The organism is Metabacillus indicus, assembly GCF_046603695.1.
GTDB lineage: Bacteria > Bacillota > Bacilli > Bacillales > Bacillaceae > Bacillus_P > Bacillus_P indicus.
Map to the genome: position 1 here is coordinate 859,645 of NZ_CP176757.1, position 461,373 is coordinate 1,321,017.

The 461,373-nt window shown below is 43.9% G+C and carries 425 protein-coding genes, 1 tRNA gene, 3 pseudogenes, 4 riboswitches and 1 other annotated feature (2 of these 434 cut by a window edge); of the genes and pseudogenes, 302 read left to right on the forward strand and 127 right to left on the reverse strand.

All coding sequences use genetic code 11. The features are described from left to right. The 3 genes in view from ACK1LH_RS04400 to ACK1LH_RS04410 are tightly spaced (at most 23 nt apart) and all read left to right on the forward strand, a layout consistent with a single transcriptional unit that may run on beyond the window. A protein-coding gene (locus ACK1LH_RS04400) for an ABC transporter ATP-binding protein (protein WP_411334595.1) crosses the window boundary here: on the forward strand, positions 1–32 show its 3' portion. It extends 706 nt beyond the left edge of the window; the window shows 32 of its 738 coding nt (coding positions 707–738); its start codon lies beyond the left edge, outside the window; the stop codon is at positions 30–32. Continuing rightward, positions 29–1,258 carry an ABC transporter permease gene (locus ACK1LH_RS04405; protein WP_411334596.1) on the forward strand — a complete coding sequence of 410 codons (1,230 nt, stop codon included), beginning with the start codon at positions 29–31 and terminating at the stop codon, positions 1,256–1,258. Before ACK1LH_RS04400 ends, ACK1LH_RS04405 begins: the two co-directional genes overlap by 4 nt. Before the next feature lie 23 nt (positions 1,259–1,281). Further along, entirely contained in the window at positions 1,282–1,989 is a 708-nt protein-coding gene (locus tag ACK1LH_RS04410) for an EcsC family protein (protein WP_035207786.1), read from the forward strand. Positions 1,990–2,230: 241 nt separating this feature from the next. Here the strand turns inward: ACK1LH_RS04410 and ACK1LH_RS04415 are convergent, their stop codons facing one another. Then, entirely contained in the window at positions 2,231–3,385 is a 1,155-nt protein-coding gene (locus tag ACK1LH_RS04415; RefSeq protein WP_087946385.1) for a M20 family metallopeptidase, read from the reverse strand. A gap of 180 nt (positions 3,386–3,565) precedes the next feature. On the opposite strand from ACK1LH_RS04415, the gene ACK1LH_RS04420 reads away from it, so the two are divergent. Both ACK1LH_RS04420 and ACK1LH_RS04425 read left to right on the forward strand, forming a co-directional pair. Further along, the gene (locus tag ACK1LH_RS04420) at positions 3,566–4,216 is read left to right on the forward strand and encodes a phosphatase PAP2 family protein (protein WP_139015521.1); all 651 of its coding nucleotides are present in this window, start codon (positions 3,566–3,568) and stop codon (positions 4,214–4,216) included. Between the two features lie 158 nt (positions 4,217–4,374). Beyond that, positions 4,375–4,908, forward strand: a complete 534-nt coding sequence (locus tag ACK1LH_RS04425) for a VanZ family protein (protein WP_411334597.1) — start codon at positions 4,375–4,377, stop codon at positions 4,906–4,908. A gap of 177 nt (positions 4,909–5,085) precedes the next feature. Here the strand turns inward: ACK1LH_RS04425 and ACK1LH_RS04430 are convergent, their stop codons facing one another. Further along, on the reverse strand, positions 5,086–5,592 hold the full coding sequence (locus ACK1LH_RS04430) for an antibiotic biosynthesis monooxygenase family protein (protein WP_029283710.1): 507 nt from the start codon (positions 5,590–5,592) through the stop codon (positions 5,086–5,088). Positions 5,593–5,726: 134 nt separating this feature from the next. Here ACK1LH_RS04430 and ACK1LH_RS04435 point away from each other — a divergent pair, with 134 nt between their 5' ends. The 9 genes from ACK1LH_RS04435 to ACK1LH_RS04475 all read left to right on the forward strand — a co-directional run bounded on the left by ACK1LH_RS04435 (position 5,727) and on the right by ACK1LH_RS04475 (position 19,059). Beyond that, entirely contained in the window at positions 5,727–7,868 is a 2,142-nt protein-coding gene (locus ACK1LH_RS04435; protein ID WP_029283712.1) for a transglycosylase domain-containing protein, read from the forward strand. A 187-nt stretch (positions 7,869–8,055) separates the two neighbouring features. After that, the gene (gene hemE / locus ACK1LH_RS04440) at positions 8,056–9,114 is read left to right on the forward strand and encodes a uroporphyrinogen decarboxylase (protein ID WP_203289687.1); all 1,059 of its coding nucleotides are present in this window, start codon (positions 8,056–8,058) and stop codon (positions 9,112–9,114) included. Positions 9,115–9,180: 66 nt separating this feature from the next. Then, positions 9,181–10,119, forward strand: coding sequence for a ferrochelatase (hemH, locus tag ACK1LH_RS04445; protein WP_411334598.1), 939 nt, complete (start codon positions 9,181–9,183; stop codon positions 10,117–10,119). Positions 10,120–10,200: 81 nt separating this feature from the next. Then, positions 10,201–11,622, forward strand: a complete 1,422-nt coding sequence (hemY, locus tag ACK1LH_RS04450) for a protoporphyrinogen oxidase (protein ID WP_411334599.1) — start codon at positions 10,201–10,203, stop codon at positions 11,620–11,622. A gap of 57 nt (positions 11,623–11,679) precedes the next feature. Further along, positions 11,680–12,195, forward strand: a complete 516-nt coding sequence (locus ACK1LH_RS04455) for a GrpB family protein (RefSeq protein ID WP_411334600.1) — start codon at positions 11,680–11,682, stop codon at positions 12,193–12,195. Positions 12,196–12,710: 515 nt separating this feature from the next. After that, positions 12,711–13,283, forward strand: a complete 573-nt coding sequence (locus ACK1LH_RS04460; RefSeq protein WP_029283721.1) for a TetR/AcrR family transcriptional regulator — start codon at positions 12,711–12,713, stop codon at positions 13,281–13,283. Between the two features lie 75 nt (positions 13,284–13,358). After that, positions 13,359–15,710, forward strand: coding sequence for a YhgE/Pip family protein (locus ACK1LH_RS04465; protein WP_411334601.1), 2,352 nt, complete (start codon positions 13,359–13,361; stop codon positions 15,708–15,710). 158 nt (positions 15,711–15,868) lie between these two features. After that, the gene (locus ACK1LH_RS04470; protein WP_411334602.1) at positions 15,869–16,882 is read left to right on the forward strand and encodes a LacI family DNA-binding transcriptional regulator; all 1,014 of its coding nucleotides are present in this window, start codon (positions 15,869–15,871) and stop codon (positions 16,880–16,882) included. A gap of 113 nt (positions 16,883–16,995) precedes the next feature. Continuing rightward, positions 16,996–19,059, forward strand: a complete 2,064-nt coding sequence (locus ACK1LH_RS04475) for a catalase (protein WP_411335065.1) — start codon at positions 16,996–16,998, stop codon at positions 19,057–19,059. A gap of 488 nt (positions 19,060–19,547) precedes the next feature. On the opposite strand, the gene yhfH is transcribed toward ACK1LH_RS04475, so the two are convergent. Next, positions 19,548–19,682: a protein YhfH gene (gene yhfH / locus ACK1LH_RS04480; RefSeq protein ID WP_081414265.1), complete on the reverse strand. Its 135-nt coding sequence runs from the start codon at positions 19,680–19,682 to the stop codon at positions 19,548–19,550. A gap of 192 nt (positions 19,683–19,874) precedes the next feature. On the opposite strand from yhfH, the gene ACK1LH_RS04485 reads away from it, so the two are divergent. The 10 genes from ACK1LH_RS04485 (at position 19,875) to ACK1LH_RS04530 (ending at position 32,675) form a co-directional block, all read left to right on the forward strand. After that, positions 19,875–20,615: an MBL fold metallo-hydrolase gene (locus ACK1LH_RS04485; RefSeq protein ID WP_029283729.1), complete on the forward strand. Its 741-nt coding sequence runs from the start codon at positions 19,875–19,877 to the stop codon at positions 20,613–20,615. A gap of 12 nt (positions 20,616–20,627) precedes the next feature. Beyond that, entirely contained in the window at positions 20,628–21,617 is a 990-nt protein-coding gene (locus tag ACK1LH_RS04490; RefSeq protein WP_029283731.1) for a lipoate--protein ligase, read from the forward strand. A gap of 613 nt (positions 21,618–22,230) precedes the next feature. Beyond that, a complete protein-coding gene (locus ACK1LH_RS04495; protein ID WP_029567321.1) occupies positions 22,231–23,787 on the forward strand; it encodes a fatty acid--CoA ligase family protein in 1,557 nt (518 codons plus the stop codon). 17 nt (positions 23,788–23,804) lie between these two features. Continuing rightward, positions 23,805–24,575, forward strand: coding sequence for an enoyl-CoA hydratase-related protein (locus ACK1LH_RS04500; protein WP_029283735.1), 771 nt, complete (start codon positions 23,805–23,807; stop codon positions 24,573–24,575). A gap of 285 nt (positions 24,576–24,860) precedes the next feature. Continuing rightward, a complete protein-coding gene (locus ACK1LH_RS04505; protein WP_029283736.1) occupies positions 24,861–25,412 on the forward strand; it encodes a helix-turn-helix domain-containing protein in 552 nt (183 codons plus the stop codon). A gap of 17 nt (positions 25,413–25,429) precedes the next feature. Further along, complete coding sequence (locus ACK1LH_RS04510; RefSeq protein ID WP_029567323.1) at positions 25,430–26,149, forward strand: AzlC family ABC transporter permease; 720 nt, start codon at positions 25,430–25,432, stop codon at positions 26,147–26,149. Continuing rightward, entirely contained in the window at positions 26,139–26,444 is a 306-nt protein-coding gene (locus ACK1LH_RS04515) for an AzlD domain-containing protein (protein ID WP_029283740.1), read from the forward strand. The genes ACK1LH_RS04510 and ACK1LH_RS04515 overlap by 11 nt, the downstream gene beginning before the upstream one ends. Before the next feature lie 77 nt (positions 26,445–26,521). Continuing rightward, on the forward strand, positions 26,522–27,787 hold the full coding sequence (locus ACK1LH_RS04520) for a M48 family metallopeptidase (protein WP_411334603.1): 1,266 nt from the start codon (positions 26,522–26,524) through the stop codon (positions 27,785–27,787). 293 nt (positions 27,788–28,080) lie between these two features. Further along, positions 28,081–29,364, forward strand: coding sequence for an isocitrate lyase (gene aceA, locus ACK1LH_RS04525; RefSeq protein WP_411334604.1), 1,284 nt, complete (start codon positions 28,081–28,083; stop codon positions 29,362–29,364). Between the two features lie 122 nt (positions 29,365–29,486). Continuing rightward, positions 29,487–32,675, forward strand: a complete 3,189-nt coding sequence (locus ACK1LH_RS04530; RefSeq protein WP_411334605.1) for an SNF2 helicase associated domain-containing protein — start codon at positions 29,487–29,489, stop codon at positions 32,673–32,675. 132 nt (positions 32,676–32,807) lie between these two features. Here ACK1LH_RS04530 and ACK1LH_RS04535 read toward each other — a convergent pair whose 3' ends face one another. Beyond that, positions 32,808–33,644 (reverse strand): alpha/beta fold hydrolase, encoded by an 837-nt coding sequence (locus ACK1LH_RS04535; protein ID WP_282035043.1) that lies wholly within the window; start codon positions 33,642–33,644, stop codon positions 32,808–32,810. Between the two features lie 284 nt (positions 33,645–33,928). Next, positions 33,929–34,162, reverse strand: a complete 234-nt coding sequence (locus ACK1LH_RS04540; protein ID WP_029283752.1) for an IDEAL domain-containing protein — start codon at positions 34,160–34,162, stop codon at positions 33,929–33,931. 261 nt (positions 34,163–34,423) lie between these two features. Between ACK1LH_RS04540 and ACK1LH_RS04545 the strand changes: the two genes are divergently transcribed. Beyond that, positions 34,424–34,987 carry a competence protein ComK gene (locus tag ACK1LH_RS04545; protein WP_029283754.1) on the forward strand — a complete coding sequence of 188 codons (564 nt, stop codon included), beginning with the start codon at positions 34,424–34,426 and terminating at the stop codon, positions 34,985–34,987. Here the strand turns inward: ACK1LH_RS04545 and ACK1LH_RS04550 are convergent, their stop codons facing one another. After that, a complete protein-coding gene (locus ACK1LH_RS04550) occupies positions 34,988–35,350 on the reverse strand; it encodes a hypothetical protein (protein ID WP_029283756.1) in 363 nt (120 codons plus the stop codon). A gap of 180 nt (positions 35,351–35,530) precedes the next feature. Here ACK1LH_RS04550 and ACK1LH_RS04555 point away from each other — a divergent pair, with 180 nt between their 5' ends. Next, positions 35,531–36,148 (forward strand): TVP38/TMEM64 family protein, encoded by a 618-nt coding sequence (locus tag ACK1LH_RS04555; RefSeq protein ID WP_029283758.1) that lies wholly within the window; start codon positions 35,531–35,533, stop codon positions 36,146–36,148. A gap of 21 nt (positions 36,149–36,169) precedes the next feature. Then, entirely contained in the window at positions 36,170–36,676 is a 507-nt protein-coding gene (gene lepB / locus ACK1LH_RS04560; RefSeq protein WP_029283760.1) for a signal peptidase I, read from the forward strand. Positions 36,677–36,753: 77 nt separating this feature from the next. Here the strand turns inward: lepB and ACK1LH_RS04565 are convergent, their stop codons facing one another. Beyond that, the gene (locus tag ACK1LH_RS04565; RefSeq protein WP_051827422.1) at positions 36,754–37,989 is read right to left on the reverse strand and encodes an MFS transporter; all 1,236 of its coding nucleotides are present in this window, start codon (positions 37,987–37,989) and stop codon (positions 36,754–36,756) included. 99 nt (positions 37,990–38,088) lie between these two features. Between ACK1LH_RS04565 and ACK1LH_RS04570 the strand changes: the two genes are divergently transcribed. Further along, entirely contained in the window at positions 38,089–38,982 is an 894-nt protein-coding gene (locus ACK1LH_RS04570; protein ID WP_029567326.1) for a LysR family transcriptional regulator, read from the forward strand. Between the two features lie 26 nt (positions 38,983–39,008). Here ACK1LH_RS04570 and ACK1LH_RS04575 read toward each other — a convergent pair whose 3' ends face one another. Then, on the reverse strand, positions 39,009–40,133 hold the full coding sequence (locus ACK1LH_RS04575; protein ID WP_411334606.1) for an MFS transporter: 1,125 nt from the start codon (positions 40,131–40,133) through the stop codon (positions 39,009–39,011). 199 nt (positions 40,134–40,332) lie between these two features. Here ACK1LH_RS04575 and addB point away from each other — a divergent pair, with 199 nt between their 5' ends. The 5 genes from addB (at position 40,333) to ACK1LH_RS04600 (ending at position 52,448) form a co-directional block, all read left to right on the forward strand. After that, positions 40,333–43,830, forward strand: coding sequence for a helicase-exonuclease AddAB subunit AddB (gene addB, locus ACK1LH_RS04580; RefSeq protein ID WP_411334607.1), 3,498 nt, complete (start codon positions 40,333–40,335; stop codon positions 43,828–43,830). Then, positions 43,827–47,534, forward strand: a complete 3,708-nt coding sequence (addA, locus tag ACK1LH_RS04585) for a helicase-exonuclease AddAB subunit AddA (protein WP_411334608.1) — start codon at positions 43,827–43,829, stop codon at positions 47,532–47,534. Before addB ends, addA begins: the two co-directional genes overlap by 4 nt. Before the next feature lie 72 nt (positions 47,535–47,606). Beyond that, positions 47,607–48,788: an exonuclease SbcCD subunit D gene (locus ACK1LH_RS04590; RefSeq protein ID WP_029283773.1), complete on the forward strand. Its 1,182-nt coding sequence runs from the start codon at positions 47,607–47,609 to the stop codon at positions 48,786–48,788. After that, the gene (locus ACK1LH_RS04595) at positions 48,785–52,129 is read left to right on the forward strand and encodes an SbcC/MukB-like Walker B domain-containing protein (RefSeq protein ID WP_411334609.1); all 3,345 of its coding nucleotides are present in this window, start codon (positions 48,785–48,787) and stop codon (positions 52,127–52,129) included. The genes ACK1LH_RS04590 and ACK1LH_RS04595 overlap by 4 nt, the downstream gene beginning before the upstream one ends. Positions 52,130–52,145: 16 nt before the next feature. Continuing rightward, the gene (locus ACK1LH_RS04600) at positions 52,146–52,448 is read left to right on the forward strand and encodes a hypothetical protein (RefSeq protein WP_029283776.1); all 303 of its coding nucleotides are present in this window, start codon (positions 52,146–52,148) and stop codon (positions 52,446–52,448) included. 34 nt (positions 52,449–52,482) lie between these two features. On the opposite strand, the gene ACK1LH_RS04605 is transcribed toward ACK1LH_RS04600, so the two are convergent. The 6 genes from ACK1LH_RS04605 to ACK1LH_RS04630 form a co-directional block, all read right to left on the reverse strand. Next, on the reverse strand, positions 52,483–52,701 hold the full coding sequence (locus tag ACK1LH_RS04605) for a spore germination protein (RefSeq protein ID WP_029283778.1): 219 nt from the start codon (positions 52,699–52,701) through the stop codon (positions 52,483–52,485). Between the two features lie 44 nt (positions 52,702–52,745). Further along, complete coding sequence (locus tag ACK1LH_RS04610) at positions 52,746–53,135, reverse strand: spore germination protein GerPE (protein WP_029283780.1); 390 nt, start codon at positions 53,133–53,135, stop codon at positions 52,746–52,748. After that, a complete protein-coding gene (locus ACK1LH_RS04615; RefSeq protein ID WP_029283783.1) occupies positions 53,132–53,308 on the reverse strand; it encodes a hypothetical protein in 177 nt (58 codons plus the stop codon). Before ACK1LH_RS04615 ends, ACK1LH_RS04610 begins: the two co-directional genes overlap by 4 nt. After that, complete coding sequence (gene gerPC / locus ACK1LH_RS04620; protein ID WP_051827424.1) at positions 53,305–53,928, reverse strand: spore germination protein GerPC; 624 nt, start codon at positions 53,926–53,928, stop codon at positions 53,305–53,307. Before gerPC ends, ACK1LH_RS04615 begins: the two co-directional genes overlap by 4 nt. 88 nt (positions 53,929–54,016) lie before the next feature. Next, entirely contained in the window at positions 54,017–54,229 is a 213-nt protein-coding gene (locus ACK1LH_RS04625; RefSeq protein WP_411334610.1) for a spore germination protein GerPB, read from the reverse strand. 13 nt (positions 54,230–54,242) lie between these two features. Then, on the reverse strand, positions 54,243–54,464 hold the full coding sequence (locus ACK1LH_RS04630; protein ID WP_029283789.1) for a spore germination protein: 222 nt from the start codon (positions 54,462–54,464) through the stop codon (positions 54,243–54,245). Between the two features lie 261 nt (positions 54,465–54,725). Here ACK1LH_RS04630 and ACK1LH_RS04635 point away from each other — a divergent pair, with 261 nt between their 5' ends. After that, the gene (locus tag ACK1LH_RS04635) at positions 54,726–56,849 is read left to right on the forward strand and encodes a DNA topoisomerase 3 (protein WP_411334611.1); all 2,124 of its coding nucleotides are present in this window, start codon (positions 54,726–54,728) and stop codon (positions 56,847–56,849) included. A gap of 643 nt (positions 56,850–57,492) precedes the next feature. Further along, positions 57,493–58,647 carry a DUF418 domain-containing protein gene (locus ACK1LH_RS04640; protein WP_029283793.1) on the forward strand — a complete coding sequence of 385 codons (1,155 nt, stop codon included), beginning with the start codon at positions 57,493–57,495 and terminating at the stop codon, positions 58,645–58,647. On the opposite strand, the gene ACK1LH_RS04645 is transcribed toward ACK1LH_RS04640, so the two are convergent. Beyond that, on the reverse strand, positions 58,644–58,811 hold the full coding sequence (locus tag ACK1LH_RS04645) for an aspartyl-phosphate phosphatase Spo0E family protein (protein ID WP_081414267.1): 168 nt from the start codon (positions 58,809–58,811) through the stop codon (positions 58,644–58,646). The genes ACK1LH_RS04640 and ACK1LH_RS04645 overlap by 4 nt on opposite strands. A 310-nt stretch (positions 58,812–59,121) precedes the next feature. Between ACK1LH_RS04645 and ACK1LH_RS04650 the strand changes: the two genes are divergently transcribed. Further along, entirely contained in the window at positions 59,122–60,027 is a 906-nt protein-coding gene (locus ACK1LH_RS04650; protein ID WP_029567332.1) for a fumarylacetoacetate hydrolase family protein, read from the forward strand. Positions 60,028–60,074: 47 nt separating this feature from the next. Here the strand turns inward: ACK1LH_RS04650 and ACK1LH_RS04655 are convergent, their stop codons facing one another. After that, positions 60,075–61,265 carry an ornithine--oxo-acid transaminase gene (locus ACK1LH_RS04655; RefSeq protein WP_029283797.1) on the reverse strand — a complete coding sequence of 397 codons (1,191 nt, stop codon included), beginning with the start codon at positions 61,263–61,265 and terminating at the stop codon, positions 60,075–60,077. A 182-nt stretch (positions 61,266–61,447) separates the two neighbouring features. Between ACK1LH_RS04655 and ACK1LH_RS04660 the strand changes: the two genes are divergently transcribed. Continuing rightward, a complete protein-coding gene (locus ACK1LH_RS04660; protein ID WP_029283799.1) occupies positions 61,448–61,804 on the forward strand; it encodes a YisL family protein in 357 nt (118 codons plus the stop codon). Between the two features lie 35 nt (positions 61,805–61,839). Here ACK1LH_RS04660 and ACK1LH_RS04665 read toward each other — a convergent pair whose 3' ends face one another. Next, the gene (locus ACK1LH_RS04665; protein WP_029567333.1) at positions 61,840–62,406 is read right to left on the reverse strand and encodes a DUF2777 family protein; all 567 of its coding nucleotides are present in this window, start codon (positions 62,404–62,406) and stop codon (positions 61,840–61,842) included. Between the two features lie 194 nt (positions 62,407–62,600). On the opposite strand from ACK1LH_RS04665, the gene asnB reads away from it, so the two are divergent. The 7 genes from asnB (at position 62,601) to ACK1LH_RS04700 (ending at position 72,275) form a co-directional block, all read left to right on the forward strand. Further along, positions 62,601–64,451: an asparagine synthase (glutamine-hydrolyzing) gene (gene asnB / locus ACK1LH_RS04670; RefSeq protein ID WP_029283803.1), complete on the forward strand. Its 1,851-nt coding sequence runs from the start codon at positions 62,601–62,603 to the stop codon at positions 64,449–64,451. A gap of 80 nt (positions 64,452–64,531) precedes the next feature. Continuing rightward, on the forward strand, positions 64,532–65,413 hold the full coding sequence (locus ACK1LH_RS04675) for a hypothetical protein (protein ID WP_411334612.1): 882 nt from the start codon (positions 64,532–64,534) through the stop codon (positions 65,411–65,413). Between the two features lie 158 nt (positions 65,414–65,571). Continuing rightward, on the forward strand, positions 65,572–67,095 hold the full coding sequence (locus tag ACK1LH_RS04680; protein ID WP_029283807.1) for a phytoene desaturase family protein: 1,524 nt from the start codon (positions 65,572–65,574) through the stop codon (positions 67,093–67,095). Further along, on the forward strand, positions 67,092–68,567 hold the full coding sequence (locus ACK1LH_RS04685; protein ID WP_029283808.1) for a phytoene desaturase family protein: 1,476 nt from the start codon (positions 67,092–67,094) through the stop codon (positions 68,565–68,567). Before ACK1LH_RS04680 ends, ACK1LH_RS04685 begins: the two co-directional genes overlap by 4 nt. Beyond that, the gene (locus ACK1LH_RS04690) at positions 68,560–69,393 is read left to right on the forward strand and encodes a phytoene/squalene synthase family protein (RefSeq protein WP_029283810.1); all 834 of its coding nucleotides are present in this window, start codon (positions 68,560–68,562) and stop codon (positions 69,391–69,393) included. Before ACK1LH_RS04685 ends, ACK1LH_RS04690 begins: the two co-directional genes overlap by 8 nt. A 145-nt stretch (positions 69,394–69,538) precedes the next feature. Continuing rightward, a riboswitch (SAM riboswitch) is annotated at positions 69,539–69,645 on the forward strand. A gap of 67 nt (positions 69,646–69,712) precedes the next feature. Next, entirely contained in the window at positions 69,713–70,528 is an 816-nt protein-coding gene (locus ACK1LH_RS04695) for a MetQ/NlpA family ABC transporter substrate-binding protein (RefSeq protein WP_411334613.1), read from the forward strand. Positions 70,529–70,820: 292 nt separating this feature from the next. Beyond that, entirely contained in the window at positions 70,821–72,275 is a 1,455-nt protein-coding gene (locus ACK1LH_RS04700; protein ID WP_411334614.1) for a protein adenylyltransferase SelO, read from the forward strand. A gap of 60 nt (positions 72,276–72,335) precedes the next feature. On the opposite strand, the gene ACK1LH_RS04705 is transcribed toward ACK1LH_RS04700, so the two are convergent. The 5 genes from ACK1LH_RS04705 to ACK1LH_RS04725 all read right to left on the reverse strand — a co-directional run bounded on the left by ACK1LH_RS04705 (position 72,336) and on the right by ACK1LH_RS04725 (position 78,256). Then, positions 72,336–73,814, reverse strand: a complete 1,479-nt coding sequence (locus ACK1LH_RS04705) for a phytoene desaturase family protein (protein ID WP_411334615.1) — start codon at positions 73,812–73,814, stop codon at positions 72,336–72,338. 18 nt (positions 73,815–73,832) lie between these two features. Beyond that, positions 73,833–74,492 carry a lysophospholipid acyltransferase family protein gene (locus ACK1LH_RS04710; RefSeq protein ID WP_029283820.1) on the reverse strand — a complete coding sequence of 220 codons (660 nt, stop codon included), beginning with the start codon at positions 74,490–74,492 and terminating at the stop codon, positions 73,833–73,835. Further along, a complete protein-coding gene (locus ACK1LH_RS04715) occupies positions 74,485–75,246 on the reverse strand; it encodes a carotenoid biosynthesis protein (protein WP_029283822.1) in 762 nt (253 codons plus the stop codon). The genes ACK1LH_RS04710 and ACK1LH_RS04715 overlap by 8 nt, the downstream gene beginning before the upstream one ends. Before the next feature lie 142 nt (positions 75,247–75,388). Beyond that, positions 75,389–76,672 carry an ammonium transporter gene (locus ACK1LH_RS04720; RefSeq protein ID WP_029283824.1) on the reverse strand — a complete coding sequence of 428 codons (1,284 nt, stop codon included), beginning with the start codon at positions 76,670–76,672 and terminating at the stop codon, positions 75,389–75,391. A 231-nt stretch (positions 76,673–76,903) separates the two neighbouring features. Continuing rightward, entirely contained in the window at positions 76,904–78,256 is a 1,353-nt protein-coding gene (locus tag ACK1LH_RS04725; protein ID WP_029283826.1) for an MATE family efflux transporter, read from the reverse strand. 131 nt (positions 78,257–78,387) lie between these two features. Between ACK1LH_RS04725 and ACK1LH_RS04730 the strand changes: the two genes are divergently transcribed. The 3 genes from ACK1LH_RS04730 (at position 78,388) to ACK1LH_RS04740 (ending at position 80,223) form a co-directional block, all read left to right on the forward strand. Further along, positions 78,388–79,251 (forward strand): helix-turn-helix domain-containing protein, encoded by an 864-nt coding sequence (locus ACK1LH_RS04730; RefSeq protein WP_029283828.1) that lies wholly within the window; start codon positions 78,388–78,390, stop codon positions 79,249–79,251. A gap of 350 nt (positions 79,252–79,601) precedes the next feature. Beyond that, positions 79,602–79,814 (forward strand): hypothetical protein, encoded by a 213-nt coding sequence (locus ACK1LH_RS04735; protein WP_411334616.1) that lies wholly within the window; start codon positions 79,602–79,604, stop codon positions 79,812–79,814. 88 nt (positions 79,815–79,902) lie between these two features. Beyond that, positions 79,903–80,223: a 2Fe-2S iron-sulfur cluster-binding protein gene (locus ACK1LH_RS04740; protein WP_029283830.1), complete on the forward strand. Its 321-nt coding sequence runs from the start codon at positions 79,903–79,905 to the stop codon at positions 80,221–80,223. A 301-nt stretch (positions 80,224–80,524) separates the two neighbouring features. Here ACK1LH_RS04740 and ACK1LH_RS04745 read toward each other — a convergent pair whose 3' ends face one another. Further along, positions 80,525–82,294, reverse strand: a complete 1,770-nt coding sequence (locus ACK1LH_RS04745; protein ID WP_411334617.1) for an alpha-glycosidase — start codon at positions 82,292–82,294, stop codon at positions 80,525–80,527. 391 nt (positions 82,295–82,685) lie between these two features. Here ACK1LH_RS04745 and ACK1LH_RS04750 point away from each other — a divergent pair, with 391 nt between their 5' ends. The 5 genes from ACK1LH_RS04750 (at position 82,686) to ACK1LH_RS04770 (ending at position 89,141) form a co-directional block, all read left to right on the forward strand. Beyond that, positions 82,686–83,990: an extracellular solute-binding protein gene (locus ACK1LH_RS04750; RefSeq protein ID WP_411334618.1), complete on the forward strand. Its 1,305-nt coding sequence runs from the start codon at positions 82,686–82,688 to the stop codon at positions 83,988–83,990. A gap of 211 nt (positions 83,991–84,201) precedes the next feature. Continuing rightward, the gene (locus ACK1LH_RS04755; RefSeq protein ID WP_029283836.1) at positions 84,202–85,503 is read left to right on the forward strand and encodes a carbohydrate ABC transporter permease; all 1,302 of its coding nucleotides are present in this window, start codon (positions 84,202–84,204) and stop codon (positions 85,501–85,503) included. Further along, on the forward strand, positions 85,503–86,339 hold the full coding sequence (locus ACK1LH_RS04760; protein ID WP_029283838.1) for a sugar ABC transporter permease: 837 nt from the start codon (positions 85,503–85,505) through the stop codon (positions 86,337–86,339). Before ACK1LH_RS04755 ends, ACK1LH_RS04760 begins: the two co-directional genes overlap by 1 nt. A 104-nt stretch (positions 86,340–86,443) precedes the next feature. Further along, complete coding sequence (locus ACK1LH_RS04765) at positions 86,444–87,979, forward strand: alpha-amylase family glycosyl hydrolase (protein WP_029283839.1); 1,536 nt, start codon at positions 86,444–86,446, stop codon at positions 87,977–87,979. Between the two features lie 115 nt (positions 87,980–88,094). Next, positions 88,095–89,141 (forward strand): LacI family DNA-binding transcriptional regulator, encoded by a 1,047-nt coding sequence (locus tag ACK1LH_RS04770; protein ID WP_411335066.1) that lies wholly within the window; start codon positions 88,095–88,097, stop codon positions 89,139–89,141. A 43-nt stretch (positions 89,142–89,184) separates the two neighbouring features. On the opposite strand, the gene ACK1LH_RS04775 is transcribed toward ACK1LH_RS04770, so the two are convergent. Beyond that, positions 89,185–91,569, reverse strand: coding sequence for a penicillin acylase family protein (locus ACK1LH_RS04775; RefSeq protein WP_411334619.1), 2,385 nt, complete (start codon positions 91,567–91,569; stop codon positions 89,185–89,187). Positions 91,570–91,700: 131 nt separating this feature from the next. Here ACK1LH_RS04775 and ACK1LH_RS04780 point away from each other — a divergent pair, with 131 nt between their 5' ends. The 3 genes from ACK1LH_RS04780 (at position 91,701) to ACK1LH_RS04790 (ending at position 98,421) form a co-directional block, all read left to right on the forward strand. Beyond that, positions 91,701–92,636, forward strand: coding sequence for a nucleoside hydrolase (locus tag ACK1LH_RS04780; protein ID WP_029567343.1), 936 nt, complete (start codon positions 91,701–91,703; stop codon positions 92,634–92,636). 125 nt (positions 92,637–92,761) lie between these two features. Continuing rightward, a complete protein-coding gene (locus tag ACK1LH_RS04785; protein ID WP_411334621.1) occupies positions 92,762–96,991 on the forward strand; it encodes a tetratricopeptide repeat protein in 4,230 nt (1,409 codons plus the stop codon). A gap of 494 nt (positions 96,992–97,485) precedes the next feature. Next, on the forward strand, positions 97,486–98,421 hold the full coding sequence (locus ACK1LH_RS04790; RefSeq protein WP_203289723.1) for a manganese-dependent inorganic pyrophosphatase: 936 nt from the start codon (positions 97,486–97,488) through the stop codon (positions 98,419–98,421). Between the two features lie 98 nt (positions 98,422–98,519). On the opposite strand, the gene ACK1LH_RS04795 is transcribed toward ACK1LH_RS04790, so the two are convergent. From ACK1LH_RS04795 to ACK1LH_RS04820, 6 genes are all read right to left on the reverse strand, one after another. Beyond that, positions 98,520–98,657, reverse strand: a complete 138-nt coding sequence (locus ACK1LH_RS04795) for a YjcZ family sporulation protein (protein ID WP_081414020.1) — start codon at positions 98,655–98,657, stop codon at positions 98,520–98,522. A gap of 189 nt (positions 98,658–98,846) precedes the next feature. Further along, positions 98,847–99,032: a hypothetical protein gene (locus ACK1LH_RS04800; protein WP_029282716.1), complete on the reverse strand. Its 186-nt coding sequence runs from the start codon at positions 99,030–99,032 to the stop codon at positions 98,847–98,849. A 317-nt stretch (positions 99,033–99,349) separates the two neighbouring features. After that, positions 99,350–100,219, reverse strand: a complete 870-nt coding sequence (locus tag ACK1LH_RS04805; protein WP_029282714.1) for an SDR family oxidoreductase — start codon at positions 100,217–100,219, stop codon at positions 99,350–99,352. A 136-nt stretch (positions 100,220–100,355) separates the two neighbouring features. Beyond that, positions 100,356–103,769 (reverse strand): methionine synthase, encoded by a 3,414-nt coding sequence (gene metH, locus ACK1LH_RS04810; RefSeq protein ID WP_411334622.1) that lies wholly within the window; start codon positions 103,767–103,769, stop codon positions 100,356–100,358. Then, a complete protein-coding gene (locus ACK1LH_RS04815) occupies positions 103,762–105,615 on the reverse strand; it encodes a bifunctional homocysteine S-methyltransferase/methylenetetrahydrofolate reductase (RefSeq protein ID WP_411334623.1) in 1,854 nt (617 codons plus the stop codon). Before ACK1LH_RS04815 ends, metH begins: the two co-directional genes overlap by 8 nt. Before the next feature lie 85 nt (positions 105,616–105,700). Then, positions 105,701–105,801: riboswitch (SAM riboswitch) on the reverse strand. A gap of 161 nt (positions 105,802–105,962) precedes the next feature. After that, on the reverse strand, positions 105,963–106,454 hold the full coding sequence (locus tag ACK1LH_RS04820) for a YajQ family cyclic di-GMP-binding protein (RefSeq protein ID WP_029282708.1): 492 nt from the start codon (positions 106,452–106,454) through the stop codon (positions 105,963–105,965). A gap of 99 nt (positions 106,455–106,553) precedes the next feature. Between ACK1LH_RS04820 and ACK1LH_RS04825 the strand changes: the two genes are divergently transcribed. The 4 genes from ACK1LH_RS04825 (at position 106,554) to ACK1LH_RS04840 (ending at position 111,665) form a co-directional block, all read left to right on the forward strand. Next, positions 106,554–107,411, forward strand: coding sequence for a S1 RNA-binding domain-containing protein (locus ACK1LH_RS04825; RefSeq protein WP_282034787.1), 858 nt, complete (start codon positions 106,554–106,556; stop codon positions 107,409–107,411). A 113-nt stretch (positions 107,412–107,524) separates the two neighbouring features. Further along, a complete protein-coding gene (locus tag ACK1LH_RS04830) occupies positions 107,525–108,442 on the forward strand; it encodes a nuclease-related domain-containing protein (protein ID WP_411334624.1) in 918 nt (305 codons plus the stop codon). 600 nt (positions 108,443–109,042) lie between these two features. Next, positions 109,043–110,002, forward strand: coding sequence for a BMP family lipoprotein (locus ACK1LH_RS04835; RefSeq protein ID WP_411334625.1), 960 nt, complete (start codon positions 109,043–109,045; stop codon positions 110,000–110,002). A 10-nt stretch (positions 110,003–110,012) separates the two neighbouring features. Next, on the forward strand, positions 110,013–111,665 hold the full coding sequence (locus ACK1LH_RS04840) for a methyl-accepting chemotaxis protein (RefSeq protein ID WP_411334626.1): 1,653 nt from the start codon (positions 110,013–110,015) through the stop codon (positions 111,663–111,665). A gap of 44 nt (positions 111,666–111,709) precedes the next feature. Here ACK1LH_RS04840 and ACK1LH_RS04845 read toward each other — a convergent pair whose 3' ends face one another. Together ACK1LH_RS04845 and ACK1LH_RS04850 are read right to left on the reverse strand one after the other, a co-directional pair. Beyond that, on the reverse strand, positions 111,710–111,841 hold the full coding sequence (locus ACK1LH_RS04845) for a DUF3941 domain-containing protein (protein ID WP_081414021.1): 132 nt from the start codon (positions 111,839–111,841) through the stop codon (positions 111,710–111,712). Between the two features lie 55 nt (positions 111,842–111,896). Beyond that, the gene (locus ACK1LH_RS04850) at positions 111,897–112,757 is read right to left on the reverse strand and encodes a DegV family protein (protein WP_411334627.1); all 861 of its coding nucleotides are present in this window, start codon (positions 112,755–112,757) and stop codon (positions 111,897–111,899) included. 204 nt (positions 112,758–112,961) lie between these two features. On the opposite strand from ACK1LH_RS04850, the gene ACK1LH_RS04855 reads away from it, so the two are divergent. Then, a complete protein-coding gene (locus ACK1LH_RS04855) occupies positions 112,962–113,804 on the forward strand; it encodes a YitT family protein (RefSeq protein ID WP_029282694.1) in 843 nt (280 codons plus the stop codon). Between the two features lie 12 nt (positions 113,805–113,816). Beyond that, the gene (locus ACK1LH_RS04860; RefSeq protein WP_029282692.1) at positions 113,817–114,296 is read left to right on the forward strand and encodes a BsuPI-related putative proteinase inhibitor; all 480 of its coding nucleotides are present in this window, start codon (positions 113,817–113,819) and stop codon (positions 114,294–114,296) included. An 85-nt stretch (positions 114,297–114,381) separates the two neighbouring features. On the opposite strand, the gene ACK1LH_RS04865 is transcribed toward ACK1LH_RS04860, so the two are convergent. The 3 genes from ACK1LH_RS04865 to ACK1LH_RS04875 form a co-directional block, all read right to left on the reverse strand. Beyond that, positions 114,382–114,657, reverse strand: a complete 276-nt coding sequence (locus ACK1LH_RS04865) for a DUF3813 domain-containing protein (RefSeq protein ID WP_411334628.1) — start codon at positions 114,655–114,657, stop codon at positions 114,382–114,384. A 3-nt stretch (positions 114,658–114,660) separates the two neighbouring features. After that, positions 114,661–114,810 carry a hypothetical protein gene (locus tag ACK1LH_RS04870; RefSeq protein WP_168713755.1) on the reverse strand — a complete coding sequence of 50 codons (150 nt, stop codon included), beginning with the start codon at positions 114,808–114,810 and terminating at the stop codon, positions 114,661–114,663. A gap of 107 nt (positions 114,811–114,917) precedes the next feature. Further along, positions 114,918–115,730, reverse strand: a complete 813-nt coding sequence (locus tag ACK1LH_RS04875; RefSeq protein ID WP_029282688.1) for a Cof-type HAD-IIB family hydrolase — start codon at positions 115,728–115,730, stop codon at positions 114,918–114,920. Positions 115,731–115,870: 140 nt separating this feature from the next. On the opposite strand from ACK1LH_RS04875, the gene ACK1LH_RS04880 reads away from it, so the two are divergent. The 9 genes from ACK1LH_RS04880 to argF all read left to right on the forward strand — a co-directional run bounded on the left by ACK1LH_RS04880 (position 115,871) and on the right by argF (position 127,231). Next, on the forward strand, positions 115,871–116,650 hold the full coding sequence (locus ACK1LH_RS04880; protein ID WP_029282686.1) for an alpha/beta fold hydrolase: 780 nt from the start codon (positions 115,871–115,873) through the stop codon (positions 116,648–116,650). Between the two features lie 50 nt (positions 116,651–116,700). Beyond that, on the forward strand, positions 116,701–117,009 hold the full coding sequence (locus ACK1LH_RS04885) for a metal-sulfur cluster assembly factor (RefSeq protein ID WP_029282683.1): 309 nt from the start codon (positions 116,701–116,703) through the stop codon (positions 117,007–117,009). 140 nt (positions 117,010–117,149) lie between these two features. Then, positions 117,150–118,184, forward strand: coding sequence for an N-acetyl-gamma-glutamyl-phosphate reductase (gene argC / locus ACK1LH_RS04890; protein ID WP_029282681.1), 1,035 nt, complete (start codon positions 117,150–117,152; stop codon positions 118,182–118,184). Positions 118,185–118,196: 12 nt separating this feature from the next. Beyond that, complete coding sequence (gene argJ, locus ACK1LH_RS04895; RefSeq protein WP_029282679.1) at positions 118,197–119,423, forward strand: bifunctional ornithine acetyltransferase/N-acetylglutamate synthase; 1,227 nt, start codon at positions 118,197–118,199, stop codon at positions 119,421–119,423. A 10-nt stretch (positions 119,424–119,433) separates the two neighbouring features. Further along, entirely contained in the window at positions 119,434–120,213 is a 780-nt protein-coding gene (gene argB, locus ACK1LH_RS04900) for an acetylglutamate kinase (RefSeq protein WP_029282677.1), read from the forward strand. Then, on the forward strand, positions 120,210–121,367 hold the full coding sequence (locus ACK1LH_RS04905) for an acetylornithine transaminase (RefSeq protein ID WP_411334629.1): 1,158 nt from the start codon (positions 120,210–120,212) through the stop codon (positions 121,365–121,367). The genes argB and ACK1LH_RS04905 overlap by 4 nt, the downstream gene beginning before the upstream one ends. Positions 121,368–122,170: 803 nt before the next feature. After that, positions 122,171–123,211 (forward strand): carbamoyl phosphate synthase small subunit, encoded by a 1,041-nt coding sequence (locus tag ACK1LH_RS04910; RefSeq protein WP_029282673.1) that lies wholly within the window; start codon positions 122,171–122,173, stop codon positions 123,209–123,211. Then, a complete protein-coding gene (locus ACK1LH_RS04915; RefSeq protein WP_411334630.1) occupies positions 123,204–126,281 on the forward strand; it encodes a carbamoyl phosphate synthase large subunit in 3,078 nt (1,025 codons plus the stop codon). Before ACK1LH_RS04910 ends, ACK1LH_RS04915 begins: the two co-directional genes overlap by 8 nt. Then, positions 126,281–127,231, forward strand: coding sequence for an ornithine carbamoyltransferase (gene argF, locus ACK1LH_RS04920; RefSeq protein WP_411334631.1), 951 nt, complete (start codon positions 126,281–126,283; stop codon positions 127,229–127,231). The genes ACK1LH_RS04915 and argF overlap by 1 nt, the downstream gene beginning before the upstream one ends. A 273-nt stretch (positions 127,232–127,504) precedes the next feature. Here argF and ACK1LH_RS04925 read toward each other — a convergent pair whose 3' ends face one another. Further along, on the reverse strand, positions 127,505–128,320 hold the full coding sequence (locus tag ACK1LH_RS04925; protein ID WP_029282667.1) for an undecaprenyl-diphosphate phosphatase: 816 nt from the start codon (positions 128,318–128,320) through the stop codon (positions 127,505–127,507). A 142-nt stretch (positions 128,321–128,462) separates the two neighbouring features. Between ACK1LH_RS04925 and ACK1LH_RS04930 the strand changes: the two genes are divergently transcribed. After that, positions 128,463–128,642, forward strand: a complete 180-nt coding sequence (locus tag ACK1LH_RS04930; protein WP_029282665.1) for a YjzC family protein — start codon at positions 128,463–128,465, stop codon at positions 128,640–128,642. 69 nt (positions 128,643–128,711) lie between these two features. Here the strand turns inward: ACK1LH_RS04930 and ACK1LH_RS04935 are convergent, their stop codons facing one another. After that, on the reverse strand, positions 128,712–128,897 hold the full coding sequence (locus ACK1LH_RS04935) for a YjzD family protein (protein ID WP_029282663.1): 186 nt from the start codon (positions 128,895–128,897) through the stop codon (positions 128,712–128,714). Between the two features lie 201 nt (positions 128,898–129,098). Between ACK1LH_RS04935 and ACK1LH_RS04940 the strand changes: the two genes are divergently transcribed. The 4 genes from ACK1LH_RS04940 (at position 129,099) to ACK1LH_RS04955 (ending at position 132,039) form a co-directional block, all read left to right on the forward strand. Then, positions 129,099–129,827 carry a hypothetical protein gene (locus ACK1LH_RS04940; protein WP_411334632.1) on the forward strand — a complete coding sequence of 243 codons (729 nt, stop codon included), beginning with the start codon at positions 129,099–129,101 and terminating at the stop codon, positions 129,825–129,827. Between the two features lie 89 nt (positions 129,828–129,916). Beyond that, positions 129,917–130,774, forward strand: a complete 858-nt coding sequence (locus ACK1LH_RS04945) for an NAD-dependent epimerase/dehydratase family protein (protein ID WP_411334633.1) — start codon at positions 129,917–129,919, stop codon at positions 130,772–130,774. 114 nt (positions 130,775–130,888) lie between these two features. Next, positions 130,889–131,839, forward strand: coding sequence for a BMP family ABC transporter substrate-binding protein (locus ACK1LH_RS04950; RefSeq protein ID WP_203289742.1), 951 nt, complete (start codon positions 130,889–130,891; stop codon positions 131,837–131,839). Positions 131,840–131,853: 14 nt separating this feature from the next. Continuing rightward, the gene (locus ACK1LH_RS04955; protein ID WP_029282655.1) at positions 131,854–132,039 is read left to right on the forward strand and encodes a ComZ family protein; all 186 of its coding nucleotides are present in this window, start codon (positions 131,854–131,856) and stop codon (positions 132,037–132,039) included. Between the two features lie 31 nt (positions 132,040–132,070). Here ACK1LH_RS04955 and ACK1LH_RS04960 read toward each other — a convergent pair whose 3' ends face one another. Continuing rightward, entirely contained in the window at positions 132,071–132,331 is a 261-nt protein-coding gene (locus tag ACK1LH_RS04960; protein WP_029282653.1) for a hypothetical protein, read from the reverse strand. Positions 132,332–132,494: 163 nt separating this feature from the next. Here ACK1LH_RS04960 and ACK1LH_RS04965 point away from each other — a divergent pair, with 163 nt between their 5' ends. The 10 genes from ACK1LH_RS04965 (at position 132,495) to ACK1LH_RS05010 (ending at position 143,661) form a co-directional block, all read left to right on the forward strand. Further along, a complete protein-coding gene (locus ACK1LH_RS04965; RefSeq protein ID WP_411334634.1) occupies positions 132,495–133,427 on the forward strand; it encodes a beta-ketoacyl-ACP synthase III in 933 nt (310 codons plus the stop codon). A gap of 36 nt (positions 133,428–133,463) precedes the next feature. Next, positions 133,464–134,702, forward strand: a complete 1,239-nt coding sequence (fabF, locus tag ACK1LH_RS04970) for a beta-ketoacyl-ACP synthase II (protein WP_029282649.1) — start codon at positions 133,464–133,466, stop codon at positions 134,700–134,702. A 548-nt stretch (positions 134,703–135,250) separates the two neighbouring features. Next, complete coding sequence (locus tag ACK1LH_RS04975; protein ID WP_029282647.1) at positions 135,251–136,036, forward strand: DUF2268 domain-containing protein; 786 nt, start codon at positions 135,251–135,253, stop codon at positions 136,034–136,036. Positions 136,037–136,239: 203 nt separating this feature from the next. After that, entirely contained in the window at positions 136,240–137,226 is a 987-nt protein-coding gene (locus tag ACK1LH_RS04980; RefSeq protein WP_029282645.1) for an ABC transporter ATP-binding protein, read from the forward strand. Further along, positions 137,223–138,239 carry an ABC transporter ATP-binding protein gene (locus ACK1LH_RS04985; protein WP_035206457.1) on the forward strand — a complete coding sequence of 339 codons (1,017 nt, stop codon included), beginning with the start codon at positions 137,223–137,225 and terminating at the stop codon, positions 138,237–138,239. Before ACK1LH_RS04980 ends, ACK1LH_RS04985 begins: the two co-directional genes overlap by 4 nt. 107 nt (positions 138,240–138,346) lie before the next feature. Next, entirely contained in the window at positions 138,347–139,996 is a 1,650-nt protein-coding gene (locus tag ACK1LH_RS04990) for a peptide-binding protein (protein WP_029565134.1), read from the forward strand. A gap of 174 nt (positions 139,997–140,170) precedes the next feature. Further along, positions 140,171–141,121 carry an ABC transporter permease gene (locus ACK1LH_RS04995; RefSeq protein WP_029282639.1) on the forward strand — a complete coding sequence of 317 codons (951 nt, stop codon included), beginning with the start codon at positions 140,171–140,173 and terminating at the stop codon, positions 141,119–141,121. Between the two features lie 13 nt (positions 141,122–141,134). Next, a complete protein-coding gene (gene opp4C, locus ACK1LH_RS05000) occupies positions 141,135–142,052 on the forward strand; it encodes an oligopeptide ABC transporter permease (protein WP_029565135.1) in 918 nt (305 codons plus the stop codon). 222 nt (positions 142,053–142,274) lie between these two features. Then, the gene (locus ACK1LH_RS05005) at positions 142,275–143,021 is read left to right on the forward strand and encodes a YjbA family protein (RefSeq protein ID WP_029282635.1); all 747 of its coding nucleotides are present in this window, start codon (positions 142,275–142,277) and stop codon (positions 143,019–143,021) included. 154 nt (positions 143,022–143,175) lie between these two features. Next, entirely contained in the window at positions 143,176–143,661 is a 486-nt protein-coding gene (locus tag ACK1LH_RS05010; RefSeq protein WP_029282633.1) for an STAS domain-containing protein, read from the forward strand. Between the two features lie 45 nt (positions 143,662–143,706). On the opposite strand, the gene trpS is transcribed toward ACK1LH_RS05010, so the two are convergent. Both trpS and ACK1LH_RS05020 read right to left on the reverse strand, forming a co-directional pair. Continuing rightward, on the reverse strand, positions 143,707–144,696 hold the full coding sequence (gene trpS / locus ACK1LH_RS05015; RefSeq protein WP_029282631.1) for a tryptophan--tRNA ligase: 990 nt from the start codon (positions 144,694–144,696) through the stop codon (positions 143,707–143,709). 52 nt (positions 144,697–144,748) lie between these two features. Next, positions 144,749–144,963: a binding site (T-box leader), on the reverse strand. A gap of 47 nt (positions 144,964–145,010) precedes the next feature. Further along, positions 145,011–145,370 carry a DUF3899 domain-containing protein gene (locus tag ACK1LH_RS05020; RefSeq protein ID WP_411334635.1) on the reverse strand — a complete coding sequence of 120 codons (360 nt, stop codon included), beginning with the start codon at positions 145,368–145,370 and terminating at the stop codon, positions 145,011–145,013. A gap of 416 nt (positions 145,371–145,786) precedes the next feature. Between ACK1LH_RS05020 and ACK1LH_RS05025 the strand changes: the two genes are divergently transcribed. The 6 genes from ACK1LH_RS05025 to ACK1LH_RS05050 all read left to right on the forward strand — a co-directional run bounded on the left by ACK1LH_RS05025 (position 145,787) and on the right by ACK1LH_RS05050 (position 152,960). After that, the gene (locus ACK1LH_RS05025; protein WP_029282627.1) at positions 145,787–147,484 is read left to right on the forward strand and encodes a peptide ABC transporter substrate-binding protein; all 1,698 of its coding nucleotides are present in this window, start codon (positions 145,787–145,789) and stop codon (positions 147,482–147,484) included. 147 nt (positions 147,485–147,631) lie between these two features. Continuing rightward, entirely contained in the window at positions 147,632–148,558 is a 927-nt protein-coding gene (opp3b, locus tag ACK1LH_RS05030; RefSeq protein ID WP_029282625.1) for an oligopeptide ABC transporter permease, read from the forward strand. Next, positions 148,558–149,580 carry an oligopeptide ABC transporter permease gene (gene opp3C / locus ACK1LH_RS05035; protein WP_029282623.1) on the forward strand — a complete coding sequence of 341 codons (1,023 nt, stop codon included), beginning with the start codon at positions 148,558–148,560 and terminating at the stop codon, positions 149,578–149,580. The genes opp3b and opp3C overlap by 1 nt, the downstream gene beginning before the upstream one ends. A gap of 18 nt (positions 149,581–149,598) precedes the next feature. Next, positions 149,599–150,642: an ABC transporter ATP-binding protein gene (locus ACK1LH_RS05040; protein ID WP_029282621.1), complete on the forward strand. Its 1,044-nt coding sequence runs from the start codon at positions 149,599–149,601 to the stop codon at positions 150,640–150,642. Positions 150,643–150,645: 3 nt separating this feature from the next. Further along, positions 150,646–151,584 carry an ABC transporter ATP-binding protein gene (locus ACK1LH_RS05045; RefSeq protein WP_029282619.1) on the forward strand — a complete coding sequence of 313 codons (939 nt, stop codon included), beginning with the start codon at positions 150,646–150,648 and terminating at the stop codon, positions 151,582–151,584. Positions 151,585–151,757: 173 nt separating this feature from the next. Then, positions 151,758–152,960: a putative glycoside hydrolase gene (locus ACK1LH_RS05050; protein WP_411334636.1), complete on the forward strand. Its 1,203-nt coding sequence runs from the start codon at positions 151,758–151,760 to the stop codon at positions 152,958–152,960. Positions 152,961–153,346: 386 nt separating this feature from the next. Here ACK1LH_RS05050 and ACK1LH_RS05055 read toward each other — a convergent pair whose 3' ends face one another. Next, the gene (locus ACK1LH_RS05055; RefSeq protein ID WP_174435436.1) at positions 153,347–153,532 is read right to left on the reverse strand and encodes a hypothetical protein; all 186 of its coding nucleotides are present in this window, start codon (positions 153,530–153,532) and stop codon (positions 153,347–153,349) included. Between the two features lie 119 nt (positions 153,533–153,651). Here ACK1LH_RS05055 and ACK1LH_RS05060 point away from each other — a divergent pair, with 119 nt between their 5' ends. Continuing rightward, on the forward strand, positions 153,652–154,230 hold the full coding sequence (locus ACK1LH_RS05060; RefSeq protein WP_029282611.1) for a GNAT family N-acetyltransferase: 579 nt from the start codon (positions 153,652–153,654) through the stop codon (positions 154,228–154,230). A 260-nt stretch (positions 154,231–154,490) separates the two neighbouring features. Beyond that, a complete protein-coding gene (gene spxA / locus ACK1LH_RS05065) occupies positions 154,491–154,886 on the forward strand; it encodes a transcriptional regulator SpxA (RefSeq protein WP_029282609.1) in 396 nt (131 codons plus the stop codon). Between the two features lie 24 nt (positions 154,887–154,910). Here the strand turns inward: spxA and ACK1LH_RS05070 are convergent, their stop codons facing one another. After that, a complete protein-coding gene (locus tag ACK1LH_RS05070) occupies positions 154,911–155,585 on the reverse strand; it encodes a TerC family protein (protein WP_029282607.1) in 675 nt (224 codons plus the stop codon). A 322-nt stretch (positions 155,586–155,907) separates the two neighbouring features. Here ACK1LH_RS05070 and mecA point away from each other — a divergent pair, with 322 nt between their 5' ends. The 5 genes from mecA (at position 155,908) to pepF (ending at position 161,575) form a co-directional block, all read left to right on the forward strand. Further along, positions 155,908–156,576 (forward strand): adaptor protein MecA, encoded by a 669-nt coding sequence (gene mecA, locus ACK1LH_RS05075; protein ID WP_029565138.1) that lies wholly within the window; start codon positions 155,908–155,910, stop codon positions 156,574–156,576. An 87-nt stretch (positions 156,577–156,663) separates the two neighbouring features. Continuing rightward, the gene (cls, locus tag ACK1LH_RS05080; RefSeq protein ID WP_029565139.1) at positions 156,664–158,187 is read left to right on the forward strand and encodes a cardiolipin synthase; all 1,524 of its coding nucleotides are present in this window, start codon (positions 156,664–156,666) and stop codon (positions 158,185–158,187) included. 93 nt (positions 158,188–158,280) lie between these two features. Next, positions 158,281–159,456 carry a competence protein CoiA gene (locus ACK1LH_RS05085; protein ID WP_411334637.1) on the forward strand — a complete coding sequence of 392 codons (1,176 nt, stop codon included), beginning with the start codon at positions 158,281–158,283 and terminating at the stop codon, positions 159,454–159,456. 67 nt (positions 159,457–159,523) lie between these two features. Beyond that, complete coding sequence (locus ACK1LH_RS05090) at positions 159,524–159,676, forward strand: hypothetical protein (protein WP_161781186.1); 153 nt, start codon at positions 159,524–159,526, stop codon at positions 159,674–159,676. Between the two features lie 81 nt (positions 159,677–159,757). Beyond that, positions 159,758–161,575 (forward strand): oligoendopeptidase F, encoded by a 1,818-nt coding sequence (gene pepF, locus ACK1LH_RS05095; RefSeq protein WP_411334638.1) that lies wholly within the window; start codon positions 159,758–159,760, stop codon positions 161,573–161,575. A gap of 45 nt (positions 161,576–161,620) precedes the next feature. Here the strand turns inward: pepF and ACK1LH_RS05100 are convergent, their stop codons facing one another. The 5 genes from ACK1LH_RS05100 to ACK1LH_RS05120 form a co-directional block, all read right to left on the reverse strand. Further along, positions 161,621–161,797 carry a hypothetical protein gene (locus ACK1LH_RS05100; RefSeq protein WP_029565143.1) on the reverse strand — a complete coding sequence of 59 codons (177 nt, stop codon included), beginning with the start codon at positions 161,795–161,797 and terminating at the stop codon, positions 161,621–161,623. Between the two features lie 384 nt (positions 161,798–162,181). After that, entirely contained in the window at positions 162,182–163,057 is an 876-nt protein-coding gene (locus ACK1LH_RS05105; protein WP_029282585.1) for a ClpXP adapter SpxH family protein, read from the reverse strand. Then, a complete protein-coding gene (locus ACK1LH_RS05110) occupies positions 163,054–163,464 on the reverse strand; it encodes a hypothetical protein (RefSeq protein ID WP_029282583.1) in 411 nt (136 codons plus the stop codon). The genes ACK1LH_RS05105 and ACK1LH_RS05110 overlap by 4 nt, the downstream gene beginning before the upstream one ends. Before the next feature lie 195 nt (positions 163,465–163,659). After that, positions 163,660–164,298 carry a lytic transglycosylase domain-containing protein gene (locus tag ACK1LH_RS05115; protein WP_411334639.1) on the reverse strand — a complete coding sequence of 213 codons (639 nt, stop codon included), beginning with the start codon at positions 164,296–164,298 and terminating at the stop codon, positions 163,660–163,662. Between the two features lie 14 nt (positions 164,299–164,312). After that, positions 164,313–164,903, reverse strand: coding sequence for a CYTH domain-containing protein (locus tag ACK1LH_RS05120; RefSeq protein ID WP_342824971.1), 591 nt, complete (start codon positions 164,901–164,903; stop codon positions 164,313–164,315). 131 nt (positions 164,904–165,034) lie between these two features. Between ACK1LH_RS05120 and ACK1LH_RS05125 the strand changes: the two genes are divergently transcribed. From ACK1LH_RS05125 to ACK1LH_RS05140, 4 genes are all read left to right on the forward strand, one after another. Then, the gene (locus ACK1LH_RS05125; RefSeq protein WP_411334640.1) at positions 165,035–165,418 is read left to right on the forward strand and encodes a hypothetical protein; all 384 of its coding nucleotides are present in this window, start codon (positions 165,035–165,037) and stop codon (positions 165,416–165,418) included. Positions 165,419–165,498: 80 nt separating this feature from the next. Continuing rightward, a complete protein-coding gene (locus ACK1LH_RS05130) occupies positions 165,499–166,134 on the forward strand; it encodes a GTP pyrophosphokinase family protein (protein WP_152554693.1) in 636 nt (211 codons plus the stop codon). A gap of 21 nt (positions 166,135–166,155) precedes the next feature. Then, positions 166,156–166,950 carry an NAD kinase gene (locus ACK1LH_RS05135; protein ID WP_029282577.1) on the forward strand — a complete coding sequence of 265 codons (795 nt, stop codon included), beginning with the start codon at positions 166,156–166,158 and terminating at the stop codon, positions 166,948–166,950. 7 nt (positions 166,951–166,957) lie between these two features. After that, positions 166,958–167,851 carry an RluA family pseudouridine synthase gene (locus ACK1LH_RS05140; RefSeq protein WP_411334641.1) on the forward strand — a complete coding sequence of 298 codons (894 nt, stop codon included), beginning with the start codon at positions 166,958–166,960 and terminating at the stop codon, positions 167,849–167,851. A gap of 171 nt (positions 167,852–168,022) precedes the next feature. On the opposite strand, the gene prpE is transcribed toward ACK1LH_RS05140, so the two are convergent. Continuing rightward, the gene (gene prpE, locus ACK1LH_RS05145; protein ID WP_320155253.1) at positions 168,023–168,766 is read right to left on the reverse strand and encodes a bis(5'-nucleosyl)-tetraphosphatase PrpE; all 744 of its coding nucleotides are present in this window, start codon (positions 168,764–168,766) and stop codon (positions 168,023–168,025) included. 120 nt (positions 168,767–168,886) lie between these two features. Further along, complete coding sequence (locus ACK1LH_RS05150; RefSeq protein ID WP_029282573.1) at positions 168,887–170,062, reverse strand: FtsW/RodA/SpoVE family cell cycle protein; 1,176 nt, start codon at positions 170,060–170,062, stop codon at positions 168,887–168,889. Between the two features lie 279 nt (positions 170,063–170,341). Between ACK1LH_RS05150 and mgtE the strand changes: the two genes are divergently transcribed. The 13 genes from mgtE (at position 170,342) to ACK1LH_RS05215 (ending at position 181,297) form a co-directional block, all read left to right on the forward strand. After that, positions 170,342–171,706 (forward strand): magnesium transporter, encoded by a 1,365-nt coding sequence (gene mgtE / locus ACK1LH_RS05155; RefSeq protein WP_029282572.1) that lies wholly within the window; start codon positions 170,342–170,344, stop codon positions 171,704–171,706. A 22-nt stretch (positions 171,707–171,728) separates the two neighbouring features. After that, the gene (locus ACK1LH_RS05160) at positions 171,729–173,582 is read left to right on the forward strand and encodes a monovalent cation:proton antiporter family protein (protein ID WP_029282571.1); all 1,854 of its coding nucleotides are present in this window, start codon (positions 171,729–171,731) and stop codon (positions 173,580–173,582) included. Positions 173,583–173,664: 82 nt separating this feature from the next. Then, positions 173,665–173,773, forward strand: a riboswitch (TPP riboswitch). Between the two features lie 67 nt (positions 173,774–173,840). Then, positions 173,841–174,527, forward strand: a complete 687-nt coding sequence (tenA, locus tag ACK1LH_RS05165; protein WP_411334642.1) for a thiaminase II — start codon at positions 173,841–173,843, stop codon at positions 174,525–174,527. Continuing rightward, complete coding sequence (locus ACK1LH_RS05170) at positions 174,524–175,144, forward strand: thiamine phosphate synthase (protein WP_320155256.1); 621 nt, start codon at positions 174,524–174,526, stop codon at positions 175,142–175,144. Before tenA ends, ACK1LH_RS05170 begins: the two co-directional genes overlap by 4 nt. Beyond that, positions 175,128–176,240: a glycine oxidase ThiO gene (gene thiO / locus ACK1LH_RS05175; RefSeq protein WP_411334643.1), complete on the forward strand. Its 1,113-nt coding sequence runs from the start codon at positions 175,128–175,130 to the stop codon at positions 176,238–176,240. The genes ACK1LH_RS05170 and thiO overlap by 17 nt, the downstream gene beginning before the upstream one ends. Continuing rightward, entirely contained in the window at positions 176,237–176,440 is a 204-nt protein-coding gene (gene thiS / locus ACK1LH_RS05180) for a sulfur carrier protein ThiS (RefSeq protein ID WP_411334644.1), read from the forward strand. Before thiO ends, thiS begins: the two co-directional genes overlap by 4 nt. Positions 176,441–176,443: 3 nt before the next feature. Continuing rightward, positions 176,444–177,211, forward strand: coding sequence for a thiazole synthase (locus ACK1LH_RS05185; RefSeq protein WP_411334645.1), 768 nt, complete (start codon positions 176,444–176,446; stop codon positions 177,209–177,211). Then, a complete protein-coding gene (locus tag ACK1LH_RS05190; RefSeq protein WP_411334646.1) occupies positions 177,212–178,228 on the forward strand; it encodes a thiazole biosynthesis adenylyltransferase ThiF in 1,017 nt (338 codons plus the stop codon). It begins immediately after the preceding gene. Positions 178,229–178,315: 87 nt separating this feature from the next. Further along, positions 178,316–179,089 carry an enoyl-ACP reductase FabI gene (gene fabI, locus ACK1LH_RS05195; protein WP_029282559.1) on the forward strand — a complete coding sequence of 258 codons (774 nt, stop codon included), beginning with the start codon at positions 178,316–178,318 and terminating at the stop codon, positions 179,087–179,089. A 170-nt stretch (positions 179,090–179,259) separates the two neighbouring features. Continuing rightward, positions 179,260–179,709, forward strand: a complete 450-nt coding sequence (locus ACK1LH_RS05200; RefSeq protein ID WP_411334647.1) for a GNAT family N-acetyltransferase — start codon at positions 179,260–179,262, stop codon at positions 179,707–179,709. Between the two features lie 27 nt (positions 179,710–179,736). Then, positions 179,737–180,324 carry a putative glycolipid-binding domain-containing protein gene (locus ACK1LH_RS05205; RefSeq protein ID WP_411334648.1) on the forward strand — a complete coding sequence of 196 codons (588 nt, stop codon included), beginning with the start codon at positions 179,737–179,739 and terminating at the stop codon, positions 180,322–180,324. A 24-nt stretch (positions 180,325–180,348) separates the two neighbouring features. Then, entirely contained in the window at positions 180,349–180,798 is a 450-nt protein-coding gene (locus tag ACK1LH_RS05210) for an SRPBCC family protein (RefSeq protein ID WP_411334649.1), read from the forward strand. A 79-nt stretch (positions 180,799–180,877) separates the two neighbouring features. Continuing rightward, positions 180,878–181,297 (forward strand): CotO family spore coat protein, encoded by a 420-nt coding sequence (locus ACK1LH_RS05215; RefSeq protein WP_203289759.1) that lies wholly within the window; start codon positions 180,878–180,880, stop codon positions 181,295–181,297. A 70-nt stretch (positions 181,298–181,367) separates the two neighbouring features. On the opposite strand, the gene ACK1LH_RS05220 is transcribed toward ACK1LH_RS05215, so the two are convergent. Then, positions 181,368–182,456 (reverse strand): CotS family spore coat protein, encoded by a 1,089-nt coding sequence (locus tag ACK1LH_RS05220; RefSeq protein ID WP_411335067.1) that lies wholly within the window; start codon positions 182,454–182,456, stop codon positions 181,368–181,370. A gap of 695 nt (positions 182,457–183,151) precedes the next feature. On the opposite strand from ACK1LH_RS05220, the gene ACK1LH_RS05225 reads away from it, so the two are divergent. The 3 genes from ACK1LH_RS05225 to ACK1LH_RS05235 are packed head-to-tail and all read left to right on the forward strand — an operon-like array spanning position 183,152 to position 186,035. Continuing rightward, complete coding sequence (locus tag ACK1LH_RS05225; RefSeq protein ID WP_411334650.1) at positions 183,152–184,285, forward strand: glycosyltransferase family 4 protein; 1,134 nt, start codon at positions 183,152–183,154, stop codon at positions 184,283–184,285. 48 nt (positions 184,286–184,333) lie between these two features. After that, positions 184,334–185,401 carry a CotS family spore coat protein gene (locus ACK1LH_RS05230; protein ID WP_411335068.1) on the forward strand — a complete coding sequence of 356 codons (1,068 nt, stop codon included), beginning with the start codon at positions 184,334–184,336 and terminating at the stop codon, positions 185,399–185,401. 13 nt (positions 185,402–185,414) lie between these two features. Beyond that, positions 185,415–186,035, forward strand: coding sequence for a hypothetical protein (locus ACK1LH_RS05235; protein ID WP_411334651.1), 621 nt, complete (start codon positions 185,415–185,417; stop codon positions 186,033–186,035). Positions 186,036–186,162: 127 nt separating this feature from the next. Here ACK1LH_RS05235 and ACK1LH_RS05240 read toward each other — a convergent pair whose 3' ends face one another. From ACK1LH_RS05240 to ACK1LH_RS05250, 3 genes and pseudogenes are all read right to left on the reverse strand, one after another. Next, the gene (locus ACK1LH_RS05240) at positions 186,163–187,305 is read right to left on the reverse strand and encodes a glycosyltransferase family 4 protein (protein ID WP_411334652.1); all 1,143 of its coding nucleotides are present in this window, start codon (positions 187,303–187,305) and stop codon (positions 186,163–186,165) included. Beyond that, on the reverse strand, positions 187,302–188,258 hold the full coding sequence (locus ACK1LH_RS05245; protein ID WP_411334653.1) for an NAD-dependent epimerase/dehydratase family protein: 957 nt from the start codon (positions 188,256–188,258) through the stop codon (positions 187,302–187,304). The genes ACK1LH_RS05240 and ACK1LH_RS05245 overlap by 4 nt, the downstream gene beginning before the upstream one ends. Continuing rightward, positions 188,255–189,544 (reverse strand): annotated as a pseudogene (locus ACK1LH_RS05250) (UDP-glucose dehydrogenase family protein); the annotation flags it as partial. The pseudogene ACK1LH_RS05250 and the gene ACK1LH_RS05245, both read right to left, overlap by 4 nt. A 202-nt stretch (positions 189,545–189,746) precedes the next feature. On the opposite strand from ACK1LH_RS05250, the gene ACK1LH_RS05255 reads away from it, so the two are divergent. Continuing rightward, a complete protein-coding gene (locus ACK1LH_RS05255) occupies positions 189,747–190,832 on the forward strand; it encodes a glycosyltransferase (RefSeq protein WP_411334654.1) in 1,086 nt (361 codons plus the stop codon). Positions 190,833–190,852: 20 nt separating this feature from the next. Here ACK1LH_RS05255 and ACK1LH_RS05260 read toward each other — a convergent pair whose 3' ends face one another. Next, complete coding sequence (locus tag ACK1LH_RS05260) at positions 190,853–191,644, reverse strand: HipA family kinase (RefSeq protein WP_282034835.1); 792 nt, start codon at positions 191,642–191,644, stop codon at positions 190,853–190,855. A 20-nt stretch (positions 191,645–191,664) separates the two neighbouring features. Next, the gene (locus ACK1LH_RS05265) at positions 191,665–191,940 is read right to left on the reverse strand and encodes a hypothetical protein (RefSeq protein WP_051865048.1); all 276 of its coding nucleotides are present in this window, start codon (positions 191,938–191,940) and stop codon (positions 191,665–191,667) included. A gap of 152 nt (positions 191,941–192,092) precedes the next feature. Between ACK1LH_RS05265 and ACK1LH_RS05270 the strand changes: the two genes are divergently transcribed. After that, a complete protein-coding gene (locus tag ACK1LH_RS05270) occupies positions 192,093–192,443 on the forward strand; it encodes a DUF1360 domain-containing protein (RefSeq protein WP_029282531.1) in 351 nt (116 codons plus the stop codon). Positions 192,444–192,535: 92 nt separating this feature from the next. Here the strand turns inward: ACK1LH_RS05270 and ACK1LH_RS05275 are convergent, their stop codons facing one another. Further along, positions 192,536–193,333 carry a hypothetical protein gene (locus tag ACK1LH_RS05275; protein ID WP_411334655.1) on the reverse strand — a complete coding sequence of 266 codons (798 nt, stop codon included), beginning with the start codon at positions 193,331–193,333 and terminating at the stop codon, positions 192,536–192,538. A 104-nt stretch (positions 193,334–193,437) separates the two neighbouring features. Then, positions 193,438–194,151, reverse strand: a complete 714-nt coding sequence (locus ACK1LH_RS05280) for a hypothetical protein (protein WP_029282527.1) — start codon at positions 194,149–194,151, stop codon at positions 193,438–193,440. 212 nt (positions 194,152–194,363) lie between these two features. Between ACK1LH_RS05280 and ACK1LH_RS05285 the strand changes: the two genes are divergently transcribed. From ACK1LH_RS05285 to ACK1LH_RS05305, 5 genes are all read left to right on the forward strand, one after another. Next, positions 194,364–194,687 carry a hypothetical protein gene (locus tag ACK1LH_RS05285; protein ID WP_029282525.1) on the forward strand — a complete coding sequence of 108 codons (324 nt, stop codon included), beginning with the start codon at positions 194,364–194,366 and terminating at the stop codon, positions 194,685–194,687. Between the two features lie 91 nt (positions 194,688–194,778). Then, positions 194,779–194,922 (forward strand): hypothetical protein, encoded by a 144-nt coding sequence (locus tag ACK1LH_RS05290; RefSeq protein ID WP_158001587.1) that lies wholly within the window; start codon positions 194,779–194,781, stop codon positions 194,920–194,922. 42 nt (positions 194,923–194,964) lie between these two features. Next, the gene (locus ACK1LH_RS05295) at positions 194,965–195,246 is read left to right on the forward strand and encodes a hypothetical protein (protein WP_139015472.1); all 282 of its coding nucleotides are present in this window, start codon (positions 194,965–194,967) and stop codon (positions 195,244–195,246) included. Between the two features lie 92 nt (positions 195,247–195,338). Further along, positions 195,339–195,473 (forward strand): YjcZ family sporulation protein, encoded by a 135-nt coding sequence (locus tag ACK1LH_RS05300; RefSeq protein ID WP_081414023.1) that lies wholly within the window; start codon positions 195,339–195,341, stop codon positions 195,471–195,473. Positions 195,474–195,614: 141 nt separating this feature from the next. After that, complete coding sequence (locus ACK1LH_RS05305) at positions 195,615–195,869, forward strand: stage VI sporulation protein F (protein ID WP_029282521.1); 255 nt, start codon at positions 195,615–195,617, stop codon at positions 195,867–195,869. Between the two features lie 37 nt (positions 195,870–195,906). Here ACK1LH_RS05305 and ACK1LH_RS05310 read toward each other — a convergent pair whose 3' ends face one another. Further along, positions 195,907–198,165 carry an ATP-dependent helicase gene (locus ACK1LH_RS05310; protein WP_411334656.1) on the reverse strand — a complete coding sequence of 753 codons (2,259 nt, stop codon included), beginning with the start codon at positions 198,163–198,165 and terminating at the stop codon, positions 195,907–195,909. 154 nt (positions 198,166–198,319) lie between these two features. Between ACK1LH_RS05310 and ACK1LH_RS05315 the strand changes: the two genes are divergently transcribed. Both ACK1LH_RS05315 and ACK1LH_RS05320 read left to right on the forward strand, forming a co-directional pair. Beyond that, the gene (locus ACK1LH_RS05315; RefSeq protein WP_411334657.1) at positions 198,320–198,547 is read left to right on the forward strand and encodes a hypothetical protein; all 228 of its coding nucleotides are present in this window, start codon (positions 198,320–198,322) and stop codon (positions 198,545–198,547) included. Positions 198,548–198,571: 24 nt separating this feature from the next. Beyond that, complete coding sequence (locus ACK1LH_RS05320) at positions 198,572–199,465, forward strand: MBL fold metallo-hydrolase (RefSeq protein ID WP_029282515.1); 894 nt, start codon at positions 198,572–198,574, stop codon at positions 199,463–199,465. Here ACK1LH_RS05320 and ACK1LH_RS05325 read toward each other — a convergent pair. From ACK1LH_RS05325 to ACK1LH_RS05345, 5 genes are all read right to left on the reverse strand, one after another. Continuing rightward, entirely contained in the window at positions 199,462–200,148 is a 687-nt protein-coding gene (locus ACK1LH_RS05325) for a DUF421 domain-containing protein (RefSeq protein WP_320155286.1), read from the reverse strand. The genes ACK1LH_RS05320 and ACK1LH_RS05325 overlap by 4 nt on opposite strands. 570 nt (positions 200,149–200,718) lie before the next feature. After that, on the reverse strand, positions 200,719–201,147 hold the full coding sequence (locus ACK1LH_RS05330) for a GNAT family N-acetyltransferase (protein ID WP_029282511.1): 429 nt from the start codon (positions 201,145–201,147) through the stop codon (positions 200,719–200,721). Further along, a complete protein-coding gene (locus ACK1LH_RS05335) occupies positions 201,148–201,669 on the reverse strand; it encodes a YjcG family protein (protein ID WP_029282509.1) in 522 nt (173 codons plus the stop codon). Between the two features lie 73 nt (positions 201,670–201,742). Then, complete coding sequence (locus tag ACK1LH_RS05340; protein WP_411334658.1) at positions 201,743–202,465, reverse strand: alpha/beta hydrolase; 723 nt, start codon at positions 202,463–202,465, stop codon at positions 201,743–201,745. Between the two features lie 104 nt (positions 202,466–202,569). Continuing rightward, positions 202,570–203,625: a hypothetical protein gene (locus ACK1LH_RS05345; RefSeq protein WP_029282506.1), complete on the reverse strand. Its 1,056-nt coding sequence runs from the start codon at positions 203,623–203,625 to the stop codon at positions 202,570–202,572. A 156-nt stretch (positions 203,626–203,781) separates the two neighbouring features. Here ACK1LH_RS05345 and ACK1LH_RS05350 point away from each other — a divergent pair, with 156 nt between their 5' ends. From ACK1LH_RS05350 to ACK1LH_RS05395, 10 genes are all read left to right on the forward strand, one after another. Then, positions 203,782–204,672 (forward strand): DMT family transporter, encoded by an 891-nt coding sequence (locus tag ACK1LH_RS05350; RefSeq protein ID WP_029565168.1) that lies wholly within the window; start codon positions 203,782–203,784, stop codon positions 204,670–204,672. 280 nt (positions 204,673–204,952) lie between these two features. After that, on the forward strand, positions 204,953–206,029 hold the full coding sequence (gene ssuD / locus ACK1LH_RS05355; protein ID WP_051826961.1) for an FMNH2-dependent alkanesulfonate monooxygenase: 1,077 nt from the start codon (positions 204,953–204,955) through the stop codon (positions 206,027–206,029). Position 206,030: 1 nt separating this feature from the next. Further along, positions 206,031–207,284 carry an ABC transporter substrate-binding protein gene (locus ACK1LH_RS05360; RefSeq protein WP_029282503.1) on the forward strand — a complete coding sequence of 418 codons (1,254 nt, stop codon included), beginning with the start codon at positions 206,031–206,033 and terminating at the stop codon, positions 207,282–207,284. A 60-nt stretch (positions 207,285–207,344) separates the two neighbouring features. Beyond that, entirely contained in the window at positions 207,345–208,220 is an 876-nt protein-coding gene (locus ACK1LH_RS05365) for a carbohydrate ABC transporter permease (protein WP_411335069.1), read from the forward strand. Between the two features lie 17 nt (positions 208,221–208,237). Next, positions 208,238–209,047, forward strand: a complete 810-nt coding sequence (locus ACK1LH_RS05370; RefSeq protein ID WP_029565172.1) for a carbohydrate ABC transporter permease — start codon at positions 208,238–208,240, stop codon at positions 209,045–209,047. Positions 209,048–209,126: 79 nt separating this feature from the next. Then, positions 209,127–209,250: riboswitch (SAM riboswitch) on the forward strand. A gap of 130 nt (positions 209,251–209,380) precedes the next feature. Next, on the forward strand, positions 209,381–210,505 hold the full coding sequence (locus ACK1LH_RS05375) for a methionine biosynthesis PLP-dependent protein (protein WP_282034845.1): 1,125 nt from the start codon (positions 209,381–209,383) through the stop codon (positions 210,503–210,505). Next, positions 210,492–211,679: a cystathionine beta-lyase gene (metC, locus tag ACK1LH_RS05380; RefSeq protein WP_029282499.1), complete on the forward strand. Its 1,188-nt coding sequence runs from the start codon at positions 210,492–210,494 to the stop codon at positions 211,677–211,679. The genes ACK1LH_RS05375 and metC overlap by 14 nt, the downstream gene beginning before the upstream one ends. A gap of 69 nt (positions 211,680–211,748) precedes the next feature. Further along, complete coding sequence (locus tag ACK1LH_RS05385; protein ID WP_411335070.1) at positions 211,749–212,966, forward strand: threonine synthase; 1,218 nt, start codon at positions 211,749–211,751, stop codon at positions 212,964–212,966. 80 nt (positions 212,967–213,046) lie between these two features. Beyond that, positions 213,047–213,421, forward strand: coding sequence for a DUF948 domain-containing protein (locus ACK1LH_RS05390; RefSeq protein WP_051826963.1), 375 nt, complete (start codon positions 213,047–213,049; stop codon positions 213,419–213,421). 162 nt (positions 213,422–213,583) lie between these two features. Beyond that, positions 213,584–214,246: a Type 1 glutamine amidotransferase-like domain-containing protein gene (locus ACK1LH_RS05395; protein WP_029282496.1), complete on the forward strand. Its 663-nt coding sequence runs from the start codon at positions 213,584–213,586 to the stop codon at positions 214,244–214,246. 297 nt (positions 214,247–214,543) lie between these two features. Here the strand turns inward: ACK1LH_RS05395 and ACK1LH_RS05400 are convergent, their stop codons facing one another. Both ACK1LH_RS05400 and ACK1LH_RS05405 read right to left on the reverse strand, forming a co-directional pair. Next, positions 214,544–214,915, reverse strand: coding sequence for a VOC family protein (locus ACK1LH_RS05400; RefSeq protein WP_282034846.1), 372 nt, complete (start codon positions 214,913–214,915; stop codon positions 214,544–214,546). 311 nt (positions 214,916–215,226) lie between these two features. After that, a complete protein-coding gene (locus tag ACK1LH_RS05405) occupies positions 215,227–215,427 on the reverse strand; it encodes a DUF1272 domain-containing protein (RefSeq protein ID WP_029282494.1) in 201 nt (66 codons plus the stop codon). Between the two features lie 146 nt (positions 215,428–215,573). Between ACK1LH_RS05405 and ACK1LH_RS05410 the strand changes: the two genes are divergently transcribed. Beyond that, positions 215,574–215,993, forward strand: a complete 420-nt coding sequence (locus tag ACK1LH_RS05410; protein WP_411334659.1) for an Lrp/AsnC family transcriptional regulator — start codon at positions 215,574–215,576, stop codon at positions 215,991–215,993. Between the two features lie 111 nt (positions 215,994–216,104). On the opposite strand, the gene ACK1LH_RS05415 is transcribed toward ACK1LH_RS05410, so the two are convergent. Then, the gene (locus tag ACK1LH_RS05415; RefSeq protein WP_029282492.1) at positions 216,105–217,046 is read right to left on the reverse strand and encodes a helix-turn-helix transcriptional regulator; all 942 of its coding nucleotides are present in this window, start codon (positions 217,044–217,046) and stop codon (positions 216,105–216,107) included. An 87-nt stretch (positions 217,047–217,133) separates the two neighbouring features. Between ACK1LH_RS05415 and ACK1LH_RS05420 the strand changes: the two genes are divergently transcribed. From ACK1LH_RS05420 to ACK1LH_RS05440, 5 genes are all read left to right on the forward strand, one after another. Next, positions 217,134–217,655, forward strand: a complete 522-nt coding sequence (locus ACK1LH_RS05420) for a dihydrofolate reductase family protein (RefSeq protein WP_029282491.1) — start codon at positions 217,134–217,136, stop codon at positions 217,653–217,655. A gap of 161 nt (positions 217,656–217,816) precedes the next feature. Beyond that, positions 217,817–219,094, forward strand: coding sequence for a glycosyltransferase (locus ACK1LH_RS05425; protein ID WP_411334660.1), 1,278 nt, complete (start codon positions 217,817–217,819; stop codon positions 219,092–219,094). Positions 219,095–219,102: 8 nt separating this feature from the next. Further along, positions 219,103–219,744 carry a TetR/AcrR family transcriptional regulator gene (locus ACK1LH_RS05430; protein ID WP_411334661.1) on the forward strand — a complete coding sequence of 214 codons (642 nt, stop codon included), beginning with the start codon at positions 219,103–219,105 and terminating at the stop codon, positions 219,742–219,744. Further along, complete coding sequence (locus ACK1LH_RS05435) at positions 219,744–220,979, forward strand: MFS transporter (protein WP_411334662.1); 1,236 nt, start codon at positions 219,744–219,746, stop codon at positions 220,977–220,979. Before ACK1LH_RS05430 ends, ACK1LH_RS05435 begins: the two co-directional genes overlap by 1 nt. Before the next feature lie 22 nt (positions 220,980–221,001). After that, the gene (locus ACK1LH_RS05440; RefSeq protein WP_029282487.1) at positions 221,002–221,256 is read left to right on the forward strand and encodes a hypothetical protein; all 255 of its coding nucleotides are present in this window, start codon (positions 221,002–221,004) and stop codon (positions 221,254–221,256) included. A gap of 163 nt (positions 221,257–221,419) precedes the next feature. On the opposite strand, the gene ACK1LH_RS05445 is transcribed toward ACK1LH_RS05440, so the two are convergent. Continuing rightward, the gene (locus tag ACK1LH_RS05445; RefSeq protein ID WP_051826965.1) at positions 221,420–222,649 is read right to left on the reverse strand and encodes a helix-turn-helix transcriptional regulator; all 1,230 of its coding nucleotides are present in this window, start codon (positions 222,647–222,649) and stop codon (positions 221,420–221,422) included. 168 nt (positions 222,650–222,817) lie between these two features. On the opposite strand from ACK1LH_RS05445, the gene ACK1LH_RS05450 reads away from it, so the two are divergent. From ACK1LH_RS05450 to tnpA, 4 genes are all read left to right on the forward strand, one after another. Beyond that, a complete protein-coding gene (locus tag ACK1LH_RS05450) occupies positions 222,818–223,183 on the forward strand; it encodes a hypothetical protein (RefSeq protein ID WP_411334663.1) in 366 nt (121 codons plus the stop codon). Further along, positions 223,180–224,748 (forward strand): cation acetate symporter, encoded by a 1,569-nt coding sequence (locus tag ACK1LH_RS05455; RefSeq protein ID WP_029565178.1) that lies wholly within the window; start codon positions 223,180–223,182, stop codon positions 224,746–224,748. Before ACK1LH_RS05450 ends, ACK1LH_RS05455 begins: the two co-directional genes overlap by 4 nt. A gap of 215 nt (positions 224,749–224,963) precedes the next feature. Beyond that, positions 224,964–226,355, forward strand: coding sequence for a M28 family peptidase (locus tag ACK1LH_RS05460; RefSeq protein WP_411334664.1), 1,392 nt, complete (start codon positions 224,964–224,966; stop codon positions 226,353–226,355). 170 nt (positions 226,356–226,525) lie between these two features. Continuing rightward, positions 226,526–227,005 carry an IS200/IS605 family transposase gene (gene tnpA, locus ACK1LH_RS05465; RefSeq protein WP_411334665.1) on the forward strand — a complete coding sequence of 160 codons (480 nt, stop codon included), beginning with the start codon at positions 226,526–226,528 and terminating at the stop codon, positions 227,003–227,005. A 153-nt stretch (positions 227,006–227,158) separates the two neighbouring features. On the opposite strand, the gene ACK1LH_RS05470 is transcribed toward tnpA, so the two are convergent. Genes ACK1LH_RS05470 through ACK1LH_RS05480 form a run of 3 tightly spaced genes read right to left on the reverse strand, consistent with a single transcriptional unit; the run spans position 227,159 to position 230,229 of the window. Continuing rightward, positions 227,159–228,727: a YndJ family protein gene (locus tag ACK1LH_RS05470; protein WP_411334666.1), complete on the reverse strand. Its 1,569-nt coding sequence runs from the start codon at positions 228,725–228,727 to the stop codon at positions 227,159–227,161. Further along, the gene (locus ACK1LH_RS05475) at positions 228,714–229,316 is read right to left on the reverse strand and encodes a DUF4166 domain-containing protein (RefSeq protein ID WP_411334667.1); all 603 of its coding nucleotides are present in this window, start codon (positions 229,314–229,316) and stop codon (positions 228,714–228,716) included. The genes ACK1LH_RS05470 and ACK1LH_RS05475 overlap by 14 nt, the downstream gene beginning before the upstream one ends. Before the next feature lie 10 nt (positions 229,317–229,326). Next, the gene (locus ACK1LH_RS05480) at positions 229,327–230,229 is read right to left on the reverse strand and encodes a DoxX-like family protein (protein WP_282034851.1); all 903 of its coding nucleotides are present in this window, start codon (positions 230,227–230,229) and stop codon (positions 229,327–229,329) included. Positions 230,230–230,324: 95 nt separating this feature from the next. Here ACK1LH_RS05480 and ACK1LH_RS05485 point away from each other — a divergent pair, with 95 nt between their 5' ends. Together ACK1LH_RS05485 and ACK1LH_RS05490 are read left to right on the forward strand one after the other, a co-directional pair. Continuing rightward, positions 230,325–230,897, forward strand: coding sequence for a histidine phosphatase family protein (locus ACK1LH_RS05485; RefSeq protein WP_203289777.1), 573 nt, complete (start codon positions 230,325–230,327; stop codon positions 230,895–230,897). A 75-nt stretch (positions 230,898–230,972) separates the two neighbouring features. Continuing rightward, a complete protein-coding gene (locus tag ACK1LH_RS05490) occupies positions 230,973–231,830 on the forward strand; it encodes an AraC family transcriptional regulator (RefSeq protein WP_242524665.1) in 858 nt (285 codons plus the stop codon). A gap of 78 nt (positions 231,831–231,908) precedes the next feature. Here the strand turns inward: ACK1LH_RS05490 and ACK1LH_RS05495 are convergent, their stop codons facing one another. Next, the gene (locus ACK1LH_RS05495) at positions 231,909–232,247 is read right to left on the reverse strand and encodes a hypothetical protein (protein WP_035318952.1); all 339 of its coding nucleotides are present in this window, start codon (positions 232,245–232,247) and stop codon (positions 231,909–231,911) included. Between the two features lie 260 nt (positions 232,248–232,507). Here ACK1LH_RS05495 and ACK1LH_RS05500 point away from each other — a divergent pair, with 260 nt between their 5' ends. After that, the gene (locus ACK1LH_RS05500) at positions 232,508–233,356 is read left to right on the forward strand and encodes an STAS domain-containing protein (protein ID WP_035318955.1); all 849 of its coding nucleotides are present in this window, start codon (positions 232,508–232,510) and stop codon (positions 233,354–233,356) included. Positions 233,357–233,462: 106 nt separating this feature from the next. Next, positions 233,463–234,080: a DedA family protein gene (locus tag ACK1LH_RS05505; RefSeq protein WP_203289778.1), complete on the forward strand. Its 618-nt coding sequence runs from the start codon at positions 233,463–233,465 to the stop codon at positions 234,078–234,080. A 50-nt stretch (positions 234,081–234,130) separates the two neighbouring features. Here the strand turns inward: ACK1LH_RS05505 and ftsW are convergent, their stop codons facing one another. Next, positions 234,131–235,306, reverse strand: coding sequence for a putative lipid II flippase FtsW (gene ftsW / locus ACK1LH_RS05510; RefSeq protein ID WP_411334668.1), 1,176 nt, complete (start codon positions 235,304–235,306; stop codon positions 234,131–234,133). Between the two features lie 296 nt (positions 235,307–235,602). Here ftsW and ACK1LH_RS05515 point away from each other — a divergent pair, with 296 nt between their 5' ends. The 10 genes from ACK1LH_RS05515 (at position 235,603) to ACK1LH_RS05560 (ending at position 244,085) form a co-directional block, all read left to right on the forward strand. Continuing rightward, a complete protein-coding gene (locus ACK1LH_RS05515; RefSeq protein WP_411334669.1) occupies positions 235,603–237,192 on the forward strand; it encodes a long-chain-fatty-acid--CoA ligase in 1,590 nt (529 codons plus the stop codon). A 47-nt stretch (positions 237,193–237,239) separates the two neighbouring features. Continuing rightward, positions 237,240–237,989, forward strand: a complete 750-nt coding sequence (locus ACK1LH_RS05520; protein ID WP_411334670.1) for a hypothetical protein — start codon at positions 237,240–237,242, stop codon at positions 237,987–237,989. Next, positions 237,989–238,621: an NUDIX hydrolase gene (locus ACK1LH_RS05525; protein WP_411334671.1), complete on the forward strand. Its 633-nt coding sequence runs from the start codon at positions 237,989–237,991 to the stop codon at positions 238,619–238,621. Before ACK1LH_RS05520 ends, ACK1LH_RS05525 begins: the two co-directional genes overlap by 1 nt. A 48-nt stretch (positions 238,622–238,669) precedes the next feature. Further along, positions 238,670–238,870 (forward strand): hypothetical protein, encoded by a 201-nt coding sequence (locus ACK1LH_RS05530; protein WP_029282463.1) that lies wholly within the window; start codon positions 238,670–238,672, stop codon positions 238,868–238,870. A gap of 41 nt (positions 238,871–238,911) precedes the next feature. Then, the gene (locus tag ACK1LH_RS05535; protein WP_411334672.1) at positions 238,912–240,066 is read left to right on the forward strand and encodes an FtsW/RodA/SpoVE family cell cycle protein; all 1,155 of its coding nucleotides are present in this window, start codon (positions 238,912–238,914) and stop codon (positions 240,064–240,066) included. Between the two features lie 15 nt (positions 240,067–240,081). Continuing rightward, positions 240,082–240,468: a hypothetical protein gene (locus tag ACK1LH_RS05540; RefSeq protein WP_411334673.1), complete on the forward strand. Its 387-nt coding sequence runs from the start codon at positions 240,082–240,084 to the stop codon at positions 240,466–240,468. A gap of 263 nt (positions 240,469–240,731) precedes the next feature. Beyond that, complete coding sequence (sigH, locus tag ACK1LH_RS05545) at positions 240,732–241,382, forward strand: RNA polymerase sporulation sigma factor SigH (protein ID WP_029282458.1); 651 nt, start codon at positions 240,732–240,734, stop codon at positions 241,380–241,382. A gap of 106 nt (positions 241,383–241,488) precedes the next feature. Next, entirely contained in the window at positions 241,489–242,277 is a 789-nt protein-coding gene (locus ACK1LH_RS05550; protein ID WP_029282455.1) for a DUF4240 domain-containing protein, read from the forward strand. Positions 242,278–242,386: 109 nt separating this feature from the next. Beyond that, a complete protein-coding gene (locus tag ACK1LH_RS05555) occupies positions 242,387–243,235 on the forward strand; it encodes a VOC family protein (RefSeq protein WP_029282453.1) in 849 nt (282 codons plus the stop codon). 274 nt (positions 243,236–243,509) lie between these two features. Beyond that, the gene (locus tag ACK1LH_RS05560; RefSeq protein ID WP_411334674.1) at positions 243,510–244,085 is read left to right on the forward strand and encodes a DoxX family protein; all 576 of its coding nucleotides are present in this window, start codon (positions 243,510–243,512) and stop codon (positions 244,083–244,085) included. Between the two features lie 434 nt (positions 244,086–244,519). On the opposite strand, the gene ACK1LH_RS05565 is transcribed toward ACK1LH_RS05560, so the two are convergent. Further along, positions 244,520–245,008, reverse strand: coding sequence for a DinB family protein (locus ACK1LH_RS05565; protein WP_411334675.1), 489 nt, complete (start codon positions 245,006–245,008; stop codon positions 244,520–244,522). Positions 245,009–245,232: 224 nt separating this feature from the next. On the opposite strand from ACK1LH_RS05565, the gene ACK1LH_RS05570 reads away from it, so the two are divergent. The 3 genes from ACK1LH_RS05570 (at position 245,233) to ACK1LH_RS05580 (ending at position 248,092) form a co-directional block, all read left to right on the forward strand. Continuing rightward, positions 245,233–246,252 carry a fatty acid desaturase gene (locus tag ACK1LH_RS05570; protein ID WP_029282445.1) on the forward strand — a complete coding sequence of 340 codons (1,020 nt, stop codon included), beginning with the start codon at positions 245,233–245,235 and terminating at the stop codon, positions 246,250–246,252. 119 nt (positions 246,253–246,371) lie between these two features. Further along, positions 246,372–247,496 (forward strand): sensor histidine kinase, encoded by a 1,125-nt coding sequence (locus tag ACK1LH_RS05575; protein ID WP_203289787.1) that lies wholly within the window; start codon positions 246,372–246,374, stop codon positions 247,494–247,496. Then, positions 247,493–248,092: a response regulator transcription factor gene (locus ACK1LH_RS05580; RefSeq protein ID WP_203289788.1), complete on the forward strand. Its 600-nt coding sequence runs from the start codon at positions 247,493–247,495 to the stop codon at positions 248,090–248,092. The genes ACK1LH_RS05575 and ACK1LH_RS05580 overlap by 4 nt, the downstream gene beginning before the upstream one ends. A 378-nt stretch (positions 248,093–248,470) precedes the next feature. On the opposite strand, the gene ACK1LH_RS05585 is transcribed toward ACK1LH_RS05580, so the two are convergent. Continuing rightward, positions 248,471–248,956, reverse strand: a complete 486-nt coding sequence (locus tag ACK1LH_RS05585) for a DinB family protein (protein ID WP_029282439.1) — start codon at positions 248,954–248,956, stop codon at positions 248,471–248,473. 127 nt (positions 248,957–249,083) lie between these two features. Between ACK1LH_RS05585 and ACK1LH_RS05590 the strand changes: the two genes are divergently transcribed. From ACK1LH_RS05590 to ACK1LH_RS05635, 10 genes are all read left to right on the forward strand, one after another. Continuing rightward, on the forward strand, positions 249,084–249,896 hold the full coding sequence (locus ACK1LH_RS05590; protein ID WP_029282437.1) for a GNAT family N-acetyltransferase: 813 nt from the start codon (positions 249,084–249,086) through the stop codon (positions 249,894–249,896). A 21-nt stretch (positions 249,897–249,917) separates the two neighbouring features. Next, positions 249,918–250,457: a DinB family protein gene (locus ACK1LH_RS05595; protein ID WP_411334676.1), complete on the forward strand. Its 540-nt coding sequence runs from the start codon at positions 249,918–249,920 to the stop codon at positions 250,455–250,457. Between the two features lie 98 nt (positions 250,458–250,555). Continuing rightward, complete coding sequence (locus tag ACK1LH_RS05600) at positions 250,556–252,415, forward strand: sensor histidine kinase (RefSeq protein ID WP_029565199.1); 1,860 nt, start codon at positions 250,556–250,558, stop codon at positions 252,413–252,415. A 16-nt stretch (positions 252,416–252,431) separates the two neighbouring features. Continuing rightward, complete coding sequence (locus ACK1LH_RS05605) at positions 252,432–253,973, forward strand: response regulator (RefSeq protein ID WP_029282431.1); 1,542 nt, start codon at positions 252,432–252,434, stop codon at positions 253,971–253,973. A 120-nt stretch (positions 253,974–254,093) separates the two neighbouring features. Then, a complete protein-coding gene (locus ACK1LH_RS05610) occupies positions 254,094–255,446 on the forward strand; it encodes an extracellular solute-binding protein (protein WP_411334677.1) in 1,353 nt (450 codons plus the stop codon). Between the two features lie 176 nt (positions 255,447–255,622). Then, on the forward strand, positions 255,623–256,621 hold the full coding sequence (locus ACK1LH_RS05615; RefSeq protein WP_203289792.1) for a carbohydrate ABC transporter permease: 999 nt from the start codon (positions 255,623–255,625) through the stop codon (positions 256,619–256,621). Between the two features lie 14 nt (positions 256,622–256,635). After that, positions 256,636–257,955 (forward strand): carbohydrate ABC transporter permease, encoded by a 1,320-nt coding sequence (locus ACK1LH_RS05620; protein ID WP_051826969.1) that lies wholly within the window; start codon positions 256,636–256,638, stop codon positions 257,953–257,955. Positions 257,956–257,995: 40 nt separating this feature from the next. After that, positions 257,996–259,096, forward strand: a complete 1,101-nt coding sequence (locus tag ACK1LH_RS05625) for a Gfo/Idh/MocA family protein (RefSeq protein WP_411334678.1) — start codon at positions 257,996–257,998, stop codon at positions 259,094–259,096. Between the two features lie 113 nt (positions 259,097–259,209). Continuing rightward, entirely contained in the window at positions 259,210–262,212 is a 3,003-nt protein-coding gene (locus ACK1LH_RS05630) for a glycoside hydrolase family 2 TIM barrel-domain containing protein (RefSeq protein ID WP_411334679.1), read from the forward strand. A 141-nt stretch (positions 262,213–262,353) separates the two neighbouring features. Then, complete coding sequence (locus ACK1LH_RS05635) at positions 262,354–262,860, forward strand: GNAT family N-acetyltransferase (RefSeq protein ID WP_411334680.1); 507 nt, start codon at positions 262,354–262,356, stop codon at positions 262,858–262,860. A gap of 16 nt (positions 262,861–262,876) precedes the next feature. Here the strand turns inward: ACK1LH_RS05635 and ACK1LH_RS05640 are convergent, their stop codons facing one another. Together ACK1LH_RS05640 and ACK1LH_RS05645 are read right to left on the reverse strand one after the other, a co-directional pair. Continuing rightward, entirely contained in the window at positions 262,877–263,137 is a 261-nt protein-coding gene (locus ACK1LH_RS05640; RefSeq protein ID WP_411334681.1) for a hypothetical protein, read from the reverse strand. Between the two features lie 725 nt (positions 263,138–263,862). Beyond that, the gene (locus ACK1LH_RS05645) at positions 263,863–264,618 is read right to left on the reverse strand and encodes an alpha/beta hydrolase (RefSeq protein WP_029282418.1); all 756 of its coding nucleotides are present in this window, start codon (positions 264,616–264,618) and stop codon (positions 263,863–263,865) included. Between the two features lie 159 nt (positions 264,619–264,777). Here ACK1LH_RS05645 and ACK1LH_RS05650 point away from each other — a divergent pair, with 159 nt between their 5' ends. Both ACK1LH_RS05650 and ACK1LH_RS05655 read left to right on the forward strand, forming a co-directional pair. Then, positions 264,778–266,010, forward strand: coding sequence for an MDR family MFS transporter (locus ACK1LH_RS05650; protein ID WP_411334682.1), 1,233 nt, complete (start codon positions 264,778–264,780; stop codon positions 266,008–266,010). Between the two features lie 67 nt (positions 266,011–266,077). Further along, complete coding sequence (locus ACK1LH_RS05655) at positions 266,078–266,626, forward strand: hypothetical protein (RefSeq protein ID WP_029565204.1); 549 nt, start codon at positions 266,078–266,080, stop codon at positions 266,624–266,626. Positions 266,627–266,649: 23 nt separating this feature from the next. Here ACK1LH_RS05655 and ACK1LH_RS05660 read toward each other — a convergent pair whose 3' ends face one another. Continuing rightward, the gene (locus ACK1LH_RS05660; protein ID WP_411334683.1) at positions 266,650–267,387 is read right to left on the reverse strand and encodes a TIGR02206 family membrane protein; all 738 of its coding nucleotides are present in this window, start codon (positions 267,385–267,387) and stop codon (positions 266,650–266,652) included. Between the two features lie 141 nt (positions 267,388–267,528). Between ACK1LH_RS05660 and ACK1LH_RS05665 the strand changes: the two genes are divergently transcribed. From ACK1LH_RS05665 to ACK1LH_RS05685, 5 genes are all read left to right on the forward strand, one after another. Then, the gene (locus ACK1LH_RS05665) at positions 267,529–268,050 is read left to right on the forward strand and encodes a helix-turn-helix domain-containing protein (RefSeq protein WP_411334684.1); all 522 of its coding nucleotides are present in this window, start codon (positions 267,529–267,531) and stop codon (positions 268,048–268,050) included. A 23-nt stretch (positions 268,051–268,073) separates the two neighbouring features. Next, positions 268,074–268,853 (forward strand): CPBP family intramembrane glutamic endopeptidase, encoded by a 780-nt coding sequence (locus ACK1LH_RS05670; RefSeq protein WP_411334685.1) that lies wholly within the window; start codon positions 268,074–268,076, stop codon positions 268,851–268,853. Positions 268,854–268,877: 24 nt separating this feature from the next. After that, entirely contained in the window at positions 268,878–269,801 is a 924-nt protein-coding gene (locus ACK1LH_RS05675; protein WP_411334686.1) for an ABC transporter ATP-binding protein, read from the forward strand. Further along, positions 269,770–270,597, forward strand: coding sequence for an ABC transporter permease subunit (locus ACK1LH_RS05680; protein WP_411334687.1), 828 nt, complete (start codon positions 269,770–269,772; stop codon positions 270,595–270,597). Before ACK1LH_RS05675 ends, ACK1LH_RS05680 begins: the two co-directional genes overlap by 32 nt. Before the next feature lie 503 nt (positions 270,598–271,100). Further along, on the forward strand, positions 271,101–271,664 hold the full coding sequence (locus tag ACK1LH_RS05685) for a cysteine hydrolase family protein (RefSeq protein ID WP_411334688.1): 564 nt from the start codon (positions 271,101–271,103) through the stop codon (positions 271,662–271,664). Positions 271,665–271,767: 103 nt separating this feature from the next. On the opposite strand, the gene ACK1LH_RS05690 is transcribed toward ACK1LH_RS05685, so the two are convergent. Beyond that, positions 271,768–272,535, reverse strand: a complete 768-nt coding sequence (locus ACK1LH_RS05690; protein WP_411334689.1) for a SurA N-terminal domain-containing protein — start codon at positions 272,533–272,535, stop codon at positions 271,768–271,770. Between the two features lie 202 nt (positions 272,536–272,737). Between ACK1LH_RS05690 and ACK1LH_RS05695 the strand changes: the two genes are divergently transcribed. From ACK1LH_RS05695 to ACK1LH_RS05715, 5 genes are all read left to right on the forward strand, one after another. Further along, complete coding sequence (locus ACK1LH_RS05695) at positions 272,738–273,106, forward strand: VOC family protein (protein WP_282034879.1); 369 nt, start codon at positions 272,738–272,740, stop codon at positions 273,104–273,106. Between the two features lie 3 nt (positions 273,107–273,109). Further along, positions 273,110–273,619 carry an acyl-CoA thioesterase gene (locus ACK1LH_RS05700; RefSeq protein WP_029282397.1) on the forward strand — a complete coding sequence of 170 codons (510 nt, stop codon included), beginning with the start codon at positions 273,110–273,112 and terminating at the stop codon, positions 273,617–273,619. Between the two features lie 9 nt (positions 273,620–273,628). Continuing rightward, a complete protein-coding gene (locus ACK1LH_RS05705; RefSeq protein WP_411334690.1) occupies positions 273,629–274,171 on the forward strand; it encodes a GNAT family N-acetyltransferase in 543 nt (180 codons plus the stop codon). Between the two features lie 144 nt (positions 274,172–274,315). Beyond that, the gene (locus tag ACK1LH_RS05710; protein WP_411334691.1) at positions 274,316–274,783 is read left to right on the forward strand and encodes a MarR family winged helix-turn-helix transcriptional regulator; all 468 of its coding nucleotides are present in this window, start codon (positions 274,316–274,318) and stop codon (positions 274,781–274,783) included. Next, positions 274,780–277,935 (forward strand): MMPL family transporter, encoded by a 3,156-nt coding sequence (locus ACK1LH_RS05715; protein WP_411334692.1) that lies wholly within the window; start codon positions 274,780–274,782, stop codon positions 277,933–277,935. Before ACK1LH_RS05710 ends, ACK1LH_RS05715 begins: the two co-directional genes overlap by 4 nt. A 56-nt stretch (positions 277,936–277,991) precedes the next feature. On the opposite strand, the gene ACK1LH_RS05720 is transcribed toward ACK1LH_RS05715, so the two are convergent. Next, entirely contained in the window at positions 277,992–278,333 is a 342-nt protein-coding gene (locus ACK1LH_RS05720) for a general stress protein (RefSeq protein ID WP_282034881.1), read from the reverse strand. A 168-nt stretch (positions 278,334–278,501) separates the two neighbouring features. On the opposite strand from ACK1LH_RS05720, the gene ACK1LH_RS05725 reads away from it, so the two are divergent. The 4 genes from ACK1LH_RS05725 to ACK1LH_RS05740 all read left to right on the forward strand — a co-directional run bounded on the left by ACK1LH_RS05725 (position 278,502) and on the right by ACK1LH_RS05740 (position 283,414). After that, positions 278,502–279,218 (forward strand): YebC/PmpR family DNA-binding transcriptional regulator, encoded by a 717-nt coding sequence (locus ACK1LH_RS05725; protein ID WP_411334693.1) that lies wholly within the window; start codon positions 278,502–278,504, stop codon positions 279,216–279,218. 136 nt (positions 279,219–279,354) lie between these two features. Continuing rightward, a complete protein-coding gene (locus ACK1LH_RS05730) occupies positions 279,355–280,701 on the forward strand; it encodes a copper amine oxidase (RefSeq protein ID WP_411334694.1) in 1,347 nt (448 codons plus the stop codon). 123 nt (positions 280,702–280,824) lie between these two features. Further along, on the forward strand, positions 280,825–281,793 hold the full coding sequence (locus tag ACK1LH_RS05735; RefSeq protein WP_411334695.1) for a sortase domain-bontaining protein: 969 nt from the start codon (positions 280,825–280,827) through the stop codon (positions 281,791–281,793). Positions 281,794–281,947: 154 nt separating this feature from the next. Beyond that, entirely contained in the window at positions 281,948–283,414 is a 1,467-nt protein-coding gene (locus ACK1LH_RS05740; protein WP_411334696.1) for a phospholipase D family protein, read from the forward strand. Between the two features lie 649 nt (positions 283,415–284,063). On the opposite strand, the gene ACK1LH_RS05745 is transcribed toward ACK1LH_RS05740, so the two are convergent. Then, positions 284,064–284,330, reverse strand: a complete 267-nt coding sequence (locus ACK1LH_RS05745) for a YiaA/YiaB family inner membrane protein (RefSeq protein ID WP_411334697.1) — start codon at positions 284,328–284,330, stop codon at positions 284,064–284,066. Positions 284,331–284,451: 121 nt separating this feature from the next. Then, positions 284,452–284,844 carry a DUF948 domain-containing protein gene (locus ACK1LH_RS05750; protein ID WP_051826979.1) on the reverse strand — a complete coding sequence of 131 codons (393 nt, stop codon included), beginning with the start codon at positions 284,842–284,844 and terminating at the stop codon, positions 284,452–284,454. Between the two features lie 355 nt (positions 284,845–285,199). On the opposite strand from ACK1LH_RS05750, the gene ACK1LH_RS05755 reads away from it, so the two are divergent. The 4 genes from ACK1LH_RS05755 to ACK1LH_RS05770 all read left to right on the forward strand — a co-directional run bounded on the left by ACK1LH_RS05755 (position 285,200) and on the right by ACK1LH_RS05770 (position 287,228). Beyond that, entirely contained in the window at positions 285,200–285,334 is a 135-nt protein-coding gene (locus ACK1LH_RS05755; RefSeq protein WP_203289811.1) for an FbpB family small basic protein, read from the forward strand. An 11-nt stretch (positions 285,335–285,345) separates the two neighbouring features. Continuing rightward, positions 285,346–285,741, forward strand: a complete 396-nt coding sequence (locus tag ACK1LH_RS05760) for a sporulation protein (RefSeq protein WP_411334698.1) — start codon at positions 285,346–285,348, stop codon at positions 285,739–285,741. Positions 285,742–285,744: 3 nt separating this feature from the next. Next, complete coding sequence (locus ACK1LH_RS05765; RefSeq protein WP_411334699.1) at positions 285,745–286,518, forward strand: TerC family protein; 774 nt, start codon at positions 285,745–285,747, stop codon at positions 286,516–286,518. A 122-nt stretch (positions 286,519–286,640) separates the two neighbouring features. After that, positions 286,641–287,228 carry a YdcF family protein gene (locus ACK1LH_RS05770; protein WP_411334700.1) on the forward strand — a complete coding sequence of 196 codons (588 nt, stop codon included), beginning with the start codon at positions 286,641–286,643 and terminating at the stop codon, positions 287,226–287,228. On the opposite strand, the gene ACK1LH_RS05775 is transcribed toward ACK1LH_RS05770, so the two are convergent. Beyond that, on the reverse strand, positions 287,213–287,416 hold the full coding sequence (locus tag ACK1LH_RS05775) for a hypothetical protein (protein WP_411334701.1): 204 nt from the start codon (positions 287,414–287,416) through the stop codon (positions 287,213–287,215). The two genes, ACK1LH_RS05770 and ACK1LH_RS05775, sit on opposite strands and share 16 nt — an antisense overlap. A 166-nt stretch (positions 287,417–287,582) precedes the next feature. On the opposite strand from ACK1LH_RS05775, the gene ACK1LH_RS05780 reads away from it, so the two are divergent. From ACK1LH_RS05780 to ACK1LH_RS05810, 7 genes are all read left to right on the forward strand, one after another. Continuing rightward, positions 287,583–288,431: a DUF1206 domain-containing protein gene (locus ACK1LH_RS05780; RefSeq protein ID WP_203289816.1), complete on the forward strand. Its 849-nt coding sequence runs from the start codon at positions 287,583–287,585 to the stop codon at positions 288,429–288,431. A gap of 121 nt (positions 288,432–288,552) precedes the next feature. Further along, positions 288,553–288,891, forward strand: coding sequence for a hypothetical protein (locus ACK1LH_RS05785; RefSeq protein ID WP_411334702.1), 339 nt, complete (start codon positions 288,553–288,555; stop codon positions 288,889–288,891). A 16-nt stretch (positions 288,892–288,907) separates the two neighbouring features. Then, positions 288,908–289,285 (forward strand): hypothetical protein, encoded by a 378-nt coding sequence (locus ACK1LH_RS05790; protein WP_411334703.1) that lies wholly within the window; start codon positions 288,908–288,910, stop codon positions 289,283–289,285. A 99-nt stretch (positions 289,286–289,384) separates the two neighbouring features. After that, a complete protein-coding gene (locus ACK1LH_RS05795; RefSeq protein ID WP_411334704.1) occupies positions 289,385–290,896 on the forward strand; it encodes a spore germination protein in 1,512 nt (503 codons plus the stop codon). Positions 290,897–290,908: 12 nt separating this feature from the next. Beyond that, complete coding sequence (locus ACK1LH_RS05800; RefSeq protein WP_203289819.1) at positions 290,909–292,003, forward strand: GerAB/ArcD/ProY family transporter; 1,095 nt, start codon at positions 290,909–290,911, stop codon at positions 292,001–292,003. Next, positions 292,000–293,070, forward strand: a complete 1,071-nt coding sequence (locus tag ACK1LH_RS05805) for a Ger(x)C family spore germination protein (protein WP_411334705.1) — start codon at positions 292,000–292,002, stop codon at positions 293,068–293,070. The genes ACK1LH_RS05800 and ACK1LH_RS05805 overlap by 4 nt, the downstream gene beginning before the upstream one ends. A gap of 58 nt (positions 293,071–293,128) precedes the next feature. After that, positions 293,129–293,746, forward strand: a complete 618-nt coding sequence (locus tag ACK1LH_RS05810) for a spore coat protein (RefSeq protein WP_411334706.1) — start codon at positions 293,129–293,131, stop codon at positions 293,744–293,746. Between the two features lie 192 nt (positions 293,747–293,938). On the opposite strand, the gene ACK1LH_RS05815 is transcribed toward ACK1LH_RS05810, so the two are convergent. Both ACK1LH_RS05815 and katG read right to left on the reverse strand, forming a co-directional pair. Then, on the reverse strand, positions 293,939–295,078 hold the full coding sequence (locus ACK1LH_RS05815; RefSeq protein ID WP_411334707.1) for a zinc-dependent alcohol dehydrogenase: 1,140 nt from the start codon (positions 295,076–295,078) through the stop codon (positions 293,939–293,941). Between the two features lie 157 nt (positions 295,079–295,235). Further along, positions 295,236–297,464, reverse strand: coding sequence for a catalase/peroxidase HPI (gene katG, locus ACK1LH_RS05820; protein ID WP_411334708.1), 2,229 nt, complete (start codon positions 297,462–297,464; stop codon positions 295,236–295,238). A gap of 277 nt (positions 297,465–297,741) precedes the next feature. Here katG and ACK1LH_RS05825 point away from each other — a divergent pair, with 277 nt between their 5' ends. The 5 genes from ACK1LH_RS05825 to ACK1LH_RS05845 all read left to right on the forward strand — a co-directional run bounded on the left by ACK1LH_RS05825 (position 297,742) and on the right by ACK1LH_RS05845 (position 301,879). After that, positions 297,742–298,725: a TAXI family TRAP transporter solute-binding subunit gene (locus ACK1LH_RS05825; RefSeq protein ID WP_411334709.1), complete on the forward strand. Its 984-nt coding sequence runs from the start codon at positions 297,742–297,744 to the stop codon at positions 298,723–298,725. Between the two features lie 61 nt (positions 298,726–298,786). Beyond that, positions 298,787–299,293: a DUF1850 domain-containing protein gene (locus ACK1LH_RS05830; protein ID WP_411334710.1), complete on the forward strand. Its 507-nt coding sequence runs from the start codon at positions 298,787–298,789 to the stop codon at positions 299,291–299,293. Further along, positions 299,286–301,250 carry a TRAP transporter permease gene (locus ACK1LH_RS05835; protein WP_203289825.1) on the forward strand — a complete coding sequence of 655 codons (1,965 nt, stop codon included), beginning with the start codon at positions 299,286–299,288 and terminating at the stop codon, positions 301,248–301,250. Before ACK1LH_RS05830 ends, ACK1LH_RS05835 begins: the two co-directional genes overlap by 8 nt. 62 nt (positions 301,251–301,312) lie before the next feature. Next, positions 301,313–301,474 (forward strand): hypothetical protein, encoded by a 162-nt coding sequence (locus tag ACK1LH_RS05840; RefSeq protein WP_411334711.1) that lies wholly within the window; start codon positions 301,313–301,315, stop codon positions 301,472–301,474. Between the two features lie 333 nt (positions 301,475–301,807). Further along, positions 301,808–301,879: transfer RNA gene (locus tag ACK1LH_RS05845), tRNA-Val, on the forward strand. Between the two features lie 64 nt (positions 301,880–301,943). Here the strand turns inward: ACK1LH_RS05845 and ACK1LH_RS05850 are convergent. Further along, positions 301,944–303,404 (reverse strand): glycoside hydrolase family 5 protein, encoded by a 1,461-nt coding sequence (locus ACK1LH_RS05850; RefSeq protein WP_411334712.1) that lies wholly within the window; start codon positions 303,402–303,404, stop codon positions 301,944–301,946. A gap of 483 nt (positions 303,405–303,887) precedes the next feature. On the opposite strand from ACK1LH_RS05850, the gene ACK1LH_RS05855 reads away from it, so the two are divergent. The 23 genes from ACK1LH_RS05855 (at position 303,888) to ACK1LH_RS05965 (ending at position 335,930) form a co-directional block, all read left to right on the forward strand. Continuing rightward, positions 303,888–307,880, forward strand: coding sequence for a glycosyl hydrolase (locus tag ACK1LH_RS05855; protein ID WP_411334713.1), 3,993 nt, complete (start codon positions 303,888–303,890; stop codon positions 307,878–307,880). Between the two features lie 274 nt (positions 307,881–308,154). Then, positions 308,155–309,102, forward strand: a complete 948-nt coding sequence (manA, locus tag ACK1LH_RS05860; RefSeq protein WP_411334714.1) for a mannose-6-phosphate isomerase, class I — start codon at positions 308,155–308,157, stop codon at positions 309,100–309,102. Between the two features lie 302 nt (positions 309,103–309,404). Then, the gene (locus tag ACK1LH_RS05865) at positions 309,405–310,580 is read left to right on the forward strand and encodes an AGE family epimerase/isomerase (protein WP_411334715.1); all 1,176 of its coding nucleotides are present in this window, start codon (positions 309,405–309,407) and stop codon (positions 310,578–310,580) included. After that, positions 310,577–311,776: a glycosidase gene (locus ACK1LH_RS05870; RefSeq protein ID WP_411334716.1), complete on the forward strand. Its 1,200-nt coding sequence runs from the start codon at positions 310,577–310,579 to the stop codon at positions 311,774–311,776. The genes ACK1LH_RS05865 and ACK1LH_RS05870 overlap by 4 nt, the downstream gene beginning before the upstream one ends. Positions 311,777–311,885: 109 nt before the next feature. Beyond that, positions 311,886–312,893, forward strand: coding sequence for a LacI family DNA-binding transcriptional regulator (locus ACK1LH_RS05875; RefSeq protein WP_411334717.1), 1,008 nt, complete (start codon positions 311,886–311,888; stop codon positions 312,891–312,893). A 931-nt stretch (positions 312,894–313,824) separates the two neighbouring features. Further along, positions 313,825–315,174, forward strand: a complete 1,350-nt coding sequence (locus tag ACK1LH_RS05880; RefSeq protein WP_411334718.1) for an ABC transporter substrate-binding protein — start codon at positions 313,825–313,827, stop codon at positions 315,172–315,174. 230 nt (positions 315,175–315,404) lie between these two features. After that, positions 315,405–316,283: a carbohydrate ABC transporter permease gene (locus ACK1LH_RS05885; RefSeq protein ID WP_411334719.1), complete on the forward strand. Its 879-nt coding sequence runs from the start codon at positions 315,405–315,407 to the stop codon at positions 316,281–316,283. A 2-nt stretch (positions 316,284–316,285) separates the two neighbouring features. Further along, positions 316,286–317,116: a carbohydrate ABC transporter permease gene (locus tag ACK1LH_RS05890; RefSeq protein WP_411334720.1), complete on the forward strand. Its 831-nt coding sequence runs from the start codon at positions 316,286–316,288 to the stop codon at positions 317,114–317,116. Positions 317,117–317,213: 97 nt separating this feature from the next. Then, positions 317,214–318,143, forward strand: a complete 930-nt coding sequence (locus ACK1LH_RS05895) for a glycoside hydrolase family 113 (protein ID WP_411334721.1) — start codon at positions 317,214–317,216, stop codon at positions 318,141–318,143. Positions 318,144–318,298: 155 nt separating this feature from the next. Beyond that, a complete protein-coding gene (locus ACK1LH_RS05900) occupies positions 318,299–320,761 on the forward strand; it encodes a beta-mannosidase (protein WP_411334722.1) in 2,463 nt (820 codons plus the stop codon). 37 nt (positions 320,762–320,798) lie between these two features. After that, the gene (locus ACK1LH_RS05905; RefSeq protein WP_411334723.1) at positions 320,799–321,689 is read left to right on the forward strand and encodes an ROK family protein; all 891 of its coding nucleotides are present in this window, start codon (positions 320,799–320,801) and stop codon (positions 321,687–321,689) included. 57 nt (positions 321,690–321,746) lie between these two features. After that, positions 321,747–322,355 carry an SGNH/GDSL hydrolase family protein gene (locus ACK1LH_RS05910; RefSeq protein WP_411334724.1) on the forward strand — a complete coding sequence of 203 codons (609 nt, stop codon included), beginning with the start codon at positions 321,747–321,749 and terminating at the stop codon, positions 322,353–322,355. 362 nt (positions 322,356–322,717) lie between these two features. Next, entirely contained in the window at positions 322,718–324,091 is a 1,374-nt protein-coding gene (locus ACK1LH_RS05915) for a VWA domain-containing protein (protein WP_411334725.1), read from the forward strand. A 340-nt stretch (positions 324,092–324,431) separates the two neighbouring features. Beyond that, positions 324,432–324,728, forward strand: coding sequence for a hypothetical protein (locus tag ACK1LH_RS05920; protein WP_051865061.1), 297 nt, complete (start codon positions 324,432–324,434; stop codon positions 324,726–324,728). Positions 324,729–324,920: 192 nt separating this feature from the next. Then, positions 324,921–325,742, forward strand: a complete 822-nt coding sequence (locus ACK1LH_RS05925) for a hypothetical protein (RefSeq protein WP_203289870.1) — start codon at positions 324,921–324,923, stop codon at positions 325,740–325,742. A 19-nt stretch (positions 325,743–325,761) separates the two neighbouring features. Further along, positions 325,762–326,850 carry a glycosyltransferase family 4 protein gene (locus ACK1LH_RS05930; protein WP_203289871.1) on the forward strand — a complete coding sequence of 363 codons (1,089 nt, stop codon included), beginning with the start codon at positions 325,762–325,764 and terminating at the stop codon, positions 326,848–326,850. After that, the gene (locus tag ACK1LH_RS05935; protein ID WP_203289872.1) at positions 326,847–327,602 is read left to right on the forward strand and encodes a HipA family kinase; all 756 of its coding nucleotides are present in this window, start codon (positions 326,847–326,849) and stop codon (positions 327,600–327,602) included. Before ACK1LH_RS05930 ends, ACK1LH_RS05935 begins: the two co-directional genes overlap by 4 nt. A 264-nt stretch (positions 327,603–327,866) precedes the next feature. After that, on the forward strand, positions 327,867–328,838 hold the full coding sequence (locus ACK1LH_RS05940; protein WP_320155774.1) for an ABC transporter permease: 972 nt from the start codon (positions 327,867–327,869) through the stop codon (positions 328,836–328,838). 23 nt (positions 328,839–328,861) lie between these two features. Continuing rightward, a complete protein-coding gene (locus tag ACK1LH_RS05945; protein WP_203290269.1) occupies positions 328,862–329,752 on the forward strand; it encodes a carbohydrate ABC transporter permease in 891 nt (296 codons plus the stop codon). A gap of 51 nt (positions 329,753–329,803) precedes the next feature. After that, positions 329,804–331,444, forward strand: a complete 1,641-nt coding sequence (locus tag ACK1LH_RS05950; RefSeq protein WP_203289874.1) for an extracellular solute-binding protein — start codon at positions 329,804–329,806, stop codon at positions 331,442–331,444. A 96-nt stretch (positions 331,445–331,540) separates the two neighbouring features. Then, positions 331,541–333,409, forward strand: coding sequence for a histidine kinase (locus ACK1LH_RS05955; protein ID WP_411334726.1), 1,869 nt, complete (start codon positions 331,541–331,543; stop codon positions 333,407–333,409). Next, on the forward strand, positions 333,384–334,880 hold the full coding sequence (locus tag ACK1LH_RS05960; protein ID WP_203289876.1) for a response regulator: 1,497 nt from the start codon (positions 333,384–333,386) through the stop codon (positions 334,878–334,880). The genes ACK1LH_RS05955 and ACK1LH_RS05960 overlap by 26 nt, the downstream gene beginning before the upstream one ends. Positions 334,881–334,916: 36 nt before the next feature. Beyond that, positions 334,917–335,930, forward strand: coding sequence for a S66 peptidase family protein (locus ACK1LH_RS05965; protein ID WP_411334727.1), 1,014 nt, complete (start codon positions 334,917–334,919; stop codon positions 335,928–335,930). A 68-nt stretch (positions 335,931–335,998) separates the two neighbouring features. Here the strand turns inward: ACK1LH_RS05965 and ACK1LH_RS05970 are convergent, their stop codons facing one another. Next, entirely contained in the window at positions 335,999–336,181 is a 183-nt protein-coding gene (locus ACK1LH_RS05970; RefSeq protein WP_029282294.1) for a YolD-like family protein, read from the reverse strand. Between the two features lie 204 nt (positions 336,182–336,385). On the opposite strand from ACK1LH_RS05970, the gene ACK1LH_RS05975 reads away from it, so the two are divergent. From ACK1LH_RS05975 to ACK1LH_RS05985, 3 genes are all read left to right on the forward strand, one after another. Continuing rightward, on the forward strand, positions 336,386–337,204 hold the full coding sequence (locus ACK1LH_RS05975) for a uroporphyrinogen-III synthase (RefSeq protein WP_411334728.1): 819 nt from the start codon (positions 336,386–336,388) through the stop codon (positions 337,202–337,204). Between the two features lie 463 nt (positions 337,205–337,667). Continuing rightward, positions 337,668–338,753: a glutamate 5-kinase gene (proB, locus tag ACK1LH_RS05980; protein ID WP_411334729.1), complete on the forward strand. Its 1,086-nt coding sequence runs from the start codon at positions 337,668–337,670 to the stop codon at positions 338,751–338,753. A 15-nt stretch (positions 338,754–338,768) separates the two neighbouring features. Continuing rightward, positions 338,769–340,016 carry a glutamate-5-semialdehyde dehydrogenase gene (locus tag ACK1LH_RS05985; protein WP_411334730.1) on the forward strand — a complete coding sequence of 416 codons (1,248 nt, stop codon included), beginning with the start codon at positions 338,769–338,771 and terminating at the stop codon, positions 340,014–340,016. 68 nt (positions 340,017–340,084) lie between these two features. Here ACK1LH_RS05985 and ACK1LH_RS05990 read toward each other — a convergent pair whose 3' ends face one another. Together ACK1LH_RS05990 and ACK1LH_RS05995 are read right to left on the reverse strand one after the other, a co-directional pair. Next, on the reverse strand, positions 340,085–340,402 hold the full coding sequence (locus ACK1LH_RS05990; RefSeq protein WP_411334731.1) for a hypothetical protein: 318 nt from the start codon (positions 340,400–340,402) through the stop codon (positions 340,085–340,087). Positions 340,403–340,580: 178 nt separating this feature from the next. Beyond that, positions 340,581–340,859, reverse strand: coding sequence for a hypothetical protein (locus ACK1LH_RS05995; RefSeq protein WP_411334732.1), 279 nt, complete (start codon positions 340,857–340,859; stop codon positions 340,581–340,583). Positions 340,860–341,148: 289 nt separating this feature from the next. On the opposite strand from ACK1LH_RS05995, the gene ACK1LH_RS06000 reads away from it, so the two are divergent. The 4 genes from ACK1LH_RS06000 to ACK1LH_RS06015 are packed head-to-tail and all read left to right on the forward strand — an operon-like array spanning position 341,149 to position 344,147. Then, a complete protein-coding gene (locus ACK1LH_RS06000; RefSeq protein ID WP_411334733.1) occupies positions 341,149–341,889 on the forward strand; it encodes a sugar phosphate nucleotidyltransferase in 741 nt (246 codons plus the stop codon). Continuing rightward, complete coding sequence (gene rfbB / locus ACK1LH_RS06005) at positions 341,886–342,836, forward strand: dTDP-glucose 4,6-dehydratase (protein ID WP_411334734.1); 951 nt, start codon at positions 341,886–341,888, stop codon at positions 342,834–342,836. Before ACK1LH_RS06000 ends, rfbB begins: the two co-directional genes overlap by 4 nt. A gap of 20 nt (positions 342,837–342,856) precedes the next feature. Then, positions 342,857–343,696, forward strand: a complete 840-nt coding sequence (rfbD, locus tag ACK1LH_RS06010; RefSeq protein WP_411335071.1) for a dTDP-4-dehydrorhamnose reductase — start codon at positions 342,857–342,859, stop codon at positions 343,694–343,696. After that, positions 343,689–344,147, forward strand: a complete 459-nt coding sequence (locus ACK1LH_RS06015) for a dTDP-4-dehydrorhamnose 3,5-epimerase family protein (protein ID WP_411334735.1) — start codon at positions 343,689–343,691, stop codon at positions 344,145–344,147. Before rfbD ends, ACK1LH_RS06015 begins: the two co-directional genes overlap by 8 nt. Positions 344,148–344,155: 8 nt before the next feature. Here the strand turns inward: ACK1LH_RS06015 and ACK1LH_RS06020 are convergent, their stop codons facing one another. The 3 genes from ACK1LH_RS06020 to ACK1LH_RS06030 are packed head-to-tail and all read right to left on the reverse strand — an operon-like array spanning position 344,156 to position 346,567. After that, positions 344,156–344,962, reverse strand: coding sequence for a glycosyltransferase family 2 protein (locus ACK1LH_RS06020; protein WP_411334736.1), 807 nt, complete (start codon positions 344,960–344,962; stop codon positions 344,156–344,158). Beyond that, a complete protein-coding gene (locus tag ACK1LH_RS06025; protein ID WP_411334737.1) occupies positions 344,955–345,614 on the reverse strand; it encodes a NeuD/PglB/VioB family sugar acetyltransferase in 660 nt (219 codons plus the stop codon). Before ACK1LH_RS06025 ends, ACK1LH_RS06020 begins: the two co-directional genes overlap by 8 nt. Then, entirely contained in the window at positions 345,611–346,567 is a 957-nt protein-coding gene (locus tag ACK1LH_RS06030) for an SDR family NAD(P)-dependent oxidoreductase (RefSeq protein WP_411334738.1), read from the reverse strand. The genes ACK1LH_RS06025 and ACK1LH_RS06030 overlap by 4 nt, the downstream gene beginning before the upstream one ends. A 545-nt stretch (positions 346,568–347,112) precedes the next feature. Between ACK1LH_RS06030 and ACK1LH_RS06035 the strand changes: the two genes are divergently transcribed. From ACK1LH_RS06035 to ACK1LH_RS06075, 9 genes are read left to right on the forward strand one after another with little or no spacing between them, the layout of a single operon-like run. Continuing rightward, on the forward strand, positions 347,113–348,228 hold the full coding sequence (locus tag ACK1LH_RS06035) for a DegT/DnrJ/EryC1/StrS family aminotransferase (RefSeq protein ID WP_411334739.1): 1,116 nt from the start codon (positions 347,113–347,115) through the stop codon (positions 348,226–348,228). Continuing rightward, complete coding sequence (neuB, locus tag ACK1LH_RS06040) at positions 348,228–349,247, forward strand: N-acetylneuraminate synthase (protein WP_411334740.1); 1,020 nt, start codon at positions 348,228–348,230, stop codon at positions 349,245–349,247. The genes ACK1LH_RS06035 and neuB overlap by 1 nt, the downstream gene beginning before the upstream one ends. Then, positions 349,244–350,401, forward strand: a complete 1,158-nt coding sequence (gene neuC, locus ACK1LH_RS06045; RefSeq protein ID WP_411334741.1) for a UDP-N-acetylglucosamine 2-epimerase — start codon at positions 349,244–349,246, stop codon at positions 350,399–350,401. The genes neuB and neuC overlap by 4 nt, the downstream gene beginning before the upstream one ends. Positions 350,402–350,404: 3 nt before the next feature. Further along, entirely contained in the window at positions 350,405–351,124 is a 720-nt protein-coding gene (locus ACK1LH_RS06050; protein ID WP_411334742.1) for a cytidylyltransferase domain-containing protein, read from the forward strand. A 36-nt stretch (positions 351,125–351,160) separates the two neighbouring features. Further along, a complete protein-coding gene (locus ACK1LH_RS06055) occupies positions 351,161–352,630 on the forward strand; it encodes a hypothetical protein (RefSeq protein WP_411334743.1) in 1,470 nt (489 codons plus the stop codon). A gap of 20 nt (positions 352,631–352,650) precedes the next feature. Further along, a complete protein-coding gene (locus ACK1LH_RS06060) occupies positions 352,651–354,126 on the forward strand; it encodes a hypothetical protein (protein ID WP_411334744.1) in 1,476 nt (491 codons plus the stop codon). Continuing rightward, on the forward strand, positions 354,119–355,081 hold the full coding sequence (locus tag ACK1LH_RS06065) for a Gfo/Idh/MocA family oxidoreductase (protein ID WP_411334745.1): 963 nt from the start codon (positions 354,119–354,121) through the stop codon (positions 355,079–355,081). Before ACK1LH_RS06060 ends, ACK1LH_RS06065 begins: the two co-directional genes overlap by 8 nt. Further along, complete coding sequence (locus ACK1LH_RS06070; protein WP_411334746.1) at positions 355,066–356,022, forward strand: Gfo/Idh/MocA family protein; 957 nt, start codon at positions 355,066–355,068, stop codon at positions 356,020–356,022. Before ACK1LH_RS06065 ends, ACK1LH_RS06070 begins: the two co-directional genes overlap by 16 nt. 45 nt (positions 356,023–356,067) lie before the next feature. After that, positions 356,068–357,423, forward strand: coding sequence for a CDP-glycerol glycerophosphotransferase family protein (locus tag ACK1LH_RS06075; RefSeq protein ID WP_411334747.1), 1,356 nt, complete (start codon positions 356,068–356,070; stop codon positions 357,421–357,423). A gap of 5 nt (positions 357,424–357,428) precedes the next feature. On the opposite strand, the gene ACK1LH_RS06080 is transcribed toward ACK1LH_RS06075, so the two are convergent. Next, the gene (locus tag ACK1LH_RS06080; RefSeq protein ID WP_411334748.1) at positions 357,429–358,310 is read right to left on the reverse strand and encodes a glycosyltransferase; all 882 of its coding nucleotides are present in this window, start codon (positions 358,308–358,310) and stop codon (positions 357,429–357,431) included. Between the two features lie 178 nt (positions 358,311–358,488). Between ACK1LH_RS06080 and ACK1LH_RS06085 the strand changes: the two genes are divergently transcribed. After that, entirely contained in the window at positions 358,489–358,914 is a 426-nt protein-coding gene (locus tag ACK1LH_RS06085; RefSeq protein WP_411334749.1) for an OsmC family protein, read from the forward strand. A 76-nt stretch (positions 358,915–358,990) separates the two neighbouring features. Here ACK1LH_RS06085 and ACK1LH_RS06090 read toward each other — a convergent pair whose 3' ends face one another. Together ACK1LH_RS06090 and ACK1LH_RS06095 are read right to left on the reverse strand one after the other, a co-directional pair. Continuing rightward, entirely contained in the window at positions 358,991–359,332 is a 342-nt protein-coding gene (locus ACK1LH_RS06090) for a DUF805 domain-containing protein (protein WP_411334750.1), read from the reverse strand. Positions 359,333–359,433: 101 nt separating this feature from the next. Beyond that, positions 359,434–359,793, reverse strand: coding sequence for a winged helix-turn-helix transcriptional regulator (locus tag ACK1LH_RS06095; RefSeq protein ID WP_411334751.1), 360 nt, complete (start codon positions 359,791–359,793; stop codon positions 359,434–359,436). A 174-nt stretch (positions 359,794–359,967) separates the two neighbouring features. Between ACK1LH_RS06095 and ACK1LH_RS06100 the strand changes: the two genes are divergently transcribed. The 3 genes from ACK1LH_RS06100 to ACK1LH_RS06110 all read left to right on the forward strand — a co-directional run bounded on the left by ACK1LH_RS06100 (position 359,968) and on the right by ACK1LH_RS06110 (position 361,831). Beyond that, positions 359,968–361,176: an MFS transporter gene (locus ACK1LH_RS06100; protein ID WP_411334752.1), complete on the forward strand. Its 1,209-nt coding sequence runs from the start codon at positions 359,968–359,970 to the stop codon at positions 361,174–361,176. 96 nt (positions 361,177–361,272) lie between these two features. Beyond that, a complete protein-coding gene (locus tag ACK1LH_RS06105) occupies positions 361,273–361,623 on the forward strand; it encodes a DUF4181 domain-containing protein (RefSeq protein ID WP_411334753.1) in 351 nt (116 codons plus the stop codon). A gap of 16 nt (positions 361,624–361,639) precedes the next feature. Further along, positions 361,640–361,831 (forward strand): DUF1272 domain-containing protein, encoded by a 192-nt coding sequence (locus tag ACK1LH_RS06110; RefSeq protein ID WP_411334754.1) that lies wholly within the window; start codon positions 361,640–361,642, stop codon positions 361,829–361,831. A 13-nt stretch (positions 361,832–361,844) separates the two neighbouring features. Here the strand turns inward: ACK1LH_RS06110 and ACK1LH_RS06115 are convergent, their stop codons facing one another. Beyond that, positions 361,845–362,393, reverse strand: coding sequence for a hypothetical protein (locus ACK1LH_RS06115; RefSeq protein WP_411334755.1), 549 nt, complete (start codon positions 362,391–362,393; stop codon positions 361,845–361,847). On the opposite strand from ACK1LH_RS06115, the gene ACK1LH_RS06120 reads away from it, so the two are divergent. The 5 genes from ACK1LH_RS06120 (at position 362,364) to ACK1LH_RS06140 (ending at position 366,561) form a co-directional block, all read left to right on the forward strand. Beyond that, complete coding sequence (locus ACK1LH_RS06120; protein ID WP_411334756.1) at positions 362,364–362,459, forward strand: hypothetical protein; 96 nt, start codon at positions 362,364–362,366, stop codon at positions 362,457–362,459. The two genes, ACK1LH_RS06115 and ACK1LH_RS06120, sit on opposite strands and share 30 nt — an antisense overlap. 176 nt (positions 362,460–362,635) lie before the next feature. Next, positions 362,636–363,007 carry a MerR family transcriptional regulator gene (locus tag ACK1LH_RS06125; RefSeq protein ID WP_411334757.1) on the forward strand — a complete coding sequence of 124 codons (372 nt, stop codon included), beginning with the start codon at positions 362,636–362,638 and terminating at the stop codon, positions 363,005–363,007. A gap of 112 nt (positions 363,008–363,119) precedes the next feature. Then, positions 363,120–364,421, forward strand: a complete 1,302-nt coding sequence (locus ACK1LH_RS06130) for a hemolysin family protein (RefSeq protein WP_029282266.1) — start codon at positions 363,120–363,122, stop codon at positions 364,419–364,421. Between the two features lie 231 nt (positions 364,422–364,652). Next, entirely contained in the window at positions 364,653–365,399 is a 747-nt protein-coding gene (locus ACK1LH_RS06135; RefSeq protein WP_411334758.1) for a class I SAM-dependent methyltransferase, read from the forward strand. Between the two features lie 103 nt (positions 365,400–365,502). Next, a complete protein-coding gene (locus ACK1LH_RS06140) occupies positions 365,503–366,561 on the forward strand; it encodes a bifunctional transcriptional activator/DNA repair enzyme AdaA (RefSeq protein WP_411334759.1) in 1,059 nt (352 codons plus the stop codon). Positions 366,562–366,831: 270 nt separating this feature from the next. Here ACK1LH_RS06140 and ACK1LH_RS06145 read toward each other — a convergent pair whose 3' ends face one another. Beyond that, positions 366,832–367,347, reverse strand: a complete 516-nt coding sequence (locus tag ACK1LH_RS06145) for an SMI1/KNR4 family protein (protein ID WP_411334760.1) — start codon at positions 367,345–367,347, stop codon at positions 366,832–366,834. A gap of 372 nt (positions 367,348–367,719) precedes the next feature. On the opposite strand from ACK1LH_RS06145, the gene ACK1LH_RS06150 reads away from it, so the two are divergent. Together ACK1LH_RS06150 and ACK1LH_RS06155 are read left to right on the forward strand one after the other, a co-directional pair. Continuing rightward, positions 367,720–368,097: a VOC family protein gene (locus ACK1LH_RS06150; RefSeq protein ID WP_282035204.1), complete on the forward strand. Its 378-nt coding sequence runs from the start codon at positions 367,720–367,722 to the stop codon at positions 368,095–368,097. A gap of 110 nt (positions 368,098–368,207) precedes the next feature. Beyond that, positions 368,208–368,672, forward strand: coding sequence for a hypothetical protein (locus ACK1LH_RS06155; protein ID WP_411334761.1), 465 nt, complete (start codon positions 368,208–368,210; stop codon positions 368,670–368,672). A gap of 9 nt (positions 368,673–368,681) precedes the next feature. Here the strand turns inward: ACK1LH_RS06155 and ACK1LH_RS06160 are convergent, their stop codons facing one another. Further along, positions 368,682–369,275 carry a TetR/AcrR family transcriptional regulator gene (locus ACK1LH_RS06160; protein ID WP_411334762.1) on the reverse strand — a complete coding sequence of 198 codons (594 nt, stop codon included), beginning with the start codon at positions 369,273–369,275 and terminating at the stop codon, positions 368,682–368,684. 84 nt (positions 369,276–369,359) lie between these two features. On the opposite strand from ACK1LH_RS06160, the gene ACK1LH_RS06165 reads away from it, so the two are divergent. The 7 genes from ACK1LH_RS06165 to ACK1LH_RS06195 all read left to right on the forward strand — a co-directional run bounded on the left by ACK1LH_RS06165 (position 369,360) and on the right by ACK1LH_RS06195 (position 373,902). Then, the gene (locus ACK1LH_RS06165; RefSeq protein ID WP_411334763.1) at positions 369,360–369,911 is read left to right on the forward strand and encodes a hypothetical protein; all 552 of its coding nucleotides are present in this window, start codon (positions 369,360–369,362) and stop codon (positions 369,909–369,911) included. A 102-nt stretch (positions 369,912–370,013) separates the two neighbouring features. Further along, positions 370,014–370,205 carry a hypothetical protein gene (locus ACK1LH_RS06170; RefSeq protein WP_411334764.1) on the forward strand — a complete coding sequence of 64 codons (192 nt, stop codon included), beginning with the start codon at positions 370,014–370,016 and terminating at the stop codon, positions 370,203–370,205. Positions 370,206–370,278: 73 nt separating this feature from the next. Further along, positions 370,279–370,437, forward strand: coding sequence for a hypothetical protein (locus tag ACK1LH_RS06175; RefSeq protein WP_411334765.1), 159 nt, complete (start codon positions 370,279–370,281; stop codon positions 370,435–370,437). Positions 370,438–370,719: 282 nt separating this feature from the next. Continuing rightward, positions 370,720–371,088, forward strand: a complete 369-nt coding sequence (locus ACK1LH_RS06180) for a DUF5082 family protein (protein ID WP_411334766.1) — start codon at positions 370,720–370,722, stop codon at positions 371,086–371,088. 15 nt (positions 371,089–371,103) lie between these two features. Continuing rightward, on the forward strand, positions 371,104–371,385 hold the full coding sequence (locus tag ACK1LH_RS06185) for a YwqI/YxiC family protein (protein WP_411334767.1): 282 nt from the start codon (positions 371,104–371,106) through the stop codon (positions 371,383–371,385). A 7-nt stretch (positions 371,386–371,392) separates the two neighbouring features. Then, positions 371,393–373,408 (forward strand): T7SS effector LXG polymorphic toxin, encoded by a 2,016-nt coding sequence (locus tag ACK1LH_RS06190; RefSeq protein WP_411334768.1) that lies wholly within the window; start codon positions 371,393–371,395, stop codon positions 373,406–373,408. Between the two features lie 23 nt (positions 373,409–373,431). Continuing rightward, positions 373,432–373,902, forward strand: coding sequence for an SMI1/KNR4 family protein (locus ACK1LH_RS06195; RefSeq protein WP_411334769.1), 471 nt, complete (start codon positions 373,432–373,434; stop codon positions 373,900–373,902). Between the two features lie 639 nt (positions 373,903–374,541). Here the strand turns inward: ACK1LH_RS06195 and ACK1LH_RS06200 are convergent. From ACK1LH_RS06200 to ACK1LH_RS06215, 4 genes and pseudogenes are all read right to left on the reverse strand, one after another. Beyond that, entirely contained in the window at positions 374,542–377,442 is a 2,901-nt protein-coding gene (locus ACK1LH_RS06200; RefSeq protein WP_411334770.1) for a DUF3427 domain-containing protein, read from the reverse strand. Between the two features lie 108 nt (positions 377,443–377,550). After that, positions 377,551–377,952, reverse strand: coding sequence for a (deoxy)nucleoside triphosphate pyrophosphohydrolase (locus tag ACK1LH_RS06205; protein WP_411334771.1), 402 nt, complete (start codon positions 377,950–377,952; stop codon positions 377,551–377,553). Between the two features lie 69 nt (positions 377,953–378,021). Beyond that, positions 378,022–378,193 (reverse strand): annotated as a pseudogene (locus ACK1LH_RS06210) (MFS transporter); the annotation flags it as partial. Positions 378,194–378,398: 205 nt separating this feature from the next. Continuing rightward, entirely contained in the window at positions 378,399–378,569 is a 171-nt protein-coding gene (locus ACK1LH_RS06215; protein ID WP_203289911.1) for a DUF3934 family protein, read from the reverse strand. Positions 378,570–379,152: 583 nt separating this feature from the next. Between ACK1LH_RS06215 and ACK1LH_RS06220 the strand changes: the two genes are divergently transcribed. Both ACK1LH_RS06220 and ACK1LH_RS06225 read left to right on the forward strand, forming a co-directional pair. After that, the gene (locus ACK1LH_RS06220; RefSeq protein ID WP_411334772.1) at positions 379,153–379,476 is read left to right on the forward strand and encodes a phosphoribosyl-ATP pyrophosphohydrolase; all 324 of its coding nucleotides are present in this window, start codon (positions 379,153–379,155) and stop codon (positions 379,474–379,476) included. After that, positions 379,473–381,899, forward strand: a complete 2,427-nt coding sequence (locus ACK1LH_RS06225) for a DEAD/DEAH box helicase family protein (RefSeq protein WP_411334773.1) — start codon at positions 379,473–379,475, stop codon at positions 381,897–381,899. The genes ACK1LH_RS06220 and ACK1LH_RS06225 overlap by 4 nt, the downstream gene beginning before the upstream one ends. Positions 381,900–381,936: 37 nt before the next feature. Here the strand turns inward: ACK1LH_RS06225 and ACK1LH_RS06230 are convergent, their stop codons facing one another. Next, the gene (locus tag ACK1LH_RS06230) at positions 381,937–382,665 is read right to left on the reverse strand and encodes a protein TolA (protein ID WP_411334774.1); all 729 of its coding nucleotides are present in this window, start codon (positions 382,663–382,665) and stop codon (positions 381,937–381,939) included. Between the two features lie 603 nt (positions 382,666–383,268). Between ACK1LH_RS06230 and ACK1LH_RS06235 the strand changes: the two genes are divergently transcribed. The 10 genes from ACK1LH_RS06235 to ACK1LH_RS06280 all read left to right on the forward strand — a co-directional run bounded on the left by ACK1LH_RS06235 (position 383,269) and on the right by ACK1LH_RS06280 (position 395,478). Beyond that, the gene (locus ACK1LH_RS06235; protein ID WP_411334775.1) at positions 383,269–384,000 is read left to right on the forward strand and encodes a GntR family transcriptional regulator; all 732 of its coding nucleotides are present in this window, start codon (positions 383,269–383,271) and stop codon (positions 383,998–384,000) included. Between the two features lie 58 nt (positions 384,001–384,058). After that, the gene (locus ACK1LH_RS06240; protein ID WP_411334776.1) at positions 384,059–385,405 is read left to right on the forward strand and encodes a GntP family permease; all 1,347 of its coding nucleotides are present in this window, start codon (positions 384,059–384,061) and stop codon (positions 385,403–385,405) included. Between the two features lie 332 nt (positions 385,406–385,737). Beyond that, entirely contained in the window at positions 385,738–386,085 is a 348-nt protein-coding gene (locus tag ACK1LH_RS06245; RefSeq protein WP_411334777.1) for a hypothetical protein, read from the forward strand. A 283-nt stretch (positions 386,086–386,368) separates the two neighbouring features. After that, positions 386,369–388,030, forward strand: coding sequence for a sensor histidine kinase (locus ACK1LH_RS06250; RefSeq protein ID WP_411334778.1), 1,662 nt, complete (start codon positions 386,369–386,371; stop codon positions 388,028–388,030). Beyond that, on the forward strand, positions 388,027–389,421 hold the full coding sequence (locus tag ACK1LH_RS06255) for a response regulator (RefSeq protein WP_411334779.1): 1,395 nt from the start codon (positions 388,027–388,029) through the stop codon (positions 389,419–389,421). Before ACK1LH_RS06250 ends, ACK1LH_RS06255 begins: the two co-directional genes overlap by 4 nt. 157 nt (positions 389,422–389,578) lie before the next feature. Beyond that, the gene (locus tag ACK1LH_RS06260; RefSeq protein ID WP_411334780.1) at positions 389,579–391,234 is read left to right on the forward strand and encodes an extracellular solute-binding protein; all 1,656 of its coding nucleotides are present in this window, start codon (positions 389,579–389,581) and stop codon (positions 391,232–391,234) included. Positions 391,235–391,371: 137 nt separating this feature from the next. Further along, positions 391,372–392,256 (forward strand): ABC transporter permease, encoded by an 885-nt coding sequence (locus ACK1LH_RS06265; protein WP_411335072.1) that lies wholly within the window; start codon positions 391,372–391,374, stop codon positions 392,254–392,256. Positions 392,257–392,274: 18 nt separating this feature from the next. Further along, positions 392,275–393,159 (forward strand): carbohydrate ABC transporter permease, encoded by an 885-nt coding sequence (locus ACK1LH_RS06270; protein ID WP_411334781.1) that lies wholly within the window; start codon positions 392,275–392,277, stop codon positions 393,157–393,159. Positions 393,160–393,181: 22 nt separating this feature from the next. Continuing rightward, positions 393,182–394,888, forward strand: a complete 1,707-nt coding sequence (locus ACK1LH_RS06275; protein WP_411334782.1) for an alpha-amylase family glycosyl hydrolase — start codon at positions 393,182–393,184, stop codon at positions 394,886–394,888. Positions 394,889–395,043: 155 nt separating this feature from the next. Next, on the forward strand, positions 395,044–395,478 hold the full coding sequence (locus ACK1LH_RS06280) for a hypothetical protein (RefSeq protein WP_411334783.1): 435 nt from the start codon (positions 395,044–395,046) through the stop codon (positions 395,476–395,478). Between the two features lie 60 nt (positions 395,479–395,538). On the opposite strand, the gene ACK1LH_RS06285 is transcribed toward ACK1LH_RS06280, so the two are convergent. After that, on the reverse strand, positions 395,539–396,462 hold the full coding sequence (locus tag ACK1LH_RS06285) for a DHH family phosphoesterase (protein WP_411334784.1): 924 nt from the start codon (positions 396,460–396,462) through the stop codon (positions 395,539–395,541). A gap of 117 nt (positions 396,463–396,579) precedes the next feature. On the opposite strand from ACK1LH_RS06285, the gene ACK1LH_RS06290 reads away from it, so the two are divergent. Continuing rightward, complete coding sequence (locus tag ACK1LH_RS06290) at positions 396,580–396,903, forward strand: phosphoribosyl-ATP pyrophosphohydrolase (RefSeq protein ID WP_411334785.1); 324 nt, start codon at positions 396,580–396,582, stop codon at positions 396,901–396,903. Positions 396,904–397,021: 118 nt separating this feature from the next. On the opposite strand, the gene ACK1LH_RS06295 is transcribed toward ACK1LH_RS06290, so the two are convergent. The 3 genes from ACK1LH_RS06295 to ACK1LH_RS06305 form a co-directional block, all read right to left on the reverse strand. Next, on the reverse strand, positions 397,022–397,798 hold the full coding sequence (locus tag ACK1LH_RS06295) for a YibE/F family protein (protein ID WP_411334786.1): 777 nt from the start codon (positions 397,796–397,798) through the stop codon (positions 397,022–397,024). Further along, positions 397,795–398,925, reverse strand: a complete 1,131-nt coding sequence (locus ACK1LH_RS06300) for a YibE/F family protein (protein WP_411334787.1) — start codon at positions 398,923–398,925, stop codon at positions 397,795–397,797. The genes ACK1LH_RS06295 and ACK1LH_RS06300 overlap by 4 nt, the downstream gene beginning before the upstream one ends. 198 nt (positions 398,926–399,123) lie before the next feature. After that, positions 399,124–399,681, reverse strand: a complete 558-nt coding sequence (locus ACK1LH_RS06305; RefSeq protein ID WP_411334788.1) for a GNAT family N-acetyltransferase — start codon at positions 399,679–399,681, stop codon at positions 399,124–399,126. A 108-nt stretch (positions 399,682–399,789) separates the two neighbouring features. Between ACK1LH_RS06305 and ACK1LH_RS06310 the strand changes: the two genes are divergently transcribed. Further along, positions 399,790–400,773 (forward strand): DUF3231 family protein, encoded by a 984-nt coding sequence (locus ACK1LH_RS06310; RefSeq protein WP_411334789.1) that lies wholly within the window; start codon positions 399,790–399,792, stop codon positions 400,771–400,773. A 64-nt stretch (positions 400,774–400,837) separates the two neighbouring features. Here the strand turns inward: ACK1LH_RS06310 and ACK1LH_RS06315 are convergent, their stop codons facing one another. Continuing rightward, positions 400,838–401,191 (reverse strand): YciI family protein, encoded by a 354-nt coding sequence (locus ACK1LH_RS06315; protein WP_411334790.1) that lies wholly within the window; start codon positions 401,189–401,191, stop codon positions 400,838–400,840. A 103-nt stretch (positions 401,192–401,294) separates the two neighbouring features. Then, a complete protein-coding gene (locus ACK1LH_RS06320; protein WP_411334791.1) occupies positions 401,295–401,885 on the reverse strand; it encodes an MEDS domain-containing protein in 591 nt (196 codons plus the stop codon). Positions 401,886–402,041: 156 nt separating this feature from the next. Here ACK1LH_RS06320 and ACK1LH_RS06325 point away from each other — a divergent pair, with 156 nt between their 5' ends. The 6 genes from ACK1LH_RS06325 (at position 402,042) to ACK1LH_RS06350 (ending at position 406,543) form a co-directional block, all read left to right on the forward strand. Further along, entirely contained in the window at positions 402,042–403,364 is a 1,323-nt protein-coding gene (locus ACK1LH_RS06325; protein ID WP_411334792.1) for a hypothetical protein, read from the forward strand. A gap of 54 nt (positions 403,365–403,418) precedes the next feature. Beyond that, positions 403,419–404,195 carry an aminoglycoside phosphotransferase family protein gene (locus tag ACK1LH_RS06330; protein WP_411334793.1) on the forward strand — a complete coding sequence of 259 codons (777 nt, stop codon included), beginning with the start codon at positions 403,419–403,421 and terminating at the stop codon, positions 404,193–404,195. Positions 404,196–404,297: 102 nt separating this feature from the next. Beyond that, a complete protein-coding gene (locus ACK1LH_RS06335) occupies positions 404,298–404,687 on the forward strand; it encodes a hypothetical protein (RefSeq protein ID WP_411335073.1) in 390 nt (129 codons plus the stop codon). A 391-nt stretch (positions 404,688–405,078) separates the two neighbouring features. Beyond that, complete coding sequence (locus tag ACK1LH_RS06340) at positions 405,079–405,567, forward strand: NUDIX domain-containing protein (protein WP_411334794.1); 489 nt, start codon at positions 405,079–405,081, stop codon at positions 405,565–405,567. 19 nt (positions 405,568–405,586) lie between these two features. Next, a complete protein-coding gene (locus ACK1LH_RS06345; protein ID WP_411334795.1) occupies positions 405,587–406,096 on the forward strand; it encodes a GNAT family N-acetyltransferase in 510 nt (169 codons plus the stop codon). A 30-nt stretch (positions 406,097–406,126) separates the two neighbouring features. Then, positions 406,127–406,543 (forward strand): hypothetical protein, encoded by a 417-nt coding sequence (locus ACK1LH_RS06350; RefSeq protein ID WP_029282191.1) that lies wholly within the window; start codon positions 406,127–406,129, stop codon positions 406,541–406,543. A 39-nt stretch (positions 406,544–406,582) separates the two neighbouring features. Here the strand turns inward: ACK1LH_RS06350 and ACK1LH_RS06355 are convergent, their stop codons facing one another. Then, positions 406,583–407,602, reverse strand: coding sequence for an NAD-dependent epimerase/dehydratase family protein (locus ACK1LH_RS06355; RefSeq protein WP_411334796.1), 1,020 nt, complete (start codon positions 407,600–407,602; stop codon positions 406,583–406,585). Between the two features lie 148 nt (positions 407,603–407,750). Here ACK1LH_RS06355 and ACK1LH_RS06360 point away from each other — a divergent pair, with 148 nt between their 5' ends. Next, positions 407,751–408,263: a DinB family protein gene (locus ACK1LH_RS06360; RefSeq protein ID WP_411334797.1), complete on the forward strand. Its 513-nt coding sequence runs from the start codon at positions 407,751–407,753 to the stop codon at positions 408,261–408,263. Positions 408,264–408,314: 51 nt separating this feature from the next. On the opposite strand, the gene ACK1LH_RS06365 is transcribed toward ACK1LH_RS06360, so the two are convergent. After that, on the reverse strand, positions 408,315–408,443 hold the full coding sequence (locus ACK1LH_RS06365) for a hypothetical protein (RefSeq protein ID WP_087946292.1): 129 nt from the start codon (positions 408,441–408,443) through the stop codon (positions 408,315–408,317). 112 nt (positions 408,444–408,555) lie between these two features. Here ACK1LH_RS06365 and ACK1LH_RS06370 point away from each other — a divergent pair, with 112 nt between their 5' ends. The 3 genes from ACK1LH_RS06370 (at position 408,556) to ACK1LH_RS06380 (ending at position 410,567) form a co-directional block, all read left to right on the forward strand. Beyond that, the gene (locus ACK1LH_RS06370; protein ID WP_411334798.1) at positions 408,556–409,362 is read left to right on the forward strand and encodes a GNAT family N-acetyltransferase; all 807 of its coding nucleotides are present in this window, start codon (positions 408,556–408,558) and stop codon (positions 409,360–409,362) included. A gap of 84 nt (positions 409,363–409,446) precedes the next feature. Further along, a complete protein-coding gene (locus ACK1LH_RS06375) occupies positions 409,447–409,809 on the forward strand; it encodes a hypothetical protein (protein WP_203289936.1) in 363 nt (120 codons plus the stop codon). A gap of 92 nt (positions 409,810–409,901) precedes the next feature. Further along, the gene (locus tag ACK1LH_RS06380) at positions 409,902–410,567 is read left to right on the forward strand and encodes an HAD family hydrolase (RefSeq protein WP_411334799.1); all 666 of its coding nucleotides are present in this window, start codon (positions 409,902–409,904) and stop codon (positions 410,565–410,567) included. A gap of 79 nt (positions 410,568–410,646) precedes the next feature. Here ACK1LH_RS06380 and ACK1LH_RS06385 read toward each other — a convergent pair whose 3' ends face one another. Both ACK1LH_RS06385 and ACK1LH_RS06390 read right to left on the reverse strand, forming a co-directional pair. Further along, on the reverse strand, positions 410,647–413,814 hold the full coding sequence (locus ACK1LH_RS06385) for a bifunctional cytochrome P450/NADPH--P450 reductase (RefSeq protein WP_411334800.1): 3,168 nt from the start codon (positions 413,812–413,814) through the stop codon (positions 410,647–410,649). A 78-nt stretch (positions 413,815–413,892) separates the two neighbouring features. Next, positions 413,893–414,468, reverse strand: coding sequence for a TetR/AcrR family transcriptional regulator (locus ACK1LH_RS06390; RefSeq protein ID WP_282033207.1), 576 nt, complete (start codon positions 414,466–414,468; stop codon positions 413,893–413,895). Between the two features lie 459 nt (positions 414,469–414,927). Here ACK1LH_RS06390 and ACK1LH_RS06395 point away from each other — a divergent pair, with 459 nt between their 5' ends. From ACK1LH_RS06395 to ACK1LH_RS06425, 7 genes and pseudogenes are all read left to right on the forward strand, one after another. Next, positions 414,928–415,782 (forward strand): hypothetical protein, encoded by an 855-nt coding sequence (locus ACK1LH_RS06395; RefSeq protein WP_411334801.1) that lies wholly within the window; start codon positions 414,928–414,930, stop codon positions 415,780–415,782. 29 nt (positions 415,783–415,811) lie between these two features. Next, the gene (locus ACK1LH_RS06400) at positions 415,812–416,348 is read left to right on the forward strand and encodes a GNAT family N-acetyltransferase (RefSeq protein WP_411334802.1); all 537 of its coding nucleotides are present in this window, start codon (positions 415,812–415,814) and stop codon (positions 416,346–416,348) included. 40 nt (positions 416,349–416,388) lie between these two features. Continuing rightward, positions 416,389–416,871 (forward strand): annotated as a pseudogene (locus ACK1LH_RS06405) (GyrI-like domain-containing protein); the annotation flags it as partial. Then, entirely contained in the window at positions 416,868–417,272 is a 405-nt protein-coding gene (locus ACK1LH_RS06410) for a VOC family protein (protein WP_411334803.1), read from the forward strand. The pseudogene ACK1LH_RS06405 and the gene ACK1LH_RS06410, both read left to right, overlap by 4 nt. 1 nt (position 417,273) lies before the next feature. Then, positions 417,274–417,990, forward strand: a complete 717-nt coding sequence (locus ACK1LH_RS06415) for a hypothetical protein (RefSeq protein ID WP_411334804.1) — start codon at positions 417,274–417,276, stop codon at positions 417,988–417,990. Positions 417,991–418,031: 41 nt separating this feature from the next. Continuing rightward, positions 418,032–418,406, forward strand: a complete 375-nt coding sequence (locus tag ACK1LH_RS06420) for a VOC family protein (RefSeq protein WP_411334805.1) — start codon at positions 418,032–418,034, stop codon at positions 418,404–418,406. 23 nt (positions 418,407–418,429) lie between these two features. Next, positions 418,430–418,708, forward strand: coding sequence for a hypothetical protein (locus ACK1LH_RS06425; protein ID WP_411334806.1), 279 nt, complete (start codon positions 418,430–418,432; stop codon positions 418,706–418,708). Between the two features lie 83 nt (positions 418,709–418,791). On the opposite strand, the gene ACK1LH_RS06430 is transcribed toward ACK1LH_RS06425, so the two are convergent. Next, positions 418,792–419,499 carry a CPBP family intramembrane glutamic endopeptidase gene (locus ACK1LH_RS06430; RefSeq protein ID WP_411334807.1) on the reverse strand — a complete coding sequence of 236 codons (708 nt, stop codon included), beginning with the start codon at positions 419,497–419,499 and terminating at the stop codon, positions 418,792–418,794. Between the two features lie 85 nt (positions 419,500–419,584). On the opposite strand from ACK1LH_RS06430, the gene ACK1LH_RS06435 reads away from it, so the two are divergent. After that, positions 419,585–420,331: a MerR family transcriptional regulator gene (locus ACK1LH_RS06435; protein WP_411334808.1), complete on the forward strand. Its 747-nt coding sequence runs from the start codon at positions 419,585–419,587 to the stop codon at positions 420,329–420,331. Positions 420,332–420,361: 30 nt separating this feature from the next. Here ACK1LH_RS06435 and ACK1LH_RS06440 read toward each other — a convergent pair whose 3' ends face one another. After that, positions 420,362–420,568, reverse strand: coding sequence for a helix-turn-helix domain-containing protein (locus ACK1LH_RS06440; RefSeq protein WP_411334809.1), 207 nt, complete (start codon positions 420,566–420,568; stop codon positions 420,362–420,364). Between the two features lie 126 nt (positions 420,569–420,694). Here ACK1LH_RS06440 and ACK1LH_RS06445 point away from each other — a divergent pair, with 126 nt between their 5' ends. Then, complete coding sequence (locus ACK1LH_RS06445) at positions 420,695–421,075, forward strand: DUF2283 domain-containing protein (protein WP_411334810.1); 381 nt, start codon at positions 420,695–420,697, stop codon at positions 421,073–421,075. A gap of 97 nt (positions 421,076–421,172) precedes the next feature. On the opposite strand, the gene ACK1LH_RS06450 is transcribed toward ACK1LH_RS06445, so the two are convergent. Both ACK1LH_RS06450 and ACK1LH_RS06455 read right to left on the reverse strand, forming a co-directional pair. After that, complete coding sequence (locus ACK1LH_RS06450; protein ID WP_411334811.1) at positions 421,173–421,415, reverse strand: hypothetical protein; 243 nt, start codon at positions 421,413–421,415, stop codon at positions 421,173–421,175. A gap of 76 nt (positions 421,416–421,491) precedes the next feature. Then, positions 421,492–422,115: an HNH endonuclease family protein gene (locus ACK1LH_RS06455; protein ID WP_411334812.1), complete on the reverse strand. Its 624-nt coding sequence runs from the start codon at positions 422,113–422,115 to the stop codon at positions 421,492–421,494. A gap of 851 nt (positions 422,116–422,966) precedes the next feature. Here ACK1LH_RS06455 and ACK1LH_RS06460 point away from each other — a divergent pair. Genes ACK1LH_RS06460 through ACK1LH_RS06470 form a run of 3 tightly spaced genes read left to right on the forward strand, consistent with a single transcriptional unit; the run spans position 422,967 to position 425,822 of the window. After that, a complete protein-coding gene (locus ACK1LH_RS06460) occupies positions 422,967–423,359 on the forward strand; it encodes a MerR family transcriptional regulator (protein ID WP_411334813.1) in 393 nt (130 codons plus the stop codon). A gap of 43 nt (positions 423,360–423,402) precedes the next feature. Then, the gene (locus ACK1LH_RS06465; RefSeq protein WP_411334814.1) at positions 423,403–424,776 is read left to right on the forward strand and encodes a hemolysin family protein; all 1,374 of its coding nucleotides are present in this window, start codon (positions 423,403–423,405) and stop codon (positions 424,774–424,776) included. Continuing rightward, positions 424,764–425,822, forward strand: coding sequence for a hemolysin family protein (locus ACK1LH_RS06470; RefSeq protein ID WP_411334815.1), 1,059 nt, complete (start codon positions 424,764–424,766; stop codon positions 425,820–425,822). Before ACK1LH_RS06465 ends, ACK1LH_RS06470 begins: the two co-directional genes overlap by 13 nt. A gap of 49 nt (positions 425,823–425,871) precedes the next feature. Here the strand turns inward: ACK1LH_RS06470 and ACK1LH_RS06475 are convergent, their stop codons facing one another. The 4 genes from ACK1LH_RS06475 to ACK1LH_RS06490 all read right to left on the reverse strand — a co-directional run bounded on the left by ACK1LH_RS06475 (position 425,872) and on the right by ACK1LH_RS06490 (position 450,836). Further along, the gene (locus ACK1LH_RS06475) at positions 425,872–427,206 is read right to left on the reverse strand and encodes a (Fe-S)-binding protein (RefSeq protein WP_411334817.1); all 1,335 of its coding nucleotides are present in this window, start codon (positions 427,204–427,206) and stop codon (positions 425,872–425,874) included. After that, a complete protein-coding gene (gene glcD / locus ACK1LH_RS06480; protein ID WP_411334818.1) occupies positions 427,203–428,615 on the reverse strand; it encodes a glycolate oxidase subunit GlcD in 1,413 nt (470 codons plus the stop codon). The genes ACK1LH_RS06475 and glcD overlap by 4 nt, the downstream gene beginning before the upstream one ends. A 99-nt stretch (positions 428,616–428,714) precedes the next feature. After that, positions 428,715–429,830 carry a CdaR family transcriptional regulator gene (locus tag ACK1LH_RS06485; protein ID WP_411334819.1) on the reverse strand — a complete coding sequence of 372 codons (1,116 nt, stop codon included), beginning with the start codon at positions 429,828–429,830 and terminating at the stop codon, positions 428,715–428,717. Positions 429,831–430,022: 192 nt separating this feature from the next. Next, positions 430,023–450,836 (reverse strand): carboxypeptidase regulatory-like domain-containing protein, encoded by a 20,814-nt coding sequence (locus tag ACK1LH_RS06490; protein WP_411334820.1) that lies wholly within the window; start codon positions 450,834–450,836, stop codon positions 430,023–430,025. Positions 450,837–451,162: 326 nt separating this feature from the next. Here ACK1LH_RS06490 and ACK1LH_RS06495 point away from each other — a divergent pair, with 326 nt between their 5' ends. Next, positions 451,163–454,225, forward strand: coding sequence for a pullulanase (locus ACK1LH_RS06495; RefSeq protein ID WP_411334821.1), 3,063 nt, complete (start codon positions 451,163–451,165; stop codon positions 454,223–454,225). A gap of 29 nt (positions 454,226–454,254) precedes the next feature. On the opposite strand, the gene ACK1LH_RS06500 is transcribed toward ACK1LH_RS06495, so the two are convergent. Continuing rightward, on the reverse strand, positions 454,255–454,413 hold the full coding sequence (locus tag ACK1LH_RS06500) for a YozQ family protein (protein WP_081414040.1): 159 nt from the start codon (positions 454,411–454,413) through the stop codon (positions 454,255–454,257). A 150-nt stretch (positions 454,414–454,563) separates the two neighbouring features. Here ACK1LH_RS06500 and ACK1LH_RS06505 point away from each other — a divergent pair, with 150 nt between their 5' ends. Further along, entirely contained in the window at positions 454,564–455,796 is a 1,233-nt protein-coding gene (locus ACK1LH_RS06505; RefSeq protein ID WP_035206469.1) for an MFS transporter, read from the forward strand. Between the two features lie 58 nt (positions 455,797–455,854). On the opposite strand, the gene ACK1LH_RS06510 is transcribed toward ACK1LH_RS06505, so the two are convergent. Together ACK1LH_RS06510 and ACK1LH_RS06515 are read right to left on the reverse strand one after the other, a co-directional pair. Continuing rightward, complete coding sequence (locus ACK1LH_RS06510) at positions 455,855–456,268, reverse strand: hypothetical protein (RefSeq protein WP_411334822.1); 414 nt, start codon at positions 456,266–456,268, stop codon at positions 455,855–455,857. A 14-nt stretch (positions 456,269–456,282) separates the two neighbouring features. Beyond that, a complete protein-coding gene (locus tag ACK1LH_RS06515; RefSeq protein WP_411334823.1) occupies positions 456,283–457,644 on the reverse strand; it encodes an amino acid permease in 1,362 nt (453 codons plus the stop codon). Positions 457,645–457,782: 138 nt separating this feature from the next. On the opposite strand from ACK1LH_RS06515, the gene ACK1LH_RS06520 reads away from it, so the two are divergent. Continuing rightward, a complete protein-coding gene (locus tag ACK1LH_RS06520; RefSeq protein ID WP_152554707.1) occupies positions 457,783–458,520 on the forward strand; it encodes a ZIP family metal transporter in 738 nt (245 codons plus the stop codon). A gap of 29 nt (positions 458,521–458,549) precedes the next feature. On the opposite strand, the gene ACK1LH_RS06525 is transcribed toward ACK1LH_RS06520, so the two are convergent. The 4 genes from ACK1LH_RS06525 to ACK1LH_RS06540 form a co-directional block, all read right to left on the reverse strand. Further along, a complete protein-coding gene (locus ACK1LH_RS06525) occupies positions 458,550–459,398 on the reverse strand; it encodes a dimethylarginine dimethylaminohydrolase family protein (protein WP_029282128.1) in 849 nt (282 codons plus the stop codon). 14 nt (positions 459,399–459,412) lie between these two features. After that, complete coding sequence (locus ACK1LH_RS06530; RefSeq protein ID WP_029282126.1) at positions 459,413–459,661, reverse strand: hypothetical protein; 249 nt, start codon at positions 459,659–459,661, stop codon at positions 459,413–459,415. A gap of 65 nt (positions 459,662–459,726) precedes the next feature. After that, on the reverse strand, positions 459,727–460,356 hold the full coding sequence (locus ACK1LH_RS06535; protein ID WP_411334824.1) for a LysE family transporter: 630 nt from the start codon (positions 460,354–460,356) through the stop codon (positions 459,727–459,729). Positions 460,357–460,876: 520 nt separating this feature from the next. Continuing rightward, on the reverse strand, positions 460,877–461,373 hold the 3' portion of the coding sequence (locus tag ACK1LH_RS06540) for a DUF2179 domain-containing protein (RefSeq protein ID WP_282033518.1). 67 nt of this gene lie beyond the right edge of the window; only the last 497 of its 564 coding nucleotides appear in the window; its start codon lies beyond the right edge, outside the window; it ends in the stop codon at positions 460,877–460,879.

The following is a 461,373-nucleotide window of genomic DNA, read 5'->3' on the forward strand; positions in this document are numbered from 1 at the left end:
ATATTCAGCTGACAAAGGAAGATCAGCAATGAAAAATCTCGACCAGATATGGAAAACCCGGCTTGAGGCTCATGTAAAAGAAGTGCAGTCTTATACTAAATATATGTTTAATGACCATCTCATTTTTGTACTGGTTTTTTTAGGGGCAGGAGGGGCGCTGTCCTATCAGGAATGGCTTAAAACAATGCCGGAAAATTTTCCGGCCCTGCTGATTTTGACCGTTGTGTTTGCACTGATTATCACAGCTTCCAGCGTCCGAACGCTGTTGAAGGAAGCAGATCTCGTTTTTTTACTGCCGCTTGAAGTGAAAATGGCGGACTACTTCAGAAAAGCGACGGTTTACAGCTTTTTCAGCCAGCTGTACATCTTTTTTATTGCAGCGATTGTATTCGCTCCGATGATTTTCCGGGCAGAAAATTTTACAGGAACAGACTACCTGTTCATGTGCCTGCTGATTCTTCTTGCAAAAGCATGGAATTTGCTGATGAGTTTCAGAATATCTTTTTATACTGAACAGTCTGCAAAAGCAGCGGATCTTGCCGTTCGTTTTGCTTTGAATGCAGCAGCCGTCTATTTCATCCTATCTAAAGCTTATTTATATGCGATCGTTGTCTTTGCGGTCATGGCCGTTCTCTATCTGTATTTTAAAAAAGCAACAGCTGCAAAGGGGATCAAATGGGAAGCGCTTATTGACCGCGAGCTTGAGAAGAAGCAATCCTTTTACCGGATTGCCAACCTCTTTACAGATGTGCCGAAGCTTAAGAAAAAGGCCAAGCGGAGAAAGATGCTTGATGGCCTGCTTACGCTGATTAAATACAAACAGGAAAACATGTACGCCTACCTTTATACACGCGCCTTTTTAAGGTCGGGTGACTTTCTGGGCATCTTTTTGAGGCTGACTGTCATCGGAAGCATCATTCTGTTTATCATTCCGACGAATCAGTTCAGTGTCCTTGCGATTGCTATTTTAGTCCTGTACTTAACAGGCATCCAGATTCTCGGTTTGTATAAGCATTTTGATATGCTGTCGCTGCCGGACCTGTATCCCGTCAGCAGGCAGCATAAAAAAGGGAAGTTCCTGAAACTTCTCTTCAGCATCGTTTTATTCCAGCATCTCATTCTGACGGTGGTGTCACTGACTTCCGGTAAATGGTTGCCTTCCATTATCCTTTTAGGAGCGGGCATCGCGTTTGCTTACCTTTTTGTATATCTGTATGTAAAACCGAGGCTGGCTAAAATGGATGCCAGCATATATTAAAGCAAAGGCAGCTGATAAACATGCTGTATGAAAAGCAGCTTGAAGAAGATCTTTTCCAATGGAAAAAGAAACTGCTGAGAAAGTCTTCCAGGTTAGAACGTTTTTCGAAAAAAACACAAACGAAAATAAACGCGCATATTCCTGAAAAAATACACACCATTATTACAGAAAGCATTAAGAAAATGGTTGGAGCAACACTTGCCGGATCTAATCTGACAACGTCCGAAAAAAAGCTTGAAGGCATCTCGTTTGAAGAGCGGGAAAATAAGGTGCGCCAAACCATCTCAGCCTATCAGAAGGCGGCGGCTGTTGAGGGAGCTGGGACAGGTGCAGGCGGTCTGCTTGCTTCTGCAGCTGATTTCCCTTTGCTTCTTGGCATTAAAATGAAATGCCTGTTTGAAATTGCAACACTTTATGGATATGACCCAAAACAAGTGGAAGAAAGAATCTTTCTGCTTTATGTTTTCCAGCTTGCCTATTCAAGCGATGATCACCGCCGAAAAACATTCGAACTGATCGAGAACTGGGAAGAGCGGAAGGAAACGGTTAAGGAGATCGACTGGCAAACCTTCCAGCAAGAATACAGAGATCACATCGACCTTGTCAAACTGCTGCAGGTCATGCCGGGAATCGGCGCCGTTGTCGGAGGCGTTGCCAATTATCATCTTGTGAGGCACCTCGGGGAGACGGCCATGAATTGCTACAGACTGAGAAGGCTCGGCACAATCTAAATGGATTGTGCTTTTTTTGCGGTGAGCATTCGATTACTTGCCTGCATTCCTGATTTACTTGACGGAATGCTTCTTTTTCTAGCAAAAATGACCTGTTTACTTGCCGTGCGAGCGTGTTTACTTGAATATTTCCAGATGCCTCCTAATTTGCGGTGATTGCATTCAATATAGTTGGCTTTACCTTGTAGACCGATCGACCGATCAAAGAAAAAAACGGCGCCGAAGCACCGTTTCAATTATTTTATTTCCCAGCCGTCACAGCAGCATGTTCTGCCTGATATTGAAGGATGGTAAGGCTGAAGGTTTTGGCAGCAATCAGCATCGCTTTTTCGTCGATATCAAATTTAGGATGGTGATGCGGATAGGCTGTATCTGAATAGGTCGGCTTTGCGCCTGTGAAGAAGAAGGTTCCTTTTACGTGCTGAAGGAAGTAGGCAAAGTCTTCGCCGCCCATTTGCATCGGGCTTTCTTCTACAACCCCCACGCCAGGGACGTTTCCTGCGAGGTTTGCCAGGAATTCTGTTTCCTCGCGGTGGTTCACAACGGCAGGATAGCCTCTGTCAAATGTATACTCATAGGCAGCATCATATAGGTCACAGGAAGCTTTCACCGTCCGTTCAATTTCCTGCTCGATCTGAGTTCGGATTTCTTCATTAAAGGTTCTGACCGTTCCGATTAATTCGGCCGAATCGGCAATAACGTTAAATGGATTTTCTGCAATAAATGAACCGACAGAAACGACGGCTGATTCTACAGGATCGACTTTCCGGCTGACGATCTGCTGGAGGTTCAGCACGAGCTGAGACCCTATGACAACAGCATCCTTCGTTTTTTGCGGCTGTGCTCCGTGTCCGCCTTTTCCCTGCACCTTAATCTGGAAGCGGTCGGCAGCTGCCATAATCGGTCCGGTCCGGTACTGAATTTTGCCTGCAGGCTCGCTTGCCCATAGATGGGTGCCGAAAATGACATCGACGCCATCAAGGCATCCGTCCTCAATCATCGCTTTTGCACCGCCGGGAGCGTACTCCTCAGCATGCTGGTGAATAAACACAACATTTCCTTCAAGATTTTCTCTGTGCTTGTGCAGCACTTTTGCCAAGACGAGCAGTGTCGCGGTATGGCCGTCATGTCCGCAGGCGTGGGTGACACCGGGAACCGTCGATTTGTAGGGTACATCCTTTTCATCCTGAATCGGCAGGGCATCAAAGTCTGCGCGAAGGGCAATTGTTTTCCCCGGCAGTCCGCCTTTAACCATCGCTACAACGCCGTTTCCACCCACTCCGGTTCTGGGCTCAATGCCGAGCTTCTGATAATATTCTGCTATGTAGGCTGCTGTCTTGAATTCCATAAACGAAACCTCTGGATGCATATGAAGGTAGCGTCTGATTTCTACCATTTCCTCATAGGCTGCATCGAGTTCTGAACAAATCTCCTGAAACAAATCACTTCATCCTTTCTTTTTTGAAAAATATATATTCGCCAAATGATTCATAAGATAAAATAAATTCTGATATTAGGTCAATTTTAGGGAAGTTGTTTGAAAATTACAAGATTAAAATCTGAAAGGTGTGAAAAGGTGAAAAAGATTTCGATTATGGGAGGATGTCTTCTGGCAGCTCTCATTCTGTACGGACTTATCCGCAAGGCTTTTATAAAACCTGCAGATGATGGAGCCTCGCAATTTGCACAATACATCCAGCAGTCAGAAGGCATTCTTGCTTTTTTTGAGGGAATAGGCTATCTTGCTTCAAAGCCTGGAATCATCAGTCTGCTTGCAATAGCTATTGTTGTTCTTTCTCTTTTATTCAGACATTATCTTCAACCGCTCATGATTGGTTTGGCGGTGTACCTTGGAGATGTTTTAAACAAATTTCTAAAAAGCGTGACGGCAAGAGAACGTCCGCCAGAGCCCCTTCATCTTGAAGAAGGTTTCAGCTTTCCGAGCGGCCATGCCATGGTAGGCGTCATCTTTTATGGTCTATTTGCCTATATGATCATTGAAAAAATCAAGTCTCCTGCTCTTAAAAAAGGGATCTGGGCCGCGGTTGTTCTGTTAATGGCTTTAATAGGGATCAGCCGCGTCATCACCAATTCGCATTATGTCACAGATGTGATTGGCGGGTACTTCATCGGCTTCGTTTTTCTTCTTGGGACCATTCTCATTTATGAATGGGCAAAGAATCTGCTTGCTGCTGCAAAAAAGAAAAAAGGCGGCATTTCTGCTTAAAAAAACAGGGATTCTCTTAATGAGAGTGCCTGTTTTTTTTCCTTTTATAATTCTTTTACTCTTTTAAATTACGAAACTTTTTATGGATAAATTTGGTTGGTGTAATTATACTGAGTTTATTGGAATGAAAAGGAGTACAGCAAGTAATGGGGGACAAGATGAAAAAAATATTTAATGCCGTGTTTAGTATAAGTTTTATGTTCTATTTATTAGCATTAATTTCTCTCTTATTTTTAGGTTCAAGGGGCTATTGGACAGATGTGTCTTTAATAGAATACATTAAGAGCTCTTCAAATTTTGTTCCATTTAAAACAATCAATTTATATGTTCATGCGATTTTTGACGGTAGTATGAATAGGGATACACCAATTAAAAACTTGTTTGGGAATTTTGTAATGTTTTTACCGATGGGTATCTATCTGCCGTACTTTATAAAAAGAATGAACAAGGTAAGTGTTTTTTCAATTTCAATGATGATCTCGCTATTAGTTATTGAAATAGTACAAGTAGCTGCAAAAAGGGGAAGTTTCGATATTGATGACTTCATTCTGAATATGTCAGGTGCTTTAATTGGATATTTCATCTGGAAAAGCAAAGTTGTTCAAACATTATTTACCCAAAACTCTAAGAATTCACTATCCGCATTGCCGGATTCGGCAGCGATATATAATGGCAAAGAATTTCAGGGTTGATCTTAATCACTTAGATTAACCCTGTTTTTGCTGTTTTCTTTTCATGTAAACAAGTGTGTTAACGGAAAATGAAAGATGGGTAAAGGTACAGGGAGGAATTGTGTCATTTCCAAGGAAATAGTGTCGCAATTTAGGCATGAAAAACTCCTCCATACATAGGTCGGAGGAGCGGTTCTTTTAGTGTTCTTTTACAACCTGATAGGTCGTCACGTAAGAAGGTCTCGGGAAAATCGGCTTTTGATCCACGCCCTCGCTTGTTCCGCGCTTTTTATGGGCTTTTGCGTAGGACTGGGACTGCTGCCAGTTTTTAAACGATTCTTCTTTATCCCATAGAGTTAAGATGACGTATGTGTCATCTTGAACAGGTCTCAGGACGCGGATGGCCGCAAATCCCGGTTCGTTTTCGATCATGCGGGCACGTTCTTTGAAGCGCTGTTCAAAAAGCGGTCTGCCTTCGTCTGTGACAGGAATATTGTTCAAAACGGCATAGCTGCCGGTCTTGAAATCTCCCACTCCATCAAGCACTTCGTATTTTTTAGGCTCTTTAAAAAGGGAATCTGATTCGCTTTCATGAAGAAGGATGCCCTTATCCTCATTCTGCATCAGCAGCATGTTTTCATCTGTGTGTTCTGCTGCGGTTTTTGCCAAGTATTCCGGAGTTCCAAATGTGACATAAAAGTTCATTTTACATACACCTCTTTTTGTTTCATTATAACAATGACTGGACAAAGAAGGCTATTATGAGCCTCTGCTTACATATTCAACCCTTTTTTTAACAATACTAAACATGTATAAATCTACGGAACGCAGGTGACAGCATGCGAAAAAAAGTCATTCTTTCTGCTCTGGCAGCTCTGCTGACAGCTATTATTGCTCTGGCAGTTTATCTCCTCATCCTTGTCATTGGAGATTATTCCATTGATGAAAAAAAGCTTGTGATGGATTCTACGACTACACTTGTTGATCCTGAAGGCAGCAAGGTGGCGGAACTGTATTTGCAGAACCGGGAGCCTGTCTCGGTCAAAGACATTCCCGTTCATGTCCGCGAAGCGTTTATAGCTGTTGAGGATAAACGGTTTTACGAACATAACGGAATAGATTTAAAAGCCATTTCAAGGGCTTTGTACAGGGATTTTCTTGCCGGCGGGAAAGTGGAGGGCGGAAGCACCATTACCCAGCAGCTTGCAAAAAACACATTTTTGACTTCTGAAAAATCTGTGCTCAGGAAAGTCAAAGAAGCCGCCATTGCCATGAGCCTTGAGAATAAATACAGCAAAAGCAAGCTACTTGAGCTGTATTTAAATCAGGTTTATTTTGGCCACGGTGCATACGGTATCCAGAGTGCTTCGCTTTACTATTTTAATAAAGAAGTGAAGGATCTGACGGTTGAAGAAGGAGCGATGCTGGCAGGAATTCCAAAAGCACCTTCCAATTATTCTCCTGTCCTTCATCCGGATAGAAGCAAAGAACGGAGGGACACAATCCTTTCTTTAATGGGTGATCAGGGTTATCTGACGGCTGAGGAAGTTGTCAGATCACAGGGGAGAACGCTCGGCCTTTCGATTTCTGAGGAATCTGAGACTCCATGGCTTATCTCATATATCGACATGGTAATGGATGAAGCAGAAGAAAGATACAACCTCTCAAATGAAGAACTGATGCGGGGTGGATATACAGTCACAGTGCCGCTTGATGCAGGCATGCAAAAGACCGCCTACGAACTGTTCCAGAAAGATGCGTATTTTCCAGGAACGACAAAAGGCGCAGAGGGAGCATTTGTCCTGATTGACAACAAGACCGGCGGTGTGAAGGCTGCCATTGGCGGCCGAAACTACGTGCAAAAAGGGTATAACCGCGTAACGACAAAGCGTCAGCCCGGGTCTACGTTCAAGCCGATTGCCGTTTATGCTCCTGCCATGGAGGAAGAAGAATTCGGTCCATACTCCCTGCTTGAAGACAAGCCCGTCTCATATGATGGCTATCAGCCAAAAAATAACGACCGCAAGTATGATGAAGAGGTTACGATGTACGATGCGATTACAGCCTCCAAAAATGCTCCGGCTGTGTGGACATTAAATGAAATGGGTGTCTCAACCAGCAAGAAGTATTTGGAAAAATCCGGCCTGCCCATCGAGGACAACGGCCTCTCCATTGCGCTTGGCGGACTTAAAAACGGTGTAACCCCTCTTCAGATGGCAAACGCGTACAGAGCTTTTGCGCAATACGGTGTATACAGTGAGCCGTATTTTATCCAAAAGATTACAGACCGAGATGCTAAAGAAGTTTCGGCACCAGAGCACCTAAAGAAGCGGATTTTTTCCGCACAGACCGCCTGGAACATGACGAGAATGCTTGAGGAGGTAGTAAACGAAGGGACAGCAAGCATCGGAACTTATGACGGTGTACTTGCAGGAAAAACAGGCACAACTTCATTTACCGATGTAGATGGTGCTGTAAAGGATGCATGGTTTGTCGGATATACTCCGTCTGTATCCGGAGCTCTCTGGATGGGATATGACCGCACGGACAGCAAACAGTACCTAAAGCAGGGCAGCTCCTATCCTACACGTCTTTTCAAAGAAATCCTGAGTGAGTCCGGCAAAGACCTGAAAACGGCATTCCAGATGCCTGACGGCGTTGAAGATCTTGAAGAGCCGATCAGACTGAAGAATCTGGGTGAAGTAAAGGCAGGGTATACGTTTAAAGCGCTTGGCCTTTTCACCGTGACATTGAAATGGGATGCGCAGAAGGATGACCGCGTCATCTACAGAATCTATGAGACAAGCGGGAGCAAAGACAAGCTCGTAGGGTTCGTTAAGGGTGAGGATTCGTATGAGATTCCTTATTCCAATCTCTTTTCAAACGCAGAGTATAAAGTCGTTCCGTACAACGAGCAGACAGACCAGGAAGGCGAAGGGTCAGATCCTGTCAAACCCGAGCTTTTTACATCAGGTCTATGAGCAGCATGCAGATTCCGCATGCTGCTTGATTACGTCAATTTTTTGACATTTAATTGTGAAATCTATACAACAAGGTGTGAAACAGTTATAGTGTAAGAAGCAAAAACATAGGGAAGGCGCGGTTTGCCTGCGCAGCGCTGTTTCTATTTGGGGAACAGCTTACATAGAAAGGTGGATTTGAGGATTTATGACGGATTTGCAGTTTAATGATACATTCCTTAAGGCGTGCAGAGGGGAAAAAACAGATCACGTTCCGGTATGGTATATGAGACAGGCAGGTCGTTCGCAGCCTGAATACCGTGCGATTAAAGAGAAATACAGTCTGTTTGAAATCACGCATCAGCCTGAGCTGTGTGCCTATGTGACCAGATTGCCGGTGGAGCAGTACGGCGTAGATGCAGCGATTTTATATAAGGATATCATGACACCGCTTCCATCAATAGGGGTAGATGTTGAAATCAAGTCCGGCATCGGACCGGTCATTGACAATCCGATCCGCTCTTTCGCAGATGTTGAAAAGCTTGGAGAAATTGATCCTGAAAGCGATATTCCATACGTGCTTGATACGATCAAGCTTCTGACGCAGGAGCAGCTGAACGTGCCGCTGATCGGATTTGCGGGAGCTCCCTTCACGATGGCAAGCTACATGATCGAGGGCGGACCGTCAAAAAGCTACAATAAAACAAAAGCATTTATGTATGCAGAGCCAAAGGCATGGTTTGCTTTAATGGACAAGCTTGCAGAAATGACGATTGTCTACTTAAAGGCTCAAATTAAGGCCGGGGCAAAAGCGTTTCAAATTTTCGATTCGTGGGTAGGAGCGTTAAATGAAGCAGACTACCGCTATTATATAAAACCTGTGATGGAGCGCATTTTTTCCGCAATGAAGGAAGAAAATGTGCCAATGATCATGTTCGGAGTAGGGGCAAGCCATCTTGCACGCGACTGGCATGACCTTCCGCTTGACGTTGTCGGACTGGACTGGAGACTTCAGGTCGATCAGGCAAGAGAAATGGGTCTGACGAAAACGCTGATGGGGAACCTTGATCCGGCTATTCTTCTTGCACCATGGAACGTCATTGAAGAGCGCGCCAAGCATATTCTTGACCAGGGAATGAAGCAGGACGGTTATATTTTCAACCTCGGACACGGTGTTTTCCCGTCTGTTAATCCGGACGTTTTAAAAAGACTGACAGCTTTCATTCATGACTATACAAAAAATGCCAAGAGTGCGCGGAGCATCTAATTTGGAAACCTGACCTCAGGAATGGCAAAATAAGAATCAGAACGAATCCAAAAGAGGTGTATGAAAATGACAAAGAAAACAATGGGTCTTCTTGTAATGGCATACGGAACGCCATATAAAGAAGAAGACATTGAACGCTATTACACACATATCAGACACGGCCGCACGCCTGCTCCTGAGATGCTGCAGGATTTAAAAGACCGCTACGAGGCAATCGGCGGCATTTCGCCGCTTGCTAAAATCACGCTTGATCAGGCCAAATCACTGGAAGAGCTTTTAAATGCCGTTCAGGACGAAGTTGAATTCAAAATGTACCTTGGACTGAAGCACATCGAACCATTCGTTGAAGACGCGGTGAAACAAATGAAAGAAGACGGCATTGAAGAAGCTGTCAGCATTGTTCTTGCGCCACACTTCTCAACATTCAGCGTCAAGTCCTACAATGGACGGGCAAAGCAGGAAGCCGAAAATCTCGGAGGACCGGCTATTACGTCTGTTGAAAGCTGGTACCAAGAGCCTAAGTTTATTGATTACTGGGCGAAAAAAGTAAAAGAAACCTATGCGCAGATGACAGAAGACGAACGCGAAAAGGCTGTTCTGATTGTATCTGCCCACAGCCTTCCTGAAAAGATTATCGCTGCAGGCGATCCATACACTGAACAGCTGCAGGAGACGGCAGACCTAATTGCAAAAGCAGCCGGCATCACGAATTATGAGACTGGATGGCAGAGTGCAGGCAATACGCCTGAGCCATGGCTTGGACCTGATGTTCAGGATCTGACAAGAGACCTTTTTGAACAGAAAGGGTACCGGACATTCGTATACATTCCTGTTGGATTTGTAGCAGATCACCTTGAGGTTCTGTATGACAACGACTATGAATGCAAAATTATTACAGATGAACTGGGTGCAAATTATTACCGACCTGAAATGCCGAATGCGAAGAAAGAGTTTATTGACTGTCTTTCAACCGTCGTTCTTAAAGAACTCGGCATGAAAAAGTAGAAATGAAGCGGAGTTTCAGCAAGTGAAGCTCCGCTCAAATATGTGATGCACAAAAGTAAACAAAAAAGAAGGCGATAAACAATGACTGGCAAAAAGAAAAAAGTTGTCATCATTGGCGGGGGAATCACAGGATTATCCGCGGCATTTTACATGCAAAAAGAGATACGCGAACAAAACCTGCAGGCTGAGACGGTTCTTATTGAATCAAGTCCCCGGCTTGGCGGGAAAATTCAGACGGTTCATAAGGACGGCTTTATTATTGAGCGCGGACCGGATTCTTTTCTTGAGCGAAAAACAAGCGGACCTCAGTTTGTAAAAGACGTAGGACTGGGTTCAGAGCTTGTCAATAACGCAACGGGGAGATCATACGTACTTGTAGGAGACCGGCTTCATCCGATTCCGGCCGGTGCTGTTATGGGCATTCCCACACAAATTATGCCGTTTGTCACAACAGGCCTTTTTTCCGTTCTTGGAAAAGCACGGGCTGCAGGCGACTTTATCATGCCTGCCGGCAGAGAGCAGGGCGACCAGTCATTGGGTCACTTTTTCAGAAGGCGCCTTGGAAATGAAGTGGTTGAGAATCTGATTGAACCGCTGCTTTCAGGGATTTATGCCGGAGATATAGACAAGCTGAGCCTCCTGTCGACCTTCCCGCAATTCCATAAAGTAGAGCAGGATCACAGAAGCCTCATACTGGGAATGAAAAAAGGGCTTCCTGCATCAAACCAAAAGCATGAGCCTTCCAGAAAGAAAGGCATTTTCCAGACCGTCAAAGGCGGACTTCAAAGCTTGGTCGACGCTGCCGAAAGTAAGCTGACAGATACGCGGATACTAAAAGGAATCAAAGTTGAGGCCATTGAAAAATCAGGTGCTCAGTATTCCTTAAAGCTAAGCAGCGGCGAGAGGATGGAAGCTGACGCTTTAATTGTGACCACGCCTCATCAGCACACTGCAGGCATGCTTCCGGACAAGGAAAACTTTCAGTACATGCAGGAAATGCCTTCTACTTCTGTTGCAACGGTAGCCATGGCTTTCCCCGAGGATGCTGTTTCGATTGAAGGAAACGGTACGGGATTTGTCATTTCCAGAAACGGCGATTATACGATCACAGCCTGCACCTGGACCCACCGCAAGTGGCCGCATACCGTTCCGAAGGGAAAAGCCCTTATCCGTGCATACGTAGGAAAAGCAGGGGACCAGGCGATCGTTGAACAGCCGGACCACGAAATCATCTCAGCTGTCCTGGAAGATTTGAATAAAATCATGAAATTGGATCAAAAACCTGAATTCACCGTCGTTTCAAGATGGAAACAGGCCATGCCCCAGTACAACGTGGGCCATCAGGAAGAAGTCCATAAAGTAAAAGAAAAAATCATGAACAACTATCCTGGCATGTTCCTGGCCGGTGCCTCCTATGCAGGAGTCGGCATCCCCGACTGCATCGACCAGGGAAAATCAGCCGTCTCGCACGCATTGGATTTTTTGAAAAAGGCAACTCTTTAAAAAGGGTTGTTTTTTTATGTGCACTATTACTGGATCAGCTCAATCAAGGAGAAAAACGTGGATAAAGAAATTATTATAGAAGAATACAGCATGAATTGGTCGAGACAATTCGAACAAGAAAAGAAAAAGCTTAACGATATGCTAAGGAACAGGGTTCAATCTATTGAACATATAGGAAGTACAGCCGTTGAGGGCCTTGGAGCCAAACCTGTCATAGATATTGCTGCTGGAGTAAATAATCTGGAGACAGTTAGTGAATTTATCAAACCTTTAAAACAATTAGAGTATGAATTTGTTTACCATAAAGAGTTTCCAGAACGACGTTTTTTTAGAAAAGGCCGGCGGAGAGCAGGTACACACCACTTGCACTTTTATGAATTTGAAGGAGAGCACTGGAATAATCAGCTTTTGTTTAGAAATTACTTAAGGGGAAATCCTGATGATGCAAGAAAATATCATGAACTGAAAGTGTACCTGGCAGAAAAATACCGGTTTGACAGAATTGCTTATACGGAGAACAAAGCTTCTTTCATCCAAATTATATTGCAAAAAGCGAGGCGCTCAGAGATATAGCAAAGCACAAAACTCCAGTGGACTGCAGCGGAGGGCACTTGACTCCATGTCCAGCTGCAGCGCCCAACTCCTCTGTCAGAACAAAATCCCCCAAAAAGTCAAACCCGGACTTTTCGGGGGATTTCTTATCTGACTGCCGGAGCAAAACGGGCGCTTCCGCTTTTCTGGGGCATGAAGAGGGCGCTGGAGACCCCGCAAGCGCAGCGAGGAAGCTTCCGGCACTCCCTGCGGAAAGCAAGTGACTGGAGCGCAAGGGAACGGGTACGATTTGAGATTTAGATTCAGCATAAAAACAGCCTGCCATTAAAAAAAGAGGAGAAAGCTTCGGCCCTCCCCGCGGAAAGCAAGAGACTGAAGCGGAAGGAAACGGGTATGATTGTAAACGAAATGAGCACAAATATATTGCCGCAAATTTCTCTGTAACAGCAGTTGCTTCTTTAAAAAATGTATGATATATTTCTTTTTGTACTAAATGACCAAAAATGTCATTCGGTCATTTTTAGGAGGTGAGAGGGTTGAGCGTGGACCGCAAACAGCTTATTTTAGAAGCAGCAACAAGATCATTTACCCACTATGGCTACAAGGCAACGACAATGGATTCTGTTGCAAAGCTCGCAAATGTGGGAAAAGGAACGATCTATACCTTCTTTAAAAACAAGGAAGAGCTGTTTGATGAGATTGTCTCATCTTTGCTGACGGAAATGCGGGTTGCTGCAGAAGAGGCAATGGATGAAGATCTTCCATTCTTTGAAAATGTTCATCGTGCCCTGTACAATCTGCTTGAATTTCGAAAAAAGCATCAATTCACGATTAAAATTTTTCAGGAAAGCACTGATGTCGGCACACCTGCCGTTCAGGAAGTCGTTCAGAGGCTTGAAAAAATGATCCTGCAGTTTATCGCTGCCAAAATAGAAGCAGCTGTAAATAAAGGAGAACTCCGGGAGTGCAATCCTGAAGTAACAGCATTCGTGATGCTGAAACTATATATTTCTCTCATTTTTGACTGGGAAAAGCACCATGAACCGCTTGAGAAAGAAGAAATTGCACATTTATTTGAATTATACTTACTCAAAGGATTATCAACATAGATGGTCCTATCTTTTTGGGAAAAAGTGACCAATTGAACAAATTAGTCAATATGTATTAAATTAGGAGGAAATGCAATGAGTTTAATGGCTAAAGAGTGGAAAGCGTTAGTTTCCAACAAAAAAGTGCTGATTCCGGTCCTTGCTGTTTTATTTATCCCGCTCATGTATGCAGGGATGTTCCTTTGGGCGTTCTGGGATCCGTATGAGCAGCTTGATCAGCTTCCTGTTGCCGTAGTCAACGAAGATACTGGAGCTGATTATGAGGGAACAGACCTTCAGATTGGATCTGAGCTTGTTGATAATTTGAAAGCAAATCCAAAGTTCAAGTGGGAATTTGTTTCAAAGGATGAGGCTGTAAGAGGCCTTGAAAACGAGCAGTACTATATGATGATTGAAATACCCGAGAATTTTTCGGAAAATGCGACAACACTGATGGACGAGGATCCTCAGTCACTTGAGCTGAAATATGTTCCGAATGAAGGGTTTAACTTTTTGTCGGGGCAAATTGGCGGAACAGCCGTTGCTCAAATTAAAGAAGAAGTCTCAAATACGATTACGAAAACCTATGCGGAAAGCATCTTTGAAAACATTGACAAACTTGCAGACGGACTTGGCGATGCAAGTGAGGGAGCAGGCAAGATTGATGAGGGTGTCATCGACCTGAAAGGCGGTTCAGCTGAACTGAAAGAAAAGCTTGAGCTGCTTGCAGGAAAATCGATTACGTTTAAGGACGGATTGAATGACGCTTCTGCCGGAGCAAAGAAACTGGCAGACGGAGCCCAAAAGCTAGACAGCGGTCTGGGACAGCTTCAGGACGGGAGCGGGAAGCTTTACAGCGGATCAATGAGCGCTGAAAAAGGAGCTGCCCAGTTGAACGAAGGTCTTGGAACGTCTCTGTCCGGAATGAAAGAGCTTCAGAGCAATGTTCCGAAACTTACTGCCGGGGCAGAAGGAATCAGTGCCGGAGCGGGTGAATTATCCGGAGGCCTTAACCGCCTTTCTGACGGAAGCACGGCATTAGCTGCCGGAGCAGGTGAATTATCTACAGGGCTGGATAAGCTTTCTGCCGGTAATCAGGCTGCCTATAAAGGAGCCGGAGAACTCTCTGCAGGTCTGACACAGCTGAATGACCAGCTGGCAGTCATGCTGCCGCAAATTGAGAAGCTTCCTCTTCCGGAAGCCGAGAAACAAAAACTGATTGAAGCAGCAAAAGGCGTCAGCCAGCTTTCTGAAGGAAGCAAACAGCTGGAGTCAAGTCTTGGCCAGCTTTCTGCGGGCGCTGCCGATGCACAAAAGGGAGCAGCTACTATTGCAGATAAAAGTGCAGAGCTTTCAGCAGGAGCCGGAAAGCTTCAGGAAGGTGCTTCCAAGCTTTCAAGCGGTTCTTCTGAACTTGCAGCAGGCCAAAAGAAAGCAGAAGAAGGCATCAATCAGCTTGTGGCCGGACAGGAAAAACTGTATGCGGGCTCAGGCGATCTATTGAATGGTCAAAAACAATTAACAGAAGGACAAAAGACTTTTAATCAGGAATTCGCGAAAGCTAAAGCCGGCTCCGCTGAACTTGCTGCCGGCAATAGTGAACTCGGCTCCGGAATTTCAAAGCTTGCTGAAGGATCAGGTGCGCTTCAGGACGGCACAAACAAGCTTGCTGACGGTGCCGGAAAAGTGGACGAAGGCGTTGGTAAATTGTCTGAAGGGACAGGCGAGCTGTCATCAAAACTTGGTGACGCAGCAGAGGAAACAAAAGATGCCGGCGGCTCAGATGAAACCTATGACATGATTTCAGAGCCGGTAAAAGTAAAAGATGAAAAAATCAACGCCGTTCCAAACTACGGAACAGGTTTTGCGCCATACTTCCTGTCACTCGGACTATTCGTTGGGGCCCTGCTGCTTTCCATCGTATTCCCGTTAAGACAGGCAGCAGGAACGCCTAAGAGCGCAATTGGCTGGTTCATGAGCAAGTTTGGTGTTCTGGCAGCAGTCGGAGTTATCCAGGCCTTGCTTGCCGATGCGGTTTTACTCTATGGACTTGATATTGAAGTACAAAGTGTTCCATTGTTTATTTTATTCAGCATCATCACAAGCATAGCATTCCTTACACTGGTTCAATTCTTTGTAACATCACTCGGAGATCCGGGAAGATTTGTGGCTATTATTATCCTGATTCTTCAGCTTACTACAAGCGCCGGAACATTCCCTCTTGAATTGATTCCAGAGCCATTGCAGATCTTTAATGCATGGCTGCCAATGACCTATACGGTTTCAGGTTTTAAAGCGGTCATCTCATCAGGTGATTACAGCTTTATGTGGCAGCAGGCAGGTATCCTCGGCATCTTCATTGCAGCGATGATTGCCGGAACGATTGCCTACTTCTTCATGGCCATCAGAAAAAACAAGAACAGCCTTACAGAGAAAGCTGCAGCATAATCTTAAACACCCGAAGCGAAAAGCTTCGGGTGTTTTTTTGCAATGGAAAAATCTATAAAACTATTATTGAAAGCCCTTACATTTTAACATATAATAGAAAAATGAGAACGATTTCACCGTGTGTACGCTGATCGTTCGCAAGATGAGGAGGAGTGAACGTGTCTACAATCGAGGATGTGGCCAGACTTGCAGGACTTTCAAGGACCACTGTTTCCCGGGTCATCAACAATCATCCGTACGTTTCCGATTCGAAGAAAAAGGTTGTCTTAGAAGCAATGGATGAGCTTGGTTATGTTCCGAATTCATCTGCAAGAAGTCTTCGAAATCAAAAAACTGAAATTATTGCCGTTTTTATACCGCGAGTGCTGAATCCCTTTTTCAGCCAATTTATCGAATCACTTGAAATGGCGTCGTCAGCCAGGAACTATCAGCTGATCGTGTGCCAGACTCAATATTCCAAATCAAAAGAGCTCACCTATTTAAACCTTCTTAAAACAAAGCAGGTGGATGGTGTGATACTGGCATCCCTGGAGAACGACTGGAGCAAAATCGAGCCATTCACCGATTACGGTCCGATTGTTCTTTGCAATGAGTTCGAAGAGGATGCATCTGTGCCGATGATCAGGCTCGATCAGACATTTGGCGGATACATAGCAACCAAGCACCTGATTGAACAGGGACACACCCATATCGGTTATTGCTGCGGCGGGCACAGAAGCAACGTTGCCAAAGAACGTGAAAGAGGCTTCAGGCAGGCACTGATGGAAGCGGGATTAACGTTCGATGAAAACGCCGCATTCCGGAATGCCTTCAATATCGAAGACGGAAAACGTGTTTTTCATGAGCTGGCTGCTTTGAAGAATCGCCCGTCCGCTCTGTTTACCGGAGCGGATGAAGTGGCTGCAGGAGTCATCTCTGAAGCGAAGAAAAACGGCTGGAGCATTCCATCTGACCTTGCAGTTGTGGGATTTGATAACCAGGCCATCACAGAACTGCTCGATCCTATGATTACAACCGTTCAGCAGCCTGTCTGCGAAATGGCCCAAAAAGCCATGGACATCATGATTGAAAAAATAAACAGAAAATCATACGCTGCCAGGGAAGTCTATCAGTTTCCGCTTAAACTGATTATAAGAGATTCAACGGGCGGCAAAAAGCTCGCAAACGTTTAATAGAGTAAGGCACCAGCCATTGGCTGGTGCCTTTTTATGTACATACGCCATGAATGTTTACTGGAAAGAAAATAGTGGTAATTCAAAAGGGTGACTATTACTGTACGGAAGGGATGAGAAATTTGGACAAGCAGAGTAAAAACAGCAAGGATGAGCAGCTGGAAGCATACCGGGTTGATGATAAAGACGGGAACATGACCACCAATCAGGGGCTTAAGGTTTCAGATGATGAGCATTCTCTAAAAGCTGGCGATCGCGGGCCCACACTGATGGAGGACTTTCATTTCCGGGAAAAGATGACCCATTTCGACCACGAGCGGATTCCGGAGCGCGCTGTCCATGCAATGGGCTACGGAGCACATGGGTATTTTCAAGTTTACGAGCCGATGAAGGAATTTACGATGGCAGGGTTTCTGCAGGACCCTTCTGTTAAAACACCTGTATTCGTGCGGTTTTCAACGGTGGCGGGCTCTAAGGGGTCTGCAGATACAGTAAGGGATGTCAGGGGATTTGCCGTGAAGTTTTATACGGAAGAAGGAAACTATGATCTGGTCGGGAACAATATCCCCGTTTTCTTCATTCAGGATGCGATTAAATTTCCGGATCTTGTCCATGCAGTTAAGCCGGAGCCTCATAATGAAATGCCCCAGGCCTCATCTGCGCATGACACGTTCTGGGACTTTATTGCCAACAATCAGGAATCTGCACACATGATGATGTGGGCGATGTCTGACCGGGCGATTCCCCGCAGCTACCGGATGATGGAGGGGTTTGGCGTACATACTTTTAGGTTTGTCAATGAAGAAGGAAAAGCGCGCTTCGTAAAATTCCACTGGAAACCGAAGCTTGGCGTCCATTCGCTTGTATGGGACGAAGCCCAGAAGCTTGCCGGAAAAGATCCTGATTTTCACAGGAGAGATCTTTACGAATCCATCGAGAACGGTGACTATCCGGAATACGAGCTTGGAGTTCAGATGATTGAGGAAGAGGACGAGTTCAAATTCGACTTTGATCTCCTTGATGCAACGAAACTATGGCCGGAGGAAATCGTACCCGTTAAAATCATCGGTAAAATGACGCTCGACCGCAATCAGGATAATGTGTTTGCCGAATCGGAGCAGGTTGCGTTCCATCCAGGACATGTCGTGCCGGGCATTGATTTTACAAATGATCCTCTGCTGCAGGGGCGCCTCTTTTCCTATACAGATACACAGATAACAAGACTTGGAGGTCCGAACTTCCATGAGATTCCGGTCAACCGTCCTGTCTGTCCATTTCATAACAACCAGCGGGACGGCATGCACCGCATGACCATAAACCGCGGTCAGACGGCCTACCATCAGAACTCGCTTGCCCAAAACGCTCCGCGTCCTGCAACGCGGGAGCAAGGCGGATATGTCCACTATCAGGAAAAAGTGGATGGACGGAAGATCCGCCAGCGCAGCGAGAGCTTTAAAGATCATTTCTCGCAGGCTAAGCTGTTCTGGAACAGCATGACAGAAGTTGAAAAGCAGCATATGATTTCTGCCTTCCGCTTTGAGCTCGGCAAAGTAAAAAGCAAGAGCGTTCAGCAGCAGGTCGTTCATATGATCAGCTGCATTGACAGCACACTTGCCGGTGAAGTGGCTGAGGGGATTGGCGCTTCGGTGCCGAATGAGCAAACGGAATCAGACGTCACTCTTGAGTCTCCGGCACTTAGCCAGGAAAAAACGGTCAAAGTTCCCGATACGCGCAAAGTGGCAGTGCTTGCTGAAGACGGCTACGATTCGGCTTCCCTGAACGCTTTTATTAGTAAGATGAAAGAAACAGGAATGATGCCTGAAGTCATCAGCCATACGCTGAGTCCGCTGAAAAGTGAGGGCGGCGAAGAGCTTGAGGTTGATCATACCTTCCTCACAAGTGATTCCATTCTGTTCGACTCATTTTATGTAGCGGGCGGGCAGAAGAGTAAAGAGCTCCTGCTCGGCAAAAAAGACGCCGCAGCATTTCTAAAAGAAGGATTCAGTCATTTTAAGCCAATTGGAGCTGCCTATGAAGCTGCAGAAGTACTTGAAGCAGCGGGAATAGCTAATGGTCCCGGCGTTATTGTAGCAGAACAATCACAAGATCCGGCGGTATTCTCTGATGCATTTATCAGTGCAGCAGCCGAGCACCGTCATTGGGATCGGGAAGTTTGACGATGGAGACACTGAGAAATCAGTGTCTTTTTTTTCTATTTATAGGGGTTTGTATGTTCACGTTTGTTTTGCAGCATTTTATGGTCGTGGATTATAGAGAAAGTGCTGTAAGCGGCGGTTAAGCGCACAAACGCGGTTATGGAAAAGGAGAAAGTGTTGTTAAAGGCGGTTAAGAACACTAACGTGGTTAGGAAGAAGAGGGAAAGTGCTGCAAGCGGTGGTTAAGCGCATAAACGCGGATATAGAAAAAGGAGAATTTTGCTGTTAAAGGTGGTTAAGAACACTAACGTGGTTAGGAAGAAGAGGGAAAGTGCTGTAAACGAAGGTTAAGCGCACAATCGTAGCCCCCAAAAATAGCAAAAGTGTTGTAAACGGAGTTTAAGAACACAAACGTAATTAATGAAAATCGAGAAAGTGCTGTAAAAGTCCGCAAAAAAAGAAAGGACAATGTATCCTTTCTCAAAAATATAGGTATAGGATCGGTATGGTTACAGGCTGCCGACGTTCATGCACTTATCGCAAGTATTGCCGTAGCACTCGTGCTGCTCTTCAATCTGTTCCCCGCACTCAAGACATTTTTTCGCCGGCAGGTTTTTGAAAAATTCAGTCATTTTAACTAACATTGGTATCCCCTCCAAGTTGTTATTACAGACATTGTATTATAACAGATAGAGGTATGTCAACATCTGTTTTGTAACAATGTGCTTCTTTTCAAAAAATGGGCTGCTGTCTGCATGTTTATAGTGGCCTCAGCTTGCGCTTATCAGCGGAAAATGGGTATATTGTAAGATAGGAATGAGCGAGGGAGGATTCACATGAAAATAACGGTTGTTGGTTTTTGGGGAGGATTTCCTGCTGTTAATGAAGCTTCTTCCGGATACCTGTTTGAATCAGATGGTTTCCGGCTCTTAGTTGATTGCGGAAGCGCGGTTTTATCCCAGCTGCAGAATTATGCAAAACCGGAAGAAATCGATGCGGTAATTCTGTCTCATTATCACCATGATCATATTGCTGATGTAGGGCCGCTGCAATTTGCCAGACTTGTTGGATCCTTTATGAATAAAAGCAGCAGGACGCTGCCTATATACGGCCATTCAGCTGATGCAGAAGCATTTGCAGGGCTTACATACAAAGAAGTAACGGCAGGGAAAGCATATAATCCGGAAGAATCCATCCAGATTGGGCCTTTTCACATCCGTTTTATGAAAACAAAGCATCCGGTAGACTGCTATGCGATGCGGATTTCGGATGGTTCATCAGAAGTAGTTTACACGGCTGACTCAAGCTACAGAGAAGAGTTTGTGCCATTTTCAAAAGATGCGGATCTTCTGCTGTGCGAATGCAATTTTTACGGAGATATGGACGGCTCGTCGGCCGGGCATATGAACAGTCTTGATGCCGGCAAACTTGCTGAGCATGCTTCTGTAAAGGAACTGATCCTGACTCACCTTCCTCATTTCGGAGAAGTGTCAAATCTCGTAAGTGAGGCCGAAACGATTTACAAAGGTCCTGTCCGTCTTGCAGCATCCGGCCTGCAATGGACAAAGGGCAATTAGGAGGAAAAGTACATGCTGTTTATTGATAATAAAGGAATAACGGATCCGAGAATCAATCTGGCCATAGAAGAGTATTGCCTGAAAAATCTTGATCCTGAGCAATCTTATTTGCTTTTTTACATTAACGAACCTTCCATTATCATCGGAAAAAATCAAAATACTATTGAAGAAATCAACACAAAGTATGTGGAAGAGCAGGGTCTTCATGTTGTGCGGAGGCTTTCAGGCGGGGGTGCGGTTTATCATGATCTTGGAAACCTGAACTTCAGCTTTATTACAAAAGATGACGGAGACAGCTTCCACAACTTCAAAAAATTCACTGAGCCTGTGACACGGGCATTGAAGCGTCTTGGTGTAGATGCAGAGCTGAGCGGCCGCAATGATATCCTTGCTGAAGGCAGAAAGATTTCAGGAAATGCCCAGTTTTCTACAAAGGGCAGAATGTTCAGCCATGGAACGCTGCTGTTTGATTCGGAAATGGAAAACGTCGTGTCCGCGCTGAAAGTGAAAAAGGACAAGATCGAATCAAAAGGAATTAAATCCATTCGCAGCCGTGTGGCAAACATCAGTGAATTTCTTGAAGAGAAGATCACGATTGAGGAATTCAGAGAACTGATTCTGCGCTATATTTTTGATACAGACGGCGAAATTCCGCAATACGTTTTAACGGAAGCGGATTGGGAAAACATCCATGCTCTTTCTGAGGAACGCTATCAGAACTGGAACTGGAATTACGGCAAATCGCCATCCTTTAACCTCCAGCATTCCCACCGCTTTCCGATCGGACAGATTGACATCCGTCTGGAAGTGAAGAAAGGCAAAATCGAAAACTGCAAAATCTTCGGAGACTTTTTCGGAGTGGGTGATGTTGAAGAAATCGAAAACCTTCTCACCGGCCTGCAATATGACCGTTCTTCCATAGAAACGGCTTTGAGGGACACAGATATCAAACATTATTTCGGCAATATTGAAAAAGAACAATTTATTGAGCTTATTTATTGAGCGTGAAGGGCGTCCTTTTTTAGGGCGCTTTTTTATTGATTGATGGGAAATATGCTGCTCAGATTATCTCCTCGGCACGGCCTTGGTTGTCCTGGAATGGAAATAACCCTTCATCGAGATCCACTCTGTGCGAATGTCACAAAGCCGCGTGGAAATGACCCTTCATCGAGATCCACTCTGTGCGAATGTCACAAAGCCGTGTGGAAATGACCCTTCAGCATAATCAAATCTGTGCGAAGGTCACAAAGGCGCTTGGAAATGACCCTTCATCGAGATCCACTCCGTGCGAAGGTCACAAAGCCGCGTGGAAATGACCCTTCATCGAGATCCACTCTGTGCGAATGTCACAAAGCCGTGTGGAAATGACCCTTCAGCATGATCAAATCTGTACGAAGGTCACAAAGGCGCGTGGAAATGACCCTTCAGCATGATCAACTCTGTGCGAAGGTCACAATCCGTCATAGAATCTCCCGCGTTCACAATTCAGCAAATTTCTCCCATATCCGCCAAGCCGTTTGTTGAGAATTTTTCCGTCATAAAATATAATAGATTTATAGTTTTAAATTTTTAGAAAATGAATGGCTGTTCATTCATTTTCGCAAGGGGTGGGAGAATGAATTTACTATCACAGCTGTCTCTGTCTGCACAGAAGTACGGAGGCAAGCCGGCGTTTATTTTTGAAGGGAAAGAAACGTCGTACGGGGAACTTGATGTGCTGATCAGCAAATTCGCTGACAGTCTGCAGCAGCTTGGGGTCAAAAAGGGGGATCATCTTGCGCTTGTGCTTGGCAATTCTCCGTATTTCGTGATTTCTCTTTATGGGGCAATGCGTGCGGGGGCTACGGTTATACCAATCAATCCAATTTACACACCGGATGAAATCGGGTACATATTGAACAATGGTGATGTAAAGACAATTGTCACACTTGATGTGCTGCTTCCGCTTTTTGAAAAAATGAATGGGGTTCTGCCTCAGGTCGAGCATATTATCTCATGTGAAACACCGCCGTCAGAAGCAAAGAGCGGGTTAGATGCGTCTTCGCTGTCAATCAGCCCAAAATTGAAATCGTTTACAAGTATTGTAGCCCAAGCTGGCGCAAACCCGGCTGAAGTTACGCTTGAAGACGATGACACGGCTGTCATTCTCTATACATCAGGCACGACAGGAAAGCCGAAAGGTGCTATGCTGACGCATAAAAACCTGTACAGCAATGCACGTGATGTAGGTTCTTACTTGAAAATGAACGACGGGGACAAAGTCGTGGCGACACTTCCAATGTTCCACGTATTCTGTCTGACGGTTTCGCTTAACGCGCCGCTGATCAGCGGTGCGACACTGCTGATCGTTCCGCGCTTTAGCCCTGCTGAAATCTTTAAGCTTGTTAAAACGTATGAAGCAACTGTTTTTGCAGGAGTGCCGACGATGTATAATTTCCTTCTTCAGCATGAAGGCGGAGACAAAGAGGATCTTCGGACCCTCAGATTGTGCATTTCCGGCGGAGCTTCGATGCCGGTTGCTCTATTAAAAGGATTTGAACAGAAATTTAATGTCGTTGTGTCGGAAGGGTATGGCTTATCGGAAGCTTCTCCTGTTACCTGCTTTAATCCGCTGGACCGTCCGAGAAAGGCCGGATCTATTGGGACAAACATTTTAAACGTTGAAAACAAAGTGGTGAATGAGCTTGGTGAGGAAGTGCCTCCAGGACAGGTAGGGGAACTGATCGTCAAGGGCCCGAATGTCATGAAAGGCTACTATAACATGCCTGAGGAAACAGCCCATACGATTCGCAATGGCTGGCTTTACACAGGGGATCTTGCGACGATGGATGAGGAAGGCTATTTCACAATTGTCGACCGCAAGAAAGATATGGTGATTGTCGGCGGGTACAATGTTTATCCGCGCGAAGTGGAGGAAGTTCTCTACAGCCACCCGGGTGTAGTGGAAGCTGCGGTTGTCGGCGTGCCTGACCCGAATCAGGGAGAAGCTGTGAAATGCTTTGTAGTTGTAAAAGACAAATTACTGACAGAAGAAGGGCTGAAAGCGCACTGCCGCGAGCATCTGGCGAAGTATAAAGTCCCTGGCTCCATCGAATTTCTGGAGGAGCTTCCAAAGAATACGACTGGAAAAATCCTGCGCAGAGCACTTAAGGATCAGGTACTTCAAAAATAGCCGGGGGGAAGTCTGTTTTGACAAATATTCTATACTCTGTGGAAAAAAATCTTGCGGTCGTTACGCTGAACAGACCGGAAGTGTTCAACTGTTTCAACTACGAAACGCTTCTTCAGCTTGAGGAGGCAGTAGAAGATATCCGGACAAACGAGGAAGTAAGGGCCGTTATTTTTACAGGGTCAGGAGATAAAGCCTTTTGTGCCGGAGCTGATTTGAAGGAACGAAAAACGCTGACTGATCAGCAGGTGAAACGTAACCTTTTTAAAATAGGAGAAGTTTTCACAAAAATCGATGCCTTGCCTCAGCCGACTATTGCAGCCATCAATGGCTATGCATTCGGGGGCGGCATGGAGCTTGCTCTGTCATGTGATTTCCGAATCATAGCTGATGGAACGTCAGTCGGCCTTACAGAGACTGGACTCGGAATTATTCCGGGCGCAGGCGGAACGCAGCGTCTCCCGAGAATCATTGGGGAGGCAAAGGCGCTGGAGCTGATTTTAACTGCGAGGAAAATGACTTCCGAGCAGGCAGCAGCCTATGGACTTGCCTTGAAAACGGCTCCGAATGCGCTCGAAGCGGCTAAGGAGCTTGCTGAGGAAATTCTTAAAAATGCACCAATTGCCCTGCAGCAGGCAAAGTTTGCCGTTAAACAGGGAATGAATGCAGATCTTCAGACCGGCCTTCATATTGAACGCAAAGCATATGAAGTCACGATTCCGACGGAAGACCGCCTCGAGGCATTAGCCGCGTTCAGCGAAAAAAGAAAACCCGTTTTTAAAGGAAAGTGAGAAAAAAGCAGCCTGAGGCTGCTTTTTTCTTGTTTATCAAATAATAAAGAATAATAGGGCTGTGGATAACATAACAAAGTTATCATCGGCAAGCGGAAGCGCCTAGATCCTCTGTCAGAACAAATCCGTCAAAAAAGTCAAAACCGGACTTTTCCGCCGGATTCTTATCTGCCTATCGGATCTGACCAAGGCGCTTCCGCTTTTGTTATTATGTCTGAATATTTCCTATTGTTCAAAATATTATACAAATGTATACTATAAAAAACATATTGAAAGGAATTAGATATGAAATCCTTGCAGGAGCAGATTGGCTACAACTTAAAAAGCATCAGGAAAATGCGGCAGTACAGTCTTGATCAGCTTTCGGGCGTCACAGGAGTGAGCAAGGGGATGCTTGCCCAAATTGAAAAAGGGCAGTCAAGTCCGACCGTCAACACGCTGTGGAAAATCGCTAACGGCCTCGGGGTATCTTTTTCATCTCTTGTTGAGGAAGAGACCTCCGGAATCTCGATTGTCCGCAGAGAAGAAAAGGCCGCTTTGCAGGACGTAAACGACAAGTATCATGTATTTCCTTATTTTCCTTACGACCAGCAGAAGAAATTTGAAGTGTTTCTGCTTGAGCTTTTGCCGGGCTGCCGGCATGTATCGCAGCAGCATTTGAGCGGAGCGGAAGAATACATGTTTGTCAGTGAAGGGGAAATGGCTGTTTCAATTGGAGACGATTACTATGAACTTGTAAAAGGCGATTCAATGAAATTCACAGCTAACCGGGAGCATGTATATGAAAATAAGACAGAAGCGGTTTCATCATGCTTTCTGCTTATCTATTATCCATAAGGAGAGGAGTAATCAGGATGGCGGAAACAGCGTTTATAAGAAAACAGACGCACTTTTCAGAGGGAATGGCAGCGGGACTCAGCATTGCGATCGGGTATATGCCGGTGGCGCTGACATTCGGCCTGCTTGCGGGGGATACAGGACTGACCCTTTCTGAAACGGTGATGATGAGCATTTTTGTGTTTGCAGGTGCCGCACAATACATATCGCTCAGCCTGCTTGCGGCAGGCACGGGCATTTTTGAAATTGTGTTTACGACGTTCATTGTGAACATCCGGCATTTCTTAATGTCAGCCTCTCTGAATGAAAAGGTGGAGGAGGACAGTCTTTGGAAAAAGGCTCTTTACTCATTCGGCATCACAGATGAAACCTTTTCCGTAGCTTCGGTTAAAGAGGGAACGGTATCTGCGGGATATATGTTCGGGCTTATTTTTATTTCATACTCAAGCTGGGTTGTTTTTTCCGGTGTCGGCCATATGATTGGCGCAAATCTTCCGGAGACCCTGCAGGAAAGTATGTCGGTTGCGCTTTATGCGATGTTTATCGGGCTGCTCGTCCCGTCAATGAAAAAGCAGCGGAAGGTCGTGTTTTTAGCGGGAGCGGCAGCCATTTTTAATTCCGTTTTCTATCTGACAGGCTCTCTTTCAACAGGCTGGTCAATTGTCCTGTCCACTCTGTTATCGGCTGTCTTAGTTGAACTTGCTTATTCAAAGGGGGGCAAGCGGCATGCTGAGTAATATAATGATGATGATTCTCGGAATGGCCATTGTCACTTATCTTCCAAGAATGATCCCTCTTGTTGCGCTGAGCGGTATAGATCTGCCGCCTTTTGTTCAGAATGTATTGCGGAATGTTCCGTTTGCAACGCTCGGAGCCCTGATTTTGCCCGGTGTCTTTTTTATACAGGAGGATATTTGGTTCGGGGCAGTTGGCGCAGCGGCTGCATTTGCAGTCGCCTATTTTGGTGTGAATGTCATTATTGTCGTCATGAGTTCCATTTTAACCCTTATCGTGTACGGGCTCCTGTTTTAATCCGGACGAATAAGTTCTAACTCTGCCGCTTTCACACTACACTAGTACAAAGAGCTTGTTCGGGGGAGGACAACATCATGCGCAAATGGCTTACTGTATCAGTCCTGATTTATTTCTTATACGGCCTGTTTGTCTACTGGTATATCTATATGGGAGCGGACTCGACACTTCCGGCACAGTTCCAGGGCGGTTCAGCCGACCCGAATACGTTTATGAACAGCAGGGAGCTTACCCTTTCACAGGATTACTCTAAGCTGAGGGATTTTATGTTTTTTACAGCCGCGCCCTTTGAATGGTTTATCTTTTTTGTTGTCCTCGTTACCGGATTTGCAAAAAAGATGCAGCGCTGGGCCGAAAGTATTTCCAGGTTTTTTATTCTCCAGGCGGCCGTGTTTGTTTTCGCGCTGTCTCTGCTTGTAACGCTCTGTGCTTTTCCACTTGAATGGCTGCGCTATAAAATTTCGCTGTCCTATCACATTACGACCCAGACCTTTTCAGGGTGGATGAAGGATCAGCTGATTGATTTCTGGGTGAACTGCGCATTTATGGTGCTGATTGTCGCCGTATTGTACGGCCTGATCAGAAAATTTTCAAGAAAATGGTGGCTGTTTGCGTGGATTCTCTCTGTACCGTTCAGCCTGTTCCTGATGTTCATCCAGCCGGTCCTGATCGACCCGCTGTACAATGAGTTTACGCCGCTTAAAAACAAAGAGCTTGAAACGAAGATCCTCGCGATTGCAGAGGAGGCCAATATTCCTGCAGACCATGTGTTTGAAGTGAACATGTCTGAGAAGACAAATGCTCTGAACGCATATGTCACAGGAATTGGAGACAACTCAAGGATCGTTCTCTGGGATACAACGTTAAATAAATTGAGCGAGGATGAAATATTGTTCATCATGGCCCACGAGATGGGGCACTATGTGATGAAGCATATTTATATCGGGATAGGCGGCTATCTCGTGCTCACCTTGCTTGGTCTTTATATGATCAACAGGCTCATGAACTTCTCCATCAGGCGTTACGGGCACATTCTGAAGCTTGACGGAAAAAAACAGCTTGCCTCACTTCCGCTATTACTTATGCTGCTCGGAATGCTGAGTTTTGCCTCGGATCCTTTTTCAAATATCATATCGCGCCACCAGGAAAAGGACGCAGATCTGTATGCTATTGAAATGACAGAGAATACCGAAGCTGCCGTGAGCACATTCCAGGAACTGACCCGGGCAGGTTTAAGCCAGGTCAATCCGCCGGCTCTTGTGAAAGTGTTCAGATACAGCCACCCGACCATTTTAGAAAGAATCAACTATCTTGAAGAATGGGGCAGCGGGAGGGAAGAATAATAAGAAACTGATTATTACTTTTAAAAAATCCGAACTGGTTATTGGTTCGGATTTTTTCGTTTAGAGTGATACTTCCTCCTGCTTTCCTTCTGTTATCATACAGCGGAAGACTGCCTCCGCTCCTTTATGAATCGTACAAAACCCAGTTATATCAACCTTTCAGTCAATTAATTTAAAAAAATCAAAAAAATTAAAAGAAAAAGATTCCATTTTCAATCAATCTGTTATATATTAATACTATAAAATACAAACTGTATTATAACAAAACGTACAGACTATTGGAGGGACTGGAAATGACAAACGAAAGAGCGCGAAAACTGGAAGAAATCTGGGCAATGGATGCGAGATGGAACGGAGTAGAAAGACCGTATTCGGCGGAAGAAGTGATTCGTCTGCGCGGATCGATCGATATTGAACATACTCTTGCACGCAGAGGTGCAGAAAAATTCTGGAATCTGCTTCAGACGGAAGACTATATTCATGCACTGGGAGCATTAACCGGCAATCAGGCCGTTCAACAAGTAAAGGCAGGATTGAAAGCGATTTATTTAAGCGGCTGGCAGGTTGCCGCTGATGCAAACCTTTCAGGCCATATGTATCCTGACCAAAGCCTTTATCCGGCAAACAGCGTTCCGGCCGTTGTAAAACGAATCAACCAGGCCCTTCAGCGTGCAGATCAGATTCAGCATATGGAAGGAGAAGGAGACGTGGATTGGTTCGCTCCAATCATTGCAGATGCTGAAGCAGGTTTTGGCGGACAGCTGAATGTATTTGAACTGATGAAAGGCATGATTGAAGCGGGAGCAGCCGCTGTTCATTTTGAAGATCAGCTTTCTTCTGAGAAAAAATGCGGTCACCTTGGAGGAAAAGTGCTTCTTCCTACACAAACAGCTGTGAAGAATTTGATTTCTGCCCGCCTTGCAGCAGATGTATCGGGTGTACCGACAATCATTATTGCCCGGACGGATGCTGACGCAGCAGATTTGATTACGAGCGACGTTGATCCTGAAGATCAGGCATTTATTACAGGCGAGCGCACGGCGGAAGGGTTTTTCCGGACAACAGCCGGCATCGATCAGGCTATTGCACGCGGACTTGCTTATGCGCCATATGCCGACCTTATTTGGTGCGAAACGTCAGAGCCGAACCTTGAGCAGGCTCAGAAGTTTGCGGATGCCATTCATGCGAAGTTCCCTGGAAAGCTTCTTGCTTACAACTGCTCACCATCCTTTAACTGGAAAAAGAAGTTGGATGAAGAAACAATTGCCAAGTTCCAAAGAGAAATCGCGAAAATGGGCTATAAATTCCAGTTCGTTACTCTTGCCGGATTCCATGCCCTCAACTACGGCATGTTCGAGCTCGCCAGAAAATACCGCGACAACGGAATGGCAGCCTATTCAGAGCTTCAGCAGGCTGAGTTTGCTAGCGAACAATACGGCTACACAGCGACAAGACATCAGCGTGAAGTCGGAACAGGCTACTTTGATGAAGTGTCACAGGTTATCACAGGAGGCACATCCTCCACAACTGCGCTTAAAGGTTCAACAGAAGAAGAGCAGTTTACAGCACAGTCCTAAAAAAAAAGCTGCTGCATCCATCGGGATGCAGCGGTTTTTTTATGCCTTTGTTCCCTCTCTGTTAAAATGGTAGATATAGAACAGTATGCAAGATCGAAATTTAACTTTGAGGAGCCTTTGCCTTGAATAGGAAGCTGAACAAAAAAATGATTGAAAACCTCTGCGGCCGCGTCTCCTTGAAAAGCGGGGATTCGCTGCGCCGCTCCAATAAAGTAAAGTTCCGTGAGTATCATGAAGATCGCTGTCATGCGGTCGTTAAAAGTACGGAAGATTTCTGTGTTTCGATAAAGGTGGACACAGGCGGCGGCCTTCAGGCAGTCTGCAGTTGTCCGAAGCTACTCTCCTTTAATCAGGAATGCCAGCATATTGCGGCGGTATTGCTTGAGATTATGGAACATCAGAAACAAGGGACGGTTCCTCCGGTTCTGAGCGAAGGAGAGGCCCCCTTTAACCCAGACTATGCGCTGACGGAGGAATTGCTGACGGCCTTTAAGGAGCGAAAAGACCGTAAAACGGAGGCGCAAAATTATTTTGAAACGCGAACCGTACAGCCTGCCGTGTTTACGTTTAAGCCGGTATCAAGGGAAGACGGAGGGATTTTGTTTGCACTGGAGATTACGGTTGGACCGGTAAAAATCGTGAAACCGAGGGCTTTTCTTGAACAGCTTAAAAGCGGACAGTCCTTTCAGCTTGCGCCCGGCTTCCTGTTTGATCCCGAGTCTCATTGCTTCACAAAAGAGACGGATGCTGTCTTTCAGCAGCTTGTCAGGATCGTACGGAATGAGAGGACTGAGGAAGGCCCTCAGATTCTCCTCTCTCCTATTTCATGGAATCTGCTCCTGCCGGCCCTTATAAAAGCGCCCAATATAGAGCTTGAGGTCAACGGAGAAATTTATTCGGGACTTCATTTGTCAGAAGGCATCCTGCCGCTTCAATTTGATTTGTATGAAGAAGGATCAGGATATGTGCTGAGAGTAAACGGTCTAAAGGAGCTGCTCCTGTTAAAGCCTTATGAATCGGTGTTCGCCGCAGGAACGTGGTATCACTTAGAACCTGAAAATTTCGAGCGCTTGGCCGAACTGAATCGGGTCATCCTTGCATCCGGAAAAAATACGGTCCCAATCCCGCCGCAGCAGGTCAGCCTGTATCTGGAGAAAGTGGTGCCGGGGCTTCGGAAACTAGGGGATGTGGCCATATCGGAAACGATTTCCAGGCGGTTAGCGGAAACTTCGCTTACAGCGAAGCTCTATTTAGACCGGGTGAAAAACCGGCTGCTTGCGGGACTTGAATTTCATTACGGAAACATCGTTTTTAATCCCTTGGACGAACAGGAGGTACGATCTCTGCAGGTGATAATCCGGGATAGTGAAAAGGAGGATCTGATTCTTAAACTAATGGAGGAAAGCTCATTTGCCCGGACGGACAGCGGCTATTATCTTCAAAATGAACTACTGGAATATGAGTTCCTGTATCATATCCTGCCGAAGGTTGAGAAGGTTGCCAAAGTGCTTGCAACAACTGCTGTCCGGAGCCGGATATTTAAAGAAGCAGCCCCGCCGAGAATCAAGGTGGAGGCGCATAAAGAGAGGACGAACTGGCTGGAATTCAAGTTTGAAATGGATGGAATTTCCGAAAAGGAAATCCGCAATGTGCTCTCGGCCCTCGAGGAAAAGCGGAAGTATTACCGGTTGAGGAGCGGGGCGCTGCTTTCCCTTGAAAAACGAGAATATGAGGAGATTTACCGGTTTTTAAATGCGGCACCGGTACAGGCGGAGGACTGGGAACAAGAGCTTGAAATGCCTCTGATCAAAGGACTTCAGCTTCTCGATTCGGTTCCTGTTTCCGGCACAATGACGCTCGGTGATTCGGTTCAGCAGCTGCTGAATGGACTTCTCCACCCGGACGAGAAGGAATTTTCGGTTCCAGAAGAGCTGGAACCGGTGCTGAGGGATTATCAAAAGACAGGATACCGGTGGATGAAATCTCTTGAGAAGCATGGGTTTGGAGGGATTCTGGCAGATGATATGGGTCTTGGGAAAACCTTGCAGAGCATCACGTATATTGTGTCGGTTCTTCCTGAGATTCGCCGGCTAAAAAGGCCGGTCCTGATTGTTTGTCCATCCTCCCTTCTGTATAACTGGAAAAACGAAATTGAATCCTTTGCACCGGAAATCAAAAGCATAATTATCGATGGCAGCCGGACAGAGAGAGCGGGGCACGTTCAGGATCATGCAGCGGCAGATGTTCTCATTACATCTTATCCGCTCATTAGAAGGGACATCCATGAGTATGAAAAACGGCTTTTTTATACGGTTTTTTATGATGAGGCCCAGGCCTTTAAAAATCCGCTCACCCAAACGGCAAGAGCGGTGAAAAGAATTCAGGCCTCGCATCGGTTCGCGCTGACAGGCACACCTGTTGAGAATTCGAGGGAAGAACTGTGGTCGATCTTTCATGTTGTCTTTCCGGAGCTGTTCATGGGATTAAAGGAATACAGCACGCTCACAAGAAAAAAGATCGCAAGGAGAATCCGCCCTTTTCTGCTCCGCAGAATGAAGGAGGATGTACTGCCTGAGCTTCCGGAAAAAGTTGAATCAATGGAAATCGTCGAACTGCTTCCGGAGCAGAAGAAGCTGTACGCAGCCTGCCTGGCAAAGCTTCGCGAGGATACCCTAAAGCATTTGGATAAAGACACACTTCAGAAAAACCGGATGAAAATCCTGGCCGGAATCACAAGACTTCGGCAAATCTGCTGCCATCCTTCTCTGTTCGTTGATGGATACAGCGGAGGGTCGGCAAAATTTGACCAGCTCCTCAAGATTCTGGAGGAGGCCGGGCATTCAGGAAGAAGAGTGCTGATTTTTTCCCAGTTTACCTCTATGCTCGATTTGATTGGGAGAAAACTCGCCGTACAGGGTGTGCCCTACTTTTATCTCGATGGTCAAACTGCAATGCCGGAAAGGGTTGACCTGTGCAGACGCTTTAATGCAGGGGAACGGGATCTTTTTCTCATTTCGCTGAAGGCGGGAGGCACGGGTTTAAACTTAACGGGTGCAGATACCGTCGTTCATTTCGATACTTGGTGGAATCCGGCGGTAGAGGAGCAGGCAGCAGACCGTGCGCACCGGATAGGCCAGACTAGTAAAGTGAACGTTATCAAGCTCATCACCCGCGGAACGATTGAGGAAAAAATGAACGAGCTGCAGGATAAGAAACGGCAGCTTATTCATGAAATTGTGGATATCGATGAAAAAAGGCCGTTTACCCTGACCGAAGAGGATATCCACGATTTGCTGAGGATTCATACATGACACATCCTCAGCCTGCAATATGTGTTATTGGGTGTTACTGGTCCTTGCATTTCAATCGATTCTGCAAACGGCAAAGAAAAAACCAGTCTGGAAATCAAACTGGTTTTTTTGCTCATGATGACTCTTCCGCCTTTAAGAATTGAGGAAGCGGATTAAACCGCGGTTAAATTCCTCGGCGTGTGTAGCGTTAAATCCATGAGGGGCGCCTTCAATCACAACAAGCTCACTCCCTGGAACCATTTCATGGGTACGCTTGCCGCTCACTTCAAACGGGACCGTTCCGTCTGAGTCTCCATGAAGGATCAGAGTGGGGATGTTTATTTTTTTCAGGTCGTCCCGGAAGTCGGTTTTGGCGAAAGCTTTGATGCAGTCAAGGGTTCCCTTCGGGGACGCCATGGCGGCGATATCCCGGTTGTAGAGACGGAATGGCTCGCTGACAAGGTCTGTTCTGTCGCCTGCTGCAAAGAAATTTTGGGTGAACGTATCGAGAAATGCGATTCGGTCGCCCTTTATTCCGTCTTGGAATTCTTCGATCGCCCCGTCATCCAGGCCGCCGTCCGGGTTATCCTCTGCCTTGTACAGATAAGGAGGAACGGCTGCGGCGAACACTGCTTTGCTCACACGTTCTGTTCCATATGTGCTGATATAGCGCGCTACTTCTCCGCCGCCCATTGAGAATCCGACAAGTGTGGCTTCACGGAGATCTAAATGCTCAAGCAAACCGTTCAGGTCGGCTGCGAATGTATCATATTCATAGCCGCTGTAGGGCTGAGAGGATTTTCCAAATCCCCTGCGGTCGTATGTAATCACCCTGTAGCCGGCATCAATGAGAGCGGGCACCTGGCTTTCCCATGAGCGTCCGCTCAGCGGCCATCCGTGAATAAGTACAACCGGTTTTCCAGTTCCATGATCTTCATAGTAAATTTCAATTGGAGCATCGTTTTCATTGCCAACTTTAAGCATCGCCATACTAATCCCTCCAAACAAAATGTGAATGACACACAGGCACTGAGAAAAGACGGCTCGTGTCATCCTTTAGTATGTGATACCCGGATCTTTTTTGGTTCAATCTTTTCAATGTTTGTTAAAAGAACACAGGGCCCTGTCCGAACCTTGAGATGAAGGAAAGAAAGTTCATATCCGTCCGCTAAGGAAGCAGATAACTTTCTTCATAAAACAGAAAAAGGTGAATTTGAGCACAAGCTCAAATTCACCTTTTTCATTTTCGGAGCCAGTTATGATCTTAGCCTCTTTTAAATAATCAGTCTCAATTCTGCATATTCTTTTGCCAGTTTAAAAAACAGCGGTTTGTCATTTCGGTCTAAGGACTCATCGATCTTTTCCTGAAGGAGGGACAGTTTCCGGGTCAACACAGCTTCATCCAACACCATTTGAATGTAAATATCAAGTACGGTTTCCTGTTTCTTTTCCATCTTGAGCGTGTTACGGGACTTCATGATCTCGGTATAAGTTTTCCTGTTTTTCAAGAAAGATCACCCCTGATGCCTTTTTTTAATTATATGGATAAAGAGCCTAGAAATCAACTAAATATTTAAAATTTTTAGAAAACTTATTTCACCAAATTTTGCACGTTTTTCCTTTTTCATAAAAAGCGTCAAAGAGCAGTTCTTTTAATTGGTGATCAAATCGCAATAATGTAAAAATAATGTAAAAATGTAGAAATGCAGAGAGGGATTGTGCTAGATTAAAAGTAGTTCTTTACTCCTATTAAAATTGAGGTGATAGCGATGGAAAATAAGTTTATGAAGGACTACATAGCAAACCGGTTTACGATGGCCATTCTTCCTGATCCGCATATGGGAAAGCTCTATTCCAAGGTGATCGAGACAGAGAAAGAGATTGCCGTTAAACTCAGCCCGCAGGAGATTGTAAGCAAGAGCTGCATGTACTTCGGCAGCAGCTATGAAGGAAGAAAGGCGGGGACACGGGACCTTATGGGAATTACACATAAGCCGCCGATTGTCATTGACCCCGGAAACTATATGTTCTTTTTTCCTACACTGGCCTCAACGAGGAGTCAGTGCGCCTGGATATCGCACGCCCACATCCAGCATTATACGGCTGCGGATTTTGACAATACAGAAGTGCTGTTTACGAACGGACTGGTTGAAACCATACCGGTTTCCTCTTCGTCATTTGAAAATCAGCTTTATAGAACAGCTCAGCTGCGGACCATTATTACGGCAAGAATTGAAGAGGAGCACCGCAAAATGAATATGCTGATGTTTCCAAAGGAAAAGCAGACAAATTTCATTTACGAACAGATTATCCGTGAACTCAACAAACACTAATCAGGCTTTTACCGCTTTGAACAAATATTCTTCCATCAACTCGCATACCTTATTGCGTATTCTCGGATTAAAATAGTTGTGCTGCTCTTCGTAGCCTCTGAAGATAAAGGAATACATCGTAAAAGCTTCATCCCTTTTCACTTCACTTACTTTGATGCTGTTTTTTTTCAGCTCGCGGCGCACTGCAGCAAGGTCTTTCTGGGCAAGCTTCAGTGATTCCTCCACGAGGTTCAAATAGGGCTGCTGCAGCTTGAATGGACTTTTTTCAATGATTAACAGATCCCTGCTGAAGATGGAGATGGTCATGGGGAGGTAGATGGACATCTCAATCGCATCACGCAGGTCTGAGGGAATTCGTGTCATCGCAAAAACCTCGCTTTAACATGATAAAGAGAACGTATGTTCGTTTTTATTTTACTTTATCAGTATACGAAATGCAAGCCGCTTTTATTCAGGCAGTTCCTGAAAAAATGCTCAATGTTTAAAGTCTCTGCACAAACGTGTAGAATATGAGCATAGAGAAAGATAGAAGGAGCTTGCAGGATGGAACTTCAGGCAATACTGGATTATTTTACAATTGAAAGAATGATGGAATTCTTTAAGGATTACAAATCGTTTGGACCGCTGCTTGGCATTGGGCTTCCCTTGCTTGAGGCATTTCTTCCCTTTTTGCCTCTGGTTGTGTTTATTGTAGCGAATGCCAATTCGTACGGGTTATGGTTCGGCTTTTTGTATTCCTGGATTGGAAGCTGTCTCGGAGCGCTCATCCTGTTTTTTCTTGTAAGAAAGTACGGACAGGAGCGGTTTTTCAGATTTATAAGCCGTCATCAATCGGTTCAGAAAATGATGGGATGGATTGAAAGGCATGGATTCGGACCTTTGTTTATCCTGCTGTGCTTTCCATTTACGCCGTCTGCTGCCGTCAATGTGGTGGCCGGCCTGTCGAAGGTCAGCATCTGGCAGTTCTGTCTTGCTGTGATGTCCGGGAAGCTCGTGATGATTTTCCTGGTCAGCTTTATTGGATATGACCTGCGTGCCATCATCACGCAGCCCGAAAGAACGCTTATCGCTGCGGTTGTTATTTTTCTGCTCTGGCTGATCGGCAAGCAGGTGGAAAAGCGCCTGAATGTCAGAATGCTTGAGAGGAAAAGAAGCCATTAATTTTTTTACGGGGGAGTAAAGATGAGAAAAAGATACTGGTTTTTGTCTGCCGTCATCACCTTTTTGCTCATACTTACTATAAAAAATCTTCTATTTGTCGACTACAGGGTGGAAGGGGTTTCGATGCAGCCTACTCTGACTGCGGGCCACCTTCTGTCTATTAATAAAGTAAACCATCGGTTATTTGACCTGAAAAGATTTGATATTGTTGTCTTTCAGCCTCCAGGGGAAAAAGAGGCCTACATCAAGAGAATTATCGGTTTGCCGGGAGATGAGCTGGAGTATAAGAACGACAAGCTGTATATCAACGGGAAGGCTGTGAAAGAACCATATTTAAATCCGGTCAAAAAAGAGTTAAGCATGGGAAAGCTGACCGGCAATTTTACGCTTGAGGAGATTACGGGCAAAAAAACGATTCCCGAAGGCTGTCTTTTCGTTATGGGTGACAACCGCCTTGTCAGCAGGGACAGCAGACAGTTTGGATTGATCAGCACAGATTATGTGATTGGCAAGGCTACAAAAGAATAGGGAAGATCCCAATAAAAGTGCACGATGGTGATCATGCACTTTTTTTCTGTACGGACATCCATCTCAAATTAACCTTTTCAGGCTGTTTGTTCTTCTTTCCGCATATATTCTCGGTCTCCTTCAGACTTCCTGTACTCTTTATTCGAAACCCATGCCAGAAACAAACTCAAGCCTGAACAGAAGTAAAGGAATGTTGTTCCTTTTTCTATTACTAGAAAAGCAGATAGCGGACCTAATGCAGCTCCGAGGTCAGCAGCCATAGAGTATTTTGTTATGATGGCTGTCTTTTGCTTCATTGCGGAAGCAGCATCAGATACTAATACATCGGTTAACGTTGTTATAATGGTTGAGCAAATCAGGAGAAGCACGATGATCGATGCCCAAATGAAGAACGGAAGCTGACAATTGATAAGCGGAAATAAACAGCCTGTCATGAGTAATGCAATGAACAAAAGAGGATGCCTGCCAAGTACTCCGTCGGAAACATGTCCTATAAATGGAGCAAGAAACGGCTCCCATGTCCATCTTAAACCAAGGAGAAGCCCTGATGCGGCTCCAGAAGCAAGTATAAAGCCATCTGCTATAGATACGTGCATTCCGTAGTGCCTGGTCAGGTAATAGCTTACAGTAGAAGCAAATACGCCCTGAAGCAGAAACGCCGCGATCAATCCCCTGAGGAGAGAGAGCCTAATTGTCCTTTTGCTAAAATCAACCTTTTCGATTTTTTCTGATTTTTCTTCCCTTGGCCGTAATAAGGCAGGAGTTAACAAAAAGACCAATGGGACTGAGAGCAAACAAGCTGCTGCAAATACAAGGCACGTTAGTTTCATCCCAATTTGATAGCACAGTAAACCTCCAAAAATCATTCCGGCAAGGCTTCCCAGCCGGTAAGTGCCATTATAGATCCCCATGAATTTCCCTTTATTTGACTCGGAGGATAATTGCACCACAAGCAATTGTCCGGAAAGACGGAGCAGTGCCCAGGCAAACCCCCATATACACCGGAGAATAAACCAGCATAGAAAACCGTTCAGAGAGAAAAAACCGATATTTGTCAGAAAGGTTAATAGAATCGCGAGCAGTAAAGCGTGCTGAAGTTTTAGCGTTTTTACCAATAAAGCTGCAAACGGATTGAGAGGAATTCGAATGAAACGGTTTACCGACAGCAGAACTCCAGCTTCAATTAGCGAAGATAATCCTGCTTCCTTAAAATAAAGAGGCAAAGCGATATAAAACATGGAGTCCGTGAGTAAGCAGATGCCTGTAATTAAAGCTGTAAAAATGATGTTTGAGCGGTTTGGTTTTTTTGTCATGATGTACCTCTCTTTCATCATTACTCTAAAGGATGTAAAATAATAAGAAAAATATATATATTTTATCAATTGATAAGTTTTAATTATGGGAGAGTTTTAATGAATCTAAATGCTTTAAGACATTTTGTCAGTGTTGTAAAAACTGGCAGTGTCACAGGGGCAGCGAGGGAGCTGCATATTAGTCAGCCGGCCATTTCCATGCAGATTAAAAATCTGGAAAAAGAACTTGGCCACACACTTTTTAAAGCCAGGGGCAGGGGAATTGAGCTGACAGAGGCGGGGGAAGTTGTCTATCAGCAGGCTGTCAAACTGTTTTTGGCCGAAGAAGAAGCAGAAAGAATAATTGAACAGTATACGAGCGGAGTCACAGGGAATATCAGGGTCTTTGCTACGAATTTTCCGGCAAGCTACTTAATGCCCGGATGGATTGCCGGTTTTAAACAGCTTTATCCGGAAACTGGTATTCAGATATTTTCCGGAAACACAAAAAGTGCCTTGGATAAGCTGATGAAAAATGAAATTGATTTTGCGGTCATCGCAAGCCATTCTTCACTGCCTGATGAAGCCGATATTGTTCATCTGCTTGATGATGAGCTATTCTTTATCGTTCCCTGGAATCACCCTTTAGCATCAAAAAGGGCTGAATTTGAAGATCTTATGGAAGAAGATTTTATATTAAGGGGAGAAGGAAGTTCTACAAGGGCTTTAGTAGAATCATTATGTCAGATAAAACAGGTGCAATTGCAGAGGACACCCGTTCAAGTTGAGAGGCTAGAAGAAGCAATCGGGATTGTTGCATCTGGATATGGGATTACGCTCGCACCGCGATTGGCCATTTCCCCATATATGGACAGAGGTCTCCTAAGTGTTGTGAAGGTAAATGATCTGTATCTTACAAGGAGAATAAAACTATGTAAAAAAAAGGGGAATCATTTTTCCCCCGCGGTAAAAAACTTCATGAACTATATTGTAAATAACAGCCATAAAAGCTGATAGACCGTTTCCAATGCTAAAACGATTCAATCATTCCCTGACCCAATAAACGTAACCGCAGCAGCAATCCCGTAAAAAACAGAAAACCCAAGCAGCATGCTCTGAAAAGACAGAACTCCCGCAAGCAAAGGCCCTATGCTTGCACCTGCTAGCAAAATAAAGGAATACAGGGAGACGGCTGTTGCCCGGTCACTTCCTGCGGTCTCTCCAATCATGGAAATAACGGCCGGTATACAAACAGAAAGGGAGGCTGTGAACAGAACAGATAAAGCGGCGGACATGTAGAGGCTCCCGCTTGCATAGTTCAGCAGAAAAGCCAGAATGATCAACAGCATAGCGTACCTGACAGCAGCTGTTTTCCCGAACCTTCCGATCCACTTTACGCTGAATAAGGAAAACAGCGCTCCGGCAAGTCCTGCTGCTTTACACCAGAACAGGACTTCTTCAGAAACAATCCCCGAATAGGCACGGTGAAACCCCTCATAATAGGAGACAAATGACATCAGCATGGCAAACGTCAGGATATAGCACAGAACAAGCTTAGGATTGCGGAAAATGGACCGGAACGACGAGATCAGGTTCTTTGCACCGCTCTGATGTTTCCTGCCGTCCAAAAGCCATGCCAGACATCCTGTAAGCAGGGCATAGGCGACGGCGAAAAAGAGAAAAACTGTTCTCCAGTCATGCGAAATGGCGATGGCAGAGCTGATCAGCTGCCCGATCATGCCGGACATTAAAAATCCCATATTAATCAGGGAGATGAGCATGGTTGCCTCTTTTTCCCTGAACGATTCAAAACAATAGGCATAGGCAACAGGGGCAAAGCATCCGAGACAAAACCCCTGCAGGGATCTGAGCGGAATAAATGTGGCGGATGAGGAGAACGCAAGCATGGCGGTTGCTGCAATTGCGAGGGCAAAGCCTGCGATCAGGACGTTTTTCTTTCCGGCTTTTTCTGTGAGCGGCCCGAACGTAAAAAGGCCGGCCGCATAAAAGAATGTAAAAAAGGTGCTGCCGAGAACGGCTTCATTGAAGGAAAGGCCTGTATCCTCCGATATAGATGCATACAGGGGAATCAGCACATAGATGCTGCTTGCTATCATAATGGCCGTCACGAGAAAAAAGGCCGAGAGCAGATGGATTCTTTTCATCAGACTGCCTCCTTTAAAAACAGCCTATGCATATGCCGCCATAGCGGTCACGGGGCTTCTGCAAAACTTGGAAGTCCCGGGAGAATGGCATTCCATATTGTTTTCAAGTAAAATAGACAGATAGATAAAAGAGAGTGAAACGGAACAGAAAGGCGTATGAGTGAATATGCCTTTTTTTACATAGAAAGGGGTTCTGACGGTGGGTGTCAGGTTTATTTTGGGAAGATCGGGAAGCGGAAAAACACACCGCATGCTGAATGAAATCCGTTCAGAGCTTTTCAGGAAGCCTGAAGGGGATCCGGTTGTCTATCTTGTGCCCGATCAGATGACATTCGGTATAGAATATGAGCTTGCTAAAACGCCGGAGCTTGGTGGCATGATGAGGGCGCAGACGTTCAGTTTCAGCCGGCTTGCGTGGAGAATTCTTCAGGAAACAGGAGGAATCAGCCGCTATCATATAACCGGGACAGGCATACAGATGATGCTGAGAAAGCTGATTGAGCAGCACAAGCAGGACTTTAGGCTGTTTGCAAAAGCAAGCGGAAAAAGCGGTTTTATTGATCATATGGAAGCGATGATTACAGAGCTTAAACGCTATTGCCTCACGCCACAGGAGATGGAAGAGAAGATAAACGGAATCTCAGTCAACGCCACGAGACAGGAGCAGGCGCTCGCTGACAAACTGCATGACGTTGTTCTGCTGTATAAGCGGATGGAAAAGGAACTGAGCGGCACATACGTCGATTCAGAGGATTATCTGCGTCTTCTTGCGGAAAAAATAGAGCATTCATCCTATATTCAGGCGGCTGATATTTACCTCGATGGTTTTCACAGCTTTACGCCTCAGGAATACATGGTGATAGGTGCTTTAATGAAACATGCGAAGAGTGTAACGGTTGCGCTGACAGCAGACAAGCCGTTTCATGAACACCTGCCGCATGAACTGCATCTTTTCAGGATGACAGGCATGACCTATCACAGGCTGTCTGTTCTCGCCGCTGATAACGGTGCCGAAATAGAGGATGTGACGGTGCTGAATGAAATGCCGCGTTTTGCAGAGCGGCCGTCCCTTGCCCATCTCGAGCGCTTCCTTGAGTCAAGGCCGGTGAAGCCTTATGAGGGAGAGACAAATGCTGTACTTGCACAAGCTTCCTCAAGAAGGGCGGAAATTGAGGGCATTGCCAGAAAAATAAGAGGGTTTGTCATGGATGATGGTTACCGGTATAAGGATCTTGCTGTTTTGATCCGGAATATCGGAGACTATCAGGATGTTATTGAACAGGTATTCAAAGATTACGAGATTCCTTTTTTCATCGATCAAAAGAGATCGATGCTGAATCATCCGGTCATAGAATTGATCCGCTCTGCTCTTGAAGTGCTGAATGGGGGCTGGCGTTATGAGGCTGTGTTCAGGGCTGTTAAAACAGAGCTCCTGTTCCCCGCTGACACGGATAAGCGCATCATGAGAGAAAAAATGGATCAGTTTGAAAACTATGTCCTTTCCTATGGCATTCAGGGCAGCAAATGGACGAGCGGTGAGCGGTTTGTCTACCGCCGCTATTATTCCCTTGATGACGAATATGTCAGAACAGATGAAGAAAATGAAACAGAAGAGATGATTAATGAGCTGAAGGACATCGTTGTACCTCCGATTCAGACGCTCGGTGAACGGATGAAGCGCACGAAAGATGCATCAGGCAAGGCCGAGGCACTTTATTTATTCCTCGAAGAACTCCATATTCCGTATAAACTCGAACAGATGAGAGCGGAAGCAGAGGAAGCGGGGAGACTCGTTGAGGCAAGAGAGCATGCTCAGGTGTGGAGCGCGGTCATCGGAATGCTCGATGAATTTGCTGAAATGATGAATGAACACCGCGTCTCGCGCAGTCTGTTCGCAGATATGATTGACACAGGTCTTGAAGCGATGAAATTTGCACTTGTGCCGCCTGCGATGGATCAGGTAGTGATTGCAAGCCTGGAACGTTCAAGGCTGCTGAATGTGAGCGTTGCGTTTGTTGCAGGAGCAAATGACGGTATTCTGCCAGCAAGGCCGATGGAAGAAGGCGTGCTGACGGAGGAGGACCGCATTTCCCTTCATCATCAGGGCATTGAACTTGCCCCGACTGCACGGGAGCAGCTGCTTGATGAAACCTTTGTTTTGTACATGGCCCTCTCAAGTGCATCCCGTGAGCTGTACATCTCTTATCCGCTTGCAGATGAGGAAGGAAAAGCGATGCTGCCTTCCATCATCGTGAAACGATTGAAGGATTTATTTCCGGACATTAAAACAGAAATCTTTATCAATGAGCCGGAGGAGCTTCCAGAAGAGGACCAGCTTTCCTTTATCGTAAATGAGGAGGTCACGCTCTCTTATTTAACGTCTCAGCTTCAAAACTGGAAAAGAAGCTATCCAATTAGCCCGATCTGGTGGGATGCCTATACACATTTTACGGAAAAAGAGGAGCGGTCTGCCCTGTCAAAAGTGACAGGAAGTCTGTTTTACCGGAACGAAGCGGAGACACTTGAAAAAGGGATCAGCAGAGAGCTTTACGGTGAGCACATTCAGGGAAGTGTGTCCCGGATGGAAATGTTCAAAGCCTGTGCATTCTCACATTATGCTTCGCACGGCCTGAAATTAAAGGACAGGCAGCAGTTCCGTCTTGAGGCTCCTGATATCGGACAATTGTTCCACTCGGCGCTTAAACTGATTTCAGACCGGATGCAGCAGCTGAAAATCGACTGGAAGGACCTGTCAACAGATCAGTGCTCCCGTCTTTCCCATGATGCGGTTGAAACATTGGCGCCTAGGCTTCAGCGCGAAATTCTGCTGAGCTCAAACAGGCATCATTATTTAAAGCGAAAGCTCGTCACCATCATTACGAGGGCATCCTCCATCTTGAGCGAGCATGCTAGGGCCAGCGGTTTTGCCCCGGCAGGCCTGGAGCTTGGATTCGGAAAAGGCGGCCCGCTGCCGCCGATCCGCTTCAAGCTTGAAAATGGATGCACAATGGAGCTTGTCGGCCGGATTGACAGGGTTGATAAAGCAGAAAGTTCAAAAGGAGTTCTTCTCCGGATCGTTGATTTTAAATCGAGCGACAAAACGCTGAATTTATCGGAAGTGTACTACGGACTTGCTCTGCAGATGCTGACGTATCTTGATGTCATCATTACCCATTCAAAATCGTGGCTTGGTGTCGAGTCGACGCCTGCGGGTGTTCTTTATTTCCATGTGCATGACCCGATGATCCAGTCTTCAGCCATGCTGCCGCAGGATAAAATCGATGAAGAGATTTTCAAAAAGTTTAAAATGAAAGGCCTGCTTCTTGGAGATGAGGAGGCTGTGAGGCTGATGGATCAGACACTGGATTCCGGCCTCTCAAAAATCGTCTCGGCCGGCCTTAAGAAAGACGGCGGATTCAGGTCAGATTCCGCGATTGCAAGCGAAGCGGAATTTGATCTTCTCAGAGGCCACGTCAGATCCGTTTTTCAATCGATTGGAACGGACATTACGAACGGGAAAACGGACATTTCTCCTTACAAGCTGAAGGATAAAGTACCGTGTACCTTCTGTTCATTTAAATCGGTCTGCCAGTTTGACCAGTCGCTTTCAGAAAATCAGTACCGTGTTCTGAAAGATGACAAGAATGATGTGATTTTAAAACGGCTTCAGAACGAAGCGGGAAGGGAGGAATCATGATGCTGCAAAAACCAGCAGACAGCCAGTGGACAGACGACCAGTGGAAAGCCATTGTCTCAAGCGGACAGGACATCCTGGTTGCTGCAGCTGCCGGCTCAGGAAAAACAGCGGTGCTTGTCGAACGAATCATCCGTAAAATCATTTCAAAAGAAAATCCCGTGGACGTTGACCGTTTGCTTGTTGCCACGTTTACGAATGCATCTGCAGCTGAAATGAGAAACCGGATCGGCGAAGCGCTTGACAAGGCGCTGAAGGAAAATCCATCATCCCTCCATATAAGACGCCAGCTGTCACTGCTGAACAGGGCTGCCATTTCCACCTTGCATTCGTTCTGTTTGAATGTTGTAAGAAAGTATTACTATTTAATTGACCTTGACCCGGGATTCCGGATTGCCGATCAGACGGAAGGCCAGCTTCTGATCGATGAAGTGCTTGATGATCTGTTTGAAGAGCAGTACAGCATACCGGATAACGAACGCTTTTTTGACCTTGTTGACAGGTATACAACAGACAGAAGCGATACAGACCTGCAGACACTGATCAGAACGCTGTATGATTTTTCCCGCTCCCATCCGAGTCCTGCAAGCTGGCTTGAAGGGCTGTCTGATATGTACGGCGGAGAAGAACCGCTTGAAAATCTGCCGTTCTTCCCGTATCTGGCTGAAGACATCTCGATGCAGCTGACGAGCAGTCTTGAAAAGCTGAAGCGGGCGCTTGCCCTGACTGAAAAGCCCGGCGGTCCGGCACCGAGAGCAGAAAATCTGACGGATGATATCAGACAGGTTCAGGGGCTGCTTGAGGTAAGAGGGTCATGGCACGATCTTGCTGAGAAAATCAAGCTGATTTCTTTCTCACGCGCCAAGGCATGCAGAGGGGCTGAATACAGCAAAGAGCTGCTTGAACAAGCGACATCGCTCCGCAATTCCGCAAAAAAGCAGGTCGAACAGCTGCAGGAAGAATTGTTTGCGCGCTCTTATGAAAGCCACATGAATGACCTTAAGGAACTGAAGCCTGTAATCGAAACACTGATTGGGCTTGTTCATCAGTTCGGAATCCGTTTTGATGAGATGAAAAAACAAAAAGGCATCGTTGATTTCTCGGACCTTGAGCATTATTGCCTGCAGATTCTCGGTGTGCCGGATGAGCACGGCCGTCTGCAGCCGAGCGAAGCTGCGCTTGATTACAGGCAGCAGTTTGCAGAGGTGCTTGTTGATGAATACCAGGACACAAATCTTGTTCAGGAAACGATTCTGAAGCTTGTTTCAAAAAGCGGGCCGGGAAACCTCTTTATGGTAGGTGATGTCAAGCAGTCCATTTACCGTTTCCGCCTTGCAGAGCCGTTTCTGTTTTTAAGCAAATACAAGACGTTCAGTAAAGACGGGCACGCACAAGACGGCCTGAGAATTGACCTGTCGAAAAATTTCAGAAGCCGTGCGGAAGTGATAGACGGCACCAATTTTCTCTTTAAACAGGTGATGGGAGAAAAAGTGGGAGAGGTCGCCTATGACGAAGCCGCTGAGCTGAAGCTTGGCGCGTCCTATCCTGAGTCTGAAACGATGAGTGCGGAACTTTTGCTTGTGGACCGCGGAAAAGAAGAATCAGATGATGCTTCTGAAGAAGATGTTTTTGCTGCAGAGGATTTGGAAACCGTTCAGCTCGAAGCAAGAGTGATGGCCAAAAAAATCCGGGAAATGGTTCAGACAAAATATCAGATTTATGACCGAAAGCTTGGAGGCACGCGAAATATCGCATACAAAGATATTGTCGTTCTTCTCCGTTCCATGCCGTGGGCGCCGCAGATCATGGAAGAGTTTAAGCAGGAGGGGATTCCTGTTTATGCCAATCTCTCAGGCGGTTATTTTGAAGCGGCGGAGGTCGCTGTCATGATGTCGCTGCTTAAGGTCATCGATAACCCGTATCAGGATGTTCCTCTGGCGTCTGTTTTAAGGTCTCCTGTTGCGGGCCTTGGCACGAACGAACTTGCTGTTATCCGCACCTATTCAAAAAAGGGCACTTATTTTGAAGCGCTGAAGGTGTTTCTTTCTGAAGCTCATGGCTCTGATGCGGCTTTAAGAGATCAGCTTCAAGGATTTTATGATCAGCTCCAGGAGTGGAGAGAACGGGCGCGGATGGGCTCTGTTTCAGAGCTGATCTGGCAGCTGTACAGAGATACCAAGTTCTTTAACTACGTCGGCGGCATGCCGGGCGGCAAACAGCGCCAGGCGAATCTGCGTGCCCTTTATGACAGGGCAAGACAGTATGAAGCGACTTCGTTCAGGGGACTGTTCCGGTTCCTGCGCTTTATTGAACGGATGCAGGAGCGCGGAGATGACCTCGGTGCAGCAAGGGCACTGGGCGAGCAGGAGGATGTTGTCAGGCTGATGACCATCCACAGCAGCAAAGGGCTTGAGTTCCCGGTAGTTTTCACAGCCGGTCTCGCCAGACAGTTCAATATGATGGATATGAACAAAAAGTATTTGCTGGATAAGGAGCTTGGCTTTGCCACGAAGCTGATTAAACCGTCACTCAGAATCAGCTATCCGACACTGGCGCTTTCAGCCATGAAGAAAAAAATGAAGATTGAGCTGCTTTCAGAAGAGCTAAGAGTGCTGTATGTTGCGCTTACCCGTGCAAAGGAAAAGCTCTTTTTAATCGGAACAGTTAAAGATGCAGCAAAATCTCTTTCAGACTGGCAGACAGCGCTGGGTCAGGAAGAATGGCTGCTGCCTGATTTTGAACGGGCGCAGGCAAAGTCCTACCTGGACTGGATCGGACCGTCGCTTGTCCGCCACAAAGACGCAGAAATGCTGAGAGAGCAGGCAGAGGGGGTACCGCACCTTCTTTCGCATCCTTCCCGGTTTGAAATCACGATGGTGAAAGAAACAGACCTCTATGATATCCGGGCAGAAGAAAAGAAATACGATGAGGACATCCTCACAGCCCTGAAAAAACTGGAGCCGATCGCAGAGCAGTCAGCATACCGCGATCAGATTGAAAAACAGCTCTCATGGATCTACCCTCATCAGTTTGCCTCTGTGTTCAGATCCAAGCAGTCTGTTTCAGAAGTGAAGAGGCAGCAGGAAACGCGGGATGAATTCAGCGACTTCCGGATTCTCGAAAATCAGCAGGATTCATATATGTTTGACCGCCCTAAGTTCATGCAGAAGAAAACCCTCACAGCTGCCGAAAAAGGGACAGCCATGCATGCCGTCATGCAGCAGCTGAATGTCAGAGAGCCTGTGACGGAAGAAAACACAGTATGGAAAGTAAATGAGCTTGTTGAAAAAGAAATCCTCACAAGAGCGCAGGCGGACAGCATCAATATTGCTGCCATTGTTCATTTTTTTGAAACAGATATCGGCATGCGTCTTCAAAAAGCAGACCGCATCGAACGGGAAGTTCCCTTCAGCTATGCCCTGCCGGCTGAAGAGCTGTACGAGGCAGCAAGCGGTGAACAGGTGCTCATTCAGGGGGTTATTGACTGTCTGTTTGAAGACGAAGAAGGAGTCGTGCTGCTTGATTACAAGACAGATGCGATTCACGGCAAATTTCCGGGAGGGTTCGAGCAGGCAAAGCCTGTTCTTGCAAGCCGCTACAGCGTGCAGCTTGACCTCTACGGCAAAGCCATTGAAAAAATAACGAAAAAACCTCTATCTTCAAAGGTGCTGTATTTCTTTGACGGAGGGCATGTGCTGGAAATGTAAAGAAAAAGAACAATAACAAGCTCAGGGTGCGCCTCTTGGCGCAGCTTGAGCTTTTTTAAAGGAGAGAAGCTTATGAGAATTCTGCACACAGCAGACTGGCATCTTGGAAGGACGCTTGAAGGAAGGAGCCGCCTTGAAGAGCAGGCCCAGTTTTTAGATGAGCTCTCCCTGATCGCGGCGGAAGAAAAAGCGGATGCCATAATTATGGCTGGAGACGTATTTGACACAGTCAATCCGCCCGCAGCGGCTGAACAGCTCTTTTATGAGAGCATCTCGAGACTTTCGGACAAGGGAAACAGGCCTGTCGTTGTGATTGCAGGAAATCATGACAATCCGGAACGTGTTCAGGCTGCTTCGCCTCTTGCAGATACCCAGGGGATCTACTTGGTTGGCTACCCGACAGCGGATGTACTGACAATTGATGTGCCGTCTGCCGGCCAGACGATGGCGATGGCTGCTCTTGCCTATCCTTCTGAGGCAAGGCTTAAAGAGGTTCTGTCAGACACCCATGATGAAATTCTGCTTCGCAATTCATACGACGAGCGCATCAGAGATTTGTTCGCCGTGATGGCGGGAAAGTTTAGAAAAGAAACAGTAAATCTTGCGATGAGTCATATTTATGTCGCAGGCGGTAGCTCGACTGATTCGGAAAGACCGATCGAAGTGGGCGGGGCCTATACGGTCGCTGCCTCAAGTCTTCCGGAACTTGCTCAGTACACGGCGCTTGGCCATCTTCACCGTCCTCAAACGCTGAAGCGGGCAAGTTCTGCCGCCAGATATTCCGGCTCACCGCTTGCTTACAGTTTTTCTGAAACGGGCTATGCGAAATCCGTCACGATGGTGGAGGCCGATCCGGGAGGACAGGCACAGGTATCCGAGATTCTGCTCTCAAGCGGAAAGCCTCTTGTGAAATGGAAAGCCCAGGAAGGCCTGCATCAGGTTCATCAGTGGCTGGATGAAGGGAAGGACAAGCTTGCCTGGATTGATCTTGAGGTTCACCTGAAGGATACACTTTCTCTTGAGGAAATTCACAGGCTGAGAAAATCACATCCTGGCTTTGTTCATATTCGTCCGGTTTTTGAAAAGAACATGAACGAAGAAATCCGTGAAAGCAGGGCGAACCTGCCCATTGACGAGCTTTTTACGAGATTTTATGAAAAACAGACCGGTGGGGCAAAGCCTGACGGGGAAACGATGAAACTTTTTCTCGATATGGTTCATGATGAGACGAAAGAGGAGGAGGACAGAGGATGAAGCCAATCGCACTTACTATCTCGGGGCTTCACAGCTTCAGGGAAAAACAGACCGTTGATTTCAGTTCTCTCTGCGAAGGCGGCGTATTCGGCATTTTCGGCCCGACCGGAAGCGGGAAATCCTCGATTCTTGACGCCATGACACTTGCTCTGTACGGAAAAGTGGAGCGGGCGGCAAACAATACCCACGGAATCATCAATCATGCCGAGGATACTGTTCATGTGTCGTTTACATTTGAACTGGAAAATGCAGAAAGCCTGAAACGATATTCAGTTGAAAGGATGTTTAAGCGGACGGATGAGCACCGGGTGAAAACCGCGCTGTGCAGAATTCTTGAGCATGGCGAGGAAACAGCGGTCCTTGCGGATAAAGCGGCGGAAGTGAATGAAAAAGTACATGCTCTTTTAGGCTTGACCATTGATGATTTCACCAGGGCAGTCGTGCTTCCGCAGGGCAAGTTTGCAGAATTTTTATCTCTCAAGGGAGCTGAAAGAAGGCAGATGCTCCAGCGGCTTTTCCACTTGGAACAATACGGGGAAGAGCTTGTCAAAAAGGTCAGAAAACGGCTGACGGATGCCAGGGGAGAGCAGAACGAGATTTCAGCCGAACAGGCTGGTCTTGGAGATGCATCAAAGGAAGCCGTTAAATTTGCGGAAGAAGAGCTTAAAGGTGTAAATCTCCTTTTAGAAAAAAGGCAGAAGGAATATGAAGAAACAGTCAGGCACCATCAAGAGCTTGAGGAAGTCCGGGCACTTCAGCTTGAACAGGAAAGCTATGAAAAAGAGCTTGCAGAGCTTGAAAAAAAGAAAGCGGACATCCAACAGCTTGCAGCAAAACTCGACCGCGCAGAAAAAGCTGATCTGGCAAAACCCTACGCGGAAGCACTGCAGACGGCTGAGCGGGAAAAAGAAGGCAGCAGAAGGATAAAGGAAGAATCTGTAGCAGAATGGCAAAGACAAAAGCAGTCCTATGCTTCTGCGGCAGCCGCCTATGAAGAGATCCGGAAACAAAAGGCAGCCGAAGAGCCGGCGCTTGCTTCAAGAAAAGAACAGCTCCTGCAGCTGCTTGCTCTGGAAGAAGAACTGCAGCATGAAATCCGGTTGCTGGAAGAAAAGGCCGCACAGAACAAACGCCTGACAACTGAACTTACAGAAAAAGAGGAAAGTGCGGCGCGGGCAAATGAGCTTCTGAAAAAAGCTGTTCAAAAGCAAAACCTTCTAAAAGAGCAGATGGAGCAAAATACAGTAACAAGCAAAGAAAGAGAAAGAATACGGGCTGCGTCAGAACAAAGGATGTTCCTTACAAATGCCGAGTCGGTCGTTACTGAATGGAAGAATAAAACTGAGCAAAAGAAGCAAAAAATCCTGCAGTCAGATGAAACCATAATGCAGGCAAAGAAGAAAATGCATGAATATGAAGACAGTATGAAAGCTCTTTATGAAAATGTGCAAAAGGGCTATCATGCAAGCTGCGAAGTGCTGAACCAGCACAAAAAGCATGCAGAGACGAGAAGACAGCTGCTTCAGGAGGAAAAGAAAAACGTTCAAAGAAACATGGCAGAAATGCTCGCAAAAAGCCTCACCACTGATGAGCCGTGCCCTGTATGCGGATCTGTTCATCACCCTGCGCCGGCTGACTTCAAAGCCTTGGAATCTTCAGATGGATCAAATCTTGAAATGCTTGAAAAGCAGGCAGATAAAGATGCGCTTCTTACGCTGCAATTGGAGAATGCAAAAGAAAAGTGGGAAGATCTCTCAAAAGAAATGATTTTATCCTATTCGTTTTTATCATCTGTCTTAACTGAACTTGAAGACGGTAATGATGAAATGGATGTGTTGACAGAATCAAAATCATTAACCCAGGATTTTCTTCAAATGAAAGAACAGTATACAAAGCTCCATTCAACCGTAAGGAAGCAGAATGAAGCTCTCCGTCAGCTTGAGTTTACGCATGGCAGTCATGTTGCTGAGCACAAGGAAGCAGCAGAAAAATGGCAGCAAACAGAAAAAGAATACAATGCTGCACTAGAAAAGTGGACAAAAGCATTTGGTGACCTTACAGCTGACCAGGCAGCAGAAGAGCAAAGGCTGATAAGGGAGAAAGATGAACAATTTGAAGAGCTGAAAACCAGGGTTGCAAAAAGCATTGATTTCATTGAAGAAAAAGAAAAGGAAATAAAACAGCTTGAGACAGAATGCCAGCAGCTGAGCATCAGCCGCGCAGAGCTGACGGCCTATTTAACAAGCATGAGGCAAACTGCGGGTGAAAAACAAAAACGGATTGAAAAAGAAACAGGAGATAAACATCTCTCCCTTCAGCTTCGGGAAAACGAGGCCATGCAAAAGGAGCTTTATGCCAAGGAACAAAGCCTCTATAAATCCTTTCAGGAAGCGATGGAGGCTGTGCAAAAAGCAGAAAGCAGCAGTGCGGCTGCAGAAAAAACGTTTGAACAGGCTGAAGCAAGACTGCGCGATGCGGCTGAAAAATGGGAGCAGATCAAACAGCAGACACCTTTCAAAGATGCTGCGGAGGCTGCCTCTGCTTTTATGCCGCAAGCAATTAAGCAAAGTCTGAAGGAAGAGTTTGACGTCTATCAGGATAAAAAGAAACAAGTCATGGCAGACTTTAAACGTGTGGAAGCGAAACGGAAAAACCGTTCTGTCAGCTTGGATGAATGGGAGTCCATAAAAGAGCTGAAAGCAGAAACGAAACAGCTGGCAGATGCTGCCTCAGAAGCCCGCGGAGCTGCCGCAAAAGCTCTTCATATCCTGAAGGATAAGCACGAAAGATACATGGAACTGGAGCAAAAACGCCTTGAGCTTGAGGAGCTTGCAGCAAGACTTGAAAAGCTGCAGACGGTATTCAAAGGAAATGCGTTCGTTGAGTTCCTGGCAGAAGAACAGCTCCACCTTGTGAGCGAGGATGCTTCTGAGCGGCTCGGACAGCTTACAAGACAGCGCTATGCCATTGAAGTGGATTCTTCCGGCGGATTTGTCATGCGTGATGATGCAAACGGAGGAGTAAGGCGTCCCGTTTCAAGCCTTTCAGGCGGAGAAACATTCCTGACCTCCCTGGCACTGGCGCTTTCTCTGTCATCTCAGATCCAGCTGCTGGGAGAATACCCGCTTCAGTTCTTTTTCCTTGATGAAGGTTTCGGGACGCTTGATGCAGATTTGCTTGATACAGTCATAACGGCTCTTGAAAAACTGCAGTCCAATAACCTTTCCGTCGGCGTCATCAGCCATGTGCAGGAGCTTCGTGCAAGACTTCCGAGGAAGCTTGTCGTAACACCTGCAGAGCCGACAGGAAGCGGCACATCGGTCCAGCTTGAACTGATGTAGAGAGGATAGGTTGATAATGGCAAAGAAACAACTTGGAACATGCGAGCTGTGCAAAAGGCAGGAGGTTGAAACAACAGAACATCATTTAACCCCGAAGGAAATGGGCGGCACCTTCATGCCGACCGCGATGCTCTGCATTCCGTGCCATAAACAGATCCATGCCCTCTATACAAATGACGAACTGGCTGTAAGGCTGAATACCATCCAGGATTTAAGAAGCGATCCGAAAATTTCAAGCTTCATCAAATGGATCCGCAAGCAGCCGTCCTCAAAGCTTGTCAGGACAAAAAAATCAAATGAGCGGAAGAAACGGAAATGAAAAAAGACGTGCCGGAGAGTTGGCACGTCTTTTTCTAATTATTGGCTACAATATTCTGATCATTTACATCTGGGTCTAACGAGTTGGTTGCACTTACGATGTTGTTGACTATGATAAAGTCGCCTGTATTTCCGCCGCCGGAACCGGAAGCTGTCTTTGATGAGCTTTTAGGAGACAGATAAAAGGAATCACCAAAGTTTACGACACCGCCGCCGACAGAGTTAATGCAGATCGGACCGATGATTGCTGGCATGAACGAACACCCTTTGTCTTTCTGTCATACTTTCAGTCTATGCATTATGAATCGGAACGTTCATTCCTGCTCCGCAATTGTCTGATGTGCTTCACCCTTGATTCGCCGTCAATTGTATTGGTTGACCCGAAATGGACAACCCCGGCAGAGGATATAGAGGTAACTTTTACAGCACCGACACGGATGACCGGACATTCATGAAAAAATGCAGTCTGGACATTTTCGTATATAAGCGGCCGGGGAAGGTTTTCAGAATAAATATTATACTGTTTCAGGTCCCCTTCATTTCCGAAATCAATTTCTTCTTCCCTCTGTACGGCATAAACCTTTATACGCGGGATAATATCAACGCTGTCGCCGACTTGAAATACCGAACTGATCCCCACCGAATCAATGTACGCCCCATTGACGATGGATAAACGATTCTGGATCATGCCGGGGCAAGCGGTACAAAAGGACCGATGATCAGTGATTCAGGCGGCGTATCAAAAACCGATGACATGGTGATGCAGTTTGCATCTCCGATGAGAAAGACGCTTGAACTCGCAACAGCTGTTACCCTGATGGCACCAACTGAAATGTCCTTGTTTACAACCGTGAATTTCATGTTTCGCTTTCAGCTCCTTCTTGGGGCAGGGCCTGGATAAAGTAGGTGATTGAACGTTCAACCTCCTGTTTTACTTTAGCCGTTATTTCTTCAATCTGTTTTTCAGCAGGGACAGACTCGCTGTATCCTCCCTGCTTCAAATAGAATCTGATCCGGCTGTCGATCTGTTTGCGGATATCTTCAATGATGAATTCTTTATGAGCATCATCAAGCTGGTAGTTGTTCTGTTCGGCAAGTGTTTCAATGTATTTTGCGACATCTTCAGTCAGGAAGACGAGCAAATTGGACTGAACCGCCTCAAATATCTCTTCGTCGCGTTTTGGATTTGACGTTTGGTTATTTACTTGAAGACCGTTCTGCTCTACTTCAAACTGTTCAATCTGGTCAGGAACAGTTGGATTCAGCCCGATATTAAGCGTGCCTTCAAGTGTCTCCACTTTTAATTGATCAAATTTATATTCAATCTTTTCAATCGTTGTACTGGGGCGTTTTTTTAGTTCTTCTATTTCTTCCATCATAGCGGAAACAGAGGCCTCAAGCTTTTGAATCTTCTGGTCTTGAGCTTGAACCATTCCATACAAATGCTGAATGCACTGCATCATCGACTGGTCATAGTACAATTCATTCACCCCGTTTCTTTAGATCACGTGCAAAGCGATTATGGGCTATTATATGCACGCTGCAGATATGGGTGAATGCCTATTTGAATTAACTCGGTGCAAGCGGAACAAGCGGGCCTTCAGACTGAGAACCTCCGGGGCTGATTGCAGGAGGAGCGGGCGTCGTGAAAGCCCCGGTGTTATAGAGATTTGCAAGCGGCTTGATGATGCCTGCGCTTCCAATCTGCGGAACGGAAGAGTTGCTGACGGCATCCACTTTCAAAAAATTAATTTGAATGGTCTGGTTAATGTAAAAATTCATTTTTTCACCCCGTTTATGCATTGCCGACAATCGGCTGGTCAACCACGTCATTATCGTAAGCGTTCGTCACACTGTTTTGATTGTAGATGTTCAGTCCGTCACCTGTATTAAAAGATCCTGCCCCGGCAAAGGTTTTGACCTCGCTGTAAGGTGAGATGGTAATGCAATCCCCGACGTGAACAATGCTGCTTGTTCCGACGGCATTCACTTTAAATGCTCCCACAATGGCTGGCATATTCAACATCCTTTGCTTCATTCAGGCAGTAAGGCACCTGTAAAATATCGTATGAAAAATAGGCAGACTTGTGATAAAAGCGGAGTTTTTCCTGCAGCGCGATAATTGATTTTTCATCCTTTATTAATCAGGGAAAAGACGTTTTGACAGCTTTCACTGAAGCTGCAGCTATTTCTTTTTAGAGCAAAATGATCCATACTGGATAAGAATACAAGAGAAGCAGATTCATTGTTTCTTAAATGAAATGAGGTCCATGCAAACATGTCCCAAGTGGTCATTCTAGCTGAAAAACCAGATCAGGGCCGCAAGCTTGCAGCCCCTTTTCCTTCTGTGAAAAAAGAGGGATATTTAGAGATTAAACCGTGCCAGGTATTTCCGGACGGCGCAAAAATCACGTGGGCAATCGGCCACCTGGTCGAACTTAAAAACCCCGATGAATACAAAGACGAATGGAAAAAATGGCGGTTTGAAACACTGCCGATTATTCCAGATCATTTTTCATATAAAGTCAGCAAAGGGAAAGCGAAGCAGTTTAAGATTGTCAAAGAGTTATTAAAGGAAGCAGATGAAATTATCATCGGCACTGACCCTGCCCGTGAAGGGGAAAATATTGCAAGACTTCTGATCATGATGGCCGGTGCAGAAAAAAAGAGCGTGAAGCGTCTTTGGACAAGTTCATTAACAGAAAACGCCATCATGAAAGGATTCACAGAGCTTTACGACGGGAGCAAGACCATCCATCTTTACCATGAAGCCCAGGCGAGGCAAATCTCTGACTGGCTTGTTGGCTTAAATGCGAGCAGGCTGTATACCCTTCATCTTCAGAAGAAAGGGATAAGGGATGTCTTCAGTGTGGGAAGAGTGCAGACTCCGGTTCTGAAACTGATCTATGACAGGCAAAAGGAGATTGAAAACTTTAAGCCTGAACCTTTCTTTGAGCTTCAGGCTGCATTTGAAGTGTCCGCAGGAAACTATACCGGAAAGCTGAAGGGGCGCTTTAAAAGCCCGGAAGAATTGTTTTCTGCTGTTGGTCCTGAAATTGTAAAGGGAAAAACGCTTTATGAAGCGACAGTGAAAAGTGCAGAAACAGCGGAGAAAAGAGTACCGCCGCCAAAGCTTCACAGCTTATCAACCCTCCAGGCAAAATTGAATAAACAGAGAAAAATGAGTCCAAGCGGGGTTCTGAAAACAGCACAGTCTCTTTACGAAAAAGGGTATATTTCGTATCCGAGAACAGACTCCCAGTACATAACAGAAGAAGAATTCGGATACATCAAAGCGCGAATCGGCCAGTATCAGGAGACCCTGTCCCTGTCATGTACCCCTGCTAGACTGTCGCCTTCAAAACGGTTCGTGGATGCCAAACGCGTGAGCGATCACTATGCCATCGTGCCTACTGAAAAAAGGGTCACGCAAGCTGCATACAATTCCTTCAGCGGTGAACAAAAGGCTGTATACGAAGAAGTGATCAAAACAGCTCTCGGCATGTTTATGGAGGATTACGTCTATGATGAAACAACCATTCTGACGTCCATCGGCAAAAATGATTTTATCAGCAAGGGAAGAACGATGAAAAAGCCCGGCTGGAAGACGCTGTACCAAAAAGAGACTGACAGCCCGGAAGAAAAAGCAGATCTTCAAATGCTTCCAAAAGTGGCGGCGGGCGAGCCCGCAAAAGCGGAAATCGGAGTGAAGGACGGCATGACACAGCCTCCTAAACCGTACACCCAGGGACAGCTGATCACGCTCATGAAAACAGCCGGCAAGCATGTGGAAGACAAAGAGATGAGAGAAGCGCTGAACAGCACAGAAGGCCTCGGGACAGAAGCAACGCGCTCCGGAATTATTGATACGCTTCTTATGAGGAAGTTTATTGAAGTGAAGAAAAATGAAGTGTTTGTCACGCCAAAAGGGGAAGTTCTTTGTGAAGCCGTTGACGGCACTCTGCTCTCCAAGCCTGAAATGACGGCCAAATGGGAAGTCTATCTCAAAGGAATCGGAAGCGGCGAAAAATCCAAAGAAGTCTTTATTGAAACGGCCAAAAAATTCTGCTACACCCTGATCAGCCAGGCAGGAGAAAGTATGGAAAAACTTGAGGTCGCCATTCCGCCCCAGCAGGAAACGCGCGCTGCAATCTGTGCCTGCCCCGCCTGCCAAAAGGGCAGCATCATGGACAGAAAAACCTTCTACGGCTGCACAGAATACAAAAGCGGATGCAAGCAGACCTTTCCGAAAAAACTGCTCGGAAAATCCATATCCGCCGCGCAGATCAAAACACTGTGCCAAAAAGGGAAAACCAATAAGCTCAAAGGCTTCAAAGGCAAAAAAACGTTTGATGCAAGTCTTGTTTTGAAGGATGGGAAGGTTGAGTTTTCGTTTGACTAAATCTGCATGCCCGGTATGCTGCGCGTCCTTTTCGGTAATCAAGGACGGTGAATATCTGAACCATACCCTCAAACTATTAGAGACTGAGCTTGGGGGTACTGGAGAACGGGAATGGTGCCCTTAAAACCTGGAAATCGGGAATTGAGGGCACTGGAGAACGGGAATGGTGCCCTCAAAATTTGGAAATCTGAAATTGAAGGCACTAAAAACGCAGAATAGTACCCTCAAAAACTGAAAGTTGGAAATTGAGGGCACTAAAACCGCAGAATAGAACCCACAAAAATCGAAAGTCGGAAAATGAGGGCACTAAAAACGCAGAATAGTACCCTCAAAAATCGGAAGTAGGAAATTGAGGGCACTAAAACCGCAGAATAGTACCCTCAAAAATCGAAAGTCAGAAATTGAGGGTACTAAAACCGTAGAATAGTACCCTCAAAAACCGAAAGTCAGAAATTGAGGGCACTAAAACCGCAGAATAGTACCCTTAAAAATTGAAAGTAGGAAATTGAGGGCACTAAAACCGCAGAATAGAACCCTCAAAAACCGAAAGTCGGAAATTGAGGGCACTAAAAAAGCGGACGCGCACCCCAAAACCATAAAGACCACAAAATTGATCGTATGAAATAAAAGGAGGGAAGTCATAATGGATCCACTTACAGCAGTCCCTGAGAAGGACAGGCTGCATACGCTTGATATTCTAAGAGGCTTTTCTCTGCTTGGCATCCTGCTTGTGAATATGAAGTCTTTTTATGCGCCTGCTCTTTATGAGACGAGCCTTGTGAGCGGCAGCGGGTCTGACCGGATTGTTGAGCAGCTGATTTCGTTTTTTGCTCAGGCAAGCTTTTATCCGCTGTTCTCATTTTTATTTGGAGCGGGAACGGTGATTTTTTATGAGAGGGCATTGAAAAAGGGGCATTCGTTCAATGTGTATTATACAAGAAGGCTCATTGGTCTGCTGATTATTGGCCTCCTGCATGCTTTTTTGATCTGGCATGGAGACATTCTGGCAAACTACGCCTTGATTGGGTTTTTATTTCTGTTATTTATCAAGTGGAATTCCAGGGGGCTCATTAAGTGGGGGCTATTCATCCTGCTGCTTCCGAATGTGCTGATTTCATTTGCTCTTATTGCGGCATATGCAGTTGATCCGGAGATGCTCAGTCACTACAAATCGCAGGAAGCTGTTCAGCAGTCAGCTGACGCGTACCAGACAGGGAGCTTTTTTGACATTACTCAGCAGAGAGTGACAGACTGGCTGTATGTAAATAACTTTGAGAATGCATTTTTTCTTGTGATATCCATTTTACCGCTTTTCATGCTTGGTGCTGCCGCCTATAAGCGTGGCTGGTTTCATAAGGATCTGTCGTCTGAATGGAAACGGACGGCACTTATAACAGGAACTGCCGCAGTTCTATTAAAAGGTGCACCCTTATATTGGGAGGAGAATTTGCTTACTCAGCATCTGCAGCTGTCATTAGGGGGTCCGGCACTGACCCTGTTTTATGTTTCGGTGATTCTGCTGCTGCTGAATAACTATTCTTTCAAGCTTGGCGCTCTTAAGGCAGCGGGACGGGCATCTTTAAGCAATTACCTGATGCAGTCAGTGGTCTGTACATTTCTTTTTTATTCCTATGGTTTTGGCTTGTACGGAAACATTTCAGCAGCCGAAGGTGTCATGATTGCAGCGATTCTCTACTCGGTGCAGCTGATTGTCAGCTATTATTGGTTTAGAACATTTCGGTTTGGTCCGGCAGAATGGCTCTTGAGGAAGTGGATTTACTTGTTCAGCAGAGCTTAGTTTACTGCCGTCTGCAGTTCACCTTCCATCTGCCGCTTGATTTGTTCTAAGATGAGCTGGTCGAGCTCCTGGCTGCGGCGCACCGTTTCAGAAGAATTCATTCCATGTTCTTTTGCTGCTTCAAAAAGCTTTTGTCTGTGCACTTCGATTTCATTTACTGCCATGATTTTCCTCCAACTTTCATGGTTTAATAGGAAGGTTTTTTTGAGAAATGGAATTCAAAAAGGCTTGTTCCAAACGGGTTACACTTATTATACACAGGGTTGTACAAAATGGTTTGATTTCGCTAAAATAACAAAAAACATTACAGGTTTCTACAAAGCGGGATAGGTTTCGATCTGTTTTTCATAGGTCTTATGCCAAAGAAAAATGCTGCCGGACAGACAGGCGTTTTTTTAGAGGAAATGTGTCATTCTTTATCGAATAAGATACATTATCAGGCAGTTTAGATTAAAGAGATAACGGGGGGTAACAATGAAACTTGCAACAGCTCAGATTGGCGGAAGGACCTTCATCGGACTGATTATGGAAGAAAACAAGATTCTTGATATTCAAAGGGCAGAGAAAAAATGGTTTGACATGGAATCAGCCCCGCAGTCAATGATTGAATGCATTGAAATGGGAGAAAAGTTTTTCAATCACCTGAAACAGCTGCAGATGTATGTGAAAAAGGCGGATGAGACAGAATCCTTTTTATATTCTCTGACGGATGTAACATGGCTTCCTCCTATTGCTTCTCCGCGGAAGAACATTTTCTGCGTCGGTAAAAATTACAGGGAACATGCGATTGAGCTTGGAAGCGAAGCGGATATTCCGGAGCATGTGATGCTTTTTTCAAAAGTCCCTACAGCCGTAACGGGCCATGGACAAAAGATAGACCCTCACCTTCATTTGACAAGTGAGCTGGACTACGAGGGTGAGCTTGCGGTCATTATCGGGAAAAAGGGGAAACGGATTCCGGAAGCTGAAGCAATGGATTACGTATACGGATATACCGTATTGAATGACATCACAGCCAGGGATCTTCAGTCAAGGCACAAACAGTTTCTTCTCGGTAAAAGCCTTGATACATCCTGTCCAATGGGACCGTATATTGTCCATAAATCGGCCGTTCCTGATCCTTACGCACTCTCTCTCGTCACAAAAGTAAATGGTGAAGTCAGACAGGAAGGCCATACGAAAGACATGATTTTCTCCATTGAAAATGTAATTTCAACCATTTCACAGGGCACGACACTTGAACCGGGTGATATCATTGCAACCGGAACACCGGCAGGAGTCGGGAAAGGGTTTAAGCCGCCAAAATATTTAAGCCCTGGAGATACTGTCGAAATATCAATTGAAGGCATCGGAACGTTAAGCAACACGATTGCTGAATAACATGCTAGAAGCACACCGAAACCGGTGTGCTTCTTTAATCTTCTCTATTAGGAAAGAACCTTCTTCACTTTTTCAATCGCCCAGTCAAGATCTTCTTTTGAAATGACAAGCGGCGGTGCAAACCGGATGACCGTATCATGTGTCTCCTTGCACAGAAGGCCTTCTTCTTTCAGCTTCTCGCAGTAAGGGCGGGCAGCTTCAGTCAGCTCAAGGCCGATGAATAAACCTCTTCCGCGTACTTCTTTAATGACAGGATTGCTGATTTCGCGAAGCTTCTCCTGCATATAAGCGCCGAGTTCAAGTGAGCGCTCAGGAAGCTTTTCCTCTGTCAGGACGTCAAGTGCAGCGATGGAAACAGCGCACGCAAGAGGGTTTCCTCCGAACGTTGAACCATGTGAACCCGGCTCAAATACACCAAGGACATCTTTGTCTGCAGCTACGCAGGAAATAGGGAAAACCCCGCCTCCAAGTGCTTTTCCAAGAATGTACATGTCAGGCTTAACGTCTTCCCAGTCGCAGGCAAAAAGCTTGCCGGACCGGCCAAGGCCTGCCTGGATTTCATCTGCAACATAGAGAACGTTTTGTTCTTTGCAAATGTCAAAAGCAGCTTTCAGGAAGCCTTCTTCAGGAATGTGGATGCCTGCTTCGCCTTGAATCGGCTCGAAAATGAAAGCAGCCGTATTCGGTGTGATTGCTGCTTTCAGTGCATCAAGATCACCGAACGGAATGACTTTTATTCCCGGAAGCATCGGTCCGAAACCGCGCTTGTATTCATCGCTTGAACTCATTGATACCGCTGTCATTGTACGGCCGTGGAAATTTTCCTCGCACACGATGATCTCAGCCTGATCAGCAGGTACCCCTTTCACATCATATGCCCACCGGCGCACTGTTTTTACAGCGGTTTCAACGGCCTCAGCACCTGTATTCATCGGAAGAACCATTTCTTTCCCAGTTAAAGCCGATACTTTCTCATACCACGGTCCGAGCTGGTCGTTGTGAAAAGCTCTGGAAGTCAGGGTGATTTTGTCGGCCTGTTCCTTAAGTGCTTCAATGATCTTAGGGTGGCGGTGGCCCTGATTGACTGCTGAGTAAGCACTGAGCATATCCATATATTTGTTTCCTTCAGGATCCTCTACCCAAACCCCTTCTGCCTTGGAAATAACGATCGGCAGCGGATGATAATTATTTGCCCCGTATTTTTCAGTCAAGCTGATGATTTGTACTGATTTAGACACAATATCCCCTCCTGGTGCGTTTAAGTCTTGTAAAACAGGAATCTAGCATTCCTCAAGTACTACAATAGCCTACCTTTTTCAAGAAAACAATAGGCGGGGAGATGCGCTTACATTTCATTTTTTGGTGAGATTCATGATATTATATGGATGGATTACCATGTTTAAAAGAGGAGGAATGCCACATGACACACTTGCATATCACGACCTGGGTTGTCGCACTCATTCTATTTTTCGTTGCGAACTCCCTCTTCAAGTCGGGAAAAGAAAAACCGTTTAAAATTGTTCACATGACACTAAGACTGTTCTATCTGCTGATTATTGCTTCAGGAATTCAGCTGCTGCTCGGCCTTGGCGCAATCACTGGAGAGTACATCGGAAAAGTCATTCTTGGAATCTATGTCATCGGCATGATGGAAATGATCCTTGTCCGCGGAAAAAAGGGCAAGCCGACACGCATTTTCTGGATTCAGTTTGTCATTGCATTGATTGTTGTTATTCTGCTTGGCCTGCGTCTTCCGCTTGGCTTAAAGCTGTTTTAATGAAAAAACCTCCGCAACTTTTTGCGGAGGTTTTTTTATGGTTTCAGCTGGGTTAATAGAGCTCTTGTTCCAGTACATACTGTAAATTCGAATCTGTCTTCATGCTTGTTTCCTCTCAGGAAGTGATGCTGCACGGCGCAGACGGCTTCTTCGTTATCAAACTGGTAGAAGGAAACCCCTTTTTTCTCTTCTGTTTCTTCAAGAAAGACCATCTGATTGTAGCTGTAGATGCAGTCATGAATCGAAAAGGAAAGTTCATTCAGTTTTGACGTAAAGGAAACAAATGAGTCATCAGTAGCTTCCTTCAGCATATAATCAAGCGCATACTGCACCTTTTTGGGAATGCGGAGGGTATCATTTTCACGGAGCTTATGCATCCCCGTCGGAACCGATAGCTGGCCGTTTCCGCTATAAATCCCATGATACCAGCTGTCTTCTAAAAGAATCTCCACTTTTTCATCTTTTTTGAAATGAAGAATCGTCACTTCCTCATGCTCATCATCATAAAATAAGATTTCCTGATCCTCGCCAATCTCAATAAATCCGGTTATGTGCGCTCTTTTTTGACGCTCAAACAGCCGGTGCTTCTGTTTTGACAGCATAACGCAGCCTCCTTTGCCCATGTTCTTATCATTCGTTTTTTCCAAAAGGAGGAAGAATTATGCAGAATGCCTTTATACTTGCCTGAAGAAAACGTGATAAGGACAAATCAACACTTCATAAAGTAAGCATAGGATAGGTACATCTTTGACCGTCTGAGACCTATCAGACAGTAAAAACGGGGAGTGAAAGGCAGATGTGTGGAATAACAGGCTGGGTTGACTACCAGAAAGACCTCAAACAGCAAAAAACTGTCATGAAAGCCATGGCGGAGTGCTTATCCAAGCGCGGACCGGATGATACGAACTTGTGGGGAGAGCAGCATGTTCTGTTTGGACATAAACGTCTCGTTGTTGTGGACCCTGAAGGCGGCAGGCAGCCGATGACAAGAAGCAGGGAAGAAAATGAGTACACGATTTGCTACAATGGGGAGCTTTATAATACAGAAGACATCCGCACGGAACTTCTTAAAAGGGGCTACACATTCAGAGGCCATTCAGATACAGAGGTGCTGCTGACTGCCTATATGGAATGGAAAGAAGAGTGTGTCAATCATCTAAACGGCATTTTTGCCTTTGCGGTGTGGGATGCTGCCCGTGAATCCGTATTTATCGCAAGAGACAGACTGGGAGTAAAGCCGTTATTTTATGCAGAGAAGGACGCATCTCTCATTTTCGGCTCCGAGCTGAAAGCTATTCTTGCACACCCGGATCAAAAGGCTGTGCTAGACCGGGAAGGGATGAGCGAAATATTTGGCCTCGGACCATCCAGAACGCCTGGCATCGGGGTTTTTAAAGGGATAAAAGAACTGCGTCCTGCCCATGCCATGACATTTTCCAAGAATGGAATAAAGGTATGGAGATACTGGAATGTGAAAAGTGCCAGGCATATAGATACATTTGATGAAACGGTAAGCCGCGTCGGGTTCCTTGTGAATGATGCTGTGACAAGGCAGCTTGTATCCGATGTGCCGGTTTGCACCTTTTTATCCGGAGGCCTTGATTCAAGCGCCATTACCGCTATTGCGGCAAAGGCTTTTGAAAAAGAGGGAAAAGGTCCGCTCCACACATTTTCAATCGATTATGAAGATAACGAGAAGTTTTTCAAAGCAAATGAATTTCAGCCGAACTCGGATGCCCCTTGGATTGATAAAATGACAGAAGCTTTCCAGACTGTTCATCACCGGTCTGTTATCACGCAGCAGCAGCTCGTTGACAACTTGACGGAAGCGGTTGAAGTCAGAGACCTTCCGGGAATGGCGGATATTGATTCATCTCTGCTCTGGTTCTGCCGTGAGATAAAGAAAGACTTTGTTGTGGGTCTGTCCGGAGAGTGTGCGGATGAAATTTTTGGAGGCTATCCGTGGTTCCACAGGCCGCAGGATTTATCGGAAGAAGCCTTTCCGTGGATGAGGTCTACGGATGCACGCATGAATCTGCTTCACAAGGACTGGCAAAGCAAGCTGAACTTAAAAGAATACGTGAAAATGAGATATCAGGAGACGCTGAAAGAGACGCCGCTGCTCGACGGGGAATCTGAGACAGAGTCAAAACGCAGACAGCTGTTTTATTTGAACATCCTTTGGTTTATGACGACGCTGCTTGACCGCAAAGACCGCATGAGCATGGGCGCAAGCCTTGAAGTCCGGGTGCCGTTTGCAGATCACCGTCTTGTTGAATATGTCTGGAACATTCCGTGGGAGATGAAGATGCACGGAGACCGGGAAAAAGGCATACTCCGCAAAGCGCTCGAAGGTTCTCTGCCAAACGAGGTGCTCTACCGGAAAAAGAGTCCGTATCCTAAAACGCACAATCCTCATTACACAAAAGCGGTCAAAACGTGGCTGCAGTCTCTTACGCAGAAAAAGGATTCAGCGCTGCATACATTTTTTGATAAAAAGGCGCTGCATGACATCATCGAATCAGAAGGCAGTGCTTTCAAGGCGCCGTGGTACGGACAGCTGATGACCGGGCCGCAGCTTCTTGCCCATCTTGCACAGATCCACGTCTGGTTTGAAACCTACAGAATTGATATTGATGAATCGTAAAAGCCGGCTGAGCCGGCTTTTTGTAATGAAACAAACTCTATTAATTTCCTCTTTATGTTAAAATTAGGAGCGGGGTGAAGATGATGTTTTATAAAAAAATCTTGAGTGCAGTCTTGGCAGCTTTTGGCCTTAGCTTGACATTCCTTCTGTTGAGCCTTATTTCTGGTGCTGTTAATGGTTATTTGGATTTTTGGGATGCATGGATGATGATGCCGGTTTTTCTCTTGGCTGCCGGGGGCTTTATTGTGGCTGTTGGGCTGCCTGTGAGCATCGTCTCCTATTACATAGTGCGCAACAAGGGCAAGAGCAGAAGGCTTCTGAACTTTTCTATTCACGTCTTATCTGCTGCGATAGTCGGCTTTTTTATTTTTCGGGAGGTTTATGGAATTCTCCTGACTGTTTTCGCAGGGTTTTTATATTTTCTGTTTGATGAATGGCTTTTGTATCACCGTAAGCATGAGCCGGTGAAAGGAACGAAATGGGACACTGCATTTGTTGCACTTGTTCTTGTTTTTATTGGAGTCCCCTTATTTATAGCCATATGGAACAGCGGCAGAGAGGAAGATGACGATTTACCGGACTTGTCCAAACCGCCGGTTATATCGGTCGTATGGAATGAGAAAACGCTTGAGTCTATCAAGCCTGAATACTGCAAGTTTAAAGTTAAAGGCTGTACCAAGAAAATAGACCCATATTATACAAACAGCCTGAAAGGTGATGTGCTTGATACCTATTACTCAAACACTTTCACGCTGAGTGCTGCCAACAGAGAAGGAGAACCGGAATTTGAGATCTATTATCTCGAAGGAGAAGAAGTGAAAGAGCTCAGACCAGTGAACGGCGTTTATGTTGTGCCTTTGGGACTGAAAGATCAGGTCATGAAGGGAAATGCCGTTTGGGAGAACGAAATTCTTACATTTGAAGCAGCGGTGAATATGATAGAAGCGAGTCCGGCGAAATAGCCGGGCTTTTTTATGTGCGTCAAATGATCTGAAAAGCTGCTGAAATCGTACCTATTAGGGAATAGTAAAAAAAGGGAGAACCTAATTGATTGTGTTTTAATAAATTGAATTGTATAATGTTTGTATAACTGTTGTACAGGAATTAGGAGGAGTAAAACATGGCTAAAAAAATCATCGTCATCGGTGCAGGGCCTGGCGGCTTGGCAGCTGCCATGAATTTAGCAAGTCAGGGGTACCAGGTAGACGTATATGAAAAACAGCCATATGTCGGTGGGCGCAACGCTTCCATTGAACTGGACGGATTCACATTTGATATGGGGCCGACCTTTTTGAGCATGATCCATATTGCTGAAGAGATTTTCGCTTCAGCCGGGAGAAACCTTCATGATTATATGGACATGATTGAACTTGAAGAAATGTACGAACTGATTTTTGACGATCAGTCCTTAAAAATGACAAAAAATCCGGAAAAAATGGTCGAGAGATTAGAAGAGTTTTCGCCGGGGGACGGCAAAGGCTATAACAGGTTCATGAACGATACGCGCAGAAAAATGGCGGCATTGACTCCGATTCTGCAAAGCAAAATGGACCGCTTCAGTCATTACTTGAGCTGGAAGGTCATCAAGGCTCTTCCGCAATTGACGGTTACCAAATCACTTTACGATGTTCTATCTCAGTATTTTAAAGACGAACGAGTCAAATATGCCTTTACGTTTCAGTCCAAGTATCTTGGCATGTCACCATGGGAATGTCCAGGCGCATTTTCGATCCTTTCTTTTATGGAGCATGAATATGGAATTTTTCATCCAAGAGGCGGAGTAAACCAGCTGTCAAAAGCAATGGCAGCTGTGCTTAAAGAGCATGGGGGCACGATCCACCTCGGAAAAGGAGTGAAAAAACTGCTGCTCCAAGGCAAGGATGTGAAAGGCGTCATTCTTGAAGACGGAACGACAGCAGCTGCTGATGAAGTCGTCATCAACGGCGATTTCGCCCACGTTATGTCAAATCTCGTTGAACCGGGTACATTAAAGAAATTCTCAAAAGAAAAACTGGAGAAGAAAAAATACTCCTGTTCAACCTTCATGATCTACCTCGGTCTCGATAAAAAATATGATCTGCCTCACCATACAATCGTTTTTTCTGAAGATTATAAGAGAAACGTAGAGGAAATCACGAAAACCCTCAAGCTGTCAGGGGATCCGTCCATCTATATTCAGAATGCGGCTGCAACAGATGATACTCTGGCGCCTGAAGGCAAGTCTGCGCTTTACATACTTGCCCCGGTACCAAACAACTTCAGCAATATTGACTGGGAACAGCATCAGGAAGAGTTCCGGGAACTGGTGTTTGAGACAATTGAACGGAAAACGCAGTTTAAAAACTTGAAAAATCATATTGAAACGGAAAAAATCATTACGCCGAAGAACTGGGAAGAAGACATTCTTGTCTATAAAGGAGCAACCTTTAATTTAGGCCATCAGCTGACACAGATGATGGTGCTCAGACCCCACAACAAATTTGAAGAGCTGAACAACTGCTGGCTTGTCGGAGGAGGAACTCATCCGGGCAGCGGGCTTCCAACCATCCTAGAATCAGCAAGGATCACGACCAATGCCATATTGAACGAAACCAGTCATGCTGTACCGATCAAATCTGAAAAGAAATTGGGGAATGCACTATGAAAATTGCAATAGCGGGCGGCGGCATTGGCGGGCTTATTTCAGCTCTGATGCTCAGGAAAAAAGGATATGAGGTCAGTTTGTTTGAAAAGAGAGACAGACTTGGAGGAAGGCTTGCCTTTACAGAAGAGCAGGGGTATAGGATTGATGAGGGCCCGACAATTGTTCTTTTGCCGGAAATGCTCACATCCATTTTGAATGAAGCAGGAATTAGCCGTGATCAGTACGAATTAATCAATATCAATCCGCTTTATAAACTGCACTTTAAAGACGGATCTTCGTACACGAAATATAATTCCATTGAACGGCAGATCCAGGAGATAAAGGAGAACTTTCCGGGAAATGAAGAGGGCTTCGTTCAGTTCATGAAAGACATGGAAATCCGCTTCAACCTTGGTAAGGACCAGTTTCTCGAGAAATCCTTTCACGATAAGCGAACGTTCTGGACGCGCAACAACCTGAAAACGCTCGTGCACCTGAAAGCTTATAAATCTGTAAACAACTCGTTAAAAGCCTATTTTCAGGATGAGAGAATCCGGCAGGCCTATTCCCTGCAGACACTTTATATTGGAGGCAATCCGCTTGATTCACCGGCCCTTTATTCGCTCATTTCATTCAGCGAGCACAAGCATGGCATTTATTATCTGAAAGGCGGTTATGCTTCTCTTGTAACGGTTCTTGAAAATGCCCTTCTAAATTCTGGCGTAAAGGTGATGAAAAATGCTAATGTTGAAAGAGTAGTGACAGAGGGCGATCAAGCAGCGGCTTTGATTGTAAACGGAGAAGAAGTCAAGGCGGATGCCTTTGTTTTAAACGGCGATTTTCCAGGCGCATCAAAGATGATTCCAAAGGAGTCAATGCCTGCAAGAAACTATACGGCGTCATCCAGCTGTGTTCTGCTTTACTTCGGACTGGACAAAGTCTACACGGATTCACCTGTGCATCAGTTTTTTATGGGCTCGAATTTTCAGCAGCATATGAAAGAAATCTTTGAAACGAAAGAAGTTCCGTCAGATCCTTCCATCTACGCATTTCATCCTTCTGTAATCGATTCCTCACTTGCACCCGAGGGCCACGGCGTTTTATATGCACTTGTGCCGGTGCCATCAGGCAGTTCGATCAACTGGGGGGAACAGGAAGGTTTTGTTGAAAAGGTTATTGATCAGCTTGAAGAAAGAGGATTTCCCGGTCTCAGAAAGTCAATCCAGTGGAAAAAAGTCAGAACACCGGATGACAAAGAAATGGAAGGACTCTTTCAGGGAGGAAGCTTCGGCATCGCTCCGACTTTGTTCCAATCCGGCGTGTTCAGACCGCAGGTTAAACCATCCAAGCTCACAAACGTTTATGCAGCAGGAGCTTCGATCCACCCCGGAGGCGGGATCCCAATCGTTATGCAGGGGGCGAAGCTGATGGTTTCTGCCATCTTATCCGATCATCAAAACAAAGAGAGGGAAGGAGTGAGTCTGAGTGGTTGATTTAAAACAGGCCTATCAGCAATGTGAAGAAGTCATCCGGCATCATTCTAAAACTTTCTATAAAGCTTTTTCGCTTCTGCCTCCTAAAAAAAGAAAAGCAGTGTGGGCTGTATACGCCTTCTGCAGAATCGTCGATGACATCGTAGACGAGGGAGAGAGGCCAAGTGAAGAGTTAATGGAATTCACGGCTGAATTCGACTCTTTTCTAAGAGGGGATTACTCTAAAGATAATTTCATGTGGGTGGCCCTGCACGATACATTCACCAATTACGATATGGATGTGGAAGCCTTCCGGGACATGATTAAAGGCCAGGGAATGGATCTTGTCAAAATCCGCTATCAGTCTATGGAAGAAGTGCTTGATTATTCGTATCACGTTGCAAGCACAGTCGGCCTCATGCTTTTGCCGGTGCTTGCTCCGAAGAAGACAAACGTTCTTCGCGAAGGGGCTATCGCTCTTGGACTCGGCATGCAGCTGACGAACATCCTCAGGGATATCGGAGAAGATCTCGAACGCGGCCGCATTTACGTCCCTGAAGAGGTAATGGCAAAACATAAAATGACCGAATTTGATCTGCAGCAGCAGAAGGTAACCCCTGAATTTATCAGAGTGTGGGAGCATCTTGCCGCAGAAGCGGAAAAGCATTACGATACAGCGATGCTGACTATGCATGAATATCCTCTGCATTCCCGCGCACCTGTGAAAGCTGCCGGACACTTCTACCGTGCAATCCTTAATAAAATCCGCTTGAATGACTACAATGTGTTCGGTGAGCGGAATTTTGTGTCAAGTGAAGAAAAACATGCGATTCTTTCGCAAATCTGATTTTGAACACAGCTCAGCGCTGCACCGTCTTCATCGGGACGGTGCTTTTTGGCAGTCTGTTAATCTCACTATTTTGATTATTCTAAAATAATGATTGACAGAACCCATTACGCAGTATAAGATTACGTTATTCAATTTAATAGCTTGCTTATCAAGAGTGACTGAGGGAACAGGCCCTGCGACGTCCGGCAACCTCCTTAAATGGAACGGTGCTAAATCCTGCAGAATGTCCTTCATTCTGAAAGATAAGTCGTCATATATACGATTCCTCTTTCTGAATGAAGGAGGAATTTTTTTATTTATTTAGGGGGAAAAAGACATGAAGAAAATGGTGTTGGCATTATTAGTAGCAGGAGCGGGAATCCTGTCTGCGTGCGGCGCAGAGGAAACTAACGGAGAGAAGAAAGAAATTAAAATCGGCGCATCAGCCGGTCCCTACACAGATATGGTGGAACTGGCTATTAAACCCGGTCTTGAAAAAAAGGGATATGAAGTTGAGGTGGTTCAGTTCAACGATTATATTCAGCCCAATAATGCCCTGGGCAATGATGAACTCGATGCCAACCTCTTTCAGCACAAAATTTACATGGAAACATTTGCTGAGCAAAGCAAACTGGAACTTTCGGAAATTATCACAGTGCCGACGGCTCCAATGGGATTGTACTCAGACAAGGTAAAGAAGATTGATGAAGTCAAAGATGGCGCGTCAGTCGCTATTCCGAACGATCCGACGAATGCTGCCAGGGCGCTTCATATTCTGAAGGACGCAGGACTGATTCAGTTAAATGAAGAGGTCAGCCCGCTTCAAGTATCTGAAAAAGATGTGACAGAGAATCCTAAAAAACTGAAGTTCCTTCCGATTGAAGCTGCGCAGCTTCCAAGAGCTGTAGAAGATGCCGACCTATCTGCCGTGCCGGGGAACTTTGCCCTTGCGGCTAAAATGGACCTTGCGGATGCGGTGACTCTGGAGAATATGAATGACGTGCACCGCAATCGTGTTGTGATGAATACAAAAGACGCAGAATCTGAAATCGCTGAGGATATTAAAGACGTTGTTGAATCAGACGAGTTTGAGAAAGCGATAGACAAAGATTTTAAAGGATTCGGAAAGCCAGAGTGGATGGAAGGGAAATGAATAGAGCAGAATGAAAACAGTCCGTTTCGGGCTGTTTTTCTGATGGAAATTATAAAAAATGGGCTGTAAAAAACATTAAAACGTGTTCTGCGTCCAGCTCCACCGCCTAGATCCTCTGTCAGAACAAATCCAGCAAAAAAGTCAAACCCGGACTTTTCTGCCGGATTCTTATCTGCCTATCGGATCTGTTCAAGGCGCTTGCGCTTTTGTTCTTTCTTGAGTAATTCCGCTTCCTCTGAAATAATTGAGTCATAACAGAAAATAACCAAATAAGGATAGAAAAGGAGACAGGATGAAAAAATTAACCAGCGGATGGAACTTTGACAACAGCTACATGCGTCTTCCGTCACTCTTTTTTGCCAGTCAGAAACCGGCTCCGGCAAGTTCTCCTGAGATTGTGCTATTCAATGAAAAACTGGCTGCTTCTCTCGGGCTCGGTGCTGACACATTAAAAAAGGATGCGGACGTTTTTGCAGGAAACCGGATTCCGGACGGTGCAGAGCCGCTTGCACAAGCATACGCAGGTCATCAATTTGGCCATTTTACTATGCTTGGCGACGGCCGGGCAATCCTGATTGGTGAACACCTGACGCCGGATGAAAGACGAATCGATATTCAGCTGAAGGGCGGAGGAAGGACAAAATTCTCCCGGGGAGGCGATGGCCGGGCTGCTCTTGGTCCGATGCTTCGGGAGTACATCATAAGTGAAGCCATGCATGGCCTTGGCATCCCGACGACACGGAGTCTTGCAGTGATCACAACGGGAGACCCTGTCATCCGGGAATCATTTTTGCCTGGTGCGGTTCTGACCCGGATCGCTTCAAGCCACATCAGGGTTGGCACCTTCCAGTATGCGGCTAACTGGGGAAGCATAGAGGATTTAAAGGCGCTTGCTGACTATGCAATTAAGCGGCATGATCCGGAGATTGATGAAAGTGAAAACGCCTATCTGTCTTTTTTAAAGAAAGTGATTGACAGGCAGGCTGACCTCATTGCGAAATGGCAGCTTGCAGGATTTATTCACGGTGTCATGAACACCGACAACATGACAATCAGCGGAGAAACGATCGATTACGGACCATGTGCCTTCATGGACACATATGATCCGGAAACCGTATTCAGCTCCATTGATGTAAACGGTCGCTATGCATACGGCAATCAGCCTTACATCGGCGGCTGGAACCTTGCGAGACTGGCAGAATCACTTTTGCCGCTGCTTCATGAGGATGAGGAAAAGGCGGTTGAGATCGCGCAGGATGCCCTCTCAGCGTACAGTGATTTATATAAGCAGAACTGGCTTAATGGAATGAGGGCAAAATTAGGATTGTTCCATCAGGAAGAAGAGGACGGATCTCTCGTTCAGGAATGGCTGAAGATGATGCAGAAGCATCGTGCGGATTACACAAATTCATTCAGGTCGCTCACGACTGGTTCATACGGGGACTCTGCCCTGTTTCAATCAGAGGAGTTCGGAAAGTGGAACCGTCTTTGGGAAGAGCGGCTGGGCAGGCAGACGCAATCAAAAGAGGATTCGCTGCAGCTGATGAAAAACAGCAACCCCGCAGTCATTGCCCGCAATCACCGGGTAGAAGAGGCGATTGCAGCCGCGGCAGATGGAGATTACAGTGTGACTGAGAAGCTGCTGCGTGTATTGGAAAATCCTTATGCGTACTCCCCGGAACAGGAAGAATACTGCAAGCTTCCTCCGAGTGGCGACCAGCCTTACAAGACTTATTGCGGTACGTGAAATCATAAAGCAGCAATGAGCTAATAAAAAACTGTTTCCCGCATTCAGGGAAACAGTTTTTTAGTTTCTGTACCTCGAAGCAACAGCCTCTCCGACGTTCATTCCGCTCAAGGTTACCATTGGTGAACCTCCTCCGGGATGGGTGCTGCCGCCAACGAAGGAAAGATTGCGGATGTCTTTTGAAAAATTGGAAGGGCGGAGGAAGGCATCCATTTTTCTGTTGGCTGAGATGCCGTAAAGAGCTCCGCGGTATGCTCCGAAGGTGTCAGCGATTTCAAGTGGAGTTATCACTCTTTCACAGGCAAGCGCGTTTCGGATCTCAAGTCCTTTTGCCTCCAGAATATCATAGATCCGTTCCTTGTAGGCTTCTGCATCGACAGCAAGCTCTCCCTCTCTTGTAAGAGCAGGGGCATTGACAAGGATGAACAGATTATCTCCTGCCGGGGATACGCTTTTGTCCGTATAGGAGGAATTGCTGATGTAGATGGTCGGATCGCTGCTGTACCGATGCTCCGAAAACAGATCAATAAATTCCTCTTTATAATCCTTTGAGAAAAAGACATTATGATGCAGCAGCTCCCTATGTCTTTTTTTCAAGCCGGCCAAAATAACAAATGCAGAGATGGACGGCTGGTAGCTGTCGCGCTTGGAAACTTTAAATCCCGGACGGTGCTGTTCGTCAACAAGTTCAGGATAAGCCTGAAGCAGATCGGCATTCATGATGACCTCATCAGCCTGAAAAGATCGTCCGTCTTCAAGGAGAACAGATGACACCTTCTTATTTTGCACTTGAATCCTTTTCACCTTCGACCCGAAATGAAACCGCACGCCAAGTTTTTCTGCAGCCGCTTTAAATCCTTCTGCAATTTTCACATTCCCGCCTTCTGCGTAAAAAACACCCTGCACAAGCTCAAGGTAAGCAATCATTGAAAACGTGGCAGGAGAGATGTACGGAGAGGAACCGATATATGTTGCATACCGGTCAAATGCCTTGATCAGCTCAGGGTTTTTAAAATATCTGCCGAAAAAGTGATGCATGGACTCGAGCGGCCGGACTTTCAGCAGCGCTGTTCCAAGGGAAGGTGAAAGGTAGTCTGCAAATGACTCAAACATTTTTGGGAAAAAGTGCGTTTCCGACAGTTTGTATAATCTTGTGATTTCTTTTAGAAATTCATCATAATGCTGTGCGGCGAACGGATCGATTTTCTTCAGCTGCTCTTTCATGGCGGCGGAATCGCTTGTAAAATCAAAGACCGTTCCATCACTAAAAACGTTGCGCGTATGAACATCAAGCTTTTTCATGTTCAGAACGTCACTCATCCTCATGCCTGCTTTTGAAAACACTCGGTCAAAAACCTGTGGCATGGTAATCGTATTTGGACCAAAGTCAAAATGATAGTCTAAAAGGGAAACAGGCATCAGCTTTCCGCCTGCATGCCTGTTTTTCTCCACCACATCCACATGAAAGCCTTCGGCTGCAAGAGTAATGGCCGCTGACAGCCCTCCAAGACCGGCTCCGATAACGACTGCTTTTTTCATAGGGCAACGACCTTTCTTCTACAGCACATTTTCAAAATGGCTTACGTTCTTTTCGATGACCTGATTCCTCAGGAAATCGAGTTCTTTCGTAAACAGCTCCTCAAAACAACTGTTCTTTTCTTTACGGGATATCCCTGTAAGTTCTTTGTATGTAATGGGAGGACAGATGCGGACGAAAAGATCCTGCTTTTTCCGGTCTCCAAAAGAATAGTAAAAAATGACGGGAAGGACCGGAACGTGAGGGTGTTTCTCAAGCAATGAAATGGCCCCGGGCAAAAAGCCGAGAGGGCGCTTCTCGAGATGCATTTCATCCCCCTGCGGGAAAAGACAGACGGACTTGCCCTCATCCAGTTTTCTGCCGGCATACTTAAGAGAAAGCACAATGTCTTTCGGTTTCCCTCGGTTAACAGAAAACGCGCCGAGCTTTCTGAAAAAGGGGAATTCCTTCAGTCCTTTTTCGTGCATCATGATATAGATATCGTGTTTTATTTTTACCTGGTTGCAGTGGAAAAGAAGAAGACCGTCCCACCATGAACTGTGATTCATGCAGATAATAGCCTGATCCGGCAGCTCAGCAGGACCATCGAGGTAAATCCCGTTAAAATGGCGCTTAAACAGCTGCCTGTTATAAAGGAAAAACAACTTTTCAAAGTAAGGCTTTTTGGCAGCTTCAATCATGAGTGAACCTCTTTAAAGAATAATAGTAAACAGCAAGCGCTGCAGCAGTCAGCACAAGGGTGGCCGTAACGGCAAGCCACAGTTTGCTGATCAGCGCCAATAGGATGAACATGGCCTGCATCAGAATGAAAACAAGGACCATCCGGCTGTGCCAAATGCCGCTTTTGTTCATTTCGCTATGTACAAGAAAGTAGATGAAAGCATGCAGAATGAATGCGACAATAAACCATCCAGCAAAATTGGAAAAGGGAATGTTGTAGTAAAAACTTTCTGCCTGCCATACCCAGTATTCTTTAACCTCGTAGGCTACAGGGTCAATGATCAGATCCATCAGAACCGCAAGCAAAGAGCCAGTGAGAACATAGATCAGCACATTTTTCTTATAGGCGATCACTTTGGCAAGTGCATGCGACGAGGCGATCACCATCAGCCATGCAAATCCGATGGCGATGGGAACGCCGATCAGTTTAGGGCCGAAATCCTGCGTGTAGTAGTAGTCGCCAAACAAAATACCGTACTCAACGCCGAGGTGCTCTGCAAAAATGGAGAAAAAGACGATGATTGCAGAAATGGAAAGTCCTTTTGAAGTTCCGTATGAACGGACGAAATAAATGCCTCCGATCAAGCCTGCAGCTATCAGGAACACCACATTTGCCCATTCCAGGGCGGGAGGAAGAATATCAAAGCTTAAAAGAACAACACCGCACGCATACCAGAAAAGGAAAAAATAATAGATGGACTGATCAATTTTCATTTGTGCACCTCTCTCTCTACTCTGATTATAAGAAACCGCAGGAGGATGTACAAGGAAACGCGCTCTGGCCGTGCGCAGAGGGGCTGAACAGATTTTTCTGCACAAAAAAAAGAGCGGCATCACACCGCTCTAAACCACTCTGTTAAGCTGTTGTTTTTTTCTCAGGTTTGCCTTCTTCTAAAGAAGCGAATGATTCAGGGTAGCCGTAGCTGCCGTGCTCACTCATATCAAGACCGATCATTTCTTCTTCTTCTGTCACGCGGATTGTGCCCATGGCCTTTTTCATCACAATCAGGATGACGTAAGACACGATGAACGCATAAGCGGCACATGAGAGAATGCCGATGGCTTGAACGCCCAGCTGTGTGAGGCCTCCGCCGTAGAACAGTCCTGCAAGTCCTCCGTTTCGCTCTGCAAGCTCCGGAGTAGCGAAGAAACCGGTGGATAGTGTACCCCAGACGCCTGCCGCACCGTGAACGGAAAGGGCAAAAATCGGATCATCAATTTTCGCTTTATCAAACAGCTTCATGCTGAAGTAGACAAGAACACCGGCGACAAGTCCGATGACAACGGCTGCCCACGGGGCAACAAATGCACAGGAGGCAGTGATTGCGACAAGTCCGGCAAGAGCGCCATTTAAAGTTGTAGGAATATCAGCTTTTCCGGTCATTACACGGACCGCAATCATCGCTGCGATGGCACCTGCACCAGCTGCAAGCTGCGTGTTTAATGCTACATATCCGAAAAATCCGTCTGATACGCCGAATGTGCTTCCTGCGTTAAATCCGAACCAGCCGACCCAAAGGATTAAAACGCCAAGAGCCGTGTACACCTGGTTATGGCCGAAAAGTTGATTCATTGTGCCGTCTTTAGCGTATTTTCCAAGTCTTGGCTTTAACACAATCGTTGCAGCGAGTGCTGCCATTGCACCAGTTAAATGGACAACTGTAGATCCTGCGAAGTCCTGCTTGCCTAAATCCTTAAGCCAGCCGGCTCCCCAAATCCAGTGGGCAACAACCGGATAGATCAATGCAGAGAACAAGACTGCGAAGATAACATATGCAGACAGTTTAGCGCGTTCTGCAAATCCGCCAAAGGCAATTGTCAGGGCAATCGCTGCAAAGGCGAGCTGGAAAAAGAAATCAACGGAAGTGGTCAGCCCGTCAGTTGCTGGAGAAGCATCTCCGTAAAAGAAGTTTGAAAGACCGATAAACTTGTTGCCATCACCGTAAATGAACCCGTACCCTACTGCCCAGAACACAAGAGAGGCAATTCCAACTGTGAAAATCGTCTTCCCTGCGATATGGCCGGCGTTTTTCATCCGGGTAGATCCCGCTTCAAGAAGAATAAATCCTCCTTGCATGAGCAAAACAAGTATACCCGCAATGACGACCCATAAATTATCCATTAGCACGACAGCATCCATTCCTCAACACACTCCTTTTAATAAAAGATAATAAAGACTGATTTTCATGTCAGGAAATATAACACCTGTTGTTATGTTTATTATCATATGGCAAGAGCATGCAGAAAGCAAGCATTTTTCTGAAAATTATAATAAAAAATAAGGACTAATTTCCTGTGTGTTTTTTGATGGCGGTTACAATTCACGTCACATAAGCTGACGCGAAAAAACATCCGGCGAAACCGCCGGATGTCAGGTTGCTGCTTTTGAATGTAAAACAAATCCTTTATTGATCCAGACTCTGGACTTCCATCTTATAAGCATAAGAATGCCTCTCAGCCATTCATCAGCAATAAAAGCAATCCAGATACCTGCAAGACCCAGCTCAAACTGAATCCCAAGCACATAGGCAAGAGGAACGCTGATTCCCCACATGGACAAAATACCCATATATACAGGGAACTTTACATCTCCTGCGGCTCTAAGCGCACTGATGATGATCAGATTAAAAGCTCTGCCGGGTTCAAGAATAATGGTCAGCAGAAGCAGGACAGCTCCTGTCTGCAGAATCTCGGTGTTATCTGTGAAAATTCCGAACAGGCTGTCAGTAAAGATGCTGAATATGACAGCAATGACGGCCGATGTGCCGATTCCCCAGTACAGCGACTTCATGCATCTGGAGTAAGCCTGATCATATTCTTTAGCTCCTGTCATCTGTCCAATGAGAATCTGATTTCCCTGGCTGATCGCGAGACTGAAGAGGAAGATGAACATCATCAGGTTTTGCGCATACACCTTTGTCGTCAGCGCTTCGGCTCCAAGCATGGTAATGAAAATGGTAATGACAATCTGCGATCCGTTGTAGGCAAGATGCTCGCCTGCGGACGGGACCCCGATCTTCAGCAGATTTTTCAGGTGGGCAGCAGGCAGTTTGAAAACATCCAGCGCCTTCGTTTGGAATGAAATCCGCTTTACAAGGAGATAAGAAATAGCAATCAGTCCAGCAAGCCTTGATACAACAGTCGAAAGGGCAACACCCTCCACTCCAAGAACCGGAATGCCGAATGGACCGAAAATAAACAGATAATTCCCAATGACATTAAGAATATTCATGCCGATTGTGATATACATCGTATCCTTTGTGAATCCGTAGCTCTTAAGCACAGCTCCAATGGTCATGATAAGCGCCTGGAGGAAACAGAGCCCTCCGACCATCTTAAGGTAATAGTCAGCTTCTGCCATCAAGGCAGGCGGGATATTCATCATCATGAGCATGTTTTCGCTGAAAGCAATGACCGCTGCACCGATAATCAGGCCGAGAACCAGATTGGCTGCAATGGATACTTGCGAAATCTCAAGGGCGCTTCTGCTGTTGCCGGCACCGACGTTCTGTGTAATCAGGACGATCGTTCCCGTTGCAACAAAACCGAACATTACGATTAATATGTTCAGAATCTGATTAGCGACTCCGACGGCTGCAACCGAGTTGTCTGAATACTGGCTGAGCATCAGGGTGTCCGCATTTCCCATCAGCATGTGAAGAAACAGCTCAATAAAAATAGGCCAGGTAAGAGCAAATAATGTCAATTTTCGATCTTTCTTCAATTGAGGCAAAAAACATCCTCCTTCCCAAAAACTTACGTAAAATCATTACTAGTTTACAGATGATCTTCTATAATAAAAAGAGATGATTTCGATCATTTTTGGAAAAATACGACCTGAAGAGAGAGAGCGCCATGTCCTACATCGGTTTTGACATTCCTCCATTTCCAACTTTTATAAAAGGCGGAGATGCGATTTTTAAAAAGGGATCCAAGCATTTTAAGCGCATTTTCACCGTCTTTGATCTGATTTATGTCCAGTCGGGAGAACTTTACATAACGGAAAACAGCGAACCATTTACAATAAAAGACGGCCAGTTCATCATCTTAACTCCAGGCTTCGAACACTATGGACATAAAAGCTGCAAAGAAGATACAAGAGTCTTTTGGTGCCATTTCAAAATGGAAGGTGCTTTTTCACTGTACAGGGATGGGTATGAAAATTGGGCAGAAATCCAGACGCGTGACGGAGATTTTGTCGTTCCGCCCCAATTTCAATTTAAAATTCCGGCTTTCGGGGAATGCCTGCATCGCGATTTTGTTGAAAAAATCTTTGAAAACATTACTCGCCTTGATCATCAGACGCCTGATTTTCCGCTGAGGCAGCAGATTTATTTTCAGGAAATCGTTCTTCATCTCCAAAAAGAATCACTTAAGATCTCAAGTGCGGCTGAAAAAGTAGTGGAAGACACGCTGCGTTATATCAGGAAACATTACAAAGAAGAAAAGAAGATGGAGGACGTTGCAAAGGAACTTCACTTTCATCCCGACTACATCACAAGATGCATGCAGAAAACAATGGGCGTCACCCCTGTACAGTACTTAACCCAGTACCGGATGGAACAGGCGAAGCGTCTTCTGTCTACTACTGACGATAAAATTTCATTCATTGCAAAAGAGTCCGGCATACAGGATCCCGCCTACTTCACAAAAATATTTAAGCGGCTGGAAGGAGTTTCACCACTTGAATATCGAAAGATAGTATCAAGGAAAAAATAAAACATGTATGAATAAGACCGATAATAGGTCAGGATGATACTGAAGTTCCGGTCTCGGGGATAAGGGCCGTCAAGCGGGAAACTCTGCGGCTTGGTGGTTGTGATTTCGGAGATAAGTGCCATCAAACGGGAAAGTCTCTGGCTTGATGGTTCTGAATTCTGGGATAAGTGCCATCAAATCGGAAAACTGCTGGCTTGATGGTACCGAACTCGGAAATAAGTGCCATCAAACGGAAGAAACGCTTGCTTGATGGTTCCGAACTCGGAGATAAGTGCCATCAAACGGGAGAAACGCTGGTTTGATGGTACCGAACTCGGAGATAAGTGCCATCAAACGGGAGAAACGCTGGTTTGATGGTTCTGAACTCGGAGATAAGTGCCATCAAACGGGAGAAACGCTGGTTTGATGGTTCTGAACTCGGAGATAAGTGCCATCAAACGGGAGAAACTGCTGGCTTGATGGTTCCGAACTCGGAGATAAGTGCCATCAAACGGAAGAAACGCTTGCTTGATGGTACCGAACTTGGAAATAAGTGCCATCAAATGGGAGAAACGCTGGCTTGATGGTACCGAACTCGGAGATAAGTGCCATCAAATTGTAAGACCCACGGCTTGATGGTTCATCAAAACAGAAACCAATGGAGGAATAAAAATGCCGACAATTAACGTGCCGGGCCACGGCTCATTTGAAACAGAAATGGGAAAGAAACTTGTTTTAGCGCTTGAGGATAATGGAGTGCACATTCTTCACCGCTGCGGCGGGAAAGCGAAATGCACAAGCTGCCGCGTAGAGATTCTCGAAGGGGATTTTGAAGACTTAACAAATACAGAACGAAACGCGTTTGCGGAAAAAGGAGTGGAGGATCATCTGCGCCTTTCCTGCCAAATTCGAGTGAACGGCGATGTCACATGCAGGCCGATTATGACGGTTGAAAGCAGAGGCATTGATGCGGGGCCAAGGCCGGAAGAATGAAAATTGTAAAACACGTCGGATAACATTTCCCGACGTGTTTTTTTTTGAGCATTATGCTGAAAAAATATTAATGACCCTTCAGTGCTGCTGCCTTGGTGTGAAGGTCACAAAAGCAGTGAGATATAACCCTTCATCAGAGCTTGTCCGCCGTGAAAGGTCAATAAGCGGAAGGATATGACCCTTTACCAAAGCTGATCCGCCGTAAAAGGTCCAAAACCGAAAAGATATAACCCTTCATCAAAGCCATTCCCAAATAAACAACCAAAAAAAGGCACCCCATAAAACGAGGCACCTTCATTCCCTACTCCTGAACCAAATAAAACGCCATCTCATAAGGAGGCACTGTCACGGTCAGTTTCTCTGCATGTGCTGCAAATTCTTTTCCGGTGAGCAAGTCTGTCAGCTTCGTGTCTTCGAGGCTGAATGGAAGAGTGGCTGAGAGTTCTTTGTCTGAATTGTTCAGGACGGCTATCATTTTTTGGCTGCTGTTCTGTTTTGTGAAAATGACATGGTTTGTCTCATCGTTTGCTTCAATAAAAGTGATGTCGCCGCCGTTTCCGAATACAGGGTATTTTTTGCGCAGGCTGATCAGTTTTTTGACATAGGTGAACAGTTCGCGGTCCTGCTTGTCCTCTTCCCAGATCATGCACTTGCGGCAGCCCGGGTCCTGTTCTCCGTCCATGCCGATTTCATCTCCGTAGTAAATGCACGGTGTGCCGATGAAGCTTAGTTGATAGGCAAATAGCAGTTTCAGTTTTTCTTTGGACCCGCCTGATGTTGTTAATATTCTTGGCGTATCATGGCTGCCAAGAAGGTTGAAGGCGACCTCGTTCACGTTTTTAGGATAAGAGTGCAGGACGCTTTCCATGATGTGAACAAATTCTTCCGCTTTTACTTTGTTATTAGCGATAAAGTTCATCGTTCCGGTTGTAAACGGGTAATTCATGACGGCATCAAACTGATCTCCCTGAAGCCAAGGCATAGAGTCGTGCCAGATTTCACCCAGTATGTAGACATCTTCTTTTTCAGCTCTCACAGCCTGCCTGAACTCTCTCCAGAATGCATGGTCCACTTCGTTCGCAACATCGAGGCGCCAGCCGTCAATATCGAACTCCCTCACCCAGTAGCGGCCCACTTCCAGCAGATAGCTGCGTACGTCTGGATGCTCGGTGTTCAGCTTAGGCATGCTTTCTACAAAGGCGAAAGCGTCATAGTTTAAAGTGTCGTCCTCATTTTTAAGAGGGAACTTTCGGATGTGAAACCAGTCTTTATATGAAGAATTTTCACCATGTTCAAGAACGTCCTGAAACTGCGGGAAATAGTAGCCGCTATGATTGAAAACAGCATCAAGCATCACTTTGATGCCGTTATCATGACACGTTTTGACAAGGCGCTTAAAGGTTTCTTTATCACCGAATTGCGGGTCGAGCTCCATGTAGTCGATCGTGTCGTATTTATGGTTTGAATACGCTTTAAAAACAGGGGTGAAATAAATGCCGCTGATGCCAAGCTCCTTCAGGTATCCGATGTTCTGGATGACTCCTTCAAAATCACCGCCGAAGAAATTGCCGCTTGTCGGTTCTGTGCTTCCCCATTCCAGGGTGCCTTCTGGATTAATAGAAGAATCTCCGTTGGCAAAGCGTTCCGGGAAAATCTGATACCAGACTGTATCCTTCACCCACTCAGGTGCATGGAAGACGTCCGCTTTATTTAAGAAAGGGAAGGCGAAGTACGGAGCTGTATCGTCTGAGACAACATCTTTAATAAATCCCTTCTCCGTATAAATCCATTTTTCATCTCCTGAAGTCAGCTCAAATCCGTAGCGCATTCTTCTGTATTCCGGTTCAACAGCTGTAAACCAGTAGTCAAACAGCTCATCTGATCCGCTTTTCTTCATTTCAATTTGCTTAAACGTCCAGCCGTCTTTGCTCCATTCATATGGATCGCCATGCACGAGGCTGACGGTTTCGACATCATTCTTCTTTGTGCGCAGTCTGATGTGCAGTGTTTTTTCATCATATGCATAGGCATATTGATTTTTAGGGCGGTGATATACAGCTTCTTTTAACAAGACATTCACTCTCTTTCTGCGGGCCGTTTTGCAGCGGGGCACAGTAATGGAGGATGCGTGACTATCATCCCATCCTTTTGTGCACCGTCTATAGCCAAATAATAGATTTCTTTTCTATTATAAGGCAATGGGAAAACGTTTGCATTTATTTTAAAAAGGTGTTGACTTTTAATTCTGGCAAACTTAAAATAAAAATTAGTTAGTAGGGAAAACGTTTGCACAAACCTTGGCAGAAACGGCTGAATGATAGAAATGAAAGCCTTTTTTTAAGAGGGTAATAGGAAGCGTTTTCACTGTAAAGCTATGAGACTTTGGTTTCAGTTGTGCTGAACGTCCCCTGGGCACTAAGTACAATGAAATAGATTACAACAAAATAAAAGGTGGGGAAATTATGAGAAAGTTTTTATCACTTACTCTCATTGCTTTGCTTGTATTCGTCATGGCAGCATGCAGCAAGCCTGGCAGCACAGAGCCGGCAAAGACAGAAGGCGGCGACAAAGAGGGCGACAAAAAGACAGAAGAAGCAGTAGATCTGACTCCTGAAGAAGGCGCTAAGCTTGTACTTTGGGATAATGCAGACGCAGAAGCCAAGTGGGCGACTATGGTTGCAGAAGAATTTACGAAAAAATACGATATTCCGGTTGAAGTGCAGGAAGTTAACCACACTGATGCTGCCGGCAAACTTGAAGTAGACGGTCCTGCTGGACTTGGCGCAGACGTATTCCACGCACCTCACGATCATGTTGGAAACATGGTTAAAGCGGGTCTTATTTATGAAAACGTTTTAGCTGATGAATATAAAGAAAGCTTCCTTCCGGCTGCAATCGACGGAACATCTTATACAGATGAAAACGGTGATTCTAAGCTTTACGGATTCCCGATGGCTATTGAAACATATGCACTTTACTACAACAAAGATTTAGTAGACAAGCCTGCAGAAACATTTGACGAAATTTTCGAACAGTCTAAAGGCTTTGCTGGAGACGGCAAATACGGCTTCATGATGGAGCCTGCAAACTTCTACTTTGCACATGCATTCTTCGCTGGCTACGGCGGCTACATTTTCGGCAGCGACAACACAGATGCAGCTGATCTTGGAGTAAACAACGAAGGCGCTGTTAAGTCTGGTGAATTCATGCAAAAAATGAACAAAGAACTTCTTCCGCTTAAAAAAGAAGACATTACTGGCGACTTAATCAGTTCTTTCTTTAACGAAAACAACTTAATGTACCGCATCTCTGGTCCATGGGATATTAAAAACCATGAAGAAGCAGGCATCAACTTCGGTATTGCTCCGCTTCCTAAATTAGACAACGGCGAAACACCAAAAAGTTTCTCTGGAATCAAAGCTTACTATGTAAACTCTTATTCTAAATATCCAAAAGCAGCAACTCTTCTTGCACAATTTGCAACTAGCAAAGAAATGCTTGAAAAACGCTTTGAAATGACAGGACAGCTTCCTCCTCAAACAGAATTGATTGAAAGCGACGCTATCCAAAACGACGAAATCGCTTCAGCTTTCCTAGAGCAGGCTGAATCAGCACTTCCAATGCCGAACATCCCTGAAATGCAATCAGTTTGGGGCCCGATGGAAACGGCTTATACAACAATGTGGAACGATGGAACTGAACCTAAAAAGGCACTTGACGCTGCACGTCAGCAAATTGAGGATGCTATCTCTTCACAAACGAAGTAATAGTCAGTCTGAGCCGATACCTATGGTATTGGCTCAACTTTTATCCTTTATTGGCAGGCAGCAGCCTCTACCTCTATGCCCTGAACATGCATGAGAAAGAGGTGGGGGTCAACTGCCCGTAAATGGGGACAGCAAAGGGACAATGGGGATTTTTTCGAAGAAGTTTTCTCAATAAACATGATTTTCATACAACGTGAGGAGGCCTGGCATAATGCGCGGACCAGCAAGAATAGGTGCATTACTATCGTTTTTATTAATGGGGCTTGGACAGATTTACCACCGTCAATATTTAAAGGGTATTCTTTTTATCCTTTTGGAAGTTTATCTTCTCGTTTTTTGGTCACTGCCTTTCAGATATGCAATGTGGGGTCTGACAACTCTAGGAGACACACCTCAGTCAAGAAATGGATTCCAAGTAGTTCAGGGCGATCACTCAATCTTCCTGATGATCGAAGGAATTATCTTCTTAATTTCATTCATTTTGTTCTTGTGGGTTTACTACCTGAACGTGCGCGATGCCTATAAAGTCGGTCAAGCACGCGAACGCGGCATCAAGCCGAACACAACTAAGCAAACGCTTGCCAACGTATGGGAGAACGGATTCCCTTACATCCTGTTAACACCTTCTATTCTATTTACAATGTTCCTTACCATTCTTCCGCTTCTGTTCGGAGTAATGATTGCTTTTACAAACTACTCAGGTCCAAACCACTTGCCGCCGAAGGCGCTTGTAGACTGGGTAGGATTTGATACATTCCTGAATCTTTTCCAGCTGAAAACATGGAGCACGACGTTCTACGGAGTATTCGGATGGACGGTTCTGTGGGCGATTCTTTCAACAGCGACAACGTTCTTCCTAGGCTTAATCTTTGCTGTATTCATCAACCATAAAGGAATCAAACTTAAGCGCTTATGGCGCTCCATCTACATTCTGCCATGGGCTATCCCGCAGTTTGTCAGCATTTTGATTATGAGAAACATCTTCAACGGAGAATTCGGTCCGCTGAACCAGTACTTAAGAGCGCTTGGTCTTGAAGCAATTCCATGGCTTTCTGATCCGATGTGGGCAAAAGTGACGCTTGTCACAGTTAACATGTGGTTTGGATTCCCGTTCTGGATGGTTCTGATGAGCGGTGTTATGACCACGATTGATAAAGAAATGTTTGAGGCAGCAGATGTTGACGGAGCAACTCCTTGGAGCAAGTTCTGGAAAATCACAATGCCGATTGTTATGTTCTCAACGGCTCCTCTTCTCATCATGAGCTTTGCAGGGAACTTCAATAACTTCAACATTATCTATCTATTAACGCAAGGTAACCCTGTAAACGTTGAATACAGCTATGCCGGCTCTACAGATATCCTGATCAGCTGGATTTACAAAATGACGCTTGAGCAGAGCCAGTTTGCTACAGCTTCGGTTGTATCCATCCTCATCTTTATCGTAGTAGCAACTCTTTCTATCTGGAACTTCAGAAAAACAAAAGCCTTCAAGGAAGAGGATATGATGTCATGATGAACAAAAAACTAACTGATAAACTCGTCGTAGGCGTTATATATGCCATTTTAATTCTAACAGCTATTGCAGTGCTGTATCCTGTGTATTTCATTATTATCGGGTCACTGAATCCAGGGGATTCTCTTTTCAAAACAAAGCTTATTCCAGAGGCGCTTACACTGGATCATTACCGCTATCTGTTTGAAGAGACAAAGTATCTGACATGGTACAAAAACACATTTAAAATTGCCTTTTTCAACATGCTCATCTCAACATTCCTTGTTGTAACGGCAGCATACGCATTTTCCCGTTTCCGTTTTCCGGGACGCAAGCAGGGTCTTATGGCCATGCTCGTTCTGCAGATGTTCCCAAGCTTCATGGGGATGATCGCCATTTACATTCTTCTGCTTCAAATTGGCCTATTGGACAATCACTGGGGTCTGATTCTTGTATACGCAGGCGGATCCATTCCGTTCGGCGCTTGGCTTGTTAAAGGATATTTTGACGGTCTGCCAAGAAGTCTTGAAGAAGCAGCAAAGATTGACGGAGCGAGCCATACAACGATTTTCTTTAAAATCATGATGCCGCTTTCTAAACCGATCCTTGTTTTTATCGCTGTAAATAACTTTATCGGTCCATGGATGGACTTCATCTTTGCCCGATTGATTCTTCGTTCAAATGAAAACAAAACACTTGCTGTCGGATTGTTTGAATTTGTTACAGGAAGAACGAGCACGCAGTTCACAACATTTGCAGCAGGAGCTGTTCTTGTAGCCGTTCCAATTACGATTTTGTTCCTGATCTTCCAGAAGTACATTGTTGAAGGACTGACAGCGGGAGCGAATAAAGGATAAGCAAGAGAACGATTTCATATTGAAATCGCCTTAACAGTTTAATAGTCTTATGTGTAAAGCTGTCCGGTTCCGGGCAGCTATTACACAGTAAGGGGGGCAGAGGGATGTTTAAACGGTTTATAAAAGGACTAGTCATCCCTTTTTTCCTTCTTTCAGGTTTTCCGGCTGTGCATGCCGGAGCAGAGAAGAAGGAGGAAAATCGTTCTTGGCAGGACGAAAGCATGTATTTTATCATGGTGGACCGCTTCCATAACGGCGACTCGTCCAATGATTTTGAAGCAGATCCGAAAAATCCGAAAGCCTATCACGGAGGGGACCTGAAAGGAATCACCGACAAGCTTGATTACATTCAGGACATGGGCTTTACGTCCATCTGGCTGACTCCTGTTTTTGATAACGAAGAAGGCGGATATCATGGCTACTGGATACGCGATTTCAAGAACGTTGATGAAAACTTTGGGACACTTGAAGATTTTAAGACTCTAGTCAAAGAAGCGCATAAGCGCGACATGAAAGTGATGCTTGACTTTGTTGTCAATCATACCGGCTACAAACACCCGTGGGTGAATGATCCGGACAAAAAAGACTGGTTTCACGAAAAAAAGGACATTGCCAACTGGCAAAACCAAGAGGAAGTAGAAAATGGCTGGCTTTTCGGTCTGCCTGATCTGAATACGGAAAATCCCGAAACGAAAGCGTTTCTGATTGATGCTGCAAAATGGTGGATTACAGAAACTGATATTGACGGGTACCGCCTTGATACAGTGCGCCACGTCCCGAAAGCATTCTGGGAAGAGTTTTCCAAAGAAGTGAAATCAGTAAAGAGCGACTTCTTTTTAATGGGAGAGGTTTGGGATAAAGATCCGCAGTATGTTGCGGGATATACAGAAGCAGGACTTGATTCGGTTGTAGACTATCCTTTCTTTGAGGATGCTTCCAAAGTGTTCTCCAATACAGGGGGCACTGCCGGAATGCTTGCCAATGTGTTTAAAAGAAATCAGATTCTGTACAAGGATCCATTTGTTTTAGGCAATTTTATTGATAATCATGATAACGAACGATTTACTAGAAAAGCACTCGTCAATAAACAGAATCCGGTTACCCGCATTAAAATGGCGCTGACCTATATGTATGCAGCACCGGGTATGCCAATTGTGTATTACGGAACTGAAATTGCGATGGACGGGGGCAATGATCCGGATAATCGCAGAATGATGAATTTCCGTGCAAATGATGAATTGATTAAATATGTTTCAAAGCTTGGAAAGATCCGAAATGAATTTCCTTCTCTCAGAAGAGGAGAGATGGAAGTGCTGTTTGATGAAAAGGGCATGACCATTTTCAAGCGGACATACGAAGGTGAAACAACGGTGGTTGCCGTAAACAATACCGAAGAATCAAGAACGGCTGTTGTTCCGGCTGATGCTCTCGCTGAAAATAAAGAACTGAACGGGCTTTTAACCGGGGACAGGACTGAAGAGAAAAATGAAGAGTACGAATTTATTCTCGACAGAGAGACTGCGGAAATCTATGAGACTGTTGAAAAAACAGGTCCTAATATTCCTCTGATCAGTGTCTTTATTGCCGTTCCTGTATTATTTGCAGGATTTTTGTACCGGAACAGAAGGAAGCGAACATAAGGGAAATGCTTTTCCCTTTTTGCAGATTATGAGTGAATGCGGTTACAATAGCATTCGCAGGTGATTATTTTCCGGAGCCTGAAAGCTCCGATCATGCCAGTAAGAGAGGGATGGGATTGTGGCAACAATAAAAGATGTCGCAAAGTTAGCAAATGTAGCTCCATCAACAGTTTCGAGAGTGATTGCTAATAACCCGCGTATAAGTGAAAAAACAAAAGAGAGAGTTAGAGAAGCAATGAGTGAGCTTGGGTATCATCCCAATTTCATTGCCAGAAGTCTTGCCAATCAGTCAACCCAGGCAATCGGCATCGTGATTCCGGGATCTGCTGACAAAGCGTTCTTAAATCCATTCTTTCCTGAAGTTATCCGCGGTATAAGCAAAGGAGCCCATCAAAAACATTATGCTCTGCATATGTCGACGGGTGAAACGGACGCTGAAATTATGGAGGGCGTCGTGCAAATGGTTGAAGGGAAACGGGTAGACGGCATCATTCTCCTGTATTCTCAAGTAGATGATAAGCTGACTAAATATCTTCTCAGAAAAAAATTCCCGTTTGTCATTGTCGGAAAGCCGTTTAAAGATGTCGAGCACATTACACATGTAGACAATGATAACTACCGTGCAGCGAAAGAAGTAACGGAGCATCTCATTCAGCTTGGCCATGAGCGTGTGGCGTTCATCGGGGGAAATCTCAAGCTTGTCGTAACAGTCGAGCGCCTATTGGGATATGAAAAAGCGATACGCAACGCGGGCCTTGTTTACCGTGATGATTACATCATTCACGCACAGTTTTTAAAAGAGGGCGGACAGGCAGCCGTTCAGGAACTGTTTAACCTGGATGAGCCTCCAACAGCTCTTGTCGTTGCTGACGATCTGATGGCGCTCGGCGTGCTGAATACTCTTGATGATATGGGCATTAACGTTCCGAATGATGTATCTGTCGTCTCATTCAACAATGTTATGCTTTCTGAAGTGTCAAGACCGCCGCTTACAACCGTTGATATCAATATTTTTCAATTAGGCTATGAAGCTTCTAAACATGTTATTCAGCTGGTGGAAGATCCGATGGACCCGATCAAGCGGATTATCATCCCGCATAAGCTGATGAAGCGTCAATCGTGCAGAGAATACGTTTCTGCCAAAAAAACAACGACAATCTAAACAAAAACGGCCTTCAGGGCCGTTTTTGTTTCATCTTCTGTATTCAGTCTCCCGGCACAAGCACGAGCGTATTTGTCCCTTCAGCCTTTTTAATATCTGTCACGTGATAGGTTCCATTTACCCAATCATCAAGCTGATCCTTATACCATTCACTCTTCACATGCCCTGACTGGCCTGGTCCGACAATATGGTGGCCTTTGCCAAGATCAGCTGCATCGATGACAAACCGCCATGAGGCTCCGTGATTCACTGTGCCTTCCTCGTTATAGTTTGCAGCCTGGACTGTAATCTGGCTGCCTCCCACAGGCTCAGGATTTTCCCTGTTAAACAGCCATTTCAGGACCGGCGAAGCGGAAGAAAGCGGATGAGCGAAATAAAGCTGATGATACTCTCCCCACTTCCAGCTGCCGGGATCATTGCCGTATTCTTCTTGAATAAAACTGACTGTATTTTGAAATGAAGTGAGAAGAACCTGCTGGAATCCTCCCTGATCCGTAAACCACTGAGATTCATCTCCATTCAGCGCCCGTCTTAAAAGTTCATCCGTTATCCCCTGCTTCCCTTCAAATAAATCATCCATTTTCTCCGAAATGGACTCTTCAAACAGCACGGCTGGAATTTGCTTCATCCATAAATGAAACAAAAGGGGGGCAGCAAGCTCTTTGTCATCAGTCATATTCCAGTCGCCCAGAATGTCAGCTGCTGCTTGTTCTGTTTCATTTAAACCGGCCGTTCCAAGCTGTTCAAGAAGGGGCTTCAAAAATTCTTCGGCATACAAATTTTTCTTATCCATCTGAAGGTCCTTCATGTCCTGGAGGGAAAGCTTTTCTTTGGACTCCAGAACTTCTTTTATTCTCATATACCTGTAAGGCTGGGCCCAGTGATGGCTGATGTGATAAGGGTAGTCATCGCCGATCACTTTATTGTTTGCGGTGGCAGCAAATCCTTCCTTGGGGTTAACAGTCCGCGGGAGCTCATCATATGGAATAAATCCTTCCCACTCGTATTCATCTGTCCATCCCGGAACAGGAAGCATCCCGTCGCCTTTTTTGCGGATCGGAATTTTCCCGTTTGCTTTGTAGGCAATCGTTCCGTCTTTGCCGGCAAACACAAAGTTTTGGGTCGGCACGTGAAAGTCTGCAAGCGCCCGCTCAAATTCATCCCAGTTTTTCGCTTTATTCATCGAAAGAACTGCCTGGAATTCGGTTGACGGCATAAGAGCCGTCCATTTCATTGCAAGGGCTGTGTCTTTCTTTGAATCATGGGCAAAATCCGAAATAATCGGACCGTGTCTCGTTTCTATTACTTCAAAATCAACCGTTTTTCCGTCTTTAACAGCAATCGGCTCCTTTATGACAGCAGCATCCTCATAGTTTCCGTTGTATAAAAATTGGTTGGGGTTTTCAGGATTGCGTTTTTCGATATATAAGTCCTGCACATCAGGGCCTGTATTTGTCACACCCCATGCGATGTCTTCATTATGACCGAGAATGATTCCCGGAACTCCTGCAAAAATAACGCCGCTTACATTCATGCTGTCATTTTGCAGGTGCATCTGATACCAGATGGACGGAGTGCCGAGCGAAAGGTGCGGGTCGTCTGCAAGCATCGGTTTTCCGCTTTCACTTTTATCACCGCTTATGACCCAGTTATTGCTTCCGTTAAATTCAGGAGGGATAACGGCAGAAGCAAGTCCAGATTCAATATCCAAATCCGAATCTTTGTAGGAAGAGATGATTTCCGGTGCATTCTTCGGATACGTTGGGAAAAGATCCAATGCCTTTTCTTCCGGCAGATTTTCCATAGCCCAGTAGCGAAAGGCCTGTCCCGACCAGTGGCCGCCGAGGTCAAAGGCCATATATTTCCCGATTGTCAGGGAATCAGCGGGTGTCCATTCAGCTGGTTTGTAGCCGAGAATCCTGAATTCAAACGGCAGTTTTCCCTCAGCCTCAGCCTCTTTGATGAAGGCATTCACACCGTCTGCAAACCACTGCATCGCCTTTTTTGATGTCTCATCGTAAATTGGATAGGACGCCTCAGCTGCTCTTCTGAGTCCGAGTGTCCTGAAAAACTTGTCTCTTTCGATGGCTGCTTCACCAACGACTTCGCTGAGTGTTCCGGATGCCTGCCTTCTGCTTAAATCCATCTGAAAAAGTCTGTCCTGTGCCTGAACATAGCCCTGAGCTGTGTAGAGATCTTTATCTGATCCGGCGAGGATATGGGGAACACCATGCTTATCCCTTGTGACGTTCACCTCTGCCGAAAGGCCTGAAATGGCTGCCTCACCGGATAAAACAGGAAGACTTCTGCTTATGTAAAGGTTTACAAAAATCAGGACTCCAGTAATCAAAAACAGCAGTCCTATCGTTCCAATCCAAATTCCTTTCTTTTTACCTGCTATCCCTCTGCGCGGCACCTGTGCTTCCATTTTCTCACTCCCAATATGATTTAAGAACTATATACCACCCGGTTCATCAAAAACCCTTTGGATAAAATAGGAATTCTCTAAACGGCTTTTCCTTCATATAGTGAACTATCAACTGGAAAAAGGTGACTGACATGAGAAAACTTCTGCTGTTTGCAGACCCCGGCATTGATGACTCGCTTGCCATTATTTATGCTTTGCTGCACCCTGACATAGACGTGCTTGGAGTTGTCACCAGTTTCGGCAATGTCTCAAAGCAGCAGGCAACAGAGAATACCGCCTATCTGCTGAAACTTGCAGGGAGAGAAGATATCCCGGTCATTGAAGGGGCAACATTCCCGTTAAGCGGTGAATATTCTGTCTACTATCCGGAAATTCACGGTGCGGAAGGACTCGGGCCGATCAGGCCTCCAAATGGAATTCAGGTGAATCTAAAAAGGTTTTCCCATGTTTTTGAACTGATTGAAAAGCACCCAGATCTAACGATTGCAGATATCGGCAGGCCCACATCACTTGCGCATGCCTTCAATTTAAACCTTGAAAGACTGCAGAAGGTAAATGATATTTTCAGCATGGGCGGTGCCTTTTTTGTGCCCGGAAATGTCACTGCGCTTGCCGAAGCTAACTACCACGGTGATCCAGTCGCGGCAAACGTTGTCTTGAAATATGCAAAAAATGTGTATATTGCACCGCTTAATGTGACAGACCGGGCCATCGTAACGAGAGAGGCTGCTGCTCATATCGAATCCATTTCGAAAAACCCTTTTAAAGACCTGATTCCGGCTGTAACGAATTATTACGCTGCTGCTTATGCCAAGCTCAGGCCGCACCAGAATGGCCCGTCAATCCATGATGCCTTTGCCCTCTACTATATGATGAATATGGAAAAAATCTATTCTGTTAAAAAGACAGTATCTGTATGTGTGCAGAGTGACGCAAGAGGAATGAGTTTTGCCGATTTCCGCAATCACCTCACCCCGCCGGGCGCAAAACACACCATTGCACTGAATTTTAACTATCAGGATTTTCTGACTGATTTCATCAAAGTTATGTCATCCGAAATCAGCTGAATACCGTCTGCCTGAACCCGCTTTCATGCGGGTTTTTTTGCATGAAAAAATGGATTGCAAAAGCCCCTGAACAGAGTATAGTTACCTTATAAAGCGTTTTACAAACTAACGGGCGAGGGGTAAACATGAATCTATCTTACATAGAAGAAATGCTTGAAAAGCAAGAATACAAGGCGGCTGTTTCCCATTTTTCAGAGGCGTATCAGGAAATGGCAGCGGAAAATAGTCTGACAGCTTTCAAATCTTTTATCCGCTGCGGCAGAAATGAAAAGGAAAGGAAGGAATTGCTGATTGCTGCAGAGGAAAGCCTGATGGATCAGCTGAGCTCCATTATGATTCGGGATATGTACCGGACGGCTCCTTCACAGCAGACGGCCATCTGGTACAGTGAACAGCTTGCGGATGAACACAAGCTGATTGAGGCAGAGGAGCTTCTTGTCCAGGTTGAGAAACAGGAGCTGACAGAGGAACTGGCAGAAAAACACTCTTTCTCCATGGCGACAGTTCTCATGCAGATGAGAAGGCTTGGGGCAGCCTATGAGTATATGAAAAAATGTGAAGCGCTGGTGAAGGACAGCATGCATACAAGATGGGGCTATTACTATCTTCAAAGCGGCGATTGGGACAAGGCTGTTACCCATCTCGAGGCGGGGAAAAAGGATAAAAAAGACGGTGTGATTGCCCGTTTGCTTCTCGTTCAGCATTGGGCTCTTCAAGGGGAGGCTGAACGTGCACAGCGTGAGCTCGATGAAGCGATGGCCATGTACCCCGATTATCCAAAACTTCTTATCGAAAAAATCAGACTGTGTTCAAAGCAAAAGAAGTGGGAAGAGATGCGGGAGACGATTCAGCGGCTGAATGAGCTTTCCCCATACCACGATTACAAAAAAATGACCGAATACTACACGGCCGAATCTTATTACGGGGAAGAAGAGTTTGGCGTTCTTGAATCTTACTTGAACAAACACGGCCATTTTAAAGAGAAGTCCTATTTTAAGCATTTTAAAACAGAAGGCAGCTTTAAAAAGAAAATCATCGCTTATAAACCGGTCGTGCAGAAGTACAACTATTGCGTTCCTGCCTGTGCAGAGATGGTCTTCAGCATGTACGGGAAAACCGTCAAACAGGATGAGATTGGCGAATCCATTTTTGCCGTAAACGGCTCAAAGCTGTCTAAGATGATTGCTTATTTTATAGAAAAAGAATTCCGGTGCACGTACTTTTTTGGGAACGAAGAGGTTTTTAAAGAGCTGCTGGACCGTGATACAGCCATTATGGTTAATATTGATTATCCTACGGCATCCCATGTGCAGTTGATTGTCGGGTATGATGACAGACTTCAGGTTTTTCACGTGCAGGATCCAAACCACAGGTATACGCACGAGCTGATGTATGAAGATCTCCAGCGCGAATACGGAAACAACGGGGCGTTATCGCTTGCCATTGCTCCAGTGGAACACTCAAACCTGTCCGGCCTTCTCCCTGACCACGTCCATGAGATGTCTGAAAAACTTTTCACTTTGACCGAAACCTTTCATAAAGAACTCAGCAGAGAAGATCAGGATTTCCTGAATGCGAATCTCGGGCACATGGCCGTTTCCGCCTACATCATGAAATACTTGCCGGGTGTTGTGGATGAAGAGATCTTAAGCGCTGCTGCAGAAGTCATTTCAAAGCATAAAGAACAGGCGGAATACCATAGTCTTACAGCTGCTATGGCCTATTACAGCGCGAAAAACAATGAACAGGCAGAAAGCTATTTGAACAGCACGAAGTCCCGCCATTATCCGGGGGTCTATTGGTTTACAAAAGGCAGAATCAGCTACGGTTCGGGGAAGTACGATGATGCCTATTCCGCTTTTAAAGAAGCCCTGAAAAAAGAGCCTGAAGACCACGTTTTATGGACCTACCTGTCTATGGCAGCATACAGCAGAAACCAGTTGGCAGAAGCTCTAAGGCTTTCTGAAATTGCGATGGATATTAACAGCCTGGATCTTTTCACAATCGTCAATCATGGCCTTCTTCTGCTTGAGGCAGACCGGCCTGAGGAAGCAAGAAGCCTGCTGCATGAATGCCTGAGGGATAACAAAGATGACGCGTATGTCTGGCTCCAAAGGGCACGATGCGACGCTGCCCTCGGCAAATACCGGGCCGCACTTCGCGGATTCCAGACCGCAGCTGCCCTTGATCCGGCTGATGCAGAAGCATTTACAGAACTTGCGGGACTGTATGATTCCGTTTTTGAGGATGAGGAGAAGGCTCTCGGCGTTCTTGAACAGGGAATAGAATCAGCAGAAGACAAGACAGAGCTTCTTCATGCAGCAGGCGGAATCCGGGATCGCAGAGAGGAGTATCAGCAGGCAAGGGTTCTATATGAGACCGCGGCCGCACTTGATGAAAAGGACGCATTTGCAAGGATCTCTCTGGCTGCCATTTCCAAAGAAGAAGGCGACACGGCCCGTTTCTTTAAAGAAATTCAGTCACATTATGATGCCTTTCAGCAAGACAGCGAGTTTCTATTTAACGCCGGAAAACTGATGTTTGCTGCAAGCGGCGAAATGGATGAAAACGAGGCTTACGAAGAACTTGCTTTGTCCTATATGGAAAAAGGAATCTCCTGTGCAGATGAGAATGTCGAAGAGGCAATCGAGATCTATACAGGTATGATTGCTGAAACACCGCATTACAGGAGAGGCCTTGCCTTTTTTGAGCGCTTAAAAGGAGAGATAAGGGAACCGGTTATTTTAAGCCACTCAGGTTATCTCCACGAAATGCAGGGCTCGCTTGATAAAGCAAGAAAATTGTACAGGCAGGCAGCCGAACTTCGCGATGAAGACGTTCTTCCGTTTTACCGTCTTGGCGAGGTTGCCTTCAAGCTTGAGGAGTACGCGGAGGCGGAGCGGTATTATAAAAAAGTTCTTGAGCTTGACCCAGAGCATTCACAGGCGATGCTCGATCTTGCATCTGTTGCAAATCGCAGAGGAGATAAGACTTCAGAAAAAGAATATCTTCTGTCTGCTTTTCATGCAGACCCTTATTGCCTATCGGCAGATGTTCTGCTTAATTTAATGGAAACAAAAGCAGAAGCAGAGTCCTTTAAACAGGACCTATTGAAGCTTGAAGGAACAGTGGAGGAGGCATTCCTTCACCATTCTCTTTCACATGTCTATGCAAAACTCGGTGATGCTGAGAAAGAGGAACAGCACCTCATGCAGGCTCTTGAACTTGATCCGGACCAATTGCAGGTTCAGCATCATTATGCAGCATTTCTGATCAGGCGCGGAAAAACAAAAGAGGCAAAGGCTCTCCTTTTCAAGCTGATCCTTGACCATCCTGATACCAGGACGCTGTATGACACACTGATTGATCTGATGATGGAAACAAGAACGATACAAAAGCTTGAAGGAGAATTGAAAAAACTGAAGGCTTCAAAAGAAGAAAAAAGCATCATTTACATGCAGGCAGCCGTTTCTTATGAAAGACACTTAAAAGACATGCAGGATGCGTTCGAACAAGCGGAGGAGCAAAAAGGCTGGCTGAAGCGGATTACAGGCATCTCAAAAGCAAGTTTAAAACTTGGAGTCCTTCTTCACCTGTACGAAGAGGCAGTAAAGCTTGACAGGGAAAATACAACTGCCGTCATATGGTTTGCTGATCTAAACCTTCAGCTTGGTCTTAATGAAGATGCCATTAAAGTGCTGCAGCAGTCACTGCGCCATTCATTTGAACCTGCCGCTGCCTATAAGCTTGCAGGCCTTCTTGTTCAAGAAGCGGCTGCTGCAGGCGAAAAGAAAGCAGTCCGCTTCCTGTCAGAAGCATGCGGTCTCCTTGAAGCACTGATTGAGGACGATGAAGATGCAGACTATTACAGCCTCCTTGGCATGGCCCTGCTTGAATTCGGAGACTTTGAAGAATCAGAAGATGCCTTTAAACGGGCTTTGGAGATTGATCCGGAAGTGGAAAAGGGACATTTCCATCTGGCAAGACTCTATACGGAAGCAGAAAAGTACAGGCAGGCAGAAGCTCACATCAGGCAGGCAATGATGATCAGTCCTGACGACCACGACAACTACAATCAGCTCGGCCTCATCTACAGACATCAATTCAAGCTGAAGGAAGCTCTTGAAGCCGTTGAATCGGCAATAGCACTCGAGCCTGAGGATCTTCTCTGCCTTTATAACAGAGCATGCTACCTTGCCTCGATGAAACAATTTAAAGAAGCAGCAGAGCAGCTCGAAGCTCTTTACGAACTCGATGAAGACCTCATCTTCACTGAAATGGCCGAAGAGGATGAAGACCTCGAGCCGCTCAAAGAAGCGGGATACTTCCCGGTGAACAAAGCAGCCGGCAGATAAACCCCTCCACTTGAAAAAGAGGGCGGGAAGCGGTCATAATAAACTGGAGAATGTTTAAAACTTCAGTGGACTGAAGCGGAAGGCACTTGACTCCTTGTCCAGCTGCAGCGCCCAACTCCTCTGTCAGAACAAAATCACCCAAAAAGTCAAACCCGGACTTTTCGGGTGATTTCTTATCTGACTGCCGGAGCAAACCGGGCACTTCCGCTTTTCTGGGGCATGAAGAGGGCACGGGAGACCCCGCAAACGAAGTGAGGAGGCTCCCGGGGATCCCCGCGGAAAGCAAGTGACTGGAGCGTAAGGGAACGGGTACAACTTAGAATCTACAATAAACATGAAAACAGCCCGGCTCCCGTTCCTTCCCGCGGTAATTCTGAAGCGGAAAGTAACGAATAAGAAATCAAAAACAACAATCCATTAAAGACATTTTTCTGTTAAAATAAGAGAATGTATGCTGATTCAGCAAAAACAGATAGAATAAAGGAGTTTTTCAGATGGAAAAAGTATTGATCTTTGGTCATAAAAACCCGGATACAGATACGATTTGTTCTGCAATTGCGTATGCTGATCTTAAAACAAAGCTTGGCATGAACGCAGAGCCTGTCCGCCTTGGTGAAATCAACGGCGAAACAGAATTTGCTCTGAATACATTTGGGGTTGAAGTCCCAAGACTGATCGAAACAGCTGCAAATGAGACAAGCCAGGTCATTTTAGTCGACCATAACGAGCGCCAGCAAAGCATCAGTGACATTGACCAGCTGCACGTTCTTGAGGTCATTGACCATCACCGCATCGCTAACTTTGAAACAAGCGATCCGCTTTATTACCGCGCGGAGCCTGTAGGATGCACAGCTACCATCCTGAACAAGATTTACAAAGAGAACGGCGTTAGCATTCCTAAAGAAATTGCGGGCCTTATGCTTTCTGCCATCATCTCTGATTCATTATTGTTTAAATCACCGACCTGCACAGAGCAGGATGTAGCAGCTGCGAAAGAACTTGCTGCTATTGCCGGCGTTGATCCGGAAGTATACGGTCTTGATATGCTGAAAGCAGGAGCTGACCTCAGCGGCAAAACAGTATCAGAACTCATTTCTCTTGATGCAAAAGAATTCTCAATGGGCGATTACAAAGTTGAGATTGCACAGGTAAATGCGGTAGACCCTAACGACATTCTTGTTCATAAAGAAGAAATCGAAGCGATGGTTTCAGCGGTTATCGCTGAAAAAGAATTGGACTTGTTCGTATTTGTCGTAACAGATATCTTAATCAATGATTCCGTTGCGATTGCCCTTGGCCGTGAAACACGTGCGGTTGAACAGGCATACGATGTAAAGCTTATTGATAACATGGCGGTGCTTAAAGGCGTTGTTTCCCGCAAAAAGCAAATTGTACCTGTTTTAACAGAAGTTTTGACGAACGCACTATAAGAAGAAAGAAGGATGCTCCTTACTAAAAGGACATCCTTTTTTTGTTCCAGTATCTCTGACCAAAAGAAAAAACGGCTTGCTGAGCAAGCCATTCAGTCTTAGCAGTGGTAGCCAGGTCCAGGACCATAACCAGCGCCGCCGACAAAAGAAGCACCAATGATAATCAGCAAAATAAACAATACGATAATTAGCGCGAATCCATTATTGTATCCGCCGCCGCATCCATCTTTACTCATGGTTGTGTCTCCTCCAATCATGAAATCGTGAGCTTTTCTCTTGCTCAAATTTAGGGTATGCGGAAGGGAGAATTATGTTAGCCTATTTATCTGCTGCACGCTGATCTCTCTGACGGAGAGAAAGCGGAGAGAGATTGGAGAAACAGCACAAAAAAGACCGGAGAAAAAGATCTCCGGCCTTGAATTCAGCTACTTATTAAATAAGCTTTTGACGCCGTGGAAAATTAAAACGAAAGAAAAAACTAAGATTGCTAAAACGCCAACGACTGTCGTAAAAGGTGCTAGGCTTGCAAGGAATGTTCCGGCTAGCGGAAGTTCAACTAGAGCAAAGCCTGCAAGAATGGCTGCAAGGAATAAGAAAATTAATCGATCCATCATTATCCCCTCCTTCCTAATACAGTATATGTAAGCGTTTTCTTAATAGTATAGGTCACATGCACATTTTCTTTAGAATCCATAAAATATAAGCACAAAAAAAGCCCGTTTTTCATACGGGCTTTCTCTGCTGGCGGTAAACTTATGAGATTTTTGTAATTGTCAGGTCTAAACCAGCGATTCCGCTTTTCGTGGTGTCCAGCTCCATCAGCCAACTCCTCCGTCAGAACAAAATCCCCCAAAAAGGCGGGAACCGGACTTTTCGGGGGATTTCTTTTCTACCTGTCAGGTCTAAACGGTCGGCTCCGCTTTTCTTATTAACCGTTTATAATCTTCCCGCCATTCACATGAATCATCTGTCCGGTGATGTAGCTTGAGTCGCTGCTTGCAAGGAATACATAGCTTGGTGCAAGTTCATCAGGCTGTCCGGGGCGTCCCATTGGCGTATCCGCGCCGAACTCTGAAACTTTTTCTGCATCAAACGTTGAAGGGATAAGCGGTGTCCAGATTGGACCAGGAGCTACTCCGTTTACCCGGATGCCTTTTTTCACAAGAGACATGGAAAGGGATCGTGTAAACGTTGTAATAGCGCCCTTAGTGGCCGAATAATCAATCAGCTGTTCGTTTCCTGCATAAGCTGTGATGGATGACGTGTTGATGATGCTGCTTCCCTGCTTCAGGTGGGGAAGGGCTGCTTTTGTCATATAGAAAAAAGAGAAAATATTGGTTTTGAATGTGCGTTCAAGCTGCTCTTTTGAAATTTCCTCAATACCGGCCTGCGGATGCTGCTCGGCCGCATTGTTGACAAGAATGTCTATTTTACCGAACTTGCTGACGGTTTCGTTTACGACCTGTCCGCAGAAAGCCTCGTCTCCGATATCTCCGGGAATAAGCAGGCACTGTCTGCCTTCCTGCTCCACAAGGCGCTTTGTTTCATTTGCATCATCATGTTCATCCAAATAGGAGATGACAACATCTGCGCCTTCTCTTGCAAAGTGGACGGCAACTGACCGCCCGATGCCTGAATCACCGCCTGTGATGATCGCTGTTTTATCCGAAAGCTTTCCGCTGCCTTTGTATTGATGGCTGTCAAACTCGGGTTTAGGATTCATCTGATCTTCATGCCCGGGCTGCACATCCTGATGCTGCGCAGGCATCGTTTTTTTTGTTTGGCTGTTTTGACTCATTTACAATCCCTCCAGGTTTTTATCAAGTTTAGTATGGTGAAAAATCCGATAAGTATGTTGGATATGCTGTTTATATTCCCTGTCAGTCCTTGATAAAACACTTGTTTTTGCGCAAAAAAAAACTGAGACAGAAGTCTCAGTTTAAAACGTTGAAATAACGTGCTTCAGGATGGGCAACGACTATGGCTGTAACAGATGCTTCAGGTTCCATCATGAAGCCTTCTGTCAGATTCACTCCAATGTCTTCAGGACGTATCAGATCAAATAATTTGGCCTGGTCATCAAGGTTTGGGCAGGCCGGATAGCCGAATGAAAAACGCTGGCCCTGATACTTTGCTGAAAAGCGCTGATCCATTGTGAAATCCGGAGGATCAGGGAAGCCCCACTGATCACGGATCAGCTGGTGCGTCCGCTCGGCAAGACCTTCAGCAAGCTCAAGGGCGAGTGCCTGAACAACATGGCTTTTCAAATAGTCGCCCTGTTCCTTAAATCGGTTTGCAATCTCTCTGACTTTCTTTCCTGCCGTAACAGCAAAGAAGGATACATAGTCTCTTGTGCTGCTTTCAGGTCGAACGTAGTCAGAAATGCAGCGGTGCGGCAGTTTTGACTGTCTTGGAAAATCAAAGGTCTGCAGCTTTTCTTCTGTTTCCGGATCCAGAATGTGCAGAGAATTTCCCTCTGATACAGCAGGGAAGAACTGATAAACCGCAGCAGGTTCAAACCATTTTTCCGCTTCTCCCTGCTTCAGGAGCTCATCAATGGTTTCTTTTAGAGCAACCGCCTTTGGATCATTGTTTTTCAGCATTTCCTTTACTTTTCCCTTGAGGCCGAGGTGATGGCCGATCAGCATCTGCATGTTGATATAAGGGATGAGGTGCTGCAGATTGAAATCTTTAATGATATGGCGTCTGCAGTCCTCAGGCACAAAAACAGGGGACGGTGCAAGCTCTGCTCTTTTTTCAAGCAGTTCTGTCACTGCGGCAGTCGGTTTCTTTTCAGAAAACTGTTCAGACCGCACTTCTTTCTTTTTAAACTGGGCCGGGTCGACTCGGATTCGGTTTGCAAGTGAAAGGCCGTCCATCGCATCCTTGGCATACACCACCGGTCCGCTGTATTGCGGAGCAATCTTTCCGTCTGCAAACTTTCTGGAAAGGGCAGCGCCGCCGACCAGGATCGGAACAGAAATGTCAGCTTCACGCAGATCCTGTGCGGTCAGAACCATTTGCTGGGCTGACTTCACAAGCAGGCCTGAAAGTCCGACAATATCCGGTTTCTCTTTTCTGACAGCTGTAATTAAATCCTGCGGGGTCACTTTAATTCCGAGATCCACTACTTTGTAGCCGTTGTTGCTCAGGATAATATCCACAAGGTTTTTCCCGATATCATGCACATCGCCTTTAACCGTTGCAAGCAGGATTTTTCCTTTTCCGCTGTCATCCTTTTTCTCCATATACTGCTCTAAAAAGGAGACGGAAGCTTTCATCACTTCTGCACTTTGAAGAACTTCGGCGACGATCAGCTGGTTTGTATTGAACAGCTCTCCGACTTCAGCCATTCCAGCCATGAGCGGACCGTTAATGATATCAAGAGGTGCATCATATTCCTTAAGGGCGATTTCAAGGTCTGAAATCAGTCCTTCTTTTGTGCCCTCTACAACATATTGGGCGAGACGCTGCTCAAGCGGGAGGGACTGTACAGGTTTTTTGGCTGTCTTTTTCTTTCCCCGGTAATGATTTGTAAAAGCGGCCAGTGTTTCGTCATTTGTGTTAAAAAGAAGAGTCTCCGCCATTTCAACTTCTTTTTTCGGAATGGAAGCAAAACGCTCAAGCTTTTCCGTGTTGACAATCGCATAGTCGAGACCCGCCTGTGTACAGTGATACAAATAGACGGCATTCAGCACTTCGCGTCCGACAGGCGGAAGGCCGAAGGATACGTTGCTGACGCCAAGCATAGTCAGACATTGCGGAAGTCGATCTTTGATCAGGCGGATGCCCTTAATCGTTTCTTCAGCAGAACCAATATACTGCTCGTCTCCTGTGCCGACAGGGAAAACGAGGGGATCGAATATTATGTCTGAAGGACTCAGGCCGTGCTTTTCAGTAAGCAGTTCAAACGAACGGACCGCAATATCAAGCTTCTCCTCAGCTGTAAGAGCCATGCCTTTTTCGTCTATGGTTCCGACAACAACAGCGGCACCATATTTATGAATCAGCGGAACAACAGCGTCAAAGCGCTCTTCGCCGTCTTCCAGGTTAATCGAGTTGATGATGACTTTTCCCTGGGAATAAGATAGTGCTTTTTCAATGACGGCTTCATCGGTTGAATCGATGACAAGCGGCGCCTTTACTTTTTTGGTCACTTCTTTTATGAATGCTTCCATATCTTCAAGTTCGTCGCGGTCAGGGTCTGCAAGACAAATATCAATGACATGTGCTCCGTTTTTGACCTGTGCTCTCGCAATTTCAGATGCTTCTTCAAATTTCCCCTCGGCAATCAGGCGCTTGAACTTCCTTGATCCAATGACATTTGTCCGTTCCCCGACAAACAGGGGTCTCATGGAGTCATCATAAATAAGCGGATCAATACCGGAAACGGTATGTGCCGGATCACGTTCCGGGACGGTGCGCGGATTCAGTGCGCCGACAGCATCTGCGATAGCCGTGATATGTGCAGGTGTGGTTCCGCAGCAGCCGCCGACAATATTGAGCCAGCCCTGTTCTGCAAAACCTTTCACTTTCTGCGCAAGCGAACGCGGTGATTCATGGTATTTTCCTTCCTCATCAGGAAGGCCGGCATTAGGGTAACAGCTGACGGCTGTATGAGCCATTCCAGACAGCGTCCTGATATGGTCTGTCATAAACTCAGGTCCTGTCGCACAGTTCAGGCCGACAGAAAGAGGCTGCATATGTTCAAGAGAAATAAAGAAAGCTTCAATGTCCTGGCCGGCAAGAGTCGTGCCCATTGGCTCAATCGTGCCTGATACCATAAGGGGAATTTCTTTTCCGGTCTTTTCAAACGCACGCCTGATGCCTAAAAAGCCGGCTTTTACATTCAGCAGGTCCTGGCTCGTTTCAAGGAGAAGCAGATCGGCGCCGCCTGCAAGCAGTCCCAGTGTCTGTTCTTCATAGTTATCAATCAGTTCCTCAAATGTGGCTCCTCCCGTAACAGAGAGCGTTTTTGTTGTTGGTCCCATTGAGCCTGCTACAAAGCGGGGCCATTCGGGTGTTGAGTATTTTTCAGCTGCTCTTTTCGCAATTTCAGCCGCTTTTTTATTCAGTTCAAAGGCAAGGTGCCCAAGGTCGTATTCATCCAGGACGATTTTCGTAGACCCGAACGTATTTGTCTCGATAATATCTGCTTTTGCTTCAAGATAAGCTTCATGGATCGATTGAATGACCTCAGGTGCAGTTATAGTCAAATATTCGTTGCATCCTTCGTAGGCTTCTCCGCCGAAGTCATCTGCAGAAAGATTGGCGTCCTGAATCATGGTGCCCATCGCCCCGTCAAGAACGAGGATTTTTTTCTCAAGCTGTTTTCTTATATCAGACATGCGTAATCTTCCTTTCGGTGGCCTCAGACTCTTTTTTATGGATATAATTCGTTAGTTCCACTGTCAGTTCATAATTCAAAAACGGTGTGATCAAGTAAATGCCGTAGAACAGATCAAACGCAGCATCAATCAGGTTTTTGGCAATGGCCAGACCCTCCTGATACGATTTTTCCTTATCATCTCCGGCATTGGCCATTTTTTCGCGGATGCTGTCAGAGAGGGTGATGCCAGGTATCTCATTATGAATAAATTCAGCATTCCGGCTGCTAGTGAGCGGCATAATGCCGATATAGACGGGTACAGTTAAGTGTTTTGTTTCTTCATAGACATCAATCAGCTGTTTTTCGGAATAGATCGGCTGGGAGATAAAATAATCAGCCCCGCACGCGATTTTTTTCTCGAGCCTTTTAACGGCTTTATCAAGATACTTCACATTTGGGTTAAAGGCGGCGGCTACAGAGAAGTTCGTCTTTTCGCCAAGCGGTTTTCCTGAGTAAGAAAGCCCGTCATTAAATTGCTTAATCAGACTGATCAAATCAAAGGAAGAAAGGTCATAAACAGAAGTTGCCCCCGGGAAATCCCCGATTTTGGACGGATCTCCTGTTATGGCTAAAACATCTGTTAATCCAAGGGTGTGCAGCCCCATTAAATGTGACTGCAGTCCGATTAAGTTGCGGTCTCTGCAGGTGATATGAATCAGTGAGCGAATCCCGTGAGTCTGCTGGACAATGGATCCCATGGCGGCATTGCTGATTCTTGGTGAAGCAAGGGAATTATCCGCAAGTGTTAAGGCATCGATTCCAGCCTCCTGCAGGGCCTTTGCTCCTTTCAAAAATTTATCAATCCCGAGCTTCTTAGGCGGGTCAAGCTCTACAATGATGGAGCGTTTTTCTTTGACAATATCCTGCAGCGGAGGATACTTTCTCTCTGCAGCAGAGGCAATAGAGATTTCTTCTTTTCTTGCTTTCACCTTCTTTTCAGTCACCGGAGGCAGTCCTTTAAGAGCAGAAGCCATTGCCCTGATATGATCAGGAGTCGTTCCGCAGCAGCCTCCTATTAATCTCGCACCCTGGTTTCTAAAAGCAAGTGCGCTTTCAGCGAAGTATTTTTCACCGGATCCGTAAACAAGTCTGCCTTCCTCGATAGTCGGTAGGCTGCTGTTTGGATAAACGGACAGGAAGGCCTTTTCTGGAAGAGGAACTTCCTCCAGAGATGAGAGCATATGATACGGTCCAAGCCTGCAGTTCAGCCCGACAACATTCGCCCCGAGTTCCTCAAGCTGGGACAGACCGTCAGAAAGAGGAGTGCCGTCCTGGAGAACGCCGATTTCATGGAGGGAAATGTTCGTTATGATCGGCAAGTCTGTTTCTTTTCTTGCAATCTCGAGAACGGTCTTCATTTCTTCAAGATCATAATACGTTTCAAGCAGGAGGCCGTCGGGTTCTTCGTTCAGCAGAAGATAGAGCTGCTCCCTGAAATTGCGGCGGAGATCCTCGAGCGAATAGGCTCCTTTTTTAAAAGCGCGTACACCGCCGATTGTGCCGAGGACATAGGCTGAGGTGCCTTCCGCAGCTTGCTTTGCAATTTGCACAGCCGTGCGGTTAATGGCGCGCACCTCATCTTCAAGCCCGTATCTGGACAGCTTGATATAATTGGCCCCGTACGTATTTGTCTGAATGACATCAGCGCCGGCATCAAGATACGCCTTATGAACATTCAGGATGTCATCCGGTTTTGACAGGTTCAGTTCTTCAAAACACCGGTCCACACCGTGGGAATAAAGCAAGGTGCCCATTGCTCCGTCCCCGATCAGAATTTTTGTCTGCAAGTCTGTTAAAAGTGCCAAAGCTATAAACCTCCTAAAATACAGCTGATAATGGAAAAAAGAAAAAAGCCTTCCAAGAAGAAGACTTTTGAGTATGCGCGGCTTCTTCTTATCGTCCGATGGATGCATCGCTGGAATTAGCACCTTGGATTGCGCCAGGTTGCTGAAGCTTCGACGGGCCAGTCCCTCAGCTTCTCTAGATAAGAATCGAAAAATATGAAATTGGCTAAATGATATTATATCTAATTTACATGTTTTTTTCGGGAGATTCAAGTGCGAAAAGTAAAAGTTTTCTGAATTGATGAGGAATTCTTGCCCCAGTCCGGATAAAAAAAGACCCAGCAGGAAAAACTGCTGAGTCCTCTCGTTTATCTGAAATTAATGAATTGAACATCGATCGGCAGATCCGCACCGCGGACAGCTGCAATCACCTGCTGCAGGTCGTCTTTGCTTTTGCCGGTAACGCGGACCTGATCATCCTGAACCTGCGTTTTCACCTTAAGTCCTGCATTTTTTATGATCGCGTTAATCTTTTTCGCATTGTCCTTATCAATACCCTGGACAAGCTTTGCACGCTGGCGGATGGTCCCGCCTGATGCGCCTTCAATTTTTCCGTAATCAATATTGCGCGTCGCCACGTTGCGCTTGATCAGTTTTGAAATGAACACATCCTTCAGCTGATCCATTTTAAACTCATCATCAGAAACTAAAACAAGCTCCTCTTTTTCAAGCGTAATGCTGCTTTTGCTTCCTTTAAAATCATAGCGTGTGCCGATCTCTTTCATCGTCATCGTGATGGCATTTGTTACCTCAGGCATATCCACCTTCGACACAATATCAAACGAACTGTCCTTGGCCATAAGAATCCTCCCAAAAGTTTGTATTATCCTTAGATTATAGTAGAATGTACATGATATAACAACTAACGGCAGTTCAGCTGCAAAGGAAGGAACGAACAAATGAATCCCGGAACGTTTATGACGCTTAAAATAGATGAAAAAGTAGATTACGGATATTATTTAACAGATGGAGAAGACCGAGTGCTGCTTCACAAAACGGAAATCACTGAACCGATTGAAGAATTGGACGAGGTTGAAGTGTATCTGATTGTTGACCATGAAGACCGCCTAGCGGCAACGATGAAAAAGCCGACGATATCAGAAGACCGGTTCGGATGGGTGGAAGTAGTCAGTGTCAGGGAAGACATGGGGGCATTCGTCGACATTGGCCTTTCAAAAGATGCACTTGTCGACAACGATATTCTCCCGGCTTACGTCAGTGTATGGCCAAAAGAAGGCGACAAACTCTACTGTTCCCTGAAAGTGACGAAAAACGGAAGATTTTTCACAAAGCTTGCAACGGAAGATGTCATGCAGGAAAACATCGTCCCGGCTGAAGGAGTCCGGAACAATCAGGCCGTTACAGGAAGAGTCTACCGAATCATCATTGCAGGAACTTTCATCATAACTGAAGAAGGCTACAAAGGATTCATCCACTCCTCCCAGCGCAAAAGAGAGCCGCGTCTTGGCGAACTTGTAACAGGACGAGTTGTTGATGTGAAAGAAGACGGCACCCTTAACGTTTCTCTCCTTCCGTTCAAACATGAGGCATTGGATGAAGATGCACAAGTGATCTGTGATTACATGGAAGAAAGAGGAGGAGCCATGCCCTTCTTTGACAAGAGCGACCCGGATGACATCAAAGAACGCTTCAACATGAGCAAAGGTGCATTCAAGCGTGCGCTCGGCTCACTCATGAAAGCAGGCAAGGTTTATCAGGAAGACGGCTGGACCTACTTTAAAAAAGAACAACAGTAAGCGCATATGCGTTTGCTGTTTTTTTGTGCGCAAAATTTGATTTTGGGCTTTTGCCGGGAGGAGGGGAATTGTTTTATGATGGATTTGAAAAAATGAAAGGGGATGACAATTAGTTGAAGGACGTAAAAGAAAACCGGGAATTGCTCGTTTATCGGAGTTTGAACGCCAGATCCGTTTTGGATGAAGAAGCTCTCATCTGCTTGCGGCAGCTTGAAAAAGGGTTCCAGGGAGAAAAGTATTTTGAGCAGTGGCTTAAGGAGAATGGAGGGGATGGCATAGTGTTAAGCGATCTGCTCTTTGAAATTGGCGGATCTTTCGTACAAATTGATTCCCTGTTTATCAAGCATGATAAAACGTACGTGTTCAATGTAAAGAACTCGGAAGGTGATTACTTCGCAGAAGGAGAAAGATGGTCCACCCCGGCCAAAAAAGAAATGAAAAACCCCCTGCTTCAGCTCAAAAGAAGCGAAGCCTTGCTCACTCGGCTTCTCCAGGATAAGAGCATTAAGTTCCCCCTCGAACCATTCGTTGTCTTTGTAAATCCCCGATTCCACCTTTACAACGCACCTCTTGACCAACCCATCATTTATTATCCCCAGCTGAACCGCTTTGCGGAAAAACTCAATCAAAAGCGGGGCAAGTTAACCGGCTTTCATGACATGCTCGCGAAAAAACTTCTGGATTCGCACGTGGAAGAATATCCGTTTTTGAAGCTGCCGGGATATGGGTTTGAGGGGCTGAGGAAGGGGATTGTGTGCCATCAATGCGGAGGATTTTATCAATTGCTTAATAGAGCTTTTTTTATCTGCCCGGTCTGTAAAAATAAAGAACGTGCAGAATCATCTATTTTGAGGAGTATTGACGAATATAAGCTCCTTTTTCCTGAGAAAAAAATAACAACAGACAGCATCCATACATGGTGCGGGAGCATTAAATCAAAAAAAGCAATTAGAAAACTTCTGTATGAGAACTATGAAAATCTAGGGAACAACCGCAGTTCATATTTTGTCCCTCTCAGCAATTCAGATTAATATGAAATGCTTTTAGTAGCGTATACCATCTGGCAAGAGTCTATAAAAACTTTTGTATTTAACCATCAGTGTAGTCGGACCAGCTTGAAGGTCAAATAAGCGTGAGGAAATGTCCCTTCAGCCATGCTTGAACAGCGTGAAGGTCACAAAAGCGGAAGGAAATGTCCCTTCAGCCATGCTTGAACAGCGTGAAGGTCACAAAAGCGGAAGGAAATGTCCCTTCAGCCATGCTTGAACAGCGTGAAGGTCACATAAGCGGAAGGAAATGTCCCTTCAGCCATGCTTGAACAGCGTGAAGGTCACAAAAGCGGAAGTATATGTCCCTTCAGCCACGCTTGGACAGCATGAAGGTAACAAAAACAGAAGGAACTGTCCCTTCAGCAACCCCCGAACAGCGTGAAGGTCACAAAAGCAGAAGAAAATGATCCTCAAGCAAGCCGGTCAAAAGAAATAGTTTTATTACTGAACAAATTTCTTTTTTATAATCCAATCCAGTCCACTCAATCCTCCCTATAAAAACCCCCACCTCCCCAAAAAATAAACTTTCCCCCAATCCAGTCGATAACCTCCTAGTAGAACTTTTTAAGGAGAGAGACATCAATGAAAAAAATACTGATCATGATAGCGTCCTGTGTGCTGCTTGCCGCCGGTTGCGGGAAGAATGAGGCAGTCAGCAGCGCGGATCAAAAAATAAAAGTGGGGATTATGCTCTCGGATGTGGGGCTTGGGGATCAGTCCTTCAGTGATTCGGCGTTTGCGGGTCTGGTCAAGTCCCGTGATGAACTTGGGATTCTGTTTGATTACCGGGAGCTCGGAAAAACGGGCACTTATGAAAAAGGACTTACCGAGCTTGTTGAAGAGGGGAATGATCTTGTCGTTGGACTTGGGTTTATGGTTCAGGAAGATTTGGAAAAAGCGGCAAAGAAGTTTCCGGAACAGCAGTTTATGCTGATTGATGCTGTTTCCGAGCTCGAAAATATTACGTCCGTTACTTTTAAAGAGGATGAAGGGAGCTTTCTCGCCGGAGTTGTTGCAGCGATGGCTACAAAAACAAATACAATCGGTTTTATCGGCGGCGCTGATGTTCCGCTTATAAACAAGTTCGCTGACGGATTTGCAGAAGGGGCAAGAACGATCAAGCCTGAGATTGTCATCTACACGGAGTATGCAAATGATTTCGGGAATGACATCAAGGGCGGGGTAATGGCAGACAGCATGATCAAGAGAAAGGCGGATGTGCTTTATGCAGCAGCCGGTTTTACGGGCGCAGGTGTTTTAAAGGCCGCCCAGGACAGCGGGGTATATGCAATTGGTGTTGACAGTGATCAGTATTTTTATGCGGAAAAGGCTGTTGTGACGTCGATGATGAAAAATGTGGATATCGGCATTTTTCAGCTTCTGAAAGATTATGTGAAAAAACAGGAGCTTCCTGATGGGCATATTGAACTTGGTGTGAAGGATAATGGGGTTCAGCTGGCTCCGATCCGTGTACTGAGCCTGACCGAACAGCAGCAGAAAACGCTTGATCAATGGAAGCAAAAATTAGCAGAGAGCAACTAGGAGGATCACCGTGTCATTAAAGAAAAAATTATTGTTCAATTCTGTCGGCATTATCATACTTGCTACCTTTATGATTGGCTTTATCGTCTTTAACATGCTGATGATTCAAAAAACAAACCAGAATGAAGTTCCTGTGCTTTTGAACGTTGAAAAACTGCAGGGGGAGTTAAACGCATCTAAACAAAGCTTAAACAATTTCGCCTTCTCTCTATCCGATGCGCACAAGGAGGAGGCGCTGCAGTCGCTGAACAGGACGGAAAAGCTTTTAGGAAGCCTGAATCAGACCTTGCAGGATGAAAATGGGAAGGCTGCTTTAAAAAAGGCATCAGCCAAATTCGATGAACTCAACCAGAAAACGCTGCCTGCACTTGAAGAGAAAAATCAGGCAGAAGTGAAACGACAGGCTGTTAGAGTGGACGGGATCTCAAATGATATTTATTTTGTGAATCTCCATGTTCATGACAGATACACCTTTATTCAAGAAGAAGTAAAGGGACAGATTGAGTTTGTCATTTTCTCGGCGGCCATTGGAACGGCCCTTTTAATTCTTGTTTCAAGTGTTCTTGTGATCAGAATGACTTCGTCGATTACGAAGCCTTTAAAAAGCATGTCAGAACAGGCGGCGGCTATTGCACAGGGGAACCTTGCCGTGCAGGCTTTGACCTATAAGGGGAAAGATGAAATCGGGGCATTAAATGATTCGTTTTCAAGTATGGTGAATCAGCTGAAAGGGCTGATCCTTTCCATTGACACTGTAAGCAAACAGGTCGATGGGTTTGCTGAAACCCTTGACAGTGAAACACGTGTTTTAAGCGAAATAAGCGGACAGGTCGTTTTATCAACGGACGAACTGTCCGCCGGATCCCAGTCGATTTCCTCTGATCTTCAAGATGCTGTTTCTCTGATTGAGCGGATGGACGCAGGCTTCAGCGAAAACGTCAACCGCTCCCAAAAGTCTGTGAAATTTGGAGAAGAAGCGGCAGGCGCTATTCAGGAGGGGCAGGGGGCAATCAGCATCCAGAGTGATTTACTTAAAGAAAATGGCGTCATTATGAATCTGATCAACCAATCCACAACAACCTTTTTAGGCTATATGACGAAAATCGAAGATATGACGAAGGTGGTCTCAAGCATTGCAGATCAGACCAATCTTCTTGCGTTAAATGCAGCAATAGAGGCTGCGCGCGCAGGGGAAGCTGGAAAGGGCTTTGCCGTAGTGGCAGCAGAAGTCAGAAAGCTTGCAGAAGAATCGACGAATGCCACCTCCCAAATCTTTGAAATGGCAAGTCTGATGCAATCCGGTATAGCAAACATTTCTGAATCTGTAGCAAAAGGGGTTTCCCTTGCAGAAAAGCAAAAGACGGGCATGGACATCACGACACAGGCTTTTGATGCGATTGATGAAAAAATGAAGAATATTACCCTGGAACTGATTGGCCTTGAAGCAGGTGTGAATCACTCGAAAACATTAGGAGGGAATGTTCTGCAAAATGTTGAAAGCATCAGCGCTGTAGTGGAGGAAACGGCAGCGGGAAGCGAGGAAATATCAGCTTCAACTGCTGAGCAGCTTGCTGCTTTTGAAAAAATGGCTGAAGGGGTTTCAGAGCTGAGAAAGCTGACCTTTGATCTCAAGCAAACAGTAACTCAATTTAAATTAAATTAAAAAAACAGCAGCGGATCCTCCCCCGCTGCTGTTTCCATTTCTGATTATAAGTGATCTGTTTTCTTAGAATATTGACGTTCGCCTTGTTGGCGGCTTTTTTCGCGCATCATGTTTTTTTCATGCTGCTTGGCATTGTTGTCTTTTGCTTTTTTGTCGTTATCGCTTGTATGGGACATCATCAAAACTCCTTTAAAAATGATACGTTTAGGATGCCCTCCTGAGAAAAAAATATTATGAGATCTGTTTGTTTAAGAAAAAGATGGCGATTGTGCCGGGGCCTGAGTGTGCTCCAACGGAACAGCCGACCGTGTTGATGTAGATTTCCTTCGGCTGAAATTCAGCTTGGATCATGGACTTGATTTCATTAGCGGAATCTAAGTCATCTCCATGGCTGATGGCAATAGTCTGATTGCTTAGGTCTGTGCCGCGATCTTTCATGATTTCGATGACACGTCGGAATACTTTTTTTCTTCCTCTGATTTTCTCAAGAGGAATCAGTTTTCCGTCCTCAACGTGCAGGAGAGGCTTTATGTTCAGCAGACCGCCGACAAATGCGGACGTTTTGCTGATACGGCCGCCCCTTGCGAGATACTCGAGATTATCGACTGTGAAAATGTGTTCTGTATGCACGCAGAAGTCCTTTACAGACTCTGCGATTTCGTGTAGAGTTTTTCCTTTAACGGCGAGTTCTGCTGCGTATTTTACAGCAAGGCCAAGTCCCAGTGATGCACATTTAGAATCGATAATGACAAGCTCAAAATCTGGATATTCTTCTCGGACCTCATTGCCGATCATGACCGCAGTCTGATATGTGCCTGAAAGCTCTGAAGAAAAGGCTACATACAGAGCAGGCACTTTCTTTTGGGCAAGAGAGGTAAAGATCTCTTTGACATCCAGAGGGGAAATTTGCGTTGTTTTCGCGACTTTTCCTTCTCTCATTGCATCGTATACTTCCTTCGGTGTAATGGTCAGCAGGTCGCGGTAATCATGCTCATCAATATGTACGCCCAGCGGAAGCAGCGTGACTCCGTTCTTTTCGTAAAACTCAAGCGGCAGGTCGCTTGCGCTGTCTGCGAGGATGTGAACCGTCATTTTTGCACCTCATTTCACGTGATTTTTCCAATTTGCGTGAGAATAGTCTCATTTTGATTGATCTTATAGTAAAAGTAGCACTTAGCCAAATAGAAGTAAAGAACAACGAAAGCCCTGAAAGACAATATTTGTATTGGTCTGCAAGAAAAAAGGGTAAATCAGAAATACTATTAATATCTTATAGCCCGGGAGGATTTTCTGCAAATGGTTTATGAAGAAGTCAAAAAAGGAATAATTGTGATTTTTGGCGCGTTGCTGAACGCTGTCGGCCTTAACCTGTTTATGATTCCTGCGGATGTATACGCCAGCGGTTTTACAGGGATTGCCCAGCTTTTATCAAGCGTTTTGATTGAATATACGCCGCTTAACATATCGACCGGGGTACTGCTGCTCCTGTTGAATATTCCTGTAGCGATTTTAGGCTGGCAGAAGGTAGGAAAATCATTTACGCTCTACAGTGTGCTGAGCGTCGCAGCGACAACCTTCTTTCTGTCGATTGTCCCGCTCTATCCGCTGTCTGAAGACATCCTGCTGAATGCCGTATTCGGAGGCGTGATCGTAGCAATCGGAGTCGGAATCACGCTTAAATACGGGGCATCAACAGGAGGACTTGATATTGTTGCCATGATTCTTTCACGCATGAAAGACAAGCCCGTGGGAACGTATTTCTTCATTTTGAACGGAATCATCATCTTTACAGCCGGTTTGCTTTACGGGTGGGAAAAAGCACTCTATACCCTTGTCACTCTTTACGCTTCAACAAGGGTCATCGATGCGATCCATACCCGTCATGAAAAACTGACGGCCATGATTATCACGAAAAAAGCTGATGACCTGAAAAAGGCAATTCATGCTAAAATGGTAAGAGGCATCACGATGGTTCCTGCTAAAGGGGCCTTTACTAACGAACAAAAGGACATGCTGATGATCGTAATCACGCGCTACGAACTTTATGATTTAGAAAAAATCATTAAGGAAGTGGATCCAAAGGCATTCACAAACATTCTTCAGACAACAGGCATCTTTGGATTCTTCCGCAAAGAATAGGAGAAACGCGCAATGAAAAAACTTTTGTTCATTCTTGGCTTTTTGATTCTTGCAGGCTGCGGCCAAAGTGCTGAACAGCCGGAAGAAAAAGAACAAGCGGAAGAGGTGTCGGGTGATATGGAAGAAAAAGATGTCGAGCTTTCAGTTGAAACAAAAGAAGAATCAGGTGTTGTCCAAATCACCATGACGGTTAAAAACAACTCAGATGAAGAAAAAAACTTTGAATTCTCGTCCGGACAAAAGTACGAAATCATTATTACCGATCCGAACGGGGCAGAGGTCTACAAATATTCTAAAGGCAAAATGTTTACACAGGCGCTGCAGTATCTAACCATTCCTCCGGGTGAAAGCAAAACCTACCAGGAGACATGGGACATGAAATCAGCAGGAAGCCTGCAGGCGGGAGACTATACAGTAACCGCTCAGTTTGCCGGAAAAGCTGAAGGAGAAAAGCCTCTTCAGGAAGTCAAAACCTTTACAGTTTCAGAATAAAACGGCTGCGGTTTATCCGCAGCTTTTTTTGTTCTTTCAGCACTTAAAATCCCCGGAATACAGATTCCGGGGACCGCCATCATACCTACATGTTCTTCAGTTCATCCTGAAGTTCGCTGAGCTGTTTTTGCTCTGCCGGTGAAGCGTTGGCAAATGCGGACATAAGTGCATTTTCGGCTTTTGCTTTAGAATCTGCGTCTACGCTTTCGCCGCCATGCTGCTGAGCCCCGCCTTGCTGCGAGCTGTACTGATTTTCTTCAGAACGGTGTTCATGACCATGGTCATGACCCATTTTGCCGGTTAGAACTTCTCCGGCTTTTTCGACTGCTTTGCGTGCTGCCTGAAATAGTTGGTTACCCATAATTTAAAAGCCTCCTAAAGAGGATTTTTCTGCCATTTGAGCTTTGCGCTCTTCTGACTCAGCCATTGTTGTATGATAAGGGAAACGTTCATCATGTTTCGAAACGGAATCTTTACCTTGCTGAACAAAGCGTTTAGATTTATTACTGCTCATGCGAAATTCCCCCTAAGATGAATGGTTGACGCTGCTGCTGCGTCCTCATTATTTTGTCTCATGCGGAGGCGTTTTATGGATGGAAAACTTCACTAAAAAAAGACGCCTTACAGAGATAGGGCGTCTTTTAAGTATACGGCAATGCCGTCTTCTTCGTTTGTTTTCGTTTCGCGGTTTGCGACTTCTTTCAGTTTCGGGATGGCATTACCCATTGCCACTCCCTGTCCTGCGTATTCCAGCATTTCAAGGTCGTTGTCTTCGTCTCCGAAGGCAATAATTCTTTCTGCGGGAATCGAGTAGGAATCGGCAATGATTTTCAGGCCGACGGCTTTGTTCATGCCGCGCTTGATTAATTCGATGACGTGCCAAGGAGCTGCCCAGCGTCTGTGGTCAACAAGCTCTGCATGCACATCCGACAGATAGGTGCGGATGTTTTCCACTTCCTCTTCTGATGCATGAATCAGAATACTTGTCACATCATCACCGAGATTTTTGCGGAGATCTCCCACTGTAATGTCGGATGTATTCATTGTAAATACATCGAGTAATTTTTCGTCATGATAGTGAAAATAAACATGATCGATTATTTCGGCCAGGATGTTTTTCACGTTGTGCTTTTCACATACTTCAACAATCTGTTTGACAGTTTCCACATCCAGCGTAGTGTGAAAAGCTCCCCATTGATCGTCTTTCGGGTGATGGACAAATGCCCCGTTGAAATTGACAACAGGTGTATCAAGCTCGAGCTCTTCATAATACATGGAGCTTGCTCTGTATGGGCGGCCTGTTGAGATGCAGACGATATGTCCCGCTTCTCTCGCTTTTTTTAAGATTTCTTTTGAATAGGCAGAAATCGTTTTATCATCCTTTAATAAAGTACCATCTAAATCGAGTGCAATTAAATGAGGTAGTGTCGTCATAGAAGCTCCTTTATTTTATGATTGGAGGGACGGCTGAAAAACAAAGTCCCCTTACAGTGTATCTTTTTTCCAAGATTATTGTCTACATGTTACACTTATGTTTAGAAAAGAAAAGAAGTCTCAAAAAGGAGGTATACCTCATGATCGCTGTTGAAAAAATGACCATTGATGGAATTCCCGTCCTGCACATCGCAAGGGATGCGGATAAAAATAAAAAGACGCCGTTTGTACTGTTTGTCCACGGCTTTACGAGCGCAAAGGAACACAACCTTCACTATGCCTACCTTCTTGCGGAAAGAGGAATTCGCGTCGTTCTCCCTGATGCTCTTCACCACGGTGAACGAAGCGGAAAACTTCAGGGCACGGAGTTAAATATGCAATTTTGGAGCATTGTAATAAATGAGATCAAGGAACTCGATGTCATAAAGAGTCATTTTGAAAAAAACGGCCTGATTGATCCTGAAAACATAGGCGTTGCCGGAACATCGATGGGAGGCATCGTCACTCTTGGGGCTCTGACTCAGTACGAGTGGATCAAAGCTGCAGCAAGCCTGATGGGCAGCCCTTATTATGAGCAGTTTTCCCGTCAGCAGATACAATATGTACAAAAAATGGGCATGAAGGTCCCTCTTACAGATGAAGAGCTGGAGAAGCATTTTCTCAGCCTCCAGGAATATGACCTCAGCCTGCATACAGAAAAGCTTGCATCACGGCCTCTGCTTTTCTGGCATGGCAAAAAGGATAATGTGGTGCCGTTTGACCCGACATACACATTTTTCAAGGAAATTCAATCTGCTTATGAGACAAAACCGGAATATCTGAAATTTATTGCCGATACGAACGCCGATCATAAAGTATCGCGCGAGGGACTGATAGCAACGGTAGACTGGTTTGCTGATTTTCTTTGCGAAAGCAAATAAGTTTAGGCCGGTCACTTTGTCAGGTATACTAGATAAGAGGAGTGATAAAAATGGATGAAGCATTGAAAGAGAATATATATGGCGCGCTTGAGCTTGTGGTTGACCCTGAGCTTGGAGTCGACATTGTCAATCTTGGTCTTGTGTATGATGTTGACCTTGATGAAAATGGCACAGCGCTCGTCACAATGACATTAACTTCAATGGGATGCCCTCTTGCAGGCACGATTATCGATCAGGTAAAAGCTGCCCTTCGCGATATCCCTGAAATTAAAGAAACAGAAGTGAACATTGTCTGGAATCCGCCATGGACAAAAGACAGAATGAGCCGAATTGCTAAAATTGCTCTCGGTGTTCAATAAGATGTAAATCCCGGTCCTTTAAGGATCGGGATTTTTTTGATTAAAAATATATAAAAATACAATTGATTTTATTTTTATGCAGTATTATAATGGGTACTAAATCTCACATATGTACGATATAAATTAAAGGGTGATTTCAATTGAAGGTAGGTATAATAGGTGCTACAGGCTACGGAGGGAATGAGCTATACAGGATTCTCTCAAAGCATCCGCATGTAAAAGAATGTATTTTATATACATCATCAGAAGCGGAGAAGGCATACAGGGATTCTTATCCCCACCTGACTGACATCAGCGGGGAAAGCTTGACTGCCATTCACGCTTCAGGAATTGAGTCCGAGGTGGATGTCCTGTTTATGGCATCCCCTCCTGGTGCAGCGGCAGAGCTGCTGCCTGAGATCTGCACGGAAAAGGTAAAGGTTATTGATTTGTCGGGCGATTTAAGATTAAGAGATTCAAAGACTTATGAAAGCTGGTATAAACGAAAGGCAGCAGATCCGGCCATCACCCGGAAGGCGGTTTACGGGCTTTCTGAACTGAATAAAGACGCAATCAGAAAAGCGTCCGTTATCTCAAATCCCGGCTGCTTTCCAACGGCAGCAATCCTTGGCCTTGCGCCTGCGGTCAGCGGGGAATTAATTGATGAATCTTCTATTATTATTGATGCGAAAACCGGGGTTTCCGGTGCTGGACGCAAGCCTGGCGCCGGCGTCCATTATGCCGAGACAAATGAGAATTTCAAGATTTATAAAGTAAATGAACACCAGCATATTCCGGAGATTGAACAGGCTCTGTTAGAAATGAACAGCGCAGTAAAGCCTCTTACGTTTCAGACTCACCTTGTTCCGATGACTAGGGGAATTATGACGACCATTTACGCAGGTGCGAAAAGCGGAAGCTTAAAAGAGTGGCATGATCTCTATAAGGAGTTTTACAAAGATTGCTATTTTGTAAGAGTAAGGCCGGTCGGGGAATTTCCTTCAACTAAGGAAGTATACGGTTCAAACTACTGTGATATCGGAATTGCATTTGATGAAAGAACAGGCAGGATTACCGTTGTGTCTGTAATTGACAACTTAATGAAAGGTGCAGCAGGGCAGGCAGTGCAGAATTTCAACCTGATGAACGGGTTTGATGAAACAGCAGGTCTTGAAATGGCGCCGCTGTATCCATAAGGAGGCTTATCGATGCTAAAAGTAAAAGAGTCCGCTGGGATTCAGAAAATAGAAGAAGGTTCAGTCACATCACCGAAGGGGTTTAAGGCGGACGGAGTACATACCGGCTTGAGATATGCAAAGAGAGATTTGGGTGTCCTGATCAGCGAGGTTCCGGCAAGCTGTGCAGCAGTTTACACACAGAGTCATTTTCAGGCCGCTCCATTAAAAGTGACGCAGGAAAGCACAAAGGCAGAACAAAAGCTGCAGGCTCTGATTGTAAACAGCGCGATTGCAAATGCCTGCACAGGGGAGCAGGGGCTGAAAGATGCGTATGAAATGAGATCGCTGTGCGCGGAAGCATTCTCATTGAAAGAAGAATATGTGGCGGTAGCATCAACAGGTGTCATTGGAGAATTCCTGAAAATGGACTGCATCCGCAGCGGAGTAGGGGCCGTTTCTCCTGCAAAGCTTGGAGCATCTGCTTTTGAAGAAGCGATTTTGACAACAGACACTGTGACAAAGAAAACGGCCTATGAGATTATCGTCGGCGGAAACAAAGTAACCATCGGAGGGTGTGCGAAGGGTTCGGGGATGATCCATCCGAATATGGCCACGATGCTTGCCTTTATAACGACAGATGCAGCAATTGAAAGCGATGTGCTCCAAGGGGTTTTGGGCGAGCTGACGGATGTTTCGTTCAACCAGATTACGGTGGACGGGGAAACATCGACAAATGATATGGTGCTTGTCATGGCAAACGGCCTTGCAGGCAATGCTATGCTCACTCCGGAACATGAAGATTGGGATGACTTTAAGCTTGGACTGAAAAAGGTATGCGAAGATCTAGCAAAAAGCATCGCAAAAGACGGCGAAGGTGCAACAAAGCTGATTGAAGTGACAGTTGAGGGTGCTGCTTCAGATGAGGAAGCGAGAATAACGGCCAAGAAAGTCGTCGGATCAAGCCTCGTGAAAACAGCTGTTTATGGCTCTGATGCCAACTGGGGCAGAATCATCGGGGCAATCGGGCACAGTGATGCAAAAGTAAATCCAGAGGGGATCGGCATCTTTTTAGAAAGCCAGTGTCTTTTTCATAATGGCCAGCCGCAGGCATTTTCAGAGGAACTGGCGAAAAAAGCGCTGGAAAAAGAAACGGTTGCCATTCATATTGATCTCCGGGTTGGAAACGGTGAAGGAAAAGCATGGGGCTGCGACCTGACATACGATTATGTCAAAATCAACGCAAGCTACAGAACGTAAGGAGCGGATTATGGACAGAACAGTGGTGCTGAAATGCGGAGGAAGTACAGTGGATGAGCTGTCAGGTGATTTTTTTGAAAGCCTGCACGAGCTGATCAGTCATGGACACCGGGTTGTCATTGTTCATGGAGGCGGGCCAGCCATCAATGCGGCCTTAAAGTCAATGAATGTGCAGACGGAGTTTATCGGCGGCCAGCGGAAGACGACAAAGCAGGTTCTTGATGTAGCGGAAATGGTGCTTGCAGGACAAATCAACAAACAGCTGGTAAGAGCCCTGCAGCAGCACGGATTTAAAGCAGCGGGCATTGCCGGCTGCGATGGAGGGACTCTGACAGGAGAGCATCTGAATGAACAGGAGCTTGGGCACGTAGGCCAGATTACAGCCGTCGATGACCATCTTATTGAAACACTGCTGAAAGGCGGATATATCCCGGTCATCGCACCGCTAGCTAAAACAAAAGATCACGGCACGCTGAATGTGAATGCGGACACGGCAGCTGCGGCTGTAGCAAGTGCACTTGGGGCAAACCAGCTTCTGTTTGTCACAGATGTAGAGGGCATTATGAAGGAACAAGTCGTCATCCAGCATACAACTCCAGATGAAATAGCAGAAATGATCGGCACAGGCATTATCAGCGGCGGAATGATTCCAAAGGTCCAGGCTGCCATAAAATCACTTTCCCAAACGCTGAAAGAAGTGATGATCGTCAGCGGAAAGAGGAAGTTTGCATCTGAATCATCCATCTTTGGAACAAAAATAACTGCCGGCAAGGAGGCTGCATTAAAATGACTCATTTATTCCCTACATACGCCCGTTATGATGTTGAAATAAAAGATGCAAAAGGCGCGGTCGCAGTTGATCAGAATGGAAAAGAATACTTGGACTTTATATCCGGCATTGCCGTGTGCAATTTAGGCCATTGCGATGAGGATGTAAAAAAAGCTGTAAAACAGCAGCTTGATAAGGTATGGCACGTTTCCAATCTTTTTCAAAGTTCAATCCAGGAGGAAACAGCCCGGCTGCTTACTGAAAACAGTTCAGGAGATGCGGTCTTCTTCTGCAACAGCGGGGCAGAAGCGAATGAAGCGGCGATCAAGCTTGCAAGAAAGCATACGGGAAAGTCGAAAATCCTGACATTTAGACAGTCTTTCCACGGAAGAACGTTCGCGACGATGTCTGCGACCGGCCAGTCAAAGATTCATGACGGTTTCGGCCCGCTGCTGCCGTCGTTTGAATACCTTCCGTATAACGATTCGGAAGCATTGGAACAGATTGCCGGAGATGACTATGCAGCCATTATGCTTGAAGTGATTCAGGGAGAGGGCGGGGTCGTTCCGGCAGAGCAGACATTCATGAATGCAGTAAAAAAAGCCTGCACAAGACTTGGAGCCCTGCTGATTATTGATGAAGTGCAAACAGGCATTGGCCGGACAGGCAAGCCGTTCGCCTATCAGCATTACGGTGCAGACCCCGATATCATTACATCAGCCAAGGGGCTTGCCAATGGATTTCCGGCAGGGGCCATGATCGGGAAAAAAGAGCTGGTTTCCTCCTTTCAGCCAGGCTCACACGGAACCACATTCGGAGGCAATCCGCTTGCAATGGCAGCAGCCAAAGCAACACTTGAAAAAATCTTTGACCCTGTCTTCCTCGAAGACGTGAACAGAAAAGCTGAAAAAATGACAGATCTTCTGAAAAATGTCCTATCAGGTGCAGAAGAAGTGGAAGAAATCAGAGGAAAAGGCTTCATGATCGGCATTCAGCTGAAACAGGAGGCAGCTCCCCTCATTACAGAACTCCGCTTGAGCGGGCTGCTTGCACTCCCGGCCGGACCGACAGTGATCAGGCTGCTGCCGCCGCTTACCGTAACAGATGAAGAAATGACTGCAGCTGCAGACATTATCGGAAAAACGTTGAGGAAAACGGCTGGAAGCTTGAGCTAGAACATTGGACTGGGATGGTGCCAGGAGGCGGTCCAGGGCACCAAACAGGGGAAGAGTACCATCAAAGAACAGAAAATCAGATTTGATGGCACTGAACAGTGAGAATAGGACCACCAACGAACAGAAAATCAGATTTGATGGCACTGAACAGCAAGAATAGAACCATCAACGAACAGAAATCTAGTTTTGATGGCACTGAACATCGAGAATAGGACCACCAACGAGCAGAAAATCAGATTTGATGGCACTCAACATCAAGAATAGAACCACCAACGAGCAGAAAATCAGATTTGATGGTACTGAACATTGATTATAGTACCACCAACAAACAGAAAATCAGATTTGATGGCACTGAACATCGAGAATAGGACCATCAACGAACAGAAATCTAGTTTTGATGGCACTGAACATTGAGAATAGAACCACCAACAAACAGGAAAACAGTTTTGATGGCACTAAACAGCGAGAATAGAACCATCAACAAACAGGAAAACAGTTTTGATGGAACTGATCAGAGAGAAAGGGACCACCAACGAGCAGAACCCCTGTTTTGATGGAACTGAAGAGCGAGAATAGTGCCATCAACGAACAGAAATCCAGTTTTGATGGCACTAAAAAGCGAGAATAGGACCATCAACGAGCAGAACCCCAGTGTTGATGGCACTGAACAACGAGAATAGAACCATCAACAACTAGAAAATCCTGCTTAATGGCACCACTCATCACCACCCTAAATTTTTTTACACACCAACGCATAAATATACTTAAAATTATATAAAAATTCATTTCGAGGTGAACGGAACATGAGCGGCTACCTGCTTCTTGAGAACGGCACAAGCTATAAAGGAAATTTAACCGGCGGGCACGTAGGGGGCGAGATCGTTTTTTATACCGGCATGACCGGCTATCAGGAGGTGCTGACAGACCCGTCCTACCAAAATCAGATTATCGTCTTTACGTATCCGCTGATCGGAAATTACGGGATTAATGCTTCAGACTTTGAAAGTGAAAGACCTCAGATTAAAGGGGCCGTCTTTTATGAATGCTGCGAGCATTTTTCCCATTACGAGGCAGCTTACAGCGTGAAGGAGTACTTGAAGAAATGGAATGTTCCGTTTATCAGCCATGTGGACACAAGGTCTGTCGTCAAACAGATCAGAAAGCACGGAACGATGAAAGCAGAGCTTTCAGCCGTAAAAAAAGATCTTTCTGTCATTCCGGAAAAACATTTGCCGAGCATCAATGAAACTCTGACAACGGCAGGCGATGGGGATGTCCATGTTGCCCTCATTGATTTCGGGTTTAAAAAATCCATTGGGGCTTCCTTTTTAAAGAGGGGCTGCAAAGTGACCACTATTCCTTATACAAAATTACATGAGCTTAGCTCGGTAAAGCCGGATGCCATTGTTTTTTCAAATGGACCAGGAGATCCGAAGAGCCTTGAGATGTATTTGCCGGCGATCAAGAAAGCGACGGAAGACTACCCGTCACTCGGTATTTGCCTTGGCCATCAGCTGATAGCTCTTGCATACGGCGGAGATACGAAGAAGCTGCGGTTTGGCCACCGGGGAGCGAATCATCCAGTTGCTGATCAGGTTAAGGGGAAAGTGTTCATGACCTCCCAAAATCACAGCTATGTCGTGACGTCGCATCAAGAAGCGTTTAAGGTCCGTTTTCTGAATGTGAATGATCAATCAGTGGAAGGCATGCTTCATAAGTCGCTTCCGATTCTGTCCGTTCAGTTTCATCCGGAAGCACATCCGGGACCGGCAGAGAGTGAATACTTGTTTGACGAGTTTTTGGAAATGGTGAAAAAGACAAGGAGAGAAACGGTATATGCCTAAACGACATGATCTTAAAAGCATCTTGGTAATTGGTTCAGGACCTATCATCATCGGTCAGGCAGCGGAATTTGACTATTCAGGAACGCAGGGGTGCATCGCGTTAAAAGAAGAAGGCTATAAAGTCATCCTTGTAAACAACAATCCTGCCACGATCATGACGGATCATGAGTACGCTGATGAGATTTACTTTGAACCTCTGACGGTGAAAAGTCTCACAAAAATTATTGAAAAAGAACGCCCGGACGGCCTGCTTGCCTCGCTCGGAGGCCAAACAGGTTTAAATCTTGCCGTCAAGCTGCATGAAGCAGGCATTCTTCAAAAATATGGGGTGGAAGTGCTTGGAACAAGCGTCGATTCAATTCAAAAAGGGGAAGACCGGGAGAAATTCAGAAAGCTCATGTATGACTTAAATCAGCCGGTTCCTGCAAGTGAAATCGTGACAGACGCAGAGGGAGCACTAGCTTTTGCAGAAAGTATAGGCTACCCAATTATCGTCCGGCCAGCCTATACACTTGGAGGCAAGGGAGGCGGCATTGCAGAGGATGAGAAAAAGCTGAAGCAGCTGATGAAAAGCGGGCTGAATGCGAGTCCCATTCATCAGTGCCTCGTTGAAAAGAGCATTGCAGGGTTTAAGGAAATTGAATATGAGGTGATGAGAGACCGCGCCAATACGTGCATAACGGTGTGCAACATGGAAAATATTGATCCGGTGGGTATTCATACCGGTGATTCGATGGTTGTTGCCCCTTCCCAGACATTGACCGATCATGAGTACCAAATGCTCCGGTCTGCATCTCTGACGATTATTTCAGCGCTTGAAGTAATCGGCGGATGCAACATTCAATTTGCGCTTGATCCTGTAAGCAAACAATACTATGTCATCGAAGTAAATCCGCGTGTCAGCCGTTCCTCAGCTCTTGCATCAAAAGCAACCGGCTATCCGATTGCCAAACTTGCTGCGAAGCTTGCTTGCGGCTATACGCTGGATGAACTGAAGAATCCGCTGACACAGTCAACGTTTGCAAGCTTTGAACCTGCACTTGACTATGCAGTGGTTAAATTTCCGAGATGGCCGTTTGATAAGTTTAAAGATGCGGACCGTGTTCTGGGCACAAAAATGAAGGCAACGGGCGAAGTGATGTCAATCGAACGGAACCTGGAGGCAGCGATTCAAAAAGCAGCAGCTTCTCTTGAGCTCGGAAACATTGGAATCTGGCATGAAGATACGGCCGGTCTATCTGATGTGGAGCTTCTGAGCTTGCTGAAATACGCTACCGATCAGCGCTTCTTTGCCATCATGGAGCTTTTGAGAAGAGGCGAAACCATCCATGTTATTCATGAAGAAACCGGCATTGATTATTATTTTCTGAACATCTTTGCCTCTCTTATCGAGCTTGAACAGCAGCTGAAGACTTCTTCCCTTGATACAATGACACGCGAGTTTTTCACCCGCATCAAGGAAAAGGGCTGCTCAGATGCATATATTGCCCACGTGCTGAATGAAGAAGAACCGAAAGTGTCAAAGGTGAGAAAATCACTTGGCATTACCGCTAAATATAAGCTGGTAGATACATGCGCCGGGGAATTCGAAGCGAGAACGAACTATTATTACTCTGCGTACTTTGGAGAGTGCGAGCTTGAAAAAGAAGCTTCTCCTCAAAAGAAGAAGGCACTTGTACTGGGTTCAGGCCCCATCCGGATCGGGCAGGGGGTTGAGTTCGACTACAGTGCTGTTCAGGGAATTAAAGCCCTGCAAAAGCTTGGATATGAAGCCATTATGATCAACAACAACCCGGAAACCGTCAGCACGGATTTTGAAACCGCAGACCGTCTTTATTTTGAACCCCTGACAGTAGAGCACGTTATGAATGTGATTGAGGCTGAGGGCATTGATGTGACGATTGTTCAGTTTGGCGGACAAACGGCAATCAATCTGGCTGCGGCCCTTGAGGCCGAAGGAGCGGTTCTCCTTGGGACAGACTCAGAAACCCTTGATATTCTTGAAGAACGTGAACGGTTTTATCACCTGCTTGACGAACTTGAAATCCCCCATCTGCCTGGAGCAACGGCCCATCACGAGGAAGAGGCGCTCGCGGAAGCTGAGAAAATCGGCTATCCGGTTCTGATCAGACCGTCCTATGTGATTGGAGGAAAAGGAATGCTCGTTCTTGAAACAAAAGAGCAGCTTCAAAAGCAGCTGGAAACAGCAGGGAAGCACGCGTTTCCTGTGCTGATCGACCGTTTTGTCATCGGAAAAGAAGCAGAGCTTGATTTAGTGGCTGATGGAACAGGCATTTTCGTTCCGGCGGTGATGGAGCACATTGAGCCTGCAGGAGTCCATTCAGGTGACAGCATGGCGATTATTCCTTCCCGGTCAATCAATGCTGAACTTAAAGCAGACATGCATGAAGCTGCCCTGAAAATCGTGCAGAAACTCCAATATAAAGGCATGATGAACATTCAATTTTTAATAAAAGATGATGAGCTCTTTGTGCTTGAAGTCAATCCTCGTGCAAGCCGGACTGCACCTGTTGTCAGCAAAGTGATGGATGTGCCGATGATTCGCCTTGCCGCAGAAGCGCTTGACGGAAAAATGCTCTCTCATCATTCCATAGAAGAAAAAGAGTATGTAGCTGTAAAATATCCTGTTTTCTCAAGTCACGCTCTTCAGAATGTTGATTTGCTGCTTGGACCTGAAATGAGGTCAACGGGAGAAGGCATGTGTCTGGCACCGACAATTGAAGAAGCACTCGGCAAAGTATTTGATGAAGAAGGCAGGAAGGAAACAAATGTGTTTTTGGATACGCCTGATCAGCAGCTTCTCAACCAGATGAAAGACGCAGGAATAACCGCTGTCACAGAGGCTTTTGATGAATGGGCCGAAAATGCCCGCAATGGTTTGCTTGTGAGTCTTATGAAGGAACAATCAGCAGATATAAGGCTGAAAGCATTGGATAAAGGAATTAAAGTGTTTTCAAATCGGGAAACATTTGCAGCGTATCTGCAGGCAGCATCTGATTATAAAGTGTACTCAATAAAAGAATTAACACGAACAGGAGTGAAGGCGTGATGAGTTCAGTGAAACTTGCCCGGGTGGAGTCCTCTTTCGTTGGAAGAGATTGTCTGACCCTGCTTGATTATACAACCGAAGAAATTCTTCACATCATACACGAGGGCATAGAGATGAAAAAAAATCCAATTCAGTCGGTGCTCTCAGGCAAAATCCTTGCGATGATTTTCGAAAAATCATCAACCCGCACCCGTGTATCATTTGAAGCCGGCATGCAGCAGCTTGGAGGAAATGCTCTGTTTTTAAGCAGCCAGGATCTTCAGCTTGGACGCGGTGAGAGCATTGCGGATACGGCTAAGGTTTTATCGGGTTACGTGGACGCTATCATGATCCGGACATTCCAGCATGAAAAAGTCGAGGAGCTTGCCCGCCACGCATCAATTCCGGTCATCAACGGACTGACAGATACGTATCATCCTTGCCAGGCGCTAGCCGACTTAATGACCATCCTTCAGCTGAAAAAGACATTTAAAGGAACGAAGGTCGCCTACATAGGTGATGGCAACAATGTTGCGCATTCCCTGCTTATCGCATGTGCAAAAGTGGGAATGGATGCAGTCATCGCGCATCCGGAAGGGTATGGGCCAGATCCTGAAGTCATGAAAAACATCCAGCAGGTCTGCAAACAAACCGGAGCAGCTGTCACGGCTGTCACGAATCCTGCAGAAGCGGTGCAGGGTGCTGATATCGTCTATTCGGATGTCTGGACGAGCATGGGGCAGGAAGAAGAAAATGAAATCCGGCTAGCTGCCTTTGATGGATATCAAATCAACAGCAAACTCATGGCAGGCGCCAAGGCGGACAGCAGCTTCCTTCACTGCCTGCCGGCCCACCGCGGCGAAGAAGTTACAGCCGAAGTCATTGACGGCAGCCAGTCAGCGGTCTTCCAGCAGGCCGAAAACCGGCTGCATGTGCAAAAAGCATTGCTGAAGGAGATTCTTGCTGGATAAAAAGGTTTAAATGTGAGCTCAGTCCGCCCGGTTAAGGGCTGACTGGGCCATTTTTTTCTGCAAACACCTTCCGCACACGTATCTTCTCTAGCTGATTTTCTTTTTACAGCCAACAATTCGCTATTTACAGCCAACCTTTCAACATTTACAGCCAACAATCGCAAATTAACAGCCAATCATTGATTTACTACCAACTTCACCGCAACAGCAATGACTATTACTGCAGACAAAACACCCCTGAATGAAAAGCTCATTCAGGGGTGTTTTCCTCTATCAAGAAAAAAGAGTCAAAATCAAAATAACCGGGCCAACAATAAAGCAATAATAAGCAAAGTACTTCAGATTTCCTTTTTCCATAATGCCCATAAACCACTTCAGTGAAAAATAGGACATGATGAGCGATCCAGCAAAGCCTGCTGCATATGGCATAATGAGCTCATTAAAATGTTCATCTGCCAAAAGATCGCTGATGCCGAGGATCATACCGCCTGCACTGACCGGGATAAACAAAAGGAACGAAAATCTTAGCGCTGTTTCTTGCTTTGTCCCGAGAGCCATGGCTGCTACTATGGTAGCTCCGGATCGGCTGATTCCAGGTATCAGGGCTACAGCTTGAGCAAAACCGATCAAGACAGCGTCCTTAACGGTTAAATCTCCGTCTTTTTTATTGCCGCGCAGATTTCGAATTAAATAAAGGGCAATTCCCGTTACAATCAGGGATCCTGCAGCAAGCCTGACATCCTTGCTTGAAAGGACATCTTTGAATAAAATTCCGAGAACAGCTGCAGGGATTGTAGCGATGATCAGATAAAGAATAAATTGAAAATCCTTTTTATTCTCCGGGTTTCTGTTTACTGCGTAACTGGCGCCATTTACAGACAGCCTGATAAGGTCTTCCCTGTAGATAAGCAAAACAGCAAGTAGCGAGGCAGCGTTAACAAGGAGTTCAAAGCTCAGTCCTTCAATTTTCACGCCAAGAAAGTGCTGGGCAAACACCAGATGTCCGCTGGAGGAGACAGGGATTGGCTCTGTAAAACCCTGAAACAGCCCAAGCAGTAAATATTTCAGTATCAAATAAAAGTCTTCCATAAAGATAAAATCCTCCATTTCCCTTCTTATTTAACTACAGGTAAAAGAAGAGTGTAAAGACAAACTTAACCCGTGTTTTACATGGATTACCCTCGTTTAAACCATACTACAGGTGTATGAAACCTTTAAGGAGGGAATTAATTTGGGGCAGCAGCACCGCTTTAAATCAGGCCAAAAAGCACCTAATAACGGTGTGTATGTAGAAATTGGGGAGACAGGATCAATGGTCAAAAATCCCCGTAAAATAAAGCTTCAGGCAGGAGACCATTTTCCGGAAACGTCAAATGACGACCGTGAATGGACATACCAGCGCAAACCTTGACATCCGGTCATACAAAAAAACCCTACTGTTTTCAGTAGGGTTTTTTGCATGCAGAGTCGAAGTCAGGTATTAATGATGTCCTTCTGCCGATTTGTCAGGAACAATTTCACCCAAGATCAGGATGACAACGGTTACAGCTACAGCGAGGATAGAAGCTGTAACAAAGTTATAGGCGACACCTGTCATAGAAGCAACAACGTATGCCATCATTTGCATTAATAAAAACGTCCAGAAAAAAGTCCAAAAATAGCGCAATCTGTTCACCTCATTCTTCAAACAATTCTATGTCCATATTATCATACATAGATTGAGGAATAAAAGCTTTATTTCTGCTGAACGTGACCATTTGATGAACGTTAATGGATGGCGGGACTGGGTATAAATCCATTCGTTTTATGCTAAGTGAACATACGTTGTATAGAGATTCAAAGTACGACTGAAAGGAGGTGGGCAAAGATGGGCATTACAAAACGGTTTTTTCAGCTTGATTCCGAATGGAGCATTATTCATTATCCGTATCAGCCGAATGGGTTTGGGGTCTACATCTTCGGGGACAAAACTCATTTCGTCGATTCGCAAACAAGCTTCTGGCTTCAGCATTATGGAAGAAATCAGCTGCTTGGCGTACTGCTGGAAGCAGGCTATACAGTCTTTACGTCCAATTTGTACGGGGCAAATTGGGGAAGTCCGAAAGCACAGCAGCTCGCAATGAGGATTTATCATATTGTCATGAAAAAAGAGATCTTAAATGAGCGTGTACACATTCTTTGCGAGGGAATGGGCGCGCTTGTTGCAAAGGAACTTATGAAATCAAGCGATAAAATCAGATCTGCTGCCATGTTTAATCCCTGCCTGAATCTAAGCGCCCACCTTGAAAAAGAGAGAGAAAACAAATTTTTCTACAAACGGCTTTCCCGCGAAATAGCCCTTGCGTATGACAAGGATCCAAAAGAGGCAGGGAGCATGGCTTTTGATGAAAGTTTTGATACAGCAGACATCCCGGTTCATATTTGGCAGCGGATGAACAGCATCACTTACCCTTATCAGGATCACAGCAAAATGTATGAGGAGCACAGAAGCAAGCATGGAAATCCGATTGATCTCACGTTCCATCTTGCCGATAATCAATACAGGTTGCATCACTCGGTCGTGAAATTTTTTAAAGAAAATGAAAAAAATTTGTAGCTGGAATCGTTCCTGCATCAGGAACGATTCTTTTGCGCTGTTTTTAAGCATACGATTACTATAACGCTCTTATAAGGAGGATTCGTAACATGAAAAAAGCGTTCATTGCGGGCACCCTGCAGTTTGTCGGTTTTTCCCTCTGCAGCAGGCTGCTTGAAGAGGGCGTATGTGTTGATGGCATAAGCAATGATTATGAGGATGAACTGGAACAGAGAGTGGCTGAAGAAAAGCTGATGATGATCGGGAGAAATGCTCTGTTTCAAAGCGTGGAGTCGGTTCCAAAAGAAAAAGAGCATGATCTTATTTTCTGCTGCATCCAGGATCCTGCCGACAAAGAAAGCAGGATTCATGAAAATCTTCTAAAAGAGTGTGCTGCTCTTTCACTTACTCACAAAATCCCTTTAGTATTAATTTCATCAATGGAAGTGTACGGGGAGAATCAGCTTGTCATTGATAAAAACACGGTACCAGTTCCGACAACTGTTAATGGAGCTGCTCATTTAAAGCAGGAACAGACATTGAAAAAGTTATTTCATCATTCAGGGCTGCTGAAAATCATCCGGTTTCCAGGTCTTTACGGTCCGTGGCAGCCAAAATCGGGCAGCATTCATAAACGCATTGTTGCTTCTTTAACTGGGGGGAGCCCTGTTCAGGATGAAAGAGAGGAAAGAAGAGACCTGCTTTACATTGAAGATGCTGTTAATGCCCTGATTGAGCTGTCTAAACTTGAAACATTTACAGGAGATACCGTTCATTTGTCGTCCGGAAAAGAAAATCAGTGGAGGGAGGCTGCAATGCTTTTAAATGAAAAAAAGGAGAGCGGGATCGCCTGCAAAGTTTCAGAGGACATAAAATATACTGTGCGCAGCAGCGTATCACTAAAAGAGGGATTAAGCGCCCAAACCGAGTGGATCAGGCAAAACCTCTATATTTTTCAGTCCCTTTAGATAAAATCTCTCATTTGCTTGTTTTTTGGGAAATATATCCTTGTGCCGAATGAACCATACAGTCTAAAATATAGAGGAATCTAGACTAGCACAAGCTTAAAGGAGCTGCTTGCCATGCTGAAGAAAAGTATTCTCTTCGCGATGTGCCTTTTTTTTCTGGCTGGATGCGGACAACCCCGTCAGAATGAGCTGGAAAAAGTAGGCTTGCTTGTACCTGATACGATCAGCGATCAGGTCTGGGGAACGAAAGGATACAAAGGACTTTTGAAAATACAATCGCAATACGGGGCCGAAGTTTTTTATAAAGAAGGCATGAATAATGAAGATGCGGTTAGAGAAGCCGTCAATGAGATGAGCGGCAAAGGAGTCAATCTCATTTTTGGCCATGGAAGCGAATATGAAGCCTATTTTGAAGGGCTGAATGAAGAATATGAAGATATCCGGTTTGTTTTTTTCAATGGTGATGCAGATGGAGAGAATGTGACGAGCCTTAACTTCAATGCGAATGCCATGGGGTTTTTTGGGGGCATGATCGCCGGGGAAATGACGAGCACCAATAAAGTGGGAATTCTTGCTGCGTATGAATGGCAGCCGGAAATTGACGGTTTTTATGAAGGGGCTTTCTATCAAAACCCTGATATTGAAGTGAAGATTCAATATGTCGAGAGCTGGGATGATGTGCGGACAGCTCTGAATTATACAGATGAAATGCTTGCCGAAGGCGTGGATGTTGTATATCCGGCAGGCGACGGCTATAATGTACCTGTAATCGAAAGAATGAAAGAAAAAGGCCTGTATGCCATCGGCTATGTGTCCGATCAGTCAGACCTTGGAGAAAATACCGTTCTGACAAGCACAATTCAGCATGTGGACAGGCTTTATGAGCTTGTTGCAAAGAAATACGAGGCCGGAGAACTGGCCAGCGGAAATCTCTATTTTGATTTTCATGATAATGTGATAGAAATGGGTACATACAGTCCGAAAGTCGACAAAGCCTTTCAGGAGAAATTAGAGCAGCAAATTGAAACCTACCGGCAAACAGACAAATTGCCAAATCAGCTGTAAAGGAGAAATTTAGAATGAGCCAGGATACTAAAACACTTGAATTTATGCAGATTGCCATGAAATATCTTCCAGAGGCAAAAGCGAAGCTTGATGAAGCTGGAATTGAAATCAGAGCTGAACACCTTCAGCCAATGATGGAGCTTTTAACGAAAGTCATGAACGATGCATACGAACTTGGAAAAAATGAAGCAGGAAAATAAGAAAAAGCGCGGCGAGATAAGCTGCGCTTTTTTATTTTAGCTTCTGTTTAAAATAATCCAGTATCGGTGAAAACTCTTTTACGACCGGCTTTAATTCTTTTATCGAGTCCATAATGTCATCAATCTGCATGAAAATGCTGAAGTAATCGGTTCCGGACTGAGGTTCCTGCTCATCAAGAGCGGGCCTTTTTTCTGTTTCCTCCTGATCTGTGCGCAGCTCACGTCTATCGCCGAACATGAAGGAGTTGAAAAAATCTCCGGACTCATCCGCCTGTCTTTTTTCGCTCAACATAAACACCTCTCTTAGTTTTCCTTACTGACAGTGTATGTTCTGATTCAAAAGCGGAGCGAGGCAAACGCACAGATTTGGATTGAAATTTTGAAAAGAATACGATAAAATTAGTACCAGGTAATAATAATTGATTCTAAAAACAAGCGAAAAAGGAGCTGCATATATGAGTGCTGGAATTATTGGGATTGCACGGTATACTCCGGATTGTACTGTAACAAATGCCGATCTTGAGAAGGTGATGGATACATCAGATGAATGGATCCGCACACGGACAGGTATTGAAGAACGCCGTCTTGCAGATGATGATATGGATACTTCCGATATGGCTTACTATGCAGCTGAAAAAGCGATTGAAAACGCTGGACTGACTGCAGAGGATTTGGATATGATTTTAGTGGCCACTGTAACGCCCGATCAGCCATTTCCTACGGTTGCATGCATGCTGCAGGAAAAACTCGGGGCAAGGAAAGTAGCTGCCATGGACTTGAGCGCGGCATGTGCGGGCTTTATGTACGGACTGATTACAGCTCAGCAGTTCATTGAAACGGGCGCTTATAAAAATGTGCTCGTTGTAGGTGTTGAAAAACTGTCAAAAATTACAGACTGGGATGACCGCAACACAGCCGTCCTTTTCGGAGATGGTGCCGGAGCGGCCGTTGTCAGCAGTGTATCAGAAGGCAAAGGATTTCTATCTTTTGAGCTCGGTTCAGACGGTTCTGGCGGAAAACACTTATATCAGGATGAAAAAATTGTGATGAACGGCAGGGAAGTTTTTAAATTTGCCGTCAGACAGATGGGTGAATCGAGTGTTAATGTCATTGAAAAAGCGGGCCTTAAAAAAGAGGATGTTGACTTTTTAATTCCGCATCAGGCAAACATTCGGATCATGGAAGCAGCGAGAGAGCGTCTTGAGCTTCCAGTTGAAAAAATGTCAAAAACGGTTCATAAATATGGAAACACCTCAGCGGCATCCATTCCGATTTCACTTGTAGAGGAAATTGAGGCAGGGACGGTCAAGGACGGAGACGTTGTAGTCATGGTAGGTTTTGGCGGCGGATTAACTTGGGGCGCCATTGCTATGCGCTGGGGAAGATAAATTTTCAAAAAAACAAAAAAGGCAGGGTGTATACAGATGACAAACAGGCGAGTTGTTGTAACTGGACTTGGAGCCATTACTCCAATTGGAAGCGATGCAGCGTCCACTTGGGACAATGCAATTAAAGGGGTATCAGGTGTCGGCCCGCTGACGCGGATTGATTCTGCTGATTACCCTGCAAAAGTGGCGGCAGAAATTAAGGACTTTGATGTTGAGAAGTATATGGATAAAAAAGATGCAAGAAAGATGGACCGTTTTACTCAATATGCAGTAGCAGCCTCTTTTATGGCAGTTAAAGATGCAAAGCTTGAAATTACAGATGAGATTGCACCTCGTGTTGGAGTATGGATCGGATCAGGCATCGGCGGGATGGAAACCTTTGAAAATCAGTTTGAAACATTGCTGACAAAAGGTGCAAGACGCGTAAGCCCATTCTTTGTTCCAATGATGATTCCGGATATGGCAGCAGGCCAGGTGTCGATTGCTTTAGGGGCAAAAGGATTTAACTCATGTACGGTAACAGCATGTGCTACCGGCACAAACTCAATTGGTGATGCATTTAAAGTTATTCAGCGCGGTGATTCCGATGTAATGATCACAGGCGGAACAGAAGCACCGATTACAAGAATGGCGTTTGCCGGCTTCAGCGCAAGCAAAGCCCTATCCACAAATCAGGATCCGGCAACGGCAAGCAGACCGTTTGATGCAAACCGCGACGGATTTGTCATGGGAGAAGGAGCGGGAATTCTTGTTCTTGAAGAGCTGCAGCATGCACTCGACCGCGGAGCGCCGATTTATGCAGAAATCGTCGGCTACGGAGCTACCGGTGATGCTCACCATATCACGGCTCCAGCACCTGGAGGAGAAGGCGGCGTGCGCGCAATGAGAATGGCGCTTGAAAACGGCGGCCTGTTACCAGAAGACGTTGATTACGTAAATGCCCATGGCACAAGCACTCCTTATAATGATAAATTTGAGACGCTTGCCATTAAAGAAGTATTTGGAGAGCACGCATACAAGCTTGCCGTTTCATCAACAAAATCCATGACAGGGCACTTGCTTGGAGCAGCGGGCGGTGTTGAAGCCATTCTTTCGATTCTTGCCATCAAAGAAGGCATCATTCCTCCAACCATTAATCTTCATGAAAAGGATCCGGAATGTGACCTTGACTACGTTCCAAACGAGGCAAGAAAAACGGAAGTGAATGTTGCTCTGAGCAATTCACTTGGATTCGGCGGACATAACGCAACGATTATTTTTAAGAAATATCAATGATAATCTGAACGAGGCAAAAGTCAGATAGCAAAGAAATTTCCGGACTATGATTAATAGTTCGGATTTTTTTGTATAAATGATTTTTATCAGAGCCAATGAAACACTCGGTGTAGTGGCGCCAAAAACAAGGTTCAATTTTGAGAAAAAGTGGCATCACTCGTTGTAGTGGCACCACAAACAAGGATCCAAGTGCAGGAAAAGTGGTATCACTCGGTGTAATGACGCTATAAACAAGGGACCAAGTCCGAGAAAAGTGGCATCATTCGGTGTAGTGGCGCCACAAACAAGGATTCAAGCGCAGGAAAAGTGGCATCACTCGGTGTAGTGACGCCACAAACAAGGGCCCAAGTCCGAGAAAAGTGGTATCACTCGGTGTAGTGACGCCACGAACAATGGCCCAAGTCCGAGAAAAGTGGCAGAACTTTCAGCGATTACACAAACTGGAATACATTACCGCAAAACGACAGCACACTTCCCATTTTCATTTCCCCTTTCACCCTCCCGCGCGCCTCTTCATAAGATACCGCAGAGGGGAGTGCGGATGTTTTATGACTGTAATCAAGACAAATGAATGGCTCGGAGAATCAACCGATCATCTTAAAATTTGCGGACGGCTGAAGCCGTACTTTCATAATAGCAGCACAAGGGAAATCAGCGGCTATTTGCATTCTTTTGGTATGTACAAAGGGGAAGAAGCAGGTCGACTGCTGTTTGCAGATTTGAAGAAAAACAAGGTGTGGGATATTGTGAGGGCGGATGAAGCACTGCTCAAAAAGGAATGGTCAGGTCCGGATGTGCCTGTATTCATTCTGCCTGCTGATGCGGCCAACAGGAAAATGCGTGATGAATTTGGCGGGAAATCAGGTCTTGCCTTTCATGATAAACTCTTTTTGTTTCTGTCGGATAACAGCAAAAGAGACATTCAGACAATCCTGACTCATGAATATCATCATGTCTGCAGGCTTGCAAAAGACCCGAAAAAGGAAAGGGACTATACGCTGATGGATGCGGTCATTCTTGAGGGCTTGGCAGAGAATGCAGTCAGGGTGAGGATGGGGGAAGAATATGCAGGATCCTGGACGAAGCGTTATACCAAGGATCAGGTTCAGTCTTTCTATGAGAAAATCTTAAAACCCAATCTTGAGCTGAAAAGCGATTCAAGAAAGTTCACTCAAATCATGTTCGGAACAGGCTTTTATCCAAAGATGCTGGGATACGCAGCAGGCTATCATATCGTGAAGGACTATATGGAAAAGACAAAAATAAACATGACAGATCTCTTTTTTGTTTCGTCAGACGAAATAGTTAATAAGTCATTCATAAAACCCAAGTAAGGGTTTTTTTGTTGGTATTTTTTCCTAGTAAAGACAGGAATTTATTAAAAAAATTACAATATTTTAAAAATTCGCTTGCTTTTGTAAAACTTTTGTAATACTATACAAATATATATTTTCTGACTATTCTATGTTTACAAAAAGTTAAGATGATTTATATAATTAATAAGGGAATTCTTTACATCATAGGGCGGTGAAGGGTATTGTCAGTACTGTTGGAAGTTAAGAATCTGAAAACATATTTTTACAAAAAGAAGCAAGCTGTTCCTGCTGTGGACGGCGTTGACTTGAAAATACATAAAGGTGAGACGGTTGCACTTGTAGGGGAATCGGGATCGGGCAAAAGTATTACCTCTCTTTCGATTATGGGACTTGTGCCAAGTCCAGGAGGAAAGATAGTTGATGGAGAAATTCTGCTTAACGGCAAGGATTTGGCCAAGCTTTCCGAAAAGGAATTGTGCAAGGTGCGTGGAAATGACATCTCAATGATTTTCCAGGAGCCGATGACCTCTCTGAATCCTGTTCTGACCATCGGCGACCAGATCACAGAAGTGCTGATGTACCATCAGAAGCTTCCAAAAAATCAGGCTGTCAAAAAAGCAATTGAGCTTTTGAGATTAGTAGGGTTCAGCCGGGCTGATGAAATTATTTATGATTATCCTCACAGATTATCAGGCGGAATGCGCCAGCGTGTTATGATCGCGATCGCGATGAGCTGCAACCCGAAGCTCCTGATTGCGGATGAGCCGACAACGGCACTGGATGTTACCATTCAGGCACAGATTCTGGACCTGATGAAAGATGTCAGCCAGAAATTTGATACTAGTATTCTCTTAATCACTCACGATCTCGGCGTTGTATCTGAAATAGCCGAGAGAGTAGTAGTCATGTATTGCGGACAGGTAGTTGAAGAAGCGTCCGTAGATGATTTGTTTGATGCACCGCTTCACCCTTACACTCAGGGACTCATGGCTTCCATTCCTTCAATAGACGGTGAAATTGAGAAGCTGAATTCAATTCCGGGCAACGTTCCAACACCGGATAATCTTCCTGCAGGCTGTAGGTTTGCACCAAGATGCCCAAAAGCATTTGATAAATGTTTCAGCGCTCTTCCTGAGTTGACGCAGCATTCAGCTCATCGCTCTGTCCGGTGCTTTTTATATGATGACGAGGAGGCTGCCGTTCAATGAAAGTTGCAGATGCAGAAAGAAAGACAGCGCAGCTGAAAAACGATGAAACGATTCTTCAGCTGATAGATGTACAGAAGCATTTTCCGATCAAATCGGGAATTCTTCAAAAAACGGCAGGGTATGTAAAGGCCGTAGATGGAATCAACCTGACTGTTAAAAAGGGAGAAACCATCGGAATAGTAGGTGAATCAGGCTGCGGAAAATCTACTGCAGGGCGGACGATTATCCGTCTGTATGAGCCAACCGGCGGGAAAATTCTGTTCGACGGACAGGATATCTCCCATTTACCCGAAAGCGAGCTCCGCAAAACCGTCCGGAAAAATATTCAGATGGTGTTTCAGGATCCGTTCGCTTCATTAAATCCGAGAAAAACATTAGGTTCCATCATTAAAGAACCGATGAACACCCATAATCTTTACAGAGGAAAAGAAAGAACTGAAAAAGTAGAAGAGCTGCTTGAAAAGGTAGGATTGAATGCATCCTTCATCAACCGCTATCCTCATGAATTTTCAGGAGGACAGCGCCAGAGAATCGGGATCGCGCGGGCCATTGCCCTGAATCCTCAGATGGTCATTGCGGATGAAGCCGTGTCGGCGCTTGATGTGTCGATTCAGGCACAGATTATTAATCTATTAGAAGATCTGCAGGATGAGTTTAACCTGACCTATATGTTCATCTCGCATGACTTGAGTGTTGTGAGACACATAAGCGACCGTGTCGGAGTGATGTATCTTGGCAAAATGATGGAACTGGCTGATAAAAACAGCCTCTACTCTGAGCCGCTGCATCCTTATACCCAAGCACTGCTTTCAGCCGTTCCGGTTCCAAGAAAAGCAGGTATGGCAAGACGGGAGCGAATCGTCCTGAAGGGAGAATTGCCGAGCCCGGCAAATCCTCCGCAAGGCTGCGTATTCCATACAAGATGTCCGGCTGCAACAAGCGCCTGCCGCGAAGCCGTTCCGCAATTTAAAGAAGTAAAGAAAAATCACTTTGTTGCTTGCCATCTTTATTGATGGCAAGATCAGCATACATCACGCTCTTGAAGGGGGGAGATGGCAGAAGCCATAACTTGTCAGTCAAGAAATCTAAAAATTAAAAATTTTTAAGGGGGAAATACGAAGTGAAACAACGTAAAGGTTTATTTACACTGCTTAGCTTACTGCTGGTATTCTCTTTGTTCCTTGCTGCATGCAACAGCGGCGCAGGCGACAAACCAGCTTCAGGTTCTGGCGACAAAGACAAACCGGCTGAAGATGCCGGCGAACCGCAAATGGGCGGAGATTTAGTAGTTGGAACGATTGGCGGACCAACATTGTTTAACCCGATGTATTCTACAGATGCTTCAAGCTCTGATATCGAAGGCTTCATCTTTGACGGACTTGTGTCTTCTGACACTGAGTTCAACCCGACTTTGCACCTCGCTGAAAAAATCGACGTGTCTGAAGACGGTTTAACGTACACTGTAAAAATCAAAGAAGGCGTAAAATTCCATGACGGCGAAGAGCTTACTGCAGATGACGTAGTATTTACATACGGCATCCCTAAAAGCCCTGACTATGTCGGCGAGCGCGGATCTGGTTTTGAGTCTTTAGAAACAGTTACTAAAAAAGGCGACTATGAAGTAGAATTCAAGCTTAACAAGAAAGATGCTTCATTCTACCCTGTTTCTCTAAGCTACGGAATCCTTCCTGAGCATATCCTTGGAAAAGTTCCAGTGGGTGAGCTTGGCGAGAACGAATTCAACACAAAATCTCCAATCGGTACAGGCCCATTCAAATTTGTTGAGTGGAAAGACGGAGAATATGTAAAAGTTGAAAAGAACAAAGATTACTTCCTTGGCGAGCCATACCTTGATTCAATCACGTACAAAATCGTTCCTGACCAGGATGCTCTTCTTGCACAGCTTCAAGCTGGCGATGTTCAATTCACAGAAGTTCCAGGTACTGACATTGAAACAGTAAAAAGCACATTCAGCGGCGTAAAAGTTGAGTCTGGCTTAGGTCTTTCTTACACTTACATCGGCTGGAACCAAAAGAACGACCTTTTCAAAGATGTTAAAGTACGCCAGGCTCTAACAATGGCGCTTGACAGAGAATCTATGGTTTCATCTGTTATGAACGGCGACGGTGAAGTAGCTCACGTTCCTGAGAGCCCGCTTTCTTTCGCATACAGTGACGATGTAACAAAGTTCTCTTATGATGTAGAAAAAGCAAAATCAATGCTTAAAGAAGCTGGATGGGAAGATACTGACGGCGACGGCATTCTTGACAAAGACGGCAAGAAATTCTCATTCTCACTAAAAACGAACCAAGGTAACAAAATCCGTGAAGATATCGCGGTTGTTGTACAGCAGCAATTAAAAGAAATCGGTATCGAAGTTAAGCCTGAGATCATCGAGTTCTCTGCTTTCATCGAGCAGGTTTCAGCACCAAACTGGGATTTCGATGCAATGATCTTAGGATGGAGCTTGTCTACATTCCCTGATCAATATGACATCTTCCACTCAAGCCAAATTGCTGAAGGCTTAAACATGACTGATTACACAAACAAAGAAGCAGACAAGTTAATGGAAGAAGCGAAACAAATTCTTGATCAAGATGAGTATGCTAAAAAGTATGCTGACATCTACAAGCTTATTGCTGAAGACCAGCCTTACACATTCCTGTACTATCCAAACGTTCACCGCGTAATGCCTGAAAATCTTCAAGGCTACGAGTTTAACGCGAAGTCTGAGTACTACAACATCCACAAATGGTGGTTAAAACAGTAATTAGTTACTGAAACACTTCAAGGAACGTGCAGAGGGAAGGGAGCATCCCTTCCCTTGTTTTTATGAAGAGAAATGTGCACATTTCTTACTAATTTCGAAAATTGAACGAGTCTGTTTGTTTCTGGACCCTGTTTTTACCTATAGAAAATTGAGAAGGAAAGGGGAGATCTAGCTGTGCTTACTTATATCGTCCGCCGAACATTGATGGCTATTCCCTTATTGTTAGGTATTACAATTATCTCTTTTGCGATTATCAGACTTGCACCTGGAGACCCGACAACACTTTTAATGGACCCGACTATCAGTCCTGCTGATAAGGCGAAATTTATGGAGAAATACGGATTAAATGATCCTGTACACGTTCAATACTTGAAATGGCTTGGAAGCATGGTGCAGGGTGACTTCGGGACATCTCTTATCCGTAAGGGTGTGCCTGTAAGCGAAATGATCATGAACCGTTTGCCGAATACGCTGTTGCTTATGGTTGTCTCTACTGTTCTGGCTCTGATCATTGCCATTCCTTTTGGCATTATTTCTGCAGCAAGACCTTACACAAAAGTTGATTACACTGTATCTGTCACTTCATTCCTTGGACTGGCTACCCCTAACTTCTGGCTCGGGCTGATTTTAATCATGGTCTTTGCCGTTCAGCTCAACTGGTTCCCGACCGGAGGGACCTCAACCTTGAATGCCGAATTCAGCATATGGGACAGGATTCACCATCTCATGCTGCCTGCATTTGTTCTTGCCTCTGCCGATATGGCGGGCTTGACGAGGTATTCAAGGTCAAGCATGTTCGACGTCCTGAAGCAGGATTATATGAGAACTGCCCGTGCAAAAGGGTTTAAAGAATCGAAAGTCATTATTAAACACGGCGTGCGCAATGGTTTGATTCCAATCATCACTATTTTCGGTCTGATGATTCCTTCCTTTATTGGAGGAGCTGTCGTTGTTGAGAAAATTTTCTCATGGCCTGGAATTGGACTTCTTTTCATTGATTCTGCATTCCAGCGTGATTATCCGGTTATTATGGCGTTAACTGTTATTTCAGCTGTTTTTGTCGTCATCGGAAACTTAATTGCTGACATTCTTTACGCAATCTTCGATCCGAGAATCGAGTACTAGGAGGGGGAGCACAATGGCACAAACAAACCTTACACCGGAAACTTCTGGTCAGCTGGCGGTTCACGGGATCAAAGCGAACCCTGACACGTTAACGAAAATATTCTTCAGAAAGTTTGCCAAAAACAAACTGGCTGTTGCAGGTGCTGCATTCCTGATCTTTATCATCTCTGCAGCCATTCTGGCACCTGTCATTGCACCATATGCTTATGAGACACAGGATTTGACGAAAAGACTGGTTCCGCCAGGCGGAGCCGAGAACTTGCTTGGAACAGACCGGTTTGGACGGGATTTGCTGACGCGTCTGCTGTACGGGGCGCAAGTATCCCTGCTTGTTGGATTTGCTTCCGTGCTTGGATCCATTACAATCGGTACAGTAGTCGGAGCTGTAGCCGGTTATTTTGGAGGCATTATTGATGCCATTCTGATGAGATTTGTTGATATTGTTCTTTCAATCCCGCAAATCTTTCTTCTGATTACGCTTGTAACCATCTTTAAACCGGGTGTAGACAAGCTGATCATCATTTTTGCGGTACTTGGCTGGACGACAACTGCGCGTCTTGTCCGCGGTGAATTTCTGTCGCTGCGAACACGTGAGTTTGTTCTTGCTTCCAAGACAATTGGAACAAAAAGCTTTAAGATTATTTTCTCTCACATCCTGCCGAATGCGATTGGGCCGATCATCGTTTCTGCCACCCTTTCAGTAGGCGGAGTTATTCTTGCCGAGTCAACGCTCAGCTACCTTGGTCTAGGCATTCAGCCTCCGACAGCAAGCTGGGGCAATATGCTGCAGGATGCACAGAACTTTACCATTCTGCTGAAATCACCTTGGTACCCGCTATTGCCGGGTTCATTGATTCTCCTGACAGTTCTTGCCTTCAACTTTGTAGGGGACGGTTTAAGAGACGCGCTGGATCCAAAAGTAAACGAATAACAAGAAGAACAGCCAAGATATTGTTTCTTGGCTATTTTTTATTGTAAAAGTAAAATAGTTTTTCCACGTCCAGCTCCAGCGCCTAGATCCTCTGTCAGAACAAGGCGCTGGAGCTTTTGGATTTTGTCGAAAGAATTCAACCATAAAATGAACGAATTGGAATATATTTTCTTTTCCCTGCCTATACTGAAAGACAAAAGCATCGGAAGTGAGGGGTAAGAAATGTTGTTTCTTCATGATGTATGGGTGAATTGGTTCGAGGGTGAAGAAAACGGGTACAACGTGTGTCATTTTCACGAATGGAGAAAAGACGACAGTGTTGAGCTTTTGGATCAGGTTCCTCTGTTTAGAGTAAATTCGGTTTTATTCCATTATATTGAAAACGATTTGTCGGAGCTGCCGCAGGGACTGCTTAAGGACGCCTTTCAAAAGGCATATATCAGAAAAAATCATGAACGGATTCAGCTTGATTATTGTTTTGTCGTCACAGACGGCGAAGGAATTCTTGCCGTTGATACAATCGGCTACAGTATTCCTGTCCGCAAAAGCCGGCTCATTCCAAGACAGGAACAGCTGGTATATGAAATGATAAAAGAAGTAGAAGCTGAAGAATATACGTATGAGGCAGAAATTCTTGAAAAAGAATTTCACATCCTCTCTCCAAGTCCATCTCAAATGAACGGGCTGACCCGCAAGGAGAGACAGCTTAAGCAGCTGCTGTTTATGGCCCTGGATCAGCTTCAGTCAACTAAGAATGCAGCAGAGGTGAAATACTGGTATACAGAATGGAATCCGTCTATGTACGAAACCATTCAGGATTTAAGCTTTGAGGATGTGTGGCAAAAGCTTTACAATGAGACTGTTTCAGGCTGGAGCCCGAAACACATGATTCTTACAGAAAACTTGATTAAAGGCCAGCCCTTTTTTGAAAAACTGTGGGATATGGAGCATGAATCAAAAGTAAATTGAGACAAGCTTAAAAGAAGCCAAAATTGGCTTCTTTTTTGTTCAGGTTAAAAAAAGACCGGAATAACCTTGCCAAAGACTTCAATTAACAGGTAAAGAAGCTGAAACAATGGTAAAATAAAATAAAATAAAGTCATTCATTTGAGCGAGGGCATATATGATAAGTGAAAAAGTAAATGTGGAAGAGCTGCAGGATGAAATTATCGAGTTGAAAAGGCAGCTTCGGGAACAAGAAGAACTGATCAGAGAAATTTCTGTTCCGATTATTCCTTCGATCATACCGGAAACCATTCTTGTGCCGATTACCGGGAAGCTTTCATCAGATCGGTTTGATATGATTACATCTAAAATTCTGGAAACATCTCACGCAAATGAAGTTGCCACTGTCATCATCGATTTTACCGCTATATCAGAACGGGAAATCGGGGAGGTTGAACTGTTTGGATCCTATATCCAGCAATTGACGGCTGCAGTAAGGCTCATGGGCATTCAGATTCTGTTCGTCGGTTTTGGCCCTGCTGTCATCCAGCTGTTAATTTCATCTGGCTTATCAAACAGCCAGGACATCAAGACGTTTTTAACCTTCCGGACGGCACTGCAGTACTTAATGATGGAAAAAGGCATGGAATTTGAAAAAATGTAGCAGGTAAAAAAAGGGAGAGAGCTCTTAATGAGCCCTCTCCCTTTTTTATTTTCGTTTTCTTCCAAGACCCATTGCGCTTTCCATCTTTTTAATCATTTTTCCTGCCTGTGCGTTTGCACGCTCAGCCCCGCGGTCAAGGATTTCGTCAAGTTCATCTGATTCAACAAGAGAATAATATTTTTCCTGAATTGGCTGCAGGGCGTTAATCACGGCAGCAGCGGTGTCGGCTTTAAAATCTCCGTAGCCTTTTCCTTCATATTTTTTCTCCAGGTCTTCGATGGAAATGCCTGAAAGAATAGAAAAGATGGAGAGGAGGTTAGATACGCCAGGCTTATTCTCTTTATCAAATTTCACGATGCCCTCTGAATCGGTAACCGCACTTTTGATCTTCTTTTCAATCACTTTCGGATCGTCCAGCAGTGTGATAAATGCTTTCTGGTTTGGATCTGATTTGCTCATTTTTTTCGTCGGATCTGCAAGGGACATAATTCTTGCACCGATCTTTGGAATGCGCACTTCAGGGACGGTAAAGATGTCATTGTATTTTTTATTAAAACGTTCGGCTAAGTCTCTTGTGAGCTCCAGATGCTGTTTCTGGTCTTCGCCGACTGGAACGAGATCCGTTTTATATAGTAGAATGTCGGCAGCCATCAGAGGCGGATAGGTTAACAGTCCGGCAGAAACGGCTTCTTTGCCAGCTGATTTGTCCTTGAACTGAGTCATTCGCTCAAGTTCGCCGATATAGGCCACACATTGCATCATCCATCCAGCCTGTGCGTGTGCCGGAACCTCTGACTGAATGAACAATGTTGCTTTTTCAGGATCAAGTCCTACAGCTAAATATAGTGCTGCAAGGCTTTTTATGCTCTTGCGGAGCTGCAGGCGGTCCTGCGGCTGTGTGATGGCATGCTGGTCAACAATGCAAAAATAGCAGTCATAATCATTCTGCAGGTCAACAAACTGTTTCATAGCTCCGATATAGTTTCCTAATGTGACATTACCTGTGGGCTGGATGCCCGAAAAAATAGTTTTCATATCCTCACTCCTTCTTAAAATAACGCAAAAAAGCCCATTCGTCCCCTTGACTAAAAGGGACGAATGGACCGCGGTGCCACCCTGATTATTTCTGCAGCAGAAATCACTTAGCGTCTTTTATCGCAAGACGAAACGGCTGATCCTACTTTGAAGTTCAGTCAGCTGCTCAAAAGTCCATTCCGCAGTGTTTATTGTCCGCCTTTCACCAGGCAGCAGACTCTCTGAAAAATAAGGTCACTGTGTACTACTCTTTTTCATCGCATTTACATGTTATTTCCTATATTATAGTGGCTTTCGGACTCGTTTTCAACTGTTCAAAAATAATAAACAGCAAGAGCTGCAAGCATTGTAGCTGCAAGAACCAGTCCGGCAAACAAAAACGGGGTATATTCAACCCGCAGGAGTTCAGAGAAGAGTCTCATTTCCTCTACTTCCTTCTTATCAAGGTCCCGGCCTTTGGATTGAAAGGTCCTTCTGAACCCCTGAGTGATGCCGTCAAAAAATCCGCCTTCAGCAACCAGAAGAAATAGGGAAGTAAAGAGCAGAAGCCCGGAAATGTAAAATGAAATATTGATATAATGCAGCAGGCTGATCTCCTGATAGAAAAGCAGCGAAAGCAGCAAGACTAGAACAAATGACACGGTGAAGGATGATAAAAATAATTTTCGGTTCATAAATACCCTCTTTTTTCTTTTTATATTACTAAATTACGGGGATGATCAATAGTTTTTTTATATTGAAATATATAAAAAAAATTATTGTGAGAAAAGTAATACTACTCAGAATATTGTCAGTTTCCCTGCAAAATAGTTTATTAGCTATTGTTGTATATTGTATACATTTTTAATTTTACTTACAATTTAAAATCTTTACAAAGGCAGTGCTTCTGGCCATTTTTATGTTAAATGAATGAAATATCATGAAGAAATACTGTGGATAATATAGGTATAAAGGACTATTTTTGCTTTAAAAAAGTCTTAATTTTATTGCATTTGTGTAAATTTTATTAAAAAAATGAATGTACAAAAATTCGAAAGCTTGTATAATAGTGTTTGTAAGAATTTTTTAAAAATAAAAGGGAGGGTAATAAATGAAAAAGTCAAAATTTTCATTGCTTTTAGTCCTTTCGCTTGTACTGAGCGTTTTCTTAACTGCTTGCTACGGCGGAGGCGGATCCAGTTCTTCTGATGGAGGAGACAAAGACAAAGACTCTAAAGAAGCAGCTAATGTGCCTCAGGAGCTGAAAGTACTTGAATCTTCTGAGATTCCATCTATGGACTCAGTTCTTGCAGAAGATACAATCAGTTTATCTCAATTAAACAATACGAATGAAGGTTTATACCGTATTGATGAAAACCAGGAGCCAATCCCGGGTATGGCTGACGGCGAGCCGGAAGCTAACGAAGACGGCACTGAGTACACAATCAAAATCAAAGAAGACGCTAAATGGTCTAATGGAGAGCCTGTAACAGCTAACGACTTCGTTTTTGCATGGCAGCGCGCTCTTAACCCTGACACAGGATCTGCTTACGGTCCATACATGATGATGGGTAAAATCAAAAATGCTGAAGCATTATATAATGGTAAAGCTAAACCTGAAGATCTTGGAGTTAAAGCTCAAGACGAAAAGACACTTGTTGTGACTCTTGAAAAACCGATTCCTTTCTTCAAGTCATTAATGGCATTCCCTACGTTCTATCCTCAGAACCAAAAGTATGTTGAAGAGCAAGGCGAAAATTTCGGTAAGAAGTCTGAAAATTTAGTGTTCAACGGACCATTCGCAATCAATGGATGGGAAGGACCTGCTGATACTGAGTGGACTTTAGAGAAAAACGCTGAGTACTGGGATGCAAAAAATGTAAGTCTTGAGAAAATTACGTTCAACGTATCTAAAGATCCTCAAGCTGCAGCTAATGCGTTCGAAGCTGGAGAAGCTGATGTAACTCCTAAGCTTTCAACTCCTGCTGTTATCGCTCAATATGAAGGTGACGACCGTCTTGAAAGATGGCTAGAGCCGACAATCTTCTGGCTTAAATTGAACCAAAAGAACGAAGCTCTTGCTAACGTGAACATCCGTAAAGCAATTGCAATGGCATTTAATAAAGAAGATTTAACGAACGAAATTTTAAACAACGGTTCTAAACCGGCTAACTATGCTGTACCTGCTGAATTTGTTACACACCCTGAAACGGGCGAAGATTTCCGTGAAGTTAACAAGGACCTTCTGACTTACAACCCTGAAGAAGCTAAAAAACTTTGGGAAAAAGGCTTAGCAGAAATCGGCAAGAAAGAAGTTAAACTTGTGTACCTTGGCGGAGACACTGAAACATCTAAAACAGTTGACTCTTATATGAAAGACCAGCTTCAAAACACGCTTCCTGGTTTAACTATCGACGTTCAAAGCGTACCATTCAGCGTGCGTCTTGACCGTGACAAAACGATGGATTATGACATCCAGGCTGCTGGATGGGGTCCTGACTACCTTGACCCGATCTCATTCTCTGATCTATGGATCACAGATGGCGGAAACAACAGAATGGCTTATTCAAACGAAAAATATGACAAGCTCTTAAAAGACGCTCAAACAACACTAGCTAACGATCCTGCTAAACGTTTTGCTGCTCTTCAAGAAGCTGAAAAAGTACTATTAGAAGAAGATGCGGGTATTGCTCCAATGTATCAGCGTGCCTCAAACCTTCTGATCAACAAAAAGGTTGAAGGCTTTACGTACCACCTTGTAGGACCTGAGTACAGCTACAAGTGGATTAAAATCACAGACGCTGAGTAATTTTTAGTTGCAGTTACCAGAAAAATGATTATAATCAAAAAGAATAAGAAGAGAGTATATACGATATACTCTCTTTTTACCTGCTAAAGAATTGTCGAATTATGTAGATGATTCTGAATTTTTTATATAGTTCCAGGAGGTGCACACATGGTCAAATATTTAGGGCAACGCATCATTTATATGTTAATTACATTAATATTAATTGCCTCTTTCACATTTTTCCTAATGAAACTGATCCCCGGTACTCCATTTAACAGTGCCAAGCTTTCTGACTCGCAAATTGAGATTATGAAAGAAAAATACGGGCTGGACGAACCTGTACCAGTGCAGTATATCACCTATATGACCAATATTGTAAAAGGTGATTTTGGAGTATCTTTCCAATTCGACAACACTCCGGTATCTGAGCTTTTAGCTGCTCGTATCGCCCCTTCTGCAACCCTCGGATTTCAGGCAATGTTTGTGGGAACAATTTTTGGTATTTTTCTTGGTGTCATTGGAGCTCTCCGCCAGAATACCTGGATTGATTATGGTGCAACATTTTTCGCTGTTATCGGTAAGTCGATCCCGTCGTTCGTTTTCGCGGGACTGCTTCAATACTATATTGGTGTTAAAGCCGGCTGGCTCCCTGTTGCCTTCTGGCGCGGACCTGAGTACAGCATTCTGCCGACAATCGCTCTTGCGATGTTCCCGATTGCGATTGCTGCACGTTTTATGAGAACGGAAATGATCGATGTTTTAAATTCTGACTACATCACGCTTGCTAAAGCAAAAGGTGCAAGCTACTTTGAAATTGCGTTTAAGCATGCGCTCAGAAACGCGCTGATTCCTGTTGTAACGGTTCTTGGACCGCTTGCAGTAGGTTTGATGACAGGATCTCTTGTCATTGAAAAGATTTTCTCTGTACCGGGTCTTGGAGAGCAGTTCGTTAAATCGATCACTGTAAATGATTATCCGGTCATCATGGGTACAACCTTGCTGTTTGCATTCCTTTTTGTCGTCATCATTCTTGTTGTCGATATCCTTTACGGCATCATTGACCCACGAATTCGTTTAGCGGGAGGTAAAAAATAATGGCAGAAAAAGAAATCAGCAAAGAATTGTTCCAGCCCGCTAAAATTGATTCCTCTAAGAGTGAAGAGATTAACAAACCAAGTTTAAACTACTGGCAGGACGCGTGGCTTCGCGTCAAAAAGAATAAAGCTGCAGTAGTAAGCATGATTGTCATTGTATTATTGGCGCTGCTTGCTTTTATCGGGCCTGCTGTCAGCGGATATGATTCAGCCCGCCAAAAAGCAACGCACTCCAATCTGCCGCCGCGCATACAGGGACTTGAAAATGTGAGCTGGCTTCCATTCGACGGGACAAGAACCCTTAACAATGGGGAAGAAGTAAATGTTTATGAACAAAAACAAATTAAAGAGTACTACTGGCTCGGAACAGATAACCTTGGACGCGATCAGTTCACGCGTATCTGGAAAGGAACGCAGATTTCTCTTTACATCGCCTTCCTTGCAGCCTTTATTGATATGGTGATAGGAGTTGCCTATGGAGCTATATCAGGCTACTTTGGCGGCCGCATTGACAATGTCATGCAGCGTATTATTGAAGTGCTGATGGGAATACCGAACCTTGTTGTTGTTATTCTCATGATCCTGATTTTGAAACCTGGTATCATCTCAATTACTGTAGCCCTGACCATAACTGGTTGGGTCGGAATGGCGCGGGTTGTGCGTGCGCAGGTTCTGAAACTTAAAAATCAGGAATTCGTTCTTGCTTCCAGAACGCTTGGTGCAAGTCATTCAAAAATTATCTTTAAGCATTTGATCCCGAACTTAGTCGGTGTCATTATCATCAATACGATGTTCACGATTCCGAATGCGATCTTCTTTGAAGCATTCCTGAGCTTTATCGGTCTTGGACTTCAGGATCCGCTTGCTTCACTTGGAACACTGATTGATGAAGGATTCAAATCGATGAGAGCATTCCCGTATCAAATGATTTATCCTGCGATCGTAATCAGTGTCATTATGGTTGCATTCAATATGATTGCTGACGGACTGCGCGATGCGCTTGATCCGAAAATGAGAGACTAGAGGGCAGGTGAATAGACGATGGAAAAAATACTTGAAGTAAAAGACTTGCACATCTCCTTCCATACATTCGGAGGAGAAGTACAGGCAATCCGCGGAGTTGACTTTGACCTGAAAAAAGGAGAGACACTTGCTATTGTTGGTGAATCCGGGTCAGGGAAATCGGTTACGACTAAGTCAATCATGCGTCTGCTGCCTGAAAGCAACTCTGAAATTAAAAAAGGCCAGATCCTTTTTAACGGAAAAGATCTTGCTAAACTGAATGACAAACAGATGCAGAAGATTCGCGGAAAAGACATCTCTATGATTTTCCAGGATCCGATGACCTCTTTGAACCCGACTATGATTGTCGGTAAACAGATTATGGAACCCATTGTAAAACATCAGAATATGAGCAAATCACAGGCAAAAGAAAGAGCGATTGAGCTTCTTCGTCTTGTTGGAATTCCAAAGCCAGAGCTTCGCTTTAAACAATATCCGCACCAATTTTCTGGCGGTATGAGACAAAGGGTTGTTATCGCAATTGCTCTTGCCTGCAATCCTAAAGTCTTAATTGCGGACGAGCCTACAACAGCTCTTGATGTTACGATTCAGGCCCAGATCCTTGAACTGATGAAGGATCTTCAAAAGAAAATCGATACATCCATTATTTTCATTACGCATGACCTTGGGGTAGTGGCAAACGTTGCTGACCGGGTTGCTGTCATGTATGGCGGCAAGATTATTGAAATCGGCACGGTCGATGAAATTTTCTATAATCCGCAGCATCCATATACTTGGGGATTAATCAGTTCGATGCCAAGTCTTGATTCTCAGGATCAGGAACTTTATGCGATTCCTGGAACGCCTCCGAACTTGCTTAACCCTCCAAAAGGAGATGCATTTGCTGCGCGTAATGAATATGCAATGCAGATTGACTTGGAAGAGCAGCCGCCAATGTTTAAAGTGTCTGATACGCATTATGCGGCAACATGGCTGCTTCATCCGGACGCTCCAAAAGTAGAACCGCCGGCAGCTGTAAAACTGCGCCAGCGCAAATTCCCTGAAATCAAGGAGGGAAATTAACACATGCAAAAAGAAAAACTTCTTGAAGTGAAAAATCTGAAACAGCACTTTAATGTAGGGAAATCGAATGAAGTGAAAGCTGTTGACGGTATTTCGTTTGACATTTATAAAGGTGAAACACTTGGACTTGTCGGAGAATCCGGATGCGGAAAATCGACAACAGGCCGTTCAATCATCCGTCTGTATGAAGCAACCGGCGGTGAAGTGAAGTTTGGCGGTGTCAATGTCCATGGAAAAAAATCAAAAGCGGATCTGAAAATCTTTAACCGTAAAATGCAGATGATATTCCAGGATCCTTATGCCTCACTTAACCCAAGAATGAAAGTTTCTGACGTTATTGCCGAGGGAATTGATATTCACGGTCTTGCAAAATCAGATAAAGAGCGCATGGAGCGGGTATATGAACTGCTTGAAACAGTAGGTTTGAACCGTGAGCATGCGAACCGCTATCCCCATGAGTTCAGCGGAGGGCAGCGCCAGCGTATCGGAATCGCCCGCGCGCTGGCTGTTGATCCTGACTTCATTATTGCCGACGAGCCGATTTCAGCACTTGATGTTTCGATTCAGGCTCAGGTTGTCAACCTGATGAAAAAGCTTCAGCAGGAAAAAGGTCTTACGTACCTGTTCATTGCCCATGACCTTTCCATGGTTAAATACATCAGTGACCGCATTGGTGTTATGTACTTCGGAAAGCTTGTAGAGCTTGCAGATGCTGAAGAGCTTTACAACAATCCGATTCATCCTTATACACAGGCCCTATTGTCTGCGATTCCGCTTCCGGATCCGGATTATGAGCGCACGCGCATCAGAAAAAAATATGATCCTGCCCAGCACCAGTACACGGCAGGAGATGAACCGCAGTTCCGCGAAGTAAAACCAGGACATTTCGTTATGTGTTCAGAAGCGGAATTCAAACAATATCAGGCAAAATATACGAACTAATCGTGTTGAAGTGACCTCTTTTAAAGGGGGTCGCTTTTTTTGGGTCCATGGGAAATCGTGTATAAAAATTAGCAAATCCTGTTGGAATTTGTAAAAATAAGTCTCATTACATGTATGAACCTCCATACATGTCATTTATAATAAGAAGAAACTAGCCAAAGAGGGGTGGTAACATGGCTTTTTATAAGAAGGTTTTGCCTGCCGCTTTGCTTGCGTTCATACCTGTATTAGCAGGGGGACATCAAGCGCAAGCGGAACCCGTTTTAACCGCATCCGTTCATGAATCTAAAGAAATTGTTCATCAGCTGAAAGAGCTTCCTGAAGACATGCCCCGTTTTCTGTTTGATTCAGGTCTCGTGTTTCAATACCCTGATGCAATCAGAGGGATCTATGTGACAGGCCATTCAGCAGGCGGCAGCAAGTTCAGCCAGCTCATAAACCTGATTGATCAAACCGATTTAAACGCTATGGTTATCGATGTAAAAGATGATTTTGGGAATCTGACCTACATGCCTGAAAAAACGTCGCCCTACTACGGGATCAGTAAACAGTACATAAAAGATCCGGTTGCTATGCTTGGACAGCTTCAAAAAAAGAACATCTATCCGATTGCAAGAGTCGTTGTATTTAAGGACTCAGTTCTAGCTCAGCAGAAACCTGAATGGTCATTTCAGGACGGCAGCAGCGTATGGAAAAATGGCAGGGGTGAATCATTTGTTAATCCTTTTATGAAGGAAGTATGGGACTATAATGTAAACATCGCCATTGAGGCAGCTAAACTAGGATTCCAGGAAATACAGTTTGACTATGTACGTTTTCCGGAAGGATTTGAAAACAAAGATGCAGCCCTTACCTACAGCCAGGGCGAATATGGCCAGTTAAAGCAGGATAATGTTCAAAAAAGGGTAACAGCGGTTACGGACTTTGTAGCGTATGCAAAGGAAAAATTGAAGCCGTACGGCGTAAAGGTTTCTGTTGATATCTTCGGATACACAGCAACCCTTCCGGAAGCACCGGGCATCGGTCAGAACTTCTCAAAAATTTCAAGCCATGTAGATGTCATCTCCTCTATGATTTATCCGAGCCACTGGACGTCCTATTTCGGCATAGAAAAGCCCGATCTTAAACCATATGAGCTGATTACAGAATATGCAAAGCTTGAAAAGATAAAACTGGCAGAGCTGAAAAACAGTCCGGTCTCAAGACCATGGCTTCAGGACTTCACCGCCTCTTGGCTTGGCTCCGGCAATTATAAAAAGTACGGAAAAGAAGATGTAGAAGCCCAGATCAGGGCGCTTCAGGATCAGGGAATCAATGAATATCTCTTATGGAACGCCGGGAACAATTATACAAAGGGCGTTGATTATACCCCGTAAAAAAGAGGCAGGATCGTAACTGTTTTAGTCATGAAAAAACCGAACTAGGGAAATAGCCAGTTCGGTTTTTTGGCGTTAAAAGACTAGCTCCGGCACTGCAGCGAATGACGCCACAAAAGAAGAGCCAAATGCACCCAGTTATTGACTGGTCGTCTATTCTGCCTATAGCAGCACTATCCCTCGTCCATCGAACCGAGTTAGTGTTCTAATCCGCCTGAAGCAGCACTATCCCTCGTCCATCGAACCGAGAAAGTGTTCTATTCCGCTTGAAGCAACACTTTCACTCATCCACTGACCCGAGAAAGTGTTCTAATCCGCCTGAAGCAACACTTTCACTCGTCCATTGAACCGAGAAAGTGTTCCAATCCGACTTTCAATCCCTTTATCTATTTCTTCCGTCCCCCGACTTTTCTCCAGCCGGCCTGTGTTTTCAGGGTGTGATCCACGTTTTCATTCTTCTTTTTACCGGCAAAGATGGTTTCCCCAATTCCGTTCGCCATGACTCCCATAAAGGCGGTAATTCCGATAACGAGTGCTGCAACAATCAGAAAATCCATTGCATATTCAGCCAAATCCATCACCATCCCATTATTTACTATATTTTTATAGTAGCTCATGTTTAACACTAAGGAAAGAGGGTATATCTAATTTAGAGAGAAACGAACGTTAATGAACAGCAAGGAGCGGGTCAATGAACTGGTATGAGAAGCTTAATCAGTACTTTCCTGTTGAGGAAATGAAATCAAAAGAACATATGGAAACTCTTCTGAAAGAGCGGGGTGATATTTACCATAAAGATGAAGGAGAGCATCACGTTCTCATGTATGCCGAGCTTGATGATTTTATCTTCATTGATTACTTATTTGTTGCCAAGACAGCTAGAGGCCAGGGACTTGGCCATAAGCTGATTGCCAAACTGAAAGAACTTGGAAAACCAATACTTTTAGAGGTGGAACCTGTGGATGAAGATGTACTTGATACAGGCAAGCGGCTGAAATTTTACCAGAGAGAAGGCTTTCAGCATGCAAAAGCGATTGGATACAGAAGAAAATCCCTCGCCACGAATGAAGTCAATCCAATGGAAATTCTGTACTGGTCACCTGATGATGCAACCGAAGAGAAAATCTATGAAGCGATGAAAAAGACGTATTTGCTTATTCATACTTACAAAGATAAAGAATTCTACGGGAAAAAATATCAGGATGTTCAGGATGTCCTGTCGATTAACGACCGTGATGATTCAAAAGACATTTTTGAGGATCTGAATTAATTGAGAATCCGGCTGTCCACTTGCGAATGACAAAACCTGCAGAACGCAGGAATTGGCGAGTGTAAAGAGAGTTTTCCCGTCACTTTACGGAATTGTAACTGTTTTGTCAAACATTTGTATTTAAAAAGTGTATACTTACTTACTTTTCTATAGTATAATCCTTTATAGATATTACTTATTTAAAGTAATTTCAATCTAAATACAATTCATCTTACTTATATAGCAGTATGCTCATTTACACATAAAGGAGTGAAAGGTTTATGGTAACGTTATATACATCACCAAGCTGTACTTCTTGTCGTAAAGCTAAAGCATGGTTGGAAGAACATGAAATTCCTTATACAGAGCGCAACATTTTCTCAGAGCCTTTGTCAGTAGACGAAATCAAAGAAATTCTGCGCATGACAGAGGATGGAACGGACGAAATCATTTCAACGCGCTCTAAGATTTTCCAGAAATTGAACGTGAACGTTGAAACGATGCCTCTTCAAGATCTGTATGATTTGATCCAGGAGCATCCGGGACTTTTGAGACGCCCGATCATTATTGATGAAAAGCGTCTGCAGGTCGGATACAATGAAGATGAAATCAGACGATTCCTTCCAAGAAAAGTACGCACATACCAGCTGCGTGAAGCACAGCGTTTAGTTAATTAACTGACAGAAAACCTTCCTTATCATTTAAGGAAGGTTTTCTTTTTTTTCCATGCGCTGATAGATAAAGCCCGCTGCTGTCAGGAAGAGAATCAGCAAGTACGGAAGCAGCGTACCCATGCTTGGGTGGGTATGGAAGATTGGAGCAAGCTTATGCTCATGAATAATCATTTTGCCGGCCGTATAGGCAAGCATGCCTCCCCCGATGTAGACGAGAGCGGGATATTTGTCCAAAAGCTTTAAAATCAAATTGCTTCCCCAGATCATAATAGGAATGGAGATTAAGAGCCCGATGACGACCAGTACCGTTTTTCCCCCTGCAGCACCTGCAACGGCAATGACATTGTCCATGCCCATCAGCATATCCGCCGCCACAATCGTCTGTACAGCTTTTCTCAGAGACTGGTGGCTTTTAATTTCTCCTTCCTTTTCTTCTGACCCGACAATAAGATGATAGGCGATGTAGAGAAGAAGAATCCCGCCGATCAGCTGTACGAATGGAATCTGAAACAAATAGACCGCGACTGTTGTAAGCAGAATCCGGACGACAATGGCAAAAACCGTCCCGAGCACCACAGCTTTTTTCCTCTGCTTTGGCGGAAGGTTGCGGCTGGCCATTGCAATGACAATCGCATTGTCCCCGCCGAGCAGAAGATCAATGCCGATAATCATAACTAAAGACATGAGAAATTCCTGTTCCATTCAAGTACCTCTTTCTGTGTATTAGACTGCTCGTACCAAGTATATGAACGAAAAGATGAATTATGAGCTTATCCTTCTGGGCAAATAACTGTTTTTGTAAATCCTGAGGTTTTTTTATTTCATTCAGAGCAGTTTTATCATAAAATAGGATTACAAGAAGCTTGAAAGGCAAGTCTCATTTTCAAGACAAGTTTTAAACGCCTGCGAAGCGCTGCGCTGACGATTAAATAGGTGCTGATTTGGGTAAAGTGTAAAAAAGTGCAACTTATTTAGGGGTTTAGTTGTCCCTTCAACATCATATAAAGAAGGGAAGGTTGTAAAGATGGAGATAGAACGTATTAATGAATATACCGTAAAGTTTTATATTTCATATCTTGATATAGAAGAGCGCGGTTTTGACAGAGATGAAATCTGGTACAACCGCGAAAGAAGCGAAGAGCTTTTTTGGGAAATGATGGACGAAGTGCATGACGAAGAAGATTTTATGGTCGAAGGACCGCTCTGGATTCAGGTCCAGGCGCTCGACAAAGGGCTTGAGGTGATCGTGACAAGAGCCCAGCTTTCAAAAGACGGCCAGAAAATTGAGCTTCCCCTGTCTGAAGATAAAGTAAAAGAACTTCCTGTTGATGAAAATATTGAATCCATCCTCGATCATCATTTCAGCGATGACCTTGATGAAAAATCAGAGTCGCAGGAGGAGGAGGAACAGCAGCTTGAGTTCCTTGTGAAGTTCAATGATTTTGAACACCTTATTTCCTTGTCGAAAGTACAGCTCAGCGGGTTTACAAACGCGCTTTATTCCATGGAGAACCGGTATTACCTCTTTGTGGAATTCAATGATGAGCATTCAGACGAAGACATTGAAAATATGCTCAGTGTTATACTCGAGTATGGACAAGAATCACGCATGACGATTCACCGCGTTGCCGAATACGGGAAACAAATTATTGCCGAGGACGCATTGAGTGTTATTAAGCAGCACTTCAGCTGAAGATTTAAAAGCCGATTTCATTCTGATTGAAGTCGGTTTTTTTTTAGCAGGCAGCTGCCATCATCTTTATAGAGTCAGGGGAATGACATGAAGAATACAGTCCGTGTCTTTTTATTTACAGCATTAATAGGAGTCAGCATTTACCTTCTTCAAAACGTGACAGGCAGTATTTCAAGCGAATGGCTTCTGACGGCTGTGACCGTTTTGTTTACATTTTCCATTATCTTCATCGGATTTGTCATCTTCCTGGAAAACCGCAAGCCATCACAGACGATCACATGGCTCGTTGTCCTCGGAAGCTTTCCGCTGATTGGTTTTCTGTTCTACCTTGTGTTCGGAAGGAATGTAAGGAAGCGGAAACTGTTTGACAGAAAGGCGCTTGTTGATGAAAAAATCATGTTTGAAATTGAAGGAAATCAGCGTTCTTATGAAGATAAGATCGACTTAATGGGAGACCACCAGCAAATGCTTTTCAATCTGGCCCACAGGCTCGGCCATACACCGATTTCATTTGCAACAAGGTCAAAAACATTAACGAACGGGAAAGAAACGTTCGACCATATCTTCAGCGAAATTGAAAAAGCCGAGCATCATGTTCACTTGGAATACTATATTGTCAGACACGATGAAGTAGGCTGCAAGCTTAAAGATCTCCTGATCAAAAAAGCGAAGCAGGGTGTTGAAGTTCGCTTCTTATATGATTCAGTCGGCAGCTGGAAGCTGTCTAAATCCTACATAAAAGAAATGCAGGCAGCGGGCATTGATGTCGTCTCTTTTTTGCCTGTTAGAATGCCGTTTTTAAATAATAAAGTAAACTTCCGCAACCACAGAAAAATCATCGTTATAGACGGAACCGCAGGGTTTGTCGGCGGGCTGAATGTCGGAGATGAATACTTGGGGAAAGATGCGTACTTTGGCTTCTGGAGGGATACGCACTTAATGGTGCGGGGTGAAGCCGTCCGTACTCTTCAAATGATTTTTCTGCAGGACTGGTACTATATGACCGGGGAAAACCTTGTGAAGAAGGAGTATATGACACCTTCTGTGCAGCTGGAAGAACATGAAGGCGGAGTTCAGATTATTGCAGGAGGGCCCGATAATAAATGGGAAGTCATCAAAAATCTGTTCTTCTCCATGATTACATCGGCCAAGGATTCCATTTGGATTGCATCTCCTTATTTTGTTCCGGATGAGGATATTCTTTCTGCGCTTAAGGTAGCAGCCTTGAGCGGTGTGGATGTCAGACTCCTGGTACCTCGCCGTCCCGACAAAAAAATTGTCTTTTATGCGTCAAGATCGTATTTCCTTGAACTGCTTGAAGCAGGGGTGAAGATCTACGAATATAAGGAAGGCTTCATGCACAGTAAAATAGTCATCGTCGATTATGAGCTTGCCTCAATCGGAACAGCAAATATGGATATGAGAAGCTTCCACCTTAATTTCGAAGTCAACGCTTTTCTGTACAGAACAAGAAGCACACAGAAGCTTGTGAATGATTATGAAAAAGATATTTTAGACTCTCATGAGATTATTTTGGATGAGTTTGAAAACCGGCCGTTCAAACAGAAATTGTTTGAATCTATGTCAAGGCTGCTTTCGCCATTGCTGTAGGGCATACCTGAAGAGGTGTGTCTTTTTTGTGCTTTCTTTTTCCTGTTTATTGTATAATGGAAAAGAATTCTAAATAGGAGCTGATAGATAATCATGCTTATAGCTAAAGATGCTGATGGCAGGCTGATCAATCTGACCTCGATAAGGCACGATCATTCAGATCTCCACCGCATGCGCGAAAAAAAGCATTACTGTCCCGTGTGTGACCATCCCCTTGACCTGAAAGCGGGAAGCATTGTAATTCCTCATTTTGCCCATCAGAAACTGAAATCCTGCCTCATTGACCACGAACCTGAATCAGACTATCACCTGAACGGAAAGATCCAGCTGTACCGATGGCTGAAAAGCCAAAACCTGGTCCAAACAGAAATGGAACGCTATTTTCCTGAGATTATGCAGAGGCCGGATGTTTACGCAGACACAGGCCAAAGGAAGATTGCCGTTGAATTTCAGTGTTCATCCATACCTGCTGTCCAGTTTTACAAACGAACTTCGCAGTATAAGCAGGTAAACATTGAACCGCTCTGGATCCTTGGAGCAAAAAACACGGTAAGATTAAGCAGCACCACCTTTCGCATTTCCCCTTTTCAATGGCTGTTTGCAAAACAGGGTCCTGATATTCTGGCTCCCCCGCATCTCCTGACCTATTGTTCATCCCTTCAGGCTTTTCTTCTCATCGAGCATCTCATCCCATTTTCCAAGCAAGTGTTCACATCCATTACCGCAGTCAAACCCATCCGTCACATCACCCTCCGTGATGTAACTCCGCAGGCAGTGCCTTCATCAAAAAATTGGATCCAGTGGCTTAACCTCATCAAAATGCACCGGCTTAAACCGCACATCCACTTATCAGGAGATTTAAAATCCCTTCAGCAAACTCTCTATGAAAAAAAGCAAATTCCGCTTTCATGTCTTCCTTCCGAAGCCTTCATTCCTGTAGCGACTGGATATCTTTTTCATACTGCTGTTTATGTTTGGCAAACAAAAATCCTGCTTTTTATAGACTCTTTATCTGGACATTCGGTTTTTCGCCTGGAAGATGCGGTAAATGAAATGAAGCGTGACCGCCATATTGTAAGACGTGATATCACACATATGAAGCACGTATCAATCGGAGCTCCTGTCCGGGCTTACCTGGAAGCACTGACTCATACAGGACTGATCGCGAAGGAAAACAAGTATTCTTATAGAAAAACGGCAGATCTTAAATGGAGTCATAATCAGGAGGAGCTTTTGAAAAGAGACAATGAGCTTTTAAGCAAAAGATAGCTGGAAAAGTATGAACAGGGGTCAGATGCAGCAACCTAAGGACAAACAGAAAAATGGAGGAATGAGTATGTTTTATAAGAAGAAAAAGAAAGCGACTTTATTTGATTTTACCGTAACAGCAGCAAGCACGGGAGCCATTGCGTACATCCTGGCAAAATCGATGCAGAAACACGGGGAAGAAAATGACGGACCCCGTCGGGAAATGTCTGATATAGAGTGAAAATAGCAAGACTCTTCAATTGATTTGATAGAAAATATAGAATATTATTGGAGTAATCATGTTTAAAAGGGGGATATTTCCATGACAGAACAAACAGCTGCAAAAACGCTGCCGAAACGGTCTGAAATTGCTGCAGAAGATACGTGGAGACTGGAAGATATTTTTAAAAACGACGAGGCATGGGAAGCGGAATTTAAAGAGGTAAAAGCAGCCCTGCCGAAAATGGAAGAATATAAAGGAAAGCTTGGAGATTCTTCAGATGCGTTTCTTGAGGCCTTGACGTATCAGGATTCAGTAATGGAGAGACTTGGCAAGCTTTATACATACGCGCATATGAGATACGACCAGGATACAGGGAACTCCCACTATCAGGGGCTGAACGACCGCGCCGCAAACCTTTATACGCAGGCAAGCAGCGTGTCATCCTACATGATTCCGGAAATCCTTGAAATGGATGAAGCGAAGATCAAAGATTTCCTTCAGGAAAAAGAAGAGCTGAAGGTGTACGGACATACTCTGGATGAAATTAACCGCCAGCGCCCGCACGTTCTTTCAGCCGAGCAGGAAGCCATGCTTGCACAGGCATCGGATGTTCTCAGTTCTTCAAGCAATACATTCGGCATGCTGAACAACGCAGATCTTGAATTTCCATCCATCAAGGATGAAGACGGCGAAGAAGTGGAAGTTACCCACGGCCGCTATATCCGCTTTCTTGAAAGCGAAGACCGCAGGGTAAGAGAAGACGCATTCAAAGCTGTATACGGCACGTATGACAAATACAAGAATACATTCGCAAGCACGTTAAGCGGAGCCGTTAAAAAAGATAATTTCTACGCAACAGTAAGAAACTATTCTTCTGCACGGGAAGCGGCACTCAGCAACAACAACATTCCGGAAGAAGTATACGAAAACCTTGTGAAAACAGTGAATGACAACCTGCACCTGCTGCACAAGTACATTGAACTCCGCAAAAAAGTGCTGGGACTCCAAGAGCTTCACATGTATGATCTGTTCACACCGCTTGTAAAAGACGTGAAGATGAAGGTGCCGTATGCAGAAGCAAAGGATTACTTGCTAAAAGGTCTTGCTCCTCTTGGAGATGAGTACATCGCCATTTTAAACGAAGGGTTTGAAAACCGCTGGGTCGATGTTCATGAAAACAAAGGAAAACGAAGCGGCGCCTATTCATCAGGCACATATGGAACAAATCCTTACATCCTCATGAACTGGCAGGATAACGTAAATAATCTCTTTACACTAGCACATGAATTCGGGCACTCTGTGCACAGCTATTACACTCGCAATTCACAGCCTTATCAGTACGGGCACTATTCAATCTTTGTCGCAGAGGTCGCATCTACCTGCAACGAAGCACTATTGAATGATTACCTGCTGAAAACAATCGATGATAAAAAGAAACAGCTGTATCTTTTAAATCATTACCTTGAAGGATTCAGAGGCACGGTCTTCCGCCAGACGATGTTTGCGGAATATGAGCATGCCATTCATAAAAAAGCACAGGACGGAGAGCCACTGACTCCGGATCTTCTGACTGAACTGTACTATGATCTGAATAAAAAATACTTCGGCGAACATTTGACTGTCGATGAAGAAATCGGTCTTGAGTGGGCAAGAATACCTCATTTCTACTACAACTACTATGTCTATCAATATGCAACAGGCTTCAGTGCAGCTACGGCGCTCAGCAAACAGATCCTTGAAGAAGGAGAGCCAGCTGTTAAACGATACATTGAGTTCCTTAAATCAGGAAGCTCTGACTACCCGATTGAAGTTCTCAAAAAAGCCGGCGTAGACATGACTTCCAAAGAGCCGATTGAAGAGGCGCTGAAGGTGTTTGAAGAGAAACTGAACGAAATGGAACAGCTTCTGTCTGAATAAAAGAAAAACCTGCAGCGTTCATGGCTGCAGGTTTTCTGCTTTCGTCTAAAACCCTTTAAACGTATTCCGGTGATTAACAAAGTACAAAGTCACGAAGATTGAAATAAACAAAAGAGGCGAAGAAATCAGCAGAGGAAACATTTCCATCAGTCCAAGAACGTTCAGGAAAAAGCTGATAAGCAGGATGACAATGCTGATAAGCAGGGGAATGCGGTTATTCATAATCTCCTCCCGGATTGTCCTTTTTAAAAAACTATGAAGTGCCGGGCATTTTTATGTTTGTGACAAATTTGTGAAATGAAGATCAATGGGTTGTCATAAGTCGACAGAATCTGATATATTATAGATGTGAAATTAATCACAAACAAACATTTACCCCTTTGTTTGACCGTGAAAAATTTCTCCCATCCCCTTTGTTGTCGTTAAGACATACAGAAGACTCCGTATTACCCGTGCGGAGTCTTTTTAATTTATAGTTTGTAAGCGTTTTCTATTTGAGAGTTCAGCATAATGCAGAACTCTTTTTTTGATATGCACATCATCTGGTTTTTTATAGGTGTACAAAGGGAATAAGAAAAAAGACCCGTACATGAGTACAGGGTCCGTTCATCCGATATATCTCCAGAAAGTGCCGTGTTTGAGCGGGACACGTTCTGCTTTTTGAGCAAGCATGTACTTTTTCATTTCCCTCTCTGCATCTTCGTGAGTCATATTGTAGACAGCGGCAATTTCGGCTGTGGCTACAAAACGGTAATAGCTCAGGAAAATTTCAAGCGGGGGAGCGACAGATTTCTTCGGCAGGTCTCCAATCATTTCGGACAGGATGCCTACATACATTTCGTAAGGATAGATCCCGCTAATCTTCAGCCCTTCTTCATCCACATTCTGATTGAAGAACGTAAGAGTTGGATTCTCCTGAACCTCCATCTCGGCAGAAATCTTCAAATCGCATTGAAGTGCTTTCGCGGCGCTTGGCGAGTGAAGGTCTCTTACAAATTCATCCTCATCAAGTCCTACTTCTTTTGCAATCTCAAGAAGAACCTTTTCATCTGAGATGTTTCTCGTTTCCAGAAAGAGAACTTCCTGAAGCTTCCGCAAATATTTGATTCCGGCTTTTCTTCCCTGAAGCTCAGCAGCCTTAACCGCAAGGGATGCTGCAAAAGGCGCTGAGATGCTGCTTTCTGACTTAAGGATGCCGTCGCAGGACATGCCGGTAAGACTGGCCGTTTTTTCCCATGCTTTTGACTGATTGGCGGGTGTTTTCTTTTTAAATTGATTGAGCGTGTTGATACGGCCGCTGATAATATGTTTTAAAGTGAAAAAACGTCCGTATTCAATCTGGAGTTTTTTAATGATCGGCTCAAGAGCCCAGCATTCAGGACATAAAGGATCGATAAACATGTATATTTCAAGCGGTTTTTTTGAGTTTCCCTGGCAGTGAGAGAAAAAAGGTGCCGTATTCTCTCTGTGGCTTATCATCATTGGTGTATCCCTTTCTCGTGCCGTTCTGTGTCAGGTGTGTTCACCATATGCCTGGCTGTAAGCTCCAGCCGTTCAAAAAACCATGCTTGAAATCGTTCATCCAGATCCAGTTCATCCATTGCTTCTTCCATGCAGGACAGCCACGCGCGTGCTCTCTCAGGCGTTATTTCAAATGGCAAATGCCTGGCGCGAAGCATGGGATGTCCGTGTTCTTCTGTATATAAAGACGGTCCGCCCAAGTATTGCGTTAAAAATTGTTTTTGTTTTCTGGCTGTTTCCGATAAATCATCCGGAAAAATCGGAGAGAGCAGAGGATGCTTATGCACTCTTAGGTAAAAGGCATCAACCAGCTGCGAAAGTGCATCTGCTCCGATCGCCTCGTACGGTGTTGCAAATTGATCAGCCATTCCAGTGATCTCCTTTATTTCGTAATAAGCTTATTGTAACAACTGGCTTGCCATTGCTCAAACAAACTGCTCTGAATGTCTTTAGTTCTTTCTCATTATATAAGGAATTATGCTTTTAGGCGACAGGGATTTTTCTAGGCTTTCCTGTCATGTAATGGCATTAAAAAAAGCCGATTCATTAGAATCAGCTCTCTATCAGGCGTAATAGGCATCTGTAATTTTCTGCACGTAGCTGCGTGTTTCTTTAAAAGGGGGAATTCCGCCGTATTTATCCACATTTCCCGGTCCTGCATTGTAGGCGGCAAGAGCAAGCGATACGTTTCCGCTGTATTTTGTGAGCATTTGCTTCAGGTATTTCGTGCCGCCTTCCACATTCTGAACCGGGTCAAAAGCGTTGTGCACGCCAAGTGACCGGGCGGTGGCCGGCATGAGCTGCATGAGTCCTGCCGCCCCCGCATGACTGACCGCGTCCGGATTGAAATTTGATTCCTGCCTGATGACTGAACGGATCAATTTCTCGTCAACTTCATATTTGGCTGCCATTTCAGAGATAATGCCGTCAATGTGTGAGGGGGCATTATCCTTTACCGGTTTTGGAGCAGTCTGTACTTCGACCGGATCATATTCTGCAAGCAGCGGCTGAGTCAGCTGGACCGGCAGTCCAATCGGTGTACGGACAGAAACGGAATCGTTTTTCTGGTCTTCGTTGATAAAAGACTGAAAAACATCCTTGAAATAACTATGGGAGGACAGGGGGGATGCCATTGTTTCTTCTCCTGAAAGACTCCGCAATGCCTGCAGCTGCAGGGCTGATTTGAGATGGGTGATATCCATTTGCTTTATACTCCTTACTTGTTTTCCGTCAGAAGTTTTTGGTCGTAAAAACGTTTGATTTTATTAGGGGTTTTGCGAACCGGAATCTGGTGAGAGGCAAGCAGGTTCTGAAAAGAACGAAATCCCTCTTCCGCATGTGTCACTTCAACTTCAATTTCGTAATCCTCTTTATTTAAATATCGGCTGTGATCAAGCACAATTAAGCCTTCATCCGTATTTTTTTCAGCCCGTGAGGTGGACAGCGTGCCGAAAAACCTCAAGTCATCTGAATTGACTCCGAGGTTTTGGAGCTGTCTAGTAATCGTTCCCTCTTTCAGCCGTTCATTCGAATTCAGCAGCCCTTCTGCTTCTTCTTTTTTCAGCTGCTGGTGTGTTTCAAGCAGTCCGATTTCTGCAGGCTCTTTCAGTGTAAGCACATAGCTTCCGTTTTTAAAACGGATGCGAAGGGCCGCCCCGCTTGCTTTCAGCTGAAAGTCGGGGGTGTCAAAGTAATGGTTTTCCTGTAATTTGAATGCATCTTTTGTAAAGCCGAAAAAATCGGTCAATTTGTCGAATTCTTGTTTTGTAAGCAGGTTTTTAAATTCAATTTCAATTTCCTGGGTCATATACGATGTTCCTTTCCGGTCTGACAATATCTTCTTCCATTATCGCAATTAAAAAACGGGTTTTCAATGTTTATCATGTAAAGGGGGAATATGTTAGAATAGACGTGGAATTGATTTGGAAGGAGATTGCTATGAAACAGAGAATTGAAGTAACAGGGGCAGTACGCGATAATGACCGGATGATTTTTCAGGCACAGCCATTTGAAGAGTCAGATCTTGCAGGACTTGCAGCAATGGGCCAGGTTCTTGCAGATTCGGATCAGCTTTCATTTATATACATATTGGATCATCAAGAAGAATTCATCTACGCTAATCTTCCTTCAAAGATTTGGCCGGAGCTTAAAGAAACACTCGACAGCAGCATGCCGGCATATTTGGCGGTAAATGGTCTGACGATTGAGCTTAAGGATCTTCATGATGAATTATCCGCCCTGCTTGAAAACATAAAAGGGAATGCAAACTACGGGGAAGAAATGGAAAGAAAAGCAGTAGAAACATTCGGTTTGGAAGATTGATACATAAGGAATTTTCATAAAAAGAGAGAACACAAGCAGTGTATGCTGCAGCTTCGTTTTTTTACAAAAGGGGGAAGGTTATGATCGGCAGAAACTGGGAAGTGTTTTTAGCTCCGTACCGCCAGGCGGTGGATGAGCTGAAAGTAAAGCTGAGAGGAACCAGATCTCAGTATGAATTAGAAGGGACGCATTCCCCAATTGAATTTGTTACAGGCAGGGTGAAGCCAATCGCGAGCATTCTGGATAAAGCGAAGAGAAAAGAAATTCCGCTTGACGCTCTGGAACGCGAGATGCAGGACATTGCAGGCATCCGCATGATGTGCCAGTTTGTTGATGATATTAAAATTGTAGTGGAGATGCTCAGGAAGCGGAACGACTTTAAGATCATTGAAGAACGGGATTACATTACACAGAAAAAAGCAAGCGGATACCGCTCCTATCACGTTGTGGCTGAGTATCCTGTCCAGACGGTTTCAGGGGAGAAGAGCATCCTTGTGGAGATTCAGATCCGGACGCTTGCGATGAACTTCTGGGCTACTGTTGAGCATTCCCTGAATTACAAATACAGCGGGAATTTTCCGGAGGATATTAAAATTAGGCTGAAAAGCTCTGCGGAGGCTGCCTTTCTGCTGGATGAAGAGATGTCTAAGATCCGCGGGGAGATACGGGATGCACAAGTCATTTTTTCAAGAAAAACGGACAAGAATGATAAATGATGAAAAAAGGGGCATGCTGCTATGAAATTTGCAGTGACATCTAAAGGTGACACGGTATCTAATACATTGATGCATAAAATGAAGGCCTATTTGATGGACTTTCAGCTTGAGTATGACGAGGACAAGCCTGATATCGTGATTTCTGTAGGAGGAGACGGAACGCTCCTGTATGCGTTTCACAGATACCGAAGCAGACTTGATAAAACGGCTTTTGTAGGGGTGCATACGGGACATCTCGGGTTCTATGCAGACTGGGTCCCTGATGAAATTGAAAAGCTTGTGATCGCCATTGCCAAAACGCCTTATCAGGTTGTGGAATACCCGCTTCTTGAGGTGATCATCAGACATAATGACGGCGGACGCGAAGCAAGATACCTTGCTCTCAATGAATGCACAGTGAAGGCCATAGAAGGCTCTCTTGTTATGGATGTAGAAATCAAAGGACAGCTTTTTGAAACGTTCAGAGGAGACGGTCTCTGCATGTCAACGCCATCCGGCTCGACAGCCTATAATAAAGCGCTTGGTGGAGCCATCCTCCATCCCTCTATCCCTGCCATTCAGGTGGCTGAAATGGCTTCCATCAACAACAGAGTGTTCAGAACGGTCGGCTCTCCGCTTGTGCTGCCGGACCATCACACATGTCTGCTGAAGCCGGTTAACGATGTGGATTTTCAAATTACAATCGATCACTTAACTCTTCTCCACAAAGATGTAAAATCGATTCAGTGCAGGGTGGCAAACGAAAAAATCAGATTTGCGCGGTTCAGGCCGTTTCCATTCTGGAAGCGTGTCCGCGATTCATTTATAACGGAGTGACATGCCTGTGGACGCGTTTTTATTATCATGGACAGTTCCTTCTGAAGACGAAGGCAAAACCATCAAAGAATATCTGAAAGAGAAAAAAATTTCAAAGCGTGCCTTAACGGATATCAAGTTTGCAGGCGGAAGCATTCTGCTGAACGGGGACCATGCGACCGTCCGCGCCTCGCTTTCTGCCGGAGATGACCTGAAGGTGATGTTTCCGCCTGAAGAGCCAAGCCCGGGCATCGTTCCGGAAAAAATGAATCTTGATATTGTGTATGAAGACGAATGGTGTCTTGTTATCAACAAACCTCCGTTTGTACCCACCATTCCGTCCAGAGAGCACCCGGGCGGAACCCTTGCAAACGGCCTGCTGGACTATTACCGTGAAAACGGAATCGCTGCAACCATTCATGCTGTGAACCGCCTGGATAAAGATACTTCGGGACTCATGCTTGTCGCCAAGCACCGCTTTGCCCATTCCCTCTTTTCTTCCATGCAAAAGCAGGGAAGCATTAAGCGGACATATGCCGCTTTAGTAGAAGGGGCTCTGACAGAGGAGAATGGAACCATTAATGCTCCAATCGGCCGCAAAGAGGAAAGCATCATCGAACGGACTGTGCGGGAAGACGGGCAGCAAGCCGTTACGCATTATCAGGTGCTGTCTTCAACGGAAAAGTACACCCTTGTAACTCTCCGGCTTGAAACCGGCCGCACTCATCAGATCAGGGTGCATATGGCGTACGTCGGGCACCCGCTTTGCGGAGACAGCCTCTACGGAGGGAGCAGGGACCTGATCCGGAGACAGGCGCTGCACAGCAGAGCACTCTCCTTTTTTCATCCGCTACTTGAGAAGGAAATGACGTTTGAAGCGGAGATTCCAGCAGATATGCAGGCAGTGCTGAAAAGCATATAATTTAAAGAAGACCGCCATCGATTGTGATGGCGGTTTTTTGATAGTGGGAGATGGCATCCTTGAATTTTGGGGCGCAAACCAACTGGAAAATGGTCAAGATCTTGCTAGAAAAAGAGGCATTTAGTGAGTTGATAAGATTCTGGATTGCTGAAATGGATCTTCAACTCCCCCTCACTCCGCCCCGTCCAGCTCCCTGAAACGTGTTTCGACGTAAGGCATGGAAGAGGGGACAGTCACCGTCTCTTTTTCCGGGTACCTGATGGCTGTCAGCATTCCGCCGAACACTGCCCCGGTGTCGATGTTGACGGTGTTCCCGACGAATCTGGCTTTGCGCACAGGCGTGTGTCCGTACACGATAAAGGGTTTTCCGCGGTACAGCTTTGCCCAGTCTCTTCTGACTGGAGTGCCGTCAGGGTTTGTTTGGCCTGTTATATCTCCGTAAAGAACAAATTCCTTGACCTTTTTGTTCGTTTTTCCTATGTAATCTGCCCGGATCCCGGCGTGGGCAATGACAAGTGCACCGCCGTCCAGCACCTGATAGAGAGGAGCCTGTTCGTAAAGGTTCATGAAGCTTGAATAGATTTGTTTTCGTTCTTCTTCTTCCAGGGACTCAAGCTCGGCCGCGGTAGTTTCGAGTCCGTGGGCGACCTGGACTTTGTTCCCGAGCATGTAGCGGTACAGTTTATTGCAGTGATTGCCGGGCACATAATACGCTGCCTGATTCTCTATTAAAGCCACAACGGTTTCAATAACCTTAAGCGACTTAGGTCCCCTGTCAGCAAGATCCCCGACAAATGCAAGCTTCCTGTCAGGGTGCAGCGGAATTCCGCCGGTCCAGTCATACCCGAGCTTTTCCGTTAAGCTTTTAAACTCATCAAAACATCCGTGTATATCTCCGATAATATCGAGCTTCACACCTGCCACTTCCTTACTTTTCTCTTTTCTTCATCTTATCAAAAAAGCATCTGGCTTTATTCTTCCATTAAATGCACAATTGCATCCCATTATAAAGAAAAACCCGCTCATGCAAGCGGGTTAATCAAACATATACTTTCTCGTTCTTGACCGGACATTCAGCACAATTCCAATGGCAATCATATAAGTGGCAAGCGAGCTTCCCCCGTAACTGATGAACGGGAGCGGAAGTCCTGTAATCGGCAGGAGGCCGACGGTCATGCCGACATTCTGGAAAACCTGGAATGTGATCATGCCGATAACGCCTGTGCAAAGAAAGCTTCCGAACGGATCGTTGCTTTCAAGTGCAATGTGAACCATCCGGTAGATCAGAAGGAAAAACAGGGAAATGACAACACTTCCGCCGATGAAGCCGAACTGCTCACTGATGATGGCAAAGATGAAGTCCGTATGTCCTTCAGGGAGATATACTTCCAGCTGCTGATAGCCTTTGCCGTATAATTCTCCGGAGCCGATGGCAAGGAGCGATTTAATCAGCTGAAATCCAATATCGTTTGAATATTCATAAGGGTTCAGCCAGCCGTAAATCCGGTCCAGCTTGTACGAGTTTGTATCAAGAATATACGTGTTGAAAAAACTCGGGAAGGCAAAATAGATGCCGACTCCCATAGCGAAAACGGCAGCACCTGAAAAAACGAAGCCGAGGATGATTTTCCATTTCACGCCAGAAACGAGGATCAGTGATCCGATGATGGCGCAAAAAACCATTGTCATCCCTGTATCCGGCTGTCTCATCAGCAGGAGTATGGGAGGTGCGGCTGCTGCAAATACTTTACCTAATAGGAGCAAGTCGTCTCTCACCGTATTGGTTGCGTATTTCTCCCTGTGATCTGCTATAATTCTGCTGAGCACGATAATCATGAAGATCTTCATTAATTCAGAAGGCTGGAAGTTTCCGATTCCGGGAAGTGTGTACCAGCTTGTGGCACCTTTGATCGGCTCTACAATCGGCGGCGGAAGAATTTCAAGGCCGATGAGCAAAAGCATCCCAAATCCATATAAATACCATGAGAGCTGCTTGAAGCGGTCAAAGTCGATAATCATCGTTCCAATGACGGCGATAATACCGATGATGTACCATCTGAGCTGCAGAAACGCAAAGTTTATATTCTGCAATTTTTCGGGTAAAGTAGGCTGGGCACTGCTTATGGCTACGGCACTGGTCAGTGCCATTAAAAACATAATAAAAATCAGCGTGTAATCCAATTGCTGCTGTGGGGATTTATCTGTGTTCATACGGGATCCCTTTCTTGTACTTTCAGTCATTATATGGTTTGTGCTTAGCTTGCAAGCGAAAATCATCTTTTACAATCTTAGCGAAAATTGACGGTTTTGCAAAGGATTCATTTGTAAATCAGTCAAAAACATGATACCTTATCACAATGAAAAAACGGTTGTGAAGACTGCAGAATGCCTTGCCGGCGCATGTTCACAGCGAATAGACGATTTGTATCACAATTTGATGACATTTTGATTTCCCGGTGATTTAGAGACAGGGAGAGGAGGAGATTCTTTATGTCAGAAGAAAAAGAAAAAGTTGTCATCGAGACAGAAACGGTTCTGACTGCACTTGAGAATGAAGACTTTGACGGTTTTCGCTCGCTGTTTTTAGAGCAGCATCCATACGACCAGGCAAAAATGTTCGTAAAGCTAGAACAGGAAGAGCGTTCAAGAGTCTATCAGTATTTGTCTCCTGAAGAGATGGCTGCCCTGTTTGAAAATATTGAAGATGAAGAATACAACTACGAAATGTATCTGTCAGAAATGGATCCAAGGTTTGCTTCGCAAATGCTTGAACACATGTATGCAGATGATGCAGTAGATGTTCTGAATGAGCTTAACAAAGATCAGGTGGCAAGCTACCTGACCATTATGGACGATGAAGCAGCGAAGGAAATCCGCGAGCTCCTTCATTATGAAGAGTTTACTGCAGGAAGTATCATGACGACGGAGTTTATTGCGATTCAGGCGAATCAGACCGTCAAATCGGCGATGCATATTCTTAAGCATGAGGCTCCAGATGCTGAAACCATCTATTATCTGTATGTAATTGACGAAGATAAGCACCTGGCGGGAGTTATCTCTCTGAGAGATTTGATAGTCAGTGACGATGATGTGATGATCGGCGAGATCATGAGCGAGCGTGTCTTTTCCGTCAGTGTGGGGGAAGACCAGGAAGAAGTTGCCCGGAAAATGCGGGATTACAACTTTCTGGCGCTGCCTGTTGTTGACTTTCAAAATCACCTTCTCGGGATCATTACAGTTGATGATATTGTGGACGTTATTGATGAAGAAGCGTCTGATGACTACTCAAAGCTCGCAGGGGTTTCGGATGTAGACTCCATCGACAGAGGGCCTCTTTCGGCTGCTAAGAAAAGACTGCCATGGCTAGTGATTCTTTTGTTTCTCGGGATGCTGACAGCCAATCTGATCGGGCAGTTTGAAGAAACCCTTGATAAAGTAGCGATCCTTGCTGTGTTTATTCCATTGATTGCCGGAATGGCCGGTAATACAGGCACGCAGGCACTGGCAGTTGCCGTCCGCCGAATTGCCATGGGGGATGAAGAAGAAGGTAACTTCAAAATCATCGCCCGTGAAGCGGGAACCGGTTTAATCAACGGTGCTGTCTGCGGCGTTCTTGTAACAGGCGTCGTGTATTTCTGGAAACACGATCTGTATCTTGGCCTGCTTGTCGGATTATCCATCCTTGCCACGCTGACTGTCGCGACAATTGCGGGAGCGTTTGTGCCTCTTATTATGCACAGGCTGAAGGTCGACCCGGCCGTTGCATCAGGCCCTTTTATTACGACGATTAATGATATTATTTCCATCCTTATTTATTTTGGAATGGCCACTATGTTTATGCAGTACTTAATTTAACTACAGAAATGAGGGAAAAACCTTGCACGGAGCTTCTTTTTCATCACTTGTCATTGTCCTTCTTGCAGCTTTTATCACTCCGCTCATCCTGCACCGCTTTAAAATAAAGGTGATGCCGGTCGTTGTAGCAGAAATTATTATCGGGATTGTGATCGGCAAAAGCGGGTTTGACCTTGTTCAGCAGGATATGTGGCTTGAAACTCTGTCTATGCTCGGATTTATTTTTCTCATGTTTCTGAGCGGTCTTGAAATTGATTTCACAGCGTTTATCGGCGGCAGGAAGAAGGAGGTGCTGCCATCCGGAAAAGAGGCGCCGAATACGTTCGTGGTCTCTTTACTCGTATTTGCCGGCATCTTTATTCTTTCCCTGCTGCTCTCTTATCTGTTTGTTCTGATCGGGTTTATAGAAAATGCATTCCTGATGACGCTTATCATCTCGACGATCTCACTCGGGGTGGTTGTGCCGACGCTTAAGGATGCAGGCATCATGAAGTCGAACATCGGACAGATTATCCTTCTTGTCGCCGTCATTGCGGACTTGGTGACAATGATTCTGCTTGCAGTTTTTGCTTCCATTTACGGCGGGGAAAATACGAATATGTGGCTGATGCTCATTTTGTTCGGAGCTGGTGTCGCCCTTTACTTTATAGGCAAAACCTTTCAGAGCAGATCCTTTATTGAAACGCTCTCTAAAGGCACGATTCAAATTGGGACAAGAGCTGTTTTCACACTCATTATTGTTCTTGTTGCGCTTTCAGAAACGATTGGTGCAGAAAACATTCTCGGTGCCTTTTTAGCAGGCGTGCTCGTATCTCTTCTTTCCCCGAATAAAGAAATGGTCCAGAAAATGGATTCGTTCGGGTACGGATTTTTGATCCCGATTTTCTTTGTCATGGTTGGAGTGGACCTTGATATTTGGTCGCTTTTTAAGGACCCTAAAATCCTGATGCTGATTCCGCTCTTATTTATAGCGCTTCTCATTTCAAAAATTGTGCCGATTTATCTTCTAAAAAGATGGTACGATACGAAAACGACTCTTGCTGCCGGCTTTTTGCTCACATCCACTCTGTCGCTTGTTATCGCCGCAGCGACGATTGGAGAACGAGTCAATGTCATTGACTCGCAGATGTCCGGAGCTCTCATTCTGACGGCCGTTCTGACAAGCATCTTTACGCCGATTGGATTTAAAAAGCTTTTCCCTGAAAAACTCGGTTCAAAGAAAAAGCTGAAGGTTGCTTTCATAGGAGCCAATCAAATGACGCTTCCGGTAACGAGAGAACTGAATCCGAATCTGTATGAAACAATCATCTATCATACGCATGTTGATAAAAACGAACAGCAGATTGCCGAATCTCTTTTTCAAATTGAAGAGCTGGACGATTATTCAATTGAGACACTTCAGGATAAAGGTGTATTTGATTCGGACATCCTTATTGCAGCAACTGGCGATGAGGATGCGAATGCGGAAATTGCCCTGATGGCAAAAGAGCTTGAGGTCGAAAGAGTCATTGCAAGTATTGCTTCGCCTCTGCTTGATGAGCAGCTGAAAGCAAAGAACATTGACGTGTTCTCTGTTCTGCTCTCGACCAAAACCCTGCTCAGAGCCCTGATCGAAGCGCCGGGCATCATGAAAATCCTGACGCACAGCGAATCTGCCCTTTATCAAATCAAAATGAACAACAGACGCTATGATGGAATGGTTCTCAGAAGCTTCCCGTTTACCGGAGACGTCATTTTTGTCCGGATCTTCCGGGAGAATGAATCGATTGTTCCTCACGGCGATACGGAGCTGAAACGGGGAGATCTGCTGATTTTAACGGGATCATCCGAATATATCGATGAACTGAGGCAGGAGCTTGAGTTTCACAAAAATTAAGCAGAAATTTCCTGCAAAAGCCTTGAAAGATATTTTTATCGTGGTATGATGGGCATGTAAAACATTCAGAAAATTTTATACGATGAACCGCTAGGGGAGCCCTTCATAAGGGCTGAGATCGGAGTGTGACTCCGAGACCCTCAGAACCTGATCTGGTTAACACCAGCGTAGGGAAGTGGTGTAAGGGTCTATTTCATACACCACTTTTCTATGCGAAAAGTGGTTTTTTGCTGTTTAAAAAGAAAAGGAGGATACGACATGCAATTTTCAAAAGAATGCAGGGAGTACGCAAATGAATGGTGGGAAGGGAGCTTTCACCATCCTTTTGTTAAAGGAATCGGTGACGGGACCCTGTCAAAAGAAAAGTTCAAATTTTATGTGATGCAGGATTCTTATTACTTGACTCATTTTGCCAAAGTGCAGGCGTTTGCCGGTGCCGTGGCTCCTGATCTGCATACAACGTTCAGAATGTCCGTTCATTCTCAGGGGACCTATGAGGCAGAGCTTTCCCTTCATCAGCAGTTTTCAAAAATGCTCGGGATAACAGAGAAAGAACGCGCGGAATTTAAGCCGGCGCCTACAGCTTATGCTTATACATCTCATATGTACCGCGCGGTCGCGACTGGAAATCTTGGTGAAATCATAGCTGCTCTGCTGCCTTGCTACTGGCTTTATTACGAAGTAGGAGAGCGTCTGAAGGATTGCAAGCCAGGAGATGCCGTTTATGAAAAATGGATTGAGACCTACCATGGCGACTGGTTTAAAGAGCTTGTTCTTGAACAGGTGAACCGTTTTGATGAGCTGGCTGAAAAAGCAAGCGTTCATGAGCGGATGATGATGAAAGAACATTTTCTGATCAGCTCTATGTATGAATACCGCTTTTGGGATATGGCTGAAAACCTTGAAGCGTGGGGCCGTGCAGATTCTCTGCAGCTGCAAAAATGAAGCTGCACCTTGTAACGGATGGAAAGCATTCTTCAGATTCGCTGATTTCAATCCTCGCAGACGTACATAGATATGCGGATGCCATCCATATAAGAGAAAAAGACAGGTCAGCCGGCGAACTGGCGGAGCTTGTGGAGATTCTTGCGCGCAAGGGTGTTCCAAAATCAAAGCTGATCATGAACGGCAGGGTGGATGCGGCCGTGCGTTCGGGACTGGCAAAAGTGCAGCTTCCGGCACATGGGCTGCCTGTAAAGTTTGTTAAAGAGCACTACCCTTACCTCGGCGCAGGATGTTCGGTTCATTCAGTAAAAGAGGCAATTGATCGGGAGAAAGATGGGGCAGACTGGCTGATTGCCGGACATGTATTTCAGACAGATTCAAAAAACGGCCTTGAGCCGAAAGGAATTTCATTTCTTCAAACAATTTGCGAATCTGTATCCATCCCTGTCTATGCAATTGGAGGAGTCACTCCTGATGTGCTGCCGGAACTGAAAAAGCTGAAAGTCGCAGGAGCAGCAGTCATGTCCTACGTGTTTTCAGCAGACAAACCTGTGGATGCAGCAAAAGAGCTTGCACGAAAGCTGAAAGGAGGAACGGCTGATGAAGACATTCTATGATGCCGGCATCGTCGGGGGAGGAGTCATCGGCCTGATGTCTGCCTATTTTCTGTCAAAGGCAGGCCGTAAAGTAGCCATATTTGAAAAAGGAAAGATTGGCTGCGGGGCATCATCCGCTGCAGCAGGCATGCTTGGTGCTCATACAGAAACGGAAAAAGCAGATGCGTTTTTCCGTTTTGCAGAAGAGAGCGGGGCTCTTTATCCCGCGCTTGCAGCCGAATTGCTTGAAGAAACAGGCATAGACATTCAGCTCGTTTATAATGGGATGCTCAAACTTGCCATGACGGCTGAGGAAGCTGTTTCCCTAAAAGACAGAGCCTTGAATGAACAGGATGTTGAGTGGCTCTCAAGGGAGTCTGTCCTGAAGAAAGAAAAGAACCTGACAGAGTATCTGCAAGGAGGACTGTTCATTGCAAAAGACGGCCAGGTTTCCCCTCCCGCTCTTTGCCGGGCGCTGGCAAGGGCGGTACAGATAAACGGAGGAACCATATTTGAAGGAGCTGCAGCCGGACGCATGCGGGCAGAGCCTTCTCATTATGAAATTTCCGCTGCAGGAGAGACTCATTTTTGTGAAGCTCTCGTCATTACAGGAGGGACATGGAGCGGCCCACTGTTTGAGGAATTAGGCATCTCAGCTCCTGTTCATCCTGTTAAAGGCGAATGTCTTTCCGTCATGCCGGATGGGTTCCGTTTAGCATCAACTGTCTTTCATGACAGCTGTTACCTTGTGCCGAAGTCTGACGGGAGCATCGTCATCGGCGCGACGATGGAGGAGGGGAACTGGAGGGCAGAGCCTACAATACAAGGGATGGCTTCCTTGATGGAGAAGGCTGTCTCCATTATGCCGTGCATGAAAAAAAGTGTTTTTCAAAAAGCCTGGGCCGGACTGAGGCCGGCAGCGCGCGATGCGAAACCATACATTTTTAAGCATGAAGGCATGAAGAATCTTTATGCCGCAACAGGACATTACCGGAACGGCATTCTGCTTGCGCCTAAAACAGGCGAAATGGTCAGGGATTTGATTTTGTGCCGTCAGGTCAAGCCTGAATATGCAAGAGAGTTTGGATTAAATCGGGGTACAGAGGTGAAATCATGAAAATCAAATTGAACGGCAGCACAGCTGAACTGGATTCCCGCATAAAGACAATGGAAGATCTTCTGGCATTTTATCAGCTGAGCCATAAAACGGTCATGATTGAACATAACGAAACAATCCTAGATAAGGAAAGCTATGACAGCGTGATATTAAAAGATGGTGATGTTCTTGAAATGGTTCATTTTGTAGGAGGAGGATGACACATGTTGAAAATTGCAGGGAAAACGTTTAAATCACGTCTGCTGCTTGGAACAGGCAAATATCCGTCTTTTGACATTCAAAAGAAAGCGGCTGAAGTTTCAGAAGCGGAGATCCTGACGTTTGCTGTCCGCAGGATGAATATATTCGAGCCGTCTCAGCCGGACTTGCTAGAGAAGCTTGATTTGACGGCATACACACTTCTCCCGAATACGGCAGGCGCCAAAACGGCCGAGGAAGCGGTCCGGATTGCAAAGCTCGCTAAAGCTTCAGGTCTGTGTGATATGATAAAAGTAGAAGTGATTGGATGCTGGAAAACACTCCTGCCGGATCCTGTGGAAACGCTTAAAGCAAGCGCGGAACTCGTAAAAGAAGGATTCACTGTTCTTCCTTACACGTCGGACGATGTTGTGCTTGCCAGAAAACTTGAAGAGACAGGTGTCCACGCCATAATGCCCGGAGCATCGCCAATTGGATCAGGTCAGGGAATCATCAACCCTCTCAATCTCTCATTTATTATCGAACAGACTGACTTGCCGGTTATTGTCGACGCAGGAATCGGTTCTGCAGCTGATGCAGCGAAAGCGATGGAGCTTGGCGCTGCCGGTGTACTGCTGAACACGGCTGTATCCGGAGCATCGGATCCCGTGAAGATGGCCAAAGCCATGAAGCTTGCGGTCGAAGCGGGAAGACTGAGTTATGAAGCAGGCCGTATTCCTGTTAAATCCTATGCTGTTGCAAGCAGTCCTGAAGAAGGAATGATCACAACTTAAATGGAACGGTACTCAAGACAGCAATTATTCGCCCCAATCGGGGAAGAAGGCCAGAAAAAAATCATAAACAGCCATGTGCTCGTCATTGGAGCCGGTGCACTCGGCACAGCTAACGCTGAAATGCTGGTACGGGGCGGAGCCGGTAAAGTGACGATTGTAGACCGTGACTATGTCGAGTGGAGCAATCTTCAGCGCCAGCAGCTCTATACAGAGCAGGATGCAAAAGAACGGATTCCAAAAGCCGCAGCTGCTGAACGGAGACTTGCCTCCATTAACAGTGAGGTAATAGTCAGGGGCATTATTGAAGATGTAACGGCGGCTTCCATCTTTGAATACTGCCATGATGCGGATGTAATCGTGGATGCGACGGATAATTTTGAAACCCGCATGCTGATCAACGATGCTGCTTTGAAGCAGGGAATTCCCTGGGTTTACGGGGCATGTGTCGGAAGCTACGGGCTGACCTATACGGTTCTGCCGGGGGAAGGTCCCTGTCTGAACTGCCTGCTCAAGCAGATTCCGATGGAAGGCCAGACATGCGATACAGCGGGAATCATCAGCCCTGCCGTTCAAATGACGGCCGCTTACCAGACGGCAGAAGTGTTTAAGTGGCTGACAGGAGAAAAATCAGCGATGAGGAGAGAGATTCTTTCCTTTGATGTCTGGCGGAATCAGTTCAGCAAAATCAGTGTTGCCAAAGTGAAAAATCCATTGTGTCCTTCGTGCGGAGAAAATCCAGTCTATCCATACCTGACCGGGGACAAAAGTGCGAAGACATCCGTTTTATGCGGAAGAGATACCGTTCAGATCAGGCCCGCAGAAGCCCGGAGCCTGGATTTTCAAAGTCTCGCCAAACAGCTGGAACGGGCGGCCCAAAAGATAACGGCCAATCCGTATCTGCTCTCTTTTCAGGCAGGTGAAAACCGGGTGGTTGTTTTCCGCGACGGCCGTGCGCTTATTCACGGCACAAAAGACCAGGCTGAAGCAAGGAAGATTTATCAGAAGTATTTGGGTTAGAAATCAGTGCGAGATTGTTCCCGCATCAATTACATGCTATAATTATAACCAGGTACTAATAACATGTATTAATCGGGAGGATTCCAAATGAACTTATCATTAGCTGGACGCAATGTTGTCGTAATGGGCGTCGCAAATAAACGAAGCATTGCCTGGGGAATTGCACGTTCTCTGCACGAAGCCGGAGCGCGTCTTATTTTTACATATGCAGGGGAACGCCTTGAAAAATCGGTGCGTGATCTGGTTGAGACGCTTGACCGCAGCGATTCAATTGTTCTGCCGTGCGATGTGACAAACGACGCGGAGATTGAAACATGTTTTGAAGCGATTAAAAATGAGGTTGGCGTTATTCACGGCATTGCGCACTGTATCGCGTTTGCCCATAAAGAGGAATTAAGCGGAGAATACATGAACACTACACGTGACGGATTCCTGCTTGCCCACAACATCAGCTCTTATTCCCTCACGGCTGTTGCAAAAGCGGCAAGAGGCCTGATGACAGAAGGCGGCAGCATCGTTACACTTACGTATCTTGGAGGAGAAAGAGTTCTTCCGAATTACAATGTAATGGGTGTAGCAAAAGCGTCGCTTGATGCAAGCGTGCGTTACCTTGCGAGCGACCTCGGAAAAGACGGCATCCGCGTGAATTCCATTTCTGCAGGCCCGATCCGCACCCTTTCAGCAAAAGGCATCAGCGACTTCAACTCGATCCTTAAGGACATTGAAGAGCGTGCCCCGCTTCGCCGCACAACGACTCCTGAAGAAGTCGGCGACACTGCGCTGTTTCTGTTCAGTGACCTTGCACGCGGCATGACTGGAGAAAATCTTCATGTTGATTCAGGCTATCATATTCTTGGATAACAATTCAGAGCTTCCTGCAAAAGTGCGGGAGGCTTTTTTATGTGCTTTTTTAATATGCACACGCTCTCAGTGATGAATCTGGACAATTAAGTTCATCTGACTCTGGCGGATGCGGAGATGTGATAAAATGGAAAAAGACAAGGGAGCAATCGTTTGAATGGGGGATTAACATGATTATAAAAATGGATATTACAAACAGAAAAACAGCTGAGGAAGTATTAAGTATTCAAATCCCTTCTTATAAAGTCGAGGCAAACTTAATTGGCTCTTATGACATACCTCCATTAAAAGATACAATTGATACCCTGCAGCGATGCGGAGAATGCTTTTATGGCTATTATTCAGAAAATAAGCTATGCGGGGCACTGGCTATGAAAATAGAAAATGAAGAAATGGATATCCATCGTTTGATCGTAGACCCTGACCATTTTCGAAAAGGAATTGCCCAGAGCCTTCTGAGTTATGCTGAAAGACAGGAAGGGATAAAAAGAATCATCGTTTCAACGGGTTCAAGAAATACTCCGGCAGTAAGATTTTACGAAAAGAATGGATTTCAGAAAGTGAAAGAAGTCATCGTAAACGAACAGATCTCCTTAACGTTTTTTGAAAAGAATGTATGAAATGACTAACTGCAGAGGGGGATTAGCATGAAGCTGCAAACTTTTCATTGGAACAAGATAGATACGTTTGGTACAGAGCATTTCCGTTTGGTACGGGAAGGGGAGCTTTTGCGCGGATCAGGCAAAGTTGCTTATGAAGAGGAAAATGTCCTTTTTCATGCCAATTACGTCTTAGAACTTGATGCCGAGTGGAGAACCAGGAAATTGAAAGTAGAGGCTTCCGGTGCAGGAAAACTTGATATCCTTTCAAATGGAGAAGGAAATTGGTTTCAGCCTGATGGAAAGGAAATAGAGGAGTTAAACGGCGCGATTGATGTTGATCTTTCTGTCACACCTTTTACTAATTCCCTCCCGATTAACCGGCATGAGTGGGAACCCGGCCAGAAAAGGAACTTTGAAATGGTCTATGTGGATGTTCCGCATCTGCGCCTGTATAAAGTATTACAAACGTACACATTTCTTGAACAGAAAGGCGGCATGAGAATATTCGCTTATCATTGCCGTGATTTTGAGTCTTTAGTCTATGTAGACACAGCGGGTTTTGTAATCGAATATCCGGATTTATTTATCCGCAAGTCAGACATCCCGGCAGTAGAGTTTGATAGAATAAGATAAAAACCCGTTTAGAAAGGACAAACTATGAGCGCATTTCATGATGAAGCAACCATTGATGCCCCAATTGAAAAAGCATTTGCATTCGCGGCAAATCCGGAGAATGCTGTGCAGTTTATGGAGAACGTGATAAAAGTTGAAAAGCTGACAGACGGACCAGCTGCAGCAGGGTCCAAATACCGGGAAACCCGGGAAATAAGAGGAAGACAGGCATCCGCTGAGATTGAATTTACAGAATACGTACCCAGTGCGAAATTTTCCGTCAAGAGTGAAATGAACGGAATGGAAACCGTGTATCACTATTCATTCACCAAGGCGGGAACTCAGACCGTCATCCGCTTTGAGTGCGAAATCACCGCAAAAACGCTCAAGATGAAACTGATCAAGCCTGTTTTTGTGAGAATCATGAAAAAAGAAGACGGCGATCATTTGAAACATCTGAAAAAAGCGATAGAAGCACAAAAGCAAAGCGAATAGCCAGCTCCTTTATAATCATAAACCCTGGTACCCGGCATATACTTTCTTGTAAAGCAATTAAACCGGGAGGGAAGCTCGCTTGAAAAAACATCAATCTGTGAAAAATCCTCCGCTGCTGTATATTGTCCAGCCGGAATTTGAACCAGTGCTAACGTCCATGCAGAAAACCTATGTGATGAGAAAAAATCCGCCGGCAGAGGCGGCCGCTCCTGCACCTGCAGAGCCTGCTGCGAATGAGGCGGCAAAAAAAGCTGCGCCTGTTCAAAAAGAGCAAAAACTCTCAAAGCCTCTGCACTCCTTCAATGACTTATCGAATGAAGAAAAATTGCAGCTGCTTCTTCATTTGCCTGACCGCCTGTCGAGTCTCAACTGCAGCATCTCAACAAATGTGCAGACCTATATCGGCAAGGTGACGGAATTTAAAGAGAACTGCGTGACGATAAACGGAGAAAAAGTAAAGCTTGAAGACATTCAGTCTATTACGCTGAAAGGCTTGTAAAAGTGTCCTGCCGGGACGCTTTTTTTTTGTAAAATAAAAAAGAGCGCCATATTTGGCGCCCTGTGGCATGTTATTGCCCTGACTTAATCATGGAATTCAAGTGTGCTTCTTTAATCCGCTCATATTCAAATGCCTGAGCAAGTTCTTCCGGCAGCATATCTGTTTTTCTGACAAACTTTTCCCGGGCAATGTCGTACATCTCATACGGGAACAGCATGTCGATATACATGACCTCTTTCTGTTCGTCAGTCAGAGGATTGACGCTTTCATATGCATTCATCATCAGCTGGAATCTCGCTTCATCCCACTCGCCGGTTGTATCGAGGAGAGGGATAATCATTTTGCGCAGGTCGCGGATCGGCAGGTCATATGAGACTGTATCAAGGTCAATGACCCAGATTTTCCCGTCCTGCCCAAGGACCGTATTGCCCGCGCCGTAATCCTGGTGGCAGAGAGTGGGGTTAGCGGACTGCTGTTCAATCCACGGAACATACTTGGAGTTCATCAGACGCTCAAGTGTTTCTCTTCCCTGGTTAATGAAGTAATCAATTTCCTGAATATACAGCTGGGAAAAAGGATTGTCTGGCGTGCTTTGCGCGATGAGCTTCCATGATTCCATCTGCTGGCACCTTTTAATGTAATGGTTCGGCCAGCGCCCTAGCTTCTTAAAGACAGGAATTCCTTCCGGCGGATGATAGCCTTCTGACCAGAGGTGAAATTCAGCAAGACCTTTCATGACCACTTCAAGGTCCGGATCAACCGCTAAATCAAATACTCCGCCTTCGATCCAGTCATAAAGAACAAACAAAAACGGGCCCTGTTTCGTAAAAAGCATATCGTTTTTGTTTCGGATAATGCCGGGAACCCTGCCGCCTTTTTCTGCTAAGTAGTTTTGAGCATTGATGGAAAAAAGAGCTTTTTTCTCCGGGCGGTGAATTCTCTTGAGACAGACGGGTCCATCTGGAGTATGAATTTTCCATACGAGCGCCATTTGGCCGCCCTGAATAACTTCTATCCGGTCAACAGCCACGTCCCAGCTTGTGATAATATATTCAGCGAGCTTCACAAGCTTTGCTTCCTCTTCAGGAGACATCACATACACGTCTTCTTCTTCTTGTTTTTCTTCCTTGTTCTCAGCTTTCTTTATCTTGGGTTTCATTGCGGATTTACTTTTAGCCGCCTCTAGAGGAAGAGAGTCTTTTTTCTTTTTTTCTTTTTTGGGCTTTGGTTTTTCCTCAGCGGCAGGAGTGAGGCTATCCTCGGTGCCGCTCTTAGGAAGCCGGTCCTTTTTCTTTTTTTCTTTTTTAGGCTTTACAATTTCCTCTGCTGCAGGGATGACGTTTTCGTCAGCACCGCTGCTCTCAGGAAGAGGTGTATTTTGAATTTCTTGATCGATTGAATCTGTTTTGTATTCAGAATCTGATTCAGAAGAGAACTGTAGCATAGCGTTATTTCTTGATCTGCTTTTTCCTCTGCTTTTTTGTCCTTTTCTTCTTCTTACAATCATCGGCTGTTCTTCCTCAGCTGAAGGTTCCGCCCTCTGAGAAGTGTTCATTAGGCCGCTAAGTGAAAAAGTATTTAATGTTTCCTCTGAAGACTCCGAGGATCTACTGTTATTGTTTTCCTCCAATATGGTCACCATCCCATCCTTTTATTTCATAGACTATGAAACAAAGCCGGATTTTGTCATGGGGTAAATGCCGGCGTTTTATTGATGAGTTGTCCTTTTTTGTCATTGCACCAGCTTCATTAGTAATTTCGCCTTTTTTTAAATAGTTCCTTAGAGAAAGGCACATAGCTTCCTGTGTTTCCGTATTTTAGGATAAGGGCTTACTAGATGAATGGAGGTACCGTATGAAGATTGCATTAATCGCAACTGAAAAACTTCCTGTTCCCGCGATAAAAGGGGGAGCGATACAGATTTATCTGGATGCCATTGCTCCTCTCATTGCTCAAAGGCATGACGTGACTATACTTTCCATTACTCATCAGGATCTTCCTGATCAGGAGACACGGAACGGGGTTCAATACATCCGATTTGCTGAAAGCGAGTATTTATCTTCGCTTGGCGCGCACTTGAAAAATGTGAAATATGATGTGATTCACTTATGCAACAGGCCGGCGTGGGTTCCAGTTTTGCAGGCAGCAGCACCGAACGCGCGCTGGATTTTAAGCGTTCACAACGAAATGTTTGCTGTTGAGAAAATGTCTGATGAAGAAGGTAAAGCCTGTATTGCTGCTGTGTCGCAAATTGTAACCGTAAGCGACTATATCGGACGAACGATTACAGACCGTTTTCCCCAGGCAAAAGGAAAGGTGAAAACCGTATACTCCGGAGTGGATTTAAAGACTTATTTTCCGGACTGGACAACTGAAGGACGCAGGCTGAAAGAAAAAGTCCGCTCTGAGCTTAATTTGAAAAACCAGAAAGTGATTTTGTTTGTAGGAAGACTGAGCAAGGTAAAAGGACCTCATATTCTATTGCAGGCCATGCCTGAAATTTTAAAGAAGCATCCGGACACTGTGATGGTCTTTATCGGATCTAAATGGTTCGGAGATAACGAAGTAAATAACTACGTAAGGCATTTATATACGCTTGGCGCCATGTATCCTGAAAATGTTCAGTTTATCCAGTTTGTGCAGCCGAAGAACATTCCGACTCTATATGCGATGTCCGATATTTTTGTCTGCTCATCGCAGTGGCAGGAGCCGCTTGCGCGTGTTCACTATGAAGCGATGGCCTGCGGTTTGCCGATTATTACGAGCAACCGCGGAGGAAATCCTGAAGTGATCGATGAGGGCAGAAACGGCAAGGTCATTAAGGATTTTGAAAATCCTGATGCTTATGCAGAGGCCATTATTTCTCTTCTGGACAGTGCGGGCAAGCGGAATGACATGGGAAAATACGGCCGTGCAAAAGTGGAGCGGGATTTCAGCTGGAGCAATGTATCAGGCAATTTGCTCAGTGTGTACGAGAATAGAAGATAGAGAGGGGGAAGCATCTTGGATACAGAAGTCAATCAGCATGAACTGCAAATGGACATTATGAATTTGTACCCTTTTGAGGTGGAGTCGATCACCCTGCTGACGAACAAAAGCGGCAGAACAACATGGAAGATTGAGACCGCCCAGGGTGTGAAAATTTTAAAACGCGTTGTGATGAAGCCTGCAAGAATGCTGCTTATTGCAGAAGCACATGAACATCTGCAGGAAAAAGGACTGCCGATCGCCCGTATTCACCGGACAAGAGCAGGTGCTATTTGCGTTGGCGCCGGAAAATCCGCCTATGTCCTTTATGACCTGCAGCAGGGGAAAGAAGTACTCTACTATGATAAAGCGCAGATGCTGAACATCATGGAGTTTATTGGAACGTTCCATCATACTTCACAAGGATATATGCCGGATGAGATGAGCAAAAAGAGAAGCAGACTCGGCAAATGGCATAAGCTTTTCAGATGGAAGCTTCAGGAGCTTGAAGGCAATAAAATGCTTGCCCTTAAATCCGACCAGGAAAATAATCTGCCTGCGCCTGCTGTCATTGACCCCGATGCAGAACAGACTTGGCTGCAGGATCCGTTTTCAAAAATGGTTATTGAGACGATTGATGATATGATTCTGCGGGGAAAACAGGCACTTCAGGAACTTGATGCAGGCCAGTACGACCAATGGACACTCGAATGCATCGAATCAAGAATGTTCTGCCAGCAGGATTTTACGCTTGCCAGATTCATTGAAACAGAAGAAGGCCTTTCGATGAAAGAATTGCACTCCATCACATCTGATCTGCCGTCAAGAGATCTGAGAGTCATCTTAAATAAAATGATGAAAAAGATGTCAGTCTGGGATTCAGACCTTGTCGTCGAACTTTTGAGAACCTATGACAAAATCCATCCTTTGACGAAAGATCAGTACAAAGTGCTGTGGACTGATTTGAAATTCCCTCATCTCTATTGTTCCATTGTCCATAAATATTTTCTTGGACAAAAAACTTCATGGTCGGATGAAAAATATATCTGGGCGCTGCAGAACATCGTTTCTGTTGAACAGTCCAAACAGGAATTTCTATCTAACTTTGAAGAATTCTATTCTAAGATAAAGGCGTAGGGAGGGTGATACAATGAGTACAAATGAATTTCAGGAGATTCCTAAAGTTGAGCTTGTAAACTTTTCTTTTTCTCCTCCCGGGCCGATGGGGTGGAGTGCTGCAGAGTATGAAACAATGCTTGAAGATCCGGAAACGTTTCTTTCACAGAATAAGTACAAAAAAGCAGAGCCGCCAACGGGAGACGTTGAATTAATTGAACTGCCTATAAAGACGAGAAAACCGCAGGGGGATTACGTACCTGCTCGTTCAGAAGAAGCGGTATTGCCCGTACTTTCAGTTGAAAATTCAGCAGAGATGGAACCAAGTATGCAGGAAGAAGTGGAAATTGTACCTGTTACTGCAGAAACAGTCCCTGTAGAAATACCGGCCACACAGGATGTTGTAATGGAGCATCAGGAAGAAGATGCAGCCATCATTTCAATGCCAGATACTGTCTCATATGACCAAATGGATGAAGTTCAGAACACAATCAAGACGTCCATGAGCCTTATTGAGATGTTCTCTGCACTAAAGAGACAGGAAAATACTGATCAAGAAATGGAATCAGACGGCCAGCTTGAATCCCGGTACGGATCAAAGAGAAAATCAAAATACCGCAACTCTCCTCGGAAAAATAGAGTTTTGTTTATGTAATAAATTTTTAATTCTTTAAAAACTCAAAAGAAAAGCACATCTATACTGGTGTGCTTTTTTCGCATATAAGAAGATCTGCAGTTGAAGGTGAAACAAATGCAAATAAATGCAAAAAAAAAAAGGCTCTTCAGCCGGAATTGTGCGCATGTAAATAAATGTTTTCAAGTTTTTCTGCAGTATGCTGGAAAGAAAAGTTCTTCTCGGCATACTGCCTCCCTTTTTTTCCTAGGGAAACGGCGCTGGTGCTGTCAGCAAGCAGCTGCGAGATGGCTTCAGCAAACGCATTTGTCTGGTCGTATTCTTTGATGATGAGGCCGTTCATATGATGATTGATCACCTCCGCATTGCCTCCACGGTCCGTTGTGATGATCGGAAGGCCTGCCGCCATGGCTTCGTAATGAATCCGGGCGAGCGGTTCGTGCCACTGGGAGCTGCAGACGAGAAGGTCACCCATGAGCAGGATGTTTGGAATGTCTTCGGATGGAATGTATTTTGTAAAAAGAACATGCTCGCCTAATTTGGCCGCTTCATCGTACAGGAACTGAACATAGTCGTTGATGCCGTCTTCGCTGAACCATTTGCCGCCAACGATGACAAGGATTGCATCGGGGTGCTCCCGGATCACTTGCTTCATCGCTCTGATCAGCAGATGGGGGCCTTTCGTTCTGCTCAGCCTGCCAATGAAGAGAATGGCTTTTTTTCCGTTCAGTCCGTATTTCTCACGCCAGAGTGCTCGTTTTTGTTTTCCTTCCGCTGAATCTCTTGGCAGAAAAGATGAGAAGTCAACGCCTGAATAAACCACGTGTGATTTGGTCTCCGCATCAGGATAGCGGAACGTGACCGTCCTCTTGATATATTCGCTGACTGTTGTAATGGCGTCGCACATGCTCAGTGCTTCAAGCGCCTGCTCCCGCTTCAATTTTCTAGTGGAAAACATGTCGTTGTGAAGGCTGACAAACAGCTTGCTTTCCGGAGAAGCCTGTTTGTATCGCCACAGTTCTCCTGGCCGATTGAAGACGTGAATATGAGAATAGAATTTGCCTTCGATATCTATGGCTGTTTGTTCGTGAAATGACGGTCTTTTAAACCGGATATACTGTATTCCGTTATGTTCATTTGTATCAGGCAGCAGAGGATCTGTAATGGAGTAGACCGTAACTTCGTGATTCCTGCTGAAATAAGGGAGAATGCCATCGAGCATAAGCTGGATGGCACCCCCTTTTACAGCAGGGGACGGCAGTTTTTCTGTGCAGATAAAGGCAATCTTCATAGCGGATCCTCAAGCAGAATACGTTTCATATAGTCATATTCTTTTCGCAGTCCCTCTTTCAGCGGCACATCCGGGGAATAGCCGAGCACATTATTTGCAAGAGAAATATCTGCATGGGTATGTTTCGGTTCGCCGATTGCCGCAGCCAGGAATTGAATATCTGCTTTCCGTCCTGTAATCAGCTCAATCTCTCTGATCAGGTCAATGACGGATGCCCTTTCTTTTCCCCCGATATTAAAGATCCTGCCAATTGTATGATCAGCATGCATCACAGCAGCCGTGCCTTTTACACAATCATCTATATAGGTAAAATCCCTCGTTTGAGAACCGTCTCCAAACAGGGTAAGCGGCTGATCTGTCATGATTTGTTTGAAAAAGCGGTGAAAGGCCATATCAGGTCTTTGCCGCGGGCCGTAAACGGTAAAATATCTTAGTATAACTGCAGGCACCCCAAAACTGTGGTTGTAGACAGAGCACAGATGTTCACCTGCAAGCTTTGTGACGCCATAGGGGGAAAGCGGATTAGGCATCGCGTCTTCAGAAACTTTTCCGTGTTTGTAGCCGTAGATGGAGGACGTAGAGGCATAGATGAATTTCTTAAGTGATGTGCCTTTAGCCGCTTCCAGCAGTTTTTGTGTCGCCAGAATATTATTTTCTGCATAAGGATGAAAGTCTTTTCCCCAGCTTGAACGAACGCCGGGAATGCCGGCCAGATGATAGACGACATCTGCTTTTTCTATTAGCTCTTTGCAGTCAATCTCCATAATGGATTTTCTGATGAGCTGAAACCGGGAATGGGTTAAAAGCTTATGCAGATTTATGTTTTTTAAAGGTTCCGGCACAGGTCCGATCATGCAATCAATGCCTGTAACCGTATTAGCCTCATTTTCCAGCAGTTTTTCGCATAAATGAGATCCGATAAATCCTGCACAGCCGGTTACAAGAATGTTCATAGGCGCCCAACTCCTTCATAGATAAGTCCTGCTGCGCGTATCACTTCCGGCACAAGACAATTTCTCGCATCCAAAAGCGTCTCGCCTTTCATGAGCTGTTTAACCCGCTGCCAGTCAAGATTCTTGATTTCCTGCCAGTCCGTTGCGAGAATCACAACGTCTGCTCCTGTAACTGCATCATACGGATCACTCGTCTGCTTCACACCGCTTAAGTGTTCAGGAAGAGAGGCTTTAGGGTCAAAAGCGGATACTTCACAGCCCGCTTCATTCAGGGCATGTATCAAGGCTGCAGCGGGAGATTCACGGATATCATCTGTTTCAGGCTTAAAGGCAATCCCTAAAACCGCGGTCTTCACAGCCGGAAATGCAGGAACCAGTGATTTCAGTTTCTCAATGTAAACGATCAGCTGACTTGCATTCACTGATTGAACCGCATCAAGAATAAGTGCTTCAATGCCGCTGCTTTTGGCTGTGTAGCTTAATGACTGAAGATCTTTCGGAAAACACGAACCTCCGTAGCCGATTCCAGCCTGCAAAAAAGCAGGTCCAATCCGGTTGTCAAGGCCAATTCCCCTCGCCACATGCGTAATATCAGCCCCGTATTTTTCGCACACTCTTGAAATTTCATTGATAAAGCTGATCTTTGCGGCAAGAAAAGCATTTGATGCGTATTTAATCAGCTCAGCGCCTTCATAGTTCGTTATCACTTCAGGAGCATCAATTCCTGCGTACAGCTGTTTAAGCAGCTGCAGAACCCGCTCATTTTCCTCAAACAGTCCATATACCATTCTGTCTGGGGACAGCATATCCTTAAGGGCAGAACCTTCCCTTAAAAACTCGGGATTAGAGACAATGTCAAGAAGATCAGGGCCGTAGCCTTTTTCTCTGAGTGAGTTCAGAACAGCGCGGTTCGTTCCAGGTGGAACCGTACTTTTAATGAGGATTACTTTATAGGCTGCAATGTTTGCAGCAGCATCTGCCAGCGCTTTATAAAGAAAGCTTAAATTTGAACTGCCATCTGGAAGGGAAGGTGTCCCCACTGCCAGAACGATTACTTCCGCCTGGTTAATACCTGAAGCGAGATCATCTGAAAAACGGAGCCTGTTTTTATTTTCTTCAATCAGCTCCTGAAGTCCAGGTTCATAAATGGGTATCCTTCCGGCCTGCAGCATGGTGACTTTCTTTTTATCCTGGTCGATGCATGATACCCGGTGGCCAAGACTTGAAAGAACGGCTGCCGTTGTCAGGCCCACATAGCCTGCACCAATCACGCACACATTCATAGTAGAAACCCCTTTCTAGAAACCTTCTCCCATAACCTATTATGAAACAAGCATAAAACGTTACAGAATCAGGATAAAAACTTGTGAAGGGGGGCTTTTTCTATGGACAATATGCACCAAAGTCCATAGATGAATAGGCTGACAGCATAAAAGATGAGTGAAGAGGCACAGCTGTGCTCTTAAGAGGAGGAGTGAATTTTTCCAGATGGAAACGATCGCGCACTATCTTATGGAAGATGTGAAGGTCAATCAGCGGTTTATCTACAATCAGATGGTCTATCAGGGAAAATACCGGTCAATTGTGATCGGGCCTTTTCAGAGAAAGGAAGATACCGAGTTTCCAATGGACCATTTCTATAATTTGAATGAAATTTCAGATTTGGCGTCTTTTTTCAAGGAACAGGAAGTAGCCGCCATCCACGCACACCACGGCAAGCATGCAGTGGATGTGTTTCCGCTTGCCATGCAGCAGCAGCTTCCTTTTATCATCAGCATTCGGGGATCAGACGGATCTTCTCAAAGCGAAGTTCTATATAATAAGAACTTTTCACGTTACCGGACGATGGTCGCATACAGCAGCCTGTTTGTTCCTGTATGCGAATACCTTGGAAATGAGCTTCTGAAGCTTGGTGTTCCAAAAAACAAGATGAACGTGCTCTACGGAGGAATCGATTTGGATGTGTTCCCTTTTCAAAAACGGATTCCGCCTGAGGACGGTGAATTTGTCATGATATCGGTTGGCAGGCTTGTCCAAAAAAAGGGCCATGAAACACTGCTTCGCGCCTTTAAAAAAGCCCATGAACTATTTCCGAAAATAAAGCTTAAAATTATTGGCGGCGGGAAAGAACGGCTGAACCTTGAAGCGCTGGTAAAAGAATTGAATCTGGAAGGGGCGGTAACGCTTCCCGGGAAAATGAGTCTGTATGACATTGCGGAAGAGTTGAAAAAAGCCCATCTCTTTTGTCTGCCGAGCGAAGTGGCTCCAAACGGTGACGTTGAAGGAATACCTAATGCACTTAAAGAGGCAATGGCAATCGGACTCCCGGTTATTTCCACCAGACACGCAGGAATACCCGAACTGATTGCGCATCTGAAGACGGGGTATCTAATTGAAGAAAGAAATGTGCAGCAGCTTGCAGACGGAATGCTTTCCTTTCTCAGGTCAAGCGATGCATGGGGAGAGTATACACATGCAGCAAGAGCGGTCATTGAGGAAAAATTCGATTTAAGGAAGCAGCTGATCAAACAGCATGAAATGTATGAGTGTTTTTTGAAGATGAACAGAAGATAAACGCAGGCCGGGGGCTGCGTTTATTTGCGTTCCAGCATATTCCGGTTTGCCCCAAATACTAAGTCTGGAAGGGCGGCAATTTCAGGTCGGGTTAAAAAATCCGTCAGCCGTTCTTTTTCCCGTTCTGTCACTTCCCAATCCACAGGAATGGCGTCCACGATTTCCGCTATTTTCTGTTTGTTTATCGACATGATTTTTTCTGCAAATTCATACAGCGGGTCAGCATCAGGGAGCAAAGAACTGGCCCATTTGTAAACAGGCATATCCAACCGGTAGACTGGCGTGTCCCGAAGAGTATGCATATCCCAGCTGTACATGCCGGGAAAACACCGTCCATGATCAATCATCCAAAAGAAAACGCTCCCATCCTTCTTTTCTTCAAAAAGAATATTCGTACGGCTTCTGTCATTGTTATTGAGCCACTGATCAAAAATAAGCATGCCGGCAAGGGCATCTTCGTTTTGCACATACATAGCTGCTGAAGACTCTTGAAGTTCCTGATAGGATTTCACTTGATTTAGATAAGGAATGGCAAGATGTATTCCAGCCCGGTAAGTTCCGCGGCTGTCAGCCGGAATTTCCCCAAGTGATCGTTCAGACAGTTCTAATGCAGCAGCGGGCAAAACAGGGAGCTCGAGAAGCATCCCGAGCTTTGCCGCCAGCCATTCATTCACTAGTTCCCGCTTTCGATAATCCCGCACTTTGTAAAATTTCACAACATACAGACAATCATCAGTGAACTGAAACAGATGAGCATAATTTCCTTCAAGTGTCTTTACGTATTTGACAGGCTGAAACCCCTGCTGAGACATATCCCATCCCCCTTAAGCCGTTACTCGTCTTCGCTTCCGACCGTTTCATCTCCGAGAGGCATTTCAATGCCGGTGATTTCATCAAGCTCAAAAGAAACGGACTCTCCTCCGTTTTTATAAAAGCGGTCAATTAAGAAGGAGGCCGTGCCGGATTGCTCATCAAAAGATTCAAAGGCTGCCTCATAATAGACTTTTTCTCCAGCGTGGACATTCACTTCGTCGCCTGGTGCAAGTTTTGCAAGCTTCATAGAAATATCATCCTGACTTTCATTGTTGAAAAACAATACTTTGCTCATAATATCCTCCTCAAACGTCCATTTACTAAACAGTATATGTAGGTGAGCCCCGGAAAGTATGGATATTTGACCAGTAAACCGATAACTTCGGCATAAACACTAAAGCAGCTCATAAAATGTAACATCATTCGTTTGAAGAAAAGGAGACATCTATGATAGCATGGATCGATTTTCTATTATTGTTTCTTGCGAGCTTCAGGCTTACAAGATTGCTTGTATACGATAAAATAACCGCCTTTGTCAGACGTCCCTTTCACAGGGAAGCAGAAGAAACGCTTCCCGATGGCAGCACGATTGCCTATATTGAAATAAAGGGAGGGGGCCTTCAGAAGTGGATCGGCGAATTGCTCAGCTGCTACTGGTGCACCGGCATATGGACATCGGCCTTCCTGTACGGAATCTATGTTTACATGCCTGATCTTGCCTCACCGCTTATTTTGATTCTTGCAATTGCAGGGTGTGCAGCGATTGTTGAATCCATTATTGAAAAACTGATTTTTTAATAGAAACCGGGAAGGAGTCTTAATGGGAGACTCTTTTTTGTTTTTTTTTCAGTTTATGGCCGGATAAAAAATACCGGCGGATTCCCGGCCGGCTATTGTAGGCTTATTTTATTCAAAGAAGGAATTCCATTTGGGAGCTCTTTTGCATAAACAAATCCGTTTACCGCCGCCGCGCGTTCAGGAGGAAAAGGAAAGGAAATTTCAAAACTTGAAAAGACGAGCGTCTGGCCGGGCTCAACCAGATTTTCTTTTAGGGGTTTCAACCAGTATTGGCCGTCTGTCCGCACGCGTTCCCGCCAATTTTCATGAACATGCCTCCAGAGAGGTCCGGGTGCGTCATCAAATAGGTTCGTGTCATCCATCTTACGCTGAAGAATGATTTTTCCGCTTAGTGAACCGTAGGAGACAGGCGTAATCTGCAAGCAGATGACCGGCTGCTGAAGAGGCTTATTTCCGGTGTTTTTTATCACAAAATCCCCGAAAACGGTCAATGGCTCATCGTCCTCTTTTGGCAGGAGAATGGATGCCTGAAAGTGGGCTGTTGCCCCAATGACCGGCGCAATGACAGCAGGTTTCGCCTGTTCTTCCTGCATGAGCAGTTTTTTCCGGAGATCAGATGACCGTTTTTTTTCTTCCTCAAGCGCAACTTCGAGGGTCAGAACTTTTTTTTCGAGTTTGAACACTTCTTTTTCAAACTGATCAGTATGAGTGTGAAGAGCCTCATTCAGCTTTTCCTGAAGATACTGGTTGCGGATCAGCTCTTTTTTTACTTGATTGTCTGCATCGTTCACCAGCTGCTGCATACGGCTCAGTTCAGAACGGTAGTGGAGGATTTGCTGCTGCAGCTGCAGCGTGCGTTCACCTGCATTTTGGCTATCCTGCTTTTTCATGGCGTGAAACTCCTTTCTGAACTTCCTACTGCATATGTATGAAGAAAAGGTGAAAATCAAACCAAAAAAATAAGAGGCTGTATAAGAACAGCCATCTTATGTTTTTAGTGCACTGGGAAAATATCAGGGCATTGCGGCGGGAATTTGTCTTTCATGTCACATACATTGATTGCTTCTGTCAGCTCTTCGCGAGGCTTGCAGATTTTAGCTTCTACTTCAAGTTTCACATCAGCTTCCATTTGTACGTCTAAGCAGAATGTAATGGATACATCAAGCTGAGAGAATACGTCTGTGCAGACTAATGTTGCGTCACATTCGAAGTAGTTTACGTGACATTCAAGCTCAGTTCCTTCTGGAGCGCAAAGGATGAATGTTTGAGCAGTTGCAAACGGAATCGCTTTTGATTCACAGATGACATCGTCATTTGCGTCAAGAAGCTCAACTGTTACAAACCCTTTTACAAGAACTTTCACTTTTTGCAGTGTTACTTCGTCACCATTTGGAAGGTTTACTGTTACATCTGTGCGTTTGTCATATGGTGAAATTTCCATGCAAAGGAATGATTTGCTGTCGTCGCCTGTGTCGATGCGATTTCCATCTTTATCGCTTAGGAAGCAGTTCACTGTAACGTCTTTAGAACGTCCCTTTTTCTTAAGAAATTTACAGATGTCGTCTGTCTTGCCATCGCAGTCAAACAAATTATCTAGATCGCAGTCATTTACACTGATTAGCGGCAGGTCCACTGGACGTGTAACCCAGTCATACACTTTGCGTGTTTTGATGCATACTTTTTCTTTTTCTTTTCTGGAATGACTCACTGTTGTTTTCCTCCTATCTTAATTTCTCCCGTCCATTTTAATGAACAGATACATTAGGTGTCGGGACTAATGTATAGTATGTTTTTTCCCAATTTGTGTGCCGTGATAAGAGCGGAAATTTAGGTGAATGTCAGTTTCCTGCATAATTCGCCTGCTGGCTGAATTTCATATTAGTAAGGGAATAATTCAATATATGGATGGGGGAGAGGAATGTGACAAATCAGCAGACGGAAAACATCAAAGCCCTTAAAGCAAGAATTACTTATTTGCAGAGAGAGCTTTCCCATACAAGGGCACAGCTGCTTGACTATGAAGATGACGGTTCTTATCAGGAGCTTCTTAAAGAAAATAAAGAATTGAAGGAAAAGGTATCTCTGCTTGAAGGAGAAAACCTTGTTCTATTTGAACTTCTAAAGAAAAACAAGAACTCTGAAGAAGAAAATGATGCAGTCCATGCGGATAAATATTATGATTCCTGGTTTATCAGCAATCTGAAAAACCAGGCGGCAAAAGACAATAAAAAGACAGAAGAGTAGGCTTCAAGCAAGATTATTGGTACTTTCGCTGAAGTCAAAGCCCTTTCTTCTGACATAATGTAGAAATAGGAACAGCAAAGGGAGGATCAGCATGATTTATAAAAAAAGCTCAAAAGCACCAAAAGTAAACAGTGCCGTGTACCATGGCTCTTCCCAATACAGTCAGCAGCAATTAAGCGGCGGCAAAAAAGCAGGCTGCGGCTGCGGCAAGAAAAAAATCGTTGTAAAAGATTAATGGAAACAAATAAACGTCCCCTGATGTCAGGGGGCTTTTATTTTGTCTATGATCTCTTGCGAACAGAGTATAGTCGGCGGGAATAGGCTGGGAGTAGAGGTGAAGTTCATGAGCAAGCTGAGCGGTGAATTTGAAAAGTTTATGGATAATCATTTCGGCCGTCATGATGACATACAAACAAAACATTCAAAATGGATGGGGCAAAAGGAAAAGGATCTTGGTGCCCTTGAGCGTACGGCCGATGCATTTGAAAAACGAATGGAACAGTTGGCAAATGATGCGGAAAGATGGATGTCAGATCAGGAAAAACGCCTTAAAAAGTAAATTTCCGCAAATAGCCTGATGAATCTGTCCAGCCATTCAAAGCTGTCTGACATATGATGTAGAGACGAAAGGCAGAGGGAGGTGGCTAAGATATGGGTTACGGATATTATGGCGGCTGTGGTTACGGCGGCGGTTACGGCGGTGGCGGCTACTACGGTTCTACATTTGTACTAATCGTAGTATTGTTCATCCTGTTGATCATCGTAGGTGCTTCTTTCTACAACTAATTGAACAGCTTTAACTGAGCAGAAGGTACGGGCGAGAGTCCGTACTTTCCTCTTTTTATTGAGGTCGGATTATGAAAAAAGATAGGCACACACAAGACTCAGTTTCATAGGATATATCATCGTAAAGGAGGCAGCAAAAAAATGGATAATCACTTCTTTAAAAACCTTGAAAAGAAAACAGGTGTAAACATGAAGGAAGTTCTTGATCTTGCCAATTCCCTTCAAAACGCCAACTTCAAAGATGAAAATACGGTCCGCGGCGTCATCCGCCGTGTATCCCAAATTGCCAACAAGCCGGTTAATAAAGAGATGGAAGACAAAATTGTAAACAGCATCGTAAACGGCAAAGAAAAACTTGATTTCGGCACAATCTCAAAAATGATCAATAAGAAATAACGAAAAGACCTCTCAGCCGAGAGGTCTTTTTGCGTATTTAGGGTGTAATCAGCCCTCTGATAAACCTTGAAGGTATCGCCCGGCGCCCTCTTCTGTACTGGGGAACCGATACGGAGAGTGACGTCCTCGCTCTTGTCATTGCTACATACATAAGCCTGCGTTCTTCTTCAATCGGCTTTTCATCCCCTTTGCGGAAGGAATCAAGGGCGAAGTCATGAGGCAGTCCTCCGTCAACGGCACCCAAAATATAAACATGCTCATACTCAAGCCCCTTTGCACGGTGCACCGTCATAAGCTGCACCGCATGAGGATCCCGTTTTTGCCGCCACTCTTTTGACTTTGCGGTCATATGATCGGCATGTTCAAGAAGCTCAGCAATCGTTTCGAATTTGCCGGCAAGAACTCGGACATCCTTCAGGTCATCAGAGCCTTTTTCAATGGCGTTGCCTTCATTTCCGCGTTTTTTCAGGAAATCTGAAAAACCCATTTCCTTTTCAATGACATCAATGGCAGCTGCCGGCCGCATCAGACGTAGCTTTTTAAACAGCGGAACGATTTTCTTGATTTTTGCTTTTTGAAACGGCTGCAGGGACTCGAGCTTGGCAAGGGCTTCTACAAATGTACAGTCATGTGTAATGGAAAATGCTTTAAGGTCATTTAACGCGCTTTGTTTAATAAACAGCGCACTCATGACGTGAACAATCGCAGCCGAATCATCGGGATTCAGTCCAAGCCGTAAATAGGCAAGAAGTGATTTGACCATTCTTCTTTCATAAAAAGACAGTCCTTCCTGTTCAATCGTAAACGGGATGCTTGACTGCGCAAGGCGTTCAAAAATGGCCCGTCCCGACGTGTGAGTCCGGTAAAGAACGGCAAAATCGCCTGGCTTTGACCCGCTTTCAAGCTTTTCCTTCATATCATTTACAACAAGCGTCGCCTCTTCTTCTTCATCAAATGGAAAGAAAAACAGGGGAGGTGTGTCATTTTGATATTGCGCGTTCATCGCTTTTTGATGCCGCTGCTTATTTTTGGAGATAACGGAATTCGCGCTTGCGACGATCTCATGGCTTGAACGGTAATTCTCAGCCAGTGTCACGATTTTCGCCCCCGGAAAATCATGCTTGAAATTAAGGATGAAGGAGGGATCGCTTCCTCTGAACGCATAAATCGACTGATCATCATCCCCGACGACACAAAGCTGATTTGTACGGGAAGAAAGCATTTTTAAAAGCTCATATTGCACAGGATTAATATCTTGAAACTCATCGACGAGAAAATACTCAAACCTTGCCTGGTAAGCTTTAAGAAGCTCCGGATTTTCTGAAAGTAGCTCATAGCATTTGATAAGCATGTCATCAAAATCGAATTGTCCCTGGGCACTTTTCATTTCTTCGTAGTTTTTATAAAGAGTCAGCACCTGTTCTTCAAATTCGTCAGCAGGCTTGATTTCGCCTGCTGTCAGGTAGGTGTTTTTCCAGTAGCTGATCTGCTGGAGGGCCTGGTCATAAGGGAATTCCTTCTCATTGAGTCCCAGGTCTCTGCCGGCCGTTTTAATGTACTGCTCTTTCTGCCAGTCCCATTTAATCAGATGCTGTCCGTTCCATCTTTCTGGATCGCTGTGCATCAGGATTTTGTAAAAAATGCTGTGAAAGGTTCCGCAGACAAGTCTTCCGGCACCATGTACAGCATGTTCGCTCAGCCGGTGCTTCATTTCCTGCGCCGCTTTGGACGTGAATGTGACGAGCATGATTGAGCCAGGGTCAATGCCCTGCTTTTCCATCATGTATAAAGCCCGTGTTGTCAGAACTCTTGTTTTGCCGCTGCCTGCCCCCGCAAGGACGAGAAGCGGTCCATCTATTGTTGTTACAGCTTCAAGCTGAGTATCGTCCAGGCGTATTTCAAGGACGCTGTTTGCCGCTGATTTTTCTTTGATTTGAAGCGGTCTGTCCATCTTTGCAAGCTGATAAGACTTCCAGCCGGCTTCTTTTTTATCACTGCTCTCTGAAATGGATCTTCCTGCAGGCAGCCTGAAGCCGTTCAATTCCTTATAAACCGCCTCTTTGGATGCTGCCGACTCCTGAACGGCCTGACTATACTGCTCACACTGTTCGTGAACGGAATGATCCGCGTGAATAAAAGCGGGTTCCTGTTTAATGCTCATCTGCATTTTCAGCGGCTGGCCGCAGCATGCACAATGAAGTTTTCCGTGCAGGCTTGCTTCATATATCTGCTGATAGCGTTCTCTTGCAAGGTACGGGAGCTGAATGTATTCATCTTTATATTTTCCGCAAATCAATGAAAGTCCCCCCGATTCATTTATGTAAACATCTATTCTCATTTTAAAGTCACAAACCTTATCTTATCAAAAGGAGAGAAAACAAAAAAGGGGCAGGATAATTCGTTTTAAAGGACGAATGTATGGGAATAGTCTCTTAAAAGGGGTGATGAAGATGAGTTTTGCCGTACCGCCAGTGCCTGAACAGTATGTACAGTATGCAAACCGCATGGTGAAACATCAGCAGGATTATGCAAAAGTACCTGGTGCAGCAAGCATCAGTCTTTCCCTGTACCCAAGAGAAGAGGTAAAAGAAAAAGCCCGGCCGGAGGAAAAACGGACGGACCAAAAAGCTGTAAGCAAGGTGACCGGAAAGGGACTGCTTTTCAGCGAATCCATTTAAAGAGAAGGAAAGAAGTTGAACGCAATGAAATTCATACAGCTCAGCGAAACATGCTATTATTTTGAATCACCGGTAAATATCGGGTATATAAAAAGCGGGGAGAGCGGTATGCTGATCGATGCCGGCCTTGACCGGCAAGCTGCGAAAAAGGTAATCAGCCAGCTTGAAAAACATGAGCTGCCCCTGACTCATCTCTTTATTACACACGCCCACGCTGATCATTACGGGGGAGCTTCATACATACAGGAACAATTGGCTGTTTATACGTTTGCATCAAAAGAGGAAGCTGCGATTCTGCGGAATCCCGTTTTGGAACCGCTTTATTTATTCCATGGTGCGCTGCCGCTCCCTGAACTGCGGAATAAATTTCTTGAAGGACCGCCTATTGCTGTTGATGAAGAGGTGACAGAAGGGACTTATTGGTTTGGGGAGCAGTCATTTGAATGTATCGCTCTTCCTGGACACAGTCTCATGCAGATGGGAGTGCTTTCGGATGGCATTCTATACGCAGCAGATTCCTATTTCGGTGCAGAACAGCTCTTCAAACATAAAATTCCGTATATCATTGACGCGGAGGAAACGCTTCATTCTCTGAACAGGCTCCTGGAACTGAATGCTGCAGGTGCTGTTCCGGGGCATGGAGCCTTTGAGGCATCATTTAAAGACACGGTAAAAGTGAATGCTTCCTATCATTTGAAGGTACTTGATTCACTTGAAAAAAAATTGACCCCATCAGGAATACCATTTGATGAGGTCATTCAAAGCATGTGCGAAGAATATGATGTGGCTGCTGAAAGACTGTCATCGTGGCTTTTATACCGCACGGCCATCACAGCGTATTTGACGAAACTTATAAAAGAAGAGAAAGTAGAGTTTATAATCAGAGATGCGATGCTTTTTGTTCGAAGCAAAAATTAAGAGGTCGGCTTGAATTTCTGGAGAAACAGGCCGTCTCCTTCCAGCCATTCCGCATACAAAACTTCCCTGTAACCGGTAATACTGCGGGAGGCAAGTTCGTTTTTCAGCCATTCCTCTGAGAAGCCGGCCTCATGAACATTATCAAGCAGCACCTCACCGTCAATGATCATCGTAAAAGGCAGGACTGCGCGTTCTATAGGCAAATTGAAATCACTCTTTGTAGGAGATTCAAACTGCTGCTTTTTCAGAAGATTGATGGTTCCGTCCGTTTCAAGCACCGCATAAGCCACTTCTCTTATTGAAAACGCACCTTTTGCTCGAAGCAGGTGCTGCAGCTGATTGATATCAAGCTTGCTTTTCTTCAGGGCTTCACGGTTAATTTCACCCCTGTGAATAACAATGGTAGGCCTTCCTTCAAGAAACGCCCTCGTTTTTTTCCACTTTTGCGTGATGATCTCAAGCAGATAAATGAGCACCCCCCACACAGCAATGGCAAACAGAATTTTCAAGATGCCCGTGTCATCATCAAATACCGCATTTCCCACTAGCTCTCCAAGCACTAAAGCGGAGATAAAATCAAACGTTGTAATTTGCGTGATCTGCGTCTTCCCAAGCATTCGGGTTAAAAAAAACAGGCCAATAAAACCAATAATCAAATCCATCCCAGTATGTACAAATTCCATTGGATTAAAATGCAAGAGATCCACGACTTCACCCGATTTCAATAGGAGATGCCATTAGCATGCGCATTTTTGGGGATATTCATGTTTTTGTTTTGGGCAGGTGTGAATGGTGGTTAAGGGTAGATGACCGTTCTGAGCAACGAGGGAAAATAATAAAGTGGATTATGCCGAGTGGAAAATGCGAACCGGAGCTAGCAGCACAAGGCTCAAAAGTGTTCCAAACCGGAGTTTCCAGCAGAAACTGAGTAGATCACAGTCCCAAAAGTGTTCTAAACCAGAGTTAGCAACACAAACAGAGTAGAGCACAGGCACAAAAGTGTTCTAAGCCAGAGTAAGCAGCACAAACTGAGTAGAGCCCAGTCCCAAAAATGTTTTAAACCAAAGTTAGCAGCAGAAACTGAGTAAAGCACAGGCCCAAAAGTGTTCTAATCCGGAGTAAGCAGCACAAAGTGAGTAGACCACAGGCTCGAAAGTGTTCTAATCCGGAGTTAGCAGATCACAATGGACACCCGGTACCAGTAAATCCGCACAAAAACAAAAAAAGCAGCACACAGCTGCTTTTTTATCTGATCATTTTATTTCCTTCATCATCGTCACGTGAGGAATTCCTGCATCCAGGAAGGTTTCCTTGGAGACTGTGCGGTAGCCGAGTCTTTCGTAAAACGCTTCTGCATGTGTCTGGGCGTTGAGTTTTAATGTCTGCATGTCCTTTGCAGCGGCAATTTCTTCGAGTTTTTCCATAATCAGTTTGCCGGCGCCTTTTGAACGGTATTCAGGGAGCACGCAAATACGCTCCATTTTGCCGACGCCGTTTAATATTCTGAAGCGGCCTGCTCCGACGGGCTGATCACCGTCGTAAAGGACCACGTGGGAAGCTTCGCGTTCAAACTGGTCAATTTCTTCTTCTTCAGGCACTTGCTGTTCTTCTACAAATACTTTCGTCCGGACATCATAAGCATCCTGAAGCTCTTCATCCGATTTTACAATGCGTACGTTCACTTAGAGGCCTTCCTTTCCAAGGAGAAATGTTTCAAAAACCGTCCATGATCCATTTTCCAGCTGATAGAGAAGGTGGAAACGGTCCACGGTTTCTTCGTGCTGAAAATCAGTCATCTTCAGACTGCCAAGCACGTCCGAATGTTCATCATCCGAAAGCTTCTGTCCGATTGTGATGTGAGGGACAAATGCATATTCCGGCTCAACATCAGAAAAATACTCATCATGAAGCGCATCATACAGGCTTAAAATCTGCTCTGTCGGTTCTACTTTTAAATAAATGACATTGTTTACTGGAGAAAAGGAACTGAACTTTCGGATTGACAGAGTTACGGGCTGATGGTTCTGCGCAATCTGGCGCAGTTCTCTTGAAATATCGCGGATTCGCTCGTCTGTTGCTTCAAACGGCTGCTTCAGCGTCAAATGCGGCGGAATCAGTGCGTAGTTCGGATCGTAGCGCTTTCTGTACGAGTTGGCTGCATCCTGCAGTTTTTTTGATGGAAAAATGGCTATGCCGTATTTCATTTTAGTTCCCTCCCATGTTACGAATATGTAAGTAAAGTATATCAAAATCAGCGGCCAAAGCCTATTAAAGCAGTTAAAACATGGACTGCAGTATCTTTTTAATGGCCGGCTGCCAGTAAGTCCATTTATGATCGCCTTCAAATTCTTCATACTGAACCGGAATGCCTCTGTCTGTCATCGCCTGATGCAGAGCCCTGTTCGGCTCAAGGAAATCCTGTACAGCGCCGTCTGTAGTCTTCACCTCTGTCTCGTTCACACCAATCTGGTGATACACCGACAGCAGTTCAGGCGAGGAGCATTCCTTCACCATTTTGAGTACCGAATCATCCGAGTATGGTGACTGCATGATGACTTTTCCGAATGTGTGCGGATAGGTCAAAGCCGTCATAAAAGATACTGTGCCTGCCAGAGAATCACCGATCAGCGCACGTCCCGCACCCATTTGATAAGTCGGGAATTCCCGGTCTAAAAATGGCACGAGTTCATGCGCCAGAAAGCGGATGTAGGCCGAATGGCGACTGCCGTCAGGATGATATTTTTCCCTGCGGTCATGTACATCACGGTAGGGAATGCCGACTATGATGACATTTTCCATTTTACTGTCTGAAAGCAATTCCTCAGCCTGCCTTGAAATGCGCCCCAGCCTGAAATAATCCTGACCGTCCTGAGCGATCAGGAGGCTGTATTTATATAGAGGGGAATAATTTTTAGGCAAGTAAATGAGCAAGGTCATTTCTTCTTTTAACTCCTGCGAATAAAGCAGCGTCTCCTGTACAATACCTGATTTGACTGTCATGTGTGATACCCCCAAAAGATGACGGACTAACATCCGAAAATAATGATTAAAACGCTTCCATCATTTTAACATGAACAGCGGGAAAATACCTGCATCTTGAGTCATTAGCTTTCGGTTCGTCTCCTGATTTCACGGATGAATGACTCCGCTTCATCAGCATTAAGCAAAACGATTGTGACTTCTTTCTTAAATCCATACAGCAAATCCGCTGAAACAGGTTCTTTTAAACTGATTTTAACAGCGGGTTTCTCTTTCACCAGATCTTGAAGGCTTAAATCAAGAATCTGCCGCTCCTGTTCCTTCGGCCGTTTTTCAGGAAGATCGTTCAGTCCTGCATCACGTATATGCGCAAGCGGGATGCTGATTTTTTTTGAGATGCCAGCCTGCAGATGCAATGTGTCATCTGACAGGTGATAAGGGCAAAGCCTTATTGCCTGCATGTCTGCGAGGAGAAAAAGCACTCCATATAGATTTAGAATAAGCAATACCCACGAAAGGACGGGGCTAAACGAGTGGAGAAAAAAATGTATCGCAGCCGTTTCCAGCACGATGGCATGAATCAGCATAATCGAAGTAGCAACCGCACTTGTTTTATGGTGGGCGGAAAAGAACGTTCCGCTTCGAACGGGTGCTTTTTTCTTCCATGAAAGAAGCGCGTAATAGAACAGGGAAGCTTCTGTTAAAAGGACGTCCGTCAATTTGTTCCTGGAAATATGATTGCAGACAGCAGATTCCGCTTTCAGGTGAAAATAGGGAAGACCGGATGCTGACAGATAATCTCTTCTGATGAGAGGAATCTTTCTCAATACAAGGACAAGAAGAAACAGCTCTGCTGCGATAAAGATTGATTCAAAAGCCAGAACGGCTGCCGGGAGAAGGGGATGCGCGGCAAGCTGTTCTTCAGGCAGCATAAAATGGGCAAATAAAAAACCGGCTAAAACAACAGGTCCTATATAGGTGAGGGAATACCGTTTTCTTAAAATGAAAAAGTAAGTTAAAAGGGGAATGACAACTAGAAAATCAAGAAGGGATCCAATCAGCGCACCATCAGGAACAGGCTGCATGATTGGAAGACGGTATAGAGCAGCATTTGAAGCCAGAATCAGGACCACAAAAAACAGATACAATCCCCATTTAGGCTTAGTAAGAGTTTGGTTCATATCCTTCGCCGCCTTTCTGTATAGGATAAATATACCATATAATAGTGTAATAAATTGGAAGGATATGTGAATGAATAATGACAGATTTCAACGTGTCATAATTCCGGAGAGCAGCTCATATTTCTTAAAAGAAGACAAGCTCCGGGAGTGCTGAAGGTGAAAAAACCGTTCCAGTTTATTGCAAGTATTTATGCAGCCGTTTCGATTTCTTTTTGGGGCATTTCTTTTGTGTCTACAAAAGCTGTTCTCAGCCAGCTTGACCCGTTCACGCTCCTTGTTGTCCGCTTTGGAATTGCTGCGGTCTTTTTGCTTTTTCTGCTTCTGCTTCTAAGACATCCGCTCAAAATGAGCCTCTCGCAAATGCCCGCCGTTTTCATTCTTGCCGTACTCGGGATTTTCGTCCATCAGATCATACAGGCCTCAGCCCTGCAATCGATCGGGGCTTCCGAAGCAGGCTGGATCATTTCTTTTTCGCCGATTTTTACAGCTGTTCTTGCTGCCTTCTTTTTAAAAGAACGGTTTACGCTGTTTAAAGCGGCCGGCATGACGATTGCCATTCTCGGGGTGCTTCTGATTACGTCTTACAGGCAGGGCGGATCCATTGTGTTTCACGTGAACTTCGGTTATATCCTGATGATTTTAAGCACGTTAAACTGGGCGGTTTATTCGATTTTGATTAAAAAACTGGCGATACCGTATTCGGCTTTGACGGTCACCTTTTACACAAGCTTTTTCGGCTTTCTAATGACGCTCCCATTTTTCATCAGGGGAGAAGGCTGGAGGCAGCTGTCCGTTCTGACAGGCGAAAACTGGACACATCTTATGTTTCTCGGGATTTTTGTATCAGCCGTAGCCTATTGGTTCTGGGGGAAGGCGCTGGAAGTCATGGAGGCAACGAAAGTATCCTCCTTCCTTTACTTTGAGCCGCTTGCAACCGTCATTGCCGCCGTGCTCCTGCTGAATGAGCCTGTCCTGCTGGCGAGCGGCGCCGGGGGCATGCTGATCATTGCAGGTGTGATGCTTGTGAATTTTAAGAGAAAAGGTTAAAGGAGTTTGTCATTTTTTGAAGAATGTATGTTAACAGGGAAAGCCTTTTTTCACCAAATTATGCAAAATAAATTGACAATCTTGTAAACTCTTACTATTATAAAAATTAATTCTGACTAATCTTATATGGATTGAGCTGATTGGAAAACCAAAGGCTCCCGCCCCATGTCTATTTGGGCTGGGAGCCTTTTTGAAAAGAAAGCGGATCCATTTTTTTATTCAGGCAGCTGAAAATACAGCAGTGCATTCGAGCACAGGCAAATGACTTAGGAGGATATATATGGAGATATTCTGGTTTTTACCGACAGCAGGCGACAGCAGATATTTAGGTACAGATAAAGGCAAGAGGGAGGTCACCATCGAATATTTGCAGCAGGTGGCAAAAGCGGTGGATACGCTTGGGTTCACCGGAGCACTCCTCCCGACAGGAAAAGCATGCGAGGATTCATGGGTCATCGCATCAAGCCTTATTCCTGTGACAGAACGGATGAAATTTCTGATAGCACTGAGACCGGGCTTTACGCCCCCGACGATTGCAGCCCGCATGGCTTCTACTCTTGACCGTATTTCAGGGGGAAGACTTCTTTTGAATATCGTACAGGGAGGGGACCCTGTTGAGCTGGCAGGAGACGGCCTTCATTTGAGCCATGACAAGCGCTATGAGCAGACAAATGAATTTTTGACGGTATGGAGAAGGCTTTTTGAAGAAGAATCGGTTGATTTTAAGGGAGAGTATTTTGACATTGCAGGCGGCGGCATCCATCATCCGCCTGTGCAAAAGCCTTATCCTCCGCTGTATCTTGGGGGCACATCACCTGCAGCACATGAAGTGGCGGCAGAACACGTTGATTATTATTTGACATGGGGAGAGCCGGTTGAAATCGTGAAAGAGCGAATTGACAAAGTCAGGGAGCTCGCCGCCAAAAAAGGACGCGAAGTGAAGTTTGGCATCAGGCTTCATGTCATTGTCAGAGAAACGGCGGAAGAGGCATGGAAGGCTGCAGACGAACTCATTCAATATGTTGATGAGAGCGTAGTGGAAGCGCAGAGACAAAAATTTGCGCGCTTTGATTCAGTCGCGCAGCGCCGGATGACGGATTTGTCGCTGGACAACAAAAACGCGCTTGAAATCGCACCGGGACTGTGGGCAGGAATTGGTCTTGCAAGGGAAGGTGCGGGGACTGCGCTTGTCGGGGATCCGGACAGCGTGGCCGAAAATATGAAAAAGTACGCCGAAGCAGGCGTAGACACATTCATTATGTCGGGGTATCCGCATCTGGAAGAAGCATACCGCACAGCGGAACTGCTGTTTCCAAAGCTGCCCCTGAAACATAAAACCATCAAACAGGAGGTATAAGATGAACAAAAAGCTCAGCAGCTTCTTAGCGGCAATATTCGTAATGGTCCTTGCTTTAGCCGGGTGCTCCTCGAATGAAACCGGAGGGAGCGGAAAAGACGGAGTGACAGAAATCAGCTTTATCCACTGGCGCGGGGAGGATGCTGAAGTTTTTAAAGAACTGATCAGCAAATTCGAAAAAGAGAATCCGAAAATCAAAGTAAACATGACAGTCTATCCATCTGAAGAATATCAGTCTACTGCACAGACGCTGCTCAGAGACGGTTCAACGGGAGATGTGTTTACATCATTCCCGGGATCTCAATTTGAAATTATTAAAAAAGCAGGCTTTTTCGCTGACCTTTCCAATGAGGAATTTGTTCAGAATTACAACGAAAACCTGATAGAAGCAGGAAAGGCAGACGGCAAACAGCTTGCCGTTCCGCTGCAGCTTGTCTATAACCAGCCTGTCTATAATGCAGGTATTTTTGAAGAACTCGGACTGGAGCCCCCTAAAGACTGGGAAGGATTTTTGGCTCTTTGCGAAACTCTTAAAGAAAACGGCTATACACCTATCGCCTTCCCTGGAGCTGATATTGGCCCGGGACAGCTGATGAACAGCATGATGATGAACAATGCGCCGGACGAAGAGATTTTTGCGAAGCTTATGGCCGGCGATGCAAAATTGACGGATGAGTGGTGGGTCAAGACGCTTTCTCAATTTAAAGAGCTTACTGACAAAGGCTACATTGCTAAAGAAGCCCTCGGCACAAAGCATGACGGAGCCATTGCGCTGATGGCCCAGGAAAAAGCAGGAATGCTTGCAAGCGGATCTTACGCTATGGCCGGCATTAAGCAGCAAAATCCGGACATTAAGCTGCAGCTTCTTGCGCCAATCACAGTTGCTGAAAATGAAGCAAAATACGAGGGGGTCCACACAACCACGTTCATGCTTGCAGTCAACAGCAAATCAGAGAAGCAGGATGCAGCAAAAAAATTCGTGAGCTTCCTTTCTGAATCAGAAAATGCAGGCGAATACGCAAATAAAACCGGCCAGCATGTAACGCTTAAAGATGTCACGTATGAGTCTGAAGAACTGAAAGATACAGCTGTCTGGATGGAAAAAAACACACGGTTCCAGCCCCGCTTTCTGATTCCGAATGCAGATGTTGAAAAAGCGGTGATCGCGTCCATTCAGGCTGTCATCGGCGGAACGGATCCTGAAAAAGCGGCTGCAGAAGCACAAAAAATTGTTGAGCAGAACTTAAGCAAGTAATCCGGAGAAGAGGGGGAAAGCCCCCTCTTCTTCTCATCATGAAAGGAGGCCATTTCATTGCTGAAACATAACAAATCACTGCTGTTCTTTCTTGCACCCGGCATTCTTGTGTACAGCATCTTTTTTATCTACCCGACACTGAGCGCCTTCTTTTACTCATTTACAAACTGGGACGGAATCTCCCCTGATTTTGATTTCGTCGGAGTGACCAATTATATCAATCTGGCGACAAATGACTCTATTTTTGCAAAAGCACTTGGAAACAACGTGAAATTCATGCTGTTTGTCGTTGTTTTTCAAACGCTGTTTTCCCTTGTCTTTGCCCTTTTCCTGATTAAAAACACAAGAACCAATGTTTTTTTCAGGGCACTGTTTTTTTTTCCTACGATTCTATCCTCTGTTTCAGTCGCCTTTATCTGGTCGTTTATTTACGATCCAAACCTTGGGCTCCTTAAAACCATTCTTACAGGGCTGCAGCTTGATTTCCTGGCACAGAACTGGCTGGGTGATGAGAAAATCGCCATTTTTTCAATTGCTGTCGTGCAAGTATGGTTTCATACAGGACAGATGATTATTATCTTTGTTGCCGGTCTTCAGAGCATTCCTGCCGATCTTTACGAGGTGGCCAAAATTGAAGGGGCAAGCAGATGGCAGACGTTCAAAAAAGTCACATGGCCGCTTGTTGCTCCCGCAGCAACCATCGTTGTCGCGTACACAACGATACAATCATTTAAAGCGTTCGATCTGATCTTTGCCATGACGCGCGGAGGTCCGAACTATTCAACGGAGATTATCGCAACCCTGATTTACACAACGGCATTCAGGAGCTTTAAATTTGGCTATGCATCAGCAGAATCCGTTATTTTTATGGCCGTCATTGCCTTGATTACGTTTGTGCAGTTTAAGGCATTGCACGCAAACAGGGTCGACTACTGAGGAAAGGGTGACGAACGTTGAAAGGAACAAAGTACGGACTCATATTAATCTACGCAGCCATTATCATCATTCCGATCTTCGCCATCTTTTTAACAACGTTTAAAACGATTGCTGAAATGTATGAAAATGTACTCGGACTGCCTGAACGGTTTTCAGTGTCAAATTACATATCTATTTTTAAAGATCAGTCGATGGGCCTGTATTTTCAGAACAGCTCAATTGTCACACTTGTATCCGTCTTTCTGACGCTGTTTTTTGCAAGCCTGATCGCCTTTGCCATCACGCGGATCGGCGGTGTACTCAGCGCTGCTGTGTTCGGATTTTTCACACTCGGCATGATGATTCCTGCGCAGGTGAACATGATTCCGCTCTATCAGTTGATTTTTCAGCTGAAGCTGACGAACAGTCTCGTGGGACTGATGATCGTCAACATTGCGGCTACCTTGCCTGTTGCTGTTTTCATTCTCACTGGATTCATGAAAACTCTGCCGAAATCGTTGTTTGAAGCAGGATCCATTGACGGCGCCGGGAACTGGCTGATGTACCGCAAAATTGCCCTGCCGCTCTCGCTTCCATCGCTGTCTGCAACAGCCATTTTTCTGTTTGTGATGCACTGGAACGACCTGCTGTACCCTTTGCTTTTCATCACGAAAGATGAATATAAGACCTTGCCGCTTGCTCTGCTTGAATTTCAGGGGGAGTACATGACGAACTATCCGATGCTGTTCACCGGCGTGATGATTGCCTCTGCGCCGCTTATTATTGCCTACATCTTCCTTCAGAAATATTTTATTGCGGGAATGACTGCAGGCTCGGTGAAGGGCTGAGTTTTTTGCCCCAAACCCTTGCATTTATGAAAAAAGTGAGGTAAGGTAATAAAAACATTTAAAAAATTCATACTATTTATTCTTATCCAGAGAGGTGGAGGGTTCTGGCCCTGCGAAACCTCAGCAACCGGAAAAGATCAGGCAGATGCCTGTTCGAACCAAGGTGCTAATTCCAGCAAGCTTGAATGCTTGGGAGATAAGAGGAAGCCAGTTTTGCCGAACCAGCGTCTTCTTCTTATATGAGGAAGGCGCTTTTTATTTTTCCAAAGCATATAAAAAAGCCCGGTCCAGGGCGTGTAAAAGAAGAAATGACAAACAGGATGGTGTTTAATCATGTCGGAACGCATTGAAACAACTTTGGCGCAAATCGGGAATCGCAGTGAAAACATAACGGGAACGGTAAACCCGCCCGTCTACTTTTCAACAGCCTACAGACATAATGGAATCGGGGAATCAACAGGGTTTGATTACATCAGGACAGGAAATCCAACGAGAACAATTTTAGAAAAAGCAATCGCAGATCTTGAGCACGGCGATCAGGGATATGCATTCAGTTCGGGAATGGCAGCCATTCAGACGCTGATGGCCCTGTTTAAAAGCGGGGATGAACTGATTGTCTCTTCCGATTTGTACGGCGGAACATACCGTTTGTTTGAACGGGAATGGCGCAAATACGGCCTTGTTTTCCATTATGCGGATTTTAAAGACGGGGACTGTACAAAGCAGCTGATCAATGACCGCACAAAGGCGATTTTTCTGGAGACTCCGACAAATCCTTTGATGCAGGAAACAGAGGTCAGCGATATAGCCGAAATGGCACGGGAACACAAGCTGCTGCTGATTGTTGATAATACGTTCTACACGCCTATTCTGCAGACGCCGATTTTAGACGGAGCCGATATTGTCATTCACAGTGCTACCAAATATTTGGGCGGACATAACGATGTACTTGCAGGTCTTGTCGTCGCAAAAGGCAAAGAGCTTTGCGAAGAGCTTGCCCAGCACCATAATGCAATCGGCGGCGTGCTCTCCCCATTTGATTCATGGCTTTTGATCCGCGGGATGAAGACACTTGCTTTAAGGATGAATCAGCATGAAAAAAATGCAGGACAGGTTGCAGAATTTTTGGAGAGCCAATCCGAAGTAACGGATGTTTTATACCCGGGAAAAGGCGGAATGCTTTCGTTCAGACTGCAAAAAGAAGAGTGGGTCAATCCATTTTTAAAAGCACTGAAGACGATAACCTTTGCTGAGAGTCTCGGAGGCGTTGAGAGCTTTATCACATATCCGGCCACGCAGACACATATGGATATTCCAGAAGAGATCAGAGCTGCAAACGGCGTATGCAACCGCCTGCTGCGTTTTTCAGTCGGCATTGAACACGCAGGTGACTTGGAGCAGGATCTGCTGCAGGCATTTGAACTTATGAAGGAGGCAGATAAAGTTGAGCAGCGGTAAGTGGACATTCGAGACGAAACTGCTTCACAACAGTCATAAGGCGCAGAAAGATACAGGGGCGGTCAGCGTTCCCATTCATCATTCATCAACGTTTCACCAGTTTGATTTTGACGATTACGGGAAATTCGACTACGGCCGTTCGGGAAATCCGACGCGGGAAACACTTGAGCAGGCCATTACTGAACTTGAAGGCGGAACAAGAGGCTTTGCTTTTGCATCCGGGATGGCAGCGATCTCCACCTGTTTTCTGCTTCTTTCAAAAGGAGACCATGTCCTGATTACAGAGGATGTTTACGGGGGAACATACCGGATCATTACAGACGTTCTCAGCAGATTCGGCATCGAGTACAGCTTTGTTGACATGACCGATCTGCATGAAGTGGCTTCTCATATCAGGCCGAATACGAAAGTCATTTACGTTGAAACGCCGTCCAATCCTCTTTTGAAAATTACCGACATCCGGGGGATTACAAAGCTTGCAAAAGCAAACGGATGCCTGACGTTTTTAGATAATACGTTCCTTACACCAGCTTTGCAGCGGCCGATTGAACTCGGCGTGGACATCGTCCTTCACAGCGCCACCAAATTCCTTGCCGGACACAGCGACGTCCTTGCAGGCCTTGCCGTTGTAAAGGGAGAGGAGCTTGCAGCGAGAGTACAGAAACTGCAGAACGCATTCGGAGCCGTCCTCGGCGTCCAGGACTGCTGGCTCGTTCTCCGTGGCATGAAAACATTGAACGTAAGGCTGCAGCAGTCCAGTGAGTCTGCTCGAAAACTCGCAGACTATTTATCCCGCCATAAAGCCGTCCGGAACGTGTACTACCCTGGACTCACGTTTCATCCCGGGCACTCGATCCAGCGGTATCAGGCAGATGGTCCTGGAGCTGTCCTGTCTTTCACACTGGCAGACGAGGATGCCGTCCGCACGCTCGTTAAAAATGTGGAGCTGCCGGTATTTGCGGTAAGCCTTGGAGCGGTCGAATCCATTCTGTCCTATCCGGCCAGAATGTCCCACGCCGCCATGCCAAAAGAAGAACGGGAGCGCCGCGGAATTACAGACGGACTATTGCGCATAAGCGTCGGGCTGGAAAATGCGGATGACCTGATCAAAGATTTTGAGCAGGCGCTTGCAAAACTGCCGGCGAGTGCAGTGGAGAATAAATTAAGAGCTTAAATCTAGCGGAATTAAAAAATACAAGACTCTTAACTTGATGTTAGGAGTCTTTATCAAGTAATGGAGGAAATGCAGATGTACAGCTATGTTTCACACTTGGAGTGCCCAAAGTGCGGTGCCGAGTATTCAGTTAAGGACGTGCAGCAGCTTTGCACATGCGGATCTCCGCTTTTGGTGCGCTACCATTTAGATCAAGTGAAGAGTGCGTTATCAAAAGAAGAAATCGCCAGCCGGGAAAACAGTTTGTGGAGATACCACGAGCTGCTGCCTGTTGAGGATCCAAAGCATGTGGTTTCAATGGGAGAGGGCATGACCCCTCTTTTGAAAATGGACAGGCTTGGGGCAGAATATGGCCTAACACAGCTGCTTATGAAGGATGAAGGGCTGATACCGACCGGCTCTTTTAAGGCCAGGGGAGCGGCTGTCGGAATTTCTAAAGCAAAGGAGCTTGGCATAAAGACCTTTGCGATGCCGACAAACGGTAATGCAGGTGCAGCCTGGTCGCTTTATGCTGCCAGAGCGGGGATGGAGCCATATGTCATCATGCCGCTTGATGCGCCCCTCATCACCCGGAAAGAAACCGCCATTTCAGGTGCGAATCTCCATTTAATTGACGGACTGATCAGCGATGCGGGAAAAGTTGTGGCGGAGCTTGTGAAAGATCAAGGATTCTATGATGCTTCTACTCTGAAGGAACCTTACCGCATTGAAGGGAAAAAGACGATGGGATATGAAATCGCCGAACAGCTCGGCTGGGAGGTGCCTGATGTCATTCTTTATCCGACAGGAGGAGGAGTGGGCATTATCGGAATCTACAAAGCGCTTCGGGAGCTGCAGGAGCTCGGCTGGATCAGCAAGGAGAGGATGCCTCGCCTTGTTGCCGTTCAGGCTGAGGGATGTGCGCCGATTGTAAAAGCTTTTGAAGAAGGAAAAGCTGAATCGGAGTTCTGGGAAAATTCGCAGACGGACGCGTTCGGCATTAACGTTCCGAAGGCAATCGGTGATTTCCTTGTACTGGAGGGAATTTATGAAACAAACGGGAATGCCATAGCTGTATCAGAAGAGGAAATTAAGGCAGAGCAAGCCCTGACGGCAGAGCTTGAAGGATGTTTTATTTGTCCTGAAGGTGCGGCAACATTCGCTGCAGCCCGCAGATTGAAGGAGAGCGGATGGATCAGGGAAGACGAGAAAGTGGTCTGCTTGAACACTGGTCAGGGCATCAAATATCCGGAGACGGTACGTGCAGAGGCGCCGGTTTTGAAAAAAGGAGAAAAGCTCTCACTCTAAACTTCTACTCCATCAGGCAGATTCATATACTGTAGCAATGTACAGGCAGTCTTGTGCATAATCGGCTGTGGAGGTGCAAGATGATTGTTGAAGTAAGTGCTGCAGGAGCTGCGCTCGCCTTTATGTTACTCGTCGCCTATTTAATTCAGACTCTCCGCAAGGGCATGACGACTCTTGATGAGACGAATGAAACGCTTGCGGAAGTAAGAAAAGCGGTCCATGATCTGTCGGGAGAAGCAGAAGAACTTATCCAGTCCGCCAATCAGATCACGGTTGATGTGAAAGGCAAGATGAAGACAGTGGAACCGCTGTTTGAATCCGCACAGGACATGGGAGAAGTTCTGAACAGTGTGACCCATACCGTAAAACAGGCGGCATCGGGCTATGGATACGGACTCCCTCCAGTGAAAAACGATGATCCGCCAAACCGTGAGATGAAAATCAGGCTTAAATGAACGTTTCCTCAACAGAATTGAAATGACACATGAAACAGCAGGCACATTCTTTGGAGAATAGTGCCTGCTGTTTTTGTTTTACATGGTATTATTGTAAAAAACAGATAATTTGATAAAAGATGGAAGCCTTTATTATTACGAAATTAGATAAGGAGTGAAGGCATGAAATTGCTGCTTACATCTGGAGGCGTAACGAACCGGAGCATACACAATGCCCTTGTTGACATGCTGGACAAGCCCATTGCAGATTCCACTGCCCTCTGCATTCCTACAGCTATGTACGGACACCCCTGGGTCGGGCCCGGCGTCAAAGTCTGGGAGTTTATCACCGGGAAACCCGGAAATCCCATGGTCGATTTGGGCTGGAAATCTGTAGGCGTGCTGGAGCTCACCGCGCTGCCGAGCATTGATAAAGACCGCTGGGTGCCGCTCGTTCAGGAGACAGACGTCCTGCTGGTGTCTGGAGGCGACGCCCTCTACCTGTGCCACTGGATGCGGCAATCCGGTTTCGCAGACCTCTTGCCGTCGCTTAACGCCGTTTATGTGGGAATGAGTGCCGGGAGCATGGTGATGGCCCCTGAGATCGGAGACTATTTCGTCGGCTGGACTCCGCCCTCTGGAAGAGATGAAACGCTGAGCATGGTTGATTTTTCACTATTTCCTCATCTGGACCACGAGATGCTTCCGGGCAACACCATGGCTGCTGCAGAAAAATGGGCCGGCGGAATCAAGGGACCAGCGTATGCAATAGACGATCAGACCGCCATTAAGGTGATTGACGGAGAAGCAGAAGTTATTTCTGAAGGGAATTGGAAGCAGTTATAGTAGACCATTTGAAAGAATAGGCGAATCAAAAGATACTGCATTAGCCGTTAAACTTTTGATGAGCGATGATGCAGCCTGGGTAAGGTATCTGTATGAAATGGCCCTTTTATGTAATGGGTTGGATTGAAAGACTCGGAACAGTACAAAAAAGAACTCCATTTTAAAATGGAGTTTCCTTTGATAAAATAATATACACCAGCAGTCCCGCATAGTTTTACTTCCAATCCCGTTTCCTTTTTAACTTCCCTCAGAGCTGAATGTCCTCGCCATACTCAACTCGTCCACTCGGAAAGTTCCCTACCAGTGTACTTGAAGTTTATTGCCATCTGGGTCGTAAAAGTGGAAAAAGGCATGACCATTATCTTCTTTTATATCCTCAACCTTAACTTGATTAAAAATTAAATGCTGATGAAATTTCGACAATTCTCGACTTGTAAAGCCAATGCTAAATTCTTGTTGATTATCAATTGTAAAATGTGCAAATGTTTCATCTTCGGTAGGAACCAAGATAAGTAAGAAAGGTCCTTCATTTACTTTTAAAACTGCAAGTTCTTCAGTAATGTTTAGTAGGTGGAGCCCTAATACATCTCTATACCATTTTGCAGACAGTTCTAAATCTTTAACGGGAATCCTAATATAATGGACTTGTTCAATAAATGATTGACTCAAAGTTTTCTCTCCTTTATTTAATCAGGTGTATGAATTAGTTTCTTTACTAAATACCTATTTAACTGTTGAACTAAAATCTTTTAATTAAATAACTATTATTTCCATTTTAACATAATCATGCTAAATTATGCTTTAATCGGTTGAATGAAAAAACACACCATTTTGGTAGTAAATGGTGTGAGAATTACTTTGCAATTTTCAGTTTTGCACCTTAATACCGGCCCGTTACTCATCATGAAGCCTTTTGTATTGAAAATCCTAATCTAAGCTTCTCTTATAATATACAGCGCAGCAGGAAGCGTTTTGGCATTTCACATACTTACAGCGCTATTAATAGGACAAAAACCAGCTCTCTCAGGTCTTCTGACAAGTTCTCCTGAACAATTAGGACAAACGTTTGACATTTCAATTGTGCAGTCTTCGCAAAAAGTGCATTCATGCACACAGATGTATGCCTTTCCTTTTAAATCTCCATCACATTTTTCGCATATTGTCTTCATTTCTAATCCCATTATTAAAACCTCCAATATTTGAATACTCCTTATTTTAGTTTATCAATGCCGGTTGGAACATACTGTTCTTATGGAATTTAGCCGGTTATACTTAAGAAAATAATGTATTTTATTAGATTGAGATAAAATAATAAAGGTGGCATCACATGGACCCGATTAATCGTCAAATACTTACTATTTTGCAGGAAGATGGAAGAGTTTCAATGACTGAACTTGGAAAGAAAGTTTCTTTATCCGTTCCTGCGGTCACTGAAAGGGTCAGGAAGATGGAGGATCAGGGGATTATTAAAGGGTATAAGGCTGAAATTGACAATGTGAAGATTGATAAACCGGTTCAAGCATTCATTTTAATGAAAACGCACCGATGCAGCGCATTTAGAGAATACTGCAAAGTAAACCCTTTGGTTATCGAATGTCACCGGTTAACTGGAGAGTACAGTTATCTTGTTAAAATCGTGACTGAGTCAAATGAGTTATTAGAAGGGTTTATTGATTCATCGATGGAGTACGCCGAACCGCTCACGATGATGAACCTGTCTTCCCCTGTTCCTGATAAAGTTATATAGCAGGAAGAAGCGGTTCAAGCCTGGTCAAGCTATGAACCGCTGAAGTTATGGTGAGTAATGATTTTGAGTGAAAAACGGCACAGGTCATTCACTCCACAAACAGATTCCCGACTAACCATCTGTTCGATACATCCTCAGCACATCCTCAGCCCGCTTAATCATTTCATTTACCAGCTCTTTGGGTTCTTGTACATAAACATCTTCTCCAAGCAGGATGAACTGCTTCGCCATGAACGGAACTTCCTCAAGCGGTGCTAAAGTGTCAATAAATCCGGTGCCGTCCTCATTAATCGTAAGATGATCTGACAGAAAAGGCAGCGTTTTGCACTCTCTTACCCCGTTTTTTGAGAGCAGGACTTTAAGCGGCGCCTGTGTACGCGTTTCTTCTTTCTCCATCCATTGTTTTAACGTTACAGAACTGTTCTGCGCAGGAGCCAATTTTTCAAGAGAAAGAATTCTGTCTGCCCGGAACAGCCGGTCCCCGCCGGATTTCCTGTCATATGCAGGACAGTACCAAAGCCCTCCGGATGTATATAATCCGTATGGCACGATAGCCCGATTGGATGGTCCGTTTCTGCTTTCATAGGCAATACGGATTTCAATCTGCTCCACGGCAGCGTCCAGGAGCTCGTTTAAAAAAGGCACGTCCGCTTTGGACGGCGGAGCCCAAAAAGCGACCCTTTCTTTTAACTGATCAATTTTCCCCTTAACAGCATCAGGAAAAGAAGCATATAGTTTGTCAGATGCAGCCTTGATTTCGGATTGAAACGGCAGGGCGTGCAGAAGCAGGAGGTGCTGATAGGAAAAATAGAGGGCAATCCCCTCGTCCTCTGTGAAAAAAGACGGCGGAAGGATGTTGTTTCTGAGAACCGTGTATCCTCCGCCAGGACCCGGTTCACTATATAAAGGAACCCCCCATGCCTCCAGTTCAGCGAGGTCGCGCTGAACCGTCCTGACACTGATATCGAATTCCGCAGAGAGTTCACCGGCCGTCACTTTTCTCTGCCTGTTGATGTAAAAAAGAATGTTTAATAATCGCTGTGTTTTTGACATGAAATTTCCCCGCTATTCACGACAGATTCTGTCGCCATTATCTGCTAGGATGATACAGAAGTCAATTTTAGAAAGTGAGATGGACATATGAGAAAAGTGGTTTTATATATAGGAGTCAGTCTTGACGGATACATTGCACGCAGGGATGGAAGCATTGACTGGCTGGAAGAAGCACAGGGAGAGGGAGACAACGGGTATAGTGAGTTTCTAAAAACAATCGATACGGTCATCATGGGTAAAAAAACATATGATCACGTTCTTGAACTCACAAATCACAAGTATCCGTATGAAGGGATGAAAAGCTTCATCTATACAAGAAGCGAATCCAGGACTGAAGGTGACCTGATTTTTACGAAGGAAGAACCGGAAGCACTCATTGACCATTTGAAAAAAGAGGAAGGCGCTGACATCTGGATGGTCGGCGGCGCAGAAATTCTCGATGATTTTATGAAAAAAGATCTGATTGATGAATATATCATCACGACCGTTCCAGTCATTCTAGGAGACGGCATTACCTTGTTCAGACCGGGTAATCCCGAAACCAAACTTGCATATAAAAGAACTGTCCGCTTTGGGGACTATGTTCAGTCTCATTACACGCGTTCATAAAAAAACAGGCATCTTCCTTTAGGAAGGTGCCTGTTTTATATCCTTCTGGATTAAAAACGACATAAGTGTCATTTTGTTATTGTGTTTCTCGGAGTGATGTTATACAATTAAAAACGACAACGATGTCGTTTATTTGAATTTAACCCCAGGAGGTTTTATATATGTTAATCACAATGCTCTCAACTGGAACAAGAGGAGATACCCAGCCATTTATTGCTTTAGGTACAGAACTGAAAAAGAAAGGGTACCGGGTACGCATTGCAGCATCAGAATCATACCGGCAGCTTGTCGAAGAGTATGGATTTGAATATGCCCCTATGCGCGGCGATATAGCCAAAATCTTAGAAAGCGGAGTTGTAAAAGATGCAGATAACCCTCTGAAATTTTTTACAAGCTTAAACTTTAAAAATGACGATTTGGAAGAGCTGATGGTTGGCGGACAAGAAGACATGCATAGAGCATGCGAAGGTGCAGATGCCATCGTGTACCATCCAGGAGCTACACTTGGATATTTTGTTGCAAAGGAAATGGGCATTCCAAGCATCTTGGCCGCACCTTTTCCAATGACACCTACAAAAGAATATCCTGCTATCATCTTTTATGACCGACTGCGGCTTGGCAGGACCGTAAACAAACTGACTCATCACATCTTTGAAAAAGGTTTTTGGAAGATGGCCAATACGGGCGTGAAGAAATACTGGGTTAAGAAGTATGGACAGCTCCCGAAAGATTTTTCGAATCCCTATCCAAAACAGCGTACATCTAGTCATCCTACAATCACTTCATTGAGTCCAAGCGTTTTCCCTGTACCGGGTGACTGGCCAGAGAATGTCCACTCTTTAGGATACTGGTTCATTGAAGATCAAGCCGGTTATAAACCGTCTAAAGAGGTAGATGAGTTCCTCAGAAACGGAGAGCCGCCGGTATACGTTGGATTTGGCAGTGTTGGAGATAAGGCAAATGCCGCGGAATCAACAGAAATGGTTTTAAAAGCACTTGAGAAGAACGGTAAGCGAGGCATCATCAATGCTGGAGGAGGCATGGAGGAAAGAGAAAGTACAAAAGATATTCTGTATGTGAAAAGTGTCCCTCATGAGTGGCTTTTTCCACAGCTGTCTGCCGTTGTCCATCACGGAGGGGCGGGCACGACGGCTGCAGCACTTCGTTCGGGCGTGCCTCAAGTGGTGATTCCGTTTGGAAACGACCAATATGCCTGGGGTAAGAGAATGGTTGAGCTGGGTGTGAGCGGAGGATCAATACCGCGAAAGGAATTGACTGCCGATAAGCTGGCTGACGCTATTGCTTTAACCCAATCGATTGAAGTTAAAAATAAGGCAAGGGAATTAGGAGTAAAGGTAAGTGCAGAAAAAGGTGCGCAAAAGAGTGCAGACCTTATTCATAAAACAATTGAAAATTATTATAGAAAAGAAAGGAACTGATTTCAATTATGCCTAAAGTCAGTGAAAATCATGCTCAATTGAAAAGAAAGGAAATATTGGAAGCAGCCAGAAAAGTATGCATGCAAAAGCCCATTTTTGACGTATCGATGAGAGATGTTGTGATAGAAACCGGTATGAGCCAGGGAGGCGTATACAAATATTTCTCCAATATCGATGAAGTGTTTGGAGCTTTGCTGAACGAAGAAAATTTAAACAGCGAAGTGAAAGAGGAAGTTGATGATATATTTGCAGGGTCGGACGAGCCTCTGCAAAAACTTGAAAAAATCCTGATGTACATTGGCGATTATATGGAGAAGTCCTTGCTGGACCGAGGACCTGTTTATTATAGCTTGATGGCTCTTTATTCGAGGGATCCAGAAAGATATAAGAGGGTGCAGAGCATCGTCAAGGACGTTTCGAATCTCCAATATCTTCATAAAAAGTTCTGCTCTTTTTTAGAAGTGCAAATTAGTCAGGAGACATTCACTCCTGCAATGCCAAAGGAATATATCATTATGCTGATTGAAACCTATATGTCAGGCATTTTGAACCAGGTAAGCATCGGGAATAGACCAAAACAAGAGCTTTCAAATGAAATACAGAAAAAATTGAGGATTTTATTCGTGACTCTAAAGCGTGTGCTGGTGTAATGAGAGGTTTTAACCGTGATTTCAAAATACTGATATTCGGACAGATCATATCGATATTCGGTTCGTCTGTTTTACGGTTTGCTTTGTCTTTATATGTACTTGATCTAACTAATTCCGCAACAGTTTTTGGGACAATTATGGGTCTTTCCATCGTGCCTGCTATCGTTATTTCGCCAATCGGTGGAGCTATTGCAGATCGATTTGATAAGAAAAAAATCATGGTGATCTTAGACCTGTGCAGCAGTATTCTTATCATCCTGTTTGCCATTCTTCTCTTTAGCGGAAACGGAACGGTCATTTCTATAGGTATTCTTCTGATGGCTCTGACTTTAGTTAGCTCGATGTATCAGCCAGCTGTTCAGGCCAGTATACCTGTACTTGTCCCTAAGGAGCTGCTCTTGAAAAGCAATGGCATCGTTTCAGGAGTCGTGTCCATTGCCAACTTTGTTGGTCCTATCGCCGGCAGTGTGCTCTACAGCTTTACGAGTATCAATGTGATTGTTGTTGTCAGCGCCATCTTCTTTTTTACAGCAGCCGTTATCGAAATTTTCATGAAGATTCCGTTTGAAAAACGAGCGCCGGAGCCTTTTGCTCAAATGGTCACAAGCGACATCAAACAGGGGATTTCCTATATCATTCACGAAAATCGATTCATTCTAAAAAGCATTGGTATAGCATTCACTGTCAGCCTTTTTATTGCCCCTATGTTTTTTGTAGGACTGCCATACATGATCAAAGTACTTTTTAATATGCCGGATACTTATTTCGGATTTGCCCAATCAGGCATCTCACTTAGTATCGTTTTCTCTGCCATGACCATCGGGCTTCTAAAGAGCAAAATTCGGGGTGATAATCTCTATCTGTGGATTGCAGCGTGTGGAGCTGTCTATTTCGGTATGGCGTTCGGCACCAGTCAATTCATTGAAAGTGCTTTTGCGAAATACTTGATTGTCAGTGTCAGTTCCATGCTCGTCATGTTTGCCTTGACGGTCGTAAACATTTATCTGAATACGATTATTCAGGAGAAGACGCCTGGAAATATGCTGGGGAAAGTGATGTCGATACAAGCAGCCGCGGCTACAACGGCCGTACCAATAGGACAAATTCTATTCGGCTTTTTGGTTGACGTGTTCTCAAGCCAGATTTATATCCTGATTGCAATCATTGGTGTGATTTCACTTCTTATCAGCTTAATGGTAAAGCAAGTATACAAAGTAAAATCAGTTCAAAATTAAAATGAATGGATGTAAATTTACCATGTTTTTAAAAATCATAAAAAAAATCATTTTAGTACTAGGAACAATTTTGATTATTCCAATCGGAATCGGGCTATTAATTGGAGGAGGGTATATTCTGTTTTCTTTAGTAGATGGGTCCTCCCTTGATGAATCGCTAAAAAATCTGGCTCAATTCAGCCAGACAATCCAGCCGTACTTCAACTATTTGATTCTGCTTTTTATCATCCCTTTGCTGCTGAAAGGAATAAAAAAAGTAAAAGCGTCAAAAGGATGAATACCATTTGGATCGTGTATGCTTTGCAAAGGGAGGGAGAGGCTGGAATTAAGCCAGCTTCTAATAGGTGAAAAAGGTGAATTTGAGCCTGCTCAAATTCACCTTTTTCTATTTCAATAAGGACAGCGATATATGTGCAGACAATTCATTTCTTCATACTTGATCAAACAAACAAAATCTCATCCGTCATCCGGTACTCGCTCGGGGTAATGCCTACGTATTTTTTAAAAGTCGAGCTGAAATAGTTCGGTGTGTTGAAGCCAAGTTCATCTGCGATCTGCTCGATTGTTTTGTCTGAATGGCGAAGCATCCAGACGGCACGCTGCAGGCGGACGAAGGTGACATATTCGACAAAACTCCTGCCCGTTTCTTTTTTGAAAAGTCTGCAGAAGTAGGGAACACTGATGTTTATTTGATTGGCGACTTGTCTGGTTGTTAAATCATGCTGGCAGTTTTCTGCGATATATTTGGTGCATGAGGTGATCAGCGGGTTCTTCGTTATCTCTTCATAGTAGCGGAGCGACAGCCTGTTATAGTGAGGCGTGCGCCTTGCTTTTCGTGCTTCCCTGTAAGAGTGGGAGAGCATAAGGGGTTCTCTGCAGATTGATCCGACGCCTGTGAAAAGATGAATGCCGTGTTTTTCCTTCAATGCTTCTGCTGCCCGGAGGAAAGTCTCTTCGCCTTCCTGAAAGTGCTGAAAGGATGTATAGCCGTGCGGAACCTGGATCAGCATGAGCAGATGTTTTTTATAGGCCAGAAAAGAAGGAAGCACACCTATGGCTGAAAAAGCATCTTTAAACGCAGCCTGAATCAGCATGGGCGCATTTACTGCTGTTTCCCGGGGCTGGTTGTGAATGAATCCCTGAATAAAACAGACCGTGTTTGGGACGCTGTGATCAGGAAAATAGGGGCGTGCGGCAAACAGTTCCTCCTCAGATTTGACTTCGGCTCTGAGAAGTCTTCTGAGAAAAGCTTCCTGAAAGGGAAGAAGCTCGCTGTTTCCTTGCTTGTATGTTTTAGTCATATCACCGTAGTTCGTTATGATTGCGCTTTCATTTGCAGCTGAAGTCAGTACTTTTTTTATGCTTTTAATGAAGGTGTGTTTTTTGACAGGCTTAACGAGCATGGTCTGAAGCTTCATCTCAAGTGCAAGCGGCGATGTTTTCAGCATGGAAGGCTCAATAAGCGGGAAGATAATGCAGTTCTGATGGTGTTTTTTGAGCCGGTGAATTTTAACCCAGTCGAACAGTTTAGTAACTTCGACTACCGTTATCGTAAGCGGATCTCGTCTATGACCGGAAACAGATAGTTCTTCTTTAAGTTCTTCATGGATCCATGCGGCCATTTTCTCTTTTTCGGCAGGTTCCTTAACTTCGAATGTTACGGTATACACGCTTTTATTCCCCGTTTCTATCAGTATGACTCTAGCACTAGTATACATGAAAGAAGGAATATATTAAATATTTATACATTTCTGATAATTTATTGTAAGGTAACGCGTGTTTTGGTCATGTACAATACAATCAAGCAGCAGATTACCAGATAAAAGGGGGAAAGGATCGTGGCAGCAGATTATAAAGATTATGAGTATGTAGAGGCAGGGACAGTGGATGTCCGGGAGCTCACGCCGCTTGATGAGGAGACGCGCCATTTGATGAAAAGCGAGTTCAGCATCGGGTCAAAGCTCACACTGTTTTATTTTGCATTCATTTTGATTATCCCGGTCTTAAACTGGTTCGCACCGGATTTTATGTTCTCTTCTTTTTACGGAGGCATGACGTACGCCTGGTTTTTCACCGGAATCTTTGCGATGGGCATGGCCTTTTTAATTGCATTTATTCATACTTTCCTTTACGAGAAGAGACTGAAGAAGACTCAGACGCCGTCAAGCTCTGTTCAATCTTCTGACGGAAGGAGTGTCAACTGATGGCAGCGTTACTTGAACCGAAAATGCTTTTGACGATTTTCCTGATGGGTACAATCGTGTATATTACGTATCTTACAAAAAGAAACGCAACGGCATCTGAATTTTTCGTAGGAGGCAGAAGCTTCGGGTGGTTTACCAACGGTTCGGCCATTGGAGGGGACTACCTTAGTGCTGCAACGTTTCTCGGAATTGCGGGGCTGACGTTTCAGCTTGGCTATGACGGAGCGTACTATGCGTTCTGTTTCTCGATTGGGCTTACTCTTCTTGCTATTTTCGTAGCGGGTCCGCTCCGCAGATTCGGAGCTTATACAGTAGCCGATTTCCTCGGCTACCGCTTTCACAGCAAGCGTGCAAGACTTGCGGCAGTAGCAGTCGTTCTTGCCATTTCAGGTTTCTACGCAGCACCCCAGCTGCTCGGCGCCGCACAGATCTTGAGCATGTTCTTTGGAACTAGCTATGAGTTTGGCATTATCTTTACGTGCAGTGTCATGATCTTCTACGTTGGTGTCGGAGGGATGAAGGGAACTACCCTGAACCAGGCGCTGGAGCTCTGGATCCGTCTTGGCGCTTTCATCCTTATGGTCGTCGCGGCCATATACGGCGGTCTATATTATGAGCGCATTCTTGCGTCCGTTACTGAATTCACAGGAAGCATCGCCGGAACAGCCGAATTTGCTCCTGATGGCAAAGACATCGTTCATGACGGCCAGACTTGGATTGGAACAGGAAACTATTTTCCTTCTTTCTGGCAGACCATTTCCATGACGATTGGTCTTGCGCTTGGTACCATCGGCCTTCCGCATATTCTCCTGCGCTTTTACACAAACCCAAGTGCAAAGGCTGCCCGGAAATCCGCTCTTATGGCGATTTTAATTGCAAGCGTTTTCTTTCTCTTTGCTGTTTATCTTGGTGCTGTCGGAAGATCGATCTTCCTGAGCGGTTCTGCTGATCCTCAAGTTATGAAGGATCTTGTTGCAGGCGGCAACAACATGGTTATTCCGTCCACAGCACAGGCTCTTGGAGGAGAGTGGCTACTTGGTCTTGTCATTGCCGGTGCGTTTGCGGCCGTTTTCTCAAACCTGTCAGGACTTTTCATCGCAAGCTCGGGTGCATTGGCGCATGATTTGTATGCTACATTCCTGCGGAAAAACATCTCGCAGAAAGAGCGCGTTATTGCAGGAAAAGTTTCGATTATCGTTCTCGGTATTCTATATGGGGCCCTTGGTCTTCTTGTAAAAGAAGCCTCAATCGGCCACTTGGTTGCACTGGCCTTCACAGTAGCAGCAAGTACGTTTACTCCAATCTTCATCCTTGGCATCTGGTGGAGAGGCATGACTGAAAAAGGGGCGATCGCAGGTCTTGTGCTCGGACTTCTTTCTTCTATGTACATGATCTTCCTGCCGGCAACACTTCCTGAATTCCTACAATTCAGGGTGCCTGGCCTGATTACCGTGCCAATCGGCTTCTTATCCGTCTATATCGTTTCAAAACTTGACCGGAAAGTGCCGGCAGACGTAAATGACTTTATGAGAAAAGTGCATTCAAAAGAATCAGAGATTGCCTGATGTAAAACGGGGGACCTTCTAAGTGGAGGTCCTCTTTTTGTGCGTTTTTAAACCATTCAAATAAACTATATATATTATAAGATTAGTAGGAATAATAACCTATTTTATAGTAAAAATGGGTATATTTAGATGGTTATCTTGGCACTTATTTCGTCTGGCGAAATAAAGTAAGATACACATTAAGAATCTATCTCTAACCATCAGGAGGCAATGCTATGAAAAAACCAATCCTATCTCTTACTCTGGCAGCAACGCTTGCAATTGGAGCTGTCAGTGTACAGGCTGCTGTAAAGCAGGAGCCTGCGGCAAAAGCGGCTCAGCACTTCCAGGACCCTTTTGAAAAGAAAATCCTAAAGGCAATCAGCGCAGAAAACATCTATGAAAATATTGATTACCTATCAAAAGTTCCGCGTGTGGCTGGAACGGAGTCTGAGGCTAAAGCTGTTCAGTTTATAAAAGAAGAATTTGAATCATACGGGTATAAAGCTGATGTTCAGCCGTTCACATTTTACGGCTATACTCCGCCAAGCAGCATCTCCCTTTCAGTAGACGGCTACGGCGGTGAATGGAAGCCTCAGGCATTTACTTATTCTGTGAGCGGAAATGTGTCGGGAGAGCTCGTTTTAGCTGGTCTTGGAAAAAAGGACGAGCTGTCTTCACTTGATTTGAGCGGGAAAATTGCCCTTATCAAGCGCGGTGAAATCAGTTTTGCAGAAAAAGTGCTCAATGCAGCGGAAAAAGGAGCTGCCGGGGTCATTATATATAACAATGCAGAGGGAGCACTTAGCGGAACCCTTGGAGAACACAACGACAAATTCGTTCCTTCAGCTGCTTTATCAAAAGCAGAAGGTGAAGCGCTGCTGTCACAGATCGGGAAAACAGTTTCCCTCTCCATTGTGGGAGCGGAAACGGGTGAAAAAACGTCTCACAATGTAATAGCCGTGAAAAAACCGACTGGAAAAAAATCTGCAGCGAACGATATTACCGTTCTCGGTGCACATCATGATTCTGTTGCGGGTGCCCCGGGAGCAAATGATGATGCCTCAGGAACTGCAATGACTCTTGAGCTTGCTCGCGTTTTGAAGAATGTACCGGCAGATACAGAAATACGCTTTGTGACATTTGGTGCGGAAGAAGTCGGACTGCTTGGATCAGAACACTATGTAAGCACGTTATCTGACGATGAAATCAGCCGCACAGTTGCTAACTTTAACCTTGACATGGTTGGGAGCAGAGATGCTGGGGATCTGGTTATGCTGACGCTGGACGGCAAGTCGAACCTTGTCACAGACCTTGCTCAAAAATCGAGCGAAAAACTAAACGGCGAACCGACGCCATATGGACAGGGAGGACGCAGTGATCATGTTCCTTTTGCGGAAGCGGGAATTCCTGCTGCGCTGTTTATTCACAGTCCCTCCGAGCCATGGTATCACACACCTGAAGATTCAATAGACAAAATCAGCAAAGAAAAGCTTCAGGATACAGCGGAAATTGTCGGGACAGCCATTTATGACCGTGCTAGGATGGATCAGATCGGACCAAAACCGAAAAAAGCTCCAAAGGTTAAAGCACCGGATGAGCTCAAAACAGAAGAGAATATCAAGTAAACAGCAAATACAGCCTTCATACCTGAAGGCTGTATTTTTTTTTGTGAAATGAAAACCCCGGGCTAGGCCCGGGGTTCTAAAAAGCTTTCAGTGTGGTATTAAAAAAACTTCCTCATGGTGCTAAACTATTTTTGGTTCGCCAACCAAAATAACAGCACGGAGGAAGTCTTATGTCAAAAGACAATAACAGTTTAGCACACACTACTTGGAATTGTAAGTATCACATTGTTTTTGCACCAAAGTACAGAAGGCAAATTATATATGGGAAAATCAAGAAAGATATTGGTGAAATCCTGCGCAAATTATGTGAAAGAAAAGGTGTAGAAATTATTGAAGCGACGGCGTGTAAAGATCACGTACATATGTTAGTTAGTATCCCGCCGAAAATAAGTGTGTCTGCTTTTGTGGGTTATTTGAAAGGTAAAAGCAGCTTAATAATATTTGATCGTCATGCAAACCTGAAATATAAATATGGAAACCGCAAATTTTGGTGCACCGGATATTATGTTGATACAGTAGGAAGAAACAAAAAGGTAATTGAAGAATATATACGCAATCAAATACAAGATGATATAGTGGCTGAACAATTAACGATGATGGAATACATTGATCCTTTCACAGGAGAAGAAGTAAAGAAAAAGAGAAGATGATAGAGGGAGGCCTTTAGGTACGGCCAGTAGAAGTAGTACAAATGGCGAACCCTTCAGTAGCCCTTTAGGGTCTGGTCAGTAACAAAGGCTTTCAGCCGCAGAGAAAACCACCCGTTCTCACGGGTGGTTTTTATTTTTGGAAAACCGCTTTTGCTAAAAGGAGCTCTCTTTTTTAGAAATCATGTAATCGATTGTCAAAAAAGGAATACCTGCTGCTTTCATATGATGGGTGGCCGCAAGCTTTCCCTTTTCAGTCTCTTCTACTCTGAAAACCTCATCTAAAGGAAGCTTGAACAAGTAATTTTTCCAGGCGAGATAGATGCCTGCATCAGATGAAGGGTTATGTTTTCTGCTTGTCAGAAGCAGTGAATCTCCGGATTTACTGAGCTCGAGTATGCCGATCATAGAGCATCCGGGCAGAGGGAGCGCAATATTCATATAGGTCTCCCCGTCTTTCTGATGATAAGAATAAAGGGCGAGAAAAACCGTTTTTTCATCAATTTGTCTGTGCCACGCTCTGACAGACGGCCTTCCGTCCAAGCCTTCTCGTACCGTATAAATACCGCCGGTCATTTCTTTTTGAGCAGAGGAAAGCGGCAAATGGATTTGTTCTGTACGGCTGCTGATCCAACGATAGAAAAAAGCAAAAGGTTTAAACCAGGTATGCCAGTGCACGGCTGCAAACAAACGGTAGCCGCTTGTATGTTCATAAAAATCTGTAATTGTATCAGTCGTCTTTAAACCGTAAATTTTCATATCATCAACAAGTCCCACATGAATCTGAGCCTCAGCTGCGAGATCCGCCGCATGCTGTTTTCCGCGTATTTTACTTACAGGGAAGGAAGGCAGCGCTGCAGATGCCGGTGTAGACACACTCCATCCTATCACTCCAGCCAACGCAAAAACCCCGCCGTTTAACACGCCGTGAAACTTCAGCATGGTGTCTATGGAAACGGCATATTCGCCGAAAGCATTTCCTGACGCATACGCAAGAGAAAACAGGATGGTGATTCCAAGAGATAAGAAGGAGAGACGAATAAGCCATTTCCCCCGGGGAATGTCCGCTTTAAAAGAATGCCAGATAAGCGCATAAATCCCGGTGATGTATAGAATCACTGAAAAAAGTTCAAGCCATACGGAAAAAGCAATGCCTGCAGCAACAATGACAGGTGAAACGATCAGAATACTGACTGCAGCCCGGTAGACGGTTCCTTTTAACAATCTTCCAAGAAACCCTGCAAAAACCGGAAGCAAAAAGGAAGAGTAGTGAAAATGAATGCCCGTCAGCCACGTGATGATCGGAGAGAATCCAGTATCAACTTCAGCAATATGGGCAAAAAACCAGCCGCCCCCGATCATTAAGGAAATCAGGCCCATGTCAATGGAAAACTCCTCAAATCTTACAAATCCCCTTTTCAGAAAACGCGTGACGCCATAACTTGCGACAAAGACTGTAAATAGCAGATAAATACCTGCAAGGATCGGACCAGCCGGAGACGGCCCCAGCATGTGCAGGAGCAGAACGGAGCCGTATCCGAAAGGAGCGATCCATTTATACGTTTTGTAAAACCAGTCCTCTTTTTGTATGACTTGTCTTAGCACAAGCGGGACGTAGACAAGCTGGGCTGCAGTTAGAAGCAGATAATACCAGGGCCCTTCATGAAAAGCGGCCGAAAGGAAAAACATCAAACCGCATAATACGGCCGTTTTATAAACGTTCATCAGAAACAAACTCTCCTTCATAGGAAAATACATGACCGATCAGCGGATTTGTCACGTCTACCCGGATAGTAAAGAACCCTTTCGTTTCATCGAACGATTCTTCAACAGATGCCAGACCCTGGAGGATCTTCGGCAGGGGAATCTCAAGCTTTCCAATGACAAGCCTTTGATTTCCGGACTCAATTCTGAGGCTGCCTCGGTCCGTAACATGTAACGTTAAATCAGAGTAAAACAGGCCTGGTTCGCCCAAGTAATCTTTGATGACGTTCCGTTCACCGTCCAGGCTCATCAAAGCGTTAAACCATCTCTTTTTGCCTGGGAAATAAAACACTCTCTCCCAATGAACCTGCTGTTCACCGCCCGCGCCCGTTCTCACGGAATTTACAATCGTAAACGGAATGTTCTCCCCTCTCTCCGGAAAAAGAAGCTTGCATGCGACTCCCCCTAAAAAGAGCGGATACAGCCATTTCGGGCCGCCTGTTATCTTATGCATCATCCCGCTCCCCCTGAATGGAAACTGATATCTCTTTTGAAGAGCAGGATGCAGACGGTGATAGTCTTCTCGTAATACTTCCTGATAAATAGCCATCTGTTTCTCCTTATCTTTTTCGCCTGCAGCTCTTTGCCGAAGGCACGTCTCTGCTTTGAAAAAAGCCGATTCCTGACAGGACAAAAAGCGCTGCATTAAATGTAATCGGTGTAAAAGGGTGAGTGAGAACACCCGGGTCTGCTAAAGCGGCAGACAAAGCAAGCATTGGGAAAGCAAGAAGCTGGATCCCAAACAGCCATTTCTTTTTTACAGACATCAGCCACAGGATTCCGAATGCTATTTCAGCGATTCCAATACCTGCTGTCAGAAGGGCTGCTTCCTTATATGGCATCTGCAGGAGCTTTTCAGCCATTCCGATTTCTTCAGGGTGCTGAAAGAAAAGCTTTGGGACAGCCCCGTGGTAAGTCCAGACAAAAAAGAAAAGAAACGAAATCACCCAGACGCTGAAAAAACGGAGGTACTGGCTCCCCGGAGTCTCCCCTTTTTCCAGCCACCTTTTTAACACATCAAAGCTTAGCGCGGTTGCCCAGCCGATCATCGGCCTGAACAGAAACCTGTCCAAAATGGCTCCCGCTCTGCCAAATCTGACATCATAATCATATTGTGTTAAAAAAGTGATATTGTCCTGATTTGGTTTGTACTTCCAATAGCCTCTTCCTTCCCTGATCAAAGACCGTTTCTGATCGGTTCCAAAATGCAGGGAAGAGGTTCTTGACCCGTCACGGGCATGAAATTCACCGGCACTTTTTCCAAAGCCTTCTATGCTGAGGCCAAATCCAATATTGGTCTTGTAGGTAAAATGCTGAGGACCGTTTTCTTCTTTTGGCAGATATGTAATAGAGGAAAACCGGAGATCCCATTGTTCATGCAAGTCTGGAGTCTGAGTGGCGTCCCATAGTTTATCCAGTTCCGCTTCTATAGGAATTTCCACATAGACCGGTTTGTTTTTCATCGTATTCACCTCTTTTTTAGAGTATCATATTCATAGACGGATAAATGAGAGATTAAGAGAATTTGTCCACATTTTTACAAAGGGGATGGACGCATATGACACAAATAGGAATCATACGCCACGGGAGAACAGCATGGAACGTTGAGAGAAGAGCTCAGGGCAGCTCGGATATTCCGCTTGATGAAAATGGCATGGAAGAAGCGCAGAAGCTTGCAGACAGGCTGGGTGAGGAAGAATGGGATTTGATCTTTGCAAGCCCGCTGAAAAGAGCAAGACAGACAGCAGAATGTGTGTCCGTAAAGCTTGGGAATCTGCCGATTATCTTTGATGATCGTTTAGTAGAAGTGAATGGCGGACTTATTGAAGGAACAACCGAAGCTGAACGTCTGGAAAAGTGGGGAGAGGGCTGGCGCGGTCTCGACCTCGGCATTGAAAAGACCGATGATGTCATACAAAGAGGAAAAGAGTTTTTGGAAGACCTGCTGAATGAACACCCGGATAAAAAGATTCTGATCGTCAGTCACGGCCTCTTCATAGCCCACTTTCTCAAACAGCTCGTCCCTCAGTTTGAGATGAAGGAAGCTCTGAGAAATACCTCTGTTTCCACCTTGATTAAAGGGGAAAAGGGTTGGTCCTGCGAGATGTACAACTGTACGAAGCACCTTTAACCTGTCACCTGAAAGCAGAAAAAGACAGGAAGCTTGAGCTGGACGCTTGTAAAATAAAGTCAGGAGGTGAGTCATATGCCATCATGGATAAGGTCGATTCAAAACGCGATTGATTACATGGAAGACCATATGCTTGAAGAGCTTGCCATTGAAGATATTGCGGCTGCCGCGAATGCATCAGTCTTTCACTTTCAGCGGACGTTTGCCCTTTTGACAGACTCTTCAGTCGGCGAATATATCCGGCGCAGAAGGCTGACTCTGGCAGCACACGAACTTGCACACAGCAGCACAAAAGTCATTGAGCTTGCTTTGAAATATGGCTATGACACTCCTGAATCGTTTGCTAAGGCTTTCAGAAGGCAGCACGGAATTTCCCCGAGCGAAGCTAAAAAAGCCTCATGCTGTTTTACAAGCTACAGCCGCCTGGTAATTCAGGTGAGTTTGAAAGGAGCAGATCCGATGAAGTACAGAGTGGAAGAAAGAGAGAGTTTTCCTGTTATAGGGGTAAAGAGAAGCTTTTCCTGTGCAAATGGGGAGAATCTGATTGGTATTCCGCAATTGTGGAAAGACATTCATGAGAACGGAACCAATGACAGGCTGCTTGCGCTGAATAACGGCGGTATTAAAGGGATCATGGGAATATGTGAACCGGGTCCTGACAGTATGATGACGTATTGGGCTGCATGCAGCTACAGCGGCGAAACTCCGGAAGGACTTGCTTCAACGACGGTCCCTGCTTCAAAGTGGGTGATCTTTGAAGTAAGAGGCGCGATGCCCGATGCGATGCAGGAGGCGTGGAAAAAAATCTATTCAGAGTGGTTTCCGGCAAGCGGCTATGAACATGCAGGAACCCCGGATCTTGAAGTTTATACAGAAGCTGATGCATACAGCAGCGACTATTATTCAGAAATTTGGATTCCGGTAAAAAAGTAAGGCATGACAAAAAACACTCTTAATGAGTGTTTTTTGCGTTTTGACGAAAAGGCGGGATAACCTTATTTTGATGAATTGTTAGTTTTCAAACCATCTTTGCCATAATTTTGGCTTTGGAGAATCTTCAAGGCCTGCCGCAGCCGCAGCCACAGTTTCTGCAGCCTGCTCAGCGAGCGGTTCCAGTACACCAGGATCACCTTGACTGCCAATGTCTACAATAGCGCTCAGCTGGTTGGCATTTTTGCCGTTTGCCCCTGCAATCTGACCTCCCTGATTTGCATTCTGCCCCTGATTTCCTGAGATTTGACCGCCGCCTTCTGCTTTTACCTTGTTTGCAGCAAAGCTTCCCCCAGTCGCAGTGACAATATTAATGTCTTTAACAGAGACTTTTACATTGACTTTTACTTTAATGCTCAATGTTTTCCCTCCTTTATGTTTTGTTAGTACATGTTATGTACATGCTTGAGATTCCGATTATGTTCTTGTCCACGTATAGATAACCATTTTTACAGAATTCGACATTTTTCTTGGTGGAGACAGCCGGACATATGAAAAATGAATGTTTATACATGATTAAGATGGTAATATTTTTTGAAGTGAATTGGCATAAATGGTTTGAGATTCTAACTAAAACGTACTATCCTTAATAAAAGAATATTGTTTTGGAAGGGAGAACCATGCAAACAAAAAACAATTTAGTAGAAACCCTGAAAAAAATAAATGAAAAAGTAATAGATGAAAAACAAGTTCTAATTAACGCAATAAAAAAAGAAAGAACGATTAAATATCCGAACAGCATTCAATCAAACAGCACAGAAGTTGCGGAGTGGAGAAACAAGCTGATTGATGTTTATGCAGAATCGTTAACACTTCCAAAAGAGAATGCAGTGGGTCTGATTAATAATTGGGGAAGAGAGACGGCTAATCTTCTGGTTACGATTCAGTTTCCCCTTGATCTTGCTGTTGAGGAGATCAGGTTCTACAGGGATCTTATCGGAGAAATGATCAAGGATCAGGCTTCAGCAGACAATCTTTCTTTAGATGAGTTTTATTTGCTGCTTTCGGCGTTTGATTATGTAGTGGACCACGCTATCCATTTAATCAGCGTTTTTTACATGAAGAGCTATTCAGCCAACATTGATTCTGCTAAAAGTGCGGTAGATGAATTATCTGTACCGATTGTGAATGTTTCTGAAAAGACAGGCGTTCTTCCGCTGATAGGAGATCTTGATACACAGCGTGCCCAGGTGTTAATGGACGTTGCTTTAACAAAGAGCGCTGAGTGCGGCTATGAATATTTGATCATTGATTTATCAGGTGTTCCGGTTATCGATACAATGGTTGCCAATCAAATCTTCAAAGTGCTCGATGCCCTCTCACTTCTTGGCGTTGATACAAAACTCAGCGGAATCCGCCCTGAGATTGCTCAGACAATGACAAGTCTTGGACTTGATTTCAAAGGAACAGAATCATATTCAAGCCTCCATCTGGCACTGAAATCGATTGGTTTTGAACAGGTGAACTGAAAAAATGGCATCTCTTTACAGAGGTGCCATTTTTATAATGACGTTTTAAAAGGTGATTCAAAGGGAAGGATTTTATCAAAAAAGCTTCACGAGAGGAGCAGCCGTTTTGGAAAACTGGATTACAGATTTTATGGAGCAATACGGTTATTTTGGCATTTTTCTGATGATTGCTCTTGAAAATATTTTCCCTCCCATTCCTTCTGAGGTCGTTTTGCCTTTTGGAGGATTTATGACAACCAATTCGGATTTGACGATTCCGGGTGTCATTCTTGCTGCCACGGCAGGCTCTGTTGTCGGCGCTGTCATTCTGTTCTGGATCGGCCTCCAGCTTGACGTTGAGCGTCTTGAAAAAATTATCGACAAGTGGGGGCATATCCTCCGGGTAAAGAAAAAAGATGTGCACCGGGCAGATGCCTGGTTTGACAAGTACGGCATTTGGACCGTTTTTTTCTGCCGGATGGTCCCTCTGCTGCGAAGCCTGATTTCCATTCCGGCCGGGATGTCCAATATGAACTTTGTAAAGTTTCTGCTCTTTACGACTGCCGGAACCCTGATCTGGAACATAGCCCTTGTGCTGCTTGGAGCATCCTTAGGCGAAGCATGGCCCAAGATCAATGATTACGTAGGTGTTTATTCATCCGTGATCTACGCTGTGCTCGGAGTCGCAGCCGTTGCGGTGATCATTTGGTTTGTGCGCAAAAGAATGACAAATCGGACGAGTTAACAGGAAAAGCCAGATCCATTGCGGATCTGGCTTTTTTCGGCGGGTTCGAGTCAGGCAGCCGCTTTATTCTCTACCTGGTACGTCTCTTTAAATTTATTCATCATGGAAATATTCACAAGCATGCCGGCTGCTATGCAAAGCAGGATGAGGGATGAGCCGCCGTAGCTGACAAAAGGAAGAGTCACGCCGGTAATCGGAAGAAGCCCTGCAACGGCACCGAGGTTAATGACAGACTGAATGCCAATCATCGAAGAAATTCCGATGGCAAGCAGCGAACCGAATGGATCTTTGCACGATCTGCTTATCAAGAATCCCTTTAACACAATAAAAGCAAGTAGTCCAATAACAATCATCACTCCAATTATCCCTAACTCTTCGCTGATGACCGCCATGATGAAGTCAGTATGGCTCTCAGGGAGATATCCGTATTTTTGGATGCTGTTACCAAGACCAAGTCCTGCAACGCCTCCGCTGCTGATGGCAAAATAGGAGCTGACAAGCTGATAGCCGGAATCGGCCATATTTTCAAAAGGATCCATAAACCCAGTAAACCTTGAAATTCTTTCGGGTGAAAACACGTCTGCCAGTTTATCCGACACATATAAAAGCAAAAGTCCGAGACCTGCAGCCGCAATGGAAAATACGAAAAGTCTCATAAAACTTCTAAGCGTCATTCCCGAGCACAGAAGAACAATGAATGCGTTCAGAAGAAGGATCAGGGCTGTTCCAAAATCAGGCTGAATCAGGATAAGAACAAAGACAATCACGACAAAAATGACGGGGGGCAGAATCGCATGCCCGAAATCATCCATGTACCGCTGTTTTTTAGCAAGCAGGGCAGAAAGGTAAATGATGACCCACATCTTGGCAAATTCAGCAGGCTGAACGGCCATTCCTCCAAGCTTGATCCAGCTCTGGGCGTTGCCGGCCGTATGTCCGAAAACAAAAACAACGAGCAAAGACCCGATGGTTCCATAGAATAAAAACTTGATGATGCTTTTCTGGAGAAACAGCTTATAAGGAATGAATGCTGTAACGATAAAAGCGGCCGTTCCGATAAAAAGAGACAGACTCTGCTTTTGAAAGAAATAGCTGCTCGTAACTTCGTACCGCAGGATGGATGTAATCATACTTGAACTGTATACCATGACAAGGCCGAAGGCACTCAGCGCGAATACAGCGGCAATCAGGGAATAATCGTAGGATTTTACTATTCTGATGAACATGGTGCAGCTCCTTAAGGTTTCATAATGACCAAGATTGTATACCCAAAAACGTTCTGTCACTAACAAGTTTTAAGAAAAAAAGTGATCCTTCTTTTGTATCGGCACGGTGGAACAGCATTTAAGGTAATTGTAAGGAATGCAAACAATTAAATAGGAATTTTTGTAATCATAGACAGGTTTATGGATTTTCTTTCGATTTTCATTAAGGCTGAAACCTTGTTATATAACACATTTGAGCACTTATGGTATACTAGCAGTGTAAAATATTGAATATTTCGACAAAGGGGATGCGGACGATGAAGGTGCCTTTGCTGCTGACAGATTTTCTGGATCGGGCTGTAAAGCTTTACGGGGGGAAGACAGCCATCATTGATGATGGGAAAGAGTTTACATATGCACAGGTTGGAGAGAGGGTAAACCGGCTTTCACGGGGACTTGCAGATTTAGGGGTGCAAAAAGGGGACCGGGTTGCGTATCTTGCTCCGAATTCATCTGAGATGTATGAAGGTTTTTATGGTGTCCTGCAGCTTGGGGCTGTGATGGTGCCTCTGAATACACGGCTGATTCCGGATGATTATGTGTACATTTTAAATCACAGTGAAACAAAAGTATTGTTTGTTGATCAAGAATTATATGCTCAGATTGAACCAGTCCGGGACCAATTGAAAACGGTTAAATCCATTCTTGTCCACGGGCTTGAAACCAGGAATGACAATACGTTTGCTTATGAGGAATGGCTCAGTTTATATGAGAGCAGCGATATCGGCCGCCCGGAAATGGATGAAGAGGACCTCGCCACTCTTTTATACACAAGCGGAACGACCGGCAAACCTAAAGGTGTCATGCTGACTCACCGCAGTAATTACCTGCATGCGCTGACCTCTATGCATCATCTCAGAGTGTCGGACAGAGATGTGCTGCTGCACGTGCTCCCGATGTTTCATGTAAACGGGTGGGGATCTCCTTTTTACTACACGGCAAATGGGGCAGTACAGGTTTGCCTGCGGAAAGTACAGCCGGCAGACATTTTTAAAAAGATTAATGCCTATGGTGTAACGGTCATGCATATGGCACCGACGGTCTTAAACAGCCTGCTGCAGTATGCAGATGCTCATGGCTATGAAAAACCGGCGCAGGAAATGAGAATTGTTGTCGCAGGCTCTGCTCCTCCTCCTGCTTTTGTCAAAAGAGTGGAAGAAGAGCTGCAGTGGGAATTTATCCAGGTGTATGGCATGACGGAGGCTTCACCGCTCATTACGACGTCCATCATCCGGGATACTCAAAAGCACTTGGAGCCTGAAGCAAAATACCGTTTGAAAGCAAAAGCGGGCTATGCGTTTATAGGCAGTGACGTGCGTGTTTTTACCGAGACCGGTGAAGAGGTGCAGCACAATGGCCGTGTGATCGGGGAAGTGGCAGTCCGCGGGAACGGCGTCATGGAAGGGTACTGGAACAACCCGGAAGGAACGGCTGAAGTCATCCGTGACGGCTGGTATTTTACAGGGGATATGGCAGTGGTTGATGAAGATGGCAATATTGAAATTGCTGACAGGAAAAAAGATATTATCATAAGCGGAGGCGAAAACATTTCGTCGATTGAAGTGGAAGGCGTCTTATATGATCATCCTGCCGTGCAGGAAGCTGCCGTTATCTCCGTGCCTCATGAAAAGTGGGGAGAAACGCCGCTTGCCATCGTTGTTATTAAAGAGGGACTGCTCACAAGCGAAGAAGAGCTGATTGCCTTCTCACGCAGCAAACTGGCTCACTTCAAGGCGCCTACGAGAGTCATATTTGCAGACGAGCTCCCTAAAACCGCCTCAGGAAAAATTCAAAAAGTGCATCTGAGGAAGGAATTTTGGAGAGAAAAAGAGAAATTTGTCAATTGAGACATCCAAGAACCAGGGAAGCCTGGTTCTTTTTCAGGAGGAAAAAAATGAAAGCACCGAACGAAATTATACAAGTATGGAGAAAATTTGACGGTTTTCCGATGGAAACACTCACCAAGGTCTGGCATAACAGGAAGTCAGGCCGGAAAAAACAGCGATCCCTTTCAGAGATGAAAGAACACAGGGAGCAGTACGGCATCTCAGGCAATTACTTTGATTTGTCCATATGGCTGCTTGATGAATTCGACAGGGCGGGAATAGAAGCGTATCCGATTGGCCTTGACCACGGTGCGGTGATAGCACGCGATCAAAATCGCAGGCCCTTCCTGTGTGACCTAGGGGATCAGTGGCTCATGCCGATTTTAATAGACACGGATGACGAACAGTTCACAAATGCACGATTGAAAGAGTTTTTTCCGGGTGCAGAAATATCAGCGGAGCCAGCAGGTGACGGGGTGAAGGTCACCTATCACCGTCCGAACGGAAAATACTCATCCCAGATCTATCAGACGGCGCCGCTTGACCGGAAGGAGTTTCTTGCTGCAGCCGAGCATTCCCAAAATACCATTCACCCTAAGCCGCTTGTTGAGACACGCGTGCAGCTGCCCGGGGAAACCGCACACTGGGAGTTTTATGACTGGAGGAGCTTCTTAAGCACAAACTCCGGTCTGGTGCATGACAGGGATGCAGATTCCCTTGAAGAATGGGCAGACAGAATTTGCGCAAAAACCGGGTATGATGAGGCATTCGTGACAGAGGCCCTCTCAATCTATGAAAAAATGACAGGAGAACTATAATGGAACAGGAACTGCTTCGCATATTTAATGAAAATAGAGAGCCAGTGGGTACAGCCCCGCGGGAAGAAATACATAGAAAAGGCTATTGGCATGAAACCTTTCACTGCTGGTTTGCTAAAGAAGAGAACGGGAAAATCTTTCTTTATTTTCAGCTTCGAAGCGCAAATAAAAAAGATTATCCAGGCATGCTCGATATTACAGCCGCCGGACATTTGCTGGCAGATGAATCTGTGAGGGACGGCATTAGAGAGGTCGAGGAAGAAATCGGTGTTAAACTGATGTTTTCAGAGCTGAAATTGCTGGATATCATTGATTATTCTGTTACAACGGGTGAACTCCGCGACAATGAAATTGCCCATGTTTTTTTATATCCGTTTCATGAAACTAGCTCTGACTTTGTTCTGCAGAAAGAAGAAGTATCAGGGATTTACAGAACAGAACTGGCCGCGTTTAAAGAGCTGATTGAAGGAGTCAGAAAAGACATTGTCATAGATGGGTTTGAAGAGGACTCAGATGATAACCGGTGCGTCAAACAAATGACTGCAGGGATGGAACGGTTTGTTCCGCATGAAGATTCATATTATAAGAAGGTTTTAGCTTTGATTGAGCAAAAAATGGCTGGTGTTCTTTGAAACTTTTTATCCTGAATATTCGTATGTAATGATAGGAGGTGCATGAAGATGATTCCAATGTGGGCTGTCATACTAAGTGTAGTGATTCCGGCCATTCCGGTGTTTTATTTTGGCAGAAAAGTAATGGACCAGCTCTATGATGTGAAGCCGGTTATTTGCCAGGGCTGCGGAACGGCTATTGTTCAGACTCAGAATTATATAAATGCCCCCGGTAAAAGAGACTGCGGCAAGTGCGGTACGTCGTACTGACAGAATTGAAACAGCTCTGCATGCGAAAGGATTTGCAAAGTATGGAGAAAAATGAACATCCTTTTGATTTTAGTCTTGTCTTTATCATTTTCCTGTTTTCCATCATCAGCTTTCTCTCAATCAGCACGGCTCAGGAATTTGGGCAGTATAACGAAAATTTCCTTGTGAAACAGATTGCGTGGTATATAGTCGGGTGCATCATCATTTTAACCGTGATGTATTTTGATATGGAGCAAATACAGCGGATTCAATGGTTTGCGTATGGCTTTGCCATGCTTCTTTTACTCTTTCTTATTGTGGCGCCCGAATCTATTGCGAGGCCAGTCAACGGGGCAAAAAGCTGGTTTCAGATAGCAGGCAGCGTTTCGCTCCAGCCCTCGGAATTGTCGAAGATTGCTTTGATCCTGACCCTCAGCCATCTCATTTCAGCTCATCATGAAAAAATAGTATTCAGCGACTGGAAGAGTGATCTGCAGCTGTTCGCAAAAATGCTGCTGGCAACGTTTGCTCTTATTGCCGTCATCATGCAGCAGCCTGACTTGGGAACATCGCTTGTCCTGCTGGCCATTTTCAGCGGAATGATGCTCGTTTCGGGCATTACATGGAAATTGATTGTGCCCATCTTTCTATTTATGCTATCAGCCGGGAGTCTGATCATCTACCTCATCGTCTTTCAGCCGGACATGCTCAGCATCATCGGTGTCAGGCAGTATCAGCTCGGAAGAATCTATGCATGGCTTGACCCTGAGACATTCAGGGACGGTGAAGGCTATCATCTTTATCAGTCTATGCTTGCCATCGGGTCCGGATTGATTACGGGAAAAGAAGCGGGGCTTGGCAATGTGCATTTGCCTGAGGGGCACACTGATTTTATTTTCAGTGTCATTGGAGAAAAATATGGCTTTGCCGGCGCAAGCTTTGTGATCAGCCTCTATTTCCTGCTGATCTACCGGATTGTCAGTTTGTCGCTGGATGTGAAAGATCCGTTTTCTTCTTACGTATGTACAGGAGTCATTTCCATGATTGCGTTTCACGTCTTTCAGAATGCGGGAATGACAATCGGTCTTTTGCCGATTACGGGGATACCGCTGCCGTTCATCAGTTACGGCGGAAGCTCGATGATCAGCAACATGCTCGCAATCGGACTTGTGTTCAGCATAAGCTTCCGCAACAAAAAATATTTTTTTGATTCGTAGGAAAAGAGGTTCATTATGAAAGTAGTCCTGGGTATCATGAAATTCTTTGTCTTCCTGGTTCTTTTCGGGATGCTGCTGTTTTCAGGGTTGATGGCTTATGAATCCGTTTTGCTGGGAGATCATTTTGAAGCTGTGTTTTTCTCCCTGACCGTCATATGCTGCATGTATTTTCTCGGCATGCTGATGGAGAGGTCAAACTTTGATAATGGTCTCGGCATTTGGGATATTGGGGCTGCCATTGCTTTTATTCTTTTTGTTCTTCTAGGCGGACTCGTGTATCACGGAATAAATGCAGCGGGGAAAAACCTGTACTGGATATTTTTTCCTGACCGGAAGCCTCAGCCATCCAAACATCGAATGAGCCATCAAAAACCTTACAGACAAAAGGGAAAAAACCGGTGATGCAGGCAAAACTCAAAAAATCCAAACTCTAAACCTCTTTCGTATACAAAATAGCGACATTTCATCCATTTGTTCTGCACCATTCGACAGCTTTTTTATCATTTCTTGCCTTGTTTTCTATTTTTATGGCTCCCGCTGTAAACAACAGTCGATAACTTTGAATATCTTTAAGGTTCTATCTGGGTTATTATAATCATACTCATTGTTGCTAGTTTTTGGATAGGGACCGTCATCATCATCACGAAGTCTGCGGAGGGATCTGTATGAGTGTTACATTAGAAGCGAGGAAAATTGAGAATTATGCTGACTTGCCAGATGAAGTATTGCTTGAGCTCGTTCAAAAAGGAGATTCAGAATCGACCGACTTTTTAATCAGCAAATACCGCAATTTCGTCCGTGCAAAAGCGAGCCGCTACTTTTTAATCGGCGGTGAAAGAGAGGATATTGTGCAGGAAGGCATGATCGGCCTCTATAAAGCAATCCGTGATTTTAAAGTGGACAAGCAGGCATCATTCAAGGCTTTTGCAGAATTGTGCATTACAAGACAAATCATTACAGCGATCAAGACAGCGACGCGTCAGAAGCACACCCCTCTAAATTCCTATGTCTCTTTGTACAAGCCCCTGTTTGAAGATGATAACCATACGCTGCTCGATGTGATTCCCGGAACAAAAACAATGGATCCGGCTGCCTTGATCATCAACCAGGAAAAAGCGCTGGATATCGAAATGAAAATGGCTGAAATGCTAAGTGATCTCGAACGAAAAGTGCTCGCCCTCTATATGGACGGCCAATCATACGTTGAAATTTCAGAAGAGTTGAACAAGCATGTCAAATCCATTGACAATGCTCTGCAGCGGGTGAAAAGAAAGCTTGAAAGGTACATGGAAATGCGTGATTACAGCCTTGTATAGAACAGCTAAAATAGCAGGTGATTCTGAGGGCATGACTTTAACCGGTGATGCTTTTATTTTTTGCATATAAAATCCGACATCCATACAGGAAAAAGGAGAATAATGAATGGAAGTACTCCTCATTTATAAAGACAATTCATCAAATAAATTCTGGGAAATCCGTACAAACGGAGAGAGTTTTACGGTAACCTACGGCAAGACAGGGACAAGCGGCGCAGTGAAAACAAAAGCTTTTCATTCAGAGAAAGAGTGCCTGAAGGAAGCAGAAAAACTGATAAAAGCAAAAATGAAAAAAGGCTACGTCCCTGTCCAAAAAGCAGACGGGATCGTAAAAGAATCTTCCATGACTGAGGAGGCTTTCTGGAATCTTCTCTCTCAAGCAAAACGAAGAGGCGAAGACATAGAGGAGCAGATGGAGTGGCTCATCAGCCTCTTATCTAAAATGCCAAATAAAGAAATGGTCCGTTTCGATGCCATCCTGCAGAAACAGATGAACAGCTCATTCTCGTCGAATTTGTGGGCAGCTGCTTACATTATTATGGGCGGATGCTCAGATGACTGCTTTGATTATTTCAGAGCCTGGCTTATTTTTCAGGGAAAAGAAACATTCGAAGGAGCCAAAGTTGATCCTGAACAGCTGATTCCGCTGCTTGAGCGGATGGAAGAAGATGGTGACTTTCCGCAGGCTGAGGACCTGTTATATGCCGCATGTCTTGCATTTGAAGAAAAGACAGGCCGTGATGATGAAGAATATCATGAGCTTTTTGAACAGCTTGAAGGCTATGCACCATACCCGGAAATCGAGTTTGACTGGGAAGAAGATGATGAAGAGGGACTTCAGCGCAAATTTCCAAAACTCTGGAGAAGGTTCGGGGAGGTTCCCATGGAAGGATAGAGATCTGCGTAAAGCGCAGGTCTTTTTTATATGGAATAAGTCATTGACTTTTAATACTTACTAAAATATAATTACTTACATAAAGTAAGTTAATTTAAGGAGGTTTACCATGGGTTTTCATAAGGCGCCAAATACGTATACAGGAGAAGTAAGAATTAAAGTAAAGGATGTAAAGCGTTCTTTAGCATTTTACAAAGAAGTCATCGGGTTTAACGTGCTGAATGAAACAGAACACACAGCAGAACTTACGGCTGATGGGAAAAACGTGCTTCTTTCAATCGAGCAGCCGCCAAATATTGCTCCCAAACAGCAAGGAACCACTGGTCTTTATCATTTTGCCCTGCTGCTTCCTGAACGTTCAGACCTTGGAAGAGTGCTGCAGCACCTGGTCCATTTGAATATTCCGCTTGGTGCCTCGGATCATCATGTGAGCGAGGCTCTGTACTTAAATGATCCCGACGGAAACGGCATTGAAATCTATTCAGACCGTGATGCATCCAAATGGATTTGGCAAGACAGTCAGGTGGCAATGACTACAGAAACACTTGATGCGCAAGGTGTGCTCGCAGAAGCAAAGGGTGAACCATGGCATTCTTTGCCTGAAAATACAGTTATGGGGCACGTTCATCTGCATGTTTCCTCCTTAAAAGAAACGGAAGCGTTTTATGATCAGGGACTTGGATTTAAAACCGTTGCCAGGTACGGAAGACAGGCCATGTTTATGTCCACAGGCGGCTACCATCATCACCTCGGCCTTAATACTTGGGCAGGCGAAGGAGCACCTGCACCAGATCCTGAAAGTGCCGGACTGGACTGGTTTACACTCATCTATCCTGATGCAGATGCAGTTGAACAGGCTGTTGCACGGTTAAAGAACATGGGTGCGAAAACGTTTATTGAAGATGGCTTTGTGATGACTGCTGATCCGTCAGGAAACCGGATTAGATTAATATACTGATGTGAGAACCTTGGCGGCAGTGGCTGTTGGGGTTTTTTTGTTCTGGGGGATGGAGTATCTGAATGGGAGACTTGAGTGGTCTGAGCTGTATAAATATAAAATATTTTGAACACTATGTGAAAGCGGTTGAATAGTTGATTCTGGAGGAGTATAGTAAGAGTAAGGAAAGTTAGTGAAAAACTTCACAAACTTTCCGGAGTATAACCAGCTGGCAGGGCTCATATATTTTTTTAATTACTTTTGTGAAAGATTTCACAAAAAGGAGATGGAAATGATGGCTTGGTTAAGAGGACCGAAAATGGCGATTGTTTGGACCGTTCTTCGCATTTGGCTCGGCGTTCAATGGTTTGAAGCAGGAATTGCGAAAATAGCAGGAGGCTTTGATGCCACAGGTTATCTGCAAGGTGCTATTGCAAAAGCAGGCGGCGAGCACCCGGCTGTACAAGGCTGGTACGCTGCATTTTTGAAGCATGCGGCGCTCCCGAATGCTGACCTTATCAACGTTCTTATTCCTTGGGGAGAATTACTGGTCGGAATAGGCTTGATCATCGGACTTGCAACACTTCCGGCATTGCTTGCCGGAGCGTTTATGAACCTCAACTTCATGCTGGCAGGTACAACAAGCACGAATCCGGTCCTCTACACCGCAGCTTTTCTCCTGATAGCGGCTGGTGCAGCAGCCTGGTTTTACGGATTAGACAGACTGGTCTTGCCTTACTTTAAAATGAGTTTAAACATAAAAAATGGAATAGAAAACATGCAGTTGTTCATTGAAGGTGAAGGCTGGGAAGGAAATTTGGAAGTTGCGCCAGAAATGGTGTTTGTGGCTAGAGAAAAGTTGCAGCACTAAGGCGAGTAGTGCCACAAATGGTGGCTGGGGTCAGAGAAAAGTGGCAGTACTAAGGCGAGTGGCGCCACAAATGGTTGCCGGGGCTAGAGAAAAGTGGCGTCACTAAGGCGAGTGGCGCCACAAATGGTGGCCGGAAACAGAGAAAAGTGGCAGCACTAAGGGGAATAACGCTAGAAATGTTGATCGGGGCCAGAGAAAAGTGGCAGCACCAAGGTGAGTGGCGCCAGAGATGTTGCTCGGGCCAGAGAAAAGTGGCATCACCAAGGCGAGTACTGCCAATAAGTGTGGAGCCAGAACAAATGAGCACCACTAATATAAGTCCAGCCGCAAATCTCTGCATCAATACAGAATGAATAGAAAAAATCCGAACAAATTCCTCATTAAAAAAGGAATGCAGTTCGGATTTATTTGGTTAAACTATCCAATGTACTTGTTTAAAGGGACGGGATATTCATTTCAGCCCATTCTTCCTTTGATGGTCCGTACGCGCCGTAAACAGGAAGTCCGGCCTGACGCATCAGCACGGTCAGCTGTCCGCGGTGATGAATTTCATGCTTGAGGAAAAGGGACAGTGTCAGTCCGTTTTGCCACTCGTAGCCAAACACTTCATTTGTTTCCTGAAGTTTTTCGTCGTCCCATTTGCTGACAGCTTCAATGACTGAATCTGCTCCGATCCGGTATTGCTCTGCTATGTCAGAAGCACTTGCAGGCACCTCGCTGCTTCCTGGATTTTTAATGCTCAGCCCCATCGGTTTGAACATGGAATCGTTCGGAACAAGGTGCCATGTGAGTTCCCCGAGTGTCCGGTAACCGGGAGCGGTTTCCTGTTTTAAAGAGGCATCTGTCAGGGCATCAAGCAATTTTTTAGTCAAGACTGCCTCATTTTTGTAATCTGCGAGAAAATTTTCTACGGTAACAAACATCATCATCTCTCCAATTCAATTAGTTTTTAAGAACGTATGTGCTGTTCCGTAAACTAATTCTCCGCAGAATCTTTATTTTCCTCCTAAAAAATATAAAATTTATAAAAGTGTGGAAAAGCCTATATGACATTTATCATGTATGGTCTATGACACATATGTCTGCACAGACGTTTGAAACCCCTTTATAATTTGAAGTACCTTATTGAGAAGGGAATCAATAACCTATGAGCAAAGAATTACAGAAAAACTTACGAAAACAAGTAGCCCCATATGAAAAAGCCAATACGAAAGCAAGCATCATACAGATGATCAACACACTCGGACCCTTTTTTCTTCTTTGGATTCTGGCTTATCAGAGCCTGCAGATTTCTTATTTCCTGACGCTTGCCTTTACGACAGCAGCCGCCTTTTTTCTGACGCGGATTTTTATCATTTTCCATGACTGCTGTCATCACTCGTTTTTCAAAAGCAGAAAAGCAAACAAGATTGTTGGAACCATAACTGGCGTTTTAACTCTTTTTCCTTACAGCCAGTGGCAGCACGATCATTCCATCCATCACGGAACAAGCGGAAATTTAGACAAGCGCGGAACCGGTGATATTTGGGTTTTAACAGTGGATGAGTATCTTGCTGAGCCGGTGTGGCGCAGAATTGCCTACCGTTTATACCGCAATCCGCTCGTTATGTTCGGACTCGGACCTACCTATGTATTTCTTTTGAAAAATCGTTTTAATAAAAAAGGTGCTAGACGCAGCGAGCGTATAAATACCTATCTTACAAATGTTCTGATTGCCGCAGCAGTTGCTGTGCTTTGTTTAACAATCGGCTGGGAAGCATTTTTGCTCGTCCAGGCGCCGCTGTTTTTGATCTCAGGTTCCCTTGGAGTTTGGCTGTTCTACGTGCAGCATACATTTGAGGATTCTTATTTTGAAGAAGATGAAAACTGGGATTATGTGAAAGCTGCAGTTGAGGGAAGTTCTTTTTATAAGCTTCCAAAGCCGCTGCAATGGCTGACTGGTAACATCGGCTACCACCATGTTCACCATTTAAGCCCGAGAGTCCCTAACTACAACCTGGAAAAAGCACATGTGAACACAGAGCCGCTTCAAAACATCCCGACCATTACCCTTAAAACAAGTCTTCAGTCTCTGAAGTTTCGTTTATGGGATGAGCAGGGGAAAAAGTTTGTCGGCTACAAAGAAATCCGCGCTTACGCAAAAGTTCGAAGAAGTCAGACTGTATAGATGAAAATGGCATGCAGCCAGTAGGCTGCATGTATTTTCTTATGATGTCAAATAACAAATGTATTGCGGGAGCTTCCGCTTTTCTTGTGATAAAATAGGTAAAAAAAGGAGTTTCCACCATGCTGAAGAAATACATTAACAACGGAATATCTCCTTATATCTGGGCCGTCCTCAGCATATTGCCATTTTATTTCATTCTGCAGTCTTCATCTACAGCTGAAATTGCAGTAGGTATATCGCTGACCATTTTGTTTTTTATTATTTTCCGTCTCGCTTTTATTTCAAAAGGGTGGCCTGTCTATCTTTGGAGCTGCCTCTTAATGGCCATCTCCTTCACATCGATGTACCTGTTTACTTATATTTATTTTTCTTTTTATATCGCCTACCAGATCGGCAATATTAGAGACAGGGTGGCTTTTATCACGCTTTATGTCGTTCATCTTGTCGTGACAACTGCAGCCATAAATTTCAGCCTGATTTTAAAAGAATCCTCCTTCCTGCAGCAGCTTCCGTTTATTATCATTACATGCATCAGCGTTATTCTTCTTCCATTTAATATTTATAATAAAAAGGAAAGAGGCCAGCTTGAGGAAAAGCTTGAAGATGCGAATAAGAAAATTTCGGAGCTTGTAAAGCTTGAAGAACGTCAGCGAATTGCACGGGATTTGCATGATACGCTTGGACAGAAGCTCTCGCTGATCGGACTGAAAAGCGACCTTGCCAGAAAACTTGTGTACAAGGATCCCGAAAAAGCGAGAGAAGAGCTGAAGGACGTACAGGCGACTGCCAGAACCGCTCTTAACGAAGTGAGAAAAATGGTTTCCCAAATGAGGGGCATCCGGCTGAAAGAGGAAATAGTCCGGGTCAAGCAGATTTTAATGGCTGCCGAGATTGACTTTAAGATTGAACAGAATGCGGCACTTTCCAATGTGAGTCTTCTCACTGAAAATATATTGAGCATGTGCCTGAAAGAAGCTGTAAACAATGTTGTCAGACACAGCGGGGCAAAAACGTGCTATTTCAAAGTGGAGCAAACCTGGGACGGGATTATCATGACCGTCAGGGACGACGGAAAAGGCGCTATCACCGAAGGCGATTTTACAAAGGGCAATGGTCTGAACGGCATGAAAGAACGGCTTGAGTTTGTAAACGGAAGTCTTGATATTCAGTCTGAACAGGGGACCGTTCTTATCATAAAAGTGCCGAACGATGTGAAACAAAAGGAGAAGGAGGATCTCATATGATCCGGATTGTAATTGCAGAAGACCAGCAAATGCTGCTCGGTGCTTTAGGATCGCTTTTGAACCTTGAAGATGATATGGAGGTCGTTGGAAAAGCAAATAACGGGGAAGATGCAGTCTCATTAGTAAGAAAGCTTAAGCCGGATGTGTGCATTACAGATATAGAAATGCCCGGCATGAACGGTCTTGAGGCTGCTGAGGCGCTAAAAGAAGATGCGTGCAAAGTCATTATTCTGACGACCTTTTCACGAACCGGGTATTTTCAGCGGGCGATTAAAGCCGGCGTCAGTGCATACCTCCTGAAGGACAGCCCGAGCGAAGAACTGGCAAACTCCATCCGCAGCGTCATGGAGGGAAGAAGAATTTATGCCCCGGAACTGATGGATGACGTCTACAGTGAAGAAAATCCGCTGACAGAGCGGGAAAAAGAGGTACTGGAACTGGTCGCTGACGGCATGAACACCAAAGAAATTGCAGAAGAGCTCAGCATCAAAGCCGGCACCGTCAGAAACTACATTTCCACCATCTTCGAAAAACTAGAAGTCAAAAACAGGATCGAAGCCATTTCTCAGTCGAAGGAAAAGGGATGGTTTAAATAAACGTGAAAAACCTCGAGAACCGGGAATTTAGGGGCTTGAGGTTTTTTGTTTTGGCAGCTAGAAAAACCTGAGTTGAGAGCACTATCTCACTGAGTCGGAAGCCTGAAAGTGTTGCTAACCAAGTTAAAGAACACTTTTTCGCTGAGCAGGAGGGTTGAAAGTGTTGCTAATCCAGTTTAAGAACATTTTTCCGCAGAGTAGAAGGGTTGAAAGTGTTGCTAACACAGTTTAAGAACACTTTTCCGCAGAGTAGAAGGGTTGAAAGTGTTGCTAACCCAGTTTAAGAACATTTTCCCCCTGATCAGGAAGCTTGAAAGTGTCCCAAACCCAAGACAATAATCCCTAAGTTACATCCCTCACTCAAAAAAAAGCAGCCCGTCAAACGGCTGCTTCTTCTCTTTTAATCGCTTTATGAATCTGCTTGATGGTTTCAAGGTGCATGGCTTCGTGGAAGAAGCTGAACAAAAAGGTTTCTCCTACTGTATTGAATGTGATGCCTGCACTGTTCGTAAACGGCTGTTTTAAATCTTCATGGTAGTGCTCCGGGATGAACGCTTTGATGCGGTTTGTCTGGTCCTGAAGTACGGCTCTGATCTCACTTAGTGATGGAACGTGCTCTCCCCAGTCGGCAGGAGATGTTCCTGCACGGAATAAATCCTTGTATTCGGCAGGAAGCTCGGGTGTTCCGCCTGAAATGCCGAAGACGATTTTCTCCTGAACGAAGGCAATGTGCCCGAGATTCCAGCGGATATTGTTGGTGAAGCCTTGCGGAATGATATCTGCCCGCTCTTCTTTTATTTTTCCAAGGGTATTCAGCGTAATATCCCTTACCGTTTCCATATGCTTGATCATAATTTGATCCACTCGAATCCCTCCTCATCTTCTTCAATTCTAGCTTTATCCGCTATTTCCTTCCTGTTCATGAAAAAGGAATTTTCGGTAGTGATACAGAATACTTTTAGTGAAAATATTTATACAGCGGAGGATTTACATGCTTACAGAGACGCAATTAAAGGAAATAAAGGAGCTTCAGTCAGAATGCGAGGAGCTTGACAGCATTCAGTTGAAGCTGAACTGGGATATGCTGAAAAGCGGGGGAGATGAACACCTTCTGCATTACGAGGACGGGGTACTTGCTGCTTTCCTTGGAATTTATGGCTTTGGGAGCAAAGCAGAGCTGTGCGGGATGGTGAAGCCTTCTTTCCGCAGAAAGGGCATTTTTACCCGCATGCTGAATCAGGCGCTCGCTCACTGCAAAGATACCTATAGAGAGATTCTCTTAAACGCTCCGGCTGAATCACAGGCTGCAAAGGAATTATTGAAAATCATGCCTTGCACATATTCTATTTCTGAATACCAGATGAAATGGGCTGAAACGCCGCTTGAAGAAGATAATCTCGTCAGTCTGAGGCCTTCTGAGCCTGAAGATTTAACGCTTGAGACACAGCTTGATGTTCTTTGTTTTGGATTCCTTGAACACGAAGCAGGTCCCTATAATCGTTCTCTTAAAAGAGAAGAAAATCAGGATTTTATCATTATTGAATATAAGGGTAAATCGGTCGGAAAGCTTCGCGTCTCCCATTCTTCAGGAGAAGCGTGGATTTATGGCTTTGCCGTTCTTCCAGACTATCAGGGAAAGGGTATTGGGAGAGACACACTGAAGAAAATTGTCTTAAAAGAAACAGGGGCAGGCTTTCCTGTTTTTCTGGAAGTGGAAGCTGAAAATGAACATGCTCTGAGACTCTATGAATCATGCGGATTTAAAGCATTTCATGTCCAGGATTATTATCAGGTGCAATTTTAGAAAAAGAAAAGGATGAAGACGATGAACACTCGCCCAGAGCAAAATGAATTCCCGGTCTATTATAAAGACTATATCGGACTTGTTCCGGAAGGTGATATTGAATATAACCTGAAACACCAAATCTCAGAGACGTTAAAGCAGCTGAATGACTTATCGGAAGAAGAAGGAACCTTCAAGTATGCTCCCGGAAAATGGAGCATCAAGGAAGTCATCGGCCACATAACGGATACTGAGCGGATCATGGCGTACCGCATGCTGTCTATCGCAAGGGGGGAAGCTGCAGAGCTTCCGGGATTTGACGAAAATGAGTATGTTGCGAAAGCTGATTTTAACAAGGTAAGCATGGACGACCTGCTGCAGAATCTTTTTGTTGTAAGAGAAGCCACTCTTCTCCTGTTTAAAACACTCGGTGATCCAGACTGGAAACGGACCGGGATTGCCTGCGGCCAGACTGTTTCTGTGAGAGCCATCGCCTATATCATCGCAGGTCATGAGCTTCATCACAGGAGGATTCTTGCTGATCGATACTTGATCGGCCAGAGTGTTCCTAAATCCTTTTAATATGATTTTTTTAAAACCGTGCCTTTCAGGCGCGGTTTTTTTCAGAAAATAGGATCAATTCATCTACCATTCTTTCGGAAAATTGGTACTATTAAATCATGAAGACTATCAAAAATCCTCAAAATCGGACAAACACTCTAACGGGAAAGGTTCGCAGCCTTTCCATTTTTCACAGGCTATTACTGGCTTTTTTCCTCGTGATTATTATTTTCAGCACGGTGATTATTACGGTTGTTTATGATGTTGTCGAAGACAGGATTTATGAAACAAATATCAATTATGTTTCACAGAATGTCGAAGCCGTTAAAAGGCTGATCAATAAAGAACTTGATTCGTACATGTCAGGAGCAGCAGAATTTGCCCAGGAGGCCTCTGCTGCTTTAAAGTCAGCTGAAGAACTGGATCCGGAATCAGAAGAATTTCGGGAAAAGGAAGCTGAAATCAATGATAAGCTGTATTCTTTTTTCTCCAATCCCTATGTGAAAAACGCGCAAATTGTTACGAAGGAGAATGAATATGTTCAGCGCTCAATAGAGGGAGAGGAAAGAGGGGCGCGTCTTGCTGATGCCGCTCAATTTGCACAATCACAAGTATACAAAAGGGGAGCGTCCATCCCCTATCAGCCGGCCTTTCATAATACGATAAGGGAAACGGGAGTTTACTATACGGGCAATAACATTTCTCTTGGAAACTATCTCACGATAACCACCCCTGTTCTTTCCGATTCAAAAGAATATCTTGGTCTGCTCATTTTAAATGTGGACATCTCGTTTTTAACAGGATCGATGGATTTTAAAAAGCAGTTTAATCAGGATTTGTACATTGCGGATCAGAAAGGCATTATCTCATCGTTAAGCAATCATTATTCGTTCCTCTATTATCCGGAAGAGATCTGGGAACGCATTTACTCAGAAGATGTCGGGGTTGCTGAATTTTCCCTTGAGAAGGGGAACAGGATTGCTGTATATGACCAGCTCGGTGTAAGGGACTGGAAAGTGATCAGCCTGTTGAACGTTGACGATTTGATGGCGGATGCCCATACAATCAGAAACCGTATTCTCCTCCTTACTTCAATTGCCCTCATCCTGTCAGCCGGCATTTGTATTTTTGTCACCTCTACCATTTACAATCCGCTGAAAAAACTTGTGCAATCCATGAAAAGCTTTGGGGAGCACAATGTGGTGACGGTGTACGATGATCCGTATCAGGATGAGATCGGAAGTGCGGGAAGGCAATTCCTCACAATGGTCAAGCAAGTGAACAGGGCTGTACAAAAAGAACTTGAAATAGAAAAGCTGCATCACAGCGAAAAACTGAAAAGAAAGGAAGCAGAGCTTAAAGCACTGCAGATGCAGATAAATCCTCATTTTATCTACAACACGCTTGATATTATCAGATGGAAAACAATGCGCCTGGAAAATGGAGCAGGTCCCGTAAGCAGTACAATCGGCGGATTTGCCAAGCTTCTCAGGTATAACATTTCAATAGATGAGGGACTGGTAAAAGTCCATGAGGAGCTTGCGCACATTGAACAGTATGTCGGCATTCTTTCTCTGCTGCATGACACTGAGATCTCGCTCCAGAAAAAAATGGAGCCGGAGGAAATAGAAAGCTGGCACATTCCGAAATTTATTTTTCAGCCAATAGTTGAGAACGCTGTCATTCATGGGAAAATCCATCAATCCGAAAATGGAGCGATCCACTTGATGATGAGAGAAGAGAAGGGTGCTCTCTATATTGAGTTCAGCAATAACGGCAAATCCATCACAAGAGAAAGAGCAGAGCATATCCAAAACAAGCTCATGAATCCGGAACATGAAAAAGGGAGCATCGGCCTTGTAAATATCCATGACCGAATACGTCTATTGTTCGGAGAGGAATACGGTATTAAGGTGAATCTATCAAACGAAGAAAAATTAAAAGTCACAATCAGGCTGCCCATTATTAAGATCAACTGACAGAGGAGGAAGGCGCATGCTGAAAGTAGTCATTGTCGATGATGACAAAATTGTGAGAGAAGGCTTAAGAGAATTCGTTGACTGGAAAGGCATGGGGTTTGAAGCGGTTCAGACGCTTGCTTCTGCTGAAGATGCGCTTCATTTTCTTGAATCAAATGAAGCAGATGTGGTCCTGACTGACATCGTCATGGATGAAAAAAACGGAATTGATCTTGTCAGGGAATCGGCGAAACAAAATGAGCAGCTGAAATTTGTGCTGCTGAGCGGACACGGAGAATTTAATTATGCGAAGGAAGCGTTTAAACTCGGAGTGTTTGACTATTTGACGAAACCGGTTCAATTCGATGAACTGCAGGAAACCTTCGAAAAACTGAGAGATGTTGTCACAAAAGAAAAGATGAACATGATTAATCATAAGCTTTACCGGAACGCACGGATCAGCCAGCTGCTGAATCAGCTGGTTTCCAATCATTATGACCTGACGCATTCAAAACTGGATGAAATGTCCCTTTTATTCGGAGGCAAGTCATTTACTGTCATCAGACTCTACATCACGAACCTGCATTCCATTTCTCTTTCCAAGGAAGAAATAGAAGCTTCCCTGCAGAAAATGATTTCAGCTCACCCTTATTGTTATCTTTTCAATAACAGACTGTCTGAACTTGCCATATTTGCCTCATCAGATTCCAAAGACCGCATTATTCAGAAGCTTTCCGGTCATTTAGAGGAGCTTGAGAGAAACTCCGGGGCGGCAGTCTCCGCGGGGATAGGCAAAAGCTATGATTCTCTCGAAAAGATCGCTCAATCATACAGAGAGGCAGGAGAAGCCATCACTTACAGGTACTACCTCGAAGATGAGAAGTTCATTGATTATGAGGCGATGGAGAAGCAAAAGATGAATATCTATATGCCTGAAGAAGCAAAGGAAAAGATCATCGCCTTTTTAAATCACGGGGAATTCACTGATCTTCAGGAGTATGTCAGGGGGATGATTGAAGAAAACGCACGGATTAACAGCGAAGACAGGAGTATTTTTTATGATATCAGCATGGAGCTGCTAAGACTTGTCAGAGAGTTTCTTGAAAGCAGGTCACACATTGATTCAATCACCGGTGAAATGGAACGGGAATTTATGTATACCGTTTTAAAGAAACAGACGGCAGGAGAGGTGATGGAGTACCTCGAGTCCTTTATTAAAAAGCTTCATCAGTCTCTGCAGCGCTCACAAAATGATTCGTCCCATGCGATCATCCATCATGTGAAAAAATACATTCATGACCATTTCGGGGATGAGCTCAGCCTGCAGAGGCTCGCAGAGGTTGTCTATGTTCATCCAGCGTATTTAAGCGCGTTGTTTAAAGATAAAACAGGCGAAAACATCCTGCACTATATTTCGAAAGTAAGAATGGAAAGGGCGAAAATCCTATTAAAAGATTTGTCACTCAGGATTTATGATGTCAGCAGTTTAGTAGGCTATGAAAGTTCAAAGCACTTTTCAAAGGTGTTTAAACTGTTCACAGGAATGACGCCCAAGGAATACAGGAACAGCCTTTCTTGAAAATGTCCGCAGAGCAACAACGTTAAAAATGAGGACCAAATCTTAATTTTGTGCCATTGTAAGCGCTTTCTCACCTTCTTATAATTGGAGTATCAACGTTTATAAGGGGTGGAATGGGGGATGAACGTATTGAAGAAAAAGGGGATCATCATGATTTTGGCAGCTGTACTATTGCTTGCAGCAGGCCTCGCAGGCTGTTCTAATGGAACGTCAGGATCAGCAGACAGCAAAAAAAGCGGCGGTAAAAACGGGGGATTTGAGCTTACATACTGGGTAGGTCCAGATGGTCTTGACGAGTACGAGCAGTCTGTTGTCGATGAGTACAATGAGCTGTATCCGGAACACCCGATTAAACTAGTTACAATGCCTGAGGGCGAAGGCGGCGAGCTGATGGCGGCCATGATGTCCGGGACGGCTCCAGACGTATTGATTCTTGCGTACGGAGAGATTGAAAAGTTTGCTTATGCAGGTGCACTTCGTCCGATGGATGAGTTTTTTGACAGCTGGGATGACTACAAGAACATCAACCAGGACATGGTGGAGAAATTCAAGCTGAATGGCAATCGCTACGCCCTTCCTGCAGGTGAATACGCGATGGGTTTCTTCTACAATAAGAAAAACTTTGAAGCAGCGGGCATCACTCCTCCTGAATCCTGGACATGGGAAGACTTGATGAAAACGTCTGAAAAATTGACAAAGCCTGAAGACGGGCAGTACGGGTTTGCTTTAAACTGGGGCCAATGGGCTGACTGGTGGTTTAATATGTTTGTATGGGGAGCTGGCGGAGATTTGACGAAAGCAGGTCCTGACGGCGAACTGATTCCAACTTTTACAGATCCTGCAGTCATTAAAGCAGCACAGTTTTACCGTGATTTGAAAGAAAGCAAATCCATTCAGACTGATATGTCAAGCAAGCTTGATCAGCTTCAGCAGGACTTTGCTTCAGGAAAAGCGTCAATCATTTATCACGGCATTGATGATGTGAAGAAATTTGTGCAGCTTGGCATGAATCCTGATGATTTCGGCGTTCTTCCTATTCCGGAAGGACCGGCTGGAGTAAACCCTACACAGGTAGGCGGCTCAGCTTATGTTATTCATTCAAAAGTTCCAGAGGAAAAAATTGACGCTTTGACAAAGTATTATGAACTTGTTTCAAGCAAAAAGTTCTATGAAGGAAAGATTGAATACTTCCAGGATCAGGGCTTCAGCTTAACAAATACCCTTCCTCGCACAGATATTGATACAGATAAGTACTTTGCAGACACAGCTCCGGATATTCTGAAGGCGATGGAAAACTCCTCAGGAAACGGAAAATTATCATGCTACGGGTCATCGGTTGTATCGCAGTTTATTGACCAGGCCGTGCAGAAAATGTTTGTAGATACAGATCTCGACATCGAAAAAGTGTTTGCAGAAGCTGAAAAAGAGGCCAATAAACAGGCAATACCAGAGTACAATAAAACCATCAAGTAAAAACACAGCCGGGCCAAACAGGTCCGGCTGTTTCGTTTTTTCAACGGTTTTCTATACCTTTAAAATGAGCACCAAATCTTAAAATGGCGTCATTGTAAGCGTTTTCTTTTACTCCTATACTAGAAATATCAAAGAATTAACTTACAGCAGCTGAACTAAAGAAACGGGGTGGGGGCTTGTCAAAAACAAGAGACGGGGGAAATTTGCACGCATTGTCCAATACAGAAATGGTGCCTGCTGCACCTGAGCAGCCGCTTCAATTGAACAAGAGCCTGATTGCGGCAAAGAAGCGAAACAAAAGAGAATACATCACAAATAAGCGGGTGGTTCCATGGCTGTTTCTGCTGCCTGGTATCTTAGCAACCCTATTGCTTAAATACGTCACGATCGGCACAAGCGTTACATGGTCTTTTTTTAATGTCACCGTCCAGGACATGCCGGGGGAATTTGTCGGCCTGCAGAACTATATCAATCTCTTTACAGCTCCGGATTTCGGCATCACGTTCGGAAATACGCTTGTCTATCTCGGTCTGACCCTTTTATTATGTTTTCCGGTTCCGATCATTCAGGCAGTCATTTTAAATGAGATCAGAAGCAAAAAGCTGAAAAACTGGTTCTCGACATTATACATCCTGCCTGCAGTTATTCCGGGCACAGTCATCATTGTCATCTGGAGATGGATCTGGAATCCGGAATATGGGGTGGCAAACTACATCTTCGGCTTGTTCGGTCTAGAAAACCAGGCGTGGCTCAGCGATCCTGAACTTGTCAAACTGTGCATCGTGATTCCCGGAATACTCGGAGGCGGATTATCCGTGCTTCTGTATTATGCAGCTATTCTTGGGGTCCCGAAAGATATTTATGAAGCAGCAGAGCTTGATGGCTGTTCAGGATGGAAAAAAGTCAGGTATATCATTCTGCCAAATATCAAATTTATCATTCTTGTTCAGCTGATCATGACAGTTATCGGCACATTTCAGATTATGGATGTCATATTCCAGTTTACAAACGGCGGCCCTGCAGGGGCATCGAATTCACTGGGTCTGAACATTTACAAGCTGTTCAATGAACAATTCCAGTACGGACAGGGCAGCGCATTATCAACTGTCTTGCTTCTCATCATTGCCATCATTACACTCATTCAGCTGAAAGTCAGCAAAACGGATGCAGACTAAAAGAGGAGGGCCAAATGAAAAAGCGAAATTGGACACAATATGCGACGGTAAGTGCAACGGTCATCATGATAGCGGCTCTTCTTTTTCCATTGTTTTATGCGCTCAGCATTTCACTGCAGGATGAATTTTCAATCTATAAACCAAAGCCGCAGTTCCTCCCCGAGAAGGGTAAAAATGTTGTGCTGGAAGTGGACCTTGCTTCTCTTAAAAATGAAGGCAATTTAGAAGATGCCATCCTTCAGGATGCGACTCTGGCGATTTTCTCAACCTTTATCGAACAGAGAAAAGAAGGAATTACAGAGATTGATTTTATTGGAAAAATGGATGGCAAAGTCATCTTCCGTTCCGAGGCCCATACGTCAAAGCTGGCACTTGAAAATGATTATGGAGTCTACAAACGAACAAACCCGACGCCAAAAGTTCTCCTTGGAAAAGACCGCTACAAACAGTTCATGGAGAATATGGGCTACGAATTTGATCCAGGCGGAATACAGGGTGAAAACATAGAGAAAAGTGAAAATGAATCCGGTCTCGTTCAGTCAGTAAGCGAAAACTTTAAAGAGAAATATCCGCTGAAAGGCGAGCTTGCAAATGTTGGAGTTACGTATTCATGGATGCAGGTCATTGAAAAATATGCCTACTACTTTACGCTGCCTAAATACATGTTCAGTGATTCAGAAGCCGTTGCAAAATACGGACTTTTCGCCTTCGCATTCAATACGTTTCTGACAACGGTTTGGGCCATTTTGTGCCAGGTATTCCTGCCGGCCCTGACAGCCTATCCGCTTGCGAGACTCCTGAAGAAAAAAACATCAGACGCCGTGACGATGTTTTTCCTGATCACGATGATGATTCCGTTCGTCAGCATTATGGTGCCACAGCTCATTCTCATGAAAAGTGCGGGAATGTATGACAACTATTGGGCGATGCTTGTTCCGTGGCTTGTGCCGTCACCGTTTTATATTCTTTTGTACAAGGCATTTTTCCAAAGAATCCCTCACAGCTTGTTTGAGGCGGCAAGAATGGACGGGGCAGGAGAATTTTATATCTTTACGAAAATCTGCATGCCCATCTCAAAGCCAATCATTTCGCTTATTGCCATTCAGGCGTTTATTGCAGGCTGGTCCGATTTCTTCTGGTATTTTATTTCAACTAAGCAGGCTTCACTCTGGACCTTGAATGTGGCGATCTTCAACATGAGCGAATCCCAGGCAATCAAACAGAATTTCCTGATGGGCATTTCGGTTGCTTCCGTTATTCCAATCATTATCTTCACCTTTATTTTTGCAAGACAGCTGAAAGAGGGAGCGCTTGGTTCTTCTGTAAAAGGCTGAAAAACTGTAACGAACCAAACTTGAACTGGAGGAAAACACGATGTCAAACAAAATTCTTAAGGTTGGAATCATTGGATGCGGGGGAATTGGAACTCAAAAACACCTCCCTGCTCTTTCAAAACAAAAAAATGTGGAACTGACCGCTTTTTGCGACCTGGTTGAAAGCCGTGCACAAGACGCTGCTGAAACGTTCGGAACAGCAGGAGCGAAAGTATTTACGGATTATAAAGAGCTCCTAAAAGAAGAGCTGGATGTTGTGCATGTCTGCACGCCAAATAAATCGCATTCTTTTATTACAATTGATGCCCTTGAATCCGGCAAACATGTCATGTGCGAAAAGCCGATGGCAAAAACGGCTGATGAGGCTAGAGCAATGGTAGAGGCAGCAAAAAGAACCGGAAAAAAACTGACGGTCGGCTATCAGAACAGATACCGGGATGACAGTCTGCATTTGAAGAAAGTATGCGAATCGGGCCAGCTTGGGGACGTTTATTACGCAAAAGCACATGCGGTCAGAAGACGGGCAGTGCCGACCTGGGGAATCTTTTTAAACAAAGAAGAACAAGGCGGGGGACCGCTCATTGATATCGGTACGCATGCTCTGGACCTGACGCTGTGGCTGTTAAATAATTACGACGTGAAATATGTGGTCGGCAATACATATAAAGCGTGGGACGGCCGTACAAGCGAAGCGAATATATTCGGTGCATGGAAACAGGAAGAATATGAAGTGGAAGACTCAGCATTCGGATTTATCACTATGGAAAACGGCGCAACCATTGTGCTTGAATCAAGCTGGGCTTTAAACACGCTGGATATTGGCGAAGGGCAGACAACGCTGTGCGGGTCAGAAGGCGGTGCCGATATGAAGGACGGCCTCAGAATCAACGGGGAAGAATTTGGAAAGTTCTTCATGAAAAAACCTGAGCTGAATGACGGATCGGTCGCTTTCTTTGAAGGGGAGACGGAAGAACCTCAGGACAGAGAAGCAAGAATGTGGATTGAGGCCATTTTGGAAGACAGGGAGCCTCTTGTAAAACCGGAAGAAGCCCTCCGCGTGAGTGAAATTCTCGAAGCCATTTACGAATCGGCTAAAACAGGAAAACCCGTTTATTTTAAAAAAGAAGAAGCATTTGCCTGAAGAATAAAGGAAACCGGCACAATCTAAAGAAATAGGAAAAGAGCTATCCGCTGCTGATAACGGGGATAGCTCTTTTCAGTCAATTAAAAATACAGCAGAAAGAGGCATCTAATATGACCCTTGAAAAAGTATGGGAAAACCCTCAAATCCTTCAGATAAACCGTGAAAAACCGAGAGCGTATTACATACCCTGCCATGACGAGAGCGCGAAAAGCAGAAATCGCCAGCTTTCAGATCACTTCCGCCTTTTAAATGGGGAATGGAAATTCAGTTATTTTTCCAATGTTAATGACATTAATGATAAGCATGTTTCAAACGAAGTAGATGTTTCGGGCTGGGACCGCCTGCTGGTTCCTTCATGCTGGCAGACAAACGGCTATGATCAGATGCAGTATGTAAACGTCAGGTACCCTTTTCCGTTTGATCCGCCGCACGTTCCGAATGAGAATCCGGCGGGAGTTTACGTAAAGGACATTCAGATATCTGACCTCAGTGAACGCAAGGAACAATTCATCGTTTTTGAAGGAGTCAGCGCCTGCTTCTATTTATATGTAAACGGGCAATTTGCCGGATACAGCCAGGGAAGCAGAATGCCTGCCGAATTCAACATCACTCCTTATCTGAAAGATGGAAAAAACAGACTGACTGCCGTTGTCCTGAAGTGGGGCGACGGAAGTTATCTTGAAGATCAGGATATGTGGAGATATACCGGGATCTTCAGAGACGTCTACTTGCTCAGCCGGGATGCAATCCGCATAGAGGATGTGTTCAACAGGGCTGTCTTGTCTGAAGACCTTACTCAGGGAGAGCTTCAAATCGATCTTACCGCGAAGGGAAGCTGCCATGCAGAGGTTCTGCTGAAAGATGAAAGAGGAGAAACGGTCGGTCATATAGCCAGGGAAATAAATGGAACTGAATCATTAAGCATGACTGTGGACAGTCCTGCTCTCTGGAATGCTGAACATCCTGTCCTGTATGATCTTTATGTGAAGAGCGGAGAAGAGGTCCTCCATTTTCATATTGGATTCCGGCGGATCACGGTTGAAGACGGAGTCTTTAAGATTAATAATGAAGCAGTCAAATTAAAGGGTGTGAACCGCCATGATTCTCATCCGAAACTAGGCCATACAATTCCTCTGAATCATATGAAAAAAGATTTGCTGCTCATGAAAAAACATAATATGAACACTGTCAGAGCTTCGCATTATCCGAATGATCCAAGATTTTTGACCCTTTGCGACCAGCTTGGTTTTTATGTTATTGATGAAGCGGATCTTGAATGCCATGGTGCAGGAGAAGCGGGCGATATTCACTGGCTCAGTAAACAGGAGGACTGGCAGGCTGCCTTTTTGGACCGTATGGAAAGGCTGGTCGAGAGAGATAAAAACAATCCTTCTGTCATCATTTGGTCACTCGGAAATGAGGCAGGATACGGAATCAATCATATCAAAATGGCGGAATGGACGAAGAAAAGAGATACTACAAGACTCACTCATTACGAAAGTGCGGCAGAAGGATACAAAGGGCATGAAAATACAGAAGCCCTTGATATGGAAAGCAGAATGTACCCGACTCTTCAGTATGTAGAGGACTATGCCAATAATGAAAACAAGACAAAGCCGATGTTCCTATGTGAATACTCGCATGCCATGGGAAACGGGCCGGGAGATGCGGCTGACTACTGGGAGCTGATTTACAGGTATCCAAAGCTTATGGGCGGCTGCATCTGGGAATGGAATGACCATGGAATCAGCAGGACAGATGACAGCGGAAACGTGTCGTATGCCTATGGCGGGGATTTCGGCGAACCCATTCATGACGGAAATTTCTGCATCGATGGACTCGTTAAGCCGGACAGAACCCCTTCAACCGGCCTGAAGGAAATAAAGGCCGTGTATAAACCGGTCCGTTTTACAATGAAGAGCGCCGAAGAAAGATTGGTTGAAGTAACGAACCTGTTCGACTTTACCAATCTCTCAGACTATGAAATTCAATGGATGGTGGAACGGGACGGTGAAGTGGTTCAGCAGGATGTCATTTATGATCTGGACCTTCATCCGAAAGCGTCAAAAGTCATTCAGATTCCTTATGACATTCCGGAAACATCAGTCAGCAGCTATTACCTGACAGTTTCCCTCCTTCAGAAAAAGACAGCACCATGGGCTGAGAAAGGCCATGAACTCGGTTTTGAACAGTTTCTCCTGCCGGTCATCAGGCAGGTACCGGAAAAACGACCAGGAAAGCATCCTCTCAAAACAGAAAAAAACGGCAATAGCCTTGTGATTTCAGGTCTCGATTTCACCTATGTCTTCAATCTGGAATCCGGCCAATTTGAAAAAGTGTCGCTCAATGACTATGAATGCCTTGCTGGAATTCCGTCCTTTACTGCTTGGAGAGCTCCGATTGATAATGATGCACCAATTTTACAAGAGTGGAAGAAACATGGTTTTGACAAGCTGAATATGCACACATACAAGGCGGAAGTTGTGCAGGAAGATGAAAGCTTGATTGAACTGCAGGTCCATTTTTCATTAAGTGCATTCAGCCGTTTTCCGGTGGTAAAAGGAACAGCAAACTGGAAGGTGCACAGCAGCGGAGCCATTGCCGTTACCTGCCAGGCTGATGTAAACGGTGCAGTTCCTTATCTTCCGAGATTCGGTCTTGAAATCCCGATGCCAAAAGGAAATGATGAAGTGGAGTATTTCGGATACGGACCGCACGAAAGCTATGTCGATATGAAGTCATCCGTACGGAAAGGCAGGTATCTCACAACCGTTCAAGACTTGCAAGAACATTACATTTTTCCGCAGGAGAACGGCTCACGGTACGGAACAGACTGGGCGATTGTGTCCAATGAACTTGGGATGGGGATGAAGTTTTCTTCAGACGAAGGCTTTTCATTTAATGTTTCCAGGTATGCTCTTGCAGAGTTGACGGCCACTTCACATGATCATCAATTACAAGAAGACAACAGCAGAACATGGGTGTATATTGATTACAAAATGAGCGGTGTCGGCTCGGGAGCATGCGGGCCTGCGCTTGCTGAAAACTATCAGGTGAATGAGAAAAGTATCAGCTTTTCATTTGAAATGGAGCCGGTATTTAAAGAGCATTAAGAGTCAGGCGAAAAGACCAACCGGAAAACGGCTGGTCTTTTCGCTTTTCATACAGTGTCCGGCATTCTCTGTTAATGAGTAAAATAGACTGATGGTATAAGAACTTCATAAAACCAAGAGTTCGGACGGGGGAAGCGGAATATGGATGTTTTTATTGAAAAAGTGGACCGCCAGACGGCTGCTGAAATTCTGGGGTGGCGCTATGAGGCACCGTATGACTTTTATAATATGGATGTAAGCGAAGAGAACATTCATGGAATGCTTACACATCCCTACTATGCAATGAAGAACAAAGCGGGGGAGACAGCGGGCTTTTTCTGTTTCGGCATCACGGCTCAGGTTCCAAGCAGATATATGGCTCAAATCTATGCTGGAAACATGATCGATATCGGACTTGGCATGAATCCTCACTTAACCGGAAAAGGGCAGGGATCTGCTTTTTTTGCCTATATTCTCAATCAGGCAAGAGCAGGCTTTCCGAATACCCCGCTGCGGCTGACAGTAGCCTCCTTTAATGAGAGGGCTTCACGCGTATATGAGAAAGCGGGCTTTAAAGAAGCGGTAAGGTTTGAGAAAGAGAGGGTTATTTATAAAGTTATGGCGCTGGAGGAGCGTGGATTTAAAAGCAACCAGCAAGCTCAGGTATGATTGAGCTTGCTGGTTTTTATCCTTTAAGCGATCCGAAAAAATACAGGATCCCGAAGATAAGAAATGCTCCAACAATAGTCAGCAGCACAATGATGCTTATGAGAATCCAACCAAGTTTTTTTCTGCCGGTCCGTATATAGAAAGCGCATAGAGCGAAAATGGTAAAGAAATAACCAAGTACGGCCCACAGCCACCTGTTTTTATTGTATTTCGGAGCTTTAATGAATAAGTAAACCGCAAAAACAGCACTAAAAAGAAAATTGTATATCCATTCCATGCATCAAAACCTCTATTTCTGTTTTGTTATGAATCTTAATTTCTACTGAAAATAATGACTTCTGTTAAGAGAGGCAGATCCTCCTAAATGTAATCATACCCGAATCGCCCTTGCTATTCATTCATTGTACCGTTTGCTTCCTGAAAACGGCAATAAAAAAAGAGTACAAACCATGGTAAGGGCCATAAGGAAATGAGAAATTGACCTTTCAGTGCTGCTGGAATGATGTGAAGGGTTGTAAAGAAGTGAGAAATGACCCTTTAGTGCAGCTGTAGTGATGTGAAGGGTTATAAGTAAGTGGAAATTGACCCTTTAGTGCAGACGGAGTGATGTGAAGGGTTATAAGTAAGTGAGAATTGACCCTTAAGTGCAGCTGTAGTGATGTGAAGGGTTATAAGTAAGTGCGAATGGACCCTTCAGTGCAACCGTAATGATGTGAAGGGTCATAAGGAAGTAAGAAATGACCTTTCAGCCTAGCCGTAGTGATGTGAAGGGTCATAAGGAAGAAGGTGTTGACCCTTCAGCCCGGCCAGAGCGATGCGAAGGGTCATAAGCCAGTGTGAAATACCCCTTTAGCCCAGCCAGAGTAGTGTGAAGTGTCATAAAACAACAAGAAAAAACCCTCCAATCCGGCTCAAGCCTACTGAAGGGTCCTAAAGCATGATCTAATCCTTAAGCCGGAAAAAGTCACGAAAGCCGCCTGCTCCCCGCAACATCCAGCCTTCCTAAACAGCCGTCTGATTCAATACATGCTCGATAAACTTAAGCGTCTGATCAATGATGATTGGCTGATCATGGTCAAGTGTTGCCACATGGTAGCTGTTTTCAAGCACAATCATTTTTTTATGCTCAGAAGAGATTTCATCCATGATGAGTCTGGAGTTATCCGGCGGAACAACGTGGTCTTCTGTTGATACAAAAACGAGTGCCGGGCATTTGATTTCATGTAAGTTTTGTCTCACAAGCGCCATAAGCTTATTAATTTCTTTTATGGATTGAACAGGCGTTTTATCGTAAGCAAGCTCGGTAACGGCAGGATTCTTAATGTCAGATCCGATGGCATCGAGAAAGCGGGCCTGAATCTGCTGGGCGCCTGCCATTGTCGGGATGTCGACCGCTGCGTTGATCGGTATAATCGCTTTGATTTCCGGGTGCTTTTGGGCAAGGTAGAGTGTCAGGGTGCCGCCCATGGACAAGCCGGTGACGAAAATGGTGCTGCAGCGGTCTTTAAGCCACTGGTAGCCTTCTTCTACAGAAGCGGTCCAATCCTCATATGTGGTTCCTTCCATTTCCTCGTAGTGCGTGCCATGTCCTTTGAGCCTCGGACCGCATACGGTGTATCCGGCTTTCGCATATGCCTCGCCAAGAGGACGCATGCTCTGGGTGGAGCCGGTAAATCCATGCGATACGAGAATTCCGATCGAATTGCCTTCAAAGTAAAATGGTTCTGCTCCTTCTAATACGGGATAACGTTCTGACATCCTCATTCCTCCTTTAAAAATGAAAACCCTTTCTCAGAACGATTCGATACTGGGCATAGAATCTCCTACTTAAGAATGAGATTCTTCGTTCCATTTAAGGATTCGAAAACTGTGAAATTGTGGTAAACTTTCTCTTATTACAGGACGGAGGATACAGAAATGAAGCAGCTTAAACACGTTCATCCGCTCGGCTGGAACATCCTGATCGGAACCATTTTCGGGCGCATGGCCACATCAATGAGTCTTCCATTTTTAGCTATCTATTTAACTCAGGTGAAGGGCGTATCGGCCGCTATGACCGGGACGATTATCGCCGTAAGCTCGCTAGCCGGCATTTTATCAAGTTTTTACGGCGGATATCTGTCAGACAAACTGGGCAGGAAAAAAGTGCTGATCACATCTATTTTCGGATGGGTCTTCGTCTTTATTGGCTTTGGCGCTGCAGATACAGTTCTCGCATTTTTCATTATGAATGCGCTGAACGGAGTATGCCGCTCCGTCTTTGAGCCAACTTCAAGAGCCCTTTTATCCGATCTGACAGAACAGAAAAACAGGCTTCTTATCTTCAATTTAAGGTACGCTGCAATCAATGTGGGAGTCGTTTTCGGGCCGCTGCTCGGCATTTATTTAGGTTCGGCAAAAACAACGTCGCCGTTTTTTATAGCCGCGATTATCTATGCTCTGTACGGATTCTCCCTTCTGATTACGTTCATGAAAACATCACATAAAACGGAAACGAAGGAGGCTGCGCGGATATCTTTTAGAGAAGCCGTGCACGTGACAAGAAAAGATAAATTGCTGCTCCTGTCCCTGGTCGGCATCATCCTGTGCATCACCGGATTTTCCCAGCTGACCTCGACGCTGCCACAATTTTTTGCGATGTCGCCTGACATTAAAGACGGGGCTAAAACATTTTCGATCCTGCTGTCTCTAAACGCCGTCACAGTGCTGCTGATTCAATATCCGATTGTAAGAGTGGCCAAGAATCATCCGCCTATTTTCTCTATTATTCTAGGGAACTTGCTTGTCGGACTCAGCCTGTTCAGTTTTGCATTCGCGCACAGCATCTGGCTTATTGCACTGGTCGTGATTTTGTTTACAGTAGGAGAGGTTCTGCTCTTTTCCATGATGGACGTCCTAATTGATGAACTGTCAAACCCTGAAATGAAGGGAACGTACTTTGGCGCCATGGGCTTTACCCAGCTTGGAAATGTCATCGGCCCCTGGATTGGCGGTGTCCTGCTTGATGCATATGGAATAAGCAGTCCGGCGGCCGTCTTCAGCTGCCTCATGCTTGTGACCCTTTCTGGTATTCCGGTTCTTTTTCTGGTGAAAAAAGAGATGGAGAGAAAAACCGAAGCGAGCGTTCTTAACCAACAGGCACACATTTGAAAAATGTTAAAAAATTGAAACTTATGGAACCCTCTGAGCGTATTACATAAAAAAAGGGGGACGTAACATGAAAAAACTTGGCGCATTTTTTGTTATTGCTGCTGCACTGCTTTCGGGAGGATGTTCGCTTGAGGCGAATGCCGTGCCGAAAGACGTTAAGAGTGATATCCAAAAAGAATTCGGAATAGACATCTATGTCCCGGAGTTCAGTGAGTATCCGGTGGTATATGCTGAAGTTTTTTACCCGCCGGCGGAAATAAAGAACGGAAAGAAGGATCTGGAACTAACCTATGCATCTGAGATTGGGGAGCTGGAAAAAGAGGAGAAAAAGTCACCTGACTCGTCAGATTCCAAGCTTTTTTACGGTCCTTACAGCGGTGAACCAAAATTCAGACTTACCTACAGCTCTTATATGCTGGATTTAGATGAAGATGAGAGCAGGGTTGTGGATGGTGTAAACGTTCAATACAACAAACTTGAAGATAAATTTCTTCTAGTATCCTTCAATTCAGAGGGAGGATCTTACAATTTTGAATTTTTATTGAGCAGTGATTTTTCAGAAGAAGATGCGCTTGATGTAATAGAGGATGTGCTTAAGCATACAGAAGAGAAGTGATTTCGGTCACTTCTCTTTTTTGATTACATAGATCTTTCTGCCTTGCTGTCTTTCATTTTTTCAGTGTAAAACGGAAGGACAAGAAGCACAAACAGGCAAAACGCAACAGCCTCAAGAGACAGAAGATACCACGGATACGGTCCGAGGAAATCAATCGGTGTCGGGTTCACAGGCTTTTGCGAGAGGAACATATAATTTCCTCCAAGAGCGCGATTGACGAAAAAGATACAGACAGCGGCTATATTCAGAAAGCCCATCGTTTTAAAAACCGACTTGAACGTGACCCCATATCCCTCCGTCCATACAAAAAAGAAGCAGGTCATCATGATGACGGAATGGGTCAGGAAGAAATGGAAATAGCGGAGATGTGGGAAGCTGTAGTTAAGTTCAGGGGTCAGGAGCGCAAGTCCTGCGCCTGCAATTCCGATGAAATACACGATTTCAAAAATACGTCTGTTTTTTGTGATCAGCAGGATGATGCACAAAAATAGACTCATGCTGCACAGTTCAAGCGGCAGGGTATAGGCGGCGTTCCACGTTCCATTCCAAAGGAGCCAGATATGGTAGGCGGCTTCAAACAGCACTCCGGTCCCTGCAAGCAGAAGTCTGAACCCCAAATTCCATTCCTTTTGGAGGAGTGTATGCCGCATCGCATACATACCGGCAAGCAACAGGAGCAGAAAACCAAGTCCTGCAAGATGAGCTGGAGAAAATAACGAGAAGGATTTCTGATCATAGGCTGTGCTGAAAAAAGAATTCACCGGATTCATCTCTCTTCATTTTTTCTTCATTATAAGGGTTTCAGAGTTTAATAAAAAGATAAAAATTGGAAAAAAACAGTTGAATGTTATCACTTTGTATATTATTATTAAAAGTGATAATAAAAGTTGGAGGGTTTTTAAGTGAAGAGAAAAATGGACTTGATTCTTCATCCTGTCCGGTTAAAAATTGTCCAGTCCCTTTTAAATGGCAAGACGATGACGGTGCATCAGCTGGCTGAACGGACTCAAGATGTTCCACAGGCTACGTTATACAGACATCTGAATAAGCTTCTTGAAGCAAACATTCTTTCTGTGGTTCAGGAAAATCAAATTAGAGGAACAGTTGAGAAAGTATATGCGCTGAATGAACCAGCCATTCAGTCCCATGAGGATTTGCTCAATCTCACAAAAGAGGAGCATCTCCAGATGTTTATGCATTTCACCACTCACCTAATGGGGATGTATGAACATTATTTAGAGAAAGAAAAGCCTGACCTGGTAAAGGACGGCGTAACCTACAGGGTGGCAAATGTCCACCTCTCAGACGAGGAGTATATGGAAACGGCACAAGAAATCGGGAAGATCATTTTGAAGGCAATGAAAAATGAGCCTTCACCTGAACGCAAAAGCAGAAACATCGCAACGATTGTCATACCTGAGTAGAAGTCATTTGGGGGGAATCTCTTATGAAAAAATTGGATGTAAAGCTTGCATTGTTTATTGGAGTCATCTGTTTTGGAGCAGGTTTTTTGCTCCTGCCTTACCAATTAGAGACTTTAAAGTCAGCGCTTCCGCAAAACGAGTTTGAGAAGATGACAGCGGATATGCCGATGGTGATTACGTCTCTGGCTTTTTCCGCGCAGCTGTTTGTTATGAGTTTCCTGTTAGCCTGGGCAGGGTTTAACCTTGCTCGGAAAACGGGTTTTTCGTTTGACATTCTGCAGTCCTTTTTTGAAAAAGGGCAAAAGAAATCGTTCGGGGGTAAACCTTTCTTGCTTGCAGTCTTTTTTGGAGTGATAACAGGATTCCTTATTGTTGCTTCGGATCGTTTTTATTTTGAAAGCCGCATTCCTCAATTAAATGAGTTCAGCCCCGAATTCTCATGGCTTGGTTTGGCTGCGGGTGTAATAGGGGGAGGCGTTTTTGAAGAAACGCTTCTTCGCCTGTTTTTTGTCTCCTTTCTTGTTTGGGGATTCCGCAAGATTCTAAAGACAGATAACAAGGCAGTTTATTTGGCGGCCATCCTCATAGCTGCTTTGGGATTTGCTGCGCTGCATTTGCCCTTTACATCCGTCGTGTTCGGGGAGCTGACAGGGTTAATCGTGTTCAGAAGCTTTTTGCTTAATGGCATCGGTGGAATTTTCTTCGGTTATCTCTATTGGAAAAAAGGATTCGAATACGCAATCATTTCTCATATGTTTGCCCATATTTCCATGCAGCTGCTGTTTATTCCGCTATTCTATTAATGGGAGAAAAGGAGATATACAAATATGATTAACGTCAAGGGTGCATCAAAATCGTTCGGCAGTCACTCAGTGCTGAATGATGTGAATTTTAAAGCGGAAGAAGGCAGGATTATCGGGCTGCTCGGTCCGAACGGAGCGGGAAAGACAACGTTTATCCGGATCATGAATGGCGTCATCAAACCTGACAGAGGTGAAATCTCCATTTTTGGCCATGATCCTGCCTCAAGCGGAGATGAAATCAGGAAGCTGTCCGGTGTTGTGACAGAAAGTGCCGGCCTATATCACCAGTTAAGCGGACAGGAGAATCTCTCTTTTTTTGCTGATTTATACGGCGTAAAAGAAAAAGCGAGAACGGCAGAGCTGCTTGAGCTTTTTGATCTTGCCGAACATAAAGACAAACCGGCCGGAACCTACAGCACAGGCATGAAAAAACGCCTTGCTCTCGCGAAAGCACTGCTGCATAAACCAAAGCTTCTTTACTTAGATGAGCCGACAAACGGACTGGACCCGGACGGCATCAAGATGGTCCTTTCCTATTTAAAAAAATATAACAAAGAAACAGGCACAACCATCATTATCTGTTCCCATGTTCTTCATCAGCTGGAACCTGTCTGTGACTCTTTTGCGTTCCTTGAAAACCGGACGATTGTTGAACAGGGCACGGTATTTGAGCTTTCAGATAAATACTTGAAGGATGTCAAAGTAAGGGTGTTAACGGAGCCGGCTATGATACAAAGGGATGCAGCCAGTTTTCCTTTTGACCAGCTGAAACCGGGAGAAGCGGTGTTCACTCTGCCTTCTAAAGAACACATTTCAGGGCTGCTGAGGGAACTTTTACAAAAGCATTCTATTTATTCAGCTGAGATGGTAAACAGCGGACTCGAGGCCATCTATTTTAAAGTAAGGGAGATGCACAATGAACAGAACAATCATGAAGGCCATCATTAAAAAAGACCTGAGAGACATTATCCGGAGCAAGAATCTGTTTGCCGTACTGATCATTATCCCTGTTCTTTTTTCAAGCGTCATCCCTGCAGCCATTCTTTCTGCCGCTCTCTTTTTGGATCTTGAGGAACTTGCCGGGAGTGACGCGGAGAGGATGATCTCAAGCTTCATGACCCAGCTGAACCGGGAAAGCATTGCCTTTGAAACTGTTGAACAGCAGTTTGTCTTTTTATTTCTAAATTACATGCTTCCATCTCTTTTTCTGCTCGTTCCGATTATTACAGCAAGCGTAGTCGCAGCGAACAGCTTTGTTGGCGAAAAAGAGCGGAGAACACTTGAGAGTCTGCTGTTTTCACCGGTGTCTGTTAAAACGCTGTTTGTGAGCAAGATCATTGGATCATTTTTGCCATCGCTGCTTGTATCGTTAGCAAGTTTTGTTCTAAGCGGGATTATTATCAACAGTCTCGGCTATCAGCTGTACGGACAAATGATCTTCCCGTCCGCCAACTGGCTAGTTCTTATTTTCTGGCTGTCTCCGATGGTTTCCCTGCTGACAGTCCTGCTGAACGTGCTGATCTCTTCACGGGTGAAGACGTATCAGGAAGCACAGAACATCGGCGGGGTCATTGTCCTGCCTGTGGTGGCAATGATGGCCGGCCAGGCAAGCGGACTCTTTCTCGTCGGAGCTGGTGTTACCTTTTTAATCGGGCTTGGCCTGCTCCTTGTTAATCTGTTGCTGGTAAGCAGAATGGCAAAGTTCAGCGACCGGTATATGCTGTTTGAAAAGCAGATTCATTGATGTTGAAAATTGGGGAGTTGAATAGTGCCATCAAGCAGGGAGATTTGGAGGTTGATGGCACTTATCCGGAAGAATAGAACCCTCAAACAGAGTAATCTCAGAGTTGATGGCACTTATCCGGGAGAATAGAACCCTCAAGCAGAGGGATCTCAGAGTTGATGGCACTTATCCGGGAAAATGGTACCCTCAAGCAGAGCAAACACAGACTTGATGGCACTTATCCGGGAGAATAGAACCCTCAAGCGGAGCAAACACAGAGTTGATGGCACTTATCCGGGAGAATGGAACCCTCAAACAGAGAGATCTCAGAGTTGATGGCACTTATCCGGGAGAAAGGAACCCTCAAGCAGAGCAAACACAGAGTTGATGGCACTTATCCGGGAGAATGGTACCCTCAAGCGGAGAAATCACAGGGTTGATAGCACTTATCCGGCAGAATAGAACCATCAAGCCGGAGGAACTCCTGACTTGATGACACTAATCAAACAAGGGAGAGCGAAGAAATGGATACAGCTATACTTGTACTTGATATTCAAAAGGGCTTTATCAGCCAAAAAGCTCGAATGCCCGCAGCAGCACATCAAATAGAACCGATGCTGGAGAATGTAAATGACATTGTGAAGAAAGCTGATCATAAAAAAATACCTGTAGTGTATATTGGCAATGAATATGTACCAAAACAATTCATAGCCAATTTTTTAACGAAAAAATCAGCATTAAAAGGGAGCGAGGGTGCTGAGCTGGATGAGAGGCTTCTGAGGGTGAATAATTGTTATTTTTCGAAAAACAAATCGAGTGCGCTAAGCAATCCGGAGCTTGTTGCCTATTTAACGGCTAACAGAATAAAACATTTAGTTATTGTTGGTTTGTTTGCAGAAGCCTGTGTAGCAGCAACTGCACTCGATTCCATCCGGAAGGGGTTCACTGCAGCAGTTGTAGAAGATGCAATTGCAAGCATAAGTGATGCAAGGAAAGAGAAGTCTTTAAAGTACATGCATTCAAAAGGGGCTGCAATCATTGATTCCTCTCAGTTATTCAAGAATACCTTCATGGAAAACTTGGGTTAGTTCTTTAAAGTTTCCGTCAATCAAATCGTACCGGGCTAACTGGTCCTTGAAACTGTCTAACCACCAAACAACCCCCGCTGACAGATCAGCGGGGGTCTCTACATTAAATCTTTAGATCAATCTTTGCATTTTTCTTAAGTTCTTCCACTTTTTGAGCCAGAAGCTCCTGTTGTTTTTGCTGTTTGAGCGATTGCTCGATTTGCGGTTTTACTTCCTCAAGCTTAGGTACTTCCTGTTTTGCTGCTTTTCCTTGCTCTGCGTACTGGTCATACGTTTTTTGGATCTCTTCATCAGAGATTTCACCTGCAGGCACTTCTTTTTCGATATATTGTCTGAATTTAATGTCATCGGCAATCTGCGACTCAAGAGTTTTCATGTCCATGCCTGATTTTTTGAGTGCTGCTTCAAATTCTTTTTCTGTTTTGAATTGTTTTTTCGTTTCATCAAGCTGTTTTTTTACGTCTTCATCAGATGCTTTGTAGCCTTTTTTGTCGGCTTCCTGCATAAGAAGGGTTTGTCCTACCAAGCTGTCAAGCGTCTGCTTTTTCACTTGTTCGGCAGCTTCCTTGGACGTTGGATCCTGGCCCATTTGCTGCATTTGTCCTTGAGTTGCCTGAAGGACGCTGTTGTAGTCTTTTCCAAGAATCTTTTCATCATTAACGAGAGCGACCGTCTTCTTTTCATCCACTTGCTGTTTTTCTAATTTTTTCTGCATTTCTTCCATTTGCTTTTGCTGTTCCTTCTGCTGATCGGTTTCGGCTGTTTTTACTTTATCTTCCGTTTTAGCCTCTTTGCTTTCTTCGTTGCCTCCGCATGCGGCTAAAACAACGGCCATCAGACCTGTTATGAGTGAAAACATTATTTTTTTCATCATCGATCTCCTTCCTTTAAGCTAGAAGTATAATTTTTTCTAAAAAAAATCATCTAGTGCGCATTATAAAGGAAATGAATTGAAAAAGAAACCTTATGGGGCAGTTGTAACGAGATGTAATAAGATTGAAACCTTTTTTACGGGCAATATGATGCCGGAAGATATGTTAGAATATGGGTATTGAAAAGGGGGAATCAATCATATGGGAAAAGTGGTCGGTTTTGAATTAAGCAGCCAACATCCGGAAAAAGCGGCAGCATTTTATGAAGCGGTATTCGGATGGGAATCAGGGGAACCGGTTTGGGACTATAGAGAAGTAAAGACTGGACAGGGTGCAGCTGAAATTACCGGGGGAATCAGCAAAGGACCGGAGGATTTTCCTCATGGAACTAGAATCCAGATAGAAGTAGATTCTATTGATCAGACACTTGCCGCTGCAAAAAGGAATGGAGCTGTTATCGTCAGAGAGAAAATGGAATTTGACGATTTTTATCTTGCTTATGCAACAGACCCTGCAGGTATTGGGTTTGGTCTGATTGAAAGAAAGAATTCTTTACATAAAGGAGATTGACCAATGGCTAAACTGCCTCCAAAACCATGCTCAGAATCACGCGTTTTTCAAACAAACCGCGTGCTGCCTCCGGATACTAACAATCATCAGACCCTGTTTGGAGGAAAGCTGATGGCCTATATTGATGTTGTAGCGTCCATTTCTGCATCCAAGCACTGCAGAACAGAATGCGTCACAGCCTCAATGGATTCGGTTGATTTCCTGCACCCGATTCGTCCGGCAGATGCGGTGCATCTTGAATCATTTGTGACGTTTACTGGAAGGTCGTCGATGGAAGTGTTTGTAAAAGTAACGGCAGAAGACTTAAAAAGCGGGAAATCAAAGGTCGCAGCAACAAGCTTCATCACGTTCGTCTCACTTGACGAAAATGGCCGGCCAAAAGAAGTTCCAGCTGTCTTTCCGGAATCCGATGAGGAAAAATACTTATTCGCAACAGGTGATGAGCGCTCGCAGATCAGAAAATCAAGAAGAAAAGCAAGCATTGCCTTTTCTGAACAAATTAAACAATATTGAGGAATGATCATGTCCATCCTATACAGAAGCCTTCTTGAAGAAGATGTAAAACCGGCCCTGCTTGACCATTTTGTCCGTTATCAGAAAACGGAGCGTGTATGGTATGCAGAAAACGGCCAATTGAGGGAAAAGGAAGATTCCTTTACAGATGATTGGGACCGTGAAAAGAAGAAAGAAGTCATTCAATCCCTCAAACTATGCAAACAGGGTGGAGGCACTGTCATAGGCGCCTTCCTGGGAGAGCGCCTGATAGGTTTTGCCGCGGTTGAAGGAAAGAAGTTCGGGAGAAGCCTGCACTATCTTGAACTGTCATATATCCATGTCTCAAAAGAGACGCGGAGCAGAGGGACAGGTCTTGAGCTCTTTAAACTTGCCTGCACATATGCCAAACAAATGGGTGCTGAAAAACTGTACATTGGCGCGCATCCATCCGCGGAAACGCAGCATTTTTACCGGAAAGCAGGCTGCGTGCCTGCTAAAGAATTGAATCGGGAGATATACAGGCGCGAGCCGCTGGATCTCCAGCTTGAAGTGTCACTTGATCCTTTTTAAGGATCTTTTTTTTGTTCAAATTCTTAACACAATCTTCATTGACTTTTTTAACTCGGAACCATATAGTTAAATACGTTAAAAGTTAAATTGTTGAACTATTATTTTTGATAGAAGACGAACCTGATAAATAAGGAGGGACCTAGCATGTCATGCAGCAAGATAACGGAGCTTGTAGACCGGTACATAGCGGTTTCCTATTCTGTGACGAATATCGCGGAAACGCTTGTGAAAGAACAGATCGGAAGTGATCTGACGAATGATCAGCACTATATGCTGAGATACATGAGTCAGGCAAAGACCTGTACATCCACCGAACTGGCAGCTGCTTTTAATGTGAAAAAAAGTGCCATAACGGCCATCATTACACGTCTTCATGAAAAGGGACTGATTGAACGCGACCGCGATGAAAACGACCGCCGCGTCGTTTATTTAACGCTGTCTGATAAGGGACATGAGCTGTTTGAAAAAGCGGAAAACCGCATACATACGCTTGTGGAATCATTTATTAATAAATTTGATCCAGAAGAAATCACGCAGTTTATTGAAACCTATGAAAAGCTGAACAGACTTCTGCTTGAAAACAAAGAAAAGCATACGGGGGAATCTGAGTGAATACGATTATTAAACAAAAATGGCTTGTCCTGATTCTTTGGATTGCTGTGGTTGCCGGACTGCTGTTTACAGCTCCGAACATGGCGGACCTGGTCCGGGAGAAGGGCCAGATTGATGTACCTGAGGGCTATTCCTCTTCCTACGCATCTGAAATTCTTGATGAGGTGCAAAAAGAAGAAGGCGGGGAAGATTCAAGTTCGGTGGCTCTAGTCTTTTACAGCGATAAAAAGCTGACGAAATCAGAGATTTCCGAAGCGGAAAAGGCCATCCGCAGGCTTGAAAGAGAAGAAGATAAACTCGGTATAACCGAAATTCTCACCCATTTTAACGAAGAAAGCCTCAAAGAGCAGCTTGTCTCAAAAGACGGGAAAGCAATTCTTGCATCTGTCAATGTCGCATGGAACGACCGCGAATCGGAAGAAGTGAGAGATGCTCTCTATGAAGCAATCAGCGATGTGAACGTTGATTATGACTATACTGGCAACTGGATGATCAATGAAGATTTGATCAAGAGCTCTGAAGAAGGGCTGAAAAAGACAGAGGGCATCACGGTGATCTTTATACTCGCAGTGCTACTTCTCGTCTTCAGATCCATCGTCGCGCCTATTATCCCGCTTCTTGCGGTGGGCTTTACTTATCTTGCTTCACAGTCTATCGTTTCGTTTTTAGTAGATTCATTGGATTTTCCTATTTCCAATTACACTCAAATATTCCTTGTAGCCGTTCTCTTTGGAATCGGAACAGACTACTGTATTTTGATTCTGAGCAGGTTTAAAGAAGAACTTGCCACAAGTGAGACGGTGACTGATGCCATTGTGGCAACGTATAAAAATGCGGGCCGGACGGTCTTTTTCAGCGGTGTTGCCGTTATGATTGGCTTTGCTGCCATCGGGTTTTCACAGTTTAAACTCTATCAGTCTGCATCGGCGGTTGCAGTCGGTGTGGCTGTCCTGCTTATCGCGTTATTTACGATCGTGCCGTTTTTCATGGCCGTGCTTGGCGGGAAGATCTTCTGGCCGTCCAAAAGCAAAGCAGAACATGGTGAAAGCAGGCTTTGGAGCATCCTTGGAAGATTCTCGCTTGCCCGTCCGCTGCTCTCCCTGCTGATTGTTGCAGCCATCTGTGTTCCGTTTCTGGCCGTTTATGACGGCGAACTGTCATTTGATTCTCTGGAAGAAATCAGCGGGGATGTATCCTCGATCAAGGCATTTAATGCCATCGCTGACAGCTTCGGCCCGGGTGAATCAATGCCCACACAGATCGTGATGCAAAATGACGAGGAAATGGATTCAGCAGAATATGCAGCATTGGCCGAAAAAATCAGCCAGGAGGTCGAAAAAGTCGACCTTGTTGATAATGTCCGGTCCGTTACCCGCCCAGCGGGAGAGCCGATTGAAGACTTCTTTGTTGCCAAACAGGCGGAAAACCTGAGTGATGGACTCGGCGACGGCAAAGAAGGAATTGATGAAATCAGTAAAGGATTGAACGAAGCCGGAAGCGAATTGTCCAAATCGCAGCCGCAGCTGAATGAAGCAACAGAAGGAATTAACGGATTGATCTCGGGAACGTCTGAACTCCAGTCGGGGATAAATGAGGTTCAGTCAAATCTCGTAAAAATTGAAGATGGTATACGTCAGGGCAGTGCCGGCTCGGCGCAAATCAAAGATGGGCTTTTGAAAACGAAGTCAGAGCTGGAAAAGCTTTCGGCAGGGTATGAAGAGCTTGAGGCAAATTATAAGTTATTTGGATCTGGACTCGGCGATCTTACTGCAGGTTATAAAAAATTGGAAGCTGGTCTTTCATCATTGAATCAAGCTTTCAACAATTTAAATAGTGATGAATTTTCTGCATTGGGTCAGGAGTATACAAAGCAAGAAGGTAATTCAAAGAAAAGTTTAGAAAGCGACACTAGATACCAAACGCTTGTAGGAACAGTTGCGACAGCAAAAGAATCCCTCAACTTACTGTCTCCCGGTCTTAGTGAGCTGAACGGAAAGCTATCCGCGGTCTCAGCCGGCATGACCCAGGCAAACACAGGCTTCACCCAGGCAAACAACGGCCTTGCACAATTCCCTGGCGGCATCGACGCTCTTATTAAAGGTATTGATCAGCAGCTTGCGGGACTGAATCAGCTTGCTGACGGGCAGGGGCAGATTGCCGGAAATGTGCCGAAGCTTGCAAACGGGCTTGGAGAAGTCAATTCCGGTCAAAAGCAGCTGCTTGACGGGTTTGGTGATCTTGGCGGCCAGCTGGGTCAGCTGACGGACGGCTTAAATCAGAGCGCCGACGGGCTTAACCAAGTATCAGACGGAATCGGCTCTGCCCAGGATTACTTGACCGGCCTTTCCAAGTCCTCGGACCAAAATGGATTCTATCTCCCTGAGGAGGTTCTTGACAGCAAGGAATTTGCACAGGCGCTTGATGCCTACATGTCTGAGGACCGGAAAACGATGACGCTTGATGTTGTGTTTGAAGCAAGCCCGTATTCCAATGAAGCGATTGAACAAGTGCCCGAGATTAAAGAGGCTGTAAGCCGTGCTGTAAAGGATACAAAGCTTGAAAATGCAGATGTGGCGGTAGGCGGCATTACAAGCACGAACGCAGATTTGAGTGCTGTTTCTGCCCAGGATTACTCGCGTACAGTTATTTTAATGCTTGTAGGAATCTCTATTATTCTCATCTTTATGTTCCGCTCTCTGATTATGCCAATCTACATTATTGGTTCACTCGTTTTGGCCTACTTTACATCGATGGCGATCAATGAAGTGATATTTGTAGACATTCTTCAGTACACGGGCATAAGCTGGGCTGTTCCGTTCTTTGGATTTGTTATTCTTGTTGCGCTTGGCGTCGACTACAGTATTTTCCTGATGGACCGCTTTAATGAATACCGCGATCTGTCAGTAGGCGAAGCCATGCTGATGTCCATGAAAAAGATGGGGACAGTCATCATTTCAGCAGCTGTTATTCTCGGAGGAACGTTCGCTGCAATGATGCCTTCCGGAATGCTTTCTCTGCTTCAGATTGCGTCCATCATTTTAATCGGTTTGTTCTTATACGCACTTGTGATGCTGCCGCTGTTTATACCGGTTATGGTAAAAACATTCGGATCAGCGAACTGGTGGCCGTTTAAGAGAGTGTCGAACGAATAATAACAGACGCAAAAAAGCTCCGGCTGTTATGCCGGAGCTTTTATTGTATTTGAATATCAGAATGTCACTTCATCCTGATTTCTAACAACAAGAAGCGTCTTACCTTTATCAAGTTCTTCTTCAAGCTTTTCGGCCATTTCAGTATCGAATCCGATCTCTTCCATTTTTACGACGAGTTTCTCATCTTTGCTTCTGAACACATTTTTGATGGCTGTTCCGACTCCGGTTACACCTACGCCGATTTTATTGGCGTCTGTTTCTTTGCGGTCGCGTCTGACGTGATCATTATCGTGTGAGAGTATGTAAATATCCTCGTCCCTGATGCCGTCATGGCGCAATCTGTCAATCGATTCCTTCAGCTGTTCATCATCGTGAAAAACTTTGAATTTCGGTTTCATCTTTATCGCCTCCATGGTAAAAAGGTACCCGCTCTATGAAAGATTGAAACAAGGAAACAAGTACTCGAAAAAAACAGGAGGAATTTGCTATAATAGATTGAATGTCAATCATACACGTGCTTGTTTAAACAGGCATTTTTATAAGAATGGAAAGAGAGTGAAAAAATTATGGGCCGTAAATGGAACAATATTAAAGAGAAAAAGGCGTCTAAAGATGCAAATACAAGCCGGATTTACGCAAAATTCGGCCGGGAGATTTATGTAGCTGCCAAGCAGGGCGAGCCAAATCCGGAATCAAACCAGGCACTCCGCATGGTTCTTGAACGTGCAAAAACATACAGCGTTCCAAAAAACATCGTTGACCGTGCGATTGAAAAAGCAAAAGGCGGCTCGGAGGAAAGCTATGACGAGCTTCGTTATGAAGGATTTGGACCAAACGGTTCGATGGTGATTGTTGACGCATTGACAAACAACGTCAACCGCACAGCGTCCGATGTCCGTGCTGCATTCGGCAAAAACGGAGGCAACATGGGGGTTAACGGATCTGTCGCATACATGTTTGATGCAACTGCCGTTATCGGTGTTGAAGGCAAGAACGAAGAGGAAGTTCTTGAACTTTTGATGGAAGCAGACCTTGATGTGCGGGACATTCTTGAAGAAGAAGATTCTGTCATTGTCTATGCTGAACCGGAGCAATTTCATGCCGTTCAGGAAGCATTTAAAAATGCCGGTGTTACAGATTTTACAGTAGCTGAACTTACGATGCTTGCTCAAAATGACGTTGAGCTCCCTGAAGATGCACAGGCACAATTTGAAAAAATGATTGATGCCCTGGAAGATTTAGAGGATGTTCAGCAGGTCTATCATAACGTTGACCTGGGATAATAGATGAAAACAGGCGGATGATCCGTCTGTTTTTTTATACCCAGATAAAAAATTAATAAAAAAGTGATCCATTTAAAAAATCCTGTCGTTTCCTGTATAAGAAATTCAATAAATAAACGACAGGGAGCGTGTAATCATGAAAATCAGAAAATTGTTAGCACCTGCACTTGGCTTATCCTTACTTGTACCAGCTTTTGGAACGGCCGTCCAGGCAGAAGAAATGAAGCCGACAGTCAACACACCGGCAGCGCAGCTCAGAGCAGATCTTGACTATCTATTGTCGGAGCATTTTGTTTTAGCAGTAACAGCCATGACAAAATCCTATGATGGAGCAAAAGATGCAGAGGCAGCGAATAAAGCTCTAGATCAGAACGCAGCTGACATGACTCCTGCCATTGCATCCGTTTACGGGGAAGAAGGCGCAGCAGAGTTTGAACGTATTTTCCGTGAACACAATAATTACACAGCAGATCTTGTAAATGCCGCAAAAGAAAAAGATGAAAAAGCCCGTGCAGAGGCAGAAAAAGAAGTGGCTGCATTCGTTGAAGAATTTTCAACCTTCCTTGGAACCGCAACAGAAGGCAAGCTTCCTAAAGAAGCGGCAGAAGAAGCAGTAAAAGTTCACGAAGCACAGGTACTTGAAGTTTTTGATAACTACGTAGAAGGCGACTACAAGGAAGCGAATGAAACATTCCGAGAAGGATATAAACATATGTATGTGATCAGTGACGCATTAGCGGGGGCCATCACGACTCAAATGCCTGAAAAATTCGAAAATACAAAATCTGATACACCTGCAGCAGACCTTCGTTCAACGCTAAACAGCCTTGCAGCCGAACACTTTGCACTGGCAGCAACAGGCATGCAAAAAGGCTACGACCAAAAAGAGGATTATGATTTTGTCAGCTGGGCAGAGGATGCCAACACAGCAGACTTTAAAGCAGCCATCGGCTCTGTATATGGAGAAGAGGGTGCCGCACAGTTTGAAAAAGTGTGGCAGGGCAACCACATCAATGCACAGGCTGAAATTGCAGCAGCCACTCTTGAAGGAAACGATGCGAAAATAAATGAAGCAAAAGCAAAGCTTGACCAGTTTGCAATGGACTTTGGCGCATTCCTTGGTGCTGCAACGGGTGAAAACCTTCCTGCCAAAGACGCCGAAGCTGCCATTAAGCAGCACGAAGCCCTTGTAACACAAACGTTTGACCAGTATGTTGCCGGCGACTACGATGCAGCTTACCAGTCATTCCGCGAAGGGTACAAGTTCATGTTTGGTGTAGGCCAGTCTCTTGGAAATGCCATCGTTACGCAAATGCCTGATAAGTTCGAAGCCTCAGCTATGCCTGAAGATATGCCGAAAACAGGACTAGGCGGGACAAGTGAAACATTGCCTGCTTCTGCGATCGTATTCAGCGGATTAGGCTCGCTCTTAGCTATAGCAGCTCTGGTACTTTTCAGAAGAAAAACGGCTGAACAGCGGTAATTGCTGATAAAAGAAGTTCGGTTTTGAACACATGAAAGAGATAGGATCAGCTGCACGTGCACTGATCCTTCCCCTCTTTTTTATTAGGACAAATCGATGTTTAAAAACGGGGTGCATGGAACTATGAAAAAAATCATCTTACTTGGCATAAGCAGCGTCATTTGTTTTATCCTCGCTGGCTACAGCTACGGGCTTTTCCCGTCTCAATCATCCTCTACCGAAATACCCCCTCAAAAAAAAGAGCAGACGGCTGTGCAGACTGAAAATGCTTCCGACGGGTCTGATCAATCGCTGAATGAGTTTACTTTATTAAAATCCGAAGTGAAAAAACTGGTCGAAGCCCAGAAGCGAGAATCTGCCCAAATGAAAGGCATTGTTCCTGCATCAGTTGAAATCCCTTCGATTAATGTGAATGCCACGATAGAACAGGTCGGGATCCTTGATAACGGTCAGATGGGAGTTCCTGAAGATATAAATAATGTCGGATGGTTTGAACCCGGAGTTAAGCCCGGCAGCAGAGGAAGTGCGGTTCTTGCAGGCCATGTTGACAGCAAAACAGGCCCTGCCATCTTTTTTGATCTGAAAAAAGTAAAACAGGGTGACGAAATCATCGTAAAGGATCAAAACGGAACAGCGCTTACGTTTATCGTAACAAAGCAGGAAAGCTACGGCCGTTCATCAGCTCCAATCGATGAAATTTTCCAGACGTCAGAAGGACAGAATTTAAATCTGATTACTTGTTCAGGAACGTTTGACCGCTCTGCAGGAACGCATGAGGAACGACTTGTCGTGTTTGCAGAATTAAAAAAGGAAAAGAAAACGGCAAAGGATTCGCCTCCCCCTGCCCCTGAAACTGTAGAAGTGAATGGTACATTTGTAACGTGGCATGCTGTCCGTAAAGACACGGTTGCAGGCTACAGAGTATACAGAGGAGACAAAAATGGGGAAAATTTCGAGCAGGTTGCGAGCATTTCTGCTCTTGAAAGAAAGAGCTATACGGATGAAGCTGCAGCAGAGCATACTTATTATGTGACAACTGTTGATGCCTTTGGTCAGGAATCAGAGCCTTCTGATACCGTTTCAGTAAAATAGAGAAAATAACCCAGCCTGTTATTCAGGCTGGGTTATTTTGTGAATGTTGGAAAAAATGAAACTTTTCACCTAATGAAACGTTACATATAATAGGTCTGTTTATTTACTGTCATCATCATGCAGTTCCAATCGACTTATGTAAGGAGCGTTTTTTATGGCCAACACAGTCATACAAGAAAAAACAAGCGTGAAAAAGAAACGGAAGAGGAAGGTTTTTCTCGGCGTTCTGCTGCTTTTCGCCCTTTTGGGTTCCGGCACAGCCGTCTATCATTATACAAAACCTCTCCCGGAAGGCATCTCCCACGAAGGTGAAATTCACGCGGGACAGGTGGAATTCCTGTACGATCTGACGTATGAAAACGGAGAAGATGTGACTCATAATCAGGTCATTTTTGACAGGATTGAAGATACCATTGAGGAGGCTGACCAGTTTATCATGATGGATATGTTCTTGTTTAACGATGAATACGACCGTTCTGCAAGCTATCCAGCCCTGTCCCGCAGCCTTAAAGACGCTTTAATTGAAAAGAAACAGAAGGATAAAGAAGTCAAGATAACGGTGATTACCGACCGCATTAATACCTTTTATGGATCATACCCGTCACAGATTGCAGAAGAGCTGAAAGATAACGGCATTGAAGTTGTCTTTACGGATTTAAAGCCACTCAGGGATTCGAATCCGTTTTTCTCCGGGGGCCACAGGACGTTTCTGCAGTGGTTTGGTACCGGAGGGAGCGGCTGGATTCCGAATGCGTTCAGTCCTGATTCTCCTGATGTCACACTCAGGTCCTATCTGGACTTATTAAATTTTAAAGCAAATCACAGAAAAGTCATTGTGTCTGAAAAAGAAGGAATCGTGACGTCCGCCAATCCCCACGACGGCAGCTCGCTCCATTCGAATATTGCGTTTGCTGTAAAGGGAGAGATCCTGAGGGAACTCGTTGAAACGGAAAAAGCGGTTGCTTCCTTGTCGGGAACAGATGTAAAAATGGATGAGAGCACTGTTGTATTTGCACAGGCGGAGTCGGGCGATTATGATGTTCAGCTTTTAACCGAAGGGAAAATCAAGAAACACTTAGTAAACGAAATGAAGCAGACCGGAAAAGACGAAAAGATTAAGGTAGGGGCCTTTTATTTATCTGACCGCGATATCATTAAGGAGCTCCTGGCCGCTTCAGAAAGAGGAGCAGAGGTCAGACTGATCCTTGATGCAAACAAAGACGCCTTTGGCCGGGAGAAGAACGGTGTTCCAAACAGGCCTGCTGCACATGAGCTGGTTTCAAAATCTGATGGAAACATCCAGGTGCGGTGGTATAAAACAAACGGCGAACAGTATCATACGAAGCTGATGTTCTTTGAGGGTGAGGAAGAGGATACGGTTATTGGCGGATCAGCCAATTTCACGAAACGCAATCTCGGGGACTTTAACCTTGAGACAGACCTGAAAATTACCGGCCCTTCCAATACTGGAATGATGGCAGAAATGGAAGAGTATTTTGATGAGCTCTGGTCAAACCAGTCAGGAACATACACAGAGGATTACGAGGTATTTGCAGATGATTCACTCATTCTGACATTCATGTACCGCTTTCAGGAATGGAGCGGGATTTCAAGTTTTTGATGGGAAACGGCAGCTTAGTGCTGCTGTTTTTTTTGTGCCTATAAAAGTAGCTTGGACAAAACATATCAATAAATTGAGGTTCAATAAAAAAACGGAAAAATGACGCCACAAATGAGCATCCAATTATGGTGAAAGTGGCGGCACTACGCTGAATGACGCCACAAATGCCCATCCTAATAAGGTGAAAGTGGCAGCACTACTCCGAAAGACGCCACAAACGAACATCCAATTAAGGTGAAAGTGGCAGCACTACGCTGAATGACGCCAAAACGAGCATCCAATTAAGGTGAAAGTGGCAGCACTACGCCGAATGACGCCACAATCGACCATTCGAATAAGGTGAAAGTGGCAGCACTACGCCGAATGACGCCACAACCGACCATCCAAATAAGGTGAAAGTGGCAGAACTACACCTTAAGGTAAAAGTGGCAGCAGTACGCCGAATGACGCCAGACAGCGAGTTGGGATCTTAACACAAAAAAACCGGACGAGCTATAGCCCTAGTCCGGTTCTTGCAAAGTTGCCACCGTCCAGCTGCAGCGCCTAGATCCTCCGTCAGAACAAATCCGAGGGAAAAGTCAAGTTCGGGCTTTTCCCTCGGATTCTTTTCTGCCTGTCGGATCTGAGCAAGGCGCTTCCGCTTTTGTTATTATGAATCCATCGATTTTCCCAGACTCTGCTTGCGCTCCTGCTCTGCAATCAATTCATCGTCTTCGGCATTGTCGCGTGTAACTTTCTGCGTTAGGATCGCTCCAACGGCAACGAGCATCATGACAGCGATGTAGTAGCCTTTTTCATTCAGCTGAAGGTTATCGGCATTGTAAAGTCCGAGACAAAACAGCGCGACTCCGGCAAAGAATGTAAAGTAAGCAAGGAATGTAAAGGCCGGTGTATTTCTTCTTCGGTATTTTTGCATGGCAGATCGCCTCCTTTTAATAGGTAATATGGCAGTAATGACTCTGATATCATACCATAATTTCCCTAAAGTGAAACGTGTTATTTGTCATATTTACAGTTTCATTGTGGAGGAGGTGAACCTATTTAACATTTATATTGAGAGGTCCTTTGATCCGCACGGGAGGTTCATTGACCGAGATCTCTGTCCGCTGCTGGCGTTTGGCTCCGAAGACAGCTCCGACCTGCTTGATGGATGATGTGACGTTGTGGAGCATTTCACCGACATCATGTGCAGATTCAAGGAGCGGATCGACATTACGGATTTTGCCTTTGACATCTGATGTTAATTGATTTGCTGTATGGATCAGCTGCTCGGCTTCCTCTGACAGCCCGTTTACTGCGTTTCTGACTTCTGCAAGCGTCTTGTTCGTCTCATCCAGCGTAACCATCCCTTTTTTTAACGTTCCGATCAGATGGACAGCAAGACAGATGAACGCACCCGAAGCGCCTGCAACACTTAATTTGATTAACATGTTTTCCCTCCTTTTTATATCAATCTATGTTTTCTTTTTAACGGAAATGCCTTTGGCGGACAACCGCCTAATTATTATAAAATTTAGATTAGTTGTTGACATCTTTGCCGGTTTCTTATAGAATAGCAGTATACAAATCGAATAAATGAACCTCCTAAAGGGGAGTAGCTTTTACAATAGAGTCGTCACTTCGAAGCAGCGATGCTTCCGGCCCTATTGGCAACCATGACGTTGTTAGCAAGACCTTTACCTATTACCGGTAAAGGTCTTTATTGTTTTCAGAACAAAAAACCTTTGCCGAACGCAGGCAAAGGTTTTTTTTATTCGAAATTTCTTAAATGAGGTGTGAGAACGAATGAAAAAGATCCGATGGTCCATTGAAAAATTAACCCGTGAAAACAAAGAAGAGCTTCTGAGAGACAAAAGCCGGCTAGAAAAAATTGAACAGCGCATTGATGACAAGTACACCAAAAAAATAGGAATGAAATAGGAGGAATGAAGATGATTCTAAGAAAATATATGTCTATTCTAGGTATTGGTTCTGCTCAAATTGATTTGATCTTAACTAAGGAAGAGTTTAATCCCGGTGAGTGTATAAAAGGTTATTTTTTAATAAAAGGCGGTGTGATTGAGCAGCAGCTGAAGCGGATTGACTGTGACTTGGTTGCGGCCGATCTGTCTGCAGGCAGTGAGAATGTACTTGAAACGGCCAACATTCTAACTTCAAAGCAAATTCAGTCAGATGAACAGAACCGGATTGATTTCGTGTTCAGGCTTCCTCAAAATCTTACGGAATCAAATGAGGAGAGGTCGTATTTCTTTAATACGAGGCTTGTGTTTGATGAAGGTGTCATCAGCAAAGATCAAGACTTTATCACAGTTGTAAAGGGGGACTAACAGATGGAATTAACAATGCTGATGGAATATGGATGGGTACTGCTGCTTTTGATTGCGATTGAAGGGCTGCTTGCTGCAGATAATGCGCTTGTACTTGCGATTATGGTCAAACACCTGCCGGAAGAGCAGCGGAAAAAGGCTCTTTTCTATGGACTCGCAGGTGCCTTTGTTTTCAGGTTCGGATCCTTGTTTGCAATCTCCTTCCTGGTTGATGTCTGGCAGGTTCAGGCAATCGGGGCTCTTTACTTGCTGTTTATCGCAGCAAACCATATCTTAAGAAAGCTTGTTTTTAAAAAGCAGGAGAAAGATGAAGATCCAAATAAGAAAAAATCAGGATTCTGGGCTACTGTACTGAAGATCGAGCTTGCAGATATCGCATTTGCTGTAGATTCCATTTTGGCTGCTGTCGCACTCGCAGTCACGCTTCCAAATACGAACCTTCCTCCAATCGGCGGTCTTGATGGAGGGAAATTCCTCGTCATCTTTGCAGGGGGTATTATCGGCCTTGTTATTATGAGATTTGCGGCAAACTTCTTTGTCGACCTGCTTCATAAACGTCCTGGCCTTGAAATTGCAGCCTTCGGAATTGTCGGGTGGGTTGGAGTAAAACTATCCATTTACACCCTGTCGCATCCTGAACTTGCTGTGCTGCCTGAAGGATTTGCAAAATCCCCCGAGTGGAAAATTACATTCTACGCTGTACTCGTCGGAATCGCAGCAGCTGGCTGGTTCTTGTCTAAAGAGAAAAAGGAAGAATCGGCTGAAGTCAGTCAATAGGTTTGAAAAGCATCCATTTCATCATGGATGCTTTTTTTTGCGTATTCTTTAGAATTTCTTTATCTTTTTCCAAAAATTATCATGTATAGTGGAGGTAGATTACATATGAGAAACGGATGGTCATGATGAAAAAATTAATCAAGTACAGTATGATCGGTTTGCTTCTTACAGGATTAATCTACACAGCATTTCTCCATTACAGCATTCATACAGCAGCCTCCGGGCAGCCGGAAGGTGGAGCGGATTACATCATTATCCTCGGTGCGAAAGTAAATGGGACGGTGCCTTCTCTCGCTTTGCAGTACCGGGCGGATGCAGCAGCTGCGTATATGAAGAAGAATCCGGAGACCATTGCCGTCGCATCGGGAGGTCAGGGGCCGGGGGAAGAGATAACAGAAGCCGAGGCAATCAGCAGGATCTTGCGCGGGCATGGTATTGATGAAAAGAGAATTATAAAAGAATCTGCTTCAACGAGCACGATAGAGAACCTGTCTTTTTCAAAGAAAGTACTGCCTGAAAATGCCAAACAGGGACTGATTGCCACAAATGACTTTCATATTTACCGCTCATTGCTTGCAGCAGAACAGCTTGGCCTTGATGTGGAGGGGCTGCCGGCCAAAACTCCGGGTGTCGCCGTTTTGAAATCTTTCTCAAGAGAGTACTTAGCGATAACAAATTACTATGTAAGGGGACGCTATGAGGCAAAATAAAAAGAACCATCTTTTCCGCAGTCCCGGGAATGGTTCTTATGTTTTTCTCTATAAAGCTGTTCTTTTTTCGTTTTCGTCCGTTTTGTGCTCAAATCCTGCAGAGCAAATGGACTTCTGCTGCTTTCGGGATTCCGTTTTCCTTCGCGCTCCATTTTCAGACGCTGTTTTTTTGCTTTAGATAAACTCATGGCATTAACACTCCTGCTATTATTTTTATAAGTATACGGTGAAACAAGTCAATTTGTACAGATGGATTAAACGCTTCTATGTATTTTTTTCCAGCAGGTTTCTTTTCGCCAGCCAATGGGAAATGTATAGTCAGATAACAACGACTGACGTGAGGGAGAGATATATATGGAGTATTCTGCAAAGGCAGAAGCTAAGGCAAAGGCGAATGATGCAGGCGAAGAAACAAAGCCCTGGATCAGGCGGTTCGGACGATTTGGCTATATGGCAAAAGGACTTGTCTATTTTCTGATCGGCGTTCTTGCGCTGCTTGCAGCTCTTGGACTGGGAGGGAAAATGACCGGAACGAGCGGCATGTTTGAAACCGTGGCAGGAAAGCCTTTCGGAGAGATTTTACTGTGGGTGATCGGCATCGGACTGATTGGTTATGTCTTATGGGAACTTATAAAAGCTTTTCTTGATCCGGAGAGAAAAGGAAAAAAGACAAAAGGCATCCTGGTGAGAACCGGCTATGCAGTAAGTGCAGTCGTCTATGGAGCCATCGCTTATAAAGCAATAACAATTGCAATGCACGCAAGCTCAGGCGGAGGCGGGTCTGAAAAAACAATCTCAGCCAAGCTGCTCCAGCAGCCCTTTGGCCAATGGATCATTGGACTGGTTGGAGCCATAATTATCGGATATGGTCTGTATGAACTCTATAACGGCTATACTGAACGATTCATGAACAAGTTCAGAGTAAGCGAAATGAATGAACACGAACGCAAGGTTGCAAGAAAGTCTGGAAAATCAGGCTTAATTGCAAGGGGAATCGTGCTTGCGATGATCGGGTATTTCTTTATTCAAACAGCCATTACAGCAAACCCGGAGCAATCTAAAGGAATTGACGGTGCCTTAGCTGAGCTTGCCTCTAAACCATACGGCGGGTGGATGCTGGGCCTTGCTGCTGCAGGTCTGATGCTTTACGGCATTTATGAGATGATCCGCGGCCGGTATGAGCATATGAGTTTTGGGCGATAAAAAAAGGAGAGAGCTCTCCTTTTTTTGTGCGGAAAAACCGTGAATGTCCCCTGATAAACTGGATAAATACACAATCAAATCACCTTTATGCGGAATAGGTTGCCATAAGGGAGTGATTTGGGTGTCTAAAAAAAATAATCATGACACAAAGGTAAAAGTGAAAGTGATTTTTCTGGATGAAAGTGAAACCGATTCACTTAGCGGAGAACTGGCAGAAGGAAATCTTTCGGATAGTCTTGAAGGCGAGTCAGCAGTAATGGAATTTACGCAAAGTTTGGCTGGTGTAATAGGAGAGGCTGTGGAAGAATCTGTCGAAGCGGCAACAAAACATGTTTCCTGTGAAAATAATAATAAGAAGTACTTTAAGGAAAAATACAAGCACAAATATAAGAGAAAGTACAAAAAGTGCTGTAAAAAAATAGAACATTTCTATTGCCTATGGATCTCTTTACAATTTTGAACTTGGCAGTTTTGCGTTGGATGGAGATCCTGTCAATTTCACAATTGCAGGACCGCTTCGCCATTTAGGTGGAATTCTTGCTGATAATAGCCTGAAAATAAAAAAATCAGGTGTTTACGAAATCAATTTCCTGGCAGATGTCATGGAAAATCCAGTAATTGCCAACTTTGCGTTCTTTAGAAATAACACAATGATTGACTTGTCCAGGTTTTCACTAATGGCGACAGACACAATCCAAACAACAATCGGAAAAACAGTGCACTTGGAACTGGAAAGCGATGATGAAATTACTGTCAGAACGCTGGATTTAACTTCTCCAAACGTAGAATACGTAACACCTGCCGTCCAGATTCTAAATGCAGCGCTGACGGTCAAACTGCTCGATCAACGGTAAATCTGGTCTCCGTCATCTCATATTTTCCAAAAAACAAGGCACCTTAAGAATGTCTTGTTTTTTTATGTTCCTGAAAAAAATTAGAGAGGAGGTCTGGTCATGTTCACTTTTTTTAAGAAAAAGCCGCCGCAGAGAACGTCATCTGACCAAAAACAGGACAGCAGCATGGAAGGCCTGCTGAAAAAGTGCAAGCTTTCTTCAGATTTCACCTCGTACCGCTATTCAGAGGAATGCCCTTACTATATTCATTACTTTAAGACGCTTGTTGATGGAAAAGTGCTGCATGATCACGTTCTTCCTCATATTATCGAAGGGGAAAAAGGCGCAACGCTGTTTGATCTGCAAAAAACGGTTCCAATAGATGATTCGGAAATTATTAACGATGCTGAAAAAGCTCAAGGAAAACTTTTGGCAGGGAATATCGGCATTCAGTGTACGTCAAACATGAATGAACTGCTTTTGATTCCTGCTATAACACTTGAGAAAAGGGCAGTCAGTCTGCCTGAAGTGGAATACAGTGTAGTAGGTCCAAAAGAGGCATTTGTAGAATCACTTGATGCCAACTTGAATTTAATCCGTAAACGGCTTCCGATTCCTGAGTTAATTGCAGAAGAAATCAAGGTAGGCAGACTCTCAAAAACGAGAGTGGCTGTTCTTTACATAAAAGATATTGCGGATGATACAAATGTTCAGACCATTATTCAAAGAATAAGCGATATCGACTATGACAATATTCTGGACAGTTCAGTTGTTGCACAGATTATTTCGGATAACCACCATTCCGTTTTTCCGCAAATGATCGATACGGAAAGGCCGGACCGGGTGGCCGGTGTTCTTTCCGAAGGTAAAATTACGATACTGGTCGACGGTTCACCGCATGCGCTGACCGGTCCGACTACTTTAATTGAATTTTTCTCGGCGTTTGAGGATTACTTTTTGTCGTATCCGATTGCTTCTGCCTTCAGACTTGTCAGGCTGTTTGCCGTCTTTTTCTCTGTTATTTCGACTGCCATGTATGTCGGGGTGCTGACGTATCATTATGAAATGATTCCCCAGAACCTGCTGAATCCGCTTGTTGCTTCAAGAAGCGGAGTGCCGTTTCCGCCGATTTGGGAAGCGATTATTCTGGAACTGACGATTGAGCTTTTGAGGGAAGCGGGAGCAAGACTGCCGACGAAAATCGGACAGACTATCGGTATCGTAGGCGGGATTGTCATTGGGACAGCAGCTGTTCAGGCAGGTCTGACAAGTAATGTTCTGCTAATTATTGTAGCGCTTGCTGCTCTTGCCTCCTTTACTACTCCCGTTTATCAAATGGGCAACGTCATCCGTTTAATCCGTTTTCCTTTCATCTTTTCTGCACAGCTGTTTGGCCTGATGGGGATTGCCTTTTGCTTTGCATACTTTCTTGGCCACCTGTTGAAGCTATCTTCCCTTGGGCGTCCTTATCTTGCACCAGTTTACCCGCTCAGAATGAAGGATCTCAAAGATTCTCTTTTCAGACTGCCGATTTATATGCAAAATACGCGTCCGCTGCAGATGAGAACGGCTTCACCTGTAAGGTTTGAAACGAAAAAACACAAAGAAAAAAAGCCCGACATTGAAGATTAAGGAGGTGCTGTGATGTTTCCGCTGCCGAAAGAGGAAAAAAAAGTCTCGAACTACTTTGTCTTTTATTTAATTCATGCCATGCAGGTGGGGGTTGGGATATTAGGCTTTGAACGCTACATTGCAAAGTCAGCGGGTCACAGCTCCTGGCTTGCCATTATCTTGTCGGGTGTCACAATTCTCGCACTGATCTGGATTTCCTATCAGATCCTGAACAGGGGGAAAAATGATATAACCGCCATCCATCATGACCTCTTCGGTAAATGGATCGGAGGGCTGTTCAGCCTTTATTTTGTTGCCTATTATACGATGTTTGTCATTGTGCTGATCCGTACATACGTGGAGGTCATTCAAGTCTGGGTGTTTCCGGATGTTTATCACTGGGTCTTTGCCGGAATTATCATATTAATTGCCTATTCATACGTGACAGGAGGATTCCGGATTGTAACAGGCATTGCCTTTCTCGGCGTTATTTATGGATTTCCTTTACTTTTTGTGAAGTATTTCCCGATTCGGGAAGCTTACTGGGGGAGCCTGCTGCCGGTCATTGATTTATCGTTTAAGGAACTTCTTAGCGCCACGAAAACGATGACACTGAATTTCCTTGGCTTCGAGGTCCTGTTTATGTTTTATCCCTTTTTAAAAGATCCTCCCAAGTCGCAGAAATGGGCCCATTTTGGCGTCCTGTTCAGCATTTTCATTTATTTGGTCACTGCTCTGGTATCTTTCGCTTATTTCGATCAGGATCAGCTTAAAACAACGATTTGGGCTACATTGACTCTTTGGAAAATAGTCGATTTGACTGTCATTGAACGGTTTGAATACGTAGGAATTTCCATTTGGTTCTTTATTGTCCTTCCGAATATATGCATCGGACTCTGGAGTGCAAGCAGAGGGATGAACCGTGTATTGCCTTTCGTCAAACAAAGATCTGCCCTGATTTTCATTTGCGCTTTAGTGTTTGCTGCCTCCTATTTCCTGAAAGACAGAGGCCAGATCGACTGGCTGAATAACAAGATGTCCCAGTTTGGATTTTACACGATATATGGTTACATACCGATTCTCTTTATTCTGCAGTTAATCATCATGAAAGTGAGGAAACAAATTTGAATGCATTAAAAGCGGCAGGACTTGTTTTTCTCATCCTGATTACCGGGGGCTGCGTGCCTGCTTCAAAAGTTCTCGAAGACGTGCAGCTTATTCAGGCGGTAGGATACGATTATATCGGAGAAGATGAATTCCAGGTAACAGACGGCGCAACCTATACACCTCCGGGCGTTCAGTCAGTCCCGGAAAATGTTGTCCTTACCGCAGTCGGGAAAACAAGCAAAAGCATCAGGCAGAAAATACAGGCTCAGTCCACTAGACCGGTAGAAGTCGGGCGGGTGGGCATCATTATTTTTGATCAGGAAATAGCGAAATACGGAATCGGGCCAATCGTCGATAACCTCCAGCGGGATCCGAATATCGGCAGAGACATCAGCCTTTGTGTTTCTGAAGGGAAAGCCTTTGAGATTCTTTCTGCCGACATTAAGCAGGAAGAATCTGTATCTCAATACGTGACAGATATTGTCTCGCAGAATATGGACCGCACCATCCCGAGCATGAACCTGCATCATTTCCTTTTTCAATACAGGGGAGATGGCTTCGATCCTTTCCTGCCGTTAATAAAAAATAAAAACCAGGCCGTAGAGGTAATTGGAGTCGCGCTTTTAAAGGATGACAAGTTCGCAGGCACACTGGATCTGCAGGAAAGCTATATGATGAAAATCCTATATGAGAAAGCAAACAAGGGAATTATCGAAGTCGATTCACAGAAAAAGAACCCGGTCAGCATTCAGAATCTCTCTTCAAAAGCTAAATTTCATCCACGAAAAGAGCTGACTGGATACACGATGTCCGTGTCAGTCAAAATGGACGGCCGGGTGATGGAAGCCGGAGGGCTTGATTTAACAAGACAGCCAAACATAAAAAAACTTGAAAAGAAAACGGAAAAAATGCTGGAGGAAGAAATGCTTTCTCTGCTAAAAAAACTGCAGGAGCTTGATGTCGACCCTCTTGGAATAAAAGAACAGTTTCGCCAGGAGGGGTACAGGGACTGGAAGAAGCTTGGGCAAAAGGTTCAATTTGACGTGCATGCAGACGTGCGGCTGATCCAGGCAGGAATCATGGAATGAGCGAATAGAATCTATTTCCTGATAGAGAATAGAAAGGTAAAAAAAAGGAGGACGAAACATGACTCAGCAAATAAATGGAGATCCAAACGAAAATATGCAGACAGGCATGGTTCCGCCGCAGCAAAATCACGGCGGACATGAAATGTTTGATGTATCAGAAATATTGTCGGGAGCGGTGAATGCTTTAAATCTTTATGCCCTTTTAAAACCGCATGTTAAAGACCCGGAATTGCTTGATTTGATGAACAGGCAGGAGCAATTTATGATGACGGAATATAACACGATTGTAGAATGCTTTCAGACGGGAGTTAAGCCTTCTGTTTCGACACAAGTCTATAACATGAAACAGGGCAATGACTTTGTTTACGGCCTGAAACAAACTCCCCCAGTGAAGCCAATCGGGATGCCGGGTGAAATTACGGATCAGGTAATTACAAGTTTATTGCTGAACATGGTGAAATCAAATGCTTCTCTTAAAGGAATGGCGACTACAGAAGTAACCAATCCGACAGTAAGACGTGTACTTGCAGATACCATTCCAAACTGTATTGAGATGGCCTATGAAATTTCGATCTATCAGAACAAGCATCACTATTACCAGGTGCCGCAGCTTCCTGAGAGTGACATGCAGCAAATGGTAAATGCGTATGCTCCTGTTCAGATGAAGCAGCATTAAAAAAGGATGTAGGCAAAGATTGTTTAGAACCATTAAGGGGCAAGAAGAGAATGCTTGAGGGAACTTATCCGCTGGATTAAAACCTTCAAGGGCTAGAAGAGGCTTGGTAGAGGGTAACTATCCGTAAGAACTCAATCGCACAATAAAAGGGTGAATGTGACCGTGCTCACATTCACCCTTTTTGCTGTATGCTTAAGGCTTCAATACAACCTTCACACACTCATCTTCATGATCATTAAAGATTTTATAAGCTTCACTTGCTTTGCTCAAAGGAACTTTGTGCGAAACAATTTCGGTCGGGTCAAGCTTTCCTGAGGCAATCATATCAAAAAGCATTGGCATGTAATGGATAACCGGTGCCTGACCCATTTTTAGATTGATATTGCGTTCAAAGATATTTCCTAGCGGAAACATGTTATATTTTGAACCATAAACACCGGTAAGCTGGATGGTGCCGAACTTTCTGACGGCGTTCATGGCAATTTCAAACGGACTAAGCGTTCCTCCCTGAAGTTTCAGCTTTTGGCCGATTTCTTCGAGGGCTGACTTTTTGCCGTCCATGCCGACACAGTCAATCACCGCATCAGCGCCTCCGCTTGTCAGTTCTTTTATGTGGGAGCCCGTATCTTTAAAATCATCAAAATTAAGAATCTCCACATTGTTCATTCGTTTTGCTTTCTCAAGCCTGTATGGGAGATTATCTACAGCAATAACCCGTTTGGCGCCTTTCATCCAGGCGAACTTCTGTGCCATGAGCCCAACAGGACCGCATCCGAGGACAACAACCGTATCGTCAGCTTTCACACCGGCATTTTCAATGCTCCAGTAGGCTGTAGGAAGGACATCAGACATAAAGAGGAGAGCCTCATCCTCAAGTTCAACCGATTCAGGAATAACAAACGGCATAAAATTTCCGAAAGGAACCCGCAAATACTCAGCCTGACCTCCGGGATGATTGCCATAACGTTCAGTAAAGCCAAAATACCCGCCTGTATCGATTTCCGGATTTCCATTGGAATTGTCACACTGGCTCTCAAGTTCGTGTTTACAGTAGTAGCATTCTCCGCAGGAAATGTTAAAAGGAATAACCACACGGTCACCCTTTTTAACTTTTGTTACTTGGGGTCCGACCTCTTCGACAATTCCCATCGGCTCATGCCCGACGACATAGTCTTTTTCCGCCGGCAGTGCTCCCTGATAGATGTGCAGATCGGATCCGCAAATAGCAGTAGATGTAATGCGGACAATGATATCATCGTTTTTCTGAAGCACCGCATCCGGGACCTCTTTCACTTCCATCTCTTTTGCACCCTGAAACGTTACAGCTTTCATCATTACAGCCTCCTAAATTGTGATAGTGTTGTTATACCCGTCTTTCCTCTAAATAATGGACTTATTGGAAAAATGAGACTATTGTAGGGGGGCACTATTTTTCCCGAAAATAGAAATAGCCCGGCGGATACGGGATCCACCGGGCTTAAACACGCAATTATTGTTTTACATCAAATCGGTCAGCATCCATTACCTTCACCCACGCAGCAACAAAGTCATTGACAAATTTCTCTTTGTTGTCGTCCTGTGCATACACTTCCGCAAGTGCACGGAGGATGGAGTTGGAGCCGAAGACAAGGTCAAAGCGGGAGGCGGTGCGCACCACTTCGCCTGTTTTGCGGTCACGGCCTTCATACTGGTTAAAGCCGGCCGGTTTCCATTCAATGCCCATGTCTAAAAGATTGACGAAGAAGTCATTTGTTAATTGACCGACGCGATCTGTGAACACGCCATGCTTTGTGCCGCCATGGTTTGTCCCAAGAACACGCATGCCTCCAAGAAGAACGGTCATCTCCGGTGCTGTCAGACCAAGAAGCTGTGCTTTATCAACAAGCATTTCTTCAGGGCTGATGGAGTATTCCGCTTTCTGATAGTTGCGGAATCCGTCCGATACCGGCTCGAGCACTTCAAAACCTTCAACGTCTGTTTGTTCTGCAGTGGCATCTCCGCGGCCAGGTGTAAACGGAACGACAACATCAAAGCCTGCATCCTTCGCTGCCTTTTCAATGGCGGCACTTCCACCGAGAACAATCAGGTCGGCAAGGCTGACTTTTTTGTCAAGCTGGCTCTGGAGGCTTTCATAGGCATCAAGAGCTCTTGCCAGTTCGGCAGGCTCATTTGCTTCCCAGTCTTTTTGAGGAGCGAGGCGCACGCGGGCACCATTTGCTCCGCCGCGCATATCGGAACCGCGGTATGTGCTGGCAGAAGCCCAAGCCGTTTTAATAAGCTCACTCACGGAAAGACCTGAGTCTAAGATTTTTTCTTTTAAGTCTAGAATTTCAGCGTCAGACAATGTGTAATCAGCTGCCGGAACCGGATCCTGCCAAATAAGATCTTCCTGCGGCACTTCAGGACCCCAGTAGCGAACTTTTGGTCCCATGTCACGGTGAAGCAGCTTGAACCATGCGCGTGAAAATGCATCTTCAAACTCTGCCGGATTTTCATAAAAACGGCGTGAAATTTTCTCGTAGTCCGGATCAGTACGGAGTGCCATATCTGCTGTTGTCATCATCGTTTTCACTTTGATGGATGCATCTTCCGCATCAGGTGCCATGTGATCTTCTGGAAGATCCACTGCCTCCCACTGATAGGCACCGGCCGGGCTCTTAGTCAGCTTCCACTCATAGCCTAACAGCTGCTCGAAATAACCGTTGTCCCATTTCGTCGGATTAGCTGTCCAAGCGCCTTCAACTCCGCTTGAAATTGTATCGCGGCCTTTTCCTTTGCCGTGTTCACTCAGCCAGCCGAAGCCTTGCGTTTCAAGTGTTGCTGCTTCAGGATCATCTCCGACAAGAGACGGATCACCTGCGCCGTGAGCTTTACCGAATGTATGACCGCCGGCAATCAGGGCGACGGTTTCTTCGTCATTCATACCCATGCGGTAGAATGTATCGCGGATGTCACGGGCACTTCCCTGTGGATCCGGCTTGCCGTTCGGGCCTTCAGGGTTTACATAGATAAGTCCCATCTGAACGGCTGCAAGAGGATTTTCCAGCTCCCGGTCTCCTGAATAGCGGTTATCTGCGAGCCATTCCTTTTCATTTCCCCAGTATACGTCTTCTTCAGGATGCCAGATGTCCTCACGGCCGGCACCAAATCCGAAGGTTTTCAGTCCCATAGACTCAAGTGCCACGTTTCCAGTCAGAACAAGCAAATCTGCCCAGGAAATTTTGTTCCCGTACTTCTGTTTGATCGGCCACAGAAGGCGGCGGGCTTTGTCCAGGTTTACGTTATCAGGCCAGCTGTTCAGCGGAGCGAAACGCTGGGAACCGAAAGCACTGCCTCCGCGGCCGTCAGCTGTCCGGTATGTACCGGCTGCGTGCCAGGACATGCGGATGAAGAACGGACCGTAATGACCGTAATCAGCCGGCCACCAGTCCTGGCTGTCTGTCATCAGATTATGAAGATCTTGCTTTAAAGCATCATAGTCGAGTTTTGAGAACTCTTCTTTATAATTAAAGTCCTCTCCGAACGGATTAGATTTTTTATCATGCTGGCGAAGGATGCCAAGGTTCAGCATATTCGGCCACCAGTCTTTGTTCGTTGTACCGTGCGGACTTCTTGAAGTCGTGATCGCACTGTCTGCGTGACCTCCCTGAGCTCCAGTGAAAGGGCACTGGCCTGCAGCTGTGTGGCTTTTTTGATCTTGGCTGTTGTTTGATTCCATTTTCATTTCCCTCCCGATAAAGTCATTTAAGAGTACTTGCTGTTAATGATTGTGACTATTCAGATGAATATAATCATTATCAGTTTATAATTATACTAAATAAAAAAATAATAAGAAAGCAATATGACTCTCAGAAGTGAACTATTTTTAATTCATGCAAAATGTATAATCATGTTGTTTTAATTTTAAGAATTAATTGACAATTATCTTTCCTGCTATGTTAATATAAAAATGGTAATATTACAAATTTATGACAAATAGAGGGGGAGAGAAAGACATGAAAAAATATTTGCTCGTTGTAATGATGCTTGCCGTTGCCATGATTGCAGCTGCCTGTGGAGGCAGTGAGGGTACAAGCGGCTCGGGTGGAGGTTCAGGAGAATCAAAACCTAAGACGCTCCGTATTCTGACAGGAGGAACAGGCGGTACATATTATCCTCTCGGCGGATCTTTCGGTGATATTATCTCTGACAGCACAGACTATAAAGCTACGGTTCAATCTTCCGGGGCTTCTGTTGAAAACATGCAGACATTAAAAAGCGGCGACGCTGAAATGGCATTCTCTCAAACGGACATTGCCACTTATGCCCTTACAGGCGAAAGCATGTTCAAAGACAACAAAATTGACAACGTTCTTGGCATTGGAACACTTTACAATGAGACAGTTCAGCTGATCACAACAGATAAAAGCGGTATCAAATCTGTTGAAGATTTAAAAGGCAAAAAAGTTTCAGTAGGAGCAATCGGATCTGGAGCTTATCTTAACGCCGTTCAAATTCTTGAAGTACACGGCTTGACGGTAGAGGATATTCAGGCGCAGAACCTCTCATTTGATGAGTCTACTGAAGGCATTCAGGGCGGAAGCATCGATGCGGCGTTCGTTACGGCAGGAACACCGACTGCTGCAGTTGAAACCCTTTCAGCTCAAAACAAAGTAGTGGTTGTACCGCTTGAAGAAGATAAAGTGAAAGCGCTGATCGAAAAATATCCTTTCTACTCTGAGGATGTTGTTCCAAGCGGCACATATAAAATTGGTGAAGACGTGAACACAGTAGCTGTCAAGGCGATGCTTGTTGTACAGGATGAGCTTGATGAGGAGCTCGTTTACGAAATCACGAAATCCATTTTTGAAAACACAGACAAAATTGCCCATGCAAAAGGAAAGCTGATTAAAGCAGAAACAGCGCTTGACGGTATTGGCGATTTAAAACTGCATCCTGGTGCAGAGAAATACTTTAAAGAAAAAGGCGTATCGAAATAATAGGATGTGAGATAGGCCGCAGATTTCTGCGGTCTATCACTTCATTATGGAGGAATAAGGGATGAAAAGAGTGCTTATATCCATCCTTGTCTCAATCATTGTGCTCATTTTCATCAGCTTGTTTCCTTTTTTTAAGGCCGTTGTCTTTCAATATGAAGATACTGGCCGTCTGCTCGCATATCTTATGATGGAAGATGATGATCACTTTCAGATGAAATACACCCATTCTATTCATCTGACCGATGTTATTGAGACTTACAAAGTATCTGAAGGGGAAATCAGACAAACTGAACTTTCCTATGAAACGTTTGCTGTCGGCATGCCTTCAGGACCAGAAGGCAATGAAACATTCGAGAGAAAAGACGGAAAATACATTCTGTCAAATATGGACAGAAGGTTTCCGTTCATCGATCTTGCCACAGGACAAGTTGTCGCAAACCACAGAGTCATCCTGAATGGGAAGGAATATGAACTGAACGATTACATAAGACCGGGAACATGGGTCAGAATCAGCTGCAGCAAAATGAGTCTTTTTCAGCTTTTGAAAGGAGTGAAAATCAATGAGTGAGGAAAACAAAACGTTATCAGCAGAAGAACAGCAGGCGATTCTGGAAAAGTATGACCCGGAATCTGCGACCAGAAAGCTCACAGGCATCGTAGCCTGGATTGTCTTTTTTGGGCTGCTTGCTTTTTCACTCTTCCAGCTATACACAGCCATTGTTTCTGTCTTTACCGCGCAAATTCAGCGCTCTGTTCATTTAGGCTTTGCTTTATCACTAATTTTTCTCTTATTCCCGATGACGAAATCTAAAAAAAGAACGGGAAGGTGGCAGGTCAGTCCCCTTGATATTGTTCTTTCGCTCCTGAGCATTGCGGTCGGTGCGTATTGGCCATTATTTATGGGGGATATCGCCATGAGGGTCGGCATCCTGACATCTACCGATTTTGCCATCGGCCTGATCGCCATTCTGCTCGTCCTTGAAGCGACAAGACGTGCTGTTGGACTGCCGATTACGATCATTGCCGTCATTTTTATGCTTTACGGATTGTTCGGACAGTATATGCCGGGTTTCTTGCAGCATGGGGGACTGAGCCTTGAGCGCCTTGTGCAGACCATGTTTTTTACAACCGAAGGGATTCTTGGAACGCCACTTGGTGTGTCTGCCACCTTTATCTTCTTATTTCTTCTGTTTGGTTCATTTTTAATCCAGACAGGTGTCGGCCAGTATTTTAACGATTTATCTGCAGCAATTGCAGGCAAGCGCGTCGGCGGACCGGCAAAAGTGGCGATTTTCTCAAGCGCCCTGCAGGGGACGATCAGCGGAAGCTCTGTTGCAAACGTTGTGACATCGGGTTCCTTTACAATCCCAATGATGAAAAAGCTTGGCTATAAAAAAGAGTTTGCCGGAGCAGTTGAAGCAGCCGCATCTACTGGCGGACAGCTGATGCCGCCAATTATGGGAGCAGCTGCGTTCCTGATGGTCGAATTTATCGGCAACGGTATTACTTACTGGGACATTGCAAAAGCGGCAGCCATACCAGCAGTTCTTTACTTCACCGGCGTCTGGATCATGACGCACTTTGAAGCGAAAAGACTCGGTCTTAGAGGATTAAAAGACGAGGAAATGCCAAACCGGAAGGAAGTCGCAAAGAAAATCTACCTGCTGCTTCCGATTGTGGCCATCATTGTTTTCTTAATGATTGGAGTACCCGTTATGCATGCGGCGCTTTATTCCATTCTCATAGCTATCGCAGCAGGGATGTTTAACAAAGATACCCGAATGGGACCAAAAGCGATTGTGCTGGCACTTGTAGATGGAGCAAGATCTGCGCTTTCTGTTGCCGCTGCAACTGCTGCAGCAGGAATTATCGTCGGGATCGTCACGAAAACGGGACTTGGACTAACACTTGCCAACGGCCTCATTGATTTGGCAGGCGGCGCTATTATTCCAACCCTTTTCCTGACGATGATTGCAGCCCTTATACTTGGGATGGGTTCACCAACAACAGCAAACTATGTCATCACATCAACGATTGCGGCCCCGGCTATTATCTTCCTGGGCTATCCGGACCTGTCAGCTCATCTATTTGTATTCTACTTCGGAATCATTGCTGATATTACGCCGCCGGTTGCACTTGCTGCAATCGCTGCAGCAGGAGTATCAGGGGGAGAACCGATTCGTACCGGAGTACAATCTGCAAAACTGGCCATCGCAGCATTCATCATTCCGTACATTTTCGTTCTCCAGCCGCAGATGCTGCTAATTGATACAACGCTACCTGAAATTGCGTGGGTAGTCTTCACGGCTGTATCAGGAATGATCGCGATCGGAGCCGGGATGATCGGTTTCTGGATGAGAAAACTGCACTGGATTGAAAGACTGCTTGCAATTGCAGCAGGTCTGCTTCTGATTTATCCGGAAGGTGTGTCTGATACAATCGGATTAATTATTTTTGGCGGATTGTTTGCTGTGCAGATGTTTTATAAGAAAGACAAGGATCAGAGTATAGCAGGGCAAGCGTAAATGAATTAGATATTAGATTGGTTCTAAAAAAAGGACATAGAGCAATAATAGGTGGTGCTATCTTGAACTGGTTTCTTCCAATCGGCTTATCTATCGGAACTTTCATAGGGCTGTATTTATCAACTCAATCGTTTCTACCCTCCCTAACCGGAGCACTGGCAGCATGGGCAGCCGGCTTCATCCTTTCTCTGATTTTAAGAAAACAGAAGGGTGCAGGGAAGTAATAGGGAAAATTTCTCACACCGACTGTAGCGCCACCGACCATTAAAACATACAGATGTGAAGTTGGTCATGTAAATTATTGTCTGGGAAATAAGTCGAAAGATGGAAGTGGGAAACGCACATTCATTATACTCAAGTAGACTTTACGGAAGCACTATTACAGACAATATCTTCAATTGAAAAAGAACTACTGGACTTTTCAGAAGACTTTCTGGATGGTTATGATTCTGAGTTTCTGCCATCAATCAAATAAACGAGGAGCGTGCGCAAAAAAACATTGACTTTGCGCACGTATCCTCATATAATAAAAATTGTCAGCAGCACTTACATATTGCGACTTGTTAGCTCAGTGGGAGAGCACTTCCTTGACAGGGAAGGGGTCGGGGGTTCAAGTCCCTCACAGGTCATACAAAAAAACGTAATTCTTTAAGAGAATTACGTTTTTTTGTGTCTACTAAAAATTTAAACGTTTCATTGCACTGTTACTTTATCAAGGAATAATGCAGTTTGACCACTACTGTTTGAGGCACCTGTGAACTGAACACCGATTTCTTGAACATTGCTTAAATTAGGGATAGTAGATAGATTTAGAGATAAAGTTGTACTGTTTGAATTAATTTGTATAGAATCACCATCATACCATGTCCAATTTGAACCAGTTTTGATATACAGTTTTGCCATGATTCCATTACCAATTGATCCCCAGTCTGCATGCTTAACAGTTGCTATCAGAGTTGATTTCCCGTTTAAGTTGTGGCTGTTCGATACAAACAAAGAGTGTTGTGAGCTATTTCCTAATTGTACATCTGCTTTAAGAGACTTACTTCCACTAATGGCCCAGTCTGTTACTGACCATGGACCACCTGATACATTTGTACCTGACCAATTTTCAATGTTGTCTTCAAAATCATATAGTGTTGTAGCAGTACCACCTGAACTTCCGCCAAATACAGGGCTAGGTACAGAAGTTGCTTTTATACCATTGGAGCCGTTTACAATTGTATCACCCCAAGATGTCAAACTGTTTCCAGTCCAGTCACTACTCAAATCAAGATAGTTCCACTCAGAACTATTTCCTTTCCAAGACCACGCTAACCAACCAACACCTTTTTGTTGTGAGTAGCTCATAATAGTTGCTTCATCAACATCACCATTAGTATGTTTATGACCAAATTCACCGATGATTAAGGCAAGGCCTTGGTTTATAACACCATCAATATTAGATTTAACTGTTGCAGCATCACCGCCAGCATACTCGTACATGTGTATAGAAAACATTGTATTTTTTAGTGGATCTGAATTAAAAACAGATTTACCGTAATCATGAATCGAAGCAGGATACTGTCCCCATCCAGCTGAATCGACAATTAGTGTATGTGTTAAACCTGCATTTCGTAATTTAGGAATTCCCTGCTTGTATCCATCGGCCCACATTAATCCATTCCATGTCCCGAACCACTCATTAGCAATGTTAATGATGACCTTATCTTCTTTGCCTATTAGGGCATCTTTTATACTAATCCAATAATCTATTGCACTATTTAATGAGGCAGCATCATCTTTACCTGTAGCATCATGAACTTCTAAAATAGCGATAAGATTATTTTGTTCTGCCAAAGAAATGAGGTTTCTTACCGTGGTTATATCGTCTTTTGCGTACTGGCTGCCATCTGAAAGAACGATTCTAACTGTATTAGCTCCTGTTTCTGCTATTGCTGGAATAGCAGTTGGAGAATCACTTTTAAACCATGAATGTGCATGATTTATCCCGCGTATTACAAATGGTGTGCCAGTCGCATCATACAATGTGTTTCCGTTTACATAAAATCCGTTGGCAGCTTTTACAGGAGCCGGCGTGAAAAATAATGATGATGTAAAAATGATTAAAATAGTAGTTGAAAATATTGTTATGCATTTTAGGATATTTGACATTAAATCACCTCATAATAGTAGTTTAGTGTTACCGTATTAAATGAATTTATAAACCTCCTTTCAAATGCTTAAGAGAATACTCCAAATCTTAAATACCTCACTAGAATAATAAAAAACCTTAACGTTAACTTCATTTATTTAGTATTGTAAGTGAAAAGGATGGGCTTGACAACAGTAATGATAGAAAATTCAGAAAATAGTTAAATAGAAGGATAAAGACTTATTTCCCTTTATTATCAATGTTATCAGTACAAATTGTATAAAGTTTTTTGGGTATTTAGCCTGAATATGTCATTTTTTTATGGAAAAATACGAGTTTTTAAGTTCTTGATTAAGTTAAAAAATATTAAATGTACTTTAACTGTTAAGTTAACCCTAGTATAATACTCTATAATGATAGCGCTATCATTAGTGTGAGGGTTTTTAAGTTCGATGATTGCTGGCTTTGTGTATGTCAATAGTAAATCTATGAGGGAGGAAAAAATGGGAAAATCAAAAAAGATAACATCAGTTTTGTTGGCAATGGCATTAGTTTTTTCAAGTTTTTCATCTGTCTTTGCTGCATCTAGTTCGGGCAAAAGAGTACTTGATTTAGTCGATTCAAATGCATCTGCCAAAACGAGGTCTTTGTTCGCATATTTGCAAGATATTGGCGGAGAAAAGGTATTATTTGGGCATCAGCATGCAACAGATGAGGGGGTAACCATTACCGGTAGCGGCACTCGTGTTGGGTCTACTCAATCAGAGGTGAAAAATTCAGTTGGAGATTATCCTGCGATCTTTGGTTGGGATACGTTAAGTTTAGATGGTGATGAAAAGCCGGGTTCATCTGAAAATACTGATGAACAAAATAGACAGAATCTAATTGCTTCAATGAAGGCTGCACATGATTTAGGCGGGATTGTTGCATTGAGCATGCACCCGCCAAATTTCTCTACAGGTGGTCGTTATAATGATACAAGTAGTAAAGATGCGGTTGCAGACATCCTTCCTGGAGGCCCTGCGAATGTCAAGTTCAATGCGTGGCTGGATAATTTAGCATTGTTTGCTCAAGGTTTAAAGGATGATAAGGGAGGATTAATTCCAGTTATCTTCCGACCTTTTCATGAGCAGAATGGAGGCTGGTTCTGGTGGGGAGCGCAAACTACTACTGCTGGCGAATACAAAGAGCTTTATCGATATACAGTAGAATACTTAAGAGATAAAAAAGGTGTTAGGAACTTCTTATATGCCTTCTCGCCGAACGGACCGTTTGATGGAAATGCAGAGAAGTACTTAACTACATATCCTGGAGATGATTATGTAGATATTATTGGATTAGACCAATATGACAATCAAAGTAATCCTGGATCTGAGAGTTTTATAAGGAAGCTTGTTGATGATTTAGCGATGGTTTCACTGTTAGCTGAGGAAAAAGGAAAAATTTCAGCATTTACTGAATTCGGTTACAGTCCTCAGGGGATGAAAACAACTGGAAATGGTGACCTTGAATGGTTTACAAAAATTTTAAATGCCATTAAGTCGGATCCAGCTGCAAAGAAAGTTTCATATATGCAGACTTGGGCTAACTTTGCTCTAGGCGGCAACCTGTTCGTGCCATATAAAGGATATAAAAATGCTCCAGAAGGTGGAGAAGATCACGAGTTATTACCAGACTTTACGAAATTTTATGAAGATCCATATTCTGCTTTTTTGAATGAAGTTGGTAATCCTTATGGGAAAAGGAAATTCAAAACGGCTAAAGAGAATCCATTTATGCATATTGTAACACCTACATTAAATAGTGAAGTGCAAACTTCACCCGCTAAAATTCGGGTGAGAGTTTTAAACGATACACCAGAACAGGTAGTTTATACAGTTGAAGGTTCAAAAGACGAAATTCCAATGACATTAGATGAGGATGGAATGTATTATACGGCAGATTGGGCACCGCCAGCTTCGCTAAATGGAGGAGCAGCCACTATTACAGTAAAGGCATTATTGTCTGATCGATGTACTGTAATTGAAGAAAAAAGTACTGTTATTGTAAAGGTTTCAGAAATAGAAATAAAGAAATATACATTTGATGAAAATATAGATGGAGTAAAAAGCAATGGTGCATATCCAGAAACTATAATTGCTAATATTGAGCATGCACAATTAGCTGGAGATGGAAAACTGAAGATACAGACAAGTGGATTACAGCAAAGTCAAACGTGGCAAGAGTTAAAATTAGAATTAACAGAATTATCTAATATTGATTTATCGTCAGTTAAACGTGTGAAATTTGATGCACTTGTTCCTGTTGCGGCTTCAACATCAAGTGCTAGTTTGCTTGGAATTGCTATGCTGCCGCCAGATTGGACTACAAAATATGGTGAGGCAACAACTGTTAAACAATTCTCTGATCTTGAAAAAGTGACTATTAATGGAGTTGAATATGCACAATTTTTTGCATCAATTGATCTTGATGATTCAGTAAAATCAGAAGAAGCAACCAGTCTCGCTTTATCTCTTATTGGAAGAGAACTTAATTTGGAAGACGGAGAAATTTACGTAGACAATATTCAACTGCTTAATGTCTTTGCGGAAGCTCCAAATGATCCATCATTAATCGATGATTTTGAGTCTTATCTTGGAAGTGATGCGGCATTAGCAACAGAGTTTTCTGCAGCGAACGGGAACGTAACGATCGGTCTTAATGAAGAAAATAAAAATGAAGGCACATATGGATTGAAGTATGATTACACGTTAACTCCTGGTAGTTACACTGGTATTACAAAGACATTAGGTAATCTTGACTGGTCAGAATATAACCATCTGCAATTTTGGCTGACTCCTGATGGACGAGCACAAAAGCTTGTTATTCAGATTCAGATTGATGGTATTTCCTTTGAAGCGTATCCTTCATTAGCGTCTACAGAAGCAGGAATGGTTAAAGTGCCATTCAGTGAATTCACACCTGCTCCCTGGGATACAGCTAATGCCGGTAAAATTATTACAATAGAGAACTTATTAAGTGTTTCCAAGTTTTCAATTTATATTAATGCACAGGAAGACCTATCAAGTGAGTTGAATAGTTCACTATTTTTCGATGATATTAGAGTTGCAAATGACGGGAATGGTGGTGTTCCAAATGGAGGATCAGGTCCCGGGAGCATGCCAGAACAACCAGGGACTTTATATAACTTCGAGGAAGACAACCAAGGTTGGGTAATTGAACAAAATAATGCGAATGCAACAAAAGCAACAGTAACAGAAGATGCGGCTGTAAAAGGCGTTAAATCGTTGTCTTCTGAATTTGATTTAGAAGGTACAGGGGGATTTGAGTTTTCAAAGGTGCAAGAAATTGACTTGTCCTCAGTAGACAAAATTAGTGCACAAGTGAAATTATCAGCTGGGACTGCAAATGCACGTCTTTATATCAAAACAGGGTCAGAATGGACTTGGACTGATAGCGGAGCTGTGGAAATTGACAATACAGAATTTAAAACGCTTCAAATAGATTTGGCAACTCTGGAAAACCGTAACAGTGTAAAGGCGATGGGTATAAAAATTGAGCCGACTTCTGGTTCAGGTAAAGCAAAGGCTTACGTAGATAATATTGAGTTAATCAGTAATGGAGCTATTGAGCCAGAGCCTGAAACAAATATGACTCTTTACAACTTTGAAGATGGTGTACAAGGGTGGAAATATGGTTATAACGAGAACATGACTCCACAACCTGCTGTGGAAACAACAGATTTAGAGGCTGCTGAAGGTACAAAATCTTTAACTACTACAGTTGATTTAACTGGTGGAAAGCTCGGCTTAAGAGATGAAGTAACAAGAGATTTATCAGGCGAGGAATACGTGAGTGTAAAAGTAAAACTATCAACTGGAACAGCAGATGCTAAATTATTTGTTCAACCTTCATGGGGATGGTCTGATAGTGGTGTAGTATCTATTGACAGTACGGGATTCAGTACAATTACACTTCCATTAGAAGGAATTGAGAATTTACAAGATGTTAAAGCAGTTGGAGTTGAAATTATCCCTACAAGTGGTGAAGGAATTGCTTCGGTATATATTGATGATGTAACGTTGACAAACGGGGAGATTGTAGCAGAAAACGCATCTATTGCTGGGATTACAGTAGAGGCTGCCCAAGTTTTAACTTTGTCAGAAGTAATAGTTACTAATAAGAAGAAGTTGGATCAAAGTTGTGGCAATAATCCTGGACCAGAAAATCCAGGAACCCAGCCCCCTGGTGAGGATACTGGTGGAGAGAAACCGGGAGTTCAAAATCCTAATAATGGGGGAGAAAGCGGCCAGGATTCCGGGGAACAGAAGCCTTCTGTTATCGTTTCAAAAGAAGTTACATTGGAAAAAAACGGAATTAAGTTACCGGAAACCGCAACAAATCAATTTAACTGGCTGCTTCTAGGTATTCTTACTATTGCTGGAGGTTTAATAGTATCTATTAATAGAAGACAGAGCAAGGTTAATCAAATCTAATATTTTTAAAATGAAGGACTCATTGAATTTGATCTTTTATCAGCAGGAGGTAGTCTGCTGATAAAAGGTCAATTTTTATTGAGTCCTTTTATTGTGGAACCAGTAATTGTGGTTGTTCTAAAAAAATGATTATGAGTGTCCAATAAGAAAGTATAAGAAAAGGTTAGACAGTTATTATTAGTAAGATGTATAGTTAATTTGTTACTTAATTAAATTTATAAATTAGGTAACTATTAGCTTATTTTATTATTTTACTCATAAGGTTGTGGATAATGTGAAGACTCCAATATTTTTAAAACCAGTTTTCAAAGAGAGAATCTGGGGGGGGACTAAACTTCGTTCGGAATTTGGGTATGATATCGAATCAGAATTAACAGGTGAGTGCTGGGCGGTGTCAGGACATCCAAATGGGCAAAGCGTGGTTAATGGTGGTGTATATAAGAATAGAACTTTAGGAGATCTTTGGGAAAGTGAACGAGAGTTATTTGGGAATTTAGAAGGAGATGTTTTTCCTCTTTTAACAAAGCTTTTAGATGCAAATAATGACCTTTCAATACAGGTTCATCCTAATGATGAATATGCGAAGAAACATGAAGATGGAGAATTAGGGAAAACAGAGTGCTGGTATGTAATAGATTGTGAGGAAAATGCTGAAATTATCTTTGGTCATACTGCGCAATCGAAAGAAGAATTAAGAAAAATAATTGATGCAGGAGGATGGGAGCATTTACTGAAAAGGATAAAAGTAAAACCGGGAGATTTTTTTTATGTACCAAGTGGTACGATCCATGCTTTATGTACAGGAGTTTTGATTCTTGAAACCCAACAAAGTTCTGATACTACTTATCGAGTATATGACTATGACCGTGCTGATCAGAATGGAATGAAACGAGATCTTCATATCAGTAAATCATTAGATGTTATAACCGTACCGCATGAAAACCAAAATGTAAGCCCAGTATTCCAAAACATTAAAGGTGGCAGAATTATATCATTTGTAAAAGAAAGGTACTTTTCAGTATATAAATGGGAGATTAGTACGTCTGCTGCATTCACACATGATCAATCTTTTTACATTTGCAGCGTTATAGATGGCTCGGGTGAGATTGCCACTGATGAAGGTATTTATAGTCTTAAAAAAGGGGATCATTTTATTCTGCCGTATGGTACAGGTGATTTTGTTCTTAGAGGACATTTACAGCTAATCTTATCGCATCCATAGGTGTCTGATATTCTTAAAACTCTTTTTACCAAAATGGTTATATGCATAAAGCATTCAGTGAAAATGTTCATTGAATGTTTTTTTTTTTTTTTTCAAAAAATCATGAAATACAATGACTGTAAATAACTTGCCTATCGTTCCAAGCGCCGGGGATTGAATCTAATGGCGTGCGGTTTGCGTTTTTCTTATGTTAAAGAATAAATCTTCTAACTAATCTACTTTTAAACAATTGACAATAATAAAGTAAAAGAGTACCATTTAAATTAAGTTATCGGTAAACTTAAGATGAGGAGGTTTAATAATTGTCTATATTAAAACAAGAAATTGAACAGCATCTACATACACATATTTTACCTTTTTGGATGAAACTAAGAGATGAGAAATATGGTGGTTTCTTCGGAAAGGTGAACTTTGATTTAACGATAGATAAAGAAGCTGATAAGGGCGGGATTGCTGCTTCGAGGTTTTTGTGGTCATTTTCTGCGGCATATCGAATTACTAAGCAGCCAGAGTATTTAGAGTGTGCTCATCATGCCTATAAGTTTTTGGTTGAAAAAGTCTATGATCATGAATATCAAGGTCTATATTGGCAAGTTGATTATAAAGGTCAACCCGTAGAACCTCAAAAACATGTATATACACAATCATTCGGGATCTACGCATTAAGTGAATACTTCCGTGCAACACAAAATCCTGAGGCATTAGAATATGCAAATAAAATATTCGCTCAAATAGAAAATTACGGGTACGATGAAGCAAACAATGCCTATAAAGAAGAGTTTGATCGTCAATGGATAGAGGTTCCCAATGTTAAGCTAAGTGAAAATGGAGTTATTGCGGATATTACTACTAATACACACCTTCATGTACTTGAGGCATATACAAATTTATATAAAGCATCTAAATCAGAAGAAGTTTGTAGAAGGTTAACAAATTTAGTCGGGATATTTTACGAAAAAATTTATAACAGTGAAACACACTATTTAGATTGTTTTTTCGATAAAAAATGGAAATCGTTATTGTACTTAAAATCATTTGGCCATGATATTGAGGCAAGTTGGTTAATAGATGATGCATTGAAAACATTAAACATATCTGATCGACGTTACGATAAAATGGTCATTGATATTGCCTATAACATTGCTGATGCTGCAATCCTTGAAGATGGATCTCTAGCAAATGAACAACACAATTCAGACATAGATTATACGCGTGTATGGTGGGTTCAGGCAGAAGCTATGGTCGGTTTTCAAAATGCTTACGAACGTACAAAAGATGAGAGATTTTTAAAGTTGGTAGATGGTCTATGGACGTATATTAAAGACCACATCGTTGATCAACGTGAAGGCGGAGAGTGGTTTTGGTCAGTTGAGGCAGATGGACGTCCAACTGAAAGAGCGGTTGGTGAACCATGGAAAACACCGTATCATAACTCTAGATTTTGTTTAGAGATGATGGAAAGGTTGGCGGAAAAATGATACATGAAAAGTACTTTGATTTATTACATATACAAAATGAATTGTTAGAAAAGAAAAATGCAAAAAATACAGATTTTTATAATGGAATTTATGACCGATATCAAAATCCTGTGGTGACTCGTCACCATGTTCCGTTACATTGGCGATTTGATCTAAATAAAGAAACAAATCCATACTTTATGGAAAGGCTGGGCGTAAATGCAGCATTTAATCCAGGGGCTATCTATCTAAATAATAAATATTATTTAATTGTGCGCATGGAGGGGGCAGATCGAAAGTCAATTTTTGCTATTGCAGAAAGTGAAAGCGGAATTGATAATTTTCGGTTTATCGAAACTCCACTTACTTGGGAAGATATCGACGAAAAAGAAACAAATATCTACGAAAAAGAAACAAATATCTACGACATGCGACTTGTCCAACATGAAGATGGTTGGATATATGGAATTTATTGTTCAGAAAGCAAGGACCCTGAAGCTTCTGAATTTGATACATCCAGTGCTATTGCTCAAGCAGGCTTAGTACGTACAAAGGATTTAAAGAAATGGCATAGACTACCAAATGTACAAACTCCTTCTCCGCAACAGCGAAATGTAGTGTTGCATCCAGAATTTGTTGATGGTAAATATGCGTTCTATACCCGTCCTCAAGATGGATTTATTTCAACAGGATCTGGTGGAGGAATTGCATTTGCACTTTGCGATGATGTATTAAATCCTATTGTAAATCACGAAACTGTAATGCATGAAAAGAGATATCATACTGTATATGAAGTCAAAAACGGTCAGGGTCCTGCGCCAATAAAGACAGACAAAGGCTGGATTCACATTGCACATGGAGTTAGAAATACTGCCGCTGGTCTGCGTTATGTTCTGTATACTATTGCAACAAGTTTACAGGACCCTTCAAAGGTCATTGCAACACCAGGAGGACATTTTCTTGCACCTTATGATGAAGAACGTATAGGCGATGTATCAAATGTGATTTTCTGTAATGGTGCGGTGGTAAATGAAAAGAATGAAGTCTTTATTTATTATGCATCAAGCGATACTAGAATTCATGTTGCAACGACGACAATAGACAAATTAGTCGATTATACATTTAATACTCCTGAAGATCCTTTCCGATCTTTAGATTGTTCTGCGCAACGTACAGATTTAATTAAAAAAAATATGAAATTAATTGAAGCTAACTAATAACGGACTAAAAAATGCAATTAACTAAGGCATTAAGTACAAAGTTTTTCTGTAATCGTGTAGTATGTAAATAGTTATCAAAAGTTAATTGGATGGAAGGGAGACAAAAGTGAAAAACAACGTAACGATGAGAGATATAGCTGACAAATTAGGAGTTAGCAGTGTGACTGTGTCCAAAGCACTTAATGATAAAGAAGGTGTCGGTGAAGAACTTAAGTTAAGAATAAAAGCTCTTGCTGAAGAAATGGGATACCGATATAATGCTATGGCAAAATCTATGAAGGAAGGATTATCTTATAATATAGGAGTAATCATTCCTGAGCGATTTGCAGGTACTGAACAGTCTTCGTTTTATTTAAATGTGTATAAAAGTATAACGCGGATATTAGAGAACCAAGGTTATTATGGAATTCTTCATATATTGAGCCTTAGTGATGAAAAACAATTAAACCTCCCTAGGATCTATAATGAGAACAAGGTCGATGGATTTATCATTTTAGGTCAGGTGAGGAAAAGTTATATTGAGAAAATACAGCAAATGGAGCTGCCGAAAGTTTTTCTGGATTTTTATGATGAGCATGCAGAGATTGATTCCGTTATAACAGATAACTTTTATGCAGCTTATGAGCTTACAAATTACTTATTCCGCAATGGTCATAAGGAAATTGCGTATGTTGGTAATCTATATTCGACCAGCAGTATTCAAGACCGGTTTTTAGGATATTATAAGTCTTTACTAGAGCATAATTGTATTTTGAAACAAGAATATGTTATTAATGACCGGGATGAAAATGGTTCTTATATTGATATTGAGTTACCGGAAACTCTCCCTACTGCTTTCGTATGTAATTGTGACCAAGTAGCTCACAATCTAGTCCAGAAACTGAAAGAAGTCGGATACAAAGTACCGCAAGATTGTTCGGTAGTCGGGTTTGATAATGATATTTACGCAACAATCACAGATCCGTCTTTAACAACTGTCGAAGTGGACATCGAACAAATGGCTATTAATGCGGTTAATTTTGTGCTTGAGAAAATAAAAGATCAATCTAAAACATTCGGCCGTGTATTAGTCAAAGGGAAAATTATATATAGAAATTCGGTCAGTGAAATTTAAAACAAGGTGGAATGATGCCTTGTTTTTCTTTTAGAAAATATTGAAATCCAACTATGATCTTAGAATATTTTTTTAAAAGGATAGAGATAAGTATATGAACAGCAAATTCATGACGTTTTTTCAGACCCTCTATAAGTATTTTCAAACAAGTTTCTATTTTTGGGTAAGTTTATTCAAAGGCCTTGTTATTTATAGCCTTATTCCTTCACTATGTGCTTTATTTCTTGTGTTAAAGGACATTAATACGGGTAACGATGATATACAAAATATGACCGTGAGAGAGCTCTACCAAAAGTACCGCATGCTGTATAAAAAATTTAAACTTCCTTCATTTATTTATATGATTATTTTCATCCTTTTATATTCGGGATTGTTTTTTATAAATACAGTTGAAAATGAAGCTTTTCTTGTACCAATTATGCTAATTGTATATTTGTTTTTATTGACATTATTAGTCTTGGTATACAGTACTGTGCTTATTGCGTTTAAAGGGATGAATGCTAAAAATGGAAATATTTTAGGGTTTCTCTCTATTTTTAAACATCCATTGAACACGGTATCAATTATCGTCATTTTTGTTTTAATGTACATGAGTATTAATTATAATTTTGCGTTTTTTATCGCGTTTGGACCGTTTTTATTCGGATTGGGTGTACTATTTACATTCCATAAAATAATTGAAAACTGATACTTAATCACTAGCTTTTTTTTGCTGGTGGTTTTTTTGAGGATTTTAATTGAAAATTATAAAAGTTATTAGGATGAATATTTACTTTAGAAAAAACTTAATATTAACCACTTTAAGTTAGCTAATAAAACAGACTAAGAAAGTAATTTTTACTTAAAAGTGTTTGACAAGAAAGCGTTATCAATATAAAATAAATTTGAAAGTTATACGGTAACTTAATAAATAACAAGGGGGAAGAGAAAGATGAAAAAAAGTAAGTTATTTAGTTTACTAATGGTGATGGTCCTTGCTGTTTTCACAGCACTTACAGGGTGTTCATCGTCAGGTGCAGGATCAGAAAATGCCGAAGGCGGTAAAGAAAAGAGTGAAAACTGGAGAGAAAAAGATCCAAAAGAGATTAAAGGAGAAATTACTTTCATTTCCCAAAGAACTGATATTGTTAATACTGTATTTCCTGAGTACGCAAAAGAGTTTCAAAAGAAATATCCAAATGTAGAAGTGAACTTTGAAGCTTTAACAGATTATGGCGGTCAAATTACGCCACGTATGAACACAGAAGAATATGGTGATGTTCTTTTACTCCCTACTCAAGTGCCGATTGAGGATATACCAAACTTCTTTGAGCCGCTTGGTTCTCTTAAAGAAATGGGAGAAAAATATATGGGTGTAGAAGAAAGAGCAGTTGATGGTACAGTTTATGGTATTCCGGTTGCTATCACTTATAATGGTGTTGTTTATAATAAGAAAGTATTTGAAGAAGCTGGTATAAATGAACTTCCACGAACAATGGATGAGTTCATTTCAGCTTTAGAAAAAATTAAAGAGAACACCGATGCTGTTCCTCTATACACGAACTATGCAGCTGGATGGCCTTTGACACAATGGCAGGGTAACGTAACGACTGTAGCAGGTGATCCTGCCTACTCTAGCCAAACAATGGTGAATGGAAAAGATCAATTAACAGAAGGTAAGCCACAGTTTGAACTATGGAATCTTATGTATGATGTTGCAAAAAAAGGCTTAATTGAAGCTGATCCGTTAACGACTGACTGGGAATCTTCAAAAGCAATGATCGGTAAAGGTGAAATTGCAACAATGGTGTTAGGATCTTGGGCAATTGACCAAATTAAGGGTGTAGCAGAAAACCCAGACGACATTGGTTACATGCCATTCCCAACAAATGCAGATAAAGTAATTTTCCCATTAGGTGCAGACTATCAAATTGGTGTAAATAAACATAGTGAAAGTAAAGAAGCGGCTTTAGCATGGGTGGACTGGTTCATCCATGAATCAGGATATTCAGTAGAGCAGGCTGGTGGAATTAGTGCAGCCAAAGATGTTCCGCTACCAGAGGATTTAAAGAAATATGAGGAACAAGGTGTTACTTTCGAACTATTAACTCCTGCTAAAGAAGGCCAAGAGGGGCTGCTTGATAAAATTGATAAAGAAGCAGAAGTTGGTTTATGGCTAGAAGACAAGCCTAAACGCATTGTAGAAGCTGCAATTGGTAACCGTGATGAGTCATTTAAAGATATCATGGCTGAGCTTAATGCTGATTGGAACGAAGCTTACGATAAAATTGTTGGTAAGTAATTAAAGGCTTTAATACAAGAAAAGTGCGGATCAATGCACTTTTCTTGTCTTTCATACTAATACATAAGGTAATTAAAGGATCTGTCCTTTTAAAAGACAATCTCCCACAGATACTAAAATATAAGACAAAGAGTCTATTTCAAAAAATAGTAAAAGAAGAATTAGCAGGCTACGCCATCAAGTTCTGGTGATAAGTCGAGTTTCCAAATTCCTACCGGGAGGTGCAGCACATGTTTAAATTTTCAAATCTATCATACAATGCCCAAAGAAGGGTGATCATTATCCTTTTCTCACTGGTACCGGTAGCATTGCTTATCACTTTTGCCTATTTACCGGTAGCAAATATGTTCTACTACAGTTTTACTGATTGGAATGGGTTTAGTGACAAGGAGTTAGTTGGTTTTGAAAACTATGTGGCGATTTTTACAGATCCGGAGTATTTTGTTGTCTTTAAAGTAAGTTTATATTATTTTGCTGCTACGTTTGTTCAAATGGGAATAGCGCTATATTTTGCTACTATTCTTAGTTTTAACGTTAGAATGAAGAATTTCTTTAAAGGAGTACTATTTTTTCCATATCTACTAAATGGGGTTGCAATTGGATTTATGTTTTTGTTCTTCTTCCGACCAGAAGGAACATTAGATACAGTGTTAAATGTGATTGGACTAACTGGTCTTATTACTCAATGGTTAGGTAATCCGGATGTGATTAATATCTCTCTCGCAGGTACATCAGTCTGGAGATACATGGGCTTCAATTTTATTATTTTCTTAGGGGCCATCTCTTCTATTTCAAAAGAAGTTTATGAAGCTGCTGAAATTGATGGTGCTAATAAATGGCATCAGTTTAGATATATTATTTTGCCAAGTATTCGCAGAATCATTGAATTGAATTTGATTCTAGCGATAAGCGGTGCTTTATCAGCCTTTGAGATTCCATATATCATGACAGGGGGTTCAAATGGCAGTAAAACATTCGTTATTCAAACAGTCGATATAGCATTTAAGTACGGTAAGGTAGGATTAGGTTCTGCAATGGCTGTTGTATTGCTAATGATTGTAATCTTGGTAACTGTTCTCCAGAGAGTAATATTTAAGGAGCGTGGCTAGATATGTATCAACTTAAAAACGCATTAAGTAATGTATTCAAATACGCTTCCCTAATCATTGGAGCATTTGTTGCGTTAATTCCGATTGTTGTAGTATTTTTTGCATCATTCAAAACTGGGGAGGAATATACAGCAACCGGACCTCTTACTCCACCTGAAAATTGGTTGAACTTTGAAAATTATACAAGAGCATTTGTTGAGGGAAACATGATGACCGGATTTATGAATACTGCGTTTATCTTGATTTTATCTATCATTGGGGCAACGTTAACTGGTTCAATGATCGCATTTGTTTTACATCGGTTTAATTTTAGAGGAAGCAAACTATTGATGGGTGCTTTTCTTTTAGCGACATTAATCCCAGCAGTTACAACTCAAGTTTCAACTTTTCAGATAATAAATGAATTAGGCCTTTTTAACACAAGATGGGCGGCAATTATACTCTATATGAGTACTGATATTATTGCTGTATATATATTCCTGCAATTTATGGATTCGATTTCAGTTTCGTTAGATGAATCAGCAATGTTAGATGGTGCATCATATATAACTATTTTTCGCAAGATCATTTTACCTTTATTAAAACCGGCAATTGTAACAGTTATTATTGTTAAAGGAGTCAACGTTTATAACGATTTCTATACAGCTTTCCTTTATATGCCGAAAACGGAGCTGCATGTTATATCAACAGCATTATTTAAATTTAAAGGGCCTTACGGATCACAATGGGAAGTCATTTGTGCTGGGATCATAATAGCAATTATCCCAACCCTTATTGCTTTTATTACACTACAAAGGCATATCTATAATGGTATGGCTGGATCGGTAAAATAAGTAGATTGTTAGAGATTAAACTCGATTTGTTTAAAAGCAATTCCTCCTAATCTACTGTGATACGGCGGGAACTACTAATTTTAAGGAGGAGAATAATTTGGAATTTATTAAAGGATTTACCTATGGCTGGATGAGTAGAATAGGTGACTTTGCTAAAGAAGAAGCGAAGGAATCAATGAGGCTGTTAAAAGAAAGAACGAATTCAGAGTATGCGATTATTTCGCTTGCCGCCCTTCAAGATGGAGCCCATTCAACTGAGATTGATTATTCAGGGGATCACATGGTCACAGATGAAGAACTAATTGAAATGATTGGTTTTGCCCAATCACTTGGATTGAAGGTCATGTTAAAACCTACTGTTAATTGTAAAGATGGCACATGGAGAGCCCATATTAACTTCTTTGATCTAGATGTTCCTTGTGAACCTAAATGGAGTGAATGGTTTAAGAGCTACACAGAATATCAAATGCATTACGCTAAGATTGCTCAAAAAACAAATTGTGACATGATGATTGTTGGGTGTGAAATGGTGCAAACTGAAAGAAGAGAAAACGAATGGCGAAACTTAATAAAAGAAGTTCGTACTGCTTATGAAGGTCCAATTACATATAATACGGATAAGTATCAAGAGGCTAATGTGAAGTGGTGGGATGCAGTGGATGTTATCTCATCTAGCGGTTATTACCCAATTAACGATTGGGATAATCAATTAGATAGGATTGAGGGGATTATTAAGCCTTATAATAAACCATTCTTTTTTGCGGAAGCCGGGTGCCCAAGCCGATCAAATTCTCCATATGTGCCGAATGACTGGAACTTAGAGGGAGAAATTGATTTGGAAGCCCAAAAAAAATACTTTCAAGTTATGTTTGAAAAAACAAACAAACGAGACTGGGTATTAGGTTTTGGTCTTTGGGATTGGAAAGCACTTCTACATGATGAAAAAGAGGCTTTCAAAGATGATGATTATGCTGTTTTTGGAAAGCCAGCTGAAAAGGTGATTAAAAACTATTATTCTCAAAAATAATAGGCATAGGAGTTAAAAGGTAGTAGTCTTCACTATAAAAAGAGAACTACCTTTTTTGTTTGAAAACTTTTGTAAAACTTAGTTAAAGGTCTGACTATTAAGAGAAAGAATTTCATAAATATTTAATCTTTTAGAGTGCAAAATGGAGGGAAATCATGAGAAAGATTGACTTAAATGGTGCATGGCTTTTGAAGAGTTTAGATAATTCGAAAACTTACGAGGCAGTGGTTCCTGGCTCTGTCATGAATGATCTTTTAAGCCATGGCGCAATTGACGATCCATTTTATCGAGACAATGAACGCTTTTCGAGTGAGATTGCCTCGAAGGATTATGAGTATACACGCGAATTTATAGTAGAAAAGGAAATTTTACAATACAATTACCTTGTTTTGCGTTTCGATGGTTTGGATACCCTTACAGAAATTAAAATCAATGGAAAGAGTATAGCGAAGACAGCTAATATGCATCGTGTATATGAGATGGATGTTAAACCATATTTGGCGGCTGGGCTGAACAAATTGGAAGTTACGTTATTCTCACCAATACAATATATTACAAAAAAGCAAAAGGAAGAAAAACTATGGGGAGTTGAAGATGCAATTGAAGGCTATCCTCATATTCGAAAAGGTCATAGTATGTTTGGCTGGGACTGGGGGCCGCAAATCCCAGACTTAGGAATTTGGAGAGATGTTACTCTTCTTGCCTGGAATTATGGTCGTATTGAAGATGTTTATGTAACACAAGACCATCAAGAAAAAGAGGTAGAAGTGAATATTCGAGTTAAAGTCGAAACAGATTCAGATAAACCGCTTTCTTTGAAGGTGAAATTAACAAGTCCTTCAGGTGATGAAGAATTAATTAAACTTGAAGACGCACAAGGTGAAGAGAATATTACTATTAATGTGGTAAATCCACAGCTATGGTGGCCGAATAATTATGGTGAACAGCCTCTATATAAACTAGAGATCAATACCTCCAATGAAGCAGGGATTTTGGACGAGAAGAACATAAATATTGGACTTCGTACAATAACAGTTAAGCATGAACCAGATCAATGGGGAAAATCATTTGAGTTTGAAGTGAATGGGTTATCAATTTTTGCTATGGGTGCAAATTATATCCCAGAAGATAATATCCTTGCCCGTAATTCAAAGAATCGCACCGAACAGCTAATAGATGACTGTGTTGAAGCAAACTTTAATATGATTCGTGTCTGGGGTGGAGGTATCTATCCTGAAGACTATTTCTTTGACTTATGTGACCAAAAAGGAATTATTGTTTGGCAGGATTTTATGTTTGCTTGTAGTGTGTATGATTTAAATGATGACTTTAGAAAGAATGTTGAACAAGAAGTAATTGATAATGTAAAGCGAATAAGACACCATGCCAGTTTAGGTATTTGGTGTGGGAATAACGAGGTGGAAGAAGCTTGGGTGTATTGGGGAGATATGCCTGTTGATGATTATAAACATAAAGCAGATTACATAAAGTTGTTTGAACACATCATTCCGGAGCTTGCCAAAGAGTTGGATCCGCAAACGTATTACTGGTCATCGTCCCCTTCTTCAGGTGGAGGTTTTAACGAACCTAGAAATCCTAATGAAGGAGATATGCATTACTGGGAAGTATGGCATGGTTTAAAGCCTTTTTCTGAGTATGAAAAATATCATTTCCGTTTCTGCTCTGAATTTGGATTTCAATCCTTCCCATCTATGAAGACGATTAACACCTTTACAGAACCGGAAGATCGAAATATATTCTCTTACGTCATGGAAAAACATCAAAAAAATGGTGCAGCAAACGGAAAGATTTTATTTTACTTATCTGAGAATTTTTTATACCCAAAGGATTTCGATTCCTTACTCTATGCTTCACAGCTGCTTCAAGCAGAAGCAATAAAGTATGGTGTTGAGCATTGGAGACGAAATCGTGGACGCTGTATGGGGTCTTTATATTGGCAGTTGAATGACTGCTGGCCAGTTGCATCGTGGTCAAGTATCGATTATTTTGGACGCTGGAAGGCTCTTCATTATTTTGCGAAGAAATTTTATGCTCCAGTTTTAATGTCATTAAGAGAAGATGGTTCGGATGTTGAGATTCATGTAACAAACGATTCCTTATCTAAGATAAATGCTCGTATTGAATGGAAGCTGCGGATAAACAATTCTAAAATCCTAGCTCAGGGATCTGTTCAAACGGAAGTTGACCATTTATTTGCAAAACAATGCGAGAAGCTATCACTAGGTGAATTTTTATCAGAAGAAAATAAGAGAAAAACATATCTTGAGTGTACATTATTTGTAAACGGAGAACAAACGACCGTAACAACTTTAATGTTCACAAAACCAAAGCATTTTATCTTTTTAAACCCTGAATTAACATATGACGTTTCAGAAAGAACAGATGCTTATGAGATAAATGTTTCTTCACAAGCCTTTGCTAAATTTGTAGAGGTTGATTTAAAGACTGCGGATTGTAAGTTTAGTGATAATTATTTTGATTTATCTTCAGGTGATAGTAAAACGATAACAGTTAAAAAAGAAAGTCTAAGTGAACGTCTAAGTCTTAATGCATTTAAAGATAAGCTGCAACTCCGCAGTGTTTATCATATTTCTTGATTAAGTATAAACTTTACTTTGAAAGGAGGCATGTTGGATGAGTTTGCGAATTGGAATAGACTTAGGCGGGACAAATGTAAGAGTTGGTTTGATTGATGATAATGGAAAAATAGTGGAGATTATTCAGGAACCTACAGAAGCTGAACAAGGTCCTTTATATATTATCGAAAAAATGAAACGAATGATTGAAAGTGTAATACAAGGAAAAAGGATAAAAGGAATAGGTATCGGTGCGCCAGGTCCTCTAGATAGTAAAAATGGCATTATCCTAAGTCCTCCTAATCTTCCAGGGTGGGATCAAATACCCCTGGCTAAGATTCTTGAAGAACATTTTAGAGTGTCGGTTTATTTAAACAATGATGCAAATGTTGCCGGCCTGGCAGAGGCTAATGCAGGAAGTGGCGCGAATTGTGAGAGTGTGTATTATGTGACTGTAAGCACAGGAATTGGAGGAGCTCTGATTATAAATAAGCAGCTCTTTAATGGTGCGAATGGTTATGCAGGTGAAATTGGAAATATGATCGTGGAACCAAATGGATATAAACATAACAATTTAAATTCGGGCTCTTTTGAAGGGATTGCAAGTGGAACGTCTATCGGAAGAAGAGCTTTTGAGAAATTTGGTATAGAAGGAGGAGCTAAACAAGTATTTCGTTTAGCTGAACATCGAAATGCAGAGGCACAATTAATTATTGACGAAACTGTACATTTTTTGGCAATGGGGATTGCAAACATTGCACATATAGTGAATCCAGAATTATTTATTGTTGGTGGAGGTGTTATGGAATCAAAACAGCTGATATTGACACCGCTCAAAGATAAAGTAAAGGAATATGTTTTTCCTCAGTTAGCATCTTCTATAAGGATTGTACCGGCAGCGCTTGGAGGACACGCTGGTGTTATTGGAGCTGCTATGCTAGTTGATTGAAAAATGGAATAGATTTGTAGTTTAGTTTTCATTTAGACTTTCAAGGAGGAATATTGGATGCGAATACTATTTATAGGTGACAGTATTACTGAATGGGGCAGACATGAAGATACACAAGGGATTGGGTCAGGCTACGTTCGACTTATTCATGATTATTATAAAGTATCTAAACCTGAAAAGAACTATGAATTTATTAATAGAGGAGTTGGGGGTGACCGTATAATAGATTTACAAGCAAGGTGGGACCAAGATGTGATTCAAATCGATCCTGATATTATTTCTATTTCTATTGGAATTAATGATGTATGGAGACAATTAGACAGTACAGACAAAGAACAAGTTTATCCAGAACAATTTGAACAGGTTTTTATAGAACTATTAAATACAGTAAAAGAAAAAACAAAAGCTAAAATTGTTCTTATGGAACCAACTCTAATTGAAGAAGAAGCTGAAGCAGAGGGGAATCAAAAGCTTAGTGCATACGTAGAGATAATACATAAGCTTGCTGAACAATATGGTGCGATTCTCGTTCCGACACATCAAGCTTTCATAACTTATTTACATGCTAATACTGATTATGAGTTGACAACAGACGGTGTACATATGAATTCAACTGGAAATATGTTAATGGCAACAACGTGGATTAATCATGTTACCTTACCATAATAAAGTAAACAATAAAAAGAAGTTCAAGTCTAACTTCAGTGAGCACCTAATGCATGAAAAATGCAGCGGGTGCTTTTTCTATTGGTACACATATATGCGGACAAGTAAAGGTCGAAAGAAACATAGAACCAGACTTTCGAACCACCAAGCCGTGTATTGGAAATTTTTTCTGATAAGGGGTGTAAAAGTCATGAAGAAGGGTAATAGATGGATGGTTCATTTTTACTGATTTTGTTCCATTTTCTATTTATTTTCCATTTCATCTTTTTTCCCATTTTCATCAAAGGTATAATTTAAAAGTCTTTCTAAAGACCTGGAATTATTCCTTAATGATAGAAAAAATTGATAGGAGAGTGATAAATATGAAGAGTACTAAGAGGACTTGTCTTATGCTGCTTTCAGCTCTTTTCGTCTTTTTTGCGCTTGCAGCATGCGGAGGCGGGGAACAGGCTTCCGGCGGAGAAGATAAGAAAGAGAATGCTAAAAAAGAAGAAGCGGCTACTGAGAAAGAAAAAGAGGATGAAGTTGAAATAGCCGGCAGCGTTGAGGATATTGTAAAAGAAGAACCTGGAAAATATTCAGGGAATGCTTACAATAAAGCGGTTATACATAAAGCTTTAGATGAAAAGTCGTTTGCAGATAAAGACAGCTTTCAAATCTATGGGGAGCTGCTCAATCTAGTGAACGAAGGGGAAAACTACAAACCTTATTATGATTTTTATGAAGAATTCAATCCGAGCATAGAGACCTCTTTAAGCAATATGCCTGGAGGAATGACGCTTGAAAACGGTGAGATTGGACTTAATACGAATATCTCAATCCTGCTTGATGCAAGCGGCAGTATGGCCCAGAAAATTGGCGGCCAAACGAAAATGGATCTGGCAAAAAAAGCTGTAAATGACTTTGTTGCTTCCATGCCTGAAGGAGCAAACGTGTCACTCAGAGTTTATGGTCAGGAAGGCAGCAACAGCGACAGTGATAAGAAGCTTTCGTGCGACAGCACAGAAGTGGTCTATGATTTGAAGCCTTATAATGAAGCAGAATTTAAAGATTCACTTGGAAAGTTCAAGCCAACGGGCTGGACGCCAATCGCTAAAGCCATTTCAGAATCAAAAGCAGACTTTGAGAAATCAGATAAGCAGGGACAAAATATTATTTATGTAGTAAGCGACGGGATTGAAACATGTGACGGAGATCCTGCCAAAGCAGCAAAAGAGCTGCATGATTCAAACATTGAAGCCGTTGTAAATATCATTGGTTTCGATGTAGACAGCAACGGTCAAAAACAGCTCATGTCTGTAGCTCAGGCAGGCGGCGGACAGTATGAAACGGTTGATACGGCTGAAGATTTCCAGGAGTTATGGGAAGATGAACGCCAGCGTCTGTGGAACGAATGGTGGGACTGGGGCAACAAAAACTGGAATAAAGTATGGGAAGAGCAAAGCGAAAAGCGAAATGAGCTTTATGAGAAAAAAAGAGATTTGACGAACATGATTTACGAGGAGAAAACAAGGCTGAATGAAGCTGCATTTTACCTTCAGGAAAAAGAGCAAATCGAATATGACGTTCGCCAGGAAGTCACAAGCCTAGTCGACCAGCGCCATGAAATCCTCAAAGACTACGCTGAAGATACGCACGAAAAAATGGTGGATACAGTTGAGACCGAAGGCGAAGAACTGAAGGATTCCATTCAGGAGAAAAAAGAGGAAATGACGGATAAATACAAGAAAAATTAGGATTTTCTTTTCAAAAATTTGTGCAAGATCAGACAGGGCGGTATATAGCCTTGTCTTTTTTTCTTCTTATATAGAAAAGCGCTGAAAAGCAGTACCTCAAAAGGCCACTATTAAAGCACGAGGCATGCTTACAGTCCGAACGGTGAGTCTAACAATCTAAATTCACTGTCTAACAATCCAAATCCAGCATCTAACGGTCCAACCAAGCCTTTTAACAATCCAAACCCCAAATCGTTTTCAAATGCTTTACAAAGACTTATCACGTTTACCCTAGTAACACCCGCTTACTGGAAATATAATAGATGTATGCTTCCTACTAATCAATTGCGAGGGGATATTCGTGGAAAACAGGGAACTTCTGCTGGCCATTACAGAATTAAAATCCAGTATGGACAAACGGTTTGATGCACTTGAAAAACAAGTAGATTCTAGACTTGATAAGGCAGAGGAACAGCTGTACAAGCTTTCTAGGGCCATACATTCAGGCGGAGATGACCACGAAGAGGACATTCATAAACTTGGTGAAGAAGTAAGAGATTTGAGATTGTCAGCAAAGTATTTGCTGTCTAAGATCAGTGAACATGACGTTGAACTATATAAAGCGATGAATATGCTGAAAAACACCTCTGATGAGTAGTCGGAGGTGTTTTTTTTTGCGGCGGACCATGCAGGCAACTCAGGATTATTGAATGATTCTTTTCAAACAGCACTAATTGGCCTGACATTTTCTTAAAAATGGTGTTTCCAACTATGTCAAAAAATGGCGAAAATGCATTAAATATAGGATGAATTTAAAGGATTTACTGGTGAAAGGGGCTGTGTTTATTAAATGGCTACAATCAACTGTAAGGGAATCAAGAAAGAAGCAAAGAAAATCAGGGTAACGAAATTTGAAGAAAAAGATGTGGAGGTTAAAAACAAATCAGATTTAAGCATGATTGGTAAAGGAAGGCAAGGCGCGGTTTTTCGTATAAATGACCAGATGTGCATGAAGGTGTACGGAGAAATGGAGGACTGTGAGAGAGAGTTTTATGCTTTGTCCCTTGGAAAAAACACCAGTCTTCTTCCGAAGGTTTACTGTAAAGGTGATAACTTTGTCGTCATGGAAATGGTTTATGGTGTGGATTTAAGAGAATACCTTCAAGTGAATCCGCTTACAAGAGAGCTTTCTCATAAGCTGATTGATATGCTTTCCGTTTTTAAGGAAATTGGATACGAACGCATAGACCATCATAAAAGGCAGATTTATCTTCAAGAGGATGGGAGCCTGAAAGTGATTGATGTGGGAAGAACGGTCTGGAGGAATCGAACATATCCGTATCCGAGAAAGCTATTGCTGAGTCTCGGTGAAGAGTATAAAAACACCTTCCTCTCGCATGTACAGGAAGATGCTCCGGAGCTTTATCACGAATGGAACCATTACATGGAAATGGAGCAGCTTTCAAGAAAACTGTATGAAGTCATTTCTTCTGAAAAATCGCCGGACTCAAAATCACTGAAAAAGAAAGTGAAAAAGCTGTTGACCACACGGGATGCAGAGCTGCATGCTGCTAAACTTGAGAGTCTTGTCAGAAAAGTGGTCAAAGAAGAAAGAGACAGGGAGCTTTTAAAGGAACAGGAGAGAACGCAGGATAGAAAATACTCCTTATAGCAATGGAAAGGAGCAGGCTATGAAAATATTGGTGATATGGAGACTGCTCACTGTAGGCGGCGTAAACGCCGGCTGGAGAAACCGGGCGATCTATTTTAAAAAGTACGGAATTGAGACGGATTTTCTTTACAGCAAAGACCTTGGCGGCATGCATATGGTTCAAGATGTTGCAAAAGTATATTTGACCAATGATAAAAAGGAAATTAACCATATTCTTACACAAAATCAGTACGATGTTGTGATTGTTGTGGATACAAGCAAAGCATATACGTGGCTTAAGGATGCAAAGTACAAGGGTCCTGTCATTATTGAAGCAAGAACACCGGAATTAACAAAGCTCTCAAGAAATCTCAGCGGAAGCAATCAAATAACTCCATCTTTCTATATCGTGCCTTCACATTATCAAAAACGGGTCCTTTCGACACTTATTGATCCTGAAGCTCGAATTGAAGTCATATACAACGGGCTCGACCCGAATGTATTCGTTCCTGCACAGCCTGAAATTCCAACTGGAGTCCCCGGCATATGCAGGGGGAAAAAAATTATTGCCTATATAGGCCGGCTTGATGTGAGGAAAAATTGGAGACTCATGCTCAAAATTGCGAAAGTAATCAGTAAAGAGCGGGATGACCTTGAATTTTGGGTGATAGGAGGCGACAAAAGTGTGGACCGGGAGTTATTTGCCGAAGAATTAAAGAAGCAGAAATTAGAAGATGCGGTAAAGTGGCACCCTGTTATTCCCTATCATCAAATGCCTGTAATGTATGCAAAAATTAAGGAATCCGGGGGATGTACCCTGGCGACTACCCTATCAGAATCATTCGGGAATACCTTTATTGAATCAATGGCCTGCGGGGTACCTGCAGTTGCTCCAAGAACAGCCTCCATTCCTGAAATCGTGTTGCACGGAAAATCAGGCTATCTCTACAGGGAAAATCATGTAAGAGGTGCAATAAACATGATTTATCGGGTAGTTGATGAAAAAGATAACTACCAGCACTTGTCCGATTTTGCGGTTAAAAGGGTAATGGAGCATTTTCAACTTAGCCATTGCGCAGAGCGGTATATTGAATTGTTTCAAGAAATAAAGAGGGATGAAGGACCATGAGCGTCTATAAAAAATTATTCGAAAGCAAGACAGAGAACGCTCACCTTATCCAGCTAGAAAACGGTCATGATTATGTGGTCAAGTTCTATAAGCCAACTGAAAATAAAGCACTCATCAACGAGTGGATCGGTTATTGTCTTGCACGATTTATGGGTCTTCCTGTACCTAAAGCAGAACAAATTCAGTTACCGGAAACATTTTTTAATCAGCTTCCAAACCGGAAAGGGATTATTTATACCCCGCATCAATTTGCTGTCCACTATGTTCCGGACTGTGTAAATGGACATGAAACTACTGTGGGAAAAATAGTCAATGGGGAAGACCTTGCAAAAATCATTTTGTTTGATTATTGGCTTTGCAATCTTGACAGGACACGGAAAAACATTCTTCTGAAAGAAAAAAGTGACAGAGTCTTTTTCTTATATAGTATTGACCAGGCAGAGATCTTCGGTTCAAATGCCTGGACGTGTGACAGCCTGCAAACCCTCCCTGATACTCTTCTCAAAAGTGCTACTCATAAAATAATGGCATCCTTTATTCCGAATGAACAAACGTTTAAAGAGCAGCTGGAAATCATCCAGACCATTCCGACACAGTTTCTTGAAGAATTGTTCTCATTCATACCGGCAGATTGGCCGCTGACTGAGCTTGAAAAGGAAGCAGCTCTGCAGGTTCTGAATATCAGGCGGTTTCAAGTTTTGCCTAAATTGATTCCATTATTCATAAAAAACATTTACAGAAATGCCAAGTAATGCACTTCTGCTTTGTATCTCCTGTATGAACTTGAACAATATTTATAGAGAAGGGAACAGTATGAAAATGTGACCTTCAAATCTTTGAGCCCCGCTGAGCGGGGCTTTTATTATTCTGTCTGAAGAAGAGAAATTTTAAGAGGGTTATTTCCCCAATCCAAAATTCTGATACCTTATATGAAATTTTCTAACTTATGCAGGAGGGCACTTTTTCTTACAATGAGGACAGATAGAAAACATCATAGAAATCGGGGTGGTGAGCAGATGGAAGCGAAGATTGTACGGGCAGAGGAGCAAGTGATTGCGCCCAGTACAAAAAAAGGAAGATTAAAACGGGATCTAAAGAGGATGAATTCCCAAAAATATTTGCAGATTATGGCACTGCTCGGTATGGTTTGGATGTTCATTTTCAACTACGTGCCGATGTATGGACTGATTATAGCTTTTAAGGAGTTCAGCATTATCAGCACAATCAGAGAGGCACCGTGGGTTGGACTTATGCAGTTTAAAGAATTTCTGCAGGATGAGAATTTCTGGACTGTACTTAAGAACACTCTTGGCATTAGCTTGATTAAGCTGCTTATCGGATTTCCGCTGCCGATCATTTTTGCCTTGATGCTGAATGAATTGACTTCACTGAAGTTTAAGAAAATGGTTCAGACGATAACGTATTTGCCTCATTTTCTTTCATGGGTTGTTCTCGGCGGTATTTTAACAACATGGTTATCTGATATCGGCATTATTAATGACATTTTACTTAATCTCGGAATTATCAATGAACGCATCAGCTTTCTTGCTGAACCGCAGTACTTCTGGGGCATTGTGATTATCTCGGATATCTGGAAAGAAATCGGCTGGTCTGCAATCATCTATCTTGCAGCAATAGCGGGCGTATCTACTGAACTCTATGAGTCTTCAACAATTGATGGAGCAAATCGTTTTCAGAAAATGTGGCATGTCACACTGCCTTCGATCCGTCCAACGATTACAATTCTTTTCATCCTGGCAGTCAGCGGTGTGCTGAATTCAAACTTTGACCAGATCTTGGTTCTCCGTAATGCATTAAATGAAAGCGCTAGCAACGTTATTGATATCTATGTGTATCAAATGGGTGTTCAAAATGCGCGATATTCTTATGCAACGGCAGTCGGTCTTTTAAAAGCAATTATTGCCTTTATTCTGCTTTACACGGCTAACAGAATTACGAAAAAGCTTGACGGCACTTCATTATTCTAAGGAGGGGAGATCACGTGCTGAAACTGTTTAAATTAAACCGCAGAACAAAAAGTGAATACATCTTCGATAACATCAACATCATTATTATGTTCTTGATCTGCGGAATAACGCTTTACCCAATCTGGTATGTTATCGTCAACTCCCTGAATGAAGGTGCAGATGCAGCTAATGGCGGCATTTACTGGTGGCCTAGGGAGTTTACGCTTCAAAACTATGAAGCTGTTTTTGCCAACTCAGGTATTCTGACATCATTCGGAGTCACGATTGCGAAAACGGTTATTGGAACCATCACACACGTTTTCTTCACAGCGATGGTAGCTTATGCGATTTCAAGAAGAGATTTATATGGAAGAAAACTGTACATGATGATTGGTATTGTCACAATGTTTTTCAGCGGGGGACTGATTCCTTACTTCCTTCTGATTCGTGACCTGGGCTTATTTGATAACTTCCTGGTTTATATCATTCCGACCATGTTTAACTTTTTCCATCTTATTATCTTTGTATCGTTCTTCAGAGAGCTGCCGCCATCATTGGAAGAGGCAGCAAAAATTGACGGAGCCAATGACTTTATGATTTTTATCAAGATTATTGTGCCGCTGTCGATGCCGGTTATTGCTACAATCGCTTTATTCCAGGGTGTTTATCAATGGAATGATTATTTCGCAGGGGTCATCTTCGTCAATAACCCTGATCTTCAGCCGATACAAACCTATTTGTATAAGGTTGTTGCAGAATCCAGTTCCAACCAGATGATGATGAATGCTCCAGGCAGCATCACGACAAAAACGGTAACGTCACAATCGATCAAGCTTGCAACCATGGTCATCACGACACTGCCGATTGTTCTTGTGTACCCGTTCCTTCAGAAGTACTTTGTAAAAGGGATGCTTATCGGCTCTGTAAAGGGCTGATGCATATAGAAAGAAAGTCTATTATAATTAGGTACTAGAGAGGGGTTTACTATGAAAAAGTTTAAGAGTCTGTCCATTTTCCTTATAGCGGTTCTTCTTCTTTCCATGCTAGCTGCATGTAATAATGAAACCGCTTCATCAGGGGAGAAAGAAAACAAAAAGCCTGTTTCAGCAGATGAGCCTGCATGGAAAGCAGATACATCGCCGATTACATTTGACTGGTATGTCAACTTTTCCTGGTTCGCATCAAAATGGGGAGAGGACGCCGTTTCAAAGTATGTAACAGATAAAACAGGCGTTTCAATCAACTACATTTCTCCTGCCGGAAACGAAGCAGAGAAAATGAATACAATGATTGCTTCAGGCAAGCTTCCTGATTTTATCACCCTTGGCTGGTGGGAAGATGCTGTTAAGAAAATGCAGGAAGGCGAACTTGTTCTTCCACTAAATGAACTTGCTGAAGAATATGATCCATACTTCTTTAAAGTAGCAGATAACGCAAAGCTTGAGTGGTACAAACAGGAGAACGGAAATGTATACGCTTACCCGAATGCATCATCTTCTCCAAAGGATTTTGAGAAATACAAAGACTTAAAGCCTTCTAACCAAACATTCTTAGTAAGAAAAGATATGTACGAAGCACTTGGAAGTCCTGATATGAGCACACCTGAAGGGTTTGTTTCAGCTCTTCAAGCTGCAAAAGAAAAATTCCCTGAAGTAAACGGCGCACCGCTTATTCCGCTTGGCCTTCATGAATTTACAGATGTAGGTAATACATCACTTGAAGCTTATCTTCAAAACTTCCTTGCCATTCCAATGGAAAAAGACGGCAAGCTGTATGACCGCACAGAAGATAAAGAATATGTAAAATGGCTGAAAACATTCAGAGAAGCTAATGAAGAAGGATTGCTTGCAAAAGATATTTTTGTAGACAAACGTCCGCAAATGGAAGAGAAAATTGCTCAAGGCCGCTACTTCGCTATGCTCTATCAGCGCAGTGACATGGCTGCTCAGCAGCAGGCTCTTTATGCGAAAGATCCAAATTCTGTCTATATTGCTGTTGATGGTCCTGCCAACGCTGCAGGTGATCAACCGACACTTGCAGGGGACAGCATTTCCGGCTGGACAGTTACTCTTATCTCCAAAGATGTAAAAGACAAAGACCGTGCAATTGCTTTCATGAGCTACCTGATCAGTGAAGAAGGACAAAAAGATTTCTTCTTCGGTGAGAAAGGCGTGACGTACGATGAGACAGACGGAAAACCTCAGTTCAAACCGGAAGTTCTTGACCTTCTAACAAAGGACAGAACAGCTTTCGACCAGCAATACGGCGCTTCTTATAAACACTGGATGCTGATGGATACGAATATGAGTCTTCCTTGGAACCCGCCTACTGCGGAGCCGTTCAAGCAATTGGAAGACTGGACAAAAGGCAAAACAGTCAGCTTTGCAGCTTATGACGGCCTGAATCCGACAGGTACTTCTGCAGAAGCCATTGCAAGTACGAAAATCAGCCAGGAATGGGGAAAAACACTTCCGAAGCTGCTTCTTGCAAAATCAGACAAAGAGTTTGATAAGGTGATGAAAGCTTACTTGAAAAAACGTGAAGATTACGGCTATGACAAAGTAGAAGAGTACCAGAAGAAAATGTTTGAAAAGAATAATGAAAAACTGAATGCTGGAGAAAAGTAAGAAAAAGGGCTGCTTCGGCAGCCTTTTTTTTCCCTATTATCCGGGGAAGAAATCCCTTATACTAAAAAGAACGTCAAAAGAACAGCAGGTGTCACCATGGCAGGAAATATAAAAACAAAGATCTTCGAAATGTTCCTCAAACTCTCATTGCAGCAAAAATTCATCGCCTTATATATTTTCATCATTATGATTCCAGTCGTTGCATTTACCCTGATTTATACGAGGCAAGTGGATGAAAGTGCGATAAAGGACATTACAACAAAAAATGAATATCTCCTTGAAGTAGAAAAAGTTCATATCGAAAACAATATCGAATCGATGAGGAGAACGGCACAGATGGTCGTCTCTGATAATGAATTTATTGATTTTGTGAAATCAAGAGATGAAACAAATGTGGACGAACTGCTGAACTTTAAAATGAATGCGTTCTCAAATGTATCAAGGCTTCAGGTGAATAATCCAACCATTGAAAACATTCACCTTTACACAAACAATCCCTTCGTAAACGAAATGTGGCCGATCCTTTTCAGTGAGGAGCGGATTGCCGATAAGCCATGGAAGCAGGAAGCCATCGACCGAAACGGCATGGAAATGTGGTGGTATGAACAGCAGGATTACGATATCCTCGGACGCTATCCATACCGGGCGAATGCCAAGATTTCAGTCTTGCGGGAGCTGGATTACCCGAAGGATGAACATTTGGGCATCATTGAAATCAGCATGCTTCAAAAGAACTTTTTCCCGAAAATGTTCAGTACGGTTGACGCAGGTGATTCTGCGATGATGGTCATTGACCAGAACAGCAATTATATTGTCAATCCTGAAAACCGCTTTTTAAAAGAAAATGAGATTCGTATAGATACACTTACAAGCCACTTTGAAAAGGAAAAGAAGAAAGAATCCTTCTCTTTTTACTATGAAGACCAAGGGCTTCCGATTCTTGCTGGAGCTGTCTATATTGAAGCGATCGATTCCTATATGCTGAGCCTGGTCTCTCTTGAAACCATTTTTGCAGATACAGAAAACACCAGGAATCTCGTCCTTGGGGGCATTGTGTTCCTCGTGCTGATTCTCTCGTTTTTAACATACAAAATGATCTCGTATTTGCTGAAAGAGATGTACAGGCTGATGAGCACGATGAAAAAAGCTGAAGCGGGTGACTTCGGTGTGAAAGTTGAAGTGGATGAATACAGCGAAATCGGACAGCTTGCCTACCATTTCAGAAGCATGCTGGCAAAAATTAACCGCCTGATTGCTGAAGCTGTGCATAAAAATGCCGTAACAAAAGAAGCAGAGCTTAAAGCTCTTAAGACACAAATCGATTCTCATTTTCTATTTAATACACTTGAAAACATCAAGATGATGGCGGAAATAAAAGGAGATTACGAGACGTCCGATGCCGTAACCTCCCTCGGTTCCATGATGCGCTACAATCTTAAATGGAAAAATGATTTTGTGCTGCTTCAGGAAGAACTGACGCATATCAAACATTATATTGACATTATGAATCTGCGGCTTGAGAACAGACTGACGCTCAAAGTCGATGTGCCGGACAAGCTTCTGGCATCAGAAGTGCTGAAGATGTCTCTTCAGCCAATCGTAGAAAATTCAGTCAAGCATGGTCTGATTCCATTGCTTGCTGAAAAGCAGGGCGTTATCAAATTAAGTGCAGAAAGAACGGACAGCGGAATATTGATCGAGATAGAAGATAACGGGACCGGGATGAATGATAGAGAGAAAGACGGCCTGTCTGAAAAAATTACAGCAGGACAGCATACCGAAACGCTTCACGGGTCTGGAATCGGGCTTGTAAACGTAAATGAGCGGCTGCTCCTGCATTATGGAACGGATTATGGACTTCAAATAGAAAGCGAAGAGGGAGCTTTTACAAAAGTTTCATTCCTAGTACCAGACTTGCAGACAAAGGGGGACTTACAGCATGTACAATCTGTTAATAGCGGATGATGAATCAAATATCAGGCTTGGCATTAAAGCCATGATTGAACGGGAATTCCCGGGCGAAATGAATATTTTCCTAGCGGGAGACGGGCTTATGGCACTGGATATCATGAACAGGGAACAAATCGATCTTCTCATCACAGATATAAAAATGCCCCGCATGAACGGAATTGAACTGATCCGCACCCTGCAGGACGCGGACGAAAAACCGATCCTGATCATTTTAAGCGGTTATGATGATTTTGAATATACAAAGGCAGCTATTAAATGCAAAGTAAAGGATTACCTTTTAAAACCAGTGAACAGAAACGAGCTGTTCCAGACCGTCCGCAGTTCAATGGAAGATCTGGAAAAGACAAAAACACTCGTTCAGCAGGAACTTGAAGAGGAACAGCTAAGACAAATTCAGTACATCCTGCTGAATCCGCTTCTGTCAAAAGAACGAATTAAAGAAATTTGCGGGGAATCAAAGCTTGAAGCTAAAAGTGGTCACTATTTCATTGCCGTTATGAATCAGGGGAGAAACCTCTTCGAAAAAGCAGAGCAGGTATTGAAAAAAGAAATCCTGTTCCTGGACCAGAAAGACCGGACCGTCATTCTGACAGAAGATCAAACTGTTCTCGATTTGCTTAAACAGCACATCCCTGAAGCAGAAATAGGCTGCAGCGTGCAGAAAACCGATTTTTCTGAAATCAGAGAGGCCTATCTGGAAGCTGCTGAGGCAAGTAAATATTCGTTTGTCCACCCGAGACACTCATTTATCGATTACAAGACGGTTACATCTAAACCTGCAGCAGACATGCTTCCCATTGAGGAAATCAAGAAAATCAAAAACATGCTCGGAACAATCAGAGAACAGGAAATTAAGTCTCTGCTGCTTAAAGTACTTGATCATGAAAGAATCACAGCCTATTCGATCGACTATCTCGAAAGCATCCATCATGAAATAAACAGAATCATCTATGAACCTTTTTTTGAGCGGTTTGGAGAAGAATCAAAAGCCGCATTTAAGAAGCTTTCCCATATGGAGGATCTCTACAGCTTCCGCGATTTCTATCATTACTTTCATGAAACACAGGAACTGATCCTGAGGCTACATGAATATATGAAGCAGCTGAAGTCGATCTCAACTGAACAGACCTATATGGAACAGGCACTTGCATTTATCGGCGAAAACTATCAAAAAGACCTGAATCTTGCCGTTGTTTCCAATCACATATCCCTGAACTACTCCTATTTCAGCCATGTGTTCAAGGAAAATACCGGTCAAAATTTTGTCGATTACCTGAAAAAGGTCCGCATTGAAAACAGCAAGAGACTGCTTCAAGATCCTGACTTGAAAATCTTTGAAGTCAGTGACAGGGTCGGCTACAAAAACCCGAAGCAATTTGCCCGCGTATTCCGTGAGCTTGAAGGCATATCACCGAAGGAATTCAGGGAGGCGGCCGGCATTTCAGCCGCGAAGGAACAGACATAATCTTATTTTCCAGGAAATCATCGGGAGGCAGATAAAATGATTACATATCCATTGTTAAAATCAAATGCCGTAATAGGAGTAACCGCCCCGTCGTCTGGTGTTCCGCAGGAATTGCACGGACTGCTGAAGCAGGCCTCTGAAAAAATGGAATCCAGGGGATATACCATTATTACAGGTGAAACAGCCTGGACGCAGGAAAAAGCAAAATCCGCACACGCAGCAAAACGATCAGAGGAATTCAATCAAATGATGCAGGATGATCGAATTGACTTCATTCTCCCTCCTTGGGGCGGCGAGCTTGCGATGGAAATGCTGGAAGGTGTCGATTACGATGCCATAAAGGAAAAATGGATTTTGGGATACTCCGATGTCAGCGTACTTACACTTGCTATTACTCTTAAAACGGGGATGGCAACAGCTCACGGAACGAACCTGATTGATTTAAGAGGTGAATCGTCCGACCCAACCTCTGCCATGTGGGAAACCGTCCTGAAAACAGAAAGAGGAGGGAAAGTGACTCAAATCTCCTCAGAAAAGTACCAAGAAAAGTGGCAGCACGAGAACCCGACACCCCATGTGTATCATCTGACAGAACCAACTGTCTGGAAAACAGTGTCCGGTCAAGATGAACAGGTCAAGGGACGCCTGCTCGGAGGCTGCATTGATGTGATTAAACATCTGGCAGGCACACCGCTTGGGGATGTTGAGGCTTTTTCCAAAAAGCATATCGCCGGCGATCCGATCATCTGGTATTTTGAAAACTGCGCGCTTTCTGCAACGGATTTGCGCATATCGCTTGTCCAGCTGAAAATGGCCGGCTGGTTTGAAAATTGCTCAGGAATCCTTTTTGGAAGAAGCCCGGCCAACCATCCGGTAGAGGGGTATACGGCAGAGGATGTCTATGAGGATCTCGCATCTGAACTTGGAGTACCTGTCATCTACGATATTGACTGCGGACACCAGCCTCCGCAGCTGACCCTGATAAACGGTGCTTTTGCGGACGTGACAGTGGAGAATGGAAAAGGGATTGTTGTTCAGGAGTTTAGATGATGGGAGATAGCTTTTCACATAAGACACAAAAAAAAGAGCATCAGCTTTCTTGATGCTCTTTTTTTGTGTCAATAAATTTCTTTAATTCCCGCCAACCTGATTGAAAAGACATTCTTATCTTCGTCTTCAAGTGACAGGGTCTGATCGCTCAGGTCGAGATTGCGGACGCGGCCTTTCAATGTCTGAACGGCACCGTCAATATAGTAGTTTACAGTTACAAGCTTATTGCGCCTCAATGCTTTTAAAATCATGTGAATGTCTCCTTCCGTTTTCGTGTTTATTTAAAGGGATTAATTTAAAATGTAATCGTTTTCTATGAATATATTCCTATTATACTACAGGTTTTTGAAAGCGATTACATAAAGTTTGAACACTTTGTGAAAAAAAACACATTGAACAGGTTCCCTTCACGTGATACCTTTAATAAAAAGGCCGCAGAAAAGGGGACGCGCAGCATGGGAAGAGGTTTAGAAGGCAAAAAAGTTGTGATTGCAGGATCTAGAAAAACAGACGAAATCAGTACGCTGATTGAAAAACAGGGGGGCACTCCGCTTGTCCGCTCTCTGCAGGGAACCGTTTTTCTGGCTGAAGAGCAGGTCGAACCGGATTTGCGCAAGTACATAAATGAGGGGGCGGACTGGACCATCCTGACGACGGGAATAGGAACAGAAACGCTGGTGAAGCTGTCCCGTCAGCTGGGAGAGGAAGAAGCATTTTTAAGACAGCTCCGCGAGTCGAACATTGCTTCAAGAGGATACAAGACCTTCGCTTCGCTCAAAAAGCTTGGATTGGCTCCATTAAAAAAGGATGATGACGGAACGACCAGAGGCCTTGTCCGCGCTTTGGAAAATGAAGACTTTTCCGGAAAAAGAGTCATGGTGCAGCTCCACGGTGAAACAGCGCCTGCACTGATCAGGTTTCTTGAAGAAAAAGGGGCATCTGTCCACCAGGTGCTTCCGTACCGCCACATATCCCCTGATGAAAAAGCCGTCAGCCTGCTTTGTGAAGAAATGAAAGCAGGAGAAATTGATGCGGTATGCTTTACCGCTGCCATCCAGGTTCGCGAATTTTTTCAGTATGTTAAAAAGCATGATTTAACGACGGATGTATTTGAAGCCTTCAAAACACGCACACTCCCTGTAGCTGTCGGGAAAATTACAGCCGAAGCCCTTACAGAGGAAGGGGTAGAGAATACGCTTGCTCCTGATCTTGAACGAATGGGTGCGATGATTATCGAACTTGCCAATTATTATGAAAAAAAACAATTGACATAAGCCGTCCGACTGCGCATAATATATAAAAATCAATGAACGCTGAAGCGGGACTAGTATGCGGGACTTTGTGCAAAAGAGAGCGGGGTTTATAAGCTGAGAGACCCCGCAGCAGCAAAGCCGCAGAACCTGCCTGCCGAGTCCTGTGCCAAACACACAGGCGCCATCAGCCTGGCGTTATCAGGCAAAGCGGGATGCCACGTGCATCCAACCAAGGTGGTACCACGGAGAGCAAAGCCCTTTTCGTCCTTATTTTACAGGACGGGGAGGGCTTTTTTTATTCCATGAAGATGAGGGGGTCAAAAAGCGTCGTGAATGAACCCTTCGTACGAAGAATCAGGAGCTGAAGGGTCAAAAAGCGTCGTGAATGAACCCTTCGTAAGAAGAATCAGGTGCTGAAAGGTAAATATCCTGCGGCACCTCTGTCCAATACATCCACTTACCAAACTAAAGGAGGCAAACCCTCATGAAAAAACGGATTGTTGTTAAAATCGGGAGCAGTTCTCTTACGAACAGGAAAGGTGAAATCGATCTGGAAACGTTCACCGATCATATTACAGCGCTTGCTCGGCTGAGACAAGCAGGGCATGAAGTGCTGCTCGTTTCATCGGGTGCTGTTGCCGCAGGTTTCAGAAAGCTTGGTTATCCTGCCAGACCCCTTACGCTGAAAGGCAAGCAGGCCGCGGCTGCTGTCGGTCAGAGCCTGCTGATTCAGGAATATATGGCTCAGCTTGGGGCGTACGGTTTTATTCCTGCTCAGATTTTGCTGACCCGGACAGATTTTTCATCAAAAGAGCGTTACAGAAACGCTTTTGCCACGATTCGCGAACTGCTTGACAGAGGCATTATCCCGATCATTAATGAAAATGATACAGTTTCTGTTGAGGAGCTGACGTTTGGTGATAATGACATGCTGTCTGCACTTGTCAGCGGCCTTGCACAGGCTGATGAGCTCGTTATTTTAACGGATATCAACGGACTGTATGACAAAAATCCGCGCGATCACACAGATGCGAAAAGATATGACCGTTTGACCGGAATTACCGATGAGATGATGCTTGGAGCGGAAGGAGCGGGATCTTCAGTCGGAACCGGGGGAATGAAATCCAAGCTTGCTGCGGCGAAAACAGCCATTGAGCTTGGGGTATCTGTTTTTATCGGAACAGGAAGAGGCGATGATAAGTTCATCCGCATCCTGAATGGTGAGGGAGACGGGACCTATATAGAAGCCCGCTCTTTCCTAAAAAGCAGCAAACAGTGGATTGCCCTTCATTCTTTAGTCAAAGGGAAAATTTTTATTGATGAAGGAGCAGAGTCTGCTCTCATTATGAGAGGGAAAAGCTTATTGCCTGCAGGTGTTTGCGACATTTCCGGAGCATTTGAAACTGGTGATGTGGTGGAAGTTCACGGACCGAACGGGATGCTTGGAAAAGGAGAGGTTTTATGTTCCTCTGAAACATTAAAGCAGGTAATGGGAAAACGGACAAAAGAAGCAGGAGCTGTGCTTGCATCCATTGAAGTGATACACCGCGACCGATGGGTCAAAGCGTGAAACGGAGGGGTAACCATGAGTGAGGTTATGAGGAAAGGGAAAATTGCCAAGGCTGTCAGCTATGACATGATGCAGGTGCCGACAGAAGAAAAAAACCGTGCACTGGAACAAATAGCGGGGCAGCTTGAGACAGAGCGTGATTTTTTAATAAAAGAGAATCAAAAAGATATTGAGGCCGGAAAAAAGGCGGGCATGACAGATTCCATCCTGGACCGCATGCTGCTGACTGAAAAAAGAATTAATGATATGGCTTTAGCCATTCGCCAGTTAATTAGTCTAGAGGATCCTGTTGGAGAAGTGCTTGAGACGATCCAAAAAGAAAATGGGCTGCTTATCCAGAAAAAACGAGTGCCGCTCGGCGTAATCGGAATGATTTATGAAGCGCGGCCAAATGTGACGATTGACGCTGCAACTCTGTCGCTGAAAACAGGAAATGCCGTCATTTTGAGGGGAAGCTCTTCTTCCATCCATTCAAATAAAGCGCTCGTCAGCGTGATCCACCGGGCTCTTGAGCAGACTTCGGTCCCTCATGAAGCGGTTCAGCTGATTGAAGACACGAACAGAGAAACAGCCAAACAGCTTTTTACGTTAAATGAATACTTGGATGTGCTGATTCCGCGGGGTGGAAAAAATCTGATAGATACTGTAGTCAGAGAGTCAACTGTTCCAGTACTGGAAACTGGTGCAGGAAACTGCCATATTTATATTGATGAATCTGCTGACCCTGAGATGGCTGCGAAAATTTTGATCAATGCTAAAACACAGCGTCCATCTGTCTGTAACGCGGCGGAATCACTGTTGATTCATGAAAAGTGGCTTTATCAATACGGTGCAGATTTACTCAGCAAATTGCATGAGCTTTCTGTGAAAATTGTTGGAGATGAAAAAATCTGTTCTCTTTTAAGTAATGCCGAACTTGCGTTAGAAGAAGACTGGGCTGCAGAATACCTTTCAATGAAAGTAAGTATAAAATCAGTAGAGAGTACTGAAGAAGCAATTCAGCACATAAACCGGTATGGAACAAAGCATTCAGAAGCAATTGTTACCGAAAATAAAAAAAGTGCATCGAAATTTCAGAACCTGGTCGATGCTGCTGCTGTCTATCACAATGCTTCCACTCGCTTTACTGACGGTTTTGAATTCGGATACGGCGCCGAAATCGGCATCAGCACGCAAAAATTGCATGCAAGGGGGCCGATGGGGCTAAAAGCTCTTACATCCCATAAGTATTTGGTCTGCGGCAACGGCCAAATTCGATCATGAGATAAGAAAAAAAGAGTCGGCAGAATACCGCTGACTCCTTTTTAGTTCAAAATTTATGTGTATTGAGTTTAGAAAAAAAGTGTAGTAGTCGGCGGGAAGAAATTAAGGAAACCGCCATCTCCTGATAAGCCTAGAAGAAAGCTTTCAAATTCTTCGCTGCTTAGTGAAGATAGATCTGTAATGCCTTCAATCTCCGGGACCGAAACAGTAGCAGGCAGAAGTCCAGCTGCGCTCGGAGCAAGCCTTACAATACAGTCTTCCTCATCATATGCAAGCTGGCCGACAAATGTGCCTCCAGAAGTAATAATCTGAACATTTTCCCCATCTAATCTTTCAAGCTCATCTTCCCAGAATTTACATGGTTTACTGCTTTTATCTTTGGACAATCGTAACTCTCCTTTACAAGTTAAATTGAATGTGAAAAGGGAGTTTATTTGGATACTAAAGAAAGGCGCTCCCTCTTCTTTTTTACACTATATACACATTTTCATTTTTAGGAACGGCATTTGACCAATTCAGTATATGAGAAGTTTCTCAAGCTGTGTACGGTAAGCTCTTACTTTACTACCTTGAATTGCCCAATTCAGTTCCTGAAGCAAATGCATAATACTCACTCATTGACAATTGTGATAGATCAGTCAATCCAGTAATTTCCTGTACCGAGACTGAAACTGGCAGTAAATTAGGTGCATTAGGTGCAAGACGCACAGTACATTTGTCGCTTGTCAATGTAAGTGACCCCGCAAAAGCACTGCCTGAAGTTGTAATTTGGACATTTCTGCTGCGCAATCTTTCAAGCTCATCCTTCCAAACCTTGCATGAACTGCTGCTTCCTTTTGACAATAATACCTCTCCTTTTCAAAAATATTAAAAGAAAAGAAGGCAGGAATTTTGCTTCATCATTCGCACCTTTTTTTCTTGTTGCTATACTATATACAAGTCCTATTAATTGAGGAACGGCCATTAGCCTGTTATTGAAAAATCAGTGAAATTGCTGATAGACTGCCCTTTATAAAGATTTTTAAGGAAGTATGGGAAGGAACTGCTTCAAGGGAAAGATAATGACATATTCACTTCCAAAAACATACATATATGATGTAGGTAAAAATGCGTTTAAAGGCGGTATCCATTTATGAAAGGGGTCATACTTGCAGGCGGAACAGGCACTCGATTGAACCCATTTACAAAAATAATAAATAAACATCTCTTGCCGGTCGGAAGGTACCCAATGATTTATTGGTCTATAAAAAAATTAAGCGATGCCGGCATTAAAGATATTCTGATTGTCACAAATAATAAGCACACTGCTCTCTTTAAGAAGATATTCGGAAACGGGGAGGAATTAAATGTTTCTCTTCAGTATGAAGTTCAGAAAAAGGATGGAGGGGGTGCAGCAGATGCTCTTCTATGCTCCTGCAGCTTTATTCAAAGTGAAAAGTGTGTCGTGCTTTTGGGAGATAATATATTTGAAGATTCGTTAGTGCCTTTTGTAACGAAATTTAAGAAGCAGTCATCGGGCGCAAGAGTTCTCCTCAAAAAAGTTAAGGACCCGGAACGCTATGGTGTAGCGGTATTGAATCAGGATGGCAATCAAATTGAATCTATCCATGAAAAACCGAAGCGCCCGCTATCACCCTATTGTGTAACCGGAATTTATATGTATGATCCTCATGTTTTCACCTATATAAATAAACTTCGTCCCTCTGATCGCAATGAACTGGAAATTACCGACGTCAACAAAATGTATCTAGCAAACGGCAGGCTTCATTTCGATATATTAGAAGGATGGTGGGTTGACGCGGGCACGCATGAATCCCTTTTTCACGCAAACCAGCTTGTAAATGGCATGACAGATTTGGAGGCCGATTTATGACAAAACATGTATTGATTTCAGGAGGAGCGGGCTTTATCGGGGCGAACTTCATCGCCTATCTATTAAAAAATACCGAGTACTCAATTACAAATGCAGATTGTCTGACGTATGCCGCCAGTTTAGAGAATATTCAATCCTTTACCTCCTCAGAACGCTATCGATTTATTCAATATGATATTGGCAGCAGCGAAAAGGAATCTGAGATCTTTGATCAAAAATATGATGCCATCATTAACTTTGCTGCAGAAACACATGTAGATCGCAGTATATCGAATGCTTCCCCTTTTATTTATACAAATATTAACGGAACATTTCATCTCCTTCAGGCTGTGCTGGACGGAAAAGCTGACAGAATGATTCAAATTTCTACGGATGAAGTATATGGCTCTCTTTCCCCCTATGAATCTCCTTTCACAGAGCATTCCGCTCTTTTACCCAATAATCCATATTCAGCAAGTAAAGCGAGTGCCGATCTGCTTGTCCGCTCCTACTATCAAACCCACAGCCTTCCAGTTATCATCACGAGATGCAGCAACAATTACGGCCCTATGCAGCACCTAGAAAAATTTATTCCCAAGGTCATTACGCATGCCCTCACAGATAAAAAAATTCCTCTATACGGCGATGGCCTGAATATCCGCGACTGGATTTTTGTAGAGGACCACTGCCGGGCCATTCATATGGTGCTTGAACAGGGGAAAGCAGGCGAAGTCTATAATATTGGGGGAAATACTGAAAAAACAAATAGAGATGTCATAGAAGAAATAGTAAAACAAACAGGCAAAAAAAATGACATGATTGAGTATGTGGAGGACCGGAAAGGCCATGACCGCAGATATGCCATAAATTCCACTAAAATCGAAAAAGAACTTGGCTGGTCACCTTCAATTTCTTTTCATGAAGGAATCAAAAGAACAATAGAATGGTATAGAAAAAGGCTCGGGTGAAAGCAGGTGATGTCTTGAATGTGCTGATAACAGGTGCAGGCGGTCAATTGGGAAAAGAGCTCTCAAGACAGCTGCTGCAGAACCATCAGGTAACAGCTCTTACAAAAAGTGATTTAGATGTTGCTAATAAAGAGGAAGTACTGAAAGTCATCTGCCAGAAAAAACCTGAAATGATTATACACACTGCGGCATTTACGGATGTTGAACAATGTGAATCAAATCGCAGAAAAGCCTTTGAGGTAAACTGGCGGGGTACTGCAGCCGTCGCTAGAGCTGCAGAAACTGTGCAGGCACGACTGATTTATATCAGCACTGATTATGTATTTGACGGCAAAAAAAAAGCACCTTATACAGAGGATGATCCGCCTTATCCGCTTTCAATTTATGGTTTGAGCAAGCTGTATGGGGAAAAGTGTGTTCTTGACTATAAAAGAGGCACAGTTATTCGTACATCTTGGCTATTCGGTCACGAGGGAAAAAATTTCTTAAAAGCCATTCTCAGACAGGTGAATGAAAACAAGATTCTTAGAGTTGTAGAGGATCAAATAGGCTCTCCAACTTATGTAAAAGATCTGGCGGAAATTATTTTGAAACTGGATAAGAAGACAACCGGCATCTATCACGTTTCAAATACAGGTGCATGCTCATGGTATGAATTTGCCAAAGCCATTGTTCGTGAAGCAGAGGTAAATCCCGGGAAAGTGATTCCGGTTTCAACGGATTTTTATGGAACGATTGCTAAAAGACCTGCTTATTCAGTCATGGCCCATCATGCGCTGAAAAGAGAGGGGTTTGACCCTTTGCGTTCATGGCAAGACGCTCTAAAAGAATTTTTTAATAAGGAGAATTCGGATGATTGACGGGGTGAAAACAAAGAAACTCGTAAAGCACCTTGATGACCGGGGCTTTTTTGCCGAGCTCATAAGAGACGATGAAAAGGAATTTCTTGCAAAGTTCGGCCAGGCATCTTGGTCAATGAGCTATCCTTCTGTGATTAAAGCCTATCATTATCATGAGAAACAGGATGATCTGTGGTTTTTTCCTTCAGGCAATGCACAAGTTGTTCTGTATGATCTTAGGGAGAAATCTCCAACAAACGGACAAACGAATGTTTATTATATGGGCGAACAAAATCCAATTATGCTCCTTATCCCGAAAGGTGTAGCCCATGGTTATAGAGTACTTGGGGAGAAACCGGCCGTCATCATTTATTTTACAACTGAACCCTACAATCCCCTTGAACCCGATGAAAAACGAATTCCGTGGAATGATCCTGTTATTGGATTTAACTGGGAAACAGAGAATAGATAAAGAGCCTTTTAAAATGGAACATAATGACGTTCCAGATTAAAAGGCTTTTCTTTTTCAGCAGTTTCTGTGATTTTACTGAGATCCTGAATGTTCCACTTTTCTTTAAATTTCTTTTCGCTGTTTTTCACTGTTTTTATCTGCAGAGTCCGGTTTGTTTTAAAGCTGCTGTTTCCGTAATGATGAATGAAAACATCATTTGCGACCAAGAGTTTTTTTCCATAAATGCTCGCCCTAAGTGAAAAATCTGTATCTTCAAAGTACCCGGGGGAAAAACGTTCGTCAAATCCTCCGATGGCATCTACTAATGATTTTTTGAAAATCATGCAGAGACCGCTTAAATGACTGGCCAGAATTCCTTGCTGGTGGTTTTGTTGAGAGAACTCGTTTGCGAAATTGTGCATTTGCTCCAGTGAATGGTAGGGGACTTGCCGGACGGCTTGATGAGGCAGGACCAAATTCGATCTTGGTCCTGCAATACCTGCTTGAGGCTGATGATCTAAACACCATTTCAAGCGTTTTAGCCATTCATTTGTCACGACAGTATCATTGTTTAAAAGGACGATATATTCCCCTGCCGCTTCATTCAGCCCTTGATTACAGCCTGCAGGAAATCCTTTGTTTTCATTATTTTTAATCAAAGTAATGCCAGAAAGAGGTTCCAGATAAGCAATGGTCCCGTCTGAAGAAGCATTGTCAACTACAATGATCTCGATTTTTTCAGGTGTATGTTCCATCAGACTGGCAAGACACTGTTTCGTGTAAGAAAGTCCGTTGTGAGTGAGAATGATAATGGATGTTAATCCGGAATTATTCATTCTGATTCCCTTCAATGTCTGGATGAATTTTTTTAATGACCCGAGCAGGCGCTCCGTAGACAAGGGTGTTGTCCGGTACATCCCGGACAACAACTGATCCTGCTCCTATGATGCAGCCGGTTCCAATTGTTATTCCAGGAATGATGATGACACCGGTTCCAATATCTGTACGGCTGCCTACTGTCACGGTTCCTGCAAGATTTGAACCAGGGCCGATATTTACATAATCGCTGATTATGCAGTCATGATCAACACTAGCCAATGTGTTGATTATACAGCCTTTTCCAATACAAGCATCTGCATTTATGACAGCTCCTGCATTTATAAAACTCCCAGCACCTATCGAAGAAGATTTACTGACACAAGAATGGTCATGAAGGATGGGCGGTAATTGTCTGTGGTGATTTATCAGCTCCTGCATTTTTCTATCTCGAATGAAGACATCCCCAATAGCTACATGCCACGCCTCGATATTATGATCAAAATTTGCACTTGCTGATTCTTCAACTCTTACAACTTTGTAGGAGTTAAAAAAAGATGAGTCAGGAAAAAATTTTGTGTAAAAAGTGACCTTAGAAAAAGTACTTTTGCTCATAAGTGCTTCAAGCACTGTTTTACTGTGGCCGCCTGTTCCGATTATTCCCCACCTCATGATTTCAAATCCTTGAATATTTCCATCATTTCCAGGTGACTGATTGTTTTAACTTTGTCTGAACGGTAATCAGTAAGACTGGCTTTTTTAAACGACCCATTATTAGGAGGGATGTGAGAAATGGCAAACATTTGGTCATTTTCATAGACATTCTGCAGTTCGTGTTCCGAAGCAAGCTCTTCATAAAGCTTTTCGCCTTTTCTTGCTCCGATAATGGCAATTTCCGGTTCAGTGAGCTGATGATCTTTTGCATATTGTTTCAGACCGTCCACTAAATCAGACAGCTTCAGTGCTTTCATCTTCAGAATATAGGTTTCTCCGCCATCAGAATATGCGCATGCTTTAATCGTAAGCTGCACTGCTTCTTGAATGGACATAAAAAACCGTGTCATGCCAAGATCTGTTATGGTCAATGGCTGCCTGCTCATAAGCTGATCAAATAAGAGCGGGATAACGGAACCTCTAGAACCGAGAACATTTCCAAACCTTACTGAGCTGAAAGTTGTTCCATGGTTGTTAAGTTTCATATTTGCCTGATGAAACAGCTTTTCAGACAGAAGCTTTGTTGCCCCCATCGTATTTGTAGGGTTAACTGCTTTATCTGTACTGATGTTAATAACTTTTTTAACATGGTTTTTTAAAGCAGCTTCTATGAGATTTATGCAGCCTAAAAGATTGGTCTTGATTGCTTCATCTGGATTATCTTCACAAGCAGGCACCTGCTTTAACGCAGCAGTATGAAAGATGAAATCAACATTCGTACATATATATTCAACCCGGCGGTAATCACGAATGTCGCCGATTAGGTAATAGATATTTGAATAATCTCTTAATGCTTGTTTCATCAAATATTGTTTACTGTCGTCTTTGCTGAAAACAATAATTTTCGCTGGAGAATAGTTTACTAGTTCCCTAACAATCTGGCTGCCGATTGAACCTGTACCTCCAGTCACGAGGATGACTTTATCTTTATAGAAGGTGTGCAGATTTAAATGAACAGTTGAAGGGTGATTCTGGTTGATATTAAAAACCTCCTTTATAAAGAATTAGATACGTCAGTAGTATCATATGTTTTAAGATTCAAAATGGAGTTAGGAAATGCATACATTTTTCCAGCCTGAATCTATTAGTCTGTCCTTATTAATAGGACAGAATAGCTGCAGTGATAGACCGCAAGAATCATTTAATCTGTCCGGTGCAGGTCAAGACGAAGCCTTCCAAGGCAAGCCCAGGTATCCATGACAGAAGCGATCAAAACCGAAAATGGAATATGATTTAAAAAACATGATAAAAAAGGACTGGCCTATTTTTACTCTTTTCTTCTGATGTTCTCAAATAGGAATATACTGGTATTGGAAAAGGTATGAGATTGCATCACCTATTTTTCATTGAGTAGGCTCTTGGTACAAGCGAAAAGAAGGTTGGAAAATATGATAAAAGAGACGGAATTGAAGCTTTTATTACAAGATTGCCTTACTTAAAAAAGGAGAATGCAGGAATGATTCCTTTATCAAAGCCCGATATTACATCTCTAGAAAAGAAATACGTGATGGATGTGTTGGATTCAGGAAAATTGAGCTTGGGAGATAAAGTCAAAGAATTTGAAGGGAAGTTTAAGGATCTGCTGAATGTTTCTTTTGCTGTGGCTATGAACAGCGGCACTAGTGCGTTGCATGCAGCAGTCAAAGCGCTTGGTCTTACTGAAGGAGATGAGGTCATTACTTCCCCTTACAGTTTTATTGCATCAAGCAATTGTTTGTTATACGAAGGGGTCAAGCCAGTGTTTGTCGATGTTCATCCAGATACAACTGTGATGAATGAAAATCTGATTGAAGCAGCAGTGACGGAGAAAACGAAAGCGATCCTTGTTGTTCATATTTTTGGGCATCCGTGCAATATGGATAAGATTATGGAAATCGCTTTGAAGCATAACTTAAAAGTGATTGAAGATGCCTGCGAAGCCCTGGGTGCGACTTGGAAAGGCAAGCTTGCCGGAACGTTTGGGGATGCTGGCATATTTGCATTTTATCCAAATAAACAGATTACAACTGCAGAAGGCGGAATGCTTGTTACACAACAGAAAGAAGTGTATGAGGTTTGTGCAAGTCTTCGTAATCAGGGAAGAAACATCAGCAATGAATGGCTCATGCACGAAAGGCTCGGCTACAATTACAGGCTGTCGGATGTACATGCAGCCATTGGGATTGCTCAGATGGAAAGACTCCATGAAATCTTGGCGAAAAGAAAGAAAGCTGCGGCCCATTACCACAGCTTAATTGATCATCATCAGGTGCCTGTTGCTTATCTCAAGGAACATCCCGACGCTGAAATCAGCTGGTTTGTATACCCGGTTCTTGTCCCTGAGACAGCTGACCGTGATGAGGTAATGAAAAAACTCTTGGAAAAAGGGATACAAACTAAGCCATATTTCCCTTCCATTCACTTGCAGGCGTTTTATAAAACCCTTTTTCAAACTAAAGAAGGAGACTTTCCATGCGCTGAAATGCTTGGAAACCGCTCATTGGCTTTGCCGTTTTTTAATGATTTAAAAGAAGAGGAACAAGAATTTGTTATCGCTGCTCTTAAGGAACTTCTGACAAAGGAGCAAGGATAATGCTGAATCTGTCAAAAAGAGCATTTATTATTGCGGAAATTGGGGTTAATCATAACGGATCTTTGGATATGGCGAAAAAATTGGTGGACGAAGCTGTCCGTGCAGGGGCAGATGCTGTGAAATTTCAAATGTTTCAGGCAGACGAATTGACAACAAGAACCGCCGGACTAGCAGACTATCAAAAAAAGACAATGGAAGCAACTCAGCATGAAATGCTCAAAAAACTGGAGCTTTCTTACGCAGATTTTATTGAACTGAAGAAGTACTGCGACAATAAAAATGTTTTTTTCATGGCAACACCATTTGACGTGAAGAGCGTGGATATATTGAACGAAATGGGAATGAAGGTTTTCAAAGTAGGGAGCGGAGACCTGACTAATTTCCCCCTGCTGAAGCAAATCTCCAAAAAGAAGAAACCGATTATTCTTTCAACTGGCATGGCTCTGCTGGAGGAAATCGACAGAACCATCAGCTATCTGCAATCACTGAATGAAAGGCAGGAAATTTGCATTCTTCACTGTACCTCAAGCTATCCTGCACCTGAAGAAGAGCTCAATTTGCATGTGATTAAAGACTATATTAACCGCTATCCATTTACAATTGGCTATTCGGATCATTCAGTCGGTACACATATACCTGTAGCAGCTATAGCGATTGGAGCCAAGATAATTGAAAAACACTTCACACTGGATCAGACACTGCCGGGACCAGATCATTCCGCTTCAATGCAAGCAGAGGAATTCAAAGAAATGGTACGGCAGATTCGATTAACAGAAACGGCACTCGGATCTGATCAAAAGCAATTGACAAACCTTGAAACACAAGTTAAACCTCTTGTCAGAAGAGGTCTTTATCTGAAGCGTGACCTGCCAGCCGGTACTGTAGTGACTGAACAGGACCTAATTGCCCTGCGTCCATTGGAAGGAATAGAAGCTAATGAGTACGAGAATGTTTTAGGCAAAGTTCTAAAGACTTTTAAAAAGCAGCATCAGCCGTTATCCTGGGATGATTTCTTATGAAAAAAAAACAAATCGTCTGTCTGACAGGAACTCGTGCCGACTATGGAATCTACCGGAACCTTCTCCTTTCTCTCGATAAAAGCGAAGATTTTTCCTTGTCGCTTATCGTAACGGGCATGCATGTCATCCAAGAATATGGAAATACCATTGAGGCTGTTAAACAAGATAACCTTCAAATTGCAGCTTCACCTGCGATTTTATTAAAAGGTGACAGCGAACTTGCCATGTCTCAATCTTTAGGTCTCGGCATTCTATATTTTTCAACTATTTTAGATGAAATAAAACCGGATTATCTGCTCGTCTTGGGTGATCGGGGTGAAATGCTTGCTGGTGCAATATCGGCTCATTATTTAAACATCCCTATCGTTCACTTTCATGGAGGGGAAATCAGCGGTTCGGCCGACGATGCCATTCGCCATGCTATTTCAAAGCTTGCACATCTTCATTTTGTATCATCTGAGAAATCCCGCAGCCATCTACTAAACCTCGGAGAAGAAAAATGGAGGGTACAAGTAATTGGAAGCTTGAGAAAGACCGAAATTAATGAAGTCATAAATATGAAAGAGTCTCAGATAACAGAGCTCAAAGAGAAATATTTCATTGATCCTTATAGAAAGCTTCTCTTAATTGTCTTTCACCCGGATTCACGAGATTCTGTGCCGGTAACTATACAAATTGACACGCTGATTTCCTCACTTGATTCATTCAAACAGGAACAAATGATCTTTATCGGAGCAAATAGTGATGCAGGCGGAGAATTGTTTAATCAGAAGTTCAGGCAATTTTGCAGTAAAAATGAGGAACAGGCATTCTTCTTTTCCTCCGTTCCTCAAAAAGATTATTTATTTTTATTAAGCCAGGCAGATGTATTAATAGGAAATTCAAGCAGCGGATTAATCGAAGCGCCTTTTTTCTCTCTTCCATTCGTACTGCTCGGCAATCGGCAAAATGGGAGAGAGAAAGGAAGCAATGTAATCGAAATCCCCTATGAGGAAAAAGCGGTGGTGAATGCTGTCAGAAGCCTGCTGTGTTCAAAGAGAATCGAATCCAGCAACCCATATGATGTTACAAACTGCCCGGAATCACATGTACTTGCCGTGTTAAATAAATCAATAGATCAGTGGCAGCTTCTGAATAAAAAGGCAGGTGAATGAAGGATGTATAAAAACAAACGAATCTTGGCCTTGATACCTGCTAGGGGAGGAAGCAAAGGAATTCCCTATAAAAATATTAAAATACTATGCAAAAAACCGCTTATCTCCTGGACAATCGGTTTGCTTAAAGAAATCCCGGAAATTGATAAAACGGTTGTCTCTACCGATGACTTGAATATTTCAATCGTTTCTCAATTCTTCGGAGCAGATGTGATAGAGCGTCCAGGAGACATTTCGGCTGACTATTCGCAGCCCATTGACGCTGTCATGCATGCTTTAACTGTCTTAAAAGAACGAAATAAAACCTATGATATTATTCTTTATCTTCAGCCTACATCTCCCCTGAGATCGAAAGAAGATATTTATAATTGTCTGGATCTTCTTATTGATAATAAAGAAAGGTATACATCTGCTGCCACTTTCACAGAAGCAGATACAAACCCGGTTCAGGCTTGGAAAATGGAAGGCTCCACCCCAACAACTTACTTAGAGGGCGCAAATCCGTTTCTCCCACGCCAAAAGCTGCCTAGAGCCTATCAGCTCGCAGGTTCAGTCTATGCATTTTTTACGGATACCGTCAGTGATAAGAGCGTACACTTTCTAGGTGACCGTCCAGGAGGGATCATCATTCCGAAAGAAAGAGCAGTGGATATTGATGATGAGGCGGATTTTCGTGCGGCAGAACATCTATTGGAACGGAGAATATATGAAGGTTATTTGTAAACGGTTTAAGGTAAAAGCTCTGGGAGGTAAAATCGGATGTTCGGAGAACTGGAAGTAAATGATTATCATATAATTAAATATTCTATGCTTTATGAGTTTTTTGACTATTTTTCTTCTATTAAACTACTAGGATTGCCGCTTGCACAATGTTTATCCAGGCTTTATCTTTTGCCTCATCTTCAGCCATTTGTTGATGGAAATTTAAAAAATCAAAAACTGATTGATGGTTTCCGCAAACAGCATCAATTTAAATCAATGGGAGATATCAATCAAAAGCTACTCTCCTTTGAAAAAATTGCTCCGGTCAAACTGGCTAAAAACAACAAGTCTATCCTTTTAGCTATTGATTATTTACCATTTGCTGCTGATCAACTAAGGGAGTATGAAATTACTCTTTATGGACTGCGTGAAACAGAGTTTCAAAAGCCGATACCAAAAACGTTTCAACGCTGTATCTTCAGGAATGAAATTCTTAAAATAAACAAGCAAACCATTGCCAGGCATCAGGCTGTATTGAAAAAGCAAGTAGATGAAAAATTAAAACAGCTCCCGAATCAAAATTATTTTAGTACACCAGCATTTAAAAAATGGCTTGGCGAAGCATGTATTACGATTATTAAATGGACAGTGATATTAGATCAGCTCATCCTGAAAGTGAAACCAGCTGTAATCATAAGTCCGTCTGAGGCGAGCATTTTCGGAACCATTCTTGGGCTGCTATCAAAAAAGTATCAAATTCCATTTGTTAACATGCCCCTTACCACGATTGGCGATCATATTTTTATCCCTTCAAGAGCCGATTATTATTTTGCTTGGGGAAAGGATCAAAAAGAATGGTTTATAAAAAGAATGGTGCCTGAAGAAAATGTTTTTGACACAGGGAACATCAAATTCTTTTATGACAGTAGAGTCATGGCAGGTTCTAAAGAAACGTTTTTGAACGACAAGAACATTCCAGAGCAATTTTTCTTATTGGGATATACCACGCAGCCGTACCTTAATACAAATGAACAAATTGAACAATGGATTTCCTCTGCAGCAGACCAAAGTTCATTTAAGTTCATCATAAAAAAACACAGAAATGATAAATATGATTATCCCATTTTGAAAAAGCAAAAGAACGTATTGATTTTGGAAGAAGGATATCCGTTATATGAATTTCTCCACCGTATTGATATGTTAATGACAATTGCTTCCACAACAGCGTTCGAGGGAGCACTTTTAGATAAAGCTCTGCTGATTCTGCAGCCTAAAATCCCCTATCATTATGTACTGAATCACAACAGCAATAACGCTTATTTTTCAGAAAAACATGCAGGTGAAACTGTAAAAAATGGAAAAGAATTTTTAAGGGTACTGAATAAACTTACCCATGATTCCAAATATCTAACGGATTTGAAAATACAGGCAGGTAATTTCAAACAAGATACCCTTGTTGATCCAGAAAGTACCCCAGCGTCGGTGAAAAAGAAACTTGCAGAAATTATGCACAAACACAATGGATAGAGGAGAGGGGATGACAGGTAATGTTTGGTGAAAACGAAGTAAATGATTATCACTTGCTGAAATATTCCTTATTGGATGATTTTTTTAAGTATTTCTCTTCCATTAACATTTTTGGAGTACCTCTTTCCCATTGCTTGGCAGGCCAGTTCTTGCTTCCGCATATTCAGCCATTTGTTGATTCAAATTTGATTAACCACAGTTTACTCGCAATTCTGCGGAAACAAAACCGTTTTTTAAAGATGAGTGACATTTATCAAGAACTGGGGAAAGAAGTTAAAATTCCCGCTGTAAAATTAAAAACCAACCGAAAAGCCATTTTGCTGTCAGATGAATACAGTGCTTTTGCTAGTGATCAGCTGCGTGAATTCGATGTAACGCTTTATGGAGTTGTTTCTAAGCCACAAGTCGGAATAAAACCTCCTAACTTCAAACATTACTACTTTAAAAACGTCTTAATGAAAGTGAATAATCAGGTAGTGAATAAGCAACAGAAACTGCTCGGACTTCAGATTGAAGAGGCACTAAAGCTTGTGCCCACTCACTATTATTTAAGCAGTCAGCATTTTAGACAATGGTTGTTAAAAGCATATAAGGGTGTTATAAAGTGGGTTTACATGCTTGACCAACTCATCCTTAAATCAAAGCCTGCCATTATCATATCTCCATCTGAAGCCAGTATTTTTGGGGCAATTCTTGGTTTACTCGCCAAAAAATACAAAATTCCATTTGTAAATATGCCTCTGGTCTTAATAGGAGATCAGCCGCTTATTCCATCTAGAGCCGACTATTATTTTGTATGGGGAGATAACCAGAAGAAATTTTTACAAAGCAGGAATATCTGTGAAACCAAAATTATTAAGACAGGTAACGTTAAATTTTATTATGAAAGAAAGCCTGCTGTTCTTACAAAAGATGCATTCATGAAAGCTTGGGAAATACCTGAAAATCACAAAGTTGTTGGTTTTACTACTCAGCCTTTTCCAAATACAAATGACCAGATTGAGCGATGGATAGATAGTGTTCCCAAAAACTTGCCTGTATCTTTCATTGTTAAAAAGCACAGGGCTGATCAGCATGAGTATTCAATCATTCAAAATAAAGAAAATGTAAAATTTGTTCCTGCAGATTATCCTCTTTATGAATTTCTGCATCATCTGGACGCATTATTGACCATTTCGTCTAATACAGCTATTGAGGCTGCACTTTTAAACAAACCTTTGTTCATTCTTCAGCCCAATATTCCTTACCATTATAAACTTAGTCATAATAAGCTCAATTCACATTTAGTGCAAGCAGAAGCAGGCGAAACAATTCTTGACGCAAATTCGTTAAAAGAGAATCTTAATCTTCTGGCATCTGATTATGAGTTTGTTGCCAATTTGGAGAAGAAGGCGCAAGCTTTTTTGAGCCATTCTCTGTCAGCTTACGAGGAGTCACCTGTCATAGTAAAGTCTATACTTCAGGAAATTATTGATAAGGATAGCAAAAATGTTTAATGTGCTGATAGTCGGCGGGGGAAATATTGGATTCAGACATTTTGAAGGATTGCTTTCATCAGGTTTGCCAATGAATATCTATGTAATCGATCCAGACCCAGAGGCATTAAATCGAATCAAGCATAAATTTCATGAGGCTGCTGTGAATGATATATCATGTCACCCGACAGAGTCCTTGACTGCCATTCCTGACAAGATTGATTTGTGTATCATCGCTACAAATTCCAAAGTCAGGTTAGAAGCAGTTGACCAGGTTTTAAAAAAAGCTTCCATTTCCTACCTTATATTAGAAAAGGTTTTATTTCAAAAAGAAAAGGACTATGACATCATGTCAAAGCTGCTTAAAGATCATCATGTCCTCGGCTGCTGGGTGAATTGTCCTTTAAGAACTCTTTCAATTTATCAAGAATTAAAAAAGAAGATAACGGCAAAGGTTAACATATCTGTCGACTACAAGCATTTTGGAATCGGCTGCAACAGTATTCATCAACTTGATCTACTCTCTTATCTGACAAATTCACAAGACATAATAGTGACAACAGATCAATTGGAGAGTGTTGTTGAAAGTAAGCGCAAAGGATACCTGGAAGTGGCGGGCACCTTAAAAGCAAGTACGAATCAGGGATCTATTCTAACCATTGTTTCAAATAGCCAATCGTCGGAAGAATACTGCATAACATTCACCTTTGATCATGAAAGATGGAAGGTGTTTCCTCTAAAGGAAACCTGCACGATTGAATTAATTCATACAAATACCCATTATGAAAAAGCCATTCAATATCCGAAGCAAAGCTGCCTCACATCAATAATTGCAAAAGATATTCTAGTATCGGGTGTGTGTTTGCTTCCGGATTATGAAACGTCCAAACAGCTGCACTTAGCAATGCTGGCAACTTTGAATGAATTTTTTTCAAAAGCACTTGGATATGAGGTGGAAGAATGTCCAATCACATGAATCACATCCTGCTGATTGGCTGCGGGACAATGGGGATGGAATATGCAAAAGTACTGAAAAAAAGGAAGCAGCCTTTTTATTCATATACTAGATCGGAGAAGACTGCAGCAAGATTTAAAGAACAAACGGGTTACGAAGCATACACAGGTGATTTTGAATCGTTTTTAGCAAACCACTCACAGCAGAAGGCAATTGTAGCTGTGCCGGTCCATCAATTAAAAGATACGGCTATGCTGCTGTTGAAAAGTGGAGTTAAGGAATTGCTCCTTGAGAAGCCTGGTGCTTCGAGCCTTAAAGAATTAAACGAAATCTCATCTGCAGCCGCTCACTTCCATGCCAGGGTTTACATTGGCTACAACCGACGGTTTTATGAATCTGTGCAAAGACTGCAGTCCATGGTGACGGAAGAAAATCCGATCCGCTCAATTCACTTTGATTTTACAGAGCTGTCCAAAAAAATCGAAGGCAGTGATATTTCTGAAGAATTAAAGGCTATTTGGCTCCTGGCAAATTCTTCGCATGTCATTGATCTTGCTTTTTTTCTTGCAGGAAGGCCTAAGTTAATAAAAGGATTTGTTTCGGGGCATATAGACTGGCATCCTGATGGAGCCATTTATACAGGCGCCGGGGAAACAGATCAAAACATTCTCTTTAGTTACCATGCCAACTGGATGGCTCCAGGAAGATGGGGAATTGAAGTTAGAACAGATGAAAGCACCTATATTCTACAGCCACTTGAAAAATTGTACAGAATGAAGCATGGCACTTTTTTGAAAGAAGAAGTTCCTATTGCCCATCAATACGATGAGACCTTTAAACCCGGCTTATATAAACAAGTGGAATCGTTTCTGACTGACAAGTCAAATCTGGTCAGTCTGGAAGAACAGTGCCGGAATGTAAAAGAGATTTATCTCTATTTGATGAATGGGAAATCTCTATAAGCTGGAAGTTTATATGTTGGAAAAGTTTAATGGAGAGGTGCTGATATGACTGATAAAGAGCATTCATCGTCAGGGGAAAACCATTATCCTGCGATAATTCAGAACAATCTTGAACTGCTTTACAGGCATGAAATTCTTGATCCAGTCAAGCATAAGCCTTCATATATTAATCGGGTGAAAATGAAAGAATTTAACGGAGATATTTTTAAGAATGAATGGTATATGGGAGATCTATTATTTATGTTCGGGTGCTATCGCAGAGATTATGAGCATCTTTTATTTCCAGTTGCCAATGCTCTCGCTGAAAAAGGTTTCCGGATTCATTTAATCGTTTATGATAAATCATCTCCCAATTTAGCCATGCTCTCTAAAAAAATCAATAAAATTTATTACAATACTTTTGTAAAGGAACACAACCTTTATACACGTGCTGCTTCATATTTTTCCAGATTCTATGAAAAAGAGCTGGCATCGTTTACGGCGATTTCAAAGTTAACGATTTCCCAAAAAAATAAACTGTATGCTTTTTACAAAAGGTATGCATTCGATAAACTGCTTACGGACCAGTTAATTGCTTTAATTAAGCCAAAATGTATTGCCGGAATTCATTTTATATTAACGCCTGGCTGCGTGGAATCCATTAAATCTGCACCATCTCCGATTTGCCTTTTATTATTGCAGCATGGGTTAATTTCGGCACACAAGGATAAGCCGCACGATTTTTGGGGAGCAGATCTAGTTTTACTATGGGGTCATTTTTTTCAGGAATTACTAAATAGGAAAAAAGAGATTCCAAGTTCAGTTGTTCTTGGAAATCCTAAATTGGAGCATGTCCTGACAGCAGTCAAAGCAAAAAAAATCAGCAGGAAAGACAGCTTTCATATTCTTTATATTTTTACAGGCTCTCCTAAAGAGGATTTCAACGTAAGAAATGTGTCTCTTTTTATAAAAAGTATCAGGCCCTTAAAGCATTTGAAGGTGCTGTATAAACTGCATCCAAACTCTAAAAAGTCAGATTGCAGGTTTTTAATTCAAAAAGGTCTGATAAAAGAGAGAGAAATTATTACACATACAGATTTATATGAACTGATTGTTCAATCTGACCTCATAATCGGGGATTATTCTACTGCAATCTTTGAGGCAGCAGCTCTAAACAGACCTGTCATCCAAATCTATCAAAAAAATTATCCGGAAGAGTACGTAAGGTTTCCGTCCGTTCACTCAGCCTCAGAACTAACGTCAATCATTAAAAAAATGCAAACAAACCCGCAATTCTGTCAGCAATGGGTCGAAAGGAATAAAAAGCAGATCCTTGAACTGTTTCATCAGATTGAAGGTTCAATCGATCGGATTTCATCTTATTTAGCACATTTACTGAATGGAAATTCAAAACTTTTCTAGCAGAATTAAAAAGGAATCTTAAACGTCTCCATATACCAGTCATCATCATACTTCCTTTTTTTTTCATAAAGAACCCGTTTCAGATCAATATCGCTTTTTTCAAGCACAGCCATCAGTTTATCTTCCTGGCTGAATTTGACCAATTTCCTGCATTTTTCAATCCGTTCTTTACTGAAGTGGAGATGTGCCATACGCAGAAGATTGTAATTTACATGATTCCAGCTCAGCTTAAATGGCGGTGAGCTCTGTCTGAATACATGCAGGACTTTTACTGCAGGGACAATATAACAGCGATAGCCGAAAAGCCAGAGTTTGAGGGATATCTCTTCATCTTCCCGTCCCCAAACTTGAAATCCCCTTTCAAATCCATCAATATCTTCAAACGCAGCTCGGGTGACAGCTAAGCATCCTCCTGCAAGCAGAGGAGAAGGAAATGGTTCGTTTTTTCCTTCTTTTCTCCATTCAATTTCAAGTTGTTTATTCCATCTAATTCCATAGCCTACACGGGCTGGCCGTTTTGAATCGCCAATCCCGGGATTAACGGCATCAGCTGTTCCCTGCAAAAGGGGCTCAATCAGTTTTTCAAGCCAGTAATGTTCAAAGAAAACATGCGCATCGCAAAAAATAAAAATTTCCCCATTCGCAGCATCAGCTCCGGCATTACGGGCATTGGCTGCCCCGAGCCCGGAGGTCCGCACCAATTTAATGCGAGAATCTTTGGATTGAAACAGAAAGGAGCAGCATCCATCATCTGAAAGATCATCAACGACAATGATTTCAAATGGACAGTTTGTTTTGCTGTTTAAAGCAGATTCAATAGTGTTCTTAATATGAATTCCTTCATTTTTAACTGGCATAATAATGGAAACCAGAGGTTTTTCCAACATGATTCACACCCTTTTGGTTAGGAGAATATCTTTTTTAACCTATGCAGGAATTTCATATCGGTTCATTAAAACAGAGATAGGCCATTTTTCTGCATGCTATTGTATGGATAAAACCCTTATAATTTAAAAGAAGCACGAGAATAGTAAGAAAGAGTGTAAGTGGAAGGAGCTGTCAGTCGTGAATACAACAATTAAATGGACTGGAAATATGAGCTTTTCAGGAACCTCGCCATCCGGTCATGAAGTGAAAATGGATGGTCCAAAAGAAGCGGGAGGAGAAAACTCTGCACCAAGACCAACAGAGCTATTGCTTCATGCCGTTGCCGGCTGTACAGGGATTGATATCATCAGCATCCTGCAGAAAATGCGCCTCAATCCGTCCTCGTTTGAAATGGATCTCACCGGCACACGGGCAGAGGACCATCCAAAACGGTTTACAGCCATCACTATTCATTACAAACTGGAAGGCGATCTTCCTGAAGAAAAAGTGATCAGGGCCATTCAGCTTTCCAAAGATAAATATTGTTCTGTCTCACAATCCCTCAATGCTGAAATCACAGCTGAGTACTCGATTAACGGAATAAAGGGCAGCAAGACCATGTAAAAAAGCGAAATCCTGAAAAATGGATTTCGCTTTTTATTGTTCTGAAAGCGGAGCTAAACAGGCGCTTCCGCTTTTCTTATTTTGGGCTTGGCCCGTATTTATTTGCTCCAGGCTCACTGTCCAAGCAGTTGAAAACAAGCAGGACAATTCCGCCGATAACCGGGATAAGGCTGATAAGCAGCCACCAGCCGGTTTTGCCGACATCATGAAGTCTGCGCACAGCAACACCAAGTGAAGGCAAAAGAACAATAAGAGAATAAATAATAACTAAAACAGACGGGAGTCCGATCATAAGTTCAACCATTGTTAAAAGCATGGTTACGATAAAATTGAATAAAAAGAACATCCAGTATTCCTTACGTCTTGCACGGCCTTGAAACACCGCATATTTCTTAATAACGTCTAGATACCAATGCATGTGATTTCCTCCTTTCTCAAAAAATTGAACGACTTATTAAATATACCATTTTGTTCTGACTTGAGAAGCAAAAAAAGCGAAATTCCCGAGTGGAATTCCGCTTAGTTATTCAAAATGCTTTCTTCAAGCACCGCTGATTTATCACCGTATACCTTCGTAATGTGATTTTCTCCCCAGGCGCAAAGGGAATCCAGAATGCTTTGCAGGCTCCAGCCATATTCACTCAATTCATACTCGACTTTCGGAGGTACTTCCGGATGGACAATCCGGTTAATCACGCCGTCGTCTTCAAGCTCGCGCAGCTGCTGTGTGAGCATTTTTTGCGTAATGTTCGGCATCAGCTTTTTCAGCTCATTTGTCCGTCTCTTGCCGTGGGTCAAGTGACAGAGAATGACGCATTTCCACTTGCCGCCGATAATCTCAAGAGTTGCTTCAACGGGAATGTTGTATTTCTTCTCCATATAAATCCTCCTATCTAATAGGCACCAAAAAGTGCCTACCTAACTTTTTAGTTCCTACAGCACTTGAAAGTACGTACTTTTCTTTATGTTCGATATATCTCATAATAACATTTGCCGGCTGATCTTTACCATACACGTTTTAAAATAAATATCAATTACCAGGAGGAGAAATACATGAGCTTAGATAAAAAAAGAAGTATGTGGGCGCTGCTTGCTCTTGCAGTCAGTGCATTTGCCATTGGAACAACGGAGTTTATCAGTGTCGGCCTGCTGCCGATGATTGCAGAGGATTTAAATATCCCGGTTACAACCGCAGGATTGACCGTCACCCTTTATGCGGTTGGAGTCATGTTCGGGGCACCGGTTTTAACATCATTAACCTCGAATATGTCACGTAAGACGCTATTACTTTGGATTATGATTGTCTTTATTCTTGGAAACAGTCTTTCAGCCGGAGCTTCAAGCATTGAAATGCTTCTTGCCGGGCGCGTAATTGCGGCGCTGTCTCATGGTGTGTTCATGTCAATCGGTTCAACGATTGCAGCGGACCTTGTTCCTGAAGACCGACGAGCAAGTGCCATTTCGATTATGTTTACAGGCCTTACCGTCGCAACAGTAACAGGCGTTCCATTCGGAACCTTTATCGGCCAGCAGTTTGGATGGAGACTTGCATTTATTGTCATTATTGTTATTGGTATTCTTGCTCTCATTGCAAACAGCATTCTTGTTCCATCTAACTTAAAAAAAGGCAACCGCACAACGTTTGGCGATCAGCTGAAGCTTGTGAAAAACGGACGTCTGCTGCTTGTCTTTTTAATAACAGCCCTTGGATACGGCGGAACCTTTGTCGTCTTCACGTATCTTTCACCGCTTCTTGTTGAAGTGACTGGTTTTAAAGAAGGCACCGTTGCCGTTATTCTGCTTGTATACGGAATTGCCATTGCCATCGGAAACATGATCGGCGGAAAGCTTTCCAATAAAAATCCGATCAAAGCCCTTTTCTATATGTTTATCGCACAGGCTATTGTTCTATTTGTCCTGACACTTACAGCACCATTTAAAATTGCAGGTTTGATCACCATTTTAGTTATGGGACTGTTCGCCTTCATGAACGTTCCAGGTCTTCAGGTTTACGTCGTAATGCTTGCAGAACGCTTCGTGCCAAGCGCCGTGGACGTAGCATCGGCCATCAACATTGCTGCATTTAACGCAGGAATTGCCATCGGCGCCTTCCTCGGAGGCATCATTACAGACTCCATCGGCCTGATTCACACAGCATGGATCGGCGGTGTAATGGTCGCCGGAGCTGTCATCCTTACTGGATGGAGCCGTGCTCTTGAAAAGAAAGATCAAAAGGTTCAAGGCCATAAGATGGCTGGATAAGCAATGACGCTCAGGGCATAGGCCCTGGGCGTTTTTTAAGTAAAAAAGCACCCATTCATAAGTTGAAAGGAATATAATGGAATGGGAGGTGTTTGTATGCTGAAAGGATTGCTTTTTTTTGCAGGCGTCATCATGGTCGGAACGCTGTCTGAGAACTTATTAAGAAGAAAGCTGGACATACCAAAAACAAAGGGGCTCATCTACAGGGGCGTCAGCACATTACATCGATGGACAGAGAGAATCATGCTGCTCATTTACATCATATGCTTAATGATTTTTGACTTTTCTATGGGATTGTTTTTAGCATTTATTATTCTTTTCTTTGCTTTCAGAACTTATATGGAATGGAGATATGAAAGAGAGAAAAAGGAGTATCTGATCACGATGCATTTTGTTACCGTCTTTCCTTTGCTTATCGCAGGTGGTTATAAAATGAATATATTTTAAAATGGGGGAGAGCTGAATGACTTTAGAAATGAAAACATCTTGTCAAAGGTGTACAGAAGACCTGACAAACACTTTCTCTGCCTACATCTGTACGTACGAATGCACATTTTGCCACGAGTGTACGGAAGAAATGGAATTTGTCTGCCCGAATTGCGGCGGTGAACTTGTGAAGCGGCCGAAAAGCGGGAAGGTGAGAGGTGTTCATTAAAACGGTAAACACCCTATTCTCCTGTAAAAGCAATTTGATGAACCTTCACTTTTTGCAGAAACAAACTGTAATTCGCTGTAAAGTGTTTGTCTTTTAATAAGGAGACACTCTCTCCGTCTTTGAATTCAATTTCAATAATAGAGGGTTCTCCTTTTTCCTTGGACAAATGAAAAACAGCGCTCTCCACTTCATCCCATGTGTATTGGTGCTGTTCGATTCCTCCGCTGTAGGAAATTCCTTCATCACTGAGCTGTTTATGCTGAATGGCTCCGAATGTAAAAGGCACAATGCTGAGAAAAACAAGTATCAATCCTGACATAATAGAGGTACGATCCGCTTTTCTGAACGCAGCAATCAAAGCGGCAAGTGCCCACATCAGAAATCCGGTTCCATACAAAAGGTACGTTTCAGCAGAAAGCTGGATAAACCACGTCAGATTTGTGGCATAAAGCACGTCGGCGACCATAAAAGGGAAGAGGATTGAAGAGTAAGGAATTAAAATAAGAATGAGAAAACCAATGACTCCAAATACATGTTTCTTTTCATAGTTCTTGTAGTTCATAGTCACGTCCTCCTTGTCTTAAAGAAGTATACGCAGAAGAGCCCGTTAAAGTTTCAGAATAGTTAAATATAAATATTCTCATTATAAAAAATAATTAAAGCAAGGAAAGGAACAGACTTTTTGACAATTTTGCGAAGTCTGTTCCTTTTGGTTGTAATCATAAACTGTCACACATATAATAAAACCATCACGTTACGGTTGGGGGGGGTTGACTTGGGGCTGAGAAACTGAAAATTGGAGAATTGGCTGAAATTACCGGAGTGACTAAGCGGACAATTGACTATTATACGACACTGGGATTACTTAAAGCGGAACGTTCTCCTTCAAATTACAGGTACTATGATCATTCCTCTATAGAACGAATTGCTTTTATTGAAAAATGCAAAGCAGAAGGGCATTCTCTTGAAGAGATTAAGAAAAAGGTTATCAGCCGTTTTTCGGAGGAAGTGGATGTGCTTGAGCTCCGCCTTAAAATACAGGGGCTGGAACAGGATGTCACAAAAGCACTCGAACAGCTGAAAGAGTCAGATCCTGAAAAGTATGAGAGTCTCAAAAAGAATATTTCAAGTGAAAGCTTATCCTTAATTCAGTCATTGCTTCTGCTGCTGCATTAAATTTTTCAAAAAAAAAAGTTGGTATTAAAAAAGTGCTTAATGCAGGTCCTTTTAGCGCTGAAACAAAAACTATTATTGGAGGTGTAGGTCTTACCCCGTGTAAGACTGCTCGTTGACAACCATAAATCTTTTATTAATTGCATTATTGATTGCACTGACTGCATTTTTCGTTGCGACGGAATTTGCCATTGTTAAGGTCCGAAGTTCAAGAATTGACCAGCTGATTGCAGAGGGCAAAAAAGGCTCGCTTGCAGCAAAAAAAGTCACAACACACCTTGATGAATACTTGTCTGCCTGTCAGCTTGGAATCACCATAACAGCACTCGGGCTTGGGTGGCTTGGAGAGCCGACAGTTGAGAAACTCCTGCACCCATTGTTTGAACGATTTGATATAAACGAAACGATGACCCATATTCTTTCGTTCGGTATTGCATTTGCGATTGTCACTTTTCTTCACGTCGTTATCGGCGAGCTTGCTCCGAAAACGGTAGCAATTCAAAAAGCCGAAGCGGTAACACTTGTATTTGCGACTCCAATCATCTGGTTTTACCGTCTCATGTTCCCATTTATCTGGTTCCTGAACGGTTCAGCAAGAATTCTGGTTGGTCTGTTCGGTTTGAAGCCTGCTTCTGAGCATGAAGAAGCGCACTCTGAGGAGGAGCTTAGAATTCTCCTTTCAGAGAGCTATAAAAGCGGAGAAATCAATAAGAACGAACTGAAATATATGAATAATATCTTTGCGTTTGATGAAAGAGTCGCAAAAGAAATCATGGTTCCAAGAACGGACATTGTATCTATTTCAATAGATGACTCTTTTGAAAACATTTTTGAGATTGTCAAAAATGAAAACTACACACGTTATCCGGTTGTTGACGGGGACAAGGATAACATTAAGGGCTTCATTAATATCAAAGAACTGCTTACAGCTGCAGTCATGACCAAGCAGGAACCGCACACTTTAAAAATCGCCGACTACATTAATCCTGTCATTAATGTAATTGAAACCATCGCAATCCACGATCTTCTTGTAAAAATGCAGAAAGAGCGTACACACATGGCCGTGCTGATTGACGAATACGGAGGTACTTCAGGGCTTGTGACAGCTGAAGATATCTTAGAAGAGATCGTCGGGGAAATCAGAGATGAATTCGATGAAGATGAGGTTCCCGAGATCCGCAAGCTTAACGAAGGACACTACATCCTGGATTCAAAACTGTTGATTGAAGATGTCAATACATTGCTTGGAACAACCTTTAATACGGAAGAGTTAGATGTCGATACAATCGGCGGATGGTTCCTCACTCATCATCTTGATGCTGAAACCGGAACCGAAATCGAAGCAGAGGGCAATTTGTTTAAAGTCTTTGAGAAAGACGGAAATCAGCTTCGCTACTTGGAAGTAATTAAATCTTAATCAAAAGAACCAGTCCATTCCATTGGACTGGTTCTTTAATGTCTGGATTTATTAAAAAATATGAATTGTGCAAATCCATTCCTTTTGCCATAATTTTAGTAACAAAACGTTTAAACAGACAGGAGATTAACATGAACCCATTTAATCACGAACGATAACAACGCTTTGCATTAATCAGAGGTCCTCCCCAAATCATTGGATAAGCCATAAAAATGACAAGGAGGAAACAGAATGAAATTTGAAGAGTATATGAAAGAAGTGGAAAGACCCTTCACAGGATGGGACTTTTCCTTCATCACAGAAACCGGAAGAATGCAGAGCGGTCTGCTCTCATGGTCTTACGGCAGCATGGCGCAATCCCTTATTTCTGATGCAGTATCGATGCTTGACATGGGTACAGGAGGCGGTGAATTTTTATCAAAACTGCAGCCGTTCCCTGCATCTGTTACTGCAACAGAAGGATATGAACCGAACATTTCGGTCGCCAAAAACAAACTTGAGCCATTGGGCGTGACCGTTGTTCCCGTTGATAACGATGCAGAACTTCCTTTTCCTGACGGGACATTCGATTTGATCCTGAACCAGCATGAATCCTTTGCCCCTGAAGAAGTCAGCCGCATCTTAAAAGAAGGAGGACTCTTCCTGACACAGCAGGTTGGCGGTCTGGATTGTCTTGGAATAAATGAGGCTCTTGGTGTGAAGCCAAATGAGGAATATCTTCAGTGGAATCTTTCAAATGCCTTGCATGGACTAGAAGAAGCCGAATTTACTATTCTGTTTGCAAAAGAGGAGCATCCTTCTCAGCGTTTTTATGACATTGGGGCTCTCATCTATTATTTAAAGGCGATTCCTTGGCAGGTTCTGGATTTTGCCCCTGATCTTTTCAAAGAGCGGTTACTCATGATTCATAATGAGATTGCAGAAAAAGGCTATTTCGAAGTGAAGCAGCACAGGTTTGTGGTTAAAGCTAGGAAATGAACCTTTAGTGTGAAAAAAATTGATGTTCATTTTTCTGGTTTTCGAGTCGTTTCCTTTTGTTAAGATACTAGTACCATTAGTCTTTATAAAGGAGAAAAACCAAATGATCCACGATCAAAAAATGATTGATCACTACTACAGCATGCTGGTTGAGAAAAATTCATCGTACGAGGGGACGTTCTTTGTCGGGGTAAAAACAACGGGCATCTTTTGCAGGCCGACATGTCCTGCGAAAAAGCCTTTAAAAGAAAACTGCGAGTTTTTCAAAACAGCTCAGGAAGCAGCGCTTGCTTCATACAGACCCTGTAAGAGATGTCATCCGCTAAGCACGCCGAGCACGCTTTCGCCTGAAGTGAAAAAACTCGTTGCTGCTATTGAGGAAAATCCTCAGCGAAAGTGGACAGACAAAGATTTTGATGAGCTGTCTATTACTGCACATACAGCCAGACGGCAATTCAAGAAACAGTTCGGCATGACTTTCATCGAATACGCGCGTTCAAGGCGTCTCGGGATGGCCTTCCAGCACATCCGAAACGGAAAACCGTTGATTTACACTCAGTTGGACAGCGGCTATGAGTCAGGAAACGGCTTCCGCGATGCCTTTGCCAAAACAATGGGTGCGGTCCCTAAGAAAAACAGGGACATCCGGCTGTTCACAGCAAAATGGATTGAAACCAAGCTTGGTCCAATGGTTGCTGTCGCGGATGAAGAAGTGCTGTATCTAGTTGAATTTGTTGACCGCCGGGGATTGGAAAAAGAACTGGAGAACCTTAGGGCAAAGCATACTGCAGCCATCGTTCCAGGGACCAATTCGGTTCTTGAACAGATCGAAGGTGAGCTGAACGATTACTTTGAGGGAAAATGTCTTACTTTTGAAACACCTATCTATTCAGAAGCGGGCTCTGAATTTCAGCGAAACGTATGGAGATTGCTGAGAGAAATTCCGCCCGGTGAAACGATCAGCTACAAGGAGCTAGCTGTTCAGGCAGGCAATCCGAAAGCTTACAGAGCCGTCGCGCGGGCGAACGGCGCTAACCAGCTTTGCATTCTGATTCCATGCCATAGAGTCATTGCTTCTGACGGCGGACTTGGCGGTTACGGAGGCGGAATTCAGCGAAAAGCATGGCTTCTTGAATGGGAGAGGGAGCAATCGGATATCTAACTGGACAGCTAGCTATATGTAGGTGCAGGGACAACATCACCGGAATTTTTTATCCTGGGAATTTAAATCAGTAACACTTCTCATAAAAATAATGTACCACACAAATGTTGAGTGGGAAGATGGGTACAAGTGTTATTACATTTGTTCTGCCTTTAGGTTTAGTAGAATTCTTCAAATCCTTACCCTAAAATAGAAAAAGGTGAATTTGAGCAAATGCCCAATTTCACCTTTTTCATTATTCGAAGCTATGAATCCTGGTAATTTTTACAATTAATGCCAGAAAACCTCGCCATTATGCTCAACATACTTCTCTAAAAAACGCTCAAAATTATAACTAATTGGCAGCACTTCAATGAATTCAAGCATATTTAAGTAATTATGTGATCCCCTTAATGCTTTTTCAGGATCAATACACAGATAGCAATCTTCAAGTAGATGCCCTATTAGAATACCTGCTCCATTAAATGGCTCTACATTTTTCACTTTAGATTTAACCTCACTGATTTCATCTAGACTAAATAGATGGAGGCCACCTCCTGTTATTTTGCCATTATCATCTACAAATCTATACATTTCAGCACCGTTATGCTGCACAAGGAAATCCTTGTAATCTACAGGCAATATAATATTATTTACCTGTTCAAAAACATTTATTTCTTGTGTGGATGCAGGTTTATTGAATTCTATTTTTAGAATATAAAATTCACCATCAATTTTAACTTGTGTTTCTCCTTTGTAATTTACCGAATGCTTAATACTTTTTAATACATTATCAATATAACTCAAGTCTAGCATCCTCCTAAACTTTGTTTTAATGCACGACCTAGATTTTTAGATGAAGGTTGGTCTCGACTGGTACTTTCTCTAAAATTTGCTATTGATGGTTTCCACATTACTTACCAGTTTCTCCTTCATTGTCTGAGAAATTTTCGCGGGTAAATTTGTTTGGTAAAGATAAATTGGAAGGCGTTTGGGAATTTTCAAGTGAATGCAGCAATTCAGCAAGTAAAGGCTCTGTATTTTCAACTAAAAGAAGCATTTACTCAAGTAAACCACTGAAAAGTGCAACTAACTGACGTTGACATCTCCAATGAATAGCTTTAGCTTATACCTATGGAAGAAATTAGCTAATCTTAAAGCGGAGAGAGGTCTGTGCAAATGAACTTATCGATGAAATACGTCATTCTGTATGTAACTGATGTTGAAAAATCAATGAAGTTCTACCGTGATCAACTTGGTTTGAAGGTGAAAATGCAGCAGGGGACGTATGTTGAGTATGACACCGGGGCGACGACTTTATCGATGAATACGCGTGATTCTGTGAGGGAACTAATTGGACTGGACATGCCCGAGACCGATGCGCCCCAGAGCTTTGAAGTTGGATTTACCGTTGAGAATGTTGAATCAACAATTGAAAAGCTGCGCAGCGCCGGCGTACCTGTAGTAAAGGAACCGACAGTCAAACCATGGGGACAAACGGTCGCCTATGTAACAGATCCGGACGGTCATTATATTGAAATTTGCACGGCTATGTAACAAAAAGAGCGGTCACTGACAATTCAGCGGCCGCTCTTTTTGTTCTATACCCGAATGATTTTCCAGGGATAGGAAAGATTAAACCTATCAATCCTGTGAGGAGAAACGGTATGCTCAATGACTTTATCATCTGGTCGTCGTTTATTGTTCCATGGCTGTCACTGTTTTTCTTGGACAAGCAAACCATCAAACGGTTCATGCCGGTCGCCATCTTTGCATCGCTCCTTGTAACGGTGCAGAACGAGCTCGCCTATACCTACAAGTGGTGGGTGGTCAAAGAAACCATCCTTCCGCAAATTATTACATACTTTCCGTTTGTGTTCGGAGCCTTTCTGGTGGGCACCATCTGGATTTTTTATTTCACCTTTGGAAATTTTAAGCTTTACTTGCTGATCAATCTTGTCATCGATGCCATGTTTGCTTTTCCCTTGAATGAGTGGTTTGAGAGCCTTGGCCTGTATAAGCTTGTGAACTATACAAACTGGAAGATATATTCGACCTTTACGCTCATGGCAGTGCTGATCTATCTCTATCAGCTCTGGCAGCAGGAGGTACTCAAGGGAGGACCGGAATAGCCCTCCCTTTTAAAACGTACAAATGGATTTCAAATGATACTGGAGCGCATCCATCATTTTCTGTTGCGGAAAAGAAGCAGGGTGCAGCAAGTGATGTATGGCAAGACCATCGACTAATACATGCAGCCTGACCGCTTCTTCATCCGGATTACACTCTTCTTTCAGCAGGCCAAGATTGACGAGCAGCTGAATGATGGCGCTGATCCCTTCTTTCATTTCCACATAAACATCTTCGCTTAGAGCACGCAGCTTTTCATCTACGAGTGTTTTGACGGAGAAAACGAGCCACACCTCCATTTCCAGTCTTCTCTCATCATCAATCGGAAGCAGCTCCGACAGGGCCTCTTTTATAAGGTCGATTGGATCCCCTTGGTACATTTTGGACATTGTCCGTTCTTTTACTCGTTCGGAAACAAGGTTCATGGAATATAAAAGCAGCTCAGACTGTGTGGAAAAGTAGTGCCTCAGGGCTCCCGCAGACAGTCCGGTCGCCTTTGCAATTTTCCGAACCGTCGCCTGCTCGATGCCTTCCTCGGCAATCACTTTCCACGTGGCTTCGGCTATTTGCTGTTTTCGTTTGTGATGATCAATTATTTTTGGCATGTCTTTATTATAACACAGTTGTATTATAAAAAACATTCTGCTACTATTAAATCATACACTTGTGTTAAATAAGGGGGAGCTTACTTGATTGGCTGGCTGATTATTGCATGTGAAATCGGATTTTGGGTCTTTGTTTTAGCAGGTTTGGCTACAAGGTATCTTTTGAAAAAGAAGAAACTTGGCGCATTTTTACTGATTTGTACACCGGTCGTTGACCTTGTGCTTCTGGCAGCAACGGTGCTGGATTTGAAAAATGGGGCAACCGCCAGCATGGTGCATGGAATTGCGGCGATTTATATAGGCGTAAGCATTGCCTATGGGCACAGCATGATTAAATGGGCGGACCGGCACTTTGCCTACAGATTTGCTGATGGAGAAAAGCCGCCGAAAAAAGCAAAGCACGGATCAGAACATGCAAAGCGTGAACGGGAAGGCTGGCTGCGGCATCTTCTGGCATGGGCAATCGGAGTGTTTTTCCTTGGGGCAATCATTTTCTACATTAACAACGGGCAGCAAACCGAGCAGCTGTTTAGAACATTGCAGATCTGGACGCTTGTTCTCGTCGTCGATTTTCTCATCAGCTTCAGCTACACTCTTTTTCCGAAAAAGATGGAGACGAAGGGAAGAGAGATGTAAATATAATTGGCGCACATTCTTCCTTGAATGGCGCCTTTTTTGCATGATACAAATTGTCGCTGGCATAGGCATAATTAAAAGCTTTAAAAAGGGCTGATCAATTTGAAGCGAAATCCATATGTTCCGCTCATTGCCGGACTGAGCCTGATTTTCTTCGTCTATGTGATCGTCACGACCATCAAGCATGTGAAAGTATATCTTGTCTACAGTTCGGGTCTCGGGCCGTTTATTCTTGGAGGGTTAATACTTACGGCAATATTGGTTCTGATTGTGAAGGGGAGCGGGTACAGGTAGTTTCTAAAAATGAAACTTTCTCTTACTGGAAACGTATATTCATTATACTTGTTTTCGGAAAGGAGACTGCTCTATGGCAAACACAGGGGACATAGTCTTTCAGCTTTTTATATTTGCTATGGTATTCGGCATCCTGTCACTTATTTTTAAATCTAGAAACACAACAAAGAAGCGGATCGATAAACTTGAACAAGAGATCATGGAGCTAAAATCAGATAAGCTGAAAAAATAGAACCATAAACTACTTGCAAAAACACCTGATTTTCTCCCAGCATCAGGTGTTTTGTTCATTTTACGGAGAAAAAGAAGATGAAATTGCGGTCCCGCTTTGCGGATTCTGATAAAAAACTGCGGTGTTTTTGGTAAGTCCATCACGTTAAGTGTTTGGGAGATAGGCAGTAAGACTCATTAAAAAACGTGTCGAATTTACAAACTGGGACTAATAGCTAATAGTTACGTTTGGTAAATAGTGTTAAAATTTTGAGAGGAAAATCTATACAGGAGGTGCAAACCTTTGTCTTTATCAGCCCAAAACGCAAAGCTGCGCGACTTGGAAGAAAAGCTTCAGCGGCTGCGCACATGCAGCAGTCAATTGTCCGATCATCAGTATGACTTTTTCAGCAGCCGGCATTTGGCGGCCGAACCGGAATTAACGTCTGATACGTGGTACGGTGAGCTGTCCAATGAGTTTACTAGAATTCGGGAAAACGACATACAGCCGGCACATGAGGAGATTCACATGTCTCAATTTCGTGATGTATTCCAGGTGCTGGATCAAAAAATCCAGCAGATTATGACGGAGATTAACCATGTAAAAGCAGCCATTGCCTCACTTGAAGCTGAAGAGCGAAGAGAAGCATTGCTTTCGGAAAAAACCCGGTAAAGGGAGAGGAACGGATTGGGAACGGAAATTAAAATCCATTACGGTGAAATAGAAGAAGCACTGGCTGCCATGAAATCAGCTATTCATGCCCTTCAGACTGATTTTCCGGCAGGCATCGGTGCAGGAAATGAACTGGAAGCGATAAAAAAGCTGAACGAGGTAAATGAAGCCTGTCAAAAAGCGATGGAAACTTATAAAGAATTGCTGATTCTTAACGCAGACGCAACCCGGCAATCGGTCGATCAGATGAAAAAAGCAGACGAACATCTTTCCGTTGCGATCGCCGGAGGAAGGTGAGGAACGGATGACACATGTACTTGATGCTGATGCCTTTCACTCGGCCATTGAAAAAACGAAAGAAAAAATAACGTCACAGACAGAGCAGATCCAGCAGCTTGAAACAGCGGTGAAGGGAATTATTGATCTCGAAGATGCCTTCAAAGGCGAAGGCGGGGAAGCGATCCGCTATTTCTATGAGAAACATCACCTCCCTGTCATGTCGAGCTACTCTGCCTTTCTCGCACACTATCAAACAACGCTCGACAGTATGAAAAAATCGCTTCATAACCTTGAGCCCTCCCGTTCAGGCTATATCCGCAGGAGTTTTCTTGACAAGCAGGTCGAGCAGGATTTAACCAGAGCGAGAGAGCGGACAAGCCAGCTGACAAACGAAGCGAACGCCACCATTAACAGAGTCGCTGACATCGTAGCACTGCCGAAAATAGACGACACCTTCTTCGCAGAAATGGTGGAGAAAGCGAGACGAGAAAAAAATCAAACGAGCGAACAGCTCTCAGAATTCGACCATCGCCAGGCTTCTCTCATGACGAACCTTGAGAATGAACTGCAGACGGTCGTAAAAAAAGTAAACGACTTGCAAAATCTCTTCCAGCCGGCTACTGTAAAAACAGATGGACAAGTCCAGGGCGCCAGCTGTGAAAAACCGGCTAACACGAATGTGAAAGAGGATAAAAATCTCCTCCAAATTATTGGAGATGTCTTTGTCGGAATCGCCGAAGGAATCTACCAGTTTGTCAAAGATCTCGTTGTCGGTCTCTTTGACCTGATCATAGCCATTTTCACAGATTTCCCTGGACTGGTCACGGGCATCATAAACGCCGTCATCAACATCGACGAAACCATCGGCGCCATGATAAGGGCCCTTGAAGCTGCATGGGAACGCGACGTCATCAACGGCGACGCCCGCAGCAGATCCCGGTTCTTCACCTATGGCACCCTTTCCATCGCCGCCACCTTTTTCACAGGCGGCCTCGACAAAGTCAGCAAAGCTGGCAAACTGAGCAAACTCGGAAAACTGGCTGAAGCAGAAAAACCAAAAAGCATTCCCTTCAACGTCATGGACACTGCAAAACTCAAAGACTACATGAAGGAAAACGTCATAAAAGAAGCCCACCGCTACAAAAAACAAATCAGCGACTTTGTCCAGTCCAACCTGTTCAAAACCATCGTCAACATGAAAGCCCTCAGCAACCAGGCAGCGGACATCTTCAGAAAAGCCAAGCATGTATTGAATCCTGAGAAGGTTAACATCCTTTTAAAGAGGACGTATGAGGATGTTGTGAAAGGGCCCCTTGTTTGGACGAAGATGGGTATGGGGCGGATGGTGGATGGGTTTTTAAATACGAAGATCAATAGTCGGGAAGCAGTTTTAGGTCCAGATACGCAGGACACTTTGCGAGATGCGTTTGAGAGCACTAAAGGGACTTTTATAAATGCTAAGGATACGATTGTTAAGGCTACGGAGAGTGTTGGGAAGATTGTAGGGGATGTAAGTGGTAAGATTGGTACTGTAATTAAGGGTACGGGTAATGTGAATTTAAGAAACATTGATGAGTTTATTGATGGTACCAAAACTTTTGACGATGTTGCTGATGATTTTGCTCGACTATACAGTGAAAAAATTCTAACGAACAAAACTTGGTCTTGGAATAAGTCATTTCATGGTGGAGAGTATTTAACTGCCCGCCAGCGAAAATTGATAAAGGAAAAAGCAATTGCAGATGGCCTGATTCCGAATGTAAATGTTATTAAAGCAGATGGAATGAGGTATGGTTTTGCAGATTTCAAGAGTGCTGGACTTGTGGTAGAGACTAAAGATCTACCAGAAAGTCTCTGGTTAAAGTCTGACGAGGCACAATTTGAATGGCTAGATAACTTAATTGGAGGAAGACCAGATGGTATGACATGGCACCATACTGAAGTACCAGGTAAAATGGAGCTAGTACCTTTTGGAATCCACAATATAACTATTCATAATGGTGGCAGATCTACTGGAATGTGGGCAGATGCTCCGAGATAGCTAGTAAAGAAAGGAGAAGGAATATGAAAATAAAACAGGACACTATAGTAAGGCCATTGCCTTCAGAGGAATTGATAAAAAATCACGAAAAGTTTTGGAGACTTTCATTACCAGAGTCTTTCTTAGAATTTATAAAAGAAAATAATGGTATAGAGGTTGAGGAAGCAACATTTGAGTGTAACAACCGTGATTATGCGATAGAAAGGTTTTTGTGCATATTAGATGATATTGAGAATCATCCAAAAGGAATTTATGACATAGATGTTGTATTTTCACAAATAGGTGAAAGGTTAACTGATAACGAAGACTTATTAGGGGCAGAGGTATTGCCAATAGCTAGTGTATTTGCGGGTGACTTTGTATGCTTAGATTTTAGAACAGATAAAAATAATCCATCTGTTTGTATATGGTCTCATGAAGAATCCGATGAGTTTGAGCCTGTTACATATAATGTGGCAGATAACTTTACTGAATTTTTGAAGGTACTTGAATAGAAACCAAGAGAGTACAAGTTGAAAATATATGAAATAAAATTTGATATTAATAATGGATACATTTAATAGTATAGAAGAAAGCACCTGATTGCCTTTTGAGCAACAGGTGTTTTTTGTGAGATATTTATGCTTTGGATAACATGAATGGCGCTTTAATGAAATTCATTGCTCATGAAGGTAGTACCGTTAAGGCATTTTGTTTTGGTACTTTGTTTGTAAAATTATTAAAAATTACAGGCGAGATGACATTTTATATGCCAAGAGGACTTATGATACTGAAAAGGGAGCTAGTTCCATTGGCATTCAAATATTACACCTCATAATGGTGGTAGGACAAAAGGGATGTGGGCCGATGCTCCAAGGTAATAATGTTGAGGAGGTAGAAAAATGGAATTTAAAGATGAATCAATTATTTATTCATTGCCGGACGATAATTTGCTTTCTGAAAAGGGAAGCAAGTGGAGAATAACTTTACCCTTGGTATTAACTAAAAAAAAATCCTTTTTGAAAAGTATATTTCACAAAAGCTTGCTCCTGAAAATGAGCAAGCTTTTGTATTTTACAATACTTTTTTTAGAGTTGTTACATAATGTTTGTTTGAATGATTTGTGGATGAAAAACTTGCAAGATACTACGCTTTTAGTTTGTTTCCTCTTCCCCACTCACAAGATACTGATAAATCTTATAATCAACCGCCTGCTCCATGACCATATGAACATGGACAACCGGAAGCTCTTTTCCATTAGCGATCATCTTGCTTTGGTTAATGTTCTCTTGATCTGGGTGGGCCTTGCCTAAATAATAAAAATCACTGCCTTCCCCATCTTCCTTTTTTACAAAAATATGGAGGTCAATGTTGTTTTCATCAGCTCGGATGATTTCTTTTACTTCTTTTGATTCAAGCGTTCGATTGCTTCTCGTGAACCATTTCAAAAGGTCCTGACTAAGAAATTCATCTCCATAATTTATACTTTCTTCTACTTCACTTTTCTTATGGTACGTAATAAAAATAGGGCAGGTTTGGTGCTTCGTTTTGTACCCATATACAGTCGAGCTTTCGTCATTCTCCCAGTTGAGAAGCTTACAAACATCTTTTCGTGAATACTTCTGATTAATTGTTAGTAGCTGATCGCATTGAAAGGATTTGGTCTTAACCTTAGCACTCTTAATAAGATCCTCAACCATTCTACTAAAATAAGAATTGGTTAACAGTTCCTTCACTGACTGACTAAAAGTAAAGTCTTCTCCATTTAGTACAACAATTGGTCGATCTCCATATTTTTTTCGACTAACTTGTGTAAAGAAGGAGAGGTCGAATACTCGACGAACAGAGGTAAGCGTCTCTGAGCTCAATTTACAATCGTGTTCTAGCAATTTTTCCGTAAACAGCTGAATACTTACTTTATCTTGCTTCATCAAAAGGTCTAGCAATACAATTTCATGCAGACGTTGTCCATTTAGTACCTCTAAGGAAAGCATGGTGAGGACCTTGCTTTCATATTCTGAGATAACCGGAACATCTTCTTTTATTTTCTTTAAAAATTGATAGTAATTGAAATGCTCTTCCACGATAACGACTGGATCAATAGAGTTATGCTGAATGAAATCATAAAGCTCGGGTATTCTTCCGATGCGATTTTTCAGCTCTACATATGCATCCTTTAGCACTTTTAATGATGTTAATCTACTGTTCGTAATTGCCTTGAAAATTTGCTTCTTAGCAATTTCTTCAAAATTAATCGTAGACACGCCTTTAATATAGCTTGTATCCTTCACATGACGGCGGATGTTGTCCTTGTTTTGTGACTTATCCCCAGATAAGGCGACAGGGATCAAGTAGTTGTTTTTGTAGTTGCCGATAAAATCAATGATGGTTACGTATTCTTTGGAGGCATGCTTACGAAGACCTCTTCCTAGCTGCTGAATAAAAATGATGCTGGACTGTGTTTGCCTAAGCATCACCACTTGATTGATGCAAGGAATATCAATGCCCTCATTAAAAATATCGACCGTTAAAATGTAATCGAGTTTTCCATTTTCAAGCTGGTTTACCGCTAATGTTCTCTCATCCTGAGAGTTTTCCCCCGTCAAGGAAGTGGTACGTAACCCTCTTTGGTTTAATTCAAATGAAAGCTTAGATGCCTCATCTTTTCTACTACAGAAGATTAATCCTTTGACTCTATCACCATAGTGTCCATAGTAGTAGAGCTTCTCTACAATGTGATCTACCCTTTCCGTATCAACCAATTTGGAAAAGGAAACCTCTTCATCTAGCAGCTCTCCGTCATAGACCATGTCGGTGACACCAAAATAATGAAATGGACAAAGCATATCTTCTTCTAATGCTTCCTGCAAGCGGATTTCGTAGGCTATATTGTAGTCAAACAGCTGAAAAATATTAAAATCATCTGTCCGTTCAGGTGTAGCTGTCATTCCCATTAAAAACTTTGGTTTGAAATAATCGATGACTCGACGGTAAGAGGATGCACCAGCTTTATGTACTTCATCAATTAAAATGTAATCAAATTCTTCTGGGTCAAATTGATTTAGATTTGCCTCTTTTGAAATCGTTTGAATCGTTGCAAAAAGATATTTCGCTTGTGTTTGCTTGTTATTTCCAGAGTAAATGCCAAAGTCAGATTCGATTCCACCTAAAATCTTTAGAAAATCAGTTTTGGCCTTCGAAAGAATTTGTTCACGGTGTACGATGAAAAGCATCCTTTTCGGAGCATAGCGACGAACATCAAATGCCGATAGGTACGTTTTTCCTGTTCCAGTGGCAGAAATAATAATGCCTTTATCTTTTCCAGCGTCTCTCACAGCAGCAATTTGTAGTAAGGCTGCATCCTGCATCTTATTGGGGACAATTTTCAGAGCTTCCTCTATAGCATTCGTTTCATAAGGAGCGGGCATTTCAATTAATTGATTGATATCATTTGGTCTTGCTATGGGGGTGTATGACTTTTCGTATGCTTCTATCCAATCAGAAGTAAGAAGATGGGCATTCTCCCACACCTCTTCAAACTGATTCTTAAAATGATGAACAATCTCCCCATTTTCATGAGAAGTAAGCTTCACGTTCCACTCATAATTTACCTTTAAGGCATGTGCTGTTAGATTTGAGCTGCCTACAATAAGAGAATAATGTGTATGATGTTTAAAAATATATCCTTTCGAATGGAAACCTTTTATATCAGTTGTCCGCACTTCTACATTTTCTAGCTTTAAAAGCTCTTTGAATACCTTCGGCTGGTTAAAGTTTAAAAAGGTAGACGTTAAAATTCGTCCACGAATTCCTTTGCGCTTCAAATCTAACATATGGGATTTTAATGTGGCTAACCCACTCTCTGTAATAAACGCAACAGAGAAAATAAAGTCGATGCTTTTCTCTAATTCCTCTAGTACAGCGTTTAATACATTTTCATTTTTCCGAGTGTTATTTACTAACAATTCAGGTCGAAAATTACCTGAGCGAGTATGCTTCTGATCAATAAACCCTTTATATAAAGAAGCCGTTAAGTTCTCAACTAAATTTGACATAGTATCCCCTTATTTACCAAGTATTCTTTCATTCTATGATACTATGGTAAATCCTGCAAATATGCGGAAAATATAATAAGCTACCCACAATTTGTGAGTAGCTCTCTATTAATTAGCGGAGGATTCTCTGGAGATCTTTTCAATAGCAGGCACATCTGCAGGAGCCCAATCTAAAGTGTCCAGCTCCCCCGGCACTAGCCACTTCATTGCCGCATGCTCGGTTAAAACCGGTTTGCCTTCCTTCAGCTGGCAGTAAAAAGTGGTGAGGTGGACAATTCCAAAGTCATATTCATATACCGTTGTTTCAATTTTCTCCCCGATTTCCACCTTGCAAAGCATTTCTTCTTCAATCTCCCGGCCCAGCGCTTCCTGAGGTGTTTCCCCCTCTTCAATCTTCCCGCCTGGGAATTCCCATTTTAGCGGCAGCACCTTGCCGTTCCCTCGTTGGGCACAGAGGATTTTGCCGTTTTCAATGATTACTGCGCCAACTACATGAATGTTCTTTTTCATAGCAACCTCCTAAAATCGTCGTAATTCTGTCTTCATTATAACTTACCTTAGAGACAGTTGAAACGCACGAAGGACTGCCATTCCTCCTAAAAACAGTCTCTGAAAGTCATATACTTCCAGTGTCATAATCCCAATCATTGGACCTAAAGAGATGGCTATCGTTTCACCAACACCAAAATACCCATTCCTTCACCCCGACGTCCTTAGGAATGATCGCGGCAGCAAGTGTGGCAAAGTAGCTCGGGCCTTGGTCCAATTATCCATGGCGGGTTATTGCTCGCAGTGGTCCTTGTTTTGATCGTGAAGGGGAGCGGTTATCGGTGAAAAGGCAGATCGCCGCTTTTATGGTTCTGTCTTTTACTTTCTCATATCACTTCATGATGTAGATTTCAGGTTTTTCTGCATTAAAAAAAGACCCAAAAAGGATCCATGTGCTGTCATTCATATTATTCTTTTGAACTTTTTTCATCGTTCTGCTGTTTCGTGCCTTTACTTGTATAAGGCTTAAAACTCTTCTTTTTATTGGCACTGGCCTGCCAGCGATTCCAGCCCTTTTTACCTGTTCCGCCGCCTGTCCCGCCTTTACTGCTCTTCGTTTTTGCTTTAGCTTTACCCATACGATCACTCCATTATAATTGAACGCTGACTTGCAGCGTGTTTATTTAATAGGCTGTTTTCGCTTAGATTGTTGTTAAATGTTGCCGTTCCTTCCGATGCAATCAACTTTAGACTTTTACCATTAAATCTTTTAGCAACAATATTTTCGAAAATCGCCATTTTATATCAAGAAAGCATTAAATCATGCGAATCGGTGTCTTGCTCAATCGACCAACGCCTCGGCCAGAACAGATCCGCTCTTCTTATAAGCATATTAGTACTACACTACCACAAACACCGGGCCTTATGTAAAAACCAAAAATAGTTCCAATATTCGGTTTAAGTTTCACCATTCAAAGCTTCAATCACTCCATTCGCACTTCCGCAATGCCTTAACAGCCCTCAAAGGTCCCGTTCAGCATACGTCCAGTATCCCCAGATAATCCTGGCATACAAAGCAACGGTCGCTTCTTTATTGACTCTTCGTAAATAATTTCAATTACATTTTTCATAGAGATCCAGTCGAAAAAGATTTTTCTATTATTCTTCAATCCTGTAAAATAGGGATTAATTAGAAAAAATATGTATTGAAGGAGTTATCTCATGCCAATCTACAACAAACTAGTCCGAGATCGTATTCCGGAAGTAATCGAACGTACAGGAAAATCATTTAATACAACAATATTATCGCAAGAAGAATACATAAAAGAATTAAAAAAGAAAAGCTATGAAGAACTTGAAGAGTATATGTCAGCTGAAACTAATGAAGAAGCTTTGGAGGAGCTTGCAGATGTCCTTGAGATTCTCCATGCGTTCGCAGCAGTTCATGGTTCTTCCATTCATGAAGTAGAAGAAATTCGCAAGAAGAAAGCTGAGAAACGCGGGGGATTCCAGGAACGAATTTTCTTGGTGGATGTTGAAGATTGAGTAAGGTTCAGTTAATAACCAATCAACTTGCCAATCGGCTGATCGAAAAATTGGAAACAGCTGATACCATTTATATCTTAACGTCCTTTGTCATGAAATCTGGCTTGGATTTACTAGAGAAGCCATTGCTGAAAGCAGCTGAGCGGAACGCCGACATCAAGATCTGTACAGGAGATTATTTGTACATTACTCAACCTGAAGCGATCGAGAAGCTTGCTGCAATCCATCCATCAATTGAAGTTCGGATGTGGAAAAGTAATGGGGTCAGTTTTCATCCAAAAGCCTATTTATTTGAAGATGAGAAAAATGGAACATCGATTATTGGTTCTTCTAATCTTTCAAGGTCCGCTCTAACGAAGGGATATGAATGGAACGTTGAAGTAGATGAAGAATCTGATGGGGACTTATTTTTAACCGCAGCTCAGACGTTTCTAGAAGTGTTTCATCATGAACAGACGATTGCTTTAAATAAAGTGACGGCAGAATTATATAAGTCAAAATATGAAATCTTCCATGCGAAAACTCCTCAACTCGTGAAAAAGTGGACGGCATTAGAAGAACAGGATTTAATGCTCCCTGTTTCAGACGAAAAAGCAGATATTGTAAAAGAGCCTTCAGTCATTTACGGATCCATACAACCAAGATTTGCACAAATTGAAGCATTAGAAGAATTAAACGCGGTCTATGAATCAGGATACGATTCCGCAATGATCGTGATGGCGACAGGATTGGGGAAAACCTACTTAGCGGGATTTTTTGCTGAGAAGTTTCCAAGGATTTTATTTATTGCTCATTTAGAAGAAATTCTTTATCAGGCAAAGTCTTCTTTTGAAAAGATCATCCAAAATCGTTCGCTTGGAATCTATAATGGCAGAATAAAAGATTCAAAAGCATCTATTATTTTTGCTTCTATCCAGACCTTGAGCAGAAAAAAGCATTTGGAAGTGTTTGATGTGAATGAGTTTGATTTAATCATTGTCGATGAATTTCATCATGCCGCTGCAGCTTCCTATCAAAAAGTAATCAATTATTTCAAACCAGCGTTTCTGCTGGGAATAACAGCAACTCCAGATCGTAATGATAATCGCGATGTTTACGAACTTTGTAAAGGAAATGTTGCGTATAAAATTGACTTTCTTGAAGCGATTGAAAAGAATTGGCTGTCTGCATTTAAGTATGTTGGTATATACGATGATACAGATTACTCCAGGATTTCGTGGCTGGGTTCAAGATATGATGAAGAAGAGCTTTTGGCTGCACAGCTCAGACAAGGAATGGCTGATAAAATCATAGAGGCCTGGAAGAATCATAAACAATCTCGGACGATCGTCTTTTGTTCTTCAATTAGACAAGCTGATTTTTTATCACAGGCTTTTTCAGATAGAGGATACAGAACAGTAAGCCTGCATTCACAGTACAAAGGACTCAATCGGAATTTCTTTATAGAACAGCTTGATCGAGGGGAACTGGATGCGATTTTCACAGTGAATCTTTTCAATGAAGGCGTGGATATCCCGTCTGTCGACACTCTTTTATTTGTAAGACCAACAGAATCATTGACTGTGTTTACGCAACAAATAGGACGGGGACTAAGGCTTCATCCTGATAAAGAAAAATGTGTCATTATCGATTTAATCGGAAATTATCGAAATGCAGACCTTAAGCTTAGTTTGTTAAGGGTACCTGTGGCATTAGATAAGAAGAAATCTGGAGATTTGCCAACTTTACCTGCAAATTGTGTGCTTGATTTAGAGATGAAAGTCATTGATTTGCTGAATGAAATGATGAGGAAGAAGCAGCCTAGAAAAGAAATGCTGCTGGCTAATTACAATAAGGTAAAAGAAGAACTAGGTAAAAGGCCATCTTATTTAGAGCTTCATTTAAAGGGAGCAGAGCCGGCTTCAGCTTATAAAAGTGAGTTTAAATCTTACCCGGCTTTCTTAAATTGGGCAGATGAGCTCCATGAAAATGAGAGTAGGGTTTTTGAAGCATATAAGGATTGGTTTACTGAAGTTGAGAAGACAGTAATGACGAAGAGCTACAAAATGATTGTGCTTCTCTATATGCTTAACAAAGGTCCTGAAAACTGGCTAAAGCCCGTTACACCGGAAGAGGTGGCGCCATTTTTCTTTAACTACCTGACCGAAAAAGAATATAGAAGAAACATCGATTTTTCAGGAAAAGCAGCCATGGAAATGTGGAACGGAGATTTGAATAAAGTAGCCAAACTCATAAGAGATATGCCGATGACTAAATGGAGCGGGAGTTCGAATGGATTAGTTATGTTTAATGAAGGTGAATTCTCTTTTAATTTTACAGTGAATGAAAATGATGAATTGCAATTGTACAGATGGACAAAGGAAATTTGTGAGTATCGTTTGCATGGGTATTTTGAGAGGAAAGAGGTAAAACAAAAAGGATAAATCTATGGGGATTTATCCTTTTTTGATAAAATGAAGGTTATCTTTTGGAAGCTCTAAAACCAGCTTTTTCTGCTTCTTCTGGAGAACAGAACCACTGAATATCATCTTGAGTTTTATCATAGTAGGCACCACCGGGCATGTGATAAATTTTAGAGTTCATATTTCCTTTAATTTGTCCTTTGCAAGATAAATTAGATTCTTTATCATCACTTGGGTCATTTACAAATGCTTCTCCATTTCCACTTGTTCCAGAACTTTTTGCGGTTTGAGCCTTTCGCTCAGCTTCTTGTTTAGCAGCGGCCTGCTCTTGAGCCTTTCGTTCAGCTTCTTGTTTAGCAGCGGCCTGCTCTTGAGCTTTTCGCTCAGCTTCTTGTTTAGCAGCAGCCTCTTCCTGAGCTTTTCGCTCAGCTTCTTGTTTAGCAGCAGCCTCTTCCTGAGCTTTTCGCTCAGCTTCTTGTTTAGCAGCAGCCTCTTCTTGAGCTTTTCGCTCAGCTTCTTGTTTAGCAGCAGCCTCTTCTTGAGCTTCACGCTCAGCTTCTTGTTCTTTAGCCTTCTCTTCAAGAGCTTTTTGTTTTTCCACTTTATCTTCTGCAGCAGCAAGCATTTCTGTAGATTTTCCATTCGTTTTTGATGGTTCAACGACTTGAGTTTCACCTATGAGTCCTACCATAAAGAAACAAAAAAGAAATAAGTAGATGTAAGTATATAAGACTTTTCTTCTTGTTTGATAATGAACCCACGGTAAGACTAATTTTGGTTTAATCAAACCGACAATTAGGGCAAGGATACTAATGAAAACTCCAGTAGCAGCTATATTAGTGATTACTTCTGACTCTGGTAGCATAAAACTTAATAGAAAGAGTATGAGAAAAGTATAAAAAAGCGATGCGAGAAACGTTTTCCATCCAGTTCTTGAGCGGAAACCAATTAATTTTCTACCCCAATTAATAATAAAAACCCCCGTTATATTATTGTAATTTTAATTCTCTTTTTTCATCTCTCTATTTATTGGTAAAAAGAGGACAAATCACTATTTTATTATAAAGGGGAAAATTTAATTTTGTAACATAAAATTCCTTTTTCATATTTAAAATTTGAAATAACAAAAAGTTAATGCGACACTCGATTTTCTAATACTTCCATTATCCTGATCTGCAATTACAAAAAAAGATCCTTCCCCTGGAGTGGGAAAGTTTACATTTAACTCCAATTCATTTAGAAAACCAGCGAATTATTTTCAAAATCACTTCAACGGTTGATAGTGCAACCTTTTAAAAACAAAATCTTAAAGTTAAGCGTTTGCAAAAATGAAAATCCATGTTACTATACTTGTATACAAGTATACTTGTTTATCAAATGAGGTGGCATTATGGAGAACAACACAGAATTTATGTATCCGGAAAAATGGATTTTAAAAGGTTCCATCGGGGATCGCATCACATCGGAGCTTAGGATGCGTATTATTTCAGGGTTAATTGAAAGCGGAACCATTCTCTCTGAAAATAAGATAGCGGCTGATTTTTCTGTAAGCCGTTCACCAGTCCGTGATGCAATGAAGACGCTTGCATCGGAAAATATGATTCGGCTGGAACGGATGGGAGCGGTAGTTGTCGGACTGTCTGAAAAGGAAATTCAGGAAATATACGATGTTAGGCTGCTGATTGAAACGTTCGTATTCGAAAGGCTTGTCAAAGAGGATACGAAGGAGCTTGAGAGAGAGCTTCATAAAATTGTGGAAATGATGAAGGTTGCAATCAAGTATGGGGATGCAGATGAATTCTCTTTTCAGGATGTTCTTTTCCACGAAACCATCATCCGGTCTGCAGGTCATTCCTACATCATGATGATCTGGAACAATTTAAAGCCTGTTATGGAAAGTTTAATTCTGCTTTCAATGCGGGCCAGGTTCAGAGAGAAATACGAAGATTTTGAAAGGATTCTCAATAATCACGAGCTTTATATCAAAGCGATCACAACAAAGGACCGTGAGCTCATGAAAATGTCTCTGCATCAAAACTTCGATGATGTACAGGACAAAGTGGATGACCTTTGGATGTCTCAGGAACTGCTCAATAAAGGTGTTGGAGACAGAAAAGAGTAGAATGTGTACAACATAGATATCGGTACCTCGAGTACCAGACACTAGGAGGAAGTAAGACATGCCTTTACTTATAGTAGGAATTGGAATTATAGCCTTATTGGTGCTGATCATGGGCTTAAAACTGAATACGTTTGTTTCTTTAATCATCGTATCATTCGGTGTTGCACTTGCACTTGGAATGCCTCTTGAAACGATTGTGAAAACGATTGAAGCCGGATTAGGCGGAACACTTGGACATCTTGCCCTTATCTTTGGTCTTGGTGCAATGCTCGGTAAATTAATTGCAGACTCGGGCGGAGCCCAGCGTATTGCTATGACTCTAGTGAACAAATTCGGTGTGAAGAATATCCAGTGGGCTGTTGTTGCTGCATCTTTTATCATCGGTATCGCTCTTTTCTTTGAGGTTGGACTTGTCCTTTTAATTCCTATCGTTTTCGCCATTGCAAGACAGCTGCGAGTTTCCATTCTCTATCTCGGTATTCCAATGACAGCGGCGCTGTCTGTAACCCACGGCTTCTTGCCGCCACATCCTGGTCCGACTGTTATATCAGGTGAATACGGGGCGGATATTGGCCAGGTTCTTCTTTACGGAATCATTATTTCCATTCCAACAGTTCTTTTGGCAGGCCCTGTTTTTACAAAAATTGCGAAGAAGATTGTTCCTGAATCATTCACGAAGACCGGAAGCATTGCCTCTTTGGGAGAACAAAAAACGTTTAAGCTTGAGGATACTCCAGGCTTTGGCATCAGTGTATTTACTGCTTTGCTTCCAGTGATCCTGATGTCCATTGCAACCATTATTACTCTGGTACAAAATACAGTGGGGCTTGCTGACAATAGCTTCCTTGCAGCCATTCGGTTCATTGGTGAAGCTGGAACTGCCATGCTGATTTCCTTATTGTTTGCCATCTATTCAATGGGAATCGCCCGCAACATTCCAATGAAACAGGTAATGGATTCTTGTACGACCGCCATCACTCACATTGGGATGATGCTTCTGATTATAGGAGGCGGCGGTGCTTTCAAACAAGTATTGATTGACGGTGGTGTCGGAACCTACGTAGCCGATCTTTTTGAAGGCACTTCCATGTCACCTATCCTGCTTGCCTGGATTATTGCAGCAATCCTCCGCATCTCACTTGGATCTGCGACAGTGGCTGCGTTGACGACTGCTGGTCTCGTAATTCCGATGCTTGGCACGACTGACGTAAACCTTGCTTTAGTTGTCCTTGCAACTGGCGCAGGAAGTCTGATTGCCTCCCATGTTAATGATGCAGGTTTCTGGATGTTCAAAGAGTACTTCGGCCTGAGTATGAAAGAAACGTTTGCCACTTGGACCTTGCTTGAGACCATCATTTCTGTAGCAGGACTTCTATTTATTCTGTTGCTTAGCCTGTTTGTTTAATACCTTATGTAAAAGGCGATAGGACCCCCTGGGTTCTATTGCCTTTTGATTTTTTATGTTTGCGGTTAGGCGAGCACCTTTAACATCGACGTCCGCAGGAGATTTTGATCCTTCACGGGTTGCATCGTTTTACATTGTGGCTGACTTCTTTTTTACATGCATCAGCCTCGAAAAAGTCAACAAAGCCGGTAATCTGAGGGAACTTGGAATATAATATATGAATTTTTTTAATTAGGACGAAATGTTGTGATACATTTTATATACAAAAAGAAAACCAAAAAGTTCCATGAATTTAAGTTGAAATAATTATAATAAACTAGAGGTTGATAGTTATGCATAAAGATATTGAGAGCATAATAGATAATTGGATTGAAAAAATAAATAAAGACGAATTTTACCTAGCTCATTCATTTAATAAAATCATTGAGAAAAAAAGAAGTGCTGAAGCATTTGAGTATATCCCTCATATGATCGATGCGATACTAGAAACTAATGATGACTTTATAGCTTCTCAATTAATTTTTTATTTAAATTGTCTATATGGAAAAGCTGATACTGCAGAAATTCATCATGCATTTATTTCAAAAAAAGAAGAAATGGAATGGCACATTAATAATCTTGATGGAGTAGATTCCAAACGAGAATATCTAGAATTTAAAAGAGATCTCAAAATTAAATAGAAACTTTGTATTACTTTTAGTAAAAGCGCTATCTTTTAGATAGGGCTTTTTATATTTTAGGCGTCATATAATATTCTGTCATGTGTTCTGTTCAATAATTTTTCTATGAATATTTAATTAATGCTCCGATTGTTGGCACCTGCAAATACCTTCTCTCAAGCTAGTATTCACAGCGCTTTCATGATAACATAATTTCAAAAAACACCTTAAGGAGGGAAGTGCTATGAATAAAAGGCAGATTTGAAAGCGTTTTAGAAATGTGACCTTCAGGAAAAGGATTATCATGATTTTTATGATCAGCAGCTTGATTCCTTTTATTTGTCTGGGCTTTCTCTCCTTCTTTACAATCGATTCTATTATCCAGAACAAAGTGGAGACATCTTTGCAGAATAATTTAAAGCAGGATTTGATGACGCTTGAAAATACGCTGGATAATTTGAATCACGTGTCGCAGCAGCTTTCTGTTGGGGGCGGTGCAAACCGGATTCTTGAAGATCTGCTTCTTGAAAAGGATGGCTACAGGAAAATTCAGCTGACGAAAGAATTGAAAAGCGAATTAAATCTTCTTTCTTTTTCCAATCCGAATATAGGTCTCATGATGTATTATCATGCCAATACCGGAAACTATGATTTTGAAAATTTTCGTGTTCGCAGCGGTTTTTCCCCGTCAGAGCTTCCTGTGATGGCAGAATTCCCCGAGATTACATATTACGGGCCTCATAAATCATTTAATGGCTCCATCAATCAAGTGGTGTTCAGTACGATGAGAAAGGTGAATATTCCGGGGAGGAACATTTATCTTTATATTGAATCAGGGCGAAATGCACTAGAGCCGCTGTTTGCTCCGGAGAATAGAAAAGAAACATCGAGGCGTCTGGTCATCCTTGATCCGCAGGAGCGAATTGCTTTTAGTGAAAATCAGGATGTGTATCCAGTAAACAGCCAGTTTTCTTTTGAGGGAAAATCAGGGTACTACAAATCGTTTTTTTGGACGAAAGAAACGAGCAATCAAGGCTTTAGTATTGTATCAATCACTCCACAAAAAGAGCTGACAAAAGAGCGCAATCAATGGATTCTTCAAGCTGCATTTATTTTTGTTTTCTTTCTGGCAGTTGCATCTTTGTTTGCCTGGCTTCTTTGGAAAATGGTCTATCATCCTTTGAATAAGTTCAATAGAGAGATTACCAATCTTATGAATTCGGACATTGAACTTGGTGAAATGACGAATATTCCTGAATTCGATGATCATTTGAAGAAGGTCAGAAATATGAAAACGAAGATTTGGGACTTATACGCTGAAATTGAAATCAAGGAAAAGCGCAGGGCTGATCTGGAAGTAGAAAAGCTTTTGTATCAGATTAATCCGCATTTCTTGATGAATACTTTAGATACCGTTCATTGGCTGGCTGTATTCAGCGGAAATAAGCAAATTGATAAACTTGTGCTATCACTGAATAAGCTGCTTGGATACAATCTTGGGAAGATGGGAGAAACAACTACCGTTGAAAAAGAGTTGGCAGCAGTAAGGGAATACTTAAGCCTGCAGCAGGTGAAATACGATTTTCAGTATGACATAGATGTAGACCCGGCCGCACTGAATTGCCGGGTTCCGCGTTTTATCATGCAGCCGGTAGTAGAAAATTCACTTTATCATGGAGTAAGCGATAATGGATACATCCATGTGAATGTCAGGGTAGCTGAACGTCTGGAAATTACGATTCAGGATAACGGAACAGGTATGACTCAGGATGAGAAAAATCAGATTCTTGAAGAGTTAGGGAATGAAAACCAAAAGGTAGGAATGGGAATCGGTTTGAAGTATGTAAAGAAAATTCTTGAAGCTGAGCATGGGAACCTGGCTGAATTCCATATCAAAAGTGAAAAAGGCAAGGGAACAATTGTAACAATCAGTATACCGCCGGAAAGGGAGGCCGAGGCTGTATGATTCGGGTCTTAATAGCAGATGATGAGAAGATTGTCAGGATGGGGCTCGTATCGTGTATGCCCTGGGCGGAATTTGGCATGACAGTAGCCGGTGAAGCAAACAACGGGGAGAATGCCCTGCAATTTATGGAAAGCAATGAGGTGGATTTGCTTTTTACGGACTTATCAATGCCTGTCATGTCAGGAATTGAACTTATGAGAGAGGTTATTTTACGGTTTCCGCATGTGAAGATTGTCGTTTTGACACTTCATCAGGATTTTGAGTATATACAGGAGGCTCTCAGGCTGGGTGCGATTGACTATGTTTCTAAAACACAGCTGGAAAAGGAAAACTTTCATGATGTTCTTGGGAGAATATCTGAGATTATGAAAAAAAGAGAAACAACGGGTCTTGCATCTTCTAAAGAAAGTCTTGTTAATAAAAGCGGTTTAGTCCTTTATTGCATGAAATCTGCAGAAGAACCCGCTAATCACGATATTCCTTTAAAGGGAGCTGAAGAAACGGATTTTGGAGTGTGGTACTGGAATGACTACACGGAGCAGGATCTTGCAGGTTTGAGAGAATGGGCTGAAAGCCGCATGGCAGCTCATAGAGAGAACTGGGCAATTGTCTGCATCTCAGGCTTTGGTAAAATGGATAAACGCCAATGGCTTCAGCTTGTCAAATCTTATCAAAAAATGGACTTGTTTTACACATTCGATCCATCAAATCCTTATATTCACGTACTAGCAGATACCGTATCTCATGAAAATGAAGTCTCATTCTTAAAACTGAATGAAGTAAAAGAGAAGTGGCTGACTGGAGATTGGATAAATAATGAGGAGTACTTTATTCTTCTTAAAGAAGAACTAAAAGGGCTGAGGCTGCCGCCGATAAGACTGACTCGAATAATCTATTCAATGACAGATGAATGGAACAGAATCTATAAGGAGATTCTGCCGCAGCCAATTGAAACAGATGATTTTCTTACTAGTTGGCATCAGCTTGAAGAGTGGCTTTCTCAAGTAAGAGTAATGATTAAAGGGATTAGTGACACGCCGGCATTTTCGGAAGAAATTCAGGAGAGCATCCGAAAAGCACTTGTTCTTATGCAGGAAATGCTCAGCGAATCTTTATCAGCGGGAGATGCTGCAAGACTGGTCAACATGAGCAGCAGTTATTTCAGTATCTGCTTTAAAGAGATTGTAGGAAAAACGTATTCGGAACATTTACGTGACCTCCGCATGAAACGTGCAAAAGAACTAGTTAGAACAACGTCAAAACCCATACACTGGATAGCTGAGCAAGTAGGTTATCAGGATGAAAAGTATTTCAGCAGGCTGTTCAGGGATCAAACAGGATGTTTGCCAAGTGAATACAGACAAAGAAAACGAAGAGTAAAAGTTGAATAGGGTAGAAAACGTTCAAAAAACAGGTAGATGTATTTTTGAACGTTTTTTTCTGTTTTGAATGATATTCCCACCAATCATGTAATCGTTTTCTATCCAGCAGGTTAACGTTTCAATGATATAGTGAAAGTGTTCAAAAGCAAAAGGGGGATGGCTTGAGATGAAAAAGAAAATGAAACTTCTGCTCGCAGGCTTTTTGGCAGCTGCTGCAATGAGCGGCTGTGTGAGCAAAGATGTAAGCGATACCACTGAGGGTGTCAACGCAAACATGGAGCCGCTTGGAGGATATTCAGAACCGGTTGAGGTTTCAATCGGTAAAGGAATTGATCCGAATTATAAGTTCAATGGAGAAGATACTGCTGAGAATAACGTGTATACACGATGGCTGAAAAAAGAATATAACATTCATGTCAAACATGAATGGGAAGCAGCTTCCGCCGATTATGAGCAGAAAGTCAGTTTGTCTATAGCAAGCAACGATTTACCCGATGCCATGATGGTAAATGAATCTCAGCTGAAACAAATGATAAAAGCAGATCAGCTCGCAGATCTTTCTGAAGTATATAAAAAAGCGGGAGCCCCAAGGTTAAAAGCCATTTATGACTCAAATCCGGGACTGCTAGAAAATGTGACATATGACGGAAAGCTTTACGCTCTGCCTGAAACAACGCTCCCTTCAGCACCTATGACATGGATAAGAAAGGACTGGCTTGATGAGCTTGGTTTAAAAGAGCCTAAAAGCCTTGAAGACCTAAAAACAATTGCAAAAGCATTTATTGATAATAAAATGGGCGGAGAAAACACGGTAGGAATTGTAGGAACAGCCCAGGGCGGATCCCTTTATTCAACTTTCCTGACTTCTGGAGACCACTCTTTTAACCTTTCTCCATTGTTTTTTGCAAATGATGCTTACCCTGGAATATGGGTTAAAGACAAAAACGGGAAAGCAGTTTATGGTTCAACCACACCTGAAACGAAGAAAACATTGGGTATGCTTAGAGACTGGTATAAAGAAGGATTGATTGACAAAGAGCTTGGCTTGAGAAAAAGTGCACAAGAAGTGATCGTCAGCGGAAAAGCAGGGATTTTCTTTGGTCCATGGCACTCTCCGTACAGCATACAAGATGCAATTAAGAATGATCCAAAAGCGAACTGGAGGCCTTACCTTGCTCCTGTTGATGATTCGGGGAAGTTTAATTCAAATGAGACAACCGGCAGCCAGTATATCGTTGTGAATAAGAACTTTAAAAATCCTGAAGCGATCATTAAGATGCTGAATATCCACGTGAGTGAAAAAGCGAAAAGCTACGAGAAAGATGTAGCGGACAGACAGATGACCTCACAGGAAATCCCGCTTTTTATTATTGCAGGGCACGGAGATCAGCTTGAATATGCAGTAAGCTCGACTCAAAAGCACCTTTCGGGTGAAGTAAAGCTTGAAGAGATTGATAAGATCAACTACGGGTTCGCTTATGAGCTTGCAGCTCATGCGAAAAATGTAAAAAAAGAGCCTTATGAAAATTACGATATTCAATACTGGGACAAGCAAGGGGACGAGGCGTTCTTCAGTCATGTTTATGCACACTTAAATGGCGGCTCAACATTTGTGAATGCTGATATTAATTACGTGAGAAGTCTTGCAACAGCTAAAACGAAAACAATGGAATCAAGATGGGCAAATTTAAGCAAGCTTGAAGATGAGACATTCCTGAAGATTATCTTCGGAACGGCGCCGCTGAGCGAGTTTGACACATTTGTTAAAAAATGGAACAAACAGGGCGGTAAACAAATCACAAAAGAGGTCAACGAGCAATAGAGTTTTTGAGACGGGTGAAAGCTGCTCGTCTCTCTGACTTTAAGGAGGATATCTAAATGAAAAGTAAAGAAGTTTACAATGGTGAACCTCTCACAGTGCCTCATGTGAAAGTGCGTGCAGGAGTTTTGCCGAAATTCATGAAATCCAATGGCTTTCACTATTCATTGATGCTGCTGCCGGGCTTGATCTGGCTGTTTTTTTTCAACCTTCTCCCAATGTACGGAATTCTGCTTGCCTTTAAGGATTTTAACCCGGGGCTTGGTTTATTAAAGTCCGCCTGGATTGGGCTTGAGAACTTCCGCTATATGTTTGAGCTCGAAGACAGTGCTCAGATTTTCAAAAATACGATTTTCATAGCCATTGCAAAAATGGCATTGAACCTTATTGTTCCGTTAGTGTTTGCACTCATGCTGAATGAAGCAAAGAATCGGTTATTTACTAGATCTGTGCAAACGATTGTGTATCTTCCGCACTTTTTATCGTGGGTAATCGTCGCAGGCATTTTACTAGATTTATTCTCTTTTACAGGGCCTGTGAATCAGATGCTCGGGCTATTTGGTGTAGAACCTGTTCTATTTTTCTCAAATCCTGATATTTTCCCATCTATTGTTGTAGGAAGTGATGTCTGGAAAGAGTTTGGATTTGGGGCCATTATCTACTTCGCAGCTCTTACTTCTATAAGTCCTGAACTTTATGAAGCAGCAGCTATAGATGGAGCTTCACAATTCAAGCGGCTTATTCATATTACGCTGCCAAGCATTCTTCCTGTAGCTGTCCTCCTCGGAACATTAAGCTTGGGAAATGTTTTAAATGCAGGATTTGATCAGATTTTCAACTTATATAATCCTTTGGTCTATTCAACCGGGGATATTATTGATACCTGGGTGTACAGAACTGGATTAATAGATATGCAATACGGTCTTGCTACAGCAGTAGGTCTTCTTAAGTCAATTGTCAGTCTGATTTTAATTGCTGTATCTTATCTACTTGCTTACAGATTTGCAAACTATCGAATTTTCTAAGGATTGGAGGCATCATCCATGGTAGAAGAGCGGTCATTTCTCACAAAATTTTTTAATGGTCTCAATATCTTTATTTTGCTTCTGATCACCCTTCTTTGTATTTACCCAGTCTGGTACATGCTCGTTGTTTCATTCAGTGACAAAGCAGCAGTTGCTGCCGGACAGGTGTTTTTCTGGCCAAAAGAATTTACTCTAAGTGCATATGCGATGATACTTGAAGATGCTCAGTTTTTTAAATCGTTCTCCATTTCAGTGACAAGGGTATTTTTAGGAGCCATAACAACATTTGTTGTCGTTGTGCTGATGGCATATCCCTTATCCAAAACGTCTAAAGATTTTCGCCCGCGGAATGTGATTATGTGGACGCTCATATTTGCCATGTTGTTCAACGGAGGATTGATTCCGTGGTATATGACTATGAAATCTTTAGGCATGACCAATAACATTTGGGGACTGGTTCTTGGCGGAGGGCTTCCTGTTTTTAATGTCATTCTCGTCATGAATTTTTTCAGAAATCTGCCAAAAGAACTCGAAGAATCTGCCATTATGGATGGAGCAGGACCTTGGCGGATATTGTTACAAATCATTTTGCCGCTCTCAAAACCTGTTTTAGCTACTGTATTGGTGTTCACCATTGTTTATCATTGGAATGAATTCTTTCAGGCTCTCGTACTCATGACGAAAAATGACAACTATCCTCTGCAAACCTATATTAGGCAGGTTACGGTAATAGCTGACGCTTCGAAACTAGACGCTGAATCAGCGAAGCGTCTTACCAATACGTCCAATCAGACATTGAATGCAGCTAAAATTTTCATTTCAATGATACCGCTTTTAATTATTTATCCATTCTTCCAGAAATATTTCATTAAGGGGATAACGCTTGGTTCGGTTAAAGGATAACGTAAATGAGGAGAGGATTAATATGAAAGTAAGGTTAAAAAGAATGGTCATGCTGTTGATGATAATGTCATTGATTGGATCACTTACAGTATCAGCAAAAGATGCTCAGCCTGCTGAAATGTCTGAAAATACGATCCGAATCTATTATGAAAGAGCAGATCAGTCCTTTGATCAATGGGGTCTTTGGCTGTGGGGAGATGTTGAGGTGCCTTCTGATCAAATGGGAAGCTGGCCTATCGGGGCCACGGCTTTTTCCTTTGAACAGATTGATCAAAATCGCGCATACATAGATATAAAAGTAAAAGAGAATGCATCGAGTCTAAATTTTATTGTAGTCAATCGGCAGACAGGCGAAAAAGATGGAGGAAACAAAGTTTTTACACAATTTGAAGAAACGGGGGAAATCTTTGTGAAAGAAGGGGATGACACAGTTTATCTTAACTCAAAAGGTGTGCATAAGCCTGGAAAAAGCAAAGCACATTTTCCCAAGTGGTCAGATGACAGCGTCATTTATGAAGTGAATGTAAGACAGTATACGAAAGAGGGAACGTTTAAAGCATTTGAACAGCATTTACCCCGTTTGAAAAAATTAGGCGTTGAAATTCTATGGTTTATGCCAATACATCCGATATCTGAAGAAGGAAGAATAGGATCTCTTGGTTCTTATTATGCTGTACAGGATTATAAAGCGGTCAATCCGGAATTTGGATCGATGGAAGATTTTAAAAGACTTGTAGATAAGGCACACAAAATGGGATTTAGAGTGTTGCTTGACTGGGTTGGAAACCATACAGGAAAAGACCATATCTGGACGCAAAACAAAGAATGGTACACCCTGGACAAGGAAGGAAATATTACTCATCCTCCAGGAACAAACTGGCTTGATGTATCGGATTTAAATTATGATAATCAGGAAATGCGGAATGCCATGATGGAGGCCATGAAATTTTGGGTGAAAGAAGCTGATATCGACGGCTATCGTGCGGATTACGCAAGCGGCGTGCCTGTTGATTTTTGGGAACAGGCCAGAAAAGAACTGGATAAAATCAAGCCAGTATATATGCTTGCAGAAGATAATATAAAGCCTAACCTGTTAAATGAGGCCTTTAATGCAAACTATGGGTGGGAATTGAATCACATCTTGCGTGAAGTTGCATCGGGCGGCAAAGGAATCAGTGCCATAGAAGCTTATCTTTCAAAAGTGAACGCTCTCTATCCAAAGGGTTCCTATCCTATGCACTGGACATCGAATCATGATGATAATTCATGGGAAGGCACCACAGCTGAACTTTTTGGCGATGCAGAAAAAACAATGGCTGCATTAACTTTTGTCATGCCAGGAATACCTCTCATCTATTCGGGACAGGAAGCAGGGCTTAACAAGCGCCTCGCATTTTTTGATAAAGATGAAATATCATGGAACGACATCTCTATGCAGGATTACTATACTGAACTTGTGAAACTGAAAAAAGAAAACAAAGCATTGTGGAACGGATCAGCCGGCGGGAATGTAGAAAAAATTGAAACGGCAAGTGACAAGGTATTAGCTTTTTCCAGAAGCAAAGGAAAGTCAAAAGTCATTGTTTTCGCAAACCTTTCATCGTCTACTACGGCGTTTACAACAGATGCTGCAGCCGAGGAGTATAAAGTTTTTGGTGGAAATCAGTATACTTCCGTAAACAAAGAGGTTCAATTAGACCCATGGGAAATTCTTATTTTATCCAAGTGATCTCAAAGATGTTAAAAGGAAACCTGCGGGCTAACTGTTCGCAGGTTTTAGAGTTGTTATAAAAAAGGGATATACATATAAAACGGAGAATTACCTCTAGATACAACAAAACCTAATAGATCAGTTATCTGCCGGGACATGGAGGTTCGACAAACATGTTTACTAAAAAGAAGATGGAAACAAAAGAAAACCTTTATTGTATTGCTATTTTCACAGACAGAGAGTTGAGTGATAAAGAGTATGACGATCAATTAGAAAAAATCTATGATGCAGCAGAGGAAAGTGTAGCGGTTGTATCTGAGATTGAACCGCCTGATGAAATGGTCGAGGAACTAAAAAATGCTTTTCCTGACACTAAAATAGAAGTGCCGAGTTACGGTGTCTACAAGTTTGACCCTGAAAAGTTAGACGAAGAAACAAAGAAGATGGAGAAGAGGCACAAGTGGAAGAAATTTTTTAACACAATTCCTATTACTGAGTACCTTATCGTTGAAAATAAGGTCATGTATGATATCAATCAGGTTTTATTATTTACGACAGACATTCATGAGGTCATATCTTATATTAATGAAAATAAAGAGATGAGTTAGAGGGAACACAAAGAGGGAAGTATCCGCCTTTTCCTGGGGAACTTGCTGAAGGAAAGAGGTTTACCTCCCCAACTCTTCGATCATCTCCTCAGCTTCCTCCCACGATGAAAGAAAGGCGCCGGCTGCCAGCCTGTGTCCGCCTCCGCCGTAGTTCTTTGCGATTTCGTTTACAGCGATTGTTTTTGAACGGATTCGGACTCGGATCTTGCCGTCCTCCTCAATGAAAAGCACCCAGATGCGTGCAGGTATGTACGCGGTAAGGGCATGAATCAAAGGTGCTGCTTCAGAGGAATCAAGACTAAGGTTTACAAGCATTTCCTTTGTTACACGAAGGCTCACGATTCCCTGTTCAGTTACCTGTGCGCGGTATGAGACAAATGGTTTCCATTTTGAATAATCAGTGCCGCTCTTCTTCATCAGATGATGGATGCGATCGGGTTTAAAGGCGAATTTCTTTATCTGTGAAACAATCCTCAACGTTCGTTCACCGGCCATTCCATTCTTAAGCATGCCTGTATCTCCCATTATCCCCGCGTATAATGCAGCAGCTGCCTCATTTGTGAATTTAAATGTCTCCTGATTGGAAAAAAACAGATCCGCCAGCATCTCGCACACGGAACTATAAGAAGAGTCAACCCAGCGCAGATCCCCATAGCTTTCCCCATCGGAATGATGATCGATTTTTACGAGTGTTTTCCCAAACAGGAAGCGTTGGTCACTGATCCGCTTCGTTTCTGCAGTGTCGCAGACAATGACAAGAGCGTCTCTATATTGATAGTCTTCAATCATATCCATGCTGCCGATCCATTCAAGGCTTTTCTCCGCGCCTCCCATTGCAAAGACTTTCTTTTCCGGAAACGATTGCTGCAGCGTTTTTTTCAGGGCGATCTGTGAACCGATGGCGTCAAAGTCAGGATGAATGTGGCGGTGGATGATGATGGTGGGGTGGGTGGTGATGGCTTTTAAAATGTCTGATTGTTCCATGGATTACTCCTCATTCAGTCTATTCGTAACCATTCTATCATAATTTTTTCATTTTCCATTCAAAGACTCGGTTTGTAAAATAGGAAGTAACAAGAAATAAAAGAAGAGGTTTATATGATGCCAATTTACAACAAACTGGTTCGCGACAGAATACCGGAAGTCATTGAAAAGACAGGGAAAAAATTTCATGCCACAGTCTTGTCTCAGGATGTATATATAGAAGAGTTAAAAAAGAAAAGCTTTGAGGAGTTGGAGGAGTATATAGCAGCGGAAACCGATGCTGAAGCGTTGGAGGAGCTGGCCGACATGTTTGAAATCCTACATGCATTGGCTGCCGTTCACGGTTCAACCATTCAGGGAGTGGAGAAGATCAGGAAGGAAAAGGAACAGAAGCGGGGCGGGTTCAATGAGCGGATTTTCCTTGTGGATGTTGAGGATTGAGCAGATTTGAAGTAGATATTCACACTTTGAGAGTGAGCTCTATAAAAAATTGTAATGAAAAAGGCTGTTCAGAACGCTAAACAGACATCCCAAACAGCCTTCTTTTCATTTCAATCTATCATTCCTCAATCCGTCTCGTATCGTTCTTTTTTATATAAAACGCTGCGGCAATCCAAGAGGTAATCGGAATGACAATGGCAACTCCTATTCCAGCACACATGATGGTGATGATTTCGGCACTGAAGACTTTTGAATTGACGATATCACCAATAGAATAAGATAAATCTTTAAACCAGATCAGGAGTCCGAGGTAGCTTCCAAAAAAGGCGAAAAACAGTGTGTTTGTGTTTGTGCCCAGAATGTCTCTTCCAATGGATAAGCCTGATGTGAACAATTCTTTTCTTTTTATGTTCGGATGATGCTTTACTATTTCATGCATCGGGGATGTAATCGAGATGGCAATGTCAGTAATGGCGCCGATTGTACTCATGATAATTACAGAGGCACCAATTTTGACAAAGTCGATTCCAATGAAAAGGGAAAACATGCTTAATTCTTCTACTTCTTCTTCTCCAAAACCTTGGATCATGAACTTATCGGTCAGAATGACAATGAGAAAGTAGAGCATAGCCAGCGTAATCATTGTTGAAATAAATGCTGCGGCTGTTTTTTGATTCACTTCATTTATGAAGAACAAGTTTACGCAGCTGATTATAGCAGATGCAGCAAGCGTTAAAAGAATTGGATTAAGATTTGGATCAGCCATGAAAAGGATGGCGAGAAAAAGGATAACAAAATTCAGGAATAATGCCGTAAATGATCTTGCCCCTTTTCTGCCACCTATCATAATCATTAACAGAAACAAGATGGCAGCTAAACATACTAATGTATTCATATTCTTGCCTTCTTTCTGTTAATAAAATAGAGAGAGGTATAAAGACCAATTGGGATTGTGAGCACAATTCCAATCCCTCCTGCCATAGCCCGGGCTAATTCCAATGATAGATTCATGGACAGTGTATATCCAAGCGGTGATGCATTTTTAAAATACAAAATCAGCATGGGAATGGATCCGCTTATGTAGGCAAAAAACAGAATATTGGTCATAGGACCCATAATATCTTTTCCGATTTCCAGACCTGATGCTTTAAGAGCTTTTAAAGAGATATTAGTGTTTTTTTCGTAAAGGCCAAAGATAGAGGAAGACATGGTGATTGCTACATCCATGACGGCTCCCAGGGATCCGACCAGTACCCCAGCAATAAACACGACCTTCGGTGGGCGTGTTAAAAATTGCATTTCTTCATATCTAAGTCCATTACCTGACGTGAGTTTTAAAACGAGCATGGCTATAAACAAAGAAATAAACGTCCCTAAAAGGGTCGCAGTAATGGCTGCATATGTTTTTCCATTAAAGCCGTTGACGAGCAGCAAAGAAATCACGGTAAACAAAATGGCGCTTATGCTGCAGACGGCCAGCAAGCCTAAACCATTTTTATTCAGATAAACGTCTAATGCATAGGACAAGAGCAGTCCATTGACAGCGAGGCTGATGACAGAGAAAAATCCTTGTTTTTTCCCTACAAGCAGCAATGTGAAAATGAACAGCCATGATGCGATCATAATGTATTTATCACGTTTTACATCTTTTATCGTACCCGTTAAGGATGAGTCAGTGCTGCTGTCAATCGAAACAAACAGCTCATGTCCTGGGTGATATTTTTGATCGAAGGCACCGGACAAGGAATATTCATTTGTCAGAGTGATCAATTTCCCTTTATCTTTTCCATTTTTCAGCTTTGCTGTAAGCTGCTGTGTGTACAGCCGGTCTTTATTGTTGTGCATGTCAGTCTCTTCAACTGAATCTGTCTGAGATGTCTTTATGACTTCTGCAATGGGCCGATCATAGAATGAATGGTTATGATGCACGAATAGAAGAGAAGCCGCGCAGCAAAGTAATAGCACAGTCGCCATCATCCATTTGTTGGAAAATAATCCGAGTAATCTTCTTGTAACTTTCAATACAAAACCTCCAGCCATCTCTCAAAAATACTGAGAGGTGCCTCTAATCTACTGAGACACTATCCGATATTCTTCTGCCATAAAAAAATGGACATACAGAATATACGGTATGTCCCGTTTACAATGGATTAAGAATAACAGTGCAGGTTTTGTTTCGTCAATGACAGCTTTAAAAATCAGTAAACAAGCTGAGACACTTCAGCCTTGCTCTCCCTCGCAGTCTTCAGGATTCAAAACCGCAAGCATCACATGATCCTCCCATTTCCCGTTGATCAGAACGTTTTTCTTTGCCAGTCCTTCCTTATGAAAGCCGGCTTTTTCAAGAACACGGATGGATCCGATGTTGTGGGGCATAACGCCTGCTTCGATCCGGTGCAGCTTAAGCTCGCCAAATGCATAGTCCAAAACGAGTTTGACGGCTTCTGTTGTATAGCCCCTGCCGTTGTGCTCCTTGTCGAGAAAGTAGCCGAGGACTGCGCTTTGGAGGGAGTGGCGCATGACTTGGAAAAGGCTGATGGTACCGAGCAGCTGATTGGTTTCGTTCAGGTAGATGCCAAATTGATATTCGGCGTCTTTTTTTGCCTGTTTTTCGTAGTCTTCTATCATTTTTTGCTGGGTTTCCAGTGTGTAAAAGTCATCTGAGCGAATCATGGAGTATTTTTCAAAAAAGGCACGATTTTTTAGCTGCAGCTTCAGTCTGTCTGCCGCATCCTGTTTTGTAAAAGGTCTTATGTGAATTCGGTTGCTTATAAGCATATGTACGTCATCTCCTTCACTCTGTATTTTAGCTCAGTTAGCGTAAATAAAGAATGATTCTTGAGTATATACTATACGTGAAATTTTAAAATCGGGAGGAACCTCACTGTGACGAAGCAGCTCGCCTCATCTGAAATCGGAAACCTTTGGATGACCTATCAGCAGAAAACGATGTTTGCACGGATGCTTGAGCATTTTTTACATACGCAGGAAAATGAAAAAATTAAGCAGCAGCTTCAAAGCTATTACGATCAGGAGACTGCATTCATTCAGGAGATCAGCGGAATCTTTCAGGCTGAGAAGATCGTTATGCCTGTGGGATATAATGAAAGCGATGTGAAGCCCGAAACGCCACGGCTGTATGATGAATATTTTGATATTCTTTTCTTGAGAATCATGATGAAAGTGACGATTGGACTGAATGCGCTCCACCTCAGCATGACCTACCGGAGCGACATGTCTGACCTGTTTATGAGGATGTCACAAACCTCTCAGCAGACCTATACGGATGCGACTCAGTTCTTGCTTGATGAAGGCATTTTGACGAGGCCGCCGATGATTCCTATGCCTGATAAGGTTGAGTTTGTCAAAGAGAAAAAGTACATGGCAGGGTTTGATGCGTTCAGTGAGAAACGCCCGCTGAATGCGATTGAACTCTCGCTGCTCTATCAGGGAGTTGAAACCAACATTCTTGGGTTTCAGCTTTTGAAAGGTTTTGAACAGGCTTCAGATGACAAAGAGCTGAGACAATATTTCAAAGAGGGAAAAGAACTCGCTAAACAAATCATTGAATCGTTCAGTGAGACATTGCTGAAAAGCGATATTCAGCCTCCAGCTGTTGCATGGGGGAATCCTACATTTTCGCAGACGTCCCCTTATTCGGAGAAGATGATGATGTATTTGACCAATTTACTGAGCAGCTTTGGTCTGACGAGCAATGCCCTTGGCACTTCCTTCAGCCTGCGGTCTGATTTGCCGGCGAAAATGACCATTATTACAAAAGACATTTTCACCTATGCCAAAAAGGGCGGTAAGCTCATGATTAAAAATGGATGGATGGAAGAGCCTCCGCAGACTTCAAGGCAGAGCTGAATGCATGAAAAATAAAAGCACTGCAAATCGCAGTGCTTTTAACATGTCTATACTTGCTTCGTGCTCACTCAAATACCTGACGCAACTCAATCTGGCCTTCCCCGTGTCCTTGCGGGTCCGGCATTCTTAAGGCCCATTTGACGGCTTCTTCCCTGGATTCCACATCAATTAAAATAAAGCCGGCCACTAAATCATTTGATTCTGTAATCGGACCTTCTGAAATGACGGGGTTTTCTCCCGGTACCGGAAACGAAACGCGGAGGCCGTTTGAACTTGGATGCAGACCTTTAGCCGCCACCCTTACCCCTGCTTTTACTAATTCCTCGTTATATGCCGTCATGGCTTCCATGAGTTCTGAGCTTGGGAGATTTCCGGCTTCTGAATTTTTTGAGGCTTTGACAATCAGCATGAACAACATAACCTTTCCTCCTGCCATTATCCTTATGCCTTTTAAATTCGTTGAAGCAGCAGCGAATCCTTTTATAAAAATGAAGCATCTTCTTTCAAAATTAAAAAACTGCTCAGCATCCATCACACTGAGCAGTTTTTTCTGATTGTATATAGCTTTTGGAAAGTTGAAATTGATCATCTGTCATGATGTATTTATGGCTTTGTTCAAGCGCGGCGTTTGCATCATCTGTCAAAGATGCATGACGGTAGGCACAGACAGACAGGATGTTTTCATTCAGTATAAATTCGTCAGATGAGGTTTCAAAGCTTTTCAGCAGGGCTGCATCAGACATGTCAGACATCCACTCCACATGTGCCCACGTGCGCAGCCGGACATTTTTATCTGAAAGACTTCTTAAATCTCTGTCAAAATAAGCGAGAATGGAAGCAATATTGAATTTGGAACTTCCTGAATAGTAATCAAAGTTGTTCACTAACCTGATCGAATTCTGTTCTTCTTCTGAAAAATGATCCTCTATATAACGACTCACTTTATCCGAGAATTTCATGCTTTCAATCAGCAGAATCTGATCTTTATTTTTAAGGCCAGCATGAATATATGAAGCTACCTTCTGCAAGTAGATTTCTTCATCCTTAAAGTGGTAATATACATGTCCTTTATTCAAATCAGTCAAGGTAACGGGTCTATAAAATGTGTTCATGTTTTCACCCCTGTTCAAGTCAAGCGTAACACACTTGGCGGAAATTAGCGAACGCACGGTCGCGTCATTCTCTTTCTTTAACGAATCTTAACAAGGAAATGGCAGGTATATGCAGAATATAGGGTGTGGGAGAAACCAGCTGAACGGAGGAGTAAAATGAACCAGCCAAAAGCATACGGGACGTTTTATAAAAACCGGAATTTAACGTTCCGGGAGTCGGCATATTTGCAGTTTGGAAGCAGTGAAACCTCGATAGGAAGTTTTCTTATGCTCAACCCGGGAGGTGCAAGCTGTGAAGATGTCAGAAACCTGCTTCATGGTGAGCGTATTTTTACGGAAATGGCACTTGATCCGACGATGCACCAGATTGTCAGGCTGATGGAAGCATTTAAACCGCTTGAACCGCTGAACGGAAGGGTGCATCTTTTCAATTTGTTTACTCTTCAGAACACAAAGGATAAAGAGGCAATTTCTCATATCGAGTACCTGGGCGGAAGGGGAATTGTGACAATTGGAGATATGGTCGCATCAATGGAAGAGCTGAAACGCCACCCCTGGATCTGCATCGGCTGGGGCGTAGGGGCGTCTGACTCACATACATTTTTAAAGCAGCTGAAAGGAAAATGGCTCGAGCGAGTCAAATTGGCTGACATTCCTGCCTTCGGGAAAGTAAATCATTTTGGTGACTATTACCATCTTTGCCCGCAGCTCGTATCTAAAAGGAATTTACTTGCTGAAGAGCTGAGGGATATGTATGTTCAAAAAGTGAAATCTGCGGCATTTACTGATGTAACAGAGTTTACGTCATCAGCTGTAAAGCCAAATCTTTATTGCGGATCTGAGATGACCCTGCAGGAATCAATAAACGGGTGGACAATTTCAAGTCAAAACCCAGAACGCGTCGTGAGGAGCTTTTCAGGACTTGCCATCCGGAAAGGATATAAGCTGAGGGCCTACCTGAATAAAGCTGAAGGCCAATCATCTTCTGTTGTTTATGCCATTCCTCACGACAAGGAATTAACCATGCCTGCCGAAGTGATTGTGAAAGGTGAAACTCCGAAACCACAATGTCAGTCGGATCATTTTATGTGCGCGTTAGAAGGTGACCGTACTCCGCTTTCCTATCTCCAGGCAGCGGTCGTTTATCATGAGCTCGGGGAGTTCGGAATCAGCCGTCAAACCAGCTACTGGAGTGCAGACGATATTCTGCCGCTTGATGAAAAACTATATGAACAGGCAGACAGTGTTGTGGATTATTTGTACACTCTTGGCGACTGGAATGAGTTTAAAACGATTCCGCCAACGCTGAGACCGATATTTTATTATGAAAATGATCACCCGACTGTCGTCTTCTACACCAAAAACGATGTGGGCATGATCAAGCTCAGCCGCTACACCCATACTTTTGAAAAAGACACCTATAAACAAAAGGTACATTGTGAAGAACTCGCTTTTGCGGGGATTGGGATTTTGTTTTAGGCGGCGGTAAGCGGACATAGAGCACAGGAGGCGGACAACATAGCTGAAACCGTATTGGGCACAGGCAATACAGCCAAGGTCATCGTCCGTGATGGCGGGACAGTGGCAAAAGTATTCCACAGACACATTGGAAGGGACTTTATTGAATACGAATATGCGATCTACAAAGAAATAGCAAAGACTCCATTACACGTGCCAAGACTGTACTCTTTTGAAAAAGAGAACCATGCTCTTATTTTCGAACGTGTCGATGGAACTTCCCTGATGGCTGAAATGAAAAGAAGTCCATTTCTCCTGCCTATTCACATGAGGCGGCTGGCAGAATGGCATGGTGAGATTCATCAACGCCAAGATTTGAAGCTGCCTGTTCTCACAGACAGGCTAGCCTCGCGAATCAGTCAAAGCGATTACTTGAACGAGAGTGAAAAAGAGAAAATACTCTCTCATTTGGACGGGCTGCCTGATCATGAAAGAGTCTTATGCCACGGTGATTTTCATCCTGATAACGTCCTGATTTCTAAAAAAGGACACGTCATTATTGACTGGGCGGATGCAGCGGTTGGAAATCGGCTGGCGGACATTGCGCGGTCCGTTCTTCTCATTCACTATGGCGGGCTGACTTCAAGTCCAGTTCAAGGAATGTTTCGCGGTTTATTGGCCGGACACTATGAAAGGTGCTATAGAAAAACAGATCCATCTGACATGTCAGAGCTTAAGAACTGGATTCTTCCTGTTGCAGCGGCAAGACTCTCTGAGAGTATCGGTCAGACGGAGAAAGAAGTGCTTCTGAAGCTGATTCATTCAAGGGTGAATAAAAGGAGAATGGTATGACGAGGAGGGCGACCGGCTGATGATGCTGACTATTCTAACGGTATCGTCGTTTTTGCCCTGAAGAAATTCGGGATTACTTAATATAGAAAGGGGTGGCCAATGATGTCCGCAGAAGATTTAAAGCTTTTACGCTGTGCGCTATTAAACTCATGGTCTTTGAAGTCAAGCTCCAAATGGACTCCTGAAAATCCGGCAAAAGGGCAGTGCGGAGTGACGGCTCTTGTGGTTCATGATCTTTTAGGCGGAGAAATTAGGAAAACCTTTGCAGCAGAGGGGTGGCATTTCTATAACGAGATAGACTCTGCCAGAGTTGATTTCACAGCCTCTCAATTTGAGGGTGACGTGCAGTACGACGATCTCCCATCAAGCAGGGAAGAGGCGTTTGCGGATACGAATCAGCTGCAGTATGATGATTTGAAGAAGAAGGTAGTGGATGAATTGCATAGGGTAGAATCGTACCCTGTAAAACCGAGAAACGAATTTATAGGGTAAGGAAATGTCGGAATCGTACCCTGTAAAACTGAGAAATGAATTTATAAGGTAAGGAAAAGGCGGAATCGTACCCTGTAAAACTGAGAAACGAATTTATAGGGTAAGGAAAAGGCGGAATCGTACCCCATAAAACTGAGAAACGAATTTATAGGGTAAGGAAACGGAGGAATCGTACCCTGTAAAACTAAAAAACGATTTTATAGGGTAAGGAAACGCTGGAATCGTACCCTATAAAACTGATAAACGAATTTATAGGGTAAGAAAACGGAGGAATCGTACCCTGTAAAACACAGAAACAAATTTATAGGGTAAGCAAACCCATTAATCGCACGCCAAAAAACGAATTTATAGGGTAATGCAATTTCAACTAAAACAAGAAAGGCGAAAGACAATGACTTACCACATGAGAGTAAGAGCAGGGGGCTTAATCATTGAAGATGACTCCATTCTCCTTGTTGAATTTGACGATGAAAACGGACGGCATTACAATCTGCCTGCCGGCGGGGTTGATCCCGGTGAGTCGATAAAGGATGCTGTACGACGAGAAGTAAAAGAAGAAACGTCTGCTGATGCTGAAGTCGGGCCGCTTGCTTTTGTCTATGAGTATGCCCCGCATCTGAATGAAAATAAGTACGGGGAAACTCATTCCATCGCACTCATGTTTGAGTGCAGGCTGAAAGAAGGTTCTGTTCCGGCGATGCCAGCAAACCCTGATCCAAATCAGACGGGTGTCAGGTGGGTGAAGCTTGCTGATCTAGAAAAGGTGGTGCTCTATCCAAACCTTTGCGGACATATCAGATCCTATTTGGAAAGCAAGAGAAATATAGAGTTGATAGAGGAGCAGTCACTGGAGGACTATGATTCTGCGATTATGACATGAAAAAAGGAGTACATACAGCGTGAAAACAGATCTACACATACGATTGGCTGAACCTGATGAGAGCAGTCACATTATAAAATTGTTAAGAGATACAGCTCATTGGATTCAAGAACAGGGAATCAATCAATGGAGCTATCTTTTGGACGGCGGAGAGAATGGAGAAATCGTCCGATGTATAGAAAACAATCAAACGTATGTCGTCGAGAAAAATGGCGAACTTACCGCAACTTTCACTCTTTATCCTTCACAAAATGAATGGGATCAGGAGATATGGGGGCATCAAGAGGAAAACGCGGTATATCTTCACAGGCTTGCAGTTAATTCAGGCTATATGAAACAGGGAATCGGAAATGTCATCCTGTCATGGATTCCGGAGGCTGTCAGAGCTGACTTGATCAGGCTTGATTGTGTAGCCGGCAATGAAAAATTAAATGCTTTTTACAAAAAGAACGGTTTTGATATGACCGGATTAACAAAAGGGCACAGCAAATATCAAAAGCGAATACATAGAAAGTCTCCTTTGTTATAATAGGCGATATGGATGGAAGGGAGTGATCCAATGCTCTACATATGGACGATTGAAAAAATTATTGAATCAGAGTTAAAGGAATTAAAGATTTATATCGACTATGAATTTGACAATCAGCTGCCTGCCCCTATGAGCTACAACATTTCAACCAGGACGCTTAAATTTAATTACCTGCAGATAAACGGATACAGAGGAAAGATACGAGTAAGAGAAACAGATGAGGATTTTGTCAGACTGATTCTTTACCATACAGTCGGGTACTACCTTGATTATCAGAAAAACAAGCATGATATCCGGACGCTTGTTTACGGCGGGGATGAGGAAAAGCAGGAGCTCTTGTCCCAAATTGAAAGAAATGCCTGGGAGTATGGCAGAAGCCTTGTGCCTGAGCGTTTGCTCGACTCTTACGATAAGATGCGGGAGCTTGACAGTTTGCTTGTTAAATAAGGAGAAACGGCCATTCCTTTTGGATGGCCGTTTCTGTTTTTAATGCTTTAGTTTCTGTTTCTTCAGCAGTTCCTTTTCTTTCTTCTGGGAAATTCCTGCTTTCAGGCCGGAAGGTTCCCGGTTCTTTTCCCACTCATAAACATCGCGGATCGTCTCTTCGAGGGGTCTGAACGTGAGACCGGCCCCGACGGCTTTTTCTATGCTGATCTCAAACGTTCCTTTCCATGGTTCCTTTTCACCTTCAAGTGGAAAGTGTTCAGGTATCCATAAAGGCATGTCTGTCCAAGGTTTTATGTTGTTTTCAAGCAGGAATGCTTCGTCGGCCCATACGAAGTCCGTCGTGCTGAATGAGACTGATTTGCAGGTTTCGAGGATCTCTGCCATCGTCTCTTTTTGACCAGTGGCGTTGTAGGTGCCTGCCCTTCCCTGAAGAATCATATTGAAGACCCACGCAGCAAGATCTCTCACATCAATCATCTGCACGGGACGGTCCGGACGGCCGGGAACGATGGCCTGCCCTCCCTGTGACACCCTCTGAACCCAATATGGAAGCCTGTCTGTGTAATCAAATGGGCCGACAAGCTGGCCGGCTCTTACATTCAGTACCCGTCCTGGCCAGTGCTTCTCAGCCTCCTCTTCACTCAGTGCCTTCAGCGCACCATAATGTTCATACGGGGAAAGCGTTCCTTTCTCACTTTCCGCAAGCTTTTCATCCGAAATCGTCTGCAGCGGATAATCTTCTTGAATACCGGCGGGAATCCAGTCCCTGTAAACAGAAATGCTTGAAATAAAGGTGTAATGACCGATATCTCCAAGGACCTCTGCCGTTTTTCTGATATGATGCGGAGCAAAACCTGACGTGTCAATTACAGCTTCCCACTTTCGATTTTTAAGTGCCGTCATATCTCCATTTCTGTCCCCGGTCAGCTCTTCCAGCCCGGGAAAAAGGCCTTTGTTTGTCCCGCGGTTAAACAAGGTAACCCTATAACCCCTTTTTAAAGCCTCTTCTGTAAAAGCTCTTCCGAGAAAACGTGTCCCGCCTAAAATCAAAATGTTCATTAGATTCCCTCCCGTCATATTCATACCATTCTCTGTTTATAACGATTACCCCTTTTAAAAAGATACGGGTAAAACAAATAAAGGAATTTATGGTTTTTACAAGAAAGTATAAAAGGTTATTCTCTTACAGAAGAGGGAGGTACAGCTAATGCGTGATAGTCAATTGTTAAAAGGATTTACTGCGGACCTTCAACATTATCCTGACCATAAACTAAGTGAAATTCCATCTGACGGAAGCTGGTCACTTGGACAGATGTATCAGCACCTTATTGAGGTTTCCCTTGAGTATTTAGAGAACGCGGAAGAGTGTAAAAAAGCTGCACCCGATCCTGATTTAGAAAAGTCTGAAGGAGGCAAAGCTCTGTTTGAGAGAGGCGGTTTTCCTGCCATTAAAATAAAGCTGCCTGATCTGCCTGGAAATACTCCAAGCAATAACCGGACGAAAGAGGAGCTCTTAACGGGTTTTCTTGAAATAGAGAAAAGAATGGAGCAGCAGGAAAAGAATGCAGCGGAAACGAACCCTGCCTGCAAACAGCGTCATGGCGGGTTTGGCTGGCTGAATGCGAAGGAGTGGTATGAGCTTGTTGACATGCACCTTCGCCATCATCTGAGGCAGAAAAAAGAGATTGAACAGAAAATTGGACTTTTATCAATGGATTGAAGTTTTCCATCAACGCAAAAAGGACTGACTCAGGCAGTCCTTTTTCATTCACTAGTACTCAATTTCGTCATAATCCTTCGGCTGCGGGACGGGCTGTCCGTTTTCAACGCGGGTAATGTCCTTTACCGTTTCCATTTCTTCCTGTGATTGCGGCTGGTTATTTTTGTTTTCTTTTTTCATAAGAGGCTCCTTTCTAGAAATAATCAATCTGTATTTACTGTTTCTTTAGGTTTGAAAAATATGCAGGGTTTATTGTTGAATTTGTCACTGAGTAACCGGAAGAGGTGTACACATGTCATCTGTAGTAACGAAAGAATTGGCCGTCATTCTTGAAGAGTCGGAAATTGAGGCGCTGGAATCGAGGCTTACAGCTATACGGAATATGGAAGGCAATCCAATGGATGTTGTAATAGAAAAGGCTGGAGGCACTGCAGCCTTTTCTGTGAAAAATATTCCCGGACCGGCCTATAACACTGTGAGAGGAGCTTCGGTCGAAACGCTGGATGACATTCTGCGTTTTTATGAAGAACGGGAAATTTCTCCAAGGTTTGAGGTAACTCCTGCTCAATCCTCACCAGAGCTATTCAGAAGCCTATCAGCCAGAGGTTTTTCCCAAAGCGGTTTTCATACGGTGCTGTATGGGGAAGCAAAGATTCTTTCAACCAGACCGGTATCGGAAATAAGTGTGCGCCCTCTTGAAGCCAGCGAATTTGATTTATTTGGGGAGATTTATACAAAAGGCTTTGGCATGCCTGAATTTTTAAAGCAGCCTGTAGCACAGAACAATCTGGTTCTTCATGGTCATGAGGACTGGCGGTTTTATCTGGCAAGTATGGATGGCAAAGCTGCCGGAATCGGTGTGCTTTTTATGAAAAAACGCATCGGTACGATGGCTGCCTCAGCTGTCCTGCCTGAATTCAGGAACCGCGGAGTGCACCGTGCATTGCTTGATGCAAGGATAGATGAAGCGAAACAGCATGGCTGCTCCATCATAGCCGGACAGGCTTCATTTGGAAGCGGAAGCCAGCGCAATATGGAACGTGCAGGCATGAAGATTGCTTATACGAAAGCACTTTGGGATCAAGTGGCTGGTGTATGAAAAATAGGCATTCACACACCTTCCTCCAGCTGAATATAATTGGCATGACGAAATTCAGCTGTTTGCAGGGAGGTTACAATAGGTATGTTTTATCCGTATCAACAGGGACCATACGAATATTCCTATTCAGATTTCACAAGTGAAGGGTATTATGATGACAGGCAGGCACCGACTTTTCCGCCGCCGTCGCAGTTCGCCCAGCAGGTGCCGCAAACCTTCTTTTCATCGTTTCTATCGACAAATCAGATTCGCTCGGCGATGTGCGGGTGTATTGGAAGATGGGGTCTGCTCGGCCTGAGATTTCAAAGTCCGTTTGGCAGGGACTTATGGTTCTTTCCAACAGAAATCAGACAAAATAGTGTTTCAGGCTACACATGGCAGGGCGGCGTAAGTCAAAGAGCGCGTTATGAGTATTCGCAAATCAGAAACTTTATCTGTACGGTTTAATCGATCAGGAGCGTTGTCCCTAAAAAAGGGATGGCGCTTTTTTTGTTGAAGTCTTAACAAACGTGATGACATCATAATAGGAGGCATCTTATATGAAACCGGCACTGCTCTTATTCGACCTTGACGGCACTCTTTCTGACCCCGGCGAAGGCATAACCAAGTCTGTTCAATACGCCCTTTTAAAGATGGGGATCAGGGAGCCGGATTTAAAAAAGCTGGAGGGATTTGTGGGACCGCCTCTGCAGGTTTCATTTGCTGAGCGTTATTCATTTTCAGAACAGGAGGTTGAAAGAGCGGTCTCTTACTATAGGGAGCGCTTTATAGAAAAAGGCATGTTTGAAAACAAGGTATATGACGGCATTCCAAAACTGTTGAGCGGGCTGAAACAAGAAGGGTACAAGTTAGCCGTTGCCACTTCTAAGCCGTCTGTATTTGCTGAAGAAATCCTGAAATTCTTTCAGATTGAACGCTTCTTTGATTTTGTTGCAGGCAGCAGCCTTGACGGTAAAGGAGCTTCGAAAACCGAAATCATCCTTTCTGTCATGAATCATTTTCAAGGAGTACATAAGGAAGAAATGGTGATGATTGGGGATAGAAAGCATGACATCATCGGTGCTGTTAACACCGGTATTCGCTCGATTGGCGTGACGTACGGATATGGATCCATGGAGGAGCTTGAGGAAGCGTGCCCAAGCGTTTTGGTTTCATCTGTAGAGGAGCTTAAGAGGCTTCTTTTGAAGAATACTGTACAGTTATGAAAAGGAGTAAATAATCTTTATCTATTCATGTAATATAAAAAAGCAGCAAACGTTAAATGTTCGCTGCTTTCTTCTTTCATTAAGCTCCCGCCCATACATCCTTTGCATAGCGGCCGTCTTTTTCCATTGATTCAAGCCATGAGGAAGCTTCTTCTTCCGTCGTTTGATAAAAATACATGTAGCACTCGATTAATGTTTGCTCCACATCCGGTGCCATTTTGCTTCCATCTCCGCAAATATATAAACGTCCACCATCTTTCAGCAGAGGAAGGATGACGTCTGCGTTTTCCGCCAGTCTGTGCTGCACGTATACTTTCTCACTGCCGGAATTTCTTGAAAAGGCAGTGTGAAGGGTGACAAGACCGTCTTGTTCTGCTTTTTCCAGCTCTTCTTGATATAAGAAATCATGTTCAGGGGTGCGGCATCCGAAGAAAAGGTGAGCCGCTCCAAGTGTTTCGCCGCTTTCTTTGAGACTGCGGCGGGCCTGGATAAAGCCTCTGAACGGTGCGATTCCCGTGCCGGGTCCAACCATAACGATCGGGGTGCCCGTTTGTTCAGGAAGCTGGAAATTTGATTTAGGTGTTGAGATAAAGCAGGCAATTTTATCTCCTTCTGATCGTGCTGCTAAATAGTTTGATGCGATTCCCTTGAATTCTCCATTTCCGCTCCGTGCGTCGCCTCTGACGACACTGACCGTAATGCTTGCTTCTCCTTTTCTGTAAAGGGGAGAGCTTGAAATGGAGTAGTATCTTGCCTTCAGTGCAGGTAGAAGAAGAAGGAATACTTCAAATGGAATTTCACATGCAAGGTACTTTTCCGCAAGTTCAAGCATAGTGATTCGTTTGGAGAGTATTTCTGTTTTGTATATCTCGTCCTCAAGCAGTTTTTCAAGCTCAATCACATGGGGAGGACATACAGTATGGGCAGCTAGAGCCCGGATTTGTGAACGTGTAGCCGGCTCCTGGAACTCTGAAAAATGAGAAATCAGCTCCCTGAGTTTTACAGGTACTCCGGCAGGCAGGTGAACGGCTTTTCCAAGGTCGCCTGTCAGTTTCACATAGTCTTCACCGTTCAGGCGGAATCGGCTGAGCACACGTTCAACAAGAGCATCCTGATTGACAGGGAGGACACCTAGATGGTCTCCCTCTTTATAGGTGATCCCCTCTGGCAGGCGCAACTCGATGTGTCTAGTGTTTCTTCCGCTTTCCAGATGCTGGAGTTCCCGGTTTTTGCTCACTTCCGCTGTAAAAGCATGATGGGTGCGGGCGAGCGGGGTATCGCTGACATTACTGACGACCTGCAGGGTAAGTGAACTGCTGTCCTGTTCATTTTGATTCAGTTCAATGGCCAGCCCTTTTGCCAGGTTTGGCCAGAGAACTCCGATCCATTTTTCGTAATCTCCTTCAAAATCTTCACTTGCATCGCCATGACCAGTTTCCGAAAGACGGCTGGCACCTTTTTGTTGAAGCTGCTCGTCAATAAAGTCAGGAATGCGCTGGTACGTAGTTGCCCAGTTGTGGTCTCCGCATCCGAAAACAGCATAGCTTACGCCGTTCAGAGTATCTTCCCCTGTTTCGTGCAGCCAGGTAACAAACTCATCTGCATTGTCAGGAGGATTGCCGTTATAAGACGCGGAGACAATGAGAACGGCTCCTTCTGCAGGAAGACCGCCGGCATATTCATTTAACGGTGCCGTTTTGGCATCAAAACCATGCTTGCGTCCTGTTTCAGAAAGGTCGCGGGCAATTCCTTCAGCTGTTCCCATGTTTGATCCATACAGTACAAGCAGGGGAGTACCATGAGTGAGAACAGCAGCCTGTTCGGTTTCTTTTTGAACAGGTTTTGCTTCTTCCACGGCTGACGCCGTAAAAGTCATCCCCGGTTTACGGGGAGCAACTCGAATGGTGAGCCCGTCCGGTTTAAGGGTAAGGGTTTCTTTGACGTCCAGCTGATAACTCTTGTGGTCGATAAAATCAAAGTGCTGCAGAAGCATTCCAAGTACCAGTGTCGCCTCGTGCAGCGCAAACTGCTGTCCGATGCATGCACGCTGTCCATTTCCGAAAGGTTTGTATGCATGGTAGGGGATAGAAGATGCATCCTCAAACCTCTCAGGTCTGAAATGTTCGGCATCATCTCCCCAAACAGAAGGATCCCTATGGAGTTCCGGAACTAAAAGAGTAAAGACGTCATCTTTTTTAACAGGGTATTTCCCGCTCAGGGTTGTATCCTGCTTTGCATAAAGGGAAAAAGCAGGTGCAGTCGGCCACAGGCGCAGCGCTTCATTAAGAACCATGCGGACATATTTTAATTTTTTCACCTGCTTGTAGTCTGGGATATCGCTGCCAAGCATTTCATCTGCTTCCTGCTGCGCTTTCTTTAATACATCCGGATTGTTCATAAGGAAGTAAACGGCGAATGAGAGAAGGCCGCTTGTCGTTTCGTGCCCTGCAATTAAAAATGTGATGATCTGATACCGTATGTTTTCATCATCCAGCTTTTCCCCTGTTTCAGGGTCAGTCCCTTTCAGCATATGAGAAAGCAGATCATCCTCACCCTGATCGCCGTTTTGTTTGCGTTCAGCAATTAAGTCATCAACCAAACCAAACATGTACTGAATATCTTCATTAAACTGCTTTTTCGATTTAACCATCAGTATATCCTGGATACCGAGGCGCTGCGTTTGATTCATCGCTTCATCCAGGGCCCGTACCATGCTGTCTACGAATGGATGGGCATTTTCCCGGTAAAAGCTGTTAAAGCGGTAATTAAATCCGCAAAGACCAATTGTATCAAGGGTTAAGCGGGTCATATCTTCAGGAACATCAATTTCCTCAGTCGGATTTAATCGTGCCCATTTTTGAATAAGCTGAGTGGCGATGTCAACCATTTTAGCATGGTAGCCTTTCATCGCCTGCTGGCTGAAGCTCGGGAGCAGGATATTGTGTGCCTTTTTCCAGTTCGGTTCGGCTGTTTCGCTTGTAAACAAGCCGTCTCCTCCGAATGCCCTTACTTTTTGAAGGGCGGGGCCCACTTTTTTATCAAAACGTGTCTCGTCGCAAATTTCTTCTGCCAAAGCTGCACTTGAAACAAACGTGCTTATGCGGCCGGGAAATTGAAATTGAAAGATTGGGCCAAGCTCCCTTGCAAGCTTCATGTAGGATTGAAGCGGTTTTTCTTTATTAATAACCGGCAGACTGCCGAGAGGTCCATAAGTCTTTGGCTGAGGAAGTTGAGCTGAGTTTGTCATATACTAGCACCTCTTATTTAAAATTTGATAACGGAATGAACGTTCATTCCGTTTGTTGTATGAGAAACAGATCGTTTCTCATGCATGTAGTCGTACAGCGTCCCAAATACTTTCTTCAATGTCTCTTACAAGCTTTGTTTCCGGTTCAAGTTCCCCGATTCGCACCAGCCGCTGAAGTTCAAGAAAAGCTCCGTAAACAATGGCAATCAGAGCAGACGAAGGAATCTCCTTGATTTCTTTTTTTTCTTTTCCTGAATCAAAGAAGGTTTTCAGAATGTCCAGAAGGCCATGAAAACACTCATGACTTGCATCGTCCAGAAAGTGAGCATTGCTGTGTGTTTTAATAAAATAGAGAGCATGTACTTCCTTTGTTGTAAATCGGATCATTGATTGGAAAATATGGTGAAATTGGTTTCTGACCGTCTCTTCGTAAGGAAATTCATGCTGAAGAGTCTCGGTAAAGATTCCAACATACTCCTGAAAAAGGCTGTTCCCAAGCACTTCTTTATTTTCAAAGTAACGGTAGATGGTGCCGGCTCCAACTCCTGCCGACGCTGCTATCATCGGAACAGTAGTAGCATCAAAGCCCCGTTCGGCAAAAAGAGCCAATGCGCCGGATAGGATGCTGTCCCGTTTTGTACCTGCAGTTGCCATAATTGATTCAGCCTTTCATGGATGAAATAGTGGAATGAATATTCATTCCACTAAAGTGTATACCCGGCAAAAAACAATCTCAATCACACGATTGACCTAATATCTGTGAAGGTTTTGTTCATACTTTTGCGGAAAAATTCGGCTGAAAGAAAGATTATGATCAAAAAAAGCGAAAACGTAAGCAGAAAGAATTGGAACGAAATGGTTAAAGGTGCTCAATTAAATAAAATACATTTTAAAATCTGGTATAAATGGCTCGTATTAATAACTTTTATGATGAAAAGTGAAAAGAATTGAGAGGAAAGAGTCACTCATTAGCGGACTGATTCTTTTTGTATGGTACAAAATGGCTTATCTAAAAAACCAGCAGTTAAAAAGATTGATGGTTTCTGTTTACCAAAATTTGATAGAAACGTATAATTTAAATAATAGAGGTTTTATAAATTACGGAGGACATCAATGAACAACGTGAAAAGAAGAACAAAAACGATCGTTTTATCCATCATTATTTCACTGCTTGTTTTTCCTATTGTGCTTGGATTTGAAAGCAGAGGAAACCTGCTGATGCAGTATCGGAGAAACTTTGTCTTTTGCACCGTTTACGGAGGGCCATTCTTGCTGATAGCTGGTGTGCCGGTTCACCTGCTGGCAGGATATATTGTGGGAAAAATTAAGAAATTTAAACTCACTGTCAGTTTTTTGATACATATTCTTCCGGCTGCCTTCATTGGGTTTGCATTGTTTGGAGAAGCTGCATTTCTAATTGGAATTCCGGTCATCTCCGCAGCTGTCTTTTTTGCGGTGGACGCTGTAATCTATCGCAGAGTGAACCACCCTATCAAGATCGCAGGTGTGGTCCTTTTACCAGCGTTGATTTACGTTCTAATGTGTATTCCTCAGCTCATTCAAAAGGCTGAATTTCGAGCAATCCAAAACGAACCTGAGCCAATGGCAGAGCTGACAGTTAATGAGCAGACAAGCCCTATCAGACTTGGTACGTGCTGGGACAGTGATGACAGCAGCGGATGTCCGATTGACCGGGAACCTTATCTTCTCCCGACAGATGATGTGGGAGTGGCAGAATTTCAGGTGAATGGAGAGGCCTTTGCTGAGCTGAACTTTTTAAATACAGATCGTTCTTTTACGTTAGAAGTCTATTACCTTACGGACAATGGCGTGGAGAAAATCAAGACAGATCAAAATGGATTTACACTGCCGGATGGGATAAAAGAGCAAGTGATTAAAGGCACGGCTACGATGGACAATTCTCAGAAAGTATCGTTTTCGGTTGGAATCAGGAGCGGGAACAGGTAAAGAAATATAGGTGTGATGGGGAGATTCAAATGAATCCAAGTGTATATACAAAGCGTGACGTGAACTACATAATCCGGGCTGCAGAACCTGAAGACGCAAAAGAATTATCAGAAGTGCGGTGGAAAATTGACGGCGAAACTGAGAACCTTGACCGGGTTCAGGGGGAAGCCCATTTGAATGAGCACCGCTTCCGGCAGCTTATAATGGATGATTCGAAAAAAATGTGCAACCTCTTTTTGGTAGCTGAAGCGGATGGCAAAATAGCCGGCTTTTCAAGATGCGAGGGAAGCTCTCTGCAGCGGCTGGCTCACCAGGCTGAGTTTGGTGTTGGCGTCTTACAGGAGTACTGGGGGCTGGGTATTGGAAAAAACCTTCTGAAAGAATCGATTGCCTGGGCTGAAGAAGCGGGACTGAAGAAAATAACTCTAAAGGTGCTGCAGACAAATGAAAAAGCCATTAAGCTTTATGAGTCATGCGGATTTGAAGTAGAAGGTGTTTTGAGAAATGATAAATTTCTCTCAGACGGCAAATTTTATCATACGGTTGTGATGGGAAAGGTTTGGTAGCACTTACTGAAAATAAAACGGATAGACCGAAGGGGATAGGGCCGTGGACTACAGAATCGAACATCTTGATTTTGAATTAAGACTCGCAGGGAAAAGCAAGCCGGTAAAAACGAGCCGTGCATTTAAAACCATCCCGGGTTTATGGAGTGCTGCAAAAAAGGACGGATTCATGCAGCAGCTGAAGGACATGGCATGGGAGGAGCCAAAATGCACGCTTGAAAGTCTGCTTGGCGTCTGCGGAAAAGAGGCAGCCATTATGGACGATGAATTTGACTATTTTATGAGCGTCAGATATGACGGTGAAGCACCGGAAGGAACGGAGATTCTGACGATTCCGCCGAGCTCGTGGGCGGTCTTTCCGAATATTCCTGATGCCTGGAAACGTTTGTATACAGAATGGGTGCCAACCTCAGGCTATGACCTTGCCAGCCTGCCATGCATTGAATGCTACTACGGTCCGGGGCATAAGCCGAGGCATGAGTTATGGGTCCCGATTGTTGTAAATGATAGACAGGGGGAATGAGCACTTTGATTAAAAGAGTAGGCACGACCTATCTTCCGGTAGGAGATCCAAAAACAGCTTCCCAATGGTATCAGGAAAAATTGGGTGCCGTGGAGAAGTACCTCGACAATGAAAAGGCCATTTTGGATTTTGCAGGGCAAAGTTTTTTTCTTGTAAAGGCCATGCCGGGCGAGCGAACGGGATTCACTGCCTCTCACGGTCACAGGCATTTTTCAATGACCTTTGAAGTAGATGGCCTTGAAGCACTGGAAGCTTTGCGTAAAGACCTGTTATTGAAAGGGGCAGAGACTGGCGAAATTGAAAATAGAGGACATGCAGGCCGCAATTTTATCTTTCATGATTCGGACGGAAATGCATTTGATGTTTGGAGTGAGCTGAGTCCGAGCTATAGGGGTGTATAAAATGCCTGTTATAAGAAATATTCAGCTCTATGTACCAAACCGGGAATGGAACTGGACCTTTGTAACCCAGACAAGGTGTATGGCGTTTCTGTACGGCCGCCTTTTGCCAAAGCTGAAAACGGAAGACTATAAAGGAATTCAGATTTTTTGCCTGGAAAATATGGAAGAGAAGCAGAAGATGGACGTATATGAACATCTCATGTTTGACTATTTTCCGTTATTTTTAGTGACAGACGTTCGGAGATTTTTTGAATTGAGCGATGAAGACAAAAAGCGAGAAGCGGCAGCTATTGTCCATGAGGGTATGAAGATTGCAGCAGAAACATTGGATTGGGCTGGAGCGGTTTTTGATGAGATTTTCCAGCAGATCAAAGACATGAATTACCAGAATATCTATCCCCTGATGAAAAAAAGCAGTCCAAACCGGAAATATGTCTGCAGAATCATGTGTCATCATGAAGTACACGGAATCGACGTATACATGGAGCTTGCCAAAAGGAATGGAAGAGTGATCAAAAGTGAGAAGCTTTTTTCGTCAGATTACACGGATGAACAGTCTCTCCTGCAGGCAGAATGGTCCCTATTATGGAGATTTAATCATAAAATTGAATTCGCTAATGACACACACCAGAAAATATGGCGGCTGACATTCCTTGAAAAAGAAAAACCTGAAGAGCTGGTTTGGAGGATGCAGCGGGAGGGGAAGTCTCAGCAATAACAGTTAAAAAATAGATGCTGAAAATGAAAGGGAGTCATGAAATGAACAGCCCAATCCATAAGAAAATAAATACTGTTTTTGTTCATGTCAGTGATTTGAAAAATTCCGTTGTATGGTATACCCAATTGCTTAGCCAGACGTATGACTCAGAAAAAATTGAGGACCCAGTTTACACGATACAACTTTCAGAATATACCGGACTGACTCTTGATGCCGGACCTGCAGGCATTACAAAAAATGATTGTTCCACAGAGCATCCCCTTTTTAATTTTCATACGGATGATATAGAAAAATCATTTGCATATGTAAAAAAACTAGGGTACAGCATTGAAACAGAGATAGTCAGCTTTAAGGACTTTTCATTCTTTACAATCAGCGATCCGGATCAGCATATCATTATGATATGCACAGGTTAATAGAGAAATAGGAGCTGTTTCAAATGTCAAAGAAATCCCGTTCACTTCTTTCCAGTTTTTGTTTTGTGATTGCCGTTTTACCGCTTCTGGCAGGCTTAACAAAGTGGGGAAACTCTCTATATACAGGGGTTCTTGAGATAAGCGTCTTTCTTCCGCTTCTTTTTGCCTCAGCTGGACTGCTTTTTGCACTTATTGGAGCAGGAGGAAGGTTAAAAGGCATTCTAGTTAGTTTGAACGCTGCAGGTGTTTCTCTTGCTGCTTTTTTGGTTTTTATCGCACTGTTCGGGTTTCAGCAGCCATAATACTATGTTTTCTTAATGAAAATATCTTTATAGAAATAGCCAAAAAGACAAAACACCTTATGGATACGGTGTTTTGTCTTTTTTTACATAAATACAACCAACAACACGGTTACTGCATTAACAACCCCATGAATAATCACACCGGGCCAGATAGAATGTGTCTTCTCATAAGCCCATGCAAAAACGATTCCGTCAAGAAAATTGACCGGCATCGCATTTGTCACAGGGTAGTGGGCAGCGGTAAAAATCAGCGAAGAAAGCAGGATACCCGCTACGGCCCCAAGCCTTGTGCGCAGCCACCTGTATAAGAATCCCCGATAAAAAATTTCTTCGTACACAGGAGAAATGACTGCAGCGCTCACAAGCGCGAGCAGGATGGCAGAAGGCGCAATTTCTCCAGTAAGGGTATCTGTTTTACTGTTCTCATAGCTGACGCCGAAAAAACTGACGGCAGCCATTACGGCTGCACCTGCAACAAGTAAGAAGAGCACGCACAAGATAATGATTCCCCAGTCTTTTTTGCGGAAAGAACGCACTCCCACTGCAAGCCAAGTTTTATTATGTGGCCTAAGCGCTAAAAAATAGACTCCTGCTAATAGAATGAGAGCAATCGTCGCACCGGTCAGCGTACCCGCGTATAAAGAATTGCCCAGCCATTGATTATATAATGACTGCAGATGGCCTTTTACAAGAATCATAACCAAACCAAATTCAAGCAGCATCAGAAGCAGAAATGTCTTTGCATCCCAAGGGTCCTTTCTCTTCCAATCTGCGATTTTTCCATTTTCCATATTCATCTGTCTCCTTCTTAACTGTGATATACTTCCAGTATAAAAGGTGACGCTGCGTCACAATCAAGAGGTTTCGGAGGAAATAATGAAACGATGGACAACCGGTGAGGTTTCAAAGGAACATGCTGTATCTGTAAGAACTCTCCGCTATTACGATCAAATCGGCCTATTAAAGCCGAGCTGCAAGCAGGATAATGGCAGAAGGCATTATTCAGAAGAGGATCTTTTGACGCTCGAGAAGATTCTGCTCTTAAAATCGCTGGCACTGTCGCTTGATGACATCAGACTGATGATCGACAGACTGTCGTTTCGGGATATTCTGATTGCGCATCATCAGCACCTGCAGGATCAATTGGCCACACTTGAGACAAGCATCCAAAATACGTCTTCTCTGATTAACATGTATGACCTTGAAGGCAGCCTTTCCTGGGAGCGCGTCTCAAAGCTTGTAAACTCCTCTAAGGCAGTGAAAAAAAAGTGGGTTGATTATTTTGCTGAAGATGAAAAGCAGTTCCTGAAAAAGAATCTCCCGGATCTTGGAGACAGCGGCAAACAAACACAACTCTATCTATCCCTTTTGCGAAGGATGGAATGGTGCATCAGCAGGGGCATTTCTCCTGAAAGCGATGCAGGCATGGAAATTGGACTTCAGCTGCTGGAAGCAGCGCGGGAAACCTTTGGAGAAGATGAAGAACTTATGGAGAAATTCTGGGAGGTGCGGAAAAAGCCTTCAAAAGAGTCAGGCCTTTATCCTGTTTCAGAAGATGTGCTACTGTTTGCAGAAAAATGCATGGAATATGCGGCAGTCAGTGATGTAAACTCCGGGCGATGAGCGCAGAAAACACTCATTGCCCGGGTCTTTTTACTTTCTGGCAATCAATTCGGCGATTGTCATGTTGAAAATCCCGGATATAATAGAAAGTTGATCTCTTGTGAGCTGTTTTTTCCCTCTTTCAATTGCAACAAGGGCGCTGATGGAAATACCGAGAGCGTGGGCGAGATAGCCTATCGGGATTCCTTTTTCCTCTCTCAGCTTCCTCAAAATCGATCCTTTTACCATAAACACCATTCCTTTGTACCATCCTCTCTCTATATCATCGGTCCCGAATGCTCTAATTTAAAGTTTTAATGTGTTTAGTTGATTGAAGGGCGGTTTGATTATAAATATCGAGCAATTATGAAAAGGAGATTAAAAATGAAAGCAAAAGTAAGCTATGACAGTGAAGCAGATATGGGATATATTTATCTGAATGCAAACAAGGAAATTAGTATAGATTTAACGGAAGAGCTGGAAGTTAATGCTTTCATTTCTATTGATATAGACAAGAAAAAAACGATAGAGGGAATTGAATTATCCGCAGATGAAGCAGCGAGTTTAAGGGATCTGCTTTATAAGGGAGAAACTTATACGAAAACAGATCACCCTTATTTAAAAACTGGTCACGGATTTTCACTGCGGATCAGCGAAAAAGCAGTCAAGAGCAGGTATCGTGCTTCTGAAGTTACGTTTTGTTTTGCGGAAGACGAGTATAAAGGGTTTATTGGAATTGATTTAGATATTCCTGAAGAGTCTTAAAAAATGATTTTTTATTTTAAGCACATTAAAAAAGCCGCCTGATAAGTCCGAAGATCGACTTATCAGGCGGCTTTCACTTTATTTACAGCTTATTGAATTACGGACGCTCAAGCACCCTTACAAGCATTTCATGCACAACCTCATGATCACGCACATCATGCAGCCGGTATCCCTCACCAGGAAGAGTGTACCATTCCGCAGCCCCATTGTATGTAATAGAAAGAGTCAGTATGCCGTCTTCATCGCAGGCAGTGACAAGTTCAAGCTCGCCGCTGATGACGCCCACTTCAGTAGTCATGACACCGTGGGTTGCGGTAAAAACCGTTGATTTCTTCTCCATGCTGTCACCTCCGTCATTTGCTTAGATTATAGCATAAACGAGCAGCCGCTTTTGGCTGCCCGTTTTCAGTTAAGCATTAGTAAGAACAGCTATTAAGCATGCCTTGTAGCGCGGTTTTTTCAGAAGACTGAAGGCTCAAGCCCCATTTGTATTTCGTGCTGATCCACCATTTTGAGTATCCGCAGGCTGCACCGGCGCGGGGAGGCTGCCACGTAGATGGGTCCTGGTCACCTTTGGAGCGGTTGGTGCTGGCGCTTACAGCAATCAGCTGAGGTCCGCTTAAGTCGTTTGCAAAATCCTGGCGCTTGGACGTTGTCCAGCTGCTTGCGCCTGAACGCCAAGCTTCAGCAAGTGGGACGATATGGTCGATGTCAAGGTCTGAAGGATCAGAGAACGTTACACCGTCGTAGTAGCTGTACCATTTTCCTGAGGTCACAGGGCAAGTGCCGCTGTAAGAATCCGCATCACGCTTAAGAACGACTTGACGGGTGTCACAGCCGCTTCCCTGACTAATCCAGTGGGGAAATAAATCACGTGAATAGCCGGTCATGGAGCCTTCAGTTTTGACTGTGAGAGCGTTAAGCTGGGTTTGTGCCGTGGACTTTGACGGAGTGCCCGGCGGCGTAGCATGTGTTTCTGGCAAAAATAAAGTGAATGAGAGTAGCAGTGCAAAAACAGATAATGAAGCTTTTTTCAGCATGTAGATGCCTCCTGTATGTAATTTTTATATCAAACTCATAACTTATAGTCTGTGAGATTAATAGACAGAACGATGGGAAAAAGAGATGGAAATTTGTTTCTCTATTAGAAATCATAGTATGAAAAGAGAGATTTCTACAAGTTAAGGAAATGTAAACCTCGTAACATTTATTTATAAATTATTGATGATTTTAAGTCCAAAAGAATGAGAATGGATAACGGTATTATAAAGACTGAGGCTATTTGTCATGGGGGATTTTCATTATAGGTAAGAAAAAGGCATTAAAACACTTCACCTTATCTATTTACAATTAGTTATAAAAATGAGTACATTGAAGGAGCTGCTGTTATTCCATTAATGGATAAATTGCAAGCTGGAAGGTAGCAATGAAGATAAAATGAGCTGTTTCGTTGACTTTAAATCGGTTTTATGACTTTTATAAAAGGGTAGTTCAGAATATTGAACACAGGAGGGATACTTGTGTTAAAGGATAAATTAAAGAAACTTTTGAAAGATCCGAAAGTACAGAAGGCAGTTAAAGAACAAGTCGTTCCAATTGTGAAAAAACAAATTGAAAAGAGAAAAGGCAAAAAGTGACTATTTGCTTTGAGGAAAGCTTACCGGCCAAAGGTAAGCTTTTTTTTGAACTTTTGACCTTAGTCACAAAATTGATAAAATTTATTTCTTGAAGAACTTTCATTTTAACTTTATGATACTAATCATAACCATAACGTGACGGTTTTACCTTATTAAGTTGAAAGACTTGCGTTTGTTCTAGATTTTTTAAAAGTTCGGAACGTTATGCTTTTCATTCGTTTTATTCAAGTAAAGGGGGAAACCGTATTGGGAAAATGGGATTGCGCATCGGCCAGGTCGCTAAGCTGAGCGGATTATCCGTCAGAACCATTGATTATTACACCCGCTGCAGGCTGCTTCAGGTGGAGAGAAGCTCATCAAATTATCGTCTTTATTCAGAAGATGTGCTTGAAACCCTGAAAAAAATAAGCATTTTAAAGGAGCAGCGGCTGACAATAGCTGAAATTCGAAGAGAACTTTTTTTAGAGAAAAACGCTGTAGTGGGGAATTGTAAGAAAGACGATACTAATTTGAGCTTGAGTCTTCAACGGAAAATTTCCCGGCTGATTGACGTTTTGGAAAGTGCTTCAGAGGAAGAAAGGAAGCTTGTATATAAAGAGCTTGAAGACAGAATTTCAGGCATATTGGTGAGACTGAAAAACCGTTAGCTGTATTAATTGGAGGTGAATCCCTCGCAATTGAGGGAAGATATTGGACATTATTACGATGATGAATTTGTTTTTGCTGGTTTTGCTGATTGCGGCTACCGCCTTTTTCGTTGCAGCAGAATTCGCGGTTGTTAAAATCCGCATGTCAAGAATTGATCAATTGATTGCAGAAGGCAGTAAAAAAGCGGTTATTGCCAAAAAGGTGGCACATGATCTTGACTATTATTTGTCGGCATGTCAGCTTGGAATAACGGTAACCGCGCTCGGTCTGGGTGCACTTGGAAAGCCTGCAGTCGAAGGACTTTTATATCCTGTTTTTAACTTGCTGAATGTTTCAGAGTCGACTGCTTCCATAGCTTCCTATGCGATTGCTTTTCTTCTGGTAACATTCCTGCATGTTGTTGTCGGAGAAATGGCTCCCAAAACGCTTGCCATTCAATTCTCAGAAAAAGCGACCATGCTTCTGGCTGGACCGTTGTATTGGTTTGGAAAAGTTATGTATCCCTTCATCTGGGCGTTAAACGGCACTTCACGCGTTCTTCTGAGTGCATTCGGAGTAAAGCCTGCCGGTCATGAGCAGGCCTATTCGGAAGAGGAGCTGAAAATCATCATGGCTCAAAGCTTCCAGGGCGGGGAGCTGGATGAGACAGAGCTTGAATATATGGAGAATGTTTTTTCTTTTGATGAGCGTGTTGCAAAGGATATTATGGTTCCAAGAACTGATATTGTCGTCCTTGATAAAGACATGCAGCGAGCTGAAATCATTGAAATTCTAGATGAGCACAACTACTCAAGATATCCTGTAGTGGAGAATAACGACAAGGATAGAGTTGTCGGAATGGTTAATGTGAAAAAAATGCTGAACCATCTTGCAGCCGGCAGAGATCATCAGCTTCAGCAATGCGTCCGGGATATTCCAATTGTAATGGAAGGAACGAAGATCCAGGATGTACTTTTGAAAATGCAGCAGGAACGGGTGCACATGGCGCTTGTCATTGATGAGTACGGCGGAACCTCAGGGATCCTGACAATGGAGGATGTGCTTGAGGAAATTGTCGGTGAGATTCGTGATGAGTTTGACGAAGATGAAATGGCGGATATGATTGAGACAAATGAAAATACGTATGTCATTAACGGAAGAGTTCTTCTCGTGGAACTTGAAGATCGTTTCGGGCTTGTGTTCAATGACGTGGAGGATATTGACACGGTTGGCGGATGGATTCAGCAGCAGAAACTTGAAACCGTTCAGGAAGGCGATCAGATTAAACAGGACGATCATCTGTGGACCGTACTTAAAATGGAAAATTTCCAGATTAAGCAGGTTGAGTTGCAGCAATATGCGCTTCGTGATCAGCAGGGCAGAAGCGATATGTTGGAGGTGAACCCCTCAGGCGGGGGAACAAATTGGACGGAATAATTGTATTAAACCTATTTTTAGTTGCCGTATTTATCGGATTAACAGCGTTTTTCGTCGGTGCTGAGTTTGCTATTCTTAAAGTAAGAATGTCAAGAATCGACCAGCTGATTGCAGAAGGAAATAAAAAAGCAGTTTTGGCAAAAAAGGTTGCGCAGGACTTGGACTATTATCTGTCAGCCTGCCAGCTTGGAATTACAATTACGGCACTTGTACTTGGAGCTTTGGGAGAACCGACTGTTGAAAGAATGCTGCATCCGGTTTTTGAAAGGTTTGATGTGCCTGAAGCAATTTCAACAGTCCTTTCTTATGCCATTGCATTGTCTCTTGTTACTTTTTTGCATGTTGTTCTGGGGGAGCTTGCTCCAAAGACACTTGCTATTCAGTTCGCAGAAAAGATGACCTTGCTGCTTGCACCGGGTCTATACTGGTTCGGTAAAGTAATGAACCCTTTCATCAGCATACTCAACGGCGCTGCACAGTTTCTTCTCCGCACACTTGGTGTAAAGCCTGCCGGACATGATACTGTGCATTCGGAAGAAGAACTGAAAATGATTGTGACACAAAGCTATGAAAGCGGAGAAATCAATCAGACCGAACTTGCTTATTTAAAAAACATTTTTGCTTTTGATGAGCGGTTTTTAAAAGACGTAATGATTCCTGCAGCGAAAATTGCTGTAGTTAACCCGAATGAGCAGTTGCCAGGACTTGTTCAATTGCATGACAAACATGATTATACCCGTTATCCGGTGGCGGAAAATCGAAACTTGGACCGGATTAATGGGTTTATTAACACGAAGGAAATCCTTACAAGCGCAGCTGCCGGAAGAGAAGTGAAGCTTGAGGATTACATTCACGAAATGCCACGCTTTTCAGAGCATGCTCTGTTAAAAGAAGTCCTGCTAAAAATGCAGGAAACTCATGTGCACATGGCGATCGTTACGAATAAGCAGGGGAAAACTGCTGGCCTTGTCACCATGGAAGATATCCTTGAGGAAATTGTCGGTGAGATTCGTGATGAACACAAGGGCGGACTGCCTGCAACATAATAAAAATGCCTGTACCCTTAGCGGTACAGGCATTTTATATGCAATCATTTTAAATAGATGAATGACCTTCTGCTGCTTCAAGCAGTAAGTCGGCGATATGAACAGCTCTCACTTTATCCGTTAACCCTTCACGCTCAATGCCAAGTTTCATTTGGAGCAGGCAGCCGGGGTTGGCGGTAACGATGGTTACTGCACCTGTTGCTTTGGCGTTCTTCATTTTCGTGTCCAGGATCTGCATCGACATCTCTGACTCGAGGATGTTGTAGATGCCGGCCGACCCGCAGCAGCTGTCGGCGTTTTTCATTTCGCGGTAGTCGATGTCTGCGATGGCTTTCAGCAGCCTGCGGGGTTCGCTTGATGTTTTCATGACATTCCGCAAGTGACACGAGTCCTGATAGGTGACGACCTGGTGCGGCAGCTTCAGTTTCATTTTATGAAATTCAAGTTCGGCCAGAATGCTTGTAAAGTCCTTCAGTTTGCCGGAAAATTCTTTTGCGCGTTCTGACCATTCTGCGTCGTCCTTCAGCAGGTGGTCATAGTCGATCAAAAAGGCGCCGCAGCCTCCTGCATTTGTGATGATGTAGTCAACTTGCAGGTCTTCGAAGGCTTTGATATTCCGCTTGGCAAGGTCTTTGGCCGAGTCTTTTTCTCCGCTGTGGCCGTGAAGGGCGCCGCAGCAGGCCTGATTTTCCGGGATGACAATTTCACAGCCCGAGAGCTGGAGCAGCTTCATGGTGGCATCATTTGTTTTCATAAACATCGTGTCCATGAGACAGCCTGAGAAAAAGGCGACGCGCTTTCGTTTCTCCGGTTTAGCGGGAAGATACGAGGGACGGTTTTTCATTTCTTTTCGTGTCGGAATGTCCGGAAGCACTTTTTCCATTGATGACAGACTGTCGGGTAAAAGCTTCATCATTCCAGTGGAACGGACGGCTTTCTGAAGGCCAGACCGCTGGTAAAATCCGATGAGTCCTGTCAGTGTCCGCATCCGCTCCTGATGGGGGAAAAGACCGTCAAATACTGCTTTGCGGACCGTCCGCACAGGCAGCGAGTGTTTTTTATTCTGGTTGATAATGTCCCTAGCTTCTTCAAGCAAGTGGCCGTAATTGACTCCTGACGGGCAGACCGGCTCGCATGCTCTGCACCCGAGGCACATGTTCAATGATTTTTCAACGTCTTCATCAGGCTCTATCAGACCATCCACTACCGCTTTCATCAAGGCAATGCGTCCTCTAGGGGAATGGGATTCCTGAAAGCCTGACTCGATATAAGTCGGACAGCTCGGCAGGCAGAATCCGCAGCGCATGCAGTTCAGAAGCTCATCCTCGTTCATCCGCTCCTTAAACTGTTCCTGAATGGTTTCACGCTCCTTAACTGTTGTCATTTTGAAACCACCACCCGTTTTCTTGAGTCTTTTGCAAACATTTTACCCGGATTCATGATGTTGTTTGGATCGAAGGAATTCTTAATGGCTTTCATCACGGCAATTCCTTCTTTACCGGCCTTCAGTTCAAGGTAAGGGGCTTTCATGACCCCGACTCCGTGTTCTCCTGTAATAGTTCCGCCGAGTTCAATTGCTTTGATGAAAATTTCTTCAAACGCTTTTTCCACACGTTCGATTTCTTCATGATCCCTTACATCGGTTAAGCAGGTGGGATGGAGGTTCCCGTCACCGGCATGGCCGAATGTACATATGTTTAAGCTGTATTTTTCAGCAATTTCGTTTGTGGCCACGACCATTTTTGCGATCTCAGAACGGGGGACGGTTGCATCCTCTAAAATCGTTGTCGGCTTCAGCCGTGCGAGAGCGGAAAGGGCGGAGCGGCGGGCTGTCCGGAGTCCGTCTGCTTCTTCTTCTGATTCTGCGACTCTTACAGATACCGCATGTTCCTCTTCGCAAATGGCAGCCATTTTCAGCATATCTCTTTTCACGACATCAGTCGGGCCGTCCTGCTCGATTAAAAGGACGGCTTTTACGTCAGTAGGCAGTCCGATTTTCGCAAAATCCTCCACCACTCTTAATGTTGGCTGATCAAGGAATTCGAGTGTAGTCGGAATGATTTTGCCGGCGATGATCTTGGACACCGATTTCGCAGCCGCTTCCAAATCCTGATAGAGGGCGAGCATCGTCATTTTATCCTCAGGCATCGGAATGAGCTTGAGAATGGCTTTTGTGACAATGCCAAGCGTTCCTTCCGAGCCGACGAAAAGACGGGTCAAATCATAGCCTGCCACATCTTTTGCAAGCTTTCCACCTGTTTTGATAATATCTCCATTTGCAAGAACGACTTCAAGACCCATCACATAATCGCGTGTGACGCCATACTTGAGGCCGCGGAGGCCGCCTGAGTTTTCATTGATATTTCCGCCGATGGTCGAAATTTTCATCGAGCTTGGGTCAGGTGGATAAAACAGGCCCTTTTCCTCAACGGCATGAATCAGATCAAGGGTGATGACACCGGGCTCTACAGTAGCAGTCAGGTTTTCTTCGTCGATCTCAAGAATCCGGTTCATATGTTTAAACAGCAGGACAATTCCGCCTTCTGTCGGGCACGTTCCCGCACAAAGGTTGGTTCCTGAGCCTCTCGGGACAATCGGAATGCCATGTTCATTGCAAAGTTTTACGATTTCAGCCGTTTCCTCAGCAGTTCTTGGAGCGATTACAGCGTCAGGAAGGGATTGAAACTGGGGGGTGGCGTCGTAGGAATAGACGAGCCTTCCTGCACGGCTGTCATCATAGTTTTCCGCACCTGAAATGGCCTGAAGCTTTGCTTTTAATTGTTCGGATATCATAAAACAGTCCTCCTCTATAAATGAACGAATAAGTACCTTTATCATAAAAAAGAGAAAGAGGATTAACTATGGTTAATCCTCCAAATATTTGCGGCTTTTTTATTCTTTTTTTGGCTGTTCATCTAAAAAGAGAAGAGCGAGATATAAGATCGTCATGTCATGCGTGTGGCGGGGATTCAATCCCGTAAGTTCCTCGATCCGTTTCATCCTGTAGTGAAGGGTATTGATGTGAATATGAAGAACGTCTGCTGCAGCTTTAAAGGATTGATTTTGCAGGATGAATGTTTGAAGGGTATCGACAAGTTCTCTCTCATGTTCCATTGAACGGATTGTTCTGCTGACAAACTCCATTTTTGTTTCCTTCTTAATCTCCTTCAAAAGCATTTCCAGGCGCAGGTCATCATCAAACACAATCCCTTTTGTTTTTTTCGCCGTGTTTAAAGCCCGGTCTGCCTGCTGAAATGAGAGGGAAACATCTTTTGGGGAAGCAGGCTGACCTATTCCAATTGACAAATCGAGCCCGTACCGGTTTTTGAGGTAATCACGGATTTGTCCGGCGGAATGGTGTGTCCGTTCTTTTTTCTTATGACCGGCTAAAAGAATCACAAACCGGTCGTTTCCCCAGCGGACAAAGACGTCAGCTGTTTCATTTGTGAAAGACTGCATCAGATCAAGCAGGGTTTGCTGGCTGATCAGTCCTTCTTTTTCGCTTGAGCAGTGACCGATAAGAACCTGTCTTTCTAGTGTCAGATCAACCCCGAGTAGTTCCGCCTGATTGGTAAATTCCTCAGACCAGTCTGACTTTTGAACCCAGTCAAAGACAAAAGCTTCCAGTGCCCGAGCGCGCCATTCAACCTGATCGGAATAATACCTTTCATTCATCAAAAGCTCCGTCATTCTCCTCAGAATTTCACCGTATGAGGATACTCGTTTAGGATCACCAGTAATCCCGATGACTCCTGCAATCTGGTGCTGGAAAAAGACAGGAAGATTTATGCCTGCTTTCACGCCTTCTAAGGTTGTTTGGTCTTCAGCTGTAATAATCCTTGTGGATTTCTCGCGTATGCAAATAAGTGCCCCTTCATGAAAAGTCCCAACTCTGCTTTTATCCGTGCTGGCAATGATTGTACCGGATGTATCGGCAACGATTAATTCCTCGTCAATTAAGTGATTCATTTCTGAAATGATGCTGTTAGCGAGAGCGGGTTTGATCATTAGGGTTCCTCCGGATATAAACTGGTATTAAAAAGAACAAGCAGCCGCTATTTGTGTACACAAAGCGGCATAATAAGAATCAAGTAAAGGTGAGGAGTATTCTACTCCCCGCCTCAAGTAAAAGATTCAGAGTGCTGATGCTGAATGCAGCAGAGATGTAGCGGGTACTGAGCCACTCATTTTTCTAATACTTTAACATTCTTTCTTTCTTAATTCTATGCACAGCTTTACTTTGGATTTATTGGATTTTAGTTCAGTCTTTCTTTTTTCTTTTTTGTAGCCTTTTGCTTTCACTTTTAATTTATAGATTCCTTCCTTTAGATGTTTAAATTGAAAATGTCCTTCTTTGTTCGTCTTCACAGAAGCGATGCAGTCGCCTTCTGAATTGTACAGCTTCACTTTAGCCTTGCAGATAGCTTCCCCGGCTTCTTTCGTTACCTCTCCGTATATGCTTCCTTTTGGTTTCTTTACAGGAGAAAGCTTAAAGTTAAGGATTACGGACTCTCCAGAATTGAGAGAGATTGTCTTTGATTTTTTACGGTATCCTTTTGCAGATGCTGTAACTTTATACGTTCCCTGCAATACAATAAGATTTTCGTATTTGCCATCCCGATCAGTTATGGCCGCTGCAGCTAGCTTTCCATTTGGATAAAAAACGAGTACCTTGGCATGTTTTATTGGTTTCCCGGATTTTTTATCTGTGATCGTTCCTTCTAAGCGGGCAAAACTGATTGAGAGAAGGATTGTTACATCTGTCACCTCATCTGGAAGGATGACCGCTTCAATTGAACCTGTTAAATACAAGTCTGCAGAAGCTGTAATGGTGTACCTGCCGGGAACAAGGCCGTCTGCGGAAAAAGTACCGGCGGCATTCGTTAATACCGTTTTTACAACGATTCCCTGCGCATTGATAATATCCACTCTTGCCCCTGATATTGGCCTGCTGGAGATGGCGTTGAGCACAGTGCCAGTCAATGCTCCGGTTCCAGGTATTTTGTCTAATAAGAAATTTGCGTCGAGCACGCTTTCGTCATTTCCAAGCGATACTGTAATCCGTGATGAACTGAATCCTTCTTTTTCTGCAGTAAGGGTATATTCATTCGGCGATAAATTCTCAAAGAAGTAAACACCGTCTGGATTTGAAAAAGCAATGCCAATAAACTGCCCGCTGCTTGTAAAAAGTTCAATTCTTGCGCCGGGTATTGGAACTTGCGTTTCTGCATCAAGAACGTAACCTGCAATTGCACCTGTGCTCGCAGGGGTTTTACTCAGTTCAAAGTCAATTTCAGTTATGCTTCCCAGCACAATTTCCGCAGATTTTATTACGCTGATATATCCCGCTGCAGCAGCCCTGACAGAGTAATTCCCTTGAGGAAGCCCTTCTATTAAATATCTGCCGTTTTGATCAGTAAGACCTTCAGCAATTGCCGTATTTTCTGAATTTACCACTTCAATAAGCGCACCAGGTATAGGTAATCCTGTATTTTTATCCCTGACAGCGCCAATTAGAGAACCAGGATTCGATTCCAGTTCAAAATTTACGATGCGCACATCTCCAGGCTGAAGCACTGCTGATTTGCTCTCAGCTTGATAGTTGATATTCAGTGCTACAACCTGGTATGTTCCCGGGGCTAAATTTGGTACAAGGTAAGCACCGTCCTTATCTGTCTGAGTTGTTGCTGCAATAGCAGATGTTGAACTAATAATATTGATTCGCGTATTGCTGAGCGGTTCGCCGGTGGAGTTCGCAGTGACAAGCCCCTTGATGGCAGCTGTTTGCTGTTCAAGGAGAAAATCCGCCGCGACTGTTTGATTAGGGAAAATGACTGCGTTCAAAACTTGAGTCCCATATCCTCCTGCAGCTGCTGTAATAGAAATTTGCCCTTCTGTCACCCCTCCAATTTCATAAAATCCGTTTGCATCAGTTATTATAGTTGCAAAGATTGGCCCTGATGGACTTTGATATCTTAGTGTAACCGCAGCACCCTGAATGGGTGATCTTGTTTGAGCATTTAAAACTGTGCCGTTTACCGTTCCGAATGCCCCGTTCAGCTGAACGTTCAGCTGTGTCGTCTGACCGGCTGCAATAACAGCACCGGCAGCCAATCGTTCAAAGCCTGCTGCGGTGAAGACAGCCCTGTACGTTCCAGGTGTCAGACCATCAATCCGGTAAGTCCCAGTGTTATCTGTCAATACACTTGCGACAAGACCATTTGTAATGTCGAAAATTTGAACGGCAGCTCCCGGAATCGGCAGCGAACTCCGGTCGCTCACAACACCAGTCAAAAAGCCCGGATTCACACTGAGCGAAAGAGTTGTTTGTGCAGTTGTATTAGCCACGAGAATGACAGATTTAGAATCAGTGCCAAAATTAGTAGCGGTCGCTGTCAGGATAACGGTGCCAGGCTGCAGGTTAGAGATGGTGAATGAACCGTCAGCAGCACTTGTTGAAATAGCCAGCACCTGGCCGTCAACGGTTGTTGCCGTTACAATAGCACCTTGAATCGGATCACCTGTTGCGGCATTAGTGACAAATCCTGCAATTGAAGCAGGTCCGGTCTGCAACAGCAGCGTAACATTTGACGTTTGATCCGGGATGACAACTGCACCAATAATTCCTGTTACAAATCCGCTGGCAGATGCCGTAATAACATAGTTGCCTGGTGCCACCTGCGGGAATGTGAAGCTTCCATTTGAGTGCGCATTCGTTGTGAAAATGAGGATGCCATTCTCATCAAACAGGGACACTGCAACAGAAGCAGTCGTAATCGGCTGAGCAAGGTTATTCAGGACAACTCCTGTTATAGAACCAAAAATGCCTGTAAGTGCAACGTTTGTTGTAGTAGTAGTATCTGACTGGACAATCGCTCCAACCGTTCGCGTTTCAAATCCTTGAGCTGTAACCGTTACAGTATAGGAGCCCGGCGGAAGGCTTCCGGCCGTGTAATTTCCGTCAGAATCGGTAACTACTGTGGCTACAACCACACCTCCGGCTCCGATAATTCGGACAGTCACAACTGCTCCTGTAATTGGATTTCCAAATGCATCTGTAACTCTGCCGGAAATGCTGCCGTGATTAGCGAAAAGAGAAAAGTTAACATTTGTCCGCTGCTCTCCCGCTGAGAGACTAATTCCAGAAAGCGCGGTCTGATAGCCTTCAGCTGAAACGACGAGTTTAAAGCTGCCTGCCGGGATGTTTCCAATCGCATACGTCCCGTCAGCTCCGGTTACGGCAAATCCAACAAGTGTCTCATTCTGGTCAAGAATTCGCACAGATGCATTGTTAATCGGTGATCCAAAGGCATCTGTCACCTGACCGGAAATGGAAGCAGGGTTTGGCTGAAGCAGAATATTTGCCTGAACCTGCTGATTTGCAGCGACTGTGGCCCCAATTGATGAACTCGCGTAATTAAATTCCGAAGCTGTAACCAGATAGTTGCCTGGCTGGATCCCGCTAAAGGTGTAGGAGCCCTGCTGATCCGTGACAGTAAACGCGATCGGGGTCAGACTTTGACTTTGGAAGAGCTGCACAATGGCTCCGGGAACCGGCTGAGTGGTAACAGCATCCCTTACAAAACCCGTAATTGACCCGGGACTTGCCTGCAGGATGAAGTTCACGGTCGCGGTCTGACCAGGCAGTACATCAAATCCAGCTGATGATGACTGGAAGTTTTGCTGAAGAACAGACAGCGTGTAGCTTCCCGCTGTAAATCCAGTAATAGAGTAATTGCCGTCTGTATCTGTTTGAACTCTTCTGAGCAACCCTCCCTGAAGGCTGAATAGCTGAACAAGAGCACCTGAGATCCCTAAGCCTGCCTCATCGGTCACTCGACCTTGTACTGTACCTGGCTGAGGGGACAGCACGGCACTGACGAATTCCGTTTCACCAGGGTCAATCACAACACTTGCAATTTCAGAGCCAAAAGACGGAGCACCGCTGAAGATCACACTGTAAGCACCTGGTGCAAGACCTGTGACCTGATAAAATCCATTGCTGTCGGTCAGTGTTGTCGCAATGATTGGACCGGCAGGACTGAGAGCGCGAACGATTACACTTACACTCGGTATGGCAGCGCCGCCCGCAGCATTTGTGGCAAACCCCTGAATGATGCCGGGGTTCGGTGTCAGGTCAATGGCAAGAACGGTATCTGCGCCTGCCGTAATGGTGAAGCCTCTGAACTCACTGCCAAAATCCTGCGCGTTTATAACGGCTGTATACTGGCCCGGGGAAAGGGCAGGAACTGTGAAATTCCCCCGTGCGTCGGACACGACTGTCAAAATGAGTGTACGGTTTTCATCAAATAACTGGATGACAGCTCCTGCAATCGGTGCCAGGTCTTGTGCACTTGTTACTTGCCCTAAAAGACGTCCAGTAAGCTGGGATAATGCAAGCGAAGCAGTTGTCGTTTCCCCCGCCGTCAGGATGATGGACGTTGTGGCGTTTCCATATCCCGGGGCCTGTGCTGTCAGGAGGAAAGTACCCCCAGGCAGATTCGGGAACGTAAATACCCCTTGATCTCCGCTGAATCCTGTCGCTAGAATGACGCCATTTGATCTTGAGATAATGATCGATGCACCTGAGATGCCAAGTCCCGTGCCGCTGTCAGAAATAACTCCAGTTACTGTGGCAGGCAAATTTGTCAGTGTAACGGACGTTGAAGTCACCCCATTGGCAAAAACGATGGAGCTGACCGTATTTGAACCGAATCCCGGAGCGGAAGCATTGACCAGGTATGTTCCCGGAATCAAGTTGAATACAGAGAATGTTCCATCAGCTTGAGCAGTCAGCGCCTCGACTAATACAAGGTTTTCATTGAAGATTTTCACAAGGATATCCTGCCCTGTGACCTGATTTCCAAGTTGATCAACTACTGAACCGCTTATGCTGCCGGTGAGTGCAGCGAGTGATGCGTTAAGCTGAACGGCCGTATCTGAAATAATTTGTGCACCAATGACAGCTGAACCATACCCTTCTGCTGTAAACACAGCGCTGTAAGTTCCCGGTGCAAGATTCTGAATCGTGTACCTGCCGTCTGTATTTGTAAAGGCAGATGCGATGATAACACCTGAACTGTTGCGGATGATAATGCTTGCTCCGGCTAATCCGGCTGCTGTCGCTTCATCTGTCACAATGCCTGTAAGTGAACCGGGATTTGCTGCCAGAGAAAAATCAATGCCGGATTGGAATTCACCTGGAGTCAGTGTGATTGCAGCAGTAGAAGAGCTGAACCCTACTGCTGAAACAATGATGTTGAATGTTCCCGGCGGCAGGCCGGAAATGGTATACGTTCCGTCTCCGCCGGTAATGCCTGTGCCAATGACGGTTTCGTTCCCGTTTAATAAACGCACGGTAGCATTGCCAATCGGATTACCCGCTAAATCTCTCACCGTACCCGAAACAGCTGCCGGATTAGGAGACAGGGCAAGATTTGCCGTTGCTTCCGTATTTGATGCGACCGTAACCCCGACAATGGCTCTTGCAAAATTCACGGCATCCGCTGTTACGGAATAGGTTCCGGGCTTAATGCCTGCAAACGAGTATCTGCCGAGTGAATCGGTGACAGCACTGGCAAGAGGCTGCAGTCCCTGAGAAGGAAAGAGCTGGACAAAAGCTCCTGAAAGCGGCGAACCTGCAGCGGCATTTGTGACAGTGCCTGTAATGGAACCAGGATCAGGCTGCAGCTCAATATCAAGCGTTGCTGTCTGTCCGGAGACAATCGTTGTGCCGATTGTCTGCTGCTGATAATTCGTATTTATGGCTGTTACGGTATAGGATCCTGGCGGCAGATTTTGAATACTGTACCTTCCAATGGAATCTGTTTGGCCGACAGCCGTGAGCACACCGTTTACATCTACAATCCGTATCAGGGTATTGACTAATGGAAATCCTGAACCTGCCTCTGTTACAAACCCTTGAACGGAACCTGGATTTGGCGGAAGGGAGAGCTGTACAGAAGATGTCTGCCCAGGTTCAACAACCGTTGATCCAGCTTGCGTTCCGAAACCTGGAAGTGTACCAAGAACTGTGTAGGAACCAGGTGCAAGGTTAGGAATTGTAAAGGATCCATTGGCATCTGTTGCTGAGCTTGCGACGACCGGACCGGTAGGAGAGAACTGTCTTACTACGATGCTCACTCCGCTTAGCGGAAGTCCTGTCACCTGATTAATCACGGTTCCCTGAATGGTGCCGGGATCTGCAGGTAAGTTAAAATCAAGAACTGTCTGAGCATTTGCCGTGATGGCCGTTTCCTGAACCACAGTGCCGAAATTGGCTGCAGAAGCTGTAACTCTGACGTTTCCGGGGATCAGGTTATTTACTAAATACTGTCCGTTTTGATCCGTAACCACCGTCGCTACAAGTGCTCTTGTAGAATCAAAGACCTGAACCGAAGCACCCTGTAACGGATTCTGTGTCTCTGCATCCCTGACTGTGCCTGTAAGCGACCCCGCAACAGGAGGCAAGGAAAGGGTGACATTGTTTACAGCACCAGGTCCAAGTTGAACAGATACCGAAGCAGAGCCGAATCCCGGCTGCGTTGAAGAAGCAGAGACGTTCAGTGTATTAGGCGGCAGATTTTGAATCGTAAATTGGCCATTTTGATCACTGACAGCGCTGCCGACAATCAGTCCGTTTAAGTCTGTGACCGTTACAATAACGCCAGATAAAGGATCAAATGTTACGGCATTGATGACCTGCCCTGTTACAGTTGCAGGATTTGGTGAAAGAATGACAGGTAAAACCGTAGTTTCATTTGCAGCAACGACGGCACTTGCGACAGCAGTCGCATAATTCGGTGCTGTGATTTGAACAAGGTACGTTCCTGGTGCAAGATCCATGATTGTAAAGGTTCCATCTGAATCTGCAAGCAGAGTTTTTACAAGAATTCCGTTGATATCAAACACCTGAACAGCGATGTTTGACCCGGTGACAGCCATTCCAGCCGTGTCTGTCAGTGAGCCGGAAATCATGCCTGTATCCGGAGGAAGGGCAATATTTGCTGTGGTCACTGCATTAGCCTGAACGATTGCGCCTACAGTAATCGAGCCAAAACCTGCTGCTGTACCCACTACCGAGTAAGAACCTGGTGAAAGTCCTTCCAGCAAGTAATTGCCGTTTACGTCAGTTGTATCTGCTGCAATGATGACGCTTGTTCCGCCGACTGTCCTTACAACTGCAATGGCCCCAACAATCGGGTCACCTGTCGCTGCATTTGTAATTTGGCCGCTGATGGTTCCAAACAGCGAACTGAGAGCAATGTTTACATCAGTCAAAATCTGGCCTGGCGTTACGGTAACAGCTGTCAGATTTGCAGCAAAATCAGGCGCAGATGCGAGTACTGTTAAGGTTCCCTGAGGCAGGTTGCTGACAGAGTAATTTCCAAACTCATCTGTGATTGCCGTACCGAGAACCGTTTCATTCTGATCAAGAATTCTGACCGTTGCATTTGTGACAGGTGTTCCTCCGGTATCTGTGACAGTCCCCGAAATCGTCGCCGGATTTGGAGAAAGCTGAATGGCGACATCTGTTGTCTGTCCTGCAAAAATAACGGCTCCTGTACCTCTTCTGGCATAGTTTGATGCCGAAGCGACGACATTGTATTCTCCAGGTGCGAGACCTGGTACAGAAAACTGTCCGTTTTGGTCAGTTGTTTCTTGTGCAATAGGAATGATCCCCTGTGAAGGAAAGACCAGGACAACAGCCCCTGCAATCGGACCGCCTGAGAACAGGTCTGTTACGGTGCCTGTCAATACTCCTGGATTTGCTGCAAGGAATACATTGACCGTTGTCGTCTGTCCCGGCAGAATCGTAAAGCCGACTGACTGATTCTGAAAAGCAGGATTTGAGACGACAAGCGTATACGAATCAGCCGGGAGCCCTTCAACCGTGTAGAATCCAGCTCCATCTGTAGTGACTTCATCTACAAGAGTGCCGTCACGGCGTATAACTTGAACGGCAGCCCCTGAAATCGGATTGTTCGTATCCGAGCGGCGGACTGTTCCCTGGACGGTTCCAGGAGCTTGGGTGAGTCCGATTGCCACATTGGAAACTTCATTTGCAAAAACGGCGACAGATGCCGACTGTGTGCCAAAACCGGCGGATTGGGTAATGACCGTGTAGGATCCAGGTTCAAGATTCGCTGTAAGGAATGTCCCTCCAGCATCTGTAACAGCAGTCGCAATGACAGGTCCAGCCGGTGAAAATTGACGGATGGTAATGAGAGCACCGGCAATCGGATCAGATGTCAGCTGATTGATAACCGTTCCTGAAATGGACCCGAGCAGCGGACTTAAAGATACGGTTACTTGCTCTGTTTCACCCGGATCAAGTATGACTGCTTGAACGTTGTCAGCAAATCCTGCCTGAGAAACAGTAAGCGTAATTGTGCCGGCAGGAAGATTCGTGAGCTGGAAGTTCGCTGATGCATCCGTTACAGCGGAAGCAATCACCTGGCCAGCGACACTGGCTGTGACCGCAGCCCCTTGGAGCGGCGTATTTGTACCCTGGCTTAATACCTGCCCGGTGATTGATGCAGGCAGCGGCGCCAGCTGAAGATCAAGAGCTGTTGTCTGAGTGGCAACTACTGCTGCAGCGGCAGATGATGCCGCAAAACCAGGCGCTTGTGCAACGACTGTATAATTCCCCGGTGCAAGATCAATAATGGAGTAAGTTCCATCTGGTTCAGCGGTGATCGATTTTACGAGAAGACCATTCCCATCAAAAACTCTGACAAAGATATTGCTGCCGGTAATTGGATCACCGTTGCCGTCCCGAATGGTACCAGAAATACTTCCGGTTTCAGCAATCAGAGCAAAATTCGCTGTTGCTGTCTGGTTGCTTGAGACAAGTGCAGTTTGTGTTTGAGAAGCAAATCCAAATGCGCTGGCTGTGACAGAATAGGAACCCGGTGCCAGACCTTGAGCAAGATAATTTCCGGCTTCATCTGTATTGACTGTTTGCACAACTACATTGCTGTCGCTCTGAAGCGTTCGGATTGTCACAATGGCTCCGGCCAATGGGTCCGCTGTGGCACTATTTGTCACTGTTCCTGAGATGGATCCGGGATTTGCCGTGAGCGCAAGGTTCACTCCTGTCACCGTCTGGCCGGCTGCAACGGAAACACCCTGGAGGCCCGTTCCGTAATTAGGGGCAGAAGCACTTACTGTATACGTTCCCGGTGCAAGATTTCCAACGGAGTAATTTCCGTTCAGATCTGTTGCGCCGGTTCCGACAACGTTCTGATTTTGGTCAAGAATGCGAATGACAGCATTCGGCAATGGATTCCCGGACTGATCTGTGATTTGTCCCGATACTGCTGCCGGAAGCGGAGAAAGAGACAGGACCACAGCTGTTGCTGCTCCAGCTGAAACTAGTGCCCCGACTGAAACGGTTCCGAAATTGGATGCAGCAGCTGTAACCGTGTATTGCCCCAGTTGAAGACTTCCGGCTGTGAAGCTGCCATTTTGATCGGTGACTGTTTCAAAGACAGGAATAAAGCTGCCTGATGGATATATCTGAATCGATGCTCCGGCAATTGGCGCTGCTGTTTGAGTGCTTACCGCTGTTCCCGTAATGCTTCCCGGATTTGGATTCAACGCGGCGTTTAACGAGACGGTTTGATCAGATATGGCCGTAAATCCAAGCGTCTGATTTTGGAACTCAGCGTTTACAGCAACGAGTGAATAACTGCCGGGTGCAAGGCTGTCAACCCGGTAAACCCCGTTTAAATCTGTCTGGGAAACGGAGACCAGCACGCCGCCTGAATCGATGATTCTAATGAGTGTATCCGGAAGAGGGGTTCCGGTCTGCGCATTGGTAACTGTTCCCTGAACAGAACCTGGATTTGGCGGAAGATTCAGCTGCACAACTGCGATTTCGTTAGACTCGACAGACGCTGAAGCTGCCTGAGTGCCGAAACTCTGCTGAGAAGCGATAACGGTATAGGTTCCAGGCACAAGGTTAAAGACAGTAAATTCACCTTGGGCGTTCGTTGCTGTTGTTGCAACTGCAGGACCGGCTGCGGAAAATTGCCTGATGACCAAACTTGCATTCTGAATAGGCGCACCGGTCTGCCCGTTATAAACGGTCCCCGTAATGCTTCCGGGATTTGGCTGAAGCTGGAACAACAGTGTCGTCACAGCGTTTGATGCAATGGCTGCATCCTGAGCGGCAGAGCCGAAATTTGCTGCTGAGGCTATAACACGGTACGTTCCTGGAGCCAAATTTTGAACCTGGTAAAAACCGTTATCATTTGTCAGTACTGTAGCGGTGAGAGCACCTGTAAAATCGAACACTTGCAGTACAGCGCCGGGAATTGGCTGGTTATCCAGTGCATTTACGACCGAACCCGTCAAAGTACCGGGATTTGGCGTAAGAGACAGAGTGGTTGTTCCAATTTGGCCAGGTGAAAGCATAACAGCTTTAGAGTCTGCGCCAAAGTCCTGTGCAACAGCGGATATAATCAGAGTGGCAGGAGGGAGGTTTTGAATCGTAAAGCTACCATCTATTCCGCTCACTGCTGATGCAAGGAAAAGACCATTGGAGTCGGTAACCGTGATCAGCGCTCCGTTAATGGCATCGCCTGTACCTGCATTCAATACTTGCCCAGTTATAGCCGCAGGGTTTGGAATAAGTGCGATATTTGCCTGCGTTGTCTGATCAGAAACAACAATTGCTCCGATTGTTGCTGCAGAAAAGTTCGGTGAAGTGATGACAAGAGTGTAGCTGCCCGGCAATAAATCAAGAACGGAATAGGAGCCATCTGAACCGGCGAGCAGGGTTTTTACGAGTGATCCGCTTTGATAATAGACCGCAATTTGTGTACCCATTCCAAGAATGGGACTTCCTTGCAGGTCTGTGATAATTCCGGAAATCGCTCCTGTATTAGGACTCAGCTGCAGATTTGCTGAAGTTACCGTATTGCTGAACACAACAGCACCTACAGAAGCCGTTCCAAAACCTGTCTTTGAAGCAGTAACTGTGTACGTTCCAGGCGCAAGACCAGCTACGGAATAGAAACCGTCTGAGTCCGTTACGTCATTAGCTACGACTACTCCCGATCCTCCTGTAAGACGGATGATGGATATAGCGCCTGCAATCGGATCACCCGTCTGGGCATTGCTTACAAAACCTTCAATGGCTCCAGGGTTTGGAGTCAGGACAAAGTTAACATTTTCAAGGAAATCTCCCGGTGCAAGAGTCACTCCGCTGATCTGACCTGCGAACGTCTCTGACGTCACAATTACGGTTTGAGAACCTGGCGGGAGGCCGCTGATCACATAGCTGCCGTTCTGGTCGGTCTGGGCGCTGCCAAGCACCGTCTCATTTTGATCGAGTACTCTGACGCTAGCATTTGGGACTGGCTGCCCACCTGTACTTGTGACCGTTCCGCTGATTGCAGCGGGATTTGGCATAAGCTCAAGATTGGCAATGGTTGATTGATCTGCCGTTACAATGGCACCGACAGCTCCGCGTGCATAATTAGAAATATCCGCAGCGGCAATATACTCACCGGGAGCAAGGCCGATGACCGTGTAGTTTCCATTTTGGTCTGTAAGAGCATTCGCAATCGGAAAGAGTCCTTGAACAGGGAAGATCTGAACCGACGCGCCTTCAAGAGCTCTGCCTGTCTGCTGATCTGTCACTCTTCCAGAAATAGAACCTGGATTAGGATTCAGTGCTAAATTGACTGTCGTTGTTGTATTTGAAGCAACATTGAATCCGACTGATGCGCGCTGGAATGACGAGGCTATGCCGGTAAGTGAGTAGTTTCCAGGTGAAAGCCCGTCAATTCTGTACACGCCATCACTGTCTGTTTGAACCTCCTGAACAATCGCACCATTGCTGTTTTGAATTCGGATAAGCGCTCCGGCTATTGGCGTGCCCGTCTGGGAGTCTGTAAGTGTGCCTTGAACAGATCCAGGGTTAGGAATAAGTGCAAGATTAATAGGTGAAACAGCATTTGACGAAACGAATACGGAACCTGCCTGTGTGCCGAAGTTTTCAGCAGAAGCAACAACAGTGTAAGCTCCAGGAGCCAAATTATTCACGGTAAACTCGCCGTTTTGATTCGTAAAGACAGAATCTACAGCAGGGCCTGTCGTTGAAAACTGCCTGATGACAACAGCAGCGCCTGAAATTGGATCACCTGTCTGCTGGTTGACAATGGTTCCCTGAATGGAACCAGGGTTTGGAGGCAGTAAAAAATTGAGAACGGTTTGCTGAGTGGCAAAAATGGTTGCTTCTTGAACGGTTGAGCCAAAATTGTCTGCTGATGCAATGACGCGGTATACACCCGCAGAGAGATTTTGAACTTGATAGTTTCCAAACGCATCTGTCGCAACAGTCGCTGTCAAACCTCTTGTAAAATCAAAAACTTCAACCGTTGCGCCTGCAATAGGTGCAGATGTGCCTGCATTTGACACGCTTCCTGACAGGGTGCCAATCTGTGCCGCTAAAGAGACGGCTGTATTTAAAGTCTGGCCCGGTGACAGATTAAGAGCCTGCGAGAAGCTTGAGAAATTCTCTGCTGCAACAGACAGGTTAAGTGACTGAGGAGGCAAACTTCCAATTGAGGCAAATCCGTTTGCATCCGTAACCCCGATCCCGACAACTGTTCCGTTTGGCAGGGTAATTGTGACAATGGCTCCTGATATCGGATCGCCTGATTCAGTACTCGTGACAGTAACATTCACTGATGCAGGATTTGGCTGAAGAACAGGATTTAAAGCGGTTGTTTGCTCAGAAACAACGGTGCTGCTGAATGTTCCGGTCGCATAATTCGGTGCTGTTATGACAATCTGATACGTTCCATGCGCAAGGCCATTTACGATGAACGTACCGTCAGGAGCTGCAAGAACCGTTTTAACGAGCTGGCCATTCTGATTAAAGATTTGGATTTGCAGATTGTTTCCGGTAATCGGATTGCCTTGCGGATCTGTAATTGTGCCGGCGATCGTCCCTGATAACGGCGTCAGGACAATTGGAGCGTTCGCTGTGGCATCACTGACAACCGTTGCACCCGTTGTCGCTGCCCCGTACCCGTTTCGGACAGCTGTAATTGTATACGTTCCGGGAGCAAGACCCGAGACAAGGTAAGACCCGTCTGTTCCTGACGTCACATTTGCTACAACAATTGATGCAGCGCCAGTCCGTCTGACCACAATATCGGCACCGGCAATCGGCAGTCCAGTCTGCTGGTCTGTAACGGTTCCTCTGATGGAGCCTGCATTCGGCGTTAGCTGTGCGTTCAGCGTCGTTGTCTGCCCAGGGCTTAACGTGACACCTGTCAGCAGGGTTCCAAAGCCTGAAGCTGAAATGACGGCCGTTTGCGTTCCCTGAGGAAGATTGCCAATTGTATAGTTTCCGTTTTGATCCGTAATACCTGTACCAAGGACAGTTTCATTCTGATCAAGAATGCGGACTGCTGCACCGCCTACTGGCGTACCGCCGTTTTGGGTGATGGTTCCAACAACGGCTGCCGGATTTGGAGTCAGACCCAGGTTCACGGTTGCCTGTGCATTTGGAAACACAGTTGCCCCAGCAGTTCCACGCGCGTAATTTTCTGCACTTGCAGCGACGATATACTCTCCAGGCTCAATTCCGGCAAACGAGTACCGCCCGTTTTGATCAGTAGCTGCATTTGCAATTGGTATCAAGCTTTGAGAAGGGAAAAGCTGAACAATAGCTCCTTGCATCGGATTTCCGCTTACAGCATCTGAAATAATTCCGGTAATACTTCCAGGATTCGGAGCGAGAGCAGCATTTACGGTAACAGTCTCTCCTGCACCGATAATTGCCCCTATCGTTCTGCTTTGAAAATCTGCATTTATCAGGACGATTGTGTAGGTGCCCGGCGTCAGTCCCTGCACAAGGTATACACCATTTAAATCCGTCTGCACTACGGCAGCTAAAATGCCGTTATCATTTAAAACGCGCACTTGCGTATCAGCCAGCGGATCACCTGTCTGAGCAGATGTCACCGTGCCGGTAACAGCGCCAGGGTTTGGAGGCAGGGCAAGAGCAGCGTTCGTGACAGCATTTGATTGGACAAGGACCGTTGCCGTCTGTGTGCCAAAATTTGTGTTTGAGGCTGTAATGGCGTACGTTCCCGGCTGGAGGTTCAGTACAGTGAATTGCCCGCTGCTGTCTGTCGCAGTTGACTGCACAATAGGCCCTGAAGGTGAAAATTGACGGATGACAATGGCGGCTCCAGTTATAAACGCTCCCGTCTGCTGATTAACAACCGTCCCGAAAATAGACCCAGGATTCGGAGCTAATGCAAAATCTGCGCTTGTTGTCTGATTGGATAAAACCGTTACATCCTGAACATCCGTGCCAAAATTAAAGGCTGAAGCTATTATTCTGTACTGGCCTGGTGAAAGGTTAGCAAATTGATAGAATCCGGCAGCATCAGTCGTCAGCGTGCCAACGAGAGCCCGTGTGCTGTCGAACACTTGAAGAACAGCTCCTGAGAGCGGATCTCCGGATTGTCCGTTCGTTACAAAACCGCTGATGGTACCAGGATTCGGCGTTAAGCTCAGAATTGATGCAGCCGTGCCTCCCGGCGTTAAAATAATGGAACGCGAGTCAGATCCGAAATCAGGTGCAACAGCTGAAATCACAAGTGATCCCGTCTGCAAATTAGAAATAATAAAGTTTCCGCCGCTGTCTGTTACTGTGCTTCCGATCGGCAAATCATTGGTGTCTGTAACCGACACGATTGCTCCTGGTATCGGCGTACCAGTTTGAGCGCTCAGAACCTGGCCTGTAGCCGTACCTGGATTTGGCGTAAGAGATACAGACAAAGTAGTCGTTTCATTGGCTGTAACAGATGCTCCAACCATCATTGCAGCATAGTTTTCTGCCAGAATTGTCAGCTGATAGGAACCTGGCGGCAAGTTTGTGATGAGAAATGTTCCGTCTGATTGGGCAGCAAGTGTCTGCAAAAGAATGCCGCTTTGATCAAAGACCCGTATTTGAATAGGAACGTTGAGCAGGGCATTTCCCTGAATATCTGTAACCGTTCCTGAAATCGAGCCGACAAGACGGGGCAGACTGATATCCGCCTGAGTTGTCTGATCACTGACGACAATGGCTCCTACAACTGAAATGCCAAATCCGGATGCAGATCCTGTAACGATATAGGACCCCGGCTGAAGGTCCGGAACAAAGTAGTTTCCATTTTCATCAGTAGAAGTAGATGCAACTACAACAGGTACGCCTGCAATTGTCCTTACAACGGCTATGGCTCCTGTTATTGGCTGGCCGGTATCAGAAGCCGTAATGAGCCCTGCTATGCTTCCGGTATTCGCAGTTAATACAAAGTTAACATTTTCAGTCATCTGTCCCGGTGTTAAAATAACTCCTCCGAGCTGCGTGGCAAATCCAGGTGCTGAGACAATGATCTGCTGGTTGCCTTGAGGCAGATTGGTAATGCTATATTGTCCGAGTTCATTCGTAACGGCTGTAGCAAGAACTGTTTCATTTTGATCAAGGATCCGGACAGTGGCATTGATAATTGGCTGGCCAAACTCGGATGTAACCGTACCAGAGATAGAAGAAGGATTGGGTGTTAAAACAATATCCGAGCTGGAAACGGCATTGGAACGTACGGTGATTCCTGTTGAAGACGTTGCATAGTTCGTGAATGAGCCAACAAGAATATACGATCCCGGCGGCAGACTGTTAAGGGTATAACGGCCGGTTCCATCTGTGACAAGAGACGCGATCGGGTTAATGCCTATAGCCGGATAGACAAGGACGGAAGCACCTGCAAGCGGAGTAAATGTCTGGCCGTCAAAAACCTGGCCTGTTATGCCTCCTGGGTCTGCAATCAGTGCTGCGTTAATAACAGATGTCTGGTTTGGCTGGGCTGTGAAGCTGAACGATTGTGACTGAAAATCGGGATTTGTAAAGGTATTTGTATAATTTCCCGCAGCAAATCCGTTTATCTGATAGAAACCATTAATATCCGTCTGAGTTTGTGTGACTAAAATGCCCGTATCATCAAATAGGCTCACTAACGTATTAATTAAAGGCTGGCCGGTATCTGCATCTGTGATGGTACCTTGCACAGTTGACGGAAGCTGCTGCAGGGCAAAGTTGACTGTTTCTATTTCACCTGGCTCAAGTGTCACCGTTGAAGCCTGGGAGCTGAACGCCGGGTCAAGAACGATGACAGTAAACGTTCCCTGAGGCAAGTTTGGTGCTGTATAAAAACCAAACGAATCGGTTGCCGTTGAAGTGATAATTGGACCGGTTGAAGTAAACTGTCGGATGATGACACTTGCTCCCGCGACAGGATCTCCTGTTCCGGCATTCGTCACTGTTCCCCGGATTTGGGAAGGATTCGGCTCCAGAGCAAAGCTTGCAGTTGACTGCGTATCGGAAAAAACGATAAAGCTGATGGTCTGGCTTGTAAAACCCTGGACAGAGGCAATAGCTGTATAACTTCCAGGTGCAAGACTTGCGGCCGTAAATTGACCCTGTGCATTGGTGACAACTGATACAACGAATGCCCCGGTCTGATCAAAGATCTGAACACTGGCACCAGGGAGAGAATCTCCATTTTCTCTATTGACGACAGAACCTGCAGCCCTTCCCGGATTTGGAGTGAGGGAAAGGAGTGTATTCGCTGTCTGTCCTGCCGTTAAAATAACAGCGACAGATGCCGTGCCAAAATTTTGTGCGTCTGCACTTGCAAGAAACGAGCCGGCAGGAAGATTTCCAATGGTAAATGTGCCATCCTGATTCGTCGTGCCGCTGCCGATGAGAATACCCGTATTCGGATTAGTTACGGATACAATCGCTCCTGCAATCCCTGTTGCCGTTTGCTGATTAACAACCTGGCCTGTTAAAACAGCTGGAGATGGAAGCAATGTGATTGTGGCTTGTGTTTGTTGATTTGCTTCAACTTGAACACCAATGGAAGCTGCTTGAAATCCAGGGGCAGAAGCATTCAGAATGTAGCTGCCAGGCAGGATGTCAAGGAAGACAAACGAGCCATCCGGCTGTGCCACAAGCGTTTGAATGAGTACACCATTGAGGTCAAGAAGCCTGACCTGAAGATTTTCACCTGTCACAGGATTGCCGCCTGGATCACGAAGCTGGCCGCTGATTGAACCCGTTAACTGTACAAGAGAAATATTTGCCGTTGTTACTGTATTGCTTAATACAGTAGCTCCAGTCGTCCCAGTTCCAAAGCCTGATAGAGAGGCAGTCACTGTATAGCTCCCCGGTGCAAGACCCTGAACAAGAAAGTTCCCGTCAGGACCTGACGTGACTGTTGCGGCAATAACGCCTGAACCAGTAGCCTGGCGGACTACAACCGTTGCTCCCGGAAGCGGAGCGCCATTTGCCCCATTGGAAACAAGCCCGCTTAAAGAGCCTGGATTTGGTGTTAACGTAAAATTGACGTTCTGCACGTTTCCGCCCGGCTGAAGCGTAACACCGGTCAGAGCGGATCCGAAATCAGGTGCAGCAGCAATGACAGTGAACGAACCTGGAGGCAGGTTTCCAATTGTATATAAGCCGAATGCATCTGTTCCAGCCAGGCCGAGAAGTGTTTCATTTGCATCCACTACACGCACAACTGCGTTAGAAATAGGTGTGCCATTTGGATCAAGCACAGTTCCGCTGATTGAAGCCGGGTTTGGGTTAATGGTGATATTAACAGTTGTTGCAGAGTTTGAGACAACCACAGCTCCAGCTGATTCTGTCGTATAATCCGGAGCAGACGCCGTCACGATATAATTCCCCGGAGCCAGGTTTAAAAACTGATAACTTCCGCTGTTATCCGCAAGAGTACTCTGGATGAAAACGCCCTGACCAGAATACAGCTGGACAATTGTGTTTTGGAGTACAGGTGTAATTGTCCCTGTAATGGAACCCGGATTTGGCGTCAAAATGACATTGACTACAGTAGTCGTGTCCGCTGTAACGATGGCTCCTGCAATAGCAGACTGAAAATCCTGAGCATTGACGACAACATTGTAGTTTCCGGGAGGCAGACCGGAGGCCGTATAATTTCCCTGACTGTCTGTAAGGACGGACTGAATTTGAACGTTGTTTTGATCGACAACACTGACTGAAGCTCCGGCAACAGGATTTCCTCCGCTTGAAACGGTTCCTGTAATAAATCCGGGATTTGGCGCAAGAGCAATCGTTAGATTTGCCTGACCGCCAGGAGGGATAGAAACAGACGAAATGTCTGTTTGAAAGCCTGAAGCTCCGGCTACAACTGTGTAAGTGCCGGGTGCGAGCTGCTGCACCTGGAACATGCCTTGTAAATCAGTGAAAAGTGTTGCTACAACAGCCCCGTTGGCATCAAGAATCCTAACCTCAATTTGAGCACCTGAAATCGGCTTGCCAGTTTGCTGATTGGTGACTGTCCCCATAATCGAGACCGGATTTGGTGAAAGAGTAAAATTAAGGGCGGTCGTCTGGTTGGACTGGATAACGGCTCCTTGTGTCTGAAGCTGAAAATCCTGTGCAGCAGCCGATACAAGATAAGAGCCCGGTGCAAGATTTGACACAAGATACGTTCCATTTTGGTCGGTGACAACCGTTGCGACGACAGCACCGCCAATTGCCGTCCTCACATTTATGACCGATCCCGGAACAGGTGTCCCGCCATTTGCGGTTACAGTGCCTGTGAGAGACCCTGGATCAGGAGAAAGTGAGAAATTTGCAGGGGATGTCTGGAAACCAATAACTTGAACTCCCTGCACCTGTGTTTGGAAATTCTGGCCTGAAGCAGAAACCGTATAATTCCCAGGTGCGAGGTTAGGGATGGTATAGGTGCCATTTGCATTCGTGTTGACTGATGCAACTAAACTATTATTTAAAAAGACATTGACGGTCGCATTGGCAATCGCTCCGCCCTGATTGTCGGTCACGGTTCCGCTGATTGCGCCGACAATCCTGCTTAGTGATGCATTAAAAGTCGTTGTTGCATTTGGCTCTATAACGGCTCCGATCGTCTGACTTGCATATCCTGAGTTGCCAAACGTGACAGAGTATGTCCCGGGCGAGAGGTTTGAGACCGTGTACTGCCCCTGTGCATTCGTCAGAACAGAAGCGACAGTCGCACCGCTTTGATTCACAACAGCGACTGATGATGCTGAAAGAACTGCCCCTGTCGCCGCATCTCTGACAGTGCCGCTAAGCGTTCCAGGTGAAGGCTGCAGCACCACATTCTGAGTCGTTGTCTGACCTGCCGCGACTGTAAAACCAAGAAGTCCGGTCTGGAAATTTGCAGCTGTAACGCGCAGCTGATACGTCCCCGGCGCCAGCTGGCTTACGGTGTATTGTCCGCTGGCGTTTGTCACGGTCTGGGCAATGACATTGTTTGCTGCATCAAGAACCTCTATGACCGCACCCTGAACAGGCGTGCCGCCATTTACCGTTACAGTCCCGGTGACGGTACCCGGAGACGGGGCAAGCGTAAAGTTTTCTGTCGTGGTCTGGCCGGAGACAATGGTCGTCCCGCGCGTTAGGGACTGGAAGTTTGGAGTGCTTGCCGAAAGTGTATATTGACCGGGTGTAATGCCAGTAACCGTATACTGACCGCTTGCATTTGTCGTGACGGTCGCAATTACGGTGTTAAACTGATCAGTCAATCTGACAGTTGCTCCTGCAATTGAGGCTCCGCCTTGCGCTGTTACAGTTCCTGTAAGAGTTCCGGGAACCGGCTGGAGAATGACATTGACCACTTGTGTCTGACCTGCGGCTACTGTCGCAGATTGCGTTAGGGTTGTGAAGCCTGCTTGTATAAAGGTTAGTGAATAAGTGCCCGGAGAAAGCTGAGTGAAGCTGTAATTTCCCTGGGCATTAGTTGTAGCAGTCCCAACAAGCACATTATTTGAATTGCGAAGCTGAACGGTCACATTGGAAAGAGGCAGTCCTGTCTGCCCTGACGTCACCTGGCCTGTAATGGAGGCTGCAGCTGTAACAGTAATATCGTTAAAGGCAACCGAGTTAGCAAGCTGGGCACCTGTCTGATCATCGATACCTGACGCTGTTACTGTATTCAGCCTTCTCGTACCAGCTGAAGTGAAGGTGCCTGTAACGGTATAGGTTAACGTAACGGTCTGTCCTGCCGCTATATTACCGATGTTCCAGGACAAGGTTCGGTTTGAGCTGTTAAAAACAGCAGAGCCTGCTGAAGCAGCAATATTTGTGACAGACGAAAGCTGGTCGATGTTAAAAACATCGGCCACTGTGACAGACCTTGCAAGAGCACGGCCGGTATTTGTAACCGTAACTGTTTGATTCCATGTTGCAATGCTGCCTGTTACAACAGATGCCGGACCAAATGTAATAACTTTTGAAGCTGCAAGCTTCGCGCGAATATCCACATCATTTGGTGTAACAGGATCTGTTAATGCATTTATAAACTGAAATCCTTCAGATGTCCGCAGTGAGTCTTTATTGTAGTTATTTGCATTCGCGGAAGAGAAAATAATAAATTGCAGTGCTGAATTTGCCGTAATGCCTAGAGTTTGAAAAAATTGTGAGGCCGTAAACTGATAATCTATAAAATAATCAGGATTTCCTCCAAAATTAGATCCATCGTTCGTAAGCGTGACTCTTGCCACATCGAAATTCACAATCGGAATCCTGACGTTTGGCGCACCGCGGCCGTTCGTTCCTTCCGCCGGATCGTTCCAAGAGTTGAAAACCTGCTGTGTGTTTTGAACTAAATTAATTGAGTTATCCTGGCCATTAACGTTACTCAGCCAGTTATAGATCCCTGGTGTACCTGATGTGTTAACCAAAAATCCCCATGAGAAATTAGCAAACCCCGTGTTCTGAGAATTTCTCGGATCTCCGTTTACGCGAATCCTGAAATAAATGGTTGTACCGTCATATGCGACATACGCAGCCGGAAATGTCGTGTTGCCCACGATATCCGTCGAAATTGGCGACTCATCACCAACCACATCAAAAATTGGCTGTCCATTAAGAATAATCGGCTGAAACTGTGTATTCGATGGAAATGCCATTCCATTGCTCCCCTCAAAAAATAATCACCTATACTACCTTATCGGGCAGACAAAATGTCTATACCCCTAAAAATGATAACGATTTATTCTATTCCCTTATTTGAACAAGGGTGACAGGCTGATGGCTTAAGTTGAAGAAGATGGATTAAGGAGTAATTATAAGTCAGACAAAACACGGGCTAAATAGCATGAAAATTCAAAAAAACATTGACACAATGAGACAAATTCCTTTTAATTAGAAATGTAAACGCTTTATGAAAACGTTTGCGCATCGTTGGAAGTTTACAGTCATCCAAGGGATATCGATTAATAACGGGGGTTGAGACATGACAAAATGGGTAAAGAGCATGTTGATTTTTGTTTTATTGCTGGGAGCGGTGTTTCCGGCGCTGAATCTGCCGGCAGCAAAAGCTGCTGAAAAGGATCCGGATCTCCCGGAGAACACAGTACGAATCCATTATGTTAAGGATGACAAAAACTATAAGGATCTTGGACTGTGGCTATGGGAAGACGTAGCCGAAGCACCGAAGGAATGGCCGAAAGATGCTGTCCCATTTACGGATGAGCAGTCTGATGAACACGGCCGCTACATAGATGTAAAGGTGAAAGAAGGCGCAAAGAAGCTCGGCTTTCTTGTTGTAAACCGTGTGACGGGTGAGAAAACCGGCGGCGACAAAGTGTTTACGATGCTTGAAGACTATAATCATCTTTGGATCAAAAACGCAGATGATACGGTTTACACATCATCCCAGTGGGAAAATCCAGTGGCGATTATAAGTGCTGAAATCACTTCGAGCCAAAAACTGCTTCTTGGTTTAACAAGAACGGAAGGATTAACGGAAGAAGATCTTCTTTCTTTTCTAAAAATACAAGATGAAGCAGGGGCAGAAGTACCTGTTCAAAGTGCGAAAATCACGTCTGCTTCTACAGTTGAAGTAACCGTTGGCAGTGAGCTGAATGGCGATGCCTACACGGTCACATACGGAACAAAATCCGTAACGGCCACAAGAGGCTGGAGAATGATTGATGAGCTTTATTCCTATGAAGGCGATGATCTTGGTGCATCATACAGCGGCGGACAAGCTGTTTTGAAGCTTTGGGCTCCAAAAGCAAGCAAAGTGACAGCTGTTTTTTACGACAAAAACGATGCATCTAAAGAAATCGGCAAACTCGATTTAACGATGGGCGATAAAGGAGTCTGGTCTGTTGAAGCCAAACCGGGCGACCTTGGAGTCAGCGATTTAAAAGGATACTACTATCAGTATGAGGTAACAAACGGCGGCGAAATGAAGAAGGTTCTTGATCCTTATGCCAAATCAATGGCGCCATTTACGGTTAACACGAAAGGTGAAGCAGGACCGGACGGGGATCTTATTGGTAAAGCGGCCATCGTTGACCTTGCAGGCACAGATCCTGCGGGACTTGATTTTGCAAAGATTGACGGCTATGAAAAGAAAGAAGATGCCGTCATCTGGGAGATTCACGTCAGAGATTTCACATCTGATCCTTCGATTGAAGGCGATTTAACTTCTGAATGGGGTACGTACGATGCGTTTAAAGACAAGCTTGATTACATTAAATCACTTGGTGTAACGCACGTTCAGCTTCTCCCTGTCATGGCCTGGTACTATGGTGATGAAACGAATATGAGACAGCGGGAAATGGAGTATTCTGCTGCAAATAATGAGTACAACTGGGGATATGACCCTCACAGCTATTTCTCACCGGACGGGGCTTATTCAAAAAATGCCGCTGATCCGGAGCTTAGAATTAAAGAGCTGAAAGGCTTGATTGATGCTGTTCATGATGCAGGCATGGGTGTTGTGCTCGATGTTGTTTACACGCACATGGCCAAAGCAAGCATGCTGAATGATATTGTTCCGAATTACTACGCGTTCCAGGATGCAAACGGCAATTTCATCGGCGGGTTTGGCAACAACCTTGCGACAAACCATTACATGGCTGAAAAATTGATGATTGATTCCGTTAAATACTGGTTTGAAGAGTACAAGATTGACGGCATGCGTTTTGACATGATGGGGGATGCAACCTATGATTCCATCCAAAATGCGTACAATGCAGCTGCCGATATCAATAAGGATGCCCTTTTCATCGGGGAAGGCTGGAGAACATTCGGAGGACAGCTTTCAGATCCTGCGCTTGCCGGTAAAGGTGCCGATCAGGACTGGATGAACAAAACGAATGATGTCGGCGTTTTCTCTGATGAGATCCGAAATGAGCTGAAATCGGGATTCGGTTCTGAAGGTGAACCGCGATTCCTAACAGGCGGCGCGAGAAGCATTGACCTCATATTGAAAAACATCAAAGGCCAGCCAACGAATACACCGGCTGACGATCCTGGTGACATGGTTCAGTATATTGAAGCGCATGACAATCTTCCATTGTATGACGTTATCGCGCAATCCATCAAAAAAGACCCTGCGGTTCCTGAGAACAACCAGGAAATTCATGATCGTATCCGCCTTGGAAACGCGATGATCCTGACTTCGCAGGGAACAGCCTTCCTGCATGCGGGACAGGAGTATGGACGGACAAAACAGTGGTTTGGCGAAGGAATGCCAGAGCAGAAATTCCATGAACTCAGAGACGAGAACGGAAAATCGTTCGGCTACTTCATTCACGATTCCTACGACTCGTCTGATGCCATTAACAAATTTGACTGGACAAAAGCAACAGATGCAGGTGCGTATCCGATTAACAATACAACACGCGAATACACAGCAGGTCTCATTGAACTGAGAAAATCAACTGACGCCTTCAGGCTCGGCAGCAAAGAGCTTGTAGATTCCAACGTTACGATGATTGAAGCTCCTGAGATTCAGGCATCTGATTTGATGATCGGGTACAAAGCTGTCTCCTCGGACAAAAAAGAAGAGTACTCTGTGTTTGTCAATGCAGACTCAAAAGAAAGAACCCTGACGCTTTCTGAAGATCTTCGGAAAGGAACAGTTGTCGCGGATAACGACGAGGCAGGAGCAGAAAAGGTTAAGAAAGAATCAGGCTTTAAGCTGAAAAAAGATTCAATCACAATCGAGCCTCTGACTGCAGTTGTTATTAAAGTAACCGATGAAAAGACAAATGGACCGAAAGACCCGGCACCGCCGGCTCCAAAGCCAAACAAACCGGAAAAGCCTGAAGTGAAACCGGCTGAACCGAAAAAGAACGAACCAAAAAAACCTTCTACTTCAGAGAAAACGGAAGATGAGCAGGAAGCAGCAGTTCCAGCCAAGTCTGATAACCATTCAGGCGGGAGCTCACTGCCGGCGACTGCGACCAATCACTATATGCTGATTCTGATTGGAGCTGCAGCGATTGCTGCGGGAGCAGGGTCGTATTTCCTTATTCGCAGAAGAGCAGCTTTGGCATGATAAAAGACCAGACGGAATTTCCGTCTGGTTTATTTTTTACTCTCTTCCTGATCAATTGTACCTTCGTAATAATCATCGCTGACCTGTTCGTGCGTCTCTGCAAGGCCTTTTTCAAGCTGTGATTTTCCTTCGTAGTCAGAAACCTCGAACTGCCTTCCTGCAAGCTCTTCTGATGGCTGTTTTTTCAAGTTCTACACCTCCGCATCGTTCATTCGATATTAGATTGCTCCAGGATGGGACAAACCATTCACAGCACATAATTCATCATCAAAAGGAAACACTAATACAGTCATTTTAAAAAGCATTTTGCAGCGTATATTCTGATATGAGGTGCGGCTATGGCTGAACAATGTAAGAAGGTAAGTATTTGGTGCTTAATCAGCATGGCTTCCATCCCTTTGGTCATGACCCTTGGAAATTCCATGCTGATCCCCGTTCTTCCGGTTTTTGAAAAAGAGGTGGGCATTACCTCTTTTCAGTCCAGTATGGTCATCACAAGCTATTCCATTGCTTCCATTATCCTCATTCCGATAGCGGGATATCTTTCAGACCGTGCAGGGAGAAAAGCAGTGATCATACCAAGTTTGATCATTGCCATGATTGGAGGACTGATTGCAGGATTTGCCTCCTGGAAACTGCCGGATCCCTATTTGCTAATCATTGTCGGCAGGGTACTGCAGGGCATTGGGGCAGCGGGTGCGTCGCCGATCATCTTGCCGCTTGTCGGTGACTTGTATAAAAATGATGACGAAAAGACAAGCTCATGTCTTGGAATTATTGAAACATCAAATACATTCGGCAAAGTGCTGAGTCCGATCATCGGTTCATTTTTTGCATCCATTCTCTGGTTTGTCCCATTCTTTTCAATCTCTTTTTTCAGCCTGATTTCCATCGTTTTGGTCTTTTTTTTCGTGAAGGTGCCAAAAAAGACAGAAACACCGCCTGCTTTCAGCGAGTTCCTGTCAAAAACGAGAAAGACGTTTAAAAAAGAAGGGAAATGGCTGTATCTGGTTTTTCTGCTCGGTGCTTTCATTATGCTTATTCTGTTTTCCATCTTGTACTTTTTGTCCGATTATCTGGAAAAGGAGTACGGTGTGACGGGCATCAAAAAAGGTTTCATGCTGGCTATTCCGCTGCTTGTCCTTTGCATCTCAGCGTATGTTACAGGGAAAACCATTAAAGGAAATGTAAAAGTGATGAGGACAATCACGATACTCTGCTTGGTCATACTATCGATCAGTACCGCATTTGTAGGCTTTGTAAAGGATGAATGGTTTTTGCTGTTTCTAGTGACCAGCATCGCCGGACTCGCTATCGGCGCCATGCTGCCAACCCTGGATGCGATGGTCACAGAAAACATTGAAAAAGAAGAGAGGGGAACAATTTCTTCTTTTTACAGCTCAGCAAGGTTTATAGGAGTAGCAGCCGGCCCGCCGATCATGACGGCTGTTATGAAAAATTACTTAACGATTTCCTTTATCGCAGCAGGCTGTGCAGGTATTCTGCTTTTGATCTTTGTTTTTAAAAATTTTAAAGCCAAGCCTAAACCGCTAAAGCCCAAGTTCTTCTAGAAAGCATCCTGAAACAGGGTGCTTTTTCTCATGAAAAAAGAACCCGGGATTCGGGTCCTTATATTAATGAATCAAAAGAAAAAGCATCAACGGAAGAAACTTTCCCCCGCCACCATGCCGGGTGGGCCGGCTGTGTATGCTGATATTTTGCATTTCTTAAGTGGATATAAGCAGGAGGTTCTTGTTCGTCGGCTTTTTTATCACCCTGCTCTTGTTTTTGCTTCACATATTCGTCTTTTAAATCTTCAAACCGCTTTCCGATAATGCGTGACATCGTATCATCCCGAAGATCATGAGCGGACTCTGTAATTCCGTCGTAATAAGCCCGGGAGCCGATCAACACCCCTGAGACCAGGGTGCCCTGCACATTCAACGTGACGTTCATTTCAATCCCGTCATTCTCTGCAAGCGAGAGGAACATCAGCAGGACTGCATCCTCTGTTGTTGCCTGCTCTTTTTTGGCATTTGCCATGGTTCGCACCTTCCTTAAAAATATTTAGGGGCAGTCTTTTTCACTTTCCATTTTTTCTTCATAAACAGACAGACAACGGCTATGATCATCACAAAAAGCAGGCTTACATAAAATCCCGGTCTTACTTCATGATCAAGAAGTGTGCCGCTGACAGCAAACACAATCAGCCCAAGTCCAATCCAGGAAGCAATCTTCATGAGGACAGATTGCTTCAGCAGCTTAAGCGACGAGATCACAATGAAGAACCAGTTGTATAAAAGCAGAATGCCCGCTGCCGTTGTAATATACTCATAAATTTTCCCGGGCAATAGCAGCGCCGTAATAATAGAAGCAATCAGACCGATGACAGCGAGTCCAAGCGAAGGCAGGGGCAGATCTTTTAGTTTCCTGCTCTTTTTGGAAAAAAAGGCCGGTGCGTCGCCATCGTCAGCCAGTATGACAAGAAGATTTGTTACGCCGAACAAAGATGCCGTCATGGCAGAAAAGCCTGCAATAATAATGGCCCCGTTAAAAACATGAGGGAAAAAGGGCAGATTGTATGCTGAAAGGGCAGTGACAAAAGGACTTTCATTTTCGTGAAACACATCTGCAGAAACGATGAGAACGGCAAGTGCCAGGGATGCAACATAAACGGCCGCAAGACAGATCAGCATCACTGTTCCTGATTTGGGTGCATCTTCTTTCTTTTTCAGCTGCATGGCCATTAGTCCAATAACTTCAATTCCTCCATATGCATAAAATGCGTAGGTGAGGGAGGCCCAAAAACCTGAAATTCCTCCAGTGAAAAGCGGGGGAAGTCCGCTCCGGACAACAGGTTCCTTTGAACTTGACAGTATTCCTGCAAGAGCCGCCACAGCGAGCACGATGAACATGAGGATGGCCGCAAACTTAATCACGGCAAACAAGTTTTCTGTCTTATCAAACCCCTTTGTTCCGGTCAGCACGACAAGGATGGACAATATGGCGTAGCCGGAGGCAAAGATCCACAGCGGGATATGCGGAAACCAGAACTGCGAAAGAATCGAGAGGGCGGTGAGCTGACTGCCCATAATCAGGATGTTTGAAGCCCAGTAATTCCAGCCGCAGCTGAAGGCCGCCCACTTGCCGAACGCTTTTCCTGCATAGTAGCAGAAACTGCCTGTCTGGGGGTCGGCTGCTGTCATTTTTGCCAGTACGTTAAAAACGATGTATGTACCGAGTGCTGCCAAAAGAAAAGAAAGAACAATTGACGGCCCGGTGATTTTAACTCCGATGCCGGACCCGAGGAAATACCCTGTGCCGATCGTGCAGCCGATGCCGATCAGGGATAATTGCCACCATGCAAGATCACCTTTAGCCGGGCTTTTGTTTTTGCCTGCTGGTGTACAGCTGCTCATACAATCCCTCCTATACAGTGGTATTGTTCGAATATGGGGGGGCAATTATGTATGAGGTGAAAAAACAGGAGGGGGGCAATTTTAAACAATCATACATACCATGGAGTCGTGAATACATTTAAGCAGGAAGGTGATCTCTTGCTGGATATGATAATCGGCAGTTCCATCTCTGCGTTTGCCACTGCTCTCGGTGCTCTGCCCATATTGCTTTTTAACCGTCTGTCGCATAAGTTCAGGGATATGCTGCTTGCCTTCACTGCAGGCATCATGGTGACCGCGTGCAGCTTCAGTCTGATACCGGAAGCGCTTGCCAAGTCAAATGTATGGGTTGTTTTAACAGGCCTTTTGATTGGGACATTTGTGCTTGACCGCATGGAAAAATACATCCCGCACAGCCATCCCGAACGTGAAAATCTCAGTTATATGCCTAACCTTGATAAAAAGACGTTTTTAATTGTTTCCGCCCTTACGCTTCACAATATTCCGGAGGGACTTTCTGTTGGAGTGAGCTATGCCGGTGATTCCGGAGAGCTTGGAGGAATCATTGCGCTTGCAATCGGCCTGCAGAATGCCCCGGAAGGTCTGCTTGTTGCCCTGTATCTTGTAAATCAGAACATGTCTAAAGTAAAAGCCTTTTTATTTGCTGCTTTAACAGGAAGCATCGAAATTGCAGCAGCGCTTCTCGGCTACTCGCTGACAAACTATATTGATGATTTAATTCCCTACGGTTTATCGTTTGCAGCAGGTGCCATGCTCTTTATTGTCTATAAGGAACTGATTCCTGAAAGCCACGGGGATGGAAACGAACGGTATTCGACCTATGCGTTTATAGGCGGACTTGGGATGATGCTTGCGATCATCAGCATTTTCACATGAAAAAGCCAGGGATTTCCCCTGGCTTTTCCTCATGCTTCAGATTTCCTGCTTAAAGGCATTGTACAGCACCTGAATGACCCGCCCGATTTTATAATTTCACTGAAATCAACTTCAATCACGTCATATCCCCGTTTTTGCAGTTCGCCATTGACCCCTTTATTCTGAGGAAGACTGATGACTTTTTTATGGCCGATGGAAAGGACGTTTGCCCCCATAGCAAACTGCTCTTCCTCTGATACTTCAATCAGGTCAAAATGTGATTTGAGCAGCTCGTATTCTGCTTCTTCCATTCCTGCTTTATGGATAAGGGCTTCGGTAGGGGACAGGATGTTGAAAATGCAGTCCAAATGCAGGATTTCCTGCTTTATTGGGATTGGGATGATTGTATAATCAGGAATGCCTGCCTGAATATGTTCGATGGCATGCTCGGTTGTCCGTTCGCTGATGCCTATGTAAACGGTCTTTTGATGAATAATGACATCTCCGCCCTCGGTCTGGTCTTCTGTCAGATCAATATAAGAAATATCATGGTTTTTCAGCCAGTCCTTCAGAATCTGCTCTTCTCCCTGCCTGACCGGCATGCTCATGGCTGAGATGAAAATGGTATCCCCGATTGTAAAACCAATGTCTCTGGTGAAAACCTGTTCCGGGAATTCTTTTTTAGGAGGCAAATGGTGCACTTCAATGCCATTTTCCTTCAGGACATTCATAAACGCGGTATGCTGGGCAATCGCCGTTTCTACATTAATATTTTCCTTATGGTAGCGACGCTGTGTTTCATTGATCACATGATGGATTCTCATAAATTGGGGTTTGCACAGCACGACGCTTTCCATCACATCGTATTCAGTATGACAGCTTATTTTAGACGGATTCATAGATTCAGCGCTCCTTAGAAAGAATTCGTGCTTTGTAGGGCAGTCAGCGTTTCGTTTAAATGCATCAAATGCTCGCTCGCATGAAGCAGGGCAGGCGTCTCTTCCTCATGTGCCCTGGCAGCGTTCACATGCTCTTTAGCCAGAGTCAGTGCTTTAAACGCTTTTTGATATTCTTCCGGATTGAAATTCATCTGAGCGTGAATGACTGCTTCACGTGCCTGCTTGACCAATTCCTGCATCTGATTCATTTCAGATTGTTCCATGACCATTCCTCCTGCTGATTTGCTCTTTCTAGTCTGTACAGGGAAAAGATGCCTCATACAAAAACTCAGAAAAACAGCACAATCAGAGCATGCCAGCCAAAATAGAGGCCAAAGCCGATCATCGATACAGAAGACAGGATGGAAATGAGAATGAGCAGCTTAGAATGCAGAAAGCGCCTCGCAAAGCTTGAAGCGAGGGCCATGGCGAAATCCCAGAGCAAAATGCCGAGGATAATCGCTGCACTATAGCCGATTAAATCCTGCACGCTTGATTCCGAAGCCGTTTTTGCAAGAACAGACCCGAAAATGCCCAGCCAGAACATCACCGTAAGCGGATTTGAAATGGACATAATAAAACCTGAAGAAAAAGAGCCAAAAAGGGAGTCTCCTGCATCTTTCCGGTTATCAATATGTATTTCCCCGGCGCCTTTTAGACCTTCAAATCCTGAATATATAAGGACAAAAAAACCAAATAACCAAAGAAACACCTGCATGAAAGAATTTTCAATCAGCTGAGACACACCTAAAAAAACAAGGAGCATGTACAAAATATCAGCTGATAAAGCCCCTATTCCAAACACCCACGCATGAAAAAATCCTTTTTTAATTCCGCGGTTCAGCTGGGCAGCATTCACGGGGCCAACAGGTGCCGCAAGCGAAACTCCAAGAAGGATGTACGTCAGAAAAACGGTCATTTAACAGCCTCCTAAACACTCTCTATATGTCATCCTATTCTTGAAAAAGTGCCTGTACGACAGTTTTTTAGGACAAGAACAAAAGCGCAAGCGCCTTGGTCAGATCCGATAGGCAGATAAGAATCCGGCGGAAAAGTCCGGGTTTGACTTTTTTGACGGATTTGTTCTGACAGAGGATCTAGGCGCTGGAGCTGGACGATGATAACTTTGTTATGTTATCCACAGCCTATTATTCTTTATAATTTCCTAAACAACACATAAAAGGCCGCAAGCGGCCCCCAGAGATTTTTCTATAAGAAGCAAGGATCATTAAAATAAACAATTTCAGATAAGAATTTGCACCCCTTTAACTGTTTATACGCATCCCTGGCTTCGTCTTCTGTACTGAATTCATACATTTTGACCGATTCTTTCAAAAAAAGGGTGATCACCCACATGAAAGATCCCTCCTGTTTGATGTCCTTATTACAAGCTATTGCATGTTCTGCCAAATATGCATGCATAGAAAAAAGGCCGCTGCTTATATTGAGTGGCCTTCCTGTTTTACCGATTTATTTTTTTTCATACTCTGCCTTTTTTTCATCGACTTTGTTAAGTAACCGCCTTTAAAAGAACGGATTTCATAAGACATCATAAAGGCTGAAGGCTCCCTCAAGTGGATGATTTCCTGAAGCTCTTCTTCACGTGATCTCTTGGATACAATGTCAAGACGATAGCGGACAGAATTCATTCCCTGTCCTTCAAAAACCGTCACGCCAAAACCGGCATTTCTTAAGTCACTGACCAGCTCCGTGTTTTTTTCCGGTATGTTTACCTGATACGTGATGTAGCCGATCGCAAGCTTCTTTTCAAGCATGCCGCCGAGCAAGAGTCCAATGCTGAACCCGAGTACATAGGCAATGATGTTATAGAAGTTTGATAGATCCTGAAAAACAATTCCCAGACTGATGATGTAGATGATCGCTTCAAGCAATCCTACGCCGGCGGCTGATTTCGTTTGATTTTTCACCAAAAGGA

What these genes read in the sequence shown, in the direction of transcription:
- ACK1LH_RS05245 (WP_411334653.1), bottom strand. Translation starts at nt 188,258, where the DNA reads ATGAACATTCTTGTAACCGGCTGTGCAGGATTTATCGGATCTCATTTA.
- ACK1LH_RS06355 (WP_411334796.1), bottom strand. Translation starts at nt 407,602, where the DNA reads ATGAACATTTTGATTTTAGGCGGGACACGTTTTCTCGGAAGAGCTTTT.
- rfbB (WP_411334734.1), top strand. Translation starts at nt 341,886, where the DNA reads ATGACAAAACATGTATTGATTTCAGGAGGAGCGGGCTTTATCGGGGCG.
- ACK1LH_RS04860 (WP_029282692.1), top strand. Translation starts at nt 113,817, where the DNA reads ATGAAAAAACTTTTGTTCATTCTTGGCTTTTTGATTCTTGCAGGCTGC.
- ACK1LH_RS05960 (WP_203289876.1), top strand. Translation starts at nt 333,384, where the DNA reads ATGTACAATCTGTTAATAGCGGATGATGAATCAAATATCAGGCTTGGC.
- ACK1LH_RS05610 (WP_411334677.1), top strand. Translation starts at nt 254,094, where the DNA reads ATGAACGTATTGAAGAAAAAGGGGATCATCATGATTTTGGCAGCTGTA.
- ACK1LH_RS04955 (WP_029282655.1), top strand. Translation starts at nt 131,854, where the DNA reads ATGAGCCAGGATACTAAAACACTTGAATTTATGCAGATTGCCATGAAA.
- opp3b (WP_029282625.1), top strand. Translation starts at nt 147,632, where the DNA reads ATGGTCAAATATTTAGGGCAACGCATCATTTATATGTTAATTACATTA.
- ACK1LH_RS05890 (WP_411334720.1), top strand. Translation starts at nt 316,286, where the DNA reads ATGTATCAACTTAAAAACGCATTAAGTAATGTATTCAAATACGCTTCC.
- ACK1LH_RS05205 (WP_411334648.1), top strand. Translation starts at nt 179,737, where the DNA reads ATGAAGCTGCAAACTTTTCATTGGAACAAGATAGATACGTTTGGTACA.
- ACK1LH_RS06435 (WP_411334808.1), top strand. Translation starts at nt 419,585, where the DNA reads ATGAAACGATGGACAACCGGTGAGGTTTCAAAGGAACATGCTGTATCT.
- ACK1LH_RS06415 (WP_411334804.1), top strand. Translation starts at nt 417,274, where the DNA reads ATGCCTGTTATAAGAAATATTCAGCTCTATGTACCAAACCGGGAATGG.
- ACK1LH_RS04665 (WP_029567333.1), bottom strand. Translation starts at nt 62,406, where the DNA reads ATGCTGTCAAAACAGAAGCACCGGCTGTTTGAGCGTCAAAAAAGAGCG.
- ACK1LH_RS05750 (WP_051826979.1), bottom strand. Translation starts at nt 284,844, where the DNA reads ATGTTAATCAAATTAAGTGTTGCAGGCGCTTCGGGTGCGTTCATCTGT.
- ACK1LH_RS05265 (WP_051865048.1), bottom strand. Translation starts at nt 191,940, where the DNA reads ATGAGCAAAGTATTGTTTTTCAACAATGAAAGTCAGGATGATATTTCT.
- neuB (WP_411334740.1), top strand. Translation starts at nt 348,228, where the DNA reads ATGCTGAATCTGTCAAAAAGAGCATTTATTATTGCGGAAATTGGGGTT.
- ACK1LH_RS06260 (WP_411334780.1), top strand. Translation starts at nt 389,579, where the DNA reads ATGAAAAAGAAAATGAAACTTCTGCTCGCAGGCTTTTTGGCAGCTGCT.
- ACK1LH_RS05970 (WP_029282294.1), bottom strand. Translation starts at nt 336,181, where the DNA reads ATGATTTTAAAAGCATTGAGGCGCAATAAGCTTGTAACTGTAAACTAC.
- ACK1LH_RS04680 (WP_029283807.1), top strand. Translation starts at nt 65,572, where the DNA reads ATGGCTAAAAAAATCATCGTCATCGGTGCAGGGCCTGGCGGCTTGGCA.
- ACK1LH_RS05020 (WP_411334635.1), bottom strand. Translation starts at nt 145,370, where the DNA reads ATGAACCGAAAATTATTTTTATCATCCTTCACCGTGTCATTTGTTCTA.
- ACK1LH_RS05645 (WP_029282418.1), bottom strand. Translation starts at nt 264,618, where the DNA reads ATGTCAGAACGTTATCCCGTATTAGAAGGAGCAGAACCATTTTACTTT.
- ACK1LH_RS06425 (WP_411334806.1), top strand. Translation starts at nt 418,430, where the DNA reads ATGTCAAAGAAATCCCGTTCACTTCTTTCCAGTTTTTGTTTTGTGATT.
- ACK1LH_RS06380 (WP_411334799.1), top strand. Translation starts at nt 409,902, where the DNA reads ATGAAACCGGCACTGCTCTTATTCGACCTTGACGGCACTCTTTCTGAC.
- ACK1LH_RS05900 (WP_411334722.1), top strand. Translation starts at nt 318,299, where the DNA reads ATGAGAAAGATTGACTTAAATGGTGCATGGCTTTTGAAGAGTTTAGAT.
- ACK1LH_RS04635 (WP_411334611.1), top strand. Translation starts at nt 54,726, where the DNA reads ATGTCCCAAGTGGTCATTCTAGCTGAAAAACCAGATCAGGGCCGCAAG.
- ACK1LH_RS06375 (WP_203289936.1), top strand. Translation starts at nt 409,447, where the DNA reads ATGTTTTATCCGTATCAACAGGGACCATACGAATATTCCTATTCAGAT.
- ACK1LH_RS04545 (WP_029283754.1), top strand. Translation starts at nt 34,424, where the DNA reads ATGGAAAATAAGTTTATGAAGGACTACATAGCAAACCGGTTTACGATG.
- ACK1LH_RS05965 (WP_411334727.1), top strand. Translation starts at nt 334,917, where the DNA reads ATGATTACATATCCATTGTTAAAATCAAATGCCGTAATAGGAGTAACC.
- ACK1LH_RS05425 (WP_411334660.1), top strand. Translation starts at nt 217,817, where the DNA reads ATGTTAATCACAATGCTCTCAACTGGAACAAGAGGAGATACCCAGCCA.
- ACK1LH_RS06495 (WP_411334821.1), top strand. Translation starts at nt 451,163, where the DNA reads ATGACAAAATGGGTAAAGAGCATGTTGATTTTTGTTTTATTGCTGGGA.
- ACK1LH_RS04645 (WP_081414267.1), bottom strand. Translation starts at nt 58,811, where the DNA reads ATGGCAGTAAATGAAATCGAAGTGCACAGACAAAAGCTTTTTGAAGCA.
- ACK1LH_RS06150 (WP_282035204.1), top strand. Translation starts at nt 367,720, where the DNA reads ATGAACTTATCGATGAAATACGTCATTCTGTATGTAACTGATGTTGAA.
- ACK1LH_RS05795 (WP_411334704.1), top strand. Translation starts at nt 289,385, where the DNA reads ATGTTCACTTTTTTTAAGAAAAAGCCGCCGCAGAGAACGTCATCTGAC.
- hemE (WP_203289687.1), top strand. Translation starts at nt 8,056, where the DNA reads ATGACGGATTTGCAGTTTAATGATACATTCCTTAAGGCGTGCAGAGGG.
- ACK1LH_RS04965 (WP_411334634.1), top strand. Translation starts at nt 132,495, where the DNA reads ATGAGTGCTGGAATTATTGGGATTGCACGGTATACTCCGGATTGTACT.
- ACK1LH_RS06455 (WP_411334812.1), bottom strand. Translation starts at nt 422,115, where the DNA reads ATGCTGAAAAAAGCTTCATTATCTGTTTTTGCACTGCTACTCTCATTC.
- ACK1LH_RS05185 (WP_411334645.1), top strand. Translation starts at nt 176,444, where the DNA reads ATGTTGAAAATTGCAGGGAAAACGTTTAAATCACGTCTGCTGCTTGGA.
- asnB (WP_029283803.1), top strand. Translation starts at nt 62,601, where the DNA reads ATGTGTGGAATAACAGGCTGGGTTGACTACCAGAAAGACCTCAAACAG.
- ACK1LH_RS06335 (WP_411335073.1), top strand. Translation starts at nt 404,298, where the DNA reads ATGTCCGCAGAAGATTTAAAGCTTTTACGCTGTGCGCTATTAAACTCA.
- ACK1LH_RS05915 (WP_411334725.1), top strand. Translation starts at nt 322,718, where the DNA reads ATGAAGAGTACTAAGAGGACTTGTCTTATGCTGCTTTCAGCTCTTTTC.
- ACK1LH_RS05320 (WP_029282515.1), top strand. Translation starts at nt 198,572, where the DNA reads ATGAAATTCATACAGCTCAGCGAAACATGCTATTATTTTGAATCACCG.
- ACK1LH_RS05565 (WP_411334675.1), bottom strand. Translation starts at nt 245,008, where the DNA reads ATGTTTGTTACCGTAGAAAATTTTCTCGCAGATTACAAAAATGAGGCA.
- ACK1LH_RS05190 (WP_411334646.1), top strand. Translation starts at nt 177,212, where the DNA reads ATGGAACGGTACTCAAGACAGCAATTATTCGCCCCAATCGGGGAAGAA.
- ACK1LH_RS05630 (WP_411334679.1), top strand. Translation starts at nt 259,210, where the DNA reads ATGACCCTTGAAAAAGTATGGGAAAACCCTCAAATCCTTCAGATAAAC.
- ACK1LH_RS06340 (WP_411334794.1), top strand. Translation starts at nt 405,079, where the DNA reads ATGACTTACCACATGAGAGTAAGAGCAGGGGGCTTAATCATTGAAGAT.
- ACK1LH_RS06295 (WP_411334786.1), bottom strand. Translation starts at nt 397,798, where the DNA reads ATGAATACATTAGTATGTTTAGCTGCCATCTTGTTTCTGTTAATGATT.
- ACK1LH_RS06360 (WP_411334797.1), top strand. Translation starts at nt 407,751, where the DNA reads ATGCGTGATAGTCAATTGTTAAAAGGATTTACTGCGGACCTTCAACAT.
- ACK1LH_RS06055 (WP_411334743.1), top strand. Translation starts at nt 351,161, where the DNA reads ATGTTCGGAGAACTGGAAGTAAATGATTATCATATAATTAAATATTCT.
- ACK1LH_RS05825 (WP_411334709.1), top strand. Translation starts at nt 297,742, where the DNA reads ATGAAAAAATATTTGCTCGTTGTAATGATGCTTGCCGTTGCCATGATT.
- ACK1LH_RS05950 (WP_203289874.1), top strand. Translation starts at nt 329,804, where the DNA reads ATGAAAAAGTTTAAGAGTCTGTCCATTTTCCTTATAGCGGTTCTTCTT.
- ACK1LH_RS04790 (WP_203289723.1), top strand. Translation starts at nt 97,486, where the DNA reads ATGGAAAAAGTATTGATCTTTGGTCATAAAAACCCGGATACAGATACG.
- ACK1LH_RS04925 (WP_029282667.1), bottom strand. Translation starts at nt 128,320, where the DNA reads ATGGAAGACTTTTATTTGATACTGAAATATTTACTGCTTGGGCTGTTT.
- ACK1LH_RS04475 (WP_411335065.1), top strand. Translation starts at nt 16,996, where the DNA reads ATGAGAAATTTGGACAAGCAGAGTAAAAACAGCAAGGATGAGCAGCTG.
- ACK1LH_RS06175 (WP_411334765.1), top strand. Translation starts at nt 370,279, where the DNA reads ATGGCAAACACAGGGGACATAGTCTTTCAGCTTTTTATATTTGCTATG.
- ACK1LH_RS06275 (WP_411334782.1), top strand. Translation starts at nt 393,182, where the DNA reads ATGAAAGTAAGGTTAAAAAGAATGGTCATGCTGTTGATGATAATGTCA.
- ACK1LH_RS05985 (WP_411334730.1), top strand. Translation starts at nt 338,769, where the DNA reads ATGAGTGAGGTTATGAGGAAAGGGAAAATTGCCAAGGCTGTCAGCTAT.
- ACK1LH_RS05675 (WP_411334686.1), top strand. Translation starts at nt 268,878, where the DNA reads ATGATTAACGTCAAGGGTGCATCAAAATCGTTCGGCAGTCACTCAGTG.
- ACK1LH_RS06025 (WP_411334737.1), bottom strand. Translation starts at nt 345,614, where the DNA reads ATGAGGTGGGGAATAATCGGAACAGGCGGCCACAGTAAAACAGTGCTT.
- ACK1LH_RS04835 (WP_411334625.1), top strand. Translation starts at nt 109,043, where the DNA reads ATGAAAAAAATACTGATCATGATAGCGTCCTGTGTGCTGCTTGCCGCC.
- ACK1LH_RS05710 (WP_411334691.1), top strand. Translation starts at nt 274,316, where the DNA reads ATGTCATGCAGCAAGATAACGGAGCTTGTAGACCGGTACATAGCGGTT.
- ACK1LH_RS05050 (WP_411334636.1), top strand. Translation starts at nt 151,758, where the DNA reads ATGGCTTTTTATAAGAAGGTTTTGCCTGCCGCTTTGCTTGCGTTCATA.
- ACK1LH_RS05690 (WP_411334689.1), bottom strand. Translation starts at nt 272,535, where the DNA reads ATGAAAAAAATAATGTTTTCACTCATAACAGGTCTGATGGCCGTTGTT.
- ACK1LH_RS06240 (WP_411334776.1), top strand. Translation starts at nt 384,059, where the DNA reads ATGCCTTTACTTATAGTAGGAATTGGAATTATAGCCTTATTGGTGCTG.
- ACK1LH_RS05835 (WP_203289825.1), top strand. Translation starts at nt 299,286, where the DNA reads ATGAGTGAGGAAAACAAAACGTTATCAGCAGAAGAACAGCAGGCGATT.
- ACK1LH_RS05695 (WP_282034879.1), top strand. Translation starts at nt 272,738, where the DNA reads ATGGGAAAAGTGGTCGGTTTTGAATTAAGCAGCCAACATCCGGAAAAA.
- ACK1LH_RS05060 (WP_029282611.1), top strand. Translation starts at nt 153,652, where the DNA reads ATGAACTGGTATGAGAAGCTTAATCAGTACTTTCCTGTTGAGGAAATG.
- ACK1LH_RS06450 (WP_411334811.1), bottom strand. Translation starts at nt 421,415, where the DNA reads ATGGAGAAGAAATCAACGGTTTTTACCGCAACCCACGGTGTCATGACT.
- ACK1LH_RS05010 (WP_029282633.1), top strand. Translation starts at nt 143,176, where the DNA reads ATGATAAGTGAAAAAGTAAATGTGGAAGAGCTGCAGGATGAAATTATC.
- ACK1LH_RS06070 (WP_411334746.1), top strand. Translation starts at nt 355,066, where the DNA reads ATGTCCAATCACATGAATCACATCCTGCTGATTGGCTGCGGGACAATG.
- glcD (WP_411334818.1), bottom strand. Translation starts at nt 428,615, where the DNA reads ATGATATCCGAACAATTAAAAGCAAAGCTTCAGGCCATTTCAGGTGCG.
- ACK1LH_RS05770 (WP_411334700.1), top strand. Translation starts at nt 286,641, where the DNA reads ATGATGAAAAAATTAATCAAGTACAGTATGATCGGTTTGCTTCTTACA.
- ACK1LH_RS05685 (WP_411334688.1), top strand. Translation starts at nt 271,101, where the DNA reads ATGGATACAGCTATACTTGTACTTGATATTCAAAAGGGCTTTATCAGC.
- ACK1LH_RS04940 (WP_411334632.1), top strand. Translation starts at nt 129,099, where the DNA reads ATGGGCATTACAAAACGGTTTTTTCAGCTTGATTCCGAATGGAGCATT.
- ACK1LH_RS06115 (WP_411334755.1), bottom strand. Translation starts at nt 362,393, where the DNA reads ATGAACTACAAGAACTATGAAAAGAAACATGTATTTGGAGTCATTGGT.
- ACK1LH_RS04435 (WP_029283712.1), top strand. Translation starts at nt 5,727, where the DNA reads ATGCGAAAAAAAGTCATTCTTTCTGCTCTGGCAGCTCTGCTGACAGCT.
- ACK1LH_RS05200 (WP_411334647.1), top strand. Translation starts at nt 179,260, where the DNA reads ATGATTATAAAAATGGATATTACAAACAGAAAAACAGCTGAGGAAGTA.
- ACK1LH_RS06385 (WP_411334800.1), bottom strand. Translation starts at nt 413,814, where the DNA reads ATGACAAACTCAGCTCAACTTCCTCAGCCAAAGACTTATGGACCTCTC.
- ACK1LH_RS05540 (WP_411334673.1), top strand. Translation starts at nt 240,082, where the DNA reads ATGAAAGTAGTCCTGGGTATCATGAAATTCTTTGTCTTCCTGGTTCTT.
- ACK1LH_RS04615 (WP_029283783.1), bottom strand. Translation starts at nt 53,308, where the DNA reads ATGAAATTCACGGTTGTAAACAAGGACATTTCAGTTGGTGCCATCAGG.
- ACK1LH_RS05800 (WP_203289819.1), top strand. Translation starts at nt 290,909, where the DNA reads ATGTTTCCGCTGCCGAAAGAGGAAAAAAAAGTCTCGAACTACTTTGTC.
- ACK1LH_RS05570 (WP_029282445.1), top strand. Translation starts at nt 245,233, where the DNA reads ATGAGCAAAGAATTACAGAAAAACTTACGAAAACAAGTAGCCCCATAT.
- ACK1LH_RS05590 (WP_029282437.1), top strand. Translation starts at nt 249,084, where the DNA reads ATGCTTACAGAGACGCAATTAAAGGAAATAAAGGAGCTTCAGTCAGAA.
- ACK1LH_RS04785 (WP_411334621.1), top strand. Translation starts at nt 92,762, where the DNA reads ATGAATCTATCTTACATAGAAGAAATGCTTGAAAAGCAAGAATACAAG.
- ACK1LH_RS04675 (WP_411334612.1), top strand. Translation starts at nt 64,532, where the DNA reads ATGATGTTTTATAAAAAAATCTTGAGTGCAGTCTTGGCAGCTTTTGGC.
- ACK1LH_RS05880 (WP_411334718.1), top strand. Translation starts at nt 313,825, where the DNA reads ATGAAAAAAAGTAAGTTATTTAGTTTACTAATGGTGATGGTCCTTGCT.
- ACK1LH_RS06430 (WP_411334807.1), bottom strand. Translation starts at nt 419,499, where the DNA reads ATGGAAAATGGAAAAATCGCAGATTGGAAGAGAAAGGACCCTTGGGAT.
- ACK1LH_RS05520 (WP_411334670.1), top strand. Translation starts at nt 237,240, where the DNA reads ATGAAAGCACCGAACGAAATTATACAAGTATGGAGAAAATTTGACGGT.
- ACK1LH_RS04625 (WP_411334610.1), bottom strand. Translation starts at nt 54,229, where the DNA reads ATGAATTTTTACATTAACCAGACCATTCAAATTAATTTTTTGAAAGTG.
- ACK1LH_RS04685 (WP_029283808.1), top strand. Translation starts at nt 67,092, where the DNA reads ATGAAAATTGCAATAGCGGGCGGCGGCATTGGCGGGCTTATTTCAGCT.
- ACK1LH_RS06065 (WP_411334745.1), top strand. Translation starts at nt 354,119, where the DNA reads ATGTTTAATGTGCTGATAGTCGGCGGGGGAAATATTGGATTCAGACAT.
- ACK1LH_RS05730 (WP_411334694.1), top strand. Translation starts at nt 279,355, where the DNA reads ATGAAAATCAGAAAATTGTTAGCACCTGCACTTGGCTTATCCTTACTT.
- neuC (WP_411334741.1), top strand. Translation starts at nt 349,244, where the DNA reads ATGAAAAAAAAACAAATCGTCTGTCTGACAGGAACTCGTGCCGACTAT.
- ACK1LH_RS06270 (WP_411334781.1), top strand. Translation starts at nt 392,275, where the DNA reads ATGGTAGAAGAGCGGTCATTTCTCACAAAATTTTTTAATGGTCTCAAT.
- ACK1LH_RS05110 (WP_029282583.1), bottom strand. Translation starts at nt 163,464, where the DNA reads ATGGCTGATCAATTTGCAACACCGTACGAGGCGATCGGAGCAGATGCA.
- opp4C (WP_029565135.1), top strand. Translation starts at nt 141,135, where the DNA reads ATGGCACAAACAAACCTTACACCGGAAACTTCTGGTCAGCTGGCGGTT.
- lepB (WP_029283760.1), top strand. Translation starts at nt 36,170, where the DNA reads ATGAGAAAAAGATACTGGTTTTTGTCTGCCGTCATCACCTTTTTGCTC.
- ACK1LH_RS05045 (WP_029282619.1), top strand. Translation starts at nt 150,646, where the DNA reads ATGCAAAAAGAAAAACTTCTTGAAGTGAAAAATCTGAAACAGCACTTT.
- ACK1LH_RS06200 (WP_411334770.1), bottom strand. Translation starts at nt 377,442, where the DNA reads ATGTCAAATTTAGTTGAGAACTTAACGGCTTCTTTATATAAAGGGTTT.
- ACK1LH_RS05650 (WP_411334682.1), top strand. Translation starts at nt 264,778, where the DNA reads ATGAAGCAGCTTAAACACGTTCATCCGCTCGGCTGGAACATCCTGATC.
- ACK1LH_RS05525 (WP_411334671.1), top strand. Translation starts at nt 237,989, where the DNA reads ATGGAACAGGAACTGCTTCGCATATTTAATGAAAATAGAGAGCCAGTG.
- ACK1LH_RS04430 (WP_029283710.1), bottom strand. Translation starts at nt 5,592, where the DNA reads ATGAACTTTTATGTCACATTTGGAACTCCGGAATACTTGGCAAAAACC.
- ACK1LH_RS06105 (WP_411334753.1), top strand. Translation starts at nt 361,273, where the DNA reads ATGCTGAAAGGATTGCTTTTTTTTGCAGGCGTCATCATGGTCGGAACG.
- mecA (WP_029565138.1), top strand. Translation starts at nt 155,908, where the DNA reads ATGGAGATAGAACGTATTAATGAATATACCGTAAAGTTTTATATTTCA.
- ACK1LH_RS04715 (WP_029283822.1), bottom strand. Translation starts at nt 75,246, where the DNA reads ATGAAAATTGATCAGTCCATCTATTATTTTTTCCTTTTCTGGTATGCG.
- ACK1LH_RS04795 (WP_081414020.1), bottom strand. Translation starts at nt 98,657, where the DNA reads ATGAGTAAAGATGGATGCGGCGGCGGATACAATAATGGATTCGCGCTA.
- ACK1LH_RS05740 (WP_411334696.1), top strand. Translation starts at nt 281,948, where the DNA reads ATGGCCAACACAGTCATACAAGAAAAAACAAGCGTGAAAAAGAAACGG.
- hemH (WP_411334598.1), top strand. Translation starts at nt 9,181, where the DNA reads ATGACAAAGAAAACAATGGGTCTTCTTGTAATGGCATACGGAACGCCA.
- ACK1LH_RS06440 (WP_411334809.1), bottom strand. Translation starts at nt 420,568, where the DNA reads ATGGTGTTTATGGTAAAAGGATCGATTTTGAGGAAGCTGAGAGAGGAA.
- trpS (WP_029282631.1), bottom strand. Translation starts at nt 144,696, where the DNA reads ATGAAAACTATTTTTTCGGGCATCCAGCCCACAGGTAATGTCACATTA.
- ACK1LH_RS04575 (WP_411334606.1), bottom strand. Translation starts at nt 40,133, where the DNA reads ATGAAAAGAATCCATCTGCTCTCGGCCTTTTTTCTCGTGACGGCCATT.
- ACK1LH_RS05855 (WP_411334713.1), top strand. Translation starts at nt 303,888, where the DNA reads ATGGGAAAATCAAAAAAGATAACATCAGTTTTGTTGGCAATGGCATTA.
- ACK1LH_RS05120 (WP_342824971.1), bottom strand. Translation starts at nt 164,903, where the DNA reads ATGACCCAGGAAATTGAAATTGAATTTAAAAACCTGCTTACAAAACAA.
- ACK1LH_RS05410 (WP_411334659.1), top strand. Translation starts at nt 215,574, where the DNA reads ATGGACCCGATTAATCGTCAAATACTTACTATTTTGCAGGAAGATGGA.
- ACK1LH_RS05515 (WP_411334669.1), top strand. Translation starts at nt 235,603, where the DNA reads ATGAAGGTGCCTTTGCTGCTGACAGATTTTCTGGATCGGGCTGTAAAG.
- fabI (WP_029282559.1), top strand. Translation starts at nt 178,316, where the DNA reads ATGAACTTATCATTAGCTGGACGCAATGTTGTCGTAATGGGCGTCGCA.
- ACK1LH_RS04510 (WP_029567323.1), top strand. Translation starts at nt 25,430, where the DNA reads ATGGCGGAAACAGCGTTTATAAGAAAACAGACGCACTTTTCAGAGGGA.
- ACK1LH_RS06475 (WP_411334817.1), bottom strand. Translation starts at nt 427,206, where the DNA reads ATGACAACAGTTAAGGAGCGTGAAACCATTCAGGAACAGTTTAAGGAG.
- ACK1LH_RS05325 (WP_320155286.1), bottom strand. Translation starts at nt 200,148, where the DNA reads ATGGAATTTGTACATACTGGGATGGATTTGATTATTGGTTTTATTGGC.
- ACK1LH_RS04650 (WP_029567332.1), top strand. Translation starts at nt 59,122, where the DNA reads ATGAAACTTGCAACAGCTCAGATTGGCGGAAGGACCTTCATCGGACTG.
- ACK1LH_RS06080 (WP_411334748.1), bottom strand. Translation starts at nt 358,310, where the DNA reads ATGTTGGAAAAACCTCTGGTTTCCATTATTATGCCAGTTAAAAATGAA.
- ACK1LH_RS06350 (WP_029282191.1), top strand. Translation starts at nt 406,127, where the DNA reads ATGCTCTACATATGGACGATTGAAAAAATTATTGAATCAGAGTTAAAG.
- ACK1LH_RS06035 (WP_411334739.1), top strand. Translation starts at nt 347,113, where the DNA reads ATGATTCCTTTATCAAAGCCCGATATTACATCTCTAGAAAAGAAATAC.
- yhfH (WP_081414265.1), bottom strand. Translation starts at nt 19,682, where the DNA reads ATGTTAGTTAAAATGACTGAATTTTTCAAAAACCTGCCGGCGAAAAAA.
- ACK1LH_RS05255 (WP_411334654.1), top strand. Translation starts at nt 189,747, where the DNA reads ATGGAAACGATCGCGCACTATCTTATGGAAGATGTGAAGGTCAATCAG.
- metH (WP_411334622.1), bottom strand. Translation starts at nt 103,769, where the DNA reads ATGTCTGATATAAGAAAACAGCTTGAGAAAAAAATCCTCGTTCTTGAC.
- ftsW (WP_411334668.1), bottom strand. Translation starts at nt 235,306, where the DNA reads ATGTTCATCAGAATAGTAAAATCCTACGATTATTCCCTGATTGCCGCT.
- ACK1LH_RS05440 (WP_029282487.1), top strand. Translation starts at nt 221,002, where the DNA reads ATGTTTTTAAAAATCATAAAAAAAATCATTTTAGTACTAGGAACAATT.
- ACK1LH_RS05025 (WP_029282627.1), top strand. Translation starts at nt 145,787, where the DNA reads ATGAAAAAGTCAAAATTTTCATTGCTTTTAGTCCTTTCGCTTGTACTG.
- ACK1LH_RS04870 (WP_168713755.1), bottom strand. Translation starts at nt 114,810, where the DNA reads ATGAGCAGTAATAAATCTAAACGCTTTGTTCAGCAAGGTAAAGATTCC.
- ACK1LH_RS06420 (WP_411334805.1), top strand. Translation starts at nt 418,032, where the DNA reads ATGAACAGCCCAATCCATAAGAAAATAAATACTGTTTTTGTTCATGTC.
- ACK1LH_RS05485 (WP_203289777.1), top strand. Translation starts at nt 230,325, where the DNA reads ATGACACAAATAGGAATCATACGCCACGGGAGAACAGCATGGAACGTT.
- ACK1LH_RS05315 (WP_411334657.1), top strand. Translation starts at nt 198,320, where the DNA reads ATGAGTTTTGCCGTACCGCCAGTGCCTGAACAGTATGTACAGTATGCA.
- mgtE (WP_029282572.1), top strand. Translation starts at nt 170,342, where the DNA reads ATGTCAGAAGAAAAAGAAAAAGTTGTCATCGAGACAGAAACGGTTCTG.
- ACK1LH_RS04550 (WP_029283756.1), bottom strand. Translation starts at nt 35,350, where the DNA reads ATGACACGAATTCCCTCAGACCTGCGTGATGCGATTGAGATGTCCATC.
- ACK1LH_RS04600 (WP_029283776.1), top strand. Translation starts at nt 52,146, where the DNA reads ATGGCAAAGAAACAACTTGGAACATGCGAGCTGTGCAAAAGGCAGGAG.
- ACK1LH_RS05100 (WP_029565143.1), bottom strand. Translation starts at nt 161,797, where the DNA reads ATGAATAACCGCATTCCCCTGCTTATCAGCATTGTCATCCTGCTTATC.
- ACK1LH_RS05870 (WP_411334716.1), top strand. Translation starts at nt 310,577, where the DNA reads ATGATACATGAAAAGTACTTTGATTTATTACATATACAAAATGAATTG.
- ACK1LH_RS05755 (WP_203289811.1), top strand. Translation starts at nt 285,200, where the DNA reads ATGAAAAAGATCCGATGGTCCATTGAAAAATTAACCCGTGAAAACAAA.
- ACK1LH_RS06060 (WP_411334744.1), top strand. Translation starts at nt 352,651, where the DNA reads ATGTTTGGTGAAAACGAAGTAAATGATTATCACTTGCTGAAATATTCC.
- ACK1LH_RS05170 (WP_320155256.1), top strand. Translation starts at nt 174,524, where the DNA reads ATGAAGCTGCACCTTGTAACGGATGGAAAGCATTCTTCAGATTCGCTG.
- ACK1LH_RS05705 (WP_411334690.1), top strand. Translation starts at nt 273,629, where the DNA reads ATGTCCATCCTATACAGAAGCCTTCTTGAAGAAGATGTAAAACCGGCC.
- ACK1LH_RS04630 (WP_029283789.1), bottom strand. Translation starts at nt 54,464, where the DNA reads ATGCCAGCCATTGTGGGAGCATTTAAAGTGAATGCCGTCGGAACAAGC.
- ACK1LH_RS05780 (WP_203289816.1), top strand. Translation starts at nt 287,583, where the DNA reads ATGGAGTATTCTGCAAAGGCAGAAGCTAAGGCAAAGGCGAATGATGCA.
- ACK1LH_RS06265 (WP_411335072.1), top strand. Translation starts at nt 391,372, where the DNA reads ATGAAATCCAATGGCTTTCACTATTCATTGATGCTGCTGCCGGGCTTG.
- ACK1LH_RS05910 (WP_411334724.1), top strand. Translation starts at nt 321,747, where the DNA reads ATGCGAATACTATTTATAGGTGACAGTATTACTGAATGGGGCAGACAT.
- ACK1LH_RS04695 (WP_411334613.1), top strand. Translation starts at nt 69,713, where the DNA reads ATGAAGAAAATGGTGTTGGCATTATTAGTAGCAGGAGCGGGAATCCTG.
- ACK1LH_RS06320 (WP_411334791.1), bottom strand. Translation starts at nt 401,885, where the DNA reads ATGAACACATTTTATAGACCCGTTACCTTGACTGATTTGAATAAAGGA.
- ACK1LH_RS04405 (WP_411334596.1), top strand. Translation starts at nt 29, where the DNA reads ATGAAAAATCTCGACCAGATATGGAAAACCCGGCTTGAGGCTCATGTA.
- ACK1LH_RS04750 (WP_411334618.1), top strand. Translation starts at nt 82,686, where the DNA reads ATGAGAAAGTTTTTATCACTTACTCTCATTGCTTTGCTTGTATTCGTC.
- ACK1LH_RS05620 (WP_051826969.1), top strand. Translation starts at nt 256,636, where the DNA reads ATGAAAAAGCGAAATTGGACACAATATGCGACGGTAAGTGCAACGGTC.
- hemY (WP_411334599.1), top strand. Translation starts at nt 10,201, where the DNA reads ATGACTGGCAAAAAGAAAAAAGTTGTCATCATTGGCGGGGGAATCACA.
- katG (WP_411334708.1), bottom strand. Translation starts at nt 297,464, where the DNA reads ATGGAATCAAACAACAGCCAAGATCAAAAAAGCCACACAGCTGCAGGC.
- ACK1LH_RS06235 (WP_411334775.1), top strand. Translation starts at nt 383,269, where the DNA reads ATGGAGAACAACACAGAATTTATGTATCCGGAAAAATGGATTTTAAAA.
- ACK1LH_RS06140 (WP_411334759.1), top strand. Translation starts at nt 365,503, where the DNA reads ATGATCCACGATCAAAAAATGATTGATCACTACTACAGCATGCTGGTT.
- ACK1LH_RS06485 (WP_411334819.1), bottom strand. Translation starts at nt 429,830, where the DNA reads ATGATCAAACCCGCTCTCGCTAACAGCATCATTTCAGAAATGAATCAC.
- ACK1LH_RS06445 (WP_411334810.1), top strand. Translation starts at nt 420,695, where the DNA reads ATGAAAGCAAAAGTAAGCTATGACAGTGAAGCAGATATGGGATATATT.
- ACK1LH_RS06075 (WP_411334747.1), top strand. Translation starts at nt 356,068, where the DNA reads ATGACTGATAAAGAGCATTCATCGTCAGGGGAAAACCATTATCCTGCG.
- argJ (WP_029282679.1), top strand. Translation starts at nt 118,197, where the DNA reads ATGCTAAAAGTAAAAGAGTCCGCTGGGATTCAGAAAATAGAAGAAGGT.
- ACK1LH_RS04535 (WP_282035043.1), bottom strand. Translation starts at nt 33,644, where the DNA reads ATGGCGATGCTTAAAGTTGGCAATGAAAACGATGCTCCAATTGAAATT.
- ACK1LH_RS06530 (WP_029282126.1), bottom strand. Translation starts at nt 459,661, where the DNA reads ATGGAACAATCTGAAATGAATCAGATGCAGGAATTGGTCAAGCAGGCA.
- ACK1LH_RS06395 (WP_411334801.1), top strand. Translation starts at nt 414,928, where the DNA reads ATGAACAACGTGAAAAGAAGAACAAAAACGATCGTTTTATCCATCATT.
- ACK1LH_RS06535 (WP_411334824.1), bottom strand. Translation starts at nt 460,356, where the DNA reads ATGACCGTTTTTCTGACGTACATCCTTCTTGGAGTTTCGCTTGCGGCA.
- ACK1LH_RS06195 (WP_411334769.1), top strand. Translation starts at nt 373,432, where the DNA reads ATGAAAATAAAACAGGACACTATAGTAAGGCCATTGCCTTCAGAGGAA.
- ACK1LH_RS05210 (WP_411334649.1), top strand. Translation starts at nt 180,349, where the DNA reads ATGAGCGCATTTCATGATGAAGCAACCATTGATGCCCCAATTGAAAAA.
- ACK1LH_RS05940 (WP_320155774.1), top strand. Translation starts at nt 327,867, where the DNA reads ATGGAAGCGAAGATTGTACGGGCAGAGGAGCAAGTGATTGCGCCCAGT.
- ACK1LH_RS05550 (WP_029282455.1), top strand. Translation starts at nt 241,489, where the DNA reads ATGGAAGTACTCCTCATTTATAAAGACAATTCATCAAATAAATTCTGG.
- sigH (WP_029282458.1), top strand. Translation starts at nt 240,732, where the DNA reads ATGAGTGTTACATTAGAAGCGAGGAAAATTGAGAATTATGCTGACTTG.
- ACK1LH_RS06120 (WP_411334756.1), top strand. Translation starts at nt 362,364, where the DNA reads ATGTTTCTTTTCATAGTTCTTGTAGTTCATAGTCACGTCCTCCTTGTC.
- ACK1LH_RS04800 (WP_029282716.1), bottom strand. Translation starts at nt 99,032, where the DNA reads ATGGATCGATTAATTTTCTTATTCCTTGCAGCCATTCTTGCAGGCTTT.
- ACK1LH_RS06255 (WP_411334779.1), top strand. Translation starts at nt 388,027, where the DNA reads ATGATTCGGGTCTTAATAGCAGATGATGAGAAGATTGTCAGGATGGGG.
- ACK1LH_RS05115 (WP_411334639.1), bottom strand. Translation starts at nt 164,298, where the DNA reads ATGGATATCACCCATCTCAAATCAGCCCTGCAGCTGCAGGCATTGCGG.
- ACK1LH_RS04720 (WP_029283824.1), bottom strand. Translation starts at nt 76,672, where the DNA reads ATGGATGCTGTCGTGCTAATGGATAATTTATGGGTCGTCATTGCGGGT.
- ACK1LH_RS04610 (WP_029283780.1), bottom strand. Translation starts at nt 53,135, where the DNA reads ATGATCCAGAATCGTTTATCCATCGTCAATGGGGCGTACATTGATTCG.
- ACK1LH_RS06110 (WP_411334754.1), top strand. Translation starts at nt 361,640, where the DNA reads ATGACTTTAGAAATGAAAACATCTTGTCAAAGGTGTACAGAAGACCTG.
- ACK1LH_RS06305 (WP_411334788.1), bottom strand. Translation starts at nt 399,681, where the DNA reads ATGCTTATAAGCAACCGAATTCACATAAGACCTTTTACAAAACAGGAT.
- ACK1LH_RS04825 (WP_282034787.1), top strand. Translation starts at nt 106,554, where the DNA reads ATGAATCCCGGAACGTTTATGACGCTTAAAATAGATGAAAAAGTAGAT.
- ACK1LH_RS06095 (WP_411334751.1), bottom strand. Translation starts at nt 359,793, where the DNA reads ATGGAGAAGAAATACAACATTCCCGTTGAAGCAACTCTTGAGATTATC.
- ACK1LH_RS06370 (WP_411334798.1), top strand. Translation starts at nt 408,556, where the DNA reads ATGTCATCTGTAGTAACGAAAGAATTGGCCGTCATTCTTGAAGAGTCG.
- ACK1LH_RS05575 (WP_203289787.1), top strand. Translation starts at nt 246,372, where the DNA reads ATGCTGAAGAAATACATTAACAACGGAATATCTCCTTATATCTGGGCC.
- ACK1LH_RS06245 (WP_411334777.1), top strand. Translation starts at nt 385,738, where the DNA reads ATGCATAAAGATATTGAGAGCATAATAGATAATTGGATTGAAAAAATA.
- ACK1LH_RS05430 (WP_411334661.1), top strand. Translation starts at nt 219,103, where the DNA reads ATGCCTAAAGTCAGTGAAAATCATGCTCAATTGAAAAGAAAGGAAATA.
- ACK1LH_RS04555 (WP_029283758.1), top strand. Translation starts at nt 35,531, where the DNA reads ATGGAACTTCAGGCAATACTGGATTATTTTACAATTGAAAGAATGATG.
- ACK1LH_RS06400 (WP_411334802.1), top strand. Translation starts at nt 415,812, where the DNA reads ATGAATCCAAGTGTATATACAAAGCGTGACGTGAACTACATAATCCGG.
- ACK1LH_RS05745 (WP_411334697.1), bottom strand. Translation starts at nt 284,330, where the DNA reads ATGCAAAAATACCGAAGAAGAAATACACCGGCCTTTACATTCCTTGCT.
- ACK1LH_RS05500 (WP_035318955.1), top strand. Translation starts at nt 232,508, where the DNA reads ATGCAAACAAAAAACAATTTAGTAGAAACCCTGAAAAAAATAAATGAA.
- ACK1LH_RS04415 (WP_087946385.1), bottom strand. Translation starts at nt 3,385, where the DNA reads ATGGTAGAAATCAGACGCTACCTTCATATGCATCCAGAGGTTTCGTTT.
- ACK1LH_RS04590 (WP_029283773.1), top strand. Translation starts at nt 47,607, where the DNA reads ATGAGAATTCTGCACACAGCAGACTGGCATCTTGGAAGGACGCTTGAA.
- ssuD (WP_051826961.1), top strand. Translation starts at nt 204,953, where the DNA reads ATGGAGATATTCTGGTTTTTACCGACAGCAGGCGACAGCAGATATTTA.
- ACK1LH_RS04880 (WP_029282686.1), top strand. Translation starts at nt 115,871, where the DNA reads ATGATCGCTGTTGAAAAAATGACCATTGATGGAATTCCCGTCCTGCAC.
- ACK1LH_RS06090 (WP_411334750.1), bottom strand. Translation starts at nt 359,332, where the DNA reads ATGCATTGGTATCTAGACGTTATTAAGAAATATGCGGTGTTTCAAGGC.
- ACK1LH_RS05300 (WP_081414023.1), top strand. Translation starts at nt 195,339, where the DNA reads ATGGGTTACGGATATTATGGCGGCTGTGGTTACGGCGGCGGTTACGGC.
- ACK1LH_RS06215 (WP_203289911.1), bottom strand. Translation starts at nt 378,569, where the DNA reads ATGGGTAAAGCTAAAGCAAAAACGAAGAGCAGTAAAGGCGGGACAGGC.
- ACK1LH_RS05270 (WP_029282531.1), top strand. Translation starts at nt 192,093, where the DNA reads ATGATAGCATGGATCGATTTTCTATTATTGTTTCTTGCGAGCTTCAGG.
- ACK1LH_RS05600 (WP_029565199.1), top strand. Translation starts at nt 250,556, where the DNA reads ATGAAGACTATCAAAAATCCTCAAAATCGGACAAACACTCTAACGGGA.
- ACK1LH_RS06365 (WP_087946292.1), bottom strand. Translation starts at nt 408,443, where the DNA reads ATGAAAAAAGAAAACAAAAATAACCAGCCGCAATCACAGGAAGAAATG.
- ACK1LH_RS04425 (WP_411334597.1), top strand. Translation starts at nt 4,375, where the DNA reads ATGAAAAAAATATTTAATGCCGTGTTTAGTATAAGTTTTATGTTCTAT.
- ACK1LH_RS05130 (WP_152554693.1), top strand. Translation starts at nt 165,499, where the DNA reads ATGATCGGCAGAAACTGGGAAGTGTTTTTAGCTCCGTACCGCCAGGCG.
- ACK1LH_RS05935 (WP_203289872.1), top strand. Translation starts at nt 326,847, where the DNA reads ATGAGCGTCTATAAAAAATTATTCGAAAGCAAGACAGAGAACGCTCAC.
- ACK1LH_RS06280 (WP_411334783.1), top strand. Translation starts at nt 395,044, where the DNA reads ATGTTTACTAAAAAGAAGATGGAAACAAAAGAAAACCTTTATTGTATT.
- ACK1LH_RS04595 (WP_411334609.1), top strand. Translation starts at nt 48,785, where the DNA reads ATGAAGCCAATCGCACTTACTATCTCGGGGCTTCACAGCTTCAGGGAA.
- ACK1LH_RS05275 (WP_411334655.1), bottom strand. Translation starts at nt 193,333, where the DNA reads ATGAAAAAGCAGGATAGCCAAAATGCAGGTGAACGCACGCTGCAGCTG.
- ACK1LH_RS04730 (WP_029283828.1), top strand. Translation starts at nt 78,388, where the DNA reads ATGTCCTACATCGGTTTTGACATTCCTCCATTTCCAACTTTTATAAAA.
- ACK1LH_RS05375 (WP_282034845.1), top strand. Translation starts at nt 209,381, where the DNA reads ATGTCGGAACGCATTGAAACAACTTTGGCGCAAATCGGGAATCGCAGT.
- ACK1LH_RS05555 (WP_029282453.1), top strand. Translation starts at nt 242,387, where the DNA reads ATGGGTTTTCATAAGGCGCCAAATACGTATACAGGAGAAGTAAGAATT.
- ACK1LH_RS05415 (WP_029282492.1), bottom strand. Translation starts at nt 217,046, where the DNA reads ATGTCAAAAACACAGCGATTATTAAACATTCTTTTTTACATCAACAGG.
- ACK1LH_RS05040 (WP_029282621.1), top strand. Translation starts at nt 149,599, where the DNA reads ATGGAAAAAATACTTGAAGTAAAAGACTTGCACATCTCCTTCCATACA.
- ACK1LH_RS05395 (WP_029282496.1), top strand. Translation starts at nt 213,584, where the DNA reads ATGAAATTGCTGCTTACATCTGGAGGCGTAACGAACCGGAGCATACAC.
- ACK1LH_RS04700 (WP_411334614.1), top strand. Translation starts at nt 70,821, where the DNA reads ATGAAAAAATTAACCAGCGGATGGAACTTTGACAACAGCTACATGCGT.
- ACK1LH_RS05405 (WP_029282494.1), bottom strand. Translation starts at nt 215,427, where the DNA reads ATGGGATTAGAAATGAAGACAATATGCGAAAAATGTGATGGAGATTTA.
- ACK1LH_RS06505 (WP_035206469.1), top strand. Translation starts at nt 454,564, where the DNA reads ATGGCTGAACAATGTAAGAAGGTAAGTATTTGGTGCTTAATCAGCATG.
- ACK1LH_RS06205 (WP_411334771.1), bottom strand. Translation starts at nt 377,952, where the DNA reads ATGAAAAAGAACATTCATGTAGTTGGCGCAGTAATCATTGAAAACGGC.
- ACK1LH_RS04495 (WP_029567321.1), top strand. Translation starts at nt 22,231, where the DNA reads ATGAATTTACTATCACAGCTGTCTCTGTCTGCACAGAAGTACGGAGGC.
- ACK1LH_RS06285 (WP_411334784.1), bottom strand. Translation starts at nt 396,462, where the DNA reads ATGGAACAATCAGACATTTTAAAAGCCATCACCACCCACCCCACCATC.
- aceA (WP_411334604.1), top strand. Translation starts at nt 28,081, where the DNA reads ATGACAAACGAAAGAGCGCGAAAACTGGAAGAAATCTGGGCAATGGAT.
- ACK1LH_RS05625 (WP_411334678.1), top strand. Translation starts at nt 257,996, where the DNA reads ATGTCAAACAAAATTCTTAAGGTTGGAATCATTGGATGCGGGGGAATT.
- ACK1LH_RS05085 (WP_411334637.1), top strand. Translation starts at nt 158,281, where the DNA reads ATGCTTATAGCTAAAGATGCTGATGGCAGGCTGATCAATCTGACCTCG.
- ACK1LH_RS06160 (WP_411334762.1), bottom strand. Translation starts at nt 369,275, where the DNA reads ATGCCAAAAATAATTGATCATCACAAACGAAAACAGCAAATAGCCGAA.
- ACK1LH_RS04505 (WP_029283736.1), top strand. Translation starts at nt 24,861, where the DNA reads ATGAAATCCTTGCAGGAGCAGATTGGCTACAACTTAAAAAGCATCAGG.
- ACK1LH_RS04945 (WP_411334633.1), top strand. Translation starts at nt 129,917, where the DNA reads ATGAAAAAAGCGTTCATTGCGGGCACCCTGCAGTTTGTCGGTTTTTCC.
- ACK1LH_RS04765 (WP_029283839.1), top strand. Translation starts at nt 86,444, where the DNA reads ATGTTTAAACGGTTTATAAAAGGACTAGTCATCCCTTTTTTCCTTCTT.
- ACK1LH_RS05335 (WP_029282509.1), bottom strand. Translation starts at nt 201,669, where the DNA reads ATGAAATACGGCATAGCCATTTTTCCATCAAAAAAACTGCAGGATGCA.
- ACK1LH_RS05725 (WP_411334693.1), top strand. Translation starts at nt 278,502, where the DNA reads ATGGGCCGTAAATGGAACAATATTAAAGAGAAAAAGGCGTCTAAAGAT.
- ACK1LH_RS05220 (WP_411335067.1), bottom strand. Translation starts at nt 182,456, where the DNA reads ATGAAACCCAAGATAAAGAAAGCTGAGAACAAGGAAGAAAAACAAGAA.
- ACK1LH_RS05635 (WP_411334680.1), top strand. Translation starts at nt 262,354, where the DNA reads ATGGATGTTTTTATTGAAAAAGTGGACCGCCAGACGGCTGCTGAAATT.
- ACK1LH_RS05105 (WP_029282585.1), bottom strand. Translation starts at nt 163,057, where the DNA reads ATGATGATAAGCCACAGAGAGAATACGGCACCTTTTTTCTCTCACTGC.
- ACK1LH_RS06250 (WP_411334778.1), top strand. Translation starts at nt 386,369, where the DNA reads ATGATTTTTATGATCAGCAGCTTGATTCCTTTTATTTGTCTGGGCTTT.
- ACK1LH_RS05240 (WP_411334652.1), bottom strand. Translation starts at nt 187,305, where the DNA reads ATGAAGATTGCCTTTATCTGCACAGAAAAACTGCCGTCCCCTGCTGTA.
- ACK1LH_RS04985 (WP_035206457.1), top strand. Translation starts at nt 137,223, where the DNA reads ATGAAAGTTGCAGATGCAGAAAGAAAGACAGCGCAGCTGAAAAACGAT.
- ACK1LH_RS04805 (WP_029282714.1), bottom strand. Translation starts at nt 100,219, where the DNA reads ATGAGTCAAAACAGCCAAACAAAAAAAACGATGCCTGCGCAGCATCAG.
- ACK1LH_RS06015 (WP_411334735.1), top strand. Translation starts at nt 343,689, where the DNA reads ATGATTGACGGGGTGAAAACAAAGAAACTCGTAAAGCACCTTGATGAC.
- ACK1LH_RS05735 (WP_411334695.1), top strand. Translation starts at nt 280,825, where the DNA reads ATGAAAAAAATCATCTTACTTGGCATAAGCAGCGTCATTTGTTTTATC.
- ACK1LH_RS06290 (WP_411334785.1), top strand. Translation starts at nt 396,580, where the DNA reads ATGCCAATTTACAACAAACTGGTTCGCGACAGAATACCGGAAGTCATT.
- ACK1LH_RS04485 (WP_029283729.1), top strand. Translation starts at nt 19,875, where the DNA reads ATGAAAATAACGGTTGTTGGTTTTTGGGGAGGATTTCCTGCTGTTAAT.
- ACK1LH_RS04905 (WP_411334629.1), top strand. Translation starts at nt 120,210, where the DNA reads ATGACTCATTTATTCCCTACATACGCCCGTTATGATGTTGAAATAAAA.
- ACK1LH_RS05580 (WP_203289788.1), top strand. Translation starts at nt 247,493, where the DNA reads ATGATCCGGATTGTAATTGCAGAAGACCAGCAAATGCTGCTCGGTGCT.
- ACK1LH_RS05005 (WP_029282635.1), top strand. Translation starts at nt 142,275, where the DNA reads ATGTTGTTTCTTCATGATGTATGGGTGAATTGGTTCGAGGGTGAAGAA.
- ACK1LH_RS04780 (WP_029567343.1), top strand. Translation starts at nt 91,701, where the DNA reads ATGAGAAAACTTCTGCTGTTTGCAGACCCCGGCATTGATGACTCGCTT.
- ACK1LH_RS05475 (WP_411334667.1), bottom strand. Translation starts at nt 229,316, where the DNA reads ATGGCTATTTATCAGGAAGTATTACGAGAAGACTATCACCGTCTGCAT.
- ACK1LH_RS05150 (WP_029282573.1), bottom strand. Translation starts at nt 170,062, where the DNA reads ATGAACACAGATAAATCCCCACAGCAGCAATTGGATTACACGCTGATT.
- opp3C (WP_029282623.1), top strand. Translation starts at nt 148,558, where the DNA reads ATGGCAGAAAAAGAAATCAGCAAAGAATTGTTCCAGCCCGCTAAAATT.
- ACK1LH_RS05360 (WP_029282503.1), top strand. Translation starts at nt 206,031, where the DNA reads ATGAACAAAAAGCTCAGCAGCTTCTTAGCGGCAATATTCGTAATGGTC.
- ACK1LH_RS05850 (WP_411334712.1), bottom strand. Translation starts at nt 303,404, where the DNA reads ATGTCAAATATCCTAAAATGCATAACAATATTTTCAACTACTATTTTA.
- ACK1LH_RS05230 (WP_411335068.1), top strand. Translation starts at nt 184,334, where the DNA reads ATGGACATTATGAATTTGTACCCTTTTGAGGTGGAGTCGATCACCCTG.
- ACK1LH_RS04710 (WP_029283820.1), bottom strand. Translation starts at nt 74,492, where the DNA reads ATGATTGAAGCTGCCAAAAAGCCTTACTTTGAAAAGTTGTTTTTCCTT.
- ACK1LH_RS05125 (WP_411334640.1), top strand. Translation starts at nt 165,035, where the DNA reads ATGAAACAGAGAATTGAAGTAACAGGGGCAGTACGCGATAATGACCGG.
- ACK1LH_RS06525 (WP_029282128.1), bottom strand. Translation starts at nt 459,398, where the DNA reads ATGAATCCGTCTAAAATAAGCTGTCATACTGAATACGATGTGATGGAA.
- ACK1LH_RS04705 (WP_411334615.1), bottom strand. Translation starts at nt 73,814, where the DNA reads ATGAAAAAAGCAGTCGTTATCGGAGCCGGTCTTGGAGGGCTGTCAGCG.
- ACK1LH_RS05760 (WP_411334698.1), top strand. Translation starts at nt 285,346, where the DNA reads ATGATTCTAAGAAAATATATGTCTATTCTAGGTATTGGTTCTGCTCAA.
- ACK1LH_RS05530 (WP_029282463.1), top strand. Translation starts at nt 238,670, where the DNA reads ATGATTCCAATGTGGGCTGTCATACTAAGTGTAGTGATTCCGGCCATT.
- ACK1LH_RS05435 (WP_411334662.1), top strand. Translation starts at nt 219,744, where the DNA reads ATGAGAGGTTTTAACCGTGATTTCAAAATACTGATATTCGGACAGATC.
- ACK1LH_RS04855 (WP_029282694.1), top strand. Translation starts at nt 112,962, where the DNA reads ATGGTTTATGAAGAAGTCAAAAAAGGAATAATTGTGATTTTTGGCGCG.
- ACK1LH_RS06050 (WP_411334742.1), top strand. Translation starts at nt 350,405, where the DNA reads ATGTATAAAAACAAACGAATCTTGGCCTTGATACCTGCTAGGGGAGGA.
- ACK1LH_RS06220 (WP_411334772.1), top strand. Translation starts at nt 379,153, where the DNA reads ATGCCAATCTACAACAAACTAGTCCGAGATCGTATTCCGGAAGTAATC.
- ACK1LH_RS05765 (WP_411334699.1), top strand. Translation starts at nt 285,745, where the DNA reads ATGGAATTAACAATGCTGATGGAATATGGATGGGTACTGCTGCTTTTG.
- ACK1LH_RS05235 (WP_411334651.1), top strand. Translation starts at nt 185,415, where the DNA reads ATGAGTACAAATGAATTTCAGGAGATTCCTAAAGTTGAGCTTGTAAAC.
- ACK1LH_RS04820 (WP_029282708.1), bottom strand. Translation starts at nt 106,454, where the DNA reads ATGGCCAAGGACAGTTCGTTTGATATTGTGTCGAAGGTGGATATGCCT.
- ACK1LH_RS06020 (WP_411334736.1), bottom strand. Translation starts at nt 344,962, where the DNA reads ATGAATAATTCCGGATTAACATCCATTATCATTCTCACTCACAACGGA.
- ACK1LH_RS04570 (WP_029567326.1), top strand. Translation starts at nt 38,089, where the DNA reads ATGAATCTAAATGCTTTAAGACATTTTGTCAGTGTTGTAAAAACTGGC.
- ACK1LH_RS04490 (WP_029283731.1), top strand. Translation starts at nt 20,628, where the DNA reads ATGCTGTTTATTGATAATAAAGGAATAACGGATCCGAGAATCAATCTG.
- ACK1LH_RS05290 (WP_158001587.1), top strand. Translation starts at nt 194,779, where the DNA reads ATGATTTATAAAAAAAGCTCAAAAGCACCAAAAGTAAACAGTGCCGTG.
- ACK1LH_RS06490 (WP_411334820.1), bottom strand. Translation starts at nt 450,836, where the DNA reads ATGGCATTTCCATCGAATACACAGTTTCAGCCGATTATTCTTAATGGA.
- ACK1LH_RS05385 (WP_411335070.1), top strand. Translation starts at nt 211,749, where the DNA reads ATGCAGATGTACAGCTATGTTTCACACTTGGAGTGCCCAAAGTGCGGT.
- ACK1LH_RS04975 (WP_029282647.1), top strand. Translation starts at nt 135,251, where the DNA reads ATGACTGTAATCAAGACAAATGAATGGCTCGGAGAATCAACCGATCAT.
- ACK1LH_RS05640 (WP_411334681.1), bottom strand. Translation starts at nt 263,137, where the DNA reads ATGGAATGGATATACAATTTTCTTTTTAGTGCTGTTTTTGCGGTTTAC.
- ACK1LH_RS05815 (WP_411334707.1), bottom strand. Translation starts at nt 295,078, where the DNA reads ATGAAAGCTGTAACGTTTCAGGGTGCAAAAGAGATGGAAGTGAAAGAG.
- ACK1LH_RS05390 (WP_051826963.1), top strand. Translation starts at nt 213,047, where the DNA reads ATGATTGTTGAAGTAAGTGCTGCAGGAGCTGCGCTCGCCTTTATGTTA.
- ACK1LH_RS06390 (WP_282033207.1), bottom strand. Translation starts at nt 414,468, where the DNA reads ATGGCAACTGCAGGTACAAAACGGGACAGCATCCTATCCGGCGCATTG.
- argB (WP_029282677.1), top strand. Translation starts at nt 119,434, where the DNA reads ATGGACAGAACAGTGGTGCTGAAATGCGGAGGAAGTACAGTGGATGAG.
- ACK1LH_RS04565 (WP_051827422.1), bottom strand. Translation starts at nt 37,989, where the DNA reads ATGACAAAAAAACCAAACCGCTCAAACATCATTTTTACAGCTTTAATT.
- ACK1LH_RS05090 (WP_161781186.1), top strand. Translation starts at nt 159,524, where the DNA reads ATGTTTTATAAGAAGAAAAAGAAAGCGACTTTATTTGATTTTACCGTA.
- tenA (WP_411334642.1), top strand. Translation starts at nt 173,841, where the DNA reads ATGCAATTTTCAAAAGAATGCAGGGAGTACGCAAATGAATGGTGGGAA.
- ACK1LH_RS05225 (WP_411334650.1), top strand. Translation starts at nt 183,152, where the DNA reads ATGAAGATTGCATTAATCGCAACTGAAAAACTTCCTGTTCCCGCGATA.
- addA (WP_411334608.1), top strand. Translation starts at nt 43,827, where the DNA reads ATGATGCTGCAAAAACCAGCAGACAGCCAGTGGACAGACGACCAGTGG.
- pepF (WP_411334638.1), top strand. Translation starts at nt 159,758, where the DNA reads ATGACAGAACAAACAGCTGCAAAAACGCTGCCGAAACGGTCTGAAATT.
- ACK1LH_RS05595 (WP_411334676.1), top strand. Translation starts at nt 249,918, where the DNA reads ATGAACACTCGCCCAGAGCAAAATGAATTCCCGGTCTATTATAAAGAC.
- ACK1LH_RS05470 (WP_411334666.1), bottom strand. Translation starts at nt 228,727, where the DNA reads ATGAACGTTTATAAAACGGCCGTATTATGCGGTTTGATGTTTTTCCTT.
- ACK1LH_RS05670 (WP_411334685.1), top strand. Translation starts at nt 268,074, where the DNA reads ATGAAAAAATTGGATGTAAAGCTTGCATTGTTTATTGGAGTCATCTGT.
- ACK1LH_RS04950 (WP_203289742.1), top strand. Translation starts at nt 130,889, where the DNA reads ATGCTGAAGAAAAGTATTCTCTTCGCGATGTGCCTTTTTTTTCTGGCT.
- ACK1LH_RS04755 (WP_029283836.1), top strand. Translation starts at nt 84,202, where the DNA reads ATGCGCGGACCAGCAAGAATAGGTGCATTACTATCGTTTTTATTAATG.
- ACK1LH_RS05605 (WP_029282431.1), top strand. Translation starts at nt 252,432, where the DNA reads ATGCTGAAAGTAGTCATTGTCGATGATGACAAAATTGTGAGAGAAGGC.
- ACK1LH_RS05490 (WP_242524665.1), top strand. Translation starts at nt 230,973, where the DNA reads ATGCCATCATGGATAAGGTCGATTCAAAACGCGATTGATTACATGGAA.
- ACK1LH_RS05720 (WP_282034881.1), bottom strand. Translation starts at nt 278,333, where the DNA reads ATGAAACCGAAATTCAAAGTTTTTCACGATGATGAACAGCTGAAGGAA.
- ACK1LH_RS04845 (WP_081414021.1), bottom strand. Translation starts at nt 111,841, where the DNA reads ATGTCCCATACAAGCGATAACGACAAAAAAGCAAAAGACAACAATGCC.
- thiS (WP_411334644.1), top strand. Translation starts at nt 176,237, where the DNA reads ATGAAAATCAAATTGAACGGCAGCACAGCTGAACTGGATTCCCGCATA.
- ACK1LH_RS04740 (WP_029283830.1), top strand. Translation starts at nt 79,903, where the DNA reads ATGCCGACAATTAACGTGCCGGGCCACGGCTCATTTGAAACAGAAATG.
- ACK1LH_RS06515 (WP_411334823.1), bottom strand. Translation starts at nt 457,644, where the DNA reads ATGAGCAGCTGTACACCAGCAGGCAAAAACAAAAGCCCGGCTAAAGGT.
- ACK1LH_RS06100 (WP_411334752.1), top strand. Translation starts at nt 359,968, where the DNA reads ATGAGCTTAGATAAAAAAAGAAGTATGTGGGCGCTGCTTGCTCTTGCA.
- ACK1LH_RS05885 (WP_411334719.1), top strand. Translation starts at nt 315,405, where the DNA reads ATGTTTAAATTTTCAAATCTATCATACAATGCCCAAAGAAGGGTGATC.
- ACK1LH_RS06325 (WP_411334792.1), top strand. Translation starts at nt 402,042, where the DNA reads ATGAACCAGCCAAAAGCATACGGGACGTTTTATAAAAACCGGAATTTA.
- proB (WP_411334729.1), top strand. Translation starts at nt 337,668, where the DNA reads ATGAAAAAACGGATTGTTGTTAAAATCGGGAGCAGTTCTCTTACGAAC.
- ACK1LH_RS06510 (WP_411334822.1), bottom strand. Translation starts at nt 456,268, where the DNA reads ATGGCAAATGCCAAAAAAGAGCAGGCAACAACAGAGGATGCAGTCCTG.
- ACK1LH_RS05700 (WP_029282397.1), top strand. Translation starts at nt 273,110, where the DNA reads ATGGCTAAACTGCCTCCAAAACCATGCTCAGAATCACGCGTTTTTCAA.
- ACK1LH_RS04885 (WP_029282683.1), top strand. Translation starts at nt 116,701, where the DNA reads ATGGATGAAGCATTGAAAGAGAATATATATGGCGCGCTTGAGCTTGTG.
- ACK1LH_RS06000 (WP_411334733.1), top strand. Translation starts at nt 341,149, where the DNA reads ATGAAAGGGGTCATACTTGCAGGCGGAACAGGCACTCGATTGAACCCA.
- ACK1LH_RS04760 (WP_029283838.1), top strand. Translation starts at nt 85,503, where the DNA reads ATGAACAAAAAACTAACTGATAAACTCGTCGTAGGCGTTATATATGCC.
- argF (WP_411334631.1), top strand. Translation starts at nt 126,281, where the DNA reads ATGAGTTCAGTGAAACTTGCCCGGGTGGAGTCCTCTTTCGTTGGAAGA.
- ACK1LH_RS04850 (WP_411334627.1), bottom strand. Translation starts at nt 112,757, where the DNA reads ATGACGGTTCACATCCTCGCAGACAGCGCAAGCGACCTGCCGCTTGAG.
- ACK1LH_RS06460 (WP_411334813.1), top strand. Translation starts at nt 422,967, where the DNA reads ATGGGATTGCGCATCGGCCAGGTCGCTAAGCTGAGCGGATTATCCGTC.
- ACK1LH_RS04515 (WP_029283740.1), top strand. Translation starts at nt 26,139, where the DNA reads ATGCTGAGTAATATAATGATGATGATTCTCGGAATGGCCATTGTCACT.
- ACK1LH_RS04605 (WP_029283778.1), bottom strand. Translation starts at nt 52,701, where the DNA reads ATGCCAGCAATCATCGGTCCGATCTGCATTAACTCTGTCGGCGGCGGT.
- ACK1LH_RS05775 (WP_411334701.1), bottom strand. Translation starts at nt 287,416, where the DNA reads ATGAGTTTATCTAAAGCAAAAAAACAGCGTCTGAAAATGGAGCGCGAA.
- ACK1LH_RS06410 (WP_411334803.1), top strand. Translation starts at nt 416,868, where the DNA reads ATGAGCACTTTGATTAAAAGAGTAGGCACGACCTATCTTCCGGTAGGA.
- ACK1LH_RS05560 (WP_411334674.1), top strand. Translation starts at nt 243,510, where the DNA reads ATGGCTTGGTTAAGAGGACCGAAAATGGCGATTGTTTGGACCGTTCTT.
- ACK1LH_RS05420 (WP_029282491.1), top strand. Translation starts at nt 217,134, where the DNA reads ATGAGAAAAGTGGTTTTATATATAGGAGTCAGTCTTGACGGATACATT.
- ACK1LH_RS05975 (WP_411334728.1), top strand. Translation starts at nt 336,386, where the DNA reads ATGGGAAGAGGTTTAGAAGGCAAAAAAGTTGTGATTGCAGGATCTAGA.
- ACK1LH_RS04775 (WP_411334619.1), bottom strand. Translation starts at nt 91,569, where the DNA reads ATGGAAGCACAGGTGCCGCGCAGAGGGATAGCAGGTAAAAAGAAAGGA.
- tnpA (WP_411334665.1), top strand. Translation starts at nt 226,526, where the DNA reads ATGTCAAAAGACAATAACAGTTTAGCACACACTACTTGGAATTGTAAG.
- ACK1LH_RS05925 (WP_203289870.1), top strand. Translation starts at nt 324,921, where the DNA reads ATGGCTACAATCAACTGTAAGGGAATCAAGAAAGAAGCAAAGAAAATC.
- ACK1LH_RS04910 (WP_029282673.1), top strand. Translation starts at nt 122,171, where the DNA reads ATGAGCGGCTACCTGCTTCTTGAGAACGGCACAAGCTATAAAGGAAAT.
- fabF (WP_029282649.1), top strand. Translation starts at nt 133,464, where the DNA reads ATGACAAACAGGCGAGTTGTTGTAACTGGACTTGGAGCCATTACTCCA.
- ACK1LH_RS05070 (WP_029282607.1), bottom strand. Translation starts at nt 155,585, where the DNA reads ATGGAACAGGAATTTCTCATGTCTTTAGTTATGATTATCGGCATTGAT.
- ACK1LH_RS06155 (WP_411334761.1), top strand. Translation starts at nt 368,208, where the DNA reads ATGCTCAATGACTTTATCATCTGGTCGTCGTTTATTGTTCCATGGCTG.
- ACK1LH_RS05135 (WP_029282577.1), top strand. Translation starts at nt 166,156, where the DNA reads ATGAAATTTGCAGTGACATCTAAAGGTGACACGGTATCTAATACATTG.
- ACK1LH_RS04875 (WP_029282688.1), bottom strand. Translation starts at nt 115,730, where the DNA reads ATGACGACACTACCTCATTTAATTGCACTCGATTTAGATGGTACTTTA.
- ACK1LH_RS05655 (WP_029565204.1), top strand. Translation starts at nt 266,078, where the DNA reads ATGAAAAAACTTGGCGCATTTTTTGTTATTGCTGCTGCACTGCTTTCG.
- ACK1LH_RS04865 (WP_411334628.1), bottom strand. Translation starts at nt 114,657, where the DNA reads ATGGGTAACCAACTATTTCAGGCAGCACGCAAAGCAGTCGAAAAAGCC.
- ACK1LH_RS04520 (WP_411334603.1), top strand. Translation starts at nt 26,522, where the DNA reads ATGCGCAAATGGCTTACTGTATCAGTCCTGATTTATTTCTTATACGGC.
- spxA (WP_029282609.1), top strand. Translation starts at nt 154,491, where the DNA reads ATGGTAACGTTATATACATCACCAAGCTGTACTTCTTGTCGTAAAGCT.
- ACK1LH_RS05680 (WP_411334687.1), top strand. Translation starts at nt 269,770, where the DNA reads ATGAACAGAACAATCATGAAGGCCATCATTAAAAAAGACCTGAGAGAC.
- ACK1LH_RS04660 (WP_029283799.1), top strand. Translation starts at nt 61,448, where the DNA reads ATGACACACTTGCATATCACGACCTGGGTTGTCGCACTCATTCTATTT.
- cls (WP_029565139.1), top strand. Translation starts at nt 156,664, where the DNA reads ATGAAGAATACAGTCCGTGTCTTTTTATTTACAGCATTAATAGGAGTC.
- ACK1LH_RS05260 (WP_282034835.1), bottom strand. Translation starts at nt 191,644, where the DNA reads ATGTCTCAGCAGGGGTTTCAGCCTGTCAAATACGTAAAGACACTTGAA.
- ACK1LH_RS05905 (WP_411334723.1), top strand. Translation starts at nt 320,799, where the DNA reads ATGAGTTTGCGAATTGGAATAGACTTAGGCGGGACAAATGTAAGAGTT.
- ACK1LH_RS04640 (WP_029283793.1), top strand. Translation starts at nt 57,493, where the DNA reads ATGGATCCACTTACAGCAGTCCCTGAGAAGGACAGGCTGCATACGCTT.
- ACK1LH_RS05345 (WP_029282506.1), bottom strand. Translation starts at nt 203,625, where the DNA reads ATGAACCAAACTCTTACTAAGCCTAAATGGGGATTGTATCTGTTTTTT.
- ACK1LH_RS04465 (WP_411334601.1), top strand. Translation starts at nt 13,359, where the DNA reads ATGAGTTTAATGGCTAAAGAGTGGAAAGCGTTAGTTTCCAACAAAAAA.
- ACK1LH_RS06135 (WP_411334758.1), top strand. Translation starts at nt 364,653, where the DNA reads ATGAAATTTGAAGAGTATATGAAAGAAGTGGAAAGACCCTTCACAGGA.
- ACK1LH_RS04960 (WP_029282653.1), bottom strand. Translation starts at nt 132,331, where the DNA reads ATGTTGAGCGAAAAAAGACAGGCGGATGAGTCCGGAGATTTTTTCAAC.
- ACK1LH_RS05535 (WP_411334672.1), top strand. Translation starts at nt 238,912, where the DNA reads ATGGAGAAAAATGAACATCCTTTTGATTTTAGTCTTGTCTTTATCATT.
- ACK1LH_RS05460 (WP_411334664.1), top strand. Translation starts at nt 224,964, where the DNA reads ATGAAAAAACCAATCCTATCTCTTACTCTGGCAGCAACGCTTGCAATT.
- ACK1LH_RS05480 (WP_282034851.1), bottom strand. Translation starts at nt 230,229, where the DNA reads ATGAAAAACAAACCGGTCTATGTGGAAATTCCTATAGAAGCGGAACTG.
- ACK1LH_RS04915 (WP_411334630.1), top strand. Translation starts at nt 123,204, where the DNA reads ATGCCTAAACGACATGATCTTAAAAGCATCTTGGTAATTGGTTCAGGA.
- ACK1LH_RS05810 (WP_411334706.1), top strand. Translation starts at nt 293,129, where the DNA reads ATGACTCAGCAAATAAATGGAGATCCAAACGAAAATATGCAGACAGGC.
- ACK1LH_RS05830 (WP_411334710.1), top strand. Translation starts at nt 298,787, where the DNA reads ATGAAAAGAGTGCTTATATCCATCCTTGTCTCAATCATTGTGCTCATT.
- ACK1LH_RS06190 (WP_411334768.1), top strand. Translation starts at nt 371,393, where the DNA reads ATGACACATGTACTTGATGCTGATGCCTTTCACTCGGCCATTGAAAAA.
- thiO (WP_411334643.1), top strand. Translation starts at nt 175,128, where the DNA reads ATGAAGACATTCTATGATGCCGGCATCGTCGGGGGAGGAGTCATCGGC.
- ACK1LH_RS05930 (WP_203289871.1), top strand. Translation starts at nt 325,762, where the DNA reads ATGAAAATATTGGTGATATGGAGACTGCTCACTGTAGGCGGCGTAAAC.
- ACK1LH_RS05305 (WP_029282521.1), top strand. Translation starts at nt 195,615, where the DNA reads ATGGATAATCACTTCTTTAAAAACCTTGAAAAGAAAACAGGTGTAAAC.
- ACK1LH_RS05955 (WP_411334726.1), top strand. Translation starts at nt 331,541, where the DNA reads ATGGCAGGAAATATAAAAACAAAGATCTTCGAAATGTTCCTCAAACTC.
- ACK1LH_RS05340 (WP_411334658.1), bottom strand. Translation starts at nt 202,465, where the DNA reads ATGACAGTCAAATCAGGTATTGTACAGGAGACGCTGCTTTATTCGCAG.
- ACK1LH_RS06315 (WP_411334790.1), bottom strand. Translation starts at nt 401,191, where the DNA reads ATGTTGTTCATGCTGATTGTCAAAGCCTCAAAAAATTCAGAAGCCGGA.